Source organism: Brevibacterium oceani, from assembly GCF_017948325.1.
GTDB lineage: Bacteria > Actinomycetota > Actinomycetes > Actinomycetales > Brevibacteriaceae > Brevibacterium > Brevibacterium oceani.
In genome coordinates this window covers 3,625,191-4,086,563 of sequence record NZ_CP072846.1, presented here as the reverse complement: position 1 = coordinate 4,086,563, position 461,373 = coordinate 3,625,191, and the positions used below count along the sequence as shown (strand labels likewise).

General features: G+C 65.3%; 380 protein-coding genes, 3 tRNA genes, 6 pseudogenes, 1 riboswitch and 2 other annotated features (2 of these 392 running past the window's edge). Of the genes and pseudogenes, 246 read left to right on the top strand and 143 right to left on the bottom strand.

The window, feature by feature from the left end:
• On the top strand, window positions 1-1,437 hold the 3' portion of the coding sequence (locus tag J9314_RS18100; RefSeq protein ID WP_210603675.1) for a penicillin-binding transpeptidase domain-containing protein. It extends 678 nt beyond the left edge of the window; the window shows 1,437 of its 2,115 coding nt (coding positions 679-2,115); its start codon lies beyond the left edge, outside the window; its stop codon occupies window positions 1,435-1,437.
• 161 nt (window positions 1,438-1,598) lie between these two features.
• Here J9314_RS18100 and J9314_RS18095 read toward each other — a convergent pair whose 3' ends face one another.
• Window positions 1,599-3,296, bottom strand: a complete 1,698-nt coding sequence (locus J9314_RS18095; protein WP_210603674.1) for a succinic semialdehyde dehydrogenase — start codon at window positions 3,294-3,296, stop codon at window positions 1,599-1,601.
• A gap of 49 nt (window positions 3,297-3,345) precedes the next feature.
• Between J9314_RS18095 and J9314_RS18090 the strand changes: the two genes are divergently transcribed.
• Entirely contained in the window at window positions 3,346-4,638 is a 1,293-nt protein-coding gene (locus J9314_RS18090) for an amino acid deaminase/aldolase (RefSeq protein WP_210603673.1), read from the top strand.
• Window positions 4,635-5,993, top strand: coding sequence for a D-arabinono-1,4-lactone oxidase (locus tag J9314_RS18085; protein WP_210603672.1), 1,359 nt, complete (start codon window positions 4,635-4,637; stop codon window positions 5,991-5,993). The genes J9314_RS18090 and J9314_RS18085 overlap by 4 nt, the downstream gene beginning before the upstream one ends.
• Before the next feature lie 111 nt (window positions 5,994-6,104).
• On the opposite strand, the gene J9314_RS18080 is transcribed toward J9314_RS18085, so the two are convergent.
• Window positions 6,105-7,058: an alpha/beta hydrolase family protein gene (locus tag J9314_RS18080; protein WP_210603671.1), complete on the bottom strand. Its 954-nt coding sequence runs from the start codon at window positions 7,056-7,058 to the stop codon at window positions 6,105-6,107.
• 178 nt (window positions 7,059-7,236) lie between these two features.
• On the opposite strand from J9314_RS18080, the gene J9314_RS18075 reads away from it, so the two are divergent.
• Together J9314_RS18075 and J9314_RS18070 are read left to right on the top strand one after the other, a co-directional pair.
• Window positions 7,237-8,637: an MFS transporter gene (locus J9314_RS18075; RefSeq protein ID WP_210603670.1), complete on the top strand. Its 1,401-nt coding sequence runs from the start codon at window positions 7,237-7,239 to the stop codon at window positions 8,635-8,637.
• A 306-nt stretch (window positions 8,638-8,943) separates the two neighbouring features.
• The gene (locus J9314_RS18070) at window positions 8,944-9,741 is read left to right on the top strand and encodes a transcriptional regulator (protein ID WP_210603669.1); all 798 of its coding nucleotides are present in this window, start codon (window positions 8,944-8,946) and stop codon (window positions 9,739-9,741) included.
• Between the two features lie 99 nt (window positions 9,742-9,840).
• On the opposite strand, the gene purB is transcribed toward J9314_RS18070, so the two are convergent.
• Window positions 9,841-11,274, bottom strand: a complete 1,434-nt coding sequence (gene purB, locus J9314_RS18065; protein ID WP_210603668.1) for an adenylosuccinate lyase — start codon at window positions 11,272-11,274, stop codon at window positions 9,841-9,843.
• A 321-nt stretch (window positions 11,275-11,595) separates the two neighbouring features.
• Here purB and J9314_RS18060 point away from each other — a divergent pair, with 321 nt between their 5' ends.
• The 6 genes from J9314_RS18060 (at window position 11,596) to J9314_RS18035 (ending at window position 18,348) form a co-directional block, all read left to right on the top strand.
• Complete coding sequence (locus J9314_RS18060; protein WP_181275138.1) at window positions 11,596-11,841, top strand: hypothetical protein; 246 nt, start codon at window positions 11,596-11,598, stop codon at window positions 11,839-11,841.
• Window positions 11,838-12,641 (top strand): hypothetical protein, encoded by an 804-nt coding sequence (locus J9314_RS18055; RefSeq protein ID WP_210603667.1) that lies wholly within the window; start codon window positions 11,838-11,840, stop codon window positions 12,639-12,641. Before J9314_RS18060 ends, J9314_RS18055 begins: the two co-directional genes overlap by 4 nt.
• A complete protein-coding gene (locus tag J9314_RS18050) occupies window positions 12,641-14,158 on the top strand; it encodes an alpha/beta hydrolase (RefSeq protein WP_210603666.1) in 1,518 nt (505 codons plus the stop codon). Before J9314_RS18055 ends, J9314_RS18050 begins: the two co-directional genes overlap by 1 nt.
• Window positions 14,159-14,656: 498 nt before the next feature.
• Window positions 14,657-15,811: a pyruvate dehydrogenase (acetyl-transferring) E1 component subunit alpha gene (pdhA, locus tag J9314_RS18045; protein ID WP_181275135.1), complete on the top strand. Its 1,155-nt coding sequence runs from the start codon at window positions 14,657-14,659 to the stop codon at window positions 15,809-15,811.
• On the top strand, window positions 15,811-16,788 hold the full coding sequence (locus J9314_RS18040) for an alpha-ketoacid dehydrogenase subunit beta (RefSeq protein ID WP_210603665.1): 978 nt from the start codon (window positions 15,811-15,813) through the stop codon (window positions 16,786-16,788). Before pdhA ends, J9314_RS18040 begins: the two co-directional genes overlap by 1 nt.
• 18 nt (window positions 16,789-16,806) lie before the next feature.
• Window positions 16,807-18,348, top strand: coding sequence for a dihydrolipoamide acetyltransferase family protein (locus J9314_RS18035; protein WP_210603664.1), 1,542 nt, complete (start codon window positions 16,807-16,809; stop codon window positions 18,346-18,348).
• 368 nt (window positions 18,349-18,716) lie between these two features.
• Here J9314_RS18035 and J9314_RS18030 read toward each other — a convergent pair whose 3' ends face one another.
• Window positions 18,717-19,673 carry a protein kinase gene (locus tag J9314_RS18030; protein WP_210603663.1) on the bottom strand — a complete coding sequence of 319 codons (957 nt, stop codon included), beginning with the start codon at window positions 19,671-19,673 and terminating at the stop codon, window positions 18,717-18,719.
• Between the two features lie 635 nt (window positions 19,674-20,308).
• Between J9314_RS18030 and rpmB the strand changes: the two genes are divergently transcribed.
• The 7 genes from rpmB (at window position 20,309) to J9314_RS17995 (ending at window position 26,753) form a co-directional block, all read left to right on the top strand.
• Complete coding sequence (rpmB, locus tag J9314_RS18025; RefSeq protein WP_025779147.1) at window positions 20,309-20,545, top strand: 50S ribosomal protein L28; 237 nt, start codon at window positions 20,309-20,311, stop codon at window positions 20,543-20,545.
• Window positions 20,545-20,712 (top strand): 50S ribosomal protein L33, encoded by a 168-nt coding sequence (rpmG, locus tag J9314_RS18020; protein ID WP_166974887.1) that lies wholly within the window; start codon window positions 20,545-20,547, stop codon window positions 20,710-20,712. The genes rpmB and rpmG overlap by 1 nt, the downstream gene beginning before the upstream one ends.
• 6 nt (window positions 20,713-20,718) lie before the next feature.
• Window positions 20,719-21,024, top strand: a complete 306-nt coding sequence (gene rpsN, locus J9314_RS18015) for a 30S ribosomal protein S14 (protein WP_166974885.1) — start codon at window positions 20,719-20,721, stop codon at window positions 21,022-21,024.
• A 69-nt stretch (window positions 21,025-21,093) separates the two neighbouring features.
• Entirely contained in the window at window positions 21,094-21,381 is a 288-nt protein-coding gene (locus tag J9314_RS18010) for an HU family DNA-binding protein (RefSeq protein WP_166974882.1), read from the top strand.
• A gap of 366 nt (window positions 21,382-21,747) precedes the next feature.
• Window positions 21,748-23,805 (top strand): bifunctional copper resistance protein CopD/cytochrome c oxidase assembly protein, encoded by a 2,058-nt coding sequence (locus J9314_RS18005; RefSeq protein ID WP_210603662.1) that lies wholly within the window; start codon window positions 21,748-21,750, stop codon window positions 23,803-23,805.
• A gap of 456 nt (window positions 23,806-24,261) precedes the next feature.
• Window positions 24,262-25,611: an MFS transporter gene (locus J9314_RS18000; RefSeq protein WP_219921926.1), complete on the top strand. Its 1,350-nt coding sequence runs from the start codon at window positions 24,262-24,264 to the stop codon at window positions 25,609-25,611.
• A gap of 395 nt (window positions 25,612-26,006) precedes the next feature.
• Window positions 26,007-26,753, top strand: coding sequence for a 3-hydroxybutyrate dehydrogenase (locus J9314_RS17995; RefSeq protein WP_210603661.1), 747 nt, complete (start codon window positions 26,007-26,009; stop codon window positions 26,751-26,753).
• Between the two features lie 75 nt (window positions 26,754-26,828).
• Here J9314_RS17995 and J9314_RS17990 read toward each other — a convergent pair whose 3' ends face one another.
• Entirely contained in the window at window positions 26,829-27,704 is an 876-nt protein-coding gene (locus J9314_RS17990) for a LysR family transcriptional regulator (protein ID WP_210603660.1), read from the bottom strand.
• A gap of 139 nt (window positions 27,705-27,843) precedes the next feature.
• Between J9314_RS17990 and mmsB the strand changes: the two genes are divergently transcribed.
• Entirely contained in the window at window positions 27,844-28,749 is a 906-nt protein-coding gene (gene mmsB / locus J9314_RS17985) for a 3-hydroxyisobutyrate dehydrogenase (protein WP_210603659.1), read from the top strand.
• 262 nt (window positions 28,750-29,011) lie between these two features.
• Entirely contained in the window at window positions 29,012-29,752 is a 741-nt protein-coding gene (locus tag J9314_RS17980; protein ID WP_210603658.1) for a YggS family pyridoxal phosphate-dependent enzyme, read from the top strand.
• 117 nt (window positions 29,753-29,869) lie between these two features.
• On the opposite strand, the gene J9314_RS17975 is transcribed toward J9314_RS17980, so the two are convergent.
• Complete coding sequence (locus J9314_RS17975) at window positions 29,870-31,276, bottom strand: alpha/beta hydrolase-fold protein (protein WP_210603657.1); 1,407 nt, start codon at window positions 31,274-31,276, stop codon at window positions 29,870-29,872.
• A 276-nt stretch (window positions 31,277-31,552) separates the two neighbouring features.
• On the opposite strand from J9314_RS17975, the gene J9314_RS17970 reads away from it, so the two are divergent.
• The 4 genes from J9314_RS17970 to J9314_RS17955 all read left to right on the top strand — a co-directional run bounded on the left by J9314_RS17970 (window position 31,553) and on the right by J9314_RS17955 (window position 36,665).
• Window positions 31,553-32,584 (top strand): heme/hemin ABC transporter substrate-binding protein, encoded by a 1,032-nt coding sequence (locus J9314_RS17970; protein WP_210603656.1) that lies wholly within the window; start codon window positions 31,553-31,555, stop codon window positions 32,582-32,584.
• Window positions 32,585-32,610: 26 nt separating this feature from the next.
• Window positions 32,611-33,693 carry a FecCD family ABC transporter permease gene (locus tag J9314_RS17965; RefSeq protein WP_246490494.1) on the top strand — a complete coding sequence of 361 codons (1,083 nt, stop codon included), beginning with the start codon at window positions 32,611-32,613 and terminating at the stop codon, window positions 33,691-33,693.
• Window positions 33,687-34,484 carry a heme ABC transporter ATP-binding protein gene (locus J9314_RS17960; RefSeq protein WP_246490493.1) on the top strand — a complete coding sequence of 266 codons (798 nt, stop codon included), beginning with the start codon at window positions 33,687-33,689 and terminating at the stop codon, window positions 34,482-34,484. The genes J9314_RS17965 and J9314_RS17960 overlap by 7 nt, the downstream gene beginning before the upstream one ends.
• A gap of 75 nt (window positions 34,485-34,559) precedes the next feature.
• Window positions 34,560-36,665: an NHL domain-containing thioredoxin family protein gene (locus tag J9314_RS17955; protein WP_210603655.1), complete on the top strand. Its 2,106-nt coding sequence runs from the start codon at window positions 34,560-34,562 to the stop codon at window positions 36,663-36,665.
• A gap of 206 nt (window positions 36,666-36,871) precedes the next feature.
• Here J9314_RS17955 and J9314_RS17950 read toward each other — a convergent pair whose 3' ends face one another.
• The 3 genes from J9314_RS17950 to J9314_RS17940 all read right to left on the bottom strand — a co-directional run bounded on the left by J9314_RS17950 (window position 36,872) and on the right by J9314_RS17940 (window position 40,595).
• Entirely contained in the window at window positions 36,872-37,831 is a 960-nt protein-coding gene (locus J9314_RS17950) for a hypothetical protein (protein ID WP_210603654.1), read from the bottom strand.
• 64 nt (window positions 37,832-37,895) lie between these two features.
• Complete coding sequence (locus tag J9314_RS17945; RefSeq protein WP_210603653.1) at window positions 37,896-39,023, bottom strand: ABC transporter; 1,128 nt, start codon at window positions 39,021-39,023, stop codon at window positions 37,896-37,898.
• Window positions 39,024-39,029: 6 nt separating this feature from the next.
• The gene (locus J9314_RS17940) at window positions 39,030-40,595 is read right to left on the bottom strand and encodes an LPXTG cell wall anchor domain-containing protein (RefSeq protein ID WP_246490492.1); all 1,566 of its coding nucleotides are present in this window, start codon (window positions 40,593-40,595) and stop codon (window positions 39,030-39,032) included.
• A gap of 429 nt (window positions 40,596-41,024) precedes the next feature.
• Between J9314_RS17940 and dcd the strand changes: the two genes are divergently transcribed.
• From dcd to J9314_RS17850, 18 genes are all read left to right on the top strand, one after another.
• Window positions 41,025-41,603, top strand: a complete 579-nt coding sequence (gene dcd, locus J9314_RS17935) for a dCTP deaminase (RefSeq protein ID WP_210603651.1) — start codon at window positions 41,025-41,027, stop codon at window positions 41,601-41,603.
• The gene (locus tag J9314_RS17930; RefSeq protein ID WP_246490491.1) at window positions 41,600-42,892 is read left to right on the top strand and encodes a hypothetical protein; all 1,293 of its coding nucleotides are present in this window, start codon (window positions 41,600-41,602) and stop codon (window positions 42,890-42,892) included. Before dcd ends, J9314_RS17930 begins: the two co-directional genes overlap by 4 nt.
• 289 nt (window positions 42,893-43,181) lie before the next feature.
• Window positions 43,182-46,226, top strand: coding sequence for a Na+/H+ antiporter subunit A (locus J9314_RS17925; RefSeq protein WP_210605755.1), 3,045 nt, complete (start codon window positions 43,182-43,184; stop codon window positions 46,224-46,226).
• Between the two features lie 2 nt (window positions 46,227-46,228).
• Complete coding sequence (locus J9314_RS17920) at window positions 46,229-46,924, top strand: sodium:proton antiporter (RefSeq protein ID WP_246490772.1); 696 nt, start codon at window positions 46,229-46,231, stop codon at window positions 46,922-46,924.
• Complete coding sequence (locus J9314_RS17915; protein ID WP_210603649.1) at window positions 46,921-48,501, top strand: Na+/H+ antiporter subunit D; 1,581 nt, start codon at window positions 46,921-46,923, stop codon at window positions 48,499-48,501. Before J9314_RS17920 ends, J9314_RS17915 begins: the two co-directional genes overlap by 4 nt.
• Complete coding sequence (locus J9314_RS17910; RefSeq protein ID WP_210603648.1) at window positions 48,501-49,127, top strand: Na+/H+ antiporter subunit E; 627 nt, start codon at window positions 48,501-48,503, stop codon at window positions 49,125-49,127. Before J9314_RS17915 ends, J9314_RS17910 begins: the two co-directional genes overlap by 1 nt.
• Complete coding sequence (locus tag J9314_RS17905) at window positions 49,124-49,843, top strand: monovalent cation/H+ antiporter complex subunit F (RefSeq protein WP_210603647.1); 720 nt, start codon at window positions 49,124-49,126, stop codon at window positions 49,841-49,843. The genes J9314_RS17910 and J9314_RS17905 overlap by 4 nt, the downstream gene beginning before the upstream one ends.
• Entirely contained in the window at window positions 49,833-50,228 is a 396-nt protein-coding gene (mnhG, locus tag J9314_RS17900; protein WP_181275116.1) for a monovalent cation/H(+) antiporter subunit G, read from the top strand. The genes J9314_RS17905 and mnhG overlap by 11 nt, the downstream gene beginning before the upstream one ends.
• Window positions 50,218-50,970, top strand: coding sequence for a response regulator transcription factor (locus tag J9314_RS17895; RefSeq protein ID WP_210603646.1), 753 nt, complete (start codon window positions 50,218-50,220; stop codon window positions 50,968-50,970). The genes mnhG and J9314_RS17895 overlap by 11 nt, the downstream gene beginning before the upstream one ends.
• On the top strand, window positions 50,967-52,706 hold the full coding sequence (locus J9314_RS17890) for a sensor histidine kinase (protein ID WP_210603645.1): 1,740 nt from the start codon (window positions 50,967-50,969) through the stop codon (window positions 52,704-52,706). The genes J9314_RS17895 and J9314_RS17890 overlap by 4 nt, the downstream gene beginning before the upstream one ends.
• Window positions 52,703-53,509, top strand: a complete 807-nt coding sequence (locus J9314_RS17885; protein WP_246490490.1) for a hypothetical protein — start codon at window positions 52,703-52,705, stop codon at window positions 53,507-53,509. Before J9314_RS17890 ends, J9314_RS17885 begins: the two co-directional genes overlap by 4 nt.
• Window positions 53,510-53,534: 25 nt before the next feature.
• Window positions 53,535-55,550: a S9 family peptidase gene (locus J9314_RS17880; RefSeq protein WP_210603644.1), complete on the top strand. Its 2,016-nt coding sequence runs from the start codon at window positions 53,535-53,537 to the stop codon at window positions 55,548-55,550.
• 143 nt (window positions 55,551-55,693) lie between these two features.
• Window positions 55,694-56,623 (top strand): SIS domain-containing protein, encoded by a 930-nt coding sequence (locus J9314_RS17875; protein WP_210603643.1) that lies wholly within the window; start codon window positions 55,694-55,696, stop codon window positions 56,621-56,623.
• Entirely contained in the window at window positions 56,620-57,705 is a 1,086-nt protein-coding gene (locus J9314_RS17870; protein WP_210603642.1) for an ROK family protein, read from the top strand. Before J9314_RS17875 ends, J9314_RS17870 begins: the two co-directional genes overlap by 4 nt.
• On the top strand, window positions 57,702-59,021 hold the full coding sequence (locus J9314_RS17865; protein WP_210603641.1) for a 1-phosphofructokinase family hexose kinase: 1,320 nt from the start codon (window positions 57,702-57,704) through the stop codon (window positions 59,019-59,021). The genes J9314_RS17870 and J9314_RS17865 overlap by 4 nt, the downstream gene beginning before the upstream one ends.
• Before the next feature lie 4 nt (window positions 59,022-59,025).
• Entirely contained in the window at window positions 59,026-59,988 is a 963-nt protein-coding gene (locus J9314_RS17860) for a class II fructose-bisphosphate aldolase (RefSeq protein WP_210603640.1), read from the top strand.
• 42 nt (window positions 59,989-60,030) lie between these two features.
• A complete protein-coding gene (locus tag J9314_RS17855; RefSeq protein ID WP_181275108.1) occupies window positions 60,031-60,822 on the top strand; it encodes a DeoR/GlpR family DNA-binding transcription regulator in 792 nt (263 codons plus the stop codon).
• Complete coding sequence (locus J9314_RS17850; protein WP_210603639.1) at window positions 60,819-62,120, top strand: N-acetylglucosamine-6-phosphate deacetylase; 1,302 nt, start codon at window positions 60,819-60,821, stop codon at window positions 62,118-62,120. The genes J9314_RS17855 and J9314_RS17850 overlap by 4 nt, the downstream gene beginning before the upstream one ends.
• Before the next feature lie 179 nt (window positions 62,121-62,299).
• Here the strand turns inward: J9314_RS17850 and J9314_RS17845 are convergent, their stop codons facing one another.
• The gene (locus J9314_RS17845; protein ID WP_246490489.1) at window positions 62,300-63,919 is read right to left on the bottom strand and encodes an HNH endonuclease signature motif containing protein; all 1,620 of its coding nucleotides are present in this window, start codon (window positions 63,917-63,919) and stop codon (window positions 62,300-62,302) included.
• Between the two features lie 242 nt (window positions 63,920-64,161).
• On the opposite strand from J9314_RS17845, the gene J9314_RS17840 reads away from it, so the two are divergent.
• The 4 genes from J9314_RS17840 (at window position 64,162) to J9314_RS17825 (ending at window position 67,778) form a co-directional block, all read left to right on the top strand.
• Window positions 64,162-64,632, top strand: coding sequence for an isochorismatase family protein (locus tag J9314_RS17840; protein ID WP_181275105.1), 471 nt, complete (start codon window positions 64,162-64,164; stop codon window positions 64,630-64,632).
• 191 nt (window positions 64,633-64,823) lie between these two features.
• Complete coding sequence (locus tag J9314_RS17835) at window positions 64,824-65,495, top strand: hypothetical protein (protein ID WP_210603637.1); 672 nt, start codon at window positions 64,824-64,826, stop codon at window positions 65,493-65,495.
• Window positions 65,496-65,812: 317 nt separating this feature from the next.
• Window positions 65,813-66,475: a copper chaperone PCu(A)C gene (locus J9314_RS17830; protein ID WP_210603636.1), complete on the top strand. Its 663-nt coding sequence runs from the start codon at window positions 65,813-65,815 to the stop codon at window positions 66,473-66,475.
• Window positions 66,465-67,778, top strand: a complete 1,314-nt coding sequence (locus J9314_RS17825) for a Dyp-type peroxidase (RefSeq protein ID WP_246490488.1) — start codon at window positions 66,465-66,467, stop codon at window positions 67,776-67,778. Before J9314_RS17830 ends, J9314_RS17825 begins: the two co-directional genes overlap by 11 nt.
• Window positions 67,779-67,900: 122 nt before the next feature.
• Here the strand turns inward: J9314_RS17825 and J9314_RS17820 are convergent, their stop codons facing one another.
• The 6 genes from J9314_RS17820 to J9314_RS17795 all read right to left on the bottom strand — a co-directional run bounded on the left by J9314_RS17820 (window position 67,901) and on the right by J9314_RS17795 (window position 74,406).
• Window positions 67,901-68,803, bottom strand: a complete 903-nt coding sequence (locus tag J9314_RS17820; RefSeq protein WP_210603635.1) for a glycine betaine ABC transporter substrate-binding protein — start codon at window positions 68,801-68,803, stop codon at window positions 67,901-67,903.
• Window positions 68,804-69,147: 344 nt separating this feature from the next.
• On the bottom strand, window positions 69,148-69,732 hold the full coding sequence (locus tag J9314_RS17815) for a methylated-DNA--[protein]-cysteine S-methyltransferase (protein ID WP_210603634.1): 585 nt from the start codon (window positions 69,730-69,732) through the stop codon (window positions 69,148-69,150).
• Window positions 69,733-69,935: 203 nt separating this feature from the next.
• Window positions 69,936-70,847 carry a glycine betaine ABC transporter substrate-binding protein gene (locus J9314_RS17810; RefSeq protein ID WP_210603633.1) on the bottom strand — a complete coding sequence of 304 codons (912 nt, stop codon included), beginning with the start codon at window positions 70,845-70,847 and terminating at the stop codon, window positions 69,936-69,938.
• A 59-nt stretch (window positions 70,848-70,906) separates the two neighbouring features.
• On the bottom strand, window positions 70,907-71,812 hold the full coding sequence (locus J9314_RS17805) for an ABC transporter permease (protein ID WP_181275099.1): 906 nt from the start codon (window positions 71,810-71,812) through the stop codon (window positions 70,907-70,909).
• Window positions 71,812-73,122, bottom strand: a complete 1,311-nt coding sequence (locus J9314_RS17800; RefSeq protein ID WP_181275098.1) for a quaternary amine ABC transporter ATP-binding protein — start codon at window positions 73,120-73,122, stop codon at window positions 71,812-71,814. The genes J9314_RS17805 and J9314_RS17800 overlap by 1 nt, the downstream gene beginning before the upstream one ends.
• Before the next feature lie 471 nt (window positions 73,123-73,593).
• Window positions 73,594-74,406 carry an alpha/beta fold hydrolase gene (locus tag J9314_RS17795; RefSeq protein WP_210603632.1) on the bottom strand — a complete coding sequence of 271 codons (813 nt, stop codon included), beginning with the start codon at window positions 74,404-74,406 and terminating at the stop codon, window positions 73,594-73,596.
• Window positions 74,407-74,453: 47 nt separating this feature from the next.
• On the opposite strand from J9314_RS17795, the gene aroD reads away from it, so the two are divergent.
• Window positions 74,454-75,236 carry a type I 3-dehydroquinate dehydratase gene (gene aroD / locus J9314_RS17790; RefSeq protein WP_210603631.1) on the top strand — a complete coding sequence of 261 codons (783 nt, stop codon included), beginning with the start codon at window positions 74,454-74,456 and terminating at the stop codon, window positions 75,234-75,236.
• 100 nt (window positions 75,237-75,336) lie between these two features.
• Here aroD and J9314_RS17785 read toward each other — a convergent pair whose 3' ends face one another.
• Window positions 75,337-75,636, bottom strand: coding sequence for a DUF4235 domain-containing protein (locus tag J9314_RS17785; protein ID WP_210603630.1), 300 nt, complete (start codon window positions 75,634-75,636; stop codon window positions 75,337-75,339).
• Window positions 75,637-75,891: 255 nt separating this feature from the next.
• Here J9314_RS17785 and J9314_RS17780 point away from each other — a divergent pair, with 255 nt between their 5' ends.
• Entirely contained in the window at window positions 75,892-76,092 is a 201-nt protein-coding gene (locus J9314_RS17780) for a hypothetical protein (RefSeq protein ID WP_210603629.1), read from the top strand.
• A gap of 91 nt (window positions 76,093-76,183) precedes the next feature.
• Here the strand turns inward: J9314_RS17780 and J9314_RS17775 are convergent, their stop codons facing one another.
• Window positions 76,184-77,071: an aminotransferase class IV gene (locus J9314_RS17775; protein WP_210603628.1), complete on the bottom strand. Its 888-nt coding sequence runs from the start codon at window positions 77,069-77,071 to the stop codon at window positions 76,184-76,186.
• Complete coding sequence (locus J9314_RS17770; protein ID WP_210603627.1) at window positions 77,068-78,171, bottom strand: VIT1/CCC1 transporter family protein; 1,104 nt, start codon at window positions 78,169-78,171, stop codon at window positions 77,068-77,070. Before J9314_RS17770 ends, J9314_RS17775 begins: the two co-directional genes overlap by 4 nt.
• A gap of 431 nt (window positions 78,172-78,602) precedes the next feature.
• Here J9314_RS17770 and J9314_RS17765 point away from each other — a divergent pair, with 431 nt between their 5' ends.
• From J9314_RS17765 to J9314_RS17730, 8 genes are all read left to right on the top strand, one after another.
• Window positions 78,603-80,711 (top strand): M28 family peptidase, encoded by a 2,109-nt coding sequence (locus J9314_RS17765; RefSeq protein WP_210603626.1) that lies wholly within the window; start codon window positions 78,603-78,605, stop codon window positions 80,709-80,711.
• A 229-nt stretch (window positions 80,712-80,940) separates the two neighbouring features.
• A complete protein-coding gene (locus J9314_RS17760) occupies window positions 80,941-81,402 on the top strand; it encodes a DUF3817 domain-containing protein (protein WP_210603625.1) in 462 nt (153 codons plus the stop codon).
• 292 nt (window positions 81,403-81,694) lie between these two features.
• A complete protein-coding gene (locus tag J9314_RS17755) occupies window positions 81,695-83,530 on the top strand; it encodes a flotillin family protein (protein ID WP_210603624.1) in 1,836 nt (611 codons plus the stop codon).
• 325 nt (window positions 83,531-83,855) lie between these two features.
• Window positions 83,856-84,764 (top strand): cation diffusion facilitator family transporter, encoded by a 909-nt coding sequence (locus tag J9314_RS17750; RefSeq protein WP_210603623.1) that lies wholly within the window; start codon window positions 83,856-83,858, stop codon window positions 84,762-84,764.
• Between the two features lie 97 nt (window positions 84,765-84,861).
• Window positions 84,862-86,220, top strand: a complete 1,359-nt coding sequence (locus J9314_RS17745; RefSeq protein WP_210603622.1) for an efflux RND transporter periplasmic adaptor subunit — start codon at window positions 84,862-84,864, stop codon at window positions 86,218-86,220.
• Window positions 86,217-87,026: an ABC transporter ATP-binding protein gene (locus J9314_RS17740; RefSeq protein WP_246490487.1), complete on the top strand. Its 810-nt coding sequence runs from the start codon at window positions 86,217-86,219 to the stop codon at window positions 87,024-87,026. Before J9314_RS17745 ends, J9314_RS17740 begins: the two co-directional genes overlap by 4 nt.
• Window positions 87,023-88,237, top strand: coding sequence for an ABC transporter permease (locus tag J9314_RS17735; protein ID WP_210603621.1), 1,215 nt, complete (start codon window positions 87,023-87,025; stop codon window positions 88,235-88,237). The genes J9314_RS17740 and J9314_RS17735 overlap by 4 nt, the downstream gene beginning before the upstream one ends.
• A gap of 109 nt (window positions 88,238-88,346) precedes the next feature.
• Entirely contained in the window at window positions 88,347-88,724 is a 378-nt protein-coding gene (locus tag J9314_RS17730; protein WP_210603620.1) for a hypothetical protein, read from the top strand.
• A 74-nt stretch (window positions 88,725-88,798) separates the two neighbouring features.
• Here J9314_RS17730 and menC read toward each other — a convergent pair whose 3' ends face one another.
• Window positions 88,799-89,923, bottom strand: coding sequence for an o-succinylbenzoate synthase (gene menC, locus J9314_RS17725; RefSeq protein ID WP_210603619.1), 1,125 nt, complete (start codon window positions 89,921-89,923; stop codon window positions 88,799-88,801).
• Between the two features lie 162 nt (window positions 89,924-90,085).
• Between menC and J9314_RS17720 the strand changes: the two genes are divergently transcribed.
• Window positions 90,086-91,081 carry an FkbM family methyltransferase gene (locus tag J9314_RS17720; RefSeq protein ID WP_210603618.1) on the top strand — a complete coding sequence of 332 codons (996 nt, stop codon included), beginning with the start codon at window positions 90,086-90,088 and terminating at the stop codon, window positions 91,079-91,081.
• A gap of 261 nt (window positions 91,082-91,342) precedes the next feature.
• On the opposite strand, the gene J9314_RS17715 is transcribed toward J9314_RS17720, so the two are convergent.
• Window positions 91,343-92,515: a M20 family metallopeptidase gene (locus tag J9314_RS17715; RefSeq protein WP_210603617.1), complete on the bottom strand. Its 1,173-nt coding sequence runs from the start codon at window positions 92,513-92,515 to the stop codon at window positions 91,343-91,345.
• 170 nt (window positions 92,516-92,685) lie between these two features.
• On the opposite strand from J9314_RS17715, the gene J9314_RS17710 reads away from it, so the two are divergent.
• Window positions 92,686-94,164, top strand: a complete 1,479-nt coding sequence (locus J9314_RS17710; RefSeq protein WP_210603616.1) for a glutamate-cysteine ligase family protein — start codon at window positions 92,686-92,688, stop codon at window positions 94,162-94,164.
• Window positions 94,165-94,194: 30 nt separating this feature from the next.
• On the opposite strand, the gene J9314_RS17705 is transcribed toward J9314_RS17710, so the two are convergent.
• Window positions 94,195-94,500 (bottom strand): cupin domain-containing protein, encoded by a 306-nt coding sequence (locus J9314_RS17705; protein ID WP_210603615.1) that lies wholly within the window; start codon window positions 94,498-94,500, stop codon window positions 94,195-94,197.
• Window positions 94,501-94,699: 199 nt separating this feature from the next.
• Between J9314_RS17705 and J9314_RS17700 the strand changes: the two genes are divergently transcribed.
• The 3 genes from J9314_RS17700 to J9314_RS17690 all read left to right on the top strand — a co-directional run bounded on the left by J9314_RS17700 (window position 94,700) and on the right by J9314_RS17690 (window position 97,480).
• Complete coding sequence (locus tag J9314_RS17700) at window positions 94,700-95,272, top strand: peroxidase-related enzyme (RefSeq protein ID WP_210603614.1); 573 nt, start codon at window positions 94,700-94,702, stop codon at window positions 95,270-95,272.
• A gap of 145 nt (window positions 95,273-95,417) precedes the next feature.
• Window positions 95,418-96,551, top strand: a complete 1,134-nt coding sequence (locus J9314_RS17695) for a pyridoxal phosphate-dependent aminotransferase (RefSeq protein WP_425514190.1) — start codon at window positions 95,418-95,420, stop codon at window positions 96,549-96,551.
• The gene (locus J9314_RS17690; RefSeq protein WP_210603612.1) at window positions 96,548-97,480 is read left to right on the top strand and encodes a DMT family transporter; all 933 of its coding nucleotides are present in this window, start codon (window positions 96,548-96,550) and stop codon (window positions 97,478-97,480) included. The genes J9314_RS17695 and J9314_RS17690 overlap by 4 nt, the downstream gene beginning before the upstream one ends.
• Window positions 97,481-97,568: 88 nt before the next feature.
• Here the strand turns inward: J9314_RS17690 and J9314_RS17685 are convergent, their stop codons facing one another.
• Together J9314_RS17685 and J9314_RS17680 are read right to left on the bottom strand one after the other, a co-directional pair.
• The gene (locus J9314_RS17685; RefSeq protein WP_181275075.1) at window positions 97,569-97,928 is read right to left on the bottom strand and encodes an ArsR/SmtB family transcription factor; all 360 of its coding nucleotides are present in this window, start codon (window positions 97,926-97,928) and stop codon (window positions 97,569-97,571) included.
• A 149-nt stretch (window positions 97,929-98,077) separates the two neighbouring features.
• Window positions 98,078-98,665 carry a peptidoglycan-binding protein gene (locus J9314_RS17680; RefSeq protein ID WP_210603611.1) on the bottom strand — a complete coding sequence of 196 codons (588 nt, stop codon included), beginning with the start codon at window positions 98,663-98,665 and terminating at the stop codon, window positions 98,078-98,080.
• Between the two features lie 136 nt (window positions 98,666-98,801).
• Here J9314_RS17680 and J9314_RS17675 point away from each other — a divergent pair, with 136 nt between their 5' ends.
• The 5 genes from J9314_RS17675 to J9314_RS17655 all read left to right on the top strand — a co-directional run bounded on the left by J9314_RS17675 (window position 98,802) and on the right by J9314_RS17655 (window position 103,326).
• Window positions 98,802-99,014, top strand: a complete 213-nt coding sequence (locus J9314_RS17675) for a hypothetical protein (RefSeq protein ID WP_210603610.1) — start codon at window positions 98,802-98,804, stop codon at window positions 99,012-99,014.
• An 83-nt stretch (window positions 99,015-99,097) separates the two neighbouring features.
• On the top strand, window positions 99,098-99,790 hold the full coding sequence (locus J9314_RS17670; RefSeq protein ID WP_210603609.1) for a HEAT repeat domain-containing protein: 693 nt from the start codon (window positions 99,098-99,100) through the stop codon (window positions 99,788-99,790).
• 156 nt (window positions 99,791-99,946) lie between these two features.
• On the top strand, window positions 99,947-101,173 hold the full coding sequence (locus J9314_RS17665) for a MerR family transcriptional regulator (RefSeq protein WP_246490486.1): 1,227 nt from the start codon (window positions 99,947-99,949) through the stop codon (window positions 101,171-101,173).
• A gap of 24 nt (window positions 101,174-101,197) precedes the next feature.
• Entirely contained in the window at window positions 101,198-102,667 is a 1,470-nt protein-coding gene (locus J9314_RS17660) for an LssY C-terminal domain-containing protein (protein WP_210603608.1), read from the top strand.
• 173 nt (window positions 102,668-102,840) lie between these two features.
• On the top strand, window positions 102,841-103,326 hold the full coding sequence (locus J9314_RS17655; protein ID WP_210603607.1) for an SRPBCC family protein: 486 nt from the start codon (window positions 102,841-102,843) through the stop codon (window positions 103,324-103,326).
• A gap of 12 nt (window positions 103,327-103,338) precedes the next feature.
• On the opposite strand, the gene J9314_RS17650 is transcribed toward J9314_RS17655, so the two are convergent.
• Complete coding sequence (locus tag J9314_RS17650; RefSeq protein WP_210603606.1) at window positions 103,339-103,938, bottom strand: MarR family winged helix-turn-helix transcriptional regulator; 600 nt, start codon at window positions 103,936-103,938, stop codon at window positions 103,339-103,341.
• Window positions 103,939-104,024: 86 nt separating this feature from the next.
• On the opposite strand from J9314_RS17650, the gene J9314_RS17645 reads away from it, so the two are divergent.
• Window positions 104,025-105,113: a hypothetical protein gene (locus tag J9314_RS17645; protein ID WP_210603605.1), complete on the top strand. Its 1,089-nt coding sequence runs from the start codon at window positions 104,025-104,027 to the stop codon at window positions 105,111-105,113.
• 18 nt (window positions 105,114-105,131) lie between these two features.
• On the opposite strand, the gene J9314_RS17640 is transcribed toward J9314_RS17645, so the two are convergent.
• Window positions 105,132-107,063 (bottom strand): acetate--CoA ligase, encoded by a 1,932-nt coding sequence (locus J9314_RS17640; protein WP_210603604.1) that lies wholly within the window; start codon window positions 107,061-107,063, stop codon window positions 105,132-105,134.
• Between the two features lie 284 nt (window positions 107,064-107,347).
• Between J9314_RS17640 and J9314_RS17635 the strand changes: the two genes are divergently transcribed.
• Window positions 107,348-108,823, top strand: a complete 1,476-nt coding sequence (locus J9314_RS17635) for a hypothetical protein (RefSeq protein WP_210603603.1) — start codon at window positions 107,348-107,350, stop codon at window positions 108,821-108,823.
• Between the two features lie 27 nt (window positions 108,824-108,850).
• Here J9314_RS17635 and J9314_RS17630 read toward each other — a convergent pair whose 3' ends face one another.
• The 4 genes from J9314_RS17630 to J9314_RS17615 all read right to left on the bottom strand — a co-directional run bounded on the left by J9314_RS17630 (window position 108,851) and on the right by J9314_RS17615 (window position 114,717).
• Window positions 108,851-109,816 carry an NAD-dependent epimerase/dehydratase family protein gene (locus J9314_RS17630; RefSeq protein ID WP_210603602.1) on the bottom strand — a complete coding sequence of 322 codons (966 nt, stop codon included), beginning with the start codon at window positions 109,814-109,816 and terminating at the stop codon, window positions 108,851-108,853.
• Between the two features lie 7 nt (window positions 109,817-109,823).
• Window positions 109,824-112,538, bottom strand: a complete 2,715-nt coding sequence (locus tag J9314_RS17625; protein WP_210603601.1) for an alpha/beta fold hydrolase — start codon at window positions 112,536-112,538, stop codon at window positions 109,824-109,826.
• A 7-nt stretch (window positions 112,539-112,545) separates the two neighbouring features.
• Window positions 112,546-113,574: a 3-oxoacyl-ACP synthase III gene (locus tag J9314_RS17620; protein WP_210603600.1), complete on the bottom strand. Its 1,029-nt coding sequence runs from the start codon at window positions 113,572-113,574 to the stop codon at window positions 112,546-112,548.
• Window positions 113,575-113,697: 123 nt separating this feature from the next.
• The gene (locus J9314_RS17615) at window positions 113,698-114,717 is read right to left on the bottom strand and encodes a hypothetical protein (protein WP_210603599.1); all 1,020 of its coding nucleotides are present in this window, start codon (window positions 114,715-114,717) and stop codon (window positions 113,698-113,700) included.
• Between the two features lie 230 nt (window positions 114,718-114,947).
• Between J9314_RS17615 and J9314_RS17610 the strand changes: the two genes are divergently transcribed.
• From J9314_RS17610 to J9314_RS17600, 3 genes and pseudogenes are all read left to right on the top strand, one after another.
• On the top strand, window positions 114,948-115,751 hold the full coding sequence (locus J9314_RS17610) for a 3-oxoacyl-ACP reductase (protein ID WP_210603598.1): 804 nt from the start codon (window positions 114,948-114,950) through the stop codon (window positions 115,749-115,751).
• A gap of 575 nt (window positions 115,752-116,326) precedes the next feature.
• Window positions 116,327-117,214 carry an IclR family transcriptional regulator gene (locus J9314_RS17605; RefSeq protein WP_210603597.1) on the top strand — a complete coding sequence of 296 codons (888 nt, stop codon included), beginning with the start codon at window positions 116,327-116,329 and terminating at the stop codon, window positions 117,212-117,214.
• Window positions 117,215-117,453: 239 nt separating this feature from the next.
• Window positions 117,454-118,008: pseudogene (locus J9314_RS17600) on the top strand (formyltetrahydrofolate deformylase); the annotation flags it as partial.
• A 5-nt stretch (window positions 118,009-118,013) separates the two neighbouring features.
• Here the strand turns inward: J9314_RS17600 and J9314_RS17595 are convergent.
• Window positions 118,014-119,576, bottom strand: a complete 1,563-nt coding sequence (locus J9314_RS17595; RefSeq protein ID WP_210603596.1) for an FAD-dependent monooxygenase — start codon at window positions 119,574-119,576, stop codon at window positions 118,014-118,016.
• Window positions 119,577-119,800: 224 nt separating this feature from the next.
• Between J9314_RS17595 and J9314_RS17590 the strand changes: the two genes are divergently transcribed.
• The 4 genes from J9314_RS17590 (at window position 119,801) to J9314_RS17575 (ending at window position 124,026) form a co-directional block, all read left to right on the top strand.
• A complete protein-coding gene (locus J9314_RS17590) occupies window positions 119,801-120,409 on the top strand; it encodes a VOC family protein (protein ID WP_210603595.1) in 609 nt (202 codons plus the stop codon).
• A 3-nt stretch (window positions 120,410-120,412) separates the two neighbouring features.
• Window positions 120,413-121,303 carry a fumarylacetoacetate hydrolase family protein gene (locus J9314_RS17585; RefSeq protein ID WP_210603594.1) on the top strand — a complete coding sequence of 297 codons (891 nt, stop codon included), beginning with the start codon at window positions 120,413-120,415 and terminating at the stop codon, window positions 121,301-121,303.
• Window positions 121,304-121,629: 326 nt separating this feature from the next.
• The gene (locus J9314_RS17580; RefSeq protein WP_210603593.1) at window positions 121,630-122,994 is read left to right on the top strand and encodes an MFS transporter; all 1,365 of its coding nucleotides are present in this window, start codon (window positions 121,630-121,632) and stop codon (window positions 122,992-122,994) included.
• 99 nt (window positions 122,995-123,093) lie between these two features.
• Complete coding sequence (locus J9314_RS17575) at window positions 123,094-124,026, top strand: alpha/beta hydrolase family protein (protein WP_210603592.1); 933 nt, start codon at window positions 123,094-123,096, stop codon at window positions 124,024-124,026.
• A 71-nt stretch (window positions 124,027-124,097) separates the two neighbouring features.
• Here the strand turns inward: J9314_RS17575 and J9314_RS17570 are convergent.
• A protein-coding gene (locus J9314_RS17570; protein WP_425514167.1) for an IS3 family transposase occupies window positions 124,098-125,332 on the bottom strand; the annotation gives its coding sequence in 2 pieces (ribosomal slippage) (window positions 124,098-125,053 and window positions 125,053-125,332; 1,236 coding nt in all).
• Window positions 124,926-125,054, bottom strand: a sequence feature (AL1L pseudoknot). It overlaps the preceding gene by 129 nt.
• A gap of 101 nt (window positions 125,333-125,433) precedes the next feature.
• Between J9314_RS17570 and J9314_RS17560 the strand changes: the two genes are divergently transcribed.
• From J9314_RS17560 to J9314_RS17550, 3 genes and pseudogenes are all read left to right on the top strand, one after another.
• Window positions 125,434-126,420: a nucleoside hydrolase gene (locus tag J9314_RS17560; RefSeq protein WP_210603591.1), complete on the top strand. Its 987-nt coding sequence runs from the start codon at window positions 125,434-125,436 to the stop codon at window positions 126,418-126,420.
• The gene (locus tag J9314_RS17555; protein WP_210603590.1) at window positions 126,413-127,216 is read left to right on the top strand and encodes a ribokinase; all 804 of its coding nucleotides are present in this window, start codon (window positions 126,413-126,415) and stop codon (window positions 127,214-127,216) included. The genes J9314_RS17560 and J9314_RS17555 overlap by 8 nt, the downstream gene beginning before the upstream one ends.
• A gap of 181 nt (window positions 127,217-127,397) precedes the next feature.
• Window positions 127,398-127,529 (top strand): annotated as a pseudogene (locus tag J9314_RS17550) (SDR family oxidoreductase); the annotation flags it as partial.
• Between the two features lie 79 nt (window positions 127,530-127,608).
• Here J9314_RS17550 and J9314_RS17545 read toward each other — a convergent pair.
• The 3 genes from J9314_RS17545 to J9314_RS17535 form a co-directional block, all read right to left on the bottom strand.
• Entirely contained in the window at window positions 127,609-128,196 is a 588-nt protein-coding gene (locus tag J9314_RS17545; protein WP_210603589.1) for a dienelactone hydrolase family protein, read from the bottom strand.
• Between the two features lie 66 nt (window positions 128,197-128,262).
• On the bottom strand, window positions 128,263-129,846 hold the full coding sequence (locus tag J9314_RS17540; protein WP_210603588.1) for an FMN-binding glutamate synthase family protein: 1,584 nt from the start codon (window positions 129,844-129,846) through the stop codon (window positions 128,263-128,265).
• 128 nt (window positions 129,847-129,974) lie between these two features.
• A complete protein-coding gene (locus J9314_RS17535) occupies window positions 129,975-130,448 on the bottom strand; it encodes an NINE protein (protein ID WP_210603587.1) in 474 nt (157 codons plus the stop codon).
• A gap of 207 nt (window positions 130,449-130,655) precedes the next feature.
• Between J9314_RS17535 and J9314_RS17530 the strand changes: the two genes are divergently transcribed.
• Entirely contained in the window at window positions 130,656-131,987 is a 1,332-nt protein-coding gene (locus tag J9314_RS17530; protein ID WP_210603586.1) for an MFS transporter, read from the top strand.
• Window positions 131,988-132,087: 100 nt separating this feature from the next.
• On the top strand, window positions 132,088-132,936 hold the full coding sequence (locus J9314_RS17525; protein WP_210603585.1) for an enoyl-CoA hydratase-related protein: 849 nt from the start codon (window positions 132,088-132,090) through the stop codon (window positions 132,934-132,936).
• A 31-nt stretch (window positions 132,937-132,967) separates the two neighbouring features.
• Here the strand turns inward: J9314_RS17525 and J9314_RS17520 are convergent, their stop codons facing one another.
• Complete coding sequence (locus J9314_RS17520) at window positions 132,968-133,669, bottom strand: NUDIX hydrolase (RefSeq protein ID WP_246490484.1); 702 nt, start codon at window positions 133,667-133,669, stop codon at window positions 132,968-132,970.
• A gap of 342 nt (window positions 133,670-134,011) precedes the next feature.
• On the opposite strand from J9314_RS17520, the gene cls reads away from it, so the two are divergent.
• A complete protein-coding gene (gene cls / locus J9314_RS17515; RefSeq protein WP_210603584.1) occupies window positions 134,012-135,508 on the top strand; it encodes a cardiolipin synthase in 1,497 nt (498 codons plus the stop codon).
• Between the two features lie 153 nt (window positions 135,509-135,661).
• Here the strand turns inward: cls and J9314_RS17510 are convergent, their stop codons facing one another.
• Both J9314_RS17510 and J9314_RS17505 read right to left on the bottom strand, forming a co-directional pair.
• Window positions 135,662-136,138, bottom strand: coding sequence for a hypothetical protein (locus J9314_RS17510; RefSeq protein WP_210603583.1), 477 nt, complete (start codon window positions 136,136-136,138; stop codon window positions 135,662-135,664).
• Between the two features lie 190 nt (window positions 136,139-136,328).
• Window positions 136,329-137,366 carry an agmatine deiminase family protein gene (locus tag J9314_RS17505; RefSeq protein ID WP_425514169.1) on the bottom strand — a complete coding sequence of 346 codons (1,038 nt, stop codon included), beginning with the start codon at window positions 137,364-137,366 and terminating at the stop codon, window positions 136,329-136,331.
• A gap of 211 nt (window positions 137,367-137,577) precedes the next feature.
• Between J9314_RS17505 and J9314_RS17500 the strand changes: the two genes are divergently transcribed.
• The 3 genes from J9314_RS17500 (at window position 137,578) to J9314_RS17490 (ending at window position 141,149) form a co-directional block, all read left to right on the top strand.
• Window positions 137,578-138,753 (top strand): CaiB/BaiF CoA transferase family protein, encoded by a 1,176-nt coding sequence (locus tag J9314_RS17500; protein WP_246490482.1) that lies wholly within the window; start codon window positions 137,578-137,580, stop codon window positions 138,751-138,753.
• Between the two features lie 241 nt (window positions 138,754-138,994).
• The gene (locus tag J9314_RS17495) at window positions 138,995-139,783 is read left to right on the top strand and encodes a DUF5819 family protein (protein ID WP_210603581.1); all 789 of its coding nucleotides are present in this window, start codon (window positions 138,995-138,997) and stop codon (window positions 139,781-139,783) included.
• On the top strand, window positions 139,773-141,149 hold the full coding sequence (locus J9314_RS17490) for an HTTM domain-containing protein (protein WP_246490481.1): 1,377 nt from the start codon (window positions 139,773-139,775) through the stop codon (window positions 141,147-141,149). Before J9314_RS17495 ends, J9314_RS17490 begins: the two co-directional genes overlap by 11 nt.
• A gap of 100 nt (window positions 141,150-141,249) precedes the next feature.
• On the opposite strand, the gene clpB is transcribed toward J9314_RS17490, so the two are convergent.
• On the bottom strand, window positions 141,250-143,856 hold the full coding sequence (gene clpB / locus J9314_RS17485) for an ATP-dependent chaperone ClpB (protein WP_210603580.1): 2,607 nt from the start codon (window positions 143,854-143,856) through the stop codon (window positions 141,250-141,252).
• Between the two features lie 249 nt (window positions 143,857-144,105).
• Window positions 144,106-145,683: a Na+/H+ antiporter gene (locus tag J9314_RS17480; RefSeq protein WP_210603579.1), complete on the bottom strand. Its 1,578-nt coding sequence runs from the start codon at window positions 145,681-145,683 to the stop codon at window positions 144,106-144,108.
• A 109-nt stretch (window positions 145,684-145,792) separates the two neighbouring features.
• Between J9314_RS17480 and J9314_RS17475 the strand changes: the two genes are divergently transcribed.
• A complete protein-coding gene (locus J9314_RS17475; RefSeq protein WP_210603578.1) occupies window positions 145,793-146,572 on the top strand; it encodes an enoyl-CoA hydratase in 780 nt (259 codons plus the stop codon).
• Window positions 146,573-146,619: 47 nt separating this feature from the next.
• A complete protein-coding gene (locus J9314_RS17470) occupies window positions 146,620-147,552 on the top strand; it encodes an NAD-dependent epimerase/dehydratase family protein (protein WP_210603577.1) in 933 nt (310 codons plus the stop codon).
• Between the two features lie 49 nt (window positions 147,553-147,601).
• On the opposite strand, the gene J9314_RS17465 is transcribed toward J9314_RS17470, so the two are convergent.
• The 5 genes from J9314_RS17465 to J9314_RS17445 all read right to left on the bottom strand — a co-directional run bounded on the left by J9314_RS17465 (window position 147,602) and on the right by J9314_RS17445 (window position 153,224).
• Window positions 147,602-148,438: an SDR family oxidoreductase gene (locus J9314_RS17465; RefSeq protein WP_210603576.1), complete on the bottom strand. Its 837-nt coding sequence runs from the start codon at window positions 148,436-148,438 to the stop codon at window positions 147,602-147,604.
• On the bottom strand, window positions 148,435-150,249 hold the full coding sequence (locus J9314_RS17460; RefSeq protein ID WP_210603575.1) for an FAD-binding dehydrogenase: 1,815 nt from the start codon (window positions 150,247-150,249) through the stop codon (window positions 148,435-148,437). The genes J9314_RS17465 and J9314_RS17460 overlap by 4 nt, the downstream gene beginning before the upstream one ends.
• 367 nt (window positions 150,250-150,616) lie before the next feature.
• Window positions 150,617-151,555 (bottom strand): prephenate dehydratase, encoded by a 939-nt coding sequence (gene pheA, locus J9314_RS17455; RefSeq protein WP_181275042.1) that lies wholly within the window; start codon window positions 151,553-151,555, stop codon window positions 150,617-150,619.
• Window positions 151,552-152,346: a glycosyltransferase family 2 protein gene (locus tag J9314_RS17450; RefSeq protein WP_210603574.1), complete on the bottom strand. Its 795-nt coding sequence runs from the start codon at window positions 152,344-152,346 to the stop codon at window positions 151,552-151,554. The genes pheA and J9314_RS17450 overlap by 4 nt, the downstream gene beginning before the upstream one ends.
• Window positions 152,346-153,224: a DUF5926 family protein gene (locus J9314_RS17445; protein WP_210603573.1), complete on the bottom strand. Its 879-nt coding sequence runs from the start codon at window positions 153,222-153,224 to the stop codon at window positions 152,346-152,348. Before J9314_RS17445 ends, J9314_RS17450 begins: the two co-directional genes overlap by 1 nt.
• A 77-nt stretch (window positions 153,225-153,301) precedes the next feature.
• Here J9314_RS17445 and J9314_RS17440 point away from each other — a divergent pair, with 77 nt between their 5' ends.
• The gene (locus J9314_RS17440) at window positions 153,302-153,883 is read left to right on the top strand and encodes a DUF1707 SHOCT-like domain-containing protein (RefSeq protein ID WP_281412385.1); all 582 of its coding nucleotides are present in this window, start codon (window positions 153,302-153,304) and stop codon (window positions 153,881-153,883) included.
• A 78-nt stretch (window positions 153,884-153,961) separates the two neighbouring features.
• Here the strand turns inward: J9314_RS17440 and J9314_RS17435 are convergent, their stop codons facing one another.
• Together J9314_RS17435 and J9314_RS17430 are read right to left on the bottom strand one after the other, a co-directional pair.
• Window positions 153,962-154,876, bottom strand: a complete 915-nt coding sequence (locus J9314_RS17435; RefSeq protein ID WP_210603571.1) for a GTP pyrophosphokinase — start codon at window positions 154,874-154,876, stop codon at window positions 153,962-153,964.
• A 240-nt stretch (window positions 154,877-155,116) separates the two neighbouring features.
• Window positions 155,117-155,911 (bottom strand): exodeoxyribonuclease III, encoded by a 795-nt coding sequence (locus J9314_RS17430; protein WP_210603570.1) that lies wholly within the window; start codon window positions 155,909-155,911, stop codon window positions 155,117-155,119.
• 63 nt (window positions 155,912-155,974) lie between these two features.
• Here J9314_RS17430 and J9314_RS17425 point away from each other — a divergent pair, with 63 nt between their 5' ends.
• Together J9314_RS17425 and J9314_RS17420 are read left to right on the top strand one after the other, a co-directional pair.
• Window positions 155,975-156,799 (top strand): thioesterase family protein, encoded by an 825-nt coding sequence (locus J9314_RS17425; RefSeq protein WP_210603569.1) that lies wholly within the window; start codon window positions 155,975-155,977, stop codon window positions 156,797-156,799.
• Complete coding sequence (locus tag J9314_RS17420) at window positions 156,796-157,641, top strand: SDR family NAD(P)-dependent oxidoreductase (protein WP_210603568.1); 846 nt, start codon at window positions 156,796-156,798, stop codon at window positions 157,639-157,641. The genes J9314_RS17425 and J9314_RS17420 overlap by 4 nt, the downstream gene beginning before the upstream one ends.
• A gap of 540 nt (window positions 157,642-158,181) precedes the next feature.
• Here the strand turns inward: J9314_RS17420 and J9314_RS17415 are convergent.
• From J9314_RS17415 to J9314_RS17395, 5 genes are read right to left on the bottom strand one after another with little or no spacing between them, the layout of a single operon-like run.
• Window positions 158,182-158,775: an alkaline shock response membrane anchor protein AmaP gene (locus J9314_RS17415; RefSeq protein ID WP_210603567.1), complete on the bottom strand. Its 594-nt coding sequence runs from the start codon at window positions 158,773-158,775 to the stop codon at window positions 158,182-158,184.
• Window positions 158,772-159,353, bottom strand: a complete 582-nt coding sequence (locus J9314_RS17410) for a DUF6286 domain-containing protein (protein ID WP_210603566.1) — start codon at window positions 159,351-159,353, stop codon at window positions 158,772-158,774. The genes J9314_RS17415 and J9314_RS17410 overlap by 4 nt, the downstream gene beginning before the upstream one ends.
• Complete coding sequence (locus J9314_RS17405; RefSeq protein WP_210603565.1) at window positions 159,350-159,781, bottom strand: Asp23/Gls24 family envelope stress response protein; 432 nt, start codon at window positions 159,779-159,781, stop codon at window positions 159,350-159,352. Before J9314_RS17405 ends, J9314_RS17410 begins: the two co-directional genes overlap by 4 nt.
• A gap of 4 nt (window positions 159,782-159,785) precedes the next feature.
• The gene (locus tag J9314_RS17400; protein ID WP_181275030.1) at window positions 159,786-159,968 is read right to left on the bottom strand and encodes a DUF2273 domain-containing protein; all 183 of its coding nucleotides are present in this window, start codon (window positions 159,966-159,968) and stop codon (window positions 159,786-159,788) included.
• Between the two features lie 51 nt (window positions 159,969-160,019).
• Entirely contained in the window at window positions 160,020-160,493 is a 474-nt protein-coding gene (locus J9314_RS17395; RefSeq protein ID WP_210603564.1) for an Asp23/Gls24 family envelope stress response protein, read from the bottom strand.
• A gap of 264 nt (window positions 160,494-160,757) precedes the next feature.
• Between J9314_RS17395 and J9314_RS17390 the strand changes: the two genes are divergently transcribed.
• Genes J9314_RS17390 through J9314_RS17380 form a run of 3 tightly spaced genes read left to right on the top strand, consistent with a single transcriptional unit; the run spans window position 160,758 to window position 162,209 of the window.
• Window positions 160,758-161,321 carry an RNA polymerase sigma factor gene (locus J9314_RS17390; protein ID WP_210603563.1) on the top strand — a complete coding sequence of 188 codons (564 nt, stop codon included), beginning with the start codon at window positions 160,758-160,760 and terminating at the stop codon, window positions 161,319-161,321.
• Window positions 161,318-161,860 (top strand): hypothetical protein, encoded by a 543-nt coding sequence (locus tag J9314_RS17385; RefSeq protein WP_210603562.1) that lies wholly within the window; start codon window positions 161,318-161,320, stop codon window positions 161,858-161,860. Before J9314_RS17390 ends, J9314_RS17385 begins: the two co-directional genes overlap by 4 nt.
• Window positions 161,853-162,209 (top strand): Asp23/Gls24 family envelope stress response protein, encoded by a 357-nt coding sequence (locus J9314_RS17380; RefSeq protein ID WP_210603561.1) that lies wholly within the window; start codon window positions 161,853-161,855, stop codon window positions 162,207-162,209. The genes J9314_RS17385 and J9314_RS17380 overlap by 8 nt, the downstream gene beginning before the upstream one ends.
• A gap of 172 nt (window positions 162,210-162,381) precedes the next feature.
• Here J9314_RS17380 and J9314_RS17375 read toward each other — a convergent pair whose 3' ends face one another.
• Window positions 162,382-162,654, bottom strand: coding sequence for a GlsB/YeaQ/YmgE family stress response membrane protein (locus J9314_RS17375; protein WP_181275025.1), 273 nt, complete (start codon window positions 162,652-162,654; stop codon window positions 162,382-162,384).
• Between the two features lie 313 nt (window positions 162,655-162,967).
• Between J9314_RS17375 and pyrE the strand changes: the two genes are divergently transcribed.
• The 4 genes from pyrE to J9314_RS17355 all read left to right on the top strand — a co-directional run bounded on the left by pyrE (window position 162,968) and on the right by J9314_RS17355 (window position 166,777).
• On the top strand, window positions 162,968-163,534 hold the full coding sequence (gene pyrE / locus J9314_RS17370; protein WP_210603560.1) for an orotate phosphoribosyltransferase: 567 nt from the start codon (window positions 162,968-162,970) through the stop codon (window positions 163,532-163,534).
• 182 nt (window positions 163,535-163,716) lie between these two features.
• Window positions 163,717-164,598, top strand: a complete 882-nt coding sequence (locus J9314_RS17365; RefSeq protein ID WP_210603559.1) for an ABC transporter ATP-binding protein — start codon at window positions 163,717-163,719, stop codon at window positions 164,596-164,598.
• Window positions 164,598-166,133, top strand: coding sequence for an ABC transporter permease (locus J9314_RS17360; RefSeq protein ID WP_210603558.1), 1,536 nt, complete (start codon window positions 164,598-164,600; stop codon window positions 166,131-166,133). Before J9314_RS17365 ends, J9314_RS17360 begins: the two co-directional genes overlap by 1 nt.
• Entirely contained in the window at window positions 166,130-166,777 is a 648-nt protein-coding gene (locus J9314_RS17355) for a TrmH family RNA methyltransferase (protein WP_210603557.1), read from the top strand. The genes J9314_RS17360 and J9314_RS17355 overlap by 4 nt, the downstream gene beginning before the upstream one ends.
• 179 nt (window positions 166,778-166,956) lie before the next feature.
• Here J9314_RS17355 and J9314_RS17350 read toward each other — a convergent pair whose 3' ends face one another.
• Together J9314_RS17350 and J9314_RS17345 are read right to left on the bottom strand one after the other, a co-directional pair.
• Window positions 166,957-168,105: an acyl-CoA dehydrogenase family protein gene (locus tag J9314_RS17350; protein ID WP_210603555.1), complete on the bottom strand. Its 1,149-nt coding sequence runs from the start codon at window positions 168,103-168,105 to the stop codon at window positions 166,957-166,959.
• 37 nt (window positions 168,106-168,142) lie between these two features.
• Window positions 168,143-169,336, bottom strand: a complete 1,194-nt coding sequence (locus tag J9314_RS17345; RefSeq protein ID WP_181275019.1) for an acyl-CoA dehydrogenase family protein — start codon at window positions 169,334-169,336, stop codon at window positions 168,143-168,145.
• A 235-nt stretch (window positions 169,337-169,571) separates the two neighbouring features.
• Between J9314_RS17345 and J9314_RS19495 the strand changes: the two are divergent.
• From J9314_RS19495 to J9314_RS17315, 7 genes and pseudogenes are all read left to right on the top strand, one after another.
• Window positions 169,572-170,066, top strand: a pseudogene (locus J9314_RS19495) (AAA family ATPase); the annotation flags it as partial.
• Window positions 170,067-171,425: 1,359 nt separating this feature from the next.
• Window positions 171,426-172,175, top strand: a complete 750-nt coding sequence (locus J9314_RS19490) for a helix-turn-helix transcriptional regulator (protein ID WP_425514189.1) — start codon at window positions 171,426-171,428, stop codon at window positions 172,173-172,175.
• Entirely contained in the window at window positions 172,160-174,739 is a 2,580-nt protein-coding gene (locus tag J9314_RS17335; RefSeq protein WP_210603551.1) for a LuxR family transcriptional regulator, read from the top strand. The genes J9314_RS19490 and J9314_RS17335 overlap by 16 nt, the downstream gene beginning before the upstream one ends.
• Before the next feature lie 283 nt (window positions 174,740-175,022).
• Window positions 175,023-177,710, top strand: a complete 2,688-nt coding sequence (locus J9314_RS17330) for a helix-turn-helix transcriptional regulator (protein WP_210603550.1) — start codon at window positions 175,023-175,025, stop codon at window positions 177,708-177,710.
• A 258-nt stretch (window positions 177,711-177,968) separates the two neighbouring features.
• On the top strand, window positions 177,969-179,870 hold the full coding sequence (locus J9314_RS17325) for a nucleoside-diphosphate sugar epimerase/dehydratase (protein WP_210603543.1): 1,902 nt from the start codon (window positions 177,969-177,971) through the stop codon (window positions 179,868-179,870).
• The gene (locus J9314_RS17320; RefSeq protein ID WP_210603541.1) at window positions 179,867-181,087 is read left to right on the top strand and encodes a DegT/DnrJ/EryC1/StrS family aminotransferase; all 1,221 of its coding nucleotides are present in this window, start codon (window positions 179,867-179,869) and stop codon (window positions 181,085-181,087) included. Before J9314_RS17325 ends, J9314_RS17320 begins: the two co-directional genes overlap by 4 nt.
• 208 nt (window positions 181,088-181,295) lie before the next feature.
• Window positions 181,296-182,492, top strand: a complete 1,197-nt coding sequence (locus J9314_RS17315; RefSeq protein WP_210603539.1) for a phenylacetate--CoA ligase family protein — start codon at window positions 181,296-181,298, stop codon at window positions 182,490-182,492.
• On the opposite strand, the gene J9314_RS17310 is transcribed toward J9314_RS17315, so the two are convergent.
• On the bottom strand, window positions 182,481-183,548 hold the full coding sequence (locus J9314_RS17310; RefSeq protein WP_210603537.1) for an ATP-grasp domain-containing protein: 1,068 nt from the start codon (window positions 183,546-183,548) through the stop codon (window positions 182,481-182,483). The two genes, J9314_RS17315 and J9314_RS17310, sit on opposite strands and share 12 nt — an antisense overlap.
• A gap of 457 nt (window positions 183,549-184,005) precedes the next feature.
• Here J9314_RS17310 and J9314_RS17305 point away from each other — a divergent pair, with 457 nt between their 5' ends.
• From J9314_RS17305 to J9314_RS19270, 7 genes are all read left to right on the top strand, one after another.
• Window positions 184,006-184,623: an arsenate reductase/protein-tyrosine-phosphatase family protein gene (locus tag J9314_RS17305; RefSeq protein WP_210603530.1), complete on the top strand. Its 618-nt coding sequence runs from the start codon at window positions 184,006-184,008 to the stop codon at window positions 184,621-184,623.
• An 80-nt stretch (window positions 184,624-184,703) separates the two neighbouring features.
• Window positions 184,704-185,306 carry a sugar transferase gene (locus J9314_RS17300; protein WP_246490480.1) on the top strand — a complete coding sequence of 201 codons (603 nt, stop codon included), beginning with the start codon at window positions 184,704-184,706 and terminating at the stop codon, window positions 185,304-185,306.
• Window positions 185,293-186,654: a lipopolysaccharide biosynthesis protein gene (locus J9314_RS17295; RefSeq protein ID WP_210603527.1), complete on the top strand. Its 1,362-nt coding sequence runs from the start codon at window positions 185,293-185,295 to the stop codon at window positions 186,652-186,654. Before J9314_RS17300 ends, J9314_RS17295 begins: the two co-directional genes overlap by 14 nt.
• 4 nt (window positions 186,655-186,658) lie before the next feature.
• Window positions 186,659-187,837, top strand: a complete 1,179-nt coding sequence (locus J9314_RS17290; RefSeq protein WP_210603525.1) for a glycosyltransferase family 4 protein — start codon at window positions 186,659-186,661, stop codon at window positions 187,835-187,837.
• 87 nt (window positions 187,838-187,924) lie between these two features.
• Window positions 187,925-189,472: a tyrosine-protein kinase domain-containing protein gene (locus J9314_RS17285; RefSeq protein ID WP_210603523.1), complete on the top strand. Its 1,548-nt coding sequence runs from the start codon at window positions 187,925-187,927 to the stop codon at window positions 189,470-189,472.
• 48 nt (window positions 189,473-189,520) lie between these two features.
• Complete coding sequence (locus J9314_RS17280; RefSeq protein WP_210603521.1) at window positions 189,521-190,966, top strand: hypothetical protein; 1,446 nt, start codon at window positions 189,521-189,523, stop codon at window positions 190,964-190,966.
• Window positions 190,967-190,976: 10 nt separating this feature from the next.
• Entirely contained in the window at window positions 190,977-192,017 is a 1,041-nt protein-coding gene (locus tag J9314_RS19270) for an ATP-grasp domain-containing protein (protein WP_246490479.1), read from the top strand.
• 444 nt (window positions 192,018-192,461) lie between these two features.
• Here J9314_RS19270 and J9314_RS17275 read toward each other — a convergent pair.
• Window positions 192,462-193,259, bottom strand: a pseudogene (locus tag J9314_RS17275) (type III PLP-dependent enzyme domain-containing protein); the annotation flags it as partial.
• 489 nt (window positions 193,260-193,748) lie between these two features.
• Here J9314_RS17275 and J9314_RS17270 point away from each other — a divergent pair.
• Window positions 193,749-196,040 carry a response regulator transcription factor gene (locus J9314_RS17270; RefSeq protein ID WP_210603517.1) on the top strand — a complete coding sequence of 764 codons (2,292 nt, stop codon included), beginning with the start codon at window positions 193,749-193,751 and terminating at the stop codon, window positions 196,038-196,040.
• Here the strand turns inward: J9314_RS17270 and J9314_RS17265 are convergent.
• The 4 genes from J9314_RS17265 to J9314_RS17250 all read right to left on the bottom strand — a co-directional run bounded on the left by J9314_RS17265 (window position 196,030) and on the right by J9314_RS17250 (window position 200,701).
• Entirely contained in the window at window positions 196,030-197,766 is a 1,737-nt protein-coding gene (locus tag J9314_RS17265; RefSeq protein ID WP_246490478.1) for an ABC transporter permease, read from the bottom strand. The two genes, J9314_RS17270 and J9314_RS17265, sit on opposite strands and share 11 nt — an antisense overlap.
• Window positions 197,767-197,769: 3 nt before the next feature.
• The gene (locus tag J9314_RS17260) at window positions 197,770-198,705 is read right to left on the bottom strand and encodes an ABC transporter ATP-binding protein (RefSeq protein WP_210603515.1); all 936 of its coding nucleotides are present in this window, start codon (window positions 198,703-198,705) and stop codon (window positions 197,770-197,772) included.
• Window positions 198,702-199,346, bottom strand: a complete 645-nt coding sequence (locus tag J9314_RS17255) for a TetR/AcrR family transcriptional regulator (protein ID WP_210603513.1) — start codon at window positions 199,344-199,346, stop codon at window positions 198,702-198,704. Before J9314_RS17255 ends, J9314_RS17260 begins: the two co-directional genes overlap by 4 nt.
• Window positions 199,347-199,492: 146 nt before the next feature.
• The gene (locus J9314_RS17250) at window positions 199,493-200,701 is read right to left on the bottom strand and encodes a lipid II:glycine glycyltransferase FemX (protein ID WP_210603511.1); all 1,209 of its coding nucleotides are present in this window, start codon (window positions 200,699-200,701) and stop codon (window positions 199,493-199,495) included.
• A 189-nt stretch (window positions 200,702-200,890) separates the two neighbouring features.
• Between J9314_RS17250 and J9314_RS17245 the strand changes: the two genes are divergently transcribed.
• Window positions 200,891-201,232, top strand: coding sequence for an ArsR/SmtB family transcription factor (locus J9314_RS17245; RefSeq protein ID WP_425514168.1), 342 nt, complete (start codon window positions 200,891-200,893; stop codon window positions 201,230-201,232).
• A 31-nt stretch (window positions 201,233-201,263) separates the two neighbouring features.
• Window positions 201,264-201,752 carry an SRPBCC family protein gene (locus J9314_RS17240; RefSeq protein ID WP_210603496.1) on the top strand — a complete coding sequence of 163 codons (489 nt, stop codon included), beginning with the start codon at window positions 201,264-201,266 and terminating at the stop codon, window positions 201,750-201,752.
• 45 nt (window positions 201,753-201,797) lie between these two features.
• Here J9314_RS17240 and J9314_RS17235 read toward each other — a convergent pair whose 3' ends face one another.
• Complete coding sequence (locus J9314_RS17235) at window positions 201,798-203,105, bottom strand: MFS transporter (protein ID WP_246490477.1); 1,308 nt, start codon at window positions 203,103-203,105, stop codon at window positions 201,798-201,800.
• Window positions 203,106-203,192: 87 nt separating this feature from the next.
• Window positions 203,193-205,781, bottom strand: a complete 2,589-nt coding sequence (locus tag J9314_RS19265) for a LuxR C-terminal-related transcriptional regulator (RefSeq protein WP_246490476.1) — start codon at window positions 205,779-205,781, stop codon at window positions 203,193-203,195.
• A 713-nt stretch (window positions 205,782-206,494) separates the two neighbouring features.
• Here J9314_RS19265 and J9314_RS17225 point away from each other — a divergent pair.
• The 3 genes from J9314_RS17225 to fbaA all read left to right on the top strand — a co-directional run bounded on the left by J9314_RS17225 (window position 206,495) and on the right by fbaA (window position 212,891).
• Window positions 206,495-209,464 carry a DUF5979 domain-containing protein gene (locus J9314_RS17225; protein ID WP_210603492.1) on the top strand — a complete coding sequence of 990 codons (2,970 nt, stop codon included), beginning with the start codon at window positions 206,495-206,497 and terminating at the stop codon, window positions 209,462-209,464.
• A 225-nt stretch (window positions 209,465-209,689) separates the two neighbouring features.
• Window positions 209,690-211,600, top strand: coding sequence for a BCCT family transporter (locus tag J9314_RS17220; protein ID WP_210603491.1), 1,911 nt, complete (start codon window positions 209,690-209,692; stop codon window positions 211,598-211,600).
• Between the two features lie 265 nt (window positions 211,601-211,865).
• Window positions 211,866-212,891: a class II fructose-bisphosphate aldolase gene (gene fbaA / locus J9314_RS17215; protein WP_210603490.1), complete on the top strand. Its 1,026-nt coding sequence runs from the start codon at window positions 211,866-211,868 to the stop codon at window positions 212,889-212,891.
• Window positions 212,892-213,129: 238 nt separating this feature from the next.
• On the opposite strand, the gene J9314_RS17210 is transcribed toward fbaA, so the two are convergent.
• Window positions 213,130-214,668: an alanine/glycine:cation symporter family protein gene (locus J9314_RS17210; protein ID WP_210603489.1), complete on the bottom strand. Its 1,539-nt coding sequence runs from the start codon at window positions 214,666-214,668 to the stop codon at window positions 213,130-213,132.
• A gap of 476 nt (window positions 214,669-215,144) precedes the next feature.
• On the opposite strand from J9314_RS17210, the gene J9314_RS17205 reads away from it, so the two are divergent.
• From J9314_RS17205 to J9314_RS17190, 4 genes are all read left to right on the top strand, one after another.
• Window positions 215,145-216,779: an ABC transporter substrate-binding protein gene (locus tag J9314_RS17205; protein ID WP_181274995.1), complete on the top strand. Its 1,635-nt coding sequence runs from the start codon at window positions 215,145-215,147 to the stop codon at window positions 216,777-216,779.
• A 127-nt stretch (window positions 216,780-216,906) separates the two neighbouring features.
• The gene (locus J9314_RS17200) at window positions 216,907-217,998 is read left to right on the top strand and encodes an ABC transporter permease (RefSeq protein ID WP_181274994.1); all 1,092 of its coding nucleotides are present in this window, start codon (window positions 216,907-216,909) and stop codon (window positions 217,996-217,998) included.
• Window positions 217,998-219,074 carry an ABC transporter permease gene (locus J9314_RS17195; protein WP_246490475.1) on the top strand — a complete coding sequence of 359 codons (1,077 nt, stop codon included), beginning with the start codon at window positions 217,998-218,000 and terminating at the stop codon, window positions 219,072-219,074. Before J9314_RS17200 ends, J9314_RS17195 begins: the two co-directional genes overlap by 1 nt.
• Window positions 219,071-220,804 (top strand): dipeptide ABC transporter ATP-binding protein, encoded by a 1,734-nt coding sequence (locus tag J9314_RS17190; protein WP_210603488.1) that lies wholly within the window; start codon window positions 219,071-219,073, stop codon window positions 220,802-220,804. Before J9314_RS17195 ends, J9314_RS17190 begins: the two co-directional genes overlap by 4 nt.
• A 68-nt stretch (window positions 220,805-220,872) precedes the next feature.
• On the opposite strand, the gene J9314_RS17185 is transcribed toward J9314_RS17190, so the two are convergent.
• Entirely contained in the window at window positions 220,873-221,535 is a 663-nt protein-coding gene (locus tag J9314_RS17185) for a TetR/AcrR family transcriptional regulator (RefSeq protein ID WP_181274992.1), read from the bottom strand.
• Window positions 221,536-221,827: 292 nt separating this feature from the next.
• Here J9314_RS17185 and J9314_RS17180 point away from each other — a divergent pair, with 292 nt between their 5' ends.
• Both J9314_RS17180 and J9314_RS17175 read left to right on the top strand, forming a co-directional pair.
• The gene (locus J9314_RS17180) at window positions 221,828-222,406 is read left to right on the top strand and encodes an NADPH-dependent FMN reductase (protein WP_181274991.1); all 579 of its coding nucleotides are present in this window, start codon (window positions 221,828-221,830) and stop codon (window positions 222,404-222,406) included.
• Between the two features lie 265 nt (window positions 222,407-222,671).
• Complete coding sequence (locus J9314_RS17175) at window positions 222,672-223,433, top strand: SDR family NAD(P)-dependent oxidoreductase (RefSeq protein ID WP_210603487.1); 762 nt, start codon at window positions 222,672-222,674, stop codon at window positions 223,431-223,433.
• An 81-nt stretch (window positions 223,434-223,514) separates the two neighbouring features.
• Here J9314_RS17175 and J9314_RS17170 read toward each other — a convergent pair whose 3' ends face one another.
• Together J9314_RS17170 and J9314_RS17165 are read right to left on the bottom strand one after the other, a co-directional pair.
• The gene (locus tag J9314_RS17170) at window positions 223,515-224,147 is read right to left on the bottom strand and encodes a response regulator (RefSeq protein ID WP_210603486.1); all 633 of its coding nucleotides are present in this window, start codon (window positions 224,145-224,147) and stop codon (window positions 223,515-223,517) included.
• On the bottom strand, window positions 224,144-225,493 hold the full coding sequence (locus J9314_RS17165; protein ID WP_210603485.1) for a sensor histidine kinase: 1,350 nt from the start codon (window positions 225,491-225,493) through the stop codon (window positions 224,144-224,146). The genes J9314_RS17170 and J9314_RS17165 overlap by 4 nt, the downstream gene beginning before the upstream one ends.
• A gap of 181 nt (window positions 225,494-225,674) precedes the next feature.
• Here J9314_RS17165 and J9314_RS17160 point away from each other — a divergent pair, with 181 nt between their 5' ends.
• Window positions 225,675-226,712, top strand: a complete 1,038-nt coding sequence (locus tag J9314_RS17160) for a CPBP family intramembrane glutamic endopeptidase (RefSeq protein WP_210603484.1) — start codon at window positions 225,675-225,677, stop codon at window positions 226,710-226,712.
• Here the strand turns inward: J9314_RS17160 and J9314_RS17155 are convergent.
• From J9314_RS17155 to J9314_RS17145, 3 genes are all read right to left on the bottom strand, one after another.
• Window positions 226,662-227,507 (bottom strand): hypothetical protein, encoded by an 846-nt coding sequence (locus tag J9314_RS17155; protein WP_210603483.1) that lies wholly within the window; start codon window positions 227,505-227,507, stop codon window positions 226,662-226,664. The genes J9314_RS17160 and J9314_RS17155 overlap by 51 nt on opposite strands.
• Before the next feature lie 197 nt (window positions 227,508-227,704).
• A complete protein-coding gene (locus J9314_RS17150) occupies window positions 227,705-229,735 on the bottom strand; it encodes a sensor histidine kinase (protein WP_210603482.1) in 2,031 nt (676 codons plus the stop codon).
• Window positions 229,732-230,646 carry a hypothetical protein gene (locus J9314_RS17145; protein WP_210603481.1) on the bottom strand — a complete coding sequence of 305 codons (915 nt, stop codon included), beginning with the start codon at window positions 230,644-230,646 and terminating at the stop codon, window positions 229,732-229,734. The genes J9314_RS17150 and J9314_RS17145 overlap by 4 nt, the downstream gene beginning before the upstream one ends.
• Before the next feature lie 168 nt (window positions 230,647-230,814).
• Between J9314_RS17145 and J9314_RS17140 the strand changes: the two genes are divergently transcribed.
• Window positions 230,815-231,546: a response regulator gene (locus J9314_RS17140; RefSeq protein WP_281412347.1), complete on the top strand. Its 732-nt coding sequence runs from the start codon at window positions 230,815-230,817 to the stop codon at window positions 231,544-231,546.
• A 70-nt stretch (window positions 231,547-231,616) separates the two neighbouring features.
• Window positions 231,617-232,846, top strand: a complete 1,230-nt coding sequence (locus J9314_RS17135; protein WP_210603480.1) for a UPF0158 family protein — start codon at window positions 231,617-231,619, stop codon at window positions 232,844-232,846.
• Here the strand turns inward: J9314_RS17135 and J9314_RS17130 are convergent.
• A complete protein-coding gene (locus J9314_RS17130) occupies window positions 232,833-233,864 on the bottom strand; it encodes an NAD(P)H-dependent flavin oxidoreductase (RefSeq protein ID WP_210603479.1) in 1,032 nt (343 codons plus the stop codon). The genes J9314_RS17135 and J9314_RS17130 overlap by 14 nt on opposite strands.
• Before the next feature lie 271 nt (window positions 233,865-234,135).
• Between J9314_RS17130 and J9314_RS17125 the strand changes: the two genes are divergently transcribed.
• Window positions 234,136-235,887 carry an acyltransferase family protein gene (locus tag J9314_RS17125; RefSeq protein WP_210603478.1) on the top strand — a complete coding sequence of 584 codons (1,752 nt, stop codon included), beginning with the start codon at window positions 234,136-234,138 and terminating at the stop codon, window positions 235,885-235,887.
• Here the strand turns inward: J9314_RS17125 and J9314_RS17120 are convergent.
• Window positions 235,856-236,296, bottom strand: a complete 441-nt coding sequence (locus tag J9314_RS17120; RefSeq protein ID WP_210603477.1) for an ArsR/SmtB family transcription factor — start codon at window positions 236,294-236,296, stop codon at window positions 235,856-235,858. The two genes, J9314_RS17125 and J9314_RS17120, sit on opposite strands and share 32 nt — an antisense overlap.
• Window positions 236,297-236,844: 548 nt before the next feature.
• Between J9314_RS17120 and J9314_RS17115 the strand changes: the two genes are divergently transcribed.
• The 16 genes from J9314_RS17115 (at window position 236,845) to J9314_RS17040 (ending at window position 257,133) form a co-directional block, all read left to right on the top strand.
• Window positions 236,845-238,482, top strand: a complete 1,638-nt coding sequence (locus J9314_RS17115; protein WP_210603476.1) for an ABC transporter substrate-binding protein — start codon at window positions 236,845-236,847, stop codon at window positions 238,480-238,482.
• The gene (locus J9314_RS17110; RefSeq protein WP_210603475.1) at window positions 238,482-239,573 is read left to right on the top strand and encodes an ABC transporter permease; all 1,092 of its coding nucleotides are present in this window, start codon (window positions 238,482-238,484) and stop codon (window positions 239,571-239,573) included. The genes J9314_RS17115 and J9314_RS17110 overlap by 1 nt, the downstream gene beginning before the upstream one ends.
• Window positions 239,570-240,535, top strand: coding sequence for an ABC transporter permease (locus J9314_RS17105; protein WP_210603474.1), 966 nt, complete (start codon window positions 239,570-239,572; stop codon window positions 240,533-240,535). The genes J9314_RS17110 and J9314_RS17105 overlap by 4 nt, the downstream gene beginning before the upstream one ends.
• A complete protein-coding gene (locus J9314_RS17100) occupies window positions 240,532-242,403 on the top strand; it encodes a dipeptide ABC transporter ATP-binding protein (RefSeq protein ID WP_210603473.1) in 1,872 nt (623 codons plus the stop codon). Before J9314_RS17105 ends, J9314_RS17100 begins: the two co-directional genes overlap by 4 nt.
• On the top strand, window positions 242,396-243,853 hold the full coding sequence (locus J9314_RS17095; protein ID WP_210603472.1) for an LLM class flavin-dependent oxidoreductase: 1,458 nt from the start codon (window positions 242,396-242,398) through the stop codon (window positions 243,851-243,853). The genes J9314_RS17100 and J9314_RS17095 overlap by 8 nt, the downstream gene beginning before the upstream one ends.
• Window position 243,854: 1 nt before the next feature.
• On the top strand, window positions 243,855-244,472 hold the full coding sequence (gene ssuE / locus J9314_RS17090; RefSeq protein WP_210603471.1) for an NADPH-dependent FMN reductase: 618 nt from the start codon (window positions 243,855-243,857) through the stop codon (window positions 244,470-244,472).
• Window positions 244,469-245,440: an LLM class flavin-dependent oxidoreductase gene (locus tag J9314_RS17085; protein WP_210603470.1), complete on the top strand. Its 972-nt coding sequence runs from the start codon at window positions 244,469-244,471 to the stop codon at window positions 245,438-245,440. The genes ssuE and J9314_RS17085 overlap by 4 nt, the downstream gene beginning before the upstream one ends.
• Window positions 245,441-245,453: 13 nt before the next feature.
• Window positions 245,454-247,478 (top strand): FAD/NAD(P)-binding protein, encoded by a 2,025-nt coding sequence (locus J9314_RS17080; protein ID WP_210603469.1) that lies wholly within the window; start codon window positions 245,454-245,456, stop codon window positions 247,476-247,478.
• Window positions 247,479-247,697: 219 nt separating this feature from the next.
• Window positions 247,698-249,008: a trans-sulfuration enzyme family protein gene (locus J9314_RS17075; protein WP_281412346.1), complete on the top strand. Its 1,311-nt coding sequence runs from the start codon at window positions 247,698-247,700 to the stop codon at window positions 249,006-249,008.
• A 177-nt stretch (window positions 249,009-249,185) separates the two neighbouring features.
• Window positions 249,186-251,117 carry a sensor histidine kinase gene (locus J9314_RS17070; protein ID WP_210603468.1) on the top strand — a complete coding sequence of 644 codons (1,932 nt, stop codon included), beginning with the start codon at window positions 249,186-249,188 and terminating at the stop codon, window positions 251,115-251,117.
• Complete coding sequence (locus J9314_RS17065) at window positions 251,105-251,749, top strand: response regulator transcription factor (RefSeq protein WP_135810463.1); 645 nt, start codon at window positions 251,105-251,107, stop codon at window positions 251,747-251,749. Before J9314_RS17070 ends, J9314_RS17065 begins: the two co-directional genes overlap by 13 nt.
• A 1-nt stretch (window position 251,750) precedes the next feature.
• Window positions 251,751-252,686, top strand: a complete 936-nt coding sequence (locus J9314_RS17060; RefSeq protein WP_210603467.1) for a DUF4097 family beta strand repeat-containing protein — start codon at window positions 251,751-251,753, stop codon at window positions 252,684-252,686.
• A 71-nt stretch (window positions 252,687-252,757) separates the two neighbouring features.
• A complete protein-coding gene (locus J9314_RS17055) occupies window positions 252,758-253,507 on the top strand; it encodes an SDR family oxidoreductase (protein WP_210603466.1) in 750 nt (249 codons plus the stop codon).
• Between the two features lie 215 nt (window positions 253,508-253,722).
• Window positions 253,723-255,195: an aromatic amino acid ammonia-lyase gene (locus tag J9314_RS17050; protein WP_210603465.1), complete on the top strand. Its 1,473-nt coding sequence runs from the start codon at window positions 253,723-253,725 to the stop codon at window positions 255,193-255,195.
• The gene (locus J9314_RS17045) at window positions 255,192-256,502 is read left to right on the top strand and encodes an MFS transporter (RefSeq protein WP_210603464.1); all 1,311 of its coding nucleotides are present in this window, start codon (window positions 255,192-255,194) and stop codon (window positions 256,500-256,502) included. Before J9314_RS17050 ends, J9314_RS17045 begins: the two co-directional genes overlap by 4 nt.
• Window positions 256,503-256,593: 91 nt before the next feature.
• On the top strand, window positions 256,594-257,133 hold the full coding sequence (locus tag J9314_RS17040; RefSeq protein ID WP_181274969.1) for a DUF421 domain-containing protein: 540 nt from the start codon (window positions 256,594-256,596) through the stop codon (window positions 257,131-257,133).
• 24 nt (window positions 257,134-257,157) lie between these two features.
• Here J9314_RS17040 and J9314_RS17035 read toward each other — a convergent pair whose 3' ends face one another.
• A complete protein-coding gene (locus J9314_RS17035; protein ID WP_246490474.1) occupies window positions 257,158-258,081 on the bottom strand; it encodes an amidohydrolase family protein in 924 nt (307 codons plus the stop codon).
• A gap of 142 nt (window positions 258,082-258,223) precedes the next feature.
• Between J9314_RS17035 and J9314_RS17030 the strand changes: the two genes are divergently transcribed.
• From J9314_RS17030 to J9314_RS17020, 3 genes are read left to right on the top strand one after another with little or no spacing between them, the layout of a single operon-like run.
• Window positions 258,224-259,072, top strand: coding sequence for a ribonuclease FAU-1 family protein (locus tag J9314_RS17030; RefSeq protein WP_210603463.1), 849 nt, complete (start codon window positions 258,224-258,226; stop codon window positions 259,070-259,072).
• A 48-nt stretch (window positions 259,073-259,120) separates the two neighbouring features.
• On the top strand, window positions 259,121-260,143 hold the full coding sequence (locus J9314_RS17025) for an NADP-dependent oxidoreductase (RefSeq protein ID WP_210603462.1): 1,023 nt from the start codon (window positions 259,121-259,123) through the stop codon (window positions 260,141-260,143).
• 38 nt (window positions 260,144-260,181) lie between these two features.
• A complete protein-coding gene (locus J9314_RS17020; RefSeq protein WP_210603461.1) occupies window positions 260,182-260,487 on the top strand; it encodes a nucleotidyltransferase family protein in 306 nt (101 codons plus the stop codon).
• A gap of 89 nt (window positions 260,488-260,576) precedes the next feature.
• Here the strand turns inward: J9314_RS17020 and J9314_RS17015 are convergent, their stop codons facing one another.
• The gene (locus J9314_RS17015; protein WP_210603460.1) at window positions 260,577-262,040 is read right to left on the bottom strand and encodes an amidase; all 1,464 of its coding nucleotides are present in this window, start codon (window positions 262,038-262,040) and stop codon (window positions 260,577-260,579) included.
• On the bottom strand, window positions 262,040-263,506 hold the full coding sequence (locus J9314_RS17010) for an Nramp family divalent metal transporter (RefSeq protein WP_246490473.1): 1,467 nt from the start codon (window positions 263,504-263,506) through the stop codon (window positions 262,040-262,042). Before J9314_RS17010 ends, J9314_RS17015 begins: the two co-directional genes overlap by 1 nt.
• A gap of 42 nt (window positions 263,507-263,548) precedes the next feature.
• Here J9314_RS17010 and J9314_RS19515 point away from each other — a divergent pair.
• Both J9314_RS19515 and J9314_RS17005 read left to right on the top strand, forming a co-directional pair.
• Window positions 263,549-263,728, top strand: a pseudogene (locus J9314_RS19515) (hypothetical protein); the annotation flags it as partial.
• Between the two features lie 108 nt (window positions 263,729-263,836).
• The gene (locus tag J9314_RS17005; protein WP_246490472.1) at window positions 263,837-264,574 is read left to right on the top strand and encodes an Lrp/AsnC ligand binding domain-containing protein; all 738 of its coding nucleotides are present in this window, start codon (window positions 263,837-263,839) and stop codon (window positions 264,572-264,574) included.
• Window positions 264,575-264,622: 48 nt separating this feature from the next.
• Here the strand turns inward: J9314_RS17005 and J9314_RS17000 are convergent, their stop codons facing one another.
• Window positions 264,623-265,624 (bottom strand): asparaginase, encoded by a 1,002-nt coding sequence (locus tag J9314_RS17000; protein WP_210603458.1) that lies wholly within the window; start codon window positions 265,622-265,624, stop codon window positions 264,623-264,625.
• A 53-nt stretch (window positions 265,625-265,677) separates the two neighbouring features.
• Between J9314_RS17000 and J9314_RS16995 the strand changes: the two genes are divergently transcribed.
• The 7 genes from J9314_RS16995 (at window position 265,678) to poxB (ending at window position 276,632) form a co-directional block, all read left to right on the top strand.
• Window positions 265,678-266,142, top strand: coding sequence for an MmcQ/YjbR family DNA-binding protein (locus J9314_RS16995; protein ID WP_210603457.1), 465 nt, complete (start codon window positions 265,678-265,680; stop codon window positions 266,140-266,142).
• Between the two features lie 130 nt (window positions 266,143-266,272).
• The gene (locus tag J9314_RS16990) at window positions 266,273-267,736 is read left to right on the top strand and encodes a DUF3375 domain-containing protein (RefSeq protein WP_210603456.1); all 1,464 of its coding nucleotides are present in this window, start codon (window positions 266,273-266,275) and stop codon (window positions 267,734-267,736) included.
• Window positions 267,733-268,593 carry a DUF4194 domain-containing protein gene (locus J9314_RS16985; RefSeq protein WP_246490471.1) on the top strand — a complete coding sequence of 287 codons (861 nt, stop codon included), beginning with the start codon at window positions 267,733-267,735 and terminating at the stop codon, window positions 268,591-268,593. Before J9314_RS16990 ends, J9314_RS16985 begins: the two co-directional genes overlap by 4 nt.
• Entirely contained in the window at window positions 268,590-271,967 is a 3,378-nt protein-coding gene (locus tag J9314_RS16980) for an ATP-binding protein (RefSeq protein WP_210603455.1), read from the top strand. Before J9314_RS16985 ends, J9314_RS16980 begins: the two co-directional genes overlap by 4 nt.
• Complete coding sequence (locus J9314_RS16975; protein ID WP_210603454.1) at window positions 271,964-273,442, top strand: Wadjet anti-phage system protein JetD domain-containing protein; 1,479 nt, start codon at window positions 271,964-271,966, stop codon at window positions 273,440-273,442. Before J9314_RS16980 ends, J9314_RS16975 begins: the two co-directional genes overlap by 4 nt.
• Window positions 273,429-274,595, top strand: a complete 1,167-nt coding sequence (locus tag J9314_RS16970; protein ID WP_246490470.1) for an MFS transporter — start codon at window positions 273,429-273,431, stop codon at window positions 274,593-274,595. The genes J9314_RS16975 and J9314_RS16970 overlap by 14 nt, the downstream gene beginning before the upstream one ends.
• Before the next feature lie 321 nt (window positions 274,596-274,916).
• Window positions 274,917-276,632, top strand: a complete 1,716-nt coding sequence (poxB, locus tag J9314_RS16965; protein WP_210603453.1) for a ubiquinone-dependent pyruvate dehydrogenase — start codon at window positions 274,917-274,919, stop codon at window positions 276,630-276,632.
• Between the two features lie 223 nt (window positions 276,633-276,855).
• Here poxB and ribH read toward each other — a convergent pair whose 3' ends face one another.
• The 4 genes from ribH to ribD all read right to left on the bottom strand — a co-directional run bounded on the left by ribH (window position 276,856) and on the right by ribD (window position 280,798).
• Window positions 276,856-277,326 (bottom strand): 6,7-dimethyl-8-ribityllumazine synthase, encoded by a 471-nt coding sequence (gene ribH / locus J9314_RS16960; protein WP_181274953.1) that lies wholly within the window; start codon window positions 277,324-277,326, stop codon window positions 276,856-276,858.
• Between the two features lie 192 nt (window positions 277,327-277,518).
• Window positions 277,519-278,895: a GTP cyclohydrolase II gene (gene ribA, locus J9314_RS16955; RefSeq protein ID WP_210603452.1), complete on the bottom strand. Its 1,377-nt coding sequence runs from the start codon at window positions 278,893-278,895 to the stop codon at window positions 277,519-277,521.
• Window positions 278,888-279,616: a riboflavin synthase gene (locus J9314_RS16950; protein ID WP_210603451.1), complete on the bottom strand. Its 729-nt coding sequence runs from the start codon at window positions 279,614-279,616 to the stop codon at window positions 278,888-278,890. The genes ribA and J9314_RS16950 overlap by 8 nt, the downstream gene beginning before the upstream one ends.
• An 84-nt stretch (window positions 279,617-279,700) precedes the next feature.
• Complete coding sequence (gene ribD, locus J9314_RS16945; RefSeq protein ID WP_246490469.1) at window positions 279,701-280,798, bottom strand: bifunctional diaminohydroxyphosphoribosylaminopyrimidine deaminase/5-amino-6-(5-phosphoribosylamino)uracil reductase RibD; 1,098 nt, start codon at window positions 280,796-280,798, stop codon at window positions 279,701-279,703.
• 115 nt (window positions 280,799-280,913) lie between these two features.
• Window positions 280,914-281,042: riboswitch (FMN riboswitch) on the bottom strand.
• Window positions 281,043-281,199: 157 nt separating this feature from the next.
• Between ribD and J9314_RS16940 the strand changes: the two genes are divergently transcribed.
• The 3 genes from J9314_RS16940 (at window position 281,200) to J9314_RS16930 (ending at window position 283,963) form a co-directional block, all read left to right on the top strand.
• A complete protein-coding gene (locus J9314_RS16940) occupies window positions 281,200-281,775 on the top strand; it encodes a MarR family winged helix-turn-helix transcriptional regulator (RefSeq protein WP_210603450.1) in 576 nt (191 codons plus the stop codon).
• 62 nt (window positions 281,776-281,837) lie between these two features.
• Entirely contained in the window at window positions 281,838-283,148 is a 1,311-nt protein-coding gene (locus tag J9314_RS16935) for an MFS transporter (RefSeq protein WP_210603449.1), read from the top strand.
• Between the two features lie 242 nt (window positions 283,149-283,390).
• Window positions 283,391-283,963, top strand: a complete 573-nt coding sequence (locus tag J9314_RS16930) for a DUF805 domain-containing protein (RefSeq protein WP_210603448.1) — start codon at window positions 283,391-283,393, stop codon at window positions 283,961-283,963.
• 335 nt (window positions 283,964-284,298) lie between these two features.
• On the opposite strand, the gene J9314_RS16925 is transcribed toward J9314_RS16930, so the two are convergent.
• The gene (locus tag J9314_RS16925) at window positions 284,299-285,378 is read right to left on the bottom strand and encodes a tellurite resistance/C4-dicarboxylate transporter family protein (RefSeq protein ID WP_210603447.1); all 1,080 of its coding nucleotides are present in this window, start codon (window positions 285,376-285,378) and stop codon (window positions 284,299-284,301) included.
• A gap of 295 nt (window positions 285,379-285,673) precedes the next feature.
• On the opposite strand from J9314_RS16925, the gene J9314_RS16920 reads away from it, so the two are divergent.
• Entirely contained in the window at window positions 285,674-286,534 is an 861-nt protein-coding gene (locus J9314_RS16920; RefSeq protein ID WP_210603446.1) for an ATP-binding cassette domain-containing protein, read from the top strand.
• A gap of 54 nt (window positions 286,535-286,588) precedes the next feature.
• Complete coding sequence (locus J9314_RS16915; RefSeq protein WP_210603445.1) at window positions 286,589-288,766, top strand: YhgE/Pip domain-containing protein; 2,178 nt, start codon at window positions 286,589-286,591, stop codon at window positions 288,764-288,766.
• A gap of 213 nt (window positions 288,767-288,979) precedes the next feature.
• Here the strand turns inward: J9314_RS16915 and J9314_RS16910 are convergent, their stop codons facing one another.
• On the bottom strand, window positions 288,980-289,579 hold the full coding sequence (locus J9314_RS16910; protein ID WP_210603444.1) for a LysE/ArgO family amino acid transporter: 600 nt from the start codon (window positions 289,577-289,579) through the stop codon (window positions 288,980-288,982).
• Window positions 289,580-289,649: 70 nt separating this feature from the next.
• Here J9314_RS16910 and J9314_RS16905 point away from each other — a divergent pair, with 70 nt between their 5' ends.
• On the top strand, window positions 289,650-290,582 hold the full coding sequence (locus J9314_RS16905) for an ArgP/LysG family DNA-binding transcriptional regulator (RefSeq protein ID WP_210603443.1): 933 nt from the start codon (window positions 289,650-289,652) through the stop codon (window positions 290,580-290,582).
• Window positions 290,583-290,771: 189 nt separating this feature from the next.
• On the opposite strand, the gene J9314_RS16900 is transcribed toward J9314_RS16905, so the two are convergent.
• The gene (locus J9314_RS16900; RefSeq protein WP_210603442.1) at window positions 290,772-291,353 is read right to left on the bottom strand and encodes a TetR/AcrR family transcriptional regulator; all 582 of its coding nucleotides are present in this window, start codon (window positions 291,351-291,353) and stop codon (window positions 290,772-290,774) included.
• Window positions 291,354-291,534: 181 nt separating this feature from the next.
• Between J9314_RS16900 and J9314_RS16895 the strand changes: the two genes are divergently transcribed.
• Together J9314_RS16895 and J9314_RS16890 are read left to right on the top strand one after the other, a co-directional pair.
• A complete protein-coding gene (locus J9314_RS16895; protein WP_210603441.1) occupies window positions 291,535-292,008 on the top strand; it encodes a hypothetical protein in 474 nt (157 codons plus the stop codon).
• A gap of 58 nt (window positions 292,009-292,066) precedes the next feature.
• Window positions 292,067-294,187, top strand: a complete 2,121-nt coding sequence (locus J9314_RS16890) for a RecQ family ATP-dependent DNA helicase (protein WP_210603440.1) — start codon at window positions 292,067-292,069, stop codon at window positions 294,185-294,187.
• Between the two features lie 3 nt (window positions 294,188-294,190).
• Here the strand turns inward: J9314_RS16890 and J9314_RS16885 are convergent, their stop codons facing one another.
• From J9314_RS16885 to J9314_RS16875, 3 genes are all read right to left on the bottom strand, one after another.
• Complete coding sequence (locus J9314_RS16885; protein WP_210603439.1) at window positions 294,191-294,694, bottom strand: hypothetical protein; 504 nt, start codon at window positions 294,692-294,694, stop codon at window positions 294,191-294,193.
• 19 nt (window positions 294,695-294,713) lie between these two features.
• Window positions 294,714-295,475, bottom strand: coding sequence for a VOC family protein (locus J9314_RS16880; protein WP_210603438.1), 762 nt, complete (start codon window positions 295,473-295,475; stop codon window positions 294,714-294,716).
• Window positions 295,476-295,565: 90 nt separating this feature from the next.
• Window positions 295,566-296,339: an isocitrate lyase/PEP mutase family protein gene (locus J9314_RS16875; RefSeq protein ID WP_210603437.1), complete on the bottom strand. Its 774-nt coding sequence runs from the start codon at window positions 296,337-296,339 to the stop codon at window positions 295,566-295,568.
• A gap of 102 nt (window positions 296,340-296,441) precedes the next feature.
• Between J9314_RS16875 and J9314_RS16870 the strand changes: the two genes are divergently transcribed.
• Window positions 296,442-297,173 (top strand): DUF998 domain-containing protein, encoded by a 732-nt coding sequence (locus tag J9314_RS16870; protein WP_210603436.1) that lies wholly within the window; start codon window positions 296,442-296,444, stop codon window positions 297,171-297,173.
• Between the two features lie 7 nt (window positions 297,174-297,180).
• Here J9314_RS16870 and J9314_RS16865 read toward each other — a convergent pair whose 3' ends face one another.
• A complete protein-coding gene (locus J9314_RS16865) occupies window positions 297,181-298,905 on the bottom strand; it encodes an amidase (protein ID WP_210603435.1) in 1,725 nt (574 codons plus the stop codon).
• 218 nt (window positions 298,906-299,123) lie between these two features.
• Between J9314_RS16865 and mobA the strand changes: the two genes are divergently transcribed.
• Window positions 299,124-299,831 carry a molybdenum cofactor guanylyltransferase gene (gene mobA / locus J9314_RS16860; RefSeq protein ID WP_210603434.1) on the top strand — a complete coding sequence of 236 codons (708 nt, stop codon included), beginning with the start codon at window positions 299,124-299,126 and terminating at the stop codon, window positions 299,829-299,831.
• Window positions 299,832-299,834: 3 nt separating this feature from the next.
• Window positions 299,835-299,960 carry a hypothetical protein gene (locus tag J9314_RS19355; protein ID WP_281412344.1) on the top strand — a complete coding sequence of 42 codons (126 nt, stop codon included), beginning with the start codon at window positions 299,835-299,837 and terminating at the stop codon, window positions 299,958-299,960.
• A 96-nt stretch (window positions 299,961-300,056) separates the two neighbouring features.
• Here the strand turns inward: J9314_RS19355 and ykgO are convergent, their stop codons facing one another.
• A complete protein-coding gene (gene ykgO, locus J9314_RS16855; protein ID WP_166974327.1) occupies window positions 300,057-300,179 on the bottom strand; it encodes a type B 50S ribosomal protein L36 in 123 nt (40 codons plus the stop codon).
• Window positions 300,180-300,347: 168 nt separating this feature from the next.
• Here ykgO and J9314_RS16850 point away from each other — a divergent pair, with 168 nt between their 5' ends.
• On the top strand, window positions 300,348-301,451 hold the full coding sequence (locus J9314_RS16850) for a CobW family GTP-binding protein (protein ID WP_210603433.1): 1,104 nt from the start codon (window positions 300,348-300,350) through the stop codon (window positions 301,449-301,451).
• Window positions 301,452-301,463: 12 nt separating this feature from the next.
• Here J9314_RS16850 and J9314_RS16845 read toward each other — a convergent pair whose 3' ends face one another.
• The gene (locus J9314_RS16845) at window positions 301,464-301,871 is read right to left on the bottom strand and encodes a Fur family transcriptional regulator (protein ID WP_210603432.1); all 408 of its coding nucleotides are present in this window, start codon (window positions 301,869-301,871) and stop codon (window positions 301,464-301,466) included.
• Window positions 301,872-302,002: 131 nt separating this feature from the next.
• Between J9314_RS16845 and J9314_RS16840 the strand changes: the two genes are divergently transcribed.
• Both J9314_RS16840 and J9314_RS16835 read left to right on the top strand, forming a co-directional pair.
• Window positions 302,003-303,154, top strand: a complete 1,152-nt coding sequence (locus J9314_RS16840) for a CobW family GTP-binding protein (protein ID WP_210603431.1) — start codon at window positions 302,003-302,005, stop codon at window positions 303,152-303,154.
• Window positions 303,155-303,524: 370 nt separating this feature from the next.
• Window positions 303,525-307,184, top strand: a complete 3,660-nt coding sequence (locus tag J9314_RS16835; RefSeq protein ID WP_210605738.1) for an efflux RND transporter permease subunit — start codon at window positions 303,525-303,527, stop codon at window positions 307,182-307,184.
• Between the two features lie 78 nt (window positions 307,185-307,262).
• Here J9314_RS16835 and J9314_RS16830 read toward each other — a convergent pair whose 3' ends face one another.
• Window positions 307,263-308,009 (bottom strand): FadR/GntR family transcriptional regulator, encoded by a 747-nt coding sequence (locus J9314_RS16830; RefSeq protein WP_210603430.1) that lies wholly within the window; start codon window positions 308,007-308,009, stop codon window positions 307,263-307,265.
• A 317-nt stretch (window positions 308,010-308,326) separates the two neighbouring features.
• Between J9314_RS16830 and J9314_RS16825 the strand changes: the two genes are divergently transcribed.
• The 3 genes from J9314_RS16825 to J9314_RS16815 all read left to right on the top strand — a co-directional run bounded on the left by J9314_RS16825 (window position 308,327) and on the right by J9314_RS16815 (window position 312,586).
• Window positions 308,327-310,012, top strand: a complete 1,686-nt coding sequence (locus J9314_RS16825) for an L-lactate permease (protein WP_210603429.1) — start codon at window positions 308,327-308,329, stop codon at window positions 310,010-310,012.
• Window positions 310,013-310,106: 94 nt separating this feature from the next.
• Window positions 310,107-311,375 carry an alpha-hydroxy acid oxidase gene (locus tag J9314_RS16820; RefSeq protein WP_210603428.1) on the top strand — a complete coding sequence of 423 codons (1,269 nt, stop codon included), beginning with the start codon at window positions 310,107-310,109 and terminating at the stop codon, window positions 311,373-311,375.
• A gap of 182 nt (window positions 311,376-311,557) precedes the next feature.
• Window positions 311,558-312,586 (top strand): ABC transporter substrate-binding protein, encoded by a 1,029-nt coding sequence (locus J9314_RS16815; protein ID WP_484793028.1) that lies wholly within the window; start codon window positions 311,558-311,560, stop codon window positions 312,584-312,586.
• 31 nt (window positions 312,587-312,617) lie between these two features.
• Here the strand turns inward: J9314_RS16815 and J9314_RS16810 are convergent, their stop codons facing one another.
• Window positions 312,618-313,001, bottom strand: coding sequence for a MerR family transcriptional regulator (locus J9314_RS16810; RefSeq protein ID WP_169253366.1), 384 nt, complete (start codon window positions 312,999-313,001; stop codon window positions 312,618-312,620).
• Window positions 313,002-313,189: 188 nt separating this feature from the next.
• Here J9314_RS16810 and J9314_RS16805 point away from each other — a divergent pair, with 188 nt between their 5' ends.
• Window positions 313,190-314,713, top strand: coding sequence for a SulP family inorganic anion transporter (locus J9314_RS16805; RefSeq protein ID WP_210603427.1), 1,524 nt, complete (start codon window positions 313,190-313,192; stop codon window positions 314,711-314,713).
• A 256-nt stretch (window positions 314,714-314,969) separates the two neighbouring features.
• On the opposite strand, the gene J9314_RS16800 is transcribed toward J9314_RS16805, so the two are convergent.
• Window positions 314,970-315,494, bottom strand: coding sequence for an HD domain-containing protein (locus J9314_RS16800; RefSeq protein ID WP_210603426.1), 525 nt, complete (start codon window positions 315,492-315,494; stop codon window positions 314,970-314,972).
• 199 nt (window positions 315,495-315,693) lie between these two features.
• On the bottom strand, window positions 315,694-315,951 hold the full coding sequence (locus J9314_RS16795) for a LysE family translocator (RefSeq protein WP_246490468.1): 258 nt from the start codon (window positions 315,949-315,951) through the stop codon (window positions 315,694-315,696).
• A gap of 1,413 nt (window positions 315,952-317,364) precedes the next feature.
• On the opposite strand from J9314_RS16795, the gene J9314_RS16790 reads away from it, so the two are divergent.
• On the top strand, window positions 317,365-318,060 hold the full coding sequence (locus J9314_RS16790; RefSeq protein WP_210603394.1) for a DUF3800 domain-containing protein: 696 nt from the start codon (window positions 317,365-317,367) through the stop codon (window positions 318,058-318,060).
• 237 nt (window positions 318,061-318,297) lie between these two features.
• On the opposite strand, the gene J9314_RS16785 is transcribed toward J9314_RS16790, so the two are convergent.
• From J9314_RS16785 to J9314_RS16770, 4 genes are all read right to left on the bottom strand, one after another.
• The gene (locus J9314_RS16785; RefSeq protein WP_210603393.1) at window positions 318,298-318,774 is read right to left on the bottom strand and encodes a DUF6176 family protein; all 477 of its coding nucleotides are present in this window, start codon (window positions 318,772-318,774) and stop codon (window positions 318,298-318,300) included.
• 642 nt (window positions 318,775-319,416) lie between these two features.
• A complete protein-coding gene (locus J9314_RS16780) occupies window positions 319,417-319,761 on the bottom strand; it encodes a cupin domain-containing protein (RefSeq protein WP_210603424.1) in 345 nt (114 codons plus the stop codon).
• 267 nt (window positions 319,762-320,028) lie between these two features.
• A complete protein-coding gene (locus tag J9314_RS16775) occupies window positions 320,029-320,418 on the bottom strand; it encodes a nuclear transport factor 2 family protein (protein WP_210603423.1) in 390 nt (129 codons plus the stop codon).
• Window positions 320,418-320,885: a hypothetical protein gene (locus tag J9314_RS16770; RefSeq protein WP_246490467.1), complete on the bottom strand. Its 468-nt coding sequence runs from the start codon at window positions 320,883-320,885 to the stop codon at window positions 320,418-320,420. The genes J9314_RS16775 and J9314_RS16770 overlap by 1 nt, the downstream gene beginning before the upstream one ends.
• A gap of 303 nt (window positions 320,886-321,188) precedes the next feature.
• Here J9314_RS16770 and J9314_RS16765 point away from each other — a divergent pair, with 303 nt between their 5' ends.
• The 3 genes from J9314_RS16765 to J9314_RS16755 all read left to right on the top strand — a co-directional run bounded on the left by J9314_RS16765 (window position 321,189) and on the right by J9314_RS16755 (window position 323,068).
• Window positions 321,189-321,656: a MarR family winged helix-turn-helix transcriptional regulator gene (locus J9314_RS16765; protein WP_210603422.1), complete on the top strand. Its 468-nt coding sequence runs from the start codon at window positions 321,189-321,191 to the stop codon at window positions 321,654-321,656.
• A 132-nt stretch (window positions 321,657-321,788) separates the two neighbouring features.
• Window positions 321,789-322,415, top strand: coding sequence for a TetR/AcrR family transcriptional regulator (locus J9314_RS16760; protein ID WP_210603421.1), 627 nt, complete (start codon window positions 321,789-321,791; stop codon window positions 322,413-322,415).
• Complete coding sequence (locus J9314_RS16755) at window positions 322,412-323,068, top strand: VC0807 family protein (protein WP_281412343.1); 657 nt, start codon at window positions 322,412-322,414, stop codon at window positions 323,066-323,068. Before J9314_RS16760 ends, J9314_RS16755 begins: the two co-directional genes overlap by 4 nt.
• A gap of 195 nt (window positions 323,069-323,263) precedes the next feature.
• On the opposite strand, the gene J9314_RS16750 is transcribed toward J9314_RS16755, so the two are convergent.
• Window positions 323,264-323,893: a CGNR zinc finger domain-containing protein gene (locus J9314_RS16750; RefSeq protein ID WP_210603419.1), complete on the bottom strand. Its 630-nt coding sequence runs from the start codon at window positions 323,891-323,893 to the stop codon at window positions 323,264-323,266.
• Window positions 323,894-323,981: 88 nt separating this feature from the next.
• Between J9314_RS16750 and J9314_RS16745 the strand changes: the two genes are divergently transcribed.
• A complete protein-coding gene (locus tag J9314_RS16745; RefSeq protein WP_210603418.1) occupies window positions 323,982-325,628 on the top strand; it encodes an MFS transporter in 1,647 nt (548 codons plus the stop codon).
• 96 nt (window positions 325,629-325,724) lie between these two features.
• Here J9314_RS16745 and J9314_RS16740 read toward each other — a convergent pair whose 3' ends face one another.
• The 7 genes from J9314_RS16740 to fdxA form a co-directional block, all read right to left on the bottom strand.
• Entirely contained in the window at window positions 325,725-326,288 is a 564-nt protein-coding gene (locus J9314_RS16740) for a dihydrofolate reductase family protein (protein WP_210603417.1), read from the bottom strand.
• A gap of 864 nt (window positions 326,289-327,152) precedes the next feature.
• Complete coding sequence (locus tag J9314_RS19485) at window positions 327,153-328,547, bottom strand: TniQ family protein (protein WP_210603416.1); 1,395 nt, start codon at window positions 328,545-328,547, stop codon at window positions 327,153-327,155.
• A gap of 301 nt (window positions 328,548-328,848) precedes the next feature.
• Window positions 328,849-329,529: a TniB family NTP-binding protein gene (locus tag J9314_RS19260; protein WP_246490466.1), complete on the bottom strand. Its 681-nt coding sequence runs from the start codon at window positions 329,527-329,529 to the stop codon at window positions 328,849-328,851.
• Between the two features lie 50 nt (window positions 329,530-329,579).
• A complete protein-coding gene (locus tag J9314_RS16725; protein ID WP_210603415.1) occupies window positions 329,580-331,634 on the bottom strand; it encodes a helix-turn-helix domain-containing protein in 2,055 nt (684 codons plus the stop codon).
• A gap of 22 nt (window positions 331,635-331,656) precedes the next feature.
• Entirely contained in the window at window positions 331,657-332,316 is a 660-nt protein-coding gene (locus J9314_RS16720) for a TnsA-like heteromeric transposase endonuclease subunit (RefSeq protein WP_210603414.1), read from the bottom strand.
• A 345-nt stretch (window positions 332,317-332,661) separates the two neighbouring features.
• Window positions 332,662-333,651: an arsenic resistance protein gene (locus J9314_RS16715; RefSeq protein ID WP_210603413.1), complete on the bottom strand. Its 990-nt coding sequence runs from the start codon at window positions 333,649-333,651 to the stop codon at window positions 332,662-332,664.
• Window positions 333,652-333,726: 75 nt separating this feature from the next.
• The gene (gene fdxA, locus J9314_RS16710; RefSeq protein WP_210603412.1) at window positions 333,727-334,053 is read right to left on the bottom strand and encodes a ferredoxin; all 327 of its coding nucleotides are present in this window, start codon (window positions 334,051-334,053) and stop codon (window positions 333,727-333,729) included.
• 63 nt (window positions 334,054-334,116) lie between these two features.
• On the opposite strand from fdxA, the gene J9314_RS16705 reads away from it, so the two are divergent.
• From J9314_RS16705 to J9314_RS16690, 4 genes are read left to right on the top strand one after another with little or no spacing between them, the layout of a single operon-like run.
• Window positions 334,117-334,539 carry a MerR family transcriptional regulator gene (locus tag J9314_RS16705; RefSeq protein ID WP_210603411.1) on the top strand — a complete coding sequence of 141 codons (423 nt, stop codon included), beginning with the start codon at window positions 334,117-334,119 and terminating at the stop codon, window positions 334,537-334,539.
• A gap of 47 nt (window positions 334,540-334,586) precedes the next feature.
• Window positions 334,587-334,946: a Cd(II)/Pb(II)-sensing metalloregulatory transcriptional regulator CmtR gene (cmtR, locus tag J9314_RS16700; RefSeq protein WP_210603410.1), complete on the top strand. Its 360-nt coding sequence runs from the start codon at window positions 334,587-334,589 to the stop codon at window positions 334,944-334,946.
• A complete protein-coding gene (locus J9314_RS16695) occupies window positions 334,943-335,644 on the top strand; it encodes a cation efflux transmembrane domain-containing protein (protein WP_246490465.1) in 702 nt (233 codons plus the stop codon). The genes cmtR and J9314_RS16695 overlap by 4 nt, the downstream gene beginning before the upstream one ends.
• A gap of 1 nt (window position 335,645) precedes the next feature.
• Window positions 335,646-335,954: a hypothetical protein gene (locus J9314_RS16690; RefSeq protein WP_210603409.1), complete on the top strand. Its 309-nt coding sequence runs from the start codon at window positions 335,646-335,648 to the stop codon at window positions 335,952-335,954.
• A gap of 1,136 nt (window positions 335,955-337,090) precedes the next feature.
• Here J9314_RS16690 and J9314_RS16685 read toward each other — a convergent pair.
• The 4 genes from J9314_RS16685 to J9314_RS16670 form a co-directional block, all read right to left on the bottom strand.
• Entirely contained in the window at window positions 337,091-338,506 is a 1,416-nt protein-coding gene (locus J9314_RS16685; RefSeq protein ID WP_210603408.1) for an MFS transporter, read from the bottom strand.
• Between the two features lie 203 nt (window positions 338,507-338,709).
• Window positions 338,710-339,903 carry a thiolase family protein gene (locus J9314_RS16680; protein ID WP_210603407.1) on the bottom strand — a complete coding sequence of 398 codons (1,194 nt, stop codon included), beginning with the start codon at window positions 339,901-339,903 and terminating at the stop codon, window positions 338,710-338,712.
• Entirely contained in the window at window positions 339,903-340,865 is a 963-nt protein-coding gene (locus tag J9314_RS16675; RefSeq protein ID WP_210603406.1) for a cyclase family protein, read from the bottom strand. The genes J9314_RS16680 and J9314_RS16675 overlap by 1 nt, the downstream gene beginning before the upstream one ends.
• On the bottom strand, window positions 340,865-342,877 hold the full coding sequence (locus tag J9314_RS16670; protein WP_210603405.1) for an acetoacetate--CoA ligase: 2,013 nt from the start codon (window positions 342,875-342,877) through the stop codon (window positions 340,865-340,867). The genes J9314_RS16675 and J9314_RS16670 overlap by 1 nt, the downstream gene beginning before the upstream one ends.
• A gap of 218 nt (window positions 342,878-343,095) precedes the next feature.
• On the opposite strand from J9314_RS16670, the gene J9314_RS16665 reads away from it, so the two are divergent.
• From J9314_RS16665 to J9314_RS16645, 5 genes are all read left to right on the top strand, one after another.
• A complete protein-coding gene (locus J9314_RS16665) occupies window positions 343,096-344,844 on the top strand; it encodes a helix-turn-helix domain-containing protein (RefSeq protein ID WP_210603404.1) in 1,749 nt (582 codons plus the stop codon).
• 530 nt (window positions 344,845-345,374) lie between these two features.
• Window positions 345,375-347,123: a CocE/NonD family hydrolase gene (locus tag J9314_RS16660; RefSeq protein ID WP_210603403.1), complete on the top strand. Its 1,749-nt coding sequence runs from the start codon at window positions 345,375-345,377 to the stop codon at window positions 347,121-347,123.
• Window positions 347,086-348,432 (top strand): MFS transporter, encoded by a 1,347-nt coding sequence (locus tag J9314_RS16655; RefSeq protein WP_210603402.1) that lies wholly within the window; start codon window positions 347,086-347,088, stop codon window positions 348,430-348,432. Before J9314_RS16660 ends, J9314_RS16655 begins: the two co-directional genes overlap by 38 nt.
• Window positions 348,433-348,480: 48 nt before the next feature.
• Window positions 348,481-349,593 carry a zinc-binding dehydrogenase gene (locus J9314_RS16650; RefSeq protein ID WP_210603401.1) on the top strand — a complete coding sequence of 371 codons (1,113 nt, stop codon included), beginning with the start codon at window positions 348,481-348,483 and terminating at the stop codon, window positions 349,591-349,593.
• Between the two features lie 234 nt (window positions 349,594-349,827).
• A complete protein-coding gene (locus tag J9314_RS16645) occupies window positions 349,828-350,490 on the top strand; it encodes a TetR/AcrR family transcriptional regulator (RefSeq protein ID WP_210603400.1) in 663 nt (220 codons plus the stop codon).
• Window positions 350,491-350,550: 60 nt separating this feature from the next.
• On the opposite strand, the gene J9314_RS16640 is transcribed toward J9314_RS16645, so the two are convergent.
• Window positions 350,551-350,871, bottom strand: coding sequence for a TnsA-like heteromeric transposase endonuclease subunit (locus J9314_RS16640; RefSeq protein WP_246490769.1), 321 nt, complete (start codon window positions 350,869-350,871; stop codon window positions 350,551-350,553).
• 164 nt (window positions 350,872-351,035) lie between these two features.
• Between J9314_RS16640 and J9314_RS16635 the strand changes: the two are divergent.
• Window positions 351,036-351,353 (top strand): annotated as a pseudogene (locus J9314_RS16635) (IS1634 family transposase); the annotation flags it as partial.
• Between the two features lie 59 nt (window positions 351,354-351,412).
• Here the strand turns inward: J9314_RS16635 and J9314_RS16630 are convergent.
• From J9314_RS16630 to J9314_RS19475, 5 genes are all read right to left on the bottom strand, one after another.
• Window positions 351,413-352,647, bottom strand: a protein-coding gene (locus J9314_RS16630) for an IS3 family transposase (protein ID WP_425514167.1) whose coding sequence is annotated in 2 segments (ribosomal slippage) — window positions 351,413-352,368 and window positions 352,368-352,647 — 1,236 coding nt in all. Because the reading frame shifts where the segments join, the coding sequence is not laid out codon by codon here.
• Window positions 352,241-352,369 (bottom strand) — a sequence feature (AL1L pseudoknot). Its footprint overlaps the gene before it by 129 nt.
• 52 nt (window positions 352,648-352,699) lie before the next feature.
• Window positions 352,700-353,269: a TniQ family protein gene (locus J9314_RS19480; protein ID WP_210603397.1), complete on the bottom strand. Its 570-nt coding sequence runs from the start codon at window positions 353,267-353,269 to the stop codon at window positions 352,700-352,702.
• Window positions 353,238-354,251, bottom strand: coding sequence for a TniB family NTP-binding protein (locus tag J9314_RS16615; protein WP_246490464.1), 1,014 nt, complete (start codon window positions 354,249-354,251; stop codon window positions 353,238-353,240). Before J9314_RS16615 ends, J9314_RS19480 begins: the two co-directional genes overlap by 32 nt.
• Window positions 354,252-354,301: 50 nt before the next feature.
• The gene (locus J9314_RS19255; RefSeq protein ID WP_246490463.1) at window positions 354,302-355,288 is read right to left on the bottom strand and encodes a transposase; all 987 of its coding nucleotides are present in this window, start codon (window positions 355,286-355,288) and stop codon (window positions 354,302-354,304) included.
• 965 nt (window positions 355,289-356,253) lie between these two features.
• A complete protein-coding gene (locus J9314_RS19475) occupies window positions 356,254-356,943 on the bottom strand; it encodes a TnsA-like heteromeric transposase endonuclease subunit (RefSeq protein WP_425514187.1) in 690 nt (229 codons plus the stop codon).
• A gap of 326 nt (window positions 356,944-357,269) precedes the next feature.
• Between J9314_RS19475 and J9314_RS16600 the strand changes: the two genes are divergently transcribed.
• Window positions 357,270-357,965: a DUF3800 domain-containing protein gene (locus J9314_RS16600; RefSeq protein WP_210603394.1), complete on the top strand. Its 696-nt coding sequence runs from the start codon at window positions 357,270-357,272 to the stop codon at window positions 357,963-357,965.
• 237 nt (window positions 357,966-358,202) lie between these two features.
• On the opposite strand, the gene J9314_RS16595 is transcribed toward J9314_RS16600, so the two are convergent.
• A complete protein-coding gene (locus J9314_RS16595; RefSeq protein ID WP_210603393.1) occupies window positions 358,203-358,679 on the bottom strand; it encodes a DUF6176 family protein in 477 nt (158 codons plus the stop codon).
• Between the two features lie 366 nt (window positions 358,680-359,045).
• Here J9314_RS16595 and dnaK point away from each other — a divergent pair, with 366 nt between their 5' ends.
• The 12 genes from dnaK (at window position 359,046) to J9314_RS16535 (ending at window position 370,904) form a co-directional block, all read left to right on the top strand.
• Window positions 359,046-360,908 (top strand): molecular chaperone DnaK, encoded by a 1,863-nt coding sequence (gene dnaK / locus J9314_RS16590; RefSeq protein WP_210603392.1) that lies wholly within the window; start codon window positions 359,046-359,048, stop codon window positions 360,906-360,908.
• On the top strand, window positions 360,908-361,591 hold the full coding sequence (locus J9314_RS16585) for a nucleotide exchange factor GrpE (RefSeq protein ID WP_210603391.1): 684 nt from the start codon (window positions 360,908-360,910) through the stop codon (window positions 361,589-361,591). The genes dnaK and J9314_RS16585 overlap by 1 nt, the downstream gene beginning before the upstream one ends.
• A gap of 177 nt (window positions 361,592-361,768) precedes the next feature.
• Complete coding sequence (locus J9314_RS16580; RefSeq protein ID WP_210603390.1) at window positions 361,769-362,788, top strand: DnaJ C-terminal domain-containing protein; 1,020 nt, start codon at window positions 361,769-361,771, stop codon at window positions 362,786-362,788.
• Between the two features lie 14 nt (window positions 362,789-362,802).
• Complete coding sequence (locus tag J9314_RS16575; RefSeq protein WP_181272633.1) at window positions 362,803-363,240, top strand: heat shock protein transcriptional repressor HspR; 438 nt, start codon at window positions 362,803-362,805, stop codon at window positions 363,238-363,240.
• 209 nt (window positions 363,241-363,449) lie between these two features.
• Window positions 363,450-365,240, top strand: a complete 1,791-nt coding sequence (locus tag J9314_RS16570) for a purine-cytosine permease family protein (RefSeq protein WP_246490462.1) — start codon at window positions 363,450-363,452, stop codon at window positions 365,238-365,240.
• A gap of 8 nt (window positions 365,241-365,248) precedes the next feature.
• Window positions 365,249-365,551, top strand: coding sequence for an urease subunit gamma (locus tag J9314_RS16565; protein ID WP_210603389.1), 303 nt, complete (start codon window positions 365,249-365,251; stop codon window positions 365,549-365,551).
• Window positions 365,552-365,562: 11 nt separating this feature from the next.
• Window positions 365,563-365,901 carry an urease subunit beta gene (gene ureB / locus J9314_RS16560; protein ID WP_210603388.1) on the top strand — a complete coding sequence of 113 codons (339 nt, stop codon included), beginning with the start codon at window positions 365,563-365,565 and terminating at the stop codon, window positions 365,899-365,901.
• Window positions 365,901-367,604 carry an urease subunit alpha gene (locus tag J9314_RS16555; RefSeq protein WP_210603387.1) on the top strand — a complete coding sequence of 568 codons (1,704 nt, stop codon included), beginning with the start codon at window positions 365,901-365,903 and terminating at the stop codon, window positions 367,602-367,604. The genes ureB and J9314_RS16555 overlap by 1 nt, the downstream gene beginning before the upstream one ends.
• A gap of 4 nt (window positions 367,605-367,608) precedes the next feature.
• Window positions 367,609-368,403 carry an urease accessory protein UreF gene (locus J9314_RS16550; protein WP_246490461.1) on the top strand — a complete coding sequence of 265 codons (795 nt, stop codon included), beginning with the start codon at window positions 367,609-367,611 and terminating at the stop codon, window positions 368,401-368,403.
• Window positions 368,396-369,148 carry an urease accessory protein UreG gene (gene ureG / locus J9314_RS16545; RefSeq protein WP_210603386.1) on the top strand — a complete coding sequence of 251 codons (753 nt, stop codon included), beginning with the start codon at window positions 368,396-368,398 and terminating at the stop codon, window positions 369,146-369,148. Before J9314_RS16550 ends, ureG begins: the two co-directional genes overlap by 8 nt.
• The gene (locus J9314_RS16540) at window positions 369,145-369,873 is read left to right on the top strand and encodes an urease accessory protein UreD (protein ID WP_210603385.1); all 729 of its coding nucleotides are present in this window, start codon (window positions 369,145-369,147) and stop codon (window positions 369,871-369,873) included. The genes ureG and J9314_RS16540 overlap by 4 nt, the downstream gene beginning before the upstream one ends.
• Window positions 369,874-369,911: 38 nt before the next feature.
• Window positions 369,912-370,904, top strand: coding sequence for a HoxN/HupN/NixA family nickel/cobalt transporter (locus J9314_RS16535; protein WP_210603384.1), 993 nt, complete (start codon window positions 369,912-369,914; stop codon window positions 370,902-370,904).
• Window positions 370,905-371,082: 178 nt separating this feature from the next.
• Here the strand turns inward: J9314_RS16535 and J9314_RS16530 are convergent, their stop codons facing one another.
• From J9314_RS16530 to J9314_RS16520, 3 genes are all read right to left on the bottom strand, one after another.
• Window positions 371,083-372,429, bottom strand: coding sequence for an LPXTG cell wall anchor domain-containing protein (locus J9314_RS16530; RefSeq protein WP_210603383.1), 1,347 nt, complete (start codon window positions 372,427-372,429; stop codon window positions 371,083-371,085).
• A gap of 218 nt (window positions 372,430-372,647) precedes the next feature.
• Window positions 372,648-374,777 carry a hypothetical protein gene (locus tag J9314_RS16525; RefSeq protein ID WP_210603382.1) on the bottom strand — a complete coding sequence of 710 codons (2,130 nt, stop codon included), beginning with the start codon at window positions 374,775-374,777 and terminating at the stop codon, window positions 372,648-372,650.
• A gap of 255 nt (window positions 374,778-375,032) precedes the next feature.
• Window positions 375,033-376,154: a diacylglycerol/lipid kinase family protein gene (locus J9314_RS16520; RefSeq protein WP_246490460.1), complete on the bottom strand. Its 1,122-nt coding sequence runs from the start codon at window positions 376,152-376,154 to the stop codon at window positions 375,033-375,035.
• Window positions 376,155-376,235: 81 nt separating this feature from the next.
• Here J9314_RS16520 and serS point away from each other — a divergent pair, with 81 nt between their 5' ends.
• Together serS and J9314_RS16510 are read left to right on the top strand one after the other, a co-directional pair.
• Window positions 376,236-377,516, top strand: a complete 1,281-nt coding sequence (gene serS / locus J9314_RS16515; protein WP_210603381.1) for a serine--tRNA ligase — start codon at window positions 376,236-376,238, stop codon at window positions 377,514-377,516.
• A gap of 91 nt (window positions 377,517-377,607) precedes the next feature.
• Entirely contained in the window at window positions 377,608-378,468 is an 861-nt protein-coding gene (locus tag J9314_RS16510) for an HAD family hydrolase (protein WP_246490459.1), read from the top strand.
• A 71-nt stretch (window positions 378,469-378,539) separates the two neighbouring features.
• Here J9314_RS16510 and J9314_RS16505 read toward each other — a convergent pair whose 3' ends face one another.
• From J9314_RS16505 to ilvA, 5 genes are all read right to left on the bottom strand, one after another.
• Entirely contained in the window at window positions 378,540-379,391 is an 852-nt protein-coding gene (locus tag J9314_RS16505; protein ID WP_210603380.1) for an HAD family hydrolase, read from the bottom strand.
• The gene (locus tag J9314_RS16500; protein ID WP_210603379.1) at window positions 379,388-379,999 is read right to left on the bottom strand and encodes a hypothetical protein; all 612 of its coding nucleotides are present in this window, start codon (window positions 379,997-379,999) and stop codon (window positions 379,388-379,390) included. Before J9314_RS16500 ends, J9314_RS16505 begins: the two co-directional genes overlap by 4 nt.
• A complete protein-coding gene (locus tag J9314_RS16495; protein ID WP_210603378.1) occupies window positions 379,996-380,589 on the bottom strand; it encodes a proteasome activator in 594 nt (197 codons plus the stop codon). Before J9314_RS16495 ends, J9314_RS16500 begins: the two co-directional genes overlap by 4 nt.
• The gene (locus J9314_RS16490) at window positions 380,586-381,596 is read right to left on the bottom strand and encodes an NAD(P)H-quinone oxidoreductase (RefSeq protein ID WP_210603377.1); all 1,011 of its coding nucleotides are present in this window, start codon (window positions 381,594-381,596) and stop codon (window positions 380,586-380,588) included. The genes J9314_RS16495 and J9314_RS16490 overlap by 4 nt, the downstream gene beginning before the upstream one ends.
• Window positions 381,597-381,799: 203 nt before the next feature.
• The gene (gene ilvA / locus J9314_RS16485; protein WP_210605731.1) at window positions 381,800-383,071 is read right to left on the bottom strand and encodes a threonine ammonia-lyase IlvA; all 1,272 of its coding nucleotides are present in this window, start codon (window positions 383,069-383,071) and stop codon (window positions 381,800-381,802) included.
• A gap of 262 nt (window positions 383,072-383,333) precedes the next feature.
• On the opposite strand from ilvA, the gene J9314_RS16480 reads away from it, so the two are divergent.
• Together J9314_RS16480 and J9314_RS16475 are read left to right on the top strand one after the other, a co-directional pair.
• Window positions 383,334-385,799: a maltokinase N-terminal cap-like domain-containing protein gene (locus J9314_RS16480; RefSeq protein WP_210603376.1), complete on the top strand. Its 2,466-nt coding sequence runs from the start codon at window positions 383,334-383,336 to the stop codon at window positions 385,797-385,799.
• Window positions 385,800-385,937: 138 nt separating this feature from the next.
• Window positions 385,938-386,028, top strand: a tRNA-Ser gene (locus J9314_RS16475).
• Between the two features lie 347 nt (window positions 386,029-386,375).
• Here the strand turns inward: J9314_RS16475 and J9314_RS16470 are convergent.
• A complete protein-coding gene (locus J9314_RS16470) occupies window positions 386,376-387,752 on the bottom strand; it encodes an APC family permease (protein ID WP_210603375.1) in 1,377 nt (458 codons plus the stop codon).
• 462 nt (window positions 387,753-388,214) lie between these two features.
• Between J9314_RS16470 and J9314_RS16465 the strand changes: the two genes are divergently transcribed.
• Together J9314_RS16465 and J9314_RS16460 are read left to right on the top strand one after the other, a co-directional pair.
• Window positions 388,215-389,333, top strand: coding sequence for an MBL fold metallo-hydrolase (locus tag J9314_RS16465; protein ID WP_210603374.1), 1,119 nt, complete (start codon window positions 388,215-388,217; stop codon window positions 389,331-389,333).
• A gap of 76 nt (window positions 389,334-389,409) precedes the next feature.
• Complete coding sequence (locus tag J9314_RS16460) at window positions 389,410-390,636, top strand: C45 family autoproteolytic acyltransferase/hydrolase (protein WP_210603373.1); 1,227 nt, start codon at window positions 389,410-389,412, stop codon at window positions 390,634-390,636.
• A 51-nt stretch (window positions 390,637-390,687) separates the two neighbouring features.
• Here the strand turns inward: J9314_RS16460 and J9314_RS16455 are convergent, their stop codons facing one another.
• On the bottom strand, window positions 390,688-391,728 hold the full coding sequence (locus J9314_RS16455; protein ID WP_210603372.1) for a hypothetical protein: 1,041 nt from the start codon (window positions 391,726-391,728) through the stop codon (window positions 390,688-390,690).
• A gap of 84 nt (window positions 391,729-391,812) precedes the next feature.
• Window positions 391,813-392,472 carry a TetR/AcrR family transcriptional regulator gene (locus J9314_RS16450; RefSeq protein WP_246490458.1) on the bottom strand — a complete coding sequence of 220 codons (660 nt, stop codon included), beginning with the start codon at window positions 392,470-392,472 and terminating at the stop codon, window positions 391,813-391,815.
• A gap of 144 nt (window positions 392,473-392,616) precedes the next feature.
• Here J9314_RS16450 and J9314_RS16445 point away from each other — a divergent pair, with 144 nt between their 5' ends.
• Complete coding sequence (locus J9314_RS16445) at window positions 392,617-395,553, top strand: MMPL family transporter (RefSeq protein ID WP_210603371.1); 2,937 nt, start codon at window positions 392,617-392,619, stop codon at window positions 395,551-395,553.
• Window positions 395,550-397,940, top strand: coding sequence for a YhgE/Pip domain-containing protein (locus J9314_RS16440; protein ID WP_210603370.1), 2,391 nt, complete (start codon window positions 395,550-395,552; stop codon window positions 397,938-397,940). Before J9314_RS16445 ends, J9314_RS16440 begins: the two co-directional genes overlap by 4 nt.
• A 392-nt stretch (window positions 397,941-398,332) precedes the next feature.
• Here J9314_RS16440 and J9314_RS16435 read toward each other — a convergent pair whose 3' ends face one another.
• Both J9314_RS16435 and J9314_RS16430 read right to left on the bottom strand, forming a co-directional pair.
• Entirely contained in the window at window positions 398,333-400,588 is a 2,256-nt protein-coding gene (locus tag J9314_RS16435; RefSeq protein ID WP_210603369.1) for an FAD/NAD(P)-binding protein, read from the bottom strand.
• Window positions 400,585-402,666, bottom strand: coding sequence for an LCP family glycopolymer transferase (locus J9314_RS16430; protein ID WP_210603368.1), 2,082 nt, complete (start codon window positions 402,664-402,666; stop codon window positions 400,585-400,587). The genes J9314_RS16435 and J9314_RS16430 overlap by 4 nt, the downstream gene beginning before the upstream one ends.
• Before the next feature lie 753 nt (window positions 402,667-403,419).
• Here J9314_RS16430 and J9314_RS16425 point away from each other — a divergent pair.
• The 8 genes from J9314_RS16425 to J9314_RS16390 all read left to right on the top strand — a co-directional run bounded on the left by J9314_RS16425 (window position 403,420) and on the right by J9314_RS16390 (window position 410,380).
• Window positions 403,420-403,508 (top strand) — tRNA-Ser (locus J9314_RS16425).
• 395 nt (window positions 403,509-403,903) lie between these two features.
• Window positions 403,904-404,518, top strand: coding sequence for a hypothetical protein (locus J9314_RS16420; RefSeq protein ID WP_210603367.1), 615 nt, complete (start codon window positions 403,904-403,906; stop codon window positions 404,516-404,518).
• A 2-nt stretch (window positions 404,519-404,520) separates the two neighbouring features.
• Entirely contained in the window at window positions 404,521-405,114 is a 594-nt protein-coding gene (locus J9314_RS16415) for an OmpA family protein (RefSeq protein ID WP_246490766.1), read from the top strand.
• A 129-nt stretch (window positions 405,115-405,243) separates the two neighbouring features.
• Complete coding sequence (locus J9314_RS16410) at window positions 405,244-405,837, top strand: short chain dehydrogenase (RefSeq protein ID WP_210603365.1); 594 nt, start codon at window positions 405,244-405,246, stop codon at window positions 405,835-405,837.
• A 12-nt stretch (window positions 405,838-405,849) separates the two neighbouring features.
• Window positions 405,850-406,605, top strand: coding sequence for a GntR family transcriptional regulator (locus J9314_RS16405; RefSeq protein WP_210603364.1), 756 nt, complete (start codon window positions 405,850-405,852; stop codon window positions 406,603-406,605).
• Between the two features lie 163 nt (window positions 406,606-406,768).
• A complete protein-coding gene (locus J9314_RS16400) occupies window positions 406,769-408,016 on the top strand; it encodes an FAD-dependent oxidoreductase (protein WP_210603363.1) in 1,248 nt (415 codons plus the stop codon).
• Window positions 408,017-408,212: 196 nt separating this feature from the next.
• Window positions 408,213-409,271, top strand: coding sequence for a proline racemase family protein (locus J9314_RS16395; RefSeq protein WP_210603362.1), 1,059 nt, complete (start codon window positions 408,213-408,215; stop codon window positions 409,269-409,271).
• Window positions 409,272-409,375: 104 nt separating this feature from the next.
• On the top strand, window positions 409,376-410,380 hold the full coding sequence (locus tag J9314_RS16390) for an Ldh family oxidoreductase (RefSeq protein ID WP_210603361.1): 1,005 nt from the start codon (window positions 409,376-409,378) through the stop codon (window positions 410,378-410,380).
• A gap of 2 nt (window positions 410,381-410,382) precedes the next feature.
• Here J9314_RS16390 and J9314_RS19245 read toward each other — a convergent pair whose 3' ends face one another.
• Window positions 410,383-412,161, bottom strand: a complete 1,779-nt coding sequence (locus J9314_RS19245; protein WP_246490457.1) for a PucR family transcriptional regulator — start codon at window positions 412,159-412,161, stop codon at window positions 410,383-410,385.
• Between the two features lie 113 nt (window positions 412,162-412,274).
• On the opposite strand from J9314_RS19245, the gene J9314_RS16380 reads away from it, so the two are divergent.
• From J9314_RS16380 to J9314_RS16365, 4 genes are all read left to right on the top strand, one after another.
• Window positions 412,275-413,759, top strand: a complete 1,485-nt coding sequence (locus tag J9314_RS16380; protein ID WP_210603360.1) for a CoA-acylating methylmalonate-semialdehyde dehydrogenase — start codon at window positions 412,275-412,277, stop codon at window positions 413,757-413,759.
• A gap of 81 nt (window positions 413,760-413,840) precedes the next feature.
• Window positions 413,841-415,259, top strand: a complete 1,419-nt coding sequence (locus tag J9314_RS16375; protein WP_210603359.1) for an aspartate aminotransferase family protein — start codon at window positions 413,841-413,843, stop codon at window positions 415,257-415,259.
• Between the two features lie 377 nt (window positions 415,260-415,636).
• On the top strand, window positions 415,637-417,013 hold the full coding sequence (locus J9314_RS16370; protein WP_210603358.1) for an inorganic phosphate transporter: 1,377 nt from the start codon (window positions 415,637-415,639) through the stop codon (window positions 417,011-417,013).
• Complete coding sequence (locus J9314_RS16365) at window positions 417,010-417,243, top strand: hypothetical protein (RefSeq protein WP_210603357.1); 234 nt, start codon at window positions 417,010-417,012, stop codon at window positions 417,241-417,243. Before J9314_RS16370 ends, J9314_RS16365 begins: the two co-directional genes overlap by 4 nt.
• 327 nt (window positions 417,244-417,570) lie before the next feature.
• On the opposite strand, the gene J9314_RS16360 is transcribed toward J9314_RS16365, so the two are convergent.
• Complete coding sequence (locus J9314_RS16360; protein ID WP_210603356.1) at window positions 417,571-419,403, bottom strand: phosphoenolpyruvate carboxykinase (GTP); 1,833 nt, start codon at window positions 419,401-419,403, stop codon at window positions 417,571-417,573.
• Window positions 419,404-419,779: 376 nt separating this feature from the next.
• Between J9314_RS16360 and J9314_RS16355 the strand changes: the two genes are divergently transcribed.
• From J9314_RS16355 to J9314_RS16345, 3 genes are all read left to right on the top strand, one after another.
• A tRNA-Arg gene (locus tag J9314_RS16355) sits at window positions 419,780-419,852 on the top strand.
• Window positions 419,853-420,097: 245 nt separating this feature from the next.
• A complete protein-coding gene (locus J9314_RS16350; RefSeq protein ID WP_210603355.1) occupies window positions 420,098-420,802 on the top strand; it encodes a hypothetical protein in 705 nt (234 codons plus the stop codon).
• 45 nt (window positions 420,803-420,847) lie between these two features.
• Complete coding sequence (locus tag J9314_RS16345; RefSeq protein WP_210603354.1) at window positions 420,848-421,618, top strand: phosphotransferase; 771 nt, start codon at window positions 420,848-420,850, stop codon at window positions 421,616-421,618.
• Between the two features lie 46 nt (window positions 421,619-421,664).
• Here the strand turns inward: J9314_RS16345 and J9314_RS16340 are convergent, their stop codons facing one another.
• Window positions 421,665-423,143: an anion permease gene (locus tag J9314_RS16340; protein ID WP_210603353.1), complete on the bottom strand. Its 1,479-nt coding sequence runs from the start codon at window positions 423,141-423,143 to the stop codon at window positions 421,665-421,667.
• A gap of 357 nt (window positions 423,144-423,500) precedes the next feature.
• Between J9314_RS16340 and J9314_RS16335 the strand changes: the two genes are divergently transcribed.
• The gene (locus J9314_RS16335; RefSeq protein ID WP_210603352.1) at window positions 423,501-424,304 is read left to right on the top strand and encodes an alpha/beta fold hydrolase; all 804 of its coding nucleotides are present in this window, start codon (window positions 423,501-423,503) and stop codon (window positions 424,302-424,304) included.
• A 48-nt stretch (window positions 424,305-424,352) separates the two neighbouring features.
• On the opposite strand, the gene J9314_RS16330 is transcribed toward J9314_RS16335, so the two are convergent.
• A complete protein-coding gene (locus J9314_RS16330) occupies window positions 424,353-425,153 on the bottom strand; it encodes a DNA alkylation repair protein (RefSeq protein WP_210603351.1) in 801 nt (266 codons plus the stop codon).
• Between the two features lie 259 nt (window positions 425,154-425,412).
• A complete protein-coding gene (gene argG, locus J9314_RS16325) occupies window positions 425,413-426,834 on the bottom strand; it encodes an argininosuccinate synthase (RefSeq protein ID WP_210603350.1) in 1,422 nt (473 codons plus the stop codon).
• 181 nt (window positions 426,835-427,015) lie between these two features.
• Here argG and J9314_RS16320 point away from each other — a divergent pair, with 181 nt between their 5' ends.
• A complete protein-coding gene (locus J9314_RS16320; protein ID WP_246490456.1) occupies window positions 427,016-427,645 on the top strand; it encodes a GNAT family N-acetyltransferase in 630 nt (209 codons plus the stop codon).
• Window positions 427,646-427,655: 10 nt separating this feature from the next.
• Here the strand turns inward: J9314_RS16320 and J9314_RS16315 are convergent, their stop codons facing one another.
• Together J9314_RS16315 and J9314_RS16310 are read right to left on the bottom strand one after the other, a co-directional pair.
• Window positions 427,656-428,579 (bottom strand): hypothetical protein, encoded by a 924-nt coding sequence (locus J9314_RS16315; RefSeq protein WP_210603349.1) that lies wholly within the window; start codon window positions 428,577-428,579, stop codon window positions 427,656-427,658.
• A 550-nt stretch (window positions 428,580-429,129) separates the two neighbouring features.
• On the bottom strand, window positions 429,130-430,710 hold the full coding sequence (locus J9314_RS16310) for an APC family permease (RefSeq protein WP_246490455.1): 1,581 nt from the start codon (window positions 430,708-430,710) through the stop codon (window positions 429,130-429,132).
• 259 nt (window positions 430,711-430,969) lie between these two features.
• Here J9314_RS16310 and J9314_RS16305 point away from each other — a divergent pair, with 259 nt between their 5' ends.
• From J9314_RS16305 to J9314_RS16275, 7 genes are all read left to right on the top strand, one after another.
• Window positions 430,970-432,136 carry a CPBP family intramembrane glutamic endopeptidase gene (locus J9314_RS16305; RefSeq protein WP_246490454.1) on the top strand — a complete coding sequence of 389 codons (1,167 nt, stop codon included), beginning with the start codon at window positions 430,970-430,972 and terminating at the stop codon, window positions 432,134-432,136.
• Between the two features lie 96 nt (window positions 432,137-432,232).
• A complete protein-coding gene (locus J9314_RS16300) occupies window positions 432,233-432,709 on the top strand; it encodes a DoxX family membrane protein (RefSeq protein WP_210603348.1) in 477 nt (158 codons plus the stop codon).
• A gap of 9 nt (window positions 432,710-432,718) precedes the next feature.
• The gene (locus J9314_RS16295) at window positions 432,719-433,438 is read left to right on the top strand and encodes a GrpB family protein (RefSeq protein WP_210603347.1); all 720 of its coding nucleotides are present in this window, start codon (window positions 432,719-432,721) and stop codon (window positions 433,436-433,438) included.
• Between the two features lie 82 nt (window positions 433,439-433,520).
• The gene (locus J9314_RS16290; RefSeq protein WP_210603346.1) at window positions 433,521-434,087 is read left to right on the top strand and encodes an isochorismatase family protein; all 567 of its coding nucleotides are present in this window, start codon (window positions 433,521-433,523) and stop codon (window positions 434,085-434,087) included.
• A 242-nt stretch (window positions 434,088-434,329) separates the two neighbouring features.
• The gene (locus tag J9314_RS16285) at window positions 434,330-436,786 is read left to right on the top strand and encodes an MMPL family transporter (RefSeq protein ID WP_246490453.1); all 2,457 of its coding nucleotides are present in this window, start codon (window positions 434,330-434,332) and stop codon (window positions 436,784-436,786) included.
• Window positions 436,787-437,001: 215 nt separating this feature from the next.
• On the top strand, window positions 437,002-438,378 hold the full coding sequence (locus tag J9314_RS16280) for a sensor histidine kinase (protein WP_246490452.1): 1,377 nt from the start codon (window positions 437,002-437,004) through the stop codon (window positions 438,376-438,378).
• Window positions 438,375-438,995 carry a response regulator gene (locus J9314_RS16275; RefSeq protein ID WP_210603345.1) on the top strand — a complete coding sequence of 207 codons (621 nt, stop codon included), beginning with the start codon at window positions 438,375-438,377 and terminating at the stop codon, window positions 438,993-438,995. The genes J9314_RS16280 and J9314_RS16275 overlap by 4 nt, the downstream gene beginning before the upstream one ends.
• A 248-nt stretch (window positions 438,996-439,243) precedes the next feature.
• Here J9314_RS16275 and J9314_RS16270 read toward each other — a convergent pair whose 3' ends face one another.
• Complete coding sequence (locus J9314_RS16270; protein ID WP_210603344.1) at window positions 439,244-439,879, bottom strand: hypothetical protein; 636 nt, start codon at window positions 439,877-439,879, stop codon at window positions 439,244-439,246.
• 299 nt (window positions 439,880-440,178) lie between these two features.
• Here J9314_RS16270 and J9314_RS16265 point away from each other — a divergent pair, with 299 nt between their 5' ends.
• The 4 genes from J9314_RS16265 (at window position 440,179) to gap (ending at window position 444,828) form a co-directional block, all read left to right on the top strand.
• Window positions 440,179-441,828 (top strand): serine hydrolase domain-containing protein, encoded by a 1,650-nt coding sequence (locus tag J9314_RS16265; RefSeq protein WP_210603343.1) that lies wholly within the window; start codon window positions 440,179-440,181, stop codon window positions 441,826-441,828.
• A 193-nt stretch (window positions 441,829-442,021) separates the two neighbouring features.
• On the top strand, window positions 442,022-442,390 hold the full coding sequence (locus J9314_RS16260; protein WP_246490451.1) for a carboxymuconolactone decarboxylase family protein: 369 nt from the start codon (window positions 442,022-442,024) through the stop codon (window positions 442,388-442,390).
• 124 nt (window positions 442,391-442,514) lie between these two features.
• The gene (locus J9314_RS16255; protein WP_246490450.1) at window positions 442,515-443,639 is read left to right on the top strand and encodes a GlxA family transcriptional regulator; all 1,125 of its coding nucleotides are present in this window, start codon (window positions 442,515-442,517) and stop codon (window positions 443,637-443,639) included.
• A gap of 193 nt (window positions 443,640-443,832) precedes the next feature.
• Window positions 443,833-444,828, top strand: a complete 996-nt coding sequence (gene gap / locus J9314_RS16250) for a type I glyceraldehyde-3-phosphate dehydrogenase (RefSeq protein ID WP_210603342.1) — start codon at window positions 443,833-443,835, stop codon at window positions 444,826-444,828.
• A 169-nt stretch (window positions 444,829-444,997) separates the two neighbouring features.
• Here the strand turns inward: gap and J9314_RS16245 are convergent, their stop codons facing one another.
• Window positions 444,998-445,315 carry an XRE family transcriptional regulator gene (locus tag J9314_RS16245; RefSeq protein WP_181272685.1) on the bottom strand — a complete coding sequence of 106 codons (318 nt, stop codon included), beginning with the start codon at window positions 445,313-445,315 and terminating at the stop codon, window positions 444,998-445,000.
• Between the two features lie 265 nt (window positions 445,316-445,580).
• Between J9314_RS16245 and J9314_RS16240 the strand changes: the two genes are divergently transcribed.
• Window positions 445,581-446,555: a hypothetical protein gene (locus tag J9314_RS16240; RefSeq protein ID WP_210603341.1), complete on the top strand. Its 975-nt coding sequence runs from the start codon at window positions 445,581-445,583 to the stop codon at window positions 446,553-446,555.
• 67 nt (window positions 446,556-446,622) lie between these two features.
• On the opposite strand, the gene J9314_RS16235 is transcribed toward J9314_RS16240, so the two are convergent.
• On the bottom strand, window positions 446,623-448,620 hold the full coding sequence (locus J9314_RS16235) for a bifunctional sugar phosphate isomerase/epimerase/4-hydroxyphenylpyruvate dioxygenase family protein (RefSeq protein ID WP_210603340.1): 1,998 nt from the start codon (window positions 448,618-448,620) through the stop codon (window positions 446,623-446,625).
• Window positions 448,617-449,939, bottom strand: a complete 1,323-nt coding sequence (locus tag J9314_RS16230; protein ID WP_210603339.1) for an MFS transporter — start codon at window positions 449,937-449,939, stop codon at window positions 448,617-448,619. Before J9314_RS16230 ends, J9314_RS16235 begins: the two co-directional genes overlap by 4 nt.
• Window positions 449,940-450,141: 202 nt before the next feature.
• Between J9314_RS16230 and J9314_RS16225 the strand changes: the two genes are divergently transcribed.
• From J9314_RS16225 to J9314_RS16215, 3 genes are read left to right on the top strand one after another with little or no spacing between them, the layout of a single operon-like run.
• Complete coding sequence (locus J9314_RS16225; RefSeq protein ID WP_210603338.1) at window positions 450,142-450,891, top strand: IclR family transcriptional regulator; 750 nt, start codon at window positions 450,142-450,144, stop codon at window positions 450,889-450,891.
• Window positions 450,892-450,893: 2 nt separating this feature from the next.
• Window positions 450,894-451,337 (top strand): type II 3-dehydroquinate dehydratase, encoded by a 444-nt coding sequence (gene aroQ / locus J9314_RS16220; protein ID WP_210603337.1) that lies wholly within the window; start codon window positions 450,894-450,896, stop codon window positions 451,335-451,337.
• 31 nt (window positions 451,338-451,368) lie between these two features.
• Window positions 451,369-452,229 (top strand): shikimate dehydrogenase, encoded by an 861-nt coding sequence (locus J9314_RS16215; RefSeq protein ID WP_210603336.1) that lies wholly within the window; start codon window positions 451,369-451,371, stop codon window positions 452,227-452,229.
• A 21-nt stretch (window positions 452,230-452,250) separates the two neighbouring features.
• Here J9314_RS16215 and J9314_RS16210 read toward each other — a convergent pair whose 3' ends face one another.
• From J9314_RS16210 to J9314_RS16200, 3 genes are read right to left on the bottom strand one after another with little or no spacing between them, the layout of a single operon-like run.
• Entirely contained in the window at window positions 452,251-453,039 is a 789-nt protein-coding gene (locus J9314_RS16210; protein WP_210603335.1) for a DedA family protein, read from the bottom strand.
• Window positions 453,036-454,088, bottom strand: coding sequence for an L-glyceraldehyde 3-phosphate reductase (gene mgrA / locus J9314_RS16205; RefSeq protein WP_210603334.1), 1,053 nt, complete (start codon window positions 454,086-454,088; stop codon window positions 453,036-453,038). Before mgrA ends, J9314_RS16210 begins: the two co-directional genes overlap by 4 nt.
• Window positions 454,089-454,144: 56 nt before the next feature.
• Window positions 454,145-454,807, bottom strand: a complete 663-nt coding sequence (locus J9314_RS16200; protein ID WP_210603333.1) for a 4a-hydroxytetrahydrobiopterin dehydratase — start codon at window positions 454,805-454,807, stop codon at window positions 454,145-454,147.
• Between the two features lie 141 nt (window positions 454,808-454,948).
• On the opposite strand from J9314_RS16200, the gene J9314_RS16195 reads away from it, so the two are divergent.
• The 6 genes from J9314_RS16195 to J9314_RS16170 form a co-directional block, all read left to right on the top strand.
• A complete protein-coding gene (locus J9314_RS16195; RefSeq protein WP_246490449.1) occupies window positions 454,949-456,370 on the top strand; it encodes a GntP family permease in 1,422 nt (473 codons plus the stop codon).
• Between the two features lie 253 nt (window positions 456,371-456,623).
• Window positions 456,624-457,418, top strand: a complete 795-nt coding sequence (locus tag J9314_RS16190) for a GntR family transcriptional regulator (RefSeq protein WP_210603331.1) — start codon at window positions 456,624-456,626, stop codon at window positions 457,416-457,418.
• Window positions 457,415-458,620: an anhydro-N-acetylmuramic acid kinase gene (locus J9314_RS16185; protein WP_210603330.1), complete on the top strand. Its 1,206-nt coding sequence runs from the start codon at window positions 457,415-457,417 to the stop codon at window positions 458,618-458,620. The genes J9314_RS16190 and J9314_RS16185 overlap by 4 nt, the downstream gene beginning before the upstream one ends.
• Window positions 458,621-458,697: 77 nt before the next feature.
• Entirely contained in the window at window positions 458,698-460,209 is a 1,512-nt protein-coding gene (locus J9314_RS16180; protein ID WP_210603329.1) for a sodium:solute symporter, read from the top strand.
• A complete protein-coding gene (gene murQ / locus J9314_RS16175; protein WP_210603328.1) occupies window positions 460,206-461,210 on the top strand; it encodes an N-acetylmuramic acid 6-phosphate etherase in 1,005 nt (334 codons plus the stop codon). The genes J9314_RS16180 and murQ overlap by 4 nt, the downstream gene beginning before the upstream one ends.
• Window positions 461,207-461,373: the 5' end (the start) of a BadF/BadG/BcrA/BcrD ATPase family protein gene (locus J9314_RS16170; RefSeq protein WP_210603327.1), read on the top strand. It continues 910 nt past the right edge of the window; 167 of the gene's 1,077 nt are visible here — the first part of the coding sequence; the start codon lies at window positions 461,207-461,209; its stop codon lies beyond the right edge, outside the window. Before murQ ends, J9314_RS16170 begins: the two co-directional genes overlap by 4 nt.

The following is a 461,373-nucleotide window of genomic DNA, read 5'->3' as shown; positions in this document are numbered from 1 at the left end:
TACACGCACGTCAAGGACGACATCCACGACCTGCCCGGCGTCCTCTTCTCCGACAGCAGCCAGACCCTGACCCGCAGCCGCGGCTTCGCCCAAGCCACCCTGGGATCGACCGGGCAGGCCAGCGCCGATGACATCAAGAAATCCGACGGCGAGATCATCGCCGGCGACGTCGTCGGACGCACGGGACTGCAGAAATCGTTCAATGACCGCCTCGCCGGACCCGGCAGCGTCGAGGTCTTCGCCAAGGGGGATTCGACCGACGACAAGGGCGGGAAGACGAAGCTGACGAGTCTGCACGCCTTCGCACAGAAGGACGGCGAGGACCTCGAGACCACCCTCGACGTGAAGTCCCAGGACGCCGCGGACGAGGCGGCCGCGACCGCGAAGAAGCCGGCCGCCGTCGTCGTCATCCGGCCCAGCGACGGTCACGTCCTGGCCGTGGCCAATCACGATCCGAAGGGCGCGGCGTGGGATCGGGCGCTGACCGGCCGGTACGCTCCCGGTTCGGTCTTCAAGATCGCCTCCGGTCTCGCCCTCCTCGAATCCGGGGTGAAACCCGATGACGACATCGCCTGCCCGAAGACAGCGACCATCGGCGGCAAGAGATTCAAGAATGCCGAGGACGAAGTTCTCGGCACCGTCAGCTTCGCCGAGGACTTCGCCCACTCCTGTAACACCGCCTTCGTGTCCTCCGGAGAGAAGGTCACCGGCGCCGAGGTGGCCGCCGCGGCCGCCCAACTCGGCATGACGTACGGGGCTGAAAAGGGTGAAAGCGGGGCGGGGAAGAATAAGAACGGCGCCGGGAAAGATGAGGGCGGTGCCGGGTCAGAGAAGGGCGGTGCCGGGTCAGAGAAGGACAGCGCCGGAGCGCTGGGCATCGGAGCGACGATGGCCTCGGTCCCGACCGACGATGACACCGTCACCCATGCCGCACAGATGATCGGTCAGGGCAAGGTGCAGGCGAGCCCGTTGGCCGTGGCGACGATGGCCGCCTCGGTGAGCGCAGGGGAGACCGTGACTCCGCAGCTCGTCCTCGGCGATGCACTCGAAGACAGAGCGGGTTCGGCAGGCAGCGGAAGTGACGGGGCAGGCGGCACCGACGGCGGAGGAGGCACGTCCGGTGAGGATGCCGACGAATCAGCCGACGCCCCGCAGCTCGACGCGGACGCGGCGAAGGAGCTGAAGGACATGATGCGCCGCGCGGTCACCGACGGCACCGCCACCGACCTCAAGGACGTCCCGGGCAAGGATGTGCACGGCAAGACCGGTACCGCCGAATACGGCGATGACTCCCCGCCGCGCACGCATTCGTGGTTCGCCGGGTTCCAAGGAGATCTGGCCGTGGCCGTGCTCGTCGAGGACGGGGGATTCGGCGCCGAGGCGGCCGTGCCCGTCGCGCACGAATTCTTCGACCGCATTCGCGATAACCGAGCCTGATTGGGCTGGCTCGGGCCGAAACATAGGTCGCTATCGGACATTTTTCAGCGTCAGAAATGTCCGATAGCGACCTAGATTTGGGGAAGTGTCCGATCGTGACCACTTCTCGCCGAGGTGGTGCCCCGCTCCGGATGCGGGTCCACTGCCCGCAGGCCCAGCCCTTACTTCATCCGCAGGGCCTTCATCACCGACAGCGCCCCGGACATGAGGCCCGCGAACTTCTTCTGATCGAGCACCGACGTCGGGGCGATCGGGTGAAGCCGCTGCTCGGCGATGGTGTGCGTGTGCATGAACTGGTGGATGCCGTCGATCCCGTGCCGGTGGCCCAGCCCGGAGGCCTTGACTCCGCCGGCAGGGGCGTCGACGGATCCCCAGCTGGCCGGGTAGACCTCGTTGACGTTGATCATCCCCGCCTCGATCTGCCGGGCATATTCGCGCCCGCGGGAGCGGGAGTACACGACTGCGGCGAGGCCGTATTCGCTGTCATTGGCCGCCGCGACCGCCTCGGCGTCGGAGGACACCGGGTAGACGGACACGACGGGGCCGAACGTCTCCTCACGGTAGAGTTCGGCGGAAGCGGGAACATCGGTGAGCACGGTCGGGGCGTAGAAGTACGGGCCGACCTCGGGCACCGGGTGCCCGCCGGCGATGACCGTGGCACCGGCGCCGCGCGCCTGTTCGACATGGGCGCCGACCCTCTCGAACTGCTTCGGCCCGCCCAACGATCCCATCCCGGGCCCGTACGCGAACTCGGCGCTCAGGGTCAGGGCGCGGGCCGCCTCGGCGAAACGGGAGCAGAACTCCGGATAGAGGTCCTCGTGGACGTAGATGCGCTCGACCGAGATGCACAGCTGACCGGCCGAGGAGAACGACCCGCGCACGGCACCTTCGACGGCCTTCGGCAGGTCCGCGTCGGAGAGCACGACCATCGGGTTCTTGCCGCCGAGCTCGAGCGCGGTCGGCAGCAGACGCTGTCCCGTCTCCGCGGCGATCGACCGTCCCGCGGCCGTCGACCCGGTGAACGAGACCCCGTCAGCACCGGCGATGATCGCGGACCCGATCTCGGAGGAGGGGCCGGGCACGAGCTGCCACAGCTCGGCCGGCAGGCCCGCGGCGATCGCCAGCCGTCGCATGAAGATCGCGGTCAGGGTCGTCGACGAATCGGGTTTGTGGACGACGGCGTTGCCGGCGGTCAGGGCCGCGAACAGGTCGGTCGCGCCCAAGGTCAGCGGGTAGTTCCACGGGGTGATGAAGCCGATCACGCCGAGGGGTGTGTGGGTCACCTCGGTGCGGGTGAGGACCGGGATCGCCCCGCGTCGACGCTCGGGACGGAGGTATTTCGCGGCCATCACACCGTAGTGGCGCAGCACGTTGTAGGTGTCGAGAACCTCGTCGTAGGCGTGGATGCGGGCCTTGCCGGACTCGTACTGCACGATGTCGAGCAGCAGGTCCTCGTGCCGACGCAGCGAGTCGTGCAGCCGCATGAGCACCTTGGTCCGGTGCTCGACGGACTGGGCGGCCCAGGCCGAGGCGGCGATGCGGGCGGTCCGATAGGCGGCCTCGACGTCGGCGGGGGTGTTCCGGGCGAACCGAACGACCTCTTCGCCGGTGAACGGCACGACGCCGCGCTCGCGCTCGCCCGACCCGGAGGCCTCGGCATATGGATCCGTGGCAAGGAAGTCCCGCAGCGCTGCGGTGTACGGGGCGGTGCCCGACCGGGAAGTGCTCGTCCGGTCGGGGCCCGTCGCGGACCGGGCAGTGCCTGAGGCGGAAGGCCTGGTGCCCGTCGCAGACCGGGTGGCGGCCGCCTCGGCGGCTGATTCGGTGCGCGGTGCTGTGGTGGTGGTTTCGGATCTCATCGGATTCCTTCCCATATGACGTAGGTCATGTGCGGATAGACTATCTGACATGGTTTCGAGTGATCTGCGTGGTGCGATGGACGGCACGGGAGCACCGACCGCCGTGATCGACCTCGGGGCCTTCGACGCGAACCTCGATGCCCTGGCCGACCGTGCCCGCGGGCTGCCGATCCGGGTGGCCTCGAAGTCCCTGCGGGTGCCCGCGGCCATCGACCGCGCGCTGGCCCATCCCGCGTATTCCGGCGTGCTCGCGTACTCCGTGCCCGAGGCGCTTCACCTCCACGCGCGCGGCGTCCATGACATCGTCATCGGCTATCCGAGCCTCGACAAGCGCGCGCTGGCGCGGATGTTCGCCGAGGTGGGGGCGTGTACGAACATCACCGTGATGATCGATTCCGTGGCCCACCTCGACATCATCGACGCGGTCCGCGATTTCCTCGCAGGCCCCCGCGCCGAGGCGGGACCGGAGTCCGTACCGACCGCGGAGGATCCGCGCACGACGCCAGAGGCTCGGACGACGCAGCCGAACCCCGCCGAGGCGACTGCCGCCTCGGTGCGGGTGTGCATCGACGTCGACGCCTCCTTCCGACTGGCCGAGGCCTGGATGGGCGATCGGTTCCACATCGGCTCGCGGCGTTCGCCGATCCGCGACGAGAATTCCGCGGTCGCCCTGGCCCGGCAGGTCGCTGCTCGGCCCGGCTTCGACCTCGTCGGTCTGATGTTCTACGAGGGGCAGATCGCCGGCACCGGCGATGCCGGACGCTCGGCCAGACAGGCCATCGTCCGTCGCATGCAGAAGGCCTCGATCGCTGAGCTCGCGAAGCGCCGGGCCGCGGTCATCGCAGCCGTCCGCGAGGTCGCCGACCTCGAATTCGTCAACGGCGGGGGAACCGGCTCCTTCGAATCGAGTGCGGTCGAAGGCACTCTGAGCGAACTCGCGGCCGGGTCCGGACTGTTCTCGCCGGGGCTCTTCGATGGTTATACGCATTTCCGCCACCGTCCCGCCGCCTTCTTCGTCACCCCGGTCGTGCGCCGCCCCGCACCCGGCTGGGTGACGGTCTTCAAGGGCGGCTTCATCGCTTCGGGAGTGCCCGGGGCCGACCGCCTGCCGACCATCGCCTGGCCGCCGGGGCTCGAATACTCCGGCCTCGAGGGCCCCGGCGAGGTGCAGACGCCGCTGACCGGGCCCGGTGTCGAGGATCTGCGCATCGGCGACCTCGTGTGGTTCAGGCATGCCAAGGCCGGGGAGTTGGCGGAACATTTCAACGAATTCCTCGTCGTCTCGGGTTCGACAGTGGTCGAGTCCTGGACGACGTACAGGGGAGAAGGGCTGGTGCTGTGAGCGCAGTGGAAACGGGGAACACCCGGCAGGCGTTTCGGAACTGGTCCGGGCACGTCCATGCCCATCCGCACTCGTACCTGAGCCCCACCTCGGCGGGGGAGCTGTCGGCGATCGTCTCCCGCACCTCCGCGGACGGTGACCGACTGCGCGTCGTCGGCGCCGGGCATTCGTTCACCCCGGTCGCCGCGGGTGACGACGTCATGGTCAACCTCGACGAACTGAGCGGGATCGTCGCCGTCGACGAGGACCGTCGGCGCGTGCGCTTCCACGCGGGCACCCGGCTGCGCGACATCCCGGGCCTCCTTGCACCCTTCGGTCTGGCCCTGGCCAACCAGGGTGACGTCAACCCGCAGTCGCTGGCCGGGGCGATCTCGACGAGCACGCACGGCACCGGCCTCGGATTCACCGGGTTCGCCGGCACCATCACCGGGTTGTCCCTGATGGGACCCGACGGCAGCGTGCGCGAACTGTCCGCGGAGGACGAATCCGAGGTCTTCGACCTCGCGCGGGTCAGCCTCGGCGTGCTCGGAGTGCTCACCGAGGTCGAGCTCCAGTGCGTGCCGGCCTTCGACCTCATCGCCGAGGAGAAGGTGGTCGGATTCGCCGAACTCCTCGACGGGCTCGAAGGGCGGATGCGCTCGGCCGACCATTTCGAGTTCTACTGGTTCCCACACACCGATTCGGCGCTGACGAAGACGAACACCCGCGTGGATCCAGGGCAGGCCGGGCCCGGCCACCTCGCCGAGGCGGGGGTGCGCCACCGTTGGCTCAACCTCCTGGACAAGGAGGTCGTGGAGAACGGAGCCCTGCGTCTGGCCGTCGAGCTCGGAGCGAAGGTCCCGGCCGCGGTCCCGACCATCAACCGCATCGCCCAGTCCGTGGTCTCGGACCGGATCTACCGGGCGCCCGGCCACGACGTGTTCGTCACCCCGCGCCGAGTGCGCTTCAACGAGATGGAGTACGCACTGCCCTTCGCCGCCGGCACCGAGGCGATCCGTGAGATCCGGGCGGCGATCGAGGCCAAGGGGTGGTCGATCTCCTTCCCGCTCGAGGTCCGGTGCGCGGCCGCCGATGATGTGCCGCTGTCCACGGCTTCGGGTCGGGAGACGATGTACATCGCCGTCCACCGGTTCAACAAGGAGGACTTCGCCGAATACTTCCGCGTCGTCGAACGGATCGCGCTCGCCCACGGCGGACGTCCGCACTGGGGCAAGATCCACAGCCTCGGCGCGGACCGACTGCGCGGACTCTACCCGCGCTTCGACGACTTCTGTGCACTGCGGGCCCGCCTGGACCCGGAAGCGATGTTCGGCAATCGGTTCACCGATTCGCTGTTCGGCCTCACCGCGCGCTGAGGACCGGGACGTCACGTTCCGACCCGCGCCGGTCGGTGGGGTGTCAGCGCGCTCATTTCCTGCGCACGTGCAGCCCGCGCACGTGCGGCCTGCGTGCCTGCCGGCTGAGCCTCAGCCGTCTGCGCACATGCGGCCTGCGAGTCCGCGGGCCCCACACCTGCGGCCTGCGAGTCTGCGCCCTGCACGTCCGCGGCCCGCGCATCTGCGGCTCTTGCCAGCCAGCCGATGATCTCCGGCCAGGCCCCGCTGCCGACCGAGCGGCGCATCAGCCCGTGATGACCGATCTTCCTGACACCGAGCTCGGTAGCGTTGAATGTCCGACGCTCGACCGGGGCGAGGAGCAGTCGATCGACGAGTTCGTCGATCTGCCCTCCACAGGTCGTCTGCGGCGCCGACGGAGAGGACGGGAGTGCGCATCCGCGCCATCCGCGCTGCCGCGGAGAGTTCGGGGATGTCGAAGAAGTAGTCTGACCTGCGCACCCAGTGCGACCATTCGAGCAGTGCCGCTCGCGGAATGTCCTCCCCGAGGCCGAGCCGCTCACCCGGCGCATACCCGAGCAGCCGGGTCAGCGCCGGACCGAGGGCGGAGAGGATGGCGCGCACGCGCATGCGTTCGGTACGGGTGATGATGTCCCGGGTCGCCGCCCGATGCGTCGCGACGGTGACGATGCCGCTCAGCCGTTCACCGCCGAACCCGAGCAATAGGGCATGCCCGCCGAGGCTGTGCCCGAGGGCGAACTGCGGCAGTCCGGGGAACCTCTCCTCCGTCCACGCGGATACGGCAGGAACATCCTCGGTGATCCAGTCGCTCATGCGCAGTCGCGGATTCGTCCGCGCGGCAGGACTGCCGACCCCGCGCATCCGGTAGGTGACCACGGCGAACCCGCGATCGACGAGGGCATCGGCGAAGGAGAAGTAGAAGCGCTCCGGCGTCGCAGTGGCCGGATGGATCGTGACCACTCCGCGCGGCGAAACCTCGGGCTGAAGGAGATGACCGGTGATGGTCCCGTCGCCGAGGCGGCTGCGGACCGGAATGTGCAGAGGCTGCGGTGCTGATCTCTCCATGTCATCGAGCGTAGCCACCGATCCGACACTTGGCTACTGTTCGGTAGCAAAAGTTCTGTCGTGAACGGTTCGCGATGTCACACCCGACTGGTACGCTCAGGACGACGAGCGATCCGGCTGCCTGTCCCCAGCGGCACCGACCCCACGATCGCATATTCCCGACGAACTGGAATCGACGATGTCAGAGTTCGATCAGCACACCCCTTCAGACCCCACCTCTTCAGGGGCCACTCCCTCAGGTGCCACCTCCGAGCAGCGGCGCAGGAGTGAGCGCGGACGCCGTCGCTCGATGTTCGTTGCGGCCTTCGGCACAGTCGTCGAATGGTACGACTTCTCGATCTTCTTCTACGTCGCCACGACGCTGACCAAGGAGTTCTTCGGCGATCAGACGGATTCTCTGCTGCTCACTCTCGGAGTGGGTGCGGCAGGCTTCCTCTTCCGTCCCTTGGGCGCGATGGTCTTCGGCCACCTCGGCGATCGGATCGGACGACGCTCCACGCTCATCATCTCCGCGGTCCTCATGGCCATCTCGATGCTCGGGATCGCTGTCATCCCGAACTATGAGACGATCGGCATCTGGGCGGGCGTCCTCATGGTCACGCTGCGGTGCCTGTCCGGGTTCTCCGTCGGCGCCGAGTACACCGGAATCATGGTCTTCCTCATGGAATCGGCCGGACCGGGAAAGCGCGGACTCGCCGCCAGCTGGGCGGCGGCCAACAGCGAGGTCGGAGCCCTCCTGGCGGTCGGATCCGGTGCGCTGCTGGCCAACACGCTCAGCTCCGACGCGATGGATTCGTGGGGATGGCGGCTGCTGTTCGTCCTCGGCGCCGTGCTCGCGATCCTCATGGTCCCGCTGCGGTCGATGATGGAGGAGACCGAGACCTTCAAACGGCTGCAGCAGGCGGAGAAGGAGAAGACTGACACCGCGCTCGAACGGTCGCCGCTCATCACCGCGATCCTCGAGCAGCCGCGGGCGATCCTCGTCGCCTTCCTCATCTCCTCGATCGGCTCGGTCAGCTACTTCCTCAACATCACCTACGTGCCCACCTACATCGAAGAGGTCGCGAAGGTCCCGAACTCCGGGTCCCTGGCGCTGGGCACCGTGGCCGCCGTCGTCGCCATCGTCGTCACCCCGTTCTTCGGTCTGGCCTCGGACCGGTTCGGCCGCAAACCCGCCCTGGCCGTGCTCATGGCCGTCTTCGTGTTCACGATCATTCCCGCATACGCCCTGCTGGGCGGCAGCTCCTCAGGTGGGGCGGTCTTCGGTGTCGCCTTCCTCGCGATTCCCGCGGCCGGGTGGAGCGCGGTCGCCGCGGCCATGGTGCCAGAGCAGTTCACCGGCACGAGCCGATTCTCCGGAATGGCGATCGGCTACAACGTCGCGACCGTCCTCTTCGGCGGTCTCTCGCCGCTCATCGCCACGGCGCTGATGTCGTCGACCGGCATCAACTTGGCTCCGGCGATCTACGCGACCGTCGTCATCGTCGTCGCCGGCGTTCCCACGCTCTTCCTCGCCCGCAGCATGGGGAAGAAGACCCTCGCCGAGGTGGACGCGGACAGGCACCTCGTCCCCGCCTGACTGCGGGGTCCGGCGGGCGCAGGCGGGGTCGGGCGGACATCCGCCCGGGCGGGCGTCCCGCCATACGCAGAAGGGGTCGGACAGACATCCGCCCGGCCGTGCGCAGGCGGGACTCCCGCCCGTTCATCAGCGATGCCTGAACTCGACTCCATCGGCTGAGAGTCACGCTGCGCCTGATCGATGACAGGCGTGGCTGTTCTGTCACACAGAGCGCACATCTCGGCGGAGCCGGGCTCATAGGTTGGTTTCATCACAGGCATTCGGGTGGTCGATTCCCGGGTGCGAGGAACCTTCCAAGGAGTCACCATGAAACGCACGAATCGCGCCGCTCTCACAGCAGCCGCCCTGCTCAGCTGCACCCTCGCTTTCTCCGGCTGCTCGCTCATCGACCAGGTGGTGCCCGACCAGGACGGCACCTCCGGTGAACAGGCCGGAGCCGATGGTCAGCAGCCGAGCGGTGAGGACGAGGCCTCGCAGGATTCGAATGGCGACGAGGCGGCCTCTGACGCGGGCTCTTCCTCATCGGACGCGGGCACGGAGAGCGCCGATGATGGCACAGCCGCTTCCGACACCGGGACGAGCAGCGCGGACGGCGGAACTTCAGATAGTGGGTCCTCGGGCTCGGACTCAGGGCAGTCGTCGGGCAGTCAGGGGGAGGCCAGCATCGGGAAGAGCTTCGAGGATCCCGAGATGCAGGACAAGATCGAGGTGCTTTCGGCCGTGCGGAACTTCGACTCGTCCAAGAGAGCGACGGCCATCGAACTCGGCGGTGAAGTCGTCCTCCTCAAGGTCAAGATCACCCCAGGACAGAAGTACAGCGGACTCATCCAGTCGGGAGCGTTCAAGATCTCCAACGACGGTGGTGCCGAATACCGATACGACCAGACGGACGGCCTCAAGGAGGAGATGAGAGCCGCGGGTTACGACCCCTTCGAGGACGTCTCACGCCGCGACGGCGGAACCCACCAGGGCTGGATCGCGTACATTCCCGATGAGAAGAAGGACACGTACACGATCCGCTACGAACGCGGAGCCGGCAAGGTGATGGGAACCGACGAGAAGGTCCCGGAGTTCACAACGACCTTCGACATCCCCTCGGCCTGATCGACGATCGGCGCGACACATCGGGGCCGGTTTCCGAATTCGGAAACCGGCCCCGATGTGTCGCGCCAGGCTCATGGAAGAGTCGTCGACAGCAGCGGGTCAGGCTTCGCTGAGCTTCTGCCAGTCGGCGACCTCGGCCTCGGCCAGCTGGGCGGCCACGCCGATGTAGGTGGCCGGGGTCAGCGCCTTGAGCAGTTCGGCCCGCTCCTCGGGCAGGCCGAGCCCGGAGACGAACTCCTGCAGGTCGGCCTGGTTGATCCGCTTGCCGCGGGTGAGCTCCTTGAGCGTTTCGTACGGGTTCTCCATTCCGGGAGTGCCCTGCAGGCCGGCGGCGCGCATCACCGACTGGACTGCCTCGCCGAGGACCTCCCAGTTCGCATCGAGGTCGGCGGACAGGGCGTCCTCGTTGATGGCGAGAGCACTCAGTCCCTTGACGAGGTTGTTCATCGCCAGCACGGAGTGGCCGAAGGCGACGCCGATGTTGCGCTGCGAGGTCGAGTCCGTGAGGTCCCGCTGCATCCGCGAGGTCACCAGAGTCGAGGCGAGCGAATCGAGCAGGGCGCAGGAGAGTTCGAGGTTGGCCTCGGCGTTCTCGAACCGGATCGGGTTGACCTTGTGCGGCATCGTCGAGGACCCGGTCGCACCGGCGACGGGGATCTGCTTGAAGTAATTCATCGAGATGTAGGTCCACATATCGGTGGCCAGATTGTGTGCGATGCGGTTGAACCGGGCGATGTCGGCGAAGAGCTCGGCATCCCAGTCGTGCGATTCGATCTGCGTGGTCAGCGAGTTGAACGTCAGTCCGAGGCGGTCCTCGACGAAGGTCTGGGCGATCTTCGGCCAATCGGCTCCCGGAACGGCGGCCAGGTGGGCCGAGTAGGTTCCGGTGGCGCCGTTGATCTTGCCGAGGAAGTCGGTGGAGGCGATGCGCTCGTACTGGCGGCGGAGGCGGTGGATGAACACCGCGAGTTCCTTGCCCATCGTCGTCGGGGTGGCCGGCTGACCGTGGGTGTGGGCGAGCATGGGGACTTCTGCCAGGGCTGCGGCGGACTCGGCGATGCTGTCGATGAGCGCCTTCGCACGCGGCAGCCAGACCTGTTCGGTGGCACCCTTGATGCCGAGCGCCCAGGACAGATTGTTGATGTCCTCCGAGGTGCAGCAGAAGTGCACGAGCTCGCTGAGATCGTCGGCGCCGATCTCCACTAGGGCTTCTTTGATTGTGTATTCGACTGCCTTGACGTCGTGGACCGTGACCGCTTCGTGGGCGGCCAGAGTGGCGATGGTCTCGGAGTCGAAGCCGTCGGCGAAGGCACGCAGGCCATCGACCTCGTCGGGGGTGAGACGACGGACTCCCTCGATCACGGAGTTCTGTGCGAGGTGGATGAACCATTCGATCTCGACGATGATGCGGTTGCGATTGAGCGCCGCCTCGGAGAGGTGATCGACGAGGTCAGCGGTGTCTTTGCGGTAGCGACCATCAAGCGGTCCGAGAGCGATGGCGGGCGTGATTTCGGCAAGGGAAACAGTCGGCATACCCCTATTTTCTCATGAGCGGACGATCGGGGCGGAACCCGTCCGGCCGGGGTGGAACCCTCCCACCCGCGGCGCGCGGACGGTCGGCGGGGTCCGGAGGCGAGGGCGGCGACTCGAACGTGATCGCCTGTGGAGGCGGTGACGACTCCGGCGTAGGAACCCTGTGGATGCTCGATGGTCGTCCCCAGGGTCGAATTCGGGGCTTCCCAGCCTGGTCAGCGCCCTCCTACGGTCAGGGGAAATCGAGCGCGGGCGAGCACTGCCTGCACCGGACGAGTGGGATCGCACGGTCGCGAACCGCATAGAAGTGAGGAGTGAAGGGTGATCACGGACGAGCTGGCGCGCAATCGTGAGCAGTGGAGGGGTCGTGCTCAGATGCTGCGCGGCCTCGCACGAAGCTGTCGGCAGATCGAGGGGTGGGACTCTCCGGCTGGGGATCTGCTCGAGGACAGGGTGAGATCGTGCGCGGAGTCGATCGACGCGCTCGCGGACTGCGCCGATGACCTCGCCGAAGCGTACGAGCTGCATCTGCAGGTCGTCTCCGTGGGAGGGCGGATCCAGCTGTGAGCATCGCATCGGAGTTCGGGACTCGGGACCTCGAGAAGTGGATCGTCGTCGATCTCGAGAGGATCCGCCGGCTGCCCGACCGGCTGCGCCGACTGTGGCCGACCGAACTCTCGCCGAGGCGGACGGACCCCGAAGAGGGCGACGTCGGTCCCGGCCCGGCCGGGGAGGACGATGGGGGATCCCGCTCGGCAGGCGAGAGCGACGTAGGCGCCACCTCGGTGGGGAAGAGCAACGGGAGCCCCGCATCGACGGGGGAAGACGATGCGGGCACCACCTCGGTGGGGGAGAACATCGAGCTCGTCGACCTCGGCGAATCCGTTCCGGCGAATCGGGAACTCGACGTGCTCACGGCGTGGGTCGCGGGATTCGCCGCCGAACTCAACCAGGGCGATGTGCGGATCACGGTCGTCCTGTCCTCGGGCGTCGAATCCGTCCATCTCGCGCTCTGCCTCGGCCAGGCGACCAGCCAGGCGGTGCTGGCGCTGTACGGCGAGGGGTTCGACGACTTCGCCCACCACCAGCTGCTGCGCAGGATCGACCCGGCGCGGATCGGCCACGTCGTCGACGAACTCGCCGGGCTGGTCGAACACGACTGCGTGCTCACCGTGAACTGGGCCGCCCGCGGTGGGGCCGCGGGTCTCGAGTTCCTCCACCGCAGGGACGGCGCCTGGTTCCGCCCTGTCCTCGAACGCTGCGGCGATTCGATCACCGTCGACTGTGATGTCGCCGCCGACGATGATGCAGTGCGGATGCTGGTGGCCGCCGTGCTGACCCGGACGATGTCGGCCGGAGTGCGGTGATGATCGCTTCGCGGACCCACGGAGGCGGGAGGATCACCGTCGACCAGCGCGCCGACGGCAGCGGGGAGGCGCTGCAGGCGATCATCGGCGATGTCGGTGATCTGTCGGTCCAGGCGGCGGTCGGCGACTTCGACCTCGCGACCCTGCTCACACAGGTGCCGGCACCGCTCACGGCGCTCAATCTCGACGCCTGTCGCATGCGTTTCCACCGGCAGCTGGCCGCGTCGCTGCTCGAGCTCGAGACGACGGCCGTGGGCGTGAAGGCCGCCGCGTTCGCCTACCGGCAGGCGGAGAAGGGCATCAGTGAGGCCTTCGGGGGACTGCTCGACGCCATCGGCTATGCGACGGGGCGGATCATCGCCATCAGCCTGCCCGTCATCATCCCCGTTGCCATCACCATCGGCGTTCAGGTGCTCGTGGTCTCGAAGATCCTCGACGTCACCGGACTCGACGATGTCATCACCACACACTTCGGCATCGATCTCGGCAAGACCAAGGAACAGGCGAAGGAGGCCCTGGTCACTGCCGTGTTCGAACACTCCGATGTGGCCGGAGCCGTCATCGAGCACGTGCTGCCGGGCATCGTCGTCGGCTTCGTAGGGCTGCCTCCTGCGCTGCTCGACACCGATGCCGACCACGCCTATTGGCCGCACGACTCACAGTCGATGACCGTGTGGCTGCTGGCCGGGGCGAATCAGTTCGGGCTGCTTCTGCCCTCCGACGTGGAGGTCTGGGAGGCAGAAGGGGTGACCCCGCCGCATGAGAAGCCCCCGCGCGACCTCGAGGATCTCTACCTCCGTGAAGCGGCCTGCCATCGCGGCACCGACTCCGGACAGGTGCGCATCGAGGAGATCGTCGGACCCGACGGGACCACCCGTTACATCGTCTACGTCCCGGCCACCACCGACTGGTCGGCGAAGTCCGGGGACAACACGACGGACATGACGACGAACGTGCAGGGCATGGCCGGCAACGACACTGTGATGCGCGAGATGGTCCGCCAGGCGATCGCCGATGCGGGAATCGACCCGAACGACGAGGTCATGCTCGTCGGATACTCGCAGGGCGGCATCACCGCAGGCTCCCTGGCGGCGGATCCGGCGTTCCTCGCCGACGTCAACGTCACGGCGCTCATGACGGTGGGCTCGCCGATATCGGACTTCGCCATCGGCTCGGACATCGACGTGCTCTCCATCGAACACGAACAGGACCTCGTGCCCGACCTCGACGGCAACGAGAACCCCGCCGCCGACAACTGGTCGACGATCACCGTCGACTACGACCCCGACGAACTGCGCAAGGCACCCGCGCTCAGGGACAAGTCCGATGCCGAGATCGCCGACTTGTTCGACTCGGCCGGTGCCGCGCACTCATCGACGGCCTATGCGGCATCGATCGCCCTGCTGCTGCGCTCGGGGAACGGGAGCCTCGACCGGTTCACCGCGAAGAATTCGGGATTCTTCACCGGAGATCTCAAGAAGACCCGGGACTACCAGGGCAGACGCAAGCATACGTGACCCGCGCGTGCGACTGAACCGCGCGTTACCGCTGGCGGCCAGGGCAGAGCCGCTGAACCGCGCGTGCCTACGGGCGGGCAGAGCCGCCTCGGCGGAGCCTCCACACCGCCGCGCGACGGACAGAATCACCACCTCAGGACGCTCCCGATCACCGACAGGGCAGGGCCGCCTCGGCGGGGAAACGGCGGTCATCCGGTGCTCGGACATGCGTTGGTCGGACGATGGACTAAGTCTGAGGAGATCGACAATTGTCCGCTGAGGCCATTGGAACTGGGCCACATGTGTCGAAGTCAGCCCATAGGCTGTTTCTGACCTGCACTTTTGATACTCGAACCGCACGGTGAGAGTGGCAAGCAGTGAGTGGATTCGGTATCGTGGGATCACCTGTGAATCAGATCACTCGAGGGCGAGTTCTCACATCCGAGGGCCTGCCCGACGGACTCGGTCCACCACTGGTCACCTCCGGTGATGATGGACCTCGAACAAAGGAGAACTGGAATGACCTCCAACATTTCAGTGGGAACCGGTGCTGCCCACAGTCAGTCCCAGGAGCCCAGAATGATCCAGATGCTCACCGAAGACGGAAACCGCGTCGAATCCGGTGAATACGACGCCTTCGCCGCAGAACTCACCGACGAGGATCTGCGCGGCTTCTACCGGGACATGGTCCTGGTCCGCCGCATCGACGCCGAGGGAGCCGCCCTGCAGCGTCAGGGACAGCTGGGCCTGTGGGCACCGCTGTTCGGACAGGAGGCAGCCCAGATCGGCATGGGCCGGGCCGCCCGCCCCCAAGACTTCGTCTTCCCCACCTACCGCGAACACGGCCTCGCCTACACCCGCGGTGTCGAACCCGAGACCCTGCTCAGCATCTTCCGCGGTCAGAACCACGGCGGCTGGGATCCCCAAGAGCACCGGTTCCACACGTACACCATCGTCATCGGCTCGCAGACGCTGCACGCCACCGGCTACGCCATGGGTGTGAGCATGGACGGCGACGTCGGCACCGGCGACATCGACCGCGACACCGTGTCCATCGCCTGCTTCGGCGACGGGGCCACCTCGCAGGGCGATGTCTCCGAGGCGCTGACCTTCGCCGGAGCCTTCCACGCCCCGGTCCTGTTCTTCTGCCAGAACAACCAGTGGGCGATCTCCGAGCCCACACACGTCCAGTCCGCGGCACCCCTGTGCAAGCGCGGCGAGGGCTTCGGAGTCCCCGGCATCCGCGTCGACGGCAACGACATCATCGCGATGTACTCCGTCGCCCGCGCCAGCCTCGACTCGGTCCGCGCCGGCAACGGCCCGATGCTCATCGAAGCCTTCACCTACCGTCGCGGCGCCCACACGACCGCCGATGATCCGACGAAGTACCGCGACAAGGCCGAAGAGGAGATCTGGGAGGACCGCGACCCGATCGTCCGCCTCAAGGCCTACCTCGACAAGCACACCGAGACCAGCGAAGAGTTCTTCGCCGAGGTGGACGCCGAAGCCGACACCCTGGCCGCCCGCATCCGCCACAACTGCATGACGATGGAGAACCCCGATCCCATCGAGATGTTCGCCCACGTCACCTCCGAACCCCACTCCCTCGTCGACGAGGAGCGCGCTGAATTCCTGGCGTACCAGGCTTCGTTCGCCGATGCGGGTGAGGCCTGATGGAGAAGCTTCCCCTCTCAAAGGCGATCACCGCTGGAATGCGCAAGGCCATGGAGGACGACCCGAAGGTCGTCCTCATCGGTGAGGACATCGGCAAGCTCGGCGGCGTCTTCCGCGTCACCGAAGGCCTGCAGAAGGACTTCGGTCCGCAGCGCGTCATCGATGCCCCGCTGGCCGAATCCGGCATCGTCGGCACCTCGATCGGCATGGCCATCCGCGGCTACCGACCGATCATAGAGATCCAGTTCGACGCCTTCATCTTCCCGGCCTACGACCAGATCGTCACCCAGGTGTCGAAGCTGTTCAACCGCACCCTGGGCAAGGAACGCATCCCGATGGTCATCCGGGTGCCCTACGGCGGCGGCATCGGCTCACCCGAACACCACTCGGAGAGCCCGGAGACCGTCTTCGCCCACCATGCTGGTCTGCGCCTGATCTCGCCGTCGAACGCCCACGACGCCTACTGGATGATCCAGGACGCGATCAAGAGCGACGACCCGGTGATGTTCTTCGAACCCAAGCGCCGCTACTGGCTGCGTGGGGACGTCGACACCGCCGATCGCGGGGGAGTGGGCATGCACGATGCCCGCGTCGTCAGCGAAGGCACCGACGTCACCCTCGTCGCCTATGGGCCGCTCATGCCGACCGCCCAGGACGTGGTCGGTGCGGCCGCGGACGAGGGCAAGAGCGTCGAACTCATCGACCTGCGCAGCCTCAGCCCGATCGACTTCACGACGATCGAGAAGTCCGTGCAGAAGACCGGCCGCCTCGTCGTCGCCCATGAGGCCCCGACCTTCCTGGGTCTGGGGTCCGAGATCGCCGCGCGCATCACCGAACGCTGCTTCTTCAACCTCGAGGCTCCGGTAATCCGCGTCGGCGGCTACCACACCCCGTACCCCGGTTCCCGGATGGAAGAGCACTACCTGCCCGACCTCGATCGCATCTTCGACGGTGTCGATCGGGCCCTGTCCTACTGATTACGAGGAGAGTCAAGAATGTCATTCGAATTTCCTCTTCCCGACGTCGGTGAGGGCCTGACCGAAGCCGACATCGTGTCCTGGAAGGTCGCCGCCGGCGACACCGTCACCGTCAACCAGATCCTCGTCGAGATCGAGACCGCGAAGTCCCTCGTCGAACTGCCGAGCCCGCAGGCCGGCACCGTCGACGCCCTCCTCGTCGAGGAGGGGCAGACGATCGAGGTCGGCACCCCGATCATCCGCTTCGGCGGTGCCGATGGCGACTCCGGCGCCGAGGCTGCCCCCGCTTCCGCCGGTGCCGCGTCGTCCTCGTCCGGTTCCGCCTCATCTGGGGCTGCTTCGCCGGAGGGGTCTGCTCCCGCCGAGGCTGCCCCCGTTTCCGCGGATGCCGACGGCGGTGCCACGCTCGTCGGCTACGGCGCGAAGGCGACGTCGTCGAAGCGTCGTCCCCGCAAGGGCGGTGCCGTCCCGGCCCCGGCTTCTGCCGCACCAGCTGCGTCGGCCGCACCGTCGGCTCCAGCGTCCGCCCCGGTGCCCGCGGCACCGAATGCGTCGACATCACCTGCACCGGCGGCACCGGATGCTTCGGCCGCCCCCGCTCATGGGGCCGCGGCCGAAGCGGCGGCAGGCTCGACGGCGTCGGGAACCGGCAAGCCGCTGGCGAAGCCGCCCGTCCGCAAGCTCGCGAAGGACCTCGGCGTCGACCTCACTCAGGTCGTGCCCACCGGACCTCGCGGTGATGTGACCCGCGACGACGTGCACGCAGCGGCGAACTCGGCGCCGTCGACCTCAGCCGCGGCGAACCCAGCCGCGTCCCTGACTGCGGGTGCGACGGCACCGGGGGCCGCCTCGGCGAGTGCTTCCGGCGAACTCGAAGAACGGATCCCGTTCAAGGGCGTGACGAAGATGATGGCCAAGGCCATGGTCGATTCGGCGTTCACGATGCCGCACGTCACCGAGTTCCTCGACGTCGACGTCACCGAGACCATGGCAATGGTTCGGAGGCTGAAGTCGACGAAGTTCCTCGGCGAGGACGTCAAGGTCTCACCGCTGCTCATCGTGGCCAAGGCTGTGGCCTGGGCTGCGGGACGCAACCCGCGGATCAACTCGTGCCTCGACGGTGACGAGATCGTCGTCAAGAAGTACGTCAACCTCGGCATCGCCGCGGCCACACCGCGCGGACTCATCGTCCCGAACATCAAGAACGCGCAGGCCATGGGGCTCGGCGAACTCGCTCAGGGCATCCAGGACCTCACGGCGCTGGCGCGGTCGGGCAAGACTCCGCCGGCCGATCAGGCCGGGGGCACGATCACGATCACCAACGTCGGCGTCTTCGGCGTCGATGCGGGCACTCCGATCATCAACCCGGGCGAGGCCGCGATCCTCGCCTTCGGGCAGATTCGGAAGAAGCCCTGGGTCGTCGACGACGAGATCGTCCCGCGCGAGATCACGACGCTGTCCGTGAGCGCCGATCATCGAGTCGTCGACGGCGAGATCATCTCGAAGTTCCTCGCCGACGTCGGCCGCGGACTGCAGGACCCGACTCTGCTGCTGGCCTGAGCGCCGGCGGCACCGCGAAACAAGGCCCGAGGTTCCTCGAAACAACGGCATAGCGCCGAGACCACTGTGTGCACAGGTGTCTCGGCGCTCCGCCGTTGTCTCGTCGCGGGGCCACCGTTGTCTCGTCGCAGGGCCGTCATTGACATGGGGCAGTCAGCCCGGCGCGTGGCCGTCGCTTTGACACGGGGCAGCAGGCTCGGCGTGAGGAAAGAACGGTCGGAGACGCTGCGCTCATGCGGGCGGAGACGCTGGAATTCGCGAAACGGCTCAATCCACGCTCGATAGCCCAAGTTCGGAACTGGGCTGCTCAGAGTGGAGTGTGCCGTTTGTGGTCGTCGAAGCCACAGCCGCGACCGCTCAGCCGCTGCTCAGTTGTCGAGGTAGGCGCTGTTGTCCTTCGGACTGCCGTCCTTGACCAGCCGCTTGGCCAGGCAGTGATTGCGGTCGAGACCCCATGAGCGGCACTGGTCGAGGGCGGCCTCGGGCTCGCTGTAGCCGGTGTCGACGACGGTCACCCAGTAGCTTCCGTCCTTGTACGACGCCCAGTCGCCGCTGTGAATGAGGATCGAACCCGGGTACTTGACCTTGTTGGCTTCGTATTCGTTGAGGATGTCGGCGGCGGTCCAGGTCTTGCCGTCGGCTTTGAGGCCGACCTTCTTCGCGCTCACCTGCGTCACCCACTCGCCCTCGAGGTCGGCAGCCTTGTCGGTGCCGTCCTTCGTGTACGCGTCGAGCCTGTCCTCGGGCGACTGCGAGGGCTGGACGAGATCGTCGGACGGGCTCGGCGACGGTGAGCCCGGTTCGCTCGAACCGACATCGACGGGTACAGTCCCGGACGAGGGTGCGAGCCACCGGATCCCGAAGAAGGCGACGAGTGCGAGGACCATAACCAGGGCAATGATGACGGCTGTGATCTTGAGTCCGTTGCGCGGTTTCTGCCCGCCCGGCCCGACTGCGGGCGGGAACTGAGGCGGGGGAGGAGTCGGAGGATCCTGCCCGTTCGGCGCCGCAGCAACGAGGCCGTTCGCCGGCCCCTGGGCCCGGTAGGAGGCATCGGTCTGACCAGCGTGTGCAGAGGAGGACTGCTCGTCGAAAGGAGAACGATCGGCCGGGGCGAAGACGTTGCCGGTCCGGGCCTTCGAGATCGACTGCTCCCCGGTGTGCCGTTCGAGGTACTCATAGTAGGTCGAGTTGTCGAAATCGGCAGGCGAACGTCCCGCCTCATTCCCGTACGACGGTGTCTGACCAGCAGAATCGTGGTGATCCTTCTGCCAGTCGTCACTGGTCGCCGGACGAATGCGCGGCCTCTGTGGAACGTCGCTCATCGGGCCTCCGGAGTGCCATATGTGGTGGCAATCATCTTCTTACCTTGGCACGAGTCAGGCGGGCGTTCAACACGATCGCCGGCAGGACATGTTGCCGACGAAAGCCTACTGCGCTTTTCCCCGGGTTGCCTTGAGCCCAGCTGAGAAAGTTCCCGCAGCCGGCCCCGGCAGGTGGCGAAGACCGCATCGGGTGAGGAAGACTGCAGCTCTGCGGCGTGGATTGAATTTGCCCTGGAGCCCGCACTCTCAGTAAGATTGATTCCTGTTGTGTCGTACCAGAACGGTCGTTGATCGATCTGCTAGGACCGACATGGTGCTCACCCACCGCTGCACTCCAGCTTCGGCCATCTCTCACAGGCTACGGCTTCAGCGCTGGTGAGACATCTCGCCCGAACGGGCAAACCTGTTTTGGCGTACACAATTTTCACGGCGGACGTCGCGCACCGAGTTCACTTGATGCGGGTCGGAGGCGGATCGGCTCAGTTCGATTCGATGGCGACCGTGGTCGGGCACGCTCGATCAGGCGGCATTCGCGAGAATTTGTTGATGTCTTCCGACATCGGCGCAAGCGAGCGGGAAGTTCGTCCGCAGGAGCTTGTTTCGAGAGTCGGTAACTTGTGAACTGGAGGAGAGACATGGCAGCAACCTGCCAGGTAACCGGGGCGGTCCCCGGTTTCGGACACAACGTGTCCCACTCGAAGCGCCGCACGAAGCGTCGCTTCAACCCGAATATTCAGAAGAAGCGGTACTACGTTCCGTCTCTGCGCCGCAACGTCACCCTGACCCTGTCCGCCAAGGGCATCAAGGTCATCGACGCGCGCGGAATCGACGCCGTGGTCAATGAACTGATCGCTAAGGGAGTGAAGCTCTGATGGCCAAGGCCCAGGATATTCGTCCCATCATCAAGCTCAAGTCGACCGCCGGCACCGGGTACACCTACGTGACCCGCAAGAACCGCCGCAACAGCCCGGATCGCATCGTGCTCAAGAAGTACGATCCCGTCATCCGCAAGCACGTCGATTTCCGAGAGGAGCGCTGAGCGCACATGGCTAAGAAGTCAAAGATCGCCCGCGACAAGCAGCGTCGCGTCATCGTCGAACGCTATGCAGAGCGCCGCGCCGCTCTCAAGCGTCAGCTGACACACCCCGATTCCACCGACGAGCAGCGCGAGGAGGCACGCCTGGCTCTGCAGAAGCTTCCGCGCGATGCTTCGCCTGTTCGCGTCCGCAATCGTGACCAGGTCGACGGTCGTCCTCGTGGCTACCTCCGGAAGTTCGGACTCTCCCGAGTTCGCTTCCGCGAAATGGCTCACAACGGCGAGTTGCCCGGAATCACCAAGTCAAGCTGGTAATCTCGAGGAAGTTCGTCATCGGAAAAACGGACCGGTGACCGACCGACTTGTCCTAAGGAGGACACTTTTATGGCTAAGAACCGCAGCGAGCTCGTGGCAGAAGTTGCCGAGAAGTCCGGCCTGACCCAGAAGCAGGTCTCGGATGTTCTCGATGGTGTCTTCGACGTCTTCTCCGACGTCGTTGCCAAGGGCGACAAGCTCACCATCCCCGGCTGGCTCTCCGTTGAGCGCACCGAGCGTGCCGCTCGCAAGGGTCGCAACCCGCAGACCGGTGAAGAGATCCAGATCAAGGCCGGCTACTCCGTGAAGCTGTCCGCTGGTTCGAAGCTGAAGGGTGCCGCTGGCAGCCCGAAGTGATCTGCACCCAGCGTCGAATGGCCCGGACCGTTTGGTCCGGGCCATTTGTGTATCCCCGCCGAGGCGGTGCCCAGTACCGCTGCCACCGAACGGTGGGGACACCCGGGCCCGCCCACCCCGCCGCCGAGGTGGCGCCCAGTGCTGCTGCCTATCGAAAGTGCACACGTAGTGATGAAAAACAGTACGTATGCACTTTCGATACCCACTGGCCCCCGTACCCGTCCGGGTCTCGCCGAGGCAGCGCCCCAGCCCGCCTGCGCCGAGGTGGTGCCCCGAGAGCTCGACCACAGCGGCCGCTGCCGGTTGGGTGGGGCCCGCTGCTGAGCGATAAACTTGAGTCATGTCAGAAGGGGCGGTTCCCGCGCAGTGAGTTCACCAGTCTTCGAACCGATCGTCCGGTTCACTCAACGAGCCGCCGTCCCCATCGTGGTCTTCCTCGGCTGCGTCGTCGGTCTCGCCGCTCTCTTCTTCACCGGGGCCGCGAATCCCACCCTGCTCAATGACCCCGGTTCCGTCGTCCGCTTGGGACTGCCGGCAGCGAAGTTCGTCTTCAACACCGCGATGTCCCTGACCGTCGGCGCTCTCATGTTCGCCGTCCTCATCCTCCCGCGCACCGAAGGCCGCAGAAACCGCCGCAAGACGAAGACAGACGAAGCTGCTCGGCTCGATCCGCTGTGGACGAAGGCGCTGACGATCGCCGAGTACTCCTCCGTGGCATGGACACTCTCAGCGGTCGCCGTCCTCGTGTTCTCGTTCGTCGACACCGTCGGGGCTCAGGCCTACCTCGACTTCTCGAACCAGCTCGGTGTCTTCGTCACCCAGATCGCCTACGGGCAGCTGTGGGTGCTCATCGTCGTGCTCATCGCCGTCGCCTCGACGCTGTGCTTCGGCACCCGCTCCCACCTCGGCATCGCCGTCGCCGGGGTCCTCGGGGTGGGCGTGATGATCCCCCTGGCCTTGATGGGCCACTCTGCCGAGGCCTCCGGGCACACTCAGGCCGTGAACAGCCTCGGCCTCCACATCTTCGGCGCCACCATCTGGATGGGCGGTCTCTTCGTCATCGCCCTCCTCGGTGCCGGGCTCGCCCGGTCGAACAATCTGCAGGCGGTCATCCGCAGGTATTCGACCGCCGCACTCATCGCCTTCTGCCTCATCGTCTTCTCCGGTGTGGTCAATGCGCTCCTGCGTGTGCACAGTCTCGACGATCTCATGACCCCCTACGGGGAGGTCATCATCGCGAAGGTCTTCGCGACGGTCCTGCTCGGTCTCATCGGATTCTGGCACCGTCGGTTCGTCATCGCACGCTTGGGCACAGCCGCCTCGGCGACGATGGAATTCTGGCGCCTCATCACCGTCGAATTCATCATCTTCGGTGCCACGATGGGACTCGCGGTCGCGCTTGCGCGATCTCAGCCGCCCGTGTCGCAGGAGCCGGTCGGCAACCCCACCCCGGCCGAGATCCTCACCGGCGATCCGCTGCCGCCGGCACCGAACTTCGCACGCTACTTCAGCGAATGGTCGATCGATCCGCTGTGGATCGCGATCGCCGCAGGCACCTCGATCGCCTATATCGTCGGTTTCATCAATCTCCGCCGCCGAGGTGACCGCTGGCCGGTGCTGCGCCTGATCAGCTGGTTGGTCGGCATGGCCTTCCTCGTCTACGTCACCTCCGCCGGTCCCCGGGTCTACGGTGAGGTGCAGTTCTCGGCGCACATGATCGAACACATGCTCCTGGTGATGGTGGTGCCGCTGCCGATGGTCCTCGGCGCTCCGATCACGATGCTCATGCGGGCGACGAAGGCGCGGCAGGACGGTTCGGTCGGTGTCCGCGAATGGGTGTTGTGGCTCGTCCACACCCCGTATCTGCGCTTCTTCGCGAACCCGATCGTGGCGAGCGTGAACTTCGCCGGTTCGCTCGTCGTCTTCTACTACTCGGGCATCATGTTCTACGCCCTGGACACGCACATCGGGCACGAGCTGATGATCGCCCACTTCCTCGGTGCGGGGTACATGTTCGGTTCCGTGCTCATCGGCATCGATCCCGGGGTCAGGCGCCCGGTCTACCCGATGCGCCTCGTCATGCTGCTGGTGACCATGGCCTTCCACGCGTTCTTCGGCATCTCGATCATGAGCTCCAATGTGCTCATCGCCGGCGACTGGTTCGGCAATATCGGCGCCGACTGGGGTTATACGGCGATCGAGAACCAGCAGCTCGGAGGTGCCATCGCCTGGGGCATCGGCGAGATACCGACGCTGTTCGTGGCGATCATGGTCGGTCTGCAGTGGTCGAAGTCCTCTGATCGGGAGGCCAAGCGCATCGACCGGCGCGAGGACCGCACCGACGATGCCGAGCTGCGCGCCTACAACGAGATGCTCGCCTCGATGGCCGAACGCGACTCGAAGATGGGCGGTCGGCGCCGCTGAGCCTGGGTGCCGTCTCGGCCGGGTTTCGGCTCGGAGAGGTGCGGGCGGCGGAACGGCCGGCAGCCTCGGCGGAGGGGATCGGCCACACCGCCCCGGTGGGGGTGTCGGCATCGGCACTGTCGGCCACCTCGGCGGTGGATCGGCCACACCGCCTCGGTGGGGATCGGCTCTGGACACGGCGAAATGCGGCCGCGTCTGACTGTGCACATCCGATGTGCACGAATACATACCGGAAATTCTCGGATTCCACCCAGGAAAGCGCCCGAAACTTCGTAATGTGGCGCACACTGTTGCTTGGATGAGAAAAATATCCCTGCGTCGCCGTGCCACGGCACGGACAGGAATCGTCGGCCGCATCGAAGCGGTCCGCGATGACCAGTCCGTCGTGCCGCCGGCGCACATGCAAGTCGATTCGCGCATCAAAGGTGACGCGGATTGTGGAATCGAAGGAGTCACATGAGTTCCCAGAACAACACGGAGAGGAAGTCGATCCGCGCGAAGCTGAGCAAGGTCGTCGCCGCCTCGATGGCCGGGACGGTCGTCGAATGGTACGAGTTCTTCCTCTACGGCTCGGCAGCCACACTCGTGTTCAACCACGTCCTGTTCCCGCCCTCGGACAACCCGCTGACGCCGATCATCGCCGGTTTCGCGACGTACGCGGTCGGCTTCATCGCCCGTCCGTTCGGCGGCATCGTCTTCGGACACTTCGGCGATAAATACGGGCGAAAGAAGCTGCTGCAGCTGTCGATCATCCTCGTCGGTGCGGCCACATTCCTTATGGGCTGCCTGCCGACCTATTCGGCGATCGGCGTCTTCGCTCCGATCCTCCTCGTGCTTCTCCGCGTCGTCCAGGGCTTCGCGGTCGGCGGTGAGTGGGGCGGTGCCGTCCTGCTTGTGGCCGAGCACTCGCCGAACAAGTCGCGCGGCTTCTGGGCCTCCTGGCCGCAGTCGGGTGTTCCTCTGGGCAATCTGTTGGCCACCGCTGTGCTGTTCATTCTCACCGCGACGCTCACCGAAGAGCACTTCCTGTCCTGGGGGTGGAGGGTCGCCTTCTGGCTCTCGGCCGTCATCGTCCTCATCGGTTACTACATCCGCACCCGCGTCTCCGACGCTCCGATCTTCGACGAGGTCCAGGCCGAGGAGATCGAGGAAGGCGTCGACTACGGCATCAAGGCAGTGTTCAAGCGCTACCCGCGTGAGGTCTTCGCCGCAATGGGCCTGCGCTTCGTCGAGAACATCCACTACTACCTCGTCGTGACGTTCTCGATCACCTATCTCAGCGTCGTCGTCAAGATCGAATCCAATGAGATCCTCGGCCTCCTGCTCGGTGCGCACGCGATCCATGCGATTCTAGTGCCCTGCGTGGGGGCGTTGGCAGACAAGGTCGGTCGCAAGCTGCCCTACGGCGTCGGCATCGTCCTCACTGCGAGCTGGGGCTTCTTCGCCTTCCCGATGTTCGACACGGCGAAGCCGGGAATGATCTTCCTCGGTCTGCTGATCGGACTGATCTTCCACGCGCTGATGTACGCTGGTCAGCCGGCGATCATGGCCGAGATGTTCCCGACCCGGATGCGCAACTCCGGTGTGTCGACCGGCTATCAGGTGACCGCGATCGTCGCAGGCTCGTTCGCTCCGATCATCGCCTCTGCGCTGCTCGACAAGTTCGATTCGTCGGTGCCGATCGCCATCTACCTGCTCGTCGCTGCCGCGATCTCCCTGGTCGCGCTGCTGTTCACGCGGGAGACCAAGGGCATCGACCTGCGCTCGCTCGACCACGCGGACAAGGTCCGGCGCGGAGTCGTCTGAGCCGGTCGGACTGCGCCGGTCGGGTTGAGCTGATCGGACTGCACCGGTCGGGTTGAGCCGGTCGGACTGCACCGGTCGGGTTGAGCCGACCGCGCTGAGCCGATGACGGCGCGACGAGGCGGTGTCGGCCGATGCCGGGGCCGCCTCGTCGTCCGTCGAGGTCCTTGGTGGACGTGCACCACTGAGGCGAAATGCGCCACCGGACCCGCGCCACCGGACCTGCACCGCGCCACCGGACCCGCGCTGCCGGACCTGCACCGCGCCGCCGGACCTGCACCGCCGGACCTGCACCGCACCACCGGGGACTGCACCACTGAACCGAATCGCTGAACCGAAACCACCGAACCAAATCGCTGAACCGAAACCACCGAACCGAAGCACGAAAGGGACATCCCATGGGAGAACTCTCGAACAGGCGCGCACTTGTCACCGGCGGAGCCTCCGGGCTTGGCCGCGCCATCTGCGAGGCCTTCGCCGCGGCAGGCGCCCATGTCATCGTCGCCGACGTCGACGCAGAGTCAGCAGCTGCGGTGGCCGGTGAGATCGGCGGCGAAGCGTGGGCAGTCAACCTCGCGGACACCTCGGCGCTGGATGGGATCGACCTCGACGTCGACATCCTCGTCAACAACGCGGGCATCCAGCGGATCCACCCGATCACCGAATTCCCGCTCCAGGAATGGCGCCTGATCAACACGCTCATGCTCGAGGCGCCGTTCGTGCTCACGAAGGCCGCGCTGCCGACGATGTACGAACGTGGTTGGGGGCGCATCATCAACCTCTCCTCGGTCCACGGACTGCGCGCCTCGGCGAACAAATCCGCCTATGTCGCGGCCAAGCACGGGCTGATGGGACTGACGAAGACCACGGCGCTCGAGGCCGGACCGCACGGCGTGACCTGCAATGCGATCAATCCCGGCTATGTGCTCACGCCCCTGGTCAAGGGGCAGATCGCCGACCAGGCGAAGACGAATGGCATCAGCGAGGACGAGGTCCTCGAACAGGTCTTCCTCGGCCGCTCCGCTGTGCCGAAGCTCGCCGAACCCGAGGACGTCGCGGCGATCGCGCTCTTCCTCGCCGGTGACAATGCCGCCGTCATCAACGGCAGCGCCCACAGCATCGATGGAGGCTGGTCCGCCGCCTGACCCACCCCTCAATTGCTACCCGACGGCGGCCCAGCAACCTCGCGCCAGGTATCTGGGCCGCCGTCAGGTAGCAAATCAGAGGACTTCGAGGACGCTTCGGACTCCGGCGTTGCGCAGAGATTCGTGGCGCACCGAGGCCCAGTAGGAGACCTTCTTCGAGAACAGCTCCGGCAGCACCTGCACCAGCCGTGAATTGTCGCGGGCGAGGAAGTCCGGCAGGATCCCGATCCCCACCCCGTGCGAGGTGGCGAGCACATGCGCATGCACCGAGGTCGAACGGAAGAATCCGGTGCTGCGCGGCAGAGCATCGGCCGCCTCGTCGAGGTCATCGACCTGCAGCGAGTTCTCGATGTAGTAGATCATCCGATGATCGGCCAGATCGTCGAGCGTCCGCGGCATGGAATGCGCGGCGACATAGTCCTGCGAGGCGTAGAGCGCCAGCCGGTAGTCGCGGATGTGCTTGGCGATCGACCGCGGGGCATCCGGGCGACCGACGACGATCTCGATGTCGACGCCCGAACGGTACTGGCGGGCCCGCTGGGTGGCCGTGATGAGTTCGATCTGCAGCCCGGGATGCCGCCGCTGGAGTTCCGTGAGCGCGGGGACCGCGTATTCGAGCGCAAAGGCCTGCGGGCAGGCCAGTCGGATCGTCCCGGCCAGCGCCGAGGTCTGATGCGCGTCGATCCGCCCGAGTGCGGCCTCGATGTCCTCGGCGATCGGCAGCAGCTGACGTCCGCCGGCGCTGAGTTCCCACCCGTCGGGGGAGGCCACGAGCACCCGTTCGCCGTAGGCCTTCTCGAGCGCGGCGATGCGCCGGGACACGGTCGTGTGGTTGAGGCCGAGGCTGTGTGCGGCGGCCGTGAACTTGCCCAGGCGGGCGACCGCGAGCAGGGTGAGCAGATCCTCGGGGGCGATCTGCGGACCGGATCCGCCGGGTGCATAGGAGGCCATAGTGCTCCCATTCTATCTGCGTGCGCGCACATAACCGGTGCGCAAGAGGTAACGGCAGCCTCAGGCGTCGCGGTGTCGACTGGCGTAATGTGAGAGAGAACACTGCACACGAGCAGAACATGATGCGAGGAGGCATATTATGTCGACGATTGGATGGGTCGGACTGGGAAACATGGGCCGCCCGATGACTGCGAACCTGGTCAAGGCCGGCCACACCATCAAGGGATTCGATCTCGTAGAGATCGCCGTCAAGGAAGCCGCCGAACACGGCGTCACGCCCGTGAGTTCCATCGCCGAGGCGGTCGCCGGTGCGGACATCGTCTTCACAATGCTGCCCAAGGGTGAGCATGCCCGCGCCGTCTACCTCGAAACCGACGGCGTCCTGGCACACGCGGACACGTCCACTCTGCTCGTCGATTCCTCGACGATCGACTTCGACTCCGCTCGCGCTCTGCACGCCGAGGCGGCCAAGGCCGGGTTCCGCTTCGTCGACGGGCCGGTGTCCGGCGGCATCAGCGGCGCCGAGGCGGGCACCCTGACCTTCATGCTCGGCGGGACCGAGGCCGATGTCGCCGAGGCGAAGACATTCATCGAGCCGATGGCCGGAAACATCTTCCACGCCGGCGGCGAAGCTGCAGGTCAGGCCGCCAAGATCGTCAACAACATGATGCTCTCGATCAGCCTGCAGGGCGTCGTCGAAGGCGCCGTGCTTGCCGAGCGCCTCGGCCTGGATGCGACGACCATCTACGACATCGCGAAGGTCTCATCGGGTGACTCCTGGCCGCTGCGCACCTGGTACCCGGTTCCCGGAGTGACCGAGACCTCCGCGGCGAACAATGCCTTCAAGCCCGGGTTCGCCACGGCGCTCATGCACAAGGACGTCGGACTCGCCCTCGCCGGTGCCGAGACCGCGGGCATCGACCTTCCGGCCGCGAAGCTCGTCCACGAGCAGCTGCAAAAGCTCGTCGATGCCGGTCTCGAAGGCCTCGACACCTCGGCGCTGATCAAGAACATCGACCCGAAGGCCAAAGGCCTGCCGGAGTAGGTCACAAGGTCGGGTTGCCGCTGGCCCGGGCCGCTGAACCGGCCGAGACGGCACCCCAGGTGGCCCCGCGAGCACCGAGGCAACACCGAGTTGCGGACGATCCGTGCGGAGAAATCGAGATGATTTCAACACGGATCGTCCGCAACTCGTCGCTGCGCGTCTCTCGCCACGCCCGCCACCCCACCACCCGTGCCCCTCCAGCTACGGCCGCGCCGGTCCCACCCGACCTGAAACTTGCCGCGGCTCGTGGAAGACTGGAGGCATGAGTACGCCTGATTCTCCTTCCTCCCTCACTCCCGAAGTCATCGCCGCCATCACCGGCAACCTCGACGAGGTGGCCGACCGTGCCCGCGCCGCCGCGGAGGCGAGCGGCCGCAGTGGGGACGATGTACAGGTGCTGTTGGCGACGAAGACGCAGCCGGCGGAGAAGATCCGGGTCGCCCTCGAGCACGGGTTCACCCTCATCGGTGAGAACAAGGTCCAGGAGATCACCGGCAAAGCTGACGAGCTCGCCGACCTCAACCCCGAGACTCACCTCATCGGCCCCCTGCAGAAGAACAAGGTCAACCACACTCTGCGTCATGCACAGTGCATCCAGTCGGTCGACAACCTCGCACTCGCCGAGAAGATCAACAACCGCCTCGACGTGCTCGAGACGACCGTCGACGCCTTCGTCCAGGTCAACACCTCCCGCGAGGACTCGAAGTTCGGAGTCGCCCCCGAAGACGCCGAGGCGCTCATCACCGAGATCCGCTCACTCGACCGGATCCGGCTGCGCGGACTGATGACCATCGGCTTGCCCGGCAGCAGCGCCGACGAGATCCGTCCCAGCTACGCGGATCTGCGCGAACTCAGCCAACGACTGCGCGATGCCGATGTCCTCCCCGCCGAGGCGGTCGAACTGTCGATGGGCATGAGCAACGATTTCGAACTCGCGATCGCCGAAGGGGCGACGATGGTCCGTGTCGGATCGAGCGTCTTCGGCGCCCGCGACTATTCCTAGGCGCGCCCGCCCGCAGCGTGCACGGCGGGAAGACGCGACCGTTCCGCCCTCAGCGCGACCACCCGAGACACGTTCGCCTGAGCCGCGGCCGCGGCCGCGTCCCGACGCGCTCGCCCCTCAGCCCCGCGCGAACACCCTCCGCAGTCCCTCGATGAGCTCGCCGCGCCAGCACGCGAAGTCGTGCCCGCCTTCGTAGACCGACAACGAAGTGGCGAACCCGCGACCGTCGAGCACCTCGACCAGCCGACTGGCACGGTCGACCATGGGTCCTTCCCGCCGGCCCACGGCGAGGTGGAACTCCCGCGTACCCGCCCCCGCGCCCGGTTCGAGGAATCGCCGGGTGGTCCAATCGTCCCCGTCGATGCTCGCCAGATCCGCCGGAGTCGCGGTCCCGCCGGGACTCCACCACAGCGAAGGGGAGTGGGAGAGCACGGCATCGAAGGCACCGGGACACGTCTGAGCCATGAGCAGGGCCGAGAGCCCGCCGAGGCTCTGCCCGCCGATGATCCGACGTGCACCGGCCGGCAGCGCAGAACCCCACACGGCCGCTTCGGCTTCGATCTCGGGAACGAACTCGGCGGCGACGCTGCGCAGGAACTGATCGTTGCCGGCCAGCGTGTGCGTCCGCTCGGCCGTCGAGTAGGTGCCGATGCCGATGATGATGAGTCCGGGAAGCCCGGCCGCCTCCACAGCCCGGGCGACGCCGAGGTGGTCGAACCACTGTCTGCCGTCGAAGAGCACGAGAACTCCGGTCGCCGGTGTGCTCGGCAGAGACACCCGCACCGGGTACTTCTCGCCGTCGATCTCACGGTCGGCTGCGATCATGAGGGTCGGTTCAGCACGATCCATCCCAGGACCCTCGCCGAGGTGGGGCCCGCCTGCCTCGTCGCGAGTGCCCGTGACATTGTTGTCCGAAGCAGACACGCCCGTTACGTCGACCCCCGAGGCAGGCGCGCCCGCTCCACGCGCTCCGTCGAACAGCCACACGCTGTGATCGGGGGCGAGCGGGGCCGAGAACACCGATGAGCCCTCGCCGTCACCCCGCTGATCCGGTCGGGTGAGCGGGGGATCGGGATTGAACGGGTCGACGAGCACTGGCGGCCCAGGTCGGCCCGGGCCGCCCAACGGCGGGGCGGCCTCCTCATGAGATGGACTGAAGCCGTAGGAACAGCGCAGATCGGCGGGCAGACGCAACGTCACGCCCCAGATGCCAGTGCCCGGGACCCGGGACATGATGCCCGCAGCCTGCCGGTCCTTGTCCGTGACCCGGTTCGCCGCGAGCCGGACGCTGCGGACCTGCACATCGGTGGACCGGTAGAGGAACGTGACATCGCGCAGGTCAGGATCGTTCACGCATGGATCGACCAGCGGTGTGCCCCGCAGGGCGATCTCATCCCAGAACCGCTGTTCGCGCTCGCTTGCGCGGTCGGACTCCTCGCCTGCTCTGCCGGTTCTCTCGCCGGCACTGCCTGCCTCCGCAGTGTCAGGCTCAGAGAAGTCATCGAGGATGTCGGAGAAGCGCACGCAGTGATCCTTGCAGGTCGGAGTGGGCAACAGGCCTCGTCACCGTGTCGAGGGGCGATGCCGCCCCTGAGGAGCGGCGTCCCACCGGAAGCGAGGAATATCGCAATTCGGACAGTCGAACCGGTCGATTGGACAAGCCGAATGACAGCATTGCTAGTCTACGTGATTAGGTTAGGCTCACCAATTGGTCGGAGGGAATTCCGGCCCGCCGACCCCGAATGCCACACAGCCTCCGACCGAAGCCCCTTCGGCCACCGCACCGCCTCAAGGAGAGCAATGAGAAAAGTCCTGCCGTTCATCGGCGCCGCCTGCGCCCTGGCACTCGTCGGCTGCGGAGGCTCATCCTCCGGAGCCGCAGATGACTCCGCGTCCGACCAGGGCTCGGGCTCCGAACTCTCCGTCCCGCTCCCGGAGGGCTGGAAGCAGATCTCGGGAAAGAGCGACTTCTCCGCGATCAAGGCGGACCCGAAGCTGCCCGCCGAGGTCGAAGACGGCACCGGCACCGATGTCGAGGTCAAGGACATCGACAAGATCATCGTCGCCGGTGACGGCGTCGCCTCGACGCTGGGTGCGCTCGGCCTGGCCGACAAGATCGCGGCCGCCCCCGAGGATGCCGTCTCACCCGAAGCCGAGGACGCCCCGGAACACTTCGAGTTCAGTAAGAGCACCGGCGTCGAGGGTCTGCTGGCGATGGACGGCTCGCTGTTCATCGGCGACAACGTCAAACGGCACGGCGACGTTGCCAAGCAGTTCCGCGACGCCGGGACCGACGCGGTCGTCATGGACGACCAGCAGTCGCAGGGCGACAAGCTCAAGGCCGTCGCCTCCTATGTCGGGGCCGACGAAGCGGGCGAGGAGCTCGCGAAGACCGTCGACGACCAGCTCGCCGACGCCGCGGACACGGCGGAGGAATCAGGGACGAAGGATCTCTCGATCATCGAGGTCACGGCCACCGGCGCGGGCGGCCAGAATGCGGTCGCCGGCACCGGAACCCCCGGAAACGAGATGATCGAAACGCTCGGATACACGAGCGTGGGCGCAGAATCCAAGCTGCGCGGGTACTCCCGCGAATTCAGCAATGAGGGCATCGTCGCCTCGGCGCCGGACGTCATCGTCATGGCCGAATCGGACTACGAGAAATGGGGCGGCGAAGACGGCCTGTGGAAGGCGTTCCCGACGCTCGACCAGACTCCTGCCGGCCAGAACTCGGCGATCTTCGTCATGCCCGACGCCCAGCTGAAGTACTCGAGCCCAGAGATCGGTGTCGGTGCGCAGGCCCTCGCCGAGGCGGTCGCGCAGCTGCCGTGACAGCAAAGGTTCTCAACCAATCCCAGATGCCAGTGTCGACGCCGGCGACCGGCAGTGCTGCCGCGAAAGCGGAGAAACAGCACAGCGTCAGGAGGCTGCCGCTGCTGACCTGCGTGGTCATCGGGCTCGCGGTCCTCGCCCTGCTCATGGTCGTCTCGGCCTCGGTCGGACCGCTGCGGATCCCGCTCGGCGACGTCACCCGCATCGTCTGGGCACAGCTGGGCCTGGGCGACGGTGCCGGGCTGAGCCAGCGGGACGTCTCCGTCGTGTGGCAGCTGCGTATCCCCCGCGTCCTCATGGGCGTGCTCGTGGGAGCCGCGCTCGCGATCTCCGGGGCGGCGCTGCAGAGCCTGTTCAACAACCCTCTGGCCGATCCTGGGATCATCGGCGTCAGCGGCGGAGCCTCTGCCGGTGCCGTCGGCGTCATCGTGCTCGCCGGCGGCAGCATCACCTGGCTCCTGCCGCTGGGGGCCTTCCTCGCGGGACTGGCGGTGACCGGCCTCATCTACGTCCTCGCCCGACCCGGGCGAAACACCGGGACCTCGCGGATGCTGCTCGTCGGCATCGCGGTCGGGTCTGGGTGCCAGGCGCTGACCGGATTCTTCACCTTCATCGCCGATGACCAACAGCTCCAGACCCTGACGTTCTGGCAGATGGGATCGCTGGCGAAGGTGATCTGGCCGCAGTTCTGGGCGACCCTGCCCGTCTTCGTCGCGGGCCTCGTCATCATCCTCCTCAACGCCCGCACCCTCGATGTCCTCACCCTCGGTGAGCGCGAGGCCCAGCACCTCGGCCTCAACGTCAAACGCAGCCGACTGACCATCATCATCGCCACCGCGCTGCTCACCGGTGCGGCCGTGGCCTTCGCCGGTGCCATCGGCTTCGTCGGCCTCGTCGTCCCGCACATCGTGCGCATCGTCGTCGGCCCCGGCCATCGCGGCCTGCTGCCGATCTCGGCGATCGCCGGCGCGATCCTCATCGTCGCCGCCGACTGCGCCTCCCGCGTCGTGGCCCCGCCCTCCGAGGTTCCGATCGGACTCTTCACGGCCGCCGTCGGGGCACCCTTCTTCCTGTTCCTGGTCGTGCGGATGAGGAAGAGCTCATGGTGAGACCCGATCCCGGGACCCGACCGACTCCCGCCGAGGTGGTGGTGCGCGCCCGCGACGTCACCTTCGCCGTCGACGGCCGTGAGCTCGTCTCCGGGGTCTCCTTCGACCTGCGCGCCGGCGAGGTCGTCGCCCTCGTCGGTCCCAACGGTGCCGGCAAATCGACGATGCTCTCGCTGCTGTCCGGGGACGTGTCCCCGACGCGGGGGTCCGTGGAGATCTCCGGCGACGAGGTGGGGGAGTGGAAGCCCGGACCGCTGGCTCGTATGCGGTCGGTGATGCTCCAGCACAACAGCTCGAACTTCGCCTTCAGTGTCGAGGAAGCCGTGCACATGGGGCGTCTGCCCTGGGACGTCGATGCCGAGCGTGATGCCGTGCTCGTCGCCGAGGCGATCACTGATGCCGATCTCCGCGGCTTCGAGACCCGTGACATCACGACGCTCTCCGGCGGTGAGGCCGCACGGGTGTCCTTTGCGCGGACGAAGGTGCAGACCACCCCGATCGTGTTCCTCGACGAACCCACCGCCGCCCTCGACCTCAGGCATCAGGAATCGCTCTTGACATCGGTGCGTCAGCTGCGCGGCGACGGAGCGGCCATCGTCGTCGTCCTCCACGACCTCAACCTCGCCCTGCGGTACTCCGACCGTGTCCTCGTGTTCGGAGACGGAAGGCTCGTCGCCGACGGCGGGCCGGCCGAGGCACTGACGGAATCGCTCGTCGAGGAGGTCTACGGGCAACCCGTGCGCCGTGTGCGGCCGGAGGGAATCGACCACCCGATCCTCATCCCCGTGTGACAGCAGGGACGAGGGGCCGGTCACATCATGACACCGTCCGGGCCGCCTCGGCGATGGATCTGCGATCATTGAGGCATGAACACCAGCCCGGAAGAATCCACCGTCCCTGCTCCCGCCGCTGACCCGGCGGCTGCCTCGGCGACGGTCGCATCCTCAGCGTCGACACGCGAGGCCTCGACGCACACGGCGTCGACACGCGACGTCAAGGTCCGCGCGCCCGAACTCGTCGGGCGGCGGTGGATGAACTCCGGCGGCAAGGACCTCACCCTGGCCGACCTGCGCGGCAAGGTCGTTCTGCTCGACTTCTGGACGTTCTGCTGCATCAACTGCCTCCACGTCCTCGACGAGCTGCGCCCGCTCGAGGAGAAGTACGGGCGGGAACTCGTCATCATCGGCGTCCACTCGCCGAAGTTCGAGTTCGAACGCACCGTCGAGGCCGTCGACCAGGCCGTCGAACGCTACCAGGTCGAACACCTCGTCCTCGACGACCCGGACCTCATCACGTGGCAGGCGTACACCGCCCGCGCCTGGCCGACACTGGCCGTCATCGACCCCGAGGGCTACCTCGTGGCGACGATGTCCGGCGAAGGGCACGCCGCCGGTCTCACCGAGATCATCGAGGGCCTCATCACCGAACACTCGGCCAAGGGCACCCTCCACTCCGGTGACGGCCCCTACGTGCCGCCGCCGGCACCGGAGACCGACCTGTTCTATCCCGGGAAAGTCACGCGGCTGCCCTCGGGCAACCTCCTCGTCGCCGACTCCGGACACCACAGCCTCGTCGAATACGACGCAACAGGGCAGACCATCATCCGTCGCATCGGCACCGGTGAGCGGGGCGCGGACGACGGCGACTTCGACTCGGCGTCCTTCAGCGAACCCGGCGGCATCACGGTGCTGCCCGACGAGCTCGCCGCGAAGGTCGGCTACAGCCTCGTCGTCGCCGACACCGTCAACCACCTCCTGCGCGGCATCGACCTCGAGACCGAGACCGTGACGACCCTCGCCGGCACCGGCGAGCAGCACATGGTCGGCGCCATCGACAATGTCCGCGGCAAGCACGGTGAGCTCGGGCGATACGACGGACCCGGGCGTGATGTGAAGCTGTCCTCGCCGTGGGACGTCCTCTTCGTCCCCTCCACCGCCGAGGTGGTCGTGGCGATGGCCGGCAACCACACCATCTGGTCCTTCGACCCCGAGGACGGATCGATCCGCATCCTCTCGGGCACGATGAACGAGGGGTTGAGCGACGGAGACGCCGAGTCGGCCTGGTTCGCCCAGACCTCGGGTCTCGACCTCGACTCGGAAGGCCGGGTGCTCATCGCCGACTCCGAGACCTCCTCGATCCGGCGCCTCGACCCCGCTACCGGCGTGGTCTCCACGCTGGTGGGCGTCGGGCTCTTCGACTTCGGCTTCCGTGACGGACCGGCCGCCGAGGCACGCCTGCAGCACCCCTTGGGAGTGAGCAGCCTGCCCGACGGGTCCATCGCGATCGCCGACACCTACAACGGTGCGATCCGCCGTTACGACCCAACCACCGAGGAGGTCACAACGCTGGCCCGGGGGCTGCGCGAACCCTCGGACATCCTCGTCGTCGACGCCGCCGGGGCCGACGGTGAGGGCGAAGCCGGCACTGGCTCTGGCTCAGCATCGGGCGCGGCCCCCGGAGTCGGCGCTGCCGATGATGTTGCCTCCGCACCGGGCGCCTCAGGTGAGGCCGAACTCCTCGTCGTCGAGTCCGCCGCCCACGCGCTGACCCGGGTGAAGCTGCCCAAGGGCGCCCAGAAGGTCGACGAAGGCGCGCTGACGACGAAGCGCCCCTCGACTCAGATCGCGTCCGGGCCGGTGTCGATCAGCGTGAGCTTCACGGTTCCGGCCGGGCAGAAACTCGATGACCGCTGGGGCGATCCGACGTTCCTGCAGGTCTCGTCGACCCCGCCGGAGCTCATCGTCTCCGGCGACGGGGGAGCCGAAGGACTCGGACGCGACATCGTCATCAACCCCGACCTCGACGGCGGAGTGCTGCATGTGACCGCGCGTGCCGCCGCCTGCGACGGAGAGCCCGGGGGAGAGATCCCGCTGCACGCGGCCTGCCACCTCTACCAGCAGGACTGGGGCATCCCCGTCGATCTCGCGGACGCGGCGCCGAACGAACTCAACCTCGACCTCCGCGGCGCCTGAGTCCCTCTTCCAAAGATTGTTTGGTCGATCCGCTTCGTTCTGAACGCTCAGAACGCTGTGGAACGACCAAACAATCGAGCCAGGCTCTGATTTTTCGGACCGAGCGAGTGGAAGGGAGGGGCCTCACACGACGACCTCACCCGCCGGATACGACCTCACCCGCCGGATACGACCTCACCCGACGAGCCCGTCCGAGCTGACTCCATTCACCCGACGGAGACATCGCCGAGGCGGCGCGGTTCGAAGCTGACCTGCGAGGGCTTCACGACCACGGAGCCGCCGAGGACGAACGAGAGCTTCTCGTCGAAATCGTGTTCGGCAGCGGTGACGATGTCGCGGTAGCGGCCCTTGATCCGGACCTCCACCGTTGACGGGGTGACCTCGAGGTCGTTGCCCGACGCGGTGAGGCTGATCTGCGGCTTCCGCTCGAGAGACCAGCTGACATCGCCGATGATCTCGTTGTCCGTGTCGTAGCCGAACACGCACCCGGCCGGCATGAGCGTCTTCGATTTCACGCAGTTGTCAAGGTGGTCGGTGACCTGCTCGGTCACGGTCTCCTCGAGCTTGGCCGTCGGTTCGGGCGAGAGCTTCACGGTGTGGGAATCACCGGGGGCGGTCACCTCGGCGCGTTCGGACTTCGACTTGAGATACGTCGCATCGAACCCGACGAGGTAGCTGGCCGGGAACAGCACCGGCACCGACCCGGCGCTGACCCCATAGCCGTTGACCGTCGCCGTCGAAGACCCGGAGACGTCGAGGGTCAGGGTCGGCCACTTCTTCTGCTCGATGGCCCAACGGTCGAACAGGCCCGCGCTTGCAGGGAGCCTGACCATGGACAGATCGATCGTCTGCTCCTGTGAGGACAGGGTGTAGCTGAGGCGGACCTTCGCGTGATCGCCGTCGACGGAGACGGTCTCCGCTTTCGCCTCCCGCGGCAGATCGGGAGCTGCGGAGAGGACCTCGCTGCTCAGCGCCAGCGTCGATGCCGGAGTGGGGGAGGACAGATAGGAGAATGCGCGGTGGGCGTCGCCCTTTTCGAGCGCGCCGATATAGGCCTCTGCGGCACTGGCAGGCGTGTAGACGGTGAGGTTGAGGAGGGGAACGGCCGCGACCGTGAGCACGATGACTGTCAGAGCCGAGATCAGAAGCTTGCGCGAGGTTCGCATGGCTCTCCTGATTCGGTTGGGGACTGAGCGGGGACTGAGCAGAATTCAGTCTATCTGCCGCACATCACTCCACTGCGTAGGCGTGCAGCGCGGAAGTGTCGACCTCGACGAAGACATGCGTGCCGACCTTGACGTTGGCAAGCAGATCGGCGACGGTCGAGCCGAGCCCCGGATGGAGGATCCCGAACCCCGCCGAGGCGGCAGCCGGCGCATCGGCCGAGCCGGTGGTGCCCGCCGCACCGTCGATGTCGGTGGTGCGCGCAGCACCCGCGGTCCCGGCGAGGTCGGCGAGGTCGACGTCGAGTGCGAGCCCCATCTCGGTGTCGACCGGGGACAGCTTCGCCTGCAGGCAGGAGCCGCGATCGCGCAGTCCCGTGATGATCGCTTCGAACACCGTCGCCGAGGTGAACGCCGGGTCGTGCTCGTCCAGTGACAGCAGCGCGGCACGCCATCCGAGGGTGACGAAGACCTTCCCGTCGAGTTCGGTGCGGGCCTTCACCGCCGAATGGCCGATCGACAGCCATCCCCTGCGTGCCAGACCCGAATAGACGTTGACGCCGCTGAGCTCGGCCGGAAGCGAACCCCGGGGTTCGCTCACGATCTCCTCCAAGGAACCCAGCGCGACGAGCTGGTCCTTCTCGATGTCGGCCACCCCTGCCTCGGCGATGGTGTGATCGGTCAGCGAATTCGAGCTGAACACGACTCCGCGGCCCTCGTCGCGAACGAGTTCGGCGAAGCGATTCCGCAGTCCCGTGCGCAGGTGACCCGGCACCGAGGCGAACGGGTCGATGAAGGTCAGCCACCGGGATCCGCTCGCCCACGCCGCGGCGAGGGTGAGGCGGGCACGGTCGGCGGCCTCGAGGTCGCGCAGGCGATGTCGCAGTATCTCCGGCCGCAGACCGAACGTCGTCAATGCATCCGTCATCTGCGCCGATGCCGCCTCCCCAGATCCGGCATCGGCGTCGCGAAGATAGTGCTTCATCCAGCTGCGCACACGCAAACGACCCGACCGGTCTCCGGTCGGGACGCGTGGCGGTGGTGCGACGTGGGACAGGGCCGCCACGGACAGCACCACCTCGGTGGTGCTGTCCGGGCTGCCCATGAGTCCAAGCATTGTCCCTGCTCGCAGACGTCCGAGATCGATCTCGCGCCCAGCGAGCTGCAGCCCCGCGAGGGACAATTCATCGTTCAACGGATCTTAGAACTCCGCTGGGTCGTCGGTGGCGTTCATCCGCCGACGGGTGATGATGACGGCTGCGGCACCGACAGCGAGCAGACCGACACCGAGTGCCAGGCCGGTCATCTCGGCACCGGTGCGCGGCAGGTCACTTCCGGAGGAGTCCGAGCCGTTGCCCGCACCGTTGCTGCCGGAGCCGTTGCCGCCGTCGTCGACGGCGGTGCCGTTGGTGAGCACCGTGAAGCTTCCGCCCTGGGGCTCATCGAAACTCTCGGCCTGAGCGGTGACGTTGTAGGTGCCGAGCACGGCCTTGACCTTGGCCTGGACGCCGAAGGTCGCCTTGCCCTCGGAGTCGGCTTCCTTCGTCATCGTGTAGCGATCGACCTTGCCCTGGGCATGCTCGACCGTGATGGTGATCTTCTCACCGGGCTGGGCTCCGCTGACGCCGAGCTTGATGCCCTTGTTGAGGAAGTCCTCGGAGCTGATCTCCGTCGGATCGATGAAGAGAGACTGCTTGGCAGCTGCCGGAGCCTTCTTCTCATCGGAGCCGGGGCTGGCCGGTCCGGTCGACTCGGAGGCCTTGTCCTCGGACTTCTCGTCGGTCGTTGAGTCCTCGGACTTCTCGTCGTCGGACTTCGAGTCGTCGTCCTCGGACGCCTTCCGCTTCGTGTCGTCGGACTTGTCGGTGTCCTCGGAGTCCTTGGACGCGTCGGCGTCGTCGGTCTCGGTCGGCTTCGGAGCCTCGGACGTCGTCGGAGCCTCGGACGTCTTGTCGTCGGCGTCCTCGGCCTTGTCGGAGTCCTCGTTGTCGGCGTCCTTGGCATCGTCGGTCTTGGTCGGCTTCGGAGCCTCAGTAGTGGGCTTCTTGGCCGGGCCGGGGTTGACTCCCTTGACCGGGCTTTCGCTGGACTTGTCGTCAGACTTGTCATCCGAGTTGTCATCGGACTTGTCGTCGGTCTCGGTCGGGCTCGGAGTGTTCGACTCCGAGGGCTTCTCGGTTCCGGTCTCGGACGGCGACGGCGATTCCGATTCGGTCGCGTCGTCGCCGTTGTCGGCCGGAGCGGTGGTGGAGTCGCAGTTCTTGTCGTCGTTGTTGCCCGGAGTGTCATCGTTTCCGGGATTGTCGACGTCGGAAGCCTTGGAGACGACCTCGAAGCTGACCTTCGAGGACTTCTTCTCCGACTTGAGATCGGTGAGGTAGAGCGAGTACTTCCCGACGGGAACCTTCGCTCCCTCGGTCACGGAGAAGAAGTAGGTGCCGGACACCTCGCCCTTCTCGTCGACCGTGAGCTTCTTCTCCGGGGCGTATTCGGTGCCGTCGGTGCCGACGACCGTCACGGTGGCCTTCTCGTCCGGGGTGAATCCGGTGCCGGAGAAGCCGATTCCCTTCTTCTGGTCCGCGATGTCGTCTCGGGTCACCTGCGCCTGAGCAAGGGTGGCCTGAGGATCCGATTCGTCGGGAACAGAGGAATCCGATTCGGAGTCGTCGGATGACTGCTGCTCTTCCTGAGCGCAGACCTCCGTGGGAGAGACCGTAGCGGGGGACGATGTCTCCGCGAACGCCGGGGCGCCAGCAAGACCTGTCAATGCAACGGCTACTGCGGGGGCAAGCACAAGACGCGAGGTCTTCACAGTAATGCCTTTCGATTGTTGTCTACCCACGAAAGGCGATGGGACTCCCGGCATTCCTTGGCTTAAGAAGGGGAAGGCACCATCGTGCGCGGGTCCGTACAGCACATCACTCTAAAGCATTCACCAGTCGCTGTGGGGAGACACACGGGCAAAAACCAGGAGAATTTGGGTGAATCGTTATCGGTTTGTGACATCAATTCGGCGTGTCGCGCTGGGGCTTGCTCGTTTTCACCGTCGTCCGACGACTGTCGGGTGCTCATATTTCGGGTCGCTGAGCGCTGGTCGGACGGTTGCCGTGCCGGGCTCGGGCACAGCATCTCAAGCACGGATCCTCGAGCGCAGCATTTCGAGCGCTCCGGCACCCGAACGACTACCATCGGATACGTGACTCTCCTATCCGACCGCGACATCCGCGCCGAGCTCGACTCCGGTCGCATCGCCCTCGACCCCTACGACCCCTCGCTGATCCAGCCGGCGAGCGTCGACGTCTGCCTCGACCGCTACTTCCGTCTCTTCGACAACCACAAGTACCCGGTCATCGATCCGAGCCTCGAACAGCCTGAACTCACGCGCTTCGTCGAGGCTGCCCCGGGAGAGCCGTTCGTCCTCCACCCCGGCGAGTTCGTCCTGGCCTCGACCCATGAGCTCGTCACTCTGCCCGATGACGTCGCCGCCCGCCTCGAAGGAAAGTCCTCTCTGGGGAGGCTCGGGCTGCTCACCCACTCGACCGCCGGATTCATCGATCCGGGATTCAGCGGCCACGTGACCCTCGAGCTCTCGAACGTCGCGACCCTGCCGATCACTCTGTGGCCGGGCATGAAGATCGGGCAGCTGTGCTTCTTCCGCCTCAGCTCCTCGGCGCTCAACCCCTACGGTTCGGCAGCTACCGGCAACCGGTACCAGGGGCAGCGCGGCCCCACGGCCTCCCGATCGCACCTCAACTTCTACCGGAGGGGCATGTGATCACTCGCCGCGAACTGCGGCTCCAACGCGAAGCCGCCGAACGCGCCGCCCGCGAACAGGCCGACGGCGCGCGCTACGCCGGCCCTCACTATGCCGGACCTGACTCGGACGTCCCTGACCGAACTGGAACCGGCGCCGTCGGCTCTGGCATCGCCGACCCTGACGGTGCCGGTATTCCTGCCGACCATGGTGTCGCAGACCCCGGCCGCCCTTCCATTCCTGCCGGTCGTGACCACACCCAGCCGCCCGACGTCTCCGATTCTGCCGCGAGCAGGCGGCGGACGGGGATGCCGTCGACGGGCAGGCCCGGCTACGGCGCCCGCGGCGGATCCGCACCTGCGGAGACGGCCACCTCGGCGGATCTGCGGGGATTCCACCTCCTGCTCCTCGATGACGAAGTCGAGGTCTCGGATGTCCTCGCGCTCATCCACAACAAGCTTCCCGACCTGCAGCCGCGCCTCGACGAACACGGGCAGATGCGGCTGAGTCGGCACTCCCGGCTCAGCATCGGGGTCGACCTCGAACCTGCCGACGTCGCCGCTCTCGACGTTCCCGACTGGGCCCGGCACGCCGTCGTCATCGACTGCCCCCGCGACCGTCAGCCGACCCCGCCGCCGGATTGGCACGCCGATGCGGACGGGCTCCATGAGGCTTTCCCGGCGGGGATGCCCGACCGGGAGGAGGAGCGGATGCTCAGCCTCTTCCTGTCCATCGCCTCCCGCCTGCACACGGGGCTGCGCCTGGCCGATGAGGTCGATCTGCCGACCCGCGTGATCATTCCCGACCCCGACGCGAAGGTCGACCTCTACCTCTACTCGCCGTACTGGCTCGAACCGGCGGTGGCGCTGGAGTTCGTGCGCCGGCATGCCCCGCACGCCTTCCAGCAGGCGCTGCCCACCCCCGACGAGGATGTGCTGGCACAGGCGAGCATCGACGATCCGCTCTTCGACCCCTCGGCTCCGGTCGTCCTCGACGGCTATGCGCTGCTCGTGCCGCTCGGAGACATCGCCGAGAGCGCGGGCAGCCTCGAGATCCGTGTGATGGAGGCCGAATGGGTGCCGCCGATCATCGCCGCGCACTCGGACGCTCCGCAGATCGAGTACCACGTGCATTGGATGGACACCGAGTCCCGGCGCTACCGGCCCGACCAGAGCCGGCGGTTCCGGCGGATGCGCGGCGAAGTCGCCCGGCTGACCGATGCCATCGGGGCCGAGCTCCTCGTCGGCTGCGATGGGATCGGGCTCGATGAGAACGGCTTCCTCGTCACCAGTCGCCAGCTGCGCGAGTGAACTTCGCCGGCCGGATGAGTGAGTTTCTCAGCTCCGCGACTGAGCTCGACAGCAGTTTCGAACCGGTGACGGCTGCCTCCCTTACCTGGACGTCGCAACCTCCCGATCCGGTCGCGCCGAACGTCGCCCAACCTCGGCGTCACCCCAGGTGCGAGCCCCGTCATGACGGGCGAATCGCCCCCATATCAGACGGTTTCTGATTGGGGAAACAATGTCCGTCCGTGCAAAAATAGGTCACGGACCTTTCCCGCATTCAGGCATATGACGGAGGTGGCTGCCGGTGTTAGCCATGACAGGTGCCTTCTTCGGCGCGTCTGTCATTGCCTACCCCCTGATCCGCCTCCTCGGCCGCAACGGCTTCTTCTTCCTCGCCCTCGTTCCCCTGGCGGGACTGATCTTCAGCCTGTCGAAGATCGGCGACCTCTTCGGGCCCGTTGCCCACCCCCTTGTCGAGTCGATGGACTGGCTGCCGGCGCTGGGACTTGAGGGTGTGTTCCGTCTCGATGTCCTCTCCTGGGTGATGAGTCTGCTCGTCACCGGCGTCGGAACCCTCGTCTTCGTCTACTGCGCCCGCTACTTCCCGCCCGACGAACCGGGCCTGGCCCGCTTCGCCGGCATCTTCATGGCCTTCGCTGCGATGATGTACGGACTCGTCGTCGCCGACGAGCTCCTCATGCTCTACCTGTTCTGGGAAGGCACCACGGTCTTCTCGTACCTGCTCATCGGCCACAACCAGTCCCGGCGCCGCTCCCGTCAGGCCGCCCTGCAGGCGCTCATCGTCACCACCGCCGGCGGCCTGGCCATGCTCGTGGGCATGATCATGCTCATCACAGCCACCGGCACCGGCCGGATCTCCACGCTCATCGATCGCGCTCAGCAGGGCATGGACACCGGTCCGATCATCATCAGCGCGGTCATCCTCATCCTCATCGGCGCGATCTCGAAGTCGGCGCTAATGCCGTTCCACTTCTGGCTGCCCGGCGCCATGGCCGCGCCCACCCCGGTCAGCGCCTACCTCCACGCCGCCGCCATGGTCAAGGCCGGCATCTACCTCGTGTTGCGGCTGGCGCCCGGATACCACCACGTCCCGGGGTGGACCGAGACGCTGCTGACCCTCGGCCTGCTGACGATGTTCATCGGCGGGTGGCAGGCGCTCAAGCAGACCGACCTCAAACTTCTGTTGGCCTTCGGCACCGTCTCCCAGCTGGGCTTCCTCACCACCATGGCCTCGTTCGGGACCCCGGACATCACAAAGGCGGCCCTGGGCCTGCTCATCGCCCATGCGCTGTTCAAGTCCTGCCTGTTCCTGTGCGTGGGCATCATCGACCACCGTGCCGGCACCCGTGATCTGACGAAGCTCTCCGGCGGGTGGAAGGCCTTCCCCGTCGTCGCCGTGTGTGCGACGATCGCGGCCGCCTCGATGGCGGGACTGCCGCCGATGCTCGGCTTCGCTGCGAAGGAGGCCGCGTACTCGACGCTGCTGGCCTCCCCGGACAAGACCTCGGTCATCGCGTTCATCGGCATCATGATCGGCTCGATCCTCACGGTCGCCTACTCGGCGCGCTTCGTCTGGGGAGCGTTCTCCTCGAAGCCTGGAGTCGACGCCATCGCTCGCCGCGACGAGAAGGTCACCCTCGTCGTCGCTCCGCTCATCCTCACCGCGATGACTCTTGCCCTGGGGCCGGGGGCCGGCCTCCTCGACGGCTACTTCTCCGCGTGGACCGACTCCCTGCCGGCGGTGTCCGCCGAGGACGGGCACTACCACCTGGCACTGTGGCACGGTCTCGAACCGGCACTCGCATTCTCCGCCGTCACGATCGCCGCAGGCCTCGCGCTCTTCGTGCTGCGCCGCCCGTTCGCGAAGGTGCAGTCGACGCTGCCGTCGGGCATCGACTTCCACGAGCTCTATCGGAAGTCGATCGGCTGGATGGAGGCCCTGGCGCTGTGGGTCACCGCTCGCACCCAGCGCGGTTCGCTGCCGTTCTATCAGGCCGTGGTCTACCTCGTCCTCGTCGCCGGCGTCGGTCTGGCCGTCATCTCCAACGACACCTGGAACATCGACTTCCACCTCTCCGACACCCCGCTCGACTTCATCGTCGCGACCGTGCTCATCATCGTCGCGATCTCGGCGACGAGAGCGCGGAAGCGCTTCACCGCGGTCGTCGTCACCGGCATCTCCGGATACGCGATGGTCGCCTACTTCGCCTTCGTCGGAGCACCCGACCTCGCGCTGACGCAGGTACTCGTCGAGACCATCACGATCGTCGTCTTCGTCCTCGTCCTCCGTCGCCTGCCGGCCCGCATCGGCGAGTCCACCGGCCGCTTCACCCCGGCCTGGCGGGCGATCATCGGCGGTGCCGTGGGCATCACGATGATGCTGGTGGTCCTCATCGCCGCGGGCGTGCGCGTGTCCGATCCGGTCTCGGTCGACTTCGGTCAGCTCGCCTACGAACTCGGCCACGGCAAGAACATCGTCAACGTCACCCTCGTCGACATCCGCGCGTGGGACACGATGGGTGAGATCTCCGTGCTCGTCGCTGCGGGAACCGGGATCGCCGGCCTCATCTTCGTCCGCGGTCGCGAGGGTCACCTCCACCGCTTCGAACGGAAGAAGGACGGCACCGAGGCGGCCGGCCGGGTCCGCTTCCAGCCCGTGGCCGAAGAGGTCGCCGACATCCACAACCCCGGACGTGAGGATCTGTCGCAGAAGCGCGTGTCCTGGCTCATCGCCGGACGCACCCTGGCCCCGCGCAACCGCTCGATCATCCTCGAGGTGACCGCACGTCTGATCTTCCACGCCGTCATGGTCTTCTCCGTCTACCTCCTCTTCGCCGGTCACAACGACCCCGGCGGCGGATTCGCCGGCGGCCTCGTCGCCGGGCTCGCGCTCGTCGTGCGCTATCTGGCCGGAGGCAAGTACGAACTCGCCGAGGCGGCCCCCTTCACCCCGTCCGGGATGCTCGGCACCGGCCTGGTCACGGCGGTGCTCACCGTCATCGGCGGCTGGGTGTGGGGCGAGACCGTCTTCGACTCCGTCTACCTCGAAGGTGATCTGCCGCTGCTGGGACACCTGTCCTTCGGCACCTCGACCTTCTTCGACATCGGCGTCTACCTCATCGTCATCGGCCTCATGCTCGACATCCTCCGCTCGCTCGGCGCCGAAGTCGACCTGCACCAGGAGCGCGACGAGGCGATGCTGGCCCACCGCATCCACGACAACGTCAGCTTCTCCGAGAACATGGGCACCACGGCCGAACACCGAGCCGTGTCGGTGATCATGGATCGGGTCAACGAACTCGACGTCGACAACGGTGCGGAAGGAGGTCGACTGTGAGCATGCCCTTCGTCATGGTCCTGGCCATGGGCGTCCTCTTCGCCGCCGGCATCTACCTCATGCTCGAGCGGTCGCTGACCCGTGTCCTGCTCGGCTTCATCCTGCTCGGCAACGGCGCGAATCTGCTCATCATCCTCACCGCCGGCCGCGGTTCGGTGCCGCTGACCGACGGGAAGAACCTGTCGACGGAGGGCATGTCCGACCCGCTGCCGCAGGCCCTCATCCTCACCGCAATCGTCATCACCTTCGCCGTGACCGCGTTCCTGCTGGCGATGATCTACCGTTCCTGGAGGCTCATGCGCGCCGATTCGCTGCAGGACGACGACGCCGACCTCCAGGTCGCGATCACCAAGGTCATCGACTCCGAGGCGGAGGCGAGCACCGACTACGACGACACCGAGTTCGGTGACGAGGCGGAGTCCCCGATCAGGGGTGCCGTCGACCTCGACGACGACGGCACCCCCGATGAGAGGGAAGAGATCGCCGGGGAGATCGACGATGCTCCGAACCCGGCCCAGGCCGATGCCATCGCCGAGGCGGTCGTGGACTCCCAGACGGACGCGCACAGTGCGAACGAGGCCGAGGCCGCCGAGGAAGCGAAGGACGCCAAGGAAGCGACGGATGCCGAGGTAGCGACGGACACCGAGGAAGCGAAGGACACCAACGACGCCAAGGGCACGAAGGGGGATGACGCATGATCGATCTCCTGCCCGTCCTCATTCCGCTGCCGGTTCTGCTGCCGCTCATCGGCGCCGGCATCACGCTCGTCCTGTCCAAGTACACGAAGGCGCAGAACGTCGTGTCGATCGCGATCCTCTTGGCGGTCATGGTCATCGCCACGGTCGTGCTCTTCGGCGTCGACGCTCACGGGCCGCAGGTCGTGGCCATCGGCGGGTGGGAGCCGCCGGCGGGCATCGTGCTCGTGGCGGACAGGCTCTCCGCGCTCATGCTCATCGTCTCCTCGCTGGTGACTCTGTGCGTGCTCGTCTACGCTCTGAGCCAGGACGCGAACGACGACTCGAACGAGACCCCGATCTCCGTGTTCAACCCCAGCTATCTGGTGCTGTGCGCGGGCATCGCGAACTCCTTCCTCGCCGGCGACCTGTTCAACCTCTACGTCGGCTTCGAGATGTTCCTCGTCGCCTCGTATGTTCTGCTCACCCTCGGTGCGACGGCCGAACGGATCCGGGCGGGCGTGACCTACGTGATCATCTCTCTCGTGTCCTCGGTCATCTTCCTCACCGCGATCGGCATCATCTACGCCGCGACCGGCACGGTGAACATGGCGCAGCTGTCCGAGCGGATCTCCGACCTGCCCGCCGATGTGCAGATGATCCTCCACGTGCTGCTGCTGCTCGGCTTCGGCATCAAGGCCGCGATCTTCCCGCTCTCGTTCTGGCTGCCCGACTCGTACCCGACGGCTCCGGCCCCGGTCACCGCGGTGTTCGCGGGACTGCTGACGAAGGTCGGCATCTACGCGATCATCCGGACCGAGACGCTGCTGTTCGCCGATTCCTCCCTGCGGGTGCCGCTGCTCATCGCGGCGGGACTGACGATGCTCGTGGGCATCCTCGGTGCGATCGCGCAGTCGGAGATCAAGAGGATCGTGTCCTTCACCCTCGTCTCCCACATCGGCTACATGCTCTTCGGTGTGGCTCTGGGCACGAGCGTGGGCCTGTCCGCGGCGATCTACTACACGCTCCACCACATCATCGTCCAGACCGCACTGTTCCTGGCCATCGGGCTCGTGGAGATGCGCGGCGGGTCCACCTCGACGCGGTCGTTGGGCGGACTCATGGTGCTCTCTCCAGTACTGACGATCATGTTCTTCGTCCCGGCCCTCAATCTCTCCGGCATTCCGCCGTTCTCCGGCTTCATCGGCAAGGTCGCGCTGTTCCTCGCCGGCTTCGACGACCACGCGTGGCTGCCGACGGTCCTCATCGTCGCAGGCGCCCTGACGAGCCTGCTCACCCTCTACGTCATCGGCCGTACCTTCAACCTCGCCTTCTGGCGCGACCCCGCCGACGTCGAGGAGCCGAATGCGGACCTCGTCGACGAGTTCGCCGACCGGAAGAAGACGCTGCTGGCCGGGAAGAAGTGGAAGTCTCAGATCGGCGTGCCCCCTGCCATGGTGGTGGCCACCTCGGTGATCGTCATCGCCTCCATCGTGCTCACGGTCGCGGCCGAACCGCTGTGGGGGATGGCGGAACGGGCGGCCGAGAATCTGCAGACCCCGCTCGACTACGTCTCCAACGTGCTCGGAGATGAGAGCTGATGAGTCCGAGACGATCGACGCGCCTGAGCCGTCCCGCCGGCCCGACCCGACCGCGGATGAGCCGCGGCAGAGGGTTCGTCCAGCAGCTCGTGCTGCTCATCTCCCTCATCCTGCTGTGGCTGATGCTGTGGGATTCGGTCACGGCGATCACCGTGGTCTCGGGCATCGTGGTCGCGTTCCTCGTCACCCGCGTCTTCTACCTGCCGCCGGTGGTGCTCTCCGGCCGGTTCAATGTCTGGCATGCGCTGGTCTTCGGCCTGTGGTTCATCTACTCGGTGCTCTACGCCTCGATCGAGGTCGCGTGGTACGCGTTCCGGCCCCGCGCCGTCGGTGCCGGTTCGGTCGTCGCCTGCGATCTGCGCACGAGCTCGGATCTCGTGCTCACGCTCATCGCCGACACCGCCAGCCTCATCCCCGGGTCGATCATCATCGACAGTGATCGGTCGATGGGCATCCTCTACCTGCACTTCCTCGACTGCGATTCGGAGGAGAAGGTGCGCAGGGCCAAGGCGCAGGTCTATCACATCGAGGAGCTGCTCATCCGCACGCTCGGTTCGCATCGTGACCTCGCCGCGCTGCGGTCGCGTCCGGATCCGCTCGGCGAGACCGCGGGAGGATCAGAATGAGTCAGATCGTCCTCGACATCCTCATCGTCGCCGGTTCGCTGCTCTTGGCCGCCTCGGTGGTCCTCGCGCTCTATCGCATCGTCCGCGGGCCCTCGATCCTCGATCGCATGATCGGCACCGACGTGGTGCTGGCCTCGATCATGTGCGGTCTCGGCGGGTACATGGCGCTGTCTGACCGCACGGACCTGCTGCCGGTGCTCATCGTGCTCGCGATGCTCGGATTCGTCGGGTCCGTGAGCGTGTCCCGGTACGTCTCGAAGTCCGATTCGATGACTCCCGGCGCCGAGGCGGGTGCGCTGTCCGATTTCTCCAGCACCGATTGGCACATGCCGCGGGACGCCCGCGATGAGACACCGTCGGATGCCGGTGAGCAGGGGCCCGGTGAGCGGGACTCCGCTGCGGACGGTGAGTCTGCGCAGGGTGAGGACACCACCGCCGAGGCGGGGGCGCGGTCCGCATCGTCGCAGGCCGCGGGTCCGGTGACCGATGAGGTCACCGAGATCGAGGACCCGACCTACGACCCCCACGCCGACGTCGACGGGGAGGGCGAGGGCACGGGACCCGATCCCGGTCCCGATGATGCCGAGCACATGAGCCGGGGCTCGACGGACGCCGGCGGGGCCTCGACGGGCACTGGCGAGACCCCGACGGACACGGACAAGGCTCCGACGGACACGGACGAGACCTCCGGGGAAGGGCAGAACAATGGTTCTTGACATCATCTCGGCAGTGCTCATCCTCCTCGGCGCGGTCCTGTCCTTGGCCGCCGCGGTCGGACTCGTCCGCTTCGGGGATCTGCTCTCCCGCATGCACGCGAGTGCGAAACCGCAGGTCCTGGGCCTGACGCTCGTGTGTGTCGGGGTCGCGATCCAGTTCCCGACATGGGCGACGGTGACGACGCTGGCGATCATCATCTCCTTCCAGCTGGTGACGATCCCCGTCGCCACGCATATGGTCGGCCGCGCCGGCTATCGCACCAAGCACCTGCGTCGTTCTATGCTGTACCGAGACGAACTCGCCGAGGCGGTCGATCGTGCTGAGGCCCGAGAGCTTGCTTGGGAACGCCAGAGAGGAACCGGACCAGACCACCATGACGACTGACAATCACAGCGAGCCCCAACCACTCGTCTTAGTCGCCGATGATGAGCCCGACGTCCTCGGGGCGGTGGTGCCGTTCCTCGAACGCTCAGGCTTCCGGGTCCTGCCGGCCAGCGACGGACTGCTGGCTCTCGATGAGATCCACCGGCACAGACCCGATGTCTGCGTGCTCGACGTGCTCATGCCCGGAGCCGACGGCCGACAGGTGCTCAGGCGTCTGCGGCAGGAGGAGAACTGGGTTCCGGTGCTGCTGCTGACTCAGGTCGGGGAGGGCGTCGAGCGGGCGATGGCGCTCGAGGAAGGCGCCGACGACTACCTCAACAAACCCTTCGACCCGCATGAGCTCGTCGCTCGCATCCGCGCGGTGCTCAGACGTACCCGCAATGACGGACCCCCTCTGGCGACGGCTCCTGTGCTCGTGTCGAGCTTCGGGCTGCGCGTCGACCGCGTCGGCCGGCGGGCGTGGCTGGGGCAGCGCGAACTCGTCATCACGCCGAAGGGCTTCACTCTGCTCGAGTACCTCATGGTGCACAAGGAGGAGCTCATCGAACGCTCCCGACTGCTCGAGGTCCTGTGGGGCTTCGAGGAGGCCGTGGGCACTCGCGCCGTCGACTCCCGAGTCGCAGAGCTGCGACGGGTGCTCGGCGAGGATGCCGCCGAACCGCGGTGGATTGCCACCGTGCAGGGCCGTGGATACCGCTTCGTCGGTGAGGTCCGCGGAGAGGACGGCCAGAGGCACGTATGACGAATTTCCTCGTTGTCGAGATCCAGGTCTGGCTGTTCCTGCTCCTGATCGTCCTCGTGCTCGCCGGTCTCGCCGTCGGCGCATGGTTCGCATGGCGTTCTCTGCAGAAGCGGGAGGCGGCGCTGCGGGAGTCCATCGAGACCGCGGCCGCCGAGGACTCGATGACGAAGCGGAATCGCATGCTCATTCGTCTCGACCACGAGCTGAAGAACCCGCTCACGGCGCTGCGCACCTCGGCGGCGAGCATCCGCGAGGTCGTCCGCGACGGGGGAACCCTGTCGGAGGTGGAGCCGGCCGCCAAGCAGGTCGACGTGTCCTCGCGGCGGGTGGCGCGTCTGCTCGCCGATCTGCGCAAGCTCGCCGATGTCGAGACCCGCATCATCGAATACGCCCGCGTCGACCTCGACGCGCTCATCCATCAGGCCGTCGAGGACGCCTCGACCGCGCCCGGCGCCGAGGATCGGATGATCGTGGCCACGGTCGCTCGGGCGCCGTGGCGGCTGCCGGACGTCGCCGGTGAAGAGGACCTGCTGCTCACCGCGATCCTCAATCTTCTGGGCAATGCGCTCAAGTATTCGTCGCAGGCCGAGGTCGTCGAGCTGCGGGCCAACGAACAGATCATCGACGGCCACCGGTGGGTCGTCGTCGAGGTGGCCGATACGGGAAGCGGAATCCCTCTGGCCGAGCAGGAGGGCGTCTGGGACGAACTCTCCCGCGGCTCGCGGGTACGCGCCGTCGCCGGTTCGGGAATGGGGCTGTCGTTGGTGCGGGCGATCGTCACCCGCCATGGTGGGTCAGTGCAGCTGTTCAGCCAGGAGGGTGTCGGCACCTCGGTGCGCATGGTCCTGCCGGTACTCGCCGATGCCGCGCCGGTGACCGTGCCGCAGATGTCCGAGCACATGGACCGGGTGGCCGCCGGATCGCATGCTGTGCAGCCGGTGCAGCAGGCGGATGCGCAGCAGGCACCCGGGTTCCTGCCGCCGCGCCAGCCGAACCAGGACGAACTCGACGGGCGGATCCTCGGCACGCCGAGGCGGACGTCGAAGCGTCGTCTCGAACGCATCGACGGGGCGCTGGTCAATCGCACCACGGGCGAGTCCGTCTCCGGCGGTCTGCCGCCGGACTCCGGCCAGCATTCGCAGTTCAAGCCGCCGCGCGGCGGTCCGGGCGGCGGGCAGAACCCGCAGCCCGTCCAGCCGAACAACGGTGCGCCGAACAACGGTCAGCAGCCACCGATCGGCAGCCAGCCGAATTCGGGACCACAGCAGCCCTTTGGCAGTCAGCCCGGCATCAGCCAGCCGAACAACGGACAGCAGCCACCGGGCGGCAGCCAGCCGGGCGGCAGCCAGCCGGGCGGGCAGGGCTATGGCCAGCCGATTCCCGGGGCCCAACAGCCCTATGGCGGGCAGCCGAACGGCGGCCCCCAGAATTTCGGGCAGCAGCCTCAGTACGGCAGTCAGCCGCAGCCCTACACCGGCCAGCCGAACTCCGGCCCACAGCAGCCCTCCGGGGGGCCGCCGAACTCCAGCCCACAGCGGCCCTCCGGGGGTCAGCCGAACTCCGGCCCGCAGAACGTCGGGCAGTCCACGCCGTTCGGCAACAACGCGCAGCCGAACTCCGGCTCTCAGCCGCCACACCCCGGCGCCGCCCCGACTACCGCACCGAACACCCCGCCGCAGCAGCCAGGTCCGGAAGAGGGGTTCCCGAAGCGGCGAGATCAGGGTGAGCAGCGGTGATCCCTCTGCGTCCGAAGAACACCGTCGGTGTCCCGAAGCGCACATTCGGATCGGGCCGCGCGACCGCCTCGGAGAATGCCGGCACCCCGAAACGAACGACCGGGGCCGGCCCCTCAGCAGGAACGCGGCGTGCCGCGGCCGCCGGAGCCCTCGCGCTGACCGTCCTCCTCAGCGGATGCTCGGTCCTGCAGATCCGCACCGAGGACACGTCATCGGGCCCCGTCAGGGTCGGCGTGCAGAAGACCGCCGGCTCCGAACCCACGAGCGAACCCACCGAGGGCGGGATTCCCGAGGGGATGAAGAAGGAGACGGTCACCCTCGGCGGCACCTGTCCCGTGGAGGTCTCCTTCGCGCTCGGAGACGATTGGACAGGCAGCACCGGCAGCACGGACCAGTTCCATATCTACTCTCGCTCCGACGGCTCGACGAGTTCAGACGTCTTCATGATCAGCTGCAACGACGAATACAGCGACAGCGCGCAGGAAGTCGTCGACCAGAAGAGAAAGTTCAGCTTTTCGAAGCAGGACTCTCAGGTCCTGGCCGAGAGGACCGGTTCGCTCAGCGCCGGTGAGTACTGGAGCTATCAGGCGGTACTCGGTGCCACCGAGATCCTTGCCATCGATCAGCAGCCCACCATGGCCTACGGTGTCCAGACGGGGTACAAGATCAATGGGCGCCTCGTCAGTCTCTCCATCGAGATGCGCACCCTGAAGTCGAACACCGAAGCGGACGAAGAGTTCAGGAAGATCCTGCCGACGGTGAGCATCGACGGCGAGAAGGTCCCCGCCCCCAGCTTCCGTTAGTCGACCGGCGAATTAGGATGGGACGATGACGACCCACGACGCTGTGACCAGACTCCTCGACGCCCGCCGCCTGCAAGGTCTCCTGACGAACCAGAACGGCCGCGTCATCGCCAGTTACTCATTCCTCGACTCCGAAGGCAGCACCTCCCTCACCCACCTCGCCGACATCGGCGGCGAAGAGGCCCGCCGCCTCACTCGCGGTGCCCAGTCGATCGGGCCGGCCGCGCTGAGCGACGACGGGACGATCGTCTTCGCCTCGAAGCGGAAGGGCGAGGACGGCAAAGACGCCGAGAGCCCGAGCCTCTGGGCGCTGCCGGACACCGGCGAGGCCCGCAAACTCGCCGACCACGAGGGCGGATTCTCTCGTATCGAGATCAAGGGCGAGACCCTCATCGTCGACTTCCCCGTCCACACCTGGGCCGCCGATGAGTCCGACCACCAGGAATTCAGCACCGAACGCAGCGAGGCGAAGGTCAGCGGCATCCTCCACACCGGATTCCCCGTCCGCCGGTGGGACCACGACCTGGGACCGGGCCGACAGACCTTGGCCGTGGCGAAGCTCGACCAGTCCGGCGCCGACTTCCCCGAGGTCACCGACGAACTGAGCGTTCCTGCCGGCCTCGACTTCCGCTACCTGTCGCTGCCGAGCGGACGGCTCGTCGACTGGGCCGTCGACGACGAAGCACGGTTCGTCCTGGTCGAACTGGAGAAGCCGATCCCCGGCCAGCTCGAAGCCAGCGAGATCTGGCGCGTCGACCTCGAAGGCGAACCCGAACTGCACCGGCTGACGAAACCGTCCGCCGACCACGGGTTCGGCATCGAAGCCATCAGCCCCGACGGGACGAAAGCTCTGGTCAGCCGCCAACAGTTCTGGACTCCTCGGGCCAACCTCGCAGTCGAGCTCATGGTCCTCGATCTCGAAACGGCCGAGCTGGAACCGGTGTGGCCCGACGCAGACTTCTGGTTCTCCCCCATCTGGGTCGATGATTCGACGATCGTGGCCACGGCCGACGATCACGGACGCGGCAGCGTCTTCATCGGCGGACTCGACGATGCCGAGCCGAAGCGCCTCGTCGGAGGCATCGACCAGAAGTATGCGTTCTCGGGACTCGCACTGCGCGGGGACACGGTCGTGGCGACCGCCTCGGCGATCGATGTCGCGCCCCTGCCGGTCTCGATCGACCTCGAGACCGGCGTCATCAGCGAACTCGCGAACCCGGCGACCGTCCTCGACGAGGAGGGAACCCTCACCGAGGTGGAGGTCCGCGCCGAGGACGGAACCCCGATCCGTGCATGGCTGGTCCTGCCCGAGGGGGAGGGGCCGCACCCGCTCGTCGTCTTCGCCCACGGCGGACCCTGGGGGTCGTGGAACGCGTGGACCTACCGGTGGAATCCCGGTCCCTTCGCCGCTGCCGGCTATGCCGTGCTGCTGCCGGATCCGGCGATCTCGACCGGGTACGGCCAGGCGATGATCGACCGCGGTCAGCAGCAGCTGGGCGGCACTCCCTTCACCGACATCATGACGCTCACCGAGGCGGCCGGGCAGCGGGCCGACATCGACGATGAGCGCATCGCCCTGGCCGGCGGTTCGTACGGCGGGTACATGGCGAACTGGGTCGCGGGACATACGGGCAGCAGGTTCAAATGCATCGTCACCCATGCCTCCCTGTGGAACACCACCTCGATGGGCCGGACCACGGACAACTCGTCCTGGGACCAGGCGATGCGCGAGCAGGCGGCGGAATACTCTCCGCACCTCTTCGCCGGCGAGATCGAAGTCCCCATGCTCGTCATCCACGGAGACAAGGACTATCGGGTGCCGATCGGGCAGGGGCAGGAGCTGTGGCTGGATCTGCTGACGCAGGCGAAGACCCCGCTCGACGCCGACGGAGACACGCAGCACCGGTACCTCTACTACCCGGATGAGGGGCACTGGATCCTCGGCCGCGGCAATGCCGAGGTCTGGTACCGCACTGTGCTGGCCTTCCTCGATGCGCATGTGCTCGGGATCGAGGCGAACCGTGTCCGCACCCTGGGCTGAGCATCAGCATGATCGGAATCAGTGCTGAACGGTCATGGGAATGATCGACTTGCCGACAGATCGCACAGATTATCTATCGCTGAAGCGGGAAATATGTCATTATTGTGATTGATTAGTGAAAGTTTCGATCAGGAGTGTGATTGATGTCCGAGCTCGGCCGGTTCATGGAAGCGGAGCTGCGCAGTCAGCCCGACATCTGGCAGCGCGTCCTCGAGACGCCGGCGGCAACCTCGGCGCTGCCGCAGGACGGGGAACGGATCGCAGTCATCGGCTGCGGCACCTCGTGGTTCGGGGCGCAGGTCTTCGCGTCCCTGCGTGAGAGCCTCGGCAAGGGGGAGACGGACGCCTTCACGGCCAGCGAATTCCCCACCGGGCGCCGCTATGACCGCATCGTCGCGATCTCCCGGTCCGGCACCACCACCGAGGTGGCGGCCGCACTCGAGCAGCTCGCCGGTTCGACGCCGGTGACCTCCGTGCTCGGGGTCGCGGACTCTCCGATCGGGGAAGCCTCGAGCCATGTCGTCGGGCTCGACTTCGCCGATGAGCGCTCGGTCGTCCAGACCCGCTTCGGCACCTCGGCGATCGTGGCGATGCGGTCGTGGCTCGGCCAGGATGCTGAGCTCGAGGCGGCCATCGCGGATGCCCGGACCGTGCTCGATGGAATCGACGCCGACTTCACGACGGCCGATGAGACGCTCATCGACGACGGGCTCCTCACCGCCGAGCAGTACAGCTTCCTCGGGATGGGGTGGACCTGGGGGTTGGCGAACGAGGCGGCGCTCAAGCTGCGCGAATCCGCTCAGGCCTGGACGGAGTCCTATTCGTCCATGGAGTATCGGCACGGACCGATTGCGATCGCCGCTCCGGGGCGAGTGAGCTGGCAGTTCGGCCGAGCGCCGGAGGGACTCGCGGCTCAGGTCGAGGCCACCGGAGCTCGCTTCGAACAGGCCGACCGGGATCCTCTGGCCGATCTCGTCCGTCTCCACGCAGTGGCGCTCATGCGCGCTCGCCGCCTCGGCGTCGACCCGGACAATCCCCGATCGCTGACCCGCTCGGTCGTCCTCGAGGGATGACAACCCGCACCGAGATCATGAACGTGGCCGGAGCCCTCAGTCTCGGTACCGGCCCCATTGCCCTGGCCGTCGACGTCGGCGGTACGGGGCTCAAGGCGGGGCTGTTCGACTCGGACGGCGCCCTCGTCGATGCCCGCACCGCATCCACGCCTGCAGCCGCCTCGGCGGGGGTCGCACCTGAGCCTGCCATCGCTGGGACCGCTCCCGTGCCTGACCCGGAGGGGACTGCCGGTGCTCGCGCCCCGGAGGGGACTGCCGGTGGGCGCGCCCCGGAAGAGGCGGTCGTCGAGGCGGTCGCGGCACTGCGCGATGACCTCGCGGAAGCGCACCCCGAACTGACGGTCGCGACGGCAGCCGTGGTCGTGCCGGGCATCGTCGAGGAGGCCACGGGAACCGCGGTGTACTCGGCGAACCTCGGCTGGCGGAATGTACCCATGGCGGATCTGCTCGCTCGGTCGCTCGGCTGTGAGGTCGTCTTCGGCCATGATGTGCGCGCGGCCGGTCGGGCGGAGTTCGAGTTCGCGGCATCGATGCCCGCCGATGCCGCACTCGTCACCATCGGCACGGGCATCGCCGGTGCCATGCAGGTCGAGGGCCGGATGGTCTCGTCCGGGGGATATGCCGGTGAGCTCGGCTTCCTCGAGGTCGCTGTCGACATCGCCGAAGGGCGGTTCAAGGGGCCCGTGGAGCTCATCGCTTCGGCGGCCGCGATCGCCCGTCGGTACGCGGAGCGCAGCGGTCGGGATGCCGGCGGGGCGCGTGAGGTGCTCGAGGCGATGCGCTCGGGCGACGCGGTCGCTGCTGAGGTGTTCGCCGAGGCGGCCGATGCCCTGGGCGCCATGTGTGCCCAGCTCGTGACGATCACCGCTCCGTCGGCGATCGTCCTCGGGGGAGGTCTGAGCGGTGCCGCTGAACTCATTCCCGCAGTGACCGCCGCGATGCGCACTCGGCTGAGGTTCCACCGCGAACCGGAGATCCGCACGGCCGGGCTCGGTCCGGTCGCCGGACTCATCGGCGCCGGCCTGCTCACCAGGGCCGGCCTGCTCACCAGGGCCGGTCAACTCACCAGGGAACGACGATGACCGGCGGGGCGGCGGATGTGTCCGGTGCCGGCCGCGACGGCAACCGGTACGAGCGTGAGTGCGGCTCGATGGCCGGCGGTGAGACGAGCCGTGCACCGCAAGTCGTCACCCTCACGCTCAGCCCTGCTCGCGACCTCACCATCGATGTGGAGGCGATCGATCTCGGCACCTCGCATCGGGTCGCGCAGGCCGGCGGCCGTCTCGGCGGGAAAGGGATCAACGTCGCGCGAGTCCTCGCCGCGCTCGATCGGTCCGTCTATGTGCAGGGTCCGGTGAATACCACGGACTGGCCGGAGGCCGCCGGCCCGACCTACGACTTGGTGTGGGACCTGACGCCGACTCCGGCGCGACTGCGCCGCAGCTACGCACTCGTCGAGTCCTCCGGTCGCGCCACCCTGTTCAACGAACGCGCCTCCGAACACCCGGTCGAGTTGTGGGAGCAGATCGAAGAGAAGCTGCGCTCACGACTCGTCGAACCGCAGGTGAGGGCGCTGGCGATCTCGGGTTCGACTCCCGTGGATCTGCCGGAGGGGTTCGTCGATCGTATCGTCGCCGATGCGCATGCCTCCGGGGTCTCCGTCGTCGTCGACACCTCGGGGCCGGCACTGATCACAGCGGCGAAGGCCGGAGCCGACTGGCTCAAACCCAACACTGAGGAACTCGCCGAACTCGCCGCAGCCGACGCAACGCCCACGGGCAGCGACCAGACGCGCGTGGGTGCACGGCCGGAGGACGACGTCGTCGACGTCGGTTCTGCGGGCATGGCTACGGACTTCCAGGTCAGGGGCGCCAGTGCCCTCATCGCGGCGGGGGCGGGAGCCGTGCTTGCCTCTCGAGGTGAAGCGGGGCTCGTGCTCATCGACCGGACGGGGCTGCGGTCGGCGGCGAAACTCGACCAGCCGGTGCAGGGGAATCCGACGGGTGCCGGCGACGCCGTGGTGGCGGCACTGCTCAGCCGCCTGGCCGAGGGCACTGGCTCACAGTCGCGGGAAGCCACTTGCACCGACGATTCTGCGGCGTCTCGGGCCGCCGACGCGAGCCTCGACGATTCAGCCGTGAGCCTCAACAGCGCTGACGCGAGCCTCACCGATGTCGAGGTCGAGTCCATCCTCACCGACGCTGTCGCGATCTCGGCCTCCGCGGTGCTCATGCCCCAAGCCGGTGCGATCCACGGGAGCTGGAGGGCTCTGCGCGATCGCGTGCAGATCATGGCACCCGCCGAGCCGACTTCGTCGGCCCCAGAGGAGCGCCAAGCACCGACCACCCACCCCGCACCCGCCGGCCACCCCTCACCTACCGACAATCCCGGAGAATGAGACCATGACGAAAGCCGCCACGATCGACCTTCTGCACGATGGCGTCACCCCTCTGCCGACCTCGGCTTCCGCCGCCGCGCCACCGGCGCTCGCCGGTCCCTCTGCGGTCGGTGCCTTCAATGTCATCCACATCGAATCCGCCGAAGGGATCGCCGCCGGCGCGGAAGCGGCAGGTCTCCCGACGATCATGCAGATCTCCGAGAACTGCGTGAAGTACCACGGCCGGCTGGCCCCGATCGCCCGCGCAACACTGAGCATCGCTGAGTCCGCAAACGCCCCGATCGCCGTGCACCTCGACCACGCCACGGATCCCGAACTCGTCGCCGAGGCAATCGACCTCGGCTTCGACTCCGTGATGTACGACGGCGCCCACCTCGACTTCGATGCGAATGTCGCCACCACCGCCGAGGTGGTCCGCCGCGCCCATGCCGGTGGAGTCGCCGTCGAGGCCGAACTCGGCGAGATCGGCGGCAAGGACGGCGCCCATGCGCCCGGGGTGCGCACCGACCCGAGCGAGGCCGCGGACTTCGTGGCCGCGACCGGCGTCGACGCGCTCGCCGTCGCCGTCGGCAGCTCCCATGCGATGGTGGAGCGCACCAGCCGCCTCGACCTCGACCTCATCGCGGTCCTCGCAGAGACACTGCCCGTGCCCCTGGTTCTGCACGGTTCCTCCGGGGTCCCCGATGACGAGATCGGTCGCGCTGTCGCCGCCGGGATGCGCAAGATCAACATCTCCACCCACCTCAACAGGGTCTTCACCGAACGGCTGCGCGGAATCCTCGACACCGACCCGGCGCTCGTGGACTCCCGAAAGTACCTCGGCCCGGCCCGGGAGGCCTTCGCCGCCGAGGTGGCCCGTCTCATCACCCTCCTGTCCGGCGGTGGCGTTGCCGGACCCGCGGGCGGGGCTGCCGGAGGAGCCGACGATCAGGTGCGCCGTTCGCCGAGCGGTGGGACCGGAGCATGAGCCGCGCTTGCCAAACTCCGGCCCACGACGGAAAGTTGGCCTATGAGCACGCGTGAAGATCGACTCGACGCGATCCTGTCGAAACTCGACCACGAGGGCACGGTCGGGGTCGAGGCCCTCAGCCACGAACTCGAGGTCTCCGTGGCCACGATCCGCCGCGATCTCGACCTGCTCGAGCAGCGCCGCCTCGTCGAACGCACTCACGGCGGGGCCACCCGCCGTTCCGTCGACTACGAACTGTCCCTGCGCTACAAGGAAGCCGCCGCCACCGAAGCCAAGGCCGCGATCGCACGAGCCGCCGTCGACCGCATCACCCCCGGATCGATCGTCGGCCTGTCGGGCGGCACCACGACGTTCATGGTCGCCGATGCGCTCAGCCAGCGTGATGACCTGCTCGCCGACCTGACGATCGTCACGAACGCCGTCGACATCGCCAACAAGCTCGCCATTCATCCGAATCTCAAGGTCATCGTCTGCGGTGGGGTCATCAACACCTCGAGCTTCGAACTCGTCGGCTCCTTCGTCGACAGTGTGCTGCGCAGCATCTGGCTCGACGTCGCGTTCGTCGGCGTCCACGCCATGTCCGCCGCCTCGGGCGGAATGACCGCCAATGAGGACGAAGCGTACGTCAACAGGCTGATGGCCGAACGCGCTGACCATGCCGTCGTCGTCGCGGACTCCTCGAAGTACGGGCGGAAGGCCTTCGCCACCGTCGGGGGCACCGACGTGTTTGAGGCGATCATCACCGATGACCACCTCGGCGATGATGACCGAGAGGAACTCACCGCAGCCGGTTATGACGTCGAACTCGCACCGCTGGGTGAGAGCCGATGATCCTGCCAGGACAGCGTACGGACGCACCGATCGAGGCGGGACCCGAGAGTCGTGTGCACATCCCCGCTGAAGCGGGAATCAAAGGTCGTGCGGACGCCCCCGCCGAGGTGGTCATCCACGATGCGCACATCCTCGACGGTGCGGTCGAGCCCTCCACCGGCGCACCCGCGGACACATGGATCGCGTTCGGTCGGGGAACGATCATCGATCGCGGCCGCGGGGACGGCTGGAAGGACGCGGCCGCCTCGGCGGGGGTCGAGGTCATCGACGCGGCGGGCGGATACGTGTCCCCGGCCTTCGTCGACATCCACTGCCATGGTGCCGGTGGCGCGGCCGCCGAGCACGGCGCCGACGGGATCGAGACGATCCTCGCCGTCCACCGCGAGCACGGCACCCGCGCGCTCGCGCTGTCGTATGTCTCGGACACGATCGACGGGCTCTGCCGGTCGCTGAGCAGCGGCGCCGAACTCGCGCGCAGCCACCCGGGTGTCCTCGGCCTGCACGCCGAAGGCCCGTTCCTGTCCCCGGATTTCAAGGGCGCGCACGCTCCCGAGGTGCTCACCGCGCCCACTCCTGAGGCGGTCGAGGCGATTCTCGAGGCCGCCGATGGGACGCTCGCGCAGATCACCATCGCCCCCGAACTGCCTGGAGCGCTCGATGCGATCACCCGGTTCGCCGAGGCGGGGGTGCGGGTCGCCATCGGGCACACGGCAGCGGACTACGCGCTGACAGCGGCGGGGTTCGAGGCGGGCGCGAGCATACTCACGCACGCATTCAACGCTATGCCCGGAATCCATCATCGGGCGCCGGGGCCGATCCTGGCCGCGGCCGAGAACGAGCACGTCACGCTCGAACTCATCAACGACGGCGTCCACGTCGTCAGCCCGGTCGCGCGCATGCTGCACGAGATGGTGCCTGATCGCATCGCGCTCATCACCGATGCGATGGCGGCGACAGGGATGAGCGACGGCGAGTACATGCTCGGTTCGCTGCCTGTGGTCGTCGAGGATTCCGTGGCCAGGCTCGTGACCGCGGACGGATCGGTCGGGTCGATCGCCGGGTCCACCTTGACGATGGACGGGGCCGTCAGGCGCGCCGTCGCCGAGGTGGGGCTGAGCCCCAGCGAGGCCGTGCGGGCCGCGAGCCTCGTGCCGCTGCGGGCGTTGGGAGTGTCGCTCGCAGAGGGCAGCACCGAACTCCTCGCGTCCGGTTCCGCGCTTCTCATACCGGGGATGCCGGCGGACCTTCTGCTCTTGGAGACGGACATGCGCATCCGGCGATCCTGGTACAGCGACTGAATAGAAACGGTCGGGAACGGGCTGATTGCGCCCGAGGGCGGCGCGATGCGAGCGGGGTGCGGCTCGAAGCAGCCAAGTGGGGCCCGGAGCAGCCAAGTGGAGCCCGAGTGCGCGGCTGGCGCCTGGCACTGCGGAGGGCGTTTCGGGCACAGCTGTCTCCTGGAAACGTGGTGCCGGGGCTAATCGTCGAAGAGCGTGTCGACGATGTCGTCCGCGATGAAGCGGGGGTGCAGGATCGGTGTGCGGGCAGGGTCTACCGTGGCTGGAGGTTTCCATGCCGGTCGACCGTCGCGGAGCATGAGGGTGTCCCACTCGCTGCGGTCGAGCAGGTGGTGGTGATAGGAACACGTGAGCGCGAGATTGTTGATGTCAGTCCTGCCTCCCGCGCTGTGGGGGACGACATGGTTGGCGTCGCACCATCCGGGCGGCGCATCACATCCGGGGAACGTACAGCCTCTGTCACGGGCGGTGATGACGGCGATCTGCTTGCGGTTGGCGAACCGCTGCTCAGTAGCGACCTGCACGGTCTTCGCAGTATCGCTCATGAGATGGAAGAACACCGACCCGTTGAGGCCGTTGGTCGCGAGCTCCCTGATGGGGACGGGGTTTTCGGCGCCGGTCGTCGCAGTGCCCTTTCCCTTCGCGAGGTCCTCGGCCTTGGCTGTGATGACCAAGGCGTAGGGAGCGCCCGCGGTGGTGCGCTGTTTGTCGATCGTGGAGACGAGACCGGCGAACCGTTCGTAGATCCACTCGCGCACGGACGGCTGCTCGCCGCTCGTGTCGATGATGCTGCCGTCGGTGCGGACACCGATCCCGGGTGTGTCGGCTGCGGGGCGCTCGCCTGAAGCATTGCGCAGCTCCGGGGTGGGCACCTTCACCGCGTCGTGGCGCTCGCCGGAGAGGACGGCGTCGACGATGTCGAGCAGCTCGTCGTCGGACTCGGCGGGAGTCTGTGTTTCGTCTGTTGCGGTTGTCGTTGCCTCGGCCGCCTCTTTGGCGGCCTGGATGCGTGAGGTCAGCAGACCGTTGAGCGTGCCGCCGGCGACCGGATCGAGCAGGCCGGAAAGTTCCCAGTCGCCGTTGGTGCGAGCCTTGAGATTCACGCAGTACTTCGACCGGTCGGTGGGTTCGAGAGGTTCGCTGCCGTCGGGGTCGATGTGGCCCATGAGGCGATCGAAGATCGCCCGCAGGTCTTTCAGACGCACCTTGGGGGCGTTGGTGACCAATCGATTCTCAATGTCCGTGCGGACTGTCTGGTCGGCCCATGCCGGGACCTTCTTCAGGCAGCTCTCGATGACGGTCGCTTGACCGGCAGAGATCGTTCCGGCGTGGAGCGCCTCGGCGACGAGAGGGTAGAGGGGCGGGAGAGCCTGACCGGTGAAGTCGACCCGGCCGCCGAGGTTCTTGGCCATCTCGGTGCGCCGGTGAGCTTCGGCTCCGCTGAGGTTGAGGCGATTCTCGATGAGGGCTTTGGTGGACTTCGCTCCGTACTCGCTGGGAGTGCCGACCCGCTCGCAGACCGCGAGCGCAAGAGTGGAGAGAGCATCGTTGATGCGGCTGAGTGCTTCGACACCGTCGACGAGCATGATCGCCTGGTCGGGTCCCATCGGGCGATCGAAGCTGCGCAGCCCGTCCTTGAGGCCCATCAGATGGGTGATCGCCTCGGTGACCTCGGGTGCAAAGCGCGTCAGATCTGCCCACTCCTCATCGGCGAGCAGGGGATGTCCGCTGCTCTGAGGAGCCTTGTGGGCACCGCGATCCGCGGCGTCCTCGGCTTTGTCTTCGGGTGTGAGAGTCATCTTCAGCGATCCATTCACCAACGTCGTTGTTGTAATGCCAATCATAGTCGTACATATAAATAAAAGCAATAGTATATTCGAAAAAATTAACGCGAATAAAAGCAGATTCGAGTCTGTTCGATAAATGTACCAAGGAGTCTTGATCGTAAATGGACGCGGCCGGGTACGGCCCGAGCACGGCCCAGCCCGAGGCCGGCGCAGCCCGCTTCGCCTGAATCCGCACGTCGTGGCACGATTGGGGTATGGATGCCCTGCTCCTCATCGACACCGACGACGCCAGCTACCCCAGCGATGACGCCATGGAGACCCTCGGCGACATCGTCACCCGCACGCGAGCCGTAGGCGGGGTGCTCATCTTCGCATCGACGAAAGAGGACCTCGCGGACACTCCGGACGAGGAGCTGAGCATCTTCGTACCCGACGAGGAGGACCTCGTCCTCCGCTCGGACAACCCCGATATCTTCGAGGGAGTGAGCGACCTCGCAGCAGGACTCCACGACATGGCTGTCGATCGCATCGTCATCGCCGGCGGCGACGACGCTCCCGGTGCCGTCTACGCCTCGGCGATGGCCGCTCTCGTGTGCAACTTCGACGTCATCGTGCTCTCCGACTCCACCACCGGTCCCAAGGGTGAACTCGTTGACTGGATGCCCGCCGCCGAGGAAGCCGGGGCCATGGTCAAGAAGACCGCCGACACCTGGCTGCGGATGTAAGCCTGTCGCATACCTATCACTGCTCCGGCGATGAGTGGCTCCACTGACTTCTACTCTGAGTAGAATGTGTGAGGGGGCTGTGCATTCAGCCCTCGACCAGTGACCGCTCGTAGGTGCACACCGACTCAGTGAGACGAACCCAGTCGGGCAACCTCAGCGGGCAACCTCGGTGACGGAGTGAAGGAGGGAACATGACCGGATGGACGAAGTCCGTGCGCGCTCTCTTCGCTGCCCTCATCACCACCCTCCTCGCGCTTCTCATGCACGTCGGTGCGGGCGGCGGCGCCTCCCCGATCGGCACCGGCATCGTCTTCGTCCTCGTTCTGTGGGCGGCGATGATCCTCGCCAGCCGACGCCTCGGATACCTCGCGCTGACCGCTCTGCTCGGACTCGGGCAGGTGCTCATGCACGTGACGATGGGCTGGGCGGCCGGCGGACACGCGAGCGGCCATGCCGCCTCGGCGGGCGTCGGGGCGACATCGCACGCCACCTCGGCGAATGGTTCCGTCGGCGCCCACGCCGGACACCTCGTTCCGGCCTCCGGGTCGCTTGATCTCAGCTCTGCCGCGGCTGGGCTCGGGCACGCCGGCCACAGCGGCACGTCGACGGGCATGCTCCTCGCCCACATCGTCGCCGTCGCGATCACAGCGGTGATCCTCAAGCGCGGTGAGGACATCGTCCTGAGCATCCTGCAGCTTGCCCTGGGCCCTGTGATCGGCGCCCTGCAGGCTCTCGCCGAGGCGACCGGCATCCTTGCCGAGCATCCGTTCCGTTCGCCCGGCGATCGGTTCCGGCTCCCGCAGGCGGTCACCTCGGCGGTGATGGGTCCGAACTATCGGCGCGGACCGCCCGCACTCGTCTGACACCTCATCCGCGGCGACACGGCTCGCCGCACACCATTCCTCATCGGATGGCCGCCCACGCAGAGGCGGCCGCCGACCATGAGGTGACAGTCGAGCATCCCGCCCGCGCATAATGCGCCCTGCGGCGACGACGATCGCGACCGCCGGCGTCGGCACGCGCGAACACGCCCCGCCGGGTCGGCACACGCGAACGTGCCCCGCTCCCCGTGTCGCGGCGCATGCCAACGTGTCGTGCGCACCTGCCTGCAGCGACCCGGCCCTGCCCGCGCCGATGCGAACCATGCTCGACTGCACCAGAAGACGAAAGTGCAGACATCATGCGAAAGAACATCACACTGGCCTTTGCCCTGCCCATCGCCGTCGTGCTCGGCCTCTCCGGCTGCGGACAGTCCGAGTCCCAGGCATCCGGGTCCGAACCGAGCGAGGTCGCCTCATCCCAGGTCGAGGCCGCGGGGCTCAGCCTCGTCGACGCCTGGGTCAAAGCGGCCGACGACGGAATGACGGCGGTCTTCGGCGAACTCCACAACAGCACCGATCATGACATCAACCTCGTCGAGGCGAAATACTCGGACGCGGAGATGGTTCAGCTCCACGAGACGACCGAGGACGGATCGGGCGGAATGTCGATGCAGGAGAAGAAGGGCGGCTTCGACATCCCGGCAGGGAATAGCGTCAGCCTCAAACCCGGCGGCGATCACATCATGATCATGGGCCTGAAGAAGGCGATCAAACCCGGCGAGCAGATCACCGTCGAACTCGTCACCGCCGACGACCAGACCACTGAGGTCACGGCAGTGGCCAAGGAGTACTCCGGTGCCCAGGAGGACTACGCACCGGGTGAGGCTGACAGTGGCCACGACGGTGACGGAGACGAGAAGTCCAGCGACAACGGTGAGAGCAGCGACCACGCTGACTCCGACCACGCTGACTCCGACCACGGAGGCTCTGAGTCCGACCACGGGGATCACGGTGACCACTGAGCCCGAGCGGTCCGGCTTCAGCCGCCGAGGTCTCATCACCTCGGCGGCTGCCGCCGGCGGTGCCGGACTCGTCGGTGCGACGGCCGGGTTCGGCATCGGCCGGTACGGCCCGGGATCGAACGGCGCATCCGACGGTGAGGGAGGGCAGCCTCGGCGAGACCTGGACGGAGCGAACGGGGCAGAGGTCGAGCCGTTCTACGGCACCCATCAATCAGGTGTCGAAACTCCACCCCAAGCGCACGCGCACTTCCTCGCGTTCACGATGAAACCGGGGATCAAGGCCGCCGAGGCGGTCCGCTGGCTTCGACTGCTCACCGCGGATGCGGCCGCGCTGACGCAGGGGAGACCCCCGTTGGCCGATTCCGAGTCCGAACTCACCGTCGACCCCGCGCGGCTGACCGTGACCTTCGGCTTCGGCCCGGGCCTCGTCGCCTTGGCAGGTAAGCAGCATGTGCCGGACTGGCTGAAACCCCTGGAGAAGTTCCGGATCGATGATCTCGACCCGGACCGGTGCACGGGCGATCTGCTCCTGCAGATCTGCGGCGACGACCCGCTGACCGTGGCTCATGCCCGCCGGATGCTGTTCAAAGACACCCGGACCTTCGCCGAGGTGGCCTGGCAGCGTGGGGGATTCCGCCGCGCCTATGGTTCCACGGGGGAGGGGAAGACTCAGCGGAACCTCTTCGGTCAGCTCGACGGCACCGCCAATCCCGGGCCCGGGTCCGAGGACTTCGCGCGGATCATCTGGGGCCAAGGCACAGACAGGGCCGACCCTGTGTACTCGGCCCGCGGGGAGCCGCCGACCGACCTCGGATCACACCAGCCGCCGTGGTTGGACGGCGGCACGACGCTCGTGCTGCGCGACATCGCAATGAACCTCGACACCTGGGACAAGGCCGACCGGCCGGCCCGGGAGTTCTCCACCGGGCGAACCCTGGACACCGGTGCGCCGCTGTCGGGCACGGACGAGTTCGACGTCCCCGACTTCACCGCCGTGGACAAGCGGGGACTGACGAAGATCTCGAAGGCCGCGCACATCGCTCGCGCTCGGGACGGGTTCGGCCCGGAGGTGCAGGTCCACCGCCGCACCTACAACTACGAGACCGGTGCGGGAGGAGACACGGGGCTGCTGTTCGCGTCTTTCCAGGCCGATATCGAGCGGCAGTTCCTGCCGATCCAGCGCCGCCTCGCCGAGGTTGACCTGCTCAACGAGTGGACCACCCCGATCGGGTCGACCGTCTGGGCGATCCCGCCGGGAACCTCGGACGGGGGCTACATCGGCCAGGAGCTGTTCGAAGGGTGAATGAGCAGGGCGGGCCGCTCGATGGAGCGGCCCGCTCAGCGCGGCGGCTTGCCCGGTGATGCGATCAGCCGGCCGCTCAGCGCAATCGCTCGCTCAGCTCAAACGCCGACCAGTCAGCACGCTCAGTCGGCGATCTCGGAATCGAAGGCCGACGGGTTGTCCTTGATCCACTGATCGACGGCGTCGCCTTCCTGCCCCTCGTCGTATTCATTGACGATGAGGTCCTCGAGTTCACCGTACGTCTTGTCATCGAGCTTGATCCCCTTGATGAGCTCGGATGCTTCGGGGAACTCGTCGCTGAAGCCGTCGGCGCCGAGGAAGTGCATCTTCTCGGGATCGCCCATGGCGTTCTTCGGATCCTTGAGGTCCTTGACGTCATAGGCGTTGTTCGCCCAGAACGGTCGCCACAGGGTGACGACGATGTCTTCCTTCGCGTCGATGGCATTGCCCAGCTCGGCGAGCATGGCCGGGGTCGACGAGGTGACGAGCTCGAAGTCCTTGTCCAAGCCGTATGCCGGCATCATCGAATCCTTCGTCACGGCAGTCAGACCGGCTCCGGGCTCGATGCCGATGATCTTGCTGTCGAACTTCTCGGCGTTGTCCTTGAGCTCGTCGATCGAATCGATGTCCGAGTAGGAGGGCACGACGATCGTGTTCTGCGCCTTGTCGTAGTAGGTGCTGATGTCCTCGATCTTGTCGCCGTACTTGTCCATGTACTGCTTATGGGTTCGCTCCGGCCATGCGGACGGGTAGACGTCGATATCGCCGTTCGCGACGCCTGCGTAGAGGATCGCGGCCTCCGACATCGACTGCAGCTCGGTATCGTATCCGAGCTTCTCGAGCTGGTCCTCGAGCAGGAACGCGGTGCTGCGGCTGTCGGACCACGAGGAGATGTAGCCGATCGTGATCGTTCCCTTGTCGCCGTCGGAACCTGAGTCCTTGCTCGCCTCCTGGGAGCACCCGCTCAGGGCGAGTCCCAAGGCCGCGCATGCGGCGACGAGTGAGGTGATTGTGCGTGATTTCATCGGTGTCCTCTTCGTGGTGGCTGCTCGAACGCGGGGCACCGCCGACGCTGGCGGTTTCGGCGGTTCGAGCAGGAACATGGAGCGCGAAATAATTTGTGATCACAAATACCGGTACGCCAATGTAATCACATTATTCAACCGACTTCCAGTGGTTTCTGCCGAGCGTGGACCGTCACCGCGGACTTCCGATGTCTGCAGCCGACCTACTGCCGCGGACTTCCGATGACTGCCGTCGGCTTCCTACCGTCGACTTCCCACCGCCGGCTTCCTGCCGCCGACTTCCTGCCGCCGACTTCCTGCAGCCGACCTACTGCCGTCGACTTCCTGCCGCCGGCGCGAGCGGGTCAGAACAGCGGCCGCAGCAGGGCGTCTTCGAACTCGAGGAGGCGCCGCTTGGTCTCGAGTTCGTGGCCCGGCAGTCCACCCGAATACCCGCCGAGACCGTCACCGGCGACGACCCGATGGCATGGGACGATGATCGGAATCGGATTGAGTCCCATGATCCCGCCGACAGCGCGCGCTGGGATGCCTGTGCCGCTTGCCTCCGCGAGTTCGCCGTAGGTCACGGTCGTGCCTGCCGGCACTCGTTCGGCCAGGGTCGTGAGCACTGTGCGGGCGACGTCCGAGACCTGACCGAAGTCGACCGGCAGATCGAAATCGCCGAGGCGGCCGTCGAAGTAGGCACGCAGCTGAGTGACCGCCTCGTTAAGGAGGGGATTGTCGAAATCGGTCGGTGAGTCCGCACTCGGTTCGGTGGGGTCGGTTCCGTTTCGGGGTGGAACGGTTGCGATTCCGGCCGGGTCGGGGGCAGCGGGAGGCCCGACAGCCTCGGCGGGGGTGGCCCATTCGAGGCCGACGACAGCGCTGACGCCACAGGTCACGGTCAGCGAGCCGACGAAGGTGTCGAGGGTGACGGAGCTCGTCGTCATGGTGCTCCTCCCATCTGCCGTCGGTCCATTTCAGAAGACGGTGCTATTTCGGATGACAGGGCCCTTCCTGTCGACAGTGCCGATTCGGACGACAGTGCCCTCCCGACTCCGAGAAGTCGGGAGGGCACTGTCAGATGTGGCGGTCACCGCCGAGAGGAGAACGCGAATTCTCCTTCAGCGCGATGATCGCCGTGGCGAACCGATCACTTGTCGTCGTCGGTCAATTCGCCGTCGTAGGCGTCGGGGTTGGCCTTCAGCCATTCGGTGATGGCCTTCTCGCCGTCGTCCTTGTGCTTGTTGACGACGAGGTCCTCGAGCTCACCGTACTGCTTGTCATCCATCTTGATCTTGCCGATGTAGTCGGCGGCGTCCGAGTTCTCTTCGCCGAAGCCCTTGGTGGCGGTGAAGTGAAGCTTCTCAGGATCACCCATGGCACCCTTCGGGTCCTTGAGGTCCTTGACCGGGTATTCGTTGTTGGCCCAGAACGGACGCCACAGGGTGACGACGATGTCCTTCTCGGCGTCGGTGGCATTGCCGAGCTCGGTGAGCATGGCGGCCGTCGACGAGGTGACGAGTTTATACTCGCCATCAAGACCGTATTCGGGAATCATCGCCTTCGTGGCCTTGGTCAGACCGGCACCGGGTTCGATGCCGACGATCTTGCCGTCGAAGTCCTTGCCCTTGCCCTTGAGGTCTTCGATGGAGTTGATGTCCTTCATGTACTTCGGCACGGCGATGGTGAGCACCGCATTGTCGTAGTATGCGCCGAGGTCCTCGAGGTCGTCGCCGTACTTGTCGATGTACTGCTTGTGTGTGACCTCGGGCCACGAGGACGGATAGATGTCGATGTCGCCGTTGGCGACACCGGCGTAGAGGACGGCGGCGTCGCTGAAGGTCTCGGTCTCGACGTTGTAGCCCATCTTGCCCAGCTGGTCTTCGAGCAGGAGCGAGATGCTCTGACCGTCGGTCCAGCCGGTGACGTAGCCGAGCTTGATGTCGCCCTTGTCTCCGCCTCCGCTGCCGTCGTCCTTCGATGCTTCCTGGGAGCACCCGGTCAGAGCGAGGCCGAGTGCTGCCACTGCAGCGACGATCGGGGTGAGGAATCTTCTCTTCATTGTGTGTTCCTTTTCTCTAGTGGTCGACTTGTCCGAATGTGTGCCCGACGCTTGGGCGATCACGCCTTGGCAGTCGCGGCCGCAGCCTTGTTCTTCGCGCTGCGGCGGCGCATGACCGCGACGAGCGAAGCCGGATAGTCCTTGGCGTTGCCCAGCGCCGCGGTCACGCGGTCGAGATAGACCGCGATGATGACGACGCCGAGGCCGGCCTCGACGCCGAGCGGCAGGTTCTGGGTGGCGATCGCTTCGACGACGTTCTTTCCGAGTCCGTCGGCGCCGACCATGCCGGCTATGACCGCCATGGCCAGGGCGAGCATGATGACCTGGTTGATGCCGGCCATGATCGTCGGCGTGGCCAAGGGCAGCTGGACCCCGCGGAGGATCTGTCCGGGAGTCGCGCCGAACGACTGTCCGGCTTCGACCGTCTCGGAATCCACTCCGCGGATGCCGAGTTCTGTGAACCTGACACCCGGAGGCAGAGCGAAGATCACCGTGGCCACGAGGCCGGGCACGACGCCGATGCTGAAGAAGGTCACAGCCGGGATGAGGTAGACGAAGGCCGGCATCGTCTGCATGAAGTCGAGCACCGGTTTGATGATGGTCGAGGCCGTATCGTTGCGCGCGGCGAGAATGCCGACCGGTATGGCGACGATGACGGCGATGATCGCAGCGATGAGGACGAGCGCCAGTGTCTGCATCGAGGCCACCCACTGATCCATCGTCATGATGAAGAACAGTGTGATCACTGTGCCCAGGGCCATCTGCCAGGACCGCAGGACCCAGCCGAGCAGTGCGAGGATGAGGATGATCACCAGCGGATGGAGGTCGACGAGCACATTCGTGAGGATGTCGATGAGCAGGCTGAATAGCCAGGTCACAGCATCGAAGAACCAGGCGACATTGTCTTTGAGCCAGTCGAAGGCGGAGTCGACCCAGGTGCCGACGGGAATACGGATGTTCTCCATCAGAGGGCACCCCTTTCGTTTGCGGCATCGGCTTCGGTCGCATCACCGGTTTCGGCGAGGACCTGATCGATGAGACCGGAGTCCACAGGTTCGGGCCATTCAGCAGCGCTCTCTTCCTGGGGCGCTTCGTCGTTGCCGTTCTGATTGCCGAGGGCAGCCAGCAGGGTTGCGCGGGGCACCACGCCCACCAGCTGACCGTCGTCGTTGGTCACCGGCACCGGCAGGGGAGTCTCTGAGGACGGCAGGAAGAGATCGATGAGCAGATCGTCGGGAGAGGCCGTCTGGGCGGCAGGCTTGATGATCTCGTCCAGCGTCGTCCCGCCCTTGCGGAGGTGGTCGATGCAGTCGCGGTCGTAGACCACGCCGAGGAACTTCCGGTGCCGATCCATGACGTAGATCGCGGAGGAGTTGCTCTCCCGCATGCTGCGGAGGGCGACCCGAGGTCCGTTCTGGTTCGAGACGGTCTGGCGTGCCTTCTCCATCACGTTGTTGGCGGTGAGCACGCGGGCGCGGTCGACGTCGTGGACGAACTGCGCGACGTAGTCGTTGGCCGGATCGGTGAGGATGTCCTCCGGGGTTCCGACCTGGACGATGCGGCCGTTGCGCATGACCGCGATCCGGTCGCCGAGGAACATCGCCTCATTGAGGTCGTGGGTGATGAAGATGATGGTCTTCTGCAGCTCCGACTGGAGCTCGACGAGCTGTTCCTGCATTTCGCGGCGGATCAGCGGGTCGAGCGCAGAGAAGGCTTCGTCCATAAGCAGGATGTCGGTCTCTGCGGCCAGAGCGCGGGCCAGACCGACGCGCTGCTGCATACCGCCGGAGAGCTGCTCGGGGAATTTGTCACCCCAGCCTTCGAGGCCGACGGCCTTGAGCCACTTGTCGGCGGCCTTGTCACGCTCGGCCTTCGCTACTCCCCGGATCTCGAGGGCATAGGCGGCATTGTCTCGGACCGTGCGGTGCGGCAGCAGAGCGAAGTGCTGGAACACCATCGAGATGTGCTCGCTGCGGACCTTGCGCAGGGCAGCGTCATCGATCTTCGCGATGTCGGTGCCGAGGACCTCGACCGATCCCGAGGTGGTCGGCCACAGGCCATTGAGCGTGCGGATGAGAGTGGACTTGCCGGACCCCGACAGGCCCATGACGACGAAGATCTCGCCGGCTTCGACCTCGAAACTCGCGTCGATGACCGCGGCAGTTCCGAGTTTGGTCAGGTCATCGCGGTCGGCGCCCTCTTCGAGTCGCTTGACGACTTCGTTTTGGCGCTTGCCGAAGACCTTGTACACGTTTGATGCTTTGACAACGCTCACGCGTTTCCTCCTTGCATTCTTGACCCTCCGCAAGAACGAGAGGCTTCACCCCCGTTTCGCGATTCGGCGATGGCGATCTCTGGTTCATCGCACTTCAGCCTCGCCGCGCACGGATTTCTCACTCCCCATTGTAGTTTTATTCAGGTTTTTCGACGGAAGGTTTTGTGCGGTTGAGCGGAGTGGCGAGCTTGACTACCCGTCTGACCTGCGAAGATACAAGCGTGTGCGTTACTTGATTGTTATAAACATTGCTTGGGCCATGTAGATGTGCCCTTATTCGATTTGTTATTCCCTGCCGATCTTTGTTGCGAAAGGCGCCCTTGCCTCACTGAATGCGGACGACGGTGTCCGACTCTCTGTGAAAGCCGATCATAGCCCGGCCGATGGGCCGGCGGAAGCTCAGGAGGGAGGCCCGGCCGATGGGCCGGCGGAAGCTCAGGAGGGAGGCCCGGCCGATGGGCCGGCGGAAGCTCAGGAGGAAATGCCGAGCGATTCGGTGAGGAAACGCGCGACGGCTGGGGTGACCACCTCGGCGAATTCCTCGAAGAAGCCATGCCGTCCCTCCGGCTGGATGAGCAGCTGCGAACCGGCGATGCGCTCATGCAGGATGCGGGCGTTGTCGACCGGGTTCATCCGGTCCTCGTCGCCATGGATGATCAGCGTCGGCGCGGTGATCTCGGGCAGGCGGTCCCACGCGTTGTGACTCGCACTGATGCGCAGGTGGGCCGCGGATTCGGCGGCCGTCATCGAATCATCGCCGAGCAGTTTGCTGTACTTCGCGGACACCGTCCACGCGGGAGTGTAGAAGAGGCCGAATAGGTAGCGGGTGTGCTCCTCGCCGTGCAGGCGGGCAAGGTTCTGCCCGACCTCGCGCGGGCGCTTGACCGAGTGCGGTCCGCCCGGGGTCGTGCAGCCGAGCACGAGCGCGCTCACCCGCTCAGGGAAGTCGAGGGTGAGCATCTGCGCGATCCGCCCGCCCATCGAGGTGCCGTAGACACACGCGCGATCGACGCCGAGGTGGTCGAGCACCTCGGCGGCGTCGGCGGCGAAGCTCGCGGTCGACAGCTTCCCGAGCTCCCCACGGCTGCCGCCCGTTCCGCGGTAGTCGAAGGTGATCGTGCGAAACTGCGGTTCGAAGTCCTCGCGCAGGCCGTCCCACCACTCGTGCGAGTTCGCCTGGCCCTGGAGCAGAAGCAGTGCCGGAGCCTCGGCTGGGCCGCTGACCTGGACCGCGAGCGGGAATCCGTCGCGAGTGCTGATCCTGGTCTCCTGCCGCGTCTCCACCTGTGTCCTCCTGCCTGCGCGCGCCGCACAGCGCCTACGCTTGAGTCATGCTGCCTCTGCCGTTTCTCAATCCTGCCGCAGGTACGCCCGCCGTGCGCAATCCACTGCGTCCGTCCCTCATCGTGCCTACTCAGGCCGTCGATGCCGATGACTTGAGTTCCCATTGCGCCGAGGCGGCCCGGACCGGCGTCGTCGACGTCGTGGAATGGCGCATCGATCCTCTGCTTGCCGGCAGCGACGCTGATGGTGCGACGCGCGCCGAGGCGGTTCTGGCCCTGCTTCCGCACGCCGTCGCGGCCGGTCTGCCGGTGCTCGTGACGCTGCGCACCGGGTTCGAAGGCGGACTGGTCGATATCGCTGAGGATGAGTACGCCGAGGTGGTCCGGCACCTCATCGCAGGACTGTCCGGCACCGTTCCCATCGCCCTCGACATCGAGATCGACCGGGCGGAGTCTCATGCCCTCATCGCTGCGGCGCGCGAAGCCGGGATTCCGGTCGTCGCCTCTCATCACAACTTCGAGTCCACGGACTCAGAAGAGGACCTGCTGGCCACCTTCCGCAGGATGGCCGAAGCGGGTGCCGATGTGGCGAAGGCGGCGATGATGCCGCGGTCCCCGGTCGATGTTGCGCGTCTGCTGGCCGCGACCGCCGAGGCGCAGGAGGAACTGGGATGCCCCGTGCTCGGCATCTCGATGGGTCAGCTGGGCCGAGCCAGCCGGATCATGGGCGCGGACTTCGGCAGCTGCGCGACATTCGCGCAGATCGGCGAGGCCTCGGCGCCGGGTCAGATCGACGCCGCGCACCTCGCCGAGATCCTCGACCGCATCTGAGTGCGAAGTCGCCCCGAAGCGCGAACGACAACGGGACCCACACCCGTTCGATGGGTGCAGGTCCCGTACCGTTCAGCCGGCGACGATCCGCCGGCGATGTTCAGTCGGTGGTCTCTTCGACCTGCTTGCGGAACTTCTTCGGCAGCGCCTCCTCGCCGAAGTTGTTGCGCACGGTGTTCGCGGCGATGCGCTGCACGACGAGCTGAGCCACCGCGACGCCGACTCCGGAGACGATGGTCCAGGCGAGGGCCTCGGACATCGAGATCTCATCGTCGACTGGGTTTGACGGCGCCGGACGCTTCGTCGACTTCTCCCAAGCGACGGTCAGGGTCTTGCGAGCGACGAATGCGGCTGCGATGGGCGCTCCCACGCCGATGATCTGCCAAGCGAGCTTTCCCATGCTCGTGTCCTTTCCTTGAAGCCAGGTCCCACGACCGTTCGAGCCGTGTGAACGTATTCCGTCCGAGTCAACACTAACTCAGGACGTGGCGCACGCCTCTCAGCGGTGCCGACGTACCCAGGGATGAGTCAGAAAGTCCCTGCATCTCATACTTTTGGGGGATGCGCTTTCGGCTGTGCGCCCGATAGCTTGAAAGCACGCTTCGGTCGGGGTAAGGGAAGGCCCTCGCCGAGGCGGAGCTGAGAAAGGCGCATCATGCTGAGGAAATGGAAGACTCGGGTCGTCACCGGACTGTTCGTCTGTGGTGCCCTCGGGTTCTTCCTGGCGCTGCTGCCCGGTCTCTCCGGCATCTTCTGGGTGCTGTGGCTGACCGGGTGCGCGGCCTGCATCCTCGGGCTCGTGCTCGCCTTCACTCTCCCCTCGTCGGCGAAAGCCGACGCCCTGCCCCGAGCCTGAGCGCTCGGGGCAGCGCATCCCCCACTTCAGCCACGCAGTTCAAACGTGCAGTTCAGCCGCGTAAAGCAGTCACGAACATCGGCCGTGCAGATCAGCCGACCTGGACGATCTCCTGGAATCGCGTCGTCAGTGCGTCGTCGACAGCGATCGCATTCCCGTCGAGTTCACGCAGCGCCGCAGCGGTGCGCATCGATGAGACGTACCACGCGCCGTCGGCGGTCTTGACGTCCTCGAGGCTGAGATCGGCGTATTCGGCCCTCAGCCCCAGCTCCTCGGCATGATCGAAGATCAGCCGCTGCGTCGTCCCCGACAGCAGCCCCGCCGCGGGATCGGGTGTGAGCAGGCGGTCGCCTCGGCGGATGATGATGTTCGCGGTCGGCCCCTCGAGGACGATGCCGTCGTGGGAGACGAACAGGGCTTCATCGGCTCCGCGCTGCCCGGCATAGCGCCCGGCTGCCTGATTGACCGCATACGACAGGGTCTTCGCCCCGATGAGCAGCCAGGGAGCCTTGCTGCCGATATAGGCGTCGAAGCCGCGGTCGAGGCTGACGGCGGTGACGCCGTGTGCGCGGGCCGTGTGGATGTGTTCGTCCACCGGGACGGGGAACGCCCATCCGCGTGGGCGGACCGTGCCGTCGGCACCCACCTCGCCGCGCGAGAGGGCATAGCGGATCCCGAACTCGGCGATCGTCGCATCGGCGGCGGTCACCTCGGCGATCAGTTCGTCGATGACCCGATCCCAGAGCACGGGGTCGGGATCGGGCAGATCCAGCGCCGAGGCGGACGTGCGGAAACGTGCGAAGTGGCGGTCTCGCGAGACGACGGTGATCCCGTCCTCACCCACGCTGACCAGCACCGTTTCGAAGATGCCGTCCCCTCGATGGGCGGAGAGATCGGTGACCGGCAGCTGTGCGGCGGCCAGCTCGGTGAGTGCGAACGTCGCATCGGTCGGGTCGACGAGGATGAGCGGGTCGGTCATGCAGTGCCTCCGAAGAACAGGCCGAGGATATAGGTCACGGCGGCGGCGCCGAAGCCGATGCCGAGCTGGCGCAGGGCCCGCGGCCCCGGGGATTTGCCCGAGAGCAGGCCGACGATGCCGCCGGTGAACAGCAGGGCGATGCCCACCAGGCCGGCGGAGAGGATCACTGCGGGCAGCCCGGTCATGCCGAAGACGTAGGGCAGGATCGGGATCAGCGCACCGGAGGAGAAGAAGCAGAAGCTCGACAGTGCGGCACCGAGGCCCGTGCCGAGCTCATCACGGTCGACTCCCGAGTCGATGGCCGGCAGCTTCGGGGGCTGCTGGTTCTTCGCCGCCGCGATCGCGCGATTCGCTCGGGCTTCGGCCTCGCGGGCGTCCATACCGCGGGCACGGAAGACGAGCGCGAGCTCGTTGGCGTCGATGTTGAGATCGGCCAGGGCGTGCCGGGACTCGGGGTCCGGGGTCGAGGCGTCCAGGAGCTCGCGCTGGGACCGTACGGAGATGTACTCGCCGGCACCCATCGACAGGGCTCCGGCGAGGAGCCCGGACGCGCCGGTGAGCAGGATGACGGTGTTCGAGACTCCCGCAGCGCCGACGCCGAGAACGAGGGCCAGATTCGAGACGAGTCCGTCGTTGGCGCCGAAGACGGCGGCGCGGAAGTTCCCCGACAGGCGTGCTCGGGATCGGGCGGCCAGTGCCCGGACCACCTCGGCGTGGATGCGTTCGTCGGCGGCCATCTCCGCCGAGGCGGCATCGTCGTCCTCATAGGGAGAGCTCGTCTCCGACTGCTGCGCGAGCGCGAGGACGAACACGGAGCCGAACATGCGGCCGAAGAAGGCCAGACAGCGGGTGACGAGGTCGGCCGAGCGACGCTTCTCCGCGTGCTCGCCCAAAAGCTCGATCCAGTGCTCCTGATGACGGGATTCGGCGGTGGCGAGGCTGAGGAGGATCTCCCGATCCTCGCCCCTGCGGCGTTCGGCGAGGTCGCGGTACACCCGTTCCTCTAGCCGTTCGTTGGCGAGGTAGCGCTGCCAGCGGCGGATCGTCCGTCTGTCGGGGGCAGCGGGCTGGGCGCCTCCCGCGGAATCGTTGGTCGTCACTGGTCCGAGTCTAGTCGTGTGGTCGGGCCCGGCACAGGGGCGGGGCGGGAGGCCGTGATTGAGCCTGTGGGGCGGGGGTGCGCGAGCGCGGGTCGATTAGGTGTGGGGACAATGCCACCGCAGGTCAGTCGCACGGAAACCGCAATCGCACCACGGCCGCGAAACCATTCAGTGACCGGTTGTTATCAATTCGTGACATTAAACCCCTCGAATGTGGGCTAGATTAAAGCCCAATGTGAGTTGTGTCACCGTTTCGTCACAGAGAGATGTGATTCGTTACCAACGACGGATTGCGGCGAAACGTCAGAATCGAGCTTCCCCGCAAGCGCAGTCGAACGACCGGAACCGGCGTGAGGACCATGTCGTGACGGTCGATTCCGGCGCGCCCACCAGCGATTCCTCGGGGCACATGACGGAGCGAAAGGAACTCCATGAAGTTGCGCACGAAGAGCTGGCTGGCGGTCACCGCCGCGGCCGGACTGGTTCTCGGAGGGGTGAGCCCGGCCCTCGCCGCCGGCAAAGCCGGGCCGAGCGAACACACCGATATGGGCGTCACCGGCGACGCCGCGATGAAGCACCTGCAGAAGATCTCCGACATCTCCACCTCCCACGCGGATGAGGGATTCCGCGCCCTCGGCACCCCCGGCTACGAAGAAGCAGTCGAGTACGTCGAGGACACACTCGAAGCCACCGGAGCCTTCGACGTGAAGCGCCAGTCCTTCGAGCACGAACAGCAGAAGGACGGCACCGTCGAGGTCGTCGTCGGCGGTGAGAAGGTCGACGTCACGACCGCAAGCTACACCGAGGCGACCGAAGAGCCGCTGACCGGCATCCCCGTGGTGCTGCCGGTCGACGACGACAACAGCGACCTGGCCGGAGGGCAGCTCGGCTGCTCCGCCGACGACTATGATGACTCTGCTGAAGGCGCACTCGTCCTCGCCGCTCGCGGAGAGTGCTCGTTCGGTGAGAAGGCGCAGGCCGCCACCGACGCCGGTGCAGCCGCGCTCATCATCTACAACAACGACTCCGCCAACCCCGACGAGGTGCTCAATGCCACCCTCGGCGCCCGGATCGAGAACGGCACGCCGACCGTGACGGTCACCTACAACGTCGGCCAGGACCTCCTGTCCAAGGTCGAGGAAGCCGCCGAAGCCGAGGGCGCCTCGGAGAACGTTGAGAAAGGCGATGCCGAGAAGGGCACAGGACTCTCCGGCGGCGACGAGGCGACAGACGACGAGGCAGTCGACGATGCGACGGCCGACGACGAAGCCGCAGCGGCTGCCGCGCTCACGGCGGACTTCACGCTCGAGACCGAATACGTCACCTCGACGACCTGGAACGTCATCGCCGAGACCAAGGCCGGCGATCATGACAACGTCCAGATGCTCGGTGCCCACCTCGACAGCGTCGCCGAAGGCCCGGGCGTCAACGACAACGGTTCGGGTTCCGCGGCACTGCTGGCCTCAGCCGAGGCGCTGGCGAAGCAGCCCACCGACGTCGACAACGCGATCCGCTTCGGATGGTGGGGCGCCGAAGAGGAGGGGCTCGTCGGTTCGACCCACTATGTCGAGAGCCTCGATGAGGCTGAGCTGTCGAAGATCAAGGCATACATGAACTTCGACATGATCGGCTCCGACAACTACATCGTCGGCACGCTCGACTCCGACGGCTCCGATGTGCCGATCCCCGATGGCGTCAACGTCCCCGAAGGATCCGCCGAGCTCGAAGAGGTCTTCACCGACTACTTCGCCGACAATGATCAGCCCAACGTCGGCACGGACTTCTCCGGCCGGTCGGACTACCAGGCGTTCATCGACAACGGCATTCCCTCCAGCGGTCTGTTCTCCGGCGCCGACGGCACGAAGACCGCCGAGGAAGCCGAGATGTTCGGCGGCACCGTCGGTGAGAAGCACGACACGAACTACCACCAGCCCACGGACACGATCGAGAACGTCAACCGGGACTCGATGGACATCTTCGTTCCTGCGATCGCCTTCGCGGTGCACACGCTGGCCTACGACCTCGTCGATGCGCCGACGGACCCGCCGACGGATCCCACCGATCCGCCGACGGACCCGACCGATCCTCCCGCAGGTGAGCGAGCTCTCAGTGTGGATCCGACCACGATCGAAGCCGATGACTTCGTCGGTGACAAGGGTGTTCAGGTCACCGCGACCGGCTGCACCGCGGACACGACCGCGACGATGACCGTCGACCCGGGCAACGGCAATATCGAGAAGTTCGAACAGACCGCCGAGGTCGGTGAGGACACCGCCGCACGCTTCGGCGTCCGTGGACTCGATGAGTCGCAGGCCGAGACCTACATCGGCAGCTACGCCGTCACCGTCGACTGTGACGGCGGAGATCCGCTGAACGGATCCTTCGAGGTCGTCGCCGCCGAGGACGGCTCCGGAGGCGGTGGCGGCGGGGGAGACCTGCCGCGCACCGGTAACGAGGCCCTGCCGCTGGTCATCTCCGCCGGAGCGCTCATCGTGCTCGGTGTCGCGATGACGATGGGCTCACGCCGCCGCAAGCGCTGAGCATCGGAAAGAATCCCATCGCCGAGGCGGGGCATCAACGAGATCGATTCCCGGACGATGCCCCTGAGGAGCGGCCCTGATCCACGCGGGCCGGCGACTGAGAAAGTTCGCCGGCCCGCGTGCCCATTCACCGGTCGGCCGGTCAAATCCTCGCAACGTGCTGAGATGCGTTCGCTCAGTCGGTGGAGCCGTTGCTCTCTCTCATGCTGACAGGGGACAATGGGCTTCTGTGACTCCCAAACGCTTCTTCAAGTTCTTCGCAGTGGCTGAGACCGTGACCTGGTCTCTGCTCATCATCGGCATGTTCCTCAAGTACGTCACCCACACCACCGAGGTGGGTGTGCGCATCGGCGGAGGCATCCACGGCTTCGTCTTCATCTGCTTCGTCATCGCCGTCATCGGCGTCGGGACCTCGCAGCAGTGGAGCAAGCGCCGCATCGCGACGGGTCTGGGTTCAGCCATCATTCCCTATGCCACCATTCCCTTCGAGCGCTCGGTCGAGAAGACCGGGTCCTTGGAGGGCGACTGGGGCTTGGGCCGCAACGGCCGCACTCCGCAGGGCTGGTTCGAGAAGTTCACCTCGTGGTGCATCCGGTTCCCGTGGCTGGCCATCGGCATCGGTGTCGTCTTCGTCATCCTCGTCTTCTCCGGTCTGCTCATTGCCGGGCCGCCGTGGGAATGGGGCAAGTAGGCGCCTGATCGTCACCGTGTGCCCCCGGTGTGTAGGGCCTTGCGCACCTGATCGTTACCGTGCGCCCGCGATGCGTACGGGACTGCCCGGCCGCCTCGGTGCGTGCGGTCTGCGCCCACGGGGCGTACGGGACTGCCCGGCCGCCTCGGTGCGTGCGGTCTGCGCCCACGGGGCGTACGGGACTGCGCGGCCGCCTCGGCGGGCATCATCGCTGTCCTCCGTCAGCGACCTCGCTTAGGATGAAGGGGACTGGCCGGAAACCGGCCGCCCACCCGCGATGAAAGGCCCACCGATGGACCTGCTCTTCGGCGTCGGAGGAATCGGCGTCCTCGTCCTCATCATTCTGATCGTCCTGTTCGTGATCCTGCGGTCCTATAAGATCGCGTCGCCATCCGAGGCGCTCATCATCACCGGCCGGAACGCCTCGGGAGCATCCGGGACCGGTCGCATCGTCATCGGCGGCCGGTCGGTCGTCTACCCGATCGTGCAGAAGGCGTTCATCCTGTCGCTGTCCTCGCGGCAGATCTCCGTCGAGATCGACGGCATCTCGATCAACGGCATCGCACTGCGTCTGCGCGGAGTCGCGCAGGTCAAGGTCGGCGGCACCGAGGACGATGTGCGCAAGGCCGCGCAGCGCTTCCTCGACCAGCAGGATCAGATCGACCACTATTCGAAGGAGATCCTCTCCGGCACCCTGCGCGCCGTGGTCGGCACGCTCACCGTTGAGCAGATCATCCAGGACCGCGCTTCCTTCGCCGCTCAGGTGCAGGAGGAATCCGCGCATTCGATGAACAACCAGGGCCTCATCATCGACACGTTCCAGATCTCAGCGGTCGAGGACGAGGGCAGCTACCTGCGTGACTGGGGTCGTCCGCAGGCCGCCGAGGTGGCGAAGAACGCCGCCATCGCCGAGGCGAACGCCGGCCGTGCCTCGGCCGTCGAGGAAGCCCAGCAGAACGAGGAGACCCAGAAGCAGCAGGCGCTGACCGACCAGGCCATCGCCGAACAGCAGCAGCAGCTCGCCCTGCGCCGAGCCGCCCTGAAGGAAGAGGCCGACCAGCGACAGGCCTCCGCGGACAATGCCGGCCCGCTCGCTGCCGCCGCCGAGAAGCAGAAGCTGCTCGAGAAGGACCGGGTCGTGGCGAAGGAAGCCGCGGAGCTGCGTGCCGAGCAGCTCGACGCCGAGGTGCGCCGTCCCGCCGACGCCGAACGCTACCGGCAGCAGGCCGCCGCCGATGCCCGGGCGTATGAGATCGAAGCTCAGGGTCGCGCCGAGGCGGCCGCCGAACTGCACCGCCGGTCGAAGGACGCCGAGGCGATCCGACTCGAAGGTGAGGCCGAAGCCGATGCGATCAGGGCCCGCGGTGAGGCGGAGGCCGAAGCGCTGCGGGCGCAGGCCGAGGCATACAAGCAGTTCAACGATGCGGCCGTGCTGTCGAAGGTCCTCGAGGTGCTGCCCTCCGTCGCCGGCGAGCTGGTGGCGCCGTATGCGAACATCAAGGATCTTTCGATCGTGTCCACCGACGGCGAGTCGAAGCTCGCGAACTCGGTGTCGAACAACCTCTCGCAGGTCCTCGAAGTGGTCCGCGGGACGACCGGTGTCGACCTCACCGACCTCGTGGCCAAGGCGAAGAACTCGGGCGGGTCCGGTGACGCTGGCAGTTCGGGCGGGTCTGGCCATGCGGACGGGCCTGACGGTTCGGGGTCGAACGGCACCGGTGGTTCGGGTCGACCAGGCTCGGGCGGAACCGGCGGTTCGGACGATTCGACCAGGTCCGGCGGCTCCGCAAGTTCGACGGGCGGCGGTTCTGCGAACTCGACGGGCGGCTCGGGAGAGGTCGTCGACGGGGTCGTCTCCGATCGTCCCGGACGGAAGCCGAACCGTGGGAACTTCGATCCGAAGGCGTTCCTCGACGAGAGCGGCATCGACCTCGACCGGATCGGCGACGACGTGAAGAAGGCCACCGGATTCGACGTGCAGGGATACATCGACGAGGCGAAGCGCCGCCTCGACGAAGGCGGCAGCAGCGAGACCGGCAGCGGAGATACCGGACGCGGCGATGCCGACGGGACGGAGCCCGGCGACGCTGACGAAGGCGACGAGGGCGGTCGGAACTCCGAAGACTGAACACAGCGCGTCCGTGCGGGGGCGCCCTTGCGGTAGCACCCGTTCGAGAGCTCTCGCCCTGCGCATCCAGCCCCTGCACTGCGCATCCAGCGGCCGTCGAGGACCACCTCGGCGGCCGCTGTCGTTCTCGATCATGTCTCCTGCGGGTGGATCCACCGTGATTCCACGTGCGATATCGAGGTGGATCCACCCGCAGGAAGCTGGGCGGCGATCCGAAGTGCCCTAGAACCGCACAATCGAGTCGTCGCTCATCACACGAAATCGGTCTCACAGTAATGCATAAATAAATGTGCATATGTTAATGTGAGTGGGTCAGGAGGTTTCCATGGCTCACGATCATGCACATTCGACCGGTTCGCGGCGTCGCCTCGGCGCAGTCTTCGCCATCGTCTTCGCGATCTTCGTCTTCCAGCTCATCGGCTCCGTCGTCACCGGCAGCCTCGCGCTGCTCATCGACACCGGTCACAACGCCGTCGATCTCATCGGCATCGGCATCGCGCTCTTCGCCGCCACTCTCGTGCACAAGCCCGCGGGCGGGCAGAAGACCTGGGGATTCCGCCGAGCGGAGGTGCTGGCCGCCGGGGCTCAGGCCACGCTGCTGCTCGGGCTCGGTGTCTACAGCCTCATCGAGGGCATCCGGCGCTTCTTCGTACCACCCGAGGTGCCTGGGCCCGGCCTGCTCCTCTTCGGTGCCATCGGTCTGGTCGGCAACATCGTCTCCATCATCATCCTCAGCTCCTCCAAGGAAGCCTCCCTCAACCTCAAGGCGGCGTTCCTCGAGGTCATCGCCGATGCGCTCGGCTCGGTCGCGGTGATCATCGCCGCCGTGACGATCTGGCTCTTCGGCTGGGACCGCGCCGATGCCGTCGCCGCGCTCGTCATCGCCGCGCTCATCGTGCCACGAGCCTTCGCGATTCTCCGCGAGACAGGTTCGATCCTCCTCGAGGCGGCGCCGAAAGAGCTCGACCTGGAGAAGGTCAAGGCACATATCGAAGGGGTCGAACACGTCAGGGAAGTCCATGACCTGCACGTCACCCGCATCGATTCGAACCTGCCCGTGCTCACTGCGCACGTGGTCCTCGCCGATGAATGCTTCTACGACGGCCATGCCCCGCGGATCCTCGTCGCCCTCCAGGATTGCCTGGCCGAGCACTTCGAAATCGCGATCGAGCACTCGACCTTCCAGTTCGACCGAGCCAAGGACGCCGCGCAGGAGACCCACACTCACGAGTGAGCCGATCGAGGCGCAGACGCAGCCGTCGACACTGAAACAAAGGCGGCACACAGGATGGCGCTAGGAGCCACATAGACCCCGACGCGAGAGTATCGACATGTCTTCCAGTCGTCGCCGCGTGCTCAACATTATTCTCGCCATCGCCTGTGCGCTCGCTCTGAGCCTGTGTCTGGTGCTCTTCCTCTCGCCATGGCGGTCCGGCGAAGACGAAGCCTCGGCAACTCAGCTCACCGGCACCGTCCAACGGGGAACGGTGTCCTCGACGATCTCCGCCAGCGGAACGGTCGCGGCAAAGCGCGAGGTCGATGCCGCTTTCGATGTCGGGGGCACGGTCTCCGACGTCGCGGTGGCGGTCGGAGACACCGTGGAGAAAGGCGACACGGTGGCGAGCTTGGACACGACCGATCTGTCCCAGGCGGTGGCCGATGCGCAGACGGCGCTCGCCGAGGCCGAATACGATCTCAGCGCAGCCCAGAGCGCGGCCGCCTCCTCCGAATCCGCGGACACGACGTCCGGGAGCTCAGAGGGCACATCGGATTCCGGGGAGTCTTCCGGGTCCGGGCAGAGCGGATCGTCCGAGGACACCGTCGACACTGCGGAGGACGCCGTCGACGACGCCACGGACGATCTCGCCGAGGCACAGGACCAACTGGCCGCCGCAACACTGACCGCACCCATCGACGGCCTGGTCATCGCCATCAACGGCGAAGACGGATCGACCGTCAGCGGCGGCTCGAACAGCAGCTCTGGCAGCACTTCCTCGGACGCCGAGGACTCGAGCGGCGCAGAGGGAGGCGAGTCCGGAACCGAGGGCAGTTCCTCCGGTTCCTCGGACGCCTCCGGTTTCATGACGATCGCGGACGTTTCGTCGATGACGATCACCGCCGCGATCCCTGAGGCCGATATCGGCGAGGTGTCGAAGAAGCAGGAAGCCACAGTGACCTTCCCGGCACTTCAGGATGTCGAACAGTCGGCGACCGTCACCGCGATCTCTCCGACCTCTGACAGCTCGTCCTCCGTCGTCACCTATGACACGACGATCGAACTCGACAAGGTTCCCGACGACCTGCGGATCGGCCAGAGCGCTGAGGCCGAAATCGTCACGGATTCCAGCGACGAGGATTCGCTCTACGTCGTCTCGACCGCTGTTTCGACCGATGCGGACGGGGCGAGCAGTGTCGAAGTGGTCGGCGATGACGGCGAGACCTCTCAGGTCGAAGTCACCACCGGCGTCGTCGGAGATGAGGGAACCGAGATCACCGACGGTCTCGAGGAGGGGCAGACGGTGGTGATCGGACAGGCGAGGGAGGGCTCGGAGAACTCGTCCGACGGACAGAACAACGACGAGAGGTCAGGCGGAGAAGGTGGTTCCGGTGCCCAGATGCCCGGAGGCAGCTCCCAGGGCGGCGGGCCGGGAGACGGGCCCGCCGGCGGCGGACCGGGAGGCGGCCAGTGAGTCAGTCAGAGCAGCCGCCTGTGGCCGACGACAGTGGGCGACAGGCCCCCGTAGTCGAGTTGGCCGGCATCGAACAGATCTACGGAAAAGGTGAGATGCGGGTGCACGCACTGCGCGGCATCGACCTCACGGTCGCCAGCGGAGAACAGGTCGCCATCATGGGACCCTCCGGGTCGGGGAAATCGACGATGATGAATCTCATCGGATGCCTGGATGTGCCGACATCGGGGCGCTACCGGCTCGACGGTCTCGAAGTCGGCGACCTCGGTGAGGCCGAACTGGCACGAGTGCGCAATCGACGGATCGGATTCGTCTTTCAATCATTCAACCTCATTGCACGGATGAGTGCGCTGGCCAACGTCGAGCTGCCGCTCGTCTACGGAGGGATCGCACGGCGCGAGCGGCGGGAGCGCGCCCTGGCCGCGCTGGAGAGCGTCGGTCTGGCCGAGCGCGGCGGGCATCAGCCGCATCAGCTCTCGGGCGGTCAGCAGCAGCGGGTCGCGGTGGCTCGTGCGCTGGTGACCGAACCTGCGTTGCTGCTGGCGGACGAACCGACGGGCAACCTCGATGCCGAATCTACTGAGGACGTACTCCGGCTCTTCGAACACCTCGGCGAGCTCGGTCGCACCATCGTCCTCATCACTCATGAGGCCGAAGTGGGAGCTCGAGCCGACAGGCTCGTCACCCTGGCGGACGGCGTGATCGTCGAGGATCGACCGAGAACCCGCGGAGATGATAGCGCAGACCTCGACGACACCGTCGAGTTCCCGCAGTATGCGCCGGTCCGACAGGGGGAGGGCAGGTGAACCCGAGCGATGTGCTGGCCTCCTCGTTGCGCGGCGTCACTGCCAATCCGCTCCGCTCGATCCTCACTATGCTGGGCGTGCTCATCGGTGTCGCCGCGGTCATCGTGCTCACTGCGGTGGGCAACGGCTCCGCTCAGAGCGTGAATGACGCGATCTCGACCCTCGGCAGCTCGACTCTGACGGTACGCAGCTCGAGCGGCGGGATGGGGCCGGGGCAGTCCGGCCAGGATGCGTCCTCGGACCTGACTACCGAGACCGCCGCCGGCTTGTCAGATATGGAGCTCGGGCATGTCGATCTCATCGTTCCCGAAGTCTCAACGACGGCGACGGTCACCGCCGACAGCCTCAGCAGCGACGATGTCAGCGTGATCGGCACCTCGGCAGACTATTTCGAGGTCGGCGACGTCGACCTGTCGTCCGGCTCGGCTTTCGACGCCTCTGCCGAAGAGCAGTCGCAGAAGGTCGTCGTGATCGGCAGCACCATTGCCTCCGACCTCTTCAGCTCCGGGAGCGCCGTGGGCCAGACCATCGGCATCGACGGGACGAGCTACACCGTCTCCGGGGTGATGAGTCAGCAGGATTCGTCCGGTCAGGACGATCCCAACTCATCGATCATCGCCCCCATCGGCAGGGTCCAGGCGAGTCTGACCGGATTAGGATCCGTCGATTCGCTGACGGTTCTCGCTTCGGACTCCGACTCTGTGATCGCTGCCGAGGGTGAGCTCGAGATCGGTCTCAATCAGCTCCTCGGGATCGACGATGAGGACGACGAGACCTATTCCATCGTCAATCAGTCCGAGCTGCTCGAGACTCAGCAGGAGACCGCGCAGACCTTCACGGTGCTGCTTGCTGCCGTCGCGGGGATCAGCCTGCTCGTCGGCGGCATCGGAGTCACCAACATCATGCTCGTCACCGTCACCGAACGCACCCGAGAGATCGGCATCCGGAAGGCGCTCGGTGCCGCCCGACCGGCGATACTCATGCAGTTCCTCGTCGAGGCGGCTCTGCTCACCCTGGCCGGCGGCATCCTCGGTGTTCTTCTCGCTATCGTCGTCACGCGTTTCGAGATCAGCGGGACGCAGCCGGTCATCGTCGCGGCATCGATACCGATCGCCCTCGGAATCTCGGTGGCCATCGGCATCTTCTTCGGCGTCTATCCGGCGTGGCGGGCGGCCTCGATGCGGCCCATCGAGGCGCTGAGAAGCTCGTGAGACGAGATCGAGCCCTCGAGGCGGGTGAGCGGGCACCGAATCCGCACGAACCGGGCAGACACCGACGGAGACGACAGGCAATGACCGAGAAGGCAGAGAGGAACGCACTATGACCACCGATCCGACACCGAGAGAGTCCGACGAGGAGACGATGCACGCGGCAGGAGGCAGGAAACGTCCTCTGACCTCCCGCAAGACCACCCTCATCCTCGGCGGGGCCGCCCTGTTCCTCGCAGGCGGTCTCGCAGGAATCGGCGTGATGCAGTTCGCGCCGAATCAGTCCGGGCCCGGAGGCGGAGGCCCTGGGCAGAGCCAGATGCAGGGCGGAGGCGACGCGCCGGGCGGGTCCCAGTCCGAAGGCGATGAGGCAGATCGATCCGGAGACGAGTCGGGCAGCTCGGGGTCGGAAGGATCCGGGTCGGAAGGATCCGACTCGGGATCCGGTGCTTCGTCAGCGGAGGACGCAGACGCCCCGGCAGAGGGTTAGGCGGACTCCGTCAACCCGGGCCACGACGGCGACTGCGTGAGGAGACTGTGCCGGTTCGCCTCGCCGCGGGAGAATCAGCGTCCGGGCAGGAGCTCCAGTAATTCGGTGCGGAAGCGTTCGAGCTTGGCCGGGTCGATCGAGACGCCGAAGCCGACCCCGGTGGGAACGGCGACCTTGCCGTTGCGCATGACGACCTCCTCGGTGATGTCTTCGTGGAAGAAACGGTTCGACCCGGAGATGTCGCCGGGCAGGGTGAAGCCCGGCAACGAGGCCAGGGCCGCGTTCGCCGCGCGTCCCAGGCCCGTCTCGACCATCCCGCCGTGCCACACGGCGACCCCGTGCGCGGCGGCGAGGTCGTGGATCTTCTTCGCCTCGATGAAGCCGCCGACCCGTCCGGGTTTGATGTTGATCACCGAGGTGGCTCCGAGCATGATCGCATCCGCGGCCGCCTCGGCGGAGACGATGGATTCGTCGAGGCACATCGGGGTGTCCATGAGCTTCGCAAGCTCCGCATGCTGCCGGATGTCGGCCTCGCCGAGGGGCTGTTCGATGAGGAGGAGACCGTATTCGTCGAGGCGGCGCAGGTGTGCGGCATCGACGAGGGTGTAGGCGGCGTTCGCGTCGACCTGGAAACCGAAGTCGTCGCCGAAGGCCTTGCGCACGGCGGCGACCGGAGCGATGTCCTTGCCGGGCTTGATCTTCAGCTTGATCCGGGCGTAACCCTCCTCGAGGTATCCGCCGATGACCTTGACGGTCTCCTCGACGGAGTCCTGAATGCCCACCGACACTCCCGACGGGACGGAGTCGACGACCCCGCCGAGGTAGTCCTTGAACGACTGGTCGTGGAGTTTCAGCTGGGCTTCGATGACCGCCATCTCGAGTGCGGACTTCGCCATCGGGTGGCCGATGACGTGGCGCAGGTGCCAGCCGACGGTCTCGGCGGTCAGGTCCTCGACGTCGAAGAGGATGGGCGCCAGCCAGCGGCGAGTGACGTCGATGCCTGCGGCGACATACTCGGAGGAGTACAGCGGGGCGATCATCGCCACCGACTCACCCCATCCGGTGATCTCACCCTTGGGAGTGTCGAAGACCGCCTCGACGAGGTAGCAGTCCTTCTCGGTCTCTCGCATGAACGAGGTCTCGAACGGGGTGACCAGGGGGATGGAGACCTGGTGGAGGGTGACTGACTTCAGCTTCATGGGGCTGGCTCCTTCTGCGCATTTACCGTGCAATCCTTGCGCAGCTCCTGCGCAATGCGGCGGATGGTTCTTTCCCTCAGCTTAGGCCAGCAACCCCTGGAGCAGCGGACCCGCGATTGATAGTGTGAACGAAAGTCTTCCTGTCAGCGAGGGGGCCACGTCATGAACGACTACCTGCGCACGCTCGCTGCGCGCAGACAGTCCTGGTTCGGCCTCAAACTCCCGGTCAAGGCCGCCCTCGCCCAGCCCTTCCTCCACCCTTTGCTGCGCATGATCGCGCCCCGAGTCAAAGGGCTGAAGATCGGCCGCCTGCCCGCTCCGATCGAACTGACCGAAGTCCGCGGACGGTCCGGCTGCGCCGACTTCTACCTCGTCGAACCCTTCCGCTGCGAGATCGCCAAGGAGTTCTACTGGGGCCGAGGTAGACGCACCGAACCCGAGGACGCGTTCGCCCTCGACCTCATGGTCGACCTCAGCTCCGACGCCGAGGTGTTCCTCGACATCGGCGCCTACACCGGGGTCTTCACCATGGCCGTGCTCGCGGCGAATCCGCGGACCCGCGCCCATACGTTCGAGATCATCCCGGCTGTGGTCGCCGGCATCGAGAAGAACCTCGAGCGCAACGGTTTCACCGACCGGGTCACCGTCCATCCCACCGGAGTCGGCAACCCCGGTACATGGATGAAGGTGCCCCTCGGCAATGGCGGGTCGGCCCTGCCGTCGTTCTACTCCGCCGATATGGATTTCGACTCCGACGCCGAGGTGCGCTTCACCTCCCTCGACGATCTCCTTCCCGAACTGCTGGAGGAGGATCCCGGATGGGATACAGCCGCGTCCGGGGCGGAGGCCGACGCGCACGATCGCACGCGGGTGACCGTGAAGATCGACGTCGAAGGCGGCGAGAACGAGGTCTTCGCCAACGGGCAGGAATTCCTCGACACATTCCATCCCGACATCCTCTGCGAAGTCCTCGAGGACCGCGCGAGGCCACGCGAACTCATGGGCCACCTCGGCGGGCACGGCTACCACTACTATCTCGTCGGCGAAGATCGGCTCCTCGCCCGGAAGGCGATCAGGCCGGATCCGCAGCTGCGCGATTGGCTGTTCACGCTCAAGTCACCGGCGGAGATGCAAGCCGCCGGATACCCCGTGGATTAGCTGGCTTTCGTCGTCGGCGCCGAGGCCGAACCTGAGTGGAGGGCCTTCAGCCAGTCTGTCGGCGCTGGGCTCGTGTTGATTCCGCTGGCGAGAGGCGGTCGCCCGGACCGCTCCGGAGTCCAGGAAGTGGGTACAGAATGCACATTTTCCGAGGGATTTTGGCATTCTGTACCCACTTGTGGGCGTGAGTGAGGAATCGTTGACTTGCTGACGTAACCGCTACGCCAGCCAAGGCCGGCGCCCGCCTCGCCCCGCCGCCTCTCAGCCCTTCAGCTGGTCGGCGATGAGGGCGGCGAGGAGTGCGGTGCGCGGTGCGATCTCGGCGATGACGGCATGCTCATGCTCGGCGTGCGCACCGTCGCCGACGGCACCGAGGCCGTCGAGGGTGGGGATGCCGTCACCGGCCGTGAAATTCCCGTCCGAGGCCCCGCCCACGGACACGCCTTCAGGAACAGGCAGCTCGAGTTCATCCGCCAGCGCTCTCGCCCGATCGAACAGCGCCGCCGACTGTTCGCGCTCGAACGGCGGGCGATTGATCCCGCCGAGCACCTCGGTCGTCGAGCCCTCCACCTGCGGATTCTTCGCCAATTCGCGGATCTGCGCATCGACGCGCTCGAGCTCCGCCGCAGTCCGGGCGCGCACATCGATGTCCACCCGCGCTTCGGCGGGCACCGTGTTCGACGTCGTACCCGCACTGATCACGGTCGGCACCACCGTCGTCCCCGCCTCGGCGTCGGCGAGGTCCGCCACCAGCGGCAGGGTCAGCGCCAGCGCCATGCCCGCGTTGATCCCCTTCTCCGGTTCGAGCCCCGCATGCGAGGCCTTGCCCGAGAAGATGAGGACGTAGTTGCTCGTGCCCTTGCGCTCGAGCTTGAGCGCACCGCCGGCGCTCGCCTCCATCACGAACACGGCACCGGCGTCGGCCGCCTCAGCGCGGATGAGATCGGACGAAGTCAGCGAGCCGATCTCCTCATCGCCGGTGACGAGGATCGACAGACCGGCCAGAGCACCATCGCCGAGGCGGTCGCGCAGGATCGCGGTCGCATGCACGCTCATGATCGCCCCGGTGAGCATGTCGAAGCTGCCGGGCCCGCGGAGGATGCCGTCGTCGGTGGAGAACGGGATGCGTTCGAGCGTGCCGTGCGGCCACACCGTGTCCTGGTGGTTGAGGAGGACGACCCGAGTGGGGCCGGTGCCGAAGCGCAGACGCAGATGAGTGGTGCCTTCGACCTCGAGCAGCTCCGCCTCGGCGCCGAGGCGGTCCTTGAGGAGCGCGGCGAAGTCCCGCGCACCGGCGGCCACCGCATTCTTGTCGCTCGACGGAGTCTCGAGGGTGATCACTCGTTCGATGTCGGCGAGGATGTCGGGCAGGCGCTCTGCGGCCTGATTGACGAGGTCAGCGGGCTGGAGGTCGGATGAAGTGAGCGAGGTCATGCTCCGATTCTACGGAGGGCGGCTCGCGGGGTGTGCGGTGTCCGGATGGTGCGACCGACAGCGACCGGATTCATCGGAGCGGGCTAGGGCATTCGACGCGTGTTGTCCGGATGAGGCGACAGCGGGTTCGGACCGCGCGCGAACCCTGCCGTCTGTGGTTTGCTAGTCCTATGGGTGAGGCAGTCAGCTCCAAGCGGTACACGCCGGAGGAACGCACACTGTATCGGGAGAAGCTCGCGGAGAACCTCGAGCTCTTCGATACCTACCTGCGTCATGCGGAGTTCAAATCCGCGGGCACGATCGGGCTCGAACTCGAGCTCAACCTCGTCGACGCCGGGAACCAGCCGAGCCTGCGCAACAAGGAGGTGCTCGACCGCCTCGACGACGAGTTCCAGTCCGAGATCGGCGGGTTCAACCTCGAACTCAACCACCCGGTGCTCCAGGTCGCCGGACGCGGACTCAAGACCCTCGAAGCCGGTGTCGCCCACCGGCTTGAAAAGGCGCAGAAGGCCGCCGAGGCGGACGGGCTGAAGGCGGTGTCGATCGGAACGCTGCCGACCCTGACCACCGAATTCCTCACCGACGAGTCGTGGATGACCGAGGAGAATCGCTACGAGGCGCTGAGCAACTCGATCATCGATGCGCGCGGTGAGTACGTGCGGATCGAACTCGGCCGCGAGGAGCGGTACCGGGCGGAGTTCTCCGATATCGCCCCCGAGGCCTCCTGCACGTCGATGCAGCTGCACCTGCAGGTGGCGCCGAACCGGTTCGCCGATGCGTGGAATGCCTCGCAGGCGATCGCCGCCGCTCAGGTGGCGGTGGCGGCGAACTCGCCGCTGTTCGTCGGGCGGAAGCTGTGGCACGAGTCCCGGATCCCGGTGTTCTCGCAGTCCATCGACACGCGCACGCCGGAGCTGGTCAATCAGGGTGTGCGGCCTCGCGTGTGGTTCGGGGAACGTTGGATCACCAGCGTGTTCGACCTCTTCGAGGAAAACGTCCGCTATTTCCCGCCGCTGCTGCCCGAGATCAAGGACTTCGTCGAGTTCCGCGCCGCCGACGCCCCGAAGCTCTTCGAACTCAACCTGCACAACGGCACCGTATGGCGCTGGAACCGGCCGATCTACAACTCGGGTGACAGCGGCGCGCACATCCGGGTCGAGAACCGACTGCTGCCGGCCGGACCGACGCCGGTCGACATGGTCGCCGACGCCGCCTTCTACTACGGGCTGGCCGAATTCCTCGTCGGGGAGAACCGTCCAGTATGGTCGCGGATGTCGTTCGCCGAGGCCGAGGAGAACTTCTTCGCGTGCGCCAAGGATGGCATCGAAGCGCGGGTGACCTGGCCGAAGATCGGGCGGATCGGCGTCGCCGACCTCGTCACCGATGTGCTCGCACCGCAGGCCAGGCGCGGTCTGGCGAGGCTGAACATCGACAAGGACGTCATCGATGAATACATGTCGATCATCGAGGGTCGGGCCGAGAATCGTGTCAACGGTGCCACCTGGCAGCTGCGCACGCTCGAGAGCCTGGCTCCCGGCAGTCGGCACGACTCACCGGAACGCCGCGAAGGACTGGCCAGGATGATGGATGCGTATCTGGCCAATCAGGCCTCGGGCAAGCCCGTCCACACCTGGGAGATCCCCACCTGAGGCTCAGCTTCTCGCTGAGGAGTCAGACCCTCAGAGGCGCTCGACCTCGACGAAGACGACGTCGGCGCTGCCGCCGGGGTTCGAGACCTCGTGCTCGGAGCCGGCCGGGCGAGTGTAGGAGACTCCGGCCTCGAGTTCGGCGTGGATCTCGGTGCCGTCCGCATTGCGCACGTGCATCGTGTCAGTGACCATCGGCACCACGACGTACTCGTGCTCATGCTTGTGCATCGGGATGACCCCGTCTGGTCTGATCGTCCACCTCGTCACCCGGAACACACCGTTGTCGAGCTGGACCTCGCCGGTCGAACCGGTGTCTTCTGCGTCGCATGCGGCCATGATGTGATCTCCTTCGATGCTCGAGTGGACACGTGAACGAACGTACCGATCTCACTGTATCGCTCGCTCGTGCTGAGCGGGCTCGCGCGCTGAACGCTGGGCATCCCCTCGCCGCACCCCACGTCGCACTCACCGCGCACCTGCGTGCGGGAACGAACCCCTCGACGCGGCCCGCCTCTCCCGGGCTAGCATGAGGGATATGCGATACCCACTTGCTGACATCGACGACGTCGACGATGACATCCGCGCCCAGATCCTCGAGGTGGCCGAGAAGTCGGGCTTCGTGCCCAACGTCTTCCTCGCCCTGGCTCGCCGCCCCGCCGAATTCCGCGCTTTCTTCGCCTACTATGACGCGCTCATGGAGAAGGAGACGGGGAACCTCACCAAGGCAGATCGGGAGATGATCGTCGTGGCCACCTCGGCGATCAATCACTGCCTCTACTGCGTCGTCGCCCACGGGGCGATGCTGCGGATCTTCGCAAAGGACGCCTTCATCGCCGACGTCGTCGCCACGAACTACCGCCAGGCAGACATCAGTGCACGTCAGAAGGCGATGCTCGACTTCGCCGTCAAGGTCTGCGAAGAACCCTGGGCCGTCAGCGACGCCGACCACGCGATACTTGCCGAGCACGGCTTCGACGACGAGGACGCTTGGGACATCGCCGCGATCACCGGCTTCTTCGGCCTGTCCAACCGTATGGCCCACATCTCCGGGATGGTCCCGAACCCGGAGTTCTACACCCTCGGCCGCGTCCCGCGCGAGAAGAAGTGAACCGATGACCGCCGACACCCCCGCCCGAGGCCAAGCCGCCCCCGCCGAGGTGGCCCCCACGTCGTCCGCCTCCAGCAGTTCCAGCTCGGTCCCCTCCGTCCCCGCCGCCTCCGCCCGGTCCGGGCTCGTCCGACCGTTCGCCGCGATGGGCATCGTCGCCACGGTCAATGCGATGCAGCGGGCCGGCCGCGACACTATCGCCATGTGTCTGGGCGAACCGACCCAAGGCGCACCCAGCCCCGTGCTGGCCCGTGCCGCCGAGGTCGCCCGCGCCGGCACCGGGCTCGGCTACTCGCCGATCTTCGGCATCCCCGAACTGCGCGAAGCCATCGCCGGACACTATCGCGACTGGTACGGCCTCGACATCCCACCCGAACGCATCGCCGTGACCACCGGCTCCTCGGGGGCATTCCAGACGACGTTCCTCACCTGCTTCGACGTCGGTGACCGCGTGGCTCTGGCCAGGCCCGGGTACGGGGCGTACAAGAACATCCTCGCCGCACTCGGCTGTGAGGTCGTCGAACTCGACTGCGGACCCGACGAAGGGTTCCAACCCAACGTCGAACTCCTGGCCGCCGCTCACGCCGAGGCGCCGCTCAAGGGCCTCATGCTCGCCTCCCCGGCAAATCCGACGGGCACGATGATCGGGCCCGAGGCGCTTGGGCAGATCGTCGACTGGTGCCGGGCGAACGGGGTGCAGGTGATCTCGGACGAGATCTACCACGGCATCAGCTACATCGGCACCCGCGGCGAATGCGCACTCGCCCACGACGACACGGCCATCGTCATCTCCTCGTTTTCGAAGTACTGGGGCATGACCGGATGGCGGCTGGGGTGGGCGATCCTGCCCGAGTCCCTCATCGCCCCGGCCCAGAACGTCACGGGAAACCTGTCACTGTGCGCCCCGGTGCCCGCCCAGTATGCGGCCGTCGCCGGCTTCACCGACGAATCCTATGCCGAGTGCGAAGCCGCCGTGGCGTCCTTCGCCGGAGCCCGCGACCACGTCCTGGAAGCGCGCGATGACCTCGGTTTCGGCGAGATGGCCCCACCCGACGGTGCCTTCTACATGTACGCCCGCATCGACGACATCCTCGACCGGGCGGGACTCGACACCGCCGGACACTGGTGCGCGCAGGTGCTCGACGCGACCGGCGTGGCCCTGGCGCCGGGCGATGACTTCGACTCCGTCGACGGGTCCCGCTCGGTGCGTCTGTCCCTGGCCGTCGGTGCCGGCCGCACCGCCGAGGCCATCGACCGCATCCTCGACTACATGGGATGAGTTCCGCCGAGGTGACCGAACCGGGTCCGACCCCTGCCCCACGCGCCCTGCCGTTCCTCGGGGTGATCGTCGCGGCTGTGCTGCTGGGCTCGGCAGGTCTGTTCGTCATCCTCGCCGAGGCGACCGCCCCCACCGCTGCCTTTCTGCGGTGTTGGATCGCGGTCGTCGTCCTCGCGCCGTTGGCCGTGCTTGAGATCCGCAGGCACGGGAAGATTCCGCCGCAGGCTCTGGTCATCGCCGGCGTCTCCGGCGCTGCTCTGGGTCTGGACTATGTGCTGTGGGCGCAGAGCGTGCTCGATGCCGGGCTCGGGGTCTCCACCGTGCTCATCAGCGTCCAGGTCATCGTGTTCCCGGCGCTGGTCTGGATCTTCGGCGGGAACCGCCCGGGATGGCTGTTCATCGGCTGCATTCCACTCATGATCATCGGCATGCTGCTCACCGGGGGAGTCTTCGGAGTCGATGCCGCCGCGGCGAACCCGACACGGGGCGCGGTCTTCGGGATCCTCTCGGGCATCCTCTACGGCGTCTACATCTTCGGCATCCATCACTGCCGGAAGATCGCCCCGCAGTACGTCGTCGCTCCCGTCGAGGTCGGCACCATCGCGGCCGGGGTGATGACGGCGGCAGCCGGGATCGCCCTCGGCGGACTCGACTTCGACCTCGGTTGGGATGGCTGGGCCTGGATGCTCGCGCTGGCCGTCTGCGGTCAGGCCCTGTCCTGGGTGCTGCTGAGCATCTCGAGCCCCTTGGTTCCGGTGCCCACGACGGCCGCGCTCATGCTGCTGCAGCCGCTGTCGGCCGTGGTGCTCGGTTCGCTCATCGCCGGCGAGCGCCTGCAGCCGGCCCAGTGGATCGGTGCGGTCATCGTCGCCGCGATCGTCTGGGTCGTCGGGGGAGGCCCGGCGGCGCTGACGCGAAGGCGGCGCTGACTGAGGTCGCGGAGGCGAACCCCGCGCGGTGATCGCTGCGGCGGGCCACCTCGGCGAGGTCAGTGCGCCGAGGTCATCCCATCTCTGATCAGTGCTCGTGGGCCTCGACGGTGTGCGCGATGGCGTCGATGATGATGTGGGCGACGTGGTCGTCCTTGAGCGAATAGTAGGCTTCGCGGCCGATGCGATTGACGCCGACGAGGTGGAGCCCGCGAAGGAACTTCAGGTGCTGGGACACGAGCGGCTGGGACAGTCCGGTCGATTCGACGATGTGCGTCACCGTCGCCTCACCGTGGGTGAGCACGAGCAGCATCTTCAGCCGCGAGGGGGTGGCGAGTGCCTTGAACAGGTCGGCGGTCTCGGTGATGGCTTCGAGGTTGTCCTCGGGATTGAGCAGGAGCTGTTCGACCTCGTCGTCGACGTGTTCGGGTTCGGTTGTGGAAGCCATGAGTGCAGATTACCGGAGAACCGCGACCGCCCGCCGCATCCGGGCTGCTGTGAGGCGACGCCGGCACTTCCCGCCGAGGTGGGGCGACGTGAGGCCGGACGCTCGCCGAGGTTGTCCGCCGTGAGACGCGCCCCCGCCGAGCTGGTGCGTCAGCTCAGGGCTTCGACGTCGTTCTGGGTGCCGAGGAGGTCATCGGCGAGCGATTCCCACTGTCCGTAGGCATCGGGCAGGGCCGATCGCTGTACCGACTGGGCCGCCTCGGTGGGTGACATCGTGGCCCAGCCGTCGATCTGCTCGAGCCCGGGATTCTCGACCTCGGGGTTGATGCCGTAGAACGCCTTCGCCGCGTAGATGGGGTCGGTGAGCTTGGTCGGATCGCCCCAGCCCTGCGAGGGGCGCTGCTGGAAGAGGCCGACGGAATCGCGGTCGCCGGAGTCGAGGTTGCGCAGCGACGACTCCTGGAGCGCGGTCATCAGGGCGATGCGGATCGCCTCGTCGCTGAAGTCGCCGCCGCGACCGACACCGATGATGAGGCGCGCGTTGTCGATCTGGTGCTCGGTGAGCTGACCGACCGAGGCCATCTGCATCTGCCTGATCTTCGTCGAACCGAACGAGAAGGGTGAGTTGACGATGACGACGGTTGCGAGAACCAGTGCCGCCACAGCTGCCCCGAGACCGATCAGGGCACCACGAACGGCGGACCGGCGGCCCGTGCGGTGGCGTGACTGTCGAGGCATGAATATAACGATAATGCAACAAACTGAGGACGCAATGTATCCACGCCGTGCCTTTTGTCACAGGAAGGTCACGGCGGCTGAGGGTGAGTGGCGGTATCGGCGGTGTGCGGTGGCGGAGCCGACATAGGATCGGGCCATGGATCTCTTCCAGAGGCGCAACCGCCGCCCTCCGTGGGTCAGCTGCCTGATCGTCGCCTTCGTCCTCGTTTCGGTCACCACGACAGTGCTCATCACCGCCGTGGTCGTGTTCTTCGTGGTCGTCGATTCCGCGAGTTCCGGTGACGACGGGAGCACCCCGGCAGTGAGCACGACCGCACCGGTGGAGGGCGGCTGGTCGGGCGAAGGCTGAAGGTCGCGGTCGCCCCGTGCCTCCCCGCCCTTGACCTTGTCACGATGTCAAGGTCTTCAGTGGGTGGCAAGGAGGTGGAGACCATGACAGATCCACACACGCACCACCCGACACGCGAGCTCGACGACCCAGTGGTTCGAGCGCTGGCGGGACCGAATCCGCAGCAGCGCCTGCAGGCCGCCATGGCGATCGGCACCCGAGCGGAACCCCAGGACCTCGAGGTCCTCATCGACCGGAGCCGGAACGAACCGGACTTCTTCGTCCGTGACATGCTCACCTGGGCCCTGACCAGGCTGCCCGCCGACGAGGTGGTCCCGCGACTCATCACCGAACTCGACTCCGCGAACCCGCAGGGACTCAGCCAGTCCCTGCACACGCTGTCGAAGATCGGTGATGCCCGCGCCTGGGAGGCCATGGATCCTGCCGCTGTCGGAACGCGGTTCATCGCGCACCCCGACACCGAGGTGGCCCGCAGTGCGTGGCGATCCGCCGTCGCGCTGGTGCCCGGTGAGGATCGTGAGAATCTGGCATCGACCCTGGTGACGCAGCTGGGACGCGGAGATGTCGAGATGCAGAAGAGCCTCAGTCGGGCGATCGTGGCCCTCGGCGAGGATCTCGTGTCAGTGGTCGATGAGAGGCTTCGAGCAGAGGACGACACGGTGCGGGCTCACGCCATGGCGACCCGGGACATGTTCGATGACCCGGACGTCGGCTTCGCTCACGCCTTGGACGCAGCCAAGCGGGTGGTCGCACTGGGGTCCGAGACTTCGGTCTAGATCGGTTTCAGGGAAGTGCCGGTCGATCCGGTGTCGTCGAGTGGGGCAAGCTCGACGACACCGGGCCGGGGTCTCGGACTCCTTCCTCCGGATGCGGGTCGAGCCCGTCAAGGCTGCGCCGGTACAGTTCGTCGCGCCTGTGCGGATCGCGCCTCCATGGTCCGCACCTATAGTGGCAAGGGAAGCGAGGTGGATATGCGCATCGGCGAGGTGGCCCGGCGCTCCGGCGTCAGCGCGCGGATGCTGCGGCACTACGAATCCATCGGCCTGCTCGAACCCAGTGAGCGGACCTCCGCCGGATACCGCGAGTATTCGGACGCCGACATCGGGCGGATCTTCCACATCGAGGGCCTGCGCCGACTCGGCATGAGCCTCACCGAAGTCGGTGAGGTGCTCGCCGACCCGAGCTTCGACACGACGCGGCTGCTCGGCGACCTCATCGCCGAGACACGCGAACGCATCGCTGCCGAAGAGCGCCTGCTCGGGCACCTCGAACGCATCGAGCGTCTCGGCCGAACCGATCCCGAGGCGCTGCTGTGGACGGTCGATCTCATGCGGTCTCTCGAATCCGCCGATGTCATCCAACGGCACAAGGCGGCGTTGGGAGGAGGGATCGACGGGAGTGTGCCGATCGAAGCGCTCTCGTCGGCAGTTCTCGACGAACCCGCACCCAATGCGGCCGGGGCTATGCGGTGGGCTCTCGCTCAAGCAGGCTCGGCCGCTGTTGCGCCGCTCCTGGCCGGAGTCGACGATCCGTCTGTCGCAGTGCGGATCCGAGCGATCCGCGCACTCGATGAGATCCGCCGCACGACCGCACGCGAAGAACTCGGCGACGAGACCGCCTATCGCATCCGCGATGCCCTGCGCTCGCGTCTGGGTGATGAGGACGACGAGGTGAGAGGACTCTGCGCCTTCGCGCTGGCCGGTTTTGGCGATGCCGCTGCGGTGCCCGAGCTTCTGACGATCGCAATGAACGGCCCCCGAGATATCGACGCCGCCGAGGCCCTCTCCGGCTTCGTCGCAGCAGGTTCACCGGCCTCCGCCGACATCATGATCGAGCTGGACCGTGCCGCCCGCTCGCGTCGGGCCGATGAGCGCTTCCGCGCTCTGCAGGTTCTCATCGAGATCGTCGATGAGCCGGCCGGGCGTCAGCGGGTCGGCGATAACAGGATCAACGCTGGCCGGGCCGGCAGGGCCCAGGCCGATATTGATCAGGCCGGCCGTGCCATGGCCAGATCGCATCGGAGGCAGGCGGCAGAGCTGCTCGCACAATTGGCAGGGGACGATGATCGACAGGTCGCCGCAACGGCGGCCGCGGAGCTGCGACGACGGTCGGGCAACCTCGGCGAGGGGAATTCGGGTTCTCCGCATTCCGACGCCTGAATCCGATTGTCTAAACTGGCACCCATGACTTCGGGAGGAGCGGGGGACGGATCCGGCGCCGCAGATGCGCCGATCGGGCAGAAGAGGCGGCTCAAACAGTCGTTCGTCTACCGCCGTCACCACTTCACACCGACCGGGATCCTCGACTATCTGTTCTTCCTCTTCGGCGGGGCGGCCTCGACCTGGCTGGCGCTGCTGATCCTGCTCAAGGGCTTCAGCCTCGGCTGGTGGCAGGTGCTGACCCTGCTCGTGTTCTGGGGCGTCGTGTCCTACCTCGCGCTGCCCAGGCTGCACCGCATCCTCTCGCAGATCTACGTGCCGAACTACTTCATCGGCCGCACCCGCACCTCCGACGGCTTGCTCGGCGACCCGGTCAACCTCGCCTGGCGCGGTGAGGAAGCGCAGATCCATCACGCGATGAGAGCGGCCGGATGGATCCTCGCCGACAGCATCACACCCGCGTCGACCTGGGAGATCATCCGCTCGACGGTGACGAAGCGCAGCTACCCGCAGGCGCCGGTGTCACCGCTGCTGCTGTTCGGCCGGCGACAGGACTTCGCCTACCAGCAGGAGGTCGACGGCGACCCGGGCCAGCGGCATCACGTGCGCTTCTGGAAGTGCCCGAGCGGCTGGCTCATGCCCGGCGGACACCAGGCCGACTGGCTGGCCGCAGGCACCTACGACAAAGCCGTCGGGATCTCACTGTTCACCCTGCAGTTCACGCACAAGATCGAAGAGAACACCGACGTCGAACGCGACCACATCGTCAGCACCGTCACGGCCGTCGACGATTCGGTCACCGTGGATCGGATCAAGGACTTCTCCACCGGCTACCATTCCCGCAACGGGGGTGGGGACGCGATCATCACCGACGGACACCTGCCGATCGTCGACGTCGCCGAGGTCATCGCCGATGAGGACGACTACCCCGAACGCTTGGAACTCGCGCTCGACGCCACCCAGATCTACTCCGAATCGCGGTCGGTGGCCGAAGTGACGAAGACCCTGTGGCGGCGGCGACCGCTGCAGACCGTCGTCGGCGCGGCCCTCGTCCTCGTGCTGCTGATCTTCCAGGCCTGGGACGTGATCGGCACGCTTCTGGACTGGAACGGACTGCGCTCGGAGGTCACCGACTACAGTTCCGACATCGCGGCGCTGAGCGACGACACGGCCACCCGCATCGCGGCGGGAGTGCTCATCGGGGTCAGCCTCCTCATCGGCTGTCTGCAGGTGATCGCCTCGGCGCGGGTCTTCCGCGGCAGCAACCGGGCGAGACTGTGGATCCTCACCCTGTCGACGATCTCGGTGATCGTGTCGATGACGAACTACTTCACCGGTGACCGCGACCTGGCGACGAACATGTATGCGCTGACGACGATCGCGATGCAGGTCGCCGTGCTGCTGTCGCTGTCGAGCGACTCTTCCCGGATGTTCACCCGGTTCAGCACCGCTGCACTTCGCGCGGAACGCCAGGATCGAGCCCTCGAGGACTGACGGTAGCCGAGGCGGTCAGGCGGTGCGCGCGTGGTGCCGCCCCCGGGTGGTGAGGGGCGGCGGCCGGCGAGTCGGGTCTGTGTATGCTGACTATGTCTGATCCACGCCGACGCAGAGCCCGCCGCCAGACTCGTGATCACCGGGTCCGGGAGCATACGAGAAGGTAGAGACGCATGACCGAACAGACCTCCGACCCCTCCGTCTTCGACTCGATCGACCCTGCTCTCAAGGTCGTCAGCGCAGAGATCGACATCGACGCTTCCGCCGAGTCAGTGTTCGAGCTCATCGCCGACCCTGCCCGGCAGCCCGAATGGGACGGCAACGACAACCTCGGATCCGCAGTTGCCGATCAGCGTGTGCACGGAGTCGGCGACTCCTTCGTCACGACGCTGACCAAGGGCGTCGACCGGGAGAATCACGTCGTCGACTTCGACGAGGGCCGCCTCATCGCGTGGAAGCCCTCTGAGGTCGGGGGAGAGCCCTTCGGGCAGAAATGGGTCTGGGAAGTCGAACCGGCAGGCCAGGACTCCTGCCTCGTTCGCCACACCTATGACTGGACGGAGCTGCGTGACCCGCAGCGCCTGCCGCGAGCGCAGTCGACGACGGCAGCGAACCTGTTGGCGTCGCTCAAGCGGCTCAAGGCGCTCGCCGAAAGCTGAGCCACCTCAGGTTCATTTCGGCCAGGCATTGGCCAGGCGCGTGAGCAGCTCGGCCAGCAGGGCACGCTCATCAGCGGTGAACTCGCTGAGTGCCTGATCGACACTGTCACGCTGGGCGCCTCGGAATCGATTGACGATCGCCCGCCCCTTGTCGGTGAGGGCGATGAGGGTGCGCCGGGCATCCTCGGGGTCTGCTTCCCTCTGCAGCAGCCCGAGTTCGACACCTTGAGAGACGAGCCGGGACGCGCGCGGTTGGTCGACGCCGATCGCCTCACCGAGAGCGCTGACCCCGAGCGCTGTGCCCGCCTGCACCAGGGCGATGAGCAGCTGCCACTGGGCGCGACCGCCGAAGTGGCCCTTGAACTTCTCGCGCCAATCGAATCCAGGATCGCCGTGCCCGTCGCGGCGGCCGGGACCATGTTCCGTCCGGCTTCTGCCTTCTGCGCCGTGCCGCCCGCCGAAGGGGAACTCACCGTGTGACGGATCGGCGAAACCGCTTCGCCCGCCGAACCCCCGCGGAGGCCCGAAGCCACGTGGACCGCCGGGGCCGCGCCGCCACTGCAGGCGCGTCAGCGCCTCCGCGATCGTCTGGATGTCATCGTCTGAGCTCATAACCGCATTTTACATGTTACTTGACATGCTCCTGCAATGCATGTCATTCTGCATATACATGTCAGATAACAACTAAAGGAGATGACATGAATACCCACGACAACTTCAGCAATGACAATGACGACGTCGAACGCTCCGCGTCGAATGTGAACGAGAACGTCGACTCAAGCGCCGATGCCTTCGACCAGCCAGGTTCAACGAACGACGGATCGAATGATGCGCCAAGCGATCCCACTGCCGGTGCCGACGAGACTGTAACCGACTCGGCCGCGGATGACGCGACCGACGGGACCGTGCTCGACGAAACGCGCGATGACACCGACGCTGATGAGGCCGGTGCCGGCGATTCGACGGCACGCGACGATTCCGACGTCGACCTTCCGCAGCTGCTCCGCCAGGTCAGCCGCGTCATGCGTCGCGAATTCCGCGCCGCGGCAAAGGACAGCGGTTTCGACCCGCGTGACTTCGGTCGGATGCGGCGCGGGCGCCGAGACTGGGACGACGAGGAGATGGTCGCCGACGGCGCCCCCGGCCCGGAGGAGCCGGTCAGCTACGGGCCTCCCCGCGGTCGCCGCGGCTGGGGACCTGCCGGAGACGTCAACCCCGAGGAGCTGCGCCGCCGGATGCGCGACCTGCGCGACAACGTCGGCGACAAAGTCGAAGACGTGCTGTCCTCCGAGGAGTTCGAGGACCTCAAGGCTTCGCTGTCGAAGATCGTCGACGCCTTCGGTGTCGATCGTTGCGGAGACGACTCTCGCTGGGGCGACCATCGCCGAGGCGGCCGCGGTGCACGCGGCGACCAGGAGTCACGGGGCGGCTGGGATGATCGTGACGACCACCCCGATCACGAGGGCGGTCCCCGCGGACACCGTCACGGCGATGCCGAGCATGCCGGTCCGCACGGCGGCCCCGGCTACGACGGTCCTGGCCATGGCGGCCCCGGTCGCGGAGGCCCCGGGCATGGAGATCGACGCGGAGGAGGTCGCGGTCGACGCGGCTTCGGGCCCGGGTTCGGTCCCGGTTTCGGCGGCGGTTTCGGTCCCGGACGCCGAGGATTCGACCCCTTCGGTTGGGCCGAGGACCGGCGCGACCGGGAACGCGATCAAGACCGCGAAGTCCAGGACGCCTTCGAACGCGGCTTCGCAGCCGGCTTCGAACAGGGCCGAAACTCCTGAGTCACCCGCGGAGGTGAATCACCCTCGCGCAAGCACCGATGAGAGATCATCGAGCACCGTGCGATCCTCGATCGTCGACGGCACTGCCGGATTGTCGGCGCCGTCGGCGATCTCGCGCATGGTCTTGCGCAGGATCTTGCCCGACCGGGTCTTCGGCAGTCCCGCTACGACGTCGACCTGTCTGAACGCGGCGACGGGACCGATCTCCTTGCGCACCAGCGCCACGAGTTCGTCGGTGACGGTCGCAGGATCGGCCGCCTCGGCGGAGTCACCGAGCACGACGAGGGCACGTGGGATCTGACCTTTGACGTCGTCATGGACGCCGATGACAGCCGCCTCGGCGACGGCGGGATGGGAGGCGACCACGGCCTCGATGATCCCTGTGGACAGGCGGTGCCCGGCGACGTTGATGACGTCGTCGGTGCGTCCCATGACGTAGACGTAGCCGTCCTCGTCCAGATAGCCCGAATCGCCGGTGAGGTAGTAGCCGTCGAAGGCGGCGAGATATGAGGAGATGAACCGGGAGTCGTCGCCCCACACGGTGGCCATCGTGCCCGGGGGCAGCGGCAGCTTCATGACGATGAGCCCCTCCTCACCGGCCTTGACGGGTGTTCCGCCGGGTTCGAGGACCTCGATCTGATAGCCGGGCACCGGCTTCGTCGGTGACCCTGCCTTGAGCGGGAATCGGGTCAGGCCCAGCGGATTCGCCGCGATCGGCCAACCGGTCTCCGTCTGCCACCAATTGTCGACGACGGGGATGTCACGTCCGGTCGCCTCGGCGAGGGTCTTCGTCGTCCATTCGTACGTATCCGGGTCGAGTCGCTCGCCGGCGAGGAACTCCGCGCGCAGGCTGGAGAGGTCGTACTTCTTCATCAGTTCGCCGTTCGGATCCTCCTTGCGCACTACGCGCATGGCCGTCGGGGCGGTGAAGTGGACGTTGACACCGTGCTGCTCGATGGCGCGGAAGAAGGCGCCCGCGTCGGGGGTGCCCACGGGTTTGCCCTCGTAGAGCACAGAGGTGACGCCGGCCAGCAGCGGTGCGTAGACGATGTAGGTGTGCCCGACGACCCAGCCGACGTCGGAGGCGGTGAACATGGTGTCGCCCGGGTGGAGGCCGAAGATCGCCGGCATCGAGAATGCGCCGGCCACGGCGTAGCCGCCGGAATCGCGGACGATGCCCTTCGGTTTGCCGGTGGTGCCGGAGGTGTAGAGGACGTACAGCTCATCGGTGGCCTTGACGGTGACCGGGTCGATGCCCTCGGGGGTCTGGGCGAGGAGTTCGGCGTAGTCGACGTCGGCCTCGCCGAGTTCGCAGCGGTGCTCGTCGCGCTGGACGATGACGGTGAAGTCGGGTCTGTTCTCGGCGATCTCGATGGCTTCGTCGAGCATCGGCTTGTATTCGAGGACTCGGCTCTTCTCGACCCCGCAGGAGGTCGAGATGATGGCTTTCGGGGCGGTGTCGTCGATGCGCACGGCCAGCTCGTTCGGGGCGAAGCCGCCGAAGACGACGGAGTGGATCGCGCCGAGGCGGGCGCAGGCGAGCATGGCCACGGCCGCCTCGGGGATCATCGGCATATAGATGACGACCCGGTCGCCCTTTGTCACGCCCCTCTCCGACAGGGCGCGGGCGAAGCGGGAGACCTCGTCGAGGAGTTCGGCGTACGTGATCGAGCGGACCGTGTCGGTGACCGGCGAGTCGTAGATGAGTGCGGCCTGGTCGCCGCGTCCGTTCTCGACATGTCGGTCGAGCGCGTTGTAGCAGACGTTGAGTTCGCCGTCGGGGTACCAGCGGTAGATCGGGGCGTTCGAGTCGTCGACGGCGCGGGTCGGTTCCTTCACCCAGTCGATGAGGCTTGTGGCCTGGTCGAGCCAGAAGCCCTCGGGGTCCGAATCGATGCGTGTGACGATGTCGTCGTAGCTGGGGGCGGTGGTGTCGGGTTTCGTGTCCATGATCCCATTGTGACGCACAGCACAGCTCGGCGCCGAGGTGGGTCAGGCGATCGCGGCCGACCGGAGCCCGATGTTCGACGCCTCGAGCAGGCAGTCGACGAACCCTTCGACGAGTCGGCGAGGAGCCGATGCGAGGACGCGTGTCTGGTGGTTGCGGGGCGGCCGGGGCTGGCTTGCTGCGGGGCGGCCGGGGCTGGCTTGCTGCGCGGGGAGAGAAGGACGGGCGCGGCACGAATTCGGACCCGTTCCCCTGCATCGGGCCCGTGAGAAGGCACAATGGGGATATGAGATTCCTGGTTGCACTGATCCTCGGCTTCGGCGTCCTGTTCGGACTCAACGTATTCGTGGACTTCTTCTCGATGGACCAGCCCTGGATGTCGATCTTCATGGGACTGACAGTCGGCGTCACGATGCTCATCGTCCTCCTCGTCTGGGAGGCCGTCCGCCCGACCCAGCCCAAGGGAGAGTCGGCGAAGGCGAAAGCGAAGGCTCAGAAGAGCGAAGAGGAACGTGCTCAGGCACGTGCCGAACGACGCGCTCGTCTGGCCGCCGAGGCGGGGGTGAGCCTCGAAGGAATCGACGGGGCCCTGCCCGGTTCGTCGGCGAAGCCCGGTGACGCGGCCGGCTCGGGCGAGGCTGTCGGCTCAGGTGAGGACGGCACGGCTGCCTCCGCCGATGAGGCTGCGGCCAAAGGGACGGAGGGCTCCGACGAGACGACCACGACCGGTGTCCGGTCAGGCTCGGGTGACGAGACAGCAGCCGATTCGACCGACGCATCCGACAGCACTGGTTCATCCTTGGAAGTCGGAACCGACGAGGACGCTAGTTCGTCGGATGACTCGGAGGCTTCTGCGGCGTCGACGTCGACTGCTGAGTCGGCCGAGGCTGAAGCGTCCGATGCCGACGCTGCCGAGAAGCCCGCACCCGGTACGCCGGCCGAAACACGCAGGCGTGCCCGAGGCAGGCACAGCGCCGAACCCGACGATGCGAATGAGCCGACGTCCGAGGCCAGGGAGCAGTCAGAAGAGCGCGCCCCGGAAGCGGCCGCTGTTGCCGCCACGACGAACGACACTACCGCGGCAACGGACGAAGCCACGGGTGCGGACTCTGCCGTCGACAGCGATGAGAAGTCGTCCATCGAGAGTTCAGGAGACGACGACGCAGACTCGCCGCGTCCTGCCCCGGCGATGCCGCAAGCAGAGTCGTCCGAGAAGTCCGACCTGCCGGCACCCCCGCCGATGCCGCCGACATTCCCCGCCCGACCTGACACCGCCCCGCAGGCGGCTGCCGCCGACAGCGAATCTGCCGCGCCGAAGTCGGGTCCCGCTCCCGCGGCACCGCCGATGCCCGACGCGGCACCCTCGGTCAAGGCCGAGGATCCGACCACGCCGACGACACCCCCTGCCGAGGACACCACCGCGCAGCCCTCAGAGGGCGCCGATCCGGAGACCGCCGGGATCAGCGCCGACAAGGCCGCTGAAGCAGAGTCCGACGAGACGGATGCGGAGAAGATCGAGGTTCCCCCGACCGCCGACGAGGACACACCCACGCTCGATCCGGAGGACTTCGACGAGTCAGCCGGCGGCTCCTCGCTCGAGAACCCACCGGCCGGCGAACCGGGGATGTCGGCCGGTGCCCTCGCCGGAACCGAACCGGAGTCCGACGACTCGGGCGATGACGAAGCCGATGAGACCGAAGACGACGAACAGGCCACCCGCAGAGGGCCCTCGGCGGAGGAGAACAACCAGTACCGCCTCTGATCGGGCGGCCCCGCCGGCCAGAGCCGATTACGCGTAGTGCGCGGCGAGGATCTCCATGCCCTCTTCGATGCCGACCCGAGGAGTCCAGCCCAGCACCTCCTGCGTCCGCCGCTGGTCGAACCAGTGCGCGGTCGACAGCTGCTCGGCGAGGAACCTCGTCAGCGGAGGCTCATCATCATGCTCACCGAGCGCCCACACCTTCTCGACCACGGATCCGGCCGCCAGCGCCGGAGCCACGGGAATGCGCAGCTTCGGCTCCCCGGCACCACCGGCGATCGCGATGCGTGACATCAGCTCGCCGATCGCCCGTGGCTGACCGTTCGTCACCACCAGCGCCTCGCCATGAGTGGAATCGACCGCGGTCACCGCCGCAGCGATCGCCTCAACGGCATTGTCGACGAACAGGGTGTCGACGAGGGCGGCCCCCGATCCGAGCACCGGCATCCGACCCGCACGAGCGCGGTCGATGACCCGTTCCGTGAGCTGAGTGTCGCCCGGACCCCACATGAGATGGGGGCGCAGGACCAGCACCCGGAAGTCGGGCGAATCCGCACCCAGGGCAATCCGCTCACCGGCCCCCTTCGTCCGCGCATACTCACCGCGCACGAACTCCGGAGACGCCGGTTCGGCACCGTCGCCGATGATCGAATCACCGGTATGTGCCACCGACGGCGATGAGATATGGACCAGACGCTGCACGCCGGCGGCACGAGCCGCATCGACGAGAGTGCGAGTGCCGCCGATGTTCACGGCCTCGAAATCCTTGGGATCCCCCATCATGGAGACCTTCGCGGCCAAGTGCACGACCGCCTCGGCGCCGGTGACGGCACGCTCGACCGACTCCGCATCGGTCACCGACCCCAGCACATCCGCAGCCCCGTCGACCCCGGAGGGACGGCGCTGCAGGGTCGTGACCTCATGACCTGACGCGACGAGAGCGTGGGCGACGGATGAACCGAGCAGCCCGGAGGCTCCGATGACGGTGATTCTCATTTCATCCTCAGATCCTTCCGCGCACCGGACCGCCGGCCAGGACACGGTCGGCCCAGGCCGCCAGTCGGGACCGGTCGATTTTCGAATTGTGGCGGATGTCGGTGGGGAATTCCGGGGCCACGAGCACGGCGGCGAGATCGTGACCGCCGATCCTGGCGATCTGCTCCCGCAGTCGGGCGGTCAGGTCGAGCGGCGCGACGCCGGGCGAGAGCGCGGTGCCCTCGGCGTCGAGCACGACGACGAGCGCCTGCGTGCCGACCGGACCGATGCCGACGACGGCGCTGCGGCTGACCTGTGCGTCGGTGTCGACGAGCGCCTCGAGGCCGCCCGGTCCGACCGGTCCCCGGGCAGTCGTGACGACGTGCTGCAGGCGACCCTCGAGCCACACCCGACCGGCGTCGTCGATGTGGCCGATGTCGTTCGTCCGATGCCAGGTCAGATCGTGCAGATCATCGCGAGCCGAATCCGCTGTGGTGCGCCAGAGATTGTCGTAGCCGGACTTGATGTGCGCGGCACTGACGACGAACTCGCCGAGGCGGCCCCGCGAGGCCTCTCCCTGCAGCAGCTCTTCGGCGGAGTTCCCGGCAACATCGATCGGTGCCAGCGCGAGCTCGACGCCGTCGATGGGCCGACCCACGCACACGCCGAGCCCACCGGTCGCGTCCGCCTCGGCCACTCCTGCTCGGTCGATGTCGGTGAGCAGGAGTCCCTCGGTCATGCCGTAGGGGGAGTGGATGGATGCGTTCGGGAACACCTCGGCGATGGCGTCCATGAGCTCCAGCGGCACGGGTGCGCCGGCGGAGAGCACGAGTTCGACCCGTGCACACGCGGTACGCTGCTGCGCATCGAGTCGCTCTGCGGTCGCGGCGACGTTCCGGTACGCGGCGGGGGAGGCGAAGACCATCGTCGCCCGACCGGCGATGATCGCATCGGCGATCGCGCTCGCCGTGAGCGTCTTCGGCTTCGTCACGGACATGTCCGGCGTCACCGAGGTGGCCCCGATGGCCGGTCCCAACAGTGCGAAGGGCGGGAACCCGGCGACCAGTCCGGTGCCCTCACGGACGTCGAAGACCCTGGTCAGCACCGCTGCCAGCGCGGAGATGTTCGCATGCGTGTAGCGCACACCCTTCGCCGGGCCCGTCGAGCCGGAGGTGAACAGGATCGCCGCATCGTCGCCGGCGGACGGCGTCGGCAGCTCGGCGCGGTGCTCGGTGCGAGAGAGCGCGGTCAGGCTCGTCTCTGCCTTGAACAGGCGGGAGCGGACGGGGCCGAGCGGGGTGACGGAGATCCGCCGGCCGGGCCAGCCGAAGGCACGGGCTAAGGTGAGTCCGGGCAGTTCGCCGATGATCCACTGCGGGTCCGCCGAGGTGATCGCCCGCGTCATCCCCTTCGGGCCGAGGCCGGCATCGGCGACGACGGCGACCGCGCCGATCTTCAGGCACGCGTAGAGCGCGGCGGTGAGATTGTTGCCGGGCGGGACGAGCATCGACACCCGGTCGCCCGGCTTGACGCCGAGGTCGAGCAGGCCGTTCGCGATCGACGTCGTCACGTGCCACAGGTGGCGCCAGCTGATCTGCTGTGCGGGGTTCTGCGCGAAGTCGACCGAGGCGATCGTCTCGTCGTCGCGGCGCGCATCGAGGATCGCGGTGACCGCACGGACAGCCGGCGCGGCGGGGTCGTCGTCGGTGCCGGTTGTCGATTCCTTCGCCGCGGCTGCTGCGGGCGCACTGAACTGTGCGTCCAGCCAGTCGAGGACGAGGCCGGCGACGTCGTGGTCTTCGCTGACGAGGTGGGAGGCTGTTTCGAACCGGTGCAGGTCGGCCTGCGGCAGGCGGGAGCTCAGATCCCGCAGATAGCGTTCGAGGAACACCGGATCCTTCGGCCCCCAGACGAGCAGCGCAGGCTTGTCGAAGGCGGCGATGTCCTTGCCGATGCGCTGCAGTTCGGGGTCCGAAGGATGGTTCGCGTCGATGGGGATGTCGGCGACGAAGTTGCCGATCGCCCACCGGTCGGCCGCACTCCGGTACGGGGCGCTGAACGCGGACTTGGTCTCGGCGGACAGATCGCCGAGGCCCATCGTGACTTGTAAGAACCAGTCGGTGAGCACGGTGGCAGTGGGCAGCATGGGCCCCGCGAGTGTGGCGCGCAGCGGCGCCGGGATCGGAGTGTCCTCGGGCTGGTGGACGGCGGTGTTGAGGCTGATCGCTGCGGAGACGATGTCGTTGTTGCGTGCGGCCCAACCGAGCGAGAGCACACCGCCCCAATCGTGACCGATCGTCACGATCGGGTGGGTGGCGAATCCGCTGCCGGCCACCTCGGCGAGCAGCGTCGTGACGACGGCGTCGAAATCATTGAGACGATCAGCGATCCGGCGCACCTCGTCGGATTTCGGGGCCGGCATCGCCTCGTGGGCGAGCCGTTCGGAGAAGCCCATCTCGAGCTGGTCGGGGGCGATGAGCCGCCAGACGCGGCCACCGGCACGGGCGGTCTCGACGGTGGCGCGGGCGAGCCTGCGCCACAGATAGGACCAGGTCGGATTGCCGTGGAGGGCGAGGATCGTGCCCTCGGGTTCGAGGCCGGCCGCACGCAGAACGGGCAGGGTGTCGAGGACGTGGAACTCGTGTGTCCCATCCGGGGTCGCGGCCTCGACGATCCGGGACCAGGCGGGGTCCCACTCGGGCAGCTGCGGGGGAATCTGAGCCGGCCGTGCAGGGAACTTCATGAAATCTCTACCACTCGATCTCGGTCATGGCGGTGTTGAGGCCGGACCCGACGCCCATGCACAGGATGCGGTCGCCGGGCTGCAGGTTGTCGGCCTCGCGGGCAAGGGTGATGGGCAGGGAGGCCGGGCCGACGTTGCCCAGTTCCGGATAGGTCACGGGGATCCGGTCGGGGTCGAGGTTCGCGGCCTTCGTGATCGAATTCGTGTGCACATCGGAGACCTGGTGCATGACGTAGCGGTCCATGTCCTGCCAGTCCCAGCCGTCGTTGTGGGCTTCCTCCCACGCGGCGACGACGAGTTCCATGCCCCCGGCGAGCAGGCCCTTGGTGTCGGTGAACATGCCGTTGTGGTCACCGACGCACAGTTCGTGGTGCTGGGTGGCGGCACGGGTGATCCCGCCGAGGATGCGGTGGCCTTCCGGATGTCTGTCGGCCGGTCCGAGGACGGCGGCGGCGGCTCCCGAACCCAGTGTCAGCGAGGCGAATTCGTTGAGGTATTCCTCGCGGGTGATCTCCGGGCGGTTGAGGCGGCGCAGTGTGGCCTCCTGGACCCGGGAGGCGTCTTCACCGGCGACGACGAGGGCGTATTCGATCTGCCCGGCGTCGATCATGTTCGCGGCCAGAGTCATGCCGTTGACGAACCCGAGGCAGGCGTTGGCGATGTCGAAGTTCATCGCCTGCGGGCCCAGACCGATGCCGGCGTGGACGCCGACGGCCACCGACGGCTCGAGGTGCTCACGGGTGACGGAGGTGTTGACCATGAGTCCGATGGCCTCGGGGGACACGCGGGATTCGGCGAGGGCCTTCTTGCCCGCAGTGATCGCGCCCTCGGCGAACTGATGGGGCTGGTCCCAATTGCGGCGAGCGTAGACGCCGGCGACCCGCTGGAGCAGGCCCTGCGGCAGGCTGAGGGTCTTGAGAGTATCGGCGAGGCGTTCGTCGAATTCCTGCGAGGTCACTTCGTTCGGGGCCAGTGTCTCGGTCAGGCCGAGCAGGGCCACGTTCGAGTGCCGAAATGTTGCGTTGCCGTTCGCCAATTGAGGTACTCATCCCTTTTCGGGTCGTTCGTCGGGTCGGTCTGGGCCGCTGAGACGCGCGCGTGGCGCGGCACGACGGGGGAAGTCCGGGACTATCTTACCGCCCAGTTTCTGAGATGTTCATCAGCGTGTGAACCACGTGAAGGCGTCGTAGAGGGTTCCGGTGGCAGCGAGGACGGCGATGATCGCAAGAACGATCGAGGTCACGGTGTGTGAGACCTTGTTCGTCTGGAAGCGCACGGCACGCGAGTACGACATCGGCCGATCGGTGACGAAATGCCCGAACTGGGCGAAGATCCGCCAGTCCATGACGTCGACGAGGGACTTCGCGGCCAGCGTGAAGACGATGATGCAGCCGATGCCCATGAACAGCAGGAACACGAAGCCGAAGAACCCGAAGTCCTTGAAGAATGTCACAACGCGGTCGCCGATGGCCAGGGCGAAGGCGGAGAATCCGTCGCTGAAGGGCAGTGCGTCGAAGGAGTCGGTGATCGTGCCGAGGCTGACGTTGTCGCGCTGGGTCTGCACCGAGCCGATGTACATGAAGATCGAGGCCGCCAGGGCGACGATGAGGTTGATGATCGTGATCGTGGCGTTGTCCGGCCAGAAATCCAGGTGCTTCAGTGTGTAGGTCGCCGACAGTGCCACGCAGATGATGGCGCCGGTGAGCGCACCGATGGTGGCCGGCAGCAGGAGGTTGTTGAAGAAGACGAAGGCGACGACGGCGATGAGTGCGGCGCCGAAGATATAGGTGAACACAGCAAAGGTGTCACCGTTCGAGGCGGTCGCGGCTCGGCGGTTCGCTTCGACCATCTGACCGGAGTGCTGGATGTTCGCGGCGAGTTCGGCCTTGGTGGCTCGGGGTTCGTCGGCATCGTCGTCGTAGCCGGCGCCGTAGCCGGAGTTGTTCGGCAGGACGCGGGTCTCGTCCTCACTGCTGTAGGCACGAGTAGGCTGGTTGTACCCGCCCTGCTGGTACCCGCCCTGCTGGTACCCGCCCTGGTTGTAGCCGCCCTGAGTGGTCGGTCTGCTGGATGCCGACCGTGGCTGCCATCGTCCGAGCTTCGCACCGATGATGTAGATGACGAAGACGACGAGTGCTGCGAGGACTCCGATGGAGATGCCGGCGCCGAGCTCGTTCATAAGGGGACTTCCTGCGGATCGATGAAGTTGGTCTGTGATGTAGTCTATGGATCTTTGTCCGCCTGGGCACCTCCGACATCCTCCGCCGAGCGGCGAGGAGTGCGTCTCCCCTCCGATATGGGGTGGGCACGCGTGCCTCCTTCCGATCCGGGAAGGCACCTGCCGACCTTCGTCGGCGCAGGTGGGTAGGGTGGGGGACGAACCACTGAGACGTTCGAAGGAGAACCGCAATGGGCAACGCCCACGCTTTCACCACTGAGGCGCTGCCTCTTGACGAGCAGGTCGTCCTGGTCACCGGATCCGGTCGGGGCTTGGGCGCGGCCATCGCGAAGGCCTTCGCTCATACCGGGTCCGCCATCGTCATCAATTACCGCCGCTCAGCCGATGCGGCTGAGGAACTCGCCGAGGCGGTCCGTGCTCGTGGAGGACGTGCAGCGGCCATCGAGGCCGATGTCACCGACTCCCGCGCGGTCGATGCGATGTTCGACTCCGCAGCCGCCGAGTTCGGCGCCCCCGTATCCACCGTGGTCAACAGCGCCTTGATGGATTTCTCCTTCAACGGTGACGAACGGCAGCCCGCGGATGAGATCGACTACTCCGATTTCGCGGATCAGTTCCGGGGGACCATCGAGGGTGCGCTGAATGCGATCCAGTCGGCGATGCGAGGGTTCCGGGAGATCGGCTCCGGCCGAGTCGTCAACATCGGCACGAACCTCGTCCAGGACCCAGTCGTCCCCTACCACGACTACACCGCAGCGAAGGCGGCTCTGCTGTCTCTGACCAGGACCTTCGCCAAGGACCTCGGACCGGCAGGAGTGCGGGTGAACATGGTCTCGGGTGGCCTGCTGCGCACCACCGACGCGTCATCGCAGACCCCGGACGAGGTGTTCGAGCAGATCGCTGCGGCCAGCGCACTGGGCAGGGTGACCACTCCGGAGGAGTTCGCCTCGGCGGTGGTGTTCTTCGCGTCCCCGGCCTCCCGGGCCATCACGGGCCAGAACCTCGTCGTCGACAACGGCCTCGTCATGGACTGAGGCCGCTAGGGCGCTCCTTTCACACCTGACCGGTGTAGACCGCGTATCCGGGCGTCGACCGTTCATGCCGACGTCGATAGCGCATCCCAGCTCGACCTCGAAAGACCGGCCGTTCAACTCAGCGACACCGGGCCGATCACTCGTGTCGCCGGCGAGGTCGGTTTGAGCAAAGAGACGCTGCAAGTCTGGATGCGCAATCACACAGAGAATCCGGCAAGGCCACACCAGCTGAGTCGGTCGAATTCGAGGCGGAGAAACGTCGGCTGTGGGCCGAGTATCGGAGTCGAGCCAATCGTGCGGCCTTTTGAAAGAGATTGCGGCACGGATTGCTTTGAGCTCGAATTACGCCTACGAGAGGCGCCCCGGCCTGACCACAACAAAGAGCGTGGTCCTCGCTGTGGTCAAGTTGTCCGAGAGCGAGTCTCGAAGATCTAGCCTCACCCGACCTACTTGAAAACGAGGTACGCGCTCCTCGCTGCGAGCTTGTCATTGCGAACGAGCACACGATGCTCAGCCTTGGCATTATTGAATCAACACGACACGACCACTCGACTAGTGGCAGAATCTAATATGTCATGGAAAATATTCGACGTGGTGGTCGGCCTCAGACCGGGGAACCTGTTTTGGTTCGAGCTTTCCGCATTCTCGATGCCTTCAGCGTAGAGGATCCGGCGCTAAGCCTCACGGAGCTCAGTGAGCGTGCTGGTATTCCGCTGAGCACTACTCTGCGTTTAGCTCAGAGTCTGGTACGGCTGGGGGTCGCGGAACGTCTCCCTGATGGCAGGTTCACCGTGGGCCTTCGAATGTTCGAGTACGCTGCGCTTGCTCCGCGTGGGCACGGACTGCGGGCAATAGCTCTGCCCTACATGGAGGATCTGCATCACGCAACGGGGCAACACATTCAGCTGGCTGTGCGGGAGAACAACGAAGCGGTGATCATCGAACGACTCTCATCGACTCGAGCTGCCAAGGTGCTCTGGAGTCCGGGCGCTCGGGTTCCGTTGCACGGCACTGGTCTGGGCCTCATCTTGCTTGCTCACGCCCAGCCAGAATTCCAGGCCGCCTATCTCACGCGCTCGCTCACGCTGGAGCCCGAGCCGACCAAGCTCGATCCTGACGAACTACGCGCTCAACTGCAGGACGTGCGATCCGAAGGTGTGGCACGTTTTTCCCGCACGCGACCGGAGCCTGCCGAAACGATCGCCGCGCCTGTGTTCGATCGCTTGGGCGACTGCGTGGCGGCGCTTTCTGTGCTGGGGGCCGGAGGGAGCCTCAACCCACAGATGGTCGAGCCGGCCATCGTGGCAATCGCGCGCGCGATCTCCCGTGACGTCAGCAGGCTCGCCCTGCGCCCCCCCGAAATAGCGAGCTCACTCAACAGACGATGCGTCAGATTCCGCGGGCAAAGTAGCGAACGCGGTACGAAGCGAAGCTGCGAACTCATCGGGCATATCCAGATATGACAGATGGTGACCGGGAAAATCAAAATACGGGATGCCTAGCCGCTCTGCAACAAGCCGAGCAGTGCGCGCGTAGTATGCGTCACCACTCACTGTTCCGGCTGCTGTCGCCATCGGTTTCCCGGCTTGAGCAACCAGATCGAGATCCGGGGTGTACTTGCTAAGGGGGACGAACTCACGGCTCATGAACCACTCGCCGTTGTCGTGGAAGCCCGTGGAGCCATCTGGATACTCACTGCTTCCACTGTCTACTCGAGCTGCTTTGGAGGCACCGTCGCGGCCAACTGCCCGTAACCATCCCTATGGTGATCTCGAATCACACCAGTACGGCCGATCACGCGCACTCCTTCGGCATTCCGTTTTTCCATGTCCCCTCGCAGGGACCGGACAAGTCGGCCGCAGAAGCTGAGATCCTGGAACTGCTCACCGGCAATGTCGATTTCGTTGTACTCGCCCGGTACATGCAGATCATCTCCGAGAGCCTTTTGGACCAATTAGGAGTCCCCGTGATCAACATCCACCATTCGTTCCTGCCCGCATTCATCGGCGCCTCTCCATATCGCAAGGCCAAGGAGCGTGGTGTTAAGCTCATCGGCGCGACGTCGCACTATGTCACCAAAGATCTCGATGAAGGGCCGATCATCGAGCAAGATGTCGCTCGCGTCGACCACTCCATGTCGGCCGCCGATCTGCAGGCTCGAGGAGCCTATGTCGAACGCGCCGTGCTCTCCCGCGCCGTGCAATGGCATGCGGAGGACCGTGTCATCAGACGTGGCAACCAGACCATCGTGTTTTAGCCGACTCAGGTGAAACGTCGAGGCCGTGGAACTGATTGTACAAATCCAGTCAGTGCGTCGTCGAGGATACGTTCTGGGTCATCTACGGTCTGCCCCACCCAAGCGATATGTTGGTCAGGACGCACCAAGATCAGGTCGCCTGCGGCAGCCATATGGGAGAGTGGGATGCATCGGCGCCGGGCGTCCTGCACCAGCGCCGATGCATGGGATGCTGGACCGATCACAGTGAACTCTCGCCCCAGTACGTCGAAGAGCGCACGGCCTTGTCTCCTTCGATGCGGCATGCGGTTTCCCGCAGTCGCAATTGGGCGATACTCGGCCAATGTAGGAGTCTGCTTGGCTGCGCTATCACCGTATCCGTAGCCGAACACGAGTCCATCAGCATAGAACTCGGGGCTCTTGAGTTCGCGGATGCGAGCGGCGTGGTTCGCCATCGCGGTCGAGCTGTCCTCTAATAATCCGTCGCTGAGATCGTTCGAAAGTGCCTTCATATTTGACTGTGCAAGTGCAATCGTCTGAGCCGCAACCGGCTTGCGCTCGGCAGCATAGCTGTCTAACAGATGCTCAGGAGCCCAACCATTGATAACTGCGGCGAGCTTCCAACCGATGTTGACGGCATCTCCGACACCAGTGTTGAACCCGTGGCCGCCCCATGGAGGGTTCTGATGCGCGGCGTCACCGACAACGAACAATCTCCCACGGCGGTACTCCTGAGCAATCAGCATCCGAGCCTGCCAGGGATCGGTAGCAACGATCTCGATGTCGATATCGGATCCGACGAGGCCTTGAATGATCCGGCGGGCCTCAACATCATCGGAAACACTCTCGGTGCCCGTGGAGATGGCCCACCACGTACCGTCGAGGTCGAGCGGACCCACTACACCAGGGCAAGAGGGGTCGAGTACCCAGTATTGGAGCGACGGGGGATGGCGAATCTTGTCGGCCAATTCGCGTGACCTAAAGGTGATGTTGACGTTCGGACGCCCACCACTTGCGCCAGCGTAACGCGTGCCCATTGCCGCTCGCACAGCACTTCGCGGACCATCCGCTCCGACCACCCATGAGGTCGTCAGCGGTGTGTCGCGCCCGTTCTGGTCCCGTATAGTCACGACGACATGCTCTCTCTGTTCTTCGAGCCGTGTGACCTCCCAGCCGTACAGCGTCGTGATTCCCTCACGCTCGCTCACCGCGCTCCGGAGCACTTCTTCGACGCGACCCTGGCTTATCTGCTGAGCCTTTTCGGGACTGACCTCGTCCGGAACACTCAAACCGAGACAGCCGTCCAAATGGGCCACCTCCTTGCCGGAGAGTGTTTCCACAAAAGTCACCCGTTGGGACCAATCCACCGGCAACGAGGCAGCTTCGCGCACGCGACCGGAGATCCCCCAACGGCGAAAATGCTCCATGGTTCGTGCTGAAGTCGTCTTCGCTCGCGGACGAGAGTGATCGATGAGAACTCTGGGCTCCACGATCGTGACAGGCACGCCGTGAGAATCGAGTTCGAGAGCAGCGCAAAGACCTACTGGTCCCCCACCCACAATCAGCACGGGAAGAATATTCTGGGCCATTCACACTCCGACCTCGAGATAGTACGTGATGCTTCGACAATGGAGCAGGGAGGAGGGATTCCGATGACGGACTTCCAATGATTGGCATGGGCCAGAGGCGATTGATCAACACTGTTCCGGACGCGAGCAGTCGTAAGAGTTCCAATCAGTGGAACTATTCCGCGATCGAGGTCTGAACTGCGCCTACATTGAACAACACACCATCCGTCACTCGAGGAGGACACATGACCGTGAACCGAAACCGCTGCAGACCGATCAGCGGACCGGTCTTCCATCACACGACCTTCGCCACGCTCAAACTGGATGAAATGGTCGAGTTCTACAAGAAGGTGGCTGGGCTGGAGCCGGTCTTCCACGGAAAGGGCGGTGCATGGCTCACCAACGACGCAGCGAATCACCGAATCGCGCTCCTCGCGTTGCCTGACCTGATTCCACCGGAAAATAAGGGTCATACCTCTGGCCTGCATCACACTGCGTTTGAGTACGACGACTTTGAAGCGTGGGTGGACCATTACGAGCGGCTTGCCATAGAGGGAATCGAACCGTTCATGGGTCTTGACCACGGGATGACCATGTCGATGTACTACCAGGACCCCGAGGGCAACGGTGTGGAGATCCAAGTTGACAATTTCGCTGACTGGAGAAGCTCGAAAGAGTATATGCGGACTTCGCAGGACTTCTCGGACAATCCCATCGGTGAGTACTTCGATCCCGTGAAAGTCGTAGCCGCACGCGCCGACGGACTGAGCCATGCAGAGGTTCACCGGCGAGCGATGGCGGGAACATATCGGCCGGAGGCCATTCCCGAAGTCCACCTTCCGGAACTGTGGTGACCCATGCGGATCGGAAATCTTAATGGCCGGCTCGTCCTCTTTGAGGGTCGATTCGCCGTCGACGTTCAGAGCGCGAGCGACGGGAAATTCTCGTCGGATCCGCAAGCGATCTACGCTCGATGGGGTGAGTTTCGCGAATGGGCTGACGCAGCGTCCAAGCGCCAATCTGGGGTCGAGTACGATTTTCGCGATCTCGGGGCGGCGGTTCCTCGGCCACCACAAGTATTCGCAATCGGATTGAACTATGCCGATCACGCCGACGAATCCGGCTTCCGCGCCCCCGATAACCCTGTGGTTTTCACGAAGTACGTGTCGAGCTTCGCAGGGGCGGACGTCGACGTCGCACTCACCGGTGAGCGCGTGGACTGGGAGGCTGAGCTTGTCGTCGTGATTGGGGAGGGAGGTCGTGACATTCCCGAATCTGAGAGCTGGGCGCACATTGCTGGTCTCGCTGTCGGTCAGGATCTGAGCGACCGTACTATCCAGTTTTGGGGAGATCCGCCGCAGTTCAGTCTGGGTAAGTCGTCGGCCGGATTCACCCCGCTCGGCCCGTGGGTTGCGTCTGTCGACGAGGTCAGTGCCGGCCACGACATCAACGCTCTCGGAATCCGCTGTGTGCTCCACGAGCTGGATGGCACGGAGCGGGTGCTTCAGGATGGCAACACGCAGCTCATGATCTTCTCGGTTCCCGCGTTGGTGGCTCGGTTGTCTAGCATCGTCGAGCTACTCCCGGGCGATGTGATCTTCACTGGAACTCCGGCGGGTGTCGGCATCGGGCGGAACCCGCAGGAGTTTCTGCGAGTAGGTCAAACCCTGTACACAGAAATCGACGGTATCGGAGCCATTGTCCAACGCTTCATTGGCTCTAGCTCAGGCAACGTGTCGGATGGCTGATGTAGAGGCGAAACACACTCCACGGATTTGGCCATGGATTCCACTCAGGTGGCAGAGCTCGTCTCCGACCGCGAACGGATTCTGCATTCCGATCAATGGAAGTCGTTTGCGGCTTATGTCCTGACCGCGCATACATTGAGCCAAGCCGCCCTCGTGCCTCAAGAAGGAGACGCTACTGTGATCCGAAACCGCCGCGGACCGATCACTCGGCCGATCTTCCACCGTACGACCGGTTGTCTGAATCGACTATAGCCATTGCCTGGCCGGCCGGTCAGGTACGCAGAGGAGTTTCAATGTCGTTACTCACCAAACCAACCCACACTCGAGTGACCCTGCTCGTCGTAGTAATGTTCCTAGCTATCGCCGCATTTCAGGCCGCGGCAACGATGATTTTCCCGGCGCTCCCGACCATTGCCGCCGATTTGAGGGCCTCGCAAAGCGATATCTCGCTCTCGCAGAGTCTCTTTTTCGCAGTCGGAGGCCTTGCCGCAGCTTCCCTGCCGTTAAGCGACCGGGTCGGCCGTCGCGCAATGCTCCTGGTGGTCATCATCCTTGGCATCGTCGGAAGTGTACTGATCGCGACGACCTCGGTACTGCCTCTCTATAACGTCGGCCGCTGGATGCAGGCCCCGGGAGTAATTGCACTCCCACTCGCGTTCCTCATTCTTCGCGAGCACGTCTCCGATGAGCGTTACTCCGTCATTCTTGGGTGGTTGAGCGCCCTCAATCTTGGCGCAACGGGCGTCGATGGAATCGTCGGCGGATGGGTCACCGACACCATTGGCTATAGCGGGATATTCTGGATCGCGGCAGCCTTGGGCGTGCTGGGCTTCGCGGGAGTCCTTCTGGTCGTCCCACAAGGCGACGGCAAGCGAAAGGGCGTAGTCGACTGGCCCGGACTCGTCGTCCTCGGAGTCGCCATGCTGTGCATATCGATCGGTCTCGGGCAAGCAGGAAGCGAAGGGTGGAGCTCTCCTCGCACTCTCGGGCTGCTGATTGTCGGCTTCGTCCTTCTGGTGATGTTCATTCTTGTCGAGCGCACGGTGAAGCACCCCATCATAACGGTGCGACACCTCGCAAGCAGGGAGGTGTTTGCTGTTCCAATTGTGTGCCTCTTCGGGATGGCAGGCTTCCTCAGCGTCTTTTCGATCCTGGCACCGTTTTGGCTTCAGCTTCCAACCGAGGCGGGTGGAGGCGGACTCTCGGCAACGATCTACGCACTGTTGACGGTGCCGGGTACGATCGTGTCGTTCTTCCTTGCACCCATATGCGGTGTGATCGCCCGACGAGCTGGGTGGTGGCCCGTGTTGTTCACAGGCGTTGTGATCTCTCTGTTCACACTCATCGGGATGACGCTCTCACTGAGGTCGACCGTCGCAACACTTATCTTTTTCGGCTTGCTGTCTGCTGTCTTCGGAGGAGTCGCGATCACCGCGGCCAACGGGCTCGGGGTTTTGCGATCTCCCAAGGAGAGTTCGGCATTTCTGCCCGGCATCAACGCAATCATGTTCTCCTTCGGCTCGTCGTTCGGTTCAGCGCTTGTGGGATCGCTGATCGCAAAGCCTTCCCTCGAATCATTCGTCATGGCCTTCGCAGTCGCGGTCGCGCTGATGCTCATCGCTTTCGCATTCGTTGTCCTCATGCCGCGTCGCAGCGGCACCAGTGATACGAATGCCGCTGTCAATGTATAGGAGCGCAGAGCTGGAGCGACCGTCATGGATCGACCGCCACTGCATTGCGTATGCGGTCACGCACAGACAATTTACACTCAGATGCAAGAGGAGGACGCCATGAATGATTCATCCGCAAAGCCACTGACCCTGCTCGATGGCAAGATAACCGGATTCGCTGAGATTCCCGACGACTCGGCGGACCGACCACTTGTTGTGTTCCTGCACGGTGGTGGTGCCGATGCACTCGAAACGATGCTTCCCGGCCACTCCCAACTCGGGGTCGTCGCGCACAATGGCTATCCCGCTTTCGCGCTCAACCGGCCCGGGTACCGCGACAGTGCCCTTCCGTCGCGGTCGGAGGGCTCAGATGGATGGTTTGCCGCAAGCGCGCAGCGGCTCAATGACGCCATCGCCGAGCTGTGGGAGCAGTTCGGGGAGCGTTCACGCGGCGTCGTCATCCATGGCTGCTCGATTGGCGGAGCCGTCTCGCTGACACTGGCCTCACAGTGGAGCGCAAACGCAGAGCGCGGCGATGCACGTTGGCCCCTCCTTGGGGTCGCCGTCGTCGATGTCGGGCATATTGTCCCAGAGCGCGTGCGCGCACAATGGCACAACACGGAGGACGGCGAATTTGTTGCCGACCTGCGAGCTGTCGCCGATCTGCCCACACCCCCGACCTGGTCACTCCCCATCCTCCAACGCCCCAACACCCCAGCTCGTATACCGCGTGCCGAGCTGCTGGAGATCGTCGACGGCTGGCAACAGGACTGGCGCAGCGTGGCGAGTACGATCGCCGTCCCTGTGCACTATCGGCTCGCTGAACACGATGTGTTGTGGGAAGTCGGCGACAAGACCATCGATGAGATGCTCGATTCACTCGGTATCGCCTCACCCTATGTGGACGGCAAGATCGTCCCCGGCGCCTCGCACCCGGTGATGGACGGGCTGCTCGGGCAGACGCATACCTTCGAGACCCTGGCGTTCACGGCTTTGTGTCACGCCGCGTCCGTTCGACCAGAGATCTTGGCCGGCCGATCGGATGCGCCTTGAAGCCGGCCGACTGTCAAGCCCCGGGTTTGATGGAGAGTTTTCTACTTGGAAATCGTCAGCTTGTGCACGAGCTAGGCAGCCCGTGGCAGCGCGTTGAAATAGTCTGCTCGGAACGCAGCGGGAGTCGCACCACCGAGTGCTCCGTGAGGCCGGTACGTGTTGAACCAGTGCACCCACTCCGCCGTGGAGATCTCGACATCATCAATACCTTTCCACGGACCCTTGTTCCGGATCAGCTCGGCCTTATAGAGTGAATTTAAGGCTTCGGCAAGGGCGTTATCGTACGAGTCGCCTTTCGACCCGACAGAGGCGACGGCGTCTTGTTCGGCCAGGGCCTCGCCATAGCGAATCGCCCGATACTGGACCCCGCGATCTGAGTGGTGCACCAGCCCGGATAGGTCGCCACCTGCACGTTTCCGCTGATAGATCCCCATCTGCAGAGCATCAAGAGCCAACTCGGTATGCAGCGATCTCGAGACTTGCCAGCCGACGATCTCGCGGTTGAACACGTCGGTGACGAACGCGACGTAGACCCACCCGGTGAACGTGTGCACATAAGTTATGTCGGCAACCCACAGCCGGTCAGGGGCGAAAGCCGCGAAGTGGCGATCGACGAGATCGGCTGGACAGTTCTCCCGCGGTGCTGACCGTGTGGTGTTCGGTGCTTTGGCCCTCTTGATCCCGTGTAATCCGAGGTCTTTCATCAGGCGTTCGATCGTGCATCGGGCTACATGCCCGCGCCCTAACGGGTCGGGTTCGCGGTTGAGGACGATGTGCATCTTCCGGGCTCCGAACGCATCGTAGTTGTTCGTATGCACCCTGCTGATCTCCTCTTTCAGGATCTCGTCACGTTTCTGCCTATTCGAGGCTGGCCGCTGTTTGCGGGCATAGTAGGTACTCGGAGCGATCTTCACGCCGGCAGCACGCAGCGTGGAACAGATCGGCTCGACTCCGAATTCGTCCTTATGCTCGTCGATGAAGGCGACGATTACTTCGAGGGGCGGTCGAGCTCCGCCGCGAAGAAAGCCGACGCCGACTTCAGGATCTGGTTAGCCCGGCGCAGTTCCCGGTTCTCTTTCTCGAGGTCCTTGATCCGCTGGGCATCAGCGGTGGTGGTGCCGGGCCGGTCGCCGGCATCGACCTGGTCCTGGTTGACCCACGACCGCAGCGTTTCGGGGTTGACACCGAGCTGGTCGCCGATACGGCGGAAGATGCCGCGGCGGGCACCCGGGTCAGCTTCGAGTGCGTCGAGGACCATGCGGACTGCTCTCTCACGAAGCTCGAGCGGGTATTTCTTTTGGGGCATGACAGGGAAGTCCTTTCCGTGGCTTCACTGTCTCCATTATTCCCGGGGCGAATCAGACCGCAGCTTCAGCCATTCACCAACCACACGTGGAATCACACCTCATGAACACAACAAAAGCCGAACCCCGACACAGCACATCTCCAGCGCCCCAGGCCACCACACCGATCTATCTGGACTGCGATCCCGGCATCGATGACGCCACAGCACTCACCTTCCTGTTGCGTACCCACCGCGCCTCCCTTGTCGGGGTCGGAACCGTGGCGGGAAACGTCGATGCCTACACGGGCGCGTGTAACGCCGCCGACCTTCTTCAACTAGCCGGACGACTTGACATCCCGGTCGCAATCGGCGCAACGCGCCCGCTGGCCGGGGACTTCTCGGGCGGGTTTCCGCACGTGCACGGCGAGGATGGGTTCGGCGGAGTCTCACTCCCGCCGGCAGCGTTGTCCGAAGACGCCGAGGACGCGATCGAGCAGCTGATCAACTGTGCTCGGCGCTATGCCGGTCGGCTGCGCGTCGTCGCGGTCGGCCCGCTGACCAACCTGGCGCTCGCACTGGAGCGCGAGCCCGCACTGGCCGAGTTGCTCGACGAGGTGTTCGTCATGGGGGGCGCTCTCGACGTCCCAGGCAACGTGACCCCATTCGCCGAAGCCAACTTCTGGTCCGACCCGGAGGCAGCCGATCAGGTTCTGCGCTCAAAAGTCTCCGTTACTGTCGTCCCATTAGACGTCACGATGGACCACGCGCTGACGAGTTCTCAGGTGGGTCGGATGAGCACATCCGCAGATCCGTTGGCGCGATCACTCGCGGACATGCTCCGCTTCTACGGCGAACGGCACGAAGCTCTTCTCGGCGACGCCATCTTCGCGCTTCACGATCCCCTGACCGCTGCGCTCGCGACACACACCGCCCTGATCTCGAACACGACGAACCTTCCCCTTCGCGTCGAAACCCGAGGCCAAGAACGGGGCGCGTTGACGATGGGCACCGATCAGACACCAAACGTTCGCATCGTCCGCACCGCACGAGAAACGGCAGCCGCCGAGATCCTGCAGATCATCCTCATGGAAACGAGCGCCCATGGCTGAGGCCGTCACCGTTATCGGATCTGTGAACATCGACACCGTCGTGATGGTGCGCCGCATGCCTATGGCCGGACAAACGGTTCCAGGTCGCTCGCTCAATCGCCGGCCCGGGGGCAAAGGCGCAAATCAGGCCGTGGCCGCAGCCGCGGCAGGAGTTCCAACCCGCTTGATAGCTGCTTTCGGCACAGACGACTTCGGAGCTGCATACCGGCACGGCCTTCAAACGCGCTACGGGCTGGATGTCGCCAGTAGCGTCTGCGTCGAAATGCCCACCGGCGAGGCGATCATCACAGTCGATGAGAAGGGGGAGAACTCGATTGTCACAGTCGCCGGGGCCAACGACTCGCTCGACGTGGCCACCGTAATCGATCGGCTAGGTCATACCGGCTGGGTACTGTTGCAGTGCGAGATCCCATCGAGTGTCGTGCTCGCTGTGATTCACGCTGCCCGAGAACGAGGCATGAAGATCGCTCTGAACGCTTCACCCGTCATACCGGAGATCGAAATACTCGCTCCTCTCTGCGACCTTGTCATCGCAAACGAGCACGAGGCGTCACAGATCTCGAAACAGAACAACCTCTGCATCACGCGCGGCTCGGCAGACGTCACCTTGGGAGACCTCACCGTCGCGCCCCACACGGTGAATCCGGTCGACACAACTGGTGCGGGAGATGCGTTCGCCGGCACCCTCGTGGCTTCACTCGCGCTAGGCCAATCCAAGATCAACGCGCTAAAGGCCGCCGTGCGAGCAAGCGCGGACGTCGTTCAATTCCACGGTGCACAGCCGTGGCAGTTCTAAACCAGTGCGACTCGCTTCGAATGGCCGGAAGGGAATAGCCTTGAATGCACTCATTGGCCCTAATGAGGTCTGTTCGTTCGTCCACTCCTTTCTCTAAGCAGCCGTGTTTTTGCTGTCGCGGGGCCCGTTCAATCGATCAGTCCGGGAAGTCAGCGTGCACCTTTCACAGATGAGTAACCACTCGGCCAGCGCACTGGGCAGGGTGACCACTCCGGAGGAGTTCGCCTCGGCGGTGGTGTTCTTCGCCTCTCCCGCCTCACGTGCGATCACCGGCCAGAACCTCATCGTCGACAACGGCCTCGTCATGAACTGAGCCAACCCCGGCATCAGTGGTGGGCGAGGCCGCCTGTCTGCCCGGAGTCAGTGGCACCGGGCTCCAGTGACACCCGGCATCAGGGCCGGCCGGAATCTTGGGCGCGGTCGAGGAAGGCCAGGGCTCGCGAGTAGAGAAGGTCGGCGGCCTCCTCGCGGTAGTCCAGCAGTGTGGGGTCGCTGAACAGGTGCGTGCTGCCGGGATAGAGAAAGTTCGCTGCCTGGGCCTCTGCTCGAGCGACGGACTCCATCAGGGTCTCGATGGTGCCGGGAGTGCGCCACTCGTCGTCGACGGAGAAGTGGATCTGGACCGGGACGTCCCTCTGCCAGCGGGTCGGCTTCGGGAACCCGCCGCCGTGGAAGAGCAGCACGCCGCGTGCTCGCGGATCGTTCTTGCCCATCTGCTGTGCGAGCGCGGCACCGAGGGAGAACCCGCCGAAGACGATCTGATCACCGAGGTCGGCGCAGGCTTTCGTCGCCCGGTCCACCAGCGTTGTGAACCCGACCTCCTGCGAGTGGCCCACCCCCGCCTCGGCGGTGGTGAAGGTTCTGCCGTCGTAGCAATCGGGCGTGTGGACGGTGTGCCCGGCCGCGGTGAAGCGCTCGGCGATGGCGTCCATCCCGGGCGTGCGGCCGAGGGCGGAGTGGAGCAGGACGAGAGTGCTCATGAGCGGTCCTTTCGACAGAGGAATTGGTCCTTTCGACAGGGAAATCGAGCGAAGGCAGGAGAGCAGTCAGCGGCTGTGGCCACGGGGGATGGTGAAGGAATCGGCGCGTGCGGTCGCCCAGTCGGCCGCCCAGTCCTCGGGCGCATCGCCCAGCAGTTCGCCGGGCTTGAGCCAGTCGTAGAGACGGGCATACGACCATGAATCGGACACCGAGACGTTGCGGCGCAGCATCGTCGGCTCCAGGTCCTCCGGGGCGGCCGCGCCCATGGACGCCATGAGGCGGGCCGCCTCGGCGACGACGGCATCGTGATAGTTCTTCACGCGCTCGGACTTGTCGGACACGTCGATGGCCCGCGTTCGCCGGGGATTCTGCGTGGCCACGCCCACCGGGCACTTTCCCGTGTGGCAGGCCTGAGCCTGGATGCAGCCGACGGCCATCATCATCGCGCGCGCCGAATTCGTGAAGTCCGCGCCCTGGATGAGGCGCTTGACGATGTCGGTGCCGGTGGCGATCTTTCCCGAGGCCCCGATCTTGATCTTCGGGCGCAGGCCGGCGCCGACGAGTGCGTTGTGCACGATCATCAGCCCCTGCGTCAGCGGCAGTCCCATGTTGTCCTCGAACTCCAGCGGAGCGGCACCGGTGCCGCCCTCGGAGCCGTCGACGATGATGAAGTCCGGCAGGATCTCGGTCTCGACCATGGCCTTGACGATCGAGAGGAACTCGGTGCGGGAGCCGACGCAGAGCTTGAAGCCTGCAGGTTTGCCTCCCGAGAGTTCGCGCATCGTCCGGATGAACTGGAGCAGCTCGATCGGGGTCGAGAACACGCTGTGACCGGGAGGGCTGATGCACGTCTGACCGACGGGGATGCCGCGGATCTCGGCGATCTCCTCGGTGACCTTGGCTCCCGGCAGGACGCCGCCGATGCCCGGCTTCGCGCCCTGGGAGAGTTTGAGGGAGACCATCTTCACCTGCGGATCCTGCGACTTCTCGGCGAAGACGTCAGGATCGAAGTGGCCGTCGGAGGTGCGGGCGCCGAAGTACGCGGTGCCGAGCTCCCAGATGAGGTCGCCGCCGAATTCGCGGTGGTAGGGAGAGATCGACCCTTCGCCGGTGTCATGGGCGAACCCGCCCATCGCCGCGCCCTTGTTCAGCGCCCGCACGGCGTTGTTGCTCAGCGAACCGAAGCTCATCGCCGAGACGTTGAGCAGCGAGATGTCATACGGCTGGGTGCATTCGTCGCCGCCGATGCGCACGCGCGGCGGGCGAGGAGAGTTGGCGATCGGCAGATTCGAGTGCATGAGCGCTTCGTAGCCGGGCCGGTCGACGTCGTGTTCGGTGCCGAATGCGTGCTCGGAGTGGGTGCCTTTGGCACGTTCGTAGATCGTGGTGCGGGTGTCGCGGTTGAAGGGACGCCCGTCCCAGTTGCGTTCGATGAAGTACTGCTGGATCTCCGGCCGGATCGACTCCAGCAGGAATCGGGCGTGCCCGGCAATGGGGTAGTTGCGCAGGATCGAATGTCGTTTCTGCGTGAGGTCCCACGCTGCGAGTGCACCGAGCCCGAGCGCCGAGGCGGCCGCCGCCCACCCCGCAAAAGCCTTGCCTGTCGAGTCGCCGCCCGCCATCCGGACGGTAGGGAACTGCCGTTTCATCGTGCCTCCTTGAACTGTCCTGTTCCCGAGACTATCCCCAGGGCGCGGGGATTTCAGGAAAGGCAGACCTGAGAAAGCGTTCAGCACCGGGATGAGGAGGTGGGAGAGCCGGGCCGGGCGGTGCAGAATCAGCCGAGACGAGTCAGCAGCGCGAGAATCAGCTCATCGACCTGCATCGAGTAGGCGACGATGATCGTCAGACCCGTCGCGATCCACGCGATCTCCTTGTCCTGGTCGAACCCGCGCAGCGGCCGCGAATCATAGCGAAGTCCGCCGGCGAGGACCGTGACGAGATCGATGATCCACCAGATCCCCAACCCGCCGAGGCTGAGCAGCTTGAGTGCGCCCGTGCGGTATCGCCCGGTGTAGAACCGATCGAGACCGAGGAATCCCAACAAGAGGGACAGGATCCACGTGATGACGAAGGACCGGTTCCCACGCGTTTCGGTGTCGGTGGCACCGGCGTCATCGGCCAGCGGTGAGACGAGCGCTGCGTCGATGGTCGGGGAGGAGGTGGGTGCGGCGCTGGTGGTGTCGGGTGCGTTACCGGCGTCGGATGCGGGGGAGGGCGAGGTCACGGGAATCTCGGTGGTCGCGGACATCCCTGTTCTCCCATTCGCTCAGCTGCGGTGCGTGCGCCGACGAGCGGAGCTCACCGTCGTCTCAAGGTCTGGCTTCAGCCTAGAAGGCGGGGGCCGCCTCGGCGATGGGGTTATCCTCCGCATCCGACCCGGCGGTGTCCGTTCTCACATGGTCCGCACCCCGGAATCGTTTGGGGCAATGCTCTGGACAGGCATAGCGTTGGATTCATGAGCACTGGTGAGCCGAGTCCGACAAGCACTCGGCGAACCGTAGCGGCGGTCTTCCTCGCCGGTGTCTCCGTCTTTCTCGTCCTCTACGAGACCCAGGGGCTGCTTCCGGCCATCCGCGATGCCTACGGCATCGACGGACCGACGGCGAGTCTGACCGTCTCGGCGACGAACGTGGCCATGGCGGTCTTCCTCATCCCGTTCTCGGCCCTGGCTCCGCGCATCGGCCATGCCCGGCAGATCGGCGCGGGCGTCATCGTCGCCGCGATCCTCGCCCTCATCCTGCCTTTCACCCCGACTCCCGAGCTGCTCATCGCCGTCCGGTTCCTCCAGGGGGTGGCGATCGCCTCGGTGCCGGCGACGGCCATGGCCTACCTCTCCCTGCGTCTGCCGCCCCGGGCCCTGCCCGGTGCGATCGGGGTCTACATCGCCGGCAACACGATCGGCGGTCTGTGCTCGCGCCTGCTCACCGGTCTGGCCTCCGAGTTCCTCGGCTGGCACGGTGGCCTGGCCTTCACCGCTGGGATCTCGCTGCTCTTCGGCCTCATCGTCGTCTGGCTGCTGCGCCACGACCTGTTCTCCACCGCACGCAACCGCGCCGCCCATGACCGTGATCCCCGTGCTCACGATACGGATCCCACCCTCGCCGAGGCGGCCGATCCCGAGGGTGAAACCGCCGATCCCGATCGCGGCACGCCCGGATCCGACGATGGGACCACCGAACCCAGCGGTGGCAAGTCCGACCCGGAGCCGCCTCGGCGGGCGATTCCCCTCCGTGGGGGACTGTGGCGGATCTACCTCACCGGATTCCTGTGCATGATCGTCTTCGGCGGATCGTTCACCATGCTCGGCACCCGGCTGCAGCAGGATCCGTGGAACCTCAGCGAGGGCGCGGTCGCCCTGTTCTTCCTCATCTACCTCGTCGGCACTGTCGTGACCACCTACTATGGGCGACTGGCCACGAAATTCTCGCGGACCCGGCTGACGCTCATCGGCATGGTCATCGCGCTCGCCGGCGCGGGCCTGACCCTCGTCGACTCGCTCGTCGTCATCGTCCTCGGCATGTCCCTGCTCACCGCCGGGTTCTTCATCGGACACACCGGCGCCTCCGCGGCCGCCAGCGCCGCCCGCCCCGGGGTCGACTCAACCCGCTCGGCTGCCATCTACCTCACCGTCTACTACCTCGGCACGAGCCTCGGTGCCTGGCTGTCGGCGGTCCTGTTCACCGACTTCGCCTGGCCCGGCGTCGTCGCGATGTGCGCGACCTCCCTCATCGCGGTGCTGGTCTTGACGCTGACCGGAGCTCCGATAGGCTTCAGGAAACGCAACTGATCGATCGTTCAGGGCTGACGGAGTCCCCGCCCGGTCCGGCGGTCATCATCACGCCGATGCCGGAGTCTGCAGACTCCGGCCCGTCACCGAAAGGTCCGCCATGCCCCAGACCGCGAACGAGACCGTCGTCTACAGCCTCAGCGACGGCGTCGCCCACGTCGAGATCGACCGTGCCGAAAAGCTCAACTCCCTGACCCGCGAGGTCTTCGAAGACCTCGTCGAGGCGGGACTGGCGATCAGGGAGTCGACCGAGGTCAAGGCCGTGGTCCTGTCCGGCCGGGGTCGGGCCTTCAGCGCCGGACTCGACTTCACCGAAATGGCCCGGATCGCGAAGTCCGGGGCCGCGACCCGCTCGGCCGCGGAAGAGGAGGGGACTGGCCCGGCCACGGTGGTCCAGGTCGGCACCCGCCTCGGCTCGGCTCGGGCACTGGCACAGAAGGCCGTGCACATCTGGTCGCTCGTCGAGGTGCCGGTCATCGCCGCGGTCCGCGGAGCCGCGCTCGGCGGCGGATTCCAGATCGCCCTCGGCGCGGACATGAGAGTGGCCGCCCCCGATGTGAAGCTCTCCCTCATGGAGCTCAAGTGGGGCATCATCCCCGACATGTGCGGCACCCAGCTGCTGCCGCGCCTCGTCGGACCGGCACAGGCGAAGAAGCTCATCGTCACCGCCGACACGATCGGCGCGGATGAAGCGTTCCGCATCGGCCTCGTCGATGAGGTCGCCGAGGATCCGGTCGCCCGCGCCCTCGAACTCGCCGCGCAGATCGCCGGACAGTCGCGTTCGGCGCTCGTGTGGGCCAAGCGGCTCGTCGATCTCTCCTACGACTCCGATCTCAGCGGCGGGCTCGACGCCGAACAGGAGGCCCTGGCCTCACTGCTCGGCACCGAGGAACAGCAGCAGGTCGTCGCCGAGCGCCTCGCGGCCATGAAGGCACGCGCGAAGGGTTGACCAGAATCGGCCGCAGTGCGGCAGCCCCGGCTCAGGACCCGCGGTTGGAGGGGAAGTCCGGGCGGACGGGATCGATGACCCGCTGCGCTCCGAGCACCTCGGCGACGTTCGCGAACCCGGACAGCTCACGCAGCAGAACGAACGTCGGACGCATGAGCTTGAGCGTCCCCTCACCCTCGGACTCGAGGATTCCGGCGACGGGAAGCCACTCGCTCGTGTGCGCCTCCGTCGTCTGATGATGGGCGGTGGCCAGCTCGTGCGCGGCGGTCACATAGAAGTAGGTGTCGAAGCGCTTGGGCCGACCGATCGGGGTCACCCAGTTCGCCCACGGAACCAGCCCGCCGGGATCGAGCACCGCACCCGTCTCCTCCTCGACCTCGCGCACAGCGGTCGCGAGCAGGACCCGCCACCCTTCGGCCTCCTCGGCGATGGTCGACTGCGACCACGCGGAGGTGTGCACGTGCGGATCGGACGCGGTGATGGTCCGGGAGGACTCCCGGTCGACGGGATCGACTCGTCCGCCGGGGAAGACGACGACGCCGGCCGCGAAGTCCATCGTCGAGACCCGGTGCTGGACGAAGACCTCGAGACCCTCGGCCCCGTCGCGGAGCATGATGACGCTCACGGCGGGCCGAACCGGCACCGCCTCGGGATCGGTGACGTCGGGACCGCGGCTGGCGGCGTCGGCCATGTCCGAACGGTCGGAACCCTCGGGATTGATGTCTCGGATCACTCTCAGCACCCTCGCTCTCGCCTGCACACGTCACCTCCCAGTATGCCCACCCCCGCCTCGGCGAGGGACGGCGGGGCGGTTCCGTTGACGTTTCCCACCTCGGTGCGGGGCGGTCGTGTCGCCTTGCCGCGGGGCTGATCCTTCCACGTTCCCCGACGCGGCGCTGGGCATCCTCGCCGAGGTGGCCCGACAGTGGGAAACGGATGATTTCCATGGTCAGAGGGGATGGCCCCGTGTGAACGGAAGAGACGCCACGATACGATGGGAGGCGAAGCGAGAGCCTCCCGGCGAGGCGCGGAACCCATCCGTTGACGAACCAGGGCGGGGCTGAACGGGCAACTTATGAACAACTTCGGCATCTATCCGTTCATCACGATCGATCAGGCGTGGCCGAACTGGCTGATCTTCGTCCTCCTGCTCATCGACCTCGTGATCCGCATCATCGCGCTCGGGTGGATCCCGCACAACCGCAAGCCCTCGGTCGCGCTCGGCTGGCTGCTGGCGATCTTCCTCATCCCCTATGTGGGCATCCTCGCGTTCCTGCTGCTCGGCTCGGCGAAGCTGCCGAAGCGGCGGCGGGACAAGCAGTCACAGATCAACGACCTCATCCGCGACCAGCTGCGCAACCGGGCGATCCTCGGCGAACACGCACACATGCCCGAGCCGCTGAGCACCGCCGCACAGTTGAACTTCGACCTCGGAGCGCTGCCGATGACCCACGGCAACGCCTTCGACCTGCACGTGGACAACCATGCATGTATGGAAGCGATGGCCGACGCCGTCGACCGGTCGAAGAGCTATGTGCACTTCGAGTTCTATATCGTCGCGATCGACGACACGACGAGGCGGCTGCTCGAATCGCTGCTGGCCGCGCATAAGCGCGGGGTGCGGGTGCGGATACTCATCGATCACGTCGGCTCGTTGGGATACCCGGGCTATTCGGAGCTGGTCAAGCGCCTCGACGTTTCGGGAGTGAGCTGGCGGCGGGCGCTGCCGATTCGGCCTTGGCGAGGCGAGTACCAGCGGCCCGACCTGCGCAATCATCGCAAGATCCTCGTCGTCGACGGAGACGTGGCGTTCACCGGTTCGCAGAACATCATCGACCGCTCCTACAACAAGCGGCGGAATCTGCGGAAGGGCTTCCAATGGAAGGACCTGTCGCTCGAGTGCCGAGGACCGGTCGTCGAGGAGCTCGATGCCGTGTTCGTCACCGACTGGTATTCGGAGACGAACGAGATCATCGACGAACCCGACAGCTTCGACCTCGAGGCACCCGAGTCCGGCGGCATCCAGGCTCAGGTGGTGCCCTCGGGGCCGGGGTTCGAGGACGAGAACAACCTGCGCCTGTTCAACCACCTCATCTACAACGCGAACCGCACCGTCGTCGTGTGCTCCCCGTACTTCGTGCCCGACGAGTCGCTGCTTCACGCCCTGACCACCGAGGCCCGGTCGGGTGTCGATGTGCGCCTGTACGTGGGTGAGACCAGCGACCATTGGCTCACGCACAAGGCCCAGCAGTCCTACTATGACGACCTCGTCCGGGCCGGGGTGCGGATCTTCATGTACCACGCGCCGACGGTGCTGCACTCGAAGTTCCTCATCATCGATGACGAGGTCTCGATCGTCGGCTCCTCGAACATGGACGAGAGGTCGTTCGCGATGAACCTCGAGGCCACGATGTTCATCGTCAACAAGGAGTTCACTCAGCGCATGTACGACCTCGAGGCCGAACGCTACGCCCCGAACTCCGTCGAACTCGACGCCGAGGAATGGGCGAACCGGCCGCTGCTGAGGAAATACGTGGAGAACGTCGCCCGGCTGACGAGTTCGCTGCTGTAGACGCCGGCCGCGCGGCGGGAACGGTCAGGCATGCCGTCACACGGACGGGTGCGCGGGGCGTCGGCGAGGACAGCGAAGGGCGGCGGAACCGAGATCGGTTCCGCCGCCCTTTCACTCTCAAACATTCACAGTCGAATGCGCATCGGCTGCGGCTCAGTCGTCGTCGGAGAGTCCTGCCGGCCCTTCGTCGTCGAGGTGACGCTCGGGGTCACCGATCGAGTCGTTCGCCTTCTCGTGCGCGCTCTTGGACGCGCTCTTCGGAGTGCTCTTCGGAGTGCTCTTCGCTCCGCCCGCCGAGCCGGTCGAACCTGTCGAGGTGCTCTTGGCCGCACCTGCGGATGAGCTCGCAGAGGCGGCCGAACCGTCCTCGTCGCCGTCGAATTCGGAGACGGGGGAGTTCGTTGCCGCTGCGGCGTTGACCTTGTCCGCGGCGGTCTGCACGGCGTCGGCGACGGCCGGGGACTTCTCGCGGATGGACTGGTTGGCCTTATCGACGGTGTCCTGGACACGCGGGTCGGTCCACAGATCCTGAGCCTGCGCCTTGAGCCGTTCATAGCTCTGGCGACCGGTGCGTGATCCGAGAATGAATCCGACTCCGAGACCGGCCAGGAGAATCAATCTCTTCTTCATTGTCTGCTCCTCTTCGCAACTTGCTGTCGCTGTGGCCCGCACTGCTGCGGGACACAGATCCGGACTTCGGTGTGATCAGCGCACGTGCACTGTGTCCTTGCTCACCAGCTTATACCGTGAGGGCTGCGTAAGGCTTGCTGTTAGACACGTCCATGCCGAATCCGCGCTCAACCCACGCTCGGCTGCTGTCTCAACCCACGCTCGGCTGCTGCTGGGTGATGCAGTGGATCCCGCCGCCGCGGGCGTAGAGCTCACGCGCATCGACCCCGACGACCGTCCGCCCGGGGTACACGCGTTCGAGGATCGCGGCCGCCTCGGCGTCCATCGGATCATCGAAGGTGCACGCGATGACTCCGCCGTTCGTCACCAGGTGGTTGACGTAGGAGTAGTCGACCCACCCCTCCTCGTCGCGCAGCACCTCGGGTGCGGGGATCGGCACCACTTCGAAGGGCACACCGTCGGCGGTGGTCTCGGCGGCGAACTGCTCCTTCAGCGCCCGACTGAATTCGAAGTCCGGGTGTTCAGGATTGCGCTGATCGTGGACGAGCACGACTCCGGGGCTGGGCATCGTGGCGACGATGTCGACATGGCCGCGGGTGCCGAAGGTCTGATTGTCCCGGTGCAGTCCGCGGTCGAGCCAGATGACCTTCTTCGCCCCGATCGTGCGTGCGAACTCCGCCTCGACCTCGGCCTCGGTCATTCCCGGATTGCGGCCCGGGTCGAGCTGGACGCTGCGCGTGGCCAGCACTGTGCCCCGGCCGTCGACATGGAATCCTCCGCCTTCGTTGCGCAGCTGCGAGTCGATGACGGGAGTCCCGGCGAGCTCCGCGACGAATCGTCCGACGTGCTCATCGTGGTCCCACTTCGCCCACTCCTGCGCACCCCAGCCGTTGAACACCCAGTCCACAGCGCGCAGCCCGCCCTCGTCGTCGACGACGAAACTCGGCCCGATGTCGCGCATCCACGCATCGTCGAGATCGGCAGTGACGATCTCGATCGGATGATTCGTCCCCTCGCCGAGGTGTCGCTTGGCCTGGTCCGCCTGTGCACTCGTGACGACGAGCGTAACGGGGGTGAACTCGCTCGTGGCACGGGCGACGGCCGCCCAGGTGGCGCGGGCCGCCTCGGCCTCGGCCTCCGTATCGCCGAGTGCGTAGCCGGAGGACGGGAACGCCATCCAGACGCGGTCCTGGGCGGCGGTCTCGGCAGGCATGTGCACGGTCATCATCGGTCCCTTCGACGGTGGAGCTTGGCTCGAGTCTAGCGATTTCGCAGCGTTCGGGCGCGACGGATTCCGTACCTCCGCCCGGTGCCGCACATCCGCCGAAGCACAGTGCCGAGACCGGGGCAGTGGGCGTGTTCGGGAGTCCGTATAGTCTGGCGTGGAGTCAATGACCTGGCGCGCAGCCAGTGTTCGCAGGTGCCGAAGGAGGCAGGAAGTGGAAGAGCAGGATCAGCACGAGTCGTTCGGCCGGCAGGGGACGGGTCCGCTGGCCGGAACGCTCGTCGCCGACTTCTCCCGGGTGCTCGCCGGGCCCTACGCGACGATGATGCTCGCGGACCTCGGGGCCACGGTCATCAAGGTGGAGGGCAAGACCGGGGACGACACACGGCACTGGGCGCCGCCTCGGCGAGGGGACGATGCCACGTACTTCCTCACGGCGAATCGGAACAAGCATTCGGTCGTGCTCGACTTCAAGGACGACGACGATCTCGCATTCGCACAGCAGCTGGCGGCACGCTCCGACGTCCTCGTCGAGAACTTCAAGGCTGGGGGACTGGCGAAGTACGGCCTCGACTACGACACGGTCTCAGCCGTCAATCCGGGCATCGTCTACGCGTCGGTGACCGGGTTCGGCCGGGACAATCCGATGCCCGGGTACGACCTGCTCATCCAGGGCCTGTCCGGGTTCATGTCCGTCACCGGTTCGACGGAATCGGGCCCGGTCAAGGCTGGTGTCGCCGTCGTCGACGTGATCACCGGACTGCACACGGCGGTCGGCATCCTCGGTGCGCTGAACCACCGGAAGGACACCGGTTTCGGCCAACTCGTCGAGACGAACCTGCTCTCCTCGGCGCTGTCGGGTCTGGCGAATCAGACCTCGGCATATGTGGCCGGCGGAGTGGTGCCGCAGGCGATGGGCAACGAACATCCGAGCCTCTACCCGTACCAGCCGATGCCCACTGCCGAGGGCCAGATCATCATCGCCTGTGGCAACGACAAACAGTTCGTCCGCCTCGCCGAGGTGCTCGGCCACCCCGAATGGGCCGAGGACGAGCGGTTCGCGAACTTCGCCGACCGCAACGTCCACCGAGCCGAGCTCGAGCCCGGGCTGATCGCGGCGCTGAGTGAGAAGACGAACCAGGAGTGGTTCGACATCCTCGCCGAGGCGGGGCTGCCCTGCGCACCGATCAACTCGATCGCCGAAGGCGTGGACCTGGCATCGTCGCTGGGGCTCGACCCCGTCGCCGAGGCGGGTGCCGGCGACCGTGTCATCCCCACCGTCGCCAACCCGATCCGACTCTCGCAGACGCCCGCCAGCTATGAGCTGGCGCCGCCGCGTCTGGGGGAGAGCACCGAGGCGGTCAAGGGCTGGCTGCGCTCGCTGCGGTAAGGCTGCTTGGCGCCCTGGGCGGTGCGGAAGAACGGGTCCGGCGAGGTGGTGGAATGATCGTTCGACCAGGGATTCTGCCGCAGTCATCAGGGCAGAGATGTCCGCCGAGCAGGGCAATCATAGCCACGGCTGAAGTACCCTAATGACTGTGTGCCGTCACCACGGGCGTCGGAAAGCGGCCCGGACGGGCCCCTGATCCGGTGCCGGCACGAGTATTCGCTTAAGAGAATTTGGAACCGAGATGGACAACAAGCCGACCGAGGACACGCCTCGGCCACGTTCGGCGGTGAAGCGGACCCTGATGGTGATCGCCATGGCGATCACCGGCTTCCACCTCTTCGCCAGCTTCCTGTGGATCGCCCCCTCCTCGACGTTGAGAGAGGTCATACCCGGAGACCTGCTGTCGAAGTACATGATCCCGATGTGGGGCCAGTCCTGGAGCGTGTTCGCACCCGAGCCGATCAACGGCGACTACTACTTCGATGTCCGTGCGGTGATCAAGACCGATAAGGGCGAGGAGATCACCCAGTGGGTCAGGGCCACCGACGTCGAGCTCGACCACTCGACGTACAAGCTGTTCCCGCCGCGGTCGGCAGGGCTGGGCATCGGTGTGGCCTCGGACATCAAAGGCTCGTGGGAGGACCTGCCCGACGATCAGAAGGCGATCGTCAAGCTCGACTACTTCAAGGGCGATGACTCGGTCGACCGGTTGGAGACGAAGCTGGGGGAGTACGACGATCCGAAGAACACGGTGTCGTCCTACCTCGAGAGCGAGCACACCGCCACGGCCTATGCGACGCAGGTGGCGAAGGCGATCTGGGGTGATGACGTGCAGCGAGTGCAGTATCAGGCGGCCCGCCGGAACGTCGTGCCCTTCGCCGACCGCAACGACAAGAACGCCGAACGTCCGGACATCCAGCCGGTGCCGGTGGGATGGCGTGCGCTGGTGACCGAGAAGCATCAGTCCCAAGAGGAGTTCACGAAGTACTTCTGCTCCTCCGACGAAGTGAGGTGCGTCGGTGAACAGTGACAAGACGACCCCGAAGGACGGGGCAGGGAAGGTGCCGATCTACGAGGAGGACACGGCCACCTCGGCGAGAGGGCGGGCGAAGGACTCTGCGGTGCGCGATGACGGAACGGTCCACGGTGACGACGCGGTGCGTGACTCTGCGGTGCGCGATGACGGAACGGCCGCCTCGGCGCGGGATCACGGTGACGACGGAGTCGGCGCGGTCGGGCTCGTTCCGCTGACGACGCTCGTGCGGACGAAGATCGCGAACGGCTGGAATTGGCTCGAGGAGATGCTCACCGGCCGCTATCACGCGACCTACGGGCTCGCGGTGACGCGGATCCTTATTGGGATCACCGGCCTCGGCCTCATCCTCACGAACTTCAACGCACGGCACTACACGTTCGGCGTGGGGGCGGCCTGGAACGGTGAGATCGCCGAACCCAAGAGCGACTTCCCGAACATCTGGCTCTTCTCCCTCTTCCACCGGGCGGTGACGGTGCCGCCGCTGTTCACGGCGATGATGCTCGGTCTGGCGGTCCTGGCCGTGGTCATCATCCTCGGGTGGCGGACGCGGATCGTCCTGCCGTTCTACCTCGTGCTGTGGGTGAGCTTCATCGAGCTCAACGACGGGGCCGGCGACCAGGGCGACAACGCCTACCGCATGTTCATGATCGCCCTCCTCTTCGCCGATACGACCCGGAGGTGGTCGCTCGATGCCAGGCGGCGGGCACGGGCCGGGCGGGACCCCGAGGCCGACGGAGGCTCGTGGCGGTGGGCGCTGATCATGGCGAACAACCTCGCCATCGTCGTCCTCGCCTTCCAGGTATGTGCGATCTACATGTCCGGCGGCCTGTACAAGGCCGGCGGCAGCGCATGGCAGCACGGCTTCGCCGTCTACAACCCGCTGCACACGCAGCAGTTCGGGACATGGCCGGTGCTCTCCGACCTGATGACGGCGTGGGGGCCGATGGTGGTCGCGATCTCGTGGGGGTCGATCCTCTTCCAGTGCGCGTTCCCCTTCATGCTCTTCAACCGCTACACCCGGATCGTCGCGCTGCTCGGCATCCTGTCCTTCCACCTCGGCATCGCGCTGCTCATGGGCCTGCCGTGGTTCTCCCTGACGATGATCGCCGTCGACGCGATCTTCATCCGCGACCGGTCATTCGCGAAGCTTGCCGCCTATCTCAGGCACTGGTGGACGTCGACCTCGCCGCGGGCCGCGGGTGGAGCCGCGGGTGCTCCCGGTGCAAAGGCGGGTTCCGGTGCGAAGGCGGGTTCCGCTTCAAAGGCGGCCGGAAAAGCCGTGGGCGGTTCCGGCGCGAAGGGCGGTTCCGGTGCGAAGGCGGGTGGGAAGTCGAGTTCCGCAGCGAAGTCGCGCGCCTGAGCCGTCTCCTTTCGCTGAGCAGATTCCGGTTCTCCACACCCTGCGCTGGGCAGCCCAGTTCCGAAACTGGGCTGCCCAGCGCAGAGTGTGCCCCGGAGCGTTACCGCTTCGGGCGCAGCTCCAGGCCTCGGGTCTCGGGGTCCTCGGGCAGGTCGACCACGACGGTGTCACCGTCCTGGATATCACCGGCCAGCAGCGCGCGGGCCAGCTTGTCGCCGATCTCGCGCTGGACCAGCCTGCGCAGCGGCCTGGCACCGAATGCCGGGTCGTAGCCTTCGAGGGCCAACCAGTCTTCGGCACCCTGCGTGACCTCGAGCGAGATCCTGCGATCGGAGAGCCTGCGCGCCATGTGCTGGATCTGCAGGTCGACGATCGAGGCGAGCTCGTCCTTGCCGAGGGCGTCGAAGAGCACGATGTCGTCGAGGCGGTTGAGGAACTCCGGCTTGAACGTCGCGTGCACGACATCCATGACCTTCTCCCGCTGCTCCGCATCGGACAATGACGTGTCGACGAGGAACTGCGAACCGAGGTTCGAAGTCAGGATCAGGATGGTGTTCCTGAAGTCGACCGTGCGACCCTGACCATCGGTGAGCCGACCGTCATCGAGGACCTGCAGCAGGATGTCGAAGACACTCGGGTGCGCCTTCTCCACCTCGTCGAGCAGGACCACCGAATAGGGCCGACGGCGGACCGCCTCGGTGAGCTGACCGCCCTCGTCGTAGCCGACGTAGCCGGGAGGAGCACCGACGAGGCGGGACACGGTGTGCTTCTCACCGTATTCGCTCATGTCGATCCTGATCAGGGCCTTCTCATCGTCGAAGAGGAAGTCCGCCAGCGACTTCGCGAGCTCCGTCTTACCCACACCGGTGGGTCCGAGGAACAGGAACGAACCCGTCGGACGATCCGGATCGGCGACACCCGCACGCGAACGGCGGATGGCGTCGGAGACCGCGGCGACGGCGTCCTTCTGACCGATGAGACGCTCACCGAGGACGTTCTCCGCCCCGAGCAGCTTCTCGATCTCACCCTGCATGAGTCGTCCCGCAGGGATGCCGGTCCACGACGAGACCACCTCGGCGATGTCGTTGCCGGAGACCTTGTCCGAGACCATCGGATCCGAGGTCTGACCGGCCTCGGCCTGAGCCTCTTCGGCTTCGGCCTCGGCGATCTCCTTCTGCACGGCGGGGATCTCCCCGTAGAGCAGACGGGACGCGGTCTCGAGGTCCGTGTCGCGCTGAGCTCTCTCGGCCGCCGACCGCAGCTCGTCGAGCTTCGTCTTCAGCTCACCGACCCGGTTGAGCCCGGCGCGCTGAGACTCCCAGGTCGCTTCGAGGGCGCGCAGCTCCTCCTCCTTGTCGGCGAGGTCGGCACGCAGAGCGCTGAGGCGTTCGACCGAGGCGGAGTCGGTCTCCTTCGCCAGCGCCATGTCCTCCATCTTCAGGCGGTCGACGGCACGACGGAGCTCATCGATCTCGACCGGAGCCGAATCGATCTCCATCCGCAGTCTGGACGCCGCCTCGTCGACGAGGTCGATGGCCTTGTCCGGCAGCTGCCGACCGGTGATGTACCGGTTCGACATGGTGGCCGCGGCGACCAGGGCGCCGTCGTTGATCGAGACCTTGTGGTGGGCTTCGTAGCGTTCCTTGAGTCCACGGAGGATCGCGATCGTGTCCTCGACGCTGGGCTCACCGACGAACACCTGCTGGAACCGGCGCTCGAGGGCAGGATCCTTCTCGATGTTCTCGCGGTACTCGTCGAGGGTGGTGGCGCCGATCAGGCGCAGCTCACCGCGGGCGAGCATCGGCTTGAGCATGTTGCCCGCGTCCATCGACGAATCGCCGCCGGCGCCGGCACCGACGATCGTGTGGAGCTCGTCGATGAAGGTGATGATCTGCCCGTCGGCGTTCTTGATCTCCTCGAGCACGGCCTTGAGCCGCTCCTCGAACTCACCGCGGTACTTCGCACCGGCGACCATCGCCGAGAGGTCGAGGCTGATGAGCGTCTTGTCCCGCAGCGATTCGGGAACGTCGCCGGCGACGATCCGCTGGGCCAGGCCTTCGACGACGGCGGTCTTGCCGACACCGGGCTCGCCGATGAGGACAGGGTTGTTCTTCGTCCTGCGCGAAAGCACCTGGACGACGCGGCGCACCTCCTTGTCGCGACCGATCACCGGGTCGAGCTTGCCTTCCCGTGCGGTGGCGGTGAGGTCGACGCCGAACTTCTCCAGCGACTGCATCGTCTCCTCGGGGTTCTCCGAGGTGACCTTCTTGCCTCCGCGCAGTTCGGGCAGCGCCGCGAGCAGCGCATCGCGTCCGGCTCCTGACTCACGCAGCGCATCGCCGGCGCCGTCCTTGCCGGCGGCGGCAGCCAGCAGCAGGTGCTCGGTGGAGACGAACTGATCGCCGAGGGCGGTCATCTCCTCCTGCGCGAGGTTCATCATCTCGAGTCCGGACCGAGACAGGCCCGGCTGGCTGACCGAAGAACCGCTGACGGTGGGGAATCCGCCGATCACGGCCTCGATCGCGGTGAGCACCGACTGCGGGTCGGCACCGACCTTCGTCAGCAGGGCCGAGGCCAGGGAGTCGGGCTGTTTGAGCAGCGCGGCGACGAGGTGGGCCGGTTCGATCTGGTTGTTGTGCCGGGCGACGACGTCGTTGACCGCAGTCTGCAGCGCCTCCCGGGATTTGGTTGTCATCTGAGCGTCCATTTACGCATCTCCTTCTCAAAGTTCTGTGCTGATTACAGCTCTCGAAAAGAACAACATCGACAAAGTTGAGTCTATTCCACTCAACTTTGATTCCGAAGCAGAATTTCGAGGAGATCCCCCGCCGAGGCGGCTCGCAGTCTCGCACGGACGCGGACCCTGGCGCGGACCCGGACAGAACCCGGGCGCGGACCCGGGCGCGGACCCGAGTGCGGGCCCTGGCGCGGGTGCGGGCGCTCGTCCGCCCCGCACCTACCGCACGAGCACGGACTGGAGGTCGAAGCGGCGGAGGACCTTGTCGGCGATCTCCGGATCGGTGCCTCGCTCGCGGCGGGCCCGGAGCACCTCGGCGCGGGCGGACTGCATCGCCTTCTTCTGCACCGTGAGCATCTGCTCCCGGTGCTCCTTGAACGCGGTCGCCTGTTCGGAACTCGCTTGGTCATCCGTCGTGCCGAGCAGCTGAGCGTGGAGGGTCTTGAACCGGGCGCGGAGGGGTTCGGCCACCTCGTCGGGGAGGCTGTCATCGTTCTTGATCTGTCGGATCGCGGCCTTGTAGGCACGCAGTGCGATGTCCTTCGTTGCTTGGTGTTCCCGCTCCGCCTCGTCGTCGATGCCGAGGCCGTCGACGACGGCGGGGAAGGTCAGCCCCGCCAGGACGAGGGTGACGAGCAGGATGATGGCGGCAGCGACGAGGATGTAGGACCGTCCGGGGAAGATCTCTCCGGTGTCGGTGGTCGCCGGAATCGACAGGGCCAGGGCGATCGTGGCGAGTCCGCGCATTCCGCCCCAGGTCATCAGCGTGGCATCGCGGAGGTTGAGCGGGGCGGCATCCGGGTCGTCCTCGGTGTGCCGACGGCTGAGGATGGTGCCGAGCAGCAGCCAGCCGAAGCGGACGCCGATGATGACCACGGCGATGATGAGGCCGACGATGATGGCCCGGCCCAGGTCGGCGTGCTCGGACTCGACGACCATGCGCAGGTCGAGGCCGATGAGCCCGAAGGCGATGCCGGTGATGAGCATCTCGAGGACCTGCCACGTCGAGTTCTGGGTGACGCGTTCGGCCGAGTTGCCCTCGACGTCGCGGCGGCGCATCTCGAGGGCGGCGACGACGACGGCGATGACTCCGCTGGCGTGGAAGTGTTCGGCGATGAGGTAGACGCCGAAGGGCAACATGAGCATGAGCGAGGAGCGCGCGATCGTGTGGTCGATCTTCTCCATCACCCACGACACGACGAAGGACACGAGGAGGCCGACGAGGATGGCGATGACGGCGGAGACGAGGAAGGAGATCGCGAGCTGACCGTAGTCCACCTCGGTGCCGGCCATCGCCGCGGCCATCGCGGTTTGGAAGATGACGAGGGAGGCGGCGTCGTTGAACAGTCCCTCCGACTGCAGGGTCGACATGATCCGGCGCGGGATCGAGACGGTTCCGGCGACGGCGTCGACGGCCACCGGATCGGGTGGGGCGAGCATCGCACCCAGGGCGATGGCCGCGGCGATCGTGATCCCGGGGATGAGGAGGAGGGCCGAGCCGGCGACGGCGGCCACGGTCACCCCGACCAGGGCCACGGCCATGCCGAGGATCGTCCGCCATCGGATGGCGAACAGCGCCCACGAGGTCTTCTGCGCCGCGGCGAAGAGCAGCGGCGGCAGGAACAGGGGCAGGATGAGCTCGGGTTCGATGGTGATCTCGGCGAAGGTGGGGATGAAGGCGCCGGCGATGCCGATGAGGACCATGAGCGCAGGCCACGGGAGTTTGAGCTTCTGCCCGAGCCCGACCACGACCGAGGTCGCGGCACCGAATCCGATGATCATCAGCAGAGTGGTCATGGTTCTCTCCCTCGCGTCGGGCCCTGCCGACCTGGGGATGAGATCGGTCGCGGGCGGAAAGGCGACACAGCAACTGCTCCGGACGTGTGATCTTTGACAGAATGTGACTATGTCCGAATCAATTGTATTCGCGCCGGCAGACGACGGAGTCGCGACCGTGACGATCAATGAACCGAACACGCGCAACGCCCTGTCCCTGTCCGTGATGAATGACCTCATCGACACCTTCGCCGAGGTGGCCCGCCGCACCGATGTGCGTGCCGTCGTGTTGTCGACCTCTGGCCATGTGTTCAGTTCCGGTCATAACCTGGGGGAGATCCGCGGAGCGGATCTCGAGACGCAGCAGGAGATCTTCGACGCCTGTTCGCGTCTGATGCAGATCATCCAGCACATCCCGCAGCCGGTCATCGCGCAGGTGCAGGGAGTGGCGACGGCGGCCGGGTGCCAGCTCGTGGCCACCTGCGATCTGGCGGTGGCGGCCGCCTCGGCGAGGTTTGCGACACCGGGGGTGAAGATCGGTCTGTTCTGTTCGACGCCGATGGTGGCGCTGTCCCGTGCGGTGCCGGCGAAGACGGCGATGCGGATGCTGCTGACCGGGGACTTCGTCTCCGCCGAGGATGCGCTGCGGTTCGGACTCGTCTCCGACGTCGTGGCTGATGACGAACTCGGAACCGCCACGCTCGACCTCGCACGGAATGTCGCGGCCGCCTCGTCGGCCACGGTCGCGATCGGCAAGGCCGCGTTCTACGAGCAGTGCGAACTGCCGGTGGCCGAGGCGTATGCGCGGATGTCCGAGGTGATGGCGCACAACGCGGTTGCGGCCGATGCGCAGGAGGGGATCGACGCGTTCCTGACCAAACGGGAGCCGCGGTGGCGCCACCGCGAGTAGACTGAGGAATCGCAGAATGCGCTGATGAGGACGGGAGTGGTTTCGACGTGGCAGTGATAGTGACGGGAGCCAGCGGCTTCATCGGCGGTGCCATCGCTCGTGCGCTCGCCGACCGGGACGAGACCGTCTACGCCCTTGGGCGCCGGGACCCGGAGATTCCGGGAGTGAACTTCCAGCAGTGGGACATCACCGAACCCGCTCCGCAGGCTGTGACCTCGCTGGCGGCGAAGACCACGGCGGTTTTCCACTGCGCCGGCATCGCGTCAGTCAGCGCCGATGACGACGTCCTCTACGAGGTGAAGGTGACGGGCACCCGCCACGTCCTCGACGCGTTCCCGAAGGCACGCATCGTCCACCTGTCGTCGACGACGGTGTACTCCTCTGCGGCGCCGCATGCCGAACTCTGGGAGGAGGCCGGTCCGAAAGATCCGACCGAGTTCGCCGATGCGTACTCGCGCACCCATGCCCTGGCCGAGCAGCTCATCGCTCGCATCCGACCCGACGCCGCGATCCTCAGGTCCGCAGCCGTCTACGGGCCGGGAGAGACGATGCTCATGCCGTTTCTGCGCGGTCTGGCGAAGAAGGGCGTGCTGCGTCTGCCCGGAGGCGGACGACAGAAGATCACACTGACACATGTCGACAATGTCGTGCGTGCCGCGCTCTCCTGCCTCGACGTGCCCTCGGCCGCTGGACCGTTCAACATCGGGGACCCCACCCCGTACCGGCTCAAGGATGCCATCGTCACGCACTTCGCCCGGATGGGCTATGAGCAGGTCGTCATCGAAGGCGTGGCGAAGGACAAGGCGCTGGTGGCGGCGAAGCTCGGGCTCAAGGTCAAGGGCATGTTCAAGCGCGGGGATCGTGCGAAGCTCTTCCTCGTCGAGTACCTGCAGTCAGACCGGACGTACAACCTCTCACGTCAGCAGCGGGTGCTCGGGATCTCGACGACGCAGCACCTCATCCCCTCCCGGTTCCAGTAAGGGGCCCTCGCGGGGCTGGGGAGCCGGGGGTCCGGGCGGTCGACGAAACTCACCGCTTCAAGCCGTGCTGGGCGGCGACGATCGTCGACATGAGTCTGCGTGGAAGCACCCTTTTGAGCAGGAACGGCAGCGGAGCGCGGCTGCCGACGGCGTAGAACTCCCGCGGCCTGGGCGAGACGATGGCGTCGGTGATCGTGGCGGCGACCTTCTCGGGTGGAATCCCGTTCCGCTCATTGGCATCGAGGTGGTCGAGCATCGTGGCGACGTCCTCTGCGTAGGGCGAACCCTCCTCAAGGTACTTCGTCCGTCGCAACCCGATGCCCGTGGCGATCGAGCCGGGTTCGACGGTGCTCACCCACACACGGAAGGGTGAGAGCTCCTGCCGGGCGGCCGTGGCGAAACCCCGCAGCGCGGCCTTCGCCGCCGAGTACGAACTGCGGTGGGCGAGCGGGAAGCTCGCGAGCATCGAGCCGACCATGATGATGCGTCCCGATCGGCGGCGTCGCATCCCGGGCAGCACGAGCTGGCTCAGTCGCACAGGGCCGAATACGTTGGTCCGGAACAGACGCTCGATCGCCTCGGGCGGCAGCTCTTCGAAGGGACCGGACTGGCTCTCCCCGGCATTGTTGACAAGCACATCGATCTCGCCGAGCATGCCCAGCTCATCGAGCTCCTCGGCCAGTGCCTCCGGGCCGCGCGGATCGGCCAGGTCGAGGGTGAGGTACCGGACTCCGACGACCTTGTCCGTCGGGGACAGGCGATGAGGATTGCGACTGGTCGTCAGCACCGTGCAGCCCTTCGCGGCCAAGGCTTCGACGAGTGCCCTGCCGATGCCCGAGGTGCCGCCGGTGATGAGGACGGTGAGAGCGGCTGGCTTGGTACTCAAGCTTCTCCTCGCGATCCGCTTCCGGCCGTGCCGTTGCCGGCTGCCCCGACTGACCCGCCGGCTCCGGTGGACCCGCCACCGGCCGCTACCGCACGACCCGCGCGCAGCCCCGAGAAGATGCACCCGCCGAGGAACGTTCCCTCGAGCGCGTTGTAGCCGTGCATGCCGCCACCGCCGAAGCCCGTGACCTCGCCGGCAGCATAGAGCCCGGGAATCGGCGTGCCGTCACCGTGACGGCGACCGTCCGCGCCGATGACCTGCCCGTCGAGGTTCGTCTCCAATCCGCCGAGCGTCTTGCGCGAGAGCAGGCTCAGCCGCACCGCGATGAGCGGCCCATGATCCGGGTCGAGGATCTTGTGGGGTTTGACCGCCCGAACGATCTTGTCGCCGAGGTAGGCCCGCGCATTGTGGATCGCCTGCACCTGAGCGTCCTTGGAGAACGCGTGCTCGGTCTGCCGATCCCGCTGGACGACCTGTGCGACGAGGTGATCGTGGTCGATGACGGGCCCGCGGGAGCGTTCGTTCATTCCCGCCACGAGGTCCTCGGTGGTCTCGGCAACGACGAAATCGGACCCGTACTTCTTGAACGCCTCGATCGGCGCAGGGGCATCGGAGGACCGCACCCGGTCGAGCGTGATCCGGATGTCCTTCTCCGTGATGTCCGGGTTCTGCTCCGAGCCCGAGAGCGCGAACTCCTTGCGGATGATCGACTCGTTGAGCACGAACCACGAATAGTCGTATCCGGTCGCCAGGATCGTCTTCATCGTCCGGTTCGTGTCGAACCCCGGATAGTTCGGCGCCGGGAACCGGTTGCCCTCGGCATCGAACCACATCGACGACGGCCCGGGAATGATGCGGATCCCGTGGCCCGGCCAGATCGGATTCCAGTTCTCGATGCCCTCCGTGTACGCCCAGATCCGGTCCCGATTGATCAGGGAAGCCCCGGCTTCTTCGGAGATGGCGAGCATCCGTCCGTCCACGTGGGCGGGAACTCCGGCGAGCATCGTGTCGGGGAACTCGCCGAGGCGGTCGATCGGCCAGTACTTCTTCATGAGGTCGAAATTGTGCCCGATCCCGCCGCTGGTGACGATGACGGCTGGGGAGCGGTACTCGAAGTCCGCGGCCTCGTCCCGGTTCGACTCCACCCCGCGCGCTGTGGGGGAGGGCGCGAGCACGCGCCCGCGGACACCGATGACGGCACCATCGTCGGTGATGAGTTGGTCGACACGATGACGGAACCCGAACTCGACGAGCCCGGCAGCCTCGGCGGCTTCGACGGGTTCGCGGAAGACGCGGACCACCTCGGGGCCGGTGCCCCACGTGAGATGGAAGCGGGGGACGGAATTGCCGTGCTCGCCCGACCCGGAGCCGCCGCGTTCGGCCCAGCCGACGATCGGGGTCAGGCGCAGGCCCAGGTCACGCAGGTACTGGCGCTTCTCGCCGGCCGCGAAATCGAGGTACGCCTCCGCCCATTTCCGCGGCCAGTGATCGTCCTCCCGGTCGAATCCCGCCGAGGTGGCCCAGTCGCTGCGTGCGAGTTCGAGCGAATCGCGCACCCGCAGTCGCCGCTGTTCGGGGGAGTCGATGAGGAAGAGACCGCCGAGGGACCAGAACGCCTGCCCGCCGAGGTTCGCCCGGTTCTCCTGGTCGAGGATGAGCACGCGCTTGCCGGCCTGGGTGAGTTCATAGGCGGCGACGAGTCCGGCGAGTCCGGCCCCGACGATGATCGCATCGGGTGCGGGCGCGGAAGAAGTGTCCCTGCCGCGGGCAGGATTGTTGTTCTCGGACTTCTCGCTGCTGGGGACACTCATCGTCGACTCCTCTGTCGCCTCCGTCGGCCGGTGAACCGACGTTCAGTGGGTACAGAATGCCAAAAACAGGCTGGATTCTGGCAATCTGCGCACACTTACTTTCCAGTAGGCTTCAGTATCGCAGATTCGTCGGCGGCAGGGGCGAACTGCGGCCGGGGACGCAACCGCCAGGGGCGAATCACGGCCGGGGACGCAACCGCCAGGGGCGAATCACGGCCGGGGACGCAACCGCCAGGGGCGAATCAGGGCCGGGGCGGCAGTCAGGGACGGAGCAGCGTAGCGCGGACAGACGAATCAACGGCGCGGCGAAGCGCGTGGTTGCGGAGGCCGTCGCAGCCCACCCCGCTAGTCCCGGCAGCCGAAGCACTCAGTCGCCGAGGGACGACCTCAGCCAGTCGGCGGCTGCGGCGAAGGACTCGTCCGTCGTCGTCGGGTCGACCGGTGCCACCGTGCCGTCGGAGCTCGGATAGCTGCCGAGGAACGAGAGTTTGAGCGTAGCCCGGTGGACGCCCTGAAGCGCCTCGGCCATGCGCGCCTCGTGGATGTGCCCGAGCAGGTCGATCGAGAACTGGTAGAGCCCCAGACCGTCCCCGGTCGGACGGGATTCGATGCGGGACATGTTGATGCCGCGGCTGGAGAACTGCTCGAGCACCTCGAGCAGCGAACCGGCCCGGTCGGAACGCAGCGCCGCGACGATCGTCGTCTTGTCCGCGCCGGTCGGTGCAGGAATCGGGCCGGGACGGGTGACGACGACGAAGCGGGTCACCGCATCCTGGCGATCGCCGATGTCCTCGGCGATGACATCGAGGCCGTAGCGCTGCGCAGCCAAAGCCGGGCACACGGCGGCGATGTGGTCGCCGGCATCATTGGCCAGGTCACGGGCCGCAGCGGCCGTCGACGAGGTCGGCAGGTACACAGCATCGGGATAGTGCTCCGACATGAAGGCTCGCACCTGCGCCTCACCGTGCGGGTGAGAGCCGAAGGAGGTGACCTCCTCCTTCGTCGTCCCCGGCTTCACGGCGAGGACGAAGCGGACGGGCACGACCACCTCGGCGATGATCTGCAGGCGACCATGCTCGGTCAGGGCATCGATCGTCGCCGGCACCCCGCCCTCGACGGAGTTCTCGATCGGGACGACAGCGGCATCGCAATCGCCCTCGAGGACGGCATCGAGTGCGGAGGGGGCGTTGCGCATCGGCTCGATCGACGCGGTCTCACGCAGGCCCCGGGAGTCGAGGAACGTCAACAGGGCAGCCTCGGTGAAGGTGGCCTCCGGGCCGAGGTATCCGAAACGCTGCAGAGTCATCGGCGGGTCTCCTTCTTCGCATCGGCGGGACCGCCGTTCCGCTTGTCCCGCAGACGACTGTCCCGCAGCCGGCGGACCTGGCGGACCGCGATCGCGCGGGCGACGTCGCGGTACTGGGCGGCGCGGTGCAGCTGGGCCTTGAGGTCCTTCCCGGTGACCCGGTGGTGAAGGTCGCATTCGACCTCGTCCACGCGCAGCCCGGCGTTGACGACGTCGATGGTCATGGCCGCTTCGACACCCCATCCGGCGGCGAACGGCAGGGCCGCGTCGAAGGCCTGCCGGGAGAGGCAGCGCATGCCCGACAGGGGCTGGGTCGCCTCGAAGCCGGAGAGTTCGGCGATGCCCTTCTTCGCGAGCCCCACGACGAATCCGAATCCCCCGCCCCTGCGCTTCTGCGCGGGCAGGATCGCGATCGTCATGTCCGCCTCGCCCGCCAGCACGGGAGCGGCCAAGGGGGCGGTGTTCACGGCTGAGTCCTCGAGGTCGCCGTCGATGAACAGCAGCGCCCGATGGGTCGGTTCGACGCCGGGATCGGCGTCGGAGATCTCCCGATTGCGCAGGGCGAAGGCCCCGGTCATCATGGCCTGGGCCTTGCCCTTGTTCTTCGGGTGGGTGATCACCTCGGCGCCGGCCCGACGGGCCAGGGGGCCTGTGTCGTCGTTCGACCCGTCGTCGACGACGATGACCATGTCGACCCCGGGGATCCGCTTGGCCGCAGCCACGGTGGCGCCGATGCGGTCGGCTTCGTTCATCGCGGGGATGATGGCGGCGACCGCCTGGGGTGCCGACATCAGTGGATGGTCAGCTGGCGGGACACGATGCCCGAGCGGACGCGGCGGGCCTCGGTGCTCATCGGCTCGGTCGTGCTCAGTGCCTCGTCGAGACGCTTGCCGAAGGCGGCGATGGGCTCTTCGACGTCGTCGACCTGAGTGCCGAACTCGAGCTCCCACACCGGGATGATGATGCCGTGGGCACGGAAGTAGCCGAGGAAGGAGCCGATGCCGCCGAGGTCGTTGGCGTTCTCGGCCTGCAGCCGGGCCATCGCGTCGACGACGCGGTCCTCACCCTCGGAGCGGGCCCAGCGGACATAGGTGCGGCCGGACATCTCGGTCCAGTAGGCGGAGTCGACGGAGGCGAGCTTCTCGGTCGGGGCGACGGAGTCGTTGGCCTGCTGGAGGGCGGTGCCGACCTCGGGGTCGGTCTCGGCCTCGGGCAGGGCCCAGTAGTCGAAGGTCTCGGCCACGCGGACGCCGAACGGGTGGGAGGTGTCGAGGATGTCCTGCAGCCTGGGTCCCTCGCCGGGTTCGGTCGTCGCTTCGATCGAGGTGCCCGGCTCCGCCTCGGCGGCGGCGAGGATGCCGCGGGCGACGTCGCGGGAGGCGTCCGTCGAGGACACGGGCACCTGCATGCCGGCGAGGATCTCACCGTCGTCGCGGCGCCAGGCCTGCCAGGCGGCGGGCAGAAGGGAGGTGATGGTGACCTCGTGGCCGCCGTACTGCTCGGTCAGCTTCGCGGTCGCGGTGGCCGCGGGCACGAGTTCGCGCAGGCAGATGAGGTCGGCCTCGAACGGCAGGTCCGCAAACGGCCTGGCGACGAAGGCCGTGGCCTGCGCCCGGGCGAGGCGTTTGGCGATGAGTTCTTCCTTGGAGCGCTTCGACTTCTTTCCCATGGGAGTCAAGTCTAGTCGGTGTGGCGGCGGTGCCCGCATCGTCGACCGCGTGGTGGCATCATAGCTTCGTGACCAGCATGCGACCATCATTCGCCGAACGCGACGCGTACCGTTCGGCGCTGTCCCAGGCCTTCGCCGACGGGCGGATCGAGGAGGACGAGTTCTCCCGCCGATCGACTCCGACCGATTCTGCCGCGACGGATTCTGCCGCGGGTGGGGACCAAACCGTGCCCACGGAACTCGTGCAGGTGGAGAACCGGCGCGCGGACACGGTCCCCTCTGCGGTCGAGCACGCGGCTGGACTCGGGGTGACGATGGTCGGAAGGATCTTCGGCGGGGGAGACGACTTCACGGTCAGCGGCACGGACAAGAAGGACCAGTGGATGGGCGTGGACTTTCGGAAGAACTCGCGCCCGACGATCGCCTTTGAGGACGAGTTCGATACCTCGGGCAAATGGATCAGACCCGATGACTTTCCGGACGTCGACGTCGCCAAGCTCTACCGTGAGGTGAAGTCGGAACTCGCTGGAGACAAGAAGAGCCACCAGCTCGACATCGGCGACGCCACGTTCTCCCAGCGGTGGCTGATCACGATCTCGGACGGGTCGGCGTACTTCTCGTGGACTCTCGACGGTCTCAAGCGTGTCACGACCCGCTGACCTGCAGTCTTCTTCAACTCTCGCCCTTCGAGTCGGCCGTCGCACCCGAAGAAGCGGGGCCCGGCCTGCTGCCCTTCCTCAGGGCTGGTCGGAGACCGGAATGAAATACCGGGTGTTGTGCGATTCGTCCATCCTCACCTGCAGCTTGTCACCGGGATGAGGAAAAGCCGAGCGTTCGGGATTGTCGGGAGTCAGCCCGAGCGTCTCCAAGCGGATGATGCCGTGACGGCCAACCTCGTCGGCGGCGAGGACGTACGAATGATTGAGTTCGCGGATCGTGACCTCGATGGCGGGGTCGGTGGATTCGACCGCCTCGGTGAACGCACGCGGCGGGGACGAGTTGCCCATCCCGAGGTAGGCGCCGACGTCGTCGGCGATGTACCCGGCCACGGAATCGGCCTGCGCCATGAGTCCGGCGAGGATGACCGACAGCCGCTCCTGCTGGGCATCGGATTTGAGCGCCTGGCCGGGTTTGAACAGGTGCTCCTCGGCCAGCACGCACCACGCGTCCTGCATGATCGTGCGCAGCTGGAGTTCGACGAGGACGGAGGGCTCGGAGTCGAAGGGGACCTCGACGATGAGGTGCCGGCCGCGGTATCCGGACGGTTTCGGCGTTGCGGAGTAGTCGCGCACCTCGGCGATGGAGAGATTCGCGTCGTCGACCGCCTCGGTGAGCAGATTCCACAGGGCCGACTGCTCGCGTTCGGTGCGGCAGACGACGCGGGCGCCGACGACATCGATGACCTGGTTCTCGACCTCGACGGATTCGTGGATCTCGTCATTGGCGTCGGCGAGCTTGCGGCGCAGCTTCTCGCCCGTGCGCATCCGATCCTTGATCCGCCCCTCGACCACACGGACGCGGTCGCCGGAGAGCAGGGCCATGGGAGCGCGGGCGGATTCGACCCAGTCGTTGACCGTCTCGAGGGCGGCCCTCCACGTCGACTCGCGCCGATCGTAGGCTTCGTCGACCAGTTCGCGGACAGTTGCTGACATCATCGTCACCTTCCTAGCTCCTGTTTCAACTTCAGCAGAAGAGAGGGGAGATGTCCATGGCTTGGCGGCTGAAGTTGCCGAAGCAGGTCAAGGGGTGAGACGCGAACGGACCCAGACCCGCGCTGAGGCAGCGCACCGTTCGTGACCAACGGACCACGACCCGCGCCGAGGTGGGGGAGATTTTCGACGCGAACGTCGCCCCCACCTCGGCGAAGGGATCGGGCGTCGTGCTCGTAGGGCTCAGATGTCGTAGTCGACGATGACCGGGGCGTGATCGGACGCGCCCTTGCCCTTGCGTTCCTCGCGGTCGATCTCGCCGGCCGTCGCGGTCGCCGCCAGGGCCTGCGAGGCGAGCTGGAAGTCGATGCGCATGCCCTGCTTCTTCGGGAAGCGCAGCTTCTGGTAGTCCCAGAACGTGTAGACGCCGGGGCCGGGAGTGAACTGGCGGGTGACCTCGCTGAGCCCCGCGCCGAGGAGGTTCTCGAAGGCCTCACGTTCGGGGCCCGAGACGTGGGTGGCGCCTTCGAACTCGGCCATGTCCCACACGTCCTCGTCCAGCGGTGCGACATTGAAGTCGCCGCAGAGGACGAGCTTCTTATCCGGTTCGGCACTCAGCTGCGCGGCGACATCGGCCGTCAGCGCCTGATACCACTCGAGTTTGTAGCCGTAGTGCGGGTGATCGAGTTCGCGGCCGTTGGGCACGTAGAGCGAATAGACGCGCACGCCGTTGCAGGTCGCCGACAATGCCCGGGCCTCGACGACGGGGTCCTCGGCACCGAAGGCGGGGACGTCCTTAAAGCCGATCTCGGTGTCGGCCAGTCCGACGCGGGAGGCGATGGCCACACCGTTCCACTGGTTGAGGCCATGGAAGCTGACCTCATAGCCGCGAGAGGTGAACAGCTCCTCGGGGAACTGAGCGTCCTTGCATTTGAGTTCCTGGATGGCCAGGACATCGGCATCCGAACGATCCAGCCAGGCCCCGATGCGATCGTGGCGGGCGCGGATCGAGTTCACATTCCACGTAGCGATTCTCACCCTCCCACCCTATGCGGTCGACCCGCGCGGAGAAAGCGGCGAGCGAATCGATATTCTGGTGGCATGCCTGAAGCTCCTAACAACCACCTCGGCCACGACGGTGCCGCGTTCCCCGACTCCTGCTATGTGCGCCTCTCTGAGGACCGCCTCGTCTCGACCCTGCACAGTCAGGGCGCCTGGCAGCCCGGCGAGCAGCACCTCGCGCCGGCGTCGGGCATCGTGCTCGCCGAGGTCGAACGTCGACTGCCGAGCGACAAACTCGTCTCCCGCGTGACCTTCGACATCCTCGGCGTCATCCACTCCGGAGAATTCACCATCGACGTCGAGGTCATCCGCCCCGGCCGCACCATCGAACTCGTCGAGGCCCACATGCGCCACGGTGACCGCACCTCCATCACGGCCAGGGTGTGGCGGCTGCAGTCCTCGGACACCGAGGAGGTCGCCGGCAGCGAATGGCCGCGTCTGCCGGCGATCGAGGATTTGCCCGAGATGCCCTTCACCGATCGCTGGGGCGGCGGCTACATCGCCTCCCTCGAGGGTCGACAGGGAGCCGACGCCCACCCCGGCTACGCCCAGTCATGGATCCGCAGCCCGCACCCGCTCGTCGACGGAGAGGTCGACCCGCCGACGGCGGCCTTCGTCCGCTACGTCGACACCGCGAACGGCCTGGCCGTGCGCGAAGACCCGAAGACGACGTTCTTCCCCAACGTCGATCTCTCGATCCACCTCACCCGCGAACCCGTCGCCGGCTGGGTCGGCTTCGACACGAAGGTCGCGTTCGGACCGAGCGGCTTGGGCGAGACGACCAGCGTGCTCAGCGATATCAACGGCCCGATCGGCACGGCCGCACAGTCCCTGACCGTACGCCGAGGACAAGGCGCGGTATGAGCCGCGAGGTCCCGCCCACGCAGCGAGGCGAGACGTCCCGAGTTCGGGGCGACTCTGCGCCGAGGCGGGACCCGAGTCCCCGTCCGCGTGCCCTCGTCACAGGGGCGAGCTCCGGCCTGGGGCGCGGCTATGCGCGCACCCTGGCCGCGGAAGGCTATGACCTCGTCCTCGTCGCCCGGGATCAGGCGCGTCTGACCGAGCTCGCCGATCGGCTGCGGACGGATCATCACACCCGCGCCGAGGTGGTCGCGGCCGACCTGTCGACCCGGGACGGCATCGATGCCGTCCGTGAGGTCATCGAGACCGAGACCGTCGACGTGCTCATCAACAACGCCGGATACGGGCTGCGGGGCTCGATGCTGCAGAGCGACCTCGGTGAGCTCGAGGATCAGGATCGCGTGCTGTCCGGGACGGTGCGCGAGCTGTCCCTCATCGCCGCCCGGCGCATGCGTGAGCGAGGGCGCGGCGGAATCGTCAACGTCTCGTCTCTGGCGGCGGTGACGACGATGGGTCAGTACGCCGCATCGAAGGCCGCGGCCCTCGTCTTCACCGAGGCGCTCGCCGGTGAGCTCGCCGGCAGCCCGGTGACGGTCACGGCCGTTCTGCCCGGTTTCATCCGCACGGAATTCCACGACCGCCTCGGCGTCGAACGCTTCGGGCCGAAGTTCATCTGGCTGAGCGTGGACCAGGTCGTGCGGGAATCGCTGCGTGACGCTCGCGCGGGGAAGGTCGTCTCGGTGCCGGGGCGTGCGTATTCGCTTGCGGCCCTGGCCGCGCCCCTCATACCGAGACCGCTCATGCGCTGGGGCTCACGCGGCTTCGCCTTCACCCGCCGTCGCTGAGTCCGCCTGGAACAGTCCTGGCTGATGAGAACGGCTGGCCGCATTCCGCCGCCAGCCGCTGAGATCGGCTGGTCCACACTCACCCGCGAATCGGGGGGAGACACTCCTTGTGAGAATGTGACCTATGTGGGATTCTCTGAGATGTCGGCGGGGAGAGTTGATCATTGAACTATCGTTCACTGAGCCTGTCACCAGGCCTTTTATTCCGCAAGTTTCTGTGATATAGGCCATTGCTCAAACGAAGACAAGCGGTGAGAATCTTTACAAGCGCCACGAAAGTGTGGTCAAATTGTGGTGTCCGCCCGGTGGGGATCGGGTGGACATAACGGACGTATGGGGATGCGTCCGGGTACTCGAGGGGAGTGCTGCGAGGACCCCGGGATGTCGCGATTACGCGCCCCGGGGTCTTTGTCATTCACAGGACTTTTCCACCGCTCCGACTTATGGTCACTTTCGGAGATTTCCGCCCAAACGTAGGTCACCAACGGACAATTCCGAGCCCGAAGAGTATCCGATAGCGACCTATATTTGGGCCAGCGGCTACAGCGTGACGCTGCGCTGCCGGCGAGAGCGAGTGCGAGCGATGCCGACCTCGAGGGCCACCGCGTTCAGCGGGGCACCCAGTGCCAGGGCTGCATTGCCGGCGACGCGATCGGCGACCTCGGCGACGACGGCATCGATGTCGGCGCGTTCATCGGCATCGATGTGGATGAGCAGTTCGGGGCTGCGGGCGGTGCCACGCAGGATGACCTGCGCATCGGAGACCCCGTCGGTGGACTCGAGATCGTCGGCGACCGCCTCGGCGATGACCTCCGCGGTCACGGTGGTCAATCCCTTCCGCGCATCGACCTGCATCCGGAACGGCTTCGCGAAGTCCTTGCGCGGGATCTGCACGCTCAGCCAGCGCAGCCCGATGACGACGAGGATGACGGCGACGATGATGGCCACGAGTGCCGAATACGGCAGAGCCAGCACCGAGGTGGCCAGGCCGAGATCGGCGCCCGGCTCCCAGCCGGGCAGGATGGAAGCTGCGAATCCGAGTCCGATCGCGAGCACCGCAAGCCCGATGAGCAGGGCCAGCAGGCCGACGATGATCAAGCCCGTGCGGTTCGCGCCGGCGGCTGTGCGTCTCATGACTTGCTCCTTCGTGCCTGGACCTTGACCTTCGGGGTGCGGTCGAACGAGATCGAGTCGAATCGCTGCCGGACGACGGCTTCGACCTCGTCACGGATCGGATCGGTGTCGCGGATCGGCGTCGAGAACGTCACGATCGTCGACGTCGCGTTCGACGCCGCCTTGACTCCCTCGACCCCGTCGACGCCGTCGGCCGCGGCGGCCGCGAGATGCGACAGTGCCGAGGTAGGCACGGCGACCTCGAGGTCACCGATGTGATCGGGCGTGGCAGCCTGCACCGAGGTGATCCGGCGGGCGCCTGGGGAGACACCGAGGATGACCGCGATGAGGCCGAGCACCGCGAGGACCGCACCGACGGCGATGACCGCAGCCGAACCCCAGTGGACGTGATCGAGGGAGTCCAGGCCAGCCCCCGAGTCGGTCAGTGGTGCCGTGACCGCGCCTGCGGATGAGCCCGAGGCCGCCATAGCGGCGATTCCGGTCCACCCGAGTGCCACGGCCAGCAGGAGGAGGATGATCGCGATGACGACGGCCGAGCCGATGCGTGCGGGCCGCCTGCGCAGCAGACGAGTGCTCATTGCAGACTCCTTCTTCCCTGGTCGCTTCCGGACGAACGGGCCCCCAGCCATCGGACGGCGATGTCGACCTGACGGACGACGACGCCGGTGAGGTGTTCGACCTCGGAACTCAGCTGCGTACGCACCTGTTCGGTCACCTCGGCGATGGGGGAGGGATAACTCAGCCCCAACGACACGGCGAGCGTGCAGCTGCGCCCGGACAGGGTGACATCGACCGATGGGCGGGTGTCCATGCTCGAGTTCGCACCGATTCCGAACAGGCCCGAGCTCGTCCCGCCGACCCCGGGCAGGTCTTTGAGAATCTGCCCGGCGGTGCGCTCGACGACCTTGTCCGCGATCGTCAGCCCACCTCGGCGGGCGGGTGAATCGCCGCGGTCGGCGGTCGCGGAGGCGGTGGACGGTGGGGTCGCGTCGAGAGTTGACGGCACGGCCCTACCTCCGTGTCGTCGAACGCGAACTCAGTGCCGACAGGTCGAGTCGACCGTCGAGCACGAGGCCGACGGTCAGCCCGAGCCCGCCGCAGATGGCGACGACGAGGAAGGCGAGGAAACCGCCGAAGTAGGCGACGATTCCCAGCGTCAGACCGACGAGGAGTCCGATGAGTGTTTTCGACATGTCATTCCTTCTGCCGAGGTGGTGCTGCGGATGGGATCAGCTGAGTTCGTCTCAGTTGAGTTCGGGCGAGTCCTTGGCGGGCTTGTCCTCGGTGTCGTCCTCTTCGGGCAGGTGGACGTCGGTGACGTCGATGTTGACCTCGACGACCTGGAGTCCGGTGCCCTGTTCGACGGCGCGGACGACGTTGCGGCGGATCGCCTCGGCGACGTCGACGATGGAGGTGCCGTATTCGACGACGATGGTGAGGTCGATGGCGGTCTGCTTCTCACCCTTCTCCACGGACACTCCGCCGGAGACGTTGGTCTGCGAGCCGGGGATGCGGTCGGTCAGGGTATCGAAGGCGCGGCGTGCGGCGTTGCCCATGCCGAAGACGCCGGGGACCTCGCGTGCGGCGATGCCGGTGAGCTTGGCGACGACGTTCTCGGCGATGGTGGTGGTGCCCATGTCCGTCACGAGCGGGCTGCGCACGTCGGCGGCGTTGTTCTGGGGCGTCTGGTTCGAATCGGACTGCTTTGCTTCTGGCATTGTTCTTCCTATTCGTTCGAGGGGCATCAGTTTCCAAGTCCTTCCTCGGAAGGACCCTGACATCGGTACAGACGCAGGTGCCGGAGAATCCTCACGCACTGTTTCGCAGATTCTTCGAAAATTTATTCGGGACTGGGTCGAACGGTGCCTGTCCGGGGTCCTTCCGATGCGCCTCCGGCACCTGCCCGGCACTCTCCTGCGGCCAACGCGGGGGACCCGTCCGACACCCACCCGCGGGCCGGTTCTGTGGCATACGATGGGCATATGACAAGGGGAGATGATCGCTTCGACATCGTCACCTTGGTGGTGCGCGCCCGTGAGGGCGACATCGCGGCCTTCGAATCGCTCGTCGACGAATACGAGCGGAAGCTGCTGCGCTTCGCGTGGCGTACGCTCGGCGACCGGCAGGACGCCGAGGACGTCGTCCAGGACACCCTCGTCCAGGCCTGGAAGTCGCTCGACGCTTTGGCCGAACCCGCCGCGTTCGGCACGTGGATCTACCGCATGGCGTCGAACCGATGCACCGATGTGCTGCGGCGTCGCGTGTCTCGCCCGTCCGACGCCTCGGATCCCGACGACCTCGGCCACCACTCCGACGGTGCCGCCTCGGTCGAACGGTCCGTCGAAGCGCGCACCGCACTCGAGCACTTCACCCAGGTCCTCCAGACGCTCTCCTCGGAGCAGCGTGTAACGTGGGTGCTCCATCAGATGGAGGGACTGAGCTACGCCGAGGTCGCCGCGACCTTGGGAGTCAGCGAAGGCAGTGTGCGCGGGCGCATCCATCGCGCCAGGCTCGCCATTGCCGAGGGGATGGAAGGATGGGTATGAGCGACGAAACGTCGAAAGAGACCGACGCTCACCTGCGCGCAGTCATCGAGGAGTACATGGGCTCCTTCGAACCCGACCCGGCGGAGTCGGCCGGGCTGCGCGACCGCATCCTCCGGATCGTGCGCGAGGACGCCTCGTTGGCCCCGTCGACCCGACTGACGACCGAACGCGGGAACGCCTTCCGGATCTCGACCGCCACGGTGCGCGGCATCATCCGCGACGCCGTCGATTCCGTCGACGGGATCCGTGCCCGCAGTGTGAATCCGAAACCCGTGGGTGACCCGGAGGGAAGCGCCGTCGAGGTGGTGCTGACCGTGGCTATGCGCGCCGGGATCTCCTTCGCCCCCACCGCCGAGGCGGTCCGTCGTCGCGTCGCCGAGTCCCTGATCGGGGAACTCGGGATTCCCGCGACGAGCATCGACATCACCGCCGAGGACGTGTTCGTCCCCGGGGGAGACGAGGGTGCCACAGGCGCTGCGGGAGCTGCGGGAGCCGAGGACGCCGCGGGCGCTGCCACCGAGGAGGCCGAGGATGACTGAACCGAAGGCACCGGAAGCATTCGACGAGGCGGCCGCCTCGCTGCGGATGACCCCTGCGGTCCTCGCCGTCCCCGGAGTCACGGGACTGTCGCCGGGTCTGCGCGACCTCGTGGCCACCGCCGCGGCGCGCGTGATGCGCCGGGAAGGCGGCGAACCGCCGTCGGTCGACGTCAGGACCACACGCGAGGGCGTGCACGTGCGCGTCGATGCGCACCTGGACGCCAGCCGGTCCGTGTCCGGGGTCGTCGACGACCTCTTCGAGATCATCGCGCGTGACCTGCAGGGCGCGGATCTCCGCTCGGTCGGCGACATCGACATCGATCTGCGCATCGTCAGCCGCAGCTCCTGAGGCTCCAGGACCCGCGGCCCACCAGTTTCGGCACAGTTTCGGCTGAGCAGCCCAGTTCCGAAACTGTGCTGCTCAGCGCGAACTGTCCCTATCCGCACATACAGAGTCCGCAGATACAGTTCGAGCCCGGTTCGTGTGAACCGGGCTCGACCTGTTGAGAAGTTGTCAGACCTCAGGCGGCCTTGGACTTCGAGCGTCCTGTGATGAGGCCCCAGATGATGAGCACGATCAGCGAACCGCCGATGGCGCACAGCCACGACGACAGCGAGAAGAACTTGTCCATCTCGACACCGAAGATCATGCCGCCGAGCCAGCCGCCGACCATGGCGCCGATGACGCCGAGGATGAGCGTGGCGATGAATCCGCCGCCCTGCTTACCCGGCAGGATGGCCTTGGCGATGGCACCGGCGATGAGGCCGAGGATGAGATATGCGATGAAACCCATGTTGCTCACGTCCCTTCTGAGACTGTCGACCGGCTGGGAAGCGCGGTACTGGGGTGGTGCGGCGACTGTGCTTTCCACGCGGTGCTCACAGCGCTGGTGACACTGTACCGCCTGTGGGCACAGAAAGAGCCAACCCGTGTTGATTCTTTATGACATCGGTACAGACGCGCGCAGCACCGAATCCTCACGCATCGCATCTGTGCCGTCCGTCACAGCTCATCTGGGAGCGCAGACCGCACCTCGGCAGCGTCAACCCCGGCCCCTGGGACGGCGCTGAATGGTCGCCCGATACCCGCGCATTAGACTGGAGACCATGACCGACAGCGCAGACACACGCCGACAACTGCTCGACCTCATCGACGAACTCGCCGTGGTGCGCGGCAGAGTGACCCTCTCCTCCGGCAAGGAGGCCGACTACTACCTCGACCTGCGCCGGATCACCCTCGACCACCGCTCCTCGCCGCTCGTCGGCGACGTGGTCCTCGACCTGCTCGAGGCGGAAGGTCTGCTGGAGAAGATCGACGCCGTCGGCGGCCTGACGATGGGCGCCGATCCGGTCGGCACCGCGGTCATGCACCGCTCGGTGGTGCGCGGCACCCCGCTCGATTCCTTCGTCGTCCGCAAGGAGGCGAAGAAGCATGGCATGTCCCGCCGGGTCGAAGGCCCCGACGTCGCCGGCAAGCGCGTCGTCGCCGTCGAGGACACCTCGACGACGGGTGGATCCGTGCTCACCGCGGTCGACGCGCTCAAGGAAGCCGGCGCCGAGGTGGTCGCGGTCGCCGTGGTCATGGACCGGGACACCGGCGCCAAGGAACGGGTCGAGGCCACGGGAATTCCGTACCTGACCGCGCTTTCGACGAAGGATCTCGGCCTCGACTGAGAACCACCTCGGCGAGGATGGGCCTCCGTAACGCCGGGAGGGCCGACCCACCGATCACGACCTGGGACTCGACTGGCAATTCGGTCGAAATCATTGGTCTGGTTTGAAAGACGTCTCTCATTTCAACACGATAGATGAGACACTCCCTTAGTATTTGCCTGATGTATAAGTAAGGATGACGCGTGCTCACACTGAAAGAGATTTCCCTGCGCAAGGGAAAGCGGACATATCTGGACGAGGTGAGTTTCACCGCCGAGGCGGGCCGGATCACCGCGATCGTGGGGACCCGTTCGGCGGGGCGGACCGAGCTGGTGCGCGTCATCATGGGGCTGATCTGTGCTGATGAGGGCACCGTCGAACTCGAGGACTTCGAGCTCGACTTCGGCGACCGGCAGAACTTCGGCTACCTGCCCGCAGAGCGCGGCGGCTACCCGAACATGCGCGTCATCGACCAGATCGTCTACCTCGCACGCCTGCACGGGATCACCCTGGGCGCCGCTGAGCGCAACGCTCTGACCCTGCTCTCCCACCTCGACCTGGCCGACCGCGGCTACGCCCCGCTGAAGAACCTGTCGGGGGCCGAGATCGCGCGCGTCGACATCGCCGCCACCCTGGCCGCCGACCCCGATGTCGTCGTCATCGACGACGCCTTCGCGGGTCTCGACGCGGCCTCGCTGCGACTGGTCATGAAGCTGCTGCGGGCACATGCCTCCTCGGGAGTGCCCGTCATCGTCGCCACCGACGACTGGGAAGCCGCGCAGACGTTCGCCGACGACGTCATCGTGCTCAGCCAGGGCAAGGTCACCGCCTCCGGCAGCGTCGAGAAGCTGCTGGGCGATCCGCACTACAAGGTTGAGACCAAGGACGCCGAGGCGGCCCGATCGGCTCTCGAATCACGGTCGGGCATCAGCGCGGCGAAGGTCGCGAACCGTGACGACAACGTCATCAGCTTCCACGCCGCTGATGCGAAGACCGCAGCCGCCGCCGTGGCGGCGCTCGATGGCGTGACGAACTTCGAAAGTGTCCGCCCGACACTGGCCGAGCAGTACAAGGAGGCTCTGTAATGGCGCGCAAGGACAAAGGTGCGAACGACGAGCCCAACGAACCGCTCGTGTCGAAGGGCACGGCCGGCGAAGGCATCGACGAACTCGGCGTCCCCATCGATGATGACATCGAGGTGACCGAGGACGACGAGGTGACCGAAGGCGACACCGCCGAAGTGGGCGCGGAGGATTCCGCGGACGACGGGGCGACCGCCGGACTCGACGACGTTCCCTTCGAACTCGCCGAGGACACTCCGGATCCGGACGAACTGCCCGAGACCGGACTGGTCTCGGAATTCGTCGACGTCGGCAACCGTCAGGCCGCTTGGCTGGTGTCGAACCGTGAGAGCACCACGGCGATGCGCAGCCCCTACTTCCTCGTCACGGCCGGCGTGATCATCCTGGGCGTGCTCGCCGCGATCATCACCGGCATCGTGGCCGACGCACAGAAGGACACGGGCACACCGAGCATGGCGATGGTCGGCGTGGGCGACCAGGCCCAGATGTACGAACAGCAGCTGGGCGTGAAGATCACCGATGCGAAGGACGCGGAGGCGGCCGAGAAGCTGGTGCGTCAGGGCAAGGTCGACGCCGCCTTCATCCAGGACCCCAGCGGTCAGGGACAGCCGACGATCATCGCTCTCGACAAGCAGCCGGAGACGCTGCTGGAGAAGCTCGCCCCGAAGACCGAGGCGACGCTGCTCAAGACCCCCGCCGTCCAGGCGGACGTGGCCACCCCGCTGCTGTGGGGCATGGTCGCCTTCGCCCTCCTCGTCGTCGGAGCCCTCGGTGCGGGGCTGTACCAGAACCTGCGCCTGGAGAAGCGCAACCGGATCACCGAGATCATCGCGGCCACGATCCCGCCGCGCGCCTCGGCGTCGGGTCGGATCACGGGAACTCTGACCCTGGTCACCGTCCAGATCGTCGCCGCCGCGGTCGTCACCGAACTCGGACTGTCGCTGTCGGGCAAGACCTCGCTGGCGTTCTCGATGCTGCCGGGCCTCGGATGGTTCGCGTTGACCCTGCTGCTGACCGCGTGGTCGGTGTTCGCCCTTCTGGTGTGGGCGTCGACCGTGGTCGGCTCGAAGGCACGCACGACCTTCCTCACGATCATCGGCATCATCACCGTGGCAGGTTTCTTCGCCCCGGTCTTCATCGGAGCCTCCGGCCTGACCGCGAAGATCCTGTCGTGGACGCCGTTCACCTCACCGCTGGGCATCGCCGGACGCTTCTTCGCCGGGCAGGCGCAGTGGTGGGAGGGCCTCGTCGCCGCCGGCATTGCGCTCGTGCTCGCGTTCATCCTCCACACCCTGGCCTCGAGCGCGTACGTCCGCTCGGTCCTCGCCGGTGGCGGACGCGCGGGCAAGACCGTGAAGATGAGCAAGCGGGCTCAGAAGGTCGGTGCCGCGAAGTCGGGATCGGCGAAGAAGGCGTCGGGCGCGTCTGCTGAAGACGATTCCTCGGATGATGATTCGGACGAAGCCGATGCGAAGTCGGATGCCGTCGACGATGAGAAGGGCGCGAAGTCGGCGGATGAGTCCGGCGACGAGAAGTGAGCGAACAATCGTCGGCGCCTGACAGCGCTGAACCGCAGGTGGGGGTCGGTCCGTGGACCGGCCCCTGGCCTGTGGGAGAGCACTTCGACCCGGAGCTGCTGGCTGAGGGGGACCGGCGCAACGTCGTCGACAAATACCGGTACTGGCTGCACGACGCGATCGTCGCCGACCTCGATGCCACCCGGCACGACTTCCACGTCGGTGTCGAGAACTGGCAGCACGACCTCAACATCGGCTCGGTCGTGCGCACCGCGAACGCCTTCAACGCCGCGGCCGTACACATCGTCGGACGCCGTCGCTGGAACCGGCGGGGTGCGATGGTCACGGACAAGTACCAGCACGTCATCCACCACCCCAGCGTCGATGACCTGCTGAGCTGGTGCGCCGAGAACGACGTGCCGCTGCTCGGCATCGACAACTTCCCCGACTCCGTGCCGCTGGAGACCTACGACATGCCCAGGCGGTGCCTGCTGCTGTTCGGCCAGGAGGGACCGGGGCTGAGCGAGGAAGCCCACCAGGCCAGCCGCGACGTGCTCTCGATCGCCCAGTACGGTTCGACGCGGTCGATGAACGCCGCTGCGGCCGCCGCGATCACCATGCACTCGTGGATCCGCCGCCACGTCTTCGACCAGCCCGTGAACTGACCGGGCCGACCGCTCTGCGTGGTTGGCTGCGCCCCACGGACACAGAGAAGCGCCGAGGCGGCACGATCATTTCGTGCCGCCTCGGCGCTTCCTGTATGGCGGGGCTGGACCGCTGATCCGGGACTCAGCCGAAGTGGGCGGGCCCGGAGAGTGCCTCTGACTTCCGCCGGTGCCGGATCTCAGCTGAGGTCGGCGGCCTGAGGCTCGATGAGCCCGCCGAGTGCGGCGAGCTCGGCGGTCAGGGAGTCCGCATCATCGAAGGTGCGGGTCATGACCGTCAGGCGTTTGGCGTAGTGACCGATGGGGTATTCCATGGTCATGCCGATGCCGCCGTGCATCTGGATCGATTCCTGGCTGATGTTGCGGGCGGCCCTGTCGAGGACGATCTTCGCGGCGATGACGTCGCGGTGGCGATCCTTCTCGGCTCCGGCGACCTCGGAAGTCACGGCCAGACGCGAGTACAGGGCCATGCTGCGGGCGTATTCGAGCTCTGCGTAGAGGTCGGCGGCACGGTGCTGCAGGGCCTGGTTCGCGCCGATGGGAGCGCCGAACTGCTCACGCGTCTTGAGGTACTCGGCGGTCATCGTCAGGGAAGCCTCGGCGACGCCGACAGCCTCGGCCATGATCGCAGCGTTGCCGAGATCGATGACCTCGGAGAGGACCGCATGGGCATCTGCGGCATCGAGGCGCTGGGCCGCGACGTTGTCGAGCTTGAGGTTCGCGCTGCCGAGCCCATCGGCCTGGCGCTGGGCGACCCGGGTCAGACCTTCGGCGTCGGCGCCCACGAGGTAGAGGCCGAGCTCGCCGTTCTGCGAAGCGGTGACGATGAAGTGGTCGGCGACGTCTCCGCCGAGCACATTGGTCTTTTCGCCGGTGAGCGTGAAGGCTCCGTCTGCCCCGGCAGTCGCCTGGGTTGCCGGAGTGGTGACCTCGTAGCGCTGTCCCGGTTCGAAGGCGGCGAGGGCGAGGAAAGTCTGGCCTTCGGCCACGCCGGGCAGGATGGCCTGCTTCTGCTCTTCGCTGCCGGCGAGCAGGACGGCGTTGGTGCCGAGGACCGCGGTGGCGAGGAACGGTTCGAGTACGAGAGAGCGGCCGAACGCCTCGGCGACCACGGCCACCTCGTTGAAGGTCATGTCCGCTCCGCCATAAGATTCGGGGATGGCGAGACCGAGCAGCCCCATCTCGGCGAATTCCTGCCACTTCTCGCGGGAGATGCCTTCGTCGCTGCGAAGGATCTCTTCGCGCTTGGCGGCGTCGTACTCGCTGCGCAGGTACTTGTTCAGAGTGCTGGCGAGTTCTTGCTGAATGTCGTTGAGTTCAAGATCCATTGTTGTCCTCTTGTGAAATCGTGTGGGTGTCGGTCTCTCAGAGGCCGAGCAGCGCCTTCGAGATGATTCCGCGCTGCACCTCGGACGAACCGCCGTAGATGGTGACCTTGCGGGTGTTGAAGTAGGCGGGGAGGGCATCGACGGCGCCGTGCGGCAGGTCGGACAGTCCCTGGCCCTGCACCCGGTCGGAGACGAAGTCGAGTCCCTGCGGGCCGAGCACGTCGACGAGGAGTTCGGAGATGTCCTCCTGCAGCTGCGAGCCCTTGAGCTTGAGCACCGAGGAACGCGGGTCCGGCTTATCGGAGCCTGCGGCCTGGGTCGAGAGGATCCGCAGCTGGGTCATCTCGAGCGCCGTGAGCTCGGCTTCGATCTTGGTCAGACGCGCCGAGAACAGCGGATCGTTCAGGAGGGTGCCGTTCGCGGTCTTCGTCACCGCGGCGTAGGCCTTGGCACGGGCCAGGTTGACCTTCGAACCGCCGATGCGGGCGATGCCGGTGCGTTCGTTGCCGAGCAGGAACTTCGCGTAGGTCCAGCCCTTGTTCTCTTCGCCGACGAGGTTCTCCACGGGGACCTCGACGTTGTCGAAGAAGACCTCGTTGACCTCGTGGCCACCGTCGATGAGCTGGATCGGGCGGACGGTGACGCCGGGGGACTTCATATCGATGAGCAGGAAGGAGATGCCGGCCTGCTTCTTCACGTTCGGATCGGTGCGGACGAGGTTGAACATCCAGTCGCCGTACTGTCCCAGGGTCGTCCAGGTCTTCTGACCGTTGACGATGTACTTGTCGCCATCGCGCACAGCAGAGGTCTTCAGTGAGGCGAGGTCGGAACCGGCATTGGGTTCGGAGAAGCCCTGTGACCACCAGATGTCGATGTTCGCGGTGGCCGGCAGGAAGCGTTCCTTGAGCTCCTGTGAGCCGAAGGTCGCGATGACCGGACCGACCATGGAGACGTTGAACGGCAGCGGCTGGGGAACGCAGGCCAGCTGCATCTCCTCGAGCCAGATGTGGCGCTGAACGGGAGTCCAGTCCTGGCCGCCCCACTCGACGGGCCAGTTCGGCACCGCGTAGCCGTGCTTGTTCAGTATCTGCTGCGAAGTGACCATGTCGTCCTTGGTCAGCTCCTGACCAGTGGCGACCTTGAACCGGAGCTCCTCGGGGATCTCCGTGCGGTAGAACTGACGCATCTGCTGCGCGAAGTCGCGCTCTTCTGCACTCAGTAGGGTGTCCATGCGAACTCCTTATAGATCGTTCAGTAACTTTCCTTCAATGGTACGGTCCGGTGTTCCGGGCCACAAGTGGGCAGCGGTGCTTCGAGCCGCGGCCCACCTGTCCGATGCCCATGTCACATTCTTGTAACTTTGTTTCAAGAATGTGTTACTACATCTATTGCGGGTGGTAATAGTAATTCAGGATTTTCAATGTCGAATCCGAAATGAGAGCCCATCCGGAGTGAACCCCGTGCCCATGGGTTCCGCATTCCCCACTGCAGATGATCCCCAGGGGTACGGAAAGCTGAGTGACGTGTCAGGTCGGACTACACGCATCCCCCCGGTCGCACCGTCGCGACGACTCTTCGGATATGGGTCCGAGATGTCGACGGTCATCGATGCGATCTCCGGTGAAAAGCATCGGGGAGCGCTCATCATCGGCGCGGCGGGAGTTGGGAAGACCGCGTTGGTCAACGCCGCACTCTCACGCCTCGATGCTGATCTGTCGGTCACCCGCCTGCGTGGATCGGTGAGCGCTCGAGCCCGAAATCTCGGAATCTTCGAAATACTTCTCTCGCGAGAGGGCATCCGCACCGACCTTCCGCCCGGTCGAGCGCTGTCGGTGATCGGCGATCTCTTCGAGCGCAGATCAGTGGAAGGACGCTCTCTCGTCGTCGTCGACAATGCCGATCTCGTCGACGATCATTCTCTGGCGGTTCTGGCGCAGCTGACGGATGCGGGTCGGATCAAGATCGTCATCGCTGCCGAATCCGCGCGGCCGCCGGTCGATCTCATCGCCGGGCTGTGGCTGACGGGAAGTGTCGTCAGGGTCGATCTGGACGGAATCGACGAGGCCGATGCGATTGCGATGATCAACAGCGTCGGCCTCATGGAGGCTGAGACGAGATCGGTCTCAGAGCTGAGTGCTCTCGCTCATGGCAATCCGCGGCTGCTCGAGAGACTCCTCTTCGGGCGCAGCCGGACCAGTGGAGTCGAGACCTCGATCGCCAGTGCCGATCGGCCCAGCCGGGAGATCATCGAAACCGTCTCTCTCATCGAAGCAGTGCCCTATGACGTGCTCGTCGGCCTGACCAGTCCGCAGATCATCGATTCTCTGGTCGAGGATGGGCTCCTGGCGATCTCGAAGGGCAGGGGCGGAGAGGTGAGCATGCATGAGCCAGTCACGGCCGAGAACGTCCGCGCTGCGATCCCGCCCTCTCGCAGCCTCGAACTGCTCACCCGGTTCGATGCCGGAGCCGACCATTCGTCTCTGTACGGACGAGCGCTCTTCGGCTATGCGGCGTGGTCGATCTCCTTGGGGCGGGTGCCGACTCCCGAGCAGGTGCTGCACGCGGCCACCTGGGGAAACTCCCGGGGCAGGTACCTCGAAGCCGCGGAGATCATCCGCACCAGCGGCTGCCGGGGGCCTGAGCTCGACCTCGAGCTCTCCCGTTGCGAGTGGGGCGCCGGCCGACTTCGACAGGCCAGGGAGATCATCGACACGCTCGTTTCCGAGGCATGTCGGGACCCGGAGTCCGCGGCAGAGGAATACCTGTCTCGGCTCGCCTCGATGGAAATGCGGCTGACAGATCCGCGCACCCCTGAATGCCTGCGGCTGGCATGGGTCCGTGACCGGCTGGCCTCGCCTGCCGATCTCGGTCGGCTCGACGCTACACGGGCCCGATTCGATCTCAAAGGAGGTCGGATCGCCGCCGCCTGCTCTCTGGCCGAAAGCGTCTATCTCAACCATGCCAGTCTGGTGCGCCACCGCCTGCGGGCATGTGCGTTCCTCGGCGTCGCCGAAGTGTTGGCCGGCCGGATCGAACTGGGACTGAGCTATATTGCCCAAGCCCGGCTGATGTTCGAACTTCCGGGGCCCGAATCGTTCGAACGGGAAGACGCCGTTCCGCAGTTCTTCGTGGCGCACTTCGTCGCCGGAAACTGGGCCGATGCGCGAACCGCCATGGACGAACTGACCTGCAGTCGTCGGCTGACCAGTCTGACGAACGCGCTCATCGACCTGCGCACCGGAAACGTGGCGAATGCGCACCGCAGCCTCAGCGCACTCAATCTCGTCAGCGACCCCTCCGACATCGTCGATATAGCGGGAATGGCCAGGTCGGCGCAGAGTCTCTCCGCTGTGCTGACTCACCAGCGGACCGACGCCCTCTCACTCGCAGTCGGTGAGGAGGCAGAAGCCAGCCGGCATTCGTGGTGGGCTTCGTTCGAAGCCAGACTCTTCGATCTTCAAGCACTGGCGCAGACTTCGCCGGTGCTCGCCGCTCCTCAACTGAATGACCTCGGAACGTGGGCCGACGAACACGGCGCGCACACTCTTGCCTGCCTCGCGTGGCTCGAAGCCGGTCGACTCGGGCATGAACAGGCCATCGTCCGGTTGTCCGCTTCGGCCGGCGGAGTCGATGGCGCACTCGGTCGTCTGCTGCGAGCCATGGCTCATGCTCTCGGCACAGAGGATCTCCAGGCGCTCATCGCTGCGGCGCGGGAGGCACTGCTGTTCGGCGCGGTCGTGCTCTGTGCTCAGCTGTCCGGCGAGGCACGAAAACGCGCCGTCGCCGCGGGTGATGCCGCAGTCGCCAAAGAAGCCCGGGCACTCCTGGGGAGGAGCCGACGGGTGCTCGACTTCGAGGCCGACGGGAAGCGATTCGCAGAGAGCCTGAGCGAACTCGAGCGCTCGATCATCACGGGCGTCGTCGAAGGCAGAAAGAGTGCAGAGATCGGAGCGGAGCTGCATGTTTCGGCCAGAACCGTCGAATGGCATCTCGGTCGCCTCTACCGCCGTATTCATGTGGTCAATCGGCACGAGCTGCGTGAGGTGGTGGCGGAATGGCTGACGAAGTGACCATCGAGCCGGCCGCGATCCCCCAGACCGGGACGAGGATCTTCGGTCGCAGGGCCGAACTCGACCTGATCCATGAGTCGCTGCGCTGCTCGGAATGCTCGGGCATCCTCATCGAAGGTGAGATCGGCGTGGGTAAGACCCTCCTGGCGCGATCGGCCTTCGAAGACAGAAGCGACGCAATCTGGATCCGCGGGGACCGAGTTCATCAGAACGTCGATTTCGGTGTCTTCGGCCTGCTCGTGGACCTCGACGAGGACGCGTCCACGATCGTAGGGCGTATCGTGTCCCGACTCACCTCGACACGTGGCTCGCGGGCGGTCTTCGTCGACGATGCTCATCTGCTCGACTCTCGTTCGCAGGAGATCCTGACAGATCTGGCCAGCGTCGGATCGATCAGGCTCGTCGCGAATTCGCGCACCAACACCGACAGCGGAGCCATACCGTTCTCGACGCTGGTCGAAGACCATGTGCTCCAGCATCTCGTGCTCGGCCCGCTGCCGCACGAGGACTATCGGTCGATGATCGAACACCGCCTCGGCCACATCGTGTCGCAAGCCGTGGTCGACATCGTCGACTTCCACTCGAAGCGCAACCCCGGAAAGCTGATCGAACTCCTCGAATACACCGAAAGGCGTTCGCGCTTCCTCAATCGTCGCGGAGTATGGATTCTCGACGGACTCGACATCGACTACGACGCGCGTGCGCGCGACTATGCGCGGATCGGTCTGTCCGACCACTCACCGAAGGAGACAGAAGCCCTCGAACTGGTCGTCCTCGCAGGAGAGGTGGAGCTTGCGACACTGCTGAGGGCCGGACTCGGGGAAGCCGCAGACGAGCTGGTGGCCGCCGGCGAGCTGAAGATCGACCCTGGAAGGGTTCATATCTACGAGGCAGTGGAGAACCACACCTCGGACACGATCAGGTACACAACGCCGACCGGTCGGAGTCGAGCGTGGTTCGATTTCATCGATGCGTGTGGAGATGCGCCATCGGAGTGGGCACAGGTGGTCAGGGCCGAATGGGGACTGATCTGCGGGGCAGAGATCAGCGAGTCACGGACCATCGAAGCGACACTGATCTCGGCCCGCCTCGGGGATTGGCATCGGGCCATGCGGCTGATCGCGGAGATCCCGACGGAGCGGATGGGCCCACACGACCTGTTCGCGGTCGCTCTGCTCTATTGCGGATGCAATAAGATTCCGCTCGGCCTCGACATCGTGGCCCACAGTGTTCGCACCGCCTGCTGTGCACAGCTCGTCGTCGACTCCCTCGTAGTCTGGATGAACCGTGCCTTCAGCACGATGTCTCCCGCTCTGCGGCTTGCGGATTTCCGCACTGCTCTGGAACGGCTTCGACACGATGGTGACGGGCATCCCGGAGCGGGCGTGGATGCAGAGTTCGGGCTCAAGCTGCTCGACCGGCTCGCTGCAGTCGTGGCTGAAGGCCGACCGCTCACTGTCGATGTCTTCGACGGGCTCTCTCACGAGAGTGCGGCGCCGGGCAGCTTCCACCTCCTCGATACCATGCTGCATGCGACGGACATGCTCGACTCGGGCCTCACCTCAGAAGCCCTCGCTCTCCTCGAATCCGCTCAGGCCGAATTCCACTTCGAGAGCACGGGAGTGCTCCACCTGATGATGCTGCGGGGGCGAGCGCTGCTGCAGCTGGGACGGATAGCCGAGGCGAAGAAGCTGATGACAGCATTGCCGACCCATGACATCGCGTATCTGTCAGCCCGTTCGGGACCGATCGATCTGCTGTGGGCGCAGACCCACCTGCTTGAGGGCAACCTCCCGGGGGCGATGAAGGCACTTCGTGCAGCAATCGAATCGCTCACCTATTGGAACCAGGGCACTCAGCTCGCCATCGCCCTGGCTGAGGCCGAGTATGCGGTCTCACGTGTCGGAACCCCCGCTGAGGCTGATGACCTGCACGCCCGCTTCGACGAGCTGCCCGCCACCGCTCTCTACCACGAATACCGTCGGGCACTCGTGCTGAGAACCACCGCACGAGCGATACGAACAGGGGAGCCCCGGTACGAGCACGAGCTGCGAATGAGGCTGAAAGAAGCCCAAGCAGATGGGGCCGCGGCGATCGTCGTACTCATCCGTCTGCACCTCTTCCTGCACTTCGACGAGATCGCGCCCGAGGCGATGTGCGAAGCGGCCGCGCACGGGACCGGGCGTGAGTTCGACATCGTCGGTCGCCTCGGTGCGGCTCTGCGTGATCATGATCGGGCCGCCTTGACGGCGATTGCGGCCGAATACGGGCCGTCGATGCCCGACCTGGCGGGCAGGTGCATCGCACTGGCCGCGCGTTTCGGGGTTCACAGGGGCCAAAGCCGCGGACCGGGTACGCAGGGCGCGGAACTCACCGCGCGGGAGCGACAGATCAGCGCACTCATCGTCGCAGGCCGAACGAATGCGGAGATCGCGTCGGAGCTGGGGGTGCGGGTACGCACGGTCGAGGGTCACACCTATCGACTGTTCCGCAAGCTCGGTGTCGAGCGCAGAGAACAGGTCGCCGAGGCGATGCGGAATTCCGAAGGTCGAATGCGGGCCTGAGCCGGAACCGAGTATCCGCAAGTGCGGGATTTCAGACACGATCGAGTACTCGATGCGATGGTCCAGTGGTGACCCGGTGGTGACTGAGTAGTGACCCGAAGCGCATTCCCGTGTCGGCCACCTGGTTGCGGAGGGCTCCCGGCGACCACCATCGGTGTATGGACATCAACCCTCAGCCTCCTCTGCGAACCATTCCCCGCGCTGCACGAACGGCAGCGTCCGTCCCCGGACCGGGAATCATTCTGCGAATGATCTCCCCGGACTCGATGACGGGTGGTGGATCATGCGTCAGGTGATCCGCCGCAAAGAAGTCGGAGACCTGCGCTCTCTCCTCTCCCGGCATCGCTCCGCAGCTCTCACCGGCGGCTTCGGGACCGGCAGGCGGTCGATCCTGCGGGCGCTCGAATCGGAGTGGGAGGGGACAGTCTTCAGGGTGGCATCGAGCCGGTTCGACGAGGACACCCCCTTCTCCGGCATCAGCGGTCTGCTCGCCGCCGTCGGCACATCCGACGAGGGGCCCTCGGATCCGGCGGAGCCCGCCGCCGATGAGAACGTGCCGAGCATCATGGCGGCCCTCCGCTCGATCCCGGGAGCGGAGGACACGCTCATCCTCATACCCAATGCCGACGAGATGGACAGGGACTCGCAGCGGGTGCTCGGGCAGGCGCTCCGCCGTCTGAAGACCGGACGTCTGCATATCGTCATCACGGCGCGATCGATCGACGATGACGGTCCGTTCGCCTCGGTGCCGGAGATCGCACTTGCGGAGCTGGCTATCGCCGAACTCATCGAGCTTGCCCGCGACCTTGCACTCGCCCGCTTCGGACACACGAGGATCGCCGAGGAGGCGGCCCAGGTCGCCGCTCACGCCGCGTCAGGCCGGCCTTTGGCGGTCAGCCACATCCTCGAGGAGATGGCACCGAGTGAGATGCGCGGTGAGATCGCACTAACGATCCCGGTGCGAGTGGGACCGGCCAGTCGTCCGATGATCGCCGACTATGTCGAGGAGCTGACGCCCGATGCCGATGCGCTGCTCAGGTGCCTGTCCCTGTCCCCGTTGACTCCCCTGCGGCCCCTGGCCAGGAGAATGCCCGGGTTCTGGGAAGCTGTCGACGAGTTGGAGTCGCGCGGGACGATCGAACGCCGGGGAGCTTTTCTGCGGATACCGCACGGATTCGTCCGCGCCATGGTGCAGCAGTCGATGGGGGCGAGCGAACGCCGCAGAACCCATCTCGCACTGGTCGAGGACTGTGCCGACACCTGGCCGCAGGTCGAGGCGTGGCACGTCTCGTTCGTCGATCCGGGTGAGGAGACCGCGCAGCATCTGGCGGCGCACGCTCTCGGGCTGGTCCGAGGCGAACTCATCGCGGGCGGCATCGAATTCGCCGAACGCGCCATCCGGGTCTGCAGCGATCTCGAAGAGCTGCGCGGTCAGCTGGTCGAGATCGCCGAAACTCTGTCCGATCACGGGCAGTTCGCCTTCTCCCGCCGCTATGTGCGGATCGCCTCCCGATCGAACCGAGCAGCGGTCGTCGTCCGCGCTCGGGCTCTCGAAGTCCGCAATGTCTTTCTTGAGACGCAGACACTGCCGTCCTCACTGTTCACGTCCTGGAGCAGGGACGAAGCGGAGCAGGCGCCCGCCGAAGTGGCGTGCCTGCAGCTGACTCTCGCACTCTGCCACTGTGAACGAGGCGAATTCCCTCGAGCGCAGGAGCTTTTGGCGCTCGCCGAAGCCACCGGCGAGCACTTTCGCGCAGGCGAGCAGCAGCTTGCACAGGCGGTTCGCATACTCCTCGACAGCAACAGCGGGGAAGACGGATCGGCACTCGCCGGATTCGCGAGCCTGCAGGAACACCAGGATTCGATCAGACCGAGCTTCGGACTCGCCGTCGCCACCGGGCTGATGCTCACCGAACACTATGAGGCCGCCACGGCTGTGCTCGACCACATCGGCGAGACGAGCGCTGCGAACCGAGTCTGGAAGCGACAGGTGGACTGCGTCCGTGCAGAACTGGAAGTGCGCCTCGGCCACGTCAGCCAAGCCGTCGACATCATCGACAGGATCATCGCGGAGGCGGCCGCCGACAAGAGCAGAGGACTCGCTGTCATCCGTCGGGACCGGACTCTGCTGCTGCACGCCTGGAAGCTGCTGCTGACCGGACGCGTCGGAGAAGCGGGGCCGGTCGAAGACCAGACCGCGGCCCTGGCCTCGGCGACGAACAACCACCGCCTGCTGGCCGAACTCAATGCGCTTGAAGGCAGATACCTGCTGCGCACCGACTGTCCGGCCGAAGCCGTCGGACACCTGCGGCGCTGCGAACAGCTCTCCGCAGCTGTGACCAATCCGAACGTGCGTCGTTTCGAAGGCGACCTCATCGAGGCGTTGGTGGGTGCGGGCAGGCGGGAACATGCGACGCTTCTGCTGCAGAAGCTGCGCGAGCGTGCGAAGACGTGCCCTTCTCGGTGGACCGAACTCGTCGTTGGTCGGAGCGAAGCCCTCTTGGCTGCCGGAGATGCTGCCGCCGATCTGTTCGGGCGAGCACTGCGACAGGCCAGCACTTCCGAATTCGTCTTCGAGAAGGCAGTCACTCATGCTGCTTTCGCAGCGAGGCTCACCGACAACGGCTCGACGCTGAGGGCCCGCGAACAGCGGCTCGCTGCTGCGGCACTGCTTCGCGAAGTCGGGGCTGGTCGACTCGCCGAACACCTCCGCACCGGGCAGATCGTCGAAGAGCCTCAGGCGCCGGCAAGGCCAGAGCTGCCGCGCCTCGGCGAACTCAGCGATGAGGAGCTCAAGGTCGTCGAGCTGGTCCGTGCCGGACTGAAGAACCGGGAGATCTCCGAACGGATCTTCGTCTCGCTGCGCACCGTCGAACTCCGGCTCACCGCTGTCTATCGCAAGCTCGACGTCGGTTCGCGAACCGAACTCGTGTCCCGTTTGGCGGGCAACCCGCGCCTTGCCGCCGTCTGAGCACAGGCGGGGGAGGAATCCTCTGCGCGGCATTCCGCACGGACCCCGCGGATGACCGCAGTCCCTCCGCCGCAAGTGGCGGAGCAGCCACCGAACCCCCATAGCGTGAAGTCGACGCATTCCGAAGTCGGAATCGCTGCATCGTCGGCTCTCACCGACGATGCCCGGCAGCCACAACGACTGGGCCGGATCAGTCGAGCATGGGAGATCACGATGACTGTGTCGGAACATCCGAATCCACTCACTCGGACGGGCGCTGTGAGTGCGGCCCCGCCGGCCCCGGTGACCTCCGGTGCGAGATGGGCGGCGCGGCTGGCAACGCGGATCTGGAGGGGCAAGACCAGGTTCCAGCTGGTCTTCGACATCGCGGCATGGGCTCTTGCCGGACTGCTCGCATCGGCCGTCATGGGCACAGGTGCCGTCGGCGCAGTCGAACTCGCATCCGCAGCCGCGGCCGCGGTGATTCTGCAGCTGCTCCTCGGCCTGCTCATCGGTCTCTACCGCAGCCGCTACCACTACGGCAGCTTCGCCGAATACGGCGGCATCGCCGTCATCGCTCTGATCATCACGTGCGGTCTGATGGCTGTCACCCTGGGGGATTCTCCGTTCGTTCTGCTCACCGTGTTCTCCGCCGTCATCTTCATGACCGGCAGCCGCTACCTCGTCCGCTGGTCCCACCAGATCGCAACGCGCCCGCTGCAGGGTGAGCGAGTGCTCGTCGTCGGTGCCGGTGCCGCTGCCGAGTCCCTCATTCGGCAGATGCTCTCCGGCCCTGACGGCGCCTATCTTCCCGTCGGGCTCATCGATGATGACCCGCACAAACGCCACTTGAGCATCCATGGGGTTCGTGTCCGTGGGACGAGTGAGGACATCGCCGAGGTGGCCGGATGGCTCAATGTCTCCGGAGTCATCGTCGCAATCGCCGATTCCGAAGCGGAGTTCCTGCAGACCTGCCGTGATCGTCTGCAGCCGACAGGAAAATGGCTGAGGACGATTCCTCCGCTGGCAGAGATGGTCACTCGGAAGGTCGAGCTCGGCGATATCCGCGATATCAAGGTCGAGGACCTCATCGGCCGTGCCCCGGTGCACACCGATCTGGCAGAGATCGCCGAGAAGGTGGCCGGCAAACGCGTGCTCGTCACCGGAGCAGGGGGATCGATCGGCAGCGAACTCTGCCGGCAGCTGTTCGCTCTCCATCCCGAGAGCCTCGTCATGCTCGATCGGGATGAGACCGCGCTGCATGGAGTCGAACTCACGCTCTATGGTTCGGCGTTGCTGATGTCGCCGAATACGGTGCTCGCCGACATCCGCGACCGGAGCGCCCTTGACCATATCTTCGCCGAGGCGAAGCCGCAGATCGTCTTCCATGCCGCGGCGCTCAAACATCTGCCGATGCTGCAGCGGTTCCCTGAGGAGGCTTGGAAGACGAACGTCCATGGCACCCTCAATGTCCTTGAAGCCGCTCACGCGGTGGGAGTCGAAACCTTCGTCAACATCTCGACGGACAAGGCCGCCGCGCCGACGAGTGAACTCGGGCGGAGCAAGCGGATCGCCGAACGACTGGTCAGCGGCTTCGCAGCGAAGTCGCCGGGCACCTACCTCTCGGTCCGCTTCGGGAATGTCCTCGGTTCACGCGGATCTGTGCTGCTGTCTTTCCAGGAGCAGATCAGACAGGGAGGTCCGATCACTGTGACCGATCCGGAGGTCAGACGCTTCTTCATGACGATCCCGGAGGCCTGCCAGCTGGTGCTGCAGGCGGCGACGATCGGCGAAGACGGCTACGTCATGGTTCTCGACATGGGCGAACCGGTGCGCATCGTCGACATCGCGCGGAGCCTGGTCGCAATGTCGAATCAGAACACCGAGATCGTCTATACCGGGCTGCGCGAAGGCGAGAAGCTCGACGAGGAGCTCTTCGGCGACTACGAAGGCACCGTCATCCGCATCCATGACAAGATCAGTCGGGTCGAAGCGCCGGAGCTCGCTCCTGCCGATCTGCCCATCGTCATGGCTGAGCGGAGCGTCATCGACGATTTCTGCAATCGGAACTGCCGTCCTCAACCGAAACTCGGCCGTCGAGCGAGTCACCGAGAACCCGTCGGCGGTTCCGCCCTCCTGCCGGAACCGGCCAGATTGGTCACGGACGAGGTCAGGTCATGACGATCTCGGACGCGGCACCGACGAAGCCGCCGACCGCAGTGGAGCCTCAGCCTGTTCCAGCTGTCAGTCGGATCCTGCTGTCGGGCCCCGACGTCGGGGAGCTCGAAGAGGAATTCCTGTTGCGCGCGTTTCGCAGCGGCTGGATAGCACCTGTCGGTCCCGACCTCGAAGCGTTCGAGACCGAGCTTGCGGCTGAAGTCGGAGTCGCTCATGCGGTTGGGCTCTCATCCGGAACGGCGGCTCTCCACCTCGGTCTTCTCGGTCTCGGAGTGCAGCCGGGAGACCTGGTGGTCACGTCGACGATGACATTCGCCGCAACGGCGAACGCCATCACCTATTGCGGAGCCGAACCTGTATTCGTCGACTGCTCCGCAGACGGAAACATGGATCCGGCACAGCTGCACCGGGCTCTGAAGAACTCGATCCGAGGGAGGAGGAAGCCGGCGGCAATCGTCCCGGTCGACCTGCTTGGACGGCCTGCCGACTACGACCGGATCTTGCCGATCGCGGCCGAATTCGACGTCCCCGTCCTCGTCGACGCCGCCGAATCACTGGGATCCCGCTACGGAACTGCCGCCTGCGGCAGCTTCGGTGACGCCGCGGTCGTGTCATTCAACGGCAACAAGATCATGACCACCTCGGGTGGTGGAGCACTGCTCACCGACGATTGCCGCTTGGCAGAATACGCCCGTTTCCTGTCGACCCAGGCCCGGGAGCCGGTGGCTCACTACGAACACCGGGAGATCGGGTTCAACTATCGGCTGAGCAATCTGCTCGCTGCTCTCGGACGGGCGCAGCTGACCCGGCTCGACGCGATGGTCGATCGCCGACGGGAAGTCCGTCGACGCTACAGCGGCACAATCGCCTCGGTGCAGGGGGTTTCTGTGTTCGGCAACGACAACGACCACTGCGACAATGCCTGGCTGACTGCGATCCTCGTGGACGAGCGTCGGGCCGGATTCAGAGCGACCGAACTGGGAGCTTGGCTGGCCGAACACGATATCGAGACCCGCCCGCTGTGGAAGCCGATGCACTTGCAGCCGGTCTTCGCAGAGGTTCCGATGTACGGCGGAGAGGTCTCCGAACGCATTTTCTCCACCGGCCTCAACCTCCCGAGCGGATCGAAGATGACCGATGCCGACATCGACCAAGTCATTGCCGCCATGGCTGCGTACTTCGAGCTTCGAGGCGCAGCCGTTGCTGGAGCTGCACCGTGACCCAGTCCAGTGGCAGACGGTCCCAGACTCGAAGTCCTCAGCGCGCCAACGCACCCACAGATACTCGAAAGAGGAGAAGGGAAACCTCATGTTGTCCACAGCCCGCCGATTCACGGCTCAGATGCTGCCGAACGGAGTCTCACCGTCAGTCGTCGAAGAGGTCTTTTCGACTCTGAGCAACCCCGCATCCCGCTCTTCCTCTGCCGCATTGGAACAGATCGCGCACCATGCTCGCACTCATGTGCCCTTCTATCAGAACTTGAAGGGTGAGGGTTTCGAATCGCTGCCGGTGGTCACGAAGCCGATGATGGTGGCGGATCGTTCGCAGTTCTTCGATGAGCGGGTGAGCCCTGAGACGCTGACGGTGAGGTTCTCCTCGGGCACGTGCGGCATCCGCTACCGGTCGTATTTTGACAGAGATCGGATCGCCCGCCATCGGTCAGAGATGGTGGCAATTCACAAGTTCATGGGTGCCGACCCCTTTGCCGCGGTGATCCATGGTACGTCGTGGCTCGATGTGTCACGCCGCCTCAAATGTGCCTTTCTGCTGCAGGGCAAACGAATGTATACGGGTGAGAATGATGAGCGAAGCATCAGGTCGATTGCCCGGTGGCTGAGGAATCGACGAGGCACTATCATCGTCGCACCGTGTTCTTACCTCGACAGCCTGTTCGAAGGGTTCCGAGAGTTCGATATCGAGTTCGACAAGGGAGTCATCGGCGCCGTACTCGGCATCGGCGAACCAGCTACCGAGTCACTGGACCGGCTTGTGCGGTCTCAGGCCGGTGTCAAACTGTTTATGCGCTATTCGAACACCGAGAACGGACTCTTCGGGATCTCCGACGGCGGTCTGTCCCGATACACACTCAACACATCGGCGTTCCATTTCGAGATCTTGGAGCTGGAGAGCGACTGCCCGGCCCCACCTGGTGCCCTCGGAAGAATTGTTGTCACAGACTTGTACAATCGGGCGTCGCCTTACCTCCGGTATGACACGGGGGACCTCGGACGGTTCGCCGTCGACAAAACAGGCCGAACAGTACCGGGCGTCCTGCAGGAACTCCGGGGTCGGAAACGCGATTTCCCCATCGGTGGTACCAAAGAAGCGCCACGGCGGTTGCTCTACATGGAGATCCTCGAACCGGTCGATCGAATGAAGGACATTCAGCAGTTCCAGCTGCGTCAGAATGATTTCGGCAAGTTCACATGGGTGCTCAACGCGCCACAGTCGGCCGAGCTCGAAACGCGCCTGCGCGCTCTGCTGAACGGAAGCATCGGCGACATCGTGAGCTGCGATTTCTCTTACGACTCAGCAGAACTCGTCGTCGGATATGGGAAGAGGCAGCACTTCATCAACGAGATGCCCGATCCAGAGAGTCTGTTCAGGCCCCGATCACTCAACTGAACTGGTAGGAGTCACCGGTATCCTTCCCGCGACTCGAATGCTTTCGTATTTCGCCGAGACGACGCCGGGATCATAGCGACTCCACTCGTGGCCGTCGTCTCTGCCCATGGCCTGAGCCAGATAGTAGAGCGGAACATCGGCGCCGGCGAGGTGGACGAACGGATAGCCGCCTCCGAAGCGAGGGTTGATGTCGATGACCGTGGCACTGCCCTCCTCGTCGAGGAACATGTCGACGTCGATGAGTCCGGTGAGCCCGGCCGCTTCCGCGATGAGAGCAGAATTCGCGACGAACGGGGCAGGATCCACCGTCACCGCTTTATCCGTCTCGCCCGCTCTCATCCGCAGCTTGCGTCGGGCAAGGACCGCGGCGAGGTCACCGGGGGCATGAAGTGCACCGACGATATCGACACCGTGTTCGGAGCCGGAGAGTTTGGGCTGGACCACCACATCGTCGGCAGTCGGCTCACCGCCCGATTGCGCAGGTGCGGAGAGCAGCGATTCGGCCACAGCTTCTTCTACCCGACCAGCGGGCACGATTGCGAGACCTGACGAACCGCTGCCGAACCGGTGTTTGACGACGACGTCATCGGTATCCGCTGCAAGTGCCGACAGTCCTGCACCGTCTCCGCCGGCGAACGTCGGCGCAGTGTGCACGCCGATCGCGGAGAGCATCTGTGCCATCCGCAACTTGTCGACGCAGCCGCGCTGCCATTCGGCGGACACACCGGGGACGAGCACTCGCGACTGTCGCATCCGGTCCGCGAGGTCCGTATTCACATGAAGGTGAAGGAGCTCATAGTCGTTGACGGAGATGAACAGCTGCGGTTCGAGGTCGGCGATGAGGTCCGACAGGGCGGTCTCATAAGCAGGGTCCGAGTACTTCGGCATGATGATGCCGATGTCCCCATAAGTCGCGGACGAACTCGTCTCGTCGTTCTCGGTCACGACCACTCGACCGTCGATCTCGAGTGTGTCGAAGGCCTGCCGGAACCAATCGATGAGATACAGGCGTCGACCGGCTGAACCGATCACCACGGTGGCGGGTTTCGACGTCAATTGGTCCTCCTGCAGTCACTGAGCGCAGTGCGGGCTCTGGGCGTATGCCTCCTCGGCACGAAGATGGCTGACATCTGTGAACGGCCGTCATCGGCCGGGTACTCAGAAGCTTATCCGCCCCTGAGGCGACGAACCAGGATTCGCTCTACTCCAGACCCGTTCGAGCGGGTCACCGCAGGGTCACTGCGGGTCACCGCAGGCTCATGTGGAGCCCCGGTCCGACCTCCTTCCGCGCCGGTAGCGTGAACCCCGAAACGCCGAGCTCTCCGAGCCGGTCAGAACGGTGCAGAAGAGTCTTTGAGAGCTCGCCGGTGTCGTCGGTCCCAATCATCGACAGCAGTCCTGCGCGCAATGGTTCCGCAGTGTGAAAGGACACGTTCATGGGCAAGTCCGAAGTGGGTCCGCTGTCGGCGGTCGCTGCCGACGCAACGGTGACGACGCAGTGTACGGAGGAGCAGTGACACCTCAGACGTTCCATGTGCTCGCTGTCTGCACCGGCAACATCTGTCGGTCGCGCATCGCAGAGCTGGCGCTCGCTCAGAGGTTCGCCGATGTATCCGAGATCCGTCTGCGTTCGGCCGGGACACGGGCCGCCTCGGGGTGGCTGATTCCGGAGGAGGTGCGAGAGATCGCCGGATACATGGGCGTCGAGGAGATCCGTACCCGTCGCACGAAGCAGGTGAGCGAGCAGGCTCTCGGCGATGCCGACCTCGTCCTCGTGATGACACGGGACCACAGGCGGGAAGTGGTCGAACTCAATCCGCGGATCGTCCGCAGAACCTTCACGATCCGTGAGCTCGCCGGCCTGGCCGCGGTGACCCGCGACGCCGACATCATCAGCGAAGGCGGCGGGCCTTCAGCAGACCGGGCCGCGCGCCTGCGCGCTGCCGTCGGTGCAGCCGCACGGCGACGGAGCCGACGCCGGTCCCCGAAACAGGTCACTGTCGACGATGTCATCGATCCTTACGGCTGCGATCGTGACACCTACGCCCGCGCGGCGCTCCAGCTCGCTCCCGCGGTGGAAGGGGTCGCAGCTCTGTTCCAGAGGGCGCTCAACCTCGGGGAGGGAGAATGATGGGCGAGTTCGATCCGAAGACGACGCGTCGGCGACGCGGTCACCCGACCGTGGTAGGCCGGAGGCGGCCGTATGACACGGTGAAGCGGACGATCGATGTCTGTGCCAGCGCGCTCGGAATCATTGTGACGGCGCCGGTGCAAGCGGGAGTCGCTGTGGTCGTCCTCGCCGTGCACGGCCGTCCGGTGATCTTTCGCCAGCCTCGTCCGGGGCGAGGGGAGGAGGTCTTCGAGATCCTCAAGTTCCGGACCATGCTCCATCCCGACGACAGACATGTCACCGACGGCCAGCGCCTGACCCCGCTCGGACGGTTTCTGCGGGCAACGAGTCTCGACGAGCTGCCCTCGCTGTGGAACGTCCTCCGGGGTGACATGAGCCTCGTCGGACCGCGGCCGCTGCGGGTCGAATACCTCGAGCGCTATACGCCGGAGCAATCGCGACGGCACGAGACTCTGCCGGGAATCACCGGTCTGGCACAGGTGCGAGGCCGCAACGAACTCGACTGGGATGACAAGTTCCGCCTCGATGTGGAGTACGTCGACCGCCGGTGCCTGCGTCTCGACCTGCACATTCTGCTGCAGACGGTGCAGGCCGTGCTGGCCAGACAGGGCATCAACAAGGGCGGATTCGATACGATGCCGACGTTCACGGGAGAGAAGGACCCCGGCGATGAACGTACGTGACCGATTCGGCGGTGCCAAGCTCGCCGCGGCGGTGCTGGTCGCCTCGCAGGTGTTGGCCGCAGGCGGCGCCGTGGCCGTGAACCTGTTGGCCGCTTTCGTGCTCAGCCCCGCCGGGCGCGGTGATCTCGCATTCGCACTTCAGCTTGCGTACTTTCTTTCTGTCTTCGCGATCATGGGCCTCGAACGCCCCTTCATCGCAGCACGCTCCGGCGGATTCGGCACCGAGTACCGAGTCTTCTCCAGAATGGTGACACCAGGAACTCTCTGCATCCTGCCGGTCGTGGTCCTTGCCGCCGTGTTCTCGCCATTCAGCGCCGACTGGCTGTGGCTGGGCGTCATTGCGATCGCCGGCTATGTCGCACTGAATTCCCTGGTGCGGGCGCTGCGCGTCGCCTATGTCTGCAGCCGTGAATGGAAATGGTTCACGATCAATGCGGTCGCCACCCAGGTCATCATCGTCATCGGTGCCATGCTGCTGGTGCTCTTCGACGTGGACGATCCGGTGCTGTGGATGTGGGCCTACGCCGTCTCGGCGCTGCCGGCCGTGGCGCTGCTGTTTCTCGTGCCCAAGTCGTGGAAGCCTGCGGCCCCGTCGCGGGAGGAGAGGCGGGGGCTGCGCCGCCGCGGCTTGGTCCTGCTGCCCTCGGATTTCAGCAACACTGCAATGCTCCGCTCGGACCGACTGCTGCTGCCCATGCTGAGCAGTTCGGCGGCGCTGGGCCTCTACGTCACCGTGGCCACTGTCCTGGAGATGGCCACCTGGCCGGTGCAGCAGTGGGTGGATGCCTCCCTGCGCAGCTGGTCGATGTCGTTCTCATCGCGTCCGCTCCCCGTCGTCAGGCTCATCGGCGGCAGCCTCCTCCTGCTCGCCGTCTCCGCTGGGCTGCTCGGGGCCGCAGCCTGGGCCATGATCCTCTTCGTCCTTCCGGAGTCCTACCTTCCGGCGACCACGGTGATCATTCCCCTCGCAGTGTCTGCCATCGTATTCGGCCTCACCCGTGTCCAACAGGGACTGCTCATCGCCGCCGACGCGCCGGGAACCGTGTCGATCGTCGAGATCATCGGCACCGCAGCCTCGCTGTTGGCCTATCTCACTCTGATTCCGCCCTTCGGGATGCTCGGCGCGGCCTACGGATCGATCATCGGCTACAGCGTCTGCGCTGCGGCCGGTGCGATCTCCCTTGCCAGGGTGTTGCGCAGCAGAAGTGAGGGAACGAGGCGAACACCACCACCGGCATGCGAGCCGGTCGGTGGGGTGGGCGACGCGGAGACGCCCGCGCTGATGACGGCGACCGAGGAGTCTGCCCAGGATACGACCGACCGATTCACAGACGAAACGAGGAAGTGAACCCATGGACATCCTGATGATCGCTCATTTCACCGGCGGTGGAAGCCACCCCAATGACCGTTTCGACGCCTTGGCGAGCATACTCGCACGGCGTGGAGCGCGGGTGGAACTCGTCACCTCGTCCTTCCATCACCTGTCGAAGTCGCAGCGGGACCTCACTCTCGTCCGGAACCCGCAGTATCTGACGACGTATCTGGCTGAACCGGACTACCGAGGCAATGTCTCCATCGGACGTCTGCGCAGTCATCGTGTGCTGGCCAAGAGACTCGACGAGTATCTGCAACAGCGCAGAGTCCCTGATGTTCTCTACTGTGCCGTCCCCTCTCTCGAGGTCGCGCAGGTCGCTGCCGACTACGCCGAGCGGCACGGAGTGCGATTCGTCATCGATGTCCAGGACCTGTGGCCAGAGGCCTTCGAAATGGTGCTCAGACCGCAGTGGGCCGGTCGTCCTCTGTTCGCGCCGCTGCGCCGAACGGCCGAACGGATCTACCGGGGCGCCGACGCAGTGATCACCGTCTCCGAAACCTATTCGAGCCGAGTCGCCGATGCACGCGGTGACGATTCAGCAGTGAGCACCGTCTACCTGGGAACGGATCTCAGCCGCTTCGACCGATTCACCGCAGAGCGACCGAGCGACGACGGCTACGTCGAACTCGCCTATATCGGGACCCTGGGCCACAGCTATGATCTGCCCACCGTCTTCGGTGCTGTCCGCAAGCTGAACCACGATGGCATCCGCATGCGGCTGCACGTCATGGGCACCGGGCCGTTCGAAAGCCGCTGGAGGCGCGAACTGGCCGATCTGCCGGACGAAGTCATCTTCTACGGACGACTCGAATTCCCGGAGATGGCTGCTCGCCTGCGCGGCTGCGATATTGCGATGAATCCCATCGTCGCCGGAGCCGCACAGTCCATTACCAACAAGATCGGTGACTACGCGGCGGCAGGCCTGCCCGTGGTCAACTCTCAGGAATGCGAAGAGTACCGCGACCTCCTCGAGGACTACGGTGCCGGCATCAGCTGTGATCCGAGCGTCGAATCCATGTCCCAGGCCCTGGTGGAGATGGCGACCGACAGGAAGCTGGCCGAACGCGGACGCGGGTCCCGCCGCATGGCCGAAGAACGGTTCGACCGTGCCGTGACCTATGAACGACTGGGTGAGGTGGTCCTCGATGCCGACTGAACCCGCACACCCCGGCATGCTCCACCGGAGCAGAGCGGGGAACCCGACAGACAACCATCAGAATCCCTCCAATGGAAAAGGCCGATCATGAGCGTTCAGCGTTATCTCACAATTCTCCGCGAGCGATGGGTCGCCGCATTGTCGACGGTTGTCCTCGTATTGGCCGCCGTCGGTGGGGTGACTGCACTGCAGCCGCTGACCTACGAGGCATCGGCGAACGTCTTCGTGCGCACGGACCCCGGAACCTCTGTGGCGGACCGTTCCACTGCCGCCGATTATGCGCGCCAGCAGATCTCCACCTACGCCGACCTGGTGACCACCCCGATCGTCCTCGATCCGGCAATCGACTCGCTCGGACTGACCAGCGATGCCGGAGAACTCGCGAAACGAGTCTCGGCCACGGTTCCAGAAGACACCCTTCTCATCTCGATCACGGCTCAGGCCGGCGACGCCCGATCCTCGGCTGAACTGGCGAACGCAGTGGCTGCGAGTCTCCGGTCGCAGGTGGCGGAGCTCGAAACGGCGAGTGGGCCGGCAACCGTCCAACTCACGGTCGTCACCCCCGCCACCGCTCCGAGCTCTCCGGCGTCACCGAACCTGGCGCAGAACTTCGTTCTCGGTCTGCTCGCAGCACTGCTGGCCGGACTCCTCGCTGCCGTGCTGCGAGATCTCCTCGACAACAGGGTCCGCAAGAGCAGCGATGTCGAGGCTCTGACCGATGCGGCGGTCATCGGCACCGTGGCCCGGATGACGGCAGGAGACGACCACACCCTCGTTTCGCAGTACGGAACTGAAGATGATCAGTCCGAGGCCTATCGGGAACTGCGTTCCAATCTGCGTTTCTTGGAATTGGGCGAGACGAGTCGCTCACTGCTCGTGACCTCATCGGTGAAAGGAGAGGGGAAGTCGGTGACGTCCATCAATCTCGCTGCTGCGCTCGCTCGTGCCGGTTGCAATGTCCTTCTCGTCGACGCCGACCTGCGGGACCCCTCACTGCACAGCTATCTGGGGCTCGAAGGAGGAGCAGGACTGTCGACGGTGCTCATCGGCGATTCCGATCTGGACAATGTGGTTCAGCCCGTGGAATTGCCGAACCTCACTGTCCTGGCCAGCGGTCGGGTTCCGCCCAATCCCGCTGAACTCCTCGACAGCGACCAGATGACGGCCTTCCTCGCCGAAGCCGCAGCCCGGTATGACGTCGTCATTCTCGACTCAGCTCCGCTGCTGGCGGCCACAGACGCTGCCGCGCTCGCCCGGCGGGTATCCGGGACGATCTTCGTTGCCGGCAGCGGAACCGTCCGCCGGACGCAGATGTCGCAGGCACTGCGGAAGCTGCAGCTCGTCGATCGGCGCCTCCTCGGCGTGGTGCTCAACGGAATGCCGAAGACCGACAGCACGACCTATTCGCAGATCTACAGAGACGCCTATGCCGCACAGGCCCCGCAGAATGTTGAAACTGCAGCGCCACGACGTCGTCTGCGCCGTCGAGCGCGCGCATCGGAACCGCGTGCAGTCGCGTCAGCCGTCGAACCGGATGTTCGCGCAGCTGTGGACGAACGGACGGAGAGTCTGCCGGGGCGCAACCGGAGTCGACATTCGGCATCGCACGGGCTGTGGGCTGCCGGCGATGGCTGAGCACCTGGCTTTCCGTACAGCAGAGAGAGCGGCAGGAGGTGGATGGTCATGTCCCTGACACTGGTGGAGAGGAAGCTGTCGGCCGATCGCCCCGCCGACTCGGATCCGCCCGTCCATTCTCCGCTCTTCATCATCGTCTTCACGGCTTCCTGCCTCTTCGTCGTCATCGTTGCTCGTCTGTGGTTCTCGACAGACACCTCAGTCGTGAACGTCTCCAGCGAAGTGATGTCGATCGTCTCGTTCGTCCATGGAATGACGCTGTTCGTGCTCCTGGGCCGTGACCGCATCACGATGCCCGGCTACTTCATGGCCTCCAGTGCCGCCATCGTCGGGATCAGCGGGCTGCTCGTCATCCCCGACCCCTACTTCATCGAAGGAGCCCGCCCTGAGGTCTACCTCAATGCGGCACTGTTCGCCAGCACTCTCACTCAGATCGGCATCGGAGCGCTGTGCCTGCGATCAGACTCGACAGGACGCCCAGAGCCGGTGGTGCTGCCGCTGCGAACTGTGCAGTGGGCGCAGGGCGCCGGAGCCGTCGTACTCACCATCGCTGCGGTCCTCGGTGACCGCCTCGAGCTCGTGCTCGACGGGGTCGGGTTCTCAGCCATCCTGCTCATCTGTGTCGCGACGCTGCTGAGCTCGAAGGGACTGCAGAGTGTGTGGAACATCGTCCTCGTCCTCGGCGCACTCGTGACCTACCCGACGCTGATCATCTCCGGTACGGGCAGACTGCGCGCGATCGCTCTCATCTTGGCCCTCGCCTATGTCTTCTTCCTCCGCTGCGGACGGCGCTGGATGAAGACCGTGGGTGTCATCCTCGCGCCCATCCTCTTGGCGGGGTTGGGGGCCTGGAGGAAAGAATACGAGGTGTCCTTGAGCGGAGACTACGGCAACGACACCGGACTGTCATCCATGTTCGTGGCCATCGGCAACTTCGGCTCGTTGATCCATGACTCCGAACTGGGACGCCTGCCCACCCTCGGTGCTTCTCTTCTTTCTCCGCTGCGATCGGCACTGCCCGACGACCTGGCCCCGCATTGGATACCCGAAGCCATCGGCTACGAACTCGCGGCACTCACCGACCCGGAACTCTATGGAACCGGGTTCTCCACCGTCGCCTCCATCTACGGCGACCTGTGGTGGAACTTCGGAGCACTTGGACTGGTCATCGGGGTCCCCCTGCTCGCTCTGATGCTTGACCGCATCGATGTGTGGGCGGTCCGCAGCTATCGGAGAGCGGCACAGGGACCGCGCGACCTGCTGTACTTTGTGTTCTTCGCCTCGTTGCTCGGCGGGGTCGGAGACATCGTCTGGGCAGGATTCCACACCTGGATCGTGCGCATGTACGCCCGGATCGCAGCACTGCTTCTGCTCTGGGCGGTCACGTTCTATTCCCCGGTGCAGATCTTTCCCTCCTACGTGTCCTTCGGAACGCAGGGACGGCGCACACCGTCACGGTGTTCGCTCTCGCGAACTTCGATCCACAGCGAATGAAAGACTGCCCATGACTGCCACCGAGCCCCTCACAATCGCCATCGCCTCCGCCGCCTATCGTGCGCACTATGTGCGCTGGTTCAAGGATGCTCTGGTCTCGCAGGGCATTCGGGGTGAGGTGATCGCTCTGGAGTATCGGTCATCGGCACCGACGTTGGCAGCAGCAGACTGCGGCGTGATCCTGCCCGCCTACAACTCACCGGAGTATCGCGGAGCAGTGCTGGAGTGGGCCCGAAGCGAGTCTCCTGACCTCTTCATCTCGCTCAATGACTATGAACTGCAGATTCTTGCGGGTGGTCTTGCCGATGATCTCCGGGAACTCGGATGCACGGTGGCCTCCCTCGGCCCGGCTGCCCAGAAGATCGTCCTCGACAAGCGCCTCATGGCTGCGACTCTCCGTGACTGCGCCATCCCGACTCCCACGACGTGGCTGGGCAGCGAAGCCGAGCAGGCGATCAGCGTGAACCCCAGCGGCGACTTCGTCGTCAAGCATCGGTTCGGCAGCGGTTCGGCAGGTTTGGGGTTCGCCTCCGCGAAGACTCTTCGCGCGGCTGTCAGCGAGGCGGCGCAATCCGCGAAGAGCCCCGACGGCAGAACGAGTTCGGCCGGTCTCGACGCAGTGATCATCCAAGAACAGCTGCCAGGCAGCGAATACGGTGTCGACGGAGTCTTTTCGCTGCACGGGACCGGAGAGCTGCGCGGAGTGCTGGCACGCCGCAAGGATCACATGCGGAACGGAGACACAGACGTCGCCACAACAGTGCCCGCTGAACGATTCGCGGCCGCCCTGGCTGCTCTCGGCAGAGTCCTCACACCGGTCGGTCCCATCGACGTCGATTTCAAAGAGTCAGCCGAAGGTGAGCCGCTCATCATCGACGTCAATCCGCGTTTCGGAGGAGGCTACCCGTTCTGCCATCTCGCCGGAGCCGATGTCCCCGCTGACCTCCTCAGAACGTTGGTCGGGTGGGACGATGATCCGTCTCTCCTGCGGTGTGAACCCGGACTCACCTCGGCTCGAGGAGACGACTTCATAGTGCTCGGCCGGGCCTGAAGGCTTCGCGGTGATCGGCTGAGCCGATTCTGACCAGATGTTTCCTCTCAAGCAGTCTTCTGCGGTGCCCTTTCTCCTGACCTGTTCCAAGGACTCTCCGTGACGGACGAAGACCGCGGGCGGAAACTCGATGAATGACGACTGATAGGACATGGTGTAGGCGCCCACCCGCTCGAAGACGATCCGATCGCCTTCGCGCAGCAGCGGGGCGTCTTTGAGGACGGTCAGCCGGTCATTCTCCATGCAGGTGAATCCGCAGATCACCTGCTCAGGAACGGACTCCGTCGATGCCGTTTCAAGGCGGAGTCCGAAATCCTTCTCGCGCCGGAACTGCGGATCGATGTCGGTGCGGCTCGCATCGGTGATGACGAAGCGCTGGCCTCCGATCATCTTCACATCGATCACCCGTGCGTGGAATTCGACGGGAACGGCAATGAGCGACCCTCCGGGCTCAACGATCAGTCGAGTCTGTTCGACATCGATCGTGCCATCGAGTTCTTCTCGGATGGCAGTCACATACTGACTGAAAGTCGGGCTCCCTCCGGGACTGTTGAAGAACCCGCCGCCGATGTCGATCCAATCGAGGCGAAGCTGATGAGAGGTGATGAGCTCCGCGGCCACCCCCGCTGCAGTGCGGAAGACCTCGAGGCTCTGTGTGCGCGAGTTCCTATGCATATGGAGGCCCGTGACGTGCACTCCAGCGGACTCCAATGTGGTGATCGCCTGACCGAGCTCGCCGTTCTCGGCGTTGAACCCGAAACGGCTGCTGGCCCCTGCCAACGTGTTCTCTCCGGGGCAGCGGGCATCAAGATCCCAGTTCACGCGCAATCCTGCACGCAGCGCACGGTCCGGCTCTTCCGCCGCCAGTTCGACCGCCCAGCGGACCTCCCGCTTCGAATCCAGATTGATCACGGCCCCGCAGAGCAGTGCCTGCCGGAGACGATCACGGCCCTTGACCGGACCATTGAAGACGATCCGATCAGGTGAGAAACCGACCGCCAGCGCCAATTCGTACTCGGAATCCGAGACCACTTCGGCCCAGACCCTTCGTCTGTGCATGAAGGAGAGCAGCCAGGGCAGGGAATTGGTTTTGAACGAGTAAGACAGAATCGCGTTCGGCCAGTGTCGGTCGAGCGCACGGCGAAAACCACCGACCTGCTCTTCGAGGACCGGGAGGTCTAGGACATACGAAGGCGTCGTCGGCTCACCCGGTCCGACCAGTTGCTTCAGCGCATCAGCCATGCTTCTCTGTTCCTCATCTCCAGGCAGCAGGTGCAGCCACATGGGCACACCTCGCTGCGGACGTTCGGCACTGCTTCGGGGCTCGCAATCGCTGCTGTCGGGGATTGGACCGACCTCGGCATGTGCGTGGTCATCTCCGCGACAGAGGCCAGCGTCCTGGGCAGACGAACCTGGGCGGACGGTCCTGGGCAGATATGAGAACAGCGAATGTGAAGCGGCAGTCCACGATCGGCTTCCGCTGTTTTCGACCGTACCAGGACGGGTGCTCCCCAGCGGTTCGTGCACCCGCATTTCCATGGCGGACTACCGCAGAAGAGGTATGGAGCGGCACATCGACGTCTGCCGAGCGGGCACATTGGTAGTCCGAGAGGCGCCGCAGTCGATGGGCTGATGGAGCAGTCGGGTCAGGTTGGGCAGGAGCGGAGAGTTGAGATGTACGTCGACGAACACGACGCGGGCTTGATCCGCCGGGCGGAAGGATGGATGATCATGAGTTCGACCGCCGAGGGTGAGCCGCAGGATCCTCGCCTCAGCCTGGGCGACTTCATCGTCGAACTCGAAGCCTCAGGGGCCGGTCCCGCCGACACCGACCTCTGCCGCCGGCTCTGGACCGAATGTGCCGGTCGTGCTCGTTTCGCCGAGGCGGTCCTCCGCGCCGCTGCTGCCGCGGGGGTCTCCGTGGATCCCGAATCGTCTGTTTTCGCCGACTGGGTCGTCGAGCTCTGTCCGCGGCTGTCTCTTGCGTTGGGCTCCGGTGACACTGTGGCGGCTTCGGTGCTCGCTCAACTCAGCGCTGTGTCAGAGACGACCGCTGTTCGGGCGCTGACAGCTGTGGCTGACTATCTCCTCGGCGGGATCGGGATACACGATCCCGAAGGGGTGCTGATCCGACTCCTCTCCAGCGGGATCCTCACTCGCTTTGAGGATTCGGCGCGGGGGACGCTGCTGCAGGTCCCGACTCTCATCGCGGCCAAGCTGCGACACGACCTCAGGGCCGAAGTCGGTGCAGCGCCTGTGGTGGCCGATCTTCTCGAGGTGCTGATCGAGCACATGGAATCCGCAGGCATGGTCGAACCGGAACTCCTCGGCGACGTGCTGCTTCTGGCCAGGCACGGCGGCCATTGGTCCCAGCTGCTGCGGGTGTGCGAGGCGGTGGGCATACCGATGTTCCTGCTCACTCCCCGGACCGCCTGCACCGTTCTTCGAGTTCTGCCGGTCAAGGCGCGCGTTGGCCGACCCGGCCTTGAGTTCTTCGGGACGCTCGCCGAAGACATCACTGCTGATGCCGCCGATGACACCCCGGCTCGGATTCGGACTGCTGTGGTCAGACATACCGGCTCGGGAGTGCTGAGGTCACGACTGCCGGGGAAGCTCGGCGATTCTGAACCGAACGTGGAAGCGGAGGAAGAAGCGCGTCCGGGCGAGAAGTCGGTCGATGTCATCGGCACTGTCCGGCAGCTGATCGGGCTGGCCGATGCCGGTCGTCACGACGAAGCCGCGGAAATGGGCATTCGCGCGGCAGCGAAGATGCGCAGCGTACGTGCACGGTCCGTCGTGCGTCTCCTCACCGCAATCGCCCTTCACCACGCAGCTGAACCTCGGCGGGCGCTGTCCGTGCTCAATGAGATCGAGGGCCCCGCCCGAGCCGGCCACGTAGACGGTGACTTTCTTCTGCCGGCGATCATCGCCTGGACTGCCCTCATCGCGGCGGTCAGTGGTGACCATGAGCGGGCGGATGCGCATCTGGCGGAGTCCGATGCTCCGTCGGGGATCAGGCGCGCGGCTTCCGAAGTGGAACCGGCAGTCGCACATTCGGATTCGCCGCCGACTGTCATCATCGATGAACTGGTGACTCCGCCCCTGCGCATCGCCTCGGCGCTGCGGGCACTGGACCGACTCGATCTTGAGCGGGCCGGCGCCGAGTTCGACGCACTCTCCGCCTACCCTGAGATGCGGACGCTGTGGGTCTATCTGCCGTTCATCGCCCGTATCTCGGCAGTCCTGTCAGTGGAAGCAGAATCCGGTCTGCTCTTCGTCAACGACGACGCAGAGCGTTTCCGCGACGCCGGTGTCCTGTCAGAAGCGGAGAAGGACCTGATCGCACTTGGACGCAGCACGGTCTTCATCGCTCTGGGGCAGCTGCGGTGGGCCGAGATCGAGCGCGAGCGACTCTCTCCGTCGTGTGACGCCCGCATCGTCCTCGACGTCCGTTCGAAGCTCGTCGCCGGTCGAAACGACGAAGCGATCTCATGCGCAGACACCTGGTTCTATCACCACTCATTGAGTCCGCGCAGTCGGGCCGAGCTCGCTGCCATCAGAGCAGCGGCCAAGCTGCGCAGCGGAGATGAAGATGCGGCACGCAGCGACTTCTCCACGGCAGTGAGCCTGTCGACGTGGGTGAGTTCGCTGCTCCCGCTCGCACTTCTGCCGCTGATCGATCGCGATCGTCTCATCGATCTCAACTCGGACGCACGCGCATGGGCCGAAGCTGCGGCCGAGTTCTCGGACTCCTTCGACTCACCCGCAGCTCTCATCGCCCGTCTGCGCACGATCGGATCGGTCTCCGTGGACGTTGCCACGATGCCGCAGCTAAGCGCGGGCGAGGCTCAGCTCATCGACCTCCTGGGCTGCGGTCTCTCCGTCGCCGAGATCGCGAATGAGCTGCATCAGGTCACCGGAACCGTGAAGAATCGGCTGTCCGCGCTCTACCGCAGATTCGGGGTGTCGAGCCGAGCCGAGGTGCTCAGCCGGGCCCGGTCCTTGGGGTACCTCACGCCGTGACGAGGTCCCGCCGCCGGAACCCGACCATCCCCACCCCGACGAGGACCACAGCGATCCCGACGAACCACAGGACCGCCTCGGCGGAGAGATCCTGAGCCGGATACTGCCCGATATGGGTGAACAGGGAGAGGTCGAGGACCGCGTCGTCGAGTTGCATCATCCCGCCGAAGAGCGCGAGTACCGCCGACGCTCCGAAGACGATCCAGCTCAGGCTCATCAGCCGCGGGGCGAAGCCGTAGAGCAGATAGGCGAAGCCGAGTAGGGCCCAGATCGACGGCGTCTGCGCGAGGTGTCCGAGGGTCGTCGGCCACAGCAGGGACCAATCATTCATCGACACCGCCGCACCGAGCCCTTCGCCGAAACCGGCCATGGCCATCAGCCAACCGGCGCCGACCAGCGTCGCGGCGGTCCAAGAAGCCAACCAGCCGCTCCGGGAGACCGCGGTCGCGAGCACCGGTTCGGAGTGGAAGGAGGATTCCTCAGACCGCAGCCCACCGGCGGCGATGACCGCATACGCGGCGACGATGATCGCGAAGTACAGAGCCATATAGCCGAGGTAGCCGTCGACGATTCCGGACCGTCCGCCCATGATCGCCAGAATCTCCGGCGGCATTCCCGCCGCGCCCTCGTCCATCGCTCCGGTGAACGAACCGAACACCACGCCCATGACCAGCATGCTGATCGACCACCACGCGAGGTTCGCGCCCTGCAGGCGCAGCGCCAGACCGAGGGGTGTCGCCAGCAGCGGTCCTGCCTGCGACCGGCCCAGCCGTTCGGAGACGATCCCCGCGCCCAAGTCACGACGTGACTGCACCACGACGGCCACGACGACAAGGGCCGCGAACAGACCGGCCGAGTACAGCAGCGGCCACCAGCGGTCGAGCGTGAACGGTGCCGTCTGCTGCGCCCACCCGAAGGGTGAGAGCCAGGACAGCCAATCGAGCGAACCCCTGGACACCGCCGACATATCGCCGATGCCGCGGATGACGAAGCCGAGCGCCAGCACCGCACCGGCCATCGACGAGGCGGCCCTGGCGAAGGCGCTCAGCTGCACGGTGACCGCGGCCACCGCCGCGAACACGCATCCCACCGCGCTGATCCCGACAGCGAACAGGACCGTCGCCGACCACGATTCAGGCTCGGCCTGCGAGAAACCGAACGCCGCCGCCATTCCCGCGCTGAGCAGGACATTCATGAACACCGTGAGCACGAGGGCGGCGATGAGCTGAGTGTGTCGACCGGTGACCCCGGCGCGGACGAGTTCGGCCCGCCCGGTCTGCTCCTCGGCGCGCGTATGCCGAGAGACGGTGAGGATCGACATCAGGGCCGATCCGATCATGAGGAACACCCCGTACATCCCGACGATGAACCGGGGGATCGTGACCTGATCGAGTCCGTACCCCGGACCCGTGATGAGCGCCATCACCGGATTCTTCGCGAAGACCGTCATCGCCTGCAGCGAATCCGAGTCCATGACCACAGCGATCGCATTCGCGAAATACGCGGTGAGCGCGGAAAGGGCGAGCACCCAGATCGGCAGCCACAGTCGGTCCCGGCGCAGCATGAACCTCAGCAGGTGACCCAGCCCCGCCAGGCTTCCCTCGCCGAGGCGGCCGCCCCGCTCGCGTTCATGTGCACCATGATGGCGCCCGGGCCGTGGCACCTTCGCCCCACCGCCGTGGACGGGACGATCCCCGTTGTCCGTGTGCGCGGCCAGCAGATTCATGGCTCACTCCTCCTTGCCGTAATGGCGCAGCAGCAGCTGTTCGAGGGTCGGCGGGGTGGCGGTGAGCGATTCGACATCATGCTCGCCGAGCGCCCGCATGATACGGGGCAGCTGCGCCGTATCGGCGCTGAAATGCAGTCGCGAACCTTCGCGGACGAGGTCGTGGACTCCGGTCATCTCGGACAGGGCGGGCACACCGTGTTCGAGTCCGACCGTGATCGTCGTCCGCGACAGGTGCCGCAGCTCGGACAGGGTCCCCGTCTCGACGATGCGACCCGAACGGATGATCGACACTCGATCGGCCAGGGCCTCGACCTGGGCGAGGATGTGACTGGAGAGCAGCACCGTGCGACCTGCGTCCTTCGCCTCGTGGATGCAGTCCTGGAACACCGCTTCCATGAGCGGGTCGAGCCCGGCCGTCGGCTCGTCGAGGAGGAGCAGTTCGACGTCCGAGGCCAGAGCGGAGATGAGCGCGACCTTCTGCCGGTTGCCCTTCGAATAGGTCCGGCCCTTCTTCCGCGGGTCGAGGTCGAAGCGTTCGATGAGCTCATCGCGACGACGTCTGTCCACACCTCCGCGCAACCGGGCGAACAGGTCGATCGCCTCACCGCCGGTCAGCCCCGGCCACAGCTCCACATCGCCGGGAACATAGGCCAGGCGGCGGTGCAGGTGCACCGCTTTCGACCAGGGATCCTCGCCGAGGAGGCGCACCGTACCCGAGTTGTGTCGCAGGATTCCGAGCAGAATCCGGATCGTCGTCGACTTGCCGGCGCCGTTGGGGCCGAGGAAGCCGTGGACCTCACCGCGTGCGACCTCGAGGTCGAGACCGTCGAGGGCGCGGACGCGTCCGTATGATTTCACGACGTCCCGCATAGAGATCGCCGCCGAGGCGGATGCTCGGCTGTCGTCGGTGCGGCGGGCGCTGGTCAATGTACTCATGTTTCCTCATCTCCTGGTTGAGAGTCTTCGGGGACGGACTCGAGGGCACCGTGCAGGTAGAGATCGAGCAGATGCGGGGCGAGTCGGGTCATCATTGAAGTGGTGTCATCGGTGCCGAAGACCGAATGCAGGCGGTGTTCGAGGAGCGAGGGGGCCAGGGCCATGACCGCGATGGTCGCCGCCTGTCCACGAGAGTCTTCGCTCTGTCGGAAGGTGTAGCCGACGAAGCCGTCGGTGATATAGGACTCGACGAGGTCGACGTAGTGGTCGAAGTAGCGCTGACCGTGCTCGCTGGGGTCGAGCAGAGACTTGACGAGGTAGTCCACAGCGGTGGCCAACTCCGGATCACTGAACATCATCTGCACGGCCATCGCGGCGTAGCCGGCGTTGCGTGCTTTGGCGCTCGTGATGAGGTCGAAGACATGGTCATCGCACGCGCTGCGCAGTCCATCCTTCGACCCGAAATGGTGGATGACCAAGCCGGGGGAGACCTCGGCGGCGGCGGCGATGGACCGAATCGTCGTCTTTGTGAACCCGTTCCTGGCGAATTCTGCCACTGCGGCAGACAGGATCTTCTCCGCCGTCTCAGGCGAGGAGTTCGGGGACCGGCGAGGACGAGAGTCAGAATTGGTTGAACGCATGTTTAATATTAAACGCGCGTTCAACCGATGGTGTCAATGGCGGTGGTGATGGGGTGAGAAAAAGCAGGCGAAGATCATCCGGTGGAAGTTGCAGTCGCCGCCATCTGTTTGGTCTCAGCCTCGATTTTTCCAGTGATGGAGACTGGCTAAGAACGGTTAGCGGCTACCGGAATTCTTCTCCGCAGACGCGATGCCGAATCGATCAGCCCGTTGGCGCGTGTTCGAACAGCAGAGTAGGCCGGAATGGCTCGTGAGAACGCAGCGTAGGCCAACGGTGAAATAGGCAGTTCCCATTCTCCTGCATACTCGTAGGCGTCTGCGCCTGTCTCGGCTTTGAAGCGCACAAGCCCGCTCGCCTGGTCGTCTAGGCAGAGACAGTCTCGGACTGCTCCGAGATCATAGGTTTTCACGCCTTCGTCGATGAGCTGCCGAATAATCGACAGATAAATGGCGTTCGAAGGCTTCACCTTGGGCAAGCTCGTGTCTGTTGCAGTGTAAATGCACCTCGCGGTCGATGTGACACGGGCAGTAATGCTTGCGCCGAGTGCTTTTCCGTCAAGGCGAGCAAAGTGAGTGGTGAAGCCGGAGGCCAGGCCTCGTCCTAGGTGGTTCCACATGGATCTGAGGAATTCGGGAGAGCGGGTAGTGAAGCCATTGCGCGTTCCGGTGTCGCTCCACAGGCGGTGAAATTCATAGAGATTGGACTCGGAGTTGGAGACCATCTCTACTTCAAGACCCTCTCGGCCGGCCTTCTTGGCGTTGTAGCGCCACGTCTTGTGCATGCGGCCCAGCACGTCCTCCTCTGTGCGACCGCCGAGATCCAATCGGAATATCAGCTGAGCATGATCCATCTGTTCTTCTTCGGGGATGTTCTTTTCTACCCAGCCGGAATCACGCAGAATTGACCGCAAGCGCATGGCTGCAGGATTGGTGTAGTCGGGGGCGAGATCACTGAACCGGTTGACTGCATCATCAAGGAAGCCGGTTCTGACTGTCCGGCTGTCCCAGCGATGAAGGGCGAGATATGGAATCATGCGAACCCCGATGACGTTCTTGTCTTCCAAGTACGAGCGCAACGCGGACAACAAGCTGCTGATGTCGACATGGCCCCAGTCCGTGACTGGACCATAAGGAATAAACCCAAAGCGTCTAGTTGTGCCGGGAATACGACGGTACCGAATGATCGCTACAGCGAATGGCGTAAGACTGTCGTTGAACCACCCCACCGCTTCGTATTCGGGCCAATCGGCCAATCTAGCCTCTGCCCAGTAGGGAGTCTGCTGATAGCTGACGTCGTCGAATCTCTGCAGGCTGGCGAGGAATGCGTCGGCCGTCATGGCGCGGATCGTAGTCATAGTGGAACCGTATTGCGCGGGCCTGCGGCGGGCAACGGAAGTAGCGCCCCGGTGCGGGTTCCCGCACCGGACTTGCGGTTCTGGTTGTGGGTAGCGGGTGCTTCACTTGTGTGGCGGGTGGGGCTGTTCGGACAGGAATCTTCCTTCGCACCCATTCACATACAACCAATCGGTTGTATGATTGATGGCGTGAAAGGACTTCTCGACGATGAGGCGGATGCGCTGTTCCAGGCATTGGCCGACCGCACTCGGCGCGATATCGTGCGCCGAGTCGCTGGAGAAGGGCTTTCGGTGTCCGATCTGGCCGCCGACTACGACATGAGCTTCGCCGCAGTGCAGAAGCACGTCGCAGTCCTCGAACGTGCAGGACTGGTGACGAAGCGCCGAGTCGGCAAGCGGCAGATCGCTCACGCAGAGGTGGGTCCGCTTCGCAGTATCAGGAGTATGCTCGCCGAACTCGAAGACCAGTGGGTCGAACGAGTGCAGAGGATCGACGACCTTCTGGCCGGGGACGAACAGGCCGGGTCGTGAGTCTAACCACCGCAATGCTTAAGGAGCAGCCATGCCGGTCATCGACACATTCCATAATGAAGAGACACTGACCCTGACGATCGTCGCCGAGTTCGCGGCGCCGCTCGAGCGGGTGTGGGAGGTTTATGCCGATCCCCGCCAGCTCGAGCAGATCTGGGGTCCACCGACGTATCCGGCTACGGTCGTCGACCATGCGCTCGAACCCGGCGGCAGAGTCACATACTTCATGACGAGTCCGGAGGGCGAGAAGTTCTGCGGACTGTGGGAACTGACCGCCGTCGACCGTCCCACGCGCCTGGAGTTCCGCGACTACTTCGCCGATGAAGACTTCACCGTCGTCGAATCGATGCCCGGAAGCAGCTGCATCTACCGCTTCGAGACGACCGAGGCCGGGACTCGTGCCACCTACGAATCGATCTTCGACTCGGCCGAGGGGCTGCGCACCGTGCTGGAGATGGGTGTCATCGAAGGCTCGACCGGAGCGATCAACCAGATCGACGGTCTGCTCGCCCGGCAGTGAGCTGGTGCGGTCAGCGCCCGGCCCCTCCGCAGAGCTTCAGTTTTCCTACCGGGCCTGCATGGAGTGGGCCGGGGCGTCGGGTCGGACGGGAATGATGAGCGCAAGGCCGACCGCCAGAACAATGAGGATGCCCAGCGTCCCAGCCCGCTGGAAGCCGAAGAGCGTGATCGCCAGGGCGAACATCGCCGGGCCCAGGAAGCTCACGGCCCGTCCCGTCGTGGCATAGAGCCCGAAGTTCTCTCCGGCGGATTCCGGCGGAGTGATGCGAGCGAGGAACGATCGGCTCGACGCCTGGACCGGACCGACGCAGAAGCTCAGGATGAGGGCGCAGACCCAGAACACGGTCGCCTCGGCGCTCAAGAGGATCGGCAGCCCTCCGAGGATGATGATGACGAGCCCGGCGATGATCACCGGCTTCGGGCCGAGCCGATCATCGAACCAGCCGGCGATCATCGCGCCCGCGCCGGCGGCGACGTTCGCGGCCACACCGAGGATGATGATCTGGGAGGCGGAGAAACCGTAGCTGCCCGCCGCGAGGACTCCGGCGAAGGAGAAGATCGCGGCCAGGCCGTCGCGGAAGACCGCCGAGGCGATGAAGAACCGCAGCGTCTGATGCTCCGACGACCACATCCGCACCAAGCGACGCACGAGAGCCGCATAGTCGGCGATGAAGGCCCGGATCGGATGCCCCGCCGAGGTGCCCTTGACCTTGGCCCCTGGCGCGGAGACGAGGACGGGCACCGCGAAGATCGCGAACCACACGGCAGACAGAACGGCGACGATGCGGAACCGCAGACCCTCCTCGTCGCTGGCGCCGAGGAAGCCGACCTCGGGCTGGATGACGAGCACGAGAAGGAGGACGAGGAGTACGAGCCCGCCGACGTAGCCCATGCCCCAGCCGAATCCGGAGACCTTGCCGACGTTGTCGGGACGCGTGATGCGAACCATGATGCCGTTGTAGGACACCTCGGCGAATTCGAAGAACACGCTGCCCACAGCCAGAAGCAGCAGACCCAGCCACAGGTAGTCGGGGGAGTCGCGGACGAAGAAGAGCCCGAGCATGCTGGCCACGACGACGCCCGTGTGCACGCCCAGCCACAGCCGGTGGCGACCACCGGCATCAGCGCGAGTGCCCGCGGCCGGAGCGACCACGGCGATGATGAACCCGGCCGCGGCCATCGCCCACCCGAGCGCCGAGGACCCGGCCTCCTCGGTGGCGGCAACGGACTTCGTGAGATACGGAGCGAAGACGAACGTGATGATGACGGCGTTGAAAGCCGCCGATCCCCAGTCCCACATGGCCCAGCTCACAATCTTGGAGCGCGAGCCCGCCGCTCCCGGTTTCATCTGCATACCGTCACTGTACTGAACACACCAGGCAGGGAAGTGCTGGTTCCGGGATGATCCCGTCCGACCACGACGCCGAGGTGATCCGAGTGCTCAGAGCAGACCGCGTCGTCGTGCCTCGGTGACGGCCTCGGCTCGCGACCCGACGTCGAGTTTGCGGTAGAGAGTGCTGCACTGGGACTTGATCGTATTCACCGAGACGAACTCGTCGGCCGCGATCTCGCGCAGGATCTTCTTCGAGGCTAAAGCCCTGATGAGCACCGATTCCCGGCGCGTGAGCGACACGGTGGCGAGCATCTCGTCGAACTGAGTCGACGATCCGGTCTCTGGCGGAAGTTCGCTGCCGGCCATCTCAGCGAGGACAGAGAGTTCGCGCTGCGGGACGAGGTTGAGCACGCGCGTGAACTGATGCCCACTGCTGATCGTTGTGGCCCTGATCATCGAGTCGCGTGCTCGGTCCGCATCCCCGCTGCGCAGCTGATGAACGGCGAGAAGGAGCAGTCCGTGGGCGCGGAGGCGAGGCCAGATGTCCGGGTCCGCGACGAGGTCTTCGAGTTCGGCGATGTGGTGCCCGCCGGGCCTGAGCAGACCGATGCGCGCGGCCGAGAGTCGCAGTGCATAGTCGGTCGGCCTCCTGTCTTCCGTGAGGCGATGCGCTGCATCGATGTTTCCCGCAGCCAGCTCCAGGTCGGCTCGAACGGCACGGAGTACTCCCGACATCGGCGGGGAGGCGGTCTGCCTGTGCAATCGTCGGGTCAGGCTCCTCAGTTTCTCGCTTCCCGTCACCGGATCGGCCACAGTATAGGAGCGGCCGAGGACGATGAGGACGAAGGGCCATTCCCGCACTCGCTCGATCACCTCGGCGACGGGCTCGAGGATCCGCACCGCCTCGGCGTGGTCCTCGGCTTCGGCCGCGATGGCGGCCCGGGCGATCAGCGAGCGAGTGTTGTCCTCGGCATCAGCGCGGTAGAGGAGGTCGGGGTCACCGAGCAGACGCTTCGTTCGGTCGATCCCTCCGCGCATCGCATTGACGAAGGCGAGATGGATCCGTGGCCGGATGCCCAACGGCCGGCCCCTCTGCCCTGTGGCGATGATGTCGATCGCCGCCTCGGCGCCGTCGTGGTCGCCCACCGTGGACAGCATGACCGCCGAGCAGTAGCACGCCCACGCCGCGGTGACCTCGTCCATGGTGGAGACATCGTCCGCGCCGACAGCGGTGAGGACCGCCCTCGCTGCGGAGGCGGCTTCGGAATCGCGGCGCACGGACCTCAGCAGCAACATCTGCACGAGTGTGAGTGTGATGGCAGGATGTCTGCCGAGCAGCGGCGACGTCAGCGTTTCGGCGGTGGGCAGGAGTTCGTCGAGCTCCGCGAGGCAGTCGTCAACCGTGGTCAGGAGGTCGCTTGAGGGATCGGGGCCATGAGAGCCGAGGACGAGAGCGTACATCGTTCGCGCGAGCAGTCGCTCAATCCGGTCCTCGGGGAATCGGGGCGTGGAATCGCCCTTGGCTCCCGCTGTTGCCGTGATTGCGGACGTGTGGGGTCGAGAAGCGGAGAAGTCGATCCGGGAGTCGAGGAGGGTGCCGATGCAGTGCGGCCACATGTCGAAGTATCGTCCCGACTCGACGAACAGCTGCGCCGCCCGATGGAGGTGGACGGAGCGTTCCGAATGGGTTTCGGCGGCCCGCGTTCTGATCTCGGCGATCTCTTCCGCGGAGAGGAAGCTGCTTGCGTGGGTGCGAAGAGCCTCGGCAGTGAAATCGGAGAAGGCGAAGAAGCCGTAGCGGTCGAACCCGCCCAAGCCGATGCTCGTGAACTGTTCGAGATCCTCCAGCGAGCCCGGTTCGCGGAGCAGCTGACCGATCATCGCCTCGTCGACAGGCTGAGCGATGGCAACGGTCAGCGCAAGCCGGCGCACCTGGGCCGGGAGCAGCGCGAGCGTGATCGCGCCGAGGTCGATTGATTGATCCGCGTCGGTCGACGAGTGCTCCGAGATGACCAAGCGAGTGAGCAGCGGGTGCCCGCCCGTGAGGTCGTGGAGTCCGGCGCCGCAGAGCCGCTGCCTTCGTTCACCGGCGGGGGACACAGAGTCAAGGAGAGCGTCGGTCTCCTCGGTGGTGAAAGTGAGATCTGCTGCCTCGACGAGGCCGACGTCTGTCACGGAGGTGAAGACCGAGAGGGCAGAATCGTCGAGAGACTGGCTGATGATGACGACCCGGGACCGCGGCAGCTGATGGGCGAACCTCACCACCTCGGCGACGAGCAGTGGTTCCAATCGATGCGCGTCGTCGATGACGATGGTCAACACGCGCTGAGACGCTCTGATCCGGGCCGCAAGGACATTGGGTCCCGCGTCCTCGGCGGTCATGTCACCGAAGATCGCGGTTCCGATCGCCGCCCACAGTCGCTCACCCTCATTGAGAGACGCTTCGGCGGCGATCCATGCCGGGTCGACCTTCGCGCCTCGACGCAGCCAGTCGGCCAGAAGACACGTCTTGCCTGTTCCTGCCGGACCACGCACCGCGATCACGTGGTTGGACGACAGTTGGTCGAGCTCGTCCAAGAGGCGTCGACGGGAGACGAAGTGCGGTGGCAGTGAAGGGATCCAGGACTGCGACGAGGCGATGCGTCCATTCGATGTGCGCGAAGTGTGGTGGTCCGGGGAGCTGTCGGATCGGGACATCTCCACTTCTCCACTCGTCTGTGAACATCGTTTTTGTCCTGCACGAATCGGAGAATATCCGACGAGCAGGAATCGTCTACTTCATCGGTACTGATCGTACAGATCGCTGAGTAGCCGTAACCTGTTCTGCGTCGACGTCGATTGTCGAATCGAAGCAATTCTCCGTCGAACTCAGGGTAGCAGAAGTGCCCTTGCCTACTGCATCTGTCGGAGTGTTTCCGCCCTGGTCATGGGTGTGGGAGAGGCCCAGGAAGTGATGGCGAGTGGTCTCCTTACCTGCATCGATCTGCGATATTTCTCAATCCGACTCGGTATGTTGTCGGAAAGTCGGTGGAGTTCTCGGTAAAGAGACACATCTGCTGGGGAGATTCGCTGCATGACTCGATTCATGACCAATTCCTCCCCTGGTGTCGTTGAAAGGTGAATTCGAGGGTGAAAAGGCCTCGAAGTGCACTGCAGGATGCCAGAATCCTGAGAATCGGTGAAATCATCGCTGTGAGTCCGATCGGCAATCCGGCCGATGCCGAGGGCGAATCGTTCCGCACAGCTGCACGGTGCTGCGAGGTGGAGCCGAATCGAATGCGTGGTGTCAGCACGCGATGCCCTCGCGCGGAGTGGACTGCGCTCCTGCGCATTCGAAGACAGCTCGACGATGGAGGAAACACGTGCGATCGCTTGTGCCGAGACTAGGAAGACTGACCAGACTGAGGGTGGTGCTGGCGTCCATCGCTGCGCTCGCCCTCACATTGGGAATGACGGTGCAGGCCGCGTTCCCGGCCGCAGCCGCGACCGAGATCAAGATCGACAATGTCGAATTCGAATCGGACACCATCGTCGACGGCACTCGGGAGTCGCTCCACGTCGACTGGAGCATTCCCGACCAGGCGAGCAACCCGGTCACTATCAAGGTCGACTTCCCCGAAGCCATGGAAGGGTACCCGGATCGTTTCGAGATGAAGGGCCCGGACGGTACCCGTGCCGGTGAGTGCGCCGTCTCGGAGACCTCGATCGAATGCACCGTCGATGAAGACTTCATCGACTCGCATCCACGCGAGGTCAAGGGCTCCTTCTGGTTCGACGTCAAGACCTCGGTCAACAATGACGAAACCACCGACCACACATTCGAGTTCGGCGGACACGAGATTCCGGTGACCGTCGAGCCCTATCCGTACAACTGCACCGAGGACTGCGAATTCCCCGGCTACAAGCTCAAGAAGAGCGGCTACTACAACAGCGCCGATGACACCATCGAGTGGGTCGTGCGGATCCCGGCCCCCGCCGATGGCATCCCCGCAGGCAAGAACATCACCATCACCGATGATCTCGACACCGACATCTTCGAACAGGTAAATGACTACGACGGTGAGACCTGGCCGCAGCTGTGGGAAGGCCGTTGCCTGCGCGAAAACAGCTCCGGCTACGAAGCGCCGCGGTGGCTCGAGCGCTCCACGGCGGACTGGAACGACGATAAGACCGAAGTCAGCTTTGAATCCCGTGCCGGCAACAAGGCCGGTTCGTGCATCAAGGAAACGTCAGGCTCGTTCTACGAGGTCCACTGGGTCGTCAAGGTCAAGGAGCTCAATGCGGAAGGCACCTACACGAACTCTGCGAGCTACGAGATCGAAGGCGGCGACTCCGGTTCAACCACAGGGACGGCAAAGCGCCAATCCGGTGGAGGAGATGTCGAAGGCACCGACTTCGGTCGCTTCGAGCTGACCAAGAACGTCACCGGCACCGCTTCCTTCGACGCGGAGAACTCTCCGGAGTTCACCGTCAACTACACCGTGTATGAAGACGGAGAAGAGCCGCGCGACGGATCGTTCACGGTCAAGGCCGGCGAAAGCTACCTCAGTGACGATTTCTATAAGGGCACGCGGGTCGAACTCAAGGAGATCATCCCGACCGACCCGGACAACGTCACCTGGGCGGACCCCGTGTTCGTCGATGCCGACGGCAACGAGATCACCGAGCTGACCTTCTCCGAGGAGAACGGCAACCTCGGCGAGAATCACGCCGCGATCACGTTGAATAACAAGGCTGATCTCAAGACGAACGATTTCACGATGAAGAAGGTCGTCGACAATCCCGATGATCTGGATCTCCCGGATGCCGAGTACTCGCTCGACTGGCGTCACGATGCCCACCCCGACAAGGGCATCGCCGAGGCCGATTCCGGCACCTGGACGATCCCCGGTGACGGCACCGAGGTGACCAGTGACGAGATGCCTGCAGGAATCGACTACTTCCTCTCCGAGCAGGCACCTGCCGCGGTTCCCGGGGCGACCTGGGCCGACCCGAAGATCGTCGTCGACGGCAAGGAGATCACCGGCGATGACCCGGTGAACCTCGGCTACGACGATGCGGTGGACGTTGAGGTGACGAACAGCATCTCGCAGGATCTCGGCGGCTTCACCGTGAGCAAAGAGGTCAGCGGCAGCGGTGCGGATCTCGTTCCCGAGGGCACGGAGTTCACGGTCAACTACTCCTACTCGGAGGTCAATGGCTTCCCGGGCGGGAGCGGCACCGTGACCGTCAAGGCGGGCGAGACCTCCGACGTCACCGACGGAATCCCCGCCGGTGCCACGGTGACGCTCGACGAGGTGAAGCCCGTCGATCCCGTGGGCGGCACATGGGGCGAGCCCAAGTTCGATGTCGCCGAGTTCACCGCGGTCAAGGACCAGAACATCGCAGTCTCGCTGGACAACCCGATCACGCTCAACAACGGAGACTTCTCCGTGACGAAGAAGGTCGACGGCAGCGGCGCGGACCTTGTCCCCGCCGACGCCGAGTTCACGGTCGACTACGACTACACGCTGCCCGAAACCATGGGCGGTGACTCCGGTGAGGGGTCGCTGACCGTCGACAACGACGGGGAAGCAGTCTCCAGCGGACCGCTGCCCTACGGCACCGAGATCAGCCTCTCCGAACCGGACCCGGCGGACATCCCCGGCGGATCGTGGGCGGGATCGACCTTCGACCCCGAATCTTTCACCATCGGTGACAAGACCACCGTCGACGTCGTTCTGACCAACACCTTCGAAAAGGATGACGAGGGCGATCCTGACGGCACCGACGAGGCTGACGGCACGGATGAGTCTGATGGAACCGACGAGTCCGAGGGAACAGATCAGTCTGACGGCACCGAGGAGGCTGACGGTACGGACGAGGCTGACGGTGCGGATGAGTCTGACGGTACGGACGAAGTAGACGGTACCGACGACACGACCGGAACTGAGGACTCCGAGGGGACGGACGACACGACCGGAACCGACGATTCCGAAGGATCCGAGGATACTGCCGGGACCGAGGACACGACCGGGACCGACGATTCCGAAGGCTCGAGTGACGCTGCCTCGGCGGGTGACTCCACCTCGGCGGACGCCTCTGCGGACGGCGCCGGTGACGATTCCGACGCCGGATCCAACGGTTCCACGGCCGGCGGAAGCGATGCTGACCCCGGCACCAGCGATTCGGCTGCCGGTTCCAACGCCGGCAGCGACGGAAGCGACAGCGGCAGCGACGGAAGCGGTGCCGGCAGCGATGGATCCGATCGAGGCAGCGACGGCGGGGACCTTCCCCGCACCGGTGCGAACGGTGATCCGGCGCTGATGATCTCGCTGGCACTCGCCCTCATCGTCGCAGGAACAGCGACCGTGATGATCGTGCGCCGCCGGCGCCGGTGATCCGAGAGAGCTCGCACTCATGACCGCGGTGGGGAAGGGTTCTGCCCTTCCCCACCGCGGTCCGCGTGCGTGGTGCCATGTGACGTCGCTTCGGCGTCCGGGGCGCGCGGTTGGGTCCTGCCCGGAAGCAGGTGAAAAGTCGTCTCCAAGCTGGAAGCTGTCTTGAAGCGACCTGTGGAATACGGCAGAGTGTGCTCAGTGAATGACAACTGATCAGGAGGAATCATGAGCGATCCCGACACCAGTGCGGAATCGGGGACCGGTCTCGGACCGGGCCCTGACGAGCAGCTGCTGTTCGGCGAACCCGATCCCGTCGAGCTGCATCTGCCGGAGAAGCTTCACATCGGCGAATCCGACTCCGACGACGCCATCACGAAGAAGCTGCAGCGCCAGGGGGTGCGCATCGGCAAGGGCATGATCGCACCCCGAGTGTTCTGGCCGGCGCTGATCGTCATCGTCGGCATCGTCGTCTTCTCGGTGGCATTGCCCGAGGGAACCGGCAAGGTCATCTCGAGCATCCAGAACTGGATCGTCACCGACCTCGGCTGGTACTACATGCTCGTCGTCGGACTCTTCGTCGCCTTCGCCATCGTCGTCGGCTTCTCGAAGTTCGGCAGGATCAAACTCGGCAAGGACGATGATCAACCCGAATTCGGCGTGATGTCCTGGTTCGCCATGCTCTTCGCGGCCGGTATGGGCATCGGCCTCGTCTTCTACGGTGTGGCCGAACCGCTGACCTACGCGACCACCGGGCCGAAGCCCAGCTGGGCAGGCGGCGATGTCGAGAACGCCCAGATGGGCATGGCCCAGACCTTCGTCCACTGGGGACTGCACCCCTGGGCGCTCTACGCCGTGCTCGGCATGGCCTTGGCCTACGCCATCCACCGTCGCGGCCGTCCCCTGTCGATCCGCTGGGCGCTCGAACCTCTGCTCGGCAACAAGGTCAAAGGGTGGGCCGGTGATGTCATCGACATCATCGCGATCTTCGGCACCGTCTTCGGCATCGCGACCTCGCTCGGCCTCGGTGTCCAGCAGATCTCCGCGGGGCTCAAGCACATCGGCGTCGTCGGCGACTACGACAACACCTTCCTCATCATCCTCATCGTCATCATCACCTTCCTAGCCACAGCCTCTGTGGTCTCCGGTGTCGGCGCAGGAATCAAGTGGCTGTCGAACATCAACCTCACGATGGCCGGCGTTCTGCTCGTCACCGTCCTCGTGCTCGGTCCGACGCTCTTCCTGTTCCAGAACTTCGTCGAGTCGCTCGGCGTCTGGTTGGCGAACGTGCTCAACATGACCTTCGACATCGGGGCCTACTCCGGCGAGGACGGCGCCGAATGGAATTCGACGTGGACGCTGTTCTACTGGGGCTGGTGGATCTCCTGGGCGCCGTTCGTCGGCGTCTTCATCGCCCGCATCTCCCGGGGCCGCACCGTGCGTGAGTTCATCGCAGGCGTCCTCCTCGTGCCCTCGATCGTCGGCTTCTTCTGGTTCTCCGTCCTCGGCGGCACCGGCATCCACCGGCAGCTCTTCGGTGCCGGTGATCTCGTCGACCCGGACGAGGGGGTCGTGGCCGAACGGGTCCTCTTCGACGTCCTCGGGGGCCTGCCGCTGGGGTCGATCCTCTCGGTCATCGCGATCATCCTCGTGGCGATCTTCTTCATCACGTCCTCGGACTCGGGCTCGCTCGTCGTCGATATGCTCGCCTCGGGCGGTCACCCCAACCCGCCGATCTGGTCGCGTGTGCTGTGGGCGCTGATGGAGGGTGCGATCGCCATCGCGCTGCTCATGGCCGGCGGACTCGAAGCTCTGCAGGCGGGCTCGCTGATGACGGCGCTGCCGTTCTCGATCGTGCTGCTGCTCATCTGTGTGTCCACGATCAAGGCCTTCGGTATGGAGGCCAAACGGACCGCTGCGATCGAACGGGCGGCGCGGTTCCGTCAGGTCGGTGAGCACCTGGCCGATGACTTCGACGAATACCTCGGTGAGAAGGTCGACGAACGCATCGACTACCGGCTGACGCGAAGTCAGAGTCTGCTCGGCAAACAGCGTGCGAAGTCGGGCGGTCGCAGCGAGAAGCGCAGCGGCCGCGACGTGCCGACCCGGGACACTGGGACACCGGACTCCGAGTCCTGAATTCGAACCTCACCGGTCCTTCCCGACGGAACCGCTCGAGCCGTGGCTCGGGCGGTTCCGTCGTTCTCAAGTGATCTGGGGCCGCACGGGAAACAGCCCCTGCCTGGCTCAGGGGGTCGGTGAGGAATCGGTTCCGGGCCTGGGAAAGCTGCCTCGGCGTGGGAATTCCGTGTGGACGATACGGAATGCTTCTGGCGCCGTTGCGGAAACGAGTAGGCTGGGAGCAACCGACAAGCGCACTGCAATCAACGACCAAGGAGCGTCTATGCCTATCGCCAGCCCCGAAGTGTATGCCGAGATGATCAACCGCGCGAAGAGCCAGGGCTTCGCCTACCCGGCGATCAACTGCACCTCCTCGCAGACGATCAACGCCGCCATCCGCGGATTCGCCGAGGCCGGATCCGACGGCATCGTCCAGATCTCCACCGGCGGCGCCGAGTACATCTCCGGCCCGACGATCAAGGACCGCGTGCGCGGTGCCATCGCCTTCTCCGTCTTCGCCGCCGAGGTGGCCAAGAGCTACGACGTCAACATCGCCCTACACACCGACCACGCACCGAGGAAAGAGGTTGAGGAATGGGTCAAGCCCCTCCTCGCCGCATCGACCGAACGTGTGAAGAACGGCGGCCAGCCCTACTTCCAGTCGCACATGTGGGACGGCTCCGCTGTTCCCCTCGATGAGAACCTCGTCCTCGCCGAGGAGCTGCTCGAGCTCTCGGCGGCCGCTCACTCGATCCTCGAGATCGAGGTCGGCGTCGTCGGCGGCGAAGAGGACGGGGTGGAGAACGAGATCAACGACAAGCTCTACACCACAGTCGAGGACGGACTGGCCACGGCACGTGCGCTCGGAACAGGTGAGAAGGGCCGCTACCTCACGGCGCTGACCTTCGGCAACGTCCACGGCGTCTACAAGCCCGGCAACGTCAAGCTCCGTCCCGAACTCCTCGGCGAGATCCAGGAGAAGGTCGGCGCGCAGGTCGGCAAGGACTCACCGTTCGACCTCGTCTTCCATGGCGGCTCTGGCTCGACCCCGGAGGAGATCGCCGAGGCGGTCCGCCACGGAGTCGTGAAGATGAACATCGACACCGACACCCAGTACGCGTTCACCCGCCCCGTTGTCGAGCACATGTTCCGCAACTACGACGGCGTGCTCAAGATCGACGGCGAGGTCGGCAACAAGAAGCTCTACGATCCGCGCGCCTACGGCAAGGCCGCCGAACAGGGCATGGCCGAACGCGTCATCGAAGCGTGCGAGAACCTCGGCTCGGCAGGCACCAGCGTGAACAAGTGAGCTGAGGGGTCAGACCGGCGGCGCCGCCGAAATACAGGTCAGCATCGGACATTTCTGAACGCTGGAAATGTCCGATGCTGACCTATATTTGCCGCCCAAAGTCCGATGGTGACCTAATCACGGTGGGTGAATGGCGCGAGGCCCGGGACGCCATTGTCCCGGGCCTCGTCGTCTCCGTGAGGCGTGCACCGCGGCGGCAGTGGGGTCAGCCTGTGAACCCGCACCTGCCGCGGTGGCCTCAGCCTTCGGGCACCGCCTCGCCTGCTTTGAGTCGAGCCACCCGCTGATCCCAGAAGTCGGCGTTGCGCACACCGACCTTCTCCGGTTCGAACACCGGATCCAGACCGAGCTTGGTCTGCCGTTCGAAGTCGCGCAGGAGCTTGAACGCCGGCTGCTGCAGGATGAGGATGCTGATGATGTTCAGCCAGGCCATGAGACCCACGCCGATGTCACCGAGCGCCCACGCACTGCCCGCGGTCGACATCGCACCGACTGCGACGGCGATGAGGATGAGCAGCTGCAGGATGCGCTTGCCGACCGCCAGGACCAGGGTGTTCCTCGCCTTGCCGAGCAGGTAGACGAGGTTCGTCTCCGCCATGTAGTAGTAGGCGACGATCGTGGTCAGCGCGAAGAGGAAGATCGAGATCGCGATGAACCCGGCGCCGAAGCCGTGGATCATCGAGTCGAGCCCCGCCTGCGGCCACTTCTCGCCCGGGGTGGCGGCGATCTCTTCGGCCAGCTGTCCGCGGCCGGTGCCGATGATCGTCGTCTCGTCGGCGTCGAAGACCTTGTACATGCCGGTCGACAGGATCATGAACGCCGTCGCAGAGCACACGAAGAGGGTGTCGATGTAGACCGATCCGGCCTGCACGAGTCCCTGCTTCGACGGGTGCGAGACCTCGGCGGCCGACGCCGCGTGCGGTCCGGTTCCCTGCCCGGCCTCGTTGGAGTAGATGCCGCGCTGGACGCCCCACTGCACGGCCATGCCGATGATGCCGCCGAAGGCCGCTTCCGGCCCGGCATCGATGCCGAAGGCGGAGGTGAACATGAGCTGGAAGACAGGGACGATCTGGTCGGAGTTGATGAAGGTCACGGCGATGGCCGCGACGATGTAGATGACCGCCATGAACGGCACAGCCAGCGAGGCGAAGTGCGCGATGCGCTTGATGCCGCCGACGACGATGAAGCCCATGATGATGACGAGCGCGATCGCCGTACCCCAGGTGGGCACACTCCAAGCGTTCTCGACGGCACCGGAGATCGCATTGGACTGGATGCCCGGCAGCATGAAGGACATCGCGATCACGGTGACCGCCGCGAAGACCATTCCGTAAACCTTGAACAGGCCCTTGGCCTTGGTGTGACGGTACGCCTTCTCGATGTAGAAGGCAGGACCGCCGCGGTACTCGCCGGTGCGGGGATCCTGTTCCTTGAAGATCTGTCCCAGCGTCGACTCGACATAGGACGTCGAGGCGCCCAGCAGTGCGGAGATCCACATCCACACGACGGCGCCGGGGCCGCCGAAGCCGATGGCTGTGGCCACACCGGCGATGTTGCCGACGCCGACGCGGCCGGCGAGCGAAATCGCCAGCGCCTGGAAGGACGAGACTCCCTCATTGGAGCTCTTGCCGGTGAACATCTGCTTGAAGATGGCGGGGATCTGGCGGATCTGCACGGCGCGTGAGCGGATCGTGAAGTAGACACCGGCGCCGAGGCACAGGTAGACGAGGGCGGAGGACCACACCACCCCGTTGAGCCAGTCGATGAAAGCGGACACGCTTCTCCATTCGTTGGTTCCGAGTCGGGATCCCCGACTCACGTCACTGCGGGAATGTCTGTGCCAGAACGCTGACTGCCGTGTGGGCGTTCAGGATCTCGAGAGTTTCTCGACAGTTCTCTGTGATGCACCTCATAAGTCAAACCGATTGTCGTCGGTGGCGCAAATCGCAGTCTCTGAGGCGGCCTTCCGCTGCGCCGCCCGCCGACAGGGCGGCGGGCGGCGCAGCGGAGGGTCGAGATTCGCGGCGGTCGTGGGGGTGACCCGGGTCGACGGGAAGATCTGTCCCGTCCGGCCGGCAAGGGACGTTTCGCTGTGAAGGTCAGAGCCGCCTCGGCGAATTGTTGCGAAGTCGTTGCGAACTGAGTCACAGCGTGTGCGTCAGTTCACTATTTGGGACGGGAACCGTATGATGTGGTGCGGATCTCTTCGAGCAAAGACGACACGAAGAGCACATCTGTAACGACAGGAACACCATGAAACGACGAACCGGTGCAAAGGCTGTGGCCATCGCCGCGGCCGGCGCTCTGCTCCTCTCCGCCTGCTCGACCTCGACGACCGGGGGCGGCGGCGGAGACGATGAGGGCGGCATGCTCACAGTCGGAACCACGGACAAGGTCGTGGCTCTCGACCCGGCCGCGGCGTATGACAACGGAAGCTCGCTCGTCGAGCAGCAGGTCTACCCGTTCATCCTCGCCTACAAGCCGGGCACGGCCGAGCTCAACCCCTCGATCGCTGAGTCCGCAGACTTCACCGAGCCGACGAAGTACGAGGTCAAGCTCAAGGACGGGCTCAAGTACGCCAACGGCAACGAGCTGACCTCCTCGGACGTGAAGTTCTCATTCGACCGCCAGCTGAAGATCCAGGACCCCAACGGGCCCTCCTCGCTGCTGGGCGGACTGAAGTCCGTGGAGACCCCGGACGAGAAGACCGTCGTGTTCAACCTCAAACGCAAGAACGACCAGACCTGGCCGGGAGTCCTCGCCAGTGCCGCCGGCCCGATCGTCGACGAAGACGTGTTCTCAGCCGACAAGGTCACGAAGGATCAGGACATCGTCGACGGAAAGGCCTTCGCAGGTCCGTACACGATCGACGGCTTCAAGTTCAACGAGCTGCTCACCTACAAGGCCAACCCGGACTACAAGGGCTTCATCGAGCCCGCGAAGACCGACACCGTGCAGATGAAGTACTACTCGGACGCGAACAACATGAAGCTCGACGTCCAGGAAGGCACCATCGACGTCGCCTGGCGTTCGCTCTCGGCCACCGACATCGACGACCTCGGCAAGAACGAGGACCTCAAGGTCCACAAGGGCCCCGGCGGCGAGATCCGCTACATCGTCTACAACATGGACACGATGCCCTTCGGCGCGAAGACCGATGACGCCGATGAGAAGAAGGCGCTTGCGGTCCGACAGGCCATGGCCGATTCGGTCGACCGTCAGGCCATCGCCAGCCAGGTCTACAAGGACACCTACACCCCGCTGTACTCGCACGTTCCCGAGGGACTGCCCGGCGCCGACGAACCGCTGAAGTCCGAATACGGCGACGGCGAAGGCGGAGCCGATGTCGAGAAGGCCAAGAAAGCCCTCAAGGACGCCGGAGTCAAGACCCCGGTCGAGCTCAAGCTGCAGTACAACCCCGACCACTACGGTCCGTCCTCGGGCGACGAGTACGCCCTGGTGAAGGATCAGCTGGATAAGACCGGACTGTTCAAGGTCAACCTGCAGTCGACCGAATGGGTGCAGTACAACAAGGACCGCACCGATGACGTGTATCCGATGTACCAGCTGGGGTGGTTCCCGGACTACTCGGATGCCGACAACTACCTCGTGCCGTTCTTCTACGACACCGATGACACCCCGTCGTTCCTCGGCAACCATTATCGGGACGAGACGATGAACAAGGAGCTCAACGCTCAGTCGTCCATCGCCGATGAGGGCAAGCGCGAAGAGGCTCTGAAGAAGATCCAGGGTCAGCTCGCCGACGAGCTGCCGACCCTGCCGCTGCTCCAGGGCAACCAGATCGCCGTGTCCGGCAAGGATGTCAAGGGCGTCGATGACACCCTCGACCCCGCGTTCCAGTTCCGACTGGCGCTGCTGAGCAAGTGATCGCACGTCTGAGCTGAACACCCTCACGAGGTGCAGGTGAGCCGCCCGGCCCACCTGCACCTCGTGGCGCGTTCGCGCTCCGGAACTCGGGCACGTCCGCGCACCGAAACACATACATAAGGAACACATGTCTGCTGCCATCAGCGAACCAGGGGCGGAGGCCGCCGAGACCTCGGTCGCGGTCAAGAAGCCCTCGGGAGGGGGCCTGGGACGCTACGTCCTCATCCGCTTCCTCCTCATCATTCCCACCATCTTCATCCTCACCACTCTGGTGTTCTTCCTCATGCGCATCACCGGTGACCCGATCACCGCGGCGCTGGGCGGGCGCCTGACGAAGGCCCAGCTGGCCGAGCGCGTCCACGCCGCCGGCTACGACCGACCCATCCTCGTCCAGTACTTCGAATATCTGGGCAACCTGCTCAAGGGTGACTTCGGCACCGCCGTCTCCGACGGCCAGCCCGTCTCGTCCATTCTGGTCAACTACGGTACTGCCACCGTCGAGCTCGTCTTCTACGCGCTCATCGTCGCGTTCATCCTCGGCATCCCGTTGGGCATGCTCGCCGCCTATCACCGTGACAAGGCCCCGGACGCCGCCCTGCGCGTGCTCGCGATCCTCGGCTATGCGACCCCGGTGTTCTTCGCGGGCATGATCCTCAAGCTCGTCTTCGGCGTCTTCCTGCCGATCCTGCCGGTGGCCGGACGCGGCACCACAGAGACCGAATACATCATGTCCGGAGTCGTCGGCCCGACGCACTTCTACCTCATCGACGCGATCCGGATCGGGAACTTCTCCGTCCTCGGCGATGTCCTCGCCCATGCGTTGCTGCCGGCCATCGCGCTGGGAATCCTCACCGCCGGCGTGTTCCTCCGGCTCGTGCGCACGAACCTCATCGGCACGCTCGAGCAGCAGTACATCGACTCCGGTCGCTCCCGCGGAATCTCCGAATACCGCCTGGTCACCAAGCATGCCTACCGCCCGGCGCTGATCCCGATCATCACCGTCATGGGTATGCAGATCGCCCTCATGCTCGCCGGCGCCGTGCTCACCGAGACGACGTTCGAATGGAAGGGGCTCGGCTTCAAACTCGCCGAGTACCTCACCGCCCGCGACTTCGTGGCCGTCCAAGGCATCGTCGTGTTCCTCGCCGTCATCGTGGCGATCACGAACTTCCTCGTCGACGTCATCGCCGCCTTCATCGACCCCCGAGTGAGGTACTGATGTCCACTCCTGAGAATCCCAGTCCGAAATCGGCAGAGACTGCCGAGGCGACAGAACCCACCGACACCTTCGCCGAGGCGGCGCCCGGGTCCGGTGCCCCCGCCCTCGCCTTCGATGAGAAGGCGAAGAAGTCCTGGTTCTCCCGCCTGCCGATCGTCTCCCACCTGCGCCAGTCGGTCGGTCTGCAGCGCGGCATGCTCATCACCGGCCTCGTGCTGTGCGGTGTCGTGCTCATCTGCGCGATCTTCGCCCCGCTCATCGCCCCGTACGGGTTCAACCAGCTGGGCACCTCGGAGGGCAACTTCGGATCGAAGCTGCCGCCCGGGGGCACTCACATCTGGGGCACGACGGTCGGCGGCTACGATGTCTTCTCCCGCGTCGTCTGGGGAGCACAGACCGCCGTGGCCGTCATCGTCGTCGCCGTCATCCTGTCGATCTTCGCCGGAGTCATCCTGGGTCTCGTCTCCGGCTACATCGGCGGCTGGCTCGACCGCATCCTCGTCGTCATCGCCGACGCCGTCTACGCCTTCCCGACCCTGCTGCTGGCTCTCGTCATGTCGATCGCGATCTCCGGCGGGCAGTCGAGTGCGTGGGGCGGCATTGCGGCGGCGGCGTTCTCGATCACCGTGGTCTTCATTCCCCAGTACTTCCGCGTGGTGCGCGCCGAGACCCTGCGTCTGAAAGCCGAACCGTTCGTCGAATCGGCGATCGTGCTCGGTGCCTCGAAGACCCGGATCATCTCCAAACACATCTTCCGCAACGCCACCCGCACGCTGCCGCTGATCTTCACGCTCAACTCCTCCGAGGCGATCCTGACCCTGGCCGGGCTCGGGTTCCTGGGATTCGGAATCGAACCCACCTCGGCGTCGGAATGGGGCTACGACCTCAACAAGGCGCTGCCGGACGTGACGTCCGGAGTGTGGTGGACCGCGGTGTACCCGGGCCTGGCGATCGTGCTCACGGTCCTCGGCATCACCCTGGTCGGTGAGTCAATGAACGATCTCAACGACCCGCGTCTGCGCGTGCGACGGAAAGCGAAGACGAAGAACGTCAAACCTGCGGAGGTCACGGCATGAACAAGCCCAACGACACCGCTGCCCGGACCACCGGCAGCATCCTCGACATCGACGCCCTCGACGTCACCTTCTCCACCGATGGCGGCGACGTGCACGCGGTCAAGGATGTCTCGCTGAGCGTCTCACCCGGTGAGGTGCTCGCAATCGTCGGCGAATCCGGATCGGGCAAGACCGTCACCGCACGCTCCATCCTCGGCCTGCTGCCGGAGACCGCGCAGCGCTCGGGCGCCGTGGTCATCTCGGGCCAGAACGTGCTCAGCGTCTCCGCCGAGCAGCTGCGGTCGATGCGCGGATCCGATGTGGCGATGGTCTTCCAGGAGCCCTCGACCGCGCTCAACCCCGTCTACACCGTCGGGTGGCAGATCGCCGAGGGCCTGCGCGCGCATGATCGGAAGGCGAGCAGGGCCGAGCTCAAGGCTCGTGTCGTCGCCGCGATGAAGCAGGTGGGCATCCCCGATGCCGAGAACCGGTTCGACTACTACCCGCACCAGTTCTCCGGCGGGCAGAAGCAGCGCATCGTCATCGCCATGGCGCTCGCGCTGGGCGCGAAGCTCATCGTCGCCGACGAGCCGACAACGGCGCTCGACGTCACCGTCCAGGCCGAGATCCTCGACCTGCTCCGCGAGCTGCGGGATGAGACTGGTACCGCCATCGTGCTCATCACCCACAACATGGGCGTCGTCGCCGACCTCGCCGACCGCGTGGCCGTGATGTTCCGCGGCGACCTCGTCGAGGTGTCCTCTGTCGAGCAGCTCTTCAGCGACCCGCAGGAGCAGTACACGCGTGAGCTGCTCGCCGCGGTGCCGCGGATCGGCTCGACCGTGGTCGGCAGCCGGAAAGCCGCCGCCACCTCGGCGGGGGAGACCTCTGCCGGCGCCACCTCGGCGGGGGAGGGGGAAGTGCGGGAGTCGATCGTGACCGCGCGCGACCTCGACATCGTCTACCCCGGCGGGATCGGCCGATCGGACTTCCACGCGGTGAAGAAGGTCAGCTTCGACATCCGAGCCGGGGAGGTCTACGGACTCGTCGGCGAATCGGGGTCGGGCAAGACCACGATCGGTCGTGCGATCGCGGGCCTGACCAGGGCCAGCGGCGGCAGCCTGTCCGTGCTCGGACATGAGATGGTCGGGTTCAAGGAGCGTACGTTCTCGAAGATCCGGCGTCGGATCGGGTTCGTGTTCCAGGACCCGGCGGCCTCGTTCAACCCGCACCTGACGATCGGCGAATGCATCGCCGAACCGTTCGCGATCCATCGTCGGGAACTCAGTGCCGCGGACCGGTCGAAGCGGGTGCGCGAGCTGCTCGATTCGGTGCAGCTGCCGAACGAGTATGCCTCCCGGTACCCGCATGAGCTCTCGGGCGGGCAGCGGCAGCGGGCCTCACTGGCGCGTGGTCTGGCACTCGATCCGGAGCTGCTCATCGCCGATGAGCCGACCTCGGCGCTGGACGTGTCGGTGCAGGCGAAGGTGCTCGAGCTGTTCGTCGAACTGCAAAACCGGTTCGACTTCGCGGCCCTGTTCATCAGCCACGACCTCGCCGTCGTCGACATGCTCTCCGATCGCATCGGAGTGCTCTTCCACGGGGAGCTGCTCGAAGAGGGCACGGGGGAGCAGGTACTCGGTGCGCCGCGTGAGGACTACACGAAGCGCCTCATCGCCTCACTCCCGGTCCCGGATCCGGCCGAGCAGGCGAAGCGCCGCGAGCTCGCCCGCACCCTCCGCACCCCCTAGTTACTACCCGACGGCGGCCCAGCAACCTCGCGCGAGGTTGCTGGGCCGCCGTCAGGTAGCAAGAGGGGTTATTTGGTGTCGGCGATGAAGTCGAGCATGCCCGCCTGGTTGACCGGCAGGCCGAGCAGACGGTTGAGCTCCTCTTCGGAAGGATCGATGCCGAGGATGCGCAGCGAATACTGCGTGAAGTCGCGTTCGATCATGTCCGGGGTCAGATCGCCCGTGGGCCGATACCACAGCGAGAGCGAGTTGCAGATCGAGTGGATCGCGCGGGTGGCCAGAGTGGAGCTCTCGACGCGGAAGGTTCCCGTGTCGATGCCGGCCCGGACGATGTCGCCCATGACCTCGCGTGCCTCCTTCTGCAATTCCTTGACCGTCACGGCGTTGTCTCCGGTCAGCCGCTCGGTGTCACGCAGCAGCACGGTCGAGACCGAGACATTCTCCATGCGGTAGCGGGCGAGGTAGCGAACGGCCACGGCCAGCTGATCGACCGGGTCGTCGTCGACCTCGGCGATGACGGCGCGAGCGTGTCCGATGTACCACGAGTAGGCGGTGTGGACGAGCTCGTAGAGAGCTTCCTGCTTTGAGGGGAAGTAGTAGTAGAGTGCGGAGAGGCTCAGCCCCGCCGTCTGGGCGATGTCGCGGATGGATGCCCCGTCGAATCCCTTGTCCGCGAAAGTGTCCCGGGCCGAGCGGAGGATGTTGTTGCGGCCGTTGGTCGAGCGCGCCATGGTCGGGCTCCTTGCCGGCTTTCCGTCGAAGCCTGCTCTTCTATCGAACAATCTTTCACTTGCCCCACGACCATACACGACGAACGGTCCCGTCGGGCCCGAACTCGCGAGGAAGTCGACGAAGCGAGCGCCGAGGATGTGACCAGGGACACGCGCACGACCGGGAATGATTGAGAGTTCAAGCATGTTCGGTGAGGTGGAGCCAGGCACTCCAGCGCCCCGTGCTCTGCCCGCGAACTCGACCACCGAGGTCGTTCACCGGCCGTTACCGCCAACCGATTTGAGGACGTCCATGCTCAACATTGCCATCATCCCCGGAACCTCGCGCCCGCAGGCGCTCAACCCGCAGATCGTCGCCTGGGTCGAGCAGCAGCTCGCCGGCAACGACGACGTCCGCGCCGAGGTCGTCGACTTCGGCAGCTTCGATCTGCCCCTCCTCGACGAGGTGGTTCCGGCCGGCGCGAAGATGTACACCAACGAGCACACGAAGGCCTGGGGCGCGAAGCTCGAGGAGTTCGACGCCTTCATCTTCGTCACCCCTGAGTACAACCACTCGATCTCCGGTTCGCTGAAGAACGCCCTCGACTTCGTCGCCACCGAGTTCAACCACAAGGTCGCCGGCATCGTGAACTACGGCGCCGACAAGGGCGTGCGTGCCGCCGAGCACCTGCGCCACATCCTCGCGAACTACAAGCTCGCCGTCGTCCGCGACCAGACCTCGTTCTCGATCTTCACCGACGTCGCCGACGGTCAGTTCGCCCCGACCGAGGTCTCTGCCGCTCCGTTCGCCTCAATGGTCGCCGACATCGTGGCCTGGGGCGAGGCCCTGAAGTCCGTGCGTGAGACCGCCGCAGAGGAGCAGGCCGCCTGAGCCTCATCGTGCTCGCCTGAGCTCGCCCCCACCAGGGACGCGACACCGCAGGCAATCGGATCAAGGCCCGCCGGCCCAACGACCGGCGGGCCTCGTCGTACCCGAACCGTATGGTTCCTACGACCGTCGGCACCCTCGCCGAGGTGGCTATCAGGCGACCGATCCCCGCGCCCGAATCGAGAGCCGCACCACGAGTGACCGGTCACACAGGGCTGGGCTAGAGTCGAACCGAAGAAACGTTCACTCAGAGATGCGAAGGACACCCATGGATCTGCAGAACACTGTTGCCCTCGTCACCGGCGGAGCCTCGGGGCTCGGCCGCGCCACCACCGAACGACTCCTGGCCGCCGGCGCCCAGGTCGTCATGGTCGACCTCAACGCCGAGGTGGGGCATCAGGTCGCCGCCGAACTCGGCGACGCCGCCCACTTCGTCACCGCCGATGTCACGAACGAAGACCAGGTCCAGGCCGCCGTCGACACCGCGACCGGACTCGGAACTCTGTGCGTCGTCGTCAACTGCGCCGGCGTGGCCACACCCGGCAAGCTCGTCTCGCGGAAAGGCCCCCTGCCCCTCGACGCCTTCCAGAAGGTGCTGGGCATCAACATCGTCGGCACCGTCAACGTCTGCCGCCTGGCGGCCGCCGCGATGCAGCAGCAGGAAGCGGACGGCGAAGAGCGCGGAGTCATCGTCAACACCGCCTCGGTCGCGGCTTTCGATGGTCAGATCGGTCAGATCGCCTATTCGGCGTCGAAGGGCGCCGTGGCCGCTGTGACCCTGCCGATGGCCCGCGAACTCGCCGCTTCTCTCATCCGCGTCGTCACGATCGCCCCCGGCATCTTCGAGACCCCGATGATGGCCGGCCTGCCCGCCGAGGCGCAGGAATCCCTCGGCAAGTCCGTGCCCCATCCTGCTCGGCTGGGCAAGCCGACCGAATACGCTCAGCTCGTCGAATCGATCATCGCCAACCCGATGCTCAACGGCGAGACCATCCGCCTCGACGGCGCGATCCGCATGGCCCCGAAATGATCGCCTGACACCCTCACCGAGGTTGCCGTCCGCCCGTTCGCACGCATGCGAGCGGGCGGCGTCCGTCTGAGGCGGGGTGTCTCACCGCTTCTCGTTGACCAAGAGCGCGAGCTGCACCCGCGAGCTCACCTCGAGCTTGTCGAAGATGCGCGCAAGGTGGGTCTTCACGGTCGCCGTCGACACGAACAGAGCCCTTGCCACCTGTGCGTTCGTCAAACCCTTAGCGACCGCCTCGGCGATCTCCCGTTCCCGACTCGACAGGGATCCGAGCGGATCCGGACCCGGCGCCGAGGTGGTCGGACGGGAGGTCAGCAGGGTCTCCAGGGCCGATGTCGACAGGGTCCGGGTGCCGTCGGCAGCCGCGCGGACGGCATTGATGAGGTCCTCGGGCGGGGTGTCCTTGAGGATGTAGCCGGCCGCCCCGGACTGCAGGGCGCGGTGGATGAAATCGTCGGTGCCGAAGGCGGTGAGCATCAGCACCTGCGGATGATCGGGGTCGCTCAGCAGGGTCTGTGCGGCCTCGAGTCCGTCGACGACAGGCATCCGGATGTCCATGAGCACGAGGTCGGGACTCAGGCGGCGGGCGAGGTCGATGGCTTCGGAGCCGTCGGCCGCCTCGGCGACGACGTCGATGTCGTTCGCCGCGCCGAGGAGGAGCTTCAGCCCCGAACGCATGAGCGATTCGTCGTCGGCGATGATGACACGGATCGTCATGGTCTCTCCTTGGTCGGAGTGATGGGGATGCGGGCGCGGAGGGTGAACTCGGGCGTCGTCGTCACCGTGAGATCGCCGCCCATGGCCTCCATCCTCTCCCGCAGTCCGAGCAGCCCCAGACCGGACCCGGACACGAGCTGCTGCGCGCCGGCGCGGAAAGCGGGGGCCAGGCCCGTGTACGGATTGCTCGCCACGAGTTCGAGGGTGCTGTCGCCTGCATCGATGCCGACCGTGATGGTCACCTTCCGGCCGGGAGCATGCTTGACCGTGTTCGTGATCGCCTCCTGAACGAAGCGGTAGACCGTCGTCCTCTCGAGTGCCCCACACCGCTTGAGCATCGAGGAATCGACAGGATCGAGGTACCGCAGTTCGACGGTGTCCCCGCGACCGGCCACGAGGCGGTCGATGTCGGGATCGATGACCGTGCCCTGATCGTCGCTGCGCAGCATGGTGAGCACCTCGCGGAGTTCGACACCGGAACGACGGGCGGCATCAGCGATGAGGCGGGCGTTCTGGCGCACCTCGTCAGGGTCGAGATCCTGCCGCACCGACAAGGCCCCGGAGTACATCGCGATGACGGAGAGGTGATGGGACAGGGAATCGTGCATGTCGCGGGCGATGCCGCGACGCACCTCGGCGATGGCGCGATCCTGTCGGGAGCGTTCGCGCAGCAGGTTCTGGGCGGCCGAGTCGACGAAGCCCTGCTCGCGGGCACCGCAGATGACGCCGATGATGACGATGACGGCGAAGATGACGCCGCTGGTGACGAAAAGCGGGACTTCGAAGGCACCCGCAGCCTGCGGGGTGAGGACATAGGTGGCAGTCTGCCCGGCGACGGCCGCGGCGAGGGCTCCGAAGTCGAGGGCCCAGCTGCGTCTGGCCGACAGAGAGATGAGCATGACCGAGGCGGCGAAGGCACCGAGCGTGCTGACCGTGCCGATGAGGATCCCGATGATGCCGACGGTGACGGGGACCCACCCTCCCGGGCGGCGCTGAAGTGATTCGACGGACCCATCGGCGGCGAGGAACTCCTCACCGCCGTGGCCGGTGACGGTGAGGAACTCGCGCAGCTTCTCCGCGGCGAGGACCTTCGGACGCAGCTGCTTGCGTGGAACTCGCCGCCCGTCGAAGAAGAGGACGATGGGCAGGCAGGCGAGGGCGACGAGTCCGAAGACGATATGGATGAGGAGTTCGGCATTGAGCGCACCCGTCGCCGAACCCGCGTCCTCCACCGTCGGCCATTCGATTCCGACAACGACGACGAGCAGGAGCACACCGACGACTGCGGCGATGCCGGTCCAGAGGAGGGCACGCGCGAGCGGGCGGCGGGCGGGGCGAGGAGTCACCCTTCGACCCTACCCGGGCGGAGGAGGCCAGGCTGTCGTCCGAAAGGATGAAAAGTGTTCGGCCGGGTGGACTCGGGTGCCCGGTCGTAGGCGCTCTGACGTGGACTCTCGCCCGATCGGATGACACGAGTCATGCCCTTGGCCGATGGTCGGCGGTCCTCGTTTTCGAGAGGGTGGAGGCATGAGAAATCTCCCGCACACATTTTCTGATCAAGCAGTCCAGCCGTCCGCGAACGGTCTGGATTCGACCGACTCCGACACGGACCCGCACACGGACCCGCACACGGCCACGTCCGTCGAACCGCCTCGGCGATACCATCGGCAGTTCGCCGACCTGCCGAACCAGCGATGGTTCAAGCCGATCCTCGTGGTCGTCCTGACCGCAGTCTTCTATCTGGTGGCGCTGGTCGCCGAGTTCGGCGGCTTCTTCGTCTGGGCGCTCGTCACTCTGGGTGCCGGCGGCGACTTCGATGCGTGGTCGAAGAGTCTCGTCGACTTCAACACCCCGACCGGCGTCGTCTTCGGCCTGTTCAGCGTCATCCTCATGTGGCCGGCTGCAGAGCTCGCGACGTTCTGCATCTACCGGTGCTGGTTCTCCTCGATGATCTCGCTGGGCCGCAGCCTGCGGTGGAACAGGCTCGCCCGCTATCTGCTGCTCAGTGCGTCCGTGTGGGTGGTCTGCGCAATCGTCATGATCCTCTTCTCCGATGGGGCGATCGGCGGCCTGACCTCGGGAATCGTGTGGAACCGCAACGTGCTCGTCATGCTCGTCGCGCTCATCCTCCTCGTCCCGTTCCAGGCCGCAGCCGAGGAGATCATCTTCCGCGGCCTGGCGATGAACGTCATCGGCAGCTGGCTGCGCCACCCGGCCTGGGCCGTGCTCATCCCCGTGCCGCTGTTCGTCTTCGGCCACCTGTACGACCTGCCCGGGCTCATCGACGTCGGCATCTTCGCCGTCATCGTCGGCACGCTGACCATCATCACCGGCGGACTCGAAGCCGGAATCGCGTTCCACGTGGTCAACAACCTCTTCGCGTTCATCCTCGGCGTCCTCGCCGGAGCCGACCTCAACGCGACGAGCTCCCCGACGATCGAGACCGTCGTGTCGATCGCCGCCCCGATCATCGTCGGCATCCTCGTGGTCCTCGATCACCGTCGCCGAGGCGGCTCAGTGTCGAGGATGGGTGTCCTGTCCGGTCGCGGAGTCGCCAGGCGATGACGCGGTGCCCGGAGCAGATGGCGAGTCGTCGGTCAGCAGGCGATCCACGAGTTCGTCGGCCGTGATCCCCTCGGCTCGCGCAGCGGCTTCGAGGCGGTCGAGGGTCGAAGGCGACAGTGTCGGGTCGGCTAGCTCCGGCTCCGTCGCCGCGGCGCTCACCGCTGCCGGTTTTGCCCCAGCCTTGAGCAGCAGCGAGGACAGCGGGACAACGACGACGCCGAGCGCGGCGAGGATCCAGACGATGCCGTTGAGCCGGGTCAGCCAGTCGTATTCCCAAGCGGCCTCCACCCAGATCGTGATGAGGAACAGCGCGGTGCCGAGGACAAGGAGACCGAGAGTGATCGGCAGACCGACCTGCACAACCCATGACCGCTGCACCAGCAGCAGAATGAGGGCACTGACCGAAGCGACGGCAGTGACCAGTACGCACGACACGAGAAGTTGGTCGGCCACGTCGCCGACGATTGTGCCTCCGGAGCCGGGCACAGGAGCAGTCCACCCATAGGGATCGCCCCAGAGGAACAGAAGACTCAGCGCCAGAGTGAGCACCGCCAGCAGGACTGTGACGCTGCCGAACCATTGTGCACGGCGGCCGATGAGCGTCGCCCCGCAGAATGCGGCGACACTGCATACTCCTGTCACCGCAGTCGTGCCGATGACCTGGAACGTCGCTTCGGACTCGACATCGCCGAGCATGACGATGATTCCACCGACGGCTGCCAGGCCGAAGGCCACGACGATGACGATGGCGATCGTCCGCCGCAGCACCCGGGCGAAATGGGACGGGCCCTGCACCGCCGATGCATCTGCAGGATCCGACGGCGTGGATGCCGGCCGTTCCGACAGTGACGCCTGCGCGGATGGGGACGAGCGCTGCTGGGGTGAAGAGAGGTGTTCAGGAGGGGATGATTCAGCCACGGTGACCTAGCCTTCCGGAGGGGATACCGGCTATCAGGATACCTTGGTCGAAAACACCCGCATCCCGATGGCTCTCATTCGGCAGGCACCGACGCTCTGACCTCGAACCCGCCATTGTCGGTCGGTCCCACCCGCAGGGTCCCACCCAGCGCTTCGACGCGCTCTCGCATTCCCCTGAGTCCGAAACCTCCGCCGAGGTGGCTCTTCGCTCCAGCGACCGTGGCCGCCTCGGCGTCGGGGGTGCCATTGACCACGGTGATCTCCAGGCGCTGCCCGACCTGGGCGACGGTGACCGATACGGAGGATCCGGCTGCATGGCGCAGAGCATTCGACAGGCTCTCCTGAACGACGCGGAAGGCGGTCAGGCTCGACGTCGGGGAGAGGACGGGTGCATCATCGGGGAAGTCGAGCGTGACGCTGGCCCCCGATCCGCGGGTGACGTCGACGAGCGCGGGAATGTCCTCGAGGCTCGGCTGCGGCGCGAGGTCGGCGTTCCGACCGCCGCGGAGGATCGCGAGCAGGCCCCGCATCTCGGTCAGTGCCTGCCTGGCCGATGAGGCCATCGAATCGAATTCGCCGAGGCTGCGCTCATCGAGCTCGGGCAGCCGGTATTTCGCCGTCGTCGCCTGCACGCTGATGACCGACATGCTGTGCGCGACGACATCGTGGAGTTCCTGCGCGATCCGGTTGCGCTCCTCGAGTTCCTGCCGTTTGGCCAGTTCGGCGGCGCTGAGTTCACGTTCGGTCTCGAGCTGACGGCGACCTTGGATGAGGAGGTTGCCGATGACGCCGATGAGTCCGGCACCCGCGGCGATCGCCATCGTGGTGATGACGTTGGCCAGGGCGCCTGCGAACCCGCCGGCGTGAGGCAGGATGAGCGCGAGCACCCCGATGACGGCGCTGAGTGTCCACAGTGCCACCAGCCGAATCCAGCTCTGCCGCAGTCCGATGATGAGGTGGAGGAACACGAGTGCAAGCAGCGAGGTGACGGTGAACGGCCAGACCTCACCCGAACTGCCCGAGGTGAGCACGATGCCCGCGATCTGGGCTGCGAGTCCGAGTCCGATCCCGACGTTGGGCCAGCGGACGGCGAGGACGAGGGCGGCGCTCAGGGCGAGGGCGATGAGCATCGCGAAGACCGTCGGCACGCCGTAGAGCACCGTCGTCACCGGCCAGGAGATCGCGACGAGCACGACCCCGACGAATCCTGCGATCAGCCAGAACCAGCCCAGACCGCCGGTGGCCGAGGAGAAGACGGCAGGGTTCGGTGACGATGGGACCACCGCTGCAGTGATGCCCGGGCGGGAATTCGAGTGCGCCTCGGTCGTGTCGGCGGACAGGGCCGCGCGGATCGTCACGATCTCGAGCAGAGCCATGGCATGGAGGATGAAAGGGAAGGTGAGGAGAAGGATGAGTCCGACGACGAACTGGAAGGTCGCCTCGGCGGAGAATCCGCGGTCCGTGACGGGGGAGTTCGTCACCCACGCGACGACCCAATCGACCGTGTTCCCGCCTCCCTCGGGCAGGAACCGACCCCAGAAGAAGAATGTGGCACCGCCGAGTCCGCCGAAGAACCACACCGCGGCGACGGAGAACGTGAGGAGCCTGATCGGCAGCGCGAACACGGCCTCGAAGAGCAGATCCAACCAGGAACGAGCATCACCTAAGGGAGCCAGCCACCAGCGGAGTCCGCGTTCGCGGGGACGGGGCGCCGCCTCGGCGATGGGAGCACCCCAAGCACGGGCACGGGCGCGGGAGAGACTGCCGAATGCGCGCGCGACGGTCAGCGTCAGCGGCAGGAGGAGGACACCGACCCAGACGATCACCGTGGCGATCGAGACGGAGAAGAGGGTGATGAGCACCGGAAACGCGATGAGGGAGATGATGAGGCCAGGCGCAATGAGCCCGGCATCGCGACCGAGGTTGTGCCAGAGCCGAGCCCACCAGGACCGGTCCCGGGCCGCAGGGGTCAGCGCCGAGGGTCCGTCGGGCGGACCTGTCGGCTGGGGCTCTGCTGGGTGGGGCACCTCTTCAGAGTACGGGGTCGTGGGGTGGGACCCGTCGATGGAGGAGGTCACATCTGTCGGGGCAGTGGAATTGTTCATGACTGGGCTCCTTGGTGGGCAGGTGCGGCTGGGGACGATGGGTGTGTGCGGGCCGGCACGGCTCCACGGGGAGGACCGGGGGAGTCGAGGACCTTCGGGTGGAAGCGGGAGAGCATCCACACGCCGCCGACGCCGATGCCGGCGGAGACGAGCAGCCCGGCGACGGCGAGCGGGGTGAGCCCTGAGTATTCGCCGAAGAACGCAGCACCGATGATCACCGCGACGATCGGATCGATGACCGTGAGGCCGGCGAGCACAGTCTCGGCGGGGCCGCAGGCATAGGCGGTCTGGACGAGCCAGAACCCCGCCGCCGAGGCTGCCCCCACCGCTGCGAGCAGCAGCCACCACCGTGCTCCCCAGGCATCGAGGCCGGGCAGACCGGCGACGACGACCGACCGGGCGAGCACATGCGTGGCCGCGGCGACCGTGCCGAAGACGATGCCGGTCATCACCACGCGCGGGATGTGCCCGGCGGAGCTCATCGAGAACAGGCCCGCGAAGACGCTGAGAGCGAAGAGCACCGCAAGCAGCCATGTCACCGACTGGTCCGTGGAGACGATGTCGTGGGAGTGGCGCGCCGAGGTGGTCACGAACGAGAACACCCCGAACAGGGTGACCGCGATGCTGATGAGCAGCGGGGCGCCGAGGCGGAGCCCGAAGAACCGCCTGCCGATGACGGCCGCGAAGACGAGGGAGACCGCGCCGATGGGCTGGACGATCGAGACCGGGCCGAGCCCGAGCGCGATGACGTTGAGCACGGTGACCAGCCCCATGAGTCCGAGGCCGGTGACCCACGTGGCTCGGCGACGCAGGCCCGGGGCCATGACGGCCACAGCGTGCTGCTGGAAGTGTGTGCCCAGGGCCAGGCAGAACGCTGCTGCGGTGGCGAGGACGATGGCGGTGATGATCATGAGCGTCACGCTAAGGAGCGGGCCTGCCGAAGCACATCATACGAACGAGTGAATGTGTCGGACCGGGGGTGCTACCTGAGGGTGAAGATCGCGGATGTGGCGCCGCCGGGACCGTATTCCCGCAGGTTTCGCGGGTGACTGTGACCGCGGTTCGGGTAGGTTGGAACCATGCCAGGATCTGAGGGAACGCAGGACGGGTACGGGGGAGCCGCCTCGGCGAGTGTGCCCCCACCGTCGTCGACGACGATCCGGGTGGCCATCGTCGACGATCAGGCGATGGTCCGGCAGGGGTTCGGGGCGCTGCTCGACGCGCAGACGGACATGCAGGTCGTCGGCAGCGCGGAGGACGGATCGGCCGTCGTCGACCTCGTCCGCCGCACCGACCCCGACGTCATCCTCATGGACATCCGCATGCCCACCCTCAACGGCCTCGACGCCACCCGCGCGATCTTCGCCATGCCCGGCGAACACCCGCGCGTCATCATGCTCACCACGTTCGATGCAGACGAATACGTGTTCTCCGCGCTGAGAGCGGGGGCCAGCGGATTCCTCCTCAAGGACGCCACCGCCGAGGATCTCATCACCGCCGTGCGGGTCGTCGCCGGCGGGGAGTCGCTGCTCGCTCCCTCGGTGACGCGCCGGCTCATCGCCGAATACGTCGCCGGTCCCACCGTGGCCAAGGACACCGCTGTACTCGGGCAGCTGACGGACCGGGAGATCGACGTGATGACCCTGGTCGCGAAGGGCCACGCGAACTCCGAGGTGGCCGAGCAGCTCTTCCTCGCCGAGCAGACGGTGAAGACGCACGTATCGCGGATCCTCGGGAAGCTGGGCCTGCGCGATCGCACCCAGATCGTCGTCGCCGCGTACGAGTCGGGGTTGGTCGTCGCGGGGAGCTGAGGGGCGGGGCGACTCCGATTCGCGACGCCGCCCCTTGGCTCCGAGAGACTGCGGCACGCATACTTGAACGATGGCGAACACATGGCTGGACATCGAGGTCGAACTTCTGGGCGGCAGAGGAACCACTCTCTGGCCGCGACCAGGGAGGGCATTCGCGGTAGGCCCGTCGCATACCTTCGCCGACCTTGCCGAGGCGGTCAATACGGCTTTCGCCCGATGGGATTTGGGTCATCTCTCTGTCTTCACCCTGTCTGACGGAAGGGTGCTCACGGACGAAGTGAGCGCCGAGGAATTCGGCGCCGATGAGACCGGGCCGCTCCAGCACGCACTCGATTTCACTCAAGTGACAGTGGCAGACACGGTGGCGCCCGGCGACGAGTTCAGCTTCACCTTCGATCTCGGTGACAACTGGGTCCACCGGTGCACCGTGGGCACCCGGCAGATCGACCCGGTCGCAATGTTCGGGGAAGTGCCCGACCGCCTCGTGGCTCATTGGGGATGGGGCGCGATGCCCGACCAGTACGGCAGGCGATGGGCGACCGACGATGGGACGGAACCGGTCCCGCCCGAACCGAAACCCGCCGATCCGATGCTGCAGAGGAACTGGCCGGACGAGGACGATCAGCCGCTCGTCGACGGCCGAGAGGTCAGGGCCGCCACAGCGACGAAGGATGCCGACCGTCTCATCGCCGCACTCCTCGGCAGGCACATCGACGGCATCCTCCAACAGCTCGGCGAGGGGCTGTCCATGGCACTCGAGCGTGACCGTGAGAAAGCCGAGACGGTTGCACTCTCCGTCATCAATCGCCTGACCTTCCGCGGCTTTCCCGGTGACAGCGAACTCGCCGAGGCGCTGCTGGCGAAACTGCAGAGCCAACAGGTTCCCGGCCTCGACCTGACCATCGACATCGACATGCTCTCGTTGGTCCACGAAGGGGAGTTCGAGGAATCGACAGGGGGCTATATCGACCTCAGGAGCGGAGAGGTCATCGATGCGTACCTGGTGGAATACGGTGACGACCATATCGACTTCGATGACGATCCCGACCGCTGGATCTCCTTCGATCGCGCAGAGACCAAAGACGCGTGGAAAGACATGCAGGCCTTCGTCTCCAGTCTGCGCGATCCGCAGACCCGGGACAATGGACTGCTCGCGATCGAAGGGACCGGGGCCTTCCGGCGGTTCCGTCGGTTCGTCGATGAGCACGACCTCGGCGACCGATGGGTTCAGCTCTCTGAAGACCGGAAGTACGGGCGGGCGCGACTGATCCTCGCCGAGAACGGAATCAGGGTCGTGTGACGCGTGAGCCGAGATCCTTGATGATCGTCTCGGCCGAGCCTTCGCGCGCATTCCGGTAACCGGTCCCGGCCCACAGATGCAGGCCGTGCGGGTCGTCTGCCTTCTTTGCCGCGGCGCGGAACTCCTTCGTCAGGTGGTGCACCGCCGGGTAGGCATCCACGGCGAGCCGGTCGAAGTCGCGGACGAAGTCATTGACCAACGCTCGCGCCGGGCGACCTGTGAAAGCCCTGGTCAGCTGGGTCTGCGTGAACTCGTCGGCGGCCAACGCGGCACGGTGCGTGGGCGCAGTCCCCGCCTCATCGGAGCGCAGCAGCAAGGTCCCGACGACGACCGCGCTCGCCCCCGCATCGAGGAGCTCGGCGACCATGGCCTCGCTGTCGACTCCGCCTCCCGCCGCCACGGGCAGGGCCACCTCGGCGAGGATATCGCAGAGGAGATCGACGGTCGTCCGATCCTCGATCTCCCGAGTCGGGTCCGCGGTCCCCGAGTGCCCGCCGGCTCGCGGACCTTGAACGATGAGGCCGTCGACTCCGTATGAGGCTGCGGTGCGCGCTTCCTCCGCAGTGGTCACGGTCGCCACCACCTGCGTGCCGACGGCATGGAGGCGGTCGACCACCTCGGCGGTGGGCAGGTTGAACGTCGTCGACACCAAGGGAACGGGGTGTGCGATGAGCCAGTCGACCTTCTGCGCATAGTGGTCGTCATCGTCGACGGGCTCGGGATTGAGAGTGACTCCTCGTTCGGCCGCGGCCGGTTCGAGGGCGGAGACGAAGGTGTCGAACGCCGCGCGATCGATCGGGACGGGATTCGGGGCGAAGAGGTTGACGCCGAAGGTCTCCGTCGTCTCACGCATACGGTCGATGAGCGACGCGAGAGCCTCGGCGGTGAGGTACCCGCCGGCGACGAACGGGAACCCACCGGCGCGAGCGACGGCTTCGGTGAGTTCGGGCGTCGTCGTCCCACCGGCCATGGGTGCGCCGATGATGGGCAGGCTTGTCGTCTCGAAGGCGATCGTCATGGGTGTCTCTCCTTGGTCTCGACCGGTGGTGGGGCTCTCACTGCCATTTTCACACGCACGTGTCTGCGGGTTATCGGATGGTCGGGTGATGGGCGGCCGGGTATCGGAGTCTGGGTATCGGGTGGGGGAGTATCGGGTGGCCGGCAGACGGCATCACCCGAAAGTATCGGTCGGCGGAGTCGAGAACGCCCCTCTGGCGTGATGCGGCGGGAGACATCCGCTTCCTAACTTCGGTGTCATCGCACCTGATCGACTCGGACGAAGGACCGACATGTCACTCACGCTCAATGAACCCCCGGCACCACGTGAGCGCCCAGTTCACGAGGCAGGACCAGCCACGACCCCGTCAGCCGGGCCCGGCTCCCGCATCGGCGAACCAGCCGCCGTATCCGGACTCGACCCAGCCCACCCCCGCCGGGACCCGGCCATCGACCTCGTCCGCTTCGGCTGCCTCATCGTCGTGGTCGTCCTCCACTCGATGATGAGCGCAGCCGTGCTCGGACCGGACGGCTCTGTGCAGCCAACGGTCGCGCTGACAGGCACTACGAACTTCGCCGTCGCTTCCTGGTTCTTCCAGGTCATGCCTCTGTTCTTCGTCATCGGCGGCTGCGCGGGCATCATCGGCTGGCGCCGCACCCGCGCCCGAGGCGGCACCTGGGCCGACTACCTTCGCGCCCGCCTGCGCCGACTCCTCGTCCCGGTCAGCGTGCTCATCGCGCTCGCCGGCCTCGGCCTGTCCGTGGCCTCGGAACTCGGCGTCCCCGCCGACCTGCTGAGCGAGGCGAGCCGCCGGATCGGCCAACCGCTGTGGTTCCTCGCCGTCTACGTCGGCCTCACCAGCCTGGTGCCGCTGGCGGTGCATTGCCATGAAAGATCGCCGAGGCGGTCCCTCGTCATCCTGGCCGGTGCCGTCATCATCGTCGACGCTGTGGTCGCGATGACAGGGGTGCACGGACTCGGGTACCTCAACTTCATCCTCGTGTGGCCGCTGATCCAGCAGCTCGGCTTCGTCTACGCCGACGCTCTCGGGCGACCGGTGCGCAGGCTGCGGATGTGGGCGGTGCTGGTGACCGCGCTGCTGACCTTGGCCGGGCTCGTCTCCGCCGGGGTCTACAGCCCGGACATGCTCGTCAATCTCAACCCGCCGACCGGCGCTCTCGTACTGCTCGGCGTGGCGCAGATGTGCGCGCTGCGGCTCGTCCATGCCCGGCTGAGTCGGATGCTCGCCGTCCCGAGCGGCAGTGAAGCCGACCCCACCAGCAATGAGGTGGCCTTCGACCCACGAGTCCTCCGCGCGCAGATCTGGGGGCGGGTCATCGACTGGGGCAATCGATACGGGATGCAGATCTATCTCTGGCACATGAGCGTGGTCATCGTCCTCATTGGCGGCCTCGGCGCTCTGGCACAGACAGTGTCGGGACTTCCGGCGGTGTGGGGGCTTCCTGGGCTGGCAGGATTCGTCCTGCCTGACATCGGTTCCGGCTGGTGGTGGGCATCGAGGCTGCCGTGGCTGCTCGTCGTCATGGGGCTCTCGGCGCTTGTTGCCATGCTGACCGCGCGGATCCTGGTGCCCTCCGAACGACGGCTGGCGGCGGTGGGCCGAGGGATCGGCCGCATTGTTCGCGAGATGCGGGGGAGTGCGGACGCAGCTGGAAACAGGACGCCGCGAGATGCCGGATCGTCGCCTCAGGTTCGGGCGCTGACGCCTGAGGTTCGGAGGCTGGCTCATCAGGTCCACGCCGTGTCTCCGCAGCTCCGCGCGGTCATTGCCGTCGGTGCCGCCACCGCCGGCATCGCCATCGCCCTTCTCATCGGGGTTGCGCCTCTGATCTGGACGGTGACGGCGCTCGTCCTGCTGACGGGATCGCTCATCATCGCCGCCGGTCTCGAGCCGAACCTCACCACCGCCTCCGCGGCCACCGCCACCACGGTCACGGCCGATCCGGGTGCCGAAGCCGCCTCGGGGGTCGAGGCTGCTCGGGGAGCAGGGGTCACTCCACAGCGGCGGCCAGCTGGTCGGTGACGGTTCCCCAGCCGTCGAAGAAGCCGAGTTCCTCGTGGCGGGCCCGCTGCTCGGGACTGCCGTGCCGGACGACGGCCGTGTAGTCGGTGCCGTCGATGACGAAGTGTTCGAGTCGGTCCGTACTCTCTTCCCACATGCGGCGCTGGTCTGCGAGCCACGAATCGAGCAGCCGCAGTCGGTCCCGGTTGAGCACGCAGGTGCGTACCCGTCCGGTCTTCTTCGTCCGGATCAGTCCGCAGTTCTCAAGCGTCCGCACGTGCTTCATGAACGATGGGAGCGAGATCGCCAGCGGCTCTGCCAGCTCTCCGACACTCGCGGGACCGCGACCGAGGCGATCGACCACCGTCCTGCGAGTGGGATCCGCGAGTGCCGTCAGCACTGCATCGAGCTGTTCCGAATACTTAGCCATAAAGCTAAGTGTTGCACATCCGCTCTCGCCTGAAAAGGGTGGCGACCGTTGAGCCCCTCGGCACTGAGCAAACGGGAGACTCGCGTGACTGACTCCTGCGGTGTGTGGGCCCAGTGTCGATTGTGACGGAGAGTGACGAATTCTGAGACGCGGTATTGTTGAGCAATATGGATTACTGATACCGTGATGATCGTCAACGAAACACGGCATCACTTCACCAGAGGGCATGATGATCGCTTTTAAGAACTCGCAGACCTGGGCGTTGTCCGCACGGTTCGAGGCTCTTGATTGTCATATGCCCATGCCGATGTTTCGCCTCCTCAAAGGCTGATTTTGCCGGCATCTTCTGCAAGCTGACGCTTACTTCGAGCAGTCGCTCCACACTCCCTCCGGCCGACGGCAGCCACGCGCGGCCTACCCGCAACGCTTAGGTCCGCGGGCTCTCGAATACCGGATTGCCTCGATAGTGTGTTGAGCAATCGTACCCACATCTGCCTTGGCACCCATCTCTGACGCCACTTCCACCTCCGATACCACTCAGGACACTCATGACCACCATCGCCCCTCCCGCCGCCGACCCGATCACCTCACCCAAGCGGCGCAGCCGTTTCGCTCTCGCCGCACTCGCGGCCGGCTCCCTCATCCTCCTCGCCGGCTGCACCGGATCGGCACAGGCCGATGACGACGCCACGCCCCAGAACGGCGGAACACTCAAGGTCGCCTACGACGTCGACCCGACCTGCCTCGATGGACAGCAGGCCGGTCAGAACGTCACCCTCAATATCACTCGCCAGATCACGGACTCCCTGACCGACCAGGATCCGAAGACCGGTGAGATCAAGCCCTGGCTCGCGAAATCGTGGGATGTCTCCGATGATGCGAAGACCTTCACCTTCCACCTGCGTGACGGCGTGAAGTTCCAGGACGGCACGGACTTCACCTCCGCCTCGGTGAAGGAGAACTTCGACGCGATCAAGGAACTCGGGGCCAAGGCCACGATCGGTCAGTCCTACATCGACGGGCTCACGTCGATCACGACTCCCGACGCCCAGACCGTGACGTTCGACTTCGACAAGTCCAATGCCCAGTTCCTCCAGGCGACCTCGACGATGAACCTCGGCTTCTACTCGTCGAAGACCCTCAAACAGACACCAGAACAGCGCTGCACCGGGGACAACCTCGTCGGCACCGGCGCCTTCTCCCTCGACTCCGTCGTCCACAACAAGGCCATCACTCTGAAGCGCAACGACGACTACGACTGGGCCTCCTCCCTGGCCGCGCACGACGGTCCCGCCTACCTCGATGGGATCGAATTCTCCATCGTCCCCGAGGCCTCCGTACGCAACGGATCCCTGCTGTCCGGGCAGGTCGACGTCGACACCTCCGTCCAATCCCAGGACGAGAAGACACTCGACGCGCAGGGCCTGACCATCGTCTCCCGCCCGAACCCGGGGGTCGTGTACAACCTCGTCCCCAAGGTCACCAGCAAGATCGCAGGGGATAAGGCCGTGCGCAAGGCCCTGGTCAAAGGCATCGACCGGGAGCAGCTGACAACGGTCATCTCCGATCATCAGGCCCCGGCCACCTCGGTGTTGGCGAAATCGACCCCACAGTACGAAGACCTCTCCGACCTGCTCGCCTACGACCCGGCCGGAGCGAAGAAGCTGCTCGACGACGCCGGCTGGAAGGAAGGCGCCGACGGCATCCGCGCCAAGGACGGGAAGAAGCTGACGACCACGCTGACCTATTGGCAGGACGCCCCGTTCCTCGAACTCGTCCAGCAGCAGCTGCGCGAGATCGGCTTCGACCTGCAGCTGGAGAAGAAGACGATCGCCGAGGTCACCGCCGTCCAAGCCGAAGGAAACGAGGACTTCACCTTCGGAAACCTGACCCGATCTGATGCCGACATCCTGCGCAACTACTTCGGCGCCGACGAACAGAACTCGAACTCGCGCAAGCCCGGCGAGGTCGACAAGGTGTTCGCCGACACCACCGAAACGCTCGACGAAGACAAGCGGCAGGCCGACTTCACGAAGGCCACGAAGCTCATCCTCGACGAAGGATATTCGATCCCGATCGTCGAACTCACCGGCATCGTCGGCACCGGCACGAACGTCCACGACTTCGCCTTCGAAGCATCGTCCCGCTACCAGCTCCACGACACCTGGCTGGACGGTGAGCAGTGATGAACCTGCGCTACCTCGCCTCCCGCCTGGCCCAAGGCCTGCTCGTCCTGTGGATCGCGTTCACCTTGAGCTTCTTCCTCCTCTATTGGCTGCCCGGCGATCCGGTCATCACGATGCTCGGCGCCGCGGGAGAACCCCAGAACGTCGACCCCGCCGAGGTGGCCCGGCTGAGAGCCGAATTCCACCTCGACCGGCCGCTCATCGTCCAGTACCTCATCGCGCTCGGTGCTCTGCTCCGCTTCGACCTCGGCACTTCGATCCAGGCCGGAACCCCCGTCACCGAGGCGATCGCCGCCGCCCTGCCCTCGACGCTCGCACTCGCCGCGTTGGCCTTGGGCATGGCACTGATCGTCGGGACCGTCATCGCCGTGACAGCGACCCTGACCCGCAGGCCCTGGCTGCGCGACACCCTGGCCGCTCTGCCGGGTCTCGGCGTCGCCCTGCCGACCTTCTGGGTCGGACTCATGCTGCTGCAGGTCTTCTCCTTCCGCATCCCGCTCTTCCCCGCGGTGGGCACCGGCACCCCGGCCGCCATCGTGCTGCCGGCCGTGACCCTGTCGATCCCGCTGTCGGCGATCATCGCCCAGGTCCTGTTCCGGTCGCTGCAGAACGCGTGGATCCAACCCTTCGTCACGACCTTCACCGCCTCGGGCTACACCCGCCTGCGACTGCTGCTGCGCCAGGCCCTGCCCGTGGCGCTGCTGCCGGCCCTGACGATGGGCGGGGTTCTCTTCGGCCAGGCGCTGGCCGGGTCCGTCGTCGTTGAGAACGTGTTCTCCCGGCAGGGCCTCGGTCGCCTCGCGCAGACCGCTGTGACCGGGCAGGACATTCCGCTCGTCCAAGGCATCGTCCTCTTCGCCGCGGCAGTGTTCGTCCTCGTCAACCTCATCACCGATCTCACCTACCCGCTGCTCGACCCGCGGCTGCGCGCCGCACGCCGGAAGGTCGAATCGACAGATGGGAACACCCTCGCCGAGGCGGTCGGCCGTGAGGACGGAGCCGCCGTTGCCAGCCCGGCTCCGTCGACGGCAGCGACCACACCAGGGGGATCGGCGGCAACGGAGACCGAAACCGGAGGAGTGCGCGCATGAGCCTGGCTACCGAACTGCAGAAGAACGCCCAGACTGTCCCAGCCGAGTCCAGCGCGAACCGCATCCACGACGACCGCGTCACCGGCGAGAGTCGCGGCCCCAACTCCGGCGAGGACCGCGCTCCCGGCGGACTCCGTCGCCTCACTTCGGCGGTGGGAGCCTTGAGGATCGGGATCGTCGAGGTCATCGCGATCATCGTCCTCGGCCTCGCGGCACTCGCCGCCCTCTGGCCCACCCTGCTCACCGGCGTCGACCCGCTCACCGGCAACCCAGCCGACCGGCTGCTGCCGCCCGGCGCCGAGCACATCTTCGGCACCGACCAGCTCGGCCGGGACGTCTTCGCCCGCACCGTCCACGGTTCGGCGCAGACGCTGGCGGCCAGCCTCGCCGCGGTCCTCATCGGGGTCGGAGCGGGAGTCCTCATCGGTCTGCTCTCCGGATTCTTCACCGGGGCCGTCGATGCGATCTTCATGCGCACCGTCGACGTCCTCCAGGCCGTGCCCGGTCTGCTGCTGTCGATGGCCGTGATCACCGCGCTGGGCTTCGGCACCCTCAACGTCGCCGTGGCCGTCGGCGTCGCGGCATTGCCCTCGTTCGCTCGCCTCACCCGCGCCGAGGTGATCCGGTGGCGGTCGACCGAATTCGTCCGTGCCGCCCGCGCCGACGGACTCTCCGCCGCAGCGGTCCTCGCCCGACACATCCTTCCGCAGGTCAGGGGCCCGGTCGGGGCGCTGCTCGCTCTCGAGTTCGGGTCCGCGGTGCTCGCCGTCTCTGCCTTGAGCTTCCTCGGCTTCGGCGCCCCGCCGCCGCAGCCCGAATGGGGACTGCTCGTCTCCGAGGGGCGTGACTTCCTCGCCGCCGCCTGGTGGATGACGACATTCCCCGGACTCGTCGTCGCCGCCGTCGTGCTTGCCGCGAATCGACTCTCCCATGCCGTCAACTCCGAGAAGGAATTCCGATGATCAACACCGATCTCCTCGCCTGGCCCTCGGCCGGTGCCGGCACCGAACTCCTCGACGACGACCGCGTCGAGTCGACCGACGACGAAACCCGCACCGCGACGACCGCCGCCACCTCCAAGCGCCCGCCCCAGGGTCCACACGTCCTCGAGGTCGCCGGCCTGAACGTGACCTACCCCGGAGCGAGCGCCCCGGCCATCACCGACATCGACCTCACCCTGGCCCCCGGTGACACGCTCGCCATCGTCGGAGAGTCCGGGTCCGGGAAGTCGACGACAGCCGCCGCGCTGACCGGACTCCTCCCGGCCGGGACGCGGGTCGATGCGAGAACGCAGAGCCACCTCGGCGAGGATCTCATCGGGGCGAAGCCGCGCACGTGGCAGCGGATCCTCGGCACAGGGATCGCATACGTGCCGCAGGATGCAGGCACCGGGCTCAACCCGGTGCGCACGATCGCCTCCGCCCTTGCCGAGACCTTGAGCGTCAACGGCTATGCGAAACCGCAGATCAGAGCCCGTATCGCCGAGGTGCTCTCCGCCGTCGGACTCGACCCTGAGACCCACGGGCGACGGTATCCGCACGAACTCTCCGGCGGACAGCGCCAGCGTGTCCTCATCGCCAATGCGATCGCCGCGCGGCCCGCGCTCATCATCGCTGACGAGCCCACCTCGGCACTCGACGCCACCGTCGCCAAGCAGGTCCTCGACGTGCTCAGCGGCCTCGTCGCCGAATCGCAGACCGCGCTCGTGCTCATCACCCACGACCTCGGCGTCGCGAAGGAACGCGCGGACGAACTCATCGTCATGCAGGCAGGCCGCATCGTCGAGACCGGACCCACCGGCCGTGTCCTCGCCCATCCCGAGCACCCGTACACGCAGGGACTGCTCGCTGCGGCCCCGCACCTCGGGTGGGGTCGGCTGAGCCCGAGCCCGGGAATCGCTCCCGCGAGCGACACCGGCACCGAGGTGGTCACGGCCGATTCCGCCACCACGACAGATACCGTCCACACCGCCACCGAGGTGGTCCTGGCGGGTCGGGCGATCGTGCGGAACTTCGGCGGGGACCGGCCCGCCGTCGACGGGCTCGACATCTCACTGCGGGCCGGGTCGACTGTAGGAATCGTCGGCGAATCCGGGTCGGGGAAGACCACCTCGGCGAGGATCCTGCTCGGTGCCGACCGTGCGGATTCCGGCGAGATCACCCTCCACGGCACGGCCCTGACCGACTACCGCCGGAAGGACCTCGGGCGACGCATCCGGTACGTGCACCAGGACTCGACGGCCGCGCTCGACCCGCACTACACGGTCGAGCGGATCCTCACCGAACCCCTGCGCGGGCACCACATCGGCACCCGCGCCGATCGACCGATGAGGGTGCGGGAGCTGCTCGACTCCGTCGCCCTCGACCACTCGCTGCTGAGACGTACGCCGCGGGAGCTCTCGGGAGGACAGCGGCAGCGGCTCGCGATCGCGCGGGCGCTCGCCGTGGATCCCGAGGTGATCATCCTCGACGAACCCGTCTCGGCGCTCGACGTCGGCGTGCAGGCGCAGATCCTGCAGCTGCTCGTCGACCTGCAGGCCCGCCTCGGCGTCGCCTACCTCTTCATCTCCCACGACCTGGCCGTCATCGAACAGATCGCCGACGAGGTGATCGTGATGAAGGACGGTCGCGTCGTCGAATCCGGGCCGACCGCCCGCGTGCTGCACGAAAGCCGCGACGACTACACACGGGCACTCATCGACGCGGTGCCCTGCTTCGACGACTCGGCCGTGCGGATCACCGGCGGCCGCGTCGGCACGACCGACGAGGTGCCCGCCGCCCCCACCGACCACCTCACCGACCCGACCCTGACAGGAGCGCACCATGCCTGACCTGCACAGCACCGACAAACGGCACAGCACGAACAACCCCGCCACCCACATCCCCGGCCAACCGCGGCAGGTCCACCTCGCCGCCCACTTCCCGGGCGTGAACAACACGACCGTGTGGTCCGACCCGGCCTCGGGCAGCCACATCGAATTCGACTCCTTCTCCCACCTCGCCAAGACCGCCGAGGCGGGACTCTTCGACTTCTTCTTCCTCGCCGAAGGCCTGCGTCTGCGCGAACACCAGGGTCAGATCTTCGACCTCGACGTCGTCGGCCGCCCGAACACCACCGCCGTGCTCTCCGCGCTCGCCGCCGTGACCAAGCACATCGGCCTGGCCGGAACACTGAGCTCGACCTTCAACGAACCCTTCGACATCGCCCGCCGACTCGCGACCATCGACCACCTCTCGAACGGTCGCGCCGCATGGAACGTCGTCACCACCTCCAACGCCTTCACCGGCGCGAACTTCCGCCGCGGCGGCTACCTCGACTACTCCGACCGCTACCGCCGCGCCGAGGACTTCATCGACGTCGCCCGGAGACTCTGGGACACCGCAGCCGGAGACGGGTCGTTCACCCATGACAGTGACTTCTTCGACATCTCCGGCCGCTTCCCCACCGGCGCCCTGCCCGGCGGGCACCCCGTCGTCTTCCAGGCCGGGGACTCCGACTCCGGCCGCGACTTCGCCGTCGGCTCGGCCGATGTCGTCTTCACCCGCCACTCCGACCCCGAATCCGGCCGGAGGTTCTACGCGGACGTGAAGTCCCGCCTCGCCCGCTACGGCCGGACCGAGGACTCCCTGAAGATCTACCCCGGTGTCTCCATCATCCTCGGCGACACCCCCGCCGAGGCGGTCGAACGCTCCCGTGAAGTCGCCGCCCAGCAGGTCAGCGAGGCCGGCGCCATCGCGTTCCTCGAACGCGTGTGGGACCGCGACCTCTCCGCCTTCGACCCGAACGGCCCCCTGCCCGACGTCCCGCCGGCAGCGGAGTCGATCTCGCAGGGACGGGTCAAACACATCAAGGACGCGGAATCCACGATCGCATCCTGGCGGCAGATCGCCGAGGCCGAGAACCTCACTGCTCGCGAACTCGTCATCAAGGTCTCGACCCGCCATTCCTACGTCGGCACCCCGGCCCAGGTCGCGACCGACCTCGCCGAAGCGGTCCGCACCAGGGCCGCCGACGGCTTCATTCTCGTCCCCCACCTCACCCCGGGCGGACTCGACGAGGTGGTCGCGAAGGTCGTGCCCGAACTCCAGGAACTCGGCGTCTATCGCACCGAATACCCCGACGGGTCCCTGCGGGAGAACATCGGACTGCCCGCGGCCCGACCGGCCGCGGACTGGGCGGAGAGCCGCGAACGTGCCCGCGACGTCGAAACCGGCAGCGCCGACATCGGAGGCGGCGGCAGCACCGACACTCCGGCCCGCGAACTCAAGGAGGTGGGCTGACATGCCGCGCGTCGTCCTGCTCTCGGCCAGCCCTTCGGAGGGGTCGAAGACCGAGGCGCTGCTCGAGTTCATCGCCCGTCGCCTCGGCCAGTACGGCCACCGCACGGAGTTCATCAAACTCCGTCACCTGCCCGCCGGACCGCTGCTCGCCGGGGACACGAACGACGGCCTCATCGCCTCGGCGAAGGCCACCGTCGCCGCCGCCGACGCCGTGGTCGTCGGATCCCCGGTCTTCAAGGCCACCTACACGGGCCTGCTCAAGGTCTTCATCGACCTGCTGCCGATGGACGCCCTGCACGGCAAACCCGTGCTGCCGCTGCTCACCGGAGGATCCCCCGCCCACGTCCTCGCCCTCGACTACGGCCTCAAACCGCTGCTGGCCACGCTCGGGGCGAGCTCGATCGGCCGCGGACGCTTCGTCATCTCGAGCAACATCCTCCCGGCCACGGACACGACCCCGCCGAGCATCGACGAATCCGTCGAACGCGACGTCATCGACGCCATCGACCAGTTCGACTCGGAGCTGACCGTCCGCGCCCGGTCCTGCACCCACGCCGAGGCGGCCGCCGCCGAATCCCTCATCACCGCCCCGATCACGACCGACAGGAACCCCTCATGAGCGTTATCATCGCCACCACTCTGACCCCCGACCCGACCACCGGCCCGGCGACCGCGAAGACCCTCGACGGCCATGCGGACTTCGCCCTCGTGACCGATGACTTCACCGGATTCGACGCAATCGAGTACGCCTCCTGGCTGGGACCGCTGACCGGTCGCCTGGGAATCGTCCCCGAGGTCCGCACCACCCACCTCGAACCCTTCCACCTGGCCACTGCCTCGGCGACGCTCGACTTTACGGCCCGGGCTCGTGCGGGACTGGCCGTGGGAATCTCGACCACCCCCGCCGAGGCGGACCTCTTCGGTCGCCGTGACCCGGCCCCGGCCAATGCGGCCTGGGCCGAGGCCGCATCCGTCATCGACGTCATCCGCCGCCTCTGGGATTCGTGGGACGACGATGCGATCATCCGCGACCGGGCCACCGACCGCTACATCGACCGCGACCGCCTCCACTACATCGAGACGCAGCTGCAGGACTCGACCGGTTCCGACTACTCCGTGCTCGGCCCCTCGATCACGCCGCGACCGCCGCAGGGCCATCCGCCGATCATCGTCCGCGCCGAAGCCGGCAACGAGGCGGCCCGTGCCGCAGCCGACGTCGTCCTCGTCGACGAGGCGCCCGGCAGCATCTCGCTCGAGGACCTGCGCACCGAACTCGACCCCGGGGTGCCGGTGCTCACCGTCCTGCCGGCACCGACGACCCGCGCCGAGGTGGCCGAGCTCATCGGATCCGTGCGCATCCTCACCGGACGCGGCGCCGCGGGGGTGCTGCTGAGCGCGTCCGCTGAGAACCAGCTCGACTTCAGCGTCCGCCTCGTCTCCGAGATCCTCCCCGCCCTGCACGCGGCCGGGCTGCGCGAGACCCCGGAAGCCGCCGCGGCACGTCACGGCGGCGCCGAGCCGAGCGACCTGCGCACCCGCCTCGGCCTCGCCCCGGCAGTGAGCCTCTATGCCGATGTCGATGCGTGAGCGGCCGGAGTCGATGGATCATACGTCCGGCGGTCATACGTCGTTGACGCCTGAGACGGGGCGACACCGCGCCGACCTCACGTTCATCGGCGCCGGCCCGAAGACCCTGGGCATCCTGCTCGCGATCGCAGCGACCGCGGACGCCGGGTCGGGGCTGCGCATCCACCTGATCGAACCGTTCCCGCCGGGGGCCGGGCGGATCTGGCGGACCGAACAGTCGCCGCACCTGTGGATGAACTCGCGCACCGAGGACATCACGATCTTCCCCGACGAGCCCTGCCGTCTCGAACGTCCCGGCATCACCGGCCCGACCCTGCACGAATGGATCCACGGACCCGGCCGGGACCGGCTCGCCGCCGCCGGGCTCGGCGAGGAGGCGGCCGCGCTCGACTCCCAATCGTTTGCCAGCAGGCGGGTCCAGGGTCACTATCTGGCCGCGGCCTTCGAGACCGCTCTGACCCGTCTCGACGCCGAGGTGCACATCCACCGCACCCGCGCCGAGGCGGTCCGTCGTGGCGAAGACGGCCGCGGTTTCGCGGTCACGACCGCGACCGGAACGGTCATCGACACCCGTGTCCTCGTCTCGGCGCAGGGGCACCTCGACATGCACCCGGCCGTCGACGACACGGACCTCGCCGCCCGCGCAACAGGCTCGGCGGGCACCGGACTGTACTATCAGGGTCCCGGGTACACCGCCGACCTCGACTTCAGCGGCATCCCCGCCGGCGCCGAGGTGCTCACTCGCGGCTTCGGGCTCGCGTTCCTCGACTTCATGGTCATGGTCACCGAGGGCCGCGGCGGCCGGTTCGACTCCGCGAGTGAGGGCCTCGTCTACCGGCCGTCGGGGCGCGAACCCGTGCTGTGGGTCGGGTCCTCACGCGGCATCTCCTACAGCCCGAAGCTCGGCTACAGTCGAGCCGACGTGCCCGGCGCCCCTGCCGTCGAACTGCGCTACCTCACACAGGACCGCCTCGGCACCGGGACAAGTCACCTCATCGATTTCACCACGGTGCTCGGGCCGCTGTTCGAACTCGAACTCACCTACGCCCATTACGCCCACGTGCTGTGGAAGCGGAGAATCGAAGCGCCCGAACTGCTCGAGCGCATCGACGACGCTGCGAAGCGGGTGCTCGCGGGAAGCCCACCGACCGACGGCGAGCGGGAAGACGGCACTCGGGCAGGATTCGAGACCATCGCCGCCGTGGCACGACAGAATCTCGTAGCGCAGCACCGGGCGGACGTCGCGGCCATCGCCGACTCGGCGCGGCAGGCCATCGAGGATCCGGCGGACCTGTTCGACCTGACCGCGCTCGATCGTCCCCTGGAGAACCTGCGCTGCGCGGACCATGCCAGCGCCGAGGCCGGGGTGCGTCGTCACATCGAGGATCATCTGCGCCGCAGCGCCGATGCCCAATTCTCCGCGGACCTCGCGGTGTTCGACGCCCTGGTCAAGTCCTACGTCTCAATCCGCATGCTCGTGCGGGCCGGCCGGATCAGCCACAGCGATCGCACGGAATTCGTCGAAGGCAGTTTCCATTCGCTGTTCTCCTATATCGGCAGCGGACCACCACCGATCAGGGTCAAGCAGATCCTCGCCCTCCACGAGGCGGGACTCGTCCGCTTTCTCGGTCCAGGACTGCGCGTCGTGGCCGGCGCGACCGGGTTCACGGCCCGGTCCACGGCCCATCCGGAGGCGAAGACCTTCACCCACTTCGTCGATGCGCGATTGGCCAGGCAGAGTGCGGAGAAGGCCGCCGATCCGGCCCTCGAATCACTTCGCTCGGCCGGAGCACTGCTCCTCGAGGACACTGCTCATGCGAAGCTGTGCACGGACGAGTCGGGCCATGCGCTCGATGCCGACGGGGCCGCGCAGTCGGATCTGTTCCTGATCGGCCCAGCGGTCTCCGGATCGACGGCCGAGGCCTTCACCCGTCCGCACACGGGTGCGCCGGTGTTCGCGGACAACGAGCGCATCGCCTCGGCGATTCTCGACTCCGTGTCGGCAGGATCCGACCGTCGGGAGCTCCTCGCCGGGTGACCGACCGAGACCGGGCGACGGTAGGGCCACGGTCGCACGGGACGGGAAGCCGCCTCGGCGAGGGTCGACGACCCTTCGTGTCGAAAAATGACGATGATCAACGACATATGACATGCAGTGACAGTGCGCGTCACGGGGCGCGCACGCACGGCTGTCGGCGGATCACACTGATGGTCACCGCGGAAGCAGCGGTGACCATCAGTGAAGGAAGGATCCGCCGTGAGTTCATTTGTCACCGAACCCACCACGCCCGCCGGAATCTCGACCCGATCGGTGCACTCGGGAGCCATGCCCGAGGCGCACACCGGTTCGGTTGTGGCCCCGATCTTCCAGACCTCGACCTTCATGATGGACACCCCGGGCGACACCCGCGCAGGCTTCGACTACGCGCGCACGGGCACCCCGAACCGCAGCGACCTCGAAGAGGCGCTGTGCGAACTCGAGAATGCGACATTCGCGGCCGCGGTCAACTCGGGCACGTCCGCCGAGGCGGCGGTGTTCTCCGCGCTGTTGGGACCCGGCGATGAGATCATCATTCCCCGCGACGTCTACGGCGGCACGTACCGTCTGCTGAAGAACGAGTACGAACGGTGGGGCGTGGGCGTCCGCACCGTCGACCTCACCGATACGGCAGCACTGGCGGCCGCGATCAGCGAGAAGACCGCGATCGTGTGGGTCGAGACACCGAGCAATCCCGGCCTCGACATCGTCGACATCGCCGAGACCGCCCGACTCGCGCACGAAGCGAACGCGCTGCTGGCCGTCGATTCGACGTTCGCCACCCCTATCCTGCAGCGTCCGCTCGACCTCGGCGCCGACCTCGTCATCCATTCGACGACGAAGTTCATCAACGGCCACTCCGACGTCATCGGCGGTGCCGTGCTCGCCGGTGACGGCGCCACGTGTGCCCGCGCCGCCGAGGTGGTCGAGCGTCTCGAGAGCCACCTGGCCTCGGTGAGCCTGGGGATCTCCCCGTTCGACGCGTGGCTGACCCGGCGCGGGATCAAGACTCTGCCGGTGCGGATGAAGGCCCACTGCGAGAACGCGCAGGCCGTGGCCGAATGGCTCGAGACCCGCGACGAGATTGCCGAGGTGCTCTACCCCGGACTGCCCTCGCACCCGGGCCATGAGGTCGCGAAGGCGCAGATGAACGGGTTCGGGGGAGTGGTCTCCCTGCGCACCGACACCGAGGAGCGTGCGCTGGCGCTGGTGAAGAGCACGAAGCTGATCACGCTGGCCGAGTCACTCGGCGGAGTCGAGTCCCTCATCGACCACCCGGCGACGATGACGCACCTGGCCGTCGCCGACTGCGAACTGAGCATCGACGCGGCATTCATCCGCTTGTCCGTCGGTATCGAGGACATCGACGACATCCTCGCCGACCTCGCACAGGCCCTCGACGCGACGGCGGGCGCTGTCGGTGGCGGTGCGGCTTCGGCCGACGGGGCCGCTGCCGACGATGCCGATTCAGCAGACGGCTCGGATCGAGAGGCACCGGCAGCGACTCGTCCTACCGTTGCAGTGGTGTGATGAGGCGGTAACGGCGCAAATAGCCGGCGCCGGTATGTTGCGTCGCTACCGGTGTTGGATGGTGGGCGGTATTCACGCCGCGGCAGTGGGGACGGTCACTGCCGTGGGGAAAACCCGATGCGGGGTCGGAGGTCTTCGTGCTGTTGGCCGCGACGTCACTCCCGTAGCGTTATTGCTATGAGTGAGAAGACCCCCGAGAACCCGCAGGATCAGGAGCCGCATGGCACCGATCCGGTGGAGCCTCAGCCCCCCGACACCGAGGCGGCCCCCAGCGCCGGTGAACGCGAAGAATCCATCAGCGCCGAGGCGATCGTCAACGCCCCGCCGACATCTGAGATCGATGAACCTGCGGCCAGTCAGGCCGGAGAGTTCCGGACCAAGCCTCTCGATCTCGACGTGCCGTTCGCCACCGGTGCGACTCGTCAGTACCCGCAGCAGCCGCAGGGGTACGAACAGCCGCAGAACCCCCAGCAGCCGACCAGGCAATACGCTCAGGCTCCGATGGCCCACCTCGCACCGCCGAACTACGCGGCGGCACCCAGCCACTCCGGTCCTCGCACCTACCCCTCAACCCCGGCCTCTTACAGCCCCGCCGGACAGCAGCCCCACCAGCCCGGCCAACCCCCGCAACCCGGTCTGCCGCAGCAACCCCAGCAGCCGCGTCAGCCCCAACAGCCCAGGCAACCCCAGCAACCGCGCCAACCCCAGCCACCGCGCCAGGGGCAGCCTCCGATGCCACCCCCACGGCCACCTCGGCGAGGGAAGCAGCGCACCGAACCGGTCGCCTACGCACCGGTCACCGGCTCACTGCCGCTGACCCGGGACGACGTCACCGAGATCCCCGCCGACGGTCCCATCACGTGGCCCAAGCGCCCGACCGGATTCATCGGGGTCGCGAACCTCGTCCTCTCGGCCGTGCTCGCGGTGATCTGGGCATGGATCCCCCTCGGACTGCTGTTCACCGGCTTCGGCGGAATCTTCGCCCTCGGCCTCGGCGTGCTCGCACTGCTCGTGTGGGTCCTCGTCCAGCAGGGCGCGAACATCGTCGAACGCTACCGCGCCGAACTCATCTACGGCGATAAGATCCCCGTCCCGAAGATCGAAAGCAGCAACCGCGAACCCGGCTTCGGCCGGTTCCTCCACACCCGCTGGCTGCAGGTGAAATCCGGGGCCTTCTGGCGCTCGACCGCCCATCACTACATCAAGATGCTGGTCGGCGCGATCATCGTCGGCGGTACGCTCGCCGGCATCTGCGGAGCGCTGTTCGGCATCTTCTCCGCCATCAACCCCGACGGAGTCAACGCCTTCTTCATCGGCGAATCCATCGAAGGACCGGCCCGCCTCGGCGTCGCCATCGGCTCGGTCATCGTACTCGCCAGCTCCCTGGCGATCCTGTGGTTCGCCCCGCTCCTCGACCGTGCCCTCGACCGGGCACTGCTGGCCCCGGCCCGTACCGTGGCCCTCCAAGCCGAAGTGACCGAACTCGACCGGGCACGCATGGCCGGCATCGAGGCAGCTGCCGCCGAACGTCTGCGCATCGAACGCGACCTCCACGACGGAGCCCAGCCCCGCCTCGTCGCACTGACCATGGCCCTGGGAATGGCGAAGTCGAAGATCGACACCGACCCCGAACGCGCCAAGGAACTCGTCTCCGAAGCCCATACCGAGGCCAAGGGCATCGTCAACGAACTGCGTCAGCTCGCCCGCGGCATCCACCCGGCGGTGCTCACCGACCGCGGACTCGATGCTGCAGTCTCCGCGCTCGCCGGACGCTCGACGATCCCCGTCGACGTCGATGTCCGCCTCGAAGGGCGGATCGGGCGGGAAGCCGAAGCCGTGTCCTACTTCGTCGTCGCCGAATGCCTGACGAACATCGCCAAGCACTCCGGGGCCACCAAGGCCAACGTGTTCATCGCCCCGATCGACACCGGCGTGCAGATCGTCGTCACCGACAACGGACATGGCGGAGCCCGCGTCGACCGGAGCGGACGGCATACAGGAATCGCCGGTCTCATCGACCGCGTCGAAGCCGCTCGTGGCACACTGAATCTGACCAGCCCCGCAGGTGGGCCGACAACCATAGTTGTGGAGGTGCCATGCGCATCGTAATCGCTGAAGACTCTGCCGTCCTGCGGGCCGGACTCGAACGACTCCTCGCCGACGCCGGACACGAGGTCATCGCCGCCGTCCCCGACGCCAACGAACTGCTGGCCGTCGTCCACAACGATCCGCCGGATCTGGCCGTCATCGACGTGCGCATGCCACCGACGTTCACCGACGAAGGCATCCGCGCCGCCGTCCTCATCCGCAAGCAGAACCCCGACGTCAAGGTCCTCGTGTTCAGCCAGTACGTCGAGGAACAGTACGCCTCCGAACTCATCGCCGAGAACACCGGCGGGTTCGGCTACCTCCTCAAGGACCGGGTCGCCGACGTCGAGGACTTCCTCGCAGCCGTCGACGAGGTGGCATCCGGAGGAACCGTCCTCGATCCCGAGGTCGTCTCGCAGATCCTCGTGCGCACCCGGAAGAAGGACGGGCTGTCGACCCTGAGCCCACGCGAAGTCGAAGTCCTCCAGCTCATGGCCGAAGGCAAGTCCAACGCCGCGATCGCCCGCACCCTCTACCTCAGCGCCGGAGCCGTTGAGAAGCACATCAGCTCGGTCTTCACGAAGTTCGGCCTCACTGCCGACACTTCGGACAACCGACGCGTCCTCGCCGTCCTCACATTCCTCGGAGCCTAGAATGCCTGCCACAGTTCGCATCAGCGAATCTGCCCGACTCGGTCTGCGCACGGTGTTGATCATCCTCGCCGCCATCGTCCTCCTCATCCCCGTGATCGTCACCGCCGCCCACGGTGCCTCCCGACTGCACTACGGCAAGCTCGAATCCTCGCAGGCGCTGCCGGAGACGATGAAAGAGCTCAAGGTCGGCCTGTCCATGGGCGCGTCCGTCGACATCAGGACCGACGACGACGCGGACCCCACCGTCGAGCTCCGCGCCACCGGCCCCCGCGACGCTGTTCCGGACCTCACGGTCGACTCACGCGGTGGCGTCGCCGAGGTGGGTCTGGACGATGAGAAGAAGCTCGAGAACACCCGGATCACCGTCACCGTCCCCACCGAGGTGGCCCGCGACCTCAAGCTCGGCCTCGACAGCAACTACGGCACCTTCGACGTCGACGGCGACTTCGCCGAGATCAGCGCCGACACCGATGGTGGGGCTTTGACCGTCAGCGGCTCGGCCGACCGGATCCGCACCTCGACCGACTGGGGTGCGACCTCGCTCGAAGGAACCTTCGGGACCGTCGAGGCGAAGACCGGAGTCGGGGCCATCGACGGCGAGGACCTCACCGTCACCGACCACCTCGATGCGGTCACCTCGACGGGCACACTCGATCTCGCCTTCACCGACGAGGCGATCCCATCCGGCGGCATCAGCGCGAAGACCGAGGAAGGACCGATCGAGCTGCGGCTGCCGAACCTCAAGCTCGCGAACGAAAAGGGCGACGAGGACTTCGTCTACCGGATCAATGCGAAGTCGACCGACGGATCCGTCGACCTGGCCTCGGATCTGAAGAAATACGATGTGTCCGAGGACCCGAAGGACGACGAGGACGAGACGCTGGTGCCGATCTCGGCCACAGCCGACACTGGTACAGTCACGGTCAACCAGAACTGAGAAGCGAGAAGCGACCGGCGCACGGGCGGGCTCATCATGGGTCCGCCCGTGCGGCGTCTGAGAGGTCGGCCATGCAGATCACCGTGTACGGAGCCACCGGAACGTTCGGCGCGCGCCTCGTCGACCAGCTGCGCGAGCGCGGACACACGGTCATCGCAGCCCATCGCGGAAGCGGAGTCGACACGTACAACGGCAATGGCGTCGCCGAGGCGGCCGAAGGCAGCGATGTCCTCGTCGACTGCGTCAACCGGATGACGATGAAAGGGCGCCAAGCCGTCGACTTCTTCTCCCACAGCTCCCGATCGATCGCTCTCGCCGCGGCCGAACAGCCCGGCACCTCCGTAGCCTGCCTGTCGATCGCCTTCCGCCCCGAGGTCGGAGAATCGAAGCTGCTCGGCTACTACCAGGGCAAAGCGGTGCAGGAACGCATCTACCGGCGAATCGTCCCCGAAGAGCGGCTGCTGATCTTCCGTTCGGCCCAATGGTTCGAACTCGTCGACGCGATGACAATCAGTGCCGGCCCGCTGTGCTTCGTCCCGAAGGTGCGCGTGCAGGCCCTGGCCGCCGCGGAGGCCGCGCGAATGATGGCCGAAGCCATCGACGTCGGCGAGACCGGCACCATCGAGGTCGCCGGCCCCGAGATCAGTGACTTCGCGACGATCGCACGCCGACTCAACGCGCATCGGGCTAAGGCAACCGGGACGAAATCACCGCAGGTCATCGGCATCCCACTGCCCGGTCCGGCGTCCCGCGACGGACTCATCCCACCATCGCCGAGGCTCTCCGACGTCACCCTCGACGATTGGCTCCGTACGTACTGAGTCAGTCCCACGTGCCGGCATATGCGGCCTGTACGGTACATACTTTCCCGTCGTCTTTCTCTCCCTATCTTGCACTGACTCCAAAATGTCCGATATTTCGGACGAAATCGATGTGATCTGGAAGACACGCTCTCGTCGCGTGGACTAGCGTCTTCTCAGCATGGTCACGCACGCGTCGGCCATCCGGAACTCAGCCCGCTCCGGGAAGGAAGACGATGTCGTCGCACGAGCATTTGACCCTGACCACCCTCATCCGGTTCGCCGAAGAGGGCGGCACCCTGCCATTCACCGACACGACGGCGATGACAGCCGCCCACGACTTCGCTGTGGAAGCGGTCGACACCGTTCCGATCTACGGCCGCTCGACCGGGGTCGGTGCGAACAAGTCCGTCGACCTCGCTGAGAGCAACTCGATCGACCAGGACCTCCGACTGCTGCGCAGCCACGCCGTGGGGGCCGGCGACCTCGTCGACGACGAGACGGTGCGCATGGCCATGGCCATCCGGGTGAACCAGCTGCTGCAAGGTGGGTCCGGCATCTCGGCCGATGTCGTCGACGCCCTGCGGACCCACCTCGACGAGGGACACCGACCGGTCATCCACGAGGTAGGATCCCTCGGCACCGGAGACCTGTCGCAGATGGCTGAACTCGCCCTCACCCTCACCGGCGAGAAGCCGACCGCTGACGGCACCGCCCGCGCCCTGTGGACTCCGCACGGCGGCGATGCGCTGCCGTTCATCTCGAGCAATGCCTTCACCCTGGCCACTGCGGCGCGCGCGGTCGCCGAGGTGGACCGCTTCATCGATCACTGCGTGCGCATCGCGGCGGCCTCCATGAAGGTCGCCGGAGCCAACCTCGAACCCTTCGCCGCGGCCGTCCAGACCGCACGCCCCGAACCCGGGCAGAAGGAGGCGGCGACACGCATCCTCGACGCCATCGGCCCCAGCTCCTGGGAAGCCCGCCGGCTCCAGGACACCTTCGGTTTCCGCGCGATCACCCCCGTCCTGTCCACCCTGCTCACCGCACGATCGCGGCTGGCCGAGGCCGTCGAGACCGAGATGAACGCGAGCCCGGAGAACCCGCTCGTCGACGTCGACTCCGCGTGGATCTACCACAACGGAAACTTCCACACCCAGCAGCTGATGATCGAACTCGAGGCCACCACGCTCGCCCTCTTCGGTGTCGCCCAGCTCTCCTACGACCGCACGACGCGCCTGTCCGAACCCGACATCACCGGGCTCGAGCCCTTCCTCTCCGACTCCACCCCCGGCAGCAGCGGGATCATGATGGCCGAGTACGTGACCGCCTCGGCGCTCAACGAACTGCGCATCCAAGCCCAACCGGCTTCGCTGTCCAACGTCGTGGTCTCCCGGGGATCGGAAGACCACGCCCCGTTCACGGCCCAAGCCGCCCGCCAGCTGCTCACCGGCCTCGAACAGGCGCGCAGAGTCCTCGCCGTCGAACTCCTTGGTGCCTCCCGCGGAGTGGCGATGGCCGAAGCCGAACGCACTGAAATCTCGGGCACCAACGCGGGCCCGACCGCCTCGGCGCCGTTCCTGGACTACCTCGCCCTCGCCCCGATCGATCCGACGATCACCGACCGCTCACTCTCCGACGACATCGCTGCACTCGAACGGTTCGTCGCCACCGACCTTAAGACCCTCCGTTCGAAGGACATGGCATCATGACTGCATCCTCCAAGCCCACGGCCATCGACGATGTGCCGTTCGGGCGGTTCCACGCTCGCATCACCGCGATGACCTTCGGCGCGAACTTCTCCGACGGCTACGCGCTCGGGATCATCGGGGCCCTCCTGCCCGTGCTCGGCACACAATGGGGGTTGAACGGCGTCGAATCCGGACTGCTCGGTGCCTCGGCGCTCATCGGCCTCTTCTTCGGCAGCGTCATCCTCGGACGCGTGAGCGACCGGATCGGGCGGCAGAAGGTCTACGTGCTCAACTTCCTGCTCATCGCCGTCGCATCCGTCCTCCAGCTGTGGGCCCCGGAGATTTGGACTCTGTTCGCCCTGCGCGTGCTCATCGGCTTCGGCCTTGGCGCCGACTACGCCGTCGGCCCGACCCTGCTCTCCGAATTCGCGCCGAGGCGGCATCGCGGGATGATGCTCGCCTCGCTGACCGTGATGTGGACGGTCGGCTATGTCGCGGCCAATGTGCTCGGCGTCTACCTCGTCGGCGACGGTGACTCGTGGCGTTGGCTGCTCGCCTCCGGTGCGATCCCCGCTCTCATCGTGCTCATCGTCCGCATCGGAGCCCCCGAGTCCCCGGCATGGCTGATCAGCAAGGGTCGCATCGACGAGGCGAAGGCGATCGTGCGCAAATACATCGGCATCGAGATCACCCCCGAGCAGTTCCCAGCCGTGGCCACCGAGGAGGTCAGCGCCGAGGACTTCAAGGAGCTGTTCGGACCCAGGATGCGACGCAAGACCTGGTTCGGCGTGATCTTCTACAGCGCTTTGGTGCTGCCGTATTTCGCGATCTACACGTTCGTGCCGACGATCTTCACCAGCCTCGAGGTCGAAGACGAGGATCTCCAGTACCTGATCCTCAACCTGTTCCTGCTCGCCGGCGGTATCGCCGGGCTGTGGCTCGTGCAGAAGTTCCGCAGGCGTCCGGCGACATTCTGGTCATTCGTCGTCCTCACGGTCTCGCTGGTGCTCCTCGGCGTGTTCTCCGGAGCGAACCTCATCCTGTTGATGATCCCGTTCGCGATCTACACGTTCGTCATGTCCGCGGCCTCGAACCTCACCCAGGTCTACCCGCCCGAACTCTTCCCCACGAGTCTGCGCGCCTCCGGCGTCGGACTGCTCAACGGGCTCAGCCGCATCGCCTCGGCGGTGGGCACCTTCGTCCTCCCGATCATGCTCGAAGGCTGGGGGATCGCGGTGTCGATGTACGTCCTCGCCGCGGTGCTGGCCGTCGGTGCGGTGTTCACGTGGCTGTGGGCACCGGAGACCGCGAAGGATCACATCGTCTGACTCCGACGTCACCCTCGACGATTGGCTCCGTATGCTCTGAGTCCCGGCTCGACCGCCTCGGTGGCGGTATCATCCATCCCGGAGGTTCTTCATGGATTGGATGGAATACGGACTCGACTGGGTCGATGCGGTCAGGGTCGTCGCCTCGTGCGTTGCTTTCTACTTCGGCATCATTCTGCTCCTGCGCGTCTTCGGCCAGCGGACCCTGGCGAACCTGTCGAGTTTCGATCTGGCTTCGATCATCGCGATCGGAGCGATCATCGGCCGGTCCATCCTCGGCGACACCCCGACCCTGGTCGGTGGAGCGCTGGCACTGGCAACGCTGCTCATCCTGCAGGCTGTGACCGGAGCGGGACGCCGATTCGGGCTGATCCGCGGCGTCGTCAACTCACCGGCCGTCGTCCTCATGGCAGGACCTGAGATGCTCACTCACAACCTCGCGAAGTCCCATGTCGACCGCGACGAGGTGGTCGCGAAGCTGCGCTCGGCCGGCATCCGCAATCGTGATGAGGTCGCGTGTGTGATCCTCGAATCGACCGGGCAGATCAGCGTCATCCGCCGAGGTTCCCCGATCGACGAGGACATACTGGAGGGAGTCATCGGGGCCGAGCGAGTGCCCCGCGAAGGCTGAATCCTCGCCGCAGCTCTCCGCGTCCTATCCGTCGAGCCCGAGCACCCGCGCCCCGTTGTGCCACAGCACCGAACGCATCCACTCGTCGCCGAGTCCGAGCCCGGCCAGACCGGAGATCTGGTCGGCATACGGGTAGGGGATGTTCGGGAAATCCGAGCCGAGGATGATCTTGTCCTGCAGACCGGCCAAGCGTTCGCGGTAGGCGGGGGCCACCTCGGCGGGGGTTTGGAAGTATCCCGAGACGTACATCGTCGTGTCGAGGTGAACACCCTCGTAGGTTTCGGCGAGGTCGGCGAACTCGTCGTACTCCGGCATGCCCATGTGGGCGATGACGAACCGCAGCGTCGGGAAGCGCTCGAGCACGTGCGCGACCGCCTCGGGGCCGGTGAACTCGCCCGGCAGCGGACGCGAACCCGCGTGGATGACGATCGGCACCTGCGCCTCTTCGAGGGCCCGCCAGGCAGGGTCGAGCACCCGGTCATCGGGGGAGAATCCACCCACCTGGATGTGGACTTTGAACAGCTTCGCACCAGCAGCCAGGGCGGCGGGGACGTAGTCGGCGGCCTCGGGTTCGGCGTAGAGGGTCCCGCAGTGGATGACGTCGGAATGGGCAGCGGCGAACTCGGCGTTCCAGTCATTCAGCCAGGCGGCCATGCCGGGTTTATGCGGGTAGGTCAACGCTGGGATTGCGCGAATGCCCAGGTCACGGACGATGCGCAGGCGGGTGTCCGTGTCGTACCGGTAGTGGATCGGCCAGGGTCGACCGTAGTTGGCTTCGGCATTGTCGAAGTACGCCCACACCTTGTCGAGCACATTCTGCGGGAGGAAATGGACGTGGATGTCGGCGAGTCCCGGCAGGTCGAGCTCGTTGAGATAGGCGGGGATCTCCGCATCCGTTCGCGGGGGAGCGGTCATCGCCTGGGTGGCTGCATCATCGGAGTCGTTCATGGCCCCACTCTATGACGTGGCTGGGCACGGTCAGGCGGGCGGTATGCCCAGGCAGGGCAGGGCGAGGATGCCGGTTCCGAGGGCAGGCGGAGCGGACATCGGCCCTCAGCGGGCGTGCATGACCGCGGCATAGACTGCCCGCATGAGCTTGCGCGATCCTTATCCGGTCACCGTTCCGGCCCAGGTCAGGCCCATCGGCCAGGGGCCGTTTCGGGCACCCGGTGAGACCGTGACCTGGACGTTTCGTCGGTTCGATTTCGAGCGTGACCGCGCCGAGGTGGCCCGACCGATGCGTGTCATCGCCGATGGGCCCGAGGGCCTCGTGCTGTGGCTATCCGGCGGCACACTGACTCAGGAGACCCGGATCGTCGGATGGGAGGACGCGAATCCGCATGACGTCCCGTTGGCCGCACGGTTCCGGCCACCCGCCGAGGCGCCGACCCGGATCAACGTCGACGGGACCTGGCACGGACGCGGAGTACTGAAGATCGTTCCGCCGCAGGTGCCGTTCTCCGTGTGGGTGCTGCTCAAGGACGACGAGGCTGCTGCTCCCGGAGGTGCAGTGTCCGGCGGTGGCAACTCGGTGCGTGCCGAGTGGTACGTCAATCTCGAAGCCACGCACATGAGAACCGATGATGCCCTGTTCACCAGCGACCACATCCTCGACATCACCTTTCCCGTCTCCTCGCTGCCGCTGCACACTCCTGACGGCGGGTTCGACGTCACCGGGGCGGTCTTCAAGGATGTCGATGAACTCGCCGCGGCCGCGAACTTCGGGGCCTGGCCGGCCGAGTGGTCGGAGATCATCCGCGCCAATGGTGCGGAGCTGCTCGACCACCTCGGCGATTTCGCATGGGCGTTCGACCCGCAGTGGGAGACGGCGGCGCGCGGGCTCGTGAATGGGACGGACAAAGAACTTCGTCCAGAAAAATCGTTCGATCAGGAACATCGATCGATCCCGAATGGTTGCTATGACAGACAGTTCCGATGACGCCGACGTGTCGATGACACGGATCATCCGATGAAAGGAAACAGCCTGATGACGACCAATCACAGGGTTCGCCTGAACTCCCGTCCCGTGGGCGCGCCCACGGCCGAGAACTACCTCCTCGACGAGGTGCCCGTACCTACCCCGGGTGAGGGTCAGGTCCTGCTGCGCACCCTCTATCTCTCGCTCGATCCGTACATGCGCGGTCGGATGTCGGACGCGAAGTCCTACGCCAAGCCCGTCGAGGTCGGCGATGTCATGGTCGGCGCGACCGTCGCCGAGGTGGTCGAATCGAACTCGCCCGACTTCGCCGTCGGCGACATCGTCCTCGGCTACGGCGGATGGCAGGAGTACTCGGTCGAGTCGACCGGACATCTGCGCAAGATCGACCCGGAGCTCGCACCGATCTCCACCCACCTCGGCGTGCTCGGCATGCCCGGATTCACCGCGTACGCGGGCCTGCTCGAGATCGGTCAGCCGAAGGAAGGCGAGACAGTGGCCGTGGCCGCCGCCACCGGACCCGTCGGTTCGGTCGTCGGTCAGATCGCGAAGATCAAGGGTGCGACTGCGGTCGGCATCGCCGGCGGGCCGGAGAAGGTCGCGCACCTGAAGGAACTCGGTTTCGACGTGGCCCTCGACCACCGTACGGGCAACCTCAAGCAGGAGCTGAAAGAGGCGGTCCCGCAGGGCATCGACGTCTACTTCGAGAACGTCGGAGGAGACGTCTTCAACGCCGTGCTGCCGAGGATGAACACCTACGGTCGCGTTCCCGTCTGCGGGCTCGTGGCCAACTACAACCTCACCTCCCTGCCCGAGGGGCCCGACCGTTCGGGTGCGCTCATGGGTCAGATCCTCACGAAGTCGCTGCTGGTCCGCGGCTTCATCCAGTTCGAATTCGCCGAACGGCTCACCGGTCAGTTCCTCACCGATATGAGCGGCTGGCTCAAGGAGGGCAAGGTGCGGTTCCGCGAGGACATCCGCCCGGGACTCGATAAGGCCCCCGAGTACTTCAACGACCTGCTCACCGGCGGCAACTTCGGCAAGATGGTCGTCGCGGTGGGTGCCGAGAGCTGAGGCAGTCGGTTCTTATGCCGAAGTGAGAAAATAGTCGTATGGAATCCGCAATCGAGATCGATGCCGACGCCGTGGCTGAACTATGCCGCGAGTACGGTGTCGCTCGATTGCGGATCTTCGGCTCAGCGGTAACAGGCGAATTCGACCCGGCTTCGAGCGACGTCGACTTCATCGTTGACTTCCTTCCTGGCAGGGCAAACCTCTTCCAGGATTATTTCGGCCTGCTCGAAGGGCTGACTGTCCTGATGGGTCGCAGAGTGGACCTGGTAGTCGGTCGTTCCCTGCGTAATCCCCATTTCCGAGAATCCGCGCTGCGTGGTGCTCGCGATGTCTTTGCAGCCTGAAACGCGGGCGTGGTTATGGGATGCAAAGACATCTATCAATTCTCGTGAATGCCGCTGAGGAACACTACGGCTGTGCACCTGACGGTGCCTCACTTGACCTCACCGGAACAGTTCGCGCTGGTGAGCGGTGGGACCATGTGCGAAACGTTGACGATCTCCTCGACGGCGGCAGCGAACTCCAGCAGACGTTGCTCACTGCCGGGTTTGCCGACGATCTGAATGCCAATGGGAAGACCCTGTGCGGTGAACGTGGCAGGCAGCGAGACTGCAGGGCAGCCAGTCATCGTAATCGTCGACGGCAGCGTCATCCATTCGAGGTAGTCGCGCATCGGCACCCCAGCGACCTCGTGTGGATAGTCGAGCCGACCGTCGAAGGGAGAGACTTGGACGACTGGGCACAGCAGGAAGTCATATTCGGAGAAGAACCGACGCATCCGCTCGCTGATGACTGCGCTGTGAAGCTCTGCTCCGCCGATTTCGGGACCGCTCAGCTGTCGTCCGAGCTCGACATTCCAGATGACGGAGGAGCCCAGATCTTCCCTGTGGGCGTCGACGAGAGGCCCCAGCGTGGCTTCCATCTGCCAGGCACGCAGCACGCTGAAGGCGTGCGGGGCGCCGGAGAGATCTGGCGTGCCCTCACCGACAGCGACTCCGGCCGACGCGATCGCTTCGACGACGGGCACCAGTCGTTCACGAACTTCTGCTTCGACCGGTAAGTCGAGGCCCAGATCGGGACTCCACGCCGCACGAACCCCGCGAATCGAGGCGCCGGTGTCCCAGGGGCCGAGCTCGACATGCCGACCGGCCGGGAAGCGAGGATCTTCACCGGCCTGAACAGTGAGCAGAAGGTGCAGGTCCCGCACGGTGCGCGCGAGCGGGCCTTTGACCGACAACCGAGACCAAGGCACAGCCTCCGGCCAGCTCGGCACCGCGCCCACGGTCGGGCGCAGGCCGACGACATTGCAGAACGACGCCGGGGTGCGCAGCGAACCGCCCGTATCCGAACCGTCGGCTACCGGCAGCATCCGCGCGGTCAGGGCAGCCGCCGCACCGCCGCTGCTGCCTCCGGCGCTGCGAGAGAGATCCCACGGATTATGGGTCTGACCGTACACGGGATTGAACGTGTGCGATCCGAGGCCGAGTTCGGGGACGTTCGTTCGACCGATGGTCACAGCCCCGGCACGACGTTCTCGTTCTATCACGATGTGGTCGACATCAGGGATGCGGTTCGCATAGACGCTCGTGCCCGAGGTCGACACCCAGCCTGCTGCGGGGAGAGTGTCCTTGTGAGCGATCGGAAGCCCGTAGAGTGCGGGTAGATCTTCCCGACCCCGGGTGAAGGCCTCATCGAGTCTGCGCGCGGCGTCCATAGCCCTGTCGGTGTCAAGAGCGACGATGGCGTTGACCTGTGCGTTCGTCTCCTCGATTCGTGAAAGATGTGCCTCCATCACCTCGACGACCGATGCTTCGCCATTCTGCATGAGCGCCACGAGGTCGACTGCCGATGTATTGACGAGCTCTGAAACACCCGCGCCGATGGTGGTCTGGGGCATCAGGACATCACTCCGAAAGTTTCGAGACATTGGACGATGGCGAGGAAGCCGAACAGCGCCAGGCAGGCAACCAGGATGATGTTGGACCACAGGCCGTTGCGAAGTGTCGCCGGGAAGCTTTTCCGATTGAGCAGCAGCAACAGTGCAATCGACAGGATGGGCAGGACGAAGGCGCTGACTGTGGCATAGATGATGACGAGAGCGACGGGTTCTCCGAGAGACGAGACCGCCAAGGAACAGACGAGCACATAAGCCAAAGCCAGACGGTAGGGAACAGACGAAGGGGCCATCGACTGGTCGGCTTTCTCATCGTCGATGCGCCGCAGCACACGCACACCATCCGCGAGCAGATAGCCGATCGCCGAGAAGCCGCCGAGGATAGACGAATAGACGATAGCGACCAGGCAGAGAAGGTAGGCGATCCGACCGATGTCGCCGGCAAGAGGCACTATCGAGTCCGCGAGCGGGATGATGGCTTCGCTGCCGTCGATCGTCGTATTCGTGGTGAAGAGCAGGAAAGTGCCCACCACGGTCATCGCGACCGCGAAGACGGCGATGAAGACGTAGCTGGAGATCGAGTCGATCCTGACGATCGACTTCCACTGGGGGCCATTCCAGCCCTTCTCGCGGATCCAGTAGGAATAGGCGATGATCCCGACTGCTCCGCCTACACCGCCGATCAGGGAGAGCACGGTGATGAAAGACCCGGCCGGAAGAGTGGGGACGGCCGTATCCACTGCCTGAGAAGCGCCGTCGCCTCTGGCCGAAGCGATGGCAACCCAGACCATGCCGAGAAACATGAGGATGCCGAAACCGAGCATCGCAGACTCCACGATGCCGTAGCGTCCGATTCCGATGAGGACGATGGCCGAGGTCACGATGACGATGAAGGTCGGCCAATACGGCAGCCCCGGGATCAGCGCCTGCATAGTCAGAGTGGTGATCGCAGTGAGTCCCGAGCCATAGAAGAACCCGACCAGCAGGACGATTCCGAGGAAGACCGCCGGCAGGAATCGCCCGCCGATGTCGGTGAGATGAGAGAGGAATGTGCGGCTCCCCGTGAGCTGAAGACGCGCAATCGCCTCGGTGAGGCCGAACTTGAGGATCAGGCCCACGATGAAGACCCAGATCAGTCCCAAACCGAACTGGGAGGACGAGCTCAGCGTCGTGACCATGTCACCGGCGCCCACGCTGGCCATGGCAAGCACGATCCCGGGACCGATCATCCGCAGTCGTCCCACCCAGGTCCGAGGAGGTTCAAGCACCGTGCCTGGACGAGGTGCCGCGGTGTGGTTCGCTGCGGGAGGACTTGGTGTCATCTTTGAACTCATGAGCTGCCTACTGACTGTGATCGAATGGATCCGCGGGCGGGTCACCTCAGCACCTTCATCGATGACGATGCTGAACCCTCCTTTTCGAGACGGAACGGCAATTAACACCGTAGACAAGCTTTCGACGTTCGCCATAGCCATGTGCAGAACCGGTGGAATCTGACAGAATCATGACCTATGTCATCTTCAGCGCAAGATTCTTTGGCGGAAGCCCGCCATCTCCGCGTGGGGAGTCAGCCGTCCGCGACGAACGACGCTTCGGACGGGGCACGAATCCTCGCCGCGCTTCAGGTCCACCCTCGCGCCTCCTGGCCGCAGATCGCCGATGTGCTGGAGATGCACGAGAGGACGGTGGCCAGGCGTGGGCAGGATATGCTCGATCGCGGTCTGGTGAGGGTAGCGGCAGTGTCGGCTGGGTCCCCGGGGACGATCATCGAGGCGGAGACCGATCGCGGAGCAGTACGTATGGCTGCGAAGTCACTCGCAGCTCGACTGGATGTCAGCTGGCTCCACCTGACTACCGGTCGGTCGGATCTGATCGGCGAAATCACGATTCCGGATGCGGATCTCGCGGAGGTGGTCATCGACGAGTTGCAGGCGATTCCCGGAGCACGCCATGTGCGAACGAATCCGTCCCTTCGCTATCTCAGGGTGGCGAAGGATTGGGACCCCGGTGTCCTGCTTTTCGAAGAAACCCGACGACTTGCCGAACTCAATGAATTCGGCACGCCCGCATATGAGGTGAGGTGGAATGTTCCGGCCCTCGACGCCGTCGATGAGAAGATCAGTACGGAACTCGCCCGATTCGGTCGCGCGACCTTCGTTGATCTCAGCCGACTTGCGGGGGTGTCCGAATCAACGGTGAGAAGACGTGTGGCCAAACTGGCAGCGAGCGGACGGATCGCGCTTCGCGCAGTCTTCGCTCCCCGGTTGGTGGGGCTGCCGCTGACGGCCATCTTGCGGTTGTCGGTGCGGCCGCGACATCTGAGCGAGGTAGCCTCGCTGGTGTCGGCCGAAGCGAGAATCCGCAACGCCGTCATCACCACGGGCCGATTCGATTTCCTCATCCAGTTAGACACCGCGTCTCGAGCCGATCTGCAGGAGGTGCTGTCAAGCCATCCGATGATGAAGCTTGTCGATCACGTTGAGACCTCCGTGGTGCTCAAGTCGGCGAAGCGCTCGCGCATTCAATTCGACGTCTGATCTTCGCCGGAACGCATCGCCGGCTGAACGCCGTCCTCGAGCCAGGACTCACCCGAAGTGGGCGAACACCTCGGCGGGGGTCAGGCCGAAGCTCAGCGCCAGAGTGAGCACGATGCGAGCCTTGCGGGCATCGAGTATCCCGGCGGGGACGAGTCCGGTCTCGATCAGACCGATCTCGCCGCCGGGGTAACCGTAGGTTCGGTGCAGGCTGGCACCCGAGCCGGTGCGGGAAGCGAGTACGACGGGCATCGACTCGGCCAATCGGGCCACTGCAGGCAGCAGCTCGGCGGGGACATGTCCGCCGCCGACGCCCGAGAGCACGGCACCGGCGAAGTCGGACCCGGCGATGAGATCAAGGGTCTCTGTCGGCTCACCCATCCCCACCTCGGCGAGGGCGACTTTCGCCAGCTGATCCGGACGGGTCAGTCCCGCGAAGGGCGACTGCACGGCGCCCGGGGCGTGAGGAAGGTGGAGGTCGTCCTCGCTCAGCCAGCCGATCGCGCCGAGCACAGGCCCGGAGGAGAACGCCGCCGTCGAGGTGGTGTGCGACTTCGTGACGAACCTCGGATCGTGGACTTCGTCAGTGAACACGAGCGTGGCTGGAAGGCCTTCGACCTGGTCGGACAGGGCGGTGAGCGCAGCCGCGCGGACGTTGGCGGGACCGTCGGCACCGGGCAGGGTCGGATTGCGCATCGCCCCGGTGACGGCGATGTGGGTGCCCGAATCATTGAGCAGCCAGAGCCCGAAAGCCGACTCCTCGAGGGTGTCGGTGCCCTGCGTGAGTACGATGCCGTCGGCCGAGCTCGTGCGGGCGAGTTCGACGACGTCGAAGAGCATCTCGAGGGTGACATTCGCGCTCGAGACCTGAGCGACCTGCGTGAAATCGGCCTGCAGATTCGGCCACACCTGATCGAGCCCAGCGGCCGCGGCGATCTCGGCGCCGCCGAGCGCGGGAGCAACCCCACCTGCGGCATTGGCAGTCGAGGCGATCGTTCCGCCGAGGGCGGCCAACAGCAGGTGAGGGGCGGTCTGCGAAGAGGTCTCAGGCATGATTCGAGTCTAACGTCAGTTCTCATGTCACAGCCGTTTGCTAACCTCCACGCATGGATCCCGATACCGTGCTCCGTCTGGCCCATGAGCAGGCCATGCAGTACCCCTCTGTCGAGATCGACCATCCCTTCGGGCCGGAGAACACCGTGTACAAGGTGCGCGGGAAGATGTTCATGATGGCCTTTCGGCTGCGCGGGATCCCCAGCATCAATCTCAAGATCGATCCCCTCGACGGTGAGGTGCTCCGAGACGCCTATGCCGAGATCACTCCGGGCTATCACATGAACAAGAAGCACTGGATCACCGTGGCAGGCGGCGGGGACGACGGAAGTGAAGGGGAAGCGGCGGACGAACCCGACGACGAGGATGGGAATGGACAAGAGCCGGGGGAGCGGTTCGACTCCGACCTGCTCCACGACCTCGTTCTCGAGTCCTACTGCCTCGTCGTCGCGAAGATGCCGAGGAAGGATCGTCCCGTTGACCCCGTGACCTTCGGCGGGAGGGATGCAATGGGTTGACGTGAGGCAAGCGGCGGGCGGACGAGGAGGACGCGATGGACTGACGAGAGGGATGCCTTGACCTGAACACGGCGCGGGCCGAGTGACCGGGAATTGGCGCGCACCCGCCCGGGCATTGAGAATAGTTCCTATGTCCGCCCTGTCTTCCGCGCTCGCCTACCGGCGACTGCTCGAGTCGAATGCCACTCTGCGCATGCTCCGGGCCGACAACCTCGCCGTCATGGCCGGAACCCTCGACGCCCACCTGGGCCGTCCCGGTACCCGGATGAACACCGAGGACCTGCACGAGAGCATCGACGCCGACCTCGAGGAGCTCCGCGACCACTTCGACCTCTCGCTGCGCACCGCGAAGGCGTACTGCGACGACTGGCGACGGGCCGAGATCCTCGTCCGCCGGCCCGCCACCGGGGCCAGAGGCGAGACCTACGAACTCTCCGCCGCCGGCTTCGACGCCATCCGCATGCTCGAACAGCTGCGCACCCCACCGCAGACCGCCACCGAATCCCGGCTGGTCAGCCTCGCCCAGTCCGTGCACCAACTGGCCATCGACACCGACCCCGACAGCTCCCGCCGGCTGGCCGCTCTGCGCGCCGAACGCGACCGCATCGACGCCGAGATCGCCCGGGTTCGTCGCGGTGATCCCCGCTCCGTCGTCCTCGACCGCCGGCGAGCGAACGAGCGAGTCTCCGATATCCTCCAACAGGCCCAGGGGCTGCCCGCCGACTTCGCCCGCGTGCGCGCCCGCTTCGAAGAACTCAACCAGGAGCTGCGAATCTCGATCCTCGCCGCCGAGGACTCCCAGTCCCAGGTCCTCGATGAAGTCTTCCGCGGCGTCGACCTCATCGAATCCTCAGATGAGGGCCGCACCTTCGCAGCATTCTCTGCTCTCGTGCGTGATCCCGAACAGTCGGCAGCCTTCGACGACGACATCGCCGCCATCCTCGACCGTGACTTCTCCGCCACCCTGTCGCTGGCCACCCGCCGGTCCCTGCGCACCCTGATGCGGCAGATGAAGGACGGTTCCCACGAGGTCTCGGACATCCTCACCGAGTTCGCCCGCGGCCTGCGTCGCTACGTCCACTCCCACGAATTCCAACGCGACCGCGTCATGCGCACCCTCCTCCAGGAAGGGTTGGCCGCGGCAGCACCGGTGTCACAGGAACTCAAACCCTACGACGAGATCGGCATCGACCTCGAACTCTCGAGCGTGTCCCTCGGCAGCGTCGGCGAGGTCATCCTCCACGACCCTGAGGAGTTCAACGCCGGATACGAACTCGGTGAGGCCGCCGACTCCGAGATCGACTTCGCCGAACTCATCGCCGTCGCCCGCGAATCCGAAATCGACTTCGCCGAACTCACCGAGAACATCAACTCCGTCGTCACCTCGACCCATGAAGCCTCCGTCGCCGAGGTGCTCGAAACCTTCCCTGCCACCCAGGGATTGGCGAGTGTGGTCGGGCTGTTGTCCCTGGCCAGCACGTACGGCCACGTCGATCACGACAACCGCGAAATCCTCACCTGGTCCGGCATCGACGGCATCGCCCGCACCGCCGCGATCCGCCGCCACTACTTCACCGAAGGCATCACCCTATGAGGCCCACCGACCACACCGAACTCACCGAGGCGACCGCCGGCGACGGTGCCCACCCGACCTCACCGGCCGGTGACGGCAGGACCTCCACCGAGGTGGGAGCCGCCTCGGCGAGCGAATCTTTCGGGGACGGTGCCGACCACAACCCGTCCGGGCTGTGGTCCGGTGACACCGGGACTCTGGGGGAGCGGACCCGGCGCGTGCTGCTCGAGCTGCTCAAGGGCCCCTACGTCTCCGGAGTGCAGAGCCCGCAGCTGTGGGCGGCGCTCGTGGCCGATGAAGGGCTCGTCCGCTCGCGCCTGCACGACCTGTTCCTCGACCTCGTCATCGACCGCGTCGACGAGTTCGCGTTCACCCGCAAGATCGTCACCGACGAGATCGACGCTCCCGCCGCGGTACGCAGCGAACGGCTGACCTTCCTCGACACGGCTATGCTCCTCGTGCTGCGGCAGCTGCTGCTTGCCGCGCCCGGAGAGAAGCGCGTGATCGTCGACCGCGACGAGGTCTATGAAAGGCTCGCGATCTACCGCACCGGCGATGAATCGACGTTCCAACGCAATCTCAACGGCGCGTGGTCGCGGATGAGCAACCGGCTGCGCGTGCTGCACAAGGCCGGCGAAGATCGGTTCGAGATCTCCCCGATGGTGAAGTTCCTCATCGACGAGGATCGCGTGCGTGAGCTCATCGACGTCTACGAACGCATCGCCGCAGGTGAGACCGATGCCGGAGATGATCTCGGCGACGGCGTCGCTGATACGGGTACCGATGCTGATGATGGCGCTGGCGCCGAGGACGAGGCAGTCACCGAGTCGGGCTCGGACTCCGACACGAAGATCGACGCCGAGGAGGACGACGCGTGACCGAGGCACTCTTCCCACTCGATGCGGCCTTCGTGGCCGATCAGGCGCGCGCCCGCGGGGCGAACCGTCCCGACGTCGGCAGCCAGTGGCGGCTGAGCGAGATCCAGATCGCGAACTGGGGCACCTTCGACTCCGACATCCACCGCATCCCTGTCTCCCACAAAGGCCACCTCATCACCGGACCCTCCGGATCCGGCAAGTCCTCCCTCCTCGACGGCATCGCTGCCGTGCTCACCCCGGACAAGTGGCTGCGCTTCAATGTCGCCGCCCAGACCGCAGGGGCCAGGCTCGATCAGCGCAGCCTCGTCAGCTACGTCCGCGGCGCCTGGACCCGGACCGCCGACACCGAGGAAGACCGGGTCGTCAGCAAATACCTGCGTCCCCGTGCCACGTGGTCGGGCATCATCCTCCGCTACGACAACGGCACCGACCGCCCGCTGTCCCTGGCCCGGCTCTTCTTCATCAAGGGCTCGGGTACGAAGACGACCGACCTCTCCGACGCCTGCGTGTGGGAACGCGGCGAACTCGATCTCGCCGAACTCCAGCACTACGCCCGCTCAGGACTCGAAACCCGCAGACTCAAGGCCGACCGGCCCGATGCCGTGGTCACCTCCAACGGACATCACGGAAAGTTCTACGCGCGGATGCGCAAGACCTTCGGCATGGCCGACGAGTCCGCCCTCCAGCTGCTCCACAAGACCCAGTCGGCCAAGAGCCTCGACAGCCTCGACCGGCTCTTCCGCGACCACATGCTCGAGACCCCGGCGACCTTCGACCTCGCCGACACCGCCGTCGCCCAGTTCGGCGACCTCAAGGACGCCCACGACCACGTCGTCCAATTGCGCAAACAGCGCGACCACCTGTTGCAGCTGCGTGAGGCCTCCGCGAGCTTCGAAACCGCGAACGACATCGCCGCGAAGTCGATCGCGCTGAGCGAATCCCTGCTGCCCTACCAGAAGCGCCGCGAACTCGACATCCTCCGCACCGACCTCTCGGCACTGACGAGGCAGATCGTCGAACTCGAAGTCACCGCCGACCGGGCCGGGCGCGACTACGCTGCCGCCGTCGACGAATACGACCTCGCCCGACGAGCCACCCTTGAACTCGGCGGGTCGGAGGCCGAACATCTCCAGCAGCGCATCGACACCGCGGAGACCGAGCGCCGCGCCATCGCCGAACGTTGGGCGTCACTGGCCCGCCAACTCGAACAGGCCGACATCGACTCCGCCCCGACCACAGCCGCGGAATTCGCCGAACTCCAGGCCCAGATCGCCGCCAGCCTCGACGACGACACTCAGGTCTCCGGACCCAGCCACGCCGACCACGACCGGTTCTCCCAGGCCCGCGCCCGAGTCCGCGAACTCGAAGGCGAGATCGAATCCCTGCGCCGCTCAGGCTCGACCGTGCCGAACAACCTCATGGCGATCCGCTCCGAACTCGCCGCCGGCACCGGACTGAGCGAGAAGTCCCTGCCCTTCGCCGCCGAACTCATCGAGGTCGACCCCCACCAGGCGCGATGGACCGGAGCGATCGAACGTGTACTGCGCCCCATGGCGCTGACCGTCCTCGTCCGATCCGAGAACCTCTCTGCCGTGCGGACCTGGGTCGACGCCCACCACATCCGCGGACGCCTCGTGTTCGAGGAGATCCCACACACCGTGCCGAGTCCCCGTCCCGTCGGCAGCGAGAAATCCCTGGTCAACAAGGTCCACGTGTCCGACACCGGGTTCGGGGACTGGGTGAGGTCCACCCTGTCCGAACGCTTCGACTTCGCGTGCGTCGACCACCCCGACGAACTCGACGACCACCCCCGCGCCGTCACCGTCAAAGGCCAGATCAAGACCTCACGCACGCGGTATGAGAAGGACGACCGCCGTCGCATCGACGACCGCAGCCAATGGGTCCTCGGCGACCGGGAAGCCAAGCTCGAAGCCCTCATCGAATCGCTCAAGGAAGCACAGACGGAGCTCGCCGCCGCCGAACAGGTCGTCGCCGACGCCGACGCCGAGACCGCGCAGGCCCACCGCCGCCGCGGCATCCTCGCCGGTATCCGCGAACAGGCCTGGCGCGACGTCGACCGGGCCGGTGCGGCCGAGAAGGTCGCGACACTCGAACGCCAGTTGGCCGAACTCGAAGACGCCGACGGTGACCTGCAGCAGGCGATCGGTGCCGAACGCGAAGCAAAGACGGTCAAGGACGCTGCCGAGGCCGCACGTTCCGAAGCCGACTACGCTCTGCGCCGGGCCAACGAGGAATCAACGGGCCTGCGTTCGGGCATCACCCGGATCGAGGACGACGTCAACGCCGGTCGCATCGCGGAGGTCGACGGCCACCTCGGCGAGGACTTGGATGCGCGGTTCCGGAAGATCCAACGCAGCATCAAACGGGAGAACCTCGCCGAGGTGGGCCAGCAGGTCTCGCAGACGCTGCAGGAGGAGAAGGACCGGGCGCAGGCCGAGGCAAGCCGTGCCGGTCAGTCCGTGACCCGGCTGGCCGCGGAGTTCAAGGCCGCATGGCCGTCGGTGTCGTCCCAGCTCACCGCCGAGGTCGACGATCGGCGGGCGTATCTCGCGATGCTCGATGAGATCGAAGCGCACGGTCTGCCCGATCACGAGAACCGGTTCCGGGAGCTGCTCCAGCAGCGCTCACGCGACCTCATCGGCGAGCTGCTCAACGAGATCCACGCGGCCCCGCGCGAGATCGAAGACCGGGTCGCGCCGATCAACTCATCCCTGCTGCGGTCGCAGTTCGACGAGGACCGGTATCTGCGGCTCAAGGTCAAGACCCGCCGGTCGGAGACCGTCAACGCCTTCATCGCCGATCTGCGCTTCGTCGCCGCCGGCAGCTGGGGTGACGACGATATGGAGACCGCGGAGAAGAAGTACGACACTCTCGCCGAGGTGATGCGCCGGTTCGCCTCGAGCGAGCACGTCGACAAGGTGTGGAAGACCCAGTGCCTGGACACGCGCCTGCACGTGTCATTCCTCGCCGAGGAGATCGACGACCACGGTCGTGCGCATGCCACCTACGATTCGGGTGCGGCGATGTCCGGCGGTCAGCAGCAGAAGCTCGTGATCTTCTGCCTGGCCGCGGCGCTGCGCTATCAGTTGGCTGATCCGGACGAGGCGATCTCGAAGTACGGCACGATCATCCTCGACGAGGCCTTCGACAAGGCCGATACCCGGTACACGCGGATGGCGCTCGACATCTTCATCGAGTTCGGGTTCCACATGGTGCTCGCCACCCCGCAGAAGCTGCTGCAGACGATCGAACCCTATGTGGGGGCGGCGACCTCGATCGAGAATCCGAGCCGGCAGAAGACCCTGACCTCGACGATGGTGTGGGACGAATTCGAGGAGCCTGAGGGCCGATGACCATGCTCTCCGTCGCCGAGGCCAGAGCGAAGGCGCGCAAGCGACTGACCTCGTCGATGGCTGAGTGGGCGGCGGAGGCGGTCGCTGAGGTGCGAGTCGAGATCGCCCTCCATCCGCCGACGGAGAAGCAGGCTCTGACCGATCAGGCTGCCGCCGCCGACTGGGCCGCGAGCTGGCGGGCCGTGGAGGCGAAGGCCGTCGGAACCCCGGCCTCGGGACTCGAGATCGAGTGGGAGGAGCGCAACTGGGCCCGGGTCGGTCGCCAACGCGTCCCCATCCGACTTCGGTTGACCACCCCCGACGAGGTGGCCGCCTTCGCCGGCGGCGACACCGCCCGAGACTGGCGGAGACTGCGTGACCGCACCGCCGCGATCCGACAGCGGTTCGGGGAGGTCGGCGGAAGACGTGTCGGCGACGCGGGTCGGGACGGCGACGCGGATCGGGACGGCGATGCGGGTCGGGACGGCGATGAGAGTCGGGACAGTGATGGGGAAACGGTCGGCGAGGCGCTCGCTGCGGCCGTCCGGTCGCAGGCGAAGCGGATCCTCGGGCTCAGCGACGCGTCCTTCGCCACCGTCATCGCCGTCGTCGACTGGCTGCGAACCCACCGGCTCGGTTCGCTGCGGCCACGGCAGCTGCCGATCCGCGGCGTCGACTCGAAATGGTTCGAGAGCCACCGCAGCCTCGTCATCGCGCTCCTGGCCGGGATCGGACACGCCGATGCGGTGAGTGTCCTCGACGCCGAACCGCGACTGCGCCTGCGCATCCTCGATCCGGCGTTGGTCTCCGGCGCGGGATCTGGCGAGGCCGCCGCTGACTCAGACACCACTGCCGCCCCCGCGCCGACCGGCGTTCTTTCCGACGGTCTCGACGACATCACCGCACCGATCTCGCAGCTGAGCGGCCTGCCTCTGGCCCCGAAGCTGGTCTTCGTCTTCGAGAACCTCGAATCGGTGCTCGCCATGCCGGCCTGGCCCTCGGCCGTCGCCGTCCACGGCTCCGGCTACGCCGTCGACCAGGTGACCCGACTCGACTGGATCGCCGGCGCCCGCGTCCTCTACTGGGGTGACCTCGACTCACACGGCTTCGCAATCCTCAACCGCCTGCGCAGCCGCCTGCCCGGAGTCGAATCCGTGCTCATGGACGAAGCGACCCTGCTCGCACACGCAGACCTGTGGGTGCCCGAACCGAAGCCGCACACAGGAACGTTCGCGCAGCTGACCGGCAGCGAAGCCCGCACACTCGATCGTCTCCGCACCGAAGGCGACGTCCGCCTCGAACAGGAACGCATTCCCTGGGAGACGGCATTGGACCGGCTGCGGACTGCTGTCGGCGACGCGACGGAGGGCCACCTCGGCGAGGAGGAACGCGACCGCCGTGAACGCGACCGCCGTGGACGCGACCGCGGTGAACGCGACGATGGGTCCACGGACACGGAGGGCCACCTCGGCGAAGGATCCGATGATCACCGATAGGCCACGCGGGGGAATGGCTGCGCTGTGCCTGGCCGAGTTGGTCTGCTGGGGCCTGCTCTACTATTCGCTGCCGGTCGCGGTCACGCCGATCTCTGCGGACATGGGGTGGAGCCACACGACGGTCACGGCGGCACTCACCGTCGGCCTCATCGTCTCAGCGCTCATGGGACCGACGGTCGGGCGGATGCTCGACGACCGTGGCCCGCGGCTGATCATGGGCACGGGCACGCTCGTCGGGGTCGCCGCACTCGGGCTGGTCGCAATCGCCCCGAACCTCCCCGTCTTCTTCGCCGCATGGATCCTCGCCGGCTTCGCTCAGGCCGCGACTCTCTACCCGCCGGCCTTCGCCGTCATCACCCGCTGGTACGGAGAGGAACGGACGAAGCCGCTGACGACGATCACGCTCGTCGGCGGGCTCGCCTCGACGGTGTTCGCCCCGATCATCGCCTGGCTCATCGATGCACTCGGCTGGCGGGGGACCTATGCGGTCCTCGCCGGGCTGCTCGCTGTCCTGGCGCTGCCGATGCACCTGTTCTTCCTCAACCGGACATGGACCGACGAGGCTGCCGAACGCGCCGAGCGACCGAGCCGGACCCAGCTGCGCACAGTCACCCGCCATCCCCGCTTCATCACCCTCCAGATCGCCGTGGCGATCGCAACCTTCACCCTCTTCGCGGTGACGATCAACATCATCCCGCTCATCATCGAACGCGGGGCCGGCTACAGCCTCGCCGCCCTCGCACTCGGACTCGTCGGCTTCGGACAGGTGGCCGGACGCTTCGGGTACCCGAACCTCGAGAGGCACACCTCGACGCGCACACGCACCGTCATCCTCTTCGCGTCCGGTGCGGTGGGATTGTGGCTGCTCGCCTTCATCCCGGGACCGGTCTGGCTGCTCATCGGCATCGCCATGGTCACCGGGGGAGTGCGCGGATGTATGACGCTGCTGCAGGCCACGGCGGTCTCCGACCGGTGGGGCACGGAGAACTACGGGGCCATCAACGGCGTCTTCGTCGCACCGATCACCGCGGGCACTGCACTGGCCCCGGTGGCGGGCCCGGCGTTGGCCGGAGCGCTCGGCGGATACCCGCTGATGGCGGTGGCCATGGCAGGACTGCTCACCCTGGCGACGCTGCTGTCCGCGCGGACGTAAGAGCGCGCTCAGATCTGACAAGTCCGTGGCCGCATCGGCTGAACGTGTAAAGAAATCGGCGAATTCTTTACACGTTTCGGAGACATGGAAAATCGCTTGTCATGTTCTTCGGCACTGATCGAGTGCAGGTGCGGACGTTCCGATGGGCCACCTCGGCGAGGTTGCTCCCGCGTATTCCCGCATGCGAGCGTGAGGAATCGGACAGCCTCGGCGGGGGAGTCCGGGGCTAGACTGAAGGCGAGGTCAAGGCCCCATCGCGGGCAACCCCTGCCGGGATCCGTGGCAGCGCCCCGGCGCTCGTGTTTCAACGGAAGGAATGACATGCCCACCGTCGCCAGAAACATCGTCGATACTCTCGTATCCAGCGGAGTCAAGCGGGTCTACGGAGTCCCTGGAGATTCGCTCAACGGCTTCACCGATGCACTGCGGGTCAACCCTCAGCTCGAATGGGTCCACGTCCGCCACGAGGAGGCTGCGTCCTTCGCCGCCAGCGGTGAGGCCGCCCTGACCGGCGAACTCGCGGTCTGCGCGGGCAGCTGCGGGCCCGGTAACCTGCACCTCATCAACGGCCTCTTCGACGCTCAGCGTTCGCGGGTTCCTGTGCTCGCCATCGCCGCCCAGATCCCCAGCGACGAGGTCGGTTCGAACTACTTCCAGGAGACCCACCCGACGGAGCTGTTCCGCGAGTGCAGCGTCTACGTCGAAAACGTCGCCTCGGCGGAGCAGATGCCTCGTCTGCTGCGCATCGCCATGCGCGAAGCCATCGAGAAGCGCGGCGTCGCGGTCCTCGTCATCCCCGGTGACGTCGGATTGAGCGAGATCGATGCCGCCGCCGAGGTGGTCAGGGCCTACCCGTCGCACATGACCCCCGCAGACTCCCAGATCGAAGCCGCGGCGAAAGCGCTGAACAAAGGCAAGAAGACGACCATCCTCGCCGGTGCCGGCACCGTGGGTGCCCATGATGAACTGCTCGCCATCGCCGAGAAGCTGCAGGCGCCGATCGTCCATTCGCTGCGCGGCAAGGAGTTCGTCGAATACGACAACCCCTATGACGTGGGTATGACCGGGCTGCTCGGATTCTCCTCCGGCTATGCCGCGCTCAAGGACTGCGACACGCTCCTCATGCTCGGCACCGACCTGCCTTACCAGCAGTTCTACCCCGAAAACGCGACCGTTATCCAGGTCGATGTGCGCGGTTCTCAGATCGGTCGTCGCACGAAGGTCGACATTCCGCTCGTCGGGACGGTCGCCGACACCGTCGAGGTTCTGCTGCCGCAGATCAAGCCCAACCGCAGCAGCACACATCTCAAGGCGCTGACCAAGCACTATCAGAAGACCCGCAAGGATCTCGACGAACTGGCGACACCGTCGAAGCGGACGATCCACCCGCAGTACCTCACCCGACTCATCGACGAGATGGCCGATGACGATGCGGTCTTCGTCCCCGATGTCGGATCCCCCGTGGTGTGGGCGGCCCGCTACCTGACGATGAACGGCAAGCGCCGCCTCATCGGCTCCTTCAGCCACGGTTCCATGGCCAATGCCCTGTCCCAGAGCGTGGGTGTGCAGGCGGCCTTCGAGGATCGGCAGACCATCGCGCTCGCCGGCGACGGCGGGCTGACGATGCTGCTGGGCGAGCTCATCACGCTCACCCAGAACAAGCTGCCGGTGAAGACGGTCGTGTACAACAACTCCTCGCTCAACTTCGTCGAGCTCGAGATGAAGGCCGCCGGCTTCGTCACCTTCGGCACGGACCTGAAGAACCCCGACTTCTCCACCATCGCCGAGGCGGTCGGAATCAAGGGCTTCCGTGTCGAGAAGTCCAAGGACCTGCCGAAGGTCGTCAAGGAATTCCTCGCCTATGACGGGCCCGCGGTCCTCGACGTCGTCACGGAACGTCAGGAGCTGTCGATGCCCCCGTCGATCACGGTCGAGCAGGCCAAGGGCTTCGCCCTCTACGCCATTCGCACGGTGCTCTCGGGCAAGGGCGACGAACTCATCGACCTCGCCCGCACGAACCTCCGCCAGCTCTTCTGAAGCTGAGCCGGCGGTCGGCTGAGGGCCGAGGTGCGGAGGCAGAGCTTCCTCACCGCAGTCAGTCCGCCTGACGGTTCCAGGGGCAACAAGTGGGTACAGAATGCCAATTTGGGGGTCCAAAGTGGCATTCTGTACCCACTTGTTGCGCTGAGAGGGCGGATCGGCCCTCTCAGCTCAACTCAGCCTGGCGCGGGGAGCTCCACCCAGCTCAGGCGAACGAGCCTCAGCCTCGCGGGTACGGGGCCAGGGCCTGCGCGGTGACCAGCGCCGCGGTCATCGCCTCGTGGCCTTTGTCTTCCTGCGAGCCTTCCAGCCCGGCGCGGTCGAGCCCCTGCTGTTCGTCATCGCAGGTGAGCACGCCGAAGCCCACGGGTTTGCCGGAGTCGATGGCCACTCGGTTGAGACCGTCGGTGGCGGCCTGGCAGACGTAGTCGAAGTGCGGAGTGCCGCCACGGATGACGACGCCGAGAGCGACGACCGCGTCGAAGTGCGGGGCCAGCCGGGCCGCGGCGACGGGCAGTTCGAAGCTGCCGGGCACGCGGACGAGGGTGGCGTCGGCGCCGGCTTCGGCGGCGGCGCGTTGAGCCCCGTCGACGAGTCCGTCCATGATCTGGGTGTGCCAGGAAGCGGCGACGATGGCGACGCGCAGGTCGGCGGCATCGACGGTGAGTTCGGGTGCTCCGGAATGGGCCATAATGGTGTCCTTTGTTCAGGGCTCAGAAGAGCCGGTGGTGGCGATTCGGGTGGGCCGAATGCGTCCGTTGTAAGAATGGGCAGTGCGCGGAGGTGTCGTCGATGCGAGTCCGTGCGACTGTGCGCGCAGAAACGGCGTGCGTAGAATCGGCGCGCGCAGAAGTGGCGCGCGACCGGAAGATGAGCTGCCGCCTCAGCTGGCGACGGCTCCAGGGGAGACCGCCTCGGAGGACTCCGCACCCGGAACCGGCGCACCTGGAACTGCCGTACCCGAAGCAGGCGTTCCCGTGACCGACGGCAGAGTCAGCGCATGGTGCATGCGTTCGCGCTTCGTCGCCAGGTAGTGGGTGTTCTCCGGGCGGGCGGCGACCTCGAGCGGCACGACCGCCTCGACCGTGATGCCCAGTTCCTCCAACGCCGCGGTCTTCGCCGGGTTGTTCGTCAGCAGGCGGATGCGCGTGAGCCCGAGCGAGCGCAGAATCGACGCGGCGGCCCGGTAGTCGCGGGCGTCATCGGTGAATCCGAGGTCGAGATTCGCATCCACGGTGTCCCGCCCCTGATCCTGCAGGGCGTAGGCGCGCAGCTTATTGCTCAGCCCGATCCCGCGCCCCTCATGCCCGGTGAGATAGATGACCGCCCCGCTCTGCTCTGTGATGAGGTCGAGCGCCCGGTCGAGCTGCTCTCCGCAGTCGCACCGGTGCGAACCGAACACATCCCCGGTCAGGCACTCCGAATGCACCCGCACGAGCGGAGCTGGGCCTGCCGGATCCGAATCGAGGGAACCCGCGAACACGCCGAGGTGGTCGTGCCCGTCGATCGTGAATGCGCGCGCCCGCAGGCTCCCGTGCTCCGACGGCAGAGGAACCTCGGCCGTGGCGCTCAGAGGCTCGTCGCCCGAAGCCGCAGACTCGCCGGCTGCGCCCGCGGACTCGCCGCGCGCATCCCGCTCCTCCAGGTACGCGATGAGCTGTTCGATCGAGACCATGACCAGCCCATGGGCATCGGCGAAGTCGCGGACCGCGTCGAAGCGCATCATCGATCCGTCGTCGTAGACCACCTCGCCGATCATGGCCACCGGCTGAGCACCGGCCAGGCGTGCGAATTCCACTCCCGCCTCGGTGTGGCCGGGACGTTCGCGGACACCGCCGTCCTTCGCGATGAGCGGGAAGATGTGACCGGGCCGCGAGATCGCCGCCGGGTCCGGGTCGGCGGCGGCGAGCACCCGGCCGGTCTGCGCGCGTTCGGCGGCGCTGATCCCGGTGGTCACTCCCACGGCATCGCAGCTGACGGTGTACGCGGTGCCCTTGGGATCTTCGTTGTCGACGACCATCGGCGGCAGCCGCAGGGCGGCGGCACGGTCGCCGGTCATCGGGGCGCAGATGACACCCGAGGTGTGTCGGACGAAGAATCCCATCGTGTCCGCATCGGCGTATTCGGCGGCCATGATGAGGTCGCCTTCGTTCTCCCGGTCCTCGTCGTCGACGACGAGGATGGGCCTGCCCGAGGCGAAGGCGGCAATCGCCTCCGCGATCGGGTCGAGGCGGCTGGCGTGAGCGACTGAGTCAGTCATGATCGGCTCCTTGCTGTGTGCGGTTGTGCGTCGGCGTTGATGAGTTCGCCGAGGTGGGGCCGGGGTTAGTGGGGACCCCGGAGTCGGTCTGGGCGTCGTCGCCGACGCGGAAGGACAGGAGGCGCGCGGTGTACTTCGCGAGCACATCGACCTCGATGTTCACAGCCGCGCCGACCTCGAGTTCGCCGAAGGTCGTGTGGGCGAGGGTGGCCGGGATGAGGCCGACCTCGACCCAGGACGCCGATTCGCTGGGTTCGGACACCGCGGTCAGGGTCAGGGACACTCCGTTGAGGGCGATGGACCCCTTGACCGCGGTCAGCGGGGCGAGATCGGCGGGGATCGCGATGCGCAGCGTCGACCAGTCTGCTCGGTCGATGCGGTCGACGAGTTCGCCGCGCCCGTCGACGTGACCTTGGACGACGTGGCCGTCGAAGCGCCCCGAGGCGGGCGTGCAGCGCTCGAGGTTGACCCGGTCTCCCGTGGTCAGGGTGCCGAGTCCCGTCAGGCGCAGGGTCTCGCCCATCACCTCGGCGGTGAAATGACCGGGCGTCGCCGAGGTGGCCCTCCGTGTCGAGGTCAGACAGACCCCGTTGACGGCGAGGGATCCGCCGAGGTCGAGGTCGGCGACGAGTTCGCCCGCGTCGATAGTGATCGCGGCCGAATCGTTTGTGTACTCGATGGCCTCGACAGTGCCGAGTCCTTCGATGATTCCGGTGAACATGTGCCTCCGTGGTGTTTCAGTGGTGCGTGCTGGTGATCGGGTGCGTGCTGGTGTGCGGTGTGCCGGTGGGAACGTTCGATGCGTCTAGCCGGTGGGGTCTCCTGCCGAGTCGTCGCGTCTGTGTCGCGGGGTCTCCGTGGCGAAGTGGAGCAGGAAGTCGGGGCCGAGCCGTGAGATCGCCGGCACCTCGGTGTCGTCGGGGACGAGCCGCAGGGCGTCGCCGAGGGTGGCGATGTCGAGGTCCTCGACGCTGCGACGGCCCGGGCCGATGAGCAGCGGGGCCTGATAGCAGAAGATCTCATCGACGACTCCGGCAGCGAAGAAGGCCCCGAGGATGCGTGGTCCGCCCTCGACGAGGACGTGGCGCACTCCCTCGGTGAACAGACGCTCGAGTGCTTCGCCGACGTCGTGTGTGCGTAGCTGCAGGGTGTCGGGATTGAGCGCGAGGAAGGACTCGGCCGGCAGCTCCGACGTGCCGAGCACGACGGGCCGCGGCTGGTGCGGCAGGGCAGTCCCGTCGGCGCCGCGGGCATTGAGTCGGGGATCGTCGGCCAGTGCTGTGCCCGTGCCGACGAGGATGGCATCGACGCGGGAACGGACCTCATGGGCATGTGCTCGTGACTGGTCCGAGGTGATCCACTGGCTGGTTCCGTCGGCAGCGGCGACACCGCCGTCGAGGCTCTGCGCGATCTTCACCGTGACGAACGGGCGGGCCGCGGCAGTGACGGTGACCCACCGGCCGTTGAGAGCGCGGGAGGCGTCCCCGTGCAGGCCCGAGCGCACGCTCAGCCCCGCCTCGGCGAGGGTCTGCCCGCCGCCGGCGGCCACCGGATTCGGGTCATCGGCGGCGAAGACGACGGACGGGATTCCGGCGGCGATGATCGCCTCGGTGCACGGCCCGGTCCGGCCCTGGTGGGAGCAGGGCTCGAGCGTGACGAACAGTGTGGAGGCGGACAGGTCGATGTCGAGGTCGTGGGCGGTGGTGATGACGTCCACCTCGGCGTGGGGAGTGCCGGCACCGGCGTGATGGCCGGTCACGATCTGCCCGTCTGCGGTGAGAATCGCGGCTCCCACCAGCGGATTCGCCCCACGGAAGCCCTCGCGGGCCGCGTCGAGGGCGGCAGTCATCGCCGTGGATTCGAGTTCGGTGAACTCTGCTGGGGCCGTGAACTCCGCGCCCATGAAAAAACCTCCCGAGCCTTCGCCGGGAGGGAGGATATTGCGGGTGCAACCATCAGGGTGTCTCGGATGCGTGAGACGGTGCGGTCGAATGCACCGAAACACAGCGGCCGAGGCCACCATGCTCCTCCCATCCAGACTCTGACTGTCGGTTTCGGAATCTCACCGAATCAACCGCCTGCACGAATGCGAGCGGGTCGCGGACTATGACCGCCGGTACGGAATTTCACCGTCCCCGGAACATGTGAGGCCAGGTTAGCACGACCATCGCCGAGGCGGGTGTGCCGTCCGTCACATGGTGAGACGTGCGGGTGGAGCGGGGGAGTTTCGGCCGTGCGGTCGGGAGTGGGGCGCGGAGTGACGGACGGTTGCGAAACTGCATAACCTAGGTATATAAATGAGTTATGGATGATGTGAATTCGGCAGAGCTCGTGTCGCGACTCGTCGTCGTGTCCTCTCGTCTGACCAGGGCGTTTCGGCGTGTGATCGGCAACGAGAGTTCCTTGGCGGCCCTGCGGGCGCTCGCCGTCGTCGAGCAGTATCAGCCTGTGCGAGTCGGCCATTTCGCGCAAGGGTATCTGAGTTCGCAGCCGGCGGCGACGAAACTCCTCTCTCGGCTCGAGGAGGCCGGGCTCGTGCTCCGAGAGGCGAGTCCGACCGATGGGCGGGCTTCGCAGTTCTCGCTCACCGACGCCGGCCGCGAGCGGTTGGCCGAGAACAGGTCGATCATGACCGAGCAGATGCAGCCCTACTTCGAATCACTCTCGCCCGAGGAGAGACTGAGCGTCGATCGTGCGCTCGGCCTCGTCTCCGACTTCCTCAAGGACCGTCACCCGGTCGACATTGCCGAGGGTGCCGCCGACGAGCCGCCGGTTGCCGACGAATCTTCCGTTACGACTGAATCGTCCGGTACGGCTGAACCGTCTGCAGCGGATGGCGAATCCACCGACGCAGAATCCACAGAAGTCGAGCCCGCCTGATCCGGACGCGACAACCGAAGAACCACAGTCTGAAACGTAAGAAAGAAGGCCGCGGATAGCGCATGAGAGCGTCAACCGATAACGAAACATCAGGAGACGAAACGACGGACAGCGGCGGAAGCGCGTCGATTCTGCATCAGCCGCGGGCCGTGTGGGCCGTGGCCTTCGCTGCGGTCATCGCGTTCATGGGCATCGGCCTCGTCGATCCGATTCTGCCGGCGATCTCCGCCGAGCTCGACGCCACGCCGGCCCAGTCGATGCTGCTGTTCACCAGCTACCTGTTCATCACCGGCGGCATGATGTTCTTCACGAGCTACCTGTCCTCGCGCATCGGTGCGAAGACCACGCTGCTCGTCGGCCTCATCCTCATCGTCGCGTTCTCGGCGCTCGCCGGATTCTCCGGATCTGTCGACCAGATCATCGGCTTCCGCGCCGGCTGGGGTCTGGGCAACGCGCTCTTCATCTCCACGGCCCTGTCGACGATCGTCGGTGCTGCGTCCGGTGGTGCTGAGAAGGCGATCATCCTCTATGAGGCGGCTCTGGGTGTCGGCATCGCCACCGGGCCGCTGCTCGGCGGACTGCTCGGCGGCATCTCATGGCGCGGACCGTTCTTCGGCACCGCTGTCCTCATGGCCATCGGCTTCATCGCCATCGTCGTGCTGCTGCCCGGAGGTACGAGCTCGAACGGGGCCTCCGCCGAACCGATCAAGCTCAGCGCGACCTTCCGCGCACTGGCGCGCCCCGGTGTGGCCGTGCTCGGCATCTCCGCGCTGATGTACAACTTCGGCTTCTTCATCCTGCTCGCCTACAGTCCGTTCCCCGTCGAGGAGGCGGCTGCGAAGATGGGCATCGAGAACTTCGGCGCCATGGGACTCGGCTACGTGTTCTTCGGCTGGGGCATCTGCGTGGCGATCACCTCGGTGTTCGGAGCTCCTCTGCTGACCAAGCGGATGGGACGTCGCCGCAGCCTCATCGTCACTCTCATCGCGCTGGCGGTTCTGCTCGGTGTGATGTCGTTCCTCGTCGAATCCCTCACGGGCCTCATCATCTGCATCGTCATCGCGGGCATGCTGCTCGGTGTGCTTAACACGGTGTTCACGGAATCGGCCATGGAAGTCAGCGACCTGCCCCGTCCTGTTGCCTCGGGAACGTATTCGGGTGTGCGCTTCGTCGGTGGTGCCGTGGCCCCGATCGTCGCGGGATCGGTGTCCGAATCGATCAGCGCGGGAGCGCCGTACCTCTTCGGCGCCGGAGTCGTCCTGCTCTCGGTCATCGTCATTTCGATCGGCTGGAAGACCCTGCGCCGGGTCGACGGCCACATCGACGAGGCGCCAGTCGACGAGGCCTACGCACTGACCGGCGGAGACGCCTGACCGGGAAAGTTGCCTGAGCCGAGTTGCGCTTGATCCAGGGAGAGGCCTGGCGGGAGCAGTTCCGGATCGGCGCCCGAGGAGATGCTCCTCGGGCGCCGATTCTGTTGCTCAGGAATATGGCCAGTCGAAGACCGGCCGGCCTGTTCCAGATCTGGAACCGCGAAAAGACGGGGTCGGTGCGGAATTTGGTGCACAATGGTTTCTGCACAACTCATTCCACACTCCCTAAGACGAAGGTCATCATGTCCTACGACGCGAACGCAGCATACAACTCAGGAGCCGGAGCTCCCGGCCAAGGAATGCCCGGCGCCGCTGCCTCCGGATACGGCGGGCCGGGCTATGGTGGAGCACCGCTCGGTGCGTCCAGCCCCGATGACCTCACCCTCCCGCTCTACGGTGCCTCCTTCGGCCAGGCGGTCAAGCGCTTCTTCAAGAACTACGCGAAGTTCTCCGGCCGTGCCTCGCGCAGTGAGTTCTGGTGGGCGACTCTATTCTGCGCACTCGTCGCGCTCGTGCCCTATATTCTCTTCATCATCGGTGCGGTCATGATGGCAGTCGCGGCTTCTGCTGATCCCTACAGCAGTGGCGCGCCGTCCGGTGGCGGCGTCGCGCTGATGGGCATCGGCGGAGTTCTGCTGGGCCTCTTGTTCCTTGCCACGATCGTGCCCTCCCTCGCTGTCTCCTGGCGCAGGTTGCACGATGCCGGTTTCTCCGGTCTGTTCTATCTGCTCACGCTCACGAGCATCGGCAGCATCGTCGTACTCGTCATGCAAATCATGCCCTCGAAGCCGGAGGGCCAGCGCTTCGACGCCTGATTCGGCGACGGGGTTCGGCTCTGGGTATCACGCCCCGTTGCCGCTATCTCCTACAGCCGCGCGAGCATCACGCCCCGTCAGCGTCACTACGTACCAGTGCAACGGTATGAAGTGCCGCCGGCGGGGCGTTTCGTTGCCAACGGGGCGTTGCATCGCTTGCGGTGTGATCCGCTCCATCGCCGAGGTGGCTGTTCCGTGCGCGAGTGCGCCCGGTCCGTGCGTGATCACTGCCGTCCCGTGCGCGATCACGACCGTCCCTTGCGTGATCACGGTCGGCTCGAGGCCGCCTGAGGTCGTCCCGGCGAGCCCGTGCGAGATCACTCACCGGCCCGCGCTCACCTGCGGCGGAGGGTCCTGACGAACGACCAGAGCATCGCGACGAAGACGATCGCCCAGACGATGAAGCCGACCCAGAACCAGTGCTGACCGATCCACTCGATCGCCGGAACCCGATCGGAACGGCCCAGATACATGCTCGCCACCGCGTACATGCCCAGCGGGAAGACCATGCTCCACAGTCCCGCTGAATAGTTCATCGGCACCCGATGGGCGAAGTGACGCCACCCGCCGGCGATCACGAAGACAGGGATGAGCCAGGTGGCAAAGGCCCAGAGGAGCGCTGAGGAGCCGCCGATCAGCTGCCTGGTGGCATCGAGCATCGGAGTCGACCCGATCTCGAGGATCCGGGACCCCGCGACAATCGAGATCGCCAGGGCGCCCATCGTCACCCAGTACGGAGCGTCGAGGTCCGTGGGCCCGAACCGATGGAGCAGCACCCTCATGCCGACAACCGCCGCGCACGCGATGTAGAGGGCGATGCCCACCGCCCACATGACCACCGCCGTCAGCGCCAGGGACTCGACAAGGCCGGGAGCGGCGAACGAAGTTCTCGGGATCTTGATCGCCAGGCTGGAGGCGACGACGGCCACGGACTGTGCGCCGACGACCCAGACGAACCAGGTGCCGTTCGCGCCTTTGGCCACCGGACGAGTGCGCGAGCCGAGCACGGCGGTGAACGGGATCCCGTACCCGAGAACGATCCACAGCAGCGCTCCGAGGCCGAAGAAGATGAGGGCCAGGCGTGTGAATCCGAGGCCGATGAGAGCTGTGGCGAGAACGTTCGTTCCGGCTACGGCTGTGAAGAAGCCGAACGCCCGGCTCGGGTCGTGGAGGTCATTGCGCAGGGCCTGACGATGACGGATGAGGCGCAGAACGATCAGGGCGCCGAAGAAGAGGTAGAGCGCGACCGCCAGCCAGAAGAGAACGGCCGACAGAAGAGCCAATCCCTTCAGCTGCGCTCCGATCGAGACGATCCCGGTGGCCATGACCGATGCGAAGCACCCAGGCGCGAGCGTCGACGGGCTCAGCCCCCAGTTCCTGCGCAGCCGCAAGGGATGTTCTTCGACCGTGTTCATCCGCTCCTCATCCTCCGGTGTCGATGCCCGACACTCATCGCATCCGATATTACGACCCCCGCCCGCGTCCTGCTTCCGCTAGAAGCGACTGTGTGCGATTGCCGACAGATGTGGCCTCTCGATACCGTTCTATGAGAGAATTCACTGGTGTTACCGAAGGGTAACAAAGGGGAGGCCGCCCCGCTCCGCGACACTCAGTGTGCACGGTGACGTAGTCTGCAGACACATGGGCGGCGCAGAAACGCCCGAACCAGACTTGGTCGACTGAGGGCACGGACGATTGGAAGCCAGGGCAATGGAGAGTACGACGGACACTCTCGCCGAGGATGCCGACACCGATTCGACGGCGATTTCCCTGCAGGGGTGGTCCCTGACGGGTAAGCAGGGCAGCGTCTTCGACGACATCGACCTCGAGGTTCCGGCCGGCGCCATCGTGATCGTCCGCGGACCTGCCGGCAGCGGCAAGACCTCCCTGCTGCTGTCCCTGGCGGGACGGATGCAGGTCTCGGAAGGGCAGGGCCGCCTCGGCGAATTGGATATCAGGAAGCGGGCCCGCGCCGTCCGCGGGCAGGTGGCCGTCGGACACGTCGCAGGGCTGACGGACCTCGAGAACGACTTCACGGTGGCTCAGCACGTGGCCGAACGCCGGATCATGCTGCAGCCCTGGTACAAGCCATGGGTGTCGAAGTCGTCGCTGCGGGAGGTCATCGGCCTCATCCGGCAGACCTTCGCCTCGGCCACCGAATTCATCGATGCGCTCCCCGAGGGGACGTTCTCGACGACGGATGCGCAGGAAGCAGATTTCCTCATCGACGACGACGGAGAGGTCTTCGTCTCGGAACTGAGCGAGCTGCAGAAGTTCTTCCTCGAATTCGGGCTGGCAAGTCTGAGCCGACCGCCCGCCGTTGTCATCGACAACATCGACTACCTGCGCGAAGCCGCTGACCGGGCGCGTGCTTGGGCCGGGCTCCTCATCTACCAGCAGCTGCGCCAGTCGCGGGACCCCGACAACCCGCTGACCGTCATCGTCTCCTGCGAGGACTCCGGCGAATTCGACATCGCCTCCCGATCGCTCGGCTCCGAAGCCGAACCCACAGCGGTCATCGAACTCGAGCTGACCGCGCATCGCCCGAGCCGGCACGGCTCGCGACACTGAAATTCCGACACTGAACTTCCTGCACCACGATCTCGATTCCGAGGAGATTCCCGCATGTTCTCCCTTCCCTGGCTAGAACTCTCACGGTTCAAACGGCACACGATCACGCGCCTGGCGATGATCGTCATCGCCGTCATCCCCGCCATCTACGGCGGCCTCTACCTGGCCTCGAACTGGAACCCGACGGACAACCTCGACAAGCTGCAGGCCGCGGTCGTCAACGAGGACACCGGGGCGAAGAAGCCGAACTCGGACGGGGAGTCCCTGCATGCCGGTGATGAGCTCGTCGACGAGATCACACCGAAGGGCGAGGGCGGATTCGACTGGACCGAAACCAGTCAGGAGGAAGCCGACGAAGGTCTGGCCGAGGGCAAGTACTTCGCGATCCTCGAAATCCCCGAGGGCTTCTCGAAGAATCTCGTCTCCACCGGCGGTGATGACCCCGAACAGGCTGGACTGCAGCTGCGCACCGATGATGCCCACAACTTCATCGTCGGCCAGGTGGCGAACACTGTGCTCACCGAGATCAAGTCCGGACTGAACAAGACGACGACTGCCGAGTATGTCTCCCAGGTCTACGTCGGGTTCAACGACATCCATTCTCAGACCGAGAAAGCCGCGACCGGCGCCTCGGACCTCCACGACGGCGCCTCTGATCTGCATGACGGGACGGGGTCTCTCGTCGACGGTACGACGAAGCTCGACAAGGGAGTCGGCACTCTGCAGACCGGGATCATCGACCTCGACGACGGTGCCGGCAAGCTCGTCAAGGGCAGTGGGGATCTCAAGAATGGTGCCGATACTCTGTCCGAGTCCACCACCGAGGCGAAGAACGGTTCGAAGAAGCTCGCCGACGGTGCCGGGCAGGTCGCCGACGGGACAGGGCAGCTCCGTGATGTCGCCGACGATGCCACGGGCAAGGCCGATGATCTCAAGAAGAAGGCCGACGACCTCGTCGACGGGACTCGTCCCAAACTTCAGCGTGCCGAAGACGACTTCGAGACCGCCCGCACATCGGTCAACGGCGACGTCGACGACCGGGTCAAGAAGCTGAAGGAGAAGTACCCGGACGATCCCGACGTCGCGAAGCTCTCCGACGATGTCGACACCCTCGGCGGAGACCTCGATGATGCGCACTCGCGTGCGAAGGACGCGAAGGACAAGGCGAAGGACCTCGAGGACCCGGTCAAGGACGCCGTCGATGACGTCATGGACAAGATCCACGATGCCGACAAGAAGATCGGCAAGCTCGACGACGGCGCACAGGAGGTCGCGACCGGTGCGGATGATCTGCACTCGGGCCTGGTCAAGCTCGACGCCGGTGCGGGGAAACTGGCGAAGGGAGCCGGGGACCTCAACGACGGGATCGTCCAGCTCAAGGACGGGACCGCGAAGGCGAAGACCGGAGTCGGTGACCTCAAGGACGGTTCCTCGCAGCTCGTCGATGGTTCGACGAAGCTCGACAAGGGCGCTGGAAAGCTCGAAGACGGCTCGAGTGAGCTGGCCGACGGGCTCGAGGACGGTCTCAAACAGATCCCGACGTATGACAAGAACGATCGTGAAAACCGCTCCGACGTCGTCGCCGTGCCGGTCGACGCGGATAAGGTCAAAGACAATGCCGTCGACGCTTACGGTGAGGGCTTGGCCGCATTCTTCGTGTCCCTGGCGCTGTGGATCGGCGGCATGATCACCTACATGGTGCTCAACGCGATCCCGTACCGGGCGCTGGCCTCATCGGCGTCGTCGTCGAGGATCGCCTGGGCCGGCTACGTCCCCGGGCTGCTCTTCGGCGCGGCGCAGGTCGCGGTGCTCTATCTCGTGCTCACCTTCGCCCTCGACTTCTCTGCCGGAGCGTGGGTGGGAACTCTGCTGTTCTCGATCCTCGTGGCCGCGAGCTTCCACGCCGTGCACCAATTGTGTGTGGCCGCGCTCGGCGGTGTCGGCAGGCTCATCGCGCTCGTGCTGCTGATGATCCAGATCGCCTCGGCAGGAGGGACCTATCCGGTCCAGACGGCGCCGGGCATATTCCAGGCCATTTCGCCGTTCCTGCCGATGACGCATGCGGTCAACGGGCTGCGCACGCTCATCGCCGGCGGCGACATGTTCATCGCGGCGCAGTCGGCGGTCGTGCTGCTGCTGATGACGCTCATCTGCCTGGCCGCGACCGTGGTGGTGTGTGCGCGCAAGCGGATGGTCACGCTCACCCAGCTTCACCCGAGCCTGAGCTTGTAGGCCTTGCGCTGAGGTGGAGGGCCGCCTCGGTGGATTGACCTAACAACCGGGTGCGAGGCGAGGAATCCGGTCCGCCGGCCGAGTTCAGGTCATTCCGTGCGGGATTCGCAGACTGAAAACCGCACGAACCGTCCGGAACTCCGCTTGGCATGCCGACTCAGCAGCACCCCGCCTCGTGCCTGTGTTGACCGAGTGCCAGCACCCCGTCGGCCCCTACCCCAGCGCCAGCCGGGCGGCGAGGATGACGAGGACGACGGCGATCGCGACGTCGAGGACCTGCCACACGCGCGGCCGGGCCAGATACCCCGAGAGCCCGCGGGCGCCATACCCGATGGCGAGGAACCAGCTCACCGAACCGAGCATCGCCCCGATCGTGAACGGCCACACGTTGCCGGGCCCCTGCTGGTTGGCGAGGTTGCCGAGCATGACGACGGTGTCGAGGTAGACCCCGGGATTGAGGAACGTCAGCGCGAGCGTGGTGAGGATGATCGAGCGCAGACTGCGCTGCTCGGTATCGGCCTTGAGCCCGCTCGCCTCCCGTGCAGACTTCAGGCTCGTCCATGCGAACCACAGCAGGTAGGCCACACCCACCCATCGCAGGACCTCGAGCGCCCACGGTGCGAGGAGGACGATCGCTCCGATGCCCACGGTGCCCGAGCCGATGAGGACAATGTCGGCGAGGATGCAGATCAAGAGCACGACGCCGAGGTGTTCGCGGCGGATGCCCTGGCGCAGGACGAGCGCGTTCTGGGGGCCGACGGCGATGATGAGCGACCAGCCGGCGAGCAGGCCGGAGACGAGATGAGTGAGCACGAAAGCCACACTATGCTCCGAAATGAATGAAGAAAAACAACGATCTCTTCATGTGATGCAGAATTGCTTCATGAACATCGATCACGTCAAAGCTCTCGCCGCCGTCGTCGACGAGGGGACCGTCGAGGGCGGCGCCTTCGTCCTCGGGATCACCGCCTCGGCGGCGAGTCAGCGCATCCGTGCACTCGAGTCGAAGCTCGGACAGGTGCTCATCCGGCGGACGAATCCGATCACCCTCACCGAGGCGGGCACCGCCGTCCTCCGCTACGCCCGCCAGGTCGAGCTGCTCGAGTCCGAAGCGCTTGATCGACTCCACGGGATCGCCGCTGATGTTCCCGACGGTGTCGGTGCACGTGGAGGGCGACGGGAACCGACGGTGCTGCGGATCGGGGTGAACGCCGACTCCCTGGCGACGTGGTTCCGGCCCGTCTTCGCCGAGGTGGCCGCGTGGGACGATGTCGTCATCCGCATCGATGTCGTCGATCAGGGCAAGGCCCTGCCGCTGCTGACGTCGGGGGAGGTGCTCGGCACGATCACCTCGGCGGAGGCGAGTGCCTACGGCACTCAGGTCCAGCGGCTCGGGTCGATGCGCTATGTCGCGGTGGCCGCGCGATCACTGCTCGAGCGGCACGGGGGAGTAGTCACTGTCGGGGGTCCTGCCCGCGGGGCGCTCGCCGAGGTGGATCTTACGACCCTGCCCATGGTGAACTTCGGCCGTGACGACGACCTGCAGCTGAACTTCCTCGCGGCCGCGGGGGTGAAGGGAGTCCCGCCGACCTCGGTGGTGCCGAGCTCGACGGAATTCGCGGCCGCCGTGGCCGCCGGCGTCGGCTGGGGCATGATCCCGATCATGCAGCTCGACGACCTCGGCGATCACCTCGTCCCGATCACTGCCTCGCCGGCTGTCGACGTCCCGCTCTATTGGCATCACTGGACGCTGGCCTCGGACAAGCTCTCTCGACTGACCGCGGCGCTGAAGGCAGCCGCCGAGGTGATGCGGTGAGGGAGTAGCCTCACGTTGCCACGTTCAGCCGTTTGCCAGTACCGCCGCGAGCGTCGACTGACCTCTTTGAATGAGCTGACATTCGAAGTGCAGACCTCCCCCACACGTGTGGATTCGGGGGGTCTAGCTGTTTCTGGGGCGGGGTCGCCATTACAACTTTCGACCGGTCGGTGTACCGCTCGACGGCTCTCAGCTGAGGAGTTTCTCGATCATCCACCTGAGCTGGGCGTGTGCGACGTCGACAGCCATGGTCTCCGGCGTGATGATCGAATGCAGGGCGATGCCGTCGACGGTCGTGAAGAGTGCCTTTGCGATCGGATCCACCTCGTCTGCGGCTATGTGCCCTTCGTCGGCGAGGCGGTTCAGCCATTGGTGCATGCTGTCATAGGTGACCGTGTGACCGTGCTCGAGGAGTCGGCGCGAGACAGCGCGAGGCTCGGGCCCGAGTGCGCGTAGGTGCATGGAGAACCAGACCTCGAGTTGGATGTCCCTGTGCTCGTGAGTCGGCAGGAACTGAGCGCAGCACTCGTAGAGGCGATCGACGGGATCGATCGTCGAATCGGCGATCGAGAAGTCATTGATGACGGTGTCGATCGACTTGCGCGCAACCGCCTCGTGGAGATCGGACTGTGTCGGAAAGTAGTGGCGCAGCGTCGATGCTCCGACGCCTGCTTCCTGGGCGACCGCGCGCACGCTGAGGTTCGCCTGGCCGGGCTCCGAGTTCTCGGCCAGCCTGATCGCGGCGGCGATGATGTCATCACGCTTCGACATTCGTTTTCCCCTCTTCCCTTGACGCCCTTGGCTTCGGTCAGTGTATAGTACAACGTACTGGCACGCTGTACTAGTAGGTTGTACGGGAGGTGAGACTCCGTGCAGTTGCCCGAGTCGCGTGGCATTCGGAGTGCCGAGTGCCTGAACGACCAAAAGCACCCCGAAACGAAAGCCGAGCCCCATGATCGAGAGCATCCAGAACTTCGCCGCATCGTTCCCCGACTGGCTGCAGTGGGCGGGCGTCATGCTCGCCTCCGCGATCCCGTTCGTCGAGTCCTACTTCGGTGCGGTCATCGGTGTCGCTATCGGCCTCCACCCTGTTGTCGCCATCCTCGTTGCAGTCATCGGCAACGTCATCTCGATGCTGATCTTCGTCTACGGAGCAGGAGCGATCCGCGACAAGGCGACGAAGAACAAGGAGGTCGAGGAGAAGCCGAAGCGGCAGCGGCTCAAGCGCATGTTCGACAAGTTCGGCATACCGGGCGTCTCGCTGCTCGGCCAGACCCTCCTGCCTTCACAGATCACGTCCTCGGCGATGGTCGGCTTCGGTGCCAACCGCAACGTCGTCGCCGTCTGGCAGATCATCTCGATCATTCTCTGGGGCGTGCTCTTCGGAGTGCTCGCGACCCTGGGCATCGAGCTCGCGCTGCGCTGATCCGCCGCCGAGGTGGTCGGACAGAGGCCGCGTCAGTGCCTCGACCTAGACTGGCCCCATGACGGAAAGCACCCCGACATCCCCACCCGCCCCCGACGACTTCGCTGTCGAAGCCCAGCGGATCCTCGCCGAGCTGACCGCCAACCCGAACGCGCAGTTCCGCGACGGCCAGCTCGAATCCATCCGCGACCTCGTGGAGGCGAAGAAGCGCGTCCTCGTCGTCCAACGCACCGGGTGGGGCAAGTCGGCCGTCTACTTCGTCGCCACCCGCATGCTCCGGGCCTCCGGAACCGGTCCCAGCCTCATCATCTCCCCGCTGCTGGCACTCATGCGCGACCAGATCGCCGCTGCCGAACGCGCCGGGGTCCGGGCCGCGAGCCTCAACTCCTCGAACGTCACCGAATGGGACTCCGTTCTCGACGACCTCAAAGCCGGCAGTCTCGACGTCCTCCTCGTGTCCCCGGAGCGGCTGAACAATCCGCAGTTCCGGGACGAAGTCCTGCCGCAGCTGCTGAGGTTCCTCGGCCTCATCGTCGTCGACGAAGCCCACTGCATCTCCGACTGGGGCCACGACTTCCGCCCCGACTACCGCCGCATCGGCCACATCCTGGCCGAACTGCCGCACAACACTCCGGTCCTCGCGACGACCGCAACCGCGAACTCCCGCGTCGTCACCGACGTCGCCGAACAGCTCGGCAACGACACCACCGTCGTCCGCGGCGAACTCGCCCGCGACTCCCTGCGCCTCGGCGTCCTGCCCGGACTCGACGCGAGCGCCCGCATCGCCTGGCTGTCCTCCCACCTCAACGACTTCACCGGGTCCGGCATCGTCTACACACTCACCGTCTCCGCCGCCGAAGACATCACCCGCATGCTGCGCGAACAAGGCCACGAGGCCCGCGCCTACACCGGCCGCACCGATGCCGAAGAACGCGCCGAACTCGAAGGTCAGCTCAAGGACAACCGGCTCAAGGCGCTCGTGGCCACCTCGGCGCTGGGCATGGGCTTCGACAAACCCGACCTCGGATTCGTCATCCACATCGGTGCCCCATCATCGGCCGTCGCCTACTACCAGCAGGTCGGCCGCGCCGGCCGCGCCACCGACTCCGCCGACGTCCTCCTGCTGCCCGGGGCGGAAGACGAACAGATCTGGGAGTACTTCGCGACCGCGTCGATGCCCAACCAGAACGACGCGAACGCCGTGCTCTCCGCCCTCGCCGAGGCGGACGGCCCCCTGTCCGTGGCCCGCTTGGAGACGCTCGTCGGCACCAAACGCTCCCGCCTGACCCTGCTGCTCAAGACCCTCGAGGTCGAAGACGCCGTGACGAAGGTCAAGGGCGGATACGTCTCGACCGGTCAGGGCTGGACCTACGACCGGGAACGGTATGAGAAGGTCGCCGCCGTGCGCGCCGAAGAAGCCCGGGCAATGCTCGACTACGAAGCGACCGGGCAGTGCCGGATGGAGTTCCTCATCCGCCAGCTCGACGACCCCGACCCGCAGCCCTGCGGACGCTGCGACAACTGCGCCGGCGTGTGGTTCTCCGCCGAGATCTCCGACGAACAGCGTCAGGCTGCCGCCGGGAACCTCCACAAGATCGGCCTGCCCATCGAACCGCGCGGCACCTGGCCCAGCGGCCTGGCCAACATCGGTGTCCCGCTCAAGGGTCGGATCCCCGCCGAAGAACTCGCCGAGGAGGGGCGTGCGATCGCCCGCCTGTCCGACCTCGGGCAGGGGCAGAGTCTGCGATCGTTCCTCGCCCCCGATGCTCCCGATGCCGAGGTGCCCGGCCGGATCGGCAAATGGTGCCTCGAAGTGCTCGGTCAGTGGGACTGGGCCACCCGCCCCGAGGTGGTTGTGTCGATCCCGAGCGCCCGTCGTCCAGTGACCGTGCGGTCTCTGGCTGCGAATCTCGCTGCGGCCGGTCGCCTCGTCGACGGTGGCGAACTGCTGCAGGTCGGCGACCACGGCACCCCCGACGTCAACAGCGCCTTCCGTGTCAAAGATCTGTTTGAGGCCTTCGTCGTCCCACCCGAGGTCGAGGAAGCGGTGGCTGGGAAGTCGGTGCTGCTCGTCGATGACGAGGTCGTCTCCCGGTGGACGATGACGATCTGCGCCAGGCTGCTGCGCAAGGCCGGTGCCACCTCGGTGCTGCCATTCGCACTGGCCCTGCGGGCCTGAGGCTCAGACAGCCCGCCGCAGATCCCGGACCAGCCTCGGTGTCGACCATCGGCCGATCTGCGAAGTCCACGTCTGCCACGGGTATGACAGCCGGATGTGGAGGTAGTTGATGTATTCGGCCACCGCGAACAGCCAGACGACCACGATGACGAACGCGCTCAGGCTCATGCCCGGCCACATGACGATGGCGCCGACGGTGCAGGCGAGGAGCAGCACCGGATCGAGGACCCGAAAGCACTGGTAGACGCGAGCGACCGCTCGCGGAATCGGCTCGGGAAGGTGGTGCCGGGCGAGCAGCCAATACGCCCCGCCCTGGACGAGCACGAAGAGCAGCGGGGACAGCGAGAACCACAGCGCCGCCTCGGCGCCGTCAGCAGCAATGAACGGAAGCCAGGACGGGACGACAGCAAAGACCGCTGCGGCGACGATCTCCCCAACCCCGAGGCTGAGGAGACGCCGCCGCAGCGGTGCGAGCCGGTCGGCATCACCCGCCTGCGGTGCGGTCATCGATGCGACAGACCGGGACTTATGGGTTCTGCTGGAGCTGGAACGTCGCTCCCTCGGGATCGGCGACCGTGGCGATCCGGCCATAGGGCGAGCTTTCGGGACCGGCGAGGATCTTCCCGCCGAGCTCACTGATTCGCGTGGCCGTGGCGTCGGTGTCCTCGACGTTGATGTAATGCCGCCAGTACGACACCTGGGTCCACTGGCTGGCGTCGCAGATCCCTGCGACAGCGTCTTCGTCGGCCCCGTGGGTCGCGTACGGGTATCCCTCCATCTCGGTGATGTCGAAGGAGAAGACGTCCCGGTAGAACTCGAGGGCGAGCTGGTAGTTGAGCGTCATCAGCTCGAACCACACCGGCGTTCCCGGAGTCAGTGGCGTGTCGAAACCGGTGAACTCTCCCGGCTGCCGCAGTCCGACGCCGGCGCCGGTGGGGTCGGTGATCACTCCCATGTGTCCCAACGGCCCCACAGCCATGGGGTCGACGACCGGCGCGGCACCGGCCTCGAGTGCCTTGCCGAAGACGGCGGTGATGTCGGCCGTGTGGAGGTAGGTCGTCCACATCGCCGGGATCAGCGGATTCGGGGTGCCGTCCATATTGACCGCGCGCATGGCACCGCCGATGGTCGTTCCGTCCTTTGTGATCATGTTGTAGTGGCCGAAATCCGGGCCTTGGTCGGTGAACTCCCACCCGAAGATCTCCGAGTAGAACTTTGTCGTGGACTCGAACTCGTGGCACGTGTAGTCGATCCAGATGGGCTGGCCCTCACGGGGATTGACTGGCATTGCATCTCCTCAATTGATGGGGTGTGTCGTGCTCATCGGTGGTGCCGGACAGGAGCGTCGGTGGAATCGGTCGTGCTCGTCGGGGCGGGGCTACCTCCAGGTTCGGGTGAAATCGGAGAAGCAGTCGGTCAGTGCCGCCTGCAGCAGCGGGCCGAAGGTCACGCGGCTGACTCCGAGCTCGCCCAGCTGAGCGAGGTCGAGCTCCTCGGGAACGGCTCCCTTGATCGGGTGTGCAGTGACGTTGAGCGGCAGTGTGATCTGAGCGAGGATCGACTTGAGCGTGCCCACATCGGGCAGGCGGACGGGGTAGACGGAGTCCGCGCCCGCCTCGGTGCACAGACGCAGGCGGCGGACCACCTCGGCGGTGGGATCCTCGAAGTCGCCCGGGTATTTGAATACGTCGGTGCGGGCATTGATGACGACGTGCACGCGTTGGGCCTCGGCGGCCTGGCGGAGGCTCCAGATGTACTCGGCGTGCTCCTCCGGACTGCGCATGCTGCCCCGACTGTGGACGGTGTCTTCGATGTTCACGCCCACGGCACCGGCCTCGAGGAGTCCGGCGATGAGCTCGGGAGCAGGGGTGTCGTAGCCGGACTCGAGGTCCGCGGTGACCGGCACATCCACCGCCGAGGTGATGCGTGAGATCCCCTCGAGCGCCTGCTCGAGCGTGATGTTCTCCCCGTCGCCGTGGCCGAGCGAATCGGCCAACGGATGGGAGCCGATGCTCAGGGCGTTGAACCCGACGTCGACCATGGCGCGGGCTGACCAGGCGTCCCAGACGGTCGGCAGCACGAGCGGATCGTCCTGGTGATGTCCCTGCAGCAGAGTGAAGGCGCGTTCGGCGAGAACCGTAAAATCGACCATGGGCAACACTGTTCCATCTCGACGGCCCGACACGCCAGGGGTGCTGCAGGTTCACCAGAAGGTTTCAGGCTGCCGCAGTGATAGCGTAAACAGCATCCGAGGTTGTCACACGGAGGGACCGAGGTGGCCGGGTCCGGCACCATTCGCGTTTCACCCAAACCCGAGCGGGTGTGGGCACTCCTCGCTGTGCTCGCCGGCGCGCTCGCCATCCTCATCGAGATCCCCGCCGCACTGGTCTCCGAAGGGTCCTACTCCTTCGTGCAGCAGTCGATCAGCCACCTGGGCATGACCGGATGCGGGGAGTGGGGCGATGCCGAATCACCGATCGAAGTGTGCTCACCGGCCCACCCGCTTGTCAACGGGGTCTCCATCATGGCCGGAGCGATGCTCGCGATCATCGCTTTCGTCTGGCACGACTGGATCGCCCCGACCGTCTGGGGTCGGTGCGGGTCGTTTCTGCTCGCCGGCGGCGGCATCCTGCTGGCCGGAACCGGAATGGTCCCCGCCGATATCGACCCCACCACCCACGCGGTGTTCGGCTTCGGCGGCGCCGCGGTGCAGAACCTCGGCCTTCTCGCAGCCGGCATCGCGCTGATCCGGCGGCCGGAGAAGCGATGGATCGGGCGGGCCGAATTCGGCCTTCTGACGACCGGCCTGGCAGTGCTCGGCCTCATCGGGACCGTGCTCATGGCCCTTCCCGAGGAGTGGGGACTGCCGATCGGCATCATCGAACGCATCGCCGCCTACCCGTTCCTTCTGTGGTTCATCCTCGCCGGGTGGATGCAGCTGCGTGACGCCGCGAGGCGCCGGCGGGAGCTGGAAGCCAAGGGCTGACGGAGTCCTACAGCCTCGGCGTTCGCGACGGCATCTCGCGCCGGTCGCCCGTGGCCTCGAATGCGGCGGCGATCTCGATGAGAGCGGAATCGTCCCAGCCGCGACCGGCGATCGTCAGACCCACCGGAATCCCGGTGTCGCCCATCGTGCCCATCGGCACCGTCACTGAGGGGATGCCGAGGTGGCGGGGCACGAGGTTGCCGTTGGCCACCCAGGTTCCGTTGCGCCACCCGAGATCCGCCGAGGCCTCATTGACGTCCATATCCGCCGGACCCACATCGGCCATCGCCGGGAAGATCACCGCGTCGAGACCGTTGGCATCCATCCACTCCTCGAGGTCGACCCGCCTCGTCTCCTCGAGTCCGCGCACACCGGACTCGAGTTCGGGAATGTCCGTGACCGATGTGTACCCGTTGGTCCGCACCTGCTCGGGGTAGGTGGCGATGTCATCGTCGAAGCCGGTGTACCGGTCGGGCAGCGCACCCGCCGGGTGGGGGAAGATCGCCGCCCCGTCCACCTCGGCGAGGGTATCCAGGTTCGGATCTCCGTTCGCGGAGAGGAAATCGTCCCATGCCCACGAGGAGAGGTCGTTGATCTCCCGGTCGAGGTAGTCGGGCGAGACGAGACCACGTGTGCTGATCGTCGGAGCGCCGAGGCGGTCGCCCTCGTAATTGCTCACGACCGGGAAATCCGTGTCGACCACCTCGGCGCCGGCGGCTTTGAGATCGGCCCGTGCAGCCTCCCACGCCTCCATCACCGAGGCGCGGGTGTCGATCCGTCCGCCCGTGGGCCCGCCGATGCCGCCGTCCGGGTTCGTCCCCGCCTCCTCATCGGCGTTGATGTACATCCGCGGCACCCCGAGGCGCAGGCCCTTGAGCACCGCGCGGGCCGCCTCGGCGCTTCTCGGCAGCAGTGAGGCGTAGGAATCCGGGCGCACGGTACTCGCGGCAGGGATCTCCACCCATGGCTGGACGCGCCAGAAATCCCCGCGGGTCTCAGCGTCATCACCGACGATGACGTCGAGGACTTCGACGAGGTCGGCCATCGTGCGGGTGTGGGGGACGACGACGTCCATCGTCGGCACGAGCGGCCAGTTGCCGCGCACGCTGATGACCCCGCGGGAGGGGGTGTAGGCGATGAGCGCATTGTGCGAGGCCGGTGCCCGGCCCGAGGACCACGTCTCCTCGCCGAGGCCGAAGGCCGCGAAGCTCGCCGTCGTGGCCGTGCCCGACCCGTTCGACGATCCGGAGGCGAAGGCACTGGTCAGCCAGTCGGCGTTGTAGGGGCTCTCGGCGCGACCGTAGAGTCCGCGCTGCATGCCGCCGTTGGCCATCGGCGGCATGTTCGTCAGCCCCAGGCAGATGGCACCGCCGTCGCGCAGCCGTTCGATCGTGAACGCATCCTTCTGCGCGACGAGGTCGGCAAACGCCGGGGACCCGGAGGCGACGGTGAGACCGGCGACCATGTACGAGTCCTTTGCCGTGTACGGGATTCCATCGAGGGGGCCGCGCACGTCACCGTTTGCTCGCCGTTCGTCGGAGGCGGCCGCCTCGGCGAGGGCCTGCGGATTGGCCACGATGACAGAGTTGAGCCGAGTCTCGGTGTCGGGTGCATCGAAGGCCGCGATCCGGTCCTGATAGGCCTCGACGAGCTCCACCGAGGTGGTGCTGCCGTCTTCGAGGGCGGCTCGCAGTTCGGCGATGGACGCTTCGACGACATCGAACTTCGACATGTTCATCCTCCGGGCACTCGGTGGTGCGCGGCGCACCCGACGGTGCGTGCGCGAGGTGGGTGTGTTCCCGCCCAGACTAGCGCCGATTCGCTTGGCCCGCGTTGCGGATTTCGTTGTCGCGGGCCGGGGAGTGCGGTGTAGGCGGTTGGTGAGGGCGGCGGTCGGTGGGATCGGTGACGGAGATCGATCGGGATTATGTCGGTCGGTACGATCGAAGCATGACGGTCAACGCGATCATTCTCACCGGCGGCCGCTCCCGGAGGTTCGACGGTGTTCACAAACCCGGCGTTGCCGTGGGCGGACAGTCGACGATCTCGCGGATTCTCGCACGTATCCGCGGCCTCGACGACGGTGCCGACATCGGCGCCGACGGGTCGAACGTGCGCGGCGCCGGCGCCGGTGTTGGCGTTGGGGTGTGGGTGGCCGGACCCTTGGACGGGCTCTCGGAGACGGAGCGGGACGACGTGTGCGAGGTCCGGGAGGACCCCGCCTTCGCCGGACCCCTGGCCGGGATCGCGGCCGCCGTCGCGGCGATCCAGCAGGCTGCGTCGGCGATGCCGCCCGCCGACCCAACGCTGATCCCGCCGGCAGACGGGGTCGCGCCGCCTGCAGACGTCACTCTCATCCTCGCGGGGGACATGCCGATGATCACGACGGGCCACCTCGGCGAGCTCATCCGCACCTGCAGGGCGACCGGCGGACCGGCCACGGGTATGGACGACCGGGGGAAGACGCAGTTCCTCTGTGCCGCGTGGCCGACCGAACTGCTGCGCGCTCGCCTGGCCGACATCGGTGACCCCACCGACGGAGCCGTGAAACTCCTCTTCGCCGGGCTCAAGCCAGCCGTCGTCGACGTCGATCCGAACGTGGTGAGCGATTTCGACACCGCAGCCGAGCTCGACGAGATCCGATCCCGGCTGGAGTGACCGATGCGGTCCCTGATGCGGCCGCCGATGGGGGTGGCCGTCGAGTCCGCTGAGGCGGTCATGGCCGCCCATATCCGCCAGACGCGCAGGCTCGTCGAGGCGTCCCCGGAGCTGTTCGACCGAGGCTGAGCCGCTCGACCGCTCGGTGACGCGACACCAGCCTGGTCCATGCACCAAGCTGGTGTCGTGTCACCAAGCCGCAGGCGCTGTCGGTCGTTCGGCTGCTCAGCCCTGCCGGGCCTTGAACTTCGGATTCTTCTTGTTGATGACGAAGACGCGTCCGCGCCGACGCACCACCTGTGAACCCGGCTGCGACTTCAGTGAGCGGAGGGAATTGCGAACCTTCATGGCTGTGACTCCTTAGTGAGAATGAGTATTATTAACTATAATACTATGATCTCAGTGGGAAGGACGCGAATGCAGGAACCAGTCGAGCGACCGGGTGAACCAGCCGAACGATCAGGTGAGCCGACCGAACGGACGCAGAGGCCGGTCGACCGAATGCAGGGGCCGGTCATGGCCGGAATCGACGCGATCGCCGTGGTCGGGCTCTGTGCTCACGAGCGTCGCCGCTATGCGATGGACTTGGCTAAGGCCCGGGGTTATGTCTTTGTGCCCGCCGAGCAGACCGAGCAGGGCATCGACGCCATCGACCGCCTCGTCGGCCTCCTCGGAATGACCGCGGACATCCGCGGATTCGTCCTCGAATACGCGGACGACACTGCCTGCCCGGAAGTGATCGGGGCGCTGAGTGCGGCCGATTCGCCGGCGGTGCTCAGTGACCTCGTCTGCGTCGTCGACCTCACGTGCCTGTCCGGCGACCTCGAAGAGGAGGACCGCTGCGTTCGGCTCGTCGGTCAGGTCGAATTCGCCTCGACCTTGGCACTGCTGGGCCCGATCGGTCGTGAGGATCCAGCGCACGAATCCGGCGATGCCCCAGCGCACGAATTCGCCGAGGCGGTCGACCTCATCGCTCATCTCGCCCCCGAGGCTCATCGATTCGTCCTCGACCCCGGAGCGGTGCACGAGCCCGTGTGCTGGGACTTCACTCATCGACCGCCCTCGGCCGGGTGGACGGCGCTGCTGAATTCGGAGTTTTCAACTCCTGCATATCCGGGAGGTGCCTGGACCGACGACAACCAGCCCGGGGGCGCCTGCCCGGGCACCGACGATTCCGTCGCAGAACTTGTGGGCCTCCCCAGCACCGCGGGCTCCGCGCGCGCCTCAGGCTTCCGCTATGAACAGGCCCGGCCCTTCCATCCGCAGCGACTGCAGGCAGTGCTCACCGCCGCGCTCGGTGATGGCTGTTGGGGACGCATCGTCCGGTCGGCCGGATTCGCGCGCCTGGCATCGCGACCCTACGTGACGGCGCACTGGGATCAGACGGCGACGCGACTCATGCTCGCACCGCTGACGGCCGGGCCCTACCTCGGCGAGGGGGCCGAACTGCTGGCGCTGGGGCAGGAGTTGGCCTTCATCGGCGTCGACCTCGACGAGCCGGGGCTGCGGGAAGCGCTGGAACGCGCGGTGCTCACCGACGCTGAGCTGCTTGCCGGACCGATGGCCTGGCTGGAGTATCCCGACGACTTTCCCGCCTGGGACACCGCGCACCGAGGCTGACGACCGCGGACCTCAGTCAGTTCCGGCGGCTCGGCAGTCGGCGCAGATGCCGAAGATCTCGAACACGTGGTGGGTGATCTCGAAGCCGTGCGAGCCGGCCACAGTCCGCATCCAGTCTTCGCTGGGAGGATCGATCTCGACGGCTGTGCCGCAGTGTTCGCACACAAGATGGTGGTGGTGCTCGCTCTGTGCGCAGGCGCGGAAGAGCAGCGTCTCGCCGATCGTGATCGTATCGGCGTCGCCGCTGCGGCCGAGTGCGTTGAGCTGCCGGTAGACGGTGGCCAGGCCCACGCTTGCGCCGTCGTCCTCGAGCCTGCGGTGGAGCTGCTTGGCCGAGACGAACCGAGTTTCAGAGGCCAGGGCGTCGCGGATGAGGGCCTTCTGCGCGGTGCTGCGCGTCTTCTTCTCCGGAGCTGCCATGAATGAGACTCTCCTCGATGATGCCGAATGAACCCGCATATGCGTGACCGTGCATATGCGGAAGAAGTAATGAAACACGTTACCATTAGTGGGCGAGAAATCGAGCAGACAGCACCAGCACAGGAGACGACATGAGCGGAGCTCGGCGCAGACCGGCGATCCCGGTCATCCTGCTCACCGGCTACCTCGGTGCCGGGAAGACGAGCCTGCTCAACCATCTGCTGCGCCACCCCGATGCCCGCATCGGCGTCATCGTCAACGATTTCGGCGAACTCAACATCGACGCCGGGCTCGTCGTCGGCCAGGTCGACGAACCGTTCTCGATCTCCGGCGGATGCATCTGCTGCCTGACCGATGACTCCTCGCTCGAGGATGCGCTGGTGGCGATGACCGACCCGAGTCTGCGCCTCGACGCGATCATCGTCGAGGCCAGTGGCTTCGCCGAACCGCTCACCCTGGCGCGGATGGTCACGCGCATGGGCCGCCACCGCTTCCACCTCGGCGGGGTCATCGACGTCGTCGATGCGACCATGCACTTCCAGACCGTCGATACCTCACAGTTGCCGCCGCTGCGCTATGCGGCCACGACATTGGTGCTGGTCAACAAGCTCGACCAGCTGCCCGAACCCGACCGCGACGCCGCGATCGAGGCCGTCCGTGATCGTGTCCATCAGCGCAATCCGCGCGTGATCGTCATCGGCACACACCACGCCCGCCTCGACCCGGCCCTGATCTTCGATCCCGGAGTGGGGGAGGCCGAATACGCGAACCGTCGCCGAGGTGGCGCCTCAGTCGGCGAGGAATCGATCCAACCCGAACTGCCCATCCGAGAACTGCTGCGTCAGGCCTATGCTGAGGCCGCGACCGAGCAGACCGGTGAGGATGAGGCGGCCCTACCGCACCGGCACGCCCAGTCGGTGACCGTCACCGGCACCGGCTGCGCCGACCCGGACGCGGTGATGGACTTCGTCGAGGACCTCCCTGCCGGGGTGTATCGGGTGAAGGGCATGGTGCTCGTCGATGTGGGACCACGTCGAGCCCGGTTCGGTGTCCAGGCCGTGGGCCCGAACGTCTATGTCTCCGAGCAGACCGGACAGGCCCCGGACCTGCCCGACGCCGACAGCGTCCTCGTCGTCATCGGTGAGGATTTCGACGCCGAGGCGGCCCGCTCCGCTCTCACCCCCGCGCTCAGTCCCGACGCGGACCCGGAGACCGGCACTGACCATAACGCCGGGGCGGACCGCGCCGAACGCCTCCTTCATCACGTGCGCCTGCACAGCTGATCAGCACCGACGTCAGCGAACGCGGCCTCCGCCGGTCGCCGACTGACCCTGGGCTCCGACAACAGGCCCTGAACTCAGGCAATCCTCCGGGACATCTCCGCGTTTCATGAGGGTGGTCCGGAGGGAAACACCCGCGCCCGATCCCGAACCGGATGCCTAGGGTCGAATCTGAGACCGGAAGCCAAGAGCCGAACCAGACCGGTGATCGAGCGAAATCATCCCTTTGGGGGACACGGCTGACACCATTCGGCCGACGCGAAGATGGACCTCGGTCCGGAAGACTGAATGCGCCGTCCCACCGCCGACCGCAACGAACCGACCGCAAGCCACCACCCCGAACCCGGAGGAACCCGTGTCCCTGATCACCCGGATGAGTCTGAAGAACCGCCTCATCGTCGGACTGCTCACCCTCGTGATCGCCGTCTTCGGCGTCGTCGCGACCACCTCGCTCAACCAGGAGACGATGCCCTCGGTCGACCTGCCCAGCACCTCGGTGCAGGCGACCGTGCCCGGCGCCTCCCCGGAGGTCGTCGAGGAGACCGTGACGAAACCGCTGGAGACCGCGCTCGAGGGGGTCGGCGAGCTCGAATCGGTGACCACCTCCACCTCGTCGGGGATGATGACCGCCGAGGTGACCTGGCCCTTCGGCGAGGACTCCGAGAAGATGACCGACTCGATCCGTTCGGCCGTGGACGGGGCGAAGTCGAACCTGCCCGACGACGCCGAGGTCGAGGTCCTGTCCTATCAGATGGACGACCTTCCGGTGTCGATGTTCGCCGTCTCCGGCGGAGACCCGAAGACGCTCGGCGACCGGCTCGAGTCCGAACTCGTCCCCGAACTGCGCGCCCTCGACGGAGTCTCGAACGTCGAGGTCACCGGCCAGGACGAGCAGCGGGTGACCATCGACTTCCGGCCCGAGGACGTTGCGGAGAAGAACGTCGTCGAATCCTCGGTCCCCGACGAGCTCGAAGCCGCCGGCACAGTCGTCCCCGCCGGTCGCAGCAGCCAGGGAGACACCTCGATGGCCGTGGAGGTCGGCACCGAGGTCGACGCCGTCAAACAGATCGAGAAGACGCCGCTGCGCACCCAGGACGGCACAGTGCTGCTCGGCGATGTCGCCGATGTCGACCTCGACTCGATCGAGAAGACCTCTCTGTCCCGCGCCGATGGCAAGGACTCCGTGTCCGTCTCGGTGACCAAGGACCAGGACGCCAACGTCGTCGACGTCTCCCACAAGGTCGCCGACACCCTCGATCGAGTGGGCCCGAAGCTCGGCGACGACACTGAGTTCTCGACGATCTTCGACCAGGCGCCGGAGATCGAGAAGTCGATCCACGACCTCTCCGTCGAAGGCGGGCTCGGCCTGATCTTCGCGATCTTCGTCATCCTCGCCTTCCTCGGCTCCTTCCGCTCGACCATCGTCGCCGCGATCTCGATCCCGATGTCGCTGCTCATCGCGATGATCGGCCTCCAAGTCGGCGACTACACGCTCAACATCCTCACCCTCGGGGCCCTGACGATCGCCGTCGGCCGCGTCGTCGATGACTCCATCGTCGTCATCGAGAACATCCGGAGGCGGCAGGGCACGACCGACCTGACAGTCAACGACATCGTCGCCAGCGTCAAACAGGTCGCCGGAGCCATCACCGCCTCGACCCTGACCACCGTCGCGGTGTTCCTGCCCATCGCCTTCGTCGACGGCATTGCCGGACAGCTCTTCCGACCCTTCTCCGTCACCGTCTCCCTCGCGCTGCTCGCCTCCCTGGTCGTGGCGCTGACGATCGTCCCGGTCTTCAGCTACTGGGTGCTGCGTCGCAGCCCCAAACCCCTCTCACCCAAACGGCAGGCCGCCACCGACCGCAGCTTCGAACTGTGGACCGCCAAGCAGCACAAGAAGTCCGTGGCCCGTGCCGAACGCCGCCAGAAGACGATCGAGAAGAAGAATGCGAAACGTGCGGCCAAGGGCAAGGACCGGCTGCCGGATGCGACCGTCGAACCCGTCGTCTCACCGGCACCAGGGGACGGAGAGGCCTCCGGACGGGTCGACCGTCTCCAGCAGCGCAGCCTGCCCGCCATCATCTCTGCCCTGCACCACCCGTGGCGGACCATCGCGTTCTCCGTGATCATCTTCCTCATCACGATGATGGGTGCGACCTTCCTCAAGACCGACCTGCTCGGTTCGGCCGGAGCCAACTCGCTGAACATCACCCAGACCCTGCCGGCCGGGGCTTCGCTGGAAGCCGCCGACAAGGCCGCGAAGCGCGTCGAGGCCGTCCTCGGCGACGACCCGGACGTCGACACGTACTCGACGACGGTCAACGGCCCGGAGTCCGGAGCCGAGAACCAGTTCAACGTCACCCTCGCCGAGGACTCCGAGGCCGAGGTGGCAACGAACCGGATCCGCACCCAGCTCGGTGACCTCGGTAAGGACGCCGGTGACATCGACGTCCAGGACGCCGGCGGATCCGTCAGCGACGACGTCGAGGTCACGCTCTCGGGCACCGACTTGGGTGCCCTGCGCAAAGCCGCCGACGAAGTGACGGAGAAGATGGCCGACACCGACGGCGTGCGGAACGCCCGCAACGACCTCGCCGCCGACCAGCCGGTCATCGAGGTCGACGTCGATCGGGAGACGGCCGCCGACTACGGCTACAGCCAGGCCGAGGTCGGCCAGGCGATCGCCGCGGCCCTGCACGGTACCGAGGCGGGAACGCTGACGCTCGAAGGCAAGGAACGCGACATCTTCCTCGCCCCGACCCACCCGGATGCGACCCCGGATGAGATCCGGGCCCTCGAACTGCCCGTCACCGAGGTGCAGACGCAGAACGCGCAGGAGGAGGCAACCGACAAGGTCGAGGAGAAATCCGACGCCCGTGCCGAGGAGGCCAAACGCAAGGCCGCCGACGATTCGGCCGAACAGCTCGATCAAGCGCGCGAGGCCCGTGACGATGCCGCCGACCAGCTCGAAGAGGCTCGCAAGGCGCTGCGCGAGGCGGAGAATCCGCCGCCGGCGCCGAGCCCCGATGAGATGGCCGCCGATCAGGTGGAACAGGCCCGCGACGGAGTCGAACAGGCCGAGAAGGGACTGAAGGAAGCCAATGATGCCATCGATGACCTCGTCGACGGCCAGCGTGAACAGGAGCAGACTCAGGAAGAGGAGCAGAGCCTCGCCGACGAGCAGGCCGCTATCCCCGACATCACCGGAGACCCGATCACCGTCGACGAGATCGCGAAGGTGAGGAAGGCCGAGACCCCAGCGACGATCGATCGCGCCGACGGCGATCGCCGAGTCACGGTGTTCGCGACCCCGGCCGAGGGTCAGCTCGAAACGGTCACTGCTGCCGCCACCGACCTGACCGAGACCATGGACCTGCCCGAAGGCGTGAGCTTCGACGTCGGCGGTGCCAGCCAGGAGCAGGCTGATTCCTTCGGTCAGCTCGGGGCGGCTATGGCCGTGGCGATCGTGCTCGTGTTCCTCGTCATGATCGCGACGTTCCGCAGCTTCGTCCAGCCGCTCATCCTGCTCGTGTCGATCCCGTTCGCCGCGACCGGTGCGGTGCTGCTCCTGCTGGTGACCGGAACACCGTTGGGCATTCCCTCGCTCATCGGTCTGCTCATGCTCATCGGCATCGTCGTGACGAATGCGATCGTGCTCATCGACCTCATCAACAAACTCCGCGAGGACGGTCTGGAACTCATGGACGCGATCGTCCACGGCACCCGACTGCGGCTGCGCCCGATCCTCATGACCGCGGCAGCGACGATCTTCGCACTCGTGCCGATGTCGTTGGGCCTCACCGGTGGGGGAGTCTTCATCTCGCAGCCGCTGGCGATCGTCGTCATCGGCGGGCTCACCTCATCGACGGTGCTCACGCTCATCCTCGTCCCCGCCCTCTACCTCCTCGTCGAACGACGCAAGGAGACCCGGGCGGCGCACAAGGCGGAGAAGAGGGAGGCGAAGCGGGCGGCCGATGCGGAGAGGATCGAAGCAGAGACCGCCGAGGTGGCCCTGCGCCCCGACGAGCAGTAACCCCCTCAATTGCTACGTGACGGCGGTCCAGCAACCTCGCGCGAAGTTGCTGGGCCGCCGTCACGTAGCAAATGAGGGTTACTTTTGGGCCTCGGTGAGGCCGGGGAGTTCGGCGGCGGCGAAGCGGATGTGCTCCTCGGTCACCCGTGCGGCTTCTTGCGTGCGTCCGGCGCTGATGGCATCCATGATCTGATGATGCTGGGACTGCAGCTGGGACATGAGCTCCTGTGGATCGTCGACCCGGTTGAACGAGGCGAAGATCGATGCGCGCAGGGACGTGCGGATCGCCCCGGTGAGGTCGGAGAAGAGCTGATTGCCGGCCGCTTGAGCGATGGCGACGTGGAACGCCGTGTCCGCATCGTTGAAGACGTCGATGCTGATGCCGGGGGTGTCCATCATCGCGAGCTGCGCATTGATGGCTGCCAGCGAATCTGTGTCGGCGCGGCTGGCCGCGAGGATCGAGCTCGAGCGTTCGAGTTGGATGCGCGTCTCCGTCACCTCGTCGATGCTGAAGTTCGCCAGGGCGACGTGGAGGCGGAGAAAGCGAGTGAGGGCAGCCGAGGGCATCGCCGCGATGAAGGTGCCCGCGCCGCGTCCCGACCCGCCGGAGGAGCGAACGACACCGAGGCTCTCGAGGACCCGCAGGGCCTCGCGGACGCTGGCCCGACTGACACCGAGCTTCGAGGCCAGGTCACGCTCGGCGGGCAGGAGGTCGCCGACCGTGAGCGAACCGGCCATGATCTGTTCCTCGACGGCATCGATGACGAGCTCATACGTGCTCGGCCGGGTCACCGGCTTCCACGTGGCGGCGTTGTCTTCGCTCATGGTCTCCTCCATCGGATCATCATTTCATGCCACTTCCTCCAAGACCGTCCGGTCAACTTCTTCGGGGACGGCTCCGTCCGCTTCGTCCGCGACCGCCCCGTCAGCTTCCCCGGGGAACCGTCCCGCTCACCTCTCGCAGGACCGTTGCGCAGGAAATTTCGGACGAACACTTGACCCAGATCACATCGCGGTCCTATGCTCACTTAATGGTCTGACCTCATTAAGGCCATACTCAATCGTCCGATCATTCGAGTTCGGGGCGCGTTCACTGGGGAACGGACCCACCGTGGGCAAGCACCGGCTGTGTTGGAGAGATCATGTACACACCTGATATCGCACCGGTGGCCGACAGCCTGCTCTGGTCGTCGCTGTTGGCCATCCTGCCGCTGCTGACGATCTTCGTCACCCTCGGCATTCTCAAATGGAAGGCACACTGGGCCGGGCTGTCAGCCGTCGCCGTCGCTCTCATCGTTGCGGTCGCCGCGTACGGCATGCCGGTCGGACTGGCGGGACTCGCAGCGACCCAGGGCTTCGCCTTCGGCCTGTTCCCGATCATGTGGATCGTCATCACCGCGATCTGGCTCTATGAACTCACCGTTCGTTCGGGTCACTTCGAAGACCTCCGGCTGGTCATCAACGTCATCTCCGATGACCCGCGCATCCAGGCCATCATCATCGCCTTCTGCTTCGGTGGGCTCCTCGAGGCGCTCGCCGGATTCGGCGCACCGGTGGCGATCACCGGCGTCATGCTCGTGGCAGTGGGCTTCACCGCTATGCGCGCCGCTGTCGTCGTTCTCGTCGCGAACACCGCTCCCGTGGCCTTCGGCGCCATCGCCATCCCGATCATCACTGCCGGCACTCTCACCGGCATCGACTACCAGGACATCGGCGCCATGGTCGGCCACCAGACTCCGTTCCTGGCGGCGATCGTCCCGCTGTTCCTCGTCATGCTCGTCGACGGGCGTCGCGGACTCCGCCAGATCTGGCCGCTGGCCCTGGTCGTGGGCATCGTCTTCGGCGCCACCCAGTACATCTCCTCGAACTTCCTTTCGGTCGAACTCACCGACATCATTGCCTCCCTCGTCGGGCTCGCCGCCGTCGTCATCATGCTCCGGTTCTGGAAGCCGAAGGGCGGACAGGACGCTCTCGACCGCATGGCCGACGAGCGTGAGCACGAAGGCGCCGATGCCCCCGATGCCGGATCCGCCTCCGCGGCCGTGTCCACCGATGTCAAGCAGGAGACAGCGGCGCTGACCGGTTCGAGAGTGTTCCTCGCCCTCTTCCCCTATCTCCTCGTCATTGTCATCTTCTCCGTGGCGAAGCTCGTCCCCGCGCTGAACACCTGGCTGGCTTCGACCGATGTGAAGATCCCCTGGCCGGGCCTCGACGGAAACATCTTCACCGCTGCCGGCGAGGTGTCGACGAGCACTGTCTACAACTTCCAGTGGCTGTCCTCGCCGGGAACGCTGCTGCTCATCTCCGGCATCATCGTCGCCATCGTGTACAAGATGACGGCCAAGGATGCACTCGACGTCCTCGTCGTCAATGTCGTGAAGATGCGGTTCTCGATCCTCACCGTCGGTTCGGTGCTCGCCCTGGCGTATGTCATGAACCTGTCGGGGCAGACCATCACCATCGGCACCTGGATCGCCGGCACGGGAGCGTTCTTCGCCTTCCTCTCGCCGATCCTCGGCTGGTTGGGCACCGCCGTCACGGGCTCCGACACTTCGGCCAACGCCCTCTTCGCCACACTGCAGCAGACTGCGGCACAGGAGGCCGGACTCGATCCGCTGCTCCTGGTGGCAGCCAACAGCTCCGGCGGCGTCGTCGGCAAGATGGTCAGCCCGCAGAACCTCACGATCGCGGCGACCGCGGTCGGACTGCTCGGCCGGGAGGCCTCGATCTTCCGCCGGGTCATCGGCTGGTCGCTCGGCATGCTCGTCCTCATGTGCCTGCTCGTCGGACTCCAGTCGACGGTGCTGTCCTGGATGATCCCGTCCTGATCCGCATACCCGAGCTCCCCGGCGCCCGACACACGTGCCGCATCCGCCCAACCCGCCAGCATTGAGACAACCCCGAGAGCAAGGAGCGATACACATGGTCAAGAGACAGATCCCGCAACCTGCCGAGATCTTCGACCTCATGAAGTTCAAGAAGTTCGAACTCGACCCGAAGAAGCGCCGCCTGGACAGCGCGCTGACGGTCGATGATCTGCGCAGGATCGCGAAGCGTCGAACCCCGGCCGCCGCGTTCGACTACACGGATGGTGCCGCCGAGGGTGAGATCTCGATGGAGCGCTCGGTCCAGTCCTTCCGCGATATCGAATTCCACCCCTCGATCCTCAAGGACGTCACGAACGTCGACACTTCGACCCAGATCATGGGCGGCAGCTCTGCCATGCCCTTCGGCATCGCCCCCACCGGGTTCACTCGGCTCATGCAGACCGAAGGCGAGACCGCCGGCGCCGGGGCCGCCGGTGCTGCAGGAATTCCGTTCACTCTCTCGACGCTGGGGACGACCTCGATCGAGGACGTGAAGAAGGTCAACCCGCATGGGCGCAACTGGTTCCAGCTCTACGTGATGAAGCAGCGCGACATCTCCTACGGTCTCGTCGAGCGGGCGAAGAACGCCGGATTCGACACCCTGTTCTTCACCGTCGACGCCCCCGTCGCCGGTGCACGCCTGCGCGATACGCGCAACGGCTTCTCCATCCCACCGCAGCTGACCCCGCAGACGATCCTCAACGCGATCCCGCGCCCTTGGTGGTGGTGGGACTTCCTGACCACTCCGAAGCTCGAGTTCGCTTCCCTGTCGGAGACCGGCGGAACGGTCGGCGAACTGCTCGACTCGGCAATGGATCCCTCGATCGATTTCGACGACCTCGCCGAGATCCGTGCCATGTGGCCCGGCAAGTTCTCCGTCAAGGGCGTGCAGACGCTCGAGGACGCGAAGAAACTCGCTGACCTCGGCGTCGACTCGATCGTCCTGTCCAACCACGGCGGACGTCAGCTCGACCGGGCACCCGTTCCCTTCGAGCTCCTCCCCGAGGTGGCTCGTGAGATCGGCAAGGACGTGGAGATCATCATCGACACCGGAATCCGCAACGGTGCCGACATCGTCGCCTCCCTGGCGCTCGGTGCGGACTTCACCCTCATCGGCCGCGCCTACCTCTTCGGTCTCATGGCCGGCGGTCGGGAAGGCGTGGACCGGACGATCGAGATCCTCGGCGAGCAGGTCGAGCGCACCATGCGCCTGCTCCAGGTTGCCGATGTCTCCGAGCTCAACCCCTCGCATGTGACCCAGCTGCGTCAGTTCAATCGTGATGAGCGGGCCGAGATCATCAGTTCCCGACCTGCGAAGGGCTGATTCGCCGAGGCGGCTGACCGTCATCGCAATCCGCGGAGTGCAGGGGCGCCCGGGTAGGGCCAAGATCCCTGCCGGGTGCCTCTGCCATCTCCGCGAAGACGCCCGTTGCCGGATTTCATTCGTCCGCCTCTGGCTGCTCGCTGCGTGTCAACAGCGGCGTTGGTTAGGGTAGGCTCATCTGTGTGAATCTGACGTTGAAGAATCGGGCGGTCGCAGCGGCCGCCTCCGCACTGACTCTTGCCCTGCTCGCCACCGGCTGTGCTGCCGAGGACGACAAAAGTGCCGACGGGGAGGCTGGCAACAAAGATGTTGCGACCGGAGGTGAGGCCTTCGGCACTGCTGATGAGGAGACCGCGAAGCTCGGCAGTGATGCCGAGGCCGGGGTCTTCCCGCGAACGGTCACGCATGCCAACGGCACGACCGAGATCGAGAAGAAGCCCGAGCGAGTCGTCGTTCTCGATACCGGAGAGCTCGACGATGTCCTGTCGCTGGGCATCACGCCCGTCGGCATGGTGACGACCGAGGGCGCCAGTCCGGTGCCGAGCTACCTCGAAGACCAGGTCAAGGGAGTCGAGACGGTCGGCACGATTCAAGAGCTTGATCTCGAGAAGATCGCCTCGCTCGAGCCCGACCTCATCCTCGGCAGTCAGCTGCGGGCCGACAAGCTCTACGACGAGCTCGACTCGATTGCTCCGACGGTGTTCTCCATCCGCCCGGGATTCCCGTGGAAGGAGAACTTCCGCCTCGTCGGTGAGGCGATGGGCATGGAAAACGCGACGACGCAGGAGCTTGAGGACTACGCTCGTGAGGCCGGTGAGCTCAAGGACTCTGTCGACGGAGACCCGACGATCTCACTTGTGCGCTTCATGCCTGAGCGTCTGCGCCTCTATGCGAATCAGTCGCTCATCGGAGTCATTCTGAATGACGCGGGATTCAAGCGCCCGAAGATTCAGGACGTCGATGAACTCGCCGTCGAGATCTCCCCGGAGAACCTCGACCGAGCCGCCGGGGACTATGTCTTCTACACCAGCTACGGCGACCCGGAGGCGACCGGGGAGAAGAAGGCGCTCGAGTCGAGCCAATGGAAAGGCCTCGACGCGGCCAAGGACGGCAAGGCCATCCGCGTCAATGATGATGTCTGGTTCCTCGGACTCGGTCCGACCGGGGCCGGTCAGATCCTTGACGATCTGGAGGACCACCTCGGCGATTGAGCCGACTCCTCAGCTCCCGGAAGCCGCTCCTCTACGCAATGATCCGTGAGTTGAGCTGATCGATGAACTCATCAGCGGCGGCGAGCTGCCGTGCAAGTCTGTCGCGGCGTTCGTGAGCATCATCGAGAAAGTGCGTCAGCTCATTCGCTCCATCGGCCCGGAACGGCTCGCTTCCGCGAGCACTCTCCAGTGCCCGGAGCAGGTCACCCATCTGCTCCAGCGAATACCCCAGCGGCTTCATCCTGCGAATCAGCATCAGCTGGTCGTGATCGTCTTCTGTGTAGAGGCGGAAACCTCCCTCCGACCTGCCCGAAGGGGTCAGCAGGCCGATCTGGTCGTAATGGCGAATCGTTCGCAGCGACAGCCCCGTACGTTCAGCCAACTCTCCGATGTGCATCATTCCGGTCTCGGCCATCGACACTCTCCTCAATTCACGGCAACCCTTACGTTACGTTAGGGTTGACTTCGGCGCCCGTATGGCGGCTCAGTGCGTTCCCGGATTTCATCTTCCGTGTGAAGCGGGAGCATGCCGACCGCGCTCAAGCACATCTCTCATTCAGATGGTGTCACACCCGACGTGCTCCCGGCCTTGGAGGCTCAAACATGACGACGACCACGACCACCGCCGGCGATCGGAGCCGCTGCCTTCCCGACCCCTCAGTGTCGACCGCGCTGAAGACTCCGCGTATCCTCACGCGAGAAGTTCTGGCAGGACTGGTCGTTGCGCTGGCGCTGATCCCTGAGGCGATCTCGTTCTCCATCATCGCCGGCGTCGACCCGAAGGTCGGCCTGTTCTCCTCATTCATCATGGCAGTGACCATTGCCTTCGTCGGCGGGCGCCCGGCGATGATCACCGCCGCGACCGGCGCAGTCGCGCTCGTCATCGCACCGGTGGCCCGTGAATACGGCATGGACTACTTCATCGCCACCGTCCTGCTTGCCGGAGTGCTGCAGATCGTGCTGGCCGCGTTCGGTGCCGCGAAACTCATGCGTTTCATTCCGCGCAGCGTCATGGTCGGATTCGTCAACGCTCTGGCGATTCTCATCTTCACGGCTCAGCTCCCACAGCTGATCGATGTCCCCTGGATGGTCTACCCGCTCGTCGCGGTCGGTCTGGTCGTTATGATCTTCATGCCGAAGATCACCAAAGTCATCCCCGCTCCGCTGATATCGATCATCATCGTCACCGTCGCCGTCGTGGCCTTCGCGATCAACGTCCCCACCGTCGGCGATCAGGGGGAGCTGCCCCGCAGTCTGCCGGAGCTGTTCATCCCCGGCGTCCCCCTGACCTGGGAGACGTTGACGATCATCGCCCCGTACTCTCTGGCGATGGCCCTCGTCGGGCTCATGGAATCACTGATGACGGCGAAGCTCGTCGATGATGTCACAGACACGCACTCGAGCAAGACCCGTGAAGGATGGGGCCAGGGAGTGGCGAACATTCTTTCGGGGTTCTTCGGCGGTATGGGCGGATGCGCCATGATCGGCCAGACCATGATCAACGTCAAAGCCTCCGGCGCCCGCACCCGCATATCGACCTTCCTCGCCGGGTTGTTCCTGTTGATCCTCGTCGTCGCGCTCGGCGACGTCGTGTCCGTCATTCCGATGGCGGCCCTCGTCGCCGTGATGATCATGGTCTCGGTCGGCACTTTCGACTGGCACTCGATCCGACTCGCCACGCTCAAGCGAATGCCCAAGAGCGAAACGGCCGTCATGGTCATCACCGTCGCCGTGGTCGTCGCGACTCATAACCTCGCCATCGGCGTCGTTGTCGGGGTGTTCGTGGCCTCTGTGATGTTCGTCCGTCGCGTTGCCCATCTCATCGACGTCCGTCGTGAGATCCAGGTACAGAGTGGTCAGGAGGTCGCGCACTATGCAGTCGAAGGGCAGCTTCTGTTCGCCTCCAGCAACGACCTGACGACACTGTTCGAATACGCTGACGATCCGGATCAGGTAGTCATCGATTTCACGAAGTCGCATATCTGGGACGCGTCGACCGTCGCCGCTCTCGATACGATCGAGACCAAATACGAGCAGCACGGGAAATCTGTGGAGTTCGTCGGCATGAACGACTTCACGACTGCGTTCCATGCTCGCCTCACAGGCGGCCTCGGCGGTGGCCACTAGCGGTTTGTTCGCCCTCTGTCCGGCTCTGACAGGCAGCAGAGCCGGCGGCTGATCACCAGCGGGGGGTCGACTATCCGATTTGAAGTCCGAGAGCCTGCAGGTGTCCAGGAAGTCGGTGAGCAGCAATTCACGATCGAGTCGCCGATGACGGAGCAGTGCTGAGAAGTATGAGGAGTGCGGAGCCGACGGTCGAACTTCTACGTCGAACTGGAGCCTCTTTCCGAATCGAATCGATTGCATCCCTCCTCTGTCGAGGCTAGAACGCCCGGTTCGGCAGGTCGGAATCAGGGTCGGCAAGATGTGCGCGGAGGAGTTCGCCGGGCCATGTCGCCGGCGGAGCCTTCTGGCTGCGCACGGTCGCCTGCGCTACGACCAGCTCACTGAGGATCCGCTCGATGTCGAGGCGGGCGAAAGCGGCTTCCGCGTCGGCGAGAACATCCGGGGCACCGAGGAGATCGTGATCTCCGAAATCGACTCTGACGCCCAAACGAAGGTATCGAGGAAGAGTGCCGAAGCGTTCGGCGATCCCAGCAGAGGTGTGCAGCGCTATCGCCTCCCAGACAGGTTCGATCTCCGCAGGCGTCCAGCCTTCGACGTCGAGAAACCGTGCCGCCGCATCCGCACCTTCGATCTCAAATCTCTGGTCGCCGTTGAAGTCTTCAACGGTGCCTGCGTCATGAAAGAGGCATGCTGCGAAAAGAGCGTCCTCGCTGAAATCTTGATCATCGACGGCGGCCAGATGGCGAGCATAGAGGTACGTCCGGAGGCTATGGTTGAACACGGCCGGGTGCTCCCTCGCACGGACGAACCGAAGAGCATCCTGCGCCAGCTCCGGATACTCCAAACCGGTCCTGAGACAGATCTCGGAAAGAATCTCTCGGGTCGAGCTCGTTGTCGAGTTGTCATCGCTGTACGCATTGTTCACATTCGAGTTCATTGTCGATTGCCTTCCGCCTCAGTCCCGGATTCCAGTTCGTTCATCAGTGTTCGGTGGCCAACCGCGCTCCAAGAGCCATCATCACAGCAGCACTCGTGCGATCGAGCCAGATCTTGACACGTTCCCGGGCGAGCACGCCTCGAGCGCGCGTAGCGGCAAGTACTATCGTCGAGCGCCACACGATTCCGATGGCAAGCGCAATGGACACCAACAATACGCCCCAGCCGGCGGCGGGCGATTCTGTGGGAAGGAACTGGGGGAGGATGCTGATGTAGAAGACTCCGACCTCGGGGTTGATCATGGTGCTGATCAGCCCGCTGTGAGCAGCGTCGGCAGAGTTCTGTGGAGACGGTGTCGCAGTCTCCGTTGTCCGTCGTCCGGTTGCGTGGAAGGGACCTTCAGATCGCCATATAGCCAAGCCACACGAGATAACAGGCTCCGCCGATCCTCACCACGAAGAGCGATCATCCGATCAACACCAGGTGTGGCCGCGCCGATGACCGTCACAAGCGCCCAGGCCATCAGATGCTGTGGTTCCATTGTCTGCTTTCAAACGAATGTGAGCGTCATCAACCATGCCAGTTGATCGTCCCCAGGCGTGATGTGCTGGGTAACAGATCGTCAACGTGGCGGTTCGCCAGCCGGTACCTCAACGCTCAGCGGCCAGGTGCGTCCTGCCCTTGGATATTCCGGTTGCCCCGCTGGGACCGGATCGCCCATTCGCGTCCGGTGAATCGATCAGAGACCCTCGGTTCCATCTGCATACTCAGCGAGCGTTTTCCTCCGCCCATTGCGTAGCGATACTGCGTGGTCGCGTCCAAGTTCCTCGGCGAGTTTCGGGCGTGATTGCGCAAAGTGGCCGATCCGTGCCGGCCTGTTTCCCGTCGCTCCAGTGACGATGAAAATGTGACGTCCTTTCATAGGCCAGTGCGCGAGGTGAGCGGCCACCTTCGAAGAGGGGACGCTAAGACGAATCGTGATTCTAAGAGGTTGCGCGGATAGGTGCGGAGTGTGCGTATCCTGCACCCGGCGTGTCGTAGCAGGCTGACACGGAGAAGCGTCAGCTTCGATGGAAGTGCAACCATCACAGTCGAAGACATAAGGACAGCTTCCCCGTGCCAGCCTTTCCATCTTCAGTCATCGCCCCTATCTAGCGCCAATTCAAGACATTTCTGCCCACGATCAACGACGACCACCCCCTCGGATGCCACCGACGGCGAGTTGCTGATCGGATCGTCTTCGACAAGATCCTCACCTGACTCGTCCTCGGCGGTGCCTGCACCAAACATGCCGATGGCCTGGTCTCAGCCACAACATTGCGATGCCACCGCGATGAATGGATCGCCCACGCAGTGTTCGCCGCCTCGAACAGATCGTGTTCGAGGCTTTCGACCAAGTCATCGGCCTGGATCTGACAAGTGACTGCTGCAGATGTCATGGACTCACTGTCGGTGGGCTGCCAGCCCCGTCAAGCGCTATGACTGGAGATGACCCCCTATCCGCGCAACCTCTTGACCGAGAACCTGCAATTGTAGGATCTCGTGGAACTTGTCATAGGCACAGCGCGGTGACCTGCAATGTGACACAACCATGAGACGGGATCTGTCTCCCTAACTTGTCAAAATCCTCATGCGCATAATGGAAACGTCCTCATCCTGCCTCCCCATAGCCCGGTCCGCGTTCGTCCTTAGGGCAACTCAGGTACGGTCAAGAAATGACGACTTCCGCAGCCGCTCCAGTACGACTCATCTACGTCGACGACTCTGGTGCTGGATCATCCGGCATAGTGGCTTACAGCTGGGTCTCTATTTCTGCCGACCAGTGGCGCGAAGGTCTCCAAGAAGTTCTTGACTGGCGCGCTTGGATGCGGGATAGCTACGGGATCCCCAAGAACTACGAACTGCATATGACCAAATTCGCGAATGGACGTGGTAACCCTTCGACTTTCGAAGATGGCTGGAATCGGAGCAAAGCCAATCGCTCTCTCGTCCTTGACGAAACATTTGCTCGTTTCGGGAAGTGGTCGTGGTTAGGTTCTGGCACGATTTTTGCGCGCACGACTGCGAGGCGGCAAGCCTACCGAGACGAACGCGAACGTGTTTATCGAGAACTGGTTGGGACCCTCGAGCGCGAGCTTGCATCTGCCGGGGAATGGGGGTTGATCTACATGGATGGTGATGGAACCGATCAGATTTATCGGCGGGCACATCGCGACCTCGAGGTTGAGAGCCGACGCATCTTGGAAGACCCGTCGTTCCAACACTCACATTTGAGCCAGTGGATTCAGATCGCCGATATTGTTGCCTACGCCGCTTACCAGAATGTGCTGGCGCTGCCCCAGAAGAAATTCGCGTGGAAGTGGTGGCCGACTCTTGACCCAACCGGTACACGAACACATGACGTGTCGTAAAAAGAAGCTGGACCCGTGATCCAACGTTCGTTGGACGGGTCCGCACTAGTACTATCCCACTATCTCCCCGTATTTGCAACTATCCCCCGGTATTTGCACCAGTCCACTTTGCTGTGTGCCCACCAACCGCTGGTGACTGCGCAAAGGCCACATCCAAACCCACGCTGCTCGCGTCGGAAAACACGGCAGTTCATAGACTCGAACCTCGAGACACGGACAACTTAAGTCTGGGAGTGCTCAGTCGTGGTCATCTTTGAAATCGCATTGCCCTGTTTCAGCGAATCTTTTCATCAGGTTGAGAAACTCGCTGGGGACCAGCATGAACCGCGGCTCAAGTTCTTCCCAACCTGGTTCTTTGGCACGTCCACTGTAGGCAACATGATCAGCGTCCACCGCGATCGATTCATCATTCTCACTGCCGTCGACGCCCACGAGGGAGAGATGGTAAATCCACGTCGAACCATCTGCCTCAATGCTTCGAAATGTTGCCTCGAAGACCTGCCTCTCTGCGGACAGGCCTTCTTGGAGCTCGGTGGGCCGACTGTTGAGCATGTCCATCCACTCGTCGAAGACATCCTCTTGTCCGGGGATGATTCGCGAGCGACTCAGTTCGAGACGCATTCCATCTGGGACGGAGACCGGCATCGGGTAGCCCGCGAAGTCGCGGGAAGTGGGATTGAACGGGATCTGAAACGAACGCTCGTGGTTGGTCATGTTTCTATTCTGCTCTGGCAATCCCACTCATCCTCCCCAAGACCATCGACACAGTTAATGACAGATTGGTGAGACTACTGTCACTCCACTGACAGATAGATGAGATTACTGACAACTTGCCGGGATCCTACAAGACATATGTAGGGTTTCGCGGAATTTGTCAGTAGCGGTCTTCGCCGACCTGGGAAGGAGCATCAATCGGAAACAGCCGTTGCCTCGTCATTTTGTCAGAATCGTCAGGCGGATCTGACATTACTACCTCGAGTTCCCTGAGCGTAGCAACAGATTCACTATCCGAGCCTTTGAAGTGCAGTAGGAGCATTCGTCTTTGGCATTCCATCTGCGCACTGTGAAGCGTCGAAGCGGAGATTCGCCAGGTACGGGATGCGCGCGAGAAAGCGGCCGAAGGCGATCCCGAGGAGGGGAGCCATCGCAGGTTCGGATCCTCCGTGGCGTCCGGCCAGCGGTCCTTCCGCGTTCAATTTTGCTTTAACCCCGGAAGAAGACCCCTGGCCGTCATGGTCCGTCGTTTGCCCGAGGCCAACCGAAAGTAGTCGATTACCATGTCTCTGTTCGGCACCTACCGGTTCCATTCGTCTGCTTCTGACATCGAGCGTCCGCGAGGATGGGCGAACCGGTTGGCTATTCCAGCCAAGTAGTCTCGAAGCGTGGGCTGGAGTGGATGTGGACTGCTTCGTACCCGCCTTCGTGGGTGACGAACTTGTGCGGAGTCTCTGCCGGAACGACGAGGATCTGTCCGGCGTGGGCATCGATATCGTCTTTGCCCACTGTGAACGTCGCGCCCCCTCGGCGAATTATGAAAGTCTCCGGGTATGGGTGGAGGTGGAGTCGGGGGCCCAGGCCCGCCTTGGTGGTGGATTCGAAAATGAGGGAGATTCCGGGGTTTGCGGGGATCTCTGAGTAGTTCTGTGTCCAGTCCGCGCCGTCTTCTCGCCCATCGGCGCGATCGAGTACGTGGAAGTCCATGGCTGCTCCTCAATGTGTAGGTGGTCGTCGTGTGGACCGCACCGACGGGGACCGTCGCCGGTAGTGTAGCCCGTCGAAAGTAGAGTGAGTGGAGTCTTAATCGGAGGCGTCTAGCCGAAAATCGAAGCGAGCGGGGGGCCATCGCTTCATCGCGGCTAGGCAGTGGGATGTCGGGCCCGGTGGATGCGCTTCCCGTCATATTGCGAACAGCAACTGAACATTCCGTCCGGTCTCCCCGGTCAGCATCAGATCCGAGCTGAATCGTCTCTATTTCCCTGGTACTGGTGAGCCTGGTGCACCGGCGATGAAGCTGTGTTGGATGCCGGCGATTCGCCATTCGTCGTTAATGCGCACCAGGTGGAATGTGGTTCGCGTGGTGGGCAGTGGATGGCCGCGGGCGGAGCCTCTTGTGTTCACACGAGCGACGGCGATCGCTGAGCCGGAGTATTCTCGGATGCTGACTTCGTCGAGCGAGAGCTCCTCATAGTCCAGTTGCCCGTCGGTGAGTCGCTGCACCCAGGCGTCCTTCTGCAGCTGGAAGCCGACTGGCCCGATGCCGAGGAAATCATCAGTAAGTAGGCTGTTCGTCGTCGATGCATCACAGAGGCGTTCCGAGTCAGCCCATGTGGCCAGTGTGTCGTTGACGGTGTTCATCATTACTCCTTCGTTGTGTTCTTACGTTGCCGACTGCGGGGGACGAGGAAGCCGGTGGTTGCGATCCATGCGAGGGCAGTGAAGCGCCCGACCGGGATGAGGGGCTGGAGCGGTTCGAGGGCCATGGCGAGGATGCTGAGCTCACAGACCGCGGCGACGACAAGGCCGGCCCAGGCGAAAGGTGCCGGCAGCAGACGCTTGATCAGGCCTGGAACCGCTATACCGGCGACGAGCAGACCCAGTCCGGGTAAGTGGGCGTATCCGCCGGTCCCAAAGGCGAGGAAGCCAAGGGCGCGGGTCAGCTCCGGGTGTGTGGCGATGGCGTCTTGTCCTGCAGTCCACGTCAGAACTGCTGAAATTGCCAACAGTATTGAGGCGCTGATTCCGCCGAAGAATGCGATCGCAGGTCCGGGTACTCTGACGCCGAGTCGCTGGAAGCGGGCGTACATGGTCGCGGCGTAGATGCCCATAGGGACAGACGCGCCAAGTTGAAACAGTGCAGATAGACGAACCGCGAGTCCGTGCTGTGTGAAGAAGTCCGACGAATCATCTGCAAACGGGGAAGTGATGGTGTTGCCCTGGCTGAGGGCCGCCATCAGTACGAGGCTCATCAGGAACAGAGCGAGGCAGACGCTTCCGACGATCCCAGGATGGGGTCCATCGGGCCGACGCCGCTTCGTGATGTGTTGATCGGCTTGAGTTCTTTGCGAGTCATTCATGGGGCCGATCATACACCCTATGAATGATTCATCAAGGGGTCTATCATTGTTCCTATGAACTCCATGCCACAGCCTCACCACCGAATTGCTTTCCTGCTCTCTCAGCTCGGCTCGGACGCGGCGAGCCGATTCGAGCAGGCCCTCCTGCCTTTGAACATCACTGCGTCGGAAGCCGGAGTCCTCCGCCTGGTCGCTCGCACTCCCGGAGTCAGCCAGCGCGTGCTCAGTCAGCAGATCGGGGTGGGCCCGAGCCGGATCGTTGCGGTCCTGGACCGTCTTGAACGCAATGGCTATATAGAGCGTCGGCGGAGTAAAAGGGATCGACGCATTCACGAGGTTGCTCTTACTGGAGAGGGTGAGAGGGTCCTCGGTGAAATCCGTCCGCTCGCGGCAGCTCACGAACAGGCATACACGGACTGCCTGGACTCGAGCGAGATTGAGTTTCTGTATGGCCTGCTGGAGCGGATGGCCGCCTCGCGTGGTCTTTCGCCCGACCTGCATCGAGGCACCTCGGCAGGCTAAGCGGAACGCAGCTGACAGTCGAAGTGATCGCAGGACGGGGGTGATGAAGCTTTTTGCGACCTGGCTGCTGAAGAACCGAACTATCGGTGTCCTGTGCTCGACAATTTTACCTGCATAGGTTATAAATAACCTATGCAGGTAAAGGTCAGATCGGTTATCTCTACGGCACGAAGAACTCAGATCGTGCGGGCGGCGATCGAGACATTAGCGGACGTGGGGTTCGACAAGACATCGTTCGCTGAGATCACGCGCCGCGCCGGACTGAGCAGTCAACGACTGATTTCCTACCACTTCGAGGACAAGAATGAACTGCTTTGGCAGATCGTCAATGACATATACAGCGACGCCGCCCATTTCATGGACGAGCGGATGAAAGGTGCTGGCAGCGCACTGGAGCGCTTGCGCACCTATATCGGTGCGAATCTCGAATTTCTCCGGGACCACCCTCGCGAGATTGCCGCACTCACTGAAATCGGACCACACCTTTCGACCCGCTCGGGTGACACCGCTACATCGATGCGAGTACAGCAGCCTGTGATCGAGGGGCTGGCTTCCATCTTGTATGAAGGGCAAGAGAATGGAGAGTTCGTAATGTTCGACGTGCAGGCAGTCGCCGTCATGATTCGGGCCTCGATCGAACGCGCTGCGCAGTGGCTGCACGCCGATCCCCCGCTCGACTTCGATTCATATCGTCAGGAGCTGATCCATACATTCTCGCTGACGATCACTCGGTCCCGAGACTCTGTAAGGAACTCATGACCGCACGAGTAGGCCGCGATCGACCGGCAGTAGTCGTAGTCTTGACCCACCTTGTGGCGCCGCTAGCCGTGTTCTACGGGCTTCGGGCACTTGGAGCAGGACCGTGGATTGCTCTCATGGCGGGGACAACCATTACTGCGATTGAGACGATCTTCACTGCCGTGCATCGACGCCGACTGGATACGGTAAGCATCACGGTACTCGCGATTCTGGTCATCTCGGCGGGTTCGTCCTTGGTGACCGGTGACGCGCGTCTGCTATTGGTGCGCAATGCCGCCGGCACGGCGCTGATAGGGGCATGGTTGCTGGTGACGCTTTGCCTGCGACGACCGTTGCTCTTTGATGGCGCCCGTATGTTCCAGTCCGCGGAAGCGCGCCAACGTTGGGACCGCCGGTGGCAGGGCTCGAGCGTATTCCGTCGAGCATTGCGGGTCTTGACCGCGGCGTGGGGAGCTGGCTTTCTGGTTGACGCTGTCATACGTTTGCTGTTGGCCCTGACTCTTCCTGTCGACCTCGTTCCGCTACTCGACAATGTGCTTCTTGTTGTGACTGTCATGGTCCTGCTCGTTACCCAAAAGATCGTTGGAGCCCATTACCGGAACCGCTATGGTCTGCACCTTCGCCAGGGTTCGAGTGATCAGCGGGAGGACTGAGTAGCGGTCCTGGCCAGGAGGGCCCTGTGGTCACTACTGTCGTGACACCCCTCGGGACCCAGTCCGCGTGGAACTTCCACTCGAGTAGACTGCCGTGACACACGGACCTTTGACACGCGGCGCAATCGTGTCAAGGTCGTACTAGTCACCGGTGGATGAACTCGAAAAATGACTCAAAGTTTGCACCGTAGGAAATCATTCCTCGCATGCCCTGGGATCGGTGTCGTCGTGACGGGTTCGTCGGTAGTGTCTGCGTTGCCGGGCGCGGTTGCCGCAGTCGGCGGGGTCACACCATCGCCGCCGTCGAGTTGGGGACTTGTCCACGAATACCCAGCCGCATCCGGGGCAAACGCGCAGCCGCGTTAGGTCGTCCGTAGTGAGCAAACGAACTGCGTCCAGTGCGAGTAGGTCCAGCAATCGGCAATCAAGCGGATGGTCGGGGAGAAAAATCCAGCTCACTCTCGGCCCAACGCTGATGAGTTCTTGATGTGACCAGGCTCTGCGCGCCGCGGCGGCAACCTCGGTCAAATCCTGCGCGTTGGGCGCGATGCTAGCGGCCACTTCGGTGAAGATCGTAGCCAGACGCTCGCGCAGCTCAATCGCTTGGTCGACGGTCTGCGCGCTTGGCTGCCACCCCCTCTCGAACGGATCGCCGACAAACAGCTCCGCCCAATGGGAGAGGTTCTCGGCTGGGGCGAGCCAGTCATGCGGCCTATCCCCGGCGCGGAAACTGACGAGGTTGGCGAAATCGAGCGAGAGAAACCCGCCGATTGCCTTGTAGGTCCCAGAGTACTCGCCTGGATCCAGAGGAACCGCGTCCGCCATAACCTAATGCCTCTTTCGGTATTGACACGTTATCATTTCTTTTCATAGTCTAACTGATGTAGAACGAATAGACCGTTAGGAGAGTGTAATGCAAGCCGTTCGCAATGAGGCTTCGGTGCCTACGAGTTCTTCCTGGATTCCGGTCGTGCTGCTGATGGTGGGAGCACTCGGCGTCTCTGCCGGCTACGGCATGTTGTTGTTGCTACCGCTATATGTCCGACAACTCGGCGGGGATGAGGGCAATTTTGGGCTGATTCTGTCCTCTGCGGTAATCCCCGCGCTGGTCTGCCTCTTAGCATTGACCCGATGGCCGCAGGCGCTACGCCCAGTATGGGTCCTCGCGTTAGCCGCTGGTTTCGTTGCCATAGCAGCAGGGATAGCCGCTCTAGTGACTGGCGGGTGGTTGCCGCTGATCGGCGTTGGAGTGACAGTGGGTACTGCTTGGGCGGTGATCTACACTGCAGCGCCAATGGTGATGAGCGCTATGGTCACTGATTCCGACCGATCCACCTTCTTTGGCTACTTGACCGGCAGTGAACAGCTTGGGATCGGCCTCGGGCCCGTGGTGGGAGCGGCATTGCTCAGCACTCCCTTGGGATTTCGTGGCACCTTCCTGGTTGCAGCAGTTGTCAGTCTTGCGGCGGTGGCGGCCATCGTTGGAGTAGCCGCGACCACTTCACGGACTCTCCCATCGTCTGTCGCCAACAGAGATGCGAGTCTGCCCTCTCTAGCGCAGGCGACCAGGACAATACTGCGCTCCGAGGCCGCCTCCTGGCTGATAGTGGTCGGGCTGTTCGCATGCCTCTTCACAGCGATGACCCAGTTCCAGACCCTCTTTGCTGCTGACCACAATCTCAGCTACCAAGTCTTCTACTTGACCTACAGTGCCGCAGTTATCCTCGTCAGATTCGTCATCGCCCGCCGCATGGCCGCCTACGACTCCAGGCTAGTCATTGCGGTCTCGGTCAGCGTTATGGCAATCACGGTGTCTGCATTTGCGGTCATCGGTTCCAATCAGGCCCTCTATGCGCTGACTTCGGCAGTGTTGGGGCTGAGCTATGGACTGGCTCTGCCCACGGCGCAAGCAGAGGTCGTCAACGTCTCCGAGGAGTCCGTCCGTGCCCGCGTGTTGCCGCTCGCTGGACTTATCTTCCAAGGCGCAACACTAGCCTTCCCTCTCGCTGTCGGCATGATCGTGGCCAACTACGGATATACACCGCTGTTTGCAGTGCTGGTGGTGTTTGGGACTGTCCAAGCCGCAATCAGCTGGATAGCGTTCGCGCGCCGACGTGCCGCCGGCCCCATGTCTGCGCGCAAGCCCGACATCGCACCGTCACTAGACAACTTTGCGACGATCAGCCGAATCGAGTCGTTGAATGTCGACTGCCAGAACCCGCAACTCCTAGCTCACTTCTGGCAACAGGTTCTCGGGTGGGAAGAGGTCGCTCGTGACTTCCAACGCACACCGCACGGAGCTGACGGTGTTCGCCTTGGTGGCGAAGGATTGCTGATCGACTTCAGGTGGACCGACGAGCCCGCCCCGTCCGGAAAAAACACGTGGCACCTCGACTTAGTTGCTGCGGAAGGTAGCCAGCAACAAGAACTCGACCGACTACTCGACCAGGGAGCACAGCAGATCGATATTGGGCAAGGATCAGCTGAATGGATGACTTGGCATGTCCTGGCGGATCCGGAAGGCAACGTCTTCTGCTTGGTACGCGGAAACGAACAGTAATCACACTCGGCGCTGCGCCCCACGATCGTGATCATACCGATGACAGGGCGACCGGTAGTGGGGTGATGCCAGTCACTTGCTGTCCTTCCCGAACGGTCACAGCGGGCGGTAGGTGGTGAGAACCACGCCAGACTGGAACGACTTGGTCTCCAACAGCTCCAGCCGGGAGATGACGTGGCCGTCGGGGAAGAGCCGTCGCCCATGTCCCTGAACGGCGGGATAGACGAAGAGGCGGTACTCGTCGACCAGGCCTGACGGGATGAGCGCGTGCACGAGGCTGATACTACCGGTGCACACGATGTCCTGCCCATCGGTCTCCTTCAGGCCCCGCACCTCTTCAATCGGGTCTCCGGTGAGCACTATGGAGCGTTCCCAGCCGGGGTCGCCCAGGGTGGAGCTCACGACGTACTTGGTAACTTTGTTCAGGGTCTCGGTGACTCCGGTGCGATCGTCGGTCTGCTGCGGCCAATAGCCGCGCATGTCTTCGAATGTTCGCCGGCCGAATAGTACGGCGTCGTTGGTGGCATCCTGCCGGGCCATCTCCTCGATCAGGTCGTCCTGGTCGTTCTCAGCTTCGGGTGAAAACCAGGGGCCGAGCATCTCGATCGACCCGTCTAGCGTGACGTTCTGAGTGACTATCAACTTCCGTCCGGTCGTCATTGTTTGTCCCCGTTCGCTCCGGTGTTGTGATCTCGCGGCATAATGTTCACTCTGTCCACAATGACGCTAGAGTGACTTCTGGGGTGGGGTCAAGAGGTTTGAGTGTGGAGGCGCATGTCGGCATCGCGGGGTAAGTATCACCACGGTGATCTGCGGTCCGCGCTGATCGCGACCGGTTTGGACCTCACTCGCACCGGGGGAGAATATTCCCGTTCAAGAACACAGTAATCGGGGAGCATTGACGTCGGTGACACTCTTCGGACCGAAGGCGACACCAAGTGCACGTGCCACCTTGGGCATGTATTCGAGGCCATCACGATGATCTGTTGGAATTCGCTCGTCATTGCCACGGGCGAAGGTGTGAGAGCAGACGGAAGCTGGCATTCTCGTCACTGTGCTGGTTGTACTTCCAGAAATTGGCGCATCGAAGACTCAGGAGTGGATCGTCGCTGTTGCCAGGTGCAAGAGCAAGTTGTGCCTCACGGCCGAGTCTCTCGGTCGATCGCTCGGCCCGCTGACAGTCCGCCGACCACGGGTGTACGCCACACATTCGTTCCCATTCACTTCATGGCGGCTTCTCGAGACCCGATCGTGTGCTGGCGAGGAGCTCTCTGACGTCGCCATCGTTGTACTCCCTCACTTCTGGGCGTTCGGGGACAATCGCTGGAAACCGACGGTTACCCCAGGCTTCTGGAGTGAACCGGGGACTACTCTGCGTAAACATCGCCCACAACCACAAGCGTTCGGCATCTGACCACTCAGACTCGGGAAACCGAGTGTCAAGATCAGCAATGGTGGCAAGCTCCTCTCGCCGCCGCCGATAGTCAATCGTTCCGGGCTCGTGAGTCAGCTGGGTAGCGGCAGTCACGATCGCTTGCCGCAGGGCCGGCCATCCGCATTGATCACTGAGTTTGGCCCAGTCGTGGGCGACTCGTGCAGCCTGAACCTTTGGTGCACCGAGGCGCTCGGCCGCTGACGCGGTGGTGATGTTACGGCCCACTGAGGCGATGGCGATGCTGAGAGCGAATCGGCCCGCTCGCTCGTGATTGATCCGATGCCAGGTAGGCCATTTTCCCAGTAGAGCTGTGGAATCGCCCCGAACGGTGCCGGCGGGAGACGCCAGTCCTCGCAGTACGTGGGCACCGGAGTGTGACGGTGGCGCAATGCATTCGGGATCCGCGGCCAGTCGGACCCAATGCGGAACGCCAGCTGCGTTCCCGGCGGAAGATGATCGCGCAGACTGTGCAAGCGGATGGCATGCAATACAGAGTGAATTGGGTGGTCACGCAATTTCTGGGTTGGTCCGATTGCTGCGAAGGGGCCACTTGCGTCGAGGAGGCGATAGTGATCGGCGAGGGCAGCGGCGGTGGTCAGGTCCGGGCTCGTGAGTACTTCATATGCGTGCTCGAGAGCTGTCGCTACTGCGTCTACCGTCCTTGGCTCTCGTTCCTTGATAGCAAGAGCATCAAGAGTCAATAGGACAAGACCGTCCCGGGCCTCTGGTTGTGTAGCAGGAAGTCCTGCAAGCACCCAGTCTTGGCCCGAATCTTCCTCGTCCTCGAGCAATAGTTCAGTGGCCGCCACAAGGCTCGGATCGGCTGTCGACGTTGGGGTTTGGGTGAGATCGGCACCGCAGGGTTTCCGCCGCTTACGGGGGCTAGTGTCTCTCGGGAGATTTTCGGTACAGCGAGAGTTCTCGCGTTCGTGCATCGCCCATGCCGGACCGGAAAAGGGGCGGCCACCGCACTGAGGACATACATCGACGAGCATCACAAGGTGGCGGGGGCACATAGTGACGAGGGGACTTCGCCACAGCCCGGACCATGTCCCGGTCTCAGCAAGACACGAAGGACAAAAACGGCTCCCAAATGAGGGCTTCGAAGAGAATGTCGATGCGTGATACCGCTGAGTCACGCTTGCGAGAAGATCTGAAATACGTGCCTGAGCAGTGTGAGCCTGAGCCCTGGTTTCGTTGGATACCCCGGTTCGAACACTCAATGGGGAACTGGGGCGCGCGAGTCGTTGCTCCACTCGCCACGGGGTGTAGGAACCCATTCGGAACCCGACTTCGCGAAACAAGGCTGCCGGTGAGACACCGAATCGGGAGGCTATGCGTGCCCACCAGCTCGAGAGGGTTTCATCGGGCTCAATGGGCAGTGCCAGTGGCCACGCGTCGAGGTCGTAGCCAGAGGTGATTCCTCGCAAGCGCGTCGATGCGCACTTGTCGTTAGGCTGTGCGGGCGCTGGTTTCGGCTGCATTGTCGATCGTGACCGCAGACAGAATCTCCGGGGTAATGGTTTCGACTCCGGTGGTGATCGCGAGGTAGCTAGCACGGTCGAGTAAGTTCGTCAGGGAACCAATGTGACCTTGTGTGCGACGATGGAGCTCCGCAGCCTGACGCACCAACATGCCAGGTTCTCCGTCGACGAGTAACAGGTGCTCTTCGAGCTTCGTCAGCAGGTGCGACCACGCGCGAGTTCCGGCATTGGTAGTGCGGTTAAACGGTGCGACCGGGACGCGGGTCGAACGGCGTGATGTTTGCGCATATGCGGCATCTTCTCATATTAATCCTTCGTCGAAGAATCGCTTCTCAGCCAAACGCACACCCACATAGACGAACGTCACCGGCATCTCGTTCGCCAGGCCTTTCAGATGGTTGCTGACCTCGCGTCCATGGCGATGTTTGAAATCGATGAAGTGCAGATCGTCGATGACAATGAGCTGGGTTTCACAAGAGCGCACGCAATCGACCGCCAGTGCGCCCAACCGTGCGGTCGTCGCGCGATTGGCGCCTGGATGACCGTAGAAGGCGAGGATTTTCTGGTTCAATCCCTTGAGCGTGACACCCGCATCCAACGGGATGAACGCCACCGGCAACCGCTGATGACCGGCACCAGTCTTGGCACCGAAACGACGCAAAGTCTTGCGATGGTATTCCCTTGCGAAACGAGTCGCGATTGTGGTCTTGCCCAGTGCCGGGGCGGCATCGATCACGATCGATCCCCGTAAACGATCTCCATCGCGTCTGTTCGAGGCCATCACCTGGTCCATTACCGAGAACGCGCTACTCAATTGGACGGTCTTGACTGCCGGAGGATTCGCGTTCCACACCAACCGTGCTTCGTCGTAATCTTCTCGTTCCTCATCGCTCAGCCGATTCAACTCCGTTCGCGACAACTGTTCCAACTCCGGACGTGGGGCAGATTGAGCGAACGCGTCCCAGCCCTGTTTGGTCGCCATGTTGAAACGCTGTGGCTGATGCTCCCGCAACCACCGGGCCCACCGATTCGTCATTCGTCGAACACCTCAAAACCGTCCTGGTCAGGATGCTCTTTGTAATAGCGGGCAAATACATCGTCGAGATCATCAACGAGGTCCAGCTCATTTGCTTTGCGGTTCTTTCGGGCTTCGAGCAGATCGATCACCGCCGGCACAGACGCCGTCTCGCGTGCTTCGTGATTGTCGTCTTCGGTTGTGGACACGCCATGACTGCGGGTAGTGCTGAGGCGTAGAGCCAGCGACTTATCCCGGCGCGCTGTCACAGTGCCTTCATTCCATGAGTTCAGCAGGTCTTGGACGGCTTGGGTTGGGTCCACATGGCGATTGGACCGTAGCGCCAACCACTTCGTGTACTTGGCCGCCTCCAGGGAAAACGGCTGGTCGAGCGCTGGTGCGTGCTCCCACTCCAACGGTTCAAACTCAAGAGTGTCTGGGTTCTGGAACCACACCCGTCGAACATCATGAGCATCAACGAACAACGGCCACTTCCCAGCATGAACCCCCTTGTACGGGGACTTGGAGTTTCGATGCATATTCAACGCGGCACCGTCGTACCGGCGTCCGTCGATCTCGACACCATAGTGCTGGATCGAACGCCACGCGACGTCAAGAAAACTAAACGCCAGGTCCGGCGAACTCGGTACCAACACTCCGCCAGCCTTCGCCAGACCAATTTCGAACATCTCCGCAGGCGAGAACTCCGCGTTTGGCACCTCCGGAACGCTTAACCCTCGGTGCTTGGTGTAATGGTGGACTTGGCCAACCCATTCGCGAATGATCTGTTCAAGCTCTGCTACATAGTAGAAGGCTTGATCCTCGATGTCCGCTCCACGGTTGTAGACGTCCGGGTCCTTGTAGCCGGGAAGATGCTGCAAGAGGCCCTCGCGCAATGTCTTGAAGAACCGCTCGACTGTTGGCTTATCGGTGGGTTTGTGAGGAATTGCCGGCTGAATCGTGATGCCCAGCCGCGCGCAGGCCGAGGTCACATGCGACGACAGGTAGACCTTGCCGTGATCGACAACGATCGCTTCCGGCAAGCACGCCGGCAACCCAGCGACTCGTTCTTGAGACACACCATCCGGCTCTTCGGTACCGACGAGCACATTGCGCGGGACTCCATGGAACGGCCACGCACCGTCATCATCACCGTTCGGTTGTGGAGTCACACATTGGTACAGCACATTCGCGACATCTGCTGCGGTCGTCGAGACAGGGGTCAATCGAAGACCCAGAATGCAACGAGTGAACAGGTCCTGAGCAACAGTCAGTTCGACAGGCACCCACCTCAAAGTGACCGGTTCCATCGCGAACACGTCTAGCGGCGTCGTATCCAGAACCACATACTCACCCGGCCGTGTCGCCCGTAACCTGCCATATGGGCCCCGGGGACGATCGGCAACTGACCGCCGCTGTTTACCACTTCCGAAAGCATGTCGACCCTTCGACAGCTCCTTCAGTCGACGATACGCACTAGACCGAGACGGAGTGCCCACCACTCCCGGCCCGTGCTGCTCGTCAACCCGTTGCTGGATCTTGTCTAAGACAACTCCCATCGTTGGAGTCGACCGCGATGTATATTCCGCCAAAACCTCGGCGCAGGCGGCATCCCACCGCGAATCGATACCCGTGGCGTAGCGTCCAGTCATTCGACTATCAGCAAGACCCGCCAAACCGCCGCTACGATAGCCGGTCATCCAACGCTCCAACGTGCGCGTCGACACCTGCGCCGAGACCGCAGCCTCTCGCAGTCGCTGCTTCAACGAGACATCACCGTCATACTCCAACAACGGGCGCACGACCTCAGCACGCTGATCCAACTTCGCCCGCTGAGCCGGACTCAAATCACTCAACACAACATTCGATGCAGGCTGAGACCCCTCATCTTCTGCAGCCTGAGTATCGTCACCGATGATTTTCGCGCCATCTAACAGCGACAGCGTCGCCACCGAACGGAACTTGTCGCCACGAGACAGTTGTGCGGCGGCCGCAGATATGGAAGCGATTTCCCACATTTCGCCTTCGAACCACACTTGTTTGCCCACCGAAAGTTCAACAACCGACGCCATCGGCGATCTCCTCAAATATTGCTCATACACGCTGGGATGTCCCCATCGCGGCATCGAGGCTTACCTCGTTTTCCCCTGACCACGCCCGAAAGCGGTCACCAAACGACATGCCGCCAGCTCCGTCGAATTCTCGTACATCCTGTGGCCCGAACATTTGGAGACGGCGACTTGATCCGAGAGCCTTGATGTTCGCCAAACGGCGGGGATCGTCACCGGACCACACTTCGTCTCGCCACCCTGCCGCTTCGCAAACCTGTCGTGTCCATGCGAATACAGTCGCGACTTTCGGCCGACTGACGAATTCGGCCGGTTTCACATCGACTACGGTCAATCGACCATCCGAGCCAGTCAGCAAGAAATCAGGTACGTGCCGACGAACCGCTTCACCGTCGCAGCCGCTCAACCACATCGGTTGGCCGGAGATCCAGACAACCCGAGGGTCGAAGTCCGCCACCCACAGTCGGTCAAGTTCCAACCGGCTCTCGTACGGTACGTGGCCGCCCGTAGTCGCAGACCAGAACAGACCCGGGTAGTGACGCTGACGTGCATAGGATCTGGGCGATCGGACCGGTAGACCCTTCGAAAGCCGGGTCTTATCTATAGCTCCCACAGTCGTCGTGACCGAGGAGCCCTCCTCGGTGCGATAGATCAATTCCGTCTCTAACAACGACTTCGTTGTCATGCCTCCAGCTTCCTCGCTCCGACACGAAATTGAGAACTCCGACACGCCACCGACACAAAATTGAGATTCCGACACGAAAACCGACAACCTACAAATTGGTGTAGGATCCCGCGGAACTTGACGTGCGTGCACCGGGCTCACCTGCGATGCGACACGAACATGAGACACCACCTGTCTCACTAACTTGTCAAGATCCTCACACGCTAGTGAGCGCCGCGACTACAACCAGCCCTGGCACCGCAACGATATTCAAGGACGCCCGCGACGCCATCAGGCGACTCGTACGCTTCCGAGCCGCCTCCATGACGTCGGTCCCCGGGGCCCATCGGGCAGCAGTAGCTCGTCTCACGCCCGAGCTTCGGCGGCCGACCCGCGAGCAGTCGGCACCAGTCGCGGCACGAGCCGGACGAAGACGACCATGGCGACGAGCTCGACGAGCGTCTGAGTAACCACGACCAGCGAGGCGAGGTCGAACGCCGCAGGCAGGGCGAGCACCAGCGGGAGCACGACGAGCGAGTTGCGCGTCGCCCCGCTGAACACGACCGCGCGCCTGCCGGGCACGTCGAGGCCCGCCACGCGCCCGGCAAGCGTCCCCACCGCGACCATCACCGCGGCGAAGAGGACGAAGACCGGCACCGCCAGCAGCAGCGAGCCGAGCCGGGCGCTGACGCCGGCGACCTGCGAGGCGACCACGACCGCCAGAGTGGCGACCATCAGCGGCACGATCGCGCCCATGACGACCTCCTCGGCCCTGCGCCCGACGCGCCAGCGGGCGGCGGCGAGCTGCGTGAGCGCAGCTGCGACCAGCGGCAGGGCGATGATGAGCACGAACGCCTCGACGAAGGGGCCGAACTCGACGGAGCCGACGAACTCTGCGCCGACGAAGAGCCACAGGTACAGGGGCAGCAGGAGCATCTGGGCGATCATCAGCAGCGGTGCCGCGGCCAGGAGCCGCTCCTCGTCGCCGCCGGCCAGCCCCGAGAACACGATGACGTAGTCGATACACGGGGTCAGCAGCACGAACAGCACCCCGATGAGCAGCGCCTGGTCCCCGGCGACGATCCGCGACAGCGGCCAGACGACCAGTGGCACCAGAACGAAGTTGACGAGGAGGATCGTCGACAGGAAGCGCCAGTCCCTGAACGCCCGCCCGATCCTGGCGAACGGGATGCCGAGGAACGTGGCGTAGAGCAGCAGCGCCAGCACCGGGTGGATCGCGAGCTCGGCCGGGTGGGCGACGGCGGGCCAGACCAGGCCGATCACGGCCCCGAGGGCCAGCCCCGCGACGTAGAGCGCGACCTGGTGCCGCTCCATCCATTCCACGCTCCCGCGCATGCGTCTCCCTCTGTTCGTTCTCGTGTCTCTGCGCCGGACGCGGTGACTGCGTCCAGCGATTTCGGCGACCTGCGATCAGCCGTGCTGGGCCTGCGGCGGCAGCGCGGCGACGAGCGGGTGGTCCTTGTCGATCACGCCCGTCTTCGCCGCCCCGCCCGGCGAGCCGACGCCGTCGAAGAACTCGACGTTCGCCGCGTAGTAGTCCGACCACTGGTCGGGCAGGTCGTCCTCGTAGTAGATCGCCTCGACCGGGCACACCGGCTCGCAGGCACCGCAGTCGACGCACTCGTCGGGGTGGATGTAGAGCATCCTCCTCCCCTCGTAGATGCAGTCGACCGGGCACTCGTCCACGCACGCGCGGTCCTTGACGTCCACGCAGGGCTGGGCGATCACGTAGGTCATGCCAGCAACGTTAGACCTTGAACCCGAGTTGAAGGTCAAGCCGGCGAGCCGTAGGGTCGGAGCATGAAGATCTCCGAGGTCTCCGAGCGCACCGGGGTGCCCGCGAGCACGCTGCGCTACTACGAGCGCCTCGGCATCCTCCAGACGGCCCGGAGCCCCAACGGCTACCGGGACTTCGACGACGGCCACCTCGAGCGGCTGGACTTCATCGCCGCGGCCAAGCGGCTCGGCCTCGAGCTTCCCGAGATCCGCCGGCTCCTCGAGCTCGCCGACGACGGGACCTGCACAGGGGTGAAGGCCGCCCTGCAGCCTCTCTTGGCCGAGCAGATCGCCGCCGTCGAGCGCCAGCTGCGGGTGCTCTCGCAGCTGCAGGCACAGCTCCGCGAGGCGCGGGACCACGTCGACGGCTGCCCCGACAGCGACGAGCCCTGCCGGTCGGAGTGCGCGTTCAGGGCCTTCGCCGGCGCAGCCGCTCCGGAGGACTGATCGCAGAGCTCTGGCCAATAGGTCAGCATCTGCTGTATGGTCAGTACATGCTGACCATTGCTTCGCGCGTCGACATCATGAACCGCCTCGGCCGGGCCATGGCCGATCCCACCCGCTCGCGCATCCTGCTGTCGCTGATCGAGCGACCCGGCTACCCGGCGGTGCTCGCCCGTGACCTCGGGCTGACGCGCACGAACGTGTCGAACCACCTGTCCTGCCTGAGGGGCTGCGGTATCGTCGTCGCTGAGCCGGAGGGCCGACAGACGCGCTACGAGATCGCCGACCCGCACATCGCGGCGGCGCTCACGGCGCTGGTGGACGTCACGCTGGCCGTCGACGAGAGCGCGCCGTGCCTGGACCCGGAGTGCTCGGTTCCTGGCTGCTGCGACGAAGGGGGTCGACAGTGACGGCGGTCCTGTCCGCGCCCGGCCGTGCGGCGGTCCTGCGGCGTCGGATCCGGGTCGTCGTTGCGATCACGATCGGCTGGAACGTCGTCGAGGCGGTCGTCGCTCTGCTGGCCGGCCGCGCGGCGTCCTCGGCGGCGCTGATCGGCTTCGGCCTCGACTCCGTCGTCGAGGTCCTCTCCGCCGCGGCGGTCGCCTGGCAGTTCGCCGCCCCCGACCCGGCAAAGCGCGAGAGGGTCGCCCTGCGGGTCATCGCGGTGTCGTTCTTCGGCCTGGCCACCTACGTCTCGGTCGACGCTGTGCTCTCCCTGCTCGGCGTCCGCGGGGCCGAGCACTCCCCCTTAGGCATCGCGATCGCCGCGCTGAGCCTGGTCGTCATGCCCTTCCTGTCCTGGTTCGAGCGCCGCACCGGCCGCGAGCTCGGCTCCGCGTCGGCCGTCGCCGACTCCAAGCAGACCCTGATCTGCACGTACCTGTCCGCGGCGCTGCTGGTCGGGCTGCTGCTCTACGCCCTGCTCGGCTGGGCGTGGGCCGACTCCGTCGCTGCGCTCGTCATCGCCGTCCTCGCCGTCCGAGAGGGCGTCGAGGCGTGGAGGGGCGACGCTTGCTGCGCCGCATCGATGGTGGCGCTGACCGGGGAGCGCGAGGCCGAGGGCTGCCGGGACGACTGCTGTGCTCCGGCACGGAGGGCGGGGTCGTGACGTGAACAGGACCGGACCGCTGGGAGACCTCCCGATCGCCTGCACGCTCACTCCCGGCGCGGGCAGGGAGCAGATCGAGCGCTGGCGCGCCTTCGACGGCGAACACGCCCTGGACGTCGAGCGCACGGAGACGTCGTTGGTCGTGCACTACTCGCGGACCGAGGACTCGGTCCGGCGGCTGCGCGAGCTCGTCGCGGTCGAGAGCTCCTGCTGCTCGTTCGTCGACTGGAGGGTCGAGGACGACCGTGAGCAGCTGCTCCTGGTCGTCACCGGCAGCGCCGAGCAGCTCGCCGCGCTCGACGTCGGATAGTCACTGGAGCCGACCCAGTGATCGCTTGGCGCTTCGCCCAGTCGATCTCGCGTTCAGACATCCAGGGCACGACCCAGGTGCTGTCTTCAGGCCGGGGCAACGAAGCTGCTCATCGCACCAGCCTCTTCGATCGCCAACTCGAAACCGAGTGCCGTTCACAGCACCCACAGCCGTCGCGACCGAGGTGCTCTCCTCTGTGAGGTACATCAGTTCCGTGTCCAAGAACCTCGTCGTTGTCATGCCTGTAGCTTCTTCGCTCCGACATGAAATTGAGAACTCCGACATGCCACCGACACGAAATTGAGATTCCGACACGAAAACCGAGAACCTACATTCCTCGCTCCGACATGAAATTGAGAACTCCGACACGCCACCGCCACGAAATTGAGATTCCGACACGAAAACCGAGAACCTACAAGACTGTAGGGTCCCACGCGATCTGTCAGTGCCGTACCGCTGTGACCTGGGGCGAAACTCGCGTGGAACGTAGCCTGAATCTCACTAAGTTGTCACAATCTTCAGCTTCTCCGCGGATCTGCAACACTCAGCACCCCGCTGACCAGCAACAACGCTGACGCGGGAGCTTCCACTGACACATCTCCGGCACGAAATCCGGGATCCTACAGAGCCGTGGTGGACGTGGACCGGCAAATACAGGTCTTTCCTACCCAGATCGGGGCAGTACTGTGATGGGGACACGTTCACAATGTGAGCGGACAGCCTTCTCATCAAGTCGCCGGAGTGGGCCAGGACGGTGCCGGCAGCCTCACCCTGGACGGACAGATTCCTAGCAGGCATCCCTCAAAGAAGGGGCTCAGCATATCTTGAGTCACGTCCGGAGTGAAGCGACCAACTCCTATCCTCGCCAGCCGGTCCCAGACCAGCCACTCCAAGACTCACAGCATGTCGCCTATATTGCCGGAGCCAGGTCAAGATAGCGCTGATCACGGCGTCAAACGCAGGTCGAGACCCCCACCTTGTTGTCCTTGCTTCTTGCTGGCCGCGATCAGGTCTTTTTCTTCGGAATGACCGCCGTGATCCCACGATGTCGCAGATACTCGGGATTGGCTCTCTACCTATAGGCTCAGTCAGCCAGCTCGAGAACGGCGTCAAGGAGAGTCTTCTCTTTGGTAAATCTACGGTAGCTCGTTCAAATGCCGGAGCCGGCGCTGTCCTTCGAGATCGATGTCGAGTTGCTGGATGGATTTATTGCGAGTCTCAATGCCGATAATGAGGAATGCCACTGCGGTCAGCGCGAACCAAGCAGCGAAGTAGAAGAATGCTGAACTGACGCTACCCTTCGATGCTTCAGGATTGAGCAGACTATCTGCTCCGAGAATGATCGCCAGCCCAAGTGGGCCAATCACTTTTCCGATTCCACCGACTCCATAAGCGAAGCCCATCCCGGTAGTTCGAAGGTGGCTCGGCCAGACCTCGCCCGAGTAAGGACCGACGATGGCGAATCCACCTTCGCCGAAAAAGTAGACCCCAATCATCATCAGGAAGAACACCGATAGTCCTGCAAAAGTGAAGTCAGAGGTGACAGCAGAAATGATCAGTGTGACCACGGTACCAATCGCTGCGACTCCGCCAGCGGCACGTCGTCCAATCCATTCCGACATGTAGGAAAACGCAAAGCGTCCAACCAGTGCTCCCAATGTTACGAACACCATGAAGAGGCCAGAGTGCGCGGAACTGATTCCAGCGATTAATACAAGCAGAGTTGGTGTCCACAATGAGAGACCATAGTAGCCGGTTTGCATCCCGATATTCGCAAGTACAGATGTCCAGAAGCTTCTTGGATACTTGATCAACTGACCAATGCCGACTTTTGCTTCCGAACCTTCCGGTGGCAAGTCGACCTCTGCGGGAATCTGGTCGATGGGTAAATGTAGGGCCCAGGCGACAGATCTTCGCGCACCCTCGATATCACCCTGGCGAACAAGGTATCGTGGCGATTCTGGTATCTCGGCTCGAAGCAGGAGCACGCTGAACCCGAGCACAGTGGCCACGATAAGGATTCCTCGCCAACCGATGGCATCCGACAGCAACCAAATCATGAGAGAGCCTAGGAGGAATCCAAACGGAACCGTGGAGGTCACGAGTCCGGTCACCTTCCCCCGCATTGCTTGAGGCATGTACTCCTGTACAAGTGGAAGGTCGACGACATACAAGCCACCTGCACCAAATCCGATTATTACGCGGAATGAGACCAGCCACGCCCAACCCAGCGTGGGATCGTCGGGCGTGAACACTAAAGCTAATGTGGCGAGTGAAAAGATGGTGATCGTCGTTAAGAACACTTTGCGCCTGCCTATACGGTCGGCAAGCCAGCCAAAGAACAGTGCACCTACGATCGCCCCCAAACCGGAGGAGAGCAGAATCCATGAGCTCTGAACAAAGGTGAGATGCCATGGCCCGGACACGAAAGTAAGGATGAATCCAATTAGGAAGTAGTCGAGGAACTCGAGGCAGACAGCCCATGCAGCGACTACTGCGATAAGCGTCTGACGGCGAGTCAACTTTGACTGCTCGTCAAGAAGCTTGAACATATTGTGCCTTTCTGAATAGCCCAGCAGATTGCAAGGCGCGATTCGTAAGCATCCGTACGATGCGCCCTATATTTCCGCGGATGTACGTTCAAGCGGTCTCTCGTCTGAGCCGCCAGAGAAGATCCAGCTCGCCGCTCTCAACCTTTCGAAATTCCTTCGGAGAATACCGTCGAGACGGGTCAAGTCATGGGCGTACGGACGGATTAGTTGAGGCGGCGCAGCAAAGCGGCGAGAGCTTGGCCTCCTCCGATACACATCGTTACGATGCCGAGCTCACCGTCCCGCCTGATCAGGTCTTTCATTACTCGCACAGCCAGGATTGCTCCGGTTGCCCCGACCGGGTGGCCGAGCGCGATCGCTCCGCCATATGGGTTCGTGCGATCTTCAGGAAGGCCCGCACCCCGGATTACAGCTACTGCCTGCGCGGCGAACGCCTCGTTTAGTTCGATCACGTCGACGTCGTTGGGCGCCGTTCCGGTTTGTGTGAAAAGCCGTTGCAGGGCCAACACAGGTGCGTATCCCATCAATTCTGGCTTGATCGCAGCAGTAGCCACTGCTTCCAGCGCGACCAGTCCTCGCTCGTGACCGCGTCGACGGGCAACTTCTTCGCGCGCCAAAACCACGGCGGCCGCTCCGTCGTTGATTCCGGAGGAGTTCCCGGCGGTCACTGTTCCCGATCGGTCGAATGATGGGCGCAGAGCTGCTAAAGACTCGACTGTGGTCTCCGGCCTCGGATGTTCGTCGAGAACAACAAGACTCGGCCTTCGACCCGCGGTTTGAACTGGCACGATTTCATCTGCGAATGCGGCTTGGGCGTCTGCTGTAGTCGCTCGACGTTGTGACTCGGCTGCGAATTGGTCCTGGGCTTCGCGAGACACATCGTATTTGGCCGCAACGTTCTCGGCCGTGACACCCATCGGAATGTCGCGGAACGGGTCAGTAAGCATCATCAGCGTGCCATCGTGGAGAGCCCGATCTCCGAGTTTGCGTCCGTCGCGAGCGTCGAAGTCATAGAACGGCATCCGAGACATCGATTCGTCGCCGCCGGCGACCGCGAAATCGATTTCGCCCTCGCGCAACTGCATGGCAGCCGACCAGACCGCTTGTAGCCCACTACCGCAGAGACGGTTGACGGTATAGCTAGGTACCTCGCTGGGGATGTCTGCAGCGAAAGCAACGCGTCGGGCATTGAATGCGTCCTTGCCCACTTGCCCGATACATCCCATTACGACCTCGCCGATCTGGTTCGGTGCAACGTCGGCACGGCTAAGCGCCGCTCTCGTGGCTGTGCCGCCAAGCTCGTGGGCGGGTACATCCTTGAGCGCGCCTAGAAAGCGGCCGACTGGAGTTCTGGCTCCATCAAGCAACACCACACGGTCTTTCCCTTGCGCATTCATTAGAAGATGGCCAAAGGGTTGACCGGCGAACCGACTGCGCCGGTGATTGGCAATGGAGGTGCAACAAGCAAGAATTCATACCGGCTCTCTGCGGCGCAAGTCTCGGAAAGAGCTTCGAGATCGAAGATCTCTCCAATGTGGATGCCAGCGTTGACAAGCAGGATCAGGTGTAGCGGCTGGTAAACACCGTCGACATCGTTGGGTTGAACCTCAGCGCCCCAGGTATCCGTGCAGAAAGCTGAGATCTCCTTGTCGAATATCCAGTGCGCGCTATCGATGCCGAGGCCGGGCGCATCGCCCGCTTCATATGTTCCCCAGGTGCCCTCAGCTCGGACCTGGGCAATCTGCCCGGTACGGATTAGGACGATGTCGCCCCGGCCGACCTCGACGCTTTGTGCCTCTGCTGCACCAGCAAGATCCGCACTCGAAATCGATTGGCCCGGTTGCATCCATTCGACGCCGTAGTATTTGGGCATATCCAGCAGCACTCCACGGCCCGTGATTCCGTCGGCGACCTTCTCGATGCTGTTGCGTGTAGCGCCATTACTTGTGACGTGTTCGACGCCGTGACCTCCATACATGCGACCCTTGTGGAAAACATGGGCAAGGGCGTCCCACTGAGTTCCGCACTGCAGCGGCATTGTGATGGTGTCGTCGGTGAATCGGAGCTCCTTAATGTGGTCTTGGGCGCCGATAGCAATGTCGCCACCATCCTGTACCATTGTGTGGATCGGGTTATGCCGTCCGCCGAAACGACCGGACTGTGGACCGTTTTCATCAAACGGAAGTGCACACGACACGACTTTTCCGGTTCGGATGAGCTCCCCTGCCCGAACGAGGGTATCGGGCGTTATGAAGTTGAGTGATCCGTGCTCATCCTCGGAGCCCCACTGGCCCCATCGGCGGTAACGTTGGCAGAGCTCTTCGACGTACTGACGTGTGTTGTTCTGAAGCGTAGTCATTACTGTCCTTTCTTGGACGGGTTTGTTGTTGCGGCTAGTTGATCTCGGATGGTGATGTACTCATCGATAGCTTCGGGGTTTTGAAGAGCACTTCGGCTCACCGCATTCTCTGGCGACGCACCCAAGAGAATGCGCTTAACTGGCACCTCGCATTTCTTGCCGTTGAGAGTTCGGGGTATTTGTGTGACGCTGATGAACCGATCGGGCACATGCCGTGGTGACAGTTCTTTGCGGAGAGCCGAGCGAATTTCGGTGAATATCGCTTTCTCATCGACGCCGTCGGCCAAAACGGCGAAGCACATGAGTGGTGCCTCAGTGACGTCGTCCGGGGTTGAGATATCGATGACTAAAGAGTCATGGACATCGGGGAAGGTTTCGATTACAGAATAGAACTCCGCGGTTCCCATGCGAATGCCGCCACGATTTAACGTCGAGTCGCTGCGTCCGTAAATTATGTAGGAGCCTCGCGATGTCTTCTTTACCCAGTCGCCGTGGCGCCAAATTCCAGGAAAGTCTTCGAAGTACGCGGCTCTTCGTCGTGCGTCTCCCTCGTCGCCCCAAAACGATACCGGCATTGACGGCATCGGCTTGGTGACGACCAGTTCGCCCACCTCGTCAACTACAGCCTGCCCGGCGTCGTTGAAGGCCTCGACCGCCACTCCGAGCGATGCGCAAGAGATCTCTCCCCTCCAAACTGGCACGCTCGGAGCTGACATCACGAACGGCGTACATACGTCGGTCCCTCCGGAGTTGGCGTTGATTTGAATGTCTCTACCCACGTGACCAGCCACCCATTCGAAACCCTCTGGCGATAGCGGCGAACCAGTCACGCCAAGAGCGCGTATGGCACGGAGATCGTGATGCTTGCGCGGAGAGTCCCCCGCACGCATCGCGGCATGAATGAAGGCAGCGGACACGCCGAATACTTCGATTCCGTACTCATCTGCCATGGTCCAGAGCCGGTCGCGTGAGGGATACGTCGGACTTCCGTCGTAGCACACGATCGTTGCTCCCACGAGGAGCCCACCCAATAGGAAGTTCCACATCATCCATCCGGTAGTCGTGAACCAGAAGAAGCGAACACCCGCGCGTATATCGTTCATGAGGAGATGCGTTTTGAGATGTTCCAAGACGATCCCGCCGTGGCTATGCACGATCCCTTTCGGCAGCCCGGTGGTGCCGGAAGAGTACAGGACCCAGAGCGGATGATCGAACGGCACTGCCTCAAACGCAATCGGTTCGATTCGCCCTGTCAATTCATCCCAACTGACCGTGCCTACCGCCACGGCATCAGGGTCGATATACGGCACAAGTACCGTTGACAGCAAAGACGGAAGTTGGGCGCGAAGCGTCTCAATGCGATCAGCCAGCGAGAAGGTCTTTCCATTGTATTTGTAGCCGTCGACCACAAGTAGCACTGTCGGGGAGAGTTGCCGGAAACGATCTTCTACTGCCCGAGCGCCGAAGTCAGGCGAGCAACAAGACCAAACCGCGCCCAAGCTCGCAGTGGCGAGGAAGGCAACGACGGTCTCCACGGAGTTCGGGGCAAGGGCCGCAACACAGTCACCCTTTCTGACCCCAAGGTCTTTGAGTCCGGTGCGAGCCGCAGCGACGCGTACCCGCAACTCTCCGTAGGTGATGGATTCTTGTTTGCCGTCTTCGCGTTCAAACAGAATGGCGACGGCATCGTCCTCGTGGCCCGGGCGGGCGGTTAGCACATGCTCCGCGTAATTCAGGGTGGCGCCCGGGAACCATGAGGTGCGGGTCATGTCGTCGAGCCCCTTTACGCTCGTGCGCGCGGACTGCTGAAACCGTACCCCACTGAAGCGTGCCACGGCCTCCCAGAATAGGCTGGGGTCAGAGATGGACCATGCATGTACCTCCGCATAGTCCATAACATCCAAGTCCAAGCAGTAATCCCTGTTCACGAGGTCAACGAACTCAGCCAATGCGGTCCTTTTGACCCTAGTTCTGTCGGGGGCCCATAGCGGATCAGCAACGTCACTCGACACATTTCCTCCAGTTCCAGGTCTGCAACCAATTGGTCGCTTAACAACATGAGTCTGCAGTATCGAGGGGAAGCGAAACTAGGTGGAAGCACACATAGTCATCCTTAAAATAATGTGTTGATGTACATTGGGCGACATAGCCATAGAAAATTTGCTGTCGTAACTTGAGCAACTACGGGTCCTGAGACAGACCTCAGATCTATCGCAAAGGAGCAGTATCGATGAACATGAGTGTTCCGGTGCTTCGCACCTGGATGAAAGCCGTCTCGGAAATTTCGCGAGCGGTTAATGTTGCGGACCCACTGGACGTAGTCCTCACGCGTATTGCAGACCGAGCTCGCGAGCTCATTGGGTTCGACTTCTGCGCAGTGATGCTCTCGGACAGCTCTGACGCGCAGCTCGAGATCGTTGGTTGGTCTGGACTGACTCAGGACTACGTGGGTGAATTCCGCAACAAAGGCTCGTTGCAAATAGGGCCGATCTCACCGGAAGCGGACTCGCCCGCGGCAAGCGCATTCCGGAGTAATCGAACCGTGACTATCTCAGACGTGCGACAGAATGTCCCTCTCTACGGGCGACTCATGGTCTCATCGTTGATGGGGTACAACAGCCTGGTGGCGTCACCCCTGCGAGGAGAACGCAAACCGATCGGAGTGCTGGTTGGGTATTCTCTTCCTGCGCGGCTCTACGGGGCCGCTGACATTGAGCTGACCGAACTACTGGCTGAGCAGACCGTCTCGGCGATTCACACCGCTCGGCTCCGAGCACGCCGCGAGTGGGCAGAGCAAGAACACCGCCGACTCATGCAGTTGGTACTGGACGAAGTTGGGCTCGACGATCTGGTCCAAAGTTTGGGGAATGTGCTCAACGCCTCCGTGGCGGTGATAGAGAATGACGGGAAAGTACTCGCTGCGACCGGCAACGCTGACTTCACTTCTATCTCGAAGACGCGACGAAAGCTCAATGTGCGGCCCAACGGAGAACTGACTTTGATCACTCGGCAGGTGGGCAGCGATGGCAGAGACGCGTGGGTCGCACCTGTTGTTATTGCCGGAGAGGTTGCTGCTCGACTATGGGTGATCGGCAATGATGCCGTCCCTGACACGACCTGTCGTCGCCTGGTTGAACAGTTCGCGCTTGTCGTAGGCATCGATATTATGTCAACTCGGCATGCTCTCGAGATCGAGGAACGTCTCTCGGGCGACCTCCTCGCTGATGTCCTCCAGGAACAAAATACTTCACTGCCGCAGGTGCTTTTGGAACGGGGCGAGGCACTGGGATTCGACCTCAACGCGGCCAGTCATGTCATACTCGTGCGCGGTCACACCATAGTCGAACGATTGCCCGACGTTGCTCGCCGAATTCGTAGGCTCACCCATGTCAATGCCCTAGCAACTTCATACCGTGACGACGTTGTTTTTCTTATGTCGGAAACGCATGGCTCCGGGCAAGGACTCAACCGTGCACTAAGTGAACTCAGCGGCACGTTGGCGCTTCCATTAACCGTTGTGATCAGTCCGCCGATTCACCATTCCAGTGAGATCCGCTCAGCGTATCTAGCCGCAGTCGGCGCCGCTCGACTCCGGGCGAGCGGCGGTGCCACAGGTATCGTCGACCTGAGAGACTTTTCGGTTCTTTCACTCCTAGCCATGGCGGATTCTCCAACTGCATATCACCGTCGACTAGCTAACCAGTTGATCGCACCAATCGCAGAGCAAGATGATCGTCGTAGTACCGACTTGGTGCCCACGTTGCGTACGTGGCTGGCCTCTGGGTTCTCGGTGAGCCGGACTGCTGGAACTCTAACTGTCCATGTCAATACGGTGAGTCAGAGGCTGAACCGCATTGAGAGTCTGATCCGGCGAGATCTGAAGCCTGCTGCCACACGGCTCGACCTTCAGCTGGCCCTCCATGTGTGGGACATTGTGCAAACTGATATTCCGTCTGACTGCGCCAGTTCACGTCGATGAGGGGTTGAAGACCACCACGGTGCCCTCGAAACCCAAAGAGAAATCCGAAACATGAGTGGTCGTGTACCTCGAGCTCAAGGGCTTGTCAGGGGAACCGCGGAGACGCAGACTAGCGGGCGCTCCCACGTCAGCGCGGACTTTGATGCATCGTTCCTTCTGTCTGCGCCAGAATCCTTACCCACAGACCTTGCGCTCTGGGGGATGTGCATTATCATGACTAATGAACAGTTCTTCATTAATGATCTGTGAACTTTGATCGGATCGACGATGGAGTCGAATGATGCACTACCTACCCTCGGCTGCACCCACCTTTGCGCCAAGGAAACCAAATATATGTCGGAGACATTGGGATGGCCGTCAGAGAACCGTGCGTGGATGCAAACTCAGGTGGCGCCAGATTCGGTTGCATAGTCCAGACCGCTAGCACCAAAGGTCGAGTCTGCGGTGTTTTGTCTGTCTGGTAGATCGCATTGACTCGATAACTGTGTGAATTCGAACAATCGGATCTGTCATGCCACAAGGAGAAAAAAATGATTCATATCGAACGTGATGTACCGATAAAAATGGACGACGGCATCGTGCTTCGGGCCGACGTGTTTCGCCCCGATGGGACCACCCCCGTACCCGCGATTCTCACCCTTGGCCCCTACGGCAAAGGAGTGCCTTTTCAGACCGGCTACAAGGAACAGTGGGAGTGGCTCGATAGGACACATCCCAACCTGCTGGACGGATCCACGAGATCGTACTTGACTTGGGAGACCGTGGACCCTGAGATTTGGGTACCTTGGGGCTACGCCGTCGTGCGCGTTGACTCCCGAGGGGCAGGTCGTAGCCCTGGATACCTCGACATCTATTCGCCGCGAGAAGTGCGCGATCTCCACGACGCTATCGAATGGGCGGGAACAAGAAAGTGGTGCAACGGCAAGGTCGGGTTGAATGGAATTTCATACTTTGCAGTCAATCAGTGGCTTGTCGCCAGTCTTCAGCCGCCCCACCTCGCTGCGATGATTCCCTGGGAAGGTGCGGCAGACCTCTATCGCGACAAGTATCGTCATGGGGGCATTCTCAGTAACGCCTTTTTGACTAGTTGGTTTCCCCGTCAAGTACTCTGCGTCCAGCACGGAAACCCGCAAGCTCCGCTTGACCCATGGACAGGTAAATCAGTGACTGGGCCAGAAAAGCTGAGCGAGGACGAACTTGCAGCTAATCATTCTGATCCTTTGCAAGATGCGCTTGCCCGACCTCTTTACGATCAGTATTTCCGTGCTCGTAGTGCAGACTGGTCGAAGGTCACAACACCATTCCTTAGTGCCGCTAGTCTCGCGGGGTACGGTCTCCATCCGCGTGGAAACTTCGAAGCGTTCACTCAGGCGTCCTCGCAACACAAATGGCTAGAGACTCACCCCGGGCGTCACGAAGAATGGTTCTATCTCGAAGAGGGAATGGCGCTACAGAAGAAATTCCTCGATCACTTCCTAAAGGGCGAAGATAATGGGTGGGACACGCAACCGCCAGTAATGCTGCGGCTACGTCGCCCGTTTAGCTCCGACACGATCATTCGGCATGAAGACGAATGGCCCCTCGCTCGCACCGAATGGACATCTCTTTACCTCGGAGCTGGTCACGAACTCGGTCTCGAGCCATCGGACGGTGAGATCTCTATCGATGCACTTGGAGATCCCGTCGCCTTCTATACGACGCCGCTACAGGAAGAGATCGAACTTACTGGCCCACTGGCGGCTACACTCTATATCTCGTCCTCCACTTCGGACGCTGACCTCTTCTGTACGCTACAGGCGTTCGACCCAGACGGCCGGGAAGTCCACTTTCCTGGCACTATCGATCCCGCTACACCGCTTGCCCAAGGATGGTTGCGCGCATCCCATCGGAAGCTCGACCCTAAAAAAACGCTTCCCTATCGTCCATACCACTCCCACGACGAAATTCAGCCGCTAGAGCCAGGACAGGTTTACGAGTTGCAAATTGAAATTTGGCCAACCTGCGTCATCCTTCCTGCGGGGTATTCCATAGCTTTGCATATTAGCGGCCATGATTTCGAACGTCGCGGAATAGAGGACGACCGCGAGGTGGTATGGACAGCTCGTGGCTCCGGGCCGTTCTTGCACACCCACCCTAAAGACCGTCCAACGGATACTTTCGGCGGTCGTACCACTGTCCACACCGGGTGGGATACTCCCTCTCGGTTGCTCCTTCCCGTAATCCCTCGAAAGGAATGGGTCAATGACGACCACTTTGAAAATCAGTCCAATTATCGGTAACTCACAGGCACGGCGGGCTGCCGCCGCCAGCTTCTTCGGAAGCATGCTCGAGTTCTATGAGTTCTTTATTTATGCTACTGCTGCCTCCCTCGTCTTCGGACATATAATGTTTCCCGAAGAGAGTGACGTCGGCGCTCTGCTATCCCTTGCAACATTTGGTGTCGCCTACATTGCTCGACCACTCGGCGCACTGATATTCGGGCACATCGGGGATACTATCGGACGCCGCGCAACTCTCATTATCTCACTGATCATGATGGGCACTGCCACCGTTCTGATCGGATTTCTTCCGACCTATCACCAGATCGGCATTGCAGCGCCAATCGTCTTAGTAGTGCTACGCATCCTGCAGGGCATATCAGCAGCTGGTGAGTCAGCAGGATCGGCATCCTTAACCATCGAACAGGCTCCCGAAGGCAGACGCGGCCTATTTGGCAGCAGCGTCACAAGCGGTGTGGCCGTCGGATTCGTCCTTGCCAGCCTCGTCTTCCTGCCGATCATGGCGCTGCCAGAGGAAGATTTGCTTGCGTGGGGCTGGCGGATTCCGTTCTGGCTCAGTTCAATCATTCTAATAGTCGCATATTTCATCCGACGTCGAATCGAAGAACCTGAAGTTTTTGCAGAAAGCCGTCGAACCGGACACACCTCCAAGATGCCGATCGTGGCCGTAGTCCGGGACTGGTGGCGAGATCTCTTACGCGTCACAGGGGCCTGTCTTTTCCTCGCCGTCCAAGCGCTCATGACTGTGTTTGCGCTCGGCTATGTCCCCGCGACTACCACAATCACGAGTTCCGATATGCTCTGGGTCTGGATTATCGCTAATGCCGTGTCGGCAGTCCTCATGCCGGTTGCAGGTATGCTGTCCGACCGGTACGGGCGCAAACCTATATTCATCACCGGATGCATAAGCTTAGCGGTGTCGGTCTTCGTATTCTTCAACGCAGTCGGAACTGGAAGTTTGTTGTTAGTCGGGCTCGCAGGGGTTCTGACAATGGGCGTGTGTTATAGCTTTGCGAACGGCGTTTACCCCGCGTTCTTTCCTGAAATGTTCAACGTCAGAGTCCGCTACAGCGGATATGCGATCAGCCTCCAACTCGGCCTCATCGTGACAGGATTCACTCCGACTGCTGCGCAGTCATTAGTCGGTGTTGGTGTCGGCCCCGCATGGTTCCTCCCAGCCACTCTCGGAGCCGCGCTTGCCCTCGTTGCCGCTGCGACGGCATGGACAGCAAAAGAAACGGCCCACCTCCCACTCCATGAACTGGGTACAGATCGAAACTTACGCCTCGGAAAACGCCGAATCTCGTGAAGCACAGATTGCTATGAACCGAAATATATTGCTAAGCAAGGAGAGCATATGAAGATTCGCGGTGCAGTTCTAGAAGAAAGCGGACGAACTAGACCATACAAGGAATCCCGCCCGCTTACGATCTCAGAACTAGAACTTGATTCTCCAGAATCCAACGAACTCGTCGTGCAGATTGAAATCGCCGGGATTTGTCATTCAGATCTTTCGGTAGTCAACGGGGATAGGCCTAGACCTCTTCCGATGCTACTTGGCCACGAAGCTTCGGGTCGTGTCATTGACGTTGGAGAGGGGATCAATGACGTATCTATCGGCCAGCGTGTCGTTATGACGTTCCTTCCTCGTTGTGGGACTTGCGTGCAATGCGGTACTAATGGTCGCTTGCCATGTGAGAGGGGCACTGTCGCCAACAATGAGGGTCGACTGATGGGCGGGCGGCGGCTGCATAGAGACGGATCCCTCGTACAGCACCATCTCGGGGTATCCGCATTCGCAACCCACGCTCTCGTAGATCGTCGCTCTGTGGTTCCAGTCAGTGATGATATCCCACCGGAAGTGGCCGCAATGCTCGGCTGTGCCATCCTTACTGGCGGCGGTGCCCTACTAAATGCTGCACGCCCAGAGAAGGGCAACTCTGTCGCTATCGTAGGTTTGGGTGGCGTCGGAATGGTTGCGCTTCTCGTCGCCCAGGCACTCGGCACAGGCTCTGTAGTCGGAATAGATTCCCAACCAGACAAGCTGAACAGCGCGCTCAGTCTAGGAGCACACCGAGCCTACACACCCGAGGAAGCATTGGACGCCGAGGTAAAAGCTGATGTCGTCATCGAGGCCGCCGGCCACCCGAGGGCTTTCGAAACCGCCGTGCAATTGACAGCACCTGGCGGTTCTATGACCACGGTCGGGCTTCCTTCACCTTCCGCGAAGTCAACTATTCATCCTCTCGGACTGACTACCGAAGCACGCGTCATCCAAGGAAGCTACCTTGGATCGGCTGTCCCGGACCGCGACGTCCCTCTCTTCGCTCAAATGTGGCGCGAGGGCAGGCTACCTGTGGAAAGACTTATTTCCTCAACTCTCCATCTCGAACAGATCAATGAGGCTATGGATGTGCTTGCCGAAGGGCAAGCGATACGACAGCTTATACGGTTCGAATCCGAATCATGACCCGAAGCGTATTCTTTAGGGGTGAGCCAAGTGGATTGTCGTGCATGATTCGAAGACAATTCCAGGGACTACACCGTTGCGGCGTCTCACACGGTATCGGATCAACGTGGAAGATCCTTCGATGTGCCGAATGGCGGCATGGCTAGGGCAAGTGAGGCTGGCGGTAGTCACCTTCACGAAGCTTCATCGACATAGCAAGAGGCCGACGTCTAATATCGTTTGAAAGGAGTCCCCTTGGCAGCTACCTCAGCGCCGGGTGATAGCAAACCGCCCTCGCAGTCAAAACTACCGACATCTCGTCGGCGTGTACGCATGTCCCCAAAAGACCGCGAGGTCTCCATTCTCGAAGGTGCAGTGACGTTCTTCGCTGAACGAGGGTTCTCGGCACAGACCCGAGACCTTGCGGCACAGCTGGGCGTGTCCGAGTCCCTCATTTACCGCTACTTTGGCACCAAGGAAGCACTGATCCAACGTGTATACGAAGAGACGATCCTCTCCCGTTGGGATCCCTCATGGCTTACCAGGCTCAGCGAGCGGTCTGTTCCTATTCGTTCTCGTCTGATTAGTTTCTACAGCCAATACTTTTATGCCATCGATAATAGATGCTGGATTCGGATCGCTATGCACTCAAGCCTCGACGGTCTGGATCTTACCAACAACTACATTATGGCTCAGGTTGAGGCCCTTCTATCCACAATCGCATTTGAGGTCCAGGAGTCAATGCACCTCAAAAATAAGCTTGATTTCGAGATCGTTTGGCACTTGCATTCAAGCTTCATCTACTACGTCGTACGCAAGCACATACACATGACGCCGGTCCCAGAAGAGATAGAGAAAATGGTTGAGCTAACGGTAGACAATTTTTTGCACGGGATTGCAGTAGACTCTGACCCTTGATCCACCGATCCGGTTACGTTCGTAACAGCGCGTCAAAATAGAGACAGCCGCGACTTTCGGTCAACTGACGAACTCGGCCGGCTTCACATCGACAACGGTCAATCGACCATCCGATCCAGTCAGCAGGAAATCAGGGACGTGCCGACGAACCGCTTCACCGTCGCTACCGCTCAACCACATCGGTTGGCCGGAGATCCAGACAACCCAGGGATCGAAGTCAGCCACCCACAGTCGGTCAAGTTCCAACCGGCTCTCATACGGGACGTGGCCGCCCGTAGTCGCAGACCAGAACAGACCCGGGTAGTGACGCTGACGTGCATAGAATCTGGACGATCGGACCGGTAGACCCTTCGAAAGCCGGGTCGTGTCTACAGCGCCCACAGTCGTCGTGACCGAGGAGCCCTCCTCGGTGAGATAGATCAGTTCCGTCTCTAACCTGACTTCCACAACTAGGTGCTGATTTCTCGATCCTGTTTGTGTTTGCGCTGGTCAAAAGGTCGCAAATTGTGTTGGTGGGACACTAATCGGCTGTCTACGATGGGGTTATGTCGCCTCGTCTCCGGAAAGTCACCACCGGTTCCGGGGCCACTGCCGTGCAGATCGTGCGCAAACACCGTGGGAAAGTCACGGTCCTTGAACACCTGGGATCTGCTCACACAGAAGCAGAACTGACGGCTCTGCTGACCGCAGGGGAAGAGAAGCTCGCTGGCTACGGTGCAGCCGAGCAGCTCGAGCTCGAACTTGGCCTACCCACCGGCACTAGTGCACCGCCGCGGGCACGAACCGTTGTGGGTTCACGGGCATCCATCCTCATCGACGCCATCACCCAGTCGTGGAAGAGACTCGGCTTCGGCCAGGTGATTGTCAAGCCCCGGGTTTGATGGAGAGTTTTCTACTTGGAAATCGTCAGCTTGTGCACGAGCTAGGCAGCCCGTGGCAGCGCGTTGAAATAGTCTGCTCGGAACGCAGCGGGAGTCGCACCACCGAGTGCTCCGTGAGGCCGGTACGTGTTGAACCAGTGCACCCACTCCGCCGTGGAGATCTCGACATCATCAATACCTTTCCACGGACCCTTGTTCCGGATCAGCTCGGCCTTATAGAGTGAATTTAAGGCTTCGGCAAGGGCGTTATCGTACGAGTCGCCTTTCGACCCGACAGAGGCGACGGCGTCTTGTTCGGCCAGGGCCTCGCCATAGCGAATCGCCCGATACTGGACCCCGCGATCTGAGTGGTGCACCAGCCCGGATAGGTCGCCACCTGCACGTTTCCGCTGATAGATCCCCATCTGCAGAGCATCAAGAGCCAACTCGGTATGCAGCGATCTCGAGACTTGCCAGCCGACGATCTCGCGGTTGAACACGTCGGTGACGAACGCGACGTAGACCCACCCGGTGAACGTGTGCACATAAGTTATGTCGGCAACCCACAGCCGGTCAGGGGCGAAAGCCGCGAAGTGGCGATCGACGAGATCGGCTGGACAGTTCTCCCGCGGTGCTGACCGTGTGGTGTTCGGTGCTTTGGCCCTCTTGATCCCGTGTAATCCGAGGTCTTTCATCAGGCGTTCGATCGTGCATCGGGCTACATGCCCGCGCCCTAACGGGTCGGGTTCGCGGTTGAGGACGATGTGCATCTTCCGGGCTCCGAACGCATCGTAGTTGTTCGTATGCACCCTGCTGATCTCCTCTTTCAGGATCTCGTCACGTTTCTGCCTATTCGAGGCTGGCCGCTGTTTGCGGGCATAGTAGGTACTCGGAGCGATCTTCACGCCGGCAGCACGCAGCGTGGAACAGATCGGCTCGACTCCGAATTCGTCCTTATGCTCGTCGATGAAGGCGACGATTACTTCGAGGGGCGGTCGAGCTCCGCCGCGAAGAAAGCCGACGCCGACTTCAGGATCTGGTTAGCCCGGCGCAGTTCCCGGTTCTCTTTCTCGAGGTCCTTGATCCGCTGGGCATCAGCGGTGGTGGTGCCGGGCCGGTCGCCGGCATCGACCTGGTCCTGGTTGACCCACGACCGCAGCGTTTCGGGGTTGACACCGAGCTGGTCGCCGATACGGCGGAAGATGCCGCGGCGGGCACCCGGGTCAGCTTCGAGTGCGTCGAGGACCATGCGGACTGCTCTCTCACGAAGCTCGAGCGGGTATTTCTTTTGGGGCATGACAGGGAAGTCCTTTCCGTGGCTTCACTGTCTCCATTATTCCCGGGGCGAATCAGTTCCGTCTTTCGTGCATCGCCCATGCCGGACCGGAAAAGGGACGGCCCCCGCACTGAGGACATTCATCGACGAGCATCACATGGTGGTAGGGGCACATAGTGATGAGTGGGCTTCGCCAGAGTCCGGACCAGGTCCCGGTCTCAGCAAGACACGAGGGACAAAAACGGCTCCCAAATGAGGGCTTCGAAGAGATTGTTGGTGCGTGATACCGCTGAGTCACGCTTGCGAGAAGATCGGAGATGCGCGCCTGAGCGGTGTGGGCCTGAGCCCTGGTTTCGTTGGATACCCCGGTTCGAACACTCAATGGGGAACTGGGGCGCGCGAGTCGTTGCTCCACTCGCCACGGGGTGTAGGAACCCATTCGGAACCCGACTTCGCGAAACAATGCGGCCGGTGAGACACCGAACCGGGAGGCGATACGTGCCCACCAGCTCGAGAGGGTTTCATCGGGTTCAATGGACAGTGTCAGGGGCCATGCGTCGAGGTCGTAGCCGGACGTGATTCCCCGCAAGTGCGTCGACGCGCGCTTGTCGCTAGGCTGTGCGGGCGCTGGTTTCGGCTGCATTGTCAATCGTGACCGCAGACAGAATCTCCGGGGTAATAGTCTCAACACCGGTGGTGATGGCGAGGTAACTGGCGCGATCGAGCAAGTAGGTGAGGGACCCGATGTGTCCCTGTGTCCGTCGGTAGAGTTCTTTGGCTTGATCGACCAGCATTCCCGGACGGCTATCGAGCAATAAGAGATGATCCTCGAGGCTTGTCAGAAGGTGAGTCCATGCTCGGGCGCCGGCGGCTGTTTTCATGGTGAAGGGGGCGACTGGAACTTTGGTGGCTCGACGTGAGGTTTGAGCGTAGACCGCATCGTCGCCAAGGAGTCCCTCATCAAAGAACCGTTTCTCGCTGAGCCGGACACCGACATAAATGAACGTGGCGGGCATTTCGTTCGCCAAGCCCTTGAGATGGTTGCTGACTTCGCGTCCGTTGCGATGTTTGAAATCGATGAAATGGAGATCATCGATGACGACGAGCTGGGTGTCGCAGGATCGTACGCAATCAACAGCCAAAGCGGCCAAGCGAGCAGTTGTGGCCCGGGTGGCTCCAGGATGCCCGTAGAACGACAGTATCTTCTGGTTCAAGCCTTTGAGCGTGACTCCGGCGTCGAGGGGGATAAACGCGACCGGTAGCCGCTGGTGCCCATCCGTTGTACGAGGTCCGTACCGACGGAGTGTTTTCCGGTGGAATTCTCGGGCGAACCGCGTTGCGATAGTGGTTTTACCCAACGCTGGGGCGGCATCGATGACGATCGATCCGCGAAGCCGATCACCATCTCGGCGATTCGATGCCATTGCCTGGTCCATGATGGAAAATGCTGCGTTCAACTGAGTCGTCTTGACTGCTGGCGGGTTAGCGTTCCACACCATCCGCGCTTCGTTGTAGTCTTCGACTTCTTCGTCCGACAATTGCCGAATATCCGTGCGCGAGAGTAGCTCGAGAGGCGGGCGGGGTGCAGATTGAGCGAACGCATCCCATCCTTGTTTGCTGGCCATGTTGAAACGTTGCGGTTCATGATCGCGTAACCATGACGCCCACCGGTTCGTCATTCGTCGAACACCTCGAACTTATCGCCTTCGTTGGAGTACTTCTCAAAGACATCAAGATCATCACTGACAGCAGGCTGCTTCTGGCGCCGAGCGAGATGTGTAAAAAGATCAATGACTTCGGGACCCTTCTCTGCGCCTGCGTCTGTGGATTGCGCGGCAAGGCGGCGGGCCAGATTCTTCTCCCGCTGTGCAGTCACTTTGCCTTTGCCATGGCGCTCCAGCAGGTCGTTCAGTGCTTCATCAGGCGCGACATGGCGGTCGGACTTCAGCGCAAGCTGTCGCGTGTAGGCAGCTGCCTCAGCGCTGAACGGTGCAGTAAGTCCCTCAGTGTGCTCCCACTCCAAGGTGTGCCAGACCTTTGACTCTGGGTCCTGGAAGAACACAGTGCGGACGTCATCACGGTCAACCATGATTGGCCACCGCCCAGCATGCGCTCCACCAAAGGGTGAGAGAGCTCCTCGATAGTAGTTCAGTGCCGGTCCGTCGTAGCGACGCCCGTCGATCTCGACACCGTAGTGCTGGATCGTGCGCCAGGCGACATCGAGGAACTCCATCCGAAGATCCTCACTCGCCGGTAGCCGCAGGACACCAGCAGCTGAAGCACCCCGGCTAAACATCTCTGCAGGTGACAGCTCGACAGAATCCATCCGCGGATCACACAGGCCCCGATGCGGTGTGTGATGGTAGATGCCGATCCACTCGCGAATGATTGTCTCTAGTTCGGAGACGTAATAGAAGGCTTCGTCCTCGACTCGTTGACCTCGAGAATAGACGTCGGGGCCCTTGTAGGCCGGGAGATGTTCCAAGAGTTGCTGCCGCAAGGTGCGGAAGAATCGTTCTAGCGTCGGCTTGTCCGTGGGCTTGTGCGGTGTTGCTGGCTGGATGTTGATCCCCAGCCGGTGACAGACGGACTTCGTATGCGCTGACAGATAGACCTTGCCATGATCGACGACGATCGTATCCGGCACAGCCGCAGTCGGCATGGCAATCAAATTATCCGGTACTCCCACCTACGGTGATGGCAGTTCAGCGTCTTGCGGGGGTCCCCAGTGTTGTGGCGTGACCACTTGGTACAGGACTGTCGCGACGTCCTGGGCTGTCGTTGATACTGCACGCAGAACCATTCCCAGAATGCATCGAGAGTATAGGTCCATTGCCACTGTCAGTTCGGTGTTCAGCCACCGGCCGGTGATTGGTTCCATGGCGAAGACATCCAGGCGAGTGGTGTCCAGAACAACGAACTGTCCGGGACGATCTGCTCTTAGCCTCCCCATATGCCCTTGGGGACGTTCCGCTACCGACCGTCTCTGCTTTGCAGCTCCGAAAGTGTAGCGGCCCTTATCGAGTTCCCGAATGCGTCGGTACCCCACTGACCTTGAAGGACCAACCTTGCTCGGGAACCGAGTCGCGAAAAGTGCGTTCGCCTTCTTCAGTACCGTTTTCATCGTTGGATTCGATTGGTCCCGGTACTCTTCGAGCACCTCAACGCAGATAGCGTCCCACAGTGGGTCAACTGTTGGCCGGCTCGGTCGCAGTTGACGCGAATCCACAAGCCCAGCAATCCCTTTTTCGGCGTATCGCTGACCCCTTCGATACGCAGTTCGGAGGGAAATTCCAAGTTCGTCCGCAGCGGCTTGGTACCGTTCGTTTGCCGACATGCTAGAAGGGGCCATCACGAGCTCGTCGAACACTTGAGCCTGTCGTTCAACTTCGGAACGCTTCCCCGGGTTGAGGGCGCTCAGCGCCACGGCCTCGAGCTCACCCGAATCGCTCACGTCTGAGTTGTCGTCGAGTGACGTTGCGGACCCGACCAGAGATGATCCGTGCACCTTCTTCAAGTGAGTGCTTGAACGCAGTGTCACAAGTGCACCATCGAGCTCGACCACAGTCCACGCTGATCCCAGGTACCACAAGCGGGCACCAACCGAGACGTTCAAGCTCCCGTCCCTCATGCCGCGACTCGTTCATCTAAGTGCAAGAGAGTGCCATTGGACAAAGGGCTCCGCAGATCAACTTTTGCCTCGCCAGACCATACGTGTGCGAATAGTGCAGCCCGCCAAAGACTTTCATCAAAGCCGGAAGGCCGTTTGGCTAGAGCCTCACCGACAGTGACTGCGCGCGGGCTGAGGCTCTCCCTGGTCTGTGAGATGAGAGCTTCGGGTAGTCGTTCAGGCCGACGTCCCACAGCCAAAGCCCGGATGTTGCGTAAAACCACTCCATTGTCGCCGGTGAAAACTTCGTAGTCCCATCCGCGATCGCGACACATTTCGCGCGTCGATTCGAATTGCCGTTTCACCTCGGGCTTGTTCACCAACGATTCGGGCTTTACATCAATCACGGTCACTCGCATGTCTGCATGCGTGAGCAAGACATCTGGAACATGGAACCGGGTCGCGGAACCCTCTCGCCAAGCGATTTGGAAGGGCTGCGTTGCAATACCTACCGCTGTTGAATCAAAGTCCGCCAGCCAGAGTCGATCTAGTTCGAGGAGACTCTCGTACACAAGCGTTCGTCTATTCGTCGCTGCCCAGAACAATCCTGGGTAGTTGTGCTGGCCCCGATAGGTCGGCGGGATCCTGATCGGTAGTCCTGAAACAATCGTTTCCGCGCGAGCAGCGTGCAGAGGCGTCGTGACCACTTCGCCGGAAGCGGTGCAATATCGAAGTGTGACCTCTCTCACGCTCACTCTTCAAGTGTGACCTACTGTCAGAAACGCGAGACTACTGACACGCCGCTGACATATAAATGACATTACTGCCACTTTGAGCGGAACCTACAATTGTAGGATCTCGTGGAACTTGTCATAGGCACAGCGCGGTGACCTGCAATGTGACACAACCATGAGACGGGATCTGTCTCCCTAACTTGTCAAAATCCTCATGCGCATAATGGAAACGTCCTCATCCTGCCTCCCCATAGCCCGGTCCGCGTTCGTCCTTAGGGCAACTCAGGTACGGTCAAGAAATGACGACTTCCGCAGCCGCTCCAGTACGACTCATCTACGTCGACGACTCTGGTGCTGGATCATCCGGCATAGTGGCTTACAGCTGGGTCTCTATTTCTGCCGACCAGTGGCGCGAAGGTCTCCAAGAAGTTCTTGACTGGCGCGCTTGGATGCGGGATAGCTACGGGATCCCCAAGAACTACGAACTGCATATGACCAAATTCGCGAATGGACGTGGTAACCCTTCGACTTTCGAAGATGGCTGGAATCGGAGCAAAGCCAATCGCTCTCTCGTCCTTGACGAAACATTTGCTCGTTTCGGGAAGTGGTCGTGGTTAGGTTCTGGCACGATTTTTGCGCGCACGACTGCGAGGCGGCAAGCCTACCGAGACGAACGCGAACGTGTTTATCGAGAACTGGTTGGGACCCTCGAGCGCGAGCTTGCATCTGCCGGGGAATGGGGGTTGATCTACATGGATGGTGATGGAACCGATCAGATTTATCGGCGGGCACATCGCGACCTCGAGGTTGAGAGCCGACGCATCTTGGAAGACCCGTCGTTCCAACACTCACATTTGAGCCAGTGGATTCAGATCGCCGATATTGTTGCCTACGCCGCTTACCAGAATGTGCTGGCGCTGCCCCAGAAGAAATTCGCGTGGAAGTGGTGGCCGACTCTTGACCCAACCGGTACACGAACACATGACGTGTCGTAAAAAGAAGCTGGACCCGTGATCCAACGTTCGTTGGACGGGTCCGCACTAGTACTATCCCACTATCTCCCCGTATTTGCAACTATCCCCCGGTATTTGCACCAGTCCACTTTGCTGTGTGCCCACCAACCGCTGGTGACTGCGCAAAGGCCACATCCAAACCCACGCTGCTCGCGTCGGAAAACACGGCAGTTCATAGACTCGAACCTCGAGACACGGACAACTTAAGTCTGGGAGTGCTCAGTCGTGGTCATCTTTGAAATCGCATTGCCCTGTTTCAGCGAATCTTTTCATCAGGTTGAGAAACTCGCTGGGGACCAGCATGAACCGCGGCTCAAGTTCTTCCCAACCTGGTTCTTTGGCACGTCCACTGTAGGCAACATGATCAGCGTCCACCGCGATCGATTCATCATTCTCACTGCCGTCGACGCCCACGAGGGAGAGATGGTAAATCCACGTCGAACCATCTGCCTCAATGCTTCGAAATGTTGCCTCGAAGACCTGCCTCTCTGCGGACAGGCCTTCTTGGAGCTCGGTGGGCCGACTGTTGAGCATGTCCATCCACTCGTCGAAGACATCCTCTTGTCCGGGGATGATTCGCGAGCGACTCAGTTCGAGACGCATTCCATCTGGGACGGAGACCGGCATCGGGTAGCCCGCGAAGTCGCGGGAAGTGGGATTGAACGGGATCTGAAACGAACGCTCGTGGTTGGTCATGTTTCTATTCTGCTCTGGCAATCCCACTCATCCTCCCCAAGACCATCGACACAGTTAATGACAGATTGGTGAGACTACTGTCACTCCACTGACAGATAGATGAGATTACTGACAACTTGCCGGGATCCTACAACAATTGGCTGTGCAAAGATTTTCACTCCTAACGGAATAAAACCGTCCTCATCAAAGTTGAGTCTGGTGTACGCAACTTTGATGAGGTCGACTTGACGGTCGAAACCTCGAAGAGAATACTTGAGTCCAGTTGGCTCAATGTGTGCGGCCGAGTGGTTCTGACTCAAGAACCGGAGCCGCCCGATCGCACACATTCGAGTCGCAGGAACTCACGATCTGTAAGGAGAGAAAACTATGGCACGTGCAGTCGGAATCGACCTCGGAACCACGAACTCCGTCGTCACCGTCCTCGAGGGCGGTGACCCCAAGGTCATCGCGAATGCGGAAGGCGGTCGCACGACCCCGTCCGTCGTCGCAGTCAACAAGAACGGCGACTCCCTCGTCGGCGAGATCGCCAAGCGCCAGGCCGTCACGAACATCAAGAACACCGTTTCCTCGGTCAAGCGCCACATGGGCACCGACTGGTCCACCGAGATCGGCGGCAAGAAGATGACGGCTCCCGAGGTCTCGGCCCGCATCCTCCAGAAGCTCAAGCACGACGCCGAGGAGTACCTGCAGGAGAAGGTCACCGACGCGGTGATCACCGTTCCCGCCTACTTCAACGACGCCGAACGTCAGGCCACGAAGGACGCCGGTGAGATCGCCGGACTCAACGTCTCGCGCATCATCAACGAGCCCACCGCCGCTGCTCTGGCCTACGGCCTCGAACGCGGCAAGGAAGACGAGCTCATCCTCGTCTTCGACCTCGGTGGCGGTACCTTCGACGTCTCGCTGCTCGAAGTCGGCAAGGACGAAGACGACTTCTCCACCATTCAGGTCCGTGCGACCTCCGGTGACAACCGCCTCGGCGGTGACGACTGGGATCAGCGGATCGTCGACTACCTGGTCGAGCAGGTCAAGAACAACTACGGTGTCGACCTGACCAAGGACGCCACCGCTCTGCAGCGCCTCAAGGAAGCCGCCGAGCAGGCCAAGAAGGAACTGTCCTCAGCCACCAGCACGAACATCTCACTGCAGTACCTGTCGATGAGCGAGAACGGACCCATCCACCTGGATGAGACCCTCACTCGGGCGAAGTTCGAGGACCTGACCAAGGACCTCCTCGAGCGCACCAAGGCTCCGTTCCACGCCGTGATGAAGGACGCCGGCGTGTCCGTCAAGGACATCGACCACGTCGTTCTCGTCGGTGGCTCGACCCGTATGCCCGGCGTCTCCGCCGTCGTCACCGAACTCACCGGAGGCAAGGAGCCCAACAAGGGCGTCAACCCCGATGAGGTCGTCGCGATCGGCGCCGCCGTGCAGGCCGGTGTCCTCGTGGGTGAGCGCAAGGACGTTCTGCTCATCGACGTCACCCCGCTCTCGCTCGGACTCGAGACCAAGGGCGGCGTGATGACGAAGCTCATCGAGCGCAACACCCCGATCCCGACCAAGCGTTCGGAGACCTTCACCACCGCTGAGGACAACCAGCCCTCCGTGTCGATCCAGGTCTTCCAGGGTGAGCGCGAGTTCACTCGCGACAACAAGAACCTCGGCACCTTCGAGCTGACCGGCATCGCTCCGGCTCCCCGCGGTGTGCCGCAGATCGAGGTCGCCTTCGACATCGACGCCAACGGCATCGTCCACGTGTCGGCCACCGACAAGGGCACCGGCACCGAGCAGTCGATGACGATCACCGGCGGTTCCGCACTGCCGAAGGAAGACATCGACCGCATGGTCCGCGAGGCCGAGGAGCACGCAGAAGAGGACAAGAAGCGCCGTGAGGCCGCCGACGTCCGCAACAACGCGGAGAACCTCGCCTACCAGACCGAGAAGCTGCTGACCGACAACGACGACAAGCTGCCCGACGACGTCAAGACCGAGATGCAGGGCGACGTCGACGCCGTCAAGGAAGCCCTCAAGGGCGAAGACGACGACGCTGTGAAGGAAGCCTACGACAAGCTCGTGGCCAACCAGCAGAAGATCGGCGAAGCCATCTACAACCAGCAGGGCGGTGCCGAAGGCGCCGAGGCTGCCGGTGAGGCCGGAGCCGAGGCCAGCGCCGACGACGATGTCGTCGATGCCGAGGTCGTCGACGAAGAGGATGAGGAGAAGAAGTAATGACTTCTGAGGGCAACGATCAGTCGTCCGAGGAGCCAGGCTTCACCTTCAGTGACAAGCGCCGGGTCGACCCGAACACCGGTGAGGTCCGTCCCGAGGCCGACGCCCAGTCGGCCTCGGCCGAGGCCGGCGATGAGCAGGTCACGGATCCGAACGCCGCGCAGGCGGCGGAGGGATCCGCTGCCGACGCCAGCGACCTCGGAGTCGATATCCCCGCCGATACCTCGGGCCTCGAGGACACCGAGGCGGCCGCCGAGCCCGAACCGGGTTCGGAAGCCGCCGCGCACCTCGCGGACCTCAAGCGCATCAACGCCGAGTACGCCGCCTACCGGATGCGCGCCGATCGCGAACGCGAACGCGCAGCCGTCGGCGGCACGATCAAGGTCGTCGAGGCCCTGATCCCCGTGCTCGACGAGGTCAAGCTCGCACGCGAGAACGGCGACGTCTCCGGCCCCTTCGAGACCCACGTCAACAAGCTGATCGACTCGCTTTCCAAGGTCGGCGTCGAACAGTACGGCGAGGTCGGCGACGAGTTCGACCCGAACCTCCACGAGGCGCTCATGCAGCAGCCCTCCGACGAGGTTGAGGAACCGACGGTCTTCCTGGTCATGCAGCCGGGCTACCGCCTCGGTGACCGCATCATCCGTGCGGCCCGGGTCGGCGTCCAGCAGCCGGAGGACTGAACGACGACCTTCGCCGAGGTTGCTGCCCGCCCCGTCCGACAGTGAACTGTCGTACGGGGCTGGGGGCCACCTCGGCGGCGGTCCGGATCTTCGGGGTCACACCCCGGGGATGCGGATTGTGAGGAGACAAGTGAATAGATCGATGAGTGCAATGATTGGAAGGAAAGGAGGTGCCAGGTGAATACCGGACCTCAGAATGATTGGTTCGATAAGGACTTCTACAAGACCCTCGGCGTCTCCAAGGATGCTTCCGATGCCGAGATCAAGAAGGCCTATCGCAAACTCGCGCGCAAGTATCACCCGGACGCCAACCCCGGAGATGAGAAGGCCGAGGAGAAGTTCAAGGAGATCGGACAGGCACACCAGGTGCTCTCCGACAAGGAATCCCGCGCCCAGTACGACCAGGTCCGCGCCATGGGCGGAGGTGCCCGGTTCAGCGCCGGCGCCGGAGGACCCGGCGGAGCGGGCGGCGGCGGATTCGACGACGTGTTCTCCGACCTCTTCGGAGGCGGCGGACGCACCCGGACCCGCACGACCTACGGCGGCGGGGGAGACGTTCCCCCGGACCTCGCCGACCTGCTGAACGGCTTCGGCGGCGGAGGCTACGGTGGCGGCGGATTCGGCGGCGGCTACTCGCCGCCGGTCAAGGGCGGCGACATCAAGTCGAGCACCACGCTGTCGTTCACCGAGGCGATCAACGGAGCCTCGGTGAAGCTGAACATGCCCGGCGGGAAGCCGCTGACCGTGCGCACCCCCATCGGCGTCAAGGACGGACAGAAGATCCGCCTGGCCGGCAAGGGCAAGGCCAGCCCCAACGGCGGTGAGGCCGGCGACGTCATCCTCACCGTGAATGTGAAGCCGCACCCGGTCTTCACCCGCGACGGGGACAACCTGCGGATGGAGCTGCCGGTGACCTTCGACGAGGCGACCCTGGGCGCCGAGGTCAAGGTTCCGACCCTGGGCGGCATGCCGGTCAAGGTCAAGATCGCACCGGGCACCCCGTCGGGGCGGACCCTGCGGGTGCGCGGCAAGGGCGTGAAGACGAAGAAGGGCACCGGCGATCTGCTCGTCGAGGTCGAGATCGTGGCGCCGAAGAACCTGTCGAAGGAAGCCAAGGCTGCGGTCGAGGCGTTCCAGGCGGCCACCGAGGACGATGATCCGCGCGACGGCCTGCTGGAGACGGCCAAGGCCAGTTGAGGTGGTGATGAACGATGCATATTTCGTCGACGGCGGCGGTGTATGTGATCTCGGTGGCGGCGGATCTGGCGGGAATGCACCCGCAGACGCTGCGACAGTATGACCGTCTCGGCCTCGTCATTCCCGAACGCACGGCGGGACGTGGTCGGCGGTACTCCGGACAGGACATCGCCAAGCTGCGGATGATCCAGCAGCTGTCCCAGGACGAGGGGGTCAACCTCGTCGGGATCAAGAAGATCATCGACCTGCAGAATCAGGTCGATGCCCTCCAACACCGCAATGACGAGCTCGAGGACGAGATCCGGACGCAGCAGGCGGCGAAGGAACGCGATGCGCGTGTGTTCGCCGCCGGCACTGCCGGGGACGTCGTATCGATCGCTCGCGGCAGGCGCCCGCAGGGGCGTCCCGAACCCGGCGCCATGGTGCTCTACAACAGATTCCGGCGGCGGTGATCCGGTCGGCACCAGTGATCGATAAGTGACGACTCGAAGAGCGCGAACCCGAATGCGGGTTCGCGCTCTTCTGCGTCTGCGCAGATGGGCGACTGCGCCGGCAAAGTCCCCTGCCGACATCTGCCCGAAACAGAACCGACATGTGCGGAAACAATCGCCTGCAAAAATGAGGTCTTGATCACGGTCGACGCACAAGTCAGGAACCCACAATGACACTGTCTCCGAGCAGGACGGCACTTCCCGAGCCGCGAAACGAAGCACAGCTCGCGGCATCTGAGAGCCTCGAGGACTACACACTCCGCTTCGCCCCCAGGTCGTACCGGAAATGGGCGCCCGGAGTCGTCGCGACGAGTGCGCTGGGCGGCATCGCCTACCTCGCCGACTTCTCGATCGGTGCCAACATCGGCATCGCCCACGGCACGACGAACGGCATCCTCGGCATCCTCGTGGCGGCCATCATCATCTTCCTCACCGGATGGCCGCTGGCGTTCTACGCCGCCCGCTACAACCTCGACCTCGACCTCATCACCCGCGGTTCGGGCTTCGGGTACTACGGGTCCGTCATCACGAACATCATCTTCGCGACCTTCACCTTCATCTTCTTCGCCCTCGAAGGCTCGATCATGGCGCAGGGACTCTACCTCGGCCTCGGCCTGCCCCGCCCGATCGGCTATCTCGTGTCCACGGTGCTCATCTTCCCGCTCGTCATCTACGGCATGAAGGTCCTTGCCAAACTGCAGGTCTCGACGACCCCGCTGTGGCTGCTGCTCATGGTCATCCCCGTCGGCTACCTCATCGCCTGGCAGCCGGATTCGGTCGCGGACTTCTTCGCCTATACGGGCGAAGAGGGCGAGGGCGCGAACTTCGCCTCGGTCATGCTCGCCGCCGGAGTCTGCCTCTCACTCATCGCCCAGATCGCCGAGCAGATCGACTATCTGCGGTTCATGCCCCCACGTACCCCGGAGAACCGCCGCAGCTGGTGGGCGGCCGTCATCCTCGCCGGACCCGGGTGGGTGATCTTCGGGGCGACGAAGCAGATCATCGGCATGTTCCTCGCGGTCTACCTCATCGCCAATGTCCCCGGTGCCGTGAGCTTCGCGAACGAACCCGTCCAGCAGTTCCTCGCCACCTACCAGCAGATGATGCCGCAATGGCTCGCTCTGCTTCTGGCCGTGGTGCTCGTCGTCATCTCCCAGGTGAAGATCAACGTCACCAACGCCTACTCGGGATCGCTGGCATGGACGAACTCATACACGCGGATCACGAAGCGCTACCCGGGCCGGATCACCTTCCTCGTCGTCAACCTGCTCATCGCCCTGGCGCTGATGGAGCTGAACATGTTCGACTTCCTCAACGCGATCCTCAGCTTCTACGCGAACCTCGCGATGTCGTGGATCTGCGTCGTCGCCGCCGACATCGCCATCAACAAATACCTGCTGAAGCTCTCCCCGAAGATCCCCGAGTTCCGACGCGGCATGCTCTACGACTGGAACCCGGTCGGGATCGTCTCGCTGGTGCTCGCCGGCGGGGTCTCCATCGCCATCTACTTCGGGGCGTTCGGTGCGACGGTCCAGCCGTTCTCACCTCTCTTCGCCGTCGGCATCGCCATCGTCGCGACCCCGCTCATGGCGATCATCACCCGCGGCCGGTACTACCTGCGACGCAGCGACGATGGAATCGAGCTGCCGATGTTCGACGAGCACGGCAACCCCTCTGGCGAGACCCTGCGCTGCCATGTCACGGACTTGGAGTTCGAACGTCCCGACATGATCGCCTCGGCGAAGACGGGCGAGAACGGGGAGCGACTCTACCTCAGCTCCCTTGCGCTCTCGACCGACCGCCTCGGCGAGCATGTGCTGCCCGCGGATGCCCCGCGCAGCCGTGAGGACGTCCTGCACGCTCGCGCGGATGCCCCGCATGATCACGTGGATGCCTCGCCCGGCAGCCCGGGCTCGCCGCTGGACCGCACGGCGGCCCCGCACGATCCTACGAAAGGCTGAGGGAACGCGTGCACTTCACTCCGGCCGACACCGAGAAGCTGCTCCTGTCCGTGGCGGGAATGGTCGCCAGGGACCGATGGGAACGGGGAATCCGCCTGAACTATCCGGAGACGATTGCGCTCCTGAGCACCTGGGCCATCGAACGCGCCAGGGAAGGTGAGAGCGTCGAGGAGCTCATGACCACCGGGCGCGAGATCCTCACCCGTGACGATGTCCTCGAAGACGTCGCCGACATGCTCAGCGACGTCCAAGTGGAGGCGACGTTTCCCGACGGGCGCAAGCTCGTGACCATCCACAACCCCATCGACTGAAGGACCTGACAGTGGCAGGAACACGCGACCGAGGGCCGGGTGCCGTTCGAGTCAGCGCCGGAGAGCGCGAACTCAACGTGCGCGAGAACCCGGACGAGACGGCGACGATGACGATCGAGAACACCGGAGACAGACCGGTCCAGATCGGCTCCCACATCCACCTCCCCGACACCAATGCCGCGCTCGACTTCAACCGCAGCAGGGCGGAGGGATTCCGCCTGGACATCCCCGCCGGCACCTCCCTGCGCTTCGAGCCGGGCGCCTCCCGCACTGTGCATATCGTCTCCCTGGGCGGGCGCAGGCGTGTGCCCGGGATCCGGCTTCCCCTCGCCGAGGCGGGGGACCGGTGATGGCGCGACTGTCCACCCAGCGCTACGCGGCGCTCTATGGGCCCAGCCTCGGTGATCAGCTGCGCCTGGGCGACACCGACCTGTGGATCGAGATCGAGGAGGACCGCACCCTCGGCGGCGAGGAGTCGGTCTTCGGCGGTGGAAAATCGATCCGCGAATCGATGAATCAGGGAACGACCACGTCTGCCGAAGGCGCACCGGACACGGTCATCACCAACGTCGTGGTGCTCGACTGGTGGGGGATCATCCGCGCCGATGTCGGCATCCGGGCCGGACAGATCGTGGCGCTCGGACGAGCCGGGAACCCTGACATCGCCGACGGAGTGCACCCGGATCTGCAGATCGGACCGTCGACCGACGTCATCTCCGGCGAAGGGCGCATCCTCACCGCGGGCGCCTTCGACTCCCACGTCCACCTGCTCTCACCCTCCCAACTCCACGAAGCGCTCGCCACCGGGATCACAACGGTCGCCGGCGGCGGCACCGGGCCCTCCGAGGGCAGCAAGGCGACGACGGTGACTCCCGGAGCCTGGCACCTCGGCGCGATGCACCGCGCCCTCGACGATCTTCCGATGAACGTCCTCCTGCTCGGCAAGGGCAACACCGTCTCAGCCGAAGGGCTGGCCGAACAGGCACTCGGCGGAGCCGCCGGATACAAGGTCCACGAGGACTGGGGTGCGACACCCGCGGCCATCGACGCCGCGCTGAGGGCCGCCGGGGAGCACGGACTGCAGGTCGCGCTGCACTCGGACTCGCTCAACGAGGCGGGGTTCGTCGAATCGACGATCGCCGCGATCGGAGGTCGCAGCATCCACGCCTTTCACGTCGAGGGCGCCGGCGGGGGACATGCCCCCGACATCCTCTCGATCGCAGCATTGGAGAACATCCTTCCCGGTTCGACGAACCCGACTCTGCCCCATACGGCGAACACGGTCGCCGAGCATCTCGACATGCTCATGGTCTGCCACCACCTCAATCCCGCCGTGCCCGAGGATCTCGCGTTCGCCGAATCCCGCATCCGGGCGACGACCATCGCGGCAGAGGACCTGCTCCACGACATGGGAGGCCTGTCGATCACGTCCTCGGATGCGCAGGCGATGGGGCGCATCGGTGAGGTCATCACCCGGACCTGGCAGGTCGCCCACGTGATGAAGCACAGGGTGGGCGACCTCGGTGAGACTCTGCCGGCGGACAACGAACGCGCTCGCCGCTACGTCGCCAAGTACACGATCAATCCGGCGATCGCGCATGGCGTCGATGCCCACATCGGTTCGATCGAGGTCGGGAAGATGGCCGATCTCGTGCTGTGGGATCCTCGCTTCTTCGGGGTCCGACCGGACCTCGTCATCAAGGGCGGGGCGATCGCCTGGGCCGGTCTCGGCGACCCGAACGCCTCCATCCCGACTCCGCAGCCGGTCCTGATGCGACCATCCTTCGGGGCCTCGGACGGGGCGCGGCTGTCGGTGTCGTTCGCAGCACCGTCCGCGGTCGAGAACGGGCTGCGCGATGAGCTCGGACTGAAGCGGGAACTCAAACCAGTCGCGCCGACGCGGGACATCGGCAAGAAGGATATGCGCTGCAATGACGCACGGCCGGCGATCGACATCGAATCTGACACCTTCGCCATCGCGATCGACGGCCAACCGGTGACCGCCCAACCGGCGCAGACGCTGCCGCTGGCCCGGCTCTACCAGATGTTCTGAGACCGTGACCTCAACCGACCTTCCCACCCGGCGCAACGCCTCGGCGACTCTCGCGATGCTTCTCGCCGACTCGCGCCTGCCGGCCGGAGCCCACGTGTCCTCGAACGGCCTGGAGGCCGGACTGCGTCACGGTCTCGCCGCGCACGAGGTGGCCGACTACATGCAGACGAGGATGACCACGGTCGTCCGCGTCGAAGCGGGAGCGGCCGTGATCGCCCGACACCTGGCGGGCGTACGTCCATCGGCCGATGGCGCTGCGGGTCCGGAGCAGGGCTCCGGCGATCCGGACCGGGACTCCTTCCGCCCGGAGCGGAGCGGCATCGCTCCGGAGCGGGACACCGTCGTGCCGGACCGCCTCGGTGTTCTCGAGGCCGAATGGGCTGCCCGCACCCCGAGTGCGGCACTGCGGGAGATCGCCGTCGCCCTCGGTGCCGGACTGGCCCGCATCGGACAGAGGATCTGGCCGCAGACGGCTGCGGTGCTCCGGCCCACGCCGCTGCCGCGTCCCATCGTGCTCGGCACCATCGCCGCGTGCGCGGGCATCGGGGCGGCCGATCTCGTCCGCCTCGTCGCCTACGACGACGCGCAGACCGTCGCCGCCGCGGTGCTCAAGCTCGAACCCACGGATCCGATCCGCGTCACCGGCTGGGTGCTCGACGCCTGCGCTGCGATGGAGGACTCCGTGTCCGAATTGTCCCGACTCACCCGCCCCGAGGCGCTTCCCGCCTCGGGTGCCCCACTGATCGAGGACTGGGCAGAAGTCCAGTCCGTGTTACCGAGGAGGCTGTTCCGTGCCTGAATTCCCTGCATCCGAAAGATCCCTGCGACTCGGCGTCGCCGGGCCCGTGGGAACCGGAAAGAGTTCGCTGATCGCTCTCGTCTGCCGCGCACTGGCCGATGAGATCCGCATCGGCGTGATCACCAATGACATCTACACCGACGAAGATGCCCGGCTCCTCCGCTCCGCCGGAGTCCTCGACCCGGACCGGATCCGGGCGATCGAGACGGGGGCCTGCCCGCACACCGCGATCCGTGACGATGTCACGGCGAACCTGCAGGCCGTCGAACGGTTGGAGAGTGACTACTTCCCGCTCGACCTCGTCCTTGTCGAATCGGGCGGCGACAATCTCACGGCGACGTTCTCACCGGCGCTCGTGGACGCACAGATCTTCGTCCTCGACGTCGCCGGCGGTGGGGACGTCGCTCGCAAGGGCGGACCCGGGATCGCGCGTGCCGACCTGCTCGTGGTCAACAAGACCGACCTCGCCGACTACGTCGGAGTGGATGTCGAACAGATGGTCAGCGACGCCACCGAGGCGCGCGAAGGGGGACCGGTGCTCGCTCTCTCCCGCACCGATGAGGCTTCCGTGGCGCGACTGCGCGAATGGCTGCTCGCGCTCCTGGCCTCTCATCGTGCCGGCGCGCATGAGCCGCAGGATCCGGGACCGATGGCTCCGCACTTCCACGCCGATGAGGACGGAGGCTATGCGCACACCCATGATGACGAGGGCGAAGAGCACAGCCATCAACAAGTACGGGTATGACGACCATTGCGGTCGTCGAGGCGGCACCGGGCGAACGGCCGAAGGTTCGACTCGCTCCGGGGCTGCTGCAGCCGAGGCTGGTGACCCGGAAGGCAAGGTTCGCTCATGTCGCGTTGGTTGCGGGAGGGGCGACCCTCCTCGGTGGGGATTCGGTGTCGATCAGAGTCGAAGTCGGCGCCGGATGCACACTGCGGATCGAAGACATCGGGGGCACAGTCGCGTACCCCTCGACGGGAAGGCCGTCCGAATGGAATGTCGATGCGGTCGTCGGTGACGGGGGAGTCCTGGTGTGGGAGTCGTTTCCCTTCGTCGTCGCCGACCGTGCCCATGTCAGACGCCGCACGACGGTGCGCAAAGGTGCGGACGCGCAGGTGTGCCTGCGGGAGACCCTCGTGTTGGGTCGGACCGGAGAGGTCGGCGGCAGAATCGTCAGCACCACCGACATCCGCGACGTCGACGGAACGCCGTTCTTCGTCGAAGAGCTGTCTCTTGACGGGGAGCATCCTCGACCGGGTGTGCTGGGACGGTCGCGGGTGCTCGACACGGCGATCATGGTCGGCGCCGAACCTGAGGAGGAGGCGCCGTCTGACACGGACGAGGGGCAGGTGCTGGTCCTCGCCCGGCCCGGTGCTGTGGCGAGAGCGATCGGCTCGGCAACCCACGCGGCACACGTCGACGTCCGATGGCGGCGTTGGACGAACAGAGCAGAACGGAGAACAGAGTGATGTCTGAACTGGCCCGGACACAGATGACCCGGACACACATGACCCGAGCATACGGGACGATGCTTCCCCACGTCTTGACGCTGTCGGGCATCGCGATCATCGGGGTGTTTCTGGTGATCGTCTCGCTGCGGGAGTCCGCACCATCGGTGGCGTGGGGCCTGGCGCTGACTGCGGTGCTGTTGGGAGCCCGACATGCCTTCGACGCCGATCACATCGCCGCCATCGACAATGTCACCCGGCGACTCTCAGCGAAGGGAACGCCGGCCGGTACTGTCGGGTTCTGGTTCTCCCTGGGGCACTCGTCTGTCGTCGTGGTCACCGGTGTGCTCGTCGCATTCGGGGCAGGGCTGGCTCTCGACCTCGTGTTGGCGGAGGATTCTGCCGCACGCTTCGGTCTCGGACTCTGGGGCTTGTCCTTCGCAACCTTCGTCGTCGCCGTCTTCGGAATTCTCAACCTGGTCTCACTCGTGAGACTGCTGCGTGGGACCGACGATGATGCGTCGAAGGGGCCCAACGGGCCGCTGACGTCGGCGTTCGCCCGCGTTCTCGACACCGTGGACCGCCCTCGACATATGTTTCCCATCGGGCTGCTCTTCGGCCTCGGCTTCGACACTGCGGCGACGATCGGACTGATGATCGCGGCAGGGACGACGGCCGCGGGCTCGTCGGCCACGCTGGCACTGTCGCTTCCGCTGCTGTTCGCGGTGGGAATGGCCGCATGCGATACGGCGGACAGCTTGTTCATGGCGAAGCTCTACGGCTGGGCATCGCGGGGCACCGACCGCTTCCGCGGTTACAACATCGTCATCACCGGTCTGTCCGTGCTCGTCGCGGGGCTGGTCGCCATCGCCGGTGTAGTCGAGGTGGGTGCGGAGACCGAGACGTTCGTCCTGCCCGAGCTCGATACGAGCTACTTGGGAATCGTCGCCACAATCCTGTTCGCCATCATCGCGGCAGCGGCTGCGATCACCCTCCGGAGGGTGAGAGCCGACCGGTCCGATCGAACCATCGTGGCGGATGTGACCCGCTGAGGCGGGCGTGGCCGACTGAGGCCGGAATCGGCAGCTGAGGCGGAGCGGTCGGCGGAGGCGAAATGGTCGGCCAAAGCGAAGCGAAATGAGTCTTCGCAGTTGAGGGGAGTGGAGGACAGAGAAGAGCGCGAACCCGGTTCGGGTTCGCGCTCTTCTCTATCTGTTCTGGAGATGAGTCTCAGATCTCTGCAGGGTCCTGAGCGACCTTCTTGCGGCGCATGGTCAGTGCGACCGCGACTCCACCGATGAGGAGGAGGCCGGCTCCGCCGACGAGGCCGGTGAGTTCGGTACCGGTGCGAGGCAGGTCGCCTCCACCGTTGCCGTTGTCGTCGCCGTTTCCGCCGTCGCCATTGCCGTTTTCATTTCCGTCGCCGCCACCGGCGTTCGGGTCCTTCTCAACCGAGAAGTCACCGGTCAGTTCGTCATCACCGCACGTGACGGTGACATCGTAGTCGCCGATGTAGGCCGAGGCGTTGGAGGCGCTGGTGCCGTAGACGTTGACGTTGGCCTTGCCCTCGTCGTCAGCCTTGACGGTCTTGTCGAATGCAGTGACGCTCGACTCGCCCTTGGGATTGACGAGGAAGCGGACGTCTTCACCGGGCTCGCAGTTCTCGACGGCGAGGGTGACACCCTTGTCGTCCTTGACGAAGTCGGCAGGCGTAATGGTCTCGGGGGAGACGGTCAGCTTGGCTTCGGCAGCCGGGGTGGTCGGATCCTCGGTCTCGTCTTCCTCTGCAACGGTGAAGGCGACCGATTCCGACGTCTGCTTGCTTGCCGCGTCAGCGGCGAAGACGCCGTATTCTCCCGGCTCGATTTTGACTTCGGCCTCGCTCTTGACCGTGCCGGAGACCTTGCCCTCTTCGTCGGCCTCGACTTCAGCGGAACCGAAAGCTGCCTGTCCTCCGCCGATGACCAGCGTGACCTTGCCGCCGGGAGTGAACCCCTTGCCTTCGACCTTGATGCCGTCTTCCTTGAGCTCGGCGGGAGTGACCTTCTTGTCCTCGACGGAGATCTTCGGATCGACCTCGGGGGCCTCTGGCTCGTCGGATCCGTCCTTGGTGACTTCGAAGGTCGTCTGGTGCGACTCGTTGGTGTTCGAAGCGTTGTTGACAACGACGTTGTACGACCCGACGAATGCTTCATTCTCGGTGCCGTGGACGCCGGTCTCGAATGCTCCAGTCTCGTCGGTGGTGACCGTCTGTGTGTTGGGCTCGACCTTATCGTCGGCGTGGCTGACGAACACTTCGTATTCGGTGTTCGGGTTGAGCTTGGCGCCGACGATGGCAACACCGTCGGACGCGAACTCTTCGAGCGAAAGTTTCTGCTTTGAAACTGTGACACCTGATTCTTCGCCAGCCTGAGCCTTTGCGCTGGAGCCCTTCTGGAGCTGAGCGGTTCCAGCTGCGGGTGACTTGGCGGGCTGGGTGTCGGCCGAGGCGGGGGCTTCGGGAGCTGCGATAACCGGGGATGCGGCGAGGCCCGTGATGGCGATGGCCACAGCGGGTGCGAGGGCGAGCTTCTTCATGTATTTCCTTAGAAAATTACAGGTAGGTGTGAAGTATTACGAATGTAACGGTAATGCAACATTCACCACACGCATAGTTGTGGTCATTTTGTTCAGGCTCGAGTTCGGCGCAGTGCCACAGTTCGTTCCCCATTCACCGTGACCATCGGAAAGGGGCGGCCCAGCATGTGCTGGACCGCCCCTTGCTTCAGCGGCCGAAAGTGACCGCCGGCTTCAGATCAGAAGCTCATCGGGTTCTGCCCGAACTTGTTCTTGCGTCCGGTGACAGCGATTGCGGCACCACCGACGAGGAGGAGCAGGGCTCCGGTCGTCAGTCCGCCGAGGTCGGCACCGGTGCGAGGCAGCTGGCTGCCGTCATTGCCGCTGCCGTTTCCGGCATTGCCATTGTCGCCGTTATCCCCGCCGCCGTTGGCACCGCCGGTGACCTTGAAGGAGTCCTTCATGGTGGCATCGCCGCAGGTAGCGGTTGCGGTGTAGGCACCGACGTAGGCCGAAGCATTCGACGAGGTTCCGAAGACGTTGACCGAAGCGTTGCCTTCGTCGTCGGCTTTGACCGTGTTCTCGTAGGCGGTGACGTTGATGCCCTTCGGGTTGACCTCGAAGTGAACGTCCTGGCCGGGTTCGCAGTTCTCAACGGCGAGAGTGACGCCCTTCTTGTCATTGGCGAAGTCCGCGGCCTCGATCGTCTTCGGCGAAACCTTCAGAGTCGCCTCGGCGGGGGCTTCGGCTTCATCGTCGATGACGTTGATGTTGCCGTTCAGCGTCTTCGACTCGGTGCCTTCGCGTTCGATGGTGACACTGAACGGAACCTTGCCGACCTCGAGGTTCTTCGGGTTACCTTCGTACCAGAGGTGGAGCTTGTAGTCGCCGTCGGCGTCGGCGGTCTCGGTCTCTCCGGTGAGGGAGTCCTTGATCTTGTCGCCCTTCTTCACGCCGGAGACCGTGACGGTCACGCCCTTGTCCTTGTTCGCGAGGTCCTCGGCGGTGATCTTCTTGGGGTCCACCTTGAGTGAAGCGTCGATCGGGTCGACGGCGTCCTCATCTTCGGTGACGGTGACCTCGACCGGATCACTCGTCTTTTCGGACTCGTCGTCGGTGAAGGTCAGCGAGTACTTGCCGGCTTCGAGCGACGCGGGTGCGGTCACGACACCTTCGACGTTGCCGTCTTCGTCAGCTGTGACCTCGTCGGCCTGGGCCTTTGCCGCCTGCGCTGAGACGGCTTCGCCGGTGACCGAAACCGTGCTGCCAGGGGTGAATCCGCTGCCGGAGAACGGGAGTCCGTTCTTCTTGAACTCTTCGACCGTGATCTTGTCGGTGCCAAGCTTCACCTTGGGGTCGGCTTCGGTATCGTCGGTGATGGTGAAGTTCTGACCATCGGACCGGATCTCGGACTCCTGGTCGACTGCCCAGACGGCGTAGTCGCCGGCCGGGAGGTCGCTGTCGCCTTCGAACTTCAGATCCGTGGAGATCTTTCCGTCGGCGTCGGATTCGACCTCGACGGTTGCGAACGGTGACTGGGCGTTTCCGCCGACGACGGTGACCTTCGATTCGGGGGTGAAGCCCTCGCCGGTGACAGAGATGCCCTTCTTCGCGAAGTCGCTTTCGGAGATCTCATCGGTGCCGAGCGAGACCGTCGGATCGGCATCGGGGGCCTGTGTGAGGTTGATGACCTCGTTCTCTGTGGAGTCGGCAGTCCCTTCGCGCTGCACCTGCACGACGAAAGCGACTGACTTCTGGGTGAGTTCCTTTGCGGAGTGAAGCTTGAGCGTCGCAGTCGAACCCTGGGCGGTCGCCGACGGGCCGGTCAGGCCGGACTTGGCTGCGGCCTTGTCGCCCTTCTCCAGGCCGGTGACCTTGACGGTGACACCCTCGTCGGCGAGTTCTTCGGCGGTGACCTCACCGGAGGTCACCTGCACCGAGGCGTTGATCGGGTTGACCTTGTCCTCGGAGTTGTCGTCGTCCTTGGCGTCATTGTCCTCGTCCTTGGGGGCAGGCGCGGGCTTCGCATCGACCTTCTTCGGAGGCTTAGGTTTGTCGTCCTTCTTCGCATCCGCCTTTTTCTTGGCGGCGTCTTCCTTGGCCTTCTTGTCAGCAGCGGCCTTCTCTTTGGCCTTCTTCTCGCTCTCGGCCTTTTCGGCAGCCTTCTTCTCGGCGGCTTCCTTCTCAGCCTTGGCCTTCGCGGCCTTCTCGGCCTTTTCTTTCTTGGCCTCGTCAGCCTTCTTCTGCTGCTCGACCTTCTGTTCCGATGTCGACTGCGCGGAAGCGGGGGACTCCGCGGCAGCGACGGGGCTGGCAACAAGCCCGGTGAACGCGAGGGCGACTGCCGGCGCCAGGATGATCTTCTTCATTGGAGTGCCTTCATTCTCGTGTGCGAGGGGTGTGATACGGCACTCATCTTAGGCTCTAAGGATTTTCTCAACTATTTCTGTACGTTTTGTTCAGATTGAGATGTTGTAACGCCTCGGTGAATTTCTGTAATCGCCCCGTGACCTACTAATCGGTAAATTCTCGCGCCCGATCGGACCGGAACCGGTCCGCACGGTTGGCGCGGAATCAATCGGTCGGACGGGCCACCTCGGCGAGGGAATTCCGCCGCGCCGACCTCACACGGGCCAGGCTTCGGCCCTGATCTGCTTGCGTTGTTCGACGGTGGGCACGCGGACGGTCAGCGCCGACGGCCTGACCTCCATCTCCAGGTAGGAGGACTGGCCGAGAGGATCGCCGTCGAGCTGGACGTCGAGGTCCTCGCCGGCCTCGATGACGACCTTCTGGCACTTGCGTGTATTCGTGTGCAGCCCGCGCGAGACCCTTCGCCCGGCGATCGACGCGAGCACGCCGACCCATTGTCCGAGGTTCTTCGGGCTGACGATGAGCACGTCGAGCATGCCGTCGTCGATGACCGCCTGCGGCAGCAGTTGGATCCCGCCCTGCAGGCGTCCGCAGTTGCCGCCGAGCACGGACCTGACCCTCGCCGAGATCCGGTAGTCGTCATCGAAGGTGATCTTGACCTGGCTGGGCCTGCCGACGAGTTTGCGTGAGCCGGCCTCGACGTAGGCCAGCCAGCCGAGGCGGCTCTTGAGGTCATCGTTCGTGTCGGCCATGACCGCGGCATCGAATCCGAGCCCGGTCATCACCGTGAAGATGTGGGTGTCGCCGTCCTCGGCGATCTTCGCCGTGCCCACATCGATTTCCCGATTGCGCCCCCACAGTGCGATGCGCAGTGCCCATTCCGTCTTGTCGAGGACGAGGTCGATGTTGCGGGCCAGCAGATTTCCCGTCCCCAGCGGAACGATGCCCATCGGCGTCGACGTGCCCGTCAGCGCCGAGGCGACCGCGCGGATGGTCCCGTCACCGCCGGCGGCGATGACGACGTCGACCCCTTCATCCAGGGCACGGGTCGCGGCGCCCTCACCCGAATCGTCGCGGGTGGTCTCGAGCACGAGCGGAGGGTTCCATCCCTCGAAACGGCAGATCGCCTCGGCGGTGGAGGCGAGCCTGCGCACATCCGTCTTCGTCGGATTGACGATGAGGGCGGCGCGGTAACGGGCGGAGTCGCTGACCTCCCCTTCGGAGTCGGAGAGGTTCGTCGGATGGGCGTAGCGTCGCACCGTTCTCAGGGTGCGGCGGGAACCGGAGCGGCGACCGAGGAGGAACACGAGTCCGAGCACGACGAGGGCGCCGATGATGACGACCCAGGTCATCAGGGGATCGAGCGCGATGGTCATGTCCCAAATCTACCGCGTCGGACTCGTGTGCAGGCTGAGTGCCGAATATCGAAAACACGCCCGGGCCGTTAAGCTGATGGGGTGATCGATCTAGCGCTTCTCAGAGAAAACCCGGACCTGTTCAAGGCATCGCAGGAGGCCCGCGGAGGATCCGTCGAACTCATCGACGACGTCCTGGCCGCCGACTCCGCACGCCGTGCGGCCATCACCGCCTATGAGGATGCCCGCGCCGACCAGAAGTCCTTCTCCTCCCAGATCGCTAAGGCTGACAAAGAGGACAAGCCCGCACTCATCGCCGAGGGCAAGCAGAAGTCCGAGACCGTGAAATCGCTGTCGGCCGAATCCGAGGAGGCGAGCTTCGCCTTCGACCAGCTCGTGTCCAAGGTCCCGAACCTCATCGTCGACGGCATCCCCGCAGGCGGCGAAGAGAACTTCGTGACCCTGAAGACCATAGGCGAGCCCCGTGATTTCACCGTCGACGGGTTCGAGCCGCTCGATCACCTCGAGATCGGCGAGAAGCTCAAAGCCATCGACACCACCCGCGGCACGAAGGTCTCCGGATCGCGTTTCCACTACCTCACCGGCTTCGGTGCGAAGCTCGAGATGGCCCTGCTCAACCTCGCTCGCGATGTCGCCGAGGAGGCCGGGTTCAACCCGACCATCACCCCGACGCTCGTCCGCCCCGAGGTCATGCGCGGCACCGGGTTCCTCGGCGAGCACGCCGATGAGGTCTACCGCCTCGAAGCCGACGATCTGTTCCTCGTCGGCACCTCAGAGGTGCCCCTGGCCGGGTACCACATGGACGAGATCATCGACCTGACCGACGGGCCGCTGCGCTACGCCGGCATCTCCTCGTGCTACCGCCGCGAGGCCGGTTCCTACGGCAAGGACACTCGCGGCATCATCCGCGTCCACCAGTTCCAGAAGGTTGAGATGTTCGCCTACGTCGAGGTCGAAGACGCCGAGGCCGAACACGAGCGGATGCTGAGCCTGCAGGAGAAGATGCTCGGTCTGTGCGAACTGCCCTACAGGGTCATCGACACCGCGGCGGGCGACCTCGGCGATTCGGCTGCGCGGAAGTTCGACTGCGAGGCCTGGGTGCCGACGCAGGGAACATACCGGGAGCTGACCTCGACGTCGAACTGCACGACGTTCCAGGCTCGCCGCCTGCAGATCCGCGAGCGCCACGACGGAGCGACCCGCCCGGTCGCCACCCTCAACGGCACCATGGCCAACACCCGTTGGCTCGTGCCGATCCTGGAGAACCACCAGCAGGCGGACGGCTCGGTCACGGTGCCTGCGGCACTGCGGCCCTACCTCGGCGGAATGACCGCACAGGGACCGGAGGGCCCGCGCTACTGAGCGTCAGCCGCTGAGCGCCCGGCACCGGGTCTGCAGCACAGGGCGCACGTCGAGCACGCAGGCTCACCGAGACGGACACCGCACATCCACGTTGGGAGACACATTGGCCCCGCACCTCATCGCACTCGACGTCGACGGCACGATCGTCGGCTACGACGGATCCCTGTCCGAGGCGGTGAGGCTCGTGCTCGATCGGCTCGCCGCGGAGGGACACCATCTCGTCATCTCCACCGGCCGTGCTCTGCCGGGTGCGCTCGAGGTCGTTCATGCCCTCGGGCTCAAGCGCGGCTTCGTCGTGTGTTCGAACGGCTCCGTCGTCGTCCGCCTCGACCCCGACCTGCCGCTGGGGTGGGAGATGCACCATGTAGTCTCCTTCGACCCGCGGGATGCGCTGGAGAAGATGCACGAGGCGCTGCCGAACGCGCTCTTCCTCGTCGAGGACCCGGACCTGCACCGGTGGGCATCGGGAGCGTTCCCGGCCGGGGAGCTCGCCGAATCGGACACCCTCGACATCGTCGACTTCGACGAGCTGCTGACCAAACAGGCCACCCGCATCGTCATGCGCGAGGTCAACGGCACGGCTGAGGAGTTCGCCGCCGCCGTCGATTCGCTCGGTCTCCATGAGGTCAGTTATTCCGTGGGCTGGAGCAACTGGCTCGACATCGCCCCCGACGGGATCTCGAAGGCCAGCGGTCTCTCGCTCGTGGCCACCGAACTCGGGGTGGACCACGCGCACACCGTCGGAGCCGGCGACGGACTCAACGACATCGAGATGATCGAATGGGCCGAACACGCGATCGTCATGGGTCAGGCGAAGGACGAACTCAAGGTGCTGGCCTCCGTGGTCACCGACCCGGTCGACGATGACGGCCTGGCCGTTGCGTTGGTCGACTACTTCGACTTAGACGAGTCCCTCCTCGACGTGGAAGGCTCCACCAACACCCGCCCCTGATCTGCTCATTTGCTACCCGACGGCGGCCCAGCAACCTGGCGCAAGGTTGCTGGGCCGCCGTCAGGTAGCAATTAAGGGGTTTGGTGGGTGTGGGTGTCTAGGACCGCGTTGAGGTACCGGGCGACGCCGTCTTCGTCGACCTCCTCGGTGACGGCCGCGGCGATCTTCTTCACCGAGCCCAGCGCATTGCCCATCGCCACTCCATGTCCGGCCCACGAGAGCATCTCGATGTCGTTGGGCATATCCCCGAACGCCATCACCTGCGACCGTGCCACGCCGAGGTGATCGCACAGGTCCTCAAGCGTCTTCGCCTTCGTGATCCCGGCCGGTGCGAGTTCGACGAGCCCGTTGTCCGGTTCGGAGAACGAGGCGTGGCAGGTGTCCTCGACGAGCGGGTCGACGAGGTCGTGCATGGCCTGCGAATCGCTCGTGCCCAGCCGCACGAGCACCTTGACGACCTGTTGGCCGCGCAACTCGGTGACGTCATCGATGACGCGGGCCTCGCGCGATCGGCGGTTGGCGAATTCCCGGTCGATGAATCCCCCGGTGAGCGTCTCATAGGCGAATCCGGCCTCGGGGTGAGCAGCCCTGATCGCCGAGGTGATCTCCCCGATCGTCTCGGCATCGATGGTATGGGCGTCGACGACGGACTGCGCAGCGATGTCGTAGACGACGGCGCCGTTGAGGCAGACGACCCGACCGAGATCCGGGATCTGCTCGGCGATCGGGGCGAGCCAGCGGATGGGCCGGCCGGTGACGAGGACGAAGGGGATGCCCGCGTCCTGGCAGCGGTGGATCGCATCGATCGTCGCTGTGGAGATCGGCTTCCAGTTCAGCAGCAGAGTGCCGTCGATGTCGCTGGCCACGAGGCCGAGTTCGAAGTCGTCAGGAGGCAGACGGTCCGGTCCGATGGTCACAGTCATGATCGCTCCAGCCTAGCGAGTTCCGCCCGCGCCCGCTCCAACAGGTCCGCGGCATCGGAGATGAACCGCTCGGTCGCGCGTGCGCTCGAGTCGATCGGCTTCCCGGCCGGTGCCTCGGTGCGGGCCATCGATGCGGCCAGCACCGCCTCGGCGACCTTCGATGAGGCTTTCGTCAGCAGTTCCGGAGCGTCGCCGACGGCGCGCCGGACCGGGCCGGGAACGATCTGGCCCGACACCGGGTGTGCCGCGTGCAGGCCCGCGGTGATGTCGTCGACGACGGGCACGAGCGCGTTGAGCCGGTGGGTGCCGTCGACGATGACATCGATCGGGTCCGTGGATGCGCCGTTCCCTTCTTCCTGCGCCGAGGCGGCTCCGCCGTTCCCGTCATCGGTCGGGTTCGGATCCTCCACCGCCGAGGTGGGGCCGGGCTGGGGAATGTCACCGGGGTTCCGAGCCTCGTGGAGTGCGAGGGCAGTCGTGTAATAACGATCGACTGCGCGGAGGAAGCGGTCGCGGTTGTGCCGCCACAGACCGGTGCCGAAGCGGTCGTCATCGCTGACCTGCTGCGACCGGCCCGCCTTGGTGAATCTGGCGAGGAAGCCCTTCACAGATAGTTGCCGGTGCTGCGGTCGCCCTGCTCCGATTCCTGCTTCTCGGGTCCTTCTGCCGCAGAGCCGGGCGGAGTCATCCCCGGTGCGACCATGCCCGGCGGCAGCTGACCGCGTCCGGTGGCCTGCTGAGCCATCGCCTGCTGGGCCATGATCGCGGTCTGGATGCCGTGGAAGAGGCCTTCGAGCCAGCCGACGAGCTGGGCTTGAGCGATGCGCAGCTCCGAGGTCGTGGGCGGGCCGTCGGCGGAGTCGAAGGGAAGATCGAGACGTTCGAGCTCGTCGATGAGGTCCTTCGACAGTCCGTCCTCGAGTTCCTCGATGGACCGGCGGTGGATATCCGCGAGTCGTTGCCGACCCTTCTCGTCGAGGTCCGTGCTGCGGACCTCCTCGAGCAGCTGCTTGACCATGGTGCCGATGCGCATCACCTTCGCCGGCGACGACACATCGGCCTCATCCTTCTCGGCGCGGTCGGTCTCGGCTCGGGCGGTCTCGGTCCTGGTCAGGTCGGACTCGGGTGTGCCTGCCGACTCCGCATCCGCGGTGCTGCGTTCGGGGTTCGCTGCACCGTCCTCGGGGTTCTCGGTCATCCCTTGTCACCTTCCTCATCGACGATGAGCAGAACCTTGCCGATGTTCGCCCCGTCCTCGAGCATCTGATGAGCTCTGGCGGCCTCGGACAGCGGCACGGTATCGTGGATGATCGGGCGGATGTCACCGTTGATCACGCCCGACCACAGCCGGTCGGCCACCTCGGCGACGATGGCGATCTTCTGCTCCTTCGGCCGCGCCCGCAGGGTCGTCGCGGACACGGACTTGCGCGGCTGCATGAGCCAGCCGAGGTTGATCTCGGTCTTCGTCCCGCCCTGCATGCCGATGATGACCAGCCGGCCGTCGGTGTTCAGTGCCTTGATATTGCGTTCGAGGTACTTCGCGCCGATGATGTCGAGGATGACATCGGCTCCGGTCGTCCCGTCCTCGTGGGTGCAGATCTCGTGGACGCGTTCGACGAAGTCCTCGTCGCGGTAGTTGATGACGGCATCGGCGCCGAGTTCGCGGCAGAACTCGGCCTTGCGCTCGGACCCGACGGTGACGACGATCTTCACGCCGAGGTGGTTCGCGATCTGGATCGCGGCCGTGCCGATCCCGGAACCGCCGCCGTGGACGAGCAGCCATTCGCCGGCCCCCACGTGCCCGCGACCGACGATGTTCGACCATACGGTCGAGAGCACCTCGGGCAGCGCGGCCGCCTCGGTGAGGTCGAAGCTGTCGGGGACGGGAAGGAGCTGACCTGCGGGGACGGGGACGAACTCGGCGTAGCCGCCGCCGGAGAGGAGGGCGGCGACACGGTCGCCGACGGACCAGCCGGTGACCTCGGCGCCGAGGCTGACGATCGTGCCGGAGATCTCGAGGCCGGGGATCGTCGTCGCTCCGGGCGGAGGGTCGTAGAAGCCTCGGCGCTGGAGCAGATCGGCTCTATTGACTCCGGCGGCATGGACGCGGACGAGCACCTCGTCGGCGGCGATGTCGGGTGTCGGCTCGTCGGTGACCTGCAGAACCTCGGGGTCACCGGGGGAGGAGATCGTGATAGCGCGCATGCCCCCACTGTAGTGGGTGGCGCCGAGGCGGGGCAGGGGTGTCTGGGCAGTGGTGCGCGAGACGTCTGGGCAGCGGCACAGGGCACTTCTGTCCAAACCTAGGTCGCAATCGGACACCGCAACTCAAACGTAGGTCACTATCGGACAGTTCTGGAGCCCAGAAGGGTCCGATAGTGACCTACGTTTGGCCGCCGGGCCCGCCCTCAGGCGAACAACCGGAACATCGGCGAGTTCTGATGCACGCGCTCGACCTCGATGTTCGAGGCTTCCATGCGTTCGAGCAGATTCGGCAGATCCTCGGCGTAGCCGAGCTGGATGCCGACGAAGGCCGGTCCGGTCTCGCGGTCGGAGCGTTTGACGTACTCGAACATCGCGATGTCGTCCTCGGGGCCGAGCACTTCGTTGAGGAAGCGGCGCAGGGCGCCGGGCTCCTGCGGGAAGTCGACGATGAAGTAGTGCTTGAGGCCCTCGTGGACGAGTGAGCGTTCGAGGATCTCGGGGTAGCGGGAGATGTCGTTGTTGCCCCCGGAGACCAGGCACACCACGGTCGACCCGGGCTCGATCGTGATCGGCTTGCCGGAGTCGGGGCCGCCGATTCCCGCCGAGGCCAGGGCGCCGGAGGGTTCGGCGATGATGCCGTCGACCTGGTACATGTCGAGCATCTCGGTGGCCACGGCACCCTCGGCGACGGGCCGGACATCGAGCCCGAGTTCGGACACGACCTCGAAGGTCAGTCCGCCTGCGCGTTTGACGGCGGTGCCGTCGGCGAAGCGGTCGATGTTCTCCAGGGTCACCGGGTGGCCGGTCTTCAGGGCCGCGATCATCGAGGCGGCCCCGGCCGGTTCGGCGCCGATGACCTTCGTGTGCGGCATACGCTCGGCCGCGTACGAGGCGATTCCGGCGAGGACTCCACCGCCGCCGACGGGCACGATGATGTAGTCGGGATCGGTCTCGAGCTGCGCGTGGATCTCGGCGGCGACGGTGCCCTGACCGGCGATGGTGCGGCGGTCGTCGAACGCCGAGACCAGCAGGGCGTCATTGCGGTCGGCGAAGCGGTAGGCCAGCGCCGAGGCGTCGTCATAGGTGGAGCCGGCGATCTCGATGGTCACCTGCTCACCGCCGAAATGGCGCACGCGTTCGATCTTCTGCTTCGGCGTCGTCTTGGGCACGAAGATCGTGCCCTGGATGCCCAGTTCCTTGCAGGCGCGGGCGAAGCCCTGCGCGTGGTTGCCCGCCGAGGCGCACACGACACCACGCGCCCGTTCGTCCGCGTCGAGCTGGAGCATGAAGTTGAACGCTCCGCGGATCTTGTAGGACCGCACCATCTGCAGGTCCTCGCGCTTGAGGTAGATCGTCGAACCGGTCGCGGCCGTCAGCCGCTCGCAGATCTGGAGTGGAGACAGGATGACGGATTCGGAAATTCGCGACGCGGCCGCTTCGACCTCGTCGGCGAGTGTGAGCTTCTGGGATGTCATGTCTGTTTCAACCACCAGACTATTGTGCGCCCTCTGTCTTGCCATTTGGCAACTCGTATCGACATAAGGACGCCCTGAACCCGTCCCGCGCACGCATCCAGCGCTCCCATGCTCACCCCTCACGTCCGCCCGCACCGCCCCGCCGCACCCCGCCGAACCCCGAATCCGCTGTGGACTTCCGGGTTTCGGGTGCGCCCTGAACCGCGAATACGCCCTATCATGATTGGATGGAGGATGCCCGTAATCCCTTCTAGGAGACGTCATGGCCATCAGCAGTGAGCTCGAACAACTGTTAGCCAGCTGGATACCTCGTCAGCCGTGGTTTCCCAAGCTCGCGGCAGATTTCGGGACCGATCCCGACATCACCCCGATGTCGGTGGCCCGCGCGTTCACCTACACCGCTGAAGAGCTCGGCGGCTTCGTCGGTCTCGTGACCGTGATCTCCGTCGGCGACGGCGCGACGCTGCGCCGCCTCAACATCCCACTGACCCTGCGCGGCACTGAAGACATCCATCTGCGCCACGCCCTCATCGGCCGCGTCGACGATCTCGCGCTCGGTCCCGTCCACGTCTACGATGGCGCCGCCGATCCCGTGTTCGTCAACCTCATGGCCGACGCCATCACGAAGCGGAAGGTCTTCGACGGCGGGCAGCTGTCCACCGAGTCCCTGCGCCACAGCCAGGAGAAGACCGAGGCCAGGGACCGGGCGCCGATGCCCTTCCCGGTGACCGCGAACGGTGCGGCCGCCTCGGCGAACGGAACGAATGCCACCCCCGCCGAGGCGGCCCCACCGAAGCCGTCGAAATCGGACCTCGCGGTGGGGGAGACCGAAGAGTTGCCCGTCGAGATCCGTCCGATCGAGGTCTCGGACTCGGGTCAGCACAAGTCCACCGTCGTCATCCACGACGAATACGAGCCGATGGAGCTCTCCTTCTTCCGGGTGCTCGAGAACGGGATGCCGTCGTCGCTGACGATCCCGGTCCTGCTCACCGAGGCGGGTTCGCGCAGCGTGCCCGAGGTCATCGGTTGGGGTTCGGGCCGCTGGTACGACATGTTCGAGGTCCAGGAGATGGAGGCGCCGATGGCGCTGCTCTCCTACGTCGACGTCGAGGCCGAACCCGCATGGCGGGAGGCTGTGGACACCGTGTGCGCCGTGGATTCCGGGTCGATCGGGGCGTACAACGCCCATGCCGCCGAGATGGGTCGGCGCATCGGTGAACTCCACACGGACATGGCCGCCGAGTTCGGCGTCGTCGAAGGCAGCGGTGAACCGACGAAGCAGCTGGTCGCCAAGTGGATCGAACGCATCGACTGGGCACTGGGCCGGGCGCCGCTGGCACTGGATTCGCTGGTCCCGGAACTGCGTGCCCACCGGGCGAAGGTGCAGGGGCTCGAGACCATCGGCACTCTGCAGAAGATCCACGGCGAACTCACCCTCGACCACGTCGTCAGCTCGCCGTCGGACGGGTATTCGGTCGTGAAGTTCACGGACTCGACGAATTCCGATCCGAAGCCGGTCGCACTCGATCTTGTGGCCCTGCTGCGCAGCATCGACTACGCGGCCGGGTTCGCCCGCCTGCAGCGCACCGAAGCGCTCGACTCCGAAGATGGTTCTTTGGTTGTCAACGGCTTCGGCAACGACCCGTCGGCGCTGCGCGCGATCTTCGATTCGCCCGAGTACCTCTGGGCCTCGCAGGTGCAGAACTCGCTGCTGTCCGGGTACTCGCGTGCTCGCGGCGAATCCGTGGGCCTGGGCGATCCGGTGCTGCGAGCCGCGCTCGTCGACCGCCTCCTCGTCGAGGTCGTCACCGAGCTGCGCAACCGCCCGAACTGGCTGTCCGTGCCGTTGGCCACGCTCACTCTCGTGCTCAAGGGCAAGCCCGCCCGCGCCGAGGAGGCTGCCGCGTCGGCCGATGATTCCAACGCTCCCGAGGGCTCCCGCGCTGCCGACTCCGCTGTTGCCGTCTCCGCTGCTGCCGCAGGTTCGGGCAGCGAGGGTGCGGATCGTTCGGAGGGTCCGTCCGCCGAGGCTGAGTCGAGCGACGCGTTCGCCACGGCGGCAGCCGCCGACGAGACCACAGCCGCCGATTCGGAGTCCGTCGCCGCAGCACCGCGCGGAACGGCTGGAACTGTCGCCGCCGCGATCGCACACTCGAGTGGCGATGAGTCTGACGATGCCGAGGCTGACGCGGATGATTTCGTTCCGGACGCTGCGGCCGCCGAGGCGGATGACACTGCGACCGATTCCACCGCCGCGACGATAGGCAATGACGTGGACGGTGCCGCGGATGCGGACGCCGAGGCGGAACCTGCCCCGGTCGCGGATACCGCCGAGAACACCGTCGACGCCACCGCGGATCCAGGGATCGACGACGTCGAGGACTCGACCGTGGTTCCGCCGGAGGACGACGACGAATTCGCCGACGATGCGGAGGAGGAGATCCCGGTCCAGCGCGTGCCCGCAACCTTCGCTGCCCGCGGCGCCACCTCCGAGGATGCCGACAGCAACGGTCACTACGTGCAGCCGGCCAAGCCGAAGTCCGCGCCCAAGCTCGGCAAGACGTGGAGCGAACGCTCACACGATGACGAAGGGTCCGGCAAGGGCGTCGACAAGTCCGCCGGGCAGTCGGAACAGAACGAAGGCTCGTCGACAGGTTCGGTCTTCGACGAACTCTTGGGAACCGAGCGCAAGCGCAACCGAATCGAGAAGAAGCGCAAGAAGAACTGAGCCGATCCGCGGCCGGTGCCAGCGATTGGCAGATGCCGATGCGGTTGTGAGAAACTATGGTGGCTCGGCTCTGCGCCGGGCAGGCCGGGTTCGTCTCGATCCAGTCGTCACGAGTGTGCCGACCGAGAGTGAACCGATGGAAGCGTGTCCGAGCGGCCGAAGGAGACGGTCTTGAAAACCGTTGTGCGGCAACCCCGCACCGTGGGTTCGAATCCCACCGCTTCCGCCACATGAGAGGCCCCGAGTTCCGCTGATATACGCGGAGCTCGGGGCGTTTTCGTTGTCAGAGTGAGGGCGGACGACGGTGATCTGGTCACATTCGAGGTCGCGTCTGGCACCCTAGCGGCACACGCAATCGCTTCCAACACCGCTCGTTCAAGGGCCAGCTCATCTGTCGACCCGAGGGCCTTTCGACAAGTGCGCTCGCCCTTGAACGAGGCCGGTGGCAGGCGTTCGGCCGCGCCGGCTCTTGAACGAGGCCGATGCCGGAGTCAGTCGGCGGTGCGCCCGCCCGCGCGCCCGCACCGGCTTCAGCCCGCGCCAACCCTTGAACGAGTCCGGTGGCGAACACCAACCTCAGCCCTCGACGGGCGCCTCGGGTTCGGACATCTCGGCGTCGGCCTCGGGGTCGTCGAAGCTGCGCACCGAACGACGGAAGCCGCGGGTCATCACGGCCAGGTAGATGATGCCGATGGCCAGCCAGATGATGCCGCCGACGAGCGCAGTCTTATGCAGGCTCGCCCACAGCACGCCGGTGAGGATCGCACCGATCGCGGGCATGATCACGTAGTTGAACGTCGTCTTGAAGTCGACGACCTGCCGGGTCCGGAACGCGTAGTGGGCGATGACCGTGAGGTTGACGAAGGTGAAGGCGATGAGCGCACCGAAGTTGATGAGCGCCGAGATGAGCTCAAGGCTGAAGGACATCGCGAGCAGGCACACGGCGCCGACGAGCACGATGTTGAACACCGGAGTGTGCGTCTTCGGGTTGATGTAGCCGAAGGCCCTGCGCGGCAGCACGCCGTTGCGTCCCATCACCAGCAGCATGCGGGAGACCGAAGCGTGGGAGGCGAGCCCCGAGGCGGCGGTGGCGGCGAAGGCGGCGGCGACGAAGAAGAGCTGGAAGATGTGACCGCCGGTGAGCATGCCGATCTCCGGCAGGGGGTCGTCGACGATGGTGAACTGCGAATTGTCGGGGAAGAGCAGCTGCGCGAAGTACCCGGCGACGAGGAAGATGAGGCCGCCGGCGAGCACGGTGAGCATGATCGCCTTGGGCATGAGGCTGACATGCTTGGCCTCGTTCGTGTACATCGTCACGGCGTCGAAGCCGATGAACGAGAAGCAGACCACGGTGGCGCCGGTGAGCACCGCGCCGAGGTGAACGCCCTCGTGGATGAACGGATCGGCGCTGATGATGAGGCCCGCTCCTTCGCCGGCGTTGAGCTGGCCGATGGCGAGGACGCAGAACGTGGCGACCAAGATGACGGCGAAGATGAGGAGGACGCCGTTGAGGTTCGCCGTCCCCCGCATCGAGGACAGCACGATCCCGGTCATCACGATCGTGTAGACGACGACCCAGACCCACGGCGGCGCATCGGGGACCATCGATTCCATGTAGAGGCGGATGATGAGGCAGTTGACCATCGGCAGCAGCAGATAGTCCATGAGCGATGTCCAGCCGACGAGGAAGCCGAGCGCCGGCGACATGGTCTCACGCGTATAGGTGTAGGCCGATCCCGCGGTCGGGAAGATCTTGACCATCTTGCCGTAGCTGAATGCCGTGAAGATCATGACGATGAGAGCGACGAGGTAGGCGGCCGGAACCGCGCCGTCCGTCTGCTCCGAAACGATGCCGAACGTATCGAAGACCACGGTCGGTGTCATGTACCCGAGTCCGAGTCCGACGATGGACCACAGCCCGAGGTTGCGCTTCAATGAACCGGAAGCCGCCATATCAATCCTCCCCAATGAGTCGTGCCGCCCGCCGGGCCGTGCAAGTGCGGGGTGCACTATGCATCATCGGCCCGACGGTGATGTGCGTCATAACTTTAGTCCTTCGACTGCGGAAAACGAAAGTTCTTTCGTTGAATTTGAGATCAATTAGTAGGTCGACCTGTCAGGAATGACGATTTCAGTAGGTGGCGGCGACGATTTCAAAAAGCACCGATGACGAAATCAGTTGCCTTCGCGGGGATGAGCGGAGACATTCCCCGCCGAGGTGGCCTGCAGTTCCGATGCCCACCCAACAAGGCTCCCCCGCCCGCCGAGGTGGCCCCTCACCGCCGGCGCCCACGCCGCCGGGCCCGAGCGTCGCCCACCTCTGCCCGCAGATCGAATGACCTTTCAGTAATGAGCCGAAACGGAGTAGATTGCACTCAAAGGACATGTGGCCCCACAGAGAGGTGTGAGAGACGTATGGCGATCGAATCGCTCAGCGCGGAGCAGTCGGCGGCGTGGAAGGACCGGGTCCTGCCCCCGGTCGAAAGGGTCGCCGAGGGAGTCTGGGCCGTTCCGGTCCCGATCCCGAACAACCCGCTGGTCTACACCTACTGCTACGCCATCGCCGACGGCTCCGGCGTCGTCCTCATCGACCCGGGCTGGGACGGGAAGAACCAGTACCGGGCGCTCACCTCGGCGCTGGCCGATCTGGGTTTCACGGTCGCCGACATCCACGGAATCGCGATCACGCACTACCACCGTGACCACATCGGGCTCGTCCCCGCCCTATTGGCCGAGAATCCGGACGCGTGGGTCGCCATGCACGGCGAGGACCTGCGCTCGATCAAACGGTTCTACACCAACGCCGTCGACATGGGCACCGGAGTCGACCCGAACCTCAACATCGCCCGCGCCTACGGGGTCCCCGAAGACCGGTGGGCCGAAGTCGAAAGCCTGCAGGTCGGCTCGTCCAAAGCGGGAAGATCTGCCAAAACGGGAAAGTCCGCCGAGGCGGGGGAAGCGACCGACCCGATGAGCCTCTACCGGCAGGCGATGAGCCGGCTGCCGGAGACGATCCACGTCCTCGACGACGGCACCGAACTGCCGCTGGACGACGGAACGATCACAGCCATGTGGACGCCCGGGCACACATACGGGCATTCGACCTTCGTCCGGGCCGATGACGATCTGCTGTTCTCCGGCGATCATGTGCTGCCGACGATCACACCGAACATCGGCCTCGATTCCGGCGCGATCACGCACAGCCTCGGCGACTATCTGCGCTCACTCGAGAAGCTGGCCCAACTCGACGCGAATGTCGCGGTGCTGCCCGCCCACGGCTTCCGCTTCACCGGCCTCCACGACCGCAAGGTCGAACTCGTCGAACACCACCACGAACGCCTCGACGAGATCCGCGCCCGCATGGACGCCACCGACGATCACAGCGTCTACTCGATCGCCCAGGGCCTGCACTGGTCGCGCGGATTCGACAGCCTCCACAACTTCAACCTCTTCGCCGCCCTCGCCGAGACCGCCGCGCACATGCACTACCTCGGCATCGACCTCGGCGTGGGATCCCTGGTCGGCGAGAAATGAGCCGACTGTCGGATAGCGATCGTGACCCGGCGAGAAGTGAACTAGAGTCGGCAGGAACCGAGACGAAGGAGTCGACATGAGCACCGAATTCGTCCCCGCCGCCGAAGTCCGGCCGGTGACCTTCGCCGTCCGCGCCTCCGATCACCATGAGCGCGGCCGCCGGCGCGGGGCCGAGCTGCGCACCGGGATCGCGTCCACCCTGGCCGCCTATCGCCGGTACTTCGCCCATCTGAATATCGCCGAGGCGGCCGTCCGCGCAGCTGCGACGTCGAGCCTCGAACGTCTGCAGGCGTGGTCGCCGACCGCCGCCGAGGAGATCGCGGCCGTGGCCGAGGGTGCGGGCATCGAAGTCGCCGAGCTCATGGAGATCATCTCCCGCACCGAGATCATGACCCAGGCGGCCGCAGCCCCGACCGAATGCTCGACCGTGAGCTACACGCGACCCGGCGCCTCGGTGGCCGCGCAGAACTGGGACTGGGCGGCCGACTTCTCCACCCTGTGGCATATCAACGACGTCGGTGCCGTACCAGGTCAGCGCCGCCATGTCGGCATCGCCGAATTCGGGATGCTCGGCAAGATCGGCCTCAACGAGTCAGGCGTCGGAGTCCTGCTCAACATCCTCAAGCACACCGCCGACGGTCCCGGGGGAGTGCCCGTCCACGCGATCCTGGACCGCGTGCTGTCCGAAGCCGACACCCTCGCCGAGGCGCTCGAGATCATCCATTCGGCGCCGACCTCGTCCTCGTCGATCATCACGGTCATCACCGCCGAGGCGGCCGTCCAAGTCGAGATCGCCGGTGACCGCAAACGCGAACGCCGGATGGGCAGCGATGGGAACGGTGGGGTCGGCGCGGATCGTGGGGATCTGGCCGGCGGTGACAGTGGATTCCTCATTCACACGAACCATTTCCTCCACCCGGATCTGCTCGACGGGGCGCTCGAACTGCGAGCGGACTCGACGTCGCAGGACCGCTATCGGCACCTCGCCGAGGCGGTGGCCCGCTTCGAGACGGCACGGCTCGAGGTGCGTGACAGTGGTGCGGGTCCGACTGGAACGTCATCGGCCGCGGCGGCTGAACGCGCCGACACGGCGCAGCCCGTGACCGTCGGCGATCTCACGACACTGCTGACCACCGAGCCGGGAGAGGCGCCCGTGTGCTGCACTCCTGATCCCGGGGCCACCTATGGCAACCGTTCGGCGACGCTCGTGACCGTCCGCATCGACCCGGCGCGCAGACAGATCGAACTCGCGCCCGGGTCGCCGGCCGAGGGTCTGCACGGCAACCGCAGCTTCCAGCTCTGACGAGAACCACCCGACACGGATTCTCCCGTGTCGTTTTCAGATCCGAGCGACTCAGTCCTCGTCCGAGTCTGCAGCGCCCTTTGAGCCTTCGGAGCCCGCGGAGCCTTCCGAACCATCTGCGCTCGCAGCCGCCTCGGTGGCTTCCTGCTCCCGCATCTCGATGACGGCGTCGAGCGCCGAGGCGATCGCATTCCCGTCCTCCAGGGCGGCTTGGATGAGTCGCCACGGCACGAGGTCGAGGTTCTGATCGCCGATGACGAAGCGGATATAGGGCTGCTTCTGCCGCGGATCATCGCGTTCGAGGTCGGTGCCGTAGCGCCACTGACCGAAGCCGATCCGCCGCACTGTCTCGCCGATGAAGCGCATCGCACCGGCGATGAACGGGGTCTCCTCCTCGGTCATCATGTCCTCGCGCGAGTCGTAGCGGACCGCGACCTGCTTGCCCAGCCGGGCCAGGCTCTCCCGATCGAAGCCCCATGAGGCGGGATCGGCCTGCTCCTGCGTCCACGCGGCGATGCCCGGCTCGACGGTGCCGATGAAGCGGGTGAGGAACTCGACCTCCTCCGTACTCGAATTCTCCGCTGTGAGCGTGCCCAGCGACAGGCCCGTGCACTGACGTCGCGGCGAACCGTCGCCGCCGAGCTGCTCCCTGGCCTTGTCGAGGAGCGCGGTGAACACCTCGGCGCTGCGCTGATCGACGGCGGTCAGCGCGATCGCCACGAGTGGGATCGGCTCACCGGCGGCCGGACCGTCCGCAGTGTCGGGACGGATGAACGGCATGCCGTTGCCCGTCGTCTCGTCGTGATCCCAGACCCCGCCGACCGCACGCAGATAGGTCTCGCCGAGGTAGCGGATGAGCCCCTCGAAGAAACGTCGGTTCTCGGCCTTGAGAATCGTCTCCGTGTCAGGGAACTTCGAAAGCACGAAGAGCTCGAGCATCGGCAGGGACTTCGCGCCGAAGTCCTTCGGGAACTTCACCGTCTCCCCGTCCTCCTTCTCGAAGGTCTCGGGCAGATCGGCAAGGACGAACGCGCCGAGGCGGACGTCCATATTGTTGATGAAGGCAGAGTATTCGCGCTGGAGTTCATTCACAGCCTCCACCTTAGTGCCTCAGGCCACAGCAGTCAGTCCGCTTCGCAGGGGCTGAACCTCAGTCCGCTTCGCAGGGGCTGAACCTCAGTCCGGCTCACAGGGGGCGAAGTCGATGAGGTGGAGGAGGACCTCGACGATGAGGCTCGGGTCGATGTCGACATGCTCGTGCATCGGCCGCCCGGCAGCAGCCGTGAGCGCGATCCTGTTGAACACGGAGATGATGACCGTGAGGAAGTCCGGCAACGGCTGCCTCGGCGAGGCTCCCGCGACGTCGAGAGCCGTGGTCACCAGGGATGCCAGCCGATCGAGCTGAGAGGCGTTGAGTTCGACGTAGCGGGCATAGAGCTCGGGGACCCGGAGGCAGTAGAGCTCGATCTCCTGCTCGGCGATCGTCTCGGCCACCGTCTGCTTCTTCTCGTTGAAGACGTCGTCGATGAACGTCGTCATCAGCTCCCTGACCTCCGGCGCCTCTGTGGCGGCCAGGCGCTGGGTCCATCGCTGGATCGTCTCATCGAGTCGGTCGAGATTCTCCGAGATCCGCATCTCGACGATCACGAGCACCAGATCGTCGCGGCTGGAGAAGTTCGAGTAGAAGGCACCGCGGGTCAGTCCGCCGGCCTCGCAGATCTCCTCGATCGAGGCGCCGTCGATGCCGCGCACGGCGAAGACGTCGATGCCCGCCTGCACGAGCGTCGCGCGGGTCTGCCTGCGGCGAGGACTGAGCTCGTCTGTGTTCATCGTCATGTCGCGGCGTGGGTCCTGAAGGTGGTCGGTGCGGCTGAACATCTCATGAGAATCCTCGCAATTCCTGGGATGCATTTGCATAGAACGTGAGGATTCAACAACAATACAATACTGTATCCAATACACTTTTGTATCGAGGTTTTCGTGTCAACTTTCCTCTACGCCCTGGGCCGCCGTGCGTACCGCACGCCATGGCGCTTCATCGCTGCGTGGTTCATCATCTTCGCACTCGTCGGTGCCGGAGTCGCCGCCTTCGCCAAAGACTTCGACGACGACTTCACCCTGCCGGGGTCAGAGGCGCAGACCGCCCTGGACTCGATGAAGGCCACCTTCCCCGAGGCGTCCGGAGTCTCCGCCTCGGTGATCGTCGTCGCCGCCGACGGTGACTCGGTCGAGGACGGGAAGTACAAGGATGCGATCGAAGACGAGGTCGACCGGCTCGAGGACCTGCCGCACGTCGACACCGTGACCTCTCCCTACTCGGACCTCGTCAAGGGCGCCATCAGCAAGGACGAGTCGGCCGCGATGATCTCCGTCCAATACGACGGCACCCAGCAGGAGGTCGGCGAGGACGCCGGAGACAACCTCATCGACGCACTCGACCCGCTGCGCGATGACCTGCCCGGAGCTCAGGTCGAAGGCGGCGGGGAACTCTTCCAGATCACCGGTGTCGAGATCTCCTGGGTCGAAGGCGTCGGCGTGGTCATCGCCTTCATCGTCCTCCTGCTCACCCTCGGCTCCTTCCGCGCCGCGGGCATGCCGCTGATCACCGCGCTCATCGGCGTCGGCATCTCCGTCCTCCTCATCGTCGGTGCCACGGCGTTCGCGACGATCAACTCCTCGTCGATCATGTTGGCTCTGATGTTGGGCCTGGCGGTGGGCATCGACTACGCCCTCTTCATCGTCTCCCGAACCAGAGCCCTGCTCGCCGAAGGGCATGACCCGATCGAGGCGACCGGACGCGCCGTCGCCACGGCCGGTTCCGCCGTCGTCTTCGCCGGCATGACCGTGATGATCGCCCTGCTCGGCCTCTCCCTGGCCGGCATCCCCTTCCTCACCATCATGGGCATCGGCGCCTCGGGTTCGGTGGCCGTGGCCGTGCTCATCTCCCTGACGATGATTCCCGCCCTGCTCGGCCTCGTGAAGTCCAAGATCACCCCGAAGCCGACCAAGCGCTACCGCGAGGCCTTCGCCGCGGCCACGGAACGGGCGAACGCACGCACGGACACCTCGGCGGGGGATCCCTCCACCCAGGCGACCGTCGCGAACACCGGCACCAAGGCGGTCGTGAGCGATCCGGCCACGCGCACCCGGATCGCCGACGAGGCCCGCGCCGAGGCGGGGGAGCCCTACCCGAAGACCATCATGAACCGGTTCTTCGCCGGCTGGCTCAAAGTCGTGACGAAGATTCCGCTGCTGACGATCGTCGTCATCGTCGGCGGACTCGCTCTCTTCGCGATCCCCGCCACGCAGCTCCAGCTGTCCCTGCCCACGGCGGGCGACCAGGAGCAGGGCACCCCGGCGCGGACGACGTATGACCTCATCGACAAGCACTTCGGACCCGGATTCAACGGACCGCTCGTGATGACGAGCCAGATCGTGACCAGCGACGACCCGCTCGACGACGTCGACAAGATCGAGAAGCGCATCGAGGACGTCAAGGGCGTCGAGCAGGTCATCATGGCCACCCCGAACCGTGACGCCACGACCGCCCTGTTCCAGATCATCCCGACCACCGCCTCCGACGATCCGGCAACCCTCGACACCGTCGACCGGCTCCGTGATCTCAGCCGGGACATCGAAGACGACTACGACTTCGACACCGCCGTCACCGGCGCCACCGCCATCCAGATCGACGTGTCCGACCAACTGGGCAAGGCGCTGCTGCCCTTCGGCATCTTCGTCGTCGGACTCTCGATCATCCTGCTCATGATGGTCTTCCGCTCGATCGCGGTGCCGATCAAGGCCACCGGCGGCTTCCTCCTGTCCGTCTTCGCCTCCTTCGGCACGGTCGTCCTCGTCTTCCACGACGGATACTTCGCCGCGCCCCTGGGCATCGACTCGACAGGACCGGTCATCAGCTTCCTGCCGATCATCGTCATGGGCATCCTCTTCGGCCTGGCCATGGACTACGAGGTCTTTCTCGTCTCCGGAATGCGCGAGGCCTACGTCCACGGCTCCTCGGCCACGGGCGCCATCAAGGCCGGCTTCGCCTCCTCGGCCCGCGTCGTCTCGGCCGCGGCGATCATCATGTTCTCCGTCTTCGCGGCCTTCGTGCCCGCCGGTGAGCCGATCATCAAATCGATCGCCCTGGCCCTGGCCTCGGGCATCTTCGTCGACGCGTTCCTCGTGCGCATGTCCCTGGTGCCCGCGATCATGCAGCTGCTCGGCGACAAGGCCTGGTGGCTGCCGAAGTGGCTCGATCGGATCCTGCCGCGCCTCGACGTCGAAGGCGAAGGACTCGCCCACGAGGTGGCCCTGCGCGACTGGCCGGAGCCGAACTCCGACTACCGGGTCTACGGTCGCGGCATCGGCGTCTACTCAGGCTCCCGCGGATTCGCCCGCGTCGACATCTCGCTGCTGCCCGGTCAGATCCTCGTCGCCAGCGGCGCGGCACGTCGGGCTCTGCTGCTGGCCGTCTCCGGCCGCGTCGGCCTGAGCGCCGGGGAGATGAAGATCGGCCAGAACGTTCTGCCCGAACACGCCGGGCGCGTCCGCCGCCAGGTCCCCTACTTCGATCTGGCAGGTGAGGGAGCCGACCGGGCGGTCAGCCCGCGTGAGATCTCACGCTTGGCCGCCTCGGTGCCGGATCTGCTCGTCATCGACGGAGCGGAGAACCTCGGCTCAGAATCCGCGCGCGAACTGCAGGACCTCCTGCCCGAACTCGTCGACGCGGGAACGACCGTCGTCCTCGGACTGCCCGACGGGGACGTCGCGGGCAACCTCAGCCCCGAAACGAACTATTTCCACCTCGACCTCGACGAGGCCAGACCCGACGAGCGAGGCGACACTGACAGCGAATACGGCGGCGAGAGCACCATCGCCGCCGGCAGCACCAACATGGAAGGCGTGCAGTCGTGAGACTCGAACGTGCGAACTCGAAGCGGCCGGTCAACTGGCTCTCCATCCTCGGCCTCGTCCTCATTCCCATCATCGTGGCGGCCGGTTTCATCCTCGCCACCTGGAAGAGCGGGGATCGACTCGACACCATCGAAGCCGCCATCGTCAACAACGACGACGGTGCGAAGGTCGACGGTGAGACCGTGCCGATCGGCCGGCAGCTGACCAGCGGGCTCGTGGGCGAAGAGGACAACAACATCCACTGGGTCATCACCGACGAGGAGGACGCGAAGCAGGGACTCTCCGACGGCACATACGCTGCGAAGCTGACCATCCCCGAAGGCTTCTCCCGCGCCGTGACCTCGGTCGATGACGCGAAATCGGCGACGCAGACGCAGATCGACGTCGACGTCTCCGGCACCGCCCCGGCCACGGACACGCAGATCTCCAGGTCGGTCGCCGAGGTCGCCCGCACCGCCTTCAACACGAAGATGACCGAGAACTACCTCGACAACATCTACCTCGGCTTCAACAAGATGGGCGACCAGATGAAGGACCTCGGCGACGCCGCCGGGGAACTCGACAAGGGCGCGAAGGGTCTCAAGGAAGGCACCGACAAGTCCGCCAGCGGCGCCGGCGAACTGTCGAAGGGCATGCAGCAGCTCGGCGACAACGGCGGTGAACTCAAGTCCGGTGCCGCCGACCTGTCGAAGGGAGCCGGGGACCTGTCGAAGGGTGCCTCGCAGATGTCCGGGGGCCTGAACAAGCTCGACAAGCAGACTTCGAAGCTGCCCGACAGCACGCAGGAGCTCGCCGACGGTTCGGGTGAACTCTCCGACGGCGTCAACCAGTACACGAAGTCGATCGACCAGATCATCAAAGGGTTCGCCGGTTCCGGTGACTCGGATCAGGGCGGACTCGGTGACCTCACGAAGGGCGGCAAGAAGCTCGAGAAAGGCGCGAAGGGCGTCTCCGACGGGGCGTCCGGTCTCTCCGACGGGTTGCACCAGTACCGCGACGGGCTGAAGAAGAAGGCTGACGGTGCTGACAAGCTCGCCGCGTCGAAGCCGGACCTTGACGCGCTGGTCGCCGCCGGCATCATGACCTCGGACGAGGCGGATCAGGCACGTAAGCAGATGTGCCCGACGGGCACGCCCGACGAGGTCTGTCAAGGCATCGAGCAGGCCTATGCGCAGGGACTGCTCAACGGCACCTCGGGCGGTCTCAACGGAGCCGTGGACGGACTCGAGCAGGAGCAGAACGGCTCCTCGCTGCTCGGCGGCGCCGATGACCTCGCCGACGGTGCGGGCGAGCTCTCCGACGGGGTGAGCAAGTTCGTCAAGGGACTCGAGGACGGCCTCGGTGACCTCGCCGACGGGATGAAGGACATCTCGAAGAACGCTCCGAAGCTCCTCGAGGCCTCGAAGGGACTGCGGAAGGGAGCCGCCGGCGTCGCCGACGGCAACCAGCAGCTCGCCGACGGCATGCCCGCCCTGTCGCAGGGCATCGGGAAGGTCGCCGACGGTTCGTCCGAGCTCTCCGACGGCGCCGGACAGCTCAGCGACGGACTCGACAAGTACAGCACCGGTGTGGGCAAGTACACCGACGGCGTCTCCGAGGCTGCAACCGGAACCTCGGAGCTGGCCTCGGGACTCGATGAGCTCGACGAGGGCACCGGCAAGTACGCGAAGGGCGTGACCAAGTTCGCCGACGGGGTCAAGGACGGCGCCGATGAGGTGCCCTCCTACACGGCTCCCGAACGTGATCGGCTGGCGAAGGTCGCCTCGGCGAACATCGAGGCACCCAGCACCGACGGTCTGACGAACGTGCTGCAGGGTTCGACGATCGCGCTGCTGATCATGCTCGCGCTGTGGGTCGGCGGGCTCGTCACCTACACCGTGCTCAAACCGATCCCTGCCTCGACCCTGCTCTCGACGAAGTCCTCGTTCGCCGTGTGGGCGCGCGGATTGGTGCCCGGCGTCGTCGTCGGTGTGCTGCAGGCGCTCGTGCTCTCGATCCTCGCGGTGAGCGTGATGGACATCGATGCGATCCAAGGCTTCGACATCGCGGTGCTCACCTTCGTCTCCGCGATCGTGTTCATGATCCTCAACTTCGCACTCGTGGCGTGGTTCGGCGGTGTGGGCAGATTCCTGTCGGTGATCGCTGTGGTCCTGGCCGTGGCCGGGCGGACGATCGGCGCGGTGCCGCAGTTCTTCGACTTCGTGGCTCCGATCCTGCCGCTGACACCGTCGATGAACGGCTTCGCAGCGATCGCGGCGGGCACTTCCGGTGTAGGTGCGGCGTACGGCGGGCTGTTGGCCTGGGCGGTCATCGGCGTCGTGATGTCGCTGCTCGCGATCGTCCGCGCCCGATCCACGAAGCCCGAAGCCGCGCTCGAGATGGCTTAAGGCGTCGCGCGGGTCAGTTCTGCGCCGCCCGAACGCAAAGCGGCACACTCTGCGCTGAGCAGCCCAGTTCCGGAACTGGGCTGCTCAGCGCAGAGTGTGCCGCTTTCGCATTGTCCGCAGCGCAACGGCCTTTTCGACCCGCATCCGGAGCGCGACGACCGTTAATGCGCTCGTTCAAGCCGGAGCGCACTCGTCGATAGATGCGCCGTTCGATAACTGCGCTGGCGCTTGAACGACGGCTAATGCGAGGTGGCCTCGACCTCGTTCAAGCGGGAGCGCACTTGTCGATAGGTGCACCGTTCCACAAGTGCGCTCCGGCTTAAACGACGGGAGCTGCGGTGTCGCGAGCACAGACCGTCGCGGTTGGGGATCCCGTTAGGGGAGGCGCACTCTCAGAGGAGGTCGAGGATCGCTTCGGCGGCGGCGTGAGAGTCGTTGAGTGTGGCCGCGTTGACTCCCGGGTTCGCTGCGATCGCCAGTCCCCACTGCCGCGAGGACAGCTGGATCGACAGTGCGAATCGGCGCGGATGGACCTGACCCTCGACGTCGATGGTCCGGTAGGGGCGCGGGGTGAGGGCGAGTCCGTTGAGGAACTTCTCCCGACCGTCGTCCAAGGTCAGACGGGCGGCGGTGAGCTGTCCGCGTTCGAGCATGCCGTGCAGCAGGACATCGGCGGCCCGGGACACCGAGTTCGTCGGCGACGCCGCATCGATGACGACGTTGCCGGTGATCCGGCCGGCGGCCTGCGCCGAGGTGACCGTGAAGATATCCGGGTTCGCCTCAGTCACCGAGGTGGCCCCTGCCGGGGTGCCCCCTGCCGAGGTGCCCCCTGCCGAGATGGCAGCCGGGTTCTCTTCGATGCGCATGTCGGGGCCGATGAAGGTCACGACGCCGGCCTCGGCGAGTGCGAGGAGTTCGGCGATGCGCTGCGGGGGAGGGCCGTCGCAGATGCCGGAGACGAAGCCCTCGAACCAGCCGAGGATCTCCATATCGATGCTCACTCGGTCGATGTGGCCGGCGACGATGAGCTCTTTGAGCAGCAGCCGAGATTGCCACAACACCGGAAACAGCGCCTTCTCCGGGCTGCCGGTCGGACCGGCCAGCGAGGCATGCAGGTCGGTGCGCAGGAAACCGAGCATCCATTCATGCAGCGAACCGGACTCCCCGGGGTCACGGCTGACGAAGAGCTCGCCCTCGAGCGGGTTGAGCAGCTCGTGCAGCGACATATGATCGGCGGGATCGGGAACGAGTGCCTCTTCGATCTCCGACCACGCGAACGCTTCGCGGGTGACACGTCCTTGGCGGGCCGCGTCCTCGGTGGACGTCGCACTTGCAGCAGCACGTGGGCCGACAGAGTTCGCCTGCGGGTGGGTCTCCTGCCAGGTGCGGCGGGTCAGGTGGCGTGAGACCGCCTCGGCGATGGCCTCGCGCAGCTGTCCGGGGTCCCCGGCGAACGCCTCGGGTCGGACCTGGGAGAGCGTGTGATAGTAGGCCAGGCGCAGATCGGCGAGGATGAGCGGCCACAGCTGGTCGTTGAACCGGGCCTCGGCGGAACGGTCGCCGTCGAGGTCGTCGAGACCGGCCAGCAGGGCGATGTTCTCACGGGTGAAATAGCGCAGGGGCCAATCCGCCTTCGGGTGTTCCCCACAGATCGGTTTGCTGCGGTACGGGATCCCACGGCGGGAGCCCAGGGCCAGGTGCGGTTCGAGGCCGCTGGGCTCGTAGCGCAGTTCGCCCTTGGAAGTCGAGCTCGGGACGTAGCGGCCCCCGCGTTCATGGGTGAACAGAGTCTGCAGGTCGAAGTAGTTGAGCCCCATACCGCGGACGATGACACGGTCACCGGGGGCCACCTCGGCGACGGGGGTCTCTGCCGGCAGACCCTGGGGCAGGTACAGTCCGCCGTTGCGCTCGGCGAAGGCGGCCAGGCGGGCGCGCTCCTCGGGCTGGGCGCTGGGGATATGACCGACGGCAAGAACGACGGCCGAGGCGATGATCGTCGTCCCGTCCTGACAGCGCACGAGCTGTTCGGGAGGGATCGATTCCCGTGACCTTCCGGGGCTGGCGGCCGGATCGGCCGGGTCGGCGATATCCCCGGCCTCGGATGCGCTCCCGGCACCAGCGGGACCTGTCCCGGACGCAGCCGGCACCGCGTCTGGGAGGTCCATGGCGGGCAGGTCGATGACGGATTCGGCCTTCGTGAGGTGCTCGACGATCTCGACGTACGCGGGTGCACTGCGGCGGATGCGGTCGTAGGAGTCGCGGAGGTAGCGGCCGTAGAGGGCGCGACTGGGGAAGGTCGAGTCGAGTGGTTCGGTGCCGCCTGCGGCGACATACCATTCGCCCATCGACGGGCCGGCGGGTTCCTCGCCCTCGTCGAGGAAAGAGCAGCTGGAGTCGGGGAAGACGGTCTGCTCGGCGATGGTCGTGTTCATCAGCAGGGATTGCGGCTGATCGGTGCGCCAGACGATGCCGGCTCCGGGCGGGTACGGGTCGATGAGGTGGATGGTCAGCGCGGGTTCGGTCTCACCTTCGCATCCGTCGAAGCGCTTCGCGGCCAGTGTCACCAGCCGTTCGAGGGCGGTGAGACCGCGCGGGCCGACGCCGATGATCGCGACCGCGGGAGCCTGCGTACGATCGGCCGCACTCACCCCTGCTCGCCGGTTCCGCCGGCACCTTCCGTTCCAGCCGTTTCGCCGGTGTTGCCCGGGTATCCGGGGAAGTCGTCACCGGGCTTGTAGCCCTTCGGGTAGCACTTGCCTTCGGCATTGGGCTCACCCGGAGTCGACGAGGCGGCCGCGCCCTCCTCGTCGCCGGACCCGGATTCGCTCGAGTCGGTCGAGTCGGCAGCCTCGGTCGAGTCGGTGGTCTCGTCGGTGCCGGACGACGATTCCTCGTCCTCACCGGAGTCCTGGGACTTGCTGCCGTCATTGGTCGGCTGCGGTGTCTCCTCGCCGTCGGAGGCGCCCTTCACCTCGCCGAGGATCCACTTGTGGAGGACGTCGAAGTCGGGGTCGTAGGTGGGGGTGACGTCGTTGTTGATCTGGACCGAGGTGACGTCGCCCTTCTGCATCATCAGGGCGAGTTCGATGAAGGCCGGGATCTCGTTCTGCGGAATCGAGGTCGCGATGTTCCGCGTTGCCGAGTTCGCGAGCTTCGGATATGCCGAAGCGATCTCCTGCGGATCGACCTGCTCCAGCGTGGTCTTGAGCATCCGCTGCTGACGGCACATGCGGTCGTAGTTGTCGCTGCCTTCGCGGGAGCGGACATACCACAGCGCGTCCTTGCCCTTGAGGTTCTGCTGGCCGGGATCGACCCAGCCGTAGATCTCGTTCTTGACCCCGTTCATCGACTTGCCGCCGCCCATCGGGATGGGCCGCTCGACGTCGATATTCACACCGCCGATGGCATCGACGACGTCTTCGAACCCGGCCATATCGACCGAGGCCCAGTAGTCGAGGTTGAGGCCGAGCGAGCCTTCGACGGCCTGCATCGTCGTCCACATCCCCGGCTCGAGGCCGTGAGTGTCGCCGATGGAGTCCTTGTTCTGATCGCCCCACTGCCACACGGCGTTGATGAGGTCCTGCGACGAGTCGCCGGAGGGGCGGAACCCGTCCGGCCACTGCTTCTCGAGCTCACTGCCCTCGGGGAAGATCGGGAACGCGAGGTTGCGGGGGACCGAGATGAGCGCGGCATTGCCGGTCTTCGTGTCGATCGAGGCCACGAGCATCGTGTCCGGCCGGGTGCCCTCACGGTCGTCGCCGTTGTCACGCCCCATGAGGAAGACGTTGATGTAGGGCTTGTCCGCCCACAGATCTTCGGCGTTCTGGGACTTGCCGGTGCTGTCGCCGAAGAGGCTTGCGACGGTCGAGGACTGGACCCTGGCGAAGACGGATCCGACGCCCAGAGGGATGCCGATGATGAGCGCGAGAGAGACGACGAGAACGCCGGCGAGCTTGTTCTGCCAGGGCCGGTACCGGTGCCCGCGCCGCAGCCCGAGGTGGGACACGATCATCACGAGGATCCAGATCACGGCCACGAGGATCGCGCCGATGGCGAGGAAGTTGAGCAGAGACGGGCTGGAGACGACGGTTGCGACCGCACGCACCGGCCCCTTGACGAGCAGATAGATCAGCCCGGTGAGGAGGGCGAGGACGAAGAGTCCGAACACGATGAGGCCGACGGGACGGAAACGTGTGCGCAGCAGTCCGACGCCCGGCAGCAGCGTGCTCAGCGAGGTCCAGCCGACGAGGCTGAAGAAGGTTTCGCCGAGGCGGGAGGAATGCCGGCGGGCTCGCCCGGGCCCGTGGCCGGTTGAGTCACCATCCGACTTCGGTGAGCGCTTCTGGGTACGTTCGGCTGCGCCCGCGCCGGCTGCGCCTGCTCCGGCCGCACTGCGTGCCGCATTGCGGGCGGCGTTCCTGCCGCGACCGCGGCTGCGGTCCTCGGCGGCGCGTCGTTCGCGAGCATCACGCCGAGTGGTCGGGGCTTCGTCGGCGGAGTCCCTCGCCGAGGTGGCCGTGTGGTCGTCCGAGAAGGTGCGCGGGGCATCGCGGTCGGCTCGGCGGTCGGCAGAACGGGAAGGATCGGCAGAACGGGAGGAACCGGCGGACCGGGAGGGGCCACCGGACTCGGATGAATCGGAGTATCTGTCGGGCGGGGTATTCGATCCCGCGGCCGCGGCCACGCCGGCCGCAGAGGCTCCGCTGGCGGCCGCGGCGCGCAGCATGCGTGCTTCCCGGCGAGTGCGCGGGGCTACCGGGCGCGGAGTCGGAGCAGGATGCTGACCGCCTGATGACTGGTCGGCGGAATCCGTCGTCGAATCCGATGATGAGCGGGACCCGGACCGTCCATCGGCTGGTCGGGCACTGGTGTAATCAGAACTGCCGGATGAGCGTCCGGATGAGTCCCTGCCGCCTTGCTTCCTGCTCGACCGAGAACCGCTGGAGCCTCCGGCGTTCCCCTGCGGGGCCGGACCGTTGTCGCTGGCAGCGGTGTCGCCACGGAAACGCGGGCGAGCGGAGGCGCGGAGTCGACGCCCGGCGGCGTGAGAATCGGGGTCGTTCTCATGCGGTCCGTGCTTGTCAGGGGGAAACTCTGGCAAGTTGTCTACTCCTCAAAAACTGTCATTTCGTGCTGAGCGGCCCGCTCGTCGTTCTCATCCGTCGGCGTCGGGTGCATCGTGAGGATGCAGACGTTCCCGGCTGGTTTCCCGGAAGGAAAGGTGAGCAGACCGCAAGGCACATCACGCCGATTTTACGCCCGGACATTGATGAATGCTGGAATTCCGGTGTGGAGGAGCAGAAGAAACGGGACGATCGGCCCGGATTTCCGCCGATCATGGGTCGCTCCTTCTATGACGAAGCCCACTCATGCCTCCTGCACTTTGCTCCGGATGGCTCCTTTCCCTTAGGCTGTTATCCGTAGTGCTGGCAGGTCTGTCGACGAACATTGCGCCAAAGGCGACCAGAGCATTGCAGAAGGAGTCGTGGCTGAGCGGCCGAAAGCGTCACCCTGCTAAGGTGAAGTCCTCCGAACGGGGGACCGTGGGTTCAAATCCCACCGACTCCGCGTAGTGATGAATCCCCGTGGTCCGATGACATATCGGACCACGGGGATTCTTCTCGTTCCGGCCCGGTCCGCACGCGTCAGCGCGACTGTATGTCCAAAGTGCACGCGTAGTGACGAAAATCAGTACGCTCACACTTCTGATGCACAGTCACCTACCCAATGTCCGCGTGAGGGCTGACACGGGCAGCCCGGCACGTGTCGGTCCCAGCACGCACCATCACCCTCCTGCCCGGAGTTCGCGCCGACCGGTTCACCGAAACTTCATCGGTCACGACAAGGGCTGTAGTGAAAGTCCGCGTATTTCGGGCTAGGGTGAAATGAGTCCACCCGCAGAGCCGCCGGAGGCCACTTATACGAACAGCGGACGGCGACATGCGAGGAGAACCGACATCACCATGCGCTCCATCCGCAGGACTGCTCTGTCCGCAGCCGCCGTCGTCCTGGCCATCACCCTGACCGCGTGTTCGTCCGGAGACGATGCGGACGGGTCGAAGACCGAAGGCGCCGAGTCTCAGAAGACCGCCCAGAAGTCCGGCGGAGCCGACGGCTCCGATTCGAAGGGTGAACCCGGATCCGCCGAGGCGGCCGGCCTCGACCTGAATGACCTGCCCGATCCGATGGCCGCCCAGGACATCCCCGCCGCAGTCGAGGGGGACGACGACGCAACGATGACCGTCGAGTTCTTCGCGCTCAAACGACAGGGAGAGACCGTCGTCGGTCAGTTCGGGTTCACCGTGAACTCAAGCTCGACCGAGGAAGACTGGCTGTACGGCTACCTCGGTGACTCAGGGTGGGACCCGTTTCTCGTCGATTCTCAGAACCTGCGCAAACACTCGGTGCTGAAGAAGAGCATCAATCGGGCGCAGACCGAGGTGCAGGGCCCGAAGTTCAAACCCGGTGAAACCTACTACGCCTTCGCCGTCTTCGCTGCTCCGCCGCCAGACGTCAAAGAAGTTGAGGTCTCGGTCGTCGACGGCATGAACCTCGTCACCGGAGCGCAGATCTCGTGAAGATGGCAGTCGCCTGCTCCGCAGCGGCGCTCGCCGTGGGCGTCGCGATCGCCGGGCCCGCCGCATCCGCAGTCGCGAACTCCGTGACTTCGCATGATGTCGCTGACAGGGGCACCCCGACACCCGAGGACTTCACCGACCCGGATCAGTCGATGATCGACGAAAGCATCGTCGATCTCGATCCGGGTATCGACGACCTCGACAAGGGCATCGAAGATCTCGAATCGACCGAAGTCAGCGGCGACTCCACCGTGGTCACCCTCGATACCGACATCCTTTTCGGCTTCGACTCGGCCGAGCTCAGCGACGCGGCGAAGAAGAAGATCGCCGACCTGGTCAAGGACCTGCCGACGGATTCAGAGATCATCGTCGGCGGTCACACGGACTCCAAGGGCGAGGACGACTACAACAAGAAGCTCTCCGAAGACAGAGCCGAGGCCGTCGCCGAGGTGCTCACCGCCGAGAACAAAGACCTCGACGTGACGGCGAAGGGCTACGGGGAATCCGAGCCCGTCGCTGCGAACGAGAAGGGCGGCGAAGACGACCCTGAGGGCCGGGCGAAGAACCGCCGCGTCGAGATCCGCTACAACGGCTGACCGGCAGGCTGGTCGGATGGGAACGCATGCCCTAGACTCGGCATTGTCAGTCAATATGGGAATGTCTGACAAAGCTCGTCATCGGTCGGGTCGCCGATGCGATCGTCCGAACACTGCAAGGAGGTCAGGATGAAGATTCTGCTGGTGGGATCCGGCGGGCATGTCGGAGGCGTCGCCCGTGCCGAGCTCGAGAAGCGCGGCCATGAGGTCATCGGTGTCACCCGCTCGACCGATCCGGGGGTCGACACCTCTGATGCCGACTCGATCTCTCGTCTCCTCGATGCCGTCGGCACCGTCGACGCGATCATCGTTGCAGTGGGAGCTGCGGCTTTCAAGCCGGTCACCGAGCTGACGCGTGAGGACTACACTGCGGCGCTGACCTCGAAGGCGCTCGGCCAGATCGAGTTCGTCACCCAGGGCCTCGACCACCTCAGCGACGGCGGTTCGATCACGTTCGTCACGGGTGTCCTCAGCCGCGAACCCGTGCCCACAGCCGCAGCCGCGGCGATGGCCAACGGTGCCGTCGAGTCGTTCGTCATCTCGGCCGCGCCCGAACTGCCGCGCGGCATCCGCATCAACGCCGTCAGTCCGAACGTGCTCGCGAACTCCCCACACTATCACGACGCCTTCGCCGGAATGGTGCCGGTGACCGACGAGCAGGTCGCCACTGCATTCGTCCGTTCCGTCGAGGGCAACGTCACCGGCCGCATCCTCGCGGTCTGAGGAAGCGTAACAATGGGAGCGGTTGCCGAGGGCAATGAGTCGGGGCGCGGCGACGAAGTCGAGCGAAATCGCACTGGTCGCGCAGTCGACTACTCATCTGCGCGTCCGCCTGTCTCGAACACCGAACGTCGCCAGCGCGTCATCGATGAGATCAAACGTCGCATCGTGCTCGGCGAGCTCACCCCCGGACAGCGGATCATCGAGGCGGAGCTGACCTCGTCGCTTGAGGTCAGCCGCCCGACCGCTCGGGAGGCCCTCAACCAGATGGCGAGGGACGGCTTCCTCATCCAGGAGGCCTATCGCGGCCTGCGGGTGGCTAACATCGAGGTCGAGTCCCTGCTCGAGATCGCGCGTGTCCGTGTGGCACTCGACACCGAAGCCATCGACGAGATCCTCGACGATGCCTCGGGAGAGCGCCTGGCGCGTCTCGAGGAGATCTGGAAGCGCTTCGAGAGTGAGAGCAGTGCGGCCGATCCGCTTGCAGTGCATGGGGCCCACATCCGCTTCCACCGCGGAATCTGGGAGGCCGCGGACAATTACCTTCTGATGCGCATCTGGCCCGTGGTCGAGGCTCAGATGACGATCGTCCTCGCCTATGACCAGTTCACCAGGCGTGATTCCGGCCGTGCTCATGCGATCCATGCGGCACTCATGTGTGCCATTCGCAGCGGTGACCGTGCTCGCATTCGGACCGCACTCGACGTGCACACGATGGACAGTGCCCAGGAACTTGCCCTGCTCGTCTCCGGAAGCGTCGACAGACACTGAGGGCCCGATCTGCGCCGAGACGGCATTGACGATTCCTCGAACTCTGCGTAGCGTACTTGCCAATGTATTGTCATACAACGGGGCCTCGATAGTGGCAGTCTGAAATGTGACGCCAATGCCGATCACGGTCCCGCCGACTCGGGAAACCAATGGAGGTGGCCGGATGAGGACTGTCATCGTCGGAGGCGGCGTGGTCGGGCTGACCAGCGCATACGAACTGGCTCTGAGCGGCCATGACGTCACTGTCATCGAGGCCGAGCGCTGCGGCGCCGGCGCTTCCCACGGCAACGCGGCGAAGATCGCGATCGCCGAAAGCACACCGGTCCCCGCGCCGGGAGTGCTCCTGCAGGGCGTCCGCTGGATGCTCAGACCCGACAGTCCGCTGTCGATCAGGCCGTCCTTGGCCCCCGGGTACCTCAAGTTCCTGCTGCGCATGGCCGCTCACTGCAACACCCGTGATTTCACCGTCGGACTCGACCTCCTCCTGCGCCTCGGCGAGGACGCGAACGACCTCTTCGACGAGTACCGACGGCAGGGCATCGACTTCGAAATGCACGACCGCGGAGTGCTGCTCGCCTTCGCGACCCGCGAACGATTCGATGAACACTGCGAGAGTCTGCCTGCCTTCGAGGCCGCGGGCCACCGTCCCCAGCGCCTGCACGATGATGAGGTCTACGAGTTCGAACCGGCACTGAGCGACCGTATCCGCCACGGACTCTTCTTCCCCGCCGACCGCCAGCTCGAACCCGACTCCCTGACGTCGGGGATGCTCGCGAAGCTGTCCGCTCTCGGCGTCGACGTCCGTGAGGACACACGCATCGGTCGGTTCGTCCGCACCGGCGACACGGTGACCGCCGTGGTCACCACCGACGCCGAGGTCATCGGCGCCGATGCCGTCGTCATTGCCGCCGGAGTCCCCTCCGGAGCACTGGCGGCCGAACTCGGCCAGAAGATCCCGATCTACTCGGGCAAGGGCTACAGCATCGACTACACCCCGGCTCCGATCGAGCTGAAGACCTCTCTGACCCTCGAAGACGCTCGCGTCGCCGTCACCCCGCTCAATGGCATGCTTCGACTGGCTGGAACCATGGAATTCGGCAGCAGGGACGACCGCGTCAACGACACCCGTGTCGGCGCCATCCGTCGCTCCGCGCAGGAAGCCTTCCGTGGCTGGGACGGCGGTATCGGTGAGCAGCCCCCATGGGCAGGATCGCGCCCCATGACCCCGGACGGGCTCCCTGTCATCGGTCGCCTCGGCGCGGCGGCGAACGTCTTCATCAACTCCGGCCACTCGATGCTCGGCCTGACGCTGGCCCCGGGGTCGGCGCGACTGCTCGCCGGCCTCATGGCCGACGGAACGTCGACAGTGCCTGAGGAGCTCCTCGCCCGCATCTCTCCGAACCGCTTCTGAGCCCTCGGCATACCCGCTTCGCCTCAGCCACCAGTTCCGATGAGTGCCTTTCTCCCGTCGTGCAACTATGCTGGCGCCATCAGGGCGGAGATGACTCTCGTCGGTGTCGACGCGGAGTCCGTCGCCGTACTCCCCGGGCCGCTTCGCGACGCCGATGTCGCGGTCGACGGACGACTCGTTCGGGAATCGAGGAGATGTGAAGAACAGGCAGATCATCCAGGCCGTGGATGTTCACGCGGCAGGAGAGCCCGGCCGGGTTCTCCTCGGGTCGAACCTCAAGGTCAAAGGTGCGACGATGGCCGAGAAGCTGCGCTATTGCGAGAAGCACCTCGACGAATTCCGCACTCTCATTCTTCACGAGCCGCGCGGCTACCCGGGGCTGTGTTCACCGATCGTCGTGTCAGCGACGGACCCCAGTTGTGACTTCGGCATGATCGTCATGGAACAGGGCGGGTTCAAGCCGATGTCGGGGTCGAATCTCATCTGCACTGTCACGGCCCTCGTCGAGACCGGATCCGTCGACGTCACCGAACCGGTCACCCACCTGCGCATCGACACGGCCGCCGGAGTCGTCACCGCCCGCGCCGAGGTGGTCGACGGTCGCGCGCGGAAGGTGACCTTCGACAATGTGCCTGCCTTCGTCCACGGTCTCGATCTCCCTCTCGAGGTCCCCGGCTATGGGACGATTCCTGTCGACATCGTCTTCGGCGGTCAGTTCTACGTCCAGACCTCGGCGAGCAGCCTCGGCGTGGATCTCGATCCGGGCGATGCCAAGGAGATCATCCGAGCCGGCAGCGTCCTGCTCCAAGCGGCGAACGAGACCTTCGAGGTGCGGCACCCGCTTATCCCTGAGATCGATTCGATCGGGCTGCCGATGATCCACGGTCCCGCGGTGACCCCGGGCACCGACGGTCGCAACGCCGTGGTTCTGCCCAATGGAACCGTCGACCTCAACGATCCGACCACGTGGTCGGGCACGCTCGACCGTTCACCGTGCGGCACCGGCACGAGCGCTCGTGTAGCCGCAAAATATGTCCGTGGTGAACTCGCCGTCGGGGAGGAGTTCGTCCACGAATCGATGCTGGGAACGACCTTCACAGCCGAAGTGAAGGAGACGACGTATGTCGGTGAGGTGCCCGCTGTGATCCCCTCCATCAGCGGACGGGGATGGATCACGGGATTCCAGCAGCTCGTCCTCGAAGCCGACGACCCTTTCCCCTTCGGCTACACAATCGGCGACATCTGGGGCCGTTGATCCGACTGGCTGACCACCGGAACCGACGATTGAGTCGACGGTAGCCTGCTGGGGACAGGCAATGGTCGACCCCGAAGCGATTCGCCGCACATGAGGAGCGCACAATGACAAATGAATCCGACCGCATCTCCTTCGACGAACTCGTCGCCGCGATCGAGGCGAAGCTCGTCGGTGCAGGAGCCTCCCCGGCGGTCTCACGGGTGCTGGCGACCAACTGCGCGACCTGTGAGAGAGACGGCACGCTCAGCCACGGGGTCTTCCGGGTCGCCGGCTACCTCGATTCGCTCAACCGCGGATGGGCCGACGGCGACATTGAGGCGAGCGTCGACGCCGTCGGTCCCTCGTTCATCCGCATCGACGGACACAATGGCTTCGCACAACCCGCCCTGGCCGACGCTCGAGCGGAGGTTGATCAGGCGCTCGCCGACACCGGTGTCGCGGTCATCGCCCTGCGCAACACCCATCACTTCTCGGCCCTGTGGCCGGACCTGGAAGCGTTCGCCCGCCGCGGGTGTGTGGCACTGGGGATGATCGCCAGCGGCAAGCTCGCCGTCGTCCCCGAAGGGGCGACCAAGCCGGTCTTCAGCACGAACCCCTTCGGCTTCGCCACCCCAGTTGCTGAGGCGGATCCGATCGTCTTCGACTTCTCGACATCGTCGATGTCGCACGGCGACCTGCAGCTGCTGCGCGCCGAGGGCCGGGAAGTTCCGCCCGGCACCGGAGTCGACTCGATCGGAGCGGACACCACGGATCCGGGGGACATCCTCGACGGCGGCGGCATCCGTCCCATCGGTGGTCACAAGGGTGCGCTGCTGTCATTCATGATCGAAACGCTCGCTGCCGGCCTCACCGGCGGCGCCTTCACCTTTGAGATCGACGCCGAGGCGCCGGAGGGCGCCCATACCTTCCGCACCGGGCAGCTCTTCATCGTCATCGATCCCCAGCGGGGCGGCAACGATGCCTTCCTGGGCCGGGTCAGGGAGTTCGTCGATATGCTCCGCGAAGCGGGCATGGATCGTCAGCCCGGCGATCGCCGTTATGCCAACCGCGCCGAGGCCGCCGAGCGCGGAATCCCGATCACCGACACGATCCGCGCTCTGCTCGACTGACCTCACCCGTTCATCCGCCACCACAGCAGCGCCACGTGCAGTGCGGTGCGTGATTCTGCGTCATCGAGGGAGACGCCGAGGCGGTTCTGCAGCTTCGTCATCCGTGCGTAGAGCGCGGGCCGGGACAGATATCCGGCTCGCGCCATCGCTGAGATGTTCCCGCCGTGAGCGAGGTAGAGCTCGAGGAACCCGAGCAGATCCTCAGCATCGGCGCCCTCGTGCGCGGACCCGAGCAGGGGGCCGAGCTCGCCCTCGGCAAAGGCGCGCAGCCGCGAGTCGTCGGCAAACAGCGAGAGCAGTCCGCGCAGGCGGACATCGGAGGAGCGGTAGAACGAGCGCTCGCGCACATCGAGAGTCGACGCCACCTCGGCGACCTGGGAGGCGGAGTCGAGGCGCGCGACCGCATCGAGCAGAGAATCACTGCCCCGACCGACGCCGACCACCCAGCTGGCCGCATACTCCTCGACCTCGCGCAGGAGTCCGGCCAGGAGGGCATCGGCATCGGAGCCGGTCGACCGCCCCGGGTCGCCGGTGCCGCCCGGCCCGCCCGGCAGCCCGGTGCCACCCGGCCCGCCCGACCGGCCCGGCCCGCCCGACGGCCCGGAGGCGCCCGGCCGACTCGAGTTGCGCTTGTTCGCGCCCGCCGCCCTGGCCTCGGTCGGAGCCAGGATGAACCCGAAGACACCCGACTGCAGGCTCGTCGTGAGTACGCACAGACCCAGACGTGCCGCGGCCGCGACGATCTCCTGGGTCAGCCCGCGCTCCTGAAGTTGGATCCGCGTCGGCCCTGTCTCGGCATCCCGATCGAGACGGACGACGACGGGCAGGAACTGCGCATCCTCGACGGGAGCGAAGCCGAGGGAACGCGCACGTGCCCGTGCGGTGCTCTCATCGATGACCTCGGAGTCCGCGATCTCCCTGATCAGGCCGCTCTGCGCTTGCAGCAGCAGGTCCTGTTCGTCACGGTCGGCCATGCGCGTGAGCGTCAGCGCTTCTCCGGCCCGTTCGATGATCTGGTCGAGCGCTGCCGTCGATTCCGCAGGGCCGGGCACGACGAGGCGCCCCCACCGGCGTGCCCGCATCCCTACCGGAGTCTGCCGCCAATCCCGCGCGGCCTCCACACCCGGCGCGGTGCTCGCCCCCGTGACGAGATCCGCCCACTTCTGCGCAAGCGCAGCCGACCCCCGCCCCGCATGGGCGAGGACTCGGTGCGCGACATCCTCCAGGAACACGGGCGTTCCCAGCAGCTCGGCCGTGCGTTCCACGATCGTCTGGGCCCCCGCCCGATACAGGCTCAGCTGGGTGTACGTCTCATGGATCTCCCGCGCATGCTCGAGCCGGGAGATCTGCTGCGCGAGGAGGCGACGGTGGGCGTGCTCCGTGATCCGCACGAACTTGACCCGGTGCGGGAGGATGACGACGGGAAGATCCCTCGCCGAGGCGGCCGCCCGGACAACCGATCCCGCTGCCTCGTCGAAGGCGGAGTCCTCATCGACGAGTTCGATGATCGTGCCAGCGGCTCCGACTCGCTCGAGCTGATCGAGGAATTCGGTCATCGCTTCGGGAGAGTGGCGGAAAGCCGAGGCCGTGGTGAGCACGAGCTCCCCGCCTTCGAGGAACCGTTCGACGTGGTGAGAGTCGGCGATGTGCACCCACCGGATGGTCCGGTCGAGACCCGCCGCGCTCGCCAGCACCTCGGGCTCGGCCGCCCTGACCTCGTCGAGTTCGAGCAGGCCCGCGATGCTCAGCGACGCGCCATCCGTTTCCTTCGCAGAGTCCATTGACACAGTGTAAAGCCGGAGAGAAATATTCTGACAGTTTGACACTACCGGGATGGAGTTCGGCGACCGAGGATGGAGACAGCGAACACCCCGACGACGCAGAAGGACACTTCATGGCAACCCTGAACCACTGGATCAACGGACAGACCGTCACCGCCGACGGCGACACCCGCCTCGGCGATATCACGAACCCCGCCACCGGCGTCGTCAGCGGACAGGTCACACTCGGTTCGCGGGCCACCGTCGAGTCGGCGATCACGGCCGCAGCTGAGGCGTTCCCCGGCTGGCGCGACACGTCCCTGGCCAAGCGGACTGCTGTCCTGTTCAACTTCCGCGAACTGCTCAACGCCCGGAAGCAGGATTTGGCCGAGATCATCACGGCCGAACACGGCAAGGTCGTCTCCGACGCCCTCGGTGAGGTCGCTCGCGGCCAGGAGGTCGTCGAATTCGCCTGCGGCATCGCCGGACACCTGCGCGGCGGCCACACTGAGAACGCCTCGACGAACATCGACGTCCACTCCCTGCGTCAGCCGCTCGGCGTCTCCGCGATCATCTCACCGTTCAACTTCCCGGCCATGGTCCCGATGTGGTTCTTCCCCGTCGCCATCGCCACCGGCAACACCGTCGTGCTCAAGCCTTCGGAGAAGGATCCGACGGCCGCGAACTGGCTGGCCGAACTGTGGACGGAGGCCGGCCTGCCCGACGGCGTCTTCAACGTCGTCCACGGTGACAAGGAGGCCGTCGACACGATCCTCGAAAGCCCCGATGTCGCTTCGGTGTCCTTCGTCGGTTCGACTCCGATCGCGAAGTACGTCTATGAGAACGGCACGGCCACCGGCAAGCGCGTCCAAGCTCTCGGCGGAGCGAAGAACCACATGCTCGTCCTGCCCGACGCCGACCTCGACCTCGCCGCCGATGCCGCCGTCAACGCCGGATACGGTGCCGCCGGTGAGCGCTGCATGGCGATCTCCGTCGTCGTCGCCGTCGACTCCATCGCCGATGATCTCGTGGCCAAGATCGCCGAACGCACACGCACCCTGCGCGTGGGCGACGGGGCGACCGAACCGGACATGGGGCCTCTGGTCACCGCGGCCCACCGGGACAAGGTCGCAGGCTACATCGATGCCGGCGCCGAGGCGGGAGCCATCGTCGTCCTCGATGGCCGCGAGAACACCCCGGCCGACGGCTTCTTCCTCAACCCGACCCTGTTCGACAACGTGACCGCGGACATGTCGATCTACACCGATGAGATCTTCGGCCCCGTGCTCTGCGTCGTCCGTGTCCCCGGCTATGACGAGGGACTCGAGCTCATCAACTCCAACCCCTACGGCAACGGCACCGCGATCTTCACGAACGACGGAGGCGCGGCCCGCCGGTACGAGAACGAAGTCGAGGTCGGCATGGTCGGCATCAACGTCCCGATCCCCGTGCCCGTGGGCTACTACTCCTTCGGTGGGTGGAAGAACTCGCTCTTCGGCGACACCCACGCCTACGGTGACGAAGGGGTCCACTTCTTCACCCGCGGCAAGGTCGTGACCTCACGGTGGCTCGACCCCAGCCACGGCGGACTCAACCTCGGATTCCCCACTAACGACTGACACCCACGCCACACGGAACCACCTCGGCGGCCGATGCGCTCAACGGCGGGCGCATCGGCCACCGATGAAAGAAGGACTGACATGACCACGATCGATACCACCCCCGCCGAGGCGGCCGCCTCGGCGCGTTCGACAGCGGAGTCCCAGCCGCGCATCGGTGAGGATGCCCTCGCCGCCGGGCGCCGGGCCCATGAGCTCGACCGCGCCCACGTCTTCCATTCCTGGCAGGCGCAGGGACCATTCCAGCCGATGACGATCGTCGACGCGGAAGGCTCGTACGTCTGGGACGGGGAGGGGCGGAAGCTGCTCGACATGTCCTCGCAGCTGGTGAATACGAACATCGGGCACCAGCACCCGGCGGTCGTGACGGCGATCCAGGAGCAGGCAGGCAAGCTGTGCACGATCGCCCCGCAGCACGTCAACGACGCTCGTTCGGAGGCCGCGCGGCTCATCGCCGAACGCGCCCCGGGCGACCTCGACCACGTGTTCTTCACCAACGGCGGCGCCGACGCCAACGAACACGCGATCCGCATGGCCCGCCTCCACACGGGACGGACGAAGGTGCTCTCGGCCTACCGCAGCTACCACGGCGGCACCCAGCTGGCAGTCAATGTCACGGGTGATCCGCGCCGGTTCGCCAACGACTACTCGGCCGAGGGCATCGTCCACTTCATGCCCGCCTACCAGTACCGTTCCTACTTCAACGCCACCACCGAGGCGGAGGAGACGGCCCGGGCACTGCGGCATCTCGAGGACATGATCACGCTCGAGGGCCCGGGAAATATTGCGGCGCTGATCATGGAGACCGTGCCGGGGACCGCGGGAATCTACGGCCCTCCGGCCGGGTACCTCGAAGGCGTGCGCGAACTGACGGCGAAGTACGGGATCGTCTTCATCGCCGACGAGGTGATGGCCGGATTCGGCCGCACCGGTCGGTGGTTCGCCGTCGATCGTTGGGGCGTGACCCCGGACCTCATCACCTTCGCCAAGGGCGTGAACTCCGGGTACGTGCCGCTCGGCGGTGTCGCGATCTCGGACGAGATCTTTGAGACCTTCCGCGACCGGGTCTACCCGGGCGGCCTGACCTATTCGGGCCACCCCTTGGCGTGCGCGGCGGCGGTCGCGACGATCAACGCGATGGATTCCGAAGGCATGGTCGACAATGCCGAGCGCCTCGGTGCCGAGATCATCGGTCCGGCGCTGCGTGAGATGGCGCAGAGGCATCCGTCCATCGGTGATGTGCGCGGTATGGGCTGCTTCTGGGCCGTCGAACTCGTGCGCAATCAGGAGACGAAGGAGCCGCTGGCGGCCTACGGCGGCAGCTCGCCGGAGATGAACGAGGTCATCGCCGCGATGAAGTCCGAGGGCGTGCTGCCGTTCGCGAACTTCAACCGCATCCACGTGGTCCCGCCGCTCAACACCCCGGATGAGGACGTCCGCTTCGGGCTCGCCGTCCTGGACCGGGCGCTCGAGATCGCGGATCGGTACGTCACGGAGTAGGCGACCGCCTCGGCAGGGTCGGATGCGAACGGGGCGGTCGCCTCGGCGGGGTCGGACGTGAACGGGGCGGTCGCCTCGGCGGGGTCGGATGCGAACGGGGCGGTCGCCTCGGCGGGATTCGATCCTGACCGGGCCGGCCGCCTCGGCGATTGACGGATGCACGGACCCTGTTCGGAATGTGAGCGCTCTTGCACTCTCGTCCGGGCGGGGTCCGTTTGCGCACGTCAGAAGTGAACAAAAGGTGAACGAGGTGGAGTAGGGTCGAATTGCGGGTGAAGAGCGGTTGAATCTGTGGGTAGACTTCTGCGGGATAGTGATCGCTGGCCGCCAGCTGCATCATCCACGGTCCGAATAGTGTCTATACCCAAGGTCGATTAGTGGAAATCATCTTCGTCGTCGTGCTCGTCATAGCACTGGCACTGTTCTTCGACTTCACCAACGGCTTTCACGATACGGCCAACGCCATGGCCACCCCGATCGCAACCGGGGCGATCAAGCCGAAAGCGGCGGTCACGCTCGCCGCGGTCCTCAACCTCGTCGGCGCATTCCTGTCCACCGAGGTGGCCAAGACCATCTCCGGCGGCATCATCAAAGAAGGCGGCGGGGGAGTCCAGATCACTCCCGACTTCATCCTCGCCGGACTCATCGGTGCGATCATCTGGAACATGGCGACCTGGCGCTTCGGTCTGCCCTCATCATCGTCCCACGCACTCTTCGGCGGCCTCATCGGTGCGGCCATCGTCGGTGCCGGACTCAACTCCGTCGATTTCGGAGTGTTCCTTTCGAAGGTCGTCATCCCGGCGCTGGCCGCCCCGATCATCGCGGGATTCGGCGCCTATCTGTGCACGAAGCTGGCGTACGCGATCACCCGGCGAAACGACGACGGCAAGACCGCCCATCGTGCTCCTTTCAAATTCGGTCAGATCTTCTCCTCCTCCCTCGTGGCGCTGGCTCACGGCACCAACGACGCGCAGAAGACGATGGGCGTGATCACCCTCGTCCTCGTCTCGGCCGGCATGCAGGCGCACGGCACCGGCCCGCACATCTGGGTCATCACGGCCTGTGCCCTCGCGATCGCACTGGGCACCTACATCGGCGGCTGGCGGATCATCGACACCCTCGGCACGAAGCTCACCACGGTCAAGCCCGCGCAGGGTCTGTCCGCCGAGACTTCGACGGCCGCGGCGATCCTCGCCTCGTCCCACCTCGGCTTCGCCCTGTCGACGACTCAGGTGGCCTCCGGATCGGTGCTCGGCTCCGGTCTGGGACGCAAGGGCGCCGATGTCCAGTGGTCGACGGCCGGGCGCATCGCCTCCGGTTGGCTGCTGACGATTCCGGCCGCCGCGATCGTCGGCGCCGCTGCGGCCGGCATCGCCCACTTCGGGGTGGTCGGAGTCCTCATCGACACCGTCATCGCCGTCATCGCCGTGCTCTGGATCTTCCTCACCTCGCGCCGGGTCGAGGAAACGGACCTGTCGAACTTCGATGCCGTCGGTGAGGCCGTCAACATCCGCGGACGCAAGCGCAAGCTGCGCAAGGATCGCAACCGCAAGCGCGCCGAAGCGAAGCGGGCAGCACGTCGCGAGGCGTGGGAAGAGAAGCAGAAGGCGAAGCAGGAGCGACGGGCCTCGCACGAGCGCAAGGCCTCGGAATCCGAGGCACGGCGCTCAGCCTCGGCGAGTGTGCCGGCCGGGCAGGGCGATGGGAAGTCGGCGCGGTCGGACGAAACCGGTGACAAGGGGGACAGCAAATGATCGAGTGGAGTTCATTCCTCATCGTCGCGGCCGCGACCTGGGTGTCGGCGGTCGTCGTCATCACTCTCTTCTCCGTGGCAGTGCGCATGCGCGCCGTCCACGTCGACCAGACTGCTGAGGGCCAGGGTAACTCCCTGCTTCGACTCGGGTACTGGGCGGTCTTCGGCATCTGCGGATTGGTCGTCCTCCTCGGCGTCTACCTCATCGTCCCGGCCCTCCACGGCGCCTGACGGCGTGAGACGCCCGGCCTCCGGCGGCCGACCATCCCTCACCGTAAGCGGCAGCTCGCACCGTTGCACCGGTGCGTTTTGCCGCTACCGCTTCGTTGCGTGACCAACTGTGTGACGAGACGCTACCGGTGAGGGTGCTCGGGCGGGAGCCGCTCATTGCTCACTCAAGCAGTCCACGTTCGACGCTGGTTGTCCAATGCAGCCATAGTCGGTGCGCACGGACCTCGCGGACACGAAAATCCCCCAGCCACCTCGGCGGTGGTTGGGGGATTTTCAGTGTGCCAGTAGGCCAGCCTTCAACGAATCATCGGGCTGGCCCTCAGCGACTCAGGCAAGCCCGAGGCGCTGGCGGAGGTTGTCGACCTCGGCGCGGAGTTCGGTCGGAACCGAATCGCCGAGCTCGGCGTACCAGTCTTCGATGAGACCGAGCTCTGTCTCCCACTCCTCAGGCTTGATGGCCAGTGCCTTGCGCAGCTGCTCATCGGTGAAGTCGAGGCCCTCGGTGTCCAGGCCGCCATCGACCGGGGTGAGGCCCAGCGGGGACTCCTGAGCATCCGCGGTGCCGATGACGCGCTCGAAGACCCACTTGAGAACGCGCGAGTTCTCGGAGAATCCGGGCCACAGGAACGAGTTGTCATCGTCGCGACGGAACCAGTTGACGTAGAAGATCTTCGGCAGCTGGGCACCCTCGGTGTTGCCGATGTCGAGCCAGTGCTGCAGGTAGTCACCGACGTTGTAGCCGATGAACGGGCGCATCGCCATGGGGTCGCGGCGGACGACGCCGACGGCTCCGGTCGCGGCGGCGGTGGTCTCGGAGGACAGGACCGAGCCCATGAACACGCCGTGCTTCCAGTCCTTGGTCTCGGTCACGAGCGGCATCGTCGTCTTGCGGCGACCGCCGAAGAGGATGGCCGAGATCGGCACACCGTTCGGGTTCGTCCACTCGGGTGCCAGGGTCGGCACGTTCGCGATCGGGGTGCAGAAGCGCGAGTTCGGGTGAGCGGCCGGGGTGTCGGAGTCGGGGGTCCAGTCGTTGCCCCTCCAGTCGGTGAGGTGGGCCGGAGCCTCGTCGGTCTTGCCTTCCCACCACACGTCACCGTCGTCGGTCAGAGCGACGTTGGTGAAGATGTTGCCGCCTTCTTCGATGGCGCGCATCGCGGTCGGGTTCGTGGTGTAGCCGGTGCCGGGGGCGACGCCGAAGAGACCGAACTCGGGGTTGACGGCGTAGAGCTGGCCGTCCTCGCCGAAGCGCATCCAGGCGATGTCGTCACCGAGGGTCTCTGCCTTCCAGCCGGGAATGGTCGGCTCGATCATCGCGAGGTTGGTCTTTCCGCAGGCCGACGGGAACGCGGCGGCCACGTACTTGACGACGCCTTCGGGGTTCGTCAGCTTGAGGATGAGCATGTGCTCGGCCAGCCAGCCCTCGTCGCGGGCGATCGCCGAGGCGATGCGCAGTGCGTAGCACTTCTTGCCCAGCAGGGCGTTGCCGCCGTAGCCGGAGCCGTAGGACCAGATGGAGCGCTCTTTCGGAAAGTGCGTGATGTACTTCGTGGTGTTGCAGGGCCAGGCGACATCGTCCTGACCGGGCTCGAGCGGGGCGCCGACCGAGTGCACGCACTCGACGAAGTTCGCGTTCTGGGCGTCGATGGCGTCGAGGGCGTACTTGCCCGAACGCGCCATGACGAGCATCGAGAGGACGACGTAGGCCGAATCGGTGACCTCGATGCCGAACATCGGCTGGTCCGCCTCGGCGTGGCCCATGACGAAGGGGATGACGTACATGGAGCGTCCGCGCATCGAGCCCTCGAAGAGACCGTTCAGCGTCTCCTTCATCTCTGCAGGAGCGACCCAGTTATTCAGCGGGCCGGCGTCCTTCTCCTCTTCGGAGCAGATGTAGGTGCGACCCTCGACGCGGGCGACGTCCTCGGGATCAGAGGCCGCATAGTAGGAGTCCTTGGTGCCGTTGAGGCGCACGATGGTGCCGGCCTCGACGAGCTGCGCAGCGATCTGATTCTTCTGCTCATCCGAACCATCGATCCAGACGATTTCGTCCGGCGTGGTCAGGGATGCGATCCGGCCGACGAACGAGAGCACCGACTCATTCTCGGTCGGTGCGTTCTTCAGCTGGTCAGCGACGACATCATGGTCGAGGACAGTCATGAGTGGTCTCCTGTGGGTCGTGTGCGAGGGTTTGGACTCGGGCGGCTGGTCGATCCGTCGAGCGGTGGTACACATCCACCGTAGGATGGGGAGCGACGACAAAATCGCCCGTTTCGGTCACGCGAAGATGTGCATTGGATCACAAGCAGGGCATCAATGACGCGGAAGCGTCAATGATAGGACGTATTGTTTCAACGGGATGACGGTTTGTTTCAGTGCCGGATTTGCGCTTAAGTCCGCGGTTTCACCCCCTCTTCGCCGAGGCGGCTCTGCGGTTCCGTGTGAATGTGGCGAAGCGCACGCGGGAACGATTTGAGCTTGAGTGAAGCGGGTGTGTATAGTTGTTCGAGTTGCAGGGCGGAAGTCCGGTCAACATGCGCCACTAGCTCAACGGATAGAGCATCTGACTACGGATCAGAAGGTTGGGGGTTCGAATCCCTCGTGGCGCACCGAAGGAAAGTCCCTCACCAGGCATGATATCTGGTGAGGGACTTTTTCGTGTATGGGGAGCCGACATCCGTCGGTTGGCGGGATTGCGTCCCCAGCGCGGGGATAGTCCGCGACTGTATCCCGGAAGTGCACACGTAGTGATGAAAATCAGTACGCTCACACTTCTGATGCACAGTCACCGTCTGTCCGGGGCTTTGTGCGGCTGACTATTGATCCGAAGGTTGGGGTTCTGTTGAGTTCTGTGATGCGAAAGGCCCGTCGTCACCGCGACGAACTCGGCGACGTCGTTGCCGTCTTCGCGGACCGGCCCGGCCCGGGAACCGTGATCGGCTTTGTCCTCAGTTGGGTGGTCTGCACAGGCCTGACCTTCATCAACCCGGGGGAGACGCTGGTCTTGGCGATCGCACCCGGCATCATCTTCGCCCTGATCGTCGGACTCATACTGCTCTACCTATCCGGCGAGCGACTCATCGTCTGTGCGCGCGGGCTCATCGTCGGATCCGTGGCTCCCGGATTGCGTCCTTACGCCATTCCCTATCAGCAGATCACACCCGGCAGCATTGCCGGAATCGCCGGCGCGAACAGGTACCTCAAAGAAGTCGGGTTGCAGGGGCAGATGTCGCAGTCGACACTGAGGGCGTCGTGGTGGACGAGGAATGGCGTCCACTTCGTTGCCTGTTCGGCCGAGGATGCCCGGCGTGGACGCAGGCGTTTCACGCTTGCGCTCGACCCGATTCCGCGGTCGATCGACGGTCGTTGGATCTGGTTCGCCGGGACCGGGCGGCAGCCCGCGAAGTCGGCGATCGATGCCATCGCCTGGACCGCCTCGGCGGCGGGATTCTCACAGCTCGCCGAGGCGGCCACTGCACGTGGCGTCGTCGAGCTGACCGGCAACCCCGAGGATGCGGCCCGCCAGCTCCCCGGCCATCCGCCGGTCCGCGACCGCTGAGCGCGGTAACCGGAACAATGACCGACCGTAGTAGAGGAGGAGACCATGCGCCTGGCTTCGAGCGTTCCTGCCGACTACCCGATCCCTGACGACGTCCTCGAGATCACGGGTCCGGATCCGACTCCGGTCTGGCTCAACCAGACGGGCGGCCTGACGGTGCGGTTCGAGCTCGATAGGCGCGGAGGCGCAGAATCCGAGAGCGGACGGCGATGGGGGTATCTCAAGCGCAACCCGTTGCCGAATTCTGAGGATCTCGGACTCGAGGCGACCAAGCTGCGGTGGCTGGATGGCCGGCACCCGGCACCGCGGGTCGTCGCTCATCTCCGCCGAGACGTCGAGGGTGCGGATATCGAATACCTCATGACCGAGGCCCTGCCGGGCATCAACGCCGTCGACCCGACCCGCGCTGCCGAGGCGAACAGCGCGGTCATCGCGATCGCGCAGGGGCTCCGGATGCTGCACGGTCTCCCGATTGACGACTGCCCCTGGACATGGTCGACCGAAGACCGGCTCGGCCTCATCAGTGCCGAGGCCGCCTCTCGACTCGGATCCGTTCCGTCAGCCGACCGGCTCGTCGTCTGTCACGGTGATCCCTGCGCGCCGAACACCCTCATCGGTGACGACGGAGAATTTGTGGCCAACGTGGACATGCAGCGCCTCGGCGTAGCCGACCGGTGGGCCGACCTGGCCGTGGCGACGATGTCATTCGAATGGAACTATTCCGACTACGACGAGGCCCTGTTCTGGGACGCGTATGGAACCGATCCTGACATCGAGCGGATCCGGTATTACCGGGCCCTGTGGAGCGCGGAGTAGCACGCGGAGTGATCCACCGCTTCTATGGGCCGCTTCGGCGAGGGGATCAGCCCCACATGCCTAGCAGGGACATCCACCCGCCGCCGATGAGGCTCCAGATGAGGATGTTGACGATGGAGGCGAGGAAGCCGACCTTGAACCACTCGGCTGTCGTGACATAGCCGGACCCATAGATCACGCCCGCGGGTCCCGAGGCGTAGTGCGAGAGCCCGCCGATGAGGTTGCCGATGAAGCCCAGCGCCAGCGCCGCGAACAGCGGGGGAGCGCCGGTGGCGATCGCAGCGCCGAGGAACACGGAGTACATCGCGACGATCTGCGCCGTGTTCGACGCGAAGAGGTAGTGGACGTAGAAGTACACGAGGCTGAGCACGGCGAACGCTGCCATCCACGGCATCCCGCCGACGAGTCCGGCGACCTCGTCGCCGATCCACCCGATCACCCCGAGGGTGTTGAGGTGGGTGGCCATGCCCACGAGCACGGAGAAGAAGATCAGCGTCGACCAGGCACCCCGGTTGGCGGCCATGTCCTTCAAGGTCAGCACCTTGGTGATGAGGAGGATCGCAACGCCGACGAAGGCCGCCGAGGTGGCATCCACACCGATCATGTCGCCGAACACCCACAGGAGGAGCAGGAGGACGAACGTCGCGAGCATGGTCCACTCGCCGCGGCTCATGGGGCCGCGTTCCTTGAGCTCGTCACGCGCGTGGGCAGGAGCCTCGGGAGTCTTCGTCAGACCCGGTCGGTAGATCTTGGCCATGAACCAGGGCATGACGATGAGCGCGACGAGTCCGGGCACGATCGCGGCCAGAGCCCAGGCGCCCCACGAGATGTCGACTCCGGCGTCGGCGGCGAAGCCGACGGCCAGCGGGTTGCCGGCCATGGCCGTGACGAACATGGCCGAGGTGATGGTGTTGACCTGCACCGAAGTCAGGGAGAGGTAGGCGCCCAGCTTCTTCCGCGACTCATCGGTGGATGGGTGGGAGTCATTGACCGACGCCAGCGACCGCACGATCGGATAGACGACGCCTCCCGCGCGTGCCGTGTTCGACGGTGTGGCCGGGGAGAGCACGAGGTCCGTCAGCGCCATGCCGTATGACAGCCCGAGCGAGGAACGGCCCAGCCATGAGACGAACAGCAGCGCGATGCGGCGTCCCAAGCCGGTGAGCAGGAATCCGTCGGCGATGAAGAACGCGGCCACGATCAGCCAGATCGTCGAGTTCCCGAACCCCTGCAGGGCCTCGGTCTTCGCGTCCATCGTGCCGGTGACCATGGCAGCGGCCAGCCCGATCAGCGCCACCGAGGCCGTCGGCAGCGGCTGCAGGATCAGACCAAGAATGGTTCCGGCGAAGATTCCGGCCATGTGCATCCCGCGTGGGTCGATGCCTTCCGGGGCCGGGGTGAAGTAGATGATCAGTGTGAGGGCGAGGACCGCTGCGATCTTCCCCGCCATCGATAGGCCGGCGTGGGCGCGGGCCTGGCTCGCCGCGGCTTTTTCCAGCGTTCTGGTGCTGGACTGACTGGGCATGGGGCTTCCTTGATTCTCATTCGGGACGCGCCTGATGCCTTCTGCGTTCGCGTTGTGCCGGCGGCTGTCGCTGTCGGCGGCGACAGCGATGGCGTTCGGCGGGATCGGGGCGGACGAAGAGCCCGGTTCTGCGTGATCCGGTATCACAATAGACCCGTCTGAGACTGTTGAGGAGGCTCTCGGCCGGAGGGATATCTCACGTGGCATCGCGAGACGGCGAGTGGTAAGTGACGATGCACAGCTGACGAAGCGCATGGTGCTATTCGGCGAAGCGGGCAGCGGTGCTCGCTCCCGGAAGGGCGGGCAGTGGTGCTCGGTGAAGGAAACGAGGGGCCACCTCGGCGATATCATGATGGCGTGACCACGATCATCTGCGACGACGGCGTCCGACTCGACTACACCCGGACCGGGGATCCTTCCGGCCGTCCGGTCGTGCTGCTCGCCGGGTTCAGAGCCCCGGCGACGAGCTGGCTGTATCAGGTCGACGCCTTGGAGCGTTCTGGGTACTGCGTCTACGCCGTCGATCTGCGCGGACATGGCCGTGCCGACCGACCGCCGTCGGGAGTGACCATGGAGCGCCGAGGTCGCGATCTCGACGAGGTGCTCGAGGCTCTCGACCTTCGTGAAGCATTGGTCGTCGGCGGATCGATGGGCGGAAACACGATCTGGTCCTACCTCGCCCAGGCCGGCACGGAGCGGATCGCCGGAATCGTCATCGTCGACCAGACCCCGGCCATGCTCAACACCGACGACTGGCCCCACGGCTTCTACGGCTACGACACGACGAACGTCGACACCTACTTCGCCGACGGCATCCCTGACACCGGTCGCGGTACGCCGGTGTGGCGCCGCGGCCGGCGGGTCCTGAGGTTGCTTAAAGCGATGAAGGGCGTGGACAAGAATCTAGGCGACGGCGAACTCGTCCTGCTCAACGACCATGCGAAGGCCGATTGGCGGCCGGTGATCGAAGGCTGCGGAGTTCCCGTCCTCTTCGTTGCTGGATCCGAGAGCGAATACTGGCCGCCGGCTCATGCATGGGCAGCAGCGGGCCTCGCCCCGATCGGCTCTTCCGTCGTTCTGCCCAAGGCCGGGCACGCCGCGAACATCGAACAGCCTGGGGCCTTCAATGAGGTGCTGCTCGAGTTCGCCCGAGGGCTGTAGACGCTGCCGGTTCTCAGCGCTTGACTGCGAAGGCCGCCTCGACGTTGGTCATCGTGCCGCGAGGATCGCTGCCCGCTGCTCCTCGGTCAGCGGCTTGACCACCTCGCGGATCGTGACCCCCGACGCCCGGTGCGCCCGTGGCAGGATCCAATCGAAGACCAGGTCCGGACGCCTCTTCGCGGTGTCGCGCAGCACCCAGCCGATGGCCTTGCGAATGAAGAACTCCTTCTCCTCGAGCATGGCATCGGCAAAGCGTGAGAACCGATCGAAGTCCCCGCGCCCGGCACGCAACGGACGCAGATGGGCCAGCAGCGCCGAGCGTCGTATCCAGAAATCCTCATCCGTCGCCCAACGCTCGAGGACCGGATCGAAGCCGGAGTCCTGTTCACTCAGCGGCCCGACGAGGTCACCGGCGAGCGGATCGGCAAGGGCCCAGGTCTTCGCCTCTCGCAGGAAGCGTTCGATGACCTCGGCATCACCGGCGCCGAGGTGGTCCTGCGTGTGGATGAGCACCATCGTCGCCGCGGCGCGGCGTTCGTGGACGGGCGAGGGTTGTTCCGCGGAGCCGACGTTGTCGGGCTTTGCGGTCCCGGCCGGATCGCCTCCGGCTGCCGGCGCCGCCCATAAATGCTGTGCGAGGTCGATGGCGTCGTCGGGGCCGAGTTCCGCCCCGCGAAGCGCTGCTCTGACGACCGAGCGAGTGTCCGGCACGCTCACTCCGTAGTGGGTGAGTTCGCTCTTGAGGTAGGACTTTTCCTTCTCGGCCCGATCGCGGGTGCCTCGGTTGCGCAGCTCCCGGTCGACCGCCTCGGCGATGGTGCGGATGGAACCAGCGGAATCGGAAGTCATGGGATGAATCATCCCATCCGGGCGGCGTGTGGGCGATCGACGTGAGCGGTTCGGCGGCCCCACGCGGCCACCGGGTTGGCAGTCAGATCAGGACGCTCGCCGATCGCAGGTGAATGAAAGCGACGGCCGGCGGGTGCGCTTCCGGGATCGCAATGATCCGCGGAACGCACTCGCCGGCCGTTCTCTGTTCTCAACCGGAGGCCGCGAGTCTCATGCAGCGCGGTAGCTCCGGAAGTCTGTCATCGCCGGACGCGGAACTTCAGTCCGTACCGGCGTCGAATGCGGCGGAGAGGCCAGCCAGGTCGCCGGCTTCGTCCACCTCGGCGTTGGAGTTCGCGATCTCCTCGGCGCCGCCGGCCTCGAGCGAGCCCACGAGCTCCGAGGTCGGGCCAGACACGATGCCCATGGCAGCGTACTGTTCGAGGCGAGCGCGCGAGTCGGCGATGTCGAGGTTGCGCATGGTCATCTGACCGATGCGGTCCTCGGGGCCGAATGCGGAGTCGCCGACGCGCTCCATCGACAGCTTCTCCGGGTGGTAGGACAGGTTCGGTCCGGTGGTGTTGACGATCGTGTAGTCGTCGCCGCGGCGCAGACGCAGGGTGACCTCGCCGGTGATCGCCGAGGCGACCCACCGCTGCATGGACTCGCGGAGCATGAGCGACTGCGGGTCGAGCCAGCGTCCCTCGTACATCCGGCGGCCGAGGCGACGGCCCTCTTCGTGGTAGAGGGCGATGGTGTCCTCGTTGTGGATGGCGTTGAGGAGGCGCTCGTAGGTCACGTGGAGCAGCGCCATGCCCGGGGCCTCGTAGATGCCGCGGGACTTCGCTTCGATGATGCGGTTCTCGATCTGGTCGGAGACACCGAGCCCGTGGCGGCCGCCGATCTCGTTGGCCTTGTAGACCAGTGCGACGGGGTCGTCGAACTTCTCACCGTTGATCGACACGGGCCGGCCGGCCTCGAAGCCGACGGTGACCTCTTCGGTCTCGACCGCGACGTCATCGCGCCAGGCGGCCACGCCCATGATGGGTTCGACGATGTCGAGACCGGCGTCGAGGAACTCGAGCGTCTTGGCCTCGTGGGTCGCGCCCCAGATGTTGGCGTCGGTGGAGTAGGCCTTCTCAGCCGAGTCGCGGTACGGGTAGCCGTGCTCGACGAGCCATTCGCTCATCTCCTGTCGGCCGCCGAGCTCCTCGACGAAGTCCGAGTCGAGCCACGGCTTGTAGATCCGCAGCTTCGGGTTGGCCATGAGACCGTAGCGGTAGAAGCGCTCGATGTCGTTGCCCTTATAGGTCGACCCGTCGCCCCAGATGTCGACGCCATCTTCCTTCATGGCCCGCACGAGCATGGTGCCGGTGACCGCGCGGCCCAGGGGAGTGGTGTTGAAGTAGGTCTTGCCGCCGGAGCGGACGTTGAACGCACCGCACTGCAGGGCGACGAAGCCCTCCTCGACAAGCAGACGCTTGGCATCGACGAAGCGGGCGATCTCGGCGCCGTATTCCTTGGCGCGAGCGGTCACACCGTCGAGGTCGGGCTCATCGTACTGGCCGATGTCGGCCGTGTACGTGCATGGGACGGCACCCTTGTGGCGCATCCACGCAACCGCGCAGGAGGTGTCCAATCCGCCGGAGAAGGCGATTCCAACGTGCTCACCGACTGGGAGCGAAGACAGTACTTTCGACATGACACCAGCGTAACGTCATCGCCCACTGTCTGTCGAATTGTTATGCATAGGAATGTATTTTTATGTGAATGGGCAGGGTGAGGGGAGACTCCATAGTGGCGAAAAGTCCGATTTGGTGAGCGAAAACAGACTTCTCGCCACTATGGACGGAGGCGGCCTCGCCGATTGCTATCGTGTGTGGGTGACGAATCCTCTCGCACCTCAGTTCACCGTCCGCCCAGTGGCTTCCGGTGACATCGAGGCGATCCACGCGCTGACTGCGGCTGCTTTCGGCCAGGTTGACGAGGCAGAACTCGTCGACGCCCTCCGCGCGTCCGGCAATGGGATCGAAGGTCTGTCGTTCGTCGGCATCCTCGACGGTGAGGTCATCGCCCACGCCATGCTCTCTCGGTGCTTCGTCGGTGAGGTTCCCGGGGTCTGTCTTGCGCCCTGTTCCGTGTGGCCCGAGCACCAGCGCACCGGCGCCGGCACTGCGGTGATCGAAGCGCTCCTCGCCGAGGCGGCCCAGCGCGGTGAACCATTCGTCGTGGTCCTCGGCCACGCCGAGTACTATCCGCGCTTCGGTTTCACCCCGGCCTCAGGCTTCGGCATCACGCTGCACGTCGACGTCCCTGATGAGGCGCTCATGGCGATGCCACTGGCAGGCGACGTGCCAGCCGGATCTCTGTCCTTCGCCCCCGAATTCGGAGTCTGGGGCGAAGCGGGGCGGCTGCCCAGCGCCTTCCAGCGAATTGAGGTCGCCATCGGACATTTGCGCCTGAATTTAGGTCGCCATCGGATACTTTTCGGCCCCAGAAATGTCCGATGGTGACCTGAGTTCTTCACTGCAGTCCGAGGTACTGGCGGATATCGCGTTCGAGTTGACGGCGATTGGTCAATTTCGTCACTCGAATAACGGTCCAGCCGGCTATCTTCAGCGCATTGACTCGATCAATATCGGCTGCCCACTGGTATTCGGAGGTTCGGTGATGGTCTCCTTCGTACTCCAGCGCAAGCTTTTCCTTCGGGTACCCGAGGTCAGGATGCAGGGTCTGATTGATCGTCGGGCAGTACACAGCAGGATGGACGACTGGTTCAGGAAGATTTTGGGCGATAGCCCAGAGTCGGAGGTCGGTCTCCATCGGTGAGTCAACGTCCTCTCTGATGAGGCCGACCGCGACTTGGAGCTTTGGTCTGGCTCTGAGGTGCCTTGTCCCGGAGATGTGCGCGGTCAGGTTCTCCAGTGAGAATTGGGGCGAGCTCTTCCAATCGCCGATTGCTGCGTCTCCGATCTTCACCAGAGATTCCACCGAGCACACGGAAGCAAGCTGACTGAAGACCTGCAACGGTCTCAACACGGGCAGACCCAACCACGTGACAGTTCTGAGGACTCTCATCCTGTGCAGGGTGACGCCCTTCCTGCGAATGCGCTTGTTGGTGTCCGAAACGGCCACATGGAGATTGTCGCTTCTGCTGGACGGCGGCAGCGGCCATCCGAACAGTCGTGCCGCAGTTTCTCTGCATGCGACGACGCCCGGGTGCCGGTGGGCCAGAGCTCGGAGCAATTTCGCCTCACCGAGCCAAACGTCGTCCGCCCATGTGGGAACCGGGAATTGGGTAGGGGTGGAATCGTCAAAGCGAATTCCCCAGGCTGCCGATGGAAAGTTGCGGCCGGAACGGATGTCGTAGTCGGAGGCACCTCGTGGGCGGGCCTCGGAGACCGAGAGGATTGCTGGATAGTCGGCATAGTTCAGAGGATGCTTCATGCACAGATCGTTCACTTGGACTCACATTGCGGGAAGACCCGCCCTAGGTGGCTGTGCGAAGCAGTCGAGCGTCCACAGGGTGCTCATGTCTGAGTCAAACCATTGTCCACAACCAGCTGAGGGTGAGTGGAGCGAGACCGTCGGCGAGGCCAGCGCGTTCAGGGGAAGTCTCGGGTGTGGCGATGGGAGTCTCATCGAAGTTCTGCACAGGCGTGAGTGCGAAAGTGGACTCAGGGAAGTGTGTTGACAGAGTAGCGAATTGTGCGTGTACCGGTAGGACAGAATCTGTCGATCTGAGAAGAGTCCTGTCCAAGCGCTCGGCGCCGGCAAATCCGAGATGTAAAGGCCTCACTTGCGAAAGTGGGCGAGAAATGATTGTCACCATCGGACTTTCGGACCTAAACATAGGTCACCATCGGACATTCTGCGCGCTAGAGAATATCCGATGGTGACCTATATTCGAGGGCAACGTTCATTTGTGACCACTATTTCATGGGAGTGCGGCCCGCCGCCTCGTGCAGCAGGCCCAATTGCTGCACCCGCCGCACCCCTACCGCTTCGCCCGGTGTGTCCGGATCGCCTCAGCGACGGCGATCGCGTCGTCTTCGGGTGCGTCGGACTTCCGGTCCGGGCGCGCGGTGAACAGGTAGATGAAGCCGACGACCAACACCACGACGAGACCGATGAGCACGATCCAATCGGCGAAGAACGACCCGGAGTCGCCTGGCAGGGACAGCAGGATCATCGCGAAGATGCCGTAGGCCAGGGCCGCGATGTTGACGACGATGCCCCATCCGCGCAGCGACCACGGTCCGGCCGGCTTCCAGCCTTTGAAGCGTTGCCGCAGCGCACCGAGGACGACCATCTGGAAGGCGAGGTAGATGCCGAGGATCGCGAATGAGGTCACAGCCACGAGGATCCCGTCGTTGAACCAGATGAGCACGCAGATGAGTGCCGGCGCGGTGCAGGCAACGATGAGCGCATTGCGGGGGACCTTCGTGCCGTCGGTGACCTTTGAGAGCCACCGGTGACCGGGCATCATGCCGTCGCGGGCGAAGCTGAAGATCAGACGTGAGGCCGCGGCCTGCAGGCTGAGCACGCAGGAGATGAACGCGAGGATCGCCACCAGCAGGAAGATCTTCGCCCCCACATCGCCGAGGCTGCCTGCCAGGATCGAGGGAATCGGATCCTCGACCTCACCGGCGACGATCTCGTCGAGGTTCGGGGCGGCGAGCACGTAACCGCCGAAGGAGAACAGGGCCGAGATCGCTCCGACGAAGATCGTCATGAGCATTGCCTTCGGGATGCCGCGCGCGGGGTTCGAGACCTCCTCGGCGACGTCACCGCAGGCCTCGAAGCCGTAGAAGAGGAAGAGTCCGGCGACCGCGGCGCCCATGAACACAGGCAGGTAGCTGCCGTCCCCGGCGGTGCCCATGGTGTCGAAGAAGACGGAGAAGCTGTGCTTGCGTTCGAAGATGAGGAGGAACAGGCCGAGCCCGATGACGCCGATGAGCTCGGCGAACAGGCCGATCCGCGCGATCCTGGCCAGCCACTTCGTGCCCGAGAAGTTGATTGCCAGTGCGAGTACGAGCAGCACCAGCGCGAGGACCAGCGTGGTGTTGCGACTGAGCGCGAGGCCGAAGAGGCTTGCGAGGAATCCGGCTCCGAACTCCGCCACCGAGGTGATCGTGACGATGAGCGCGCAGATGTACACCCAGGCGGCCATCCACGCATACCGCTTGCTCCACAGGCGGCGTGCCCACGGGTAGATGCCGCCGGCGATGGGGAACTGCGAGACCACCTCGCCGAAGACGAGTGCGACGAGGAGCTGCCCGCACGCGACGATGACGATCCACCAGATCGACGGTGGACCGCCGGTCGACAGCGCGACCGCCAGCAGTGAGTAGACGCCGACGAGCGGAGAGAGATAGGTGAAGCCGAGCGCGAAGTTCGCCCACGGGCTCATCGATCGCTCGAACGAGTCCCCGTAGCCGAGGACCGCGAGGTGATCGGAATCGGAGAGGTGGTCGCCTCGGTCGCCGGCGGTGCGGCCTGCTCCTTCGGCGCGGTGGCCGCCGGTGGCGCTGTGGTCGCCCGAGGGGTGATGGGCGTCGGAGAGGTGATCGGACATGGTGATGTTCCTTCATACGAATCGTCGTTGATCCTGGTTCTGTCGGCCATCGTAACCCCGATTCCCCGGCCTGGAGACGAATGCGTTCGAACGCGTCCCACCAGCCCGATTCCCTGCCGCGACTCCGATCTCGCCCGCGCGGCTGACCGTGATTTCATCCTCGCGGCGGAGGTGCCGGAACGACATGCGTCATAGCGTGGAATCACAGGCACGGACCACTGATGAAACGGCAGGCACCGTGCAGCAATGAGGAGGAATCGTGAACACGCAGACGCACAACCAGGCAGGATTCGCCGAGGCGACCCGACCGACCGATACGACGCCCGGACCAGCGACGATCGACACCGCCCCTGCGACGATCGACACCACCGCGGAGGCTCCCGGCATCTCCACCACCACCGAGGCGGTCGATACGAAGGGACGCCCACTCGCGGGCGTGCCCCGCCGCATGCCCTGGCTCGAGCTCGGCCTCTTCGCCGTCATCGCGTTCGGCCTCGCCTGGCTCGCATGTCTGCCGCTGTGGACCTCGGGCGAGGGACTCAGCGATCCGCTCGCCGTGCAGCTCTGCGGCGGACTGATGATGTTCACCCCCCTGGTCGCCAGCATCGTCGCCTCCATCATTCAGCGTCGGAGAGCCCGCGCAAGGGGAGAGGCCATGGCCAGCGCACCCCGTTACTTCGGTTTCTGGCCGCTGCGGCCCTTCGGCCGAGTCCTCTGGATGACCGTGGCCGCCTTCTTCGGCATCATGGTGCTCGTCGTCCTCGGCTACCTCCTCAGCGCTGCCTTCGGTTGGCTCGACCTCGACATCACCGGACTGTCCGCTTTCAAGGAGCAGTTGGCTACACTCCCGGGCCTGGAGTCCGTGCCGACGGCGGTCGCCGTCCTCGGCTATCTGCTGCTCATGCTCGCGGCTTCGGTGGCCACCGCCTTCGTCACCATCGGGGAGGAGCTCGGGTGGCGCGGATGGCTGCTCACGAGTCTCCGTCCCCTCGGCACCTGGCCAGCCATTCTCATCGTCGGTGCCGTCTGGGGCCTGTGGCACGCGCCGCTCATTCTGCTCGGCTACAACTTCGGTCGCCCTGACATCACCGGTCTGGCGTTCATGGTCGGCGGCTGCGTCATGCTCGGCATCCTCTTCGGCTGGCTGCGTCTGCGCACCGGATCCGTCTGGCCCGCAGTCTTCGCCCACGCCGCCCTCAACGGGTCCAATGCGATGCTGCTGGGGCTGCTCATGGACTCCGGCGCCTCAACTCCCGACCCGGCGCTCATCGCATTCCTCGGGGTCTCCGGGTGGATCGTCTCTGCCATCGTCATCGTGGTGCTCGTTGTGACCGGGCAGTTCCGCAAGCAGCCGGAGCTGGGGATCAAGAAGGCCAAGCCCGCCGAGGCTGTCTCGCAGCCGACTGCCCACGTGCAGAACGCGTGATCATCAGCGAAACGCGCCGCTGGGGCCGACCTCGAAATTGAGGCACGCCCCCGGCGTCCGTTAGGCTCAAAAACCCATAGACCTAAGGAGTCTCTTGTGATTTTTGGATCATCGCTGCTGCAGACGGCAGGACGCATGCTCACCGCCCCGATCTTCATCACCGGCGGACTGTCGGCCATCAAGGATCCGGCCGGAAAGGCGGCGATGGCCGAGTCGACGCTCGATGCCATCCGCGAGTACGTTCCCGCGCTGCCCGATGACAACGAGCTGCTCGTGCGCATCAACGGCGGAGTGCAGATCTTCGCCGGTGCGACCCTCCTGCTCGGCATCAAGCCGCGGCTCTCGGCGCTGGCGCTCGCCAGCTCCCTCGTCCCGACCACGCTGGCCGGACACTCCTTCTGGGAGATGGAGGGCGGCGACGCGAAGGCTCATCAGACCCAGTTCTCGAAGAACCTCGCGGCCCTCGGCGGTCTGCTCCTCATCGCCGGAGACGGCGACAACACCAAGGCAATCGAGAAGGCTGCAGCGAAGGCTGCGAAGAAAGCCGAGAAGCGCGCCCTCAAGCAGGCCTGAGTCCCGTCGATGAACCAGCCGCCCGCTGACGGATCAGACGACCGGGGTCCCGGCCGTGAGACCACGTCAGCGGGCGGTGAGTCGACCGATCCGTTGCCCGCGGACCCGATGTTCGCCGAGGTGGCCGACATCGTCACGTTCATCGAGGCTCCGGAACCGGACCTCTGGATCCGCCCGAGCACACCTCCGGCCACGATCGAGATCGTCGAACATGATCCGGCGTGGGCCGAACATTACGCCGTAATCGCGGACAGTATTCGCGACTCACTCGCGCGAACCGGTTGCTTCGTCGGCATTGACCACGTGGGGTCCACCTCTGTGCCGGGATTGAAGGCGAAGCCGATCCTCGACATCGCGCTCGTCGTCACCGAGCCCCGCCACGAGGACGACTACGTACCCGCGCTCAACTCGATCGGGCTCGACCTGACCGTCCGCGAGTCGGCATGGTATCAACACCGCCTGCTCAAACGTCTCGACCCGGCACAGGGTCAGATGCACTGCAATGTCCACGTCTTCGGGCCCCGCTGCGCGGAGGTGGCGCGCATGCGACTCTTCCGCGACCACCTGCGGACACACCCGGACGATCGTGAGCGGTATCAGGCGGTGAAGCTGGCCTCGGCTGCGCAGGCGAACGCTGCGGGCGAGACCGTCACGGACTACAACGCCCGCAAGCAGTCGGTGCTCCGCGAGATCTATCACCGCATCTTCGCGGGCAGAGGCTGGGTCTGACTCCAACATGCCGCTGAATCCGACGGACCTCTGATCCCAACGCACCCCTGGCAATCGGGTGGGAAACGCCTATGCTCGAAGCATGGTCAAGGCACTCCTCATCGTCGATGTCCAGAACGACTTCACCGAAGGCGGCGCGCTCGGCGTGACCGGCGGCGACCGCGTGGCCGAAGGCATCACGCGCCACCTCGCCGCTCACGCCGGGGACTACGACGCGGTCATCGCCTCCCGCGACTGGCATGATCCGGACAGCGACAACGGCGGCCACTTCAGCGACACCCCGGACTTCGTCGACAACTGGCCCGTCCACTGCGTCGCCGGTACCCCCGGGGCCGAATACGACCCGCTGCTCGACACCGCGCCCATCACCCACCACGTCCGCAAGGGCCAGGGCAGACCCGACTATTCGGCCTTCCAGGGCACCACGGAAACGGGGAGCAGCCTCGGTGAGCTTCTTCACGACCTCACCGTCACCGAGGTGGACGTCGTCGGCATCGCCACCGACCATTGCGTACGCGCTTCTGCCCTCGACGCACTGGACTCAGGCGTGAAGGTCCGCGTCCTCACCGACCTCGTCGCCGGCGTCGGTGTGGACTCGAGCACGGCCGCGCTGGCTGAGATCGAGGCCGCGGGCGGAGAGCTCGCCTGAAACGCTGCTCGTCCGCGCGGAACCTCTAAACGCACCCACTCCTCCGCGCGGCCACGAGCTCTCACTTATCGCTTAGCCCGAAGAACGCGTCGTGCACGACACGTTTTTCAATCCAACGGATAAGTGAGCCCAGGAGCCTCCCCGGAGCGAGGCCCAACCGAACCCGTCTCCATCGAAAGTTGCAGATCAGGTCCGAACTCTTCGGCGATGTGCCCAGGTCCGTGAATTGATGGACTTGAGTCATGAACAGACAACTGGCGACAACCGCACGCACACTGACATCGAAGCGCGGTTCCTGGTTCGTCCTCGGCGGGGTCGTCGTCCTCGTCGCGCTCCTCTTCGGACTCCTGTCCGGAGCAGGAGAGGACCGAGCCAACGAGACCGCTCCGACCGACTCCGAATCCACGCAGGTCCAGCAGACCCTCGACAAGTTCCCGAATGCGGACGAACAGTCCGTCATGGTCGTCGCCTCGAAGGACGACGACTCTGTCATCAGCTCGGATGAGCAGAAGGATCTGGGCACACTCGGCACGACGCTGAGCGACTACGCCGATCAGCAGAAGTTGGACTCCGGCGACTCTGCCGCCCAGAACTCCGGTGACGCTGGTTCCGGCAGCTCCGGCGCCCGGCCGATCATGAGCGACGACGGCAGGGCCGCACTGCTCATGGTCCCCATCGAGGTCGGACTCAACAACGCCGACACCGCGGACACCGTCGACGGACTCCGCGACTTCATCGCCGATGACTCACAGGCCGGTCAGCTTCAGGACTCGGGCATGTCCCTGCTGGTCACCGGCGGTCCGGCGATCGGCGCGGACATCGCCTCGGCGTTCAACGGTGCCGACTTCACTCTGCTCATCGTCACCATCGTCATCGTCGCACTCCTGCTCATCATCACCTACCGCTCACCGATCCTGTGGCTGCTGCCGCTCATCGTCATCGGCACCGCCGACGGACTCGCCTCGACCGTGACCGCGGCCGTCGGCGACTGGCTCGACCTGCAGTTCGACGCAGGAATCATCAGCGTCCTCGTCTTCGGTGCCGGCGCGAACTACGCACTGCTGTTCATCTCCCGCTACCGCGAAGAGCTGCGCCGCATCGCCGACCACCGCACCGCCCTCGCCGAGGCGTGGACACACACCGCGACGACGATCCTCGCCTCGAACCTCACCGTGGTCCTGTCCCTGCTCAGCCTCGTCTTCGCCATCATCCCCGGCACCCGCGGCCTGGGCATCACCGCGGCCGTCGGCCTCCTCATCTCCGCAGCTGCTGTCCTCTTCGCCCTGCCGCCGGTGCTCGCGATCTGCGGCAAGCGCGTGTTCTGGCCCTTCGTCCCGAAGGCCGACGACGCGCTCACCGAGCAGGGCTCGGCTGAGGACACCACCCCCGCCGAGGCGGCCCACCACTCACCGCAGGAGCTCGCCGACCGCGCGGCCGGCACCAAGGACAGGGCCGCCTCGGCGAAGCCTTCGATCTGGCGGAGCATCGCCACTCGCGTGGTCCGGAAACCCGGGCTCCACCTCGGCGCGGGGATCGTCATCCTCGGCGTCATGGCCACCGGCTTCATCGGTTCCTCGATCGGGCTCGACCAGACCGAGAAGTTCCGGGTCCAGTCCGAATCGGCGCAGGGCCTCGACGTCCTGGCCGATCATTTCCCTCCCGGCGAATCACAGCCGATCTGGGTCGTCGCGAACACCGATGAGGCCGATCAGGTCGTCGGCTCGGTGTCCGACATCGATGGAGTGGTGCGCGCCTCGGCGGTCGATGGCACGAACATCGACGGCACTTCGGTCACGAAGATCATGGTCACCGGCGAGTTCGAACCCGACAGCGCGAAGGGACTCGACCTCGTCTCGGACATCCGCAGCGACGTCCACGCCATCGACGGAGCCGACGCCCAGGTGGGCGGGGCTGCGGCGACGGAACTCGACGCTCGTGACGGCAACCAGGCGGACTTCTTCACGATCGTTCCGATGGTCTTGGCGATCAGCTTCATCATCCTGCTCGTCATCCTCCGCGCCCCGATCGCCGCGTTCACCCTGCTGCTGGTCAACGTGGTGTCCTCGGCGGCGGCCATCGGGCTCGGTGCGTTCCTGTCGCGGACGTTCTTCGGTCAGTCCGCACTCGATGCGCAGGTGCCGATCCTCGCGTTCCTCTTCCTCGTCGCGCTCGGCATCGACTACTCGATCTTCCTCGCCCACCGCGCGAAGAAGGAGTCGGTGCTCCACGGCGGACGCCAGGGCATGATCGAGGCCGTTGCCCACACCGGCGGCGTCATCACCAGCGCCGGCATCGTGCTCGCCGGAGTGTTCGCGGCACTGGGCATGCTGCCTCTCATGGTGCTCGGCCAGCTCGGCCTCATCGTCGGAGTCGGTGTGCTCGTCGACACGCTCATCGTCCGCACCGTCATCGTGCCCGCGATCTTCGGACTCGCCGGCAACCGGATGTGGTGGCCGAACAAGACGATCACTCACTTCGATGAGGGCGACGCTGCGGGTACGGCCGGCGGTGCGGCCGCAGGCTCGACCGCCGGTGGCGCGGCCGCAGGCTCGACGGCCGACGAATCGGCCGCACGCTCGACGGCCGACGAAACGGCCGCACGCTCGACGGCGCTCGAGCACGACGCACAGCCGACTCACCTGCTCGCCGAGAAGGAACTGGCGGACTCCGGGTCCGCATCGCATCACGCCAAGCACTGAGCCGCCGTCTCACTGAGCCGCCTCCTCAGTGAGCTCGGCGGGATCGACTCACCGAGTTCGGCAGGCCTGACTCACCGAGTTCGGCAGGCCCGGGCGACGACCACCTCGTCGCCCGGGCCTGCTCGGTTTCCACATCGGGCCGCACATCGGCCCGCCCACCGGGGTCGATCATTCACACCACTTCGCAGGATGTGGTTGAGTTGGCAAGGAGAATCGTGAGAGCACAGGAGCATCGCTTCGGCACCTTTGTCGCCGAAGCGGACCTCGAGGAAGGTGGCGGCGTGGGCGCACGCAAGTGGACAGAGCGGACGATGGAGTACGGCCAGCACGCCATCGCCCTCGTCCTCACAGTCATCTCCTGTCTGCGCGCCGTGACCACCGGCGCCCCGATGCTCGCCGCAATCGCCGTGAGCGTGGTGTTCCTCGCCTGGTACGCCCTCGGCGCTGTCCGCGCCGCCCGCAGCGGCGCACTCGTGCTCGCCAAGTGGTGGCTCATCGTCCTCGCTGCCGCCTGGCTGTGCACCCTGCTCGTATCCGCCGAGTTCATCTGGATCGCCTTCCTCCTCTGGCTGCTCGCAGGGCACCTCTTCTCCCTGCGCATCGCCGTCGTCTTCACCGCATTCACCTACATCGCGACGATCGTCGCACCGCTGGCGCATTACGGGAACGTGCAGACCCCGAGCATCATCGGCTCCCTCATCGGTGCCGTGTTCGCCCTCGGGCTCTCGCGCGGCTACATCGAACTCCTCCGTGAGGGGCGGCGCCGCGAGGAGCTCCTGCGCTCCCTCGAACTCGCCCACCAGAACCTGCTCGACCTGCAGGACGAACTCGCCCTGACCCAGCGCCATGCCGGCGAGATCCAGGAGCGCACCCGCGTCTCCCGCGACATCCACGACACGATCGCACAGTCGATCTCGTCGATCCGTCTCATCGCCCACGCCGAGGCGGAGCGGACCTCCGATGACCGTGCCGGCCAGGTGCTCGCCCAGGTCGAGGACCTCGCCGCGCAGAGTTCCCGCGACGTCCGCCGCATCATCGCAGCCCTGGCGCCTGCCGAACTCGAGGACGGGGCGCTGACCGCAGCGATCCGCCGCCTGCTGGCCCGGCTGGAGGAAGACAGCGGGATCAGCGGTCGCCTCGACATCGACGAGACCCTGCCGACCCTGTCCGCCGAGGTGGAGGTGGCGCTGCTGCGCACCGCACAGTCGGCCTTGGCCAATGTCCGTCAGCACTCGCAGGCTTCTCGTGTGATGGTCAGCCTCATGGACCTCGACGGGTCCATCCGCATGGACATCGTCGACGACGGGGTGGGCATGGCCGACCCCGAGAAGCGACAGCGGAATCCTGAGTCGGGTTTCGGACTCGACTTCATCGCCTCGCGGATGCGCGAACTCGGCGGGGAGCTCGTCATTGAATCGAACCCGGGCTCCGGCTTCGCGATCTCCGCGACCCCGCCCAGCCAATCCCAGCTGCACACCCGCGGCGAAGGACTCAGCACGCCTGCTGAGGGTGCGGCCGCGGACACGACGGGCCACCTCGGCGAGGGTGGCAATAGTCGGCACATGAATACGGACACAGGAGAGAACGCATGAGCATTCGAGTGATCCTCGTCGATGACCACCCGGTCGTGCGGGCGGGCCTGCGATCGGTCATCGACGCCCCCGAGCACATCGCCGTCGTCGGCGAGGCCGGCAGCGGCGAAGAGGCGCTGGACGTCGTCGACGAGCTCGACCCCGACGTCGTCCTGTGCGACCTGCGACTTGGAGACGGGATCGACGGCATCGAGTTGACCAAGCGGCTGCGAGCCAAGGACAACCCGCCGGCGGTGCTCATCCTCACCACCTTCGACCTCGACTCGGAGATCGTGGCCGCGCTCAATGCGGGGGCCTCGGGCTACCTGCTCAAGGACATCGATCCTGGCGACATCTCGACGGCGATCGAGAGAGCCGCAGCGGGGGAGACCTACATGCCGCCGGAGATCTCGTCGAAGGTCTTCGCCGCGATGCGCAATCCGAGTCCGAAGCTCACCCGGCGGGAGCGCGACGTCGTCAAGCTGCTGGCCACCGGGGCCTCGAACGTGCAGATCGCTCAGGAGCTCTTCGTCACTGAGGCGACGGTGAAGAGCCATCTGGTCAACGTGTTCACGAAGCTCGGGGTGGACTCGCGGGCCCGCGCCATCCGCGTCGCAGAGGACCAGGGGCTGGTGTAGCGCCGGCTGTCATTCTGGGCCCGTTGCTCGGTCTGCTCACATCCACCACGCATCACCGACAATAAGAAGACGAGCTTCTACGAATCCGAGACGGGTGAACTCGTCGATGAGCACAAAGCAGATGAGTACGACGAGCTGACCTCGGGCTACAGCGCTGTTCTTGTCGCCGGTGAGAAGTCGACAACCATGTGGGCTGTCGTCGACGCCTGACCTGCACGCGGCAACGCGTTGATTTGCAGCGAACGCTGTCAGCCTTGCGACTCCGTGTGAGGTGCGAGCAGCTGATCGAACGTCGTGCACAGCGGCCAGAACTGGGAGCCCGGGATCGGAATCCCCGCGAGAGAGGCCTCGAAGAACGTGAGGTGGGTGCACCAGCCTGTCGCGTACGAATCGATCAGCGAACCGAGACCATCATGACGCAATACCAGCGTCGTGGACGATTCTGCATCGTCACGGGCAGGCGCACCATCGGCAGCAGCCGCCTCTGTGACGGCCTCGTCGGCCGTCTTGCTGGCTGTCTGGTCGATCGTCTCGGTGGTCACCTCGGTGGAAGCGAATCCGCCCGCCCCGTTGGAACGGTCTGCGACAGCCTCGGCGAGCTGGATCGCGATCCTCGTCATCGGCTCGTCGGGGAACGACCATGTCGCCTCCACAGCGAAATCGTCGATCGTGAGAATCTCCGAGCGGCACAGATAGCTGTCGGCGTGATCGATGATGATCTCGCCACCCACCTCGGTGCCGAAGACGAGCGGACGACCGAGCCACTCATCGAGTGACTCGACATTCTGCAGATGCCGCCATACATCCGTCGGAGCAGACGGCAGAGCCCACGCCATGGTCAGACTGTCAGCGACACGATCGATCTCGATCCCTCTCAGCGGCATCGGCAGTCCTCCTCGCAACAGCAGCGGCGCGCATCGTTCTGAAGTCGAGACTAGCGGAGAGCGCCGCCGACCGAAACGGCGGCCGAGCGCAGAATGTCAGATGAATAACTGATTGGTAATTGTCTGCGACGTCGCACCTGGTGAGGGCACCGACAGAGCCGGGTCGAGACCTGCTGCGTCGTCAGGATCGACCCGGCTCCGCTACGGAGTTTCACCTCGTCCGGGTAGTCTGTTCCCTGCGCATCGGGACAGCCCTGCGCACGTGCAGACCCCGTTCGGATCGATGCAGTGGAGGTGACATGGCAGGCGAAGGCGAAACGGTTCCGCCTCGTCCGGCGACCCCACCGAACCGTCGCATCGGCGCACTGTCGGGCAATACGAAGGGCATCGACGCAAGTGTTGGTGCTGATGCCAGTGAGAGTGCCGATACCGGCTCGGGCCAGACGGCTCGGGCAGACCGAGACGCCGCTGCCCCGGCCGACTCTGCCGATTCGACGGCCGCCACCGCGGCTTCCGGCGATCCTGCCGCACTCGCCAGCCCCGCCTCGGCGCCGGTGGACATCACTCTCCCGCACGTCGGGGAACTCGCCTCGGCGAGCGAAGATGCCATCGTCGACCCCTCGGAACCGGTCCTCGAAAGCATCGACCTCGACACCTGGAAGTGGCCGGAGTACTTCGCCTTCGCGCTGACCCGGATGCAGGAGATCTTCCCGACCGGCGGAATCCCGCGCGGCATCGGACCGGTCCGCGAATACATCACCGAGGACCACGACTTCCGCCCGCTGACCATCGACCGTGAGAAATGGCCGGCCATCGACGAGGACTGGACCACTGTCGGCGATGTTCTGTCGGGCACCCACACCGACGCCTGGCTCGTCACCCGCAACGGGATGGCGCTGGCCGAAGAATACGCCTGGCCGATGAAGCCCGCCCGCCAGCACATGCTCTTCTCCGTGAGCAAGTCCATCGTCGCCACCGTCATCGGCGCGCTCGCCGACTCGGGCCTGCTGCGCCCCACCGACCTCGTCACCACACACGTGCCCGCCCTGACGAAGAGCGGATACGCGGGAGCGACCATCCGCGACCTGCTCGACATGCGCTCGGGCATCAAGTTCTCCGAGGAATACCTCGAGGACGGCTCGGAGATCCGGGCCCTGTTCGAAGCGGTCGATTTCGCGCCGCGGACGGCCACCTCGGCGAATGGGATCAAGAACTTCCTCACCGGTCTGACCAGCGAACGCGAACACGGAGCGGCCTTCGTCTACCGCAGTTGCGAGACCGACGTCCTCGCCTGGATCGCCGAGGCGGTCACCGGCCAACCGTTCTCGATCGTCGCCAGCGAATTCGTCTGGTCGAAGATCGGCGCCGCCCACGCCGCCCAAGTCTGCCAGGACCGGTGGGGCGGTTCGATCGCCGACGGTGCGATCAGCACCACCCTGCGCGACCTCGCCCGATTCGGCGAGATGATCGCCCGCGGCGGCACGACCTCGGGCGGTGAACGGGTGCTGTCGGCAGAATGGGTCGAGGACATCTTCACCGGAGCCGCAGACTCCGCGAAGGTCTTCGCCGCCTCCCCATCGGGGCGGTCGTATCCCGGCGGGATGTACCGCAGCCAGTTCTGGCTGCCGTCGGCCAACCGCGACATCGTCATCGGCATCGGCATCCACGGCCAGATGCTCTACATCGACCGCGCCACCCAGACCATCGGCGTCAAACTCTCGAGTGACCCGGAGCCGGTGAGCCTGGCCGCCCAGCACGGGACCCTGGCCATGTTCGAAGCCATCACCGAGGCGGTCGGGCCCGGCGAGGTGGTTCCGGAAGGTTCTGCTCCCGGTTCGGAGGAAGCGGCTGCCGCCCCGGAGGCAACTGCTCCTGCTCCGGCGGCGCAGACTCCGCCCGCGCCGAACTTCGACGCGACTCCGCTCATCGCCCAGACCACTCTCTACTGACGCCCCTCTCGTCTCCGCCCACCTCGCGGAAGGTAGTTGTTTGGTCGATCCGCCGTGGTTTCGTCGCCGAAAACGCGGTGGAACGACCAAACAATCGGTCGACGGTCAGACGAGGGGCCACAGCAGGTCGACGAAATTCGGTGTGACGAACCCATGGCGGTCGCCTCGGTGACTGGGTAGCGTGAGGATCGGAATGACACCGATCACAGGAGGCACCACGATGACCGATTTCTTCGACCGCGAGAACGACGGCAAGTACGACAAGGCGTACAAGGAGACCACCCCGGATATCCTCAAGGCCTTCGGCGAGTTCAACAACGCCGTCTTTGCTCCCGAGGGCCGAGAGATCCCGCTGAAGTACCGCGAACTCATCGCCTACGCCGTCGGTCTGACCACCCAGTGCGCCTACTGCATCGACGCGCACTCCAACGCCGCGGTGAAGGCCGGCGCCACCGAAACGGAACTCGCCGAGACCGCGTGGACCGCCTCGGCGATCCGAGCCGGGGGAGCCTTTGCCCACGGTCGCCTGGGCTTCAAGCTCACCGGCACCCACGAACACTGAGGCTCACCTCGGCGCGGAGCTATCGTTCCCGGCCATCACGACCCGGACGGGTTTCGGCGGTGCCGTCACCACCGGAAACGTCGCGGCCCGGAGCAAGGCCGGATCGCTACACTGAGAGGCGATCATGAGTGACGAGTCCCGCACCACCCCACGCAGGTCACCCCGTTCGCGCCCGCACCGCATCGTCGTGCTCGCGCTGGACGGGGTGTCTGCCATGGACCTCGGCGTGCCGGTCCAGGTCTTCGGCCCCGAATCGAATGCCGCCACGGCACGCACCCGCACCGAGGTGGCCCCACCCGCCCGACCCACAGTCGATGGTGAGATGGCTGCCGCGGTCGTGGGGGAGGTGCCATCGGCAGTGCCGGTCGGCGAGCGAGCCGGGGCAGTCCCTGCCGGGATCTGGCCCTATGCGGTCGAGATCTGCGGCGTTACCGCCGGCACGGTCACCGGCCCAGACGGCCTCGGCTATTTCGTCGCTCGCGGACTCGAGGCGCTGGAGACCGCGGACACGGTCGTCGTGCCCGGAGCCACCTCGGCGGTCGGACACGAACCACCCGCCGCCGTCATCGGTGCGCTGCTCTCCGCCTACGAGAGAGGCGCGCGGATCGCCGCGATCTCGACGGGAACCTTCGTCCTTGCCCGCACCGGCCTGCTCAACGGCCGCCGCGCAACTACGCACTGGTCGACGGCGAAAGAACTCGTGCGACGGTTCCCCTCGATCGAGGTCGACGAGAACGTCCTCTTCATCGACGAAGGACAGCTGCTCACCTCGGCCGGAGCCGCCTCGGCGATCGATCTGTGCCTCCACCTCATCCGCAGCGACCATGGCGTGGGACTGTCGAACCAGGTCGCCAGGCGCCTCGTCGCCGCCGCCTACCGCAGTGCCGGCCAGGCGCAATACGTGCCGCGCAGCGTGCCCGACCCGCTCGGCGACGACTTCGCCGACACCCGCGAATGGGCTCTGCAGCACATCGGGGAGAAGATCACGCTGCGCGAGCTCGCGGCCAATGCCGGAGTCTCCGTGCGCACTTTCTCCCGCCGCTTCGTCGAAGACACCGGATACACGCCCATGCAGTGGGTTCTCCGTGCTCGCGTCGATCTGGCCAGGGAGCTGCTGGAGAACTCCGATTTGGGCATCGAGCAGATCGCTGACCAGGTGGGACTTGGTACAGGAGCCAACCTGCGCATGCACTTCCAACGCATCCTCTCAACCTCTCCGAACGACTACCGGCACTCCTTTCAGGGGTGATCCCGGGGCCGCCTCAAGGCCGAACCGGAGCCACCGAAGCGTGACCTCAGTCGCGCTGGCGCGATACTTGCGACTTCTGGCAAATAAACTGGCGAGAACCTTGCGTAGATTGTCTGACTGGCCACTGTTGCCAAGCTCCCGAACGGCCCATGATGGAGATATCAGAACAAACCCCCGTGTTCAAGGAGTGACATTGACTCGCATCGCCATCAACGGTTTCGGTCGCATCGGACGCGCCACCCTGCGTGCCCTCACCGAACGGGGCAGCGACCTCGAGGTCGTTGCCATCAATGATCTCGGCCCCGTCGACGATCTCGCGCGGCTGCTGAAGTTCGACACCACTCTCGGACGCTTCAACCACAACGTCGAAACCACTGACGACTCGATCGTCATCGACGGCAGCACCGTCAAGGTCTTCGCCGAAAAGGATCCGGCCAAGCTGCCGTGGGGTGAGCTCGACATCGACATCGTGCTCGAGTCCACCGGCCGCTTCACCAAGGCCGACAAGGCCCGCGCCCACCTCGACGCGGGAGCCAAGAAGGTCCTCGTCTCCGCCCCGTCGAAGGGCTCGGACGTCACCCTCGCCTACGGAGTGAACTCCGAGGCCTACAAGCCCGAATACACGATCATCTCCAACGCCTCGTGCACGACGAACGCGCTGGCTCCGCTGGCGAAGGTCCTTGACGACGTCGCCGGAATCGAGCAGGGTTTCATGACCACGGTCCACGCCTACACCGGCGACCAGATGGTCCAGGACGGCCCACACAAGGACCCCCGTCGTGCCCGCGCCGCCGCCGAGAACATCATCCCCACCTCGACGGGCGCCGCCAAGGCCATCGGCCTCGTCCTCCCGCAGCTCGACGGCAAGCTGAGCGGCGACGCCATCCGCGTCCCGGTCCCGGTCGGTTCGATCGTCGAACTCAACACGACCGTGTCCCGCGAGGTCACCCGCGAAGAGGTCCTCGACGCCTACAAGAAGGCCGCCGACGGCGAGCTCAAGGGCATCCTCGACTATGAGACCGAGCCCGTCGTCTCCTCCGACATCGTCGGTCAGGCCGCCTCGTCGATCTTCGATGCCGCGCTCACTCGCGTCGACGGCAAGCACGTGAAGGTCGTGGCCTGGTACGACAACGAGTGGGGCTTCTCCAACCGCGTCGTCGACAACCTCGAGTTCATCGGCCGGAACTGAACTTCACCGGCGGATATCCGCCGGTGACCATGATCGTCGCCGAGGTTGTTCCCCGGTGCCGACGGATGCACCTGTGGCCTCGAACCTGCGTTGAGCAGGATCGAGGCCACAGTCGTCACTTCAGGGCCGAATATCCTCGCCGAGGCGGCTCGTCGCCTGCGATCGACGCTCAGACGTCGTCGGCGCCGGGTGTGCCGCCTTCGTCCTCCCAGCGTTCGATGGCGCGGACCTTCGCGCGGCCGAACTTCAATCGCACGCCGTAGCCGCCGTCCTTCCCGTCGGGGATGAATCGCGCACCGTAGTACTCAAGGGCGAGAATGAGGCGACGCTCCTGCTCTGCAGTGAGGTCCTCGCGCCCCTTCTCGTAGTCCTTCAGCTGGGACTTCTCGATCTCGGCCTGGGCCGCCACATGCTTCGCCGAGATCTGGCAGAGGATCCGGGTTGCGCGGGCCAGGGGGCCGTCGATGATGATCTCGTCTGTGCTCATGCCTCAACCATGCCAGAGGCGTTCATGCGTGCCAAGACTGGGGCCGCCTGCAGTTCCCACTTCGGTGACTGCAGTGAGGCGGGATCGCTGCGCGCTGCAATTCGAGAATTCGTATTGTCGCAGATGAGACTATAAATTATTGATGTTCTATTCTGTGGCGAGCAGGCCATGTCAGTGCTTTCGTCTAATGTTCGTCTCATGCTTCCGCCATCGGAGTCGGAAGCGACGCGTCGCAGGGTGCGGCGCATGACGGAAGGTCAGAACAATGGAGATCAGGACCAGAAGCATCCGCAGCTTGGCGTATCGCTGCGAAGAATTTCTCGACGAGAACGGCAAGCCGCGCTCGATCAGTTACCCGAACAGCCTCGCGCTGTGCATCCTCGACGCGCTCTTCATGACGGGCTCCCACCCGACCGCGATCGACAATGTGATCGAGCGGTACACCGCCAGGCATGGCGGCACCGACGGGGCGAAGTCGCTGCGCTATTCGATAGCCGCGGCCGGAGGATCTGAGAAGTGGGCGCGGGAGGTGATCTGCAACCTCAAGCCCGCCCACACCCAACCCGGAGCGATGCTCAGGGCCGAGGTCGTCGACCGTGCCACACGGCTGATGGCCGATCACGGCATCGACACCGTCGACGACCTCCTCGCTGCGGTCGGTGACGAACCGTCGACCGGGCGGCATGCCAACGAGGTGGCCCGTGCCTGGAGGGAGCTGCCGAGTCAGAAATCGGGGATCTCCTGGCGAGCACTGCTCATGGTCGCCGGGTCCGATCACTTCGAGATCGACCACCGGGTGAGAGGATTCTTCGGCTGGCCGTTCGGCAGCTACCCTCGGATGACGGACAACGAGGTGCTCGAGCTGATCTCAGCGACGGCTGACTACCTCGATGTCGACGACAGGGTGGTCAAGCAGATCGTCTGGCAGATCTCGCATCGTCGGCTCCGGCCGGACCCGAAGCGCAAGGAACTCGTTCTGCCGCACTTCTTGGACGACGAACTCGACGAGGAGCCGGATTGGTGGCCTGGGACGTATGACCCCGAAGTTCGCCATGAAGCTGATGAGTGGGCGTCGATCTTCGAACCCGAATACAGAGCTGCCCCCTTCGAATCCGATGAGGCGTTCGAATTCCAGCGAGCGGTCGAACCCAGGAGAGACCTCGCGCCAGCAGACGAGGACGAACCTGACTGGGCATCGCCGTATCCGCTGCCGGGAACGACCGGCGCAGCCCCCTTCTGACTAGGGCTCTGACTAGGCCGAACGGCTGAGCGCCGACCGGGTTCGGTGTCGTTCCGACCCGGCCGGGTCAGCGCCCCGAGTTGCGCCGGTGCTGTGCGGCCAACCGCACCGGCGCGTTCGGGGCGCCATACCCCTGGTAGTCATTGCGACGCTCGACCATCTCGAAGAACACCGACCCGATCGTCGAAGTGTAGAAATGGAGGAATTCGCCGCGGTCGTCCCGGTCATAGAGGATGTTGTTCTCCCGCAGCCGCTGGAGAAGTTCGGGCATGAGGTCGAAGCGCGCCTCGAGGTCTTCGTAGTAGTTCTCGGGAACGGGCAGGAAATCCAGACCTCTTGAAACTGCGGTTGCGGCCGCCGTGAAGATGTCATCGCAGGCCAGAGCGACGTGCTCGGGGTAGTCGCCGGTCGCCGAGGATTCGGCTGACCGCGGTGCGAGGTTGAGCGGCATCCGGATCGCACCGTCGGAGCTCGCCATCACCTGCGAACGGACGAGACCCGACGGGCTGGGCACATCGTTCGACGCCTGAGCATGGAGGGCCAGCAGGGAGGTGTAGAAGAGCACCGCCTCGTCGTAGTGGTGGGCAGGCTGGGCGAGGTTGACGTGGTCGATGGCCGAACGGCGGTCGTCGGGGACGTTGCCGAACTCCTCGGTCCACGTCGGGTCGACGCCCGTCCCGTCGCCGAAGAAGACCTCGGAACCGTCGGGAGCGAAGACACCGCGCAGGATCTCCTCGTCATGAGCCTGATCGCGGGGTACCTCGGTCGCCTGGAGCAGGATCGCCCGATCCATGGCGGCATCGGCATCTGCCACAGCGAAGCCGATCCCGCGCAGGTGGGTCCCCGAGCCGACAGGTGCCGTCGCGACGTCGGCAGAAGTGTGGGGTGCCGACGAGGTCGAGATTGCCGACGAGGAGGGCGCAGTCGAAACTGCCGGATCGACACTCATCGCATCGATACTGGTCGACTCGGTGACGACGATGCGCGCCTGTCCGCGACGCCACAGCTGCACGTGCGGCTTCGTGCGGTGGAACCCGACGAAGCGGAAGCCGAGCTGATGGATCTGCCGGGTCAGCGCACCGAGGTCGTCGGTGTCGAGTTCTACGTAGTCGACGCCGCGAGGTTCGGCGACCTCGGGCAGTCGCTGCAGATCGAGATGCACCTGGCCCGTGTCGTCCTGCTCGGACGGGCCGTCAGTGACCGCGGCAGTTCCGGTCGACCCTGCACCGGTTGCCGCGGCCCGATCCGCCACCCGATCCGCGGTCGCCGCCTCGAGCCAACGCAGGGACCGCAGGCCGTCGACCGCGGTGCGCTGAGTATCGGCCTGTCGGAAGGAGTCGTTGAACACCTCGAGTGAGACCGGCCCGGCGTACCCGGTCAGCGCCACTCGGGTGAGGAAGTCGGTGAGGTCCCACGCGCCTTCGCCGGGGAAGACCCGGTGATGGCGGGACCAGCTGAGTACGTCCATTGACAGAGCCGGGGCGTCGGCGAGCTGGAGGAAGAAGATCTTCTCGCCCGGAATCTCTGCGATGCGGGACAGATCCGTGCCGCGGGAGAGGATGTGGAAGCTGTCGAGGCAAGTGCCGATGCGCGGATGATCGGCAGCCTTGACCAGGTCCCAGGCGCGGTCGTACTCGGAGACGAACCGGCCCCAGGCAAGCGCCTCATAGGCGACGTCGATCCCGTAGCGCTCGGCCAGGTCACCGAGGCGTCGCAGCTGCTCGACGACGATGCCGTCATCGCCGATGGTGGCGGTGCCGACGTTCGAACACAGGAGCATCGTGTCCATGCCCAGGCGCTTCATCAGTCGGAACTTCGCCTCGACGCGGGCGAGGTTGGCGCCGAACTGCTCCTCGTCAACGCCTTCGAAGTCACGGAAGGGCTGGAATAGGTCGAGGGTGAGTCCGAGCTCGGCGGCCTGGGCGGCGATCGCCTCGGGGGAGTCAGGGGAGACGATGAGATTCTGTTCGAAGATCTCCACCCCGTCGAACCCCGCCTGAGCGGCGGCGCGCAGCTTCTCGTCGAGTGTGCCGGACAGGCACACCGTGGCAATCGATGTTCTCATCGTGACCTTTCCTCATGGACGGTGTCGATCTCTTCCAAGCTCAGTCCCTTCGTCTCCTTCGCCGTCATCGCAACCAGTCCGACGACGATGCAGGCACCCGCGGTGAAGGCGGCGACCGATACCCAATTCTCTCCTCCTGCGCCGGCGACGGCAGAGGCGAGCACGGGAGCCAGGCCGCCGGAGACGGCGAATCCGACCTGGGTTCCCAGGGCCAATCCTGTCACTCGTGCCGTGGTGGGGAACATCTCGGCGTAGAAGGACGGCCAGATCGAGTTCGCCAGCGAGTACGCACAGCCGGACATGACGGCACCGAAGACGAAGATCAGCGTCCAGTTCCCGGCAGAGACCGCACCCAGATACGGGAACATCATCAGTCCCGACCCGACGGCGCCGGTGATGAACACCGGTTTGCGCCCGAACCTGTCAGAGAGCAGAGCCGCGGCCGGGATCGCCAGCAGTGCAACACCATTGGCGGTGACCGAGACGAGCAGCATCGTCGAGCGCTCGAGTCCGACGATCGAGGTGGCGAACGACAGCGACCATACGGTGAAGACCATGTTCACGGTGTTGACCATGGCACACACGGCGACACGCACGACCGCTGCCTTGTGCCAGCGGAAGACCTGCATGAGCGGCGGGTTGTCGACGCGGGACTCCTTGAAGGCCGGCGGCTCCTCGAGGCCGCGGCGGATCACCCAGGCGGTGAACACGACGACCGCGGAGAGCCAGAACGGCACGCGCCAGCCCCAGCTGAACAGTGCCTCGTCGGGCAGGAATGCGGTGAAGGGAATGAAGACCGCGGTGGCCAGCAGGGTTCCGGCCTGAGTGCCGTGCAGCGTCCAGCTCGTCGTCCACGACCGCTTCTTCTCCTCCGAGTGCTCGAGCGAGACGGAGATCGCGCTCGCCTGCTCGCCTGAGGCCGACAGCCCCTGGATGACCCTGCAGAGCACGAGCAGAATCGGAGCGAGCATGCCGACCTGCTCATAGGTCGGCAGGCAGCCGACGAGGAAGGTCGAGATGCCCATCATGAACAGCGTGAGCATGAGCACGAACTTGCGGCCGAAGCGGTCGCCGAGCGGGCCCATGATGAGCGCGCCCAGGGGGCGGACGACGTAGGCGACTCCGACGGTGCCCATGGCCAAGAGGATGGAGATTCCCGGAGCAGTCGTCTCAGGGAAGAACAGAGTGTTGAGCACCAGCGCCGCTGCGGTCCCGTAGACCGCGAAGTCGTAGTACTCGAGGGCTGAGCCGGTCCAACTCGACAACGCCGCGCGCAGCGGTGTCTTCGTCGGGCGGGCTTCTTCGATCGCTTCGCTCATGCTTCCTCGCATCTCTTATTCTCGTGGACCGTCGGTGGGCCATCGATACGAACTGCCGATTGCCATAGTGTGGCAATCGTTGTTACATTGTGGTTTACAGTGTGATCGACATGACATAGCCTGTCAACGTGGGTCAGTGAGGAACAGCCTCGCTGACGGCAGCCGATCACCCACCAACAGCAGCAACGCAAGGAGGCGAGACATGCCGCCCAAGGGCTCGAACTCGGTGACGAAGACCTTCGAGATGCTCGATCTCCTTGGCGAACATCCCGACGGCATCAGTGCTGCGCAGGCAGCGGAGACCACCGGCTACCCGTTCTCGACGGCCTACCGACTCCTCGGCGGCCTCGTCGAATCCGGTTACGCCAGCTTCGATGCACGCACGAAGATCTACACCCTCGGCATGGAGGTCTTTCGCCTCGCGCAGAAGGTCGCCCACCGCCGCGGCCTCGCCGGTGCGACGAAGGACCTGCTCCAAGACCTCACGGCGACGACGGGGGAGTCGAGCATCCTCGCCATCCGCCGCGGAAACGCTGCGCTGACCGTGCTCACGGTCGACGGCCCGCAGTTCCGCACCACCACCGACCCCGGTGACGAATCCCCGCTGCACACCTCGGCGATCGGGCAGGCCCTGCTCGCCCACGATGAGAACGCCGACGCCACGATCGACGCCATCGACCTCGATGCGCGGACCCCGTATTCGATCACCGATCCCGCACAAATGCGCAGGAAGCTCGAACAGATCCGCGACACCGGATGGGCCGGACAGTCCGAGGAGAACGACATCGGCATGAACGCGCTCGCCGTACCCGTCTTCGACCTCGACGGTCGGCTGCTGGCCGCACTGGCGCTGGCCGCCCCCGTCTTCCGCCGCAGCCTCGACGAGCTCGTCGCGCTCGTGCCCCAACTGACCCAGACCGCCGCGGCCGTCGCCGCCCGATTCCCGAGGTGACCATGGAAGAAGTCCTCATCCTCAACGGCCCCAACCTCAACCTTCTCGGTGAGCGCGAGCCCGAGATCTACGGCCGCACCACCTTGGCCGACATCGAACTGATGTGCTCAGATGCCGCCGCCGAGGCAGGGCTGTCCGTCCGCTGCATCCAGTCCAACCATGAGGGTGGGCTCATCGACGCCGTCCACGAGGCGAGGCACTCCACCGTCGGAGCGATCATCAACGCGGGAGCGTACACGCACACGTCCTTGGCTCTCCATGATGCGCTGAAGTCCTACGAGCACCCCATCATCGAGGTGCACCTGAGCAACCCGCACGCCCGTGAAACCGTGCGACACCACTCCTACCTCTCACCCGTGGCCGCGGCCGTCATCGCCGGAGCCGGCGCGCAAGGCTACGTCCACGCGATGGAGGTCCTCATCGACCTCCTCGGCGAACAGTCCTGACCACCCCTCATCCGTTCCTGAAAGCGAGACCATGACCTCCTCCCTCCTCCTCGGACTCATCGGCGACGGAATCTCCGCCTCCCGGACCCCGCGCATGCACGAGAACGAAGGTGCCGCGCACTCCATCCCCACGATCTACCGGACCATCGACGTCACCGAACCGAAGCGCGCCGACGCGAGCCTGGAGGAGTTGCTGACCGCGGCGATCCGCCTCGGATTCGACGGGCTCAACATCACCCACCCGTTCAAACAGCAGGTCATCGGCCTCCTCGACGAGGTGGATCCGGTGGCGGCGCGCATCGGCTCGGTCAACACCGTCGTCATCGACGAGACCGGTGCGACCAAGGGCTTCAACACCGACGTCACCGGGTTCGCCGCCGGATTCCGTGCCGGATTGGACGGTGCCGCCACCGAGGCGGTCGTGCAGATCGGCGCGGGTGGAGCCGGCCGTGCCGTCGGGTTCGCCCTGGCTGAGCTCAGCGTGGGTGAGCTCATCATCGCCGACACCGACCTCGAACGTGCCGCCGGCCTGGCCGCGGGCATCGGACGGGTGGACTCGGTCGGAACCCGGGCGCGAGCGATCGGACTCGATGAGCTGGAGGAGGCGGCCGCCTCGGCGAATGGGATCGTCAACGCCACCCCGGTGGGGATGAAGGCCTATCCGGGGACCCCCGTCGACACGACGGTCTTCGGCGCCGACACCTGGATCGCCGACGTCGTGTACTTCCCGCTCGAGACACAGTTCCTCGCCGAGGCCCGGGCCAAGGGATGCCGGACGCTCGACGGTTCCGGGATGGCGGTCAATCAGGCCATCGACGCGTTCGAACTCTTCAGCGGACAGAAGGCGGACCCGCAGCGGATGCGCGAGACGTTCCTGTCCTTCGGAGCCTGACTCAGTCCCGGGTCGTCGGACTCAGTCCTCGGCGGCCTTCTCGGCTGCCTCCGCCTTCTTCTGCTTCCGGTATTCCCGGTAGAAGCTGAGGACGAAGATGCCGACGATGAGGGCGATCGTCAGCCACCAGGCGTACTTGTCGACGATCTTGAGGATGTCGACGGCGGCCTCGCCGAGCTGATAGCCCAGCACCGTCCAGATGAGGGTGAAGAGGAGGCAGCCGATGAGGTCGGCGATGAGGAACAGCGACAGACGCATCCGGGTCCAGCCGGCGACGATGTAGACGAGGGTGCCGGGGATGCCCGGGCAGCGCGAGATCACCGTCATGAGGAACAGCGCCCAGTTCGGGATCTTCTTCAGCTGGTTGATGCGCTTGAGCTGACGCTCGTTCTGCGCGAAGAGCCGGAGCACTCCATCGCCCCAGCGGCGACCGGCGAGCCAGAACGCCCAGTCGAGCTTGGCCATGCCGATGAAGCCGGCGACGATGACCAGCCACAGCGGGATCTCGCCGATGCGGGCATAGGCGGCCGCCGCGACGATCGAGGTCTTCGCCCCATTGATGAACTCCTGCACGACCGGAGCGTGGACGAGCATCCACGGCCGCAACGGCATGAGTCCGAGGTAGATGAGCGGGACTCCGATGATGATGAACAGCAGCAGTTTGTCGAGTCCGGCGGCCTTGCCCTGCCACGGTTTGATCGCCGCCCAGGGATTCTGCTTTTCCGTGCTGTCTGCACCGTCTGTGGTCTCCGCAGATTCCGCGTCTTCCGAGGTTTCTGTGCGGTCGGGATCCACTCGGTCATCGCTCATCGGGCGTCGTCCTCGGCGGTGCTGCGGCGGGCATCTCCCCAGATGTCGACGCCGGAGTCGACGGCGAACTCGTCGATCGCTGACAGCTCGTCGTCGCTGAACTCAGCCGCCTCGAGGGCGGCGACATTGTGCTCGAGCTGGTCGACCCGGCTGGCCCCGATGACCAGCGAGGACACGCGCTCGTCCCGCAGTGCCCAGGCCAGCGCCATCTGTGCCAGCGACTGTCCGCGGGTGGCGGCGATGTCGTTGAGCGACCGGATTCGGGCGAGATTGTCGTCGGAGAGGAATCCGTCCTTGAACGAGGGCGTCGCCTTGCCGGCGCGTGAGTCCTCAGGCACACCGCCGAGGTACTTATCCGTGAGGAGGCCCTGAGCGAGTGGGGAGAAGCAGATGACGCCGAGGCCTTCATCTGCAGTCGTCTCAAGCAGGCCGTCGTCCTCGATCCACCGGTTGACCATCGAATAGGAGGGCTGGTGGATGAGCAGCGGAGTGCCGAGGTCCCGGGCGATCTGGGAGGCGCGGGCGGTGTCCGCGGCAGAGTACGAGGAGATGCCCGCATAGAGGGCACGCCCCGACCGGACTGCGGAATCGAGGGCGCCGATGGTCTCCTCAAGGGGAGTCGTCGCATCGGGGCGGTGGGAGTAGAAGATGTCGACGTAGTCGAGGCCGAGTCGGCGCAGCGACGCGTCGAGACTGGCCAGCAGGTACTTACGGCTGCCGCCGGGGCCGCCGTAGGGACCGGGGTGCATGACCCAGCCGGCCTTCGTCGAGATGATGAGCTCATCGCGGTAGGGTGCGAGGTCCTCGCGCAGCAGGCGACCGAAGTTCGTCTCCGCCGAGCCCGGGGGAGGGCCGTAGTTGTTCGCCAGGTCGAAGTGGGTGATGCCCAGATCGAATGCCCTGCGGACGATGTCGCGCTGGTTCTGGAACGCGACGTCATCGCCGAAGTTGTGCCACAGCCCCAGCGACAGGGCGGGCAGGACGAGCCCGGAGCGGCCGACCGGGCGGTAGGTCATCGAATCGTAGCGGTTCTCCGCGGCCTGGTACACGCATTCTCCTGAACTGAGTGGAAGAGGTCGTGTCCCAGCTTACGGGCGCACGTCAGCTACTGGCGAGCGGCCAGGGTGCACACGCACGCGCGGTTGCCGTCGGCATCGGCGAGCACGGTGAACGAGGGCGTTTCCTCCTCGTCGACGATCGTGCCTCCGGCATCGACCGCTGCCTTGATCCGATCCGCAGCGACGGCGGCCGGCACGGACACGTCGACGTGCAGGCGCTGATGCGGCACCTCGTGCTCTTCGCAATCCTGGAACCACAGCAGCGGGACCCGCCCCGACGGGTCGACGACATCGGGACCGGAGACGTTGCTCTGATCGCCGGTGAGCAGTGCAGCCCAGAACGGAGCGATCGCATCCTGGTGAGCAGTGTCGAGCCCGAGCTCGAGAACGACGGGAGCATCGGGATCCGCGCTCACCCCCGCCGAGGCAGCCGCCTCGCTGATCTGTCCCGCGAGGTCGAGATCGCGTTCGGTCACCGCCCCGGTGTCGTGGCTGGTCAGGCGGATGTCGACGTGGGGGAAAGTGAGCGTGACATCGGGATGGTGGCCGGCCGCCTCGGCGAGGGATCCGATCTCAGCCACGAGATCGAGCCCGGTGGCGAAGTCCCCGGTGAGGAATCGGGCCTTGATGCAGTCCGGCAGGCCCTGCCAGTCGCCGAGTCCCTGGGAATCGAGTGCGTCGAGCAGCTTCTGTCCGGTATATGCAGTCATGGACCCATGCTAAGGACTCAAGTGTCCGGCGTGAACCCCTCCCGCCCTCTGCGGTGAACCCCTGTGCAGAGAACCCCTCTACCCGACTCGTGCGGCAGGGGGCGTAACGTTGCCCCAGTGTTTGGCTCAACCGCATACCTCGTGACGCTGCTCTTTGCGTCGATCGCGCTGCTCATCCTCCTCATCAACTGGAAGACGAAGCTGCATCCCTTCCTGGCGCTGCTCATCACCGCAGGGCTGACCGCGTTGGCTGCGGGTGAGGAGGTCGGCAAGATCCCCGAGACCCTCATCGCGGGAGCCGGCGACACCCTCGGCGAGACCGGTGTCGTCGTCGCCCTCGGGGCGATGCTCGGTCGCCTGCTCGCCGACAGCGGCGCGATCCAGCGGATCGCGAACCTCGTCATCGAACACTCCTCACCGCGGGCTGCGCCGTGGATCATGACGGGTGTGGCCTTCATCATCGGCATCCCGATGTTCTTCGAGGTCGGCCTCGTCGTCCTCATCCCCGTCATCTACGCGGTCGCCTCGCAGCTGGAGAAGAAGACCGGGCAGAAGAATCTGTGGTACCTGCGCATCCTCGTGCCGGCGATCGCAGCGCTCGCCTGCCTCCACGGTATGGTCCCGCCCCATCCGGGTCCGCTCATCGCTGTCTCCGGGCTGGGCGCGAACGTCGGGCTGACCATCGGACTCGGGCTCGTCTGCGCGATTCCCACTGTCATCCTCGCCGGCCCCGTCTACGCGCGGTGGATCGCCCCGCGGGTGAAGCTCGAACCCAGCGATGACCTCATCGACCAGTACACGGGTCAGGGCACCGGCGGTCGGGGCACCTCTGGTCAGGGCACGGCTGGACGGGGCACGGCTGGACAGCGCACCGAGGTGGCCGATCGTCCCCTGCGCACGATCCCCATCTGGCTCGCCTTCGTCACCGTCCTCGTGCCCGTCGTGCTCATGCTCGTGCACACGGTCGTGCAGCTCGTGGCCCCGGATTCGTCGTTCGAACCCGTCGCCGAGGTGCTCGGCAACCCGGTCATCGCGATGCTCGCCGGAGTCGTCTTCGCCGCCATCGCCCTCGGCTGGACCTCGGGCATGGGCGGGGAGCGGATCCGCAGCTCCTTCGGCGAGAGCCTCAAGTCCATCGCCGGAGTCATCCTCATCATCGGCGGCGGCGGGGCCTTCAATGAGGTGCTCAAGGACTCGGGCATCGGCGACGCGGTCGTCGGCGCGACCTCGCACCTGGAGATGAACCTCGTGCTGCTCGGATGGTTCATCGGCATTCTGCTGTCCTTCGCGACGGGCTCGGCGACGGTGGGCATCACCTCGGCGACCGGCATCGTCGCTCCACTCATCGGCGATCACTCTGCCGCCTACGTCTCCCTCGTCGTCATCGCGATCGGCTCGGGTTCGATCGGGCTGAACTGGGTCAACCACGCGGGATTCTGGTTCGTCAAGGAGAGCTTCGGCATGACACTGGGCCAGGCGACGAAGACGCACATGATGGTCCAGACTCTCGTCAGCGTCTTCGGCCTGATCTTCGCGTTCCTCCTCTCACTCTTCTTCATCTGATTTCCGTCGATCAAGCGGTAGCGCAGATTTGGAGTCGTCAACGACTCGATAAGTGCGCTCCGCCTTGATCGAGAGCAGTCGAGCGGCGTGCTTTCCGTCGATCAAGGCGAAACGCAGATTCGGAGTTGTCGACGACTCTATGGAAGAGCTCCGCCTTGATCGAGAGGAGTTGAGCGGCGAGAGAGTCCGGCGCCTAGGTGCAAAGTAGACCAGTGGTCTTGAAATTGAGTGTGTCCTGTGACTCAATGGTGTCGTGACCAAATTCCACTCGATCCGCGATCAGCTCCTCGACCGCCTCGAAGGCATGGCCGCCGGCGAGCAGTTCCCGCCCGAACGGCAGCTCGCCGAGACCCTCGGCATCTCGCGGATGACCCTGCGTCGCGCGATCGACGAACTCGTCGCCAAAGGCATGGTCCGCAGACGACACGGCACCGGAGTCTTCGCCCTCGGCCCGAAGCTCGACCAGCCGCTGGCCGCGAGCTCCTTCACCGAAGACATGGTCGCCCGTGGAATGCGCCCCGGCTCCCACATCCTCAGCTTCGACACCGTCGCCGCCGGGGCACACATCGGCAGGCGCCTCCACCTCGCCGAAGGCGACGACGTCATCGCCATCCTGCGACTGCGGCTGGCCGATGACGAACCGATCGCCCTCGAGGAACTCCACATCCCTTCCGCCCTCGTCCCCGGGCTGAACGCCGCTGACCTCGAAGATCAGTCCTTCTACGAACTGCTCCGCCACCGGTTCGGCATCAGACTCAGCCACAGCGTGCAGACGATCGAGCCGACCCTGCTCGACGCCGCCGAGGCAAAGCACCTCGACGTCCCCGAACTCTCCCCGGCCCTGCTGTTCGAACGCACCTCCCGCGGCGCCGACGACGTGCCCTTCGAATTCGTCCGCTCCGTCTATCGCGGCGACCGCTACAAGATCCGCACCGAACTCACCGTCCCCGACCGCGGTGTCGCGGACAGAGCCGACTCCGCCGCAGGCGCTCCCGCCACCGTCCCCGACCGCACCATCCCCGCCCCCTCCGGAGGACACCAACCATGATCATCGCCGGACTCATGACCGGAACCTCGGCCGACGGACTCGACCTCGTCATCGCCGAATTCCTCCCCGACCCCACCGTCGGCTCCGACCTCGTCGGCGCGGACCCGACGACCCTGACCGTGCGCATTCTCGCCGAACGTGAAACCCCCTTCGACGAGGAACTCCACGGCGACATACTCCACTTCCTCGAACCCGCCGACGTCCCCCTGTCCCTGGTCAGCGGCGTCGATGCCCGTCTCGGCCGATTCTCCGCCGAGGCGCTCGCTGAGCTCTGCCGGGACACCGCCGTCACCCCCGACCTCGTCGTCTCCCACGGACAGACCGTCCGACACGACATCATCGACGGGCAGGTCACTTCGACCTTCCAGCTCGGGCAGCCGGCCTTCATCGCCGAGGCGCTCGGAGCGCCCGTCCTCTCCGACGTCCGCTCCCGCGACGTCGCCGCCGGCGGCCAGGGAGCCCCGCTCGTCGGGCTCCTCGACTCCCTCCTCCTCGGCGACGTCGAGACCCCGACCGCGGTGCTCAACCTCGGCGGGATCGCGAACATCACCGTCGTCGCCCCAGGTCAGGAACCCATCGCCTTCGACACGGGACCGGCCAACGCGCTCATCGATATCCTCGCCCGCCGCATCACCGACGGCCGGGGAGCGTGCGACCGCGACGGGGCGCTCGCAGCAGCCGGCGCCGTCGACGACGACCTGCTCACCGCGCTCCTCGCCGAGCCCTACTATCGTCAGGAACCCCCGAAATCGACGGGCAAGGAACTCTTCCACGCCGCCTACCTCGACTCGTTCCTCGACGTCCACCCCCACCTCGGCGAGCATGATCAGATCGCCACGGTCACGGCGCTGACCGCGCGGACCATCGCCGAGGCGGCCCGCCGTTTCGACGTCACCACGGTCATCGCGTCGGGAGGTGGCACCCGCAACCCCGAACTCATGCGTCGCCTCGGCGAAGAACTCGGCGAGAACGTAGAGCTGACCAGCACCGACGCCGCTCTGGGACTGCCAGAGGGAAGCAAGGAAGCGCTGCTCATGGCGCTCATCGGATGGCTGAGCTGGCACGGTCTCGACGGCACCGAACCGAGCCTGACCGGGGCGAGCGGCCCGCGCATCGCCGGACGGTTCACCCCCGGTGACGGTCCGCTGCACCTGCCCGAGCCCCTCCGCCGACGGCCCACCCGGCTGCGACTGACCGACTGACCCGAACCCGACTGACCGACTGAACCGAACCCGAACCGACCCCCCCACACTCGATCCCCTCTATCAAGGAGAGACCAATGCAGATCATCGACCTCCTGGTGATCATCGCCTATCTCGTCGCAACGGCGTGGCTGGGACTGGCGCTGAGCGGTAAGCAGAAGAACCTCAAGGGCTACTTCCTCGGCGGTCGCGACCTGCCGTGGTGGGCGGTGTGCCTGTCCGTCGTCGCCACCGAGACGAGCGCCCTGACCGTCATCGGCATCCCCGTGATGAGCTACCTCGGCGACCTCAACTACCTCCAGCTGGGCTTGGGCTACATCCTCGGCCGCGTCATCGTCGCCTACTTCATGCTCCCGCGCTACTACGACGGTGAGATGGTCACCGCATACGCCTACCTGGGCAAACGCTTCGGCACCTCGACGCAGACCACAGCCGGGGTGACGTTCCTCTTCACCCGCCTGCTCGCCGACGGCATCCGCGTCCTCGCCTGCGCCATCCCGGTCAAGGTCATCCTCGACGGACTCGGCATCCACACGAACTACTTCGTCATCATCGTCGTCCTCTCCCTGGTCACGATCGCGTACACGTTCATCGGCGGCATCAAGGCCGTGGTCTGGGTCGACGTCGCCCAGATGCTCCTCTACGTCGTCGGCGGCATCCTCGCGATCATCATCATCTCCGCCTCGGTCGGCGGCGGTTGGCTCGCCGAGGCGGTCGAAGCCGGGAAGACGAACATCTTCGTCTTCGAAGGCAACCCGATCTCCGCGGACGCCTCGTTCATCCCCTCCTTCCTCGGCGGCGCCGTCTTCGCGATGGCCTCGCACGGTTCGGACCAGCTCATCGTGCAGCGGTTGCTGTCGTGCCGGTCGAAGCTCGAGGCGCAGAAGGCGCTCATCTGGTCCGGCATCGTCGTGGTCGTCCAGTTCGCGATCTTCCTCGCCGTGGGTCTCGCACTCTGGGCCTACTACGATCACGCCCTGCCCGCAGACCTGGGACTGACCCGCGATGACGAGATCTTCCCGAAGTTCATCATCGAGGGTCTGCCCACCGGCATCTCCGGACTGCTGCTGGCCGGCATCCTCGCCGCCGCGATGTCGACCCTGTCTTCGTCGCTGTCGGCCCTGTCGTCCTCGACGGTCAATGACGTCTACGGCAAACTCAAGCGCACCCCGATGACCGACGAGCAGGGCTTCAAGGTCGGACGCTGGGCGACGATCGGCTGGGGCATCGCCTTCATCCTCCCGGCCACGATCTTCGAATCCGACTCGGGTAGCATCGTCATCCTCGCCCTCGGCATCGCCAGCATCACGTACGGCGGGCTGCTCGGCGCCTTCGTCTTCGGCATCGTCAACAAGCGTGCGAACGCCGTGGATGCGAACATCGGCTTCGCGCTCGCCGTGGCCGTCAACGCCTTCTTCTTCGTCATGGAGAAGTACGTCACCGGTGAGGTGTGGGTGGCCTGGCAGTGGTACCCGGCCCTCGGCGTCATCGTCACCTTCGTCGTCGGCGGGCTGCTTGCCCTGCGCCATCCCGCGCCCGCATCGACCGATGCCACCGCCGCCGAGGTGGAAGGCAGCACCCGCCGATGACCTCCTCCCGATCCCCGAAGACCCAGTCCGGATCCCCGCAGTCCCACTCCGAATCCCCACGCCCGCTCTCACCGACCGAGCAGCGCAATCCGGCCAGCGCCGGTCTCGACGAGCTCGACGCCCTCGGCGTCCTCCGGGTCCTCAACACCGAGGACCACGCGGTCATCGAGGCGGTCTCCGCCGCCCTGCCGCAGCTCGCCCACCTCGTCGACATCGCAGCCGAGCGGATGCGCCGAGGCGGCCGTGTCCACTACTTCGGTGCGGGCACCTCGGGCCGGCTCGGCGTCCTCGACGCCAGTGAGCTGCTGCCGACTTTCAACCTCGAACCCGGCCGGGTCGTCGGGCACATCGCCGGCGGGCAGGCCGCGCTGGTCAACGCCGTGGAGAACGCCGAGGACTCCGGGGCTGACGGACGAGCGGCCGGAGCCGAACTCGGCCCGGACGATGTGGCCATCGGCATCGCCGCGAGCGGGTCGACCCCGTATGTCGGCGGGGCGCTCGAGGCCGCGCACGCGAACGGTGCCCACGCCGTGCTCATCTCGAACAACCCGCACGCCCCCGTCGCCGAGAGCGCCGATGATCACATCCTGCTGAACACCGGCCCCGAGGTCATCACCGGATCGACCAGGCTCAAGGCCGGCACCGCGCAGAAGCTCGCCCTCAACGGGTTCTCGACCGCGCTGATGGTCGCCTTGGGGCGGACGTGGGACAACCTCATGGTCTCCGTGGTCGCCACGAACGAGAAGCTGCGTGAGCGCACCGTGCGCATCCTCATGGAGGCCGCGGACCTCGCCGCCGCCGACGCCAGGGCACTTCTCGAACGCTGCGACGGTGATCTCAAGACTGCGATCGTCGTCTCCTTCGCCGAGGTGGCCCCCGCCCTGGCAGCGTCGAGCCTGGAGTACCATGATGGTTCGGTCCGGGCTGCGATCGCCGAGCTGGTGGAATCGGGCGGAAGCCGCGGACCGGACGGCTCGGGCCCGGGTACCGTGGGCGTATGAGCTTCGTCCTCGGCATCGACATCGGCGGAACCGGAAGCAGGGCCGCCCTCGGCGAGGTGACCTCGGGCCCACGCATCATCGACCAGATCACTGGTCCCCGCATCGAGATCGGGCCGAGCGGCAGCACCGTCCTCCGCGTTGTACGGGAACTCGTGCGATCGGC

Coding starts and splice junctions, on each gene's coding strand:
- J9314_RS18095 (WP_210603674.1), bottom strand. CDS start 3,296: ATGAGATCCGAAACCACCACCACAGCACCGCGCACCGAATCAGCCGCC.
- J9314_RS18090 (WP_210603673.1), top strand. CDS start 3,346: ATGGTTTCGAGTGATCTGCGTGGTGCGATGGACGGCACGGGAGCACCG.
- J9314_RS18080 (WP_210603671.1), bottom strand. CDS start 7,058: ATGGAGAGATCAGCACCGCAGCCTCTGCACATTCCGGTCCGCAGCCGC.
- J9314_RS18075 (WP_210603670.1), top strand. CDS start 7,237: ATGTCAGAGTTCGATCAGCACACCCCTTCAGACCCCACCTCTTCAGGG.
- J9314_RS18070 (WP_210603669.1), top strand. CDS start 8,944: ATGAAACGCACGAATCGCGCCGCTCTCACAGCAGCCGCCCTGCTCAGC.
- purB (WP_210603668.1), bottom strand. CDS start 11,274: ATGCCGACTGTTTCCCTTGCCGAAATCACGCCCGCCATCGCTCTCGGA.
- J9314_RS18050 (WP_210603666.1), top strand. CDS start 12,641: ATGATCGCTTCGCGGACCCACGGAGGCGGGAGGATCACCGTCGACCAG.
- pdhA (WP_181275135.1), top strand. CDS start 14,657: ATGACCTCCAACATTTCAGTGGGAACCGGTGCTGCCCACAGTCAGTCC.
- J9314_RS18040 (WP_210603665.1), top strand. CDS start 15,811: ATGGAGAAGCTTCCCCTCTCAAAGGCGATCACCGCTGGAATGCGCAAG.
- J9314_RS18035 (WP_210603664.1), top strand. CDS start 16,807: ATGTCATTCGAATTTCCTCTTCCCGACGTCGGTGAGGGCCTGACCGAA.
- J9314_RS18030 (WP_210603663.1), bottom strand. CDS start 19,673: ATGAGCGACGTTCCACAGAGGCCGCGCATTCGTCCGGCGACCAGTGAC.
- rpmB (WP_025779147.1), top strand. CDS start 20,309: ATGGCAGCAACCTGCCAGGTAACCGGGGCGGTCCCCGGTTTCGGACAC.
- rpmG (WP_166974887.1), top strand. CDS start 20,545: ATGGCCAAGGCCCAGGATATTCGTCCCATCATCAAGCTCAAGTCGACC.
- rpsN (WP_166974885.1), top strand. CDS start 20,719: ATGGCTAAGAAGTCAAAGATCGCCCGCGACAAGCAGCGTCGCGTCATC.
- J9314_RS18010 (WP_166974882.1), top strand. CDS start 21,094: ATGGCTAAGAACCGCAGCGAGCTCGTGGCAGAAGTTGCCGAGAAGTCC.
- J9314_RS18000 (WP_219921926.1), top strand. CDS start 24,262: ATGAGTTCCCAGAACAACACGGAGAGGAAGTCGATCCGCGCGAAGCTG.
- J9314_RS17995 (WP_210603661.1), top strand. CDS start 26,007: ATGGGAGAACTCTCGAACAGGCGCGCACTTGTCACCGGCGGAGCCTCC.
- J9314_RS17990 (WP_210603660.1), bottom strand. CDS start 27,704: ATGGCCTCCTATGCACCCGGCGGATCCGGTCCGCAGATCGCCCCCGAG.
- mmsB (WP_210603659.1), top strand. CDS start 27,844: ATGTCGACGATTGGATGGGTCGGACTGGGAAACATGGGCCGCCCGATG.
- J9314_RS17980 (WP_210603658.1), top strand. CDS start 29,012: ATGAGTACGCCTGATTCTCCTTCCTCCCTCACTCCCGAAGTCATCGCC.
- J9314_RS17970 (WP_210603656.1), top strand. CDS start 31,553: ATGAGAAAAGTCCTGCCGTTCATCGGCGCCGCCTGCGCCCTGGCACTC.
- J9314_RS17965 (WP_246490494.1), top strand. CDS start 32,611: ATGCCAGTGTCGACGCCGGCGACCGGCAGTGCTGCCGCGAAAGCGGAG.
- J9314_RS17960 (WP_246490493.1), top strand. CDS start 33,687: ATGGTGAGACCCGATCCCGGGACCCGACCGACTCCCGCCGAGGTGGTG.
- J9314_RS17955 (WP_210603655.1), top strand. CDS start 34,560: ATGAACACCAGCCCGGAAGAATCCACCGTCCCTGCTCCCGCCGCTGAC.
- J9314_RS17950 (WP_210603654.1), bottom strand. CDS start 37,831: ATGCGAACCTCGCGCAAGCTTCTGATCTCGGCTCTGACAGTCATCGTG.
- J9314_RS17925 (WP_210605755.1), top strand. CDS start 43,182: ATGACAGGTGCCTTCTTCGGCGCGTCTGTCATTGCCTACCCCCTGATC.
- J9314_RS17920 (WP_246490772.1), top strand. CDS start 46,229: ATGCCCTTCGTCATGGTCCTGGCCATGGGCGTCCTCTTCGCCGCCGGC.
- J9314_RS17915 (WP_210603649.1), top strand. CDS start 46,921: ATGATCGATCTCCTGCCCGTCCTCATTCCGCTGCCGGTTCTGCTGCCG.
- J9314_RS17910 (WP_210603648.1), top strand. CDS start 48,501: ATGAGTCCGAGACGATCGACGCGCCTGAGCCGTCCCGCCGGCCCGACC.
- J9314_RS17905 (WP_210603647.1), top strand. CDS start 49,124: ATGAGTCAGATCGTCCTCGACATCCTCATCGTCGCCGGTTCGCTGCTC.
- mnhG (WP_181275116.1), top strand. CDS start 49,833: ATGGTTCTTGACATCATCTCGGCAGTGCTCATCCTCCTCGGCGCGGTC.
- J9314_RS17895 (WP_210603646.1), top strand. CDS start 50,218: ATGACGACTGACAATCACAGCGAGCCCCAACCACTCGTCTTAGTCGCC.
- J9314_RS17890 (WP_210603645.1), top strand. CDS start 50,967: ATGACGAATTTCCTCGTTGTCGAGATCCAGGTCTGGCTGTTCCTGCTC.
- J9314_RS17880 (WP_210603644.1), top strand. CDS start 53,535: ATGACGACCCACGACGCTGTGACCAGACTCCTCGACGCCCGCCGCCTG.
- J9314_RS17875 (WP_210603643.1), top strand. CDS start 55,694: ATGTCCGAGCTCGGCCGGTTCATGGAAGCGGAGCTGCGCAGTCAGCCC.
- J9314_RS17870 (WP_210603642.1), top strand. CDS start 56,620: ATGACAACCCGCACCGAGATCATGAACGTGGCCGGAGCCCTCAGTCTC.
- J9314_RS17865 (WP_210603641.1), top strand. CDS start 57,702: ATGACCGGCGGGGCGGCGGATGTGTCCGGTGCCGGCCGCGACGGCAAC.
- J9314_RS17860 (WP_210603640.1), top strand. CDS start 59,026: ATGACGAAAGCCGCCACGATCGACCTTCTGCACGATGGCGTCACCCCT.
- J9314_RS17855 (WP_181275108.1), top strand. CDS start 60,031: ATGAGCACGCGTGAAGATCGACTCGACGCGATCCTGTCGAAACTCGAC.
- J9314_RS17850 (WP_210603639.1), top strand. CDS start 60,819: ATGATCCTGCCAGGACAGCGTACGGACGCACCGATCGAGGCGGGACCC.
- J9314_RS17845 (WP_246490489.1), bottom strand. CDS start 63,919: ATGACTCTCACACCCGAAGACAAAGCCGAGGACGCCGCGGATCGCGGT.
- J9314_RS17840 (WP_181275105.1), top strand. CDS start 64,162: ATGGATGCCCTGCTCCTCATCGACACCGACGACGCCAGCTACCCCAGC.
- J9314_RS17835 (WP_210603637.1), top strand. CDS start 64,824: ATGACCGGATGGACGAAGTCCGTGCGCGCTCTCTTCGCTGCCCTCATC.
- J9314_RS17830 (WP_210603636.1), top strand. CDS start 65,813: ATGCGAAAGAACATCACACTGGCCTTTGCCCTGCCCATCGCCGTCGTG.
- J9314_RS17820 (WP_210603635.1), bottom strand. CDS start 68,803: ATGAAATCACGCACAATCACCTCACTCGTCGCCGCATGCGCGGCCTTG.
- J9314_RS17815 (WP_210603634.1), bottom strand. CDS start 69,732: ATGACGACGAGCTCCGTCACCCTCGACACCTTCGTCGGCTCGCTGACC.
- J9314_RS17810 (WP_210603633.1), bottom strand. CDS start 70,847: ATGAAGAGAAGATTCCTCACCCCGATCGTCGCTGCAGTGGCAGCACTC.
- J9314_RS17805 (WP_181275099.1), bottom strand. CDS start 71,812: ATGGAGAACATCCGTATTCCCGTCGGCACCTGGGTCGACTCCGCCTTC.
- aroD (WP_210603631.1), top strand. CDS start 74,454: ATGCTGCCTCTGCCGTTTCTCAATCCTGCCGCAGGTACGCCCGCCGTG.
- J9314_RS17785 (WP_210603630.1), bottom strand. CDS start 75,636: ATGGGAAAGCTCGCTTGGCAGATCATCGGCGTGGGAGCGCCCATCGCA.
- J9314_RS17780 (WP_210603629.1), top strand. CDS start 75,892: ATGCTGAGGAAATGGAAGACTCGGGTCGTCACCGGACTGTTCGTCTGT.
- J9314_RS17775 (WP_210603628.1), bottom strand. CDS start 77,071: ATGACCGACCCGCTCATCCTCGTCGACCCGACCGATGCGACGTTCGCA.
- J9314_RS17765 (WP_210603626.1), top strand. CDS start 78,603: ATGAAGTTGCGCACGAAGAGCTGGCTGGCGGTCACCGCCGCGGCCGGA.
- J9314_RS17755 (WP_210603624.1), top strand. CDS start 81,695: ATGGACCTGCTCTTCGGCGTCGGAGGAATCGGCGTCCTCGTCCTCATC.
- J9314_RS17750 (WP_210603623.1), top strand. CDS start 83,856: ATGGCTCACGATCATGCACATTCGACCGGTTCGCGGCGTCGCCTCGGC.
- J9314_RS17745 (WP_210603622.1), top strand. CDS start 84,862: ATGTCTTCCAGTCGTCGCCGCGTGCTCAACATTATTCTCGCCATCGCC.
- J9314_RS17730 (WP_210603620.1), top strand. CDS start 88,347: ATGACCACCGATCCGACACCGAGAGAGTCCGACGAGGAGACGATGCAC.
- menC (WP_210603619.1), bottom strand. CDS start 89,923: ATGAAGCTGAAGTCAGTCACCCTCCACCAGGTCTCCATCCCCCTGGTC.
- J9314_RS17720 (WP_210603618.1), top strand. CDS start 90,086: ATGAACGACTACCTGCGCACGCTCGCTGCGCGCAGACAGTCCTGGTTC.
- J9314_RS17715 (WP_210603617.1), bottom strand. CDS start 92,515: ATGACCTCGCTCACTTCATCCGACCTCCAGCCCGCTGACCTCGTCAAT.
- J9314_RS17710 (WP_210603616.1), top strand. CDS start 92,686: ATGGGTGAGGCAGTCAGCTCCAAGCGGTACACGCCGGAGGAACGCACA.
- J9314_RS17705 (WP_210603615.1), bottom strand. CDS start 94,500: ATGGCCGCATGCGACGCAGAAGACACCGGTTCGACCGGCGAGGTCCAG.
- J9314_RS17700 (WP_210603614.1), top strand. CDS start 94,700: ATGCGATACCCACTTGCTGACATCGACGACGTCGACGATGACATCCGC.
- J9314_RS17695 (WP_425514190.1), top strand. CDS start 95,418: ATGGGCATCGTCGCCACGGTCAATGCGATGCAGCGGGCCGGCCGCGAC.
- J9314_RS17690 (WP_210603612.1), top strand. CDS start 96,548: ATGAGTTCCGCCGAGGTGACCGAACCGGGTCCGACCCCTGCCCCACGC.
- J9314_RS17685 (WP_181275075.1), bottom strand. CDS start 97,928: ATGGCTTCCACAACCGAACCCGAACACGTCGACGACGAGGTCGAACAG.
- J9314_RS17680 (WP_210603611.1), bottom strand. CDS start 98,665: ATGCCTCGACAGTCACGCCACCGCACGGGCCGCCGGTCCGCCGTTCGT.
- J9314_RS17675 (WP_210603610.1), top strand. CDS start 98,802: ATGGATCTCTTCCAGAGGCGCAACCGCCGCCCTCCGTGGGTCAGCTGC.
- J9314_RS17670 (WP_210603609.1), top strand. CDS start 99,098: ATGACAGATCCACACACGCACCACCCGACACGCGAGCTCGACGACCCA.
- J9314_RS17665 (WP_246490486.1), top strand. CDS start 99,947: ATGGTCCGCACCTATAGTGGCAAGGGAAGCGAGGTGGATATGCGCATC.
- J9314_RS17660 (WP_210603608.1), top strand. CDS start 101,198: ATGACTTCGGGAGGAGCGGGGGACGGATCCGGCGCCGCAGATGCGCCG.
- J9314_RS17655 (WP_210603607.1), top strand. CDS start 102,841: ATGACCGAACAGACCTCCGACCCCTCCGTCTTCGACTCGATCGACCCT.
- J9314_RS17650 (WP_210603606.1), bottom strand. CDS start 103,938: ATGAGCTCAGACGATGACATCCAGACGATCGCGGAGGCGCTGACGCGC.
- J9314_RS17645 (WP_210603605.1), top strand. CDS start 104,025: ATGAATACCCACGACAACTTCAGCAATGACAATGACGACGTCGAACGC.
- J9314_RS17640 (WP_210603604.1), bottom strand. CDS start 107,063: ATGGACACGAAACCCGACACCACCGCCCCCAGCTACGACGACATCGTC.
- J9314_RS17635 (WP_210603603.1), top strand. CDS start 107,348: ATGAGATTCCTGGTTGCACTGATCCTCGGCTTCGGCGTCCTGTTCGGA.
- J9314_RS17630 (WP_210603602.1), bottom strand. CDS start 109,816: ATGAGAATCACCGTCATCGGAGCCTCCGGGCTGCTCGGTTCATCCGTC.
- J9314_RS17625 (WP_210603601.1), bottom strand. CDS start 112,538: ATGAAGTTCCCTGCACGGCCGGCTCAGATTCCCCCGCAGCTGCCCGAG.
- J9314_RS17615 (WP_210603599.1), bottom strand. CDS start 114,717: ATGAACGAGCTCGGCGCCGGCATCTCCATCGGAGTCCTCGCAGCACTC.
- J9314_RS17610 (WP_210603598.1), top strand. CDS start 114,948: ATGGGCAACGCCCACGCTTTCACCACTGAGGCGCTGCCTCTTGACGAG.
- J9314_RS17605 (WP_210603597.1), top strand. CDS start 116,327: ATGGAAAATATTCGACGTGGTGGTCGGCCTCAGACCGGGGAACCTGTT.
- J9314_RS17595 (WP_210603596.1), bottom strand. CDS start 119,576: ATGGCCCAGAATATTCTTCCCGTGCTGATTGTGGGTGGGGGACCAGTA.
- J9314_RS17590 (WP_210603595.1), top strand. CDS start 119,801: ATGACCGTGAACCGAAACCGCTGCAGACCGATCAGCGGACCGGTCTTC.
- J9314_RS17585 (WP_210603594.1), top strand. CDS start 120,413: ATGCGGATCGGAAATCTTAATGGCCGGCTCGTCCTCTTTGAGGGTCGA.
- J9314_RS17575 (WP_210603592.1), top strand. CDS start 123,094: ATGAATGATTCATCCGCAAAGCCACTGACCCTGCTCGATGGCAAGATA.
- J9314_RS17560 (WP_210603591.1), top strand. CDS start 125,434: ATGAACACAACAAAAGCCGAACCCCGACACAGCACATCTCCAGCGCCC.
- J9314_RS17555 (WP_210603590.1), top strand. CDS start 126,413: ATGGCTGAGGCCGTCACCGTTATCGGATCTGTGAACATCGACACCGTC.
- J9314_RS17545 (WP_210603589.1), bottom strand. CDS start 128,196: ATGAGCACTCTCGTCCTGCTCCACTCCGCCCTCGGCCGCACGCCCGGG.
- J9314_RS17540 (WP_210603588.1), bottom strand. CDS start 129,846: ATGAAACGGCAGTTCCCTACCGTCCGGATGGCGGGCGGCGACTCGACA.
- J9314_RS17535 (WP_210603587.1), bottom strand. CDS start 130,448: ATGTCCGCGACCACCGAGATTCCCGTGACCTCGCCCTCCCCCGCATCC.
- J9314_RS17530 (WP_210603586.1), top strand. CDS start 130,656: ATGAGCACTGGTGAGCCGAGTCCGACAAGCACTCGGCGAACCGTAGCG.
- J9314_RS17525 (WP_210603585.1), top strand. CDS start 132,088: ATGCCCCAGACCGCGAACGAGACCGTCGTCTACAGCCTCAGCGACGGC.
- cls (WP_210603584.1), top strand. CDS start 134,012: ATGAACAACTTCGGCATCTATCCGTTCATCACGATCGATCAGGCGTGG.
- J9314_RS17510 (WP_210603583.1), bottom strand. CDS start 136,138: ATGAAGAAGAGATTGATTCTCCTGGCCGGTCTCGGAGTCGGATTCATT.
- J9314_RS17505 (WP_425514169.1), bottom strand. CDS start 137,366: ATGATGACCGTGCACATGCCTGCCGAGACCGCCGCCCAGGACCGCGTC.
- J9314_RS17495 (WP_210603581.1), top strand. CDS start 138,995: ATGGACAACAAGCCGACCGAGGACACGCCTCGGCCACGTTCGGCGGTG.
- clpB (WP_210603580.1), bottom strand. CDS start 143,856: ATGGACGCTCAGATGACAACCAAATCCCGGGAGGCGCTGCAGACTGCG.
- J9314_RS17480 (WP_210603579.1), bottom strand. CDS start 145,683: ATGACCACTCTGCTGATGATCATCGGATTCGGTGCCGCGACCTCGGTC.
- J9314_RS17475 (WP_210603578.1), top strand. CDS start 145,793: ATGTCCGAATCAATTGTATTCGCGCCGGCAGACGACGGAGTCGCGACC.
- J9314_RS17460 (WP_210603575.1), bottom strand. CDS start 150,249: ATGAGTGTCCCCAGCAGCGAGAAGTCCGAGAACAACAATCCTGCCCGC.
- pheA (WP_181275042.1), bottom strand. CDS start 151,555: ATGACTCTGCAGCGTTTCGGATACCTCGGCCCGGAGGCCACCTTCACC.
- J9314_RS17450 (WP_210603574.1), bottom strand. CDS start 152,346: ATGTCGGCACCCCAGGCGGTCGCCGCCATCATCCCCGCGATGAACGAA.
- J9314_RS17445 (WP_210603573.1), bottom strand. CDS start 153,224: ATGGGAAAGAAGTCGAAGCGCTCCAAGGAAGAACTCATCGCCAAACGC.
- J9314_RS17440 (WP_281412385.1), top strand. CDS start 153,302: ATGCGACCATCATTCGCCGAACGCGACGCGTACCGTTCGGCGCTGTCC.
- J9314_RS17435 (WP_210603571.1), bottom strand. CDS start 154,876: ATGTCAGCAACTGTCCGCGAACTGGTCGACGAAGCCTACGATCGGCGC.
- J9314_RS17425 (WP_210603569.1), top strand. CDS start 155,975: ATGCCTGAAGCTCCTAACAACCACCTCGGCCACGACGGTGCCGCGTTC.
- J9314_RS17420 (WP_210603568.1), top strand. CDS start 156,796: ATGAGCCGCGAGGTCCCGCCCACGCAGCGAGGCGAGACGTCCCGAGTT.
- J9314_RS17415 (WP_210603567.1), bottom strand. CDS start 158,775: ATGAGACGCACAGCCGCCGGCGCGAACCGCACGGGCTTGATCATCGTC.
- J9314_RS17410 (WP_210603566.1), bottom strand. CDS start 159,353: ATGAGCACTCGTCTGCTGCGCAGGCGGCCCGCACGCATCGGCTCGGCC.
- J9314_RS17400 (WP_181275030.1), bottom strand. CDS start 159,968: ATGTCGAAAACACTCATCGGACTCCTCGTCGGTCTGACGCTGGGAATC.
- J9314_RS17395 (WP_210603564.1), bottom strand. CDS start 160,493: ATGCCAGAAGCAAAGCAGTCCGATTCGAACCAGACGCCCCAGAACAAC.
- J9314_RS17390 (WP_210603563.1), top strand. CDS start 160,758: ATGACAAGGGGAGATGATCGCTTCGACATCGTCACCTTGGTGGTGCGC.
- J9314_RS17385 (WP_210603562.1), top strand. CDS start 161,318: ATGAGCGACGAAACGTCGAAAGAGACCGACGCTCACCTGCGCGCAGTC.
- J9314_RS17380 (WP_210603561.1), top strand. CDS start 161,853: ATGACTGAACCGAAGGCACCGGAAGCATTCGACGAGGCGGCCGCCTCG.
- J9314_RS17375 (WP_181275025.1), bottom strand. CDS start 162,654: ATGGGTTTCATCGCATATCTCATCCTCGGCCTCATCGCCGGTGCCATC.
- pyrE (WP_210603560.1), top strand. CDS start 162,968: ATGACCGACAGCGCAGACACACGCCGACAACTGCTCGACCTCATCGAC.
- J9314_RS17360 (WP_210603558.1), top strand. CDS start 164,598: ATGGCGCGCAAGGACAAAGGTGCGAACGACGAGCCCAACGAACCGCTC.
- J9314_RS17350 (WP_210603555.1), bottom strand. CDS start 168,105: ATGGATCTTGAACTCAACGACATTCAGCAAGAACTCGCCAGCACTCTG.
- J9314_RS17345 (WP_181275019.1), bottom strand. CDS start 169,336: ATGGACACCCTACTGAGTGCAGAAGAGCGCGACTTCGCGCAGCAGATG.
- J9314_RS19490 (WP_425514189.1), top strand. CDS start 171,426: ATGGCCAGGTCGGCGCAGAGTCTCTCCGCTGTGCTGACTCACCAGCGG.
- J9314_RS17335 (WP_210603551.1), top strand. CDS start 172,160: ATGGCTGACGAAGTGACCATCGAGCCGGCCGCGATCCCCCAGACCGGG.
- J9314_RS17330 (WP_210603550.1), top strand. CDS start 175,023: ATGCGTCAGGTGATCCGCCGCAAAGAAGTCGGAGACCTGCGCTCTCTC.
- J9314_RS17320 (WP_210603541.1), top strand. CDS start 179,867: ATGACGATCTCGGACGCGGCACCGACGAAGCCGCCGACCGCAGTGGAG.
- J9314_RS17295 (WP_210603527.1), top strand. CDS start 185,293: ATGAACGTACGTGACCGATTCGGCGGTGCCAAGCTCGCCGCGGCGGTG.
- J9314_RS17290 (WP_210603525.1), top strand. CDS start 186,659: ATGGACATCCTGATGATCGCTCATTTCACCGGCGGTGGAAGCCACCCC.
- J9314_RS17285 (WP_210603523.1), top strand. CDS start 187,925: ATGAGCGTTCAGCGTTATCTCACAATTCTCCGCGAGCGATGGGTCGCC.
- J9314_RS17280 (WP_210603521.1), top strand. CDS start 189,521: ATGTCCCTGACACTGGTGGAGAGGAAGCTGTCGGCCGATCGCCCCGCC.
- J9314_RS19270 (WP_246490479.1), top strand. CDS start 190,977: ATGACTGCCACCGAGCCCCTCACAATCGCCATCGCCTCCGCCGCCTAT.
- J9314_RS17270 (WP_210603517.1), top strand. CDS start 193,749: ATGAGTTCGACCGCCGAGGGTGAGCCGCAGGATCCTCGCCTCAGCCTG.
- J9314_RS17265 (WP_246490478.1), bottom strand. CDS start 197,766: ATGAATCTGCTGGCCGCGCACACGGACAACGGGGATCGTCCCGTCCAC.
- J9314_RS17260 (WP_210603515.1), bottom strand. CDS start 198,705: ATGAGTACATTGACCAGCGCCCGCCGCACCGACGACAGCCGAGCATCC.
- J9314_RS17255 (WP_210603513.1), bottom strand. CDS start 199,346: ATGCGTTCAACCAATTCTGACTCTCGTCCTCGCCGGTCCCCGAACTCC.
- J9314_RS17250 (WP_210603511.1), bottom strand. CDS start 200,701: ATGACTACGATCCGCGCCATGACGGCCGACGCATTCCTCGCCAGCCTG.
- J9314_RS17240 (WP_210603496.1), top strand. CDS start 201,264: ATGCCGGTCATCGACACATTCCATAATGAAGAGACACTGACCCTGACG.
- J9314_RS17235 (WP_246490477.1), bottom strand. CDS start 203,105: ATGCAGATGAAACCGGGAGCGGCGGGCTCGCGCTCCAAGATTGTGAGC.
- J9314_RS19265 (WP_246490476.1), bottom strand. CDS start 205,781: ATGTCCCGATCCGACAGCTCCCCGGACCACCACACTTCGCGCACATCG.
- J9314_RS17220 (WP_210603491.1), top strand. CDS start 209,690: ATGAGCGATCCCGACACCAGTGCGGAATCGGGGACCGGTCTCGGACCG.
- fbaA (WP_210603490.1), top strand. CDS start 211,866: ATGCCTATCGCCAGCCCCGAAGTGTATGCCGAGATGATCAACCGCGCG.
- J9314_RS17205 (WP_181274995.1), top strand. CDS start 215,145: ATGAAACGACGAACCGGTGCAAAGGCTGTGGCCATCGCCGCGGCCGGC.
- J9314_RS17200 (WP_181274994.1), top strand. CDS start 216,907: ATGTCTGCTGCCATCAGCGAACCAGGGGCGGAGGCCGCCGAGACCTCG.
- J9314_RS17195 (WP_246490475.1), top strand. CDS start 217,998: ATGTCCACTCCTGAGAATCCCAGTCCGAAATCGGCAGAGACTGCCGAG.
- J9314_RS17190 (WP_210603488.1), top strand. CDS start 219,071: ATGAACAAGCCCAACGACACCGCTGCCCGGACCACCGGCAGCATCCTC.
- J9314_RS17185 (WP_181274992.1), bottom strand. CDS start 221,535: ATGGCGCGCTCGACCAACGGCCGCAACAACATCCTCCGCTCGGCCCGG.
- J9314_RS17180 (WP_181274991.1), top strand. CDS start 221,828: ATGCTCAACATTGCCATCATCCCCGGAACCTCGCGCCCGCAGGCGCTC.
- J9314_RS17175 (WP_210603487.1), top strand. CDS start 222,672: ATGGATCTGCAGAACACTGTTGCCCTCGTCACCGGCGGAGCCTCGGGG.
- J9314_RS17170 (WP_210603486.1), bottom strand. CDS start 224,147: ATGACGATCCGTGTCATCATCGCCGACGACGAATCGCTCATGCGTTCG.
- J9314_RS17160 (WP_210603484.1), top strand. CDS start 225,675: ATGAGAAATCTCCCGCACACATTTTCTGATCAAGCAGTCCAGCCGTCC.
- J9314_RS17150 (WP_210603482.1), bottom strand. CDS start 229,735: ATGAACAATTCCACTGCCCCGACAGATGTGACCTCCTCCATCGACGGG.
- J9314_RS17145 (WP_210603481.1), bottom strand. CDS start 230,646: ATGATCATCACCGCCATCGTCCTCGCCACCGCAGCAGCGTTCTGCCTG.
- J9314_RS17140 (WP_281412347.1), top strand. CDS start 230,815: ATGCCAGGATCTGAGGGAACGCAGGACGGGTACGGGGGAGCCGCCTCG.
- J9314_RS17135 (WP_210603480.1), top strand. CDS start 231,617: ATGGCGAACACATGGCTGGACATCGAGGTCGAACTTCTGGGCGGCAGA.
- J9314_RS17130 (WP_210603479.1), bottom strand. CDS start 233,864: ATGACGATCGCCTTCGAGACGACAAGCCTGCCCATCATCGGCGCACCC.
- J9314_RS17125 (WP_210603478.1), top strand. CDS start 234,136: ATGTCACTCACGCTCAATGAACCCCCGGCACCACGTGAGCGCCCAGTT.
- J9314_RS17120 (WP_210603477.1), bottom strand. CDS start 236,296: ATGGCTAAGTATTCGGAACAGCTCGATGCAGTGCTGACGGCACTCGCG.
- J9314_RS17115 (WP_210603476.1), top strand. CDS start 236,845: ATGACCACCATCGCCCCTCCCGCCGCCGACCCGATCACCTCACCCAAG.
- J9314_RS17110 (WP_210603475.1), top strand. CDS start 238,482: ATGAACCTGCGCTACCTCGCCTCCCGCCTGGCCCAAGGCCTGCTCGTC.
- J9314_RS17105 (WP_210603474.1), top strand. CDS start 239,570: ATGAGCCTGGCTACCGAACTGCAGAAGAACGCCCAGACTGTCCCAGCC.
- J9314_RS17100 (WP_210603473.1), top strand. CDS start 240,532: ATGATCAACACCGATCTCCTCGCCTGGCCCTCGGCCGGTGCCGGCACC.
- J9314_RS17095 (WP_210603472.1), top strand. CDS start 242,396: ATGCCTGACCTGCACAGCACCGACAAACGGCACAGCACGAACAACCCC.
- ssuE (WP_210603471.1), top strand. CDS start 243,855: ATGCCGCGCGTCGTCCTGCTCTCGGCCAGCCCTTCGGAGGGGTCGAAG.
- J9314_RS17085 (WP_210603470.1), top strand. CDS start 244,469: ATGAGCGTTATCATCGCCACCACTCTGACCCCCGACCCGACCACCGGC.
- J9314_RS17080 (WP_210603469.1), top strand. CDS start 245,454: ATGGATCATACGTCCGGCGGTCATACGTCGTTGACGCCTGAGACGGGG.
- J9314_RS17070 (WP_210603468.1), top strand. CDS start 249,186: ATGAGTGAGAAGACCCCCGAGAACCCGCAGGATCAGGAGCCGCATGGC.
- J9314_RS17065 (WP_135810463.1), top strand. CDS start 251,105: ATGCGCATCGTAATCGCTGAAGACTCTGCCGTCCTGCGGGCCGGACTC.
- J9314_RS17060 (WP_210603467.1), top strand. CDS start 251,751: ATGCCTGCCACAGTTCGCATCAGCGAATCTGCCCGACTCGGTCTGCGC.
- J9314_RS17055 (WP_210603466.1), top strand. CDS start 252,758: ATGCAGATCACCGTGTACGGAGCCACCGGAACGTTCGGCGCGCGCCTC.
- J9314_RS17050 (WP_210603465.1), top strand. CDS start 253,723: ATGTCGTCGCACGAGCATTTGACCCTGACCACCCTCATCCGGTTCGCC.
- J9314_RS17045 (WP_210603464.1), top strand. CDS start 255,192: ATGACTGCATCCTCCAAGCCCACGGCCATCGACGATGTGCCGTTCGGG.
- J9314_RS17040 (WP_181274969.1), top strand. CDS start 256,594: ATGGATTGGATGGAATACGGACTCGACTGGGTCGATGCGGTCAGGGTC.
- J9314_RS17035 (WP_246490474.1), bottom strand. CDS start 258,081: ATGAACGACTCCGATGATGCAGCCACCCAGGCGATGACCGCTCCCCCG.
- J9314_RS17030 (WP_210603463.1), top strand. CDS start 258,224: ATGAGCTTGCGCGATCCTTATCCGGTCACCGTTCCGGCCCAGGTCAGG.
- J9314_RS17025 (WP_210603462.1), top strand. CDS start 259,121: ATGACGACCAATCACAGGGTTCGCCTGAACTCCCGTCCCGTGGGCGCG.
- J9314_RS17020 (WP_210603461.1), top strand. CDS start 260,182: ATGGAATCCGCAATCGAGATCGATGCCGACGCCGTGGCTGAACTATGC.
- J9314_RS17015 (WP_210603460.1), bottom strand. CDS start 262,040: ATGCCCCAGACCACCATCGGCGCGGGTGTTTCAGAGCTCGTCAATACA.
- J9314_RS17010 (WP_246490473.1), bottom strand. CDS start 263,506: ATGGCGAACGTCGAAAGCTTGTCTACGGTGTTAATTGCCGTTCCGTCT.
- J9314_RS17005 (WP_246490472.1), top strand. CDS start 263,837: ATGGCTGCGAAGTCACTCGCAGCTCGACTGGATGTCAGCTGGCTCCAC.
- J9314_RS17000 (WP_210603458.1), bottom strand. CDS start 265,624: ATGCCTGAGACCTCTTCGCAGACCGCCCCTCACCTGCTGTTGGCCGCC.
- J9314_RS16995 (WP_210603457.1), top strand. CDS start 265,678: ATGGATCCCGATACCGTGCTCCGTCTGGCCCATGAGCAGGCCATGCAG.
- J9314_RS16990 (WP_210603456.1), top strand. CDS start 266,273: ATGTCCGCCCTGTCTTCCGCGCTCGCCTACCGGCGACTGCTCGAGTCG.
- J9314_RS16985 (WP_246490471.1), top strand. CDS start 267,733: ATGAGGCCCACCGACCACACCGAACTCACCGAGGCGACCGCCGGCGAC.
- J9314_RS16975 (WP_210603454.1), top strand. CDS start 271,964: ATGACCATGCTCTCCGTCGCCGAGGCCAGAGCGAAGGCGCGCAAGCGA.
- J9314_RS16970 (WP_246490470.1), top strand. CDS start 273,429: ATGATCACCGATAGGCCACGCGGGGGAATGGCTGCGCTGTGCCTGGCC.
- poxB (WP_210603453.1), top strand. CDS start 274,917: ATGCCCACCGTCGCCAGAAACATCGTCGATACTCTCGTATCCAGCGGA.
- ribH (WP_181274953.1), bottom strand. CDS start 277,326: ATGGCCCATTCCGGAGCACCCGAACTCACCGTCGATGCCGCCGACCTG.
- ribA (WP_210603452.1), bottom strand. CDS start 278,895: ATGACTGACTCAGTCGCTCACGCCAGCCGCCTCGACCCGATCGCGGAG.
- J9314_RS16950 (WP_210603451.1), bottom strand. CDS start 279,616: ATGTTCACCGGAATCATCGAAGGACTCGGCACTGTCGAGGCCATCGAG.
- ribD (WP_246490469.1), bottom strand. CDS start 280,798: ATGGGCGCGGAGTTCACGGCCCCAGCAGAGTTCACCGAACTCGAATCC.
- J9314_RS16940 (WP_210603450.1), top strand. CDS start 281,200: ATGGATGATGTGAATTCGGCAGAGCTCGTGTCGCGACTCGTCGTCGTG.
- J9314_RS16935 (WP_210603449.1), top strand. CDS start 281,838: ATGAGAGCGTCAACCGATAACGAAACATCAGGAGACGAAACGACGGAC.
- J9314_RS16930 (WP_210603448.1), top strand. CDS start 283,391: ATGTCCTACGACGCGAACGCAGCATACAACTCAGGAGCCGGAGCTCCC.
- J9314_RS16925 (WP_210603447.1), bottom strand. CDS start 285,378: ATGAACACGGTCGAAGAACATCCCTTGCGGCTGCGCAGGAACTGGGGG.
- J9314_RS16920 (WP_210603446.1), top strand. CDS start 285,674: ATGGAGAGTACGACGGACACTCTCGCCGAGGATGCCGACACCGATTCG.
- J9314_RS16915 (WP_210603445.1), top strand. CDS start 286,589: ATGTTCTCCCTTCCCTGGCTAGAACTCTCACGGTTCAAACGGCACACG.
- J9314_RS16905 (WP_210603443.1), top strand. CDS start 289,650: ATGAACATCGATCACGTCAAAGCTCTCGCCGCCGTCGTCGACGAGGGG.
- J9314_RS16900 (WP_210603442.1), bottom strand. CDS start 291,353: ATGTCGAAGCGTGATGACATCATCGCCGCCGCGATCAGGCTGGCCGAG.
- J9314_RS16895 (WP_210603441.1), top strand. CDS start 291,535: ATGATCGAGAGCATCCAGAACTTCGCCGCATCGTTCCCCGACTGGCTG.
- J9314_RS16890 (WP_210603440.1), top strand. CDS start 292,067: ATGACGGAAAGCACCCCGACATCCCCACCCGCCCCCGACGACTTCGCT.
- J9314_RS16885 (WP_210603439.1), bottom strand. CDS start 294,694: ATGACCGCACCGCAGGCGGGTGATGCCGACCGGCTCGCACCGCTGCGG.
- J9314_RS16880 (WP_210603438.1), bottom strand. CDS start 295,475: ATGCCAGTCAATCCCCGTGAGGGCCAGCCCATCTGGATCGACTACACG.
- J9314_RS16875 (WP_210603437.1), bottom strand. CDS start 296,339: ATGGTCGATTTTACGGTTCTCGCCGAACGCGCCTTCACTCTGCTGCAG.
- J9314_RS16865 (WP_210603435.1), bottom strand. CDS start 298,905: ATGTCGAAGTTCGATGTCGTCGAAGCGTCCATCGCCGAACTGCGAGCC.
- mobA (WP_210603434.1), top strand. CDS start 299,124: ATGACGGTCAACGCGATCATTCTCACCGGCGGCCGCTCCCGGAGGTTC.
- J9314_RS19355 (WP_281412344.1), top strand. CDS start 299,835: ATGCGGTCCCTGATGCGGCCGCCGATGGGGGTGGCCGTCGAGTCCGCT.
- ykgO (WP_166974327.1), bottom strand. CDS start 300,179: ATGAAGGTTCGCAATTCCCTCCGCTCACTGAAGTCGCAGCCGGGTTCA.
- J9314_RS16850 (WP_210603433.1), top strand. CDS start 300,348: ATGGCCGGAATCGACGCGATCGCCGTGGTCGGGCTCTGTGCTCACGAG.
- J9314_RS16845 (WP_210603432.1), bottom strand. CDS start 301,871: ATGGCAGCTCCGGAGAAGAAGACGCGCAGCACCGCGCAGAAGGCCCTC.
- J9314_RS16840 (WP_210603431.1), top strand. CDS start 302,003: ATGAGCGGAGCTCGGCGCAGACCGGCGATCCCGGTCATCCTGCTCACC.
- J9314_RS16835 (WP_210605738.1), top strand. CDS start 303,525: ATGAGTCTGAAGAACCGCCTCATCGTCGGACTGCTCACCCTCGTGATC.
- J9314_RS16830 (WP_210603430.1), bottom strand. CDS start 308,009: ATGAGCGAAGACAACGCCGCCACGTGGAAGCCGGTGACCCGGCCGAGC.
- J9314_RS16825 (WP_210603429.1), top strand. CDS start 308,327: ATGTACACACCTGATATCGCACCGGTGGCCGACAGCCTGCTCTGGTCG.
- J9314_RS16820 (WP_210603428.1), top strand. CDS start 310,107: ATGGTCAAGAGACAGATCCCGCAACCTGCCGAGATCTTCGACCTCATG.
- J9314_RS16810 (WP_169253366.1), bottom strand. CDS start 313,001: ATGGCCGAGACCGGAATGATGCACATCGGAGAGTTGGCTGAACGTACG.
- J9314_RS16805 (WP_210603427.1), top strand. CDS start 313,190: ATGACGACGACCACGACCACCGCCGGCGATCGGAGCCGCTGCCTTCCC.
- J9314_RS16795 (WP_246490468.1), bottom strand. CDS start 315,951: ATGATCAACCCCGAGGTCGGAGTCTTCTACATCAGCATCCTCCCCCAG.
- J9314_RS16790 (WP_210603394.1), top strand. CDS start 317,365: ATGACGACTTCCGCAGCCGCTCCAGTACGACTCATCTACGTCGACGAC.
- J9314_RS16785 (WP_210603393.1), bottom strand. CDS start 318,774: ATGACCAACCACGAGCGTTCGTTTCAGATCCCGTTCAATCCCACTTCC.
- J9314_RS16780 (WP_210603424.1), bottom strand. CDS start 319,761: ATGGACTTCCACGTACTCGATCGCGCCGATGGGCGAGAAGACGGCGCG.
- J9314_RS16775 (WP_210603423.1), bottom strand. CDS start 320,418: ATGATGAACACCGTCAACGACACACTGGCCACATGGGCTGACTCGGAA.
- J9314_RS16770 (WP_246490467.1), bottom strand. CDS start 320,885: ATGGGCATCTACGCCGCGACCATGTACGCCCGCTTCCAGCGACTCGGC.
- J9314_RS16765 (WP_210603422.1), top strand. CDS start 321,189: ATGAACTCCATGCCACAGCCTCACCACCGAATTGCTTTCCTGCTCTCT.
- J9314_RS16760 (WP_210603421.1), top strand. CDS start 321,789: ATGCAGGTAAAGGTCAGATCGGTTATCTCTACGGCACGAAGAACTCAG.
- J9314_RS16755 (WP_281412343.1), top strand. CDS start 322,412: ATGACCGCACGAGTAGGCCGCGATCGACCGGCAGTAGTCGTAGTCTTG.
- J9314_RS16750 (WP_210603419.1), bottom strand. CDS start 323,893: ATGGCGGACGCGGTTCCTCTGGATCCAGGCGAGTACTCTGGGACCTAC.
- J9314_RS16745 (WP_210603418.1), top strand. CDS start 323,982: ATGCAAGCCGTTCGCAATGAGGCTTCGGTGCCTACGAGTTCTTCCTGG.
- J9314_RS16740 (WP_210603417.1), bottom strand. CDS start 326,288: ATGACGACCGGACGGAAGTTGATAGTCACTCAGAACGTCACGCTAGAC.
- J9314_RS19485 (WP_210603416.1), bottom strand. CDS start 328,547: ATGCAGCCGAAACCAGCGCCCGCACAGCCTAACGACAAGTGCGCATCG.
- J9314_RS19260 (WP_246490466.1), bottom strand. CDS start 329,529: ATGGCGACCAAACAGGGCTGGGACGCGTTCGCTCAATCTGCCCCACGT.
- J9314_RS16725 (WP_210603415.1), bottom strand. CDS start 331,634: ATGGCGTCGGTTGTTGAACTTTCGGTGGGCAAACAAGTGTGGTTCGAA.
- J9314_RS16720 (WP_210603414.1), bottom strand. CDS start 332,316: ATGACAACGAAGTCGTTGTTAGAGACGGAATTGATCTATCGCACCGAG.
- J9314_RS16715 (WP_210603413.1), bottom strand. CDS start 333,651: ATGCGCGGGAGCGTGGAATGGATGGAGCGGCACCAGGTCGCGCTCTAC.
- fdxA (WP_210603412.1), bottom strand. CDS start 334,053: ATGACCTACGTGATCGCCCAGCCCTGCGTGGACGTCAAGGACCGCGCG.
- J9314_RS16705 (WP_210603411.1), top strand. CDS start 334,117: ATGAAGATCTCCGAGGTCTCCGAGCGCACCGGGGTGCCCGCGAGCACG.
- cmtR (WP_210603410.1), top strand. CDS start 334,587: ATGCTGACCATTGCTTCGCGCGTCGACATCATGAACCGCCTCGGCCGG.
- J9314_RS16685 (WP_210603408.1), bottom strand. CDS start 338,506: ATGTTCAAGCTTCTTGACGAGCAGTCAAAGTTGACTCGCCGTCAGACG.
- J9314_RS16680 (WP_210603407.1), bottom strand. CDS start 339,903: ATGAATGCGCAAGGGAAAGACCGTGTGGTGTTGCTTGATGGAGCCAGA.
- J9314_RS16675 (WP_210603406.1), bottom strand. CDS start 340,865: ATGACTACGCTTCAGAACAACACACGTCAGTACGTCGAAGAGCTCTGC.
- J9314_RS16665 (WP_210603404.1), top strand. CDS start 343,096: ATGAACATGAGTGTTCCGGTGCTTCGCACCTGGATGAAAGCCGTCTCG.
- J9314_RS16660 (WP_210603403.1), top strand. CDS start 345,375: ATGATTCATATCGAACGTGATGTACCGATAAAAATGGACGACGGCATC.
- J9314_RS16655 (WP_210603402.1), top strand. CDS start 347,086: ATGACGACCACTTTGAAAATCAGTCCAATTATCGGTAACTCACAGGCA.
- J9314_RS16650 (WP_210603401.1), top strand. CDS start 348,481: ATGAAGATTCGCGGTGCAGTTCTAGAAGAAAGCGGACGAACTAGACCA.
- J9314_RS19480 (WP_210603397.1), bottom strand. CDS start 353,269: ATGCAGCCGAAACCAGCGCCCGCACAGCCTAGCGACAAGCGCGCGTCG.
- J9314_RS16615 (WP_246490464.1), bottom strand. CDS start 354,251: ATGGCCAGCAAACAAGGATGGGATGCGTTCGCTCAATCTGCACCCCGC.
- J9314_RS19255 (WP_246490463.1), bottom strand. CDS start 355,288: ATGCCGACTGCGGCTGTGCCGGATACGATCGTCGTCGATCATGGCAAG.
- J9314_RS16600 (WP_210603394.1), top strand. CDS start 357,270: ATGACGACTTCCGCAGCCGCTCCAGTACGACTCATCTACGTCGACGAC.
- J9314_RS16595 (WP_210603393.1), bottom strand. CDS start 358,679: ATGACCAACCACGAGCGTTCGTTTCAGATCCCGTTCAATCCCACTTCC.
- dnaK (WP_210603392.1), top strand. CDS start 359,046: ATGGCACGTGCAGTCGGAATCGACCTCGGAACCACGAACTCCGTCGTC.
- J9314_RS16585 (WP_210603391.1), top strand. CDS start 360,908: ATGACTTCTGAGGGCAACGATCAGTCGTCCGAGGAGCCAGGCTTCACC.
- J9314_RS16575 (WP_181272633.1), top strand. CDS start 362,803: ATGCATATTTCGTCGACGGCGGCGGTGTATGTGATCTCGGTGGCGGCG.
- J9314_RS16570 (WP_246490462.1), top strand. CDS start 363,450: ATGACACTGTCTCCGAGCAGGACGGCACTTCCCGAGCCGCGAAACGAA.
- J9314_RS16555 (WP_210603387.1), top strand. CDS start 365,901: ATGGCGCGACTGTCCACCCAGCGCTACGCGGCGCTCTATGGGCCCAGC.
- J9314_RS16540 (WP_210603385.1), top strand. CDS start 369,145: ATGACGACCATTGCGGTCGTCGAGGCGGCACCGGGCGAACGGCCGAAG.
- J9314_RS16535 (WP_210603384.1), top strand. CDS start 369,912: ATGACCCGAGCATACGGGACGATGCTTCCCCACGTCTTGACGCTGTCG.
- J9314_RS16530 (WP_210603383.1), bottom strand. CDS start 372,429: ATGAAGAAGCTCGCCCTCGCACCCGCTGTGGCCATCGCCATCACGGGC.
- J9314_RS16525 (WP_210603382.1), bottom strand. CDS start 374,777: ATGAAGAAGATCATCCTGGCGCCGGCAGTCGCCCTCGCGTTCACCGGG.
- J9314_RS16520 (WP_246490460.1), bottom strand. CDS start 376,154: ATGACCATCGCGCTCGATCCCCTGATGACCTGGGTCGTCATCATCGGC.
- J9314_RS16505 (WP_210603380.1), bottom strand. CDS start 379,391: ATGACTGTGACCATCGGACCGGACCGTCTGCCTCCTGACGACTTCGAA.
- J9314_RS16495 (WP_210603378.1), bottom strand. CDS start 380,589: ATGACCGAGAACCCCGAGGACGGTGCAGCGAACCCCGAACGCAGCACC.
- J9314_RS16490 (WP_210603377.1), bottom strand. CDS start 381,596: ATGCGCGCTATCACGATCTCCTCCCCCGGTGACCCCGAGGTTCTGCAG.
- ilvA (WP_210605731.1), bottom strand. CDS start 383,071: ATGACATCCCAGAAGCTCACACTCGCCGACGAGGTCGAAGCGGCCGCG.
- J9314_RS16480 (WP_210603376.1), top strand. CDS start 383,334: ATGGCCATCAGCAGTGAGCTCGAACAACTGTTAGCCAGCTGGATACCT.
- J9314_RS16470 (WP_210603375.1), bottom strand. CDS start 387,752: ATGGCGGCTTCCGGTTCATTGAAGCGCAACCTCGGGCTGTGGTCCATC.
- J9314_RS16465 (WP_210603374.1), top strand. CDS start 388,215: ATGGCGATCGAATCGCTCAGCGCGGAGCAGTCGGCGGCGTGGAAGGAC.
- J9314_RS16460 (WP_210603373.1), top strand. CDS start 389,410: ATGAGCACCGAATTCGTCCCCGCCGCCGAAGTCCGGCCGGTGACCTTC.
- J9314_RS16450 (WP_246490458.1), bottom strand. CDS start 392,472: ATGACGATGAACACAGACGAGCTCAGTCCTCGCCGCAGGCAGACCCGC.
- J9314_RS16430 (WP_210603368.1), bottom strand. CDS start 402,666: ATGCTGCGCGCCGCGGCCGCCAGCGGAGCCTCTGCGGCCGGCGTGGCC.
- J9314_RS16420 (WP_210603367.1), top strand. CDS start 403,904: ATGCGCTCCATCCGCAGGACTGCTCTGTCCGCAGCCGCCGTCGTCCTG.
- J9314_RS16415 (WP_246490766.1), top strand. CDS start 404,521: ATGGCAGTCGCCTGCTCCGCAGCGGCGCTCGCCGTGGGCGTCGCGATC.
- J9314_RS16410 (WP_210603365.1), top strand. CDS start 405,244: ATGAAGATTCTGCTGGTGGGATCCGGCGGGCATGTCGGAGGCGTCGCC.
- J9314_RS16405 (WP_210603364.1), top strand. CDS start 405,850: ATGGGAGCGGTTGCCGAGGGCAATGAGTCGGGGCGCGGCGACGAAGTC.
- J9314_RS16400 (WP_210603363.1), top strand. CDS start 406,769: ATGAGGACTGTCATCGTCGGAGGCGGCGTGGTCGGGCTGACCAGCGCA.
- J9314_RS16390 (WP_210603361.1), top strand. CDS start 409,376: ATGACAAATGAATCCGACCGCATCTCCTTCGACGAACTCGTCGCCGCG.
- J9314_RS19245 (WP_246490457.1), bottom strand. CDS start 412,161: ATGGACTCTGCGAAGGAAACGGATGGCGCGTCGCTGAGCATCGCGGGC.
- J9314_RS16380 (WP_210603360.1), top strand. CDS start 412,275: ATGGCAACCCTGAACCACTGGATCAACGGACAGACCGTCACCGCCGAC.
- J9314_RS16375 (WP_210603359.1), top strand. CDS start 413,841: ATGACCACGATCGATACCACCCCCGCCGAGGCGGCCGCCTCGGCGCGT.
- J9314_RS16365 (WP_210603357.1), top strand. CDS start 417,010: ATGATCGAGTGGAGTTCATTCCTCATCGTCGCGGCCGCGACCTGGGTG.
- J9314_RS16360 (WP_210603356.1), bottom strand. CDS start 419,403: ATGACTGTCCTCGACCATGATGTCGTCGCTGACCAGCTGAAGAACGCA.
- J9314_RS16350 (WP_210603355.1), top strand. CDS start 420,098: ATGCGAAAGGCCCGTCGTCACCGCGACGAACTCGGCGACGTCGTTGCC.
- J9314_RS16345 (WP_210603354.1), top strand. CDS start 420,848: ATGCGCCTGGCTTCGAGCGTTCCTGCCGACTACCCGATCCCTGACGAC.
- J9314_RS16340 (WP_210603353.1), bottom strand. CDS start 423,143: ATGCCCAGTCAGTCCAGCACCAGAACGCTGGAAAAAGCCGCGGCGAGC.
- J9314_RS16330 (WP_210603351.1), bottom strand. CDS start 425,153: ATGACTTCCGATTCCGCTGGTTCCATCCGCACCATCGCCGAGGCGGTC.
- argG (WP_210603350.1), bottom strand. CDS start 426,834: ATGTCGAAAGTACTGTCTTCGCTCCCAGTCGGTGAGCACGTTGGAATC.
- J9314_RS16315 (WP_210603349.1), bottom strand. CDS start 428,579: ATGAAGCATCCTCTGAACTATGCCGACTATCCAGCAATCCTCTCGGTC.
- J9314_RS16310 (WP_246490455.1), bottom strand. CDS start 430,710: ATGTCCGATCACCTCTCCGACGCCCATCACCCCTCGGGCGACCACAGC.
- J9314_RS16295 (WP_210603347.1), top strand. CDS start 432,719: ATGAACCAGCCGCCCGCTGACGGATCAGACGACCGGGGTCCCGGCCGT.
- J9314_RS16290 (WP_210603346.1), top strand. CDS start 433,521: ATGGTCAAGGCACTCCTCATCGTCGATGTCCAGAACGACTTCACCGAA.
- J9314_RS16285 (WP_246490453.1), top strand. CDS start 434,330: ATGAACAGACAACTGGCGACAACCGCACGCACACTGACATCGAAGCGC.
- J9314_RS16275 (WP_210603345.1), top strand. CDS start 438,375: ATGAGCATTCGAGTGATCCTCGTCGATGACCACCCGGTCGTGCGGGCG.
- J9314_RS16270 (WP_210603344.1), bottom strand. CDS start 439,879: ATGCCGCTGAGAGGGATCGAGATCGATCGTGTCGCTGACAGTCTGACC.
- J9314_RS16265 (WP_210603343.1), top strand. CDS start 440,179: ATGGCAGGCGAAGGCGAAACGGTTCCGCCTCGTCCGGCGACCCCACCG.
- J9314_RS16260 (WP_246490451.1), top strand. CDS start 442,022: ATGACACCGATCACAGGAGGCACCACGATGACCGATTTCTTCGACCGC.
- J9314_RS16255 (WP_246490450.1), top strand. CDS start 442,515: ATGAGTGACGAGTCCCGCACCACCCCACGCAGGTCACCCCGTTCGCGC.
- J9314_RS16245 (WP_181272685.1), bottom strand. CDS start 445,315: ATGAGCACAGACGAGATCATCATCGACGGCCCCCTGGCCCGCGCAACC.
- J9314_RS16240 (WP_210603341.1), top strand. CDS start 445,581: ATGGAGATCAGGACCAGAAGCATCCGCAGCTTGGCGTATCGCTGCGAA.
- J9314_RS16235 (WP_210603340.1), bottom strand. CDS start 448,620: ATGAGAACATCGATTGCCACGGTGTGCCTGTCCGGCACACTCGACGAG.
- J9314_RS16230 (WP_210603339.1), bottom strand. CDS start 449,939: ATGAGCGAAGCGATCGAAGAAGCCCGCCCGACGAAGACACCGCTGCGC.
- J9314_RS16225 (WP_210603338.1), top strand. CDS start 450,142: ATGCCGCCCAAGGGCTCGAACTCGGTGACGAAGACCTTCGAGATGCTC.
- aroQ (WP_210603337.1), top strand. CDS start 450,894: ATGGAAGAAGTCCTCATCCTCAACGGCCCCAACCTCAACCTTCTCGGT.
- J9314_RS16215 (WP_210603336.1), top strand. CDS start 451,369: ATGACCTCCTCCCTCCTCCTCGGACTCATCGGCGACGGAATCTCCGCC.
- J9314_RS16210 (WP_210603335.1), bottom strand. CDS start 453,039: ATGAGCGATGACCGAGTGGATCCCGACCGCACAGAAACCTCGGAAGAC.
- J9314_RS16200 (WP_210603333.1), bottom strand. CDS start 454,807: ATGACTGCATATACCGGACAGAAGCTGCTCGACGCACTCGATTCCCAG.
- J9314_RS16185 (WP_210603330.1), top strand. CDS start 457,415: ATGATCATCGCCGGACTCATGACCGGAACCTCGGCCGACGGACTCGAC.
- J9314_RS16180 (WP_210603329.1), top strand. CDS start 458,698: ATGCAGATCATCGACCTCCTGGTGATCATCGCCTATCTCGTCGCAACG.
- murQ (WP_210603328.1), top strand. CDS start 460,206: ATGACCTCCTCCCGATCCCCGAAGACCCAGTCCGGATCCCCGCAGTCC.